We start from the raw sequence: 449,903 nt of genomic DNA on the forward strand, positions 1-449,903 counted from the left end.
TCCGGGTCAGAGGCCGCCACGAGACGGCCCGGGCATAATATCACAACTGATGCCTGTATTTCAGCTGCGACTATAGACGTGAACGTCGCTTTCGGTCTGCCCCCTGGAAAGGCCGATATCCTTCAGTTGCGCGTCGGAGAGCTCCATCAGCGCATTGCAGTTGCGTCGCTCGTTCATCTTGCGCACCAGCCAGCGTGCTGCCGTGATGACGGCAAGAAGCAGGCCGGAATGGATAGGGCGCGAAGAGCGAATTGTCCGGGTCGGGATTGTAGTTTTCGAACTGTACATGGTGTTCCTCCATCCGTGTTTTAGATGGAGGCAGTGAACCATCAGCGGCGGCTTGGCGCTGTCAGATTATTTAGCGATCGAACGAGACCGTTACGCCTTCACCAGCCACTCGTGCTCGGCGGCATTGTGGAATTTCCAGATCCGCTTCGGTCCGGCCATGACGTTGAGGTAATAAAGATCGTAACCATGGCAGGCCGCGCAGGGGTGATAACCCTTCGGGACCAGCGTCACGTCGCCGTCCTCGATCGCCATCGCTTCGTCGAGCGAGCGATCGTCGGTGTAGACGCGCTGGAAACCGAAGCCCTGCGGCGGGTTGAGGCGGTGGTAATAGGTCTCTTCCAGGAAGCTCTCGTTCGGCAGGTCGTCCTGGTCGTGCTTGTGCGGCGGATAGGAGGATGTATGGCCGCCCGGGGTGATCACCTCGACGACGAGCAGTGAATGCGCCGAGCTGTCGTCCTCAGGCATGATATTGTTGACGTAGCGCACATTGGTGCCCTTGCCGCGCGTCAGCTGCGGATGCGTGCCGGGCGGAATCGCCTTCGCCTCATAGGTGCCGCCGCCGGGCGCCGAGCAAACGGCGAGCTCCAGATCGGTCTCCGCCGTCACCGACCAGGTCGAGCTCATCGGGATGTAGAGCGCATGCGGCGCACCGTCGAATGGGGTCATGCGCTCGCCGAGCGTGCCGAAATCCCGGGATCCGGACGATGCCTTGCCCTTGCCAGTCACCCAGACGAGGCAGACTTCCCGGTCGCCGGTCTCTCCCGAAACCGTCTCGCCGGGTTTGACCCTATGCAGATCGAAGCCGACATAGGTCCAGCCGGCATTCTCCGGGGTGACATGCGTCACACGGCCATGCGTGCCGGATGGTTTCACCTTGAGGTTTGGCATTGGTGGTTCTCCTCGTACGTTGAAATTCCCCTCCCCAAACCCCTCCCCACAAGGGGGAGGGGCTTAATCTGCGGCGCTGTCTCACCCATATTGCAGCGTTCCTTTCGCAAGGTGGCGGCTGTCTGGAGCAGGGCGGTGCCTCAAGTTAAGTCCCTCCCCCTTGTGGGGAGGGGTTGGGGAGGGGTTTTCTTTTCCGTTATCCCTTCGGGAAACCTTCGGTCTCGACCGTATAACCCGCGGCCGTCATGACCCGCATCAATTCCGCATGGCCGATCTCGGCCATTTTCTGCGGCGGCGCCTTGCGAGGATCCTGTTCGGCCTCGACGACGAACCAGCCTTCATAGCCGTAATCGGCCAGCCGCTGGACGATAGCGCCGAAATCGAGCGAGCCGTCGCCCGGTACCGTGAAGGCGCCGAGCGCCACCGCGTCGAGGAAGGACTGACGGCTGCGGTCGAGCCCGTCGACCACGGACTTACGGATATCCTTGACGTGGACGTGATTGATGCGGGCGTGGTGGTTCCCGATGGCGCGTAGCACATCGCCGCCGGCAAAGGCGAGATGTCCGGCATCGAGCAGCAGCGGAATGCCTGCACCCGAAGAGCGCATGAAGGCGTCGAGTTCCGGCTCGGTTTCGACCACGGCTGCCATATGGTGGTGGTAGGAGAGCGGCATGCCCTGCTCGGCGCACCATTCGCCGAACTCGGTGACGCGGCGCCCATAGGCCTTCATCTCGTCGTCGGAGAGGCGTGGCTTGGTGGCGAGCGGCTTGGAACGGTCTCCCTGGATGGAGCGGCCGACTTCGCCATAGACGATGCACGGCGCATTGACCGCCTTGAACAGCTCGATCATCGGAGCGATGCGATCCTTGTTGGCCGCAAGCTCCTCATTGACGAGCGTGCCGGAGAACCAGCCACCGCACAGCGTCACGTCGGCGGCGCGCAGGATAGGCAGCATCTCTTCGGGATTGCTGGGGAAACGGCGCCCTTGCTCCATGCCGGTGAAACCGGCGCTGCGCGACTGCCGCAGGCATTCCTCGAGGGACACATCGTCGCTGAGTTCCGGAAGATCGTCGTTCCACCAGGCGATGGGCGACATGCCGAGTTTGGCCTTCATCACATTCTCCTTGAAAATATTGCGGAAGAGCCGGGACGCTCTTCCGAAAAAAATGGCAAAAGATTAGCCGATGCGCTGGGCGGCGCGTGCTTCTAGGTAGCCCTTGCGCGCTGCGTTGACCTCACCGCGCGGGCTGACCTCAGGCACCGCCACATCCCACCAGTGGCCGCCGGCCTCCGTGGTGATGAGCGGATCGGTGTCGATGACGAAGACCGAGGTACGGTCGTTCTTCTTCGAATCAACAATTGCCTGCTCCAGCTCGGCGATCGAGCCGACCTTGACGGCGATCGCACCCATGCTCTCGGCATGCGCACGGAAATCGATTTCCGGCATCACCTCGTGATAGGAGTCCTTGAGCAGATTGTTGAAGTTGGCACCGCCGGTTCCCATCTGCAAGCGGTTGATGCAGCCATAGCCGCGATTGTCGAGCAGGACGATGTTGAGCTTGAGGCCAAGCATGACCGAGGTGGCGATCTCGGAATTCATCATCATGTAGGAACCGTCGCCGACCATGACGACGACATCGCGTTCGGGATGCGCCATCTTGGCACCGAGCCCGCCGGCGATCTCGTAGCCCATGCAGGAAAAGCCGTATTCCATGTGATAGCTGCCGGGCGTCGTTGCCGGCCAGAGCTTGTGCAATTCGCCGGGAAGGCCGCCCGCAGCGCAAAGAACCGTCGTATTGTCGTCGCCGATCGTGCGCGCTACCGCGCCGATCACCTGTGCGTCGGAGGGCAGGGCGGCATTGGTCGCCGCCATCGCCTTGGCGGCGGCCTCCATCCAGATCTTCTTCTCGGCCGCGGCTTTTTCGGCGAGTGCCGCCGGCGCCTTCCAGCCGGAAAGCCCTGCTGAAAGCGCCTTCAGCCCTTCGCGGGCATCGGCAACCACGGGATAGCTGTCGTGCTTGACCGCGTCATAGGCGGCAATATTGAGGCCGACCATCTTCAGGCTGTCGTTCTTGAACAGCGCCCAGGAGCCGGTGGTGAAATCCTGGCAGCGGGTGCCGACGGCGATGACGAGATCCGTCTCTTCGGCGATCGCATTCGCCGCCGACGTGCCGGTGACGCCGACCGAGCCGAGCGCCAGCGGATGAGTCTCGTTAATCGACGACTTGCCGGCCTGGGTGACGACGACCGGGATGGCATGGGCTTCGGCAAAGGCAGCGAGCTCCTTCGTTGCCTGCGAATAAAGGACGCCGCCGCCGGCAACGATCACCGGCTTTTGAGATGCCTTGATCAGTGCGATGGCATTGGCCAGCTCGTCCGCATCCGGCTGCGGCCGGCGGGTCGCCCAGACTTTTTCGTCAAACAGGCTCTCCGGATAATCATAGGCTTCGGCCTGGACGTCCTGGCAGAGCGACAAGGTCACCGGGCCGCAATCCAGCGGATCGGTCAGCACCTGCATGGCGCGCTTCAGCGCCGTGATGATCTGTTCGGGCCGGGTAATGCGGTCGAAATAGCGCGAAACCGAACGGAAGGCGTCATTGGCCGAAACCGTGCCGTCGCCGAAATCCTCGATCTGCTGCAGCACCGGATCCGGCGCGCGGTTGGCGAAGACGTCGCCCGGCAGGAAGAGAACGGGAATGCGGTTGACATGCGCGACACCGGCGGCCGTCACCATGTTCAGCGCGCCGGGGCCGATCGAGGTGGTGCAGGCCATGAAGCGCGTGCGGAAATTCGCCTTGGCATAGGCGATGGCGGCATGCGCCATGCCCTGTTCGTTATGGGCGCGATAGGTCGTCAATTCGCCACGCACCTGATAGAGCGCCTCGCCGATGCCAGCGACGTTGCCGTGACCGAAGATCGCCCAGACGCCGCCGAAGATCGGCACTTTCTTGCCGTCGACAACAGTCATCTGCTTTTTGAGGAAATGCGCGACGGCCTGCGCCATCGTCAACCGTATCGTCTTGCCCATCGGGGCCTCCCGCAATCTTCGCTCTCGTTGGTTTCCCCTCCCCAACCCCTCCCCACAAGGGGGAGGGGCCAACTCGTGGGGCTCGCCGCATTTCACCGCAACCTTGCGTCCGCAAGACAGCTCGTTTGGGGCGTAAAGCGATGCCTCAACTTAAGTCCCTCCCCCTTGTGGGGAGGGGTTGGGGAGGGGTCTAATTTATATCCTACTGAAGTCCACGCGTCTTCAGCCAGGCTTCCGTCAATTGCCGGAAGCGGCCGGCCATGTCGGCGATCGCCTCCTCGTCGTTCATTGTCCCCGAAAGCCAGGCCCGCGCCGGGTCGGCAAAGATCGTCCGGCCGACGGCAAAGCCCTTCACCGAGGGGGCCGCCAGCGTCGCCTCGAAGCAGGAGATCAGCTCGTCGGCGGGTGCCTCGAGGCCGAGCAGCACGATACCGCGGCACCATGGATCATTCTTGGCGATCACTGCATCGATCTTCTTCCAGGCTGCAGTCGATGCCTGCGGCTCGAGCTTCCACCAGTCCGGCTTGATGCCGAGCGCATAGAGCTCTTCCAGCGCCGTCGAAATCGTGTCGTCGGTGAGCGGTCCGTTCTTGCCGGCGATGATCTCCACCAGCAACTCGCGGCCGACCTTGCGGGACGCCTCGAACAGCGTGCGCAGCTTTTCCTGCTGTTCCGTCTTCAATTCGGCGGGGTCGTCGGGATGATAGAAGCACAGGCACTTGATGCAATGGCCGAGTGGCCATTCCACAAGCTGCGAGCCGATATCCTGGCTGAATTCGAAGCGCAGCGGCTTCGAGCCCGGCAGCTCTACCGGCCGGCCGATCCAGGAAAAATTCTTCGTCGCCGCATCGAAGAAGGCGTCGCGGCCGAAACGTTCGTCGATCAGCATGCCGTAGCCGTCGCGGCCGTTCGAAACCCGCGCCGCTGCGGCAACCGCCAGACGTTTGAAAGCGACGATCTTGTCGTGGCCGACGCCGAGTTCATCGGCAACGCTGACGAGCTGCGAGCGGTGGTCGATCGCCAGCGCCATCAGAAGCGGGACTTCGCCGCGACGCGTCGATGCCCAATGGATATGGTTGATCGCCTCGTCTTTGCGCAATGCCCGATGCTTGCTGCCGTTTTTCAGGAAGAAGTCGAGTTCCGCCCAGGTCGGATATTCCGGCGAGCAGAGCAGGCGGGAAACGGCGAAGGCGCCGCAGGCATTGGCCCAGGTGGCGCAGGTCTTCAGCGGCTCGTCGCGCAGAAAGCCGCGCAGGAAGCCGGACATGAAGGCATCGCCGGCGCCGAGCACATTGAAGACTTCGATCGGGAAACCCTGACCGATGATGCCGGCTTCGAGGTCGTCGGCGATCGGGCCGTCATAGACGATGCAGCCCATGGCGCCGCGCTTGAGCACGATCGTCGCCGGCGACAGGCGGCGAATCTCCTTCAGTGCGCCGAGCACGTCGTCGGCGCCTGATGCGATCAGGATTTCCTCTTCGGTGCCGACGATGAGATCGCAATCCGGCAGCGTTTCTTTCATCTTCGAGGAAACCCGGTCGGATTTCACGTAGCGTTCGAAGCCTTCGGCATGGCCGGCAAGGCCCCAGAGGTTCGGCCGGTAGTCGATGTCGAAGATCACCTTGCGGCCGTTTGCCTTGGCGATGCGGATCGCCTTGCGCTGCGCGGCCTCGGTGTTCGGTCGCGAAAAATGCGTGCCGGAAACGAGAACGGCGCGCGATGACTTGATGAAATCTTCGTCGATATCGCCTTCATCGAGCGCCATGTCGGCACAATCCGACCGGTAGAAGATCATCGGCGACACGCCTTCGGCCTCGACCGCCAGCAGCACCAGTGCCGTCAGCCGTTCCTTGTCGGTGACGATGCCTTGCGTCGCCACGCCTTCGCGCGCCGACTGCTCGCGGATGAAGCGTCCCATCTGCTCGTCGCCGACGCGGGTGATGAGACCGGATTTGAGGCCGAGTCGCGCCGTGCCGATGGCGATATTGGCCGGGCAGCCGCCGACGGATTTGGCAAAGGAGCCGATGTCCTCCAGCCGCGAACCGATCTGCTGACCGTAAAGATCGACCGAGGAACGGCCGATGGTGATTACATCAAGCGCCGGCTCCGGCTGTGATCCCGGATTCGATTGTACCATGATGTCCTCCCGCTAGATTTTGCGCGGCTTCCAGTGCCTGCGAATTTTCAATAATGAAACATCGGTTCCGATATTTTGTCAATTCGGAATGTTTATTCCATTTTGGCTTTTCCAGCTTTTGAATGCTGACGCTTTCGGCGCCGTTCGGCGATGGCGACCGGCAGCGCCATGGTCAGCGCCATCGAGGCCGACAGCGAGCGGAAGCCGGCAAAATCGGCCTCGGCCACTTCGAACCAGTGCGTGGCGCAGGCGGCGAGCGGCGAGAAGGCCGAATCGGTGATGGCGATGATGGGGACGCCGCGGTCGGCAAGCTCCTGGCTCTGGCTGAGGCTGTCGGCCGCATAGGGCGAGAAGCTCGCGGCGATCGCCGCATCCCTGGGCGTTGCGAACTGCACCATCTCAGGGTCGACGCCGTTCGGCGAGGCGACGATCTGGTGGCGGATGTTGAGCTTGGAAAAAGCGTACGTCATGTGCGCCGTCAGCGGGTAGGAGCGCCGTTTGGCGATCAGATAGATCGTCTCGGCGCCGGCAAGGATATTCACCGCTTTGGTGAACGTATCGCTCTGCACCGTCGCCGCCAGCCGGTTGACCGACTGGCTGGCCGCGGCAATGAAGCCGGAAAGCAGATTGGCGTCCTCGTCGTCGCCGCTTGCCTGCTCCAGCGTGACGAGCCGTTCTTCATAGCTCAGCGTCCTGTCGCGCAGTCTTTCGCGGAAAATGCTCTGCAGGTCCGAGAAACCTTCGTAACCCAGATGATGTGCCAGGCGCACCAGCGTCGAGGGCTGCACGTCGGAGGCAGCCGCGATGCTTGCCGTCGTGCCGAAGGCGATCTCGTCGGGATTGCCGAGCGCGAAGGCGGCGACCTGGGCCAGCCGCTTCGGCATGTTCGCCTTACGCTCGATGATGGTGCTGCGCAGGCTTTCGAAATCGCGCGGCACACGCACCTGCCTCTGGGGATCATTATCCATGCTTGCGGCTCACGAGATGAAACAAATATTCCATATTGTCGAGCATAGACGATTTTGAACGGTGCGCCTAATTGTTTTTAATTGCCTGTAATTCAAGGCTTTTAAACAATTTTCCGGGAAGAGCGTGAAAATGCCCGTCTAGGGGTCTCTTGTCAAAATGATCCAAATATTCCAAAAATCCGGCCGCAGTTCCAGGAGGAGACGAAAATGAAGCCACTCGGCATCGGTTTGATCGGCACCGGTTATATGGGCAAGTGCCATGCGCTGGCATGGAATGCAGTGAAGACTGTGTTCGGCGATGTCGAGCGTCCGCGTCTCGTCCATCTTGCCGAGGCCAATGCCGCGCTTGCCGAAGCGCGCGCCTCCGAATTCGGCTTCGAGAAGGCAACCGCCGACTGGCGGGCGCTGATCGCCGACTCGGAGGTCGATGTCGTCTCCGTCACCACGCCCAATCAGTTCCACCCCGAAATGGCGATCGCAGCGCTTCAAGCCGGCAAACATGTCTGGTGCGAAAAGCCGATGGCGCCGGCCTATGCCGATGCCGAGCGCATGCTGGAAACGGCGAGGGGTTCCGGCAAGGTGGCCGCTCTCGGTTATAATTACATCCAGAATCCCGTGATGCGGCACATCAAGACGCTTGTTGGCGAGGGCGCCATCGGCACGGTCAATCATATCCGCGTCGAGATGGACGAGGATTTCATGGCCGATCCCGATGTCTTCTTTTACTGGAAGAGCGAGCTTGCCGCCGGTTATGGCGCGCTCGACGATTTCGCCGTGCATCCGCTGTCGCTGCTCTGGTATCTGTTCGGCCACGTCGAGGCTGTCATTACAGACATGGTCAGGCCCTATGCCGACCGCCCGCTCAACGAAGGTGGCCGCCGCGCCGTCGAAAACCACGATGGCGCCAATGTGCTGATGCGGCTTGGCGGCGGCATCTCCGCCGTCTTGATGGCGAATCGCGCCGCCTGGGGCCGCAAAGGCCGCATCGCCCTGCAGATTTACGGTTCGAAGGGCTCGATCGTCTACGACCAGGAGCGGATGAACGAATTCGAACTTTATCAGGCCGAGGGTCGCGGTTCCGAACAGGGCTTCCGCAAGATACTGGCGGCACCCGCCCATCGGCCTTATGATCGCTTCATCCCGGCGCCCGGCCACGGCCTCGGCTTCAACGATCTGAAGATCATCGAATGCCGCGAGCTGATCCGGGCAATATCGGGCGAGCCGTCGTCGATCGTGACATTTAAAGACGGTCTCAGGATAGAGAAGTCGGTGCATGCCATGGCACAGTCCTTCCACGAGCGTCGCTGGATCGAGATCGGCTGAAGGTAAGAAGCTGCTTCCCGTTGACGGCGCATAGGGCAGGGGATAGGCCTTGGCATGAGTGTCGAGCCTCGTTTCAGGAGTGAGATCGTGACGGATAGACTGGTGATCATCGGCGCGGGGCAGGCTGGTTTCGCATTGGCGGCCAAGCTGCGGGCGTTGAAGGATACGCGCCCGATCACTCTTATCGGCGCCGAAGACGTGGCCCCTTATCAGCGCCCGCCGCTTTCGAAGAAATACCTGCTCGGCGAAATGGCCTTCGACCGTTTGCTGTTCCGCGACCAGCACTGGTATGGCGACAATGATGTCGACCTTCGCCTTTCCACATGGGCCGAGCAGATCAAGCCGGACAGCAAGCAGGTTCTGCTGCAGGACGGCTCCGTTCTCGACTATGGTACGCTGGCGCTCGCCACCGGCTCGACGCCGCGCCGGCTGCCGGCCGCAATCGGCGGCGATCTCGACGGCGTTTATGTCGCCCGCGACAAGCGCGATGCCGATCTTCTCGCTGACGAAATGCGCCCCGGTCGCCGCGTCCTCATCATCGGCGGCGGTTATATCGGCCTCGAGGCGGCAGCCGTCGCCCGCTACCGCGGCCTTGAGGTCACCGTCATCGAGATGGCCGACCGCATCCTGCAGCGCGTCGCGGCGAAGGAAACCGCCGACATCATGCGCGGAATCCATGAGTCCCACGACGTGGTGATCCGCGAGAAAACCGGACTCAAGCATCTGGTCGGCAAGGATGGCCGCGTCACCGGCGCCGCACTTTCCGACGGATCGGTCATCGACATCGACTTTGCCGTCGTCGGCATCGGCGTCGTGCCGAATGACCAGCTCGCCAAGGAAGCCGGCCTCGACGTCGCCAACGGCATTGTCGTCGACGAATTCGCCCGCACCTCCGATCCGGCGATCTTTGCCGCCGGCGATTGCGCGGCCCTTCCCTGGCAGGGTGGCCGCATCAGGCTCGAATCGGTGCAGAACGCCGTCGACCAGGCCGAAGCGGCGGCAGCCGTCATCGCCGGCGGCAGCGAGCCCTATGATCCGAAGCCGTGGTTCTGGTCCGATCAGTATGATGTCAAGCTGCAGATCGCCGGCTTCAATCTCGGTTATGACGAAACGCTGCTGCGCCCCGGCGCCCGCGAAGGCGCCCATTCGGTCTGGTATTTCCGGCAAGGCCTGCTGATCGCCGTCGACGCGATCAACGACGCGAAGGCCTATGTGACCGGCAAGAAGCTGCTGGAATCCGGAATCAACCCCGACAGAGCGATTCTCGCCGACCCCTCTGCCGACCTCAAAAGCCTGCTCGGCTGAGTTCAAACCCGGTCCCCGCAGCGCATTGCTGCCGGCGGCAATGCCCCACCGGGCTTGCCGCGCCTGTCAGGCGCCGGGCGGAAAGCCCGGCTTCCTCATCGAAGAGAACGAAGCACGATCAAATTCCCGGATCGTGACAGGAAATGCCCTCGGTTTGCTTGGGCCTGCCGAAATGCCGCCCCGTTGCATTTCTTCTGGTGAAAACTGAAAAAGCCCTTGCATTCACAGACCGGTCACCATAGTTAGGCCGCACCGGAGAGGTGGCCGAGTGGTCGAAGGCGCTCCCCTGCTAAGGGAGTATACGTCAAAAGCGTATCGTGGGTTCGAATCCCATCTTCTCCGCCATCCCGATTTTTCCAACCTGCGCCGCTCTTCGTTGCCGACAGCGAATCGTCTTCGTTGAATGGGCTATGCCGCGCGAGCGCCGTTCGGCTATGCCTCATGGCCGCACGATGAGAAAAATCTCCTCCGCGTCGAATCGAGAGAATCGCCTGCGGGAATCACATCCTGCCGTCGTGCCCCGGCAGCCGGCGAAAGCGGATCGGTGACCGCCCGGTTACGCTTCCGGCAGTGATGATATCCCCCGCAAGAGCCTGACTTGGTCAAAAAAGTGTCTCGAATGTGTTGCGAGACGCCTGTCCAATTCTTTGCTGGCCTCCGCTAAGCGGCGGCAAAATCAGCGTTTTCTTAACAAAGCATAAAGGAAATCGAGGCCGGTTGCCCAACTTGTGTCCTTTCAGCAACAGGATGTCGGGAAGGCTGTCTCAAATCACCCATCCGAGTAAGTTGGTGATTGCGTGACGGCTTCGGTCTTGTATTTTCAGCATCGGAAGCAAGGGCGGCTGATCGTCCACTTCTTGAAACACGGGGATGGGGCAGGGAACGCTGCTCAGCGAAAGATCCCAAACCCGATCGAAACTTTGAATTGGAGGTCATTTATGAACATCAAGAGCCTTCTTCTCGGCTCCGCTGCTGCTCTCGCAGTAGTTTCCGGTGCTCAGGCTGCTGACGCTATCGTTGCTGCCGAGCCGGAACCGGTTGAATATGTTCGCGTCTGCGACGCTTACGGCACCGGCTACTTCTACATCCCGGGCACCGAAACCTGCCTCAAGATCGAAGGCTACATCCGTTTCCAGGTCGACATTGGTGATCAGCCGCTCAACGGCTCGGCCAGCAACGACTCGGATTGGGATGCCAAGACCCGCGGTCAGGTTCAGTTCACGGCCAAGAGCGACACCGAGTATGGTCCGCTGACCGGCGTCATCGTCATGCAGTTCAATGCTGACAACGCTAGTGACCAGAGCGCCGCCCTCGACTCCGCTTACCTCGACATCGCCGGCTTCCGCGCTGGTCTGTTCTACAGCTGGTGGGACGACGGCCTCTCCGGCGAAACCGACGACATCGGCTCGCCGGTCACGCTGCACAACTCGCTGCGTTATCAGTATGAAACCGGCGACTTCTACGCTGGTATCAGCGTCGACGAACTGGAAGACAGCCCGTTCTATGATGGCGAAACCGCCAACAACTGGGGCGTTGCTGTTGGTCTCGGCGGCAAGGCTGGCGCATTCAGCTACCAGATCACTGCCGGTTACGACACCGACAACGAAGAAGGCGCTGTTCGCGCAATGGGTACGGTTGACGTTGGTCCGGGCACGCTCGGCCTCGCCGCTGTCTACTCCACGAACCCGAATGCTTACTACAACGCGGCTGAATGGGCTGTCGCTGCCGAATACGCTATCAAGGCAACCGACAAGCTCAAGATCACCCCTGGTGTTCAGTACTACAGCAACTACGGCGTTAGCGGCAGCGACTTCGCCGATGGCGATGCTTGGAAGGTCGGTCTGACGGTTGATTACCAGATCGTCGACAACTTCTACGCCAAGGCTTCGGTTCAGTACCTCGATCCGGAAGACTCTGACGACTCCACGACGGGCTACTTCCGCCTGCAGCGTTCGTTCTAATCTGATCTGACTTCGGTCAATCAGGAAAGCCCGGCTCTCGAGCCGGGCTTTTTTTGTATTCTCGACGCATGGCGAACGTGCCGCTGGGCTCTTGATGCGACCTGCTTTGGCTTCAATAAGATTATCGGCTAGAGGCGAGAAAGGCTCGAATCGCCGCGGGGATATTGCCGAGATGCAGCAGCGGCGCGTGTCCTTGTCCTTCGGCAGCATGAAGGATTAAGTTCGAATGCCGCCGTGCCATTTCGTTGACGGTTTCCTGAGACAGCAGCGACGTATTTTCACCGCGGATCAGCATCAGCGGCAACTGGCTCAGCTTCTCGAACTGCTCCCAGAGATTGGGCAGCGGCTGGCTGAAATCGATCGATTTCAGCGCTTCGGCGATCGCCGGGTCAAAATCGGCCGCCGGTCTTCCGCCGACATCTCGATAGAGGGCAAGCGCCATCTCGCGCCAGTCTTGCTTCGAAAGCGCGGTAAACGACCCGCCATGATTTTCCTGCAGCATATCGACCGCCTCGCGCCAGTCCGCCGGCCTTCTGCCGCCGTTGAGGTAGTCGCGGATCAGCGCCAGCCCCCTGGCTTCGATCACGGGTCCGATATCATTGAGGATCACGGCTTCGAGAAGATCCGGCCGTGTCGCCGCGATCAGGTGCAGGATCAGCCCGCCCCGGGAGGTGCCGATGAAGACAGCCCGCTCGATGCCGAGCGCCTGGCAGGCGGCAATGACGTCGCCGGCCTCGATGGCGAGATTGTAGTTTGCCTTGTTCTCATCCCATGCCGAGTTTCCCCGCCCGCGCGAATCGAGCGCGATCACCCTGCGCGGTGCTGTTATGTCTTGGGAGAGAAGCAGCGCCAGCGAATGAAAATCCCGCGTATTGCGGGTCAGGCCGGGCAGGCAGACGACCGGCAGCCGTCCTGCAGTTGCCGCCTCACTCGGGCTATAGTCGCAGGCATAAAGCTTCAGTCCATCGGAAGACGTATAAAATCGTTCCTGGAAACCGCTTGCGTAAGTATCCGGCATCACATCCCTCGAGATCTGTTCGACCCCGAAGATGTAGCCTGCTTTTCCGGCCGCGCCAAACGGCTTCAGGACGCGCTGCGTCCACCGATGAGGTCGCGCTCGATGTCGGTCGGCTGGCCGAGGCGAGCCTTGTACACTTCGTAATTCTCCATCACCCGCTGGACGTAATTCCGCGTTTCGGGGAAGGGGATGCGCTCGATCCAGTCGACGATGTCGTCGATCGATCTGCCACGCGGATCGCCGTACCGGCCGATCCATTCCGGTACCCGCTTCGGCCCGGCATTATAGGCGATGAAGGTGAGGATATAGGAGCCGCCGAACGCGTCGATCTGCTCGCCGAGATAATGAGCGCCGAGCGTGGCGTTATAACCGGCGTCGGCCGTCAGCTTGTCTTTCGAGTAGGCGATGTTGTGGCGCTTGGCCACCGCCTGGGCCGTCCCCGGCAGAAGCTGCAGCAATCCCCGCGCATTCGCCGCGGAAACGGCGGCCGGGTTGAAGGCGCTCTCCTGCCGGGCGATGGCATAGGCAAGTGCCTTGCCGGAGCCGGAGATATTGGCATTCGCCGGGATGACGCCGACCGGAAAGGCGAGCGCTGCGACATCGATGCCGCGTCCATAGGCGATCTTTCCGATCTGCAGCGACAGATGATGATCGCCGGATTGCTCGGCCTGTGCCGCAAGCACGGCCAGTTCACCGGGGCTCTGCAGTTGGTCGGCGAGCGCGAGATAGAGAATGTCGGCCCGCCATCCATGGCCGGCCGCCTCCAGCCGGGCGATTGCCTGCACGGCTTCGCGGGCCTGGAAGCGTTGCCGGTCGGCCGTGCTCGGCGCGGGATAGGTAACGTTCAGCGTCTTTCGGCCCAGCCGTTCGGCCGCGAGCTGGCCATAGAAGGTGCCGGGGAAGGTCGCAGCCTTCGCATAGAATTCGCCGGATTCGCCTGGACCTCCGGCTTCTGCCGCTCGTCCCAGCCAATACCAGGCGCGGGAAACCGAGATCGGCCCGTTTGATGTCTGGAGGATCTTGCGGAAGTGTTTTTCCGCGGTTGTCGGATCCTGAAGGCCGCGAAGCGCGTACCATCCGGCATGGAATTCGGCCTCGACGATATCCGTCGGGCTCGTTGCGGCGTAATTGGCGACGATGCGATAGGCAGGCTTGAACTGTCCCTGGTCGACCAGACCACGGCTGACGATACGCTGCTCGTTCCACCACTCGCCGGAGTTGACGAGTTCGCTGCGCTCGGGCGGCATTTGCTCCAAAAGCGCTGCCGCCTCGGCATATTTGTCCTGCTTGCGCAGATATTCGATCCGCGCAAACAGCAATCCGGGATCGCCGCGCCATTTTGCATCGACAGCGTTGAGCAGAGCGCCGGCATTGCCGGCCTTGGCGTCGACGGCGGCCCAGGCCTTGTAGAGCGACTGCGCCTCACCCATGTCGCCGAAGCGCTTGGCCTGCGCCACGCGGCCGCGATACATCAGATAGTCCATCCGCGCCTTGTGATCGGCCGGCGTCAACAGCGCTGAGAATTCGATGAGGATCTTGTCCTCGGTTGCCTTGTCGAGAGCCTCCCCGCGCCAGACCTTGCGAATATATTTTGCCGCCTGCGTTTGCCTGCCTGAGGCAACCAGCGCCCGGCCGAGGATGACGGCGCCCTGCATCGTCTCCGGCGCGGTATCGCCGAAGGCGGCGAGCACGGCTGATGGGGCGGGGTTTTCGTCATAGAGCGCGCGTTCGGAATAGGCGCGCAGCCGCGAAAGGCCCGGCCAGCTCTTGAGCTCCTGCGAAGCACTGGCGATTTCATAGGAGGGAACGCCCTTCAATCCGGAAACTGCGATCGCCCAGGTCAGGATATGGCGGTCGAGCGTGCCGTTGGGCATGCTGTCGCGGATCGACAGCGCCAGTTGCGGGTTCTTGTCGGACAGTGCGTCGAGGCCGGCTTTCAGGTCGCTGTTGACAGGCGCGACGGCCGGATTGCGCGGAATGGCGCCTGTTGTGATCGATTCCGGCATGGCTGTTTCGGGAACGAAGCCGAGCGGCTTGACGCCGGGCACGGGCGTGCTCTCGCCCGGAAGCGGCGACGCTACACTGCCCCACGCGGCGGCAATAAAGCCAAAGGCGGACAGAATCAGGACAGCTTTCTTCATCCGGGATCTCGCAACGAAAACACGCCCTGCCATTTGGCTAGAGGCATCTTAACGAAACCTTACCGTACCAGGTAAAATTCATTCACATCTGCTATCGGAATTTGCCCTAAACCGAACTCTACGCGCTTGTCGCCATGATTTCGGCGCTCTATGGTGCGCAAAATATTCATGGAATGCGGCCGAAGCAAGGATTTGGTCGTGAGGAGCTTCGCATGTTCAATGGGTCCATTCCCGCCCTCGTCACCCCCTTCACGGATAGCGGACTGATCGACGAAGACAGCTTCGCTGCGCATGTCGACTGGCAGATCAAGGAAGGCAGCGGCGGTCTCGTTCCGGTCGGCACCACGGGCGAATCCCCGACGCTGTCGCATGCCGAGCACAAGCGGGTCGTGGAACTGTGCATCGAGGTCGCCGCAAAACGCGTTCCCGTTATGGCCGGCGCCGGCTCGAACAATACAGGTGAGGCGATCGAGCTTGCCCAGCATGCCGAAAAAGTGGGCGCCGACGCCGTTCTGGTCGTCACTCCCTATTACAACAAGCCGACGCAGAAGGGCTTGATCGCGCATTTTTCGGCGATTGCCGAGGCCGTCGATCTGCCGATCTATATCTACAATATCCCCGGCCGCTCGGTGGTCGACATGACCCCGGAAACGATGGGCGCGCTCGCCAGGGCGCATCGGAATATCGTCGGGGTCAAGGATGCCACGGGCAAGATCGAGCGCGTCTCCGAACAGCGCATCACCTGCGGCAAGGATTTCCGGCAATTATCCGGCGAGGACGCGACGGCGCTCGGCTTCAACGCCCATGGCGGCGTCGGCTGTATTTCGGTCACGGCCAATGTCGCCCCGCGCCTTTGCGCCGATTTCCAGGCGGCGACGCTGAAAGGCGACTATGCCAGCGCGCTGGAATATCAGGATCGGCTGATGCCGCTCCACAAGGCGATCTTCCTGGAACCGGGTCTTTGCGGCGCCAAGTACGGCCTCTCCAGGCTTGGCCGCATGAGCCGCAACGTCCGTTCGCCGCTGCTGTCGACGCTGGAGCCGGCAACGGAAGCGGCGATCGACGCCGCCCTGCGCCATGCGGGCCTGCTGAACTGAAAAGACCGGCCGTCTTCACAAGGCCGGGCCGTTCCCTTACATAAGGGCAACGAATGGGGCGCGGCTTGTCGCGCTCTGCGGCACCGTGTGTCTTCGGACGGGCGGGGGATGCCGCAACAGTTTGAGTCTGCGCATCGCGCTTCCCAGGAAACGATCCGATTGGGGAAGGACGGTGCGCTAAAGCAATGGAATGTCGTCATGGCCCCCAAAGGCAGCCAGCGTGTGGTGAACAAGGTCGTGGCCGAAAACCGCAAGGCCCGCTTCAACTACGAGATCATCGATACCTATGAGGCGGGCCTGGTGCTGATGGGCACCGAGGTCAAGTCGTTGCGCGAGGGCAAAGCCAATATCGCCGAATCCTATGCGTCGGATGAGGACGGCGAAATCTGGCTGATCAATTCCTACCTGCCGGAATATCTGCAGGCCAACCGCTTCAATCACGAACCGCGCCGCCGCCGCAAGCTGCTGCTGTCGGGCCGTGAGATCCATCGCTTGCGCTCTGCCGTCAACCGCGAGGGCATGACGCTGATCCCGCTGAAGATCTATTTCAACGACCGCGGCCGGGCGAAGATGGAGCTGGCGCTCGCCAAGGGCAAGAAATTGCACGACAAGCGCGAGTCGGAGAAGGAACGCGATTGGAACCGGCAGAAGAGCCGCCTGCTGAAGGATAATGGCTAACCCACATCGGCTGACTGACGATTGCCGCTTCGCACGGCAATCATGGCGTTGCTGTCGCTCGATTCGAGATAAGCGGAAAGATCAGTCCTCGAAGTCGCTCGCGGGGGCGACTTCGGCCTGGCGTGGGGCGCGCTCTGCGGGATCGCGACCGATTTCAGCCTTCAACGACAAGAGATCGATGAAATGATCGGCCTGGCGGCGCAGGTCGTCGGCGATCATCGGCGGCTGGGTCGCCATGGTCGAGATCACCGAGACCTTGCGGCCCCTGCGCTGCAGCGCCTCGACGAGGTTGGTGAAGTCGCCGTCGCCGGAGAAGATCACGAGATGATCGACCGTTTCCGATTGTTCCATGGCGTCGATCGCAAGCTCGATGTCCATGTTGCCCTTGATCTTTCGGCGGCCCATGGAATCTGTGAATTCCTTGGCGGGCTTGGTGACGACCTTGTAGCCGTTATAGTCGAGCCAATCGATCAAAGGCCGGATTGACGAATATTCCTGATCCTCGATCAGAGCCGTATAATAGTAGGCGCGCAGGAGATAGCCGCGTTTCTGAAATGCTTTCAAGAGCTTGCGGTAATCGATGTCGAAGCCGAGGCTCTTGGATGCAGCGTAGAGGTTGGCGCCGTCAATGAAGAGTGCAATTTTTTCGCGTGGGTCAAACATGGCTTACCAATCCAATGAGAGCAATCGAAATCAGCAGGAGCTAAATTCAATAAAAACAATCACTTGTGTTTCTATTTCGATCTGATCCATACTTTATCAATTATTCATATATGAGAGATTTAGGGCACGATTCGGCATATTCCAAGCAACCATAGGTGGAATTGTGACGTTCTCCATGGAAATTTAGCTCGGCCGCGGATAAAGACGAGGGGAGCCGGAATGAAAAACTTGTATTTGCCCGGTTTTAATTGTATCGGGCGTGCTAATCCCGAAATGACGACCGTAAAGGACAGGCAATGGCCCGTGTCACAGTTGAAGATTGCATCGACAAGGTGGAGAACCGCTTCGAGCTGGTTCTGCTCGCCAGCCACCGCGCCCGGCTGATTTCCCAGGGTGCCTCGATCACCATCGATCGCGACAACGACAAGAACCCGGTCGTGGCGCTGCGCGAAATCGCCGACGAGACGCTTTCGCCCGATGACCTCAAGGAAGATCTGATCCATTCGCTGCAGAAGCATGTCGAAGTCGACGAGCCCGAGCCCGATCCGGCAAGCATGATCGCCGCCGGCGGTGTTGCCGCAGCCGACAGCGAAGAGCAGGACGACCTGCCGGAAACGATCACTTTCGACCAGATGTCGGAAGAAGAGCTGCTTGCCGGCATCGAAGGCCTGGTGCCGCCGGAAAAGAGCGACGACTACTAAGCGCGCAAGGTGATCCCGGGATCGCCTTGATGCGATCCCCCGGTCCGTCAGGGATCGGAAAAAAGTTTCATGCGATGCAAAAGAGCGATGATTACCAATCGTCAATCTTGCGCCTTTATTGCTTAGGCATATTATTGCCCATGTGTGCGCCAATCGTTGATTGGCGCGCTTTTATTTTTATGGAGTGGCTTTGGAATGATGCGGCAGTACGAGCTCGTGGAGCGGGTTCAGCAATACAAGCCCGATGCCAATGAAGCACTGCTGAACAAAGCCTATGTCTACGCCATGCAGAAACATGGCCAGCAGAAGCGCGCGAGCGGCGATCCGTACATTTCCCATCCGCTCGAAGTCGCCGCCATCCTCACCGACATGCATCTCGATGAATCGACGATCGCGGTGGCCCTTCTGCACGACACGATCGAGGATACGACGGCCACGCGCGCCGAGATCGACGAACTCTTCGGCGAGGATATCGGCCGCCTGGTCGAGGGGCTGACGAAGATCAAGAAGCTCGATTTGGTCACCAAGAAGGCCAAGCAGGCGGAGAACCTGCGCAAGCTGCTGCTTGCCATATCGGACGATGTGCGTGTCCTGCTCGTCAAGCTTGCCGATCGCCTGCACAATATGCGCACCCTCGATCACATGTCGGCCGACAAGCGTGCCCGCATTTCCGAAGAGACGATGGAAATCTATGCGCCGCTGGCCGGCCGCATGGGCATGCAGGATATGCGTGAGGAGCTGGAAGAACTCTCCTTCCGCCATATGAACCCGGAAGCCTACGAGACCGTCACCAAGCGTCTGGAAGAGCTTTCCAAGCGCAATGAGGGCATCGTCAAGAAGATCGAGGCAGAACTGCGCGACCTGCTGGTCGCAAGCGGCCTGACGAGCGCCTATGTCAAGGGCCGGCAGAAGAAGCCTTATTCGGTCTTCCGTAAGATGCAGTCGAAGTCGCTGTCCTTCGAGCAGCTTTCCGATGTTTACGGCTTCCGTCTGATCGTCGAGGACATCCCCTCCTGCTATCGGGCGCTCGGCATCGTCCATACCCGCTGGCGCGTCGTGCCCGGCCGTTTCAAGGACTATATTTCGACGCCGAAGCAAAACGACTACCGCTCGCTGCACACCACGATCGTCGGCCCCTCCAGCCAGCGCATCGAGCTGCAGATCCGCACCAAGCGCATGCATGAGATCGCCGAATTCGGCATTGCTGCCCATACGCTCTATAAGGACGGCGCAACCAATGCCGACGGCGATATTCTTTCGCGCGAATCCAATGCCTATTCCTGGCTGCGCCACACGATCGAGGCTCTGGCCGAGGGCGACAGCCCGGAAGAATTCCTCGAGCACACCAAGCTCGAACTCTTCCAGGACCAGGTCTTCTGTTTCACGCCGAAGGGCAAGCTGATTGCCCTGCCGCGCGGCGCCACCCCGATCGATTTCGCCTATGCGGTCCACACCAATATCGGCGACACCACGGTCGGCGCCAAGATCAACGGCCGCATCATGCCGCTGGTGACCCGGCTTGCCAATGGCGACGAGGTGGAGATCATCCGCTCCGGCGTCCAGGTTCCGCCGGCTGCCTGGGAGGAGATCGTCGTCACCGGCAAGGCGCGCGCCGCCATCCGCCGCGCCACCCGCATGGCGATCCGCAAGCAGTATGCCGGCCTCGGCCACCGCATTCTCGAGCGCACCTTCGACAGAGCCGGCAAGATCTTCTCGCGTGAGGCGATGAAGCCGGCGCTGCACCGTCTCGGCCAGAAGGATGTCGAGGATGCGATCGCCGCCGTCGGTCGCGGCGAGATGTCCTCGCTCGATGTGCTGCGCGCCGTCTATCCCGACCATCAGGACGAGCGCGTCACCGTCAAGCCCTCCGGCGACGACGGCTGGTTCAACGTCCGCAGCGCCGCCGGCATGATCTTCAAGATTCCCGGCAAGGCCAAGCCCGGTCTCGACGGGAGCCATCCGGAAGTCGACACCGACGTCGATATCGGGCCGATCCGCGGCCTGTCCGGGAATGTCGACGTCAAGTTCGCGTCGACAGGTGCTGTGCCCGGCGATCGCATCGTCGGCATCATGGATCAGGGCAAGGGCATCACCATCTATCCGATCCAGTCGCCGAGCCTGCAGCGTTTCGACGATCAGCCCGATCGTTGGATCGACGTCCGCTGGGATCTGGATGAGGCCAATAAGTCGCGTTTCATGGCGCGCATCATGGTCAATGGGTTGAATGAACCCGGCACGCTTGCCAAGGTCGCCCAGACGGTTGCAGGCCTCGACGTCAATATCCGCTTGTTGAACACGGTGCGGGTCGCTGCCGATTTCACCGAAATGATGCTCGAGGTCGAGGTCTGGGACCTGCGTCAGCTCAATCAGCTGCTCGCCCAGATGAAGGATCTGGATTGCATCGCCACGGTGCGGCGGCTCTACGAGTAGGCTTTTGTTAAGCCTGTCTCATGCTTGACCGCAAAATTGCACATTTTGTGATCGTTTTGTGGTCATGGCAGCGCATCAGAAAGGCAAGCAATGCGCCCAATGCATGGCTGTCTCCATGTTGCGGCGGTAGTAATTAACCTTTGTCGGGACTATCTTCTGGTCATCGAAACGCAAACAGAAGATGAGACAAGATAATGTTTGATCCTATCAGGAAAATTGCTCGCGCCCTTCGCGCTCCGACTGCCCAGGAACGTGAAATGGCCTATTTGAACGGCTCGTTCGATCGTATCGATCTCGAGTTTCGTCAGCGCCAGGTCGATCGCGGTCTGTTCCGTAATCGCTGATACTGGACTTTTATACTTGAGATGAGTGAGGGACGTTATGCATAGCGGACGCCCCTCGGCGTGAAAAAGCTCCTCGTTGCTGAGGGGGAGCTGAGTTGTTTTTTCGGCGGTAGCATTTTGCCGCTCTTGTCATGGTCATGTGCGCTGCACTAAATACCGGCCATGTTGTTTCGCCGTCGCAAACCCGCCGGATTCAAGGAAAAGATGCGAGAGCTTCTATGGCCTCGCAAAGGTTTCCTTCGCCCGATCCGTTATCTCTCAATGCGCATCCTGCGCCTGAGCGCTTCGCCGCATGCGGTTGCGGCCGGCGTCGCTGCGGGCGTCTTCGTTTCGTGGACGCCTTTCATTGGCGTGCATTTCATCATGGCGTTTGTCATCACCTATTTCCTCTCCGGAAGCATGGTGGCCGCTGCCCTTGGTTGCGCCGCCTTCGGCAATCCGCTGACCTATCCCTTCATCTGGGGCATCACCTGGGAGATCGGTCATCTGCTATTGAGCCGTGAGGATCATCTGGCCGGTCAGACCGTTGATCTGGCAGCCCTCTTTCACAAGCTGAATTTCATGGAGCTATGGAAGCCGGTGCTGGAACCGATGCTGGTCGGCGCCATTCCGCCGGCGATCGTCACCTCCGTTGCGCTCTATGCGCTGACATTCTACACCGTAAAGGGGTTTCAGACGCGCCGCCACACACGGCTGTTGGAGCGGGCGCGTCTGCGTCTGGCAAGCCCTGCCGGCGACATGCCGAGCGTATGAGCCTGATCAAGAATTCTTAAGCGGCGGAAGGTCCCGGCATGATCATCGGCATTGGCAGCGACCTGATCGACATTCGCCGCGTCGAGAAATCCATCGAGCGCTTCGGTGACCGCTTCACCCATCGCTGCTTCACCGAGGTCGAGCGCGCGCGGTCCGACCGCAGGGCAAATCGCGGTGCATCCTACGCCAAGCGTTTCGCCGCCAAGGAGGCGTGTTCCAAGGCGCTCGGCACCGGTATCGCCCAGGGCGTTTTCTGGAAGGACATGGGTGTCGTCAACCTGCCGAGCGGTAAGCCGACCATGGTTTTGTCGGGTGCTGCCGCCCTGATCCTCGAATCGATGTTGCCGGCGGGCCATAGGCCCGCCATTCATTTGACAATAACGGATGATTATCCCTTGGCGCAGGCCTTCGTGATCATCGAGGCGTTGCCCGAGAACCTCTGATCGCGACCTCTCGTCGCTTTTGGCGTTGTCGCCATTGCCGCAACCGGCCGAAGCCGCTAGAGAGGACGACAGAAAAATTGCGCCGTCGCGGCGTCTTGAAGGAATAAGACTGCGTGTCCGAAAAAGTCCAAGCCAAGCCGAATGCCCTCTGGGAAAATATCAAAGTCATCATCCAGGCGCTGATTTTGGCGATGGTGATCCGAACGGTGCTGTTCCAGCCCTTTACGATTCCGTCCGGTTCGATGATGCCGACGTTGCTCGTCGGCGATTACATCTTCGTCAATAAGTTCGCTTACGGCTATTCGAAATATTCGCTGCCCTTCTCGCCCGACATCTTCAGCGGCCGCCTGTTCGGCGCCGACCCGAAGCGTGGCGACATCGTCGTCTTCCGCTTCCCGCCGAACCCCGAGGTCGATTACATCAAGCGCTGCATTGGTCTGCCGGGTGATCATGTCCAGGTGACCGATGGCGTGCTCTACGTCAACGGAAAGCCGGTTCCGAAGGTGGCGGATGGTACGTTTACCTCTGACTACAAGCTCGATCCGGGCGCCGATGTGCCGGTCTTCCGCGAAACGCTCGACAACGGCAAGACCTACGACACACTCGACCAGTCTCCCGTGTCGCGCGGCGATAACACCCGTGAATTCATCGTGCCTGAAGGCCATTATTTCATGATGGGCGACAACCGCGACAACTCGCTCGACAGCCGCTTCGACGTCGGCTTCGTGCCGGCCGAAAATCTTGTCGGCCGCGCCAGCGTCATCTTCTTCTCGCTCGGCAATGACACCTCCTTCCGCGAAATCTGGAAGTGGCCGACGAATATGCGCTGGGACCGCCTCTTCAAGGTCGTTGAATGAGCAAGGCGCAGACGCTTTCTGCGGCCGACCGCGCAAAGCTTGAAGGCCTGATCGGTCATGACTTCGCCGAAAAGGAACGCCTGGATCGGGCGCTGACCCATGCCAGCGCCCGCACCGAGAAGGGTGGCAATTACGAACGGCTGGAATTCCTCGGCGACAGGGTCCTCGGGCTCTGCATCGCCGAGCTTCTGTTCCGCACCTTCGGCACGGCGGGGGAAGGCGAGCTCTCGGTGCGCCTCAACCAGCTCGTCAGCGCTGAAACCTGCGCTGCGGTCGCCGACGAACTCAATCTTCACCTCTATATCCGCACCGGCGCCGATGTGAAGAAATTGACCGGCAAGCGGATGATGAACGTGCGCGCCGACGTCGTCGAAAGCCTGATCGCCGCAATCTACCTCGACGGCGGCCTCGAAGTTGCCCGCCGCTTCATCCTGCGCTACTGGCAGGGCAGGGCGGTCAGGGCCGATGGCGCCAAGCGCGATGCCAAGACCGAGCTGCAGGAATGGTCGCACGCAAAATTCGGCGTCACGCCCAACTACCGGGTTGATGAACGCAGCGGACCGGATCATGATCCGCGCTTCAAGGTGACGGTGGAAGTTGCTGGCATAAAGCCGGAAACAGGCGTAGAGCGGTCGAAGCGTGCCGCCGAACAGGTTGCGGCGACCAAGATGCTCGAACGCGAAGGCATTTGGCAGCAATCGCCTGCCGGAAACTGACGGGACAATGACACAAGAAGAAGATATCGCGGCCGAAGCTGCTCAAGAAACCAATGGTCCGACGCATTCGGGCTTCGTCGCGCTGATCGGGCCGACCAACGCCGGCAAGTCGACGCTGGTCAACCGCCTCGTCGGCGCCAAGGTGTCGATCGTCAGCCATAAGGTACAGACGACGCGCGCCATCGTCCGCGGCATCGCGATCCACGACAACGCCCAGATCGTCTTCATGGATACACCAGGTATCTTCAAGCCGCGCCGCCGGCTCGACCGCGCCATGGTGACCTCGGCCTGGGGTGGCGCCAAGGATGCCGATCTGATCGTGCTCTTGATCGACAGCGAGCGCGGCCTGCGCGGCGATGCCGAAGCCATCCTCGAAGGCCTCAAGGAAGTCCGGCAGCCGAAGATCCTGCTGCTCAACAAGATCGACCGCGTCAATCGCGAGGATCTGCTGGCACTCGCGGCTGCTGCCAACGAGAAGATCGCCTTCGAGCGCACCTTCATGATATCGGCCGAAAACGGCTCCGGCTGCGACGATGTCATGGATTATCTGGCTGCGACGCTGCCGGAGGGGCCGTGGTACTATCCGGAAGACCAGATTTCCGATCTGCCGATGCGCCAGCTCGCCGCCGAAATCACCCGCGAGAAGCTGTTTCTGCGCCTGCATCAGGAGCTTCCCTACGCCTCGCATGTCGAAACGGAGAAGTGGGAAGAGCGCAAGGACGGCTCGGTGCGTATCGAGCAGGTGATCTATCTCGAGCGCGACAGCCAGAAGAAGATCGCGCTCGGTAAGGGTGGTGAAACCATCAAGGCGATCTCGACGGCGTCCCGCAAGGAATTGTCGGAGATCCTCGAGCAGCCGGTCCATCTCTTCCTGTTCGTCAAGGTTCGCGAGAATTGGGGGGATGATCCCGAGCGGTTCCGCGAAATGGGTCTCGATTTCCCGAAATAAAGCATGTCGCGCAAAAGTGTAGAGCGGTTTTGCGGCACCGACATGCGCACAAACAAAGCATGTCGCGCAAAAGTGTGGGGCGGTTTTGCGGCAACGACATGCGCGCAAACAAAGAGCTAAAGCGCGAGAAGCGAATCTGAAAGATCGCGACGCGCTTTAGGCGTGACAAGGATTTCATCGGGTAAGCGCCAGCCCTTTGTTTCCTTGGAAAAAACCAGCTTCGTTGCGGAACGAATCCATGCCTTTGCGCATTTCTTGCTCGACGGTGCGTCGATGAGGGGCGGCCGGTTTGCACGACCGCGAGGGCAGGTATGGCAACGTCGAAACGCATCCACTCTTTCAAGACCCCTTGTGAGCAATGTCCTTTGCGGCCGTTGCCGCATTTCAGGGAGTTCAGCCGCGATGAGCTGGAATTCGTCTCCCATTTCAAGAGGGGTGAACTTGCCGTCGATGCCGGCTCCACCATCCTCGTCGAGGGCGCACATAGCGCTCATCTCTTCACGGTGCTTTCCGGCTGGGGCTTTCGCTACAAGATGCTGGAGGATGGGCGCCGCCAGATCCTGAATTATATCATGCCGGGCGACCTGATCGGCCTCCAGGGAACCATTGCCGGCGAGATGCAGCATTCCGTCGAAGCGCTGTCGCCGGTTTCCCTCTGCGTCTTCGAGCGCGACAGGCTGATGACGCTCTATAACAAGCACCCCTCGCTCGCCTTCGACATCACCTGGATCGCCGCGCGCGAGGAACGCATTCTGGATGAGCATCTCTTGAGCATCGGCCGCCGCACGGCGCTGGAAAGAGCTGCCTACCTGCTGGCTTTTCTCTTCGAGCGCGGCAGGCAGCTTGGTCTCTTCAACGGCCGCAAATTCATCCCGATCACCCAGCAGCACATTGCCGACACGCTCGGCCTTTCCATCGTCCACACCAACAAGACCCTGAAAAAGCTCGGCGAACGTGGATTGATCCGCTGGCAGGAGCGTAGCTGCGAGGTGCTGAACGGCGAGGAATTGCTGGCAATTTCCGGCTGGGAAGGGCTCGGAGAGGGCAAGCGCCCCTTCATCTAGCCTCGCTCTTATGTCTTTTTTAAATGCGCATTAGCGTTTGGGAAAATAAGCTCGGCCGTCATCTTTCCTCCGATTTGATTCTTATCGACCGGGCAGAAAAATGTTTTATTCAAAAATGGTGGCGGAATTCACCGATAGCGTGCCATGCGGGGCACCGGAGGGCAATGATGTTGGCGAAAAAGCCGGGGCGCTGCGACAGGCGCCCGACGGAGGGCATGGATTGATGAGCGCAATCCGTGTTCTGGTTCTGGAAGACAGTCTGATCATCGCGATGGAGGCGGAGGATATGCTGCGCCTTGCCGGCGTCGAAAGCATCGATATCGTCGGCAGCGTGGAACAGGCAAGGGCTGCCATCTCGGCGCAGACATATGATTTCGCCCTTCTCGACGTCAATCTCGGCGAGGGCATGAGCTTTGGATTTGCCCGTCATCTTCTCGATATCGGCATACCCTTCGGCTTCGTCAGCGGCTATTCCGATACGGGCGATTTCCCGCCCGACTTGCAGCACATTCCGCTTTTGGTGAAGCCTTTCGACGAAACGGCGATGCGTGAATTCCTGCTGAGGCTTTTCCCGGCTGTCGCCTGACGTGGTCCATGACTGAAGCGGGGCGATGACAGCGGTCAGGCCTTGGATTAGGATGGATTCGTCAGCGGTGAGGACTTCTTTCGATGCAGTGGCAGGACCATGCGATCATCCTGGGCGTCAAGCGCCACGGTGAGACGAGTGTGATCGCCGAGGTGATGACACGTGATCGCGGCCGCCATCTCGGCCTGGTGCGTTCCGGCCGCTCGCGCGCCATGCAGCCGGTGCTGCAGGCGGGCAATGCCGTGGAGGTTCTCTGGCGCGCCAGATTAGACGAGCATCTCGGTGAATTCCGCGTCGAGCCGGTGACACTGCGCGCCGCCCGCCTGATGGAAACGGCGACCGCTGTTTACGGTGTCCAGGCGATGGGCGCACTGCTGCGGCTGCTGCCGGAGCGTGATCCGCATCCGCACCTCTTCGATGCGCTGGAGGTCATCCTCGATCACCTGCACAACCCGGCCGATGCCGGCGAGCTGTTCGTGCGTTTCGAACTTGCTGTGCTGAACGATCTCGGCTTCGGCCTCGATCTTGCCGAATGCGCCGCGACCGGCGCCCGTTCCGATCTCGCTTATGTCTCGCCGAAATCCGGCCGCGCCATCAGCCGCAGCGCCGGCGCCCCCTGGGCGGACAAGATGCTGCTGCTGCCGCCTTTCCTCAGCATCGAAGGCAATCAAGCGGCCGATTTCGATAGTCTCGCAGCCGCATTCCGTCTGACGGGCTTCTTTCTGCATCGCCATGTCTATGAACCGCGCGGCATCGAAGCCGTGGCAGCCCGTGACGGCTTTGTTCAGGCGGCCCTGAAGGCGCTCAATCCAGCCTTGCGGACGCTTTCCGCTCCGGATGGTGTTTCCGCCTGACCTCCCGTCTCTCCGGCATTTTTTATCGGTGCAAAACATCCTCCGGATTTGGCGGTTTACCCGCATGGCAGCTCTTCCTATGTCTTGGAGACGCCAATCGAGGAGGATCTCATGCTGACCAAAACCGCATCGCCAACGACGATTACGCTGTGGAACGGCCGCGAAATTCCGCGTCTCGGCATGGGATGCTGGGCGATCGGCGGTCCCTTCTTCGCCGGCGATACGCCGCTCGGCTGGGGCGATGTCGACGATAATGAATCGGTGGAAGCGATCAACCGCGCGATCGAACTCGGCATCCGCTTCTTCGATACGGCGTCGAACTATGGCGCCGGCCATTCGGAGGAAGTGCTCGGCCTGGCGGTCGGCAATCGCGACGATGTCGTCGTCGCCACCAAGTTCGGCTTTGCCACCGATCCGGCAACGAAGCAGGCAATCGGCGCCTTCGCCGATGAGGCCTTCATCCGCCGCTCGGTCGAAACGTCGCTTCGTCGTCTGAAGCGCGACCGCCTCGATCTCCTGCAGTTCCACATCAATGACTTTCCGCTGGAACAGTCGGATGCCGTCTTCGACACGCTGGAAGCGTTGCGCACCGAAGGCAAGATCGATGCGTTCGGCTGGAGCACCGATTTTCCCGATCGTGCCGCCCGCCATGCCCGCCGCCAGGGTTATGTCTCCGTGCAGCATACGATGAACGTCTTCGAACCCGTGCCGGAGATGATTGCGGTGATTGACGGGAAAGGACTGATCTCCATCAATCGCGGTCCGCTGGCCATGGGACTTCTGACCGGCAAGTTCACCGCTGACAAGGCGGTGGGCGCCAAGGATGTGCGCGGCGCGGCTCTCGACTGGATGGTCTATTTCAAGGATGGGCGCATGGCCCCGGAATTTGCCGCAAGGCTCGATGCCGTCCGCGATCTCCTGACATCGGGCGGCCGCACGCTGACGCAGGGGGCGCTTGCCTGGCTCTGGGCGAAGTCGCCGCGCACCCTGCCCATTCCGGGTTTCCGCACCGTCGCCCAGGTGGAGGAAAATGCCGGCGCGCTGGAGAAGGGTCCGCTGCCGGCTGATGTCATGGCTGAGATCGACGTGGCGCTCGATCGCGTGTGAGGGGCCGGGCCGGCGCAACCCATGCCACCCTCATTCCTGTGCCCGTCACAGGAATCCAGCCACCGCGCGTCCGCGCGGTGAATGACTCTCATACGCCGAAGCAGAGTCTCCCGCGCCCAAGGACTTGGGCGCACTGGATTCCTGTGACATCCCTCGGGTCAAGGCCCGAGGACAGGAATGAGGGAGAACGTTGCAGCGTGCGTGGAAAAAAAGCGTCGTCCAGCCAACATTGCCCAATTCGACCTAACTCCGCGCGCGAACCTTCAACGCCCAGCCTTCCGGCCGCTCTTCAACGATCTTGACGGTGTCACCGATCGTGATCCTGCCGCTGCCGCGCGGCGTCACATTCCAGCCGAACAGCGGGCCGGGCACGCGGCGGTCGGCCGACATGCGGATGCGGCCCATTGATGGCATCGGATTCGGCCCCTCGCGGGAACCGGTCAGTTGGTCCTGCGTCGTCATGATGCAGCGCGAGCAGGGTTTGACGAGATCGAAGCGGATGCCTGATATCTCGATCGCCGCCCAGCGGTCCTCCGGCCAGGCCTCGTCGATATCGATGACGATATTCGGACGGAAGCGTTCCATGCCGACGCTGCCTTCGCCGTGGGCGGCGAGATCGGCGTTCAGCGCCTTCAGCGAACCGGTCGTCGTCACCAGGATCTGGTAGCCGTCGGTGAAGGTGACCGGCGTGCCTTCGCCAGCCCATTCGGCATTCGCCGTCCGCCGCGCCTGCCCGTCGAAGAAGACCAGCCGCACCTCACGGCCAAGCCATTCGGAAAGCCGGCGATTGCTGTCGGGATCGGCGACGGCGGCGCTGACGGTCGATTTCCACACGGTCACATCCGTGCGGGTTTCAGGCCGAGGCGGCGGCACCGATAGTTCAGGCTTTCCCTCCATCAGCAGCCGAAAGGCGCCGGGTTCCGGCCGCAGCGCGATGCGTGCGAGATCCGGCAATTCGCGCTGGGTGATGAAGTGGCCCTCGGGATCGGTGATCATCGCCCGCCGGTCGCCGGACAGTCCTTGGGCATCGATATCGGCGGCGGGCAGCGCAATGCCGCGGGCACTCTTGAGCGGGTAGATGAAGAGGTCGCTGATATGCATGCCGTTCTCCTGGATCTCGTGCTCTAGAGCGCGTCAAACTTGATTCATGCGACGCACTTTAGCTTCTTGTTTTACGCCTGCCGTTATCGCAAAGCCGCGGCACAGTTTTGCGCGACAGCGCTAGATTTCATTCATGAATGCCGAGAGGAAATCGCGCAGGCTTTTGTCACGCGCGGCCGCCAGCCTGCGGCCGGTCTCGGTCTGGAACCCTTCCGCCAGCTTGAACAGCTTCGTCTGGAAATGATCAATGGCATAACGCTTATCGTCGAGCGGGCGATGCTCCGCCGTCGGGTCGAACGGATCGTATAGTCCTGATCCCAGTCGTCCGGCGATATAGAAACAGCGGGCGGCGCCGACCATGCCGATTGCGTCCAGCCGGTCGGCATCCTGCAGGATCTTTGCCTCCAGCGTCTGCGGCGCCACCCCGGCCGAGAAACTATGCGCGGTAATGGCGTGAGCCGCGGCGTCGATATCCGCCTTGGACCACCCGAGCTCTGCCAGGATCGCCGATGCCTTTTCCGCCGCTAAGGCCGATGCTTTTGCCCGCAGCGGCGAATTCTTCTCGACGGCGACGCAGTCGTGCAGCAGCACGGAAGCGGCGAGAACCCGCCCGTCGCCGCCTTCTCCAGCATGGATGCGCATGGCGTTGCGGAAGACGCGGAAGATATGGGCAAGATCATGCGAGCCATCGTCGCCATCGGCCGCATGCGCAATCAGGGCCGCCGCCAGCGTTTCGTGAGGGGAGAAGGCTTCAGCCTCGAACATCGCGCCACCCTGTCATGAGGAAGATAAAGCATCGGCTGCAAGCCAACGCCGCCAAGCATGCGATAGGAAGGCCGCCGCAATCGCCGCCGATTTTCTAGCGGCTTGCCGTGCGAGTCGCAATCGCGCGGATGTCAGCACCCGGTTTCAGGAAAGACGCATCACGCAGCCGTTCTCGGTGACAGGGAGAGAAGGTGGGGCACGTCGCGCGCCGGTCTCGGTGGACTGATATGGTAGCCCTGGATCTCGTCGCATTCCTCGCATTCGAGCAGCGTCAGCTGCGCGGCCGTCTCGACGCCCTCGACGGTGACGCGCATGCCGAGTGCATCGCCGAGCAGGATGATTGCGTGCATGAGCGCATGCGCTTCCTTGTTGCCGGCGATGTCGCTGACGAAGGACTTGTCGATCTTGATCTTGTCGAAGGGAAAGCTGGAGAGATAGCTCAGCGAGGAATAGCCGGTGCCGAAATCGTCCATCGAAATGCGGATGCCGCGCTCCTTCAGCGCATGCAGGATCGGCAGCACCTCGTCGAGATTCTCCATCAGCACGCTCTCGGTGATTTCGAGTTCGAGCCGCGACGGCGATAACGAGGCGGCGGCAAGCGCTTCGCCGACGTCCTTGGTCAGGTCGCTGCCGCTGAATTGGATTGCAGAAACGTTGACTGCGACCTTGATGTCTTCCGGCCATTGCGCCGCATCGCTGCAGGCTTGGCGTAGAACCCACCGGCCGATATCGACGATGAGGCCGACTTCTTCAGCGAGCGGAATGAAATCCATCGGCGCAACACGGCCGCGGACCGGATGGTTCCAGCGGATGAGAGCCTCGAAGCCGCAGATGCGCCGTTGCGAGAGGTCGTAGAGCGGCTGGTAATGCAGCTCGAATTCGTCGGTCGCAACGGCGGCTCTGAGATCTGCCTCGAGCGCATGGCGCAGTTGCATCTGCGCTTCCATCTCACTGTCGAAGAAACGCTCGCGTTTGCGTCCGTCGGCCTTCGCATGCGACAACGCCACGCCGGCATGTTTCAGCAGGATATCGGTTTCCTCGCCATCACCAGGGGCAATTGCGATCCCCATGGAGACGCTGAGCTCCACTTGTTTCTCGCCGTGGAAAAATGGCTCGGAAAGCTCGTCGCGGATCTGCTCGGCAAGGGCAGTCACGTTCCACGGCTGCTGTCTGGCTGTCTGCAGGATAGCGAATTCATCCGAGCCGAGGCGCGCCAGGACGTTCTTTGAACCGGCCGAGGCTCGGATACGCTCGGCGACCTGCTGCAGGATCTTGTCGCCGACCGACACGCCCATCGTATTGTTGATCGATTTGAACCGGTCGAGATTGAGGTGAACGAGGGCGATCTGTCCGTCCGGCTTGCGCTCGATGAGCGCCGCATCGACCTGCTCGCGGAAATGGATGCGGTTCGGAAGGCCGGTCAACGGGTCGTGGTGGGCGAGATAGGTGATACGCTCGGCCGCCTTTCGATCCTCGGTAATATCGGCATGCATGGCGATGCTGCTGCCGTCAGCAAGGATGGTCACCATGCTCTGGATGGTGCGGCCGTCGTCCATCAGCCACTCGCGTCGACGGATACTGCCGCTTGCTGCGATCGCGGGGGAATGTCGGCCGATCCGCCGGTCGGGCTTGGCGCCGGCGCCCTCCGCACCGCGCATTTTGGCGATGAGATCGGCGATGGTCGCGCCGACGGTGACATCGTCCTGCGTCAGGCCGAAGAGTTGAGCGAAGCGAATGTTGGAAAGCGTCAGCCGCTGGTCGGCATCGAAGACGCTGAGACCGAGCGGTAAATTGTTGAGAATGATTTCGAAGAGTCTCTGTTGTCCGTCGAACGCCTGGCTGAGGGCGGATATATTGCCTCTTAGCGCATGGTTTTCCTGAAGCAGCGTTTCCGCGCTTCTTTCGATTTCGTCATAGTCACTTTCATGGACGCGATAGGTCGCGATCACAAGCTCCATCAGACGCTGCGCATCGACCGATCCATCGGCCGTGACGGCCTGGCTGCACTGCTGCCAGAAGAGCGCTTCAGCTTTCATGGAGATGCTTCTGGCAGGACGGCTGCGACAGCATTGGGGGTCTCTTCTTGATTGACGTACCTCATGGTGTCGCAAAGCCTTTCCAAAATGAACATTGAATTGATTTTTTATAGGCTGAACGCCTGGGTGGTGTCTCGTGACGCTCATTCTGGATGGGTCGGATTAATATTCGGTTGCAGTGCAGCAGCGGCGGCACGTCGTTAGACTTTTGTTTTATATGTGAAAAATCGCTGAAATACCGCGAGACCCCTTCATTCGACCCGGGCGGAAGGCTGGCTTCACCGCATTCGGTTAACTGCTGTCAATCATCGTTAATAAGAAGTTAACAACTTATTGACGCACTGCGCAAATCAGTTTAACCAGCGAGTCAACAGTGATTTTCCACCTTCGTATTGCGTACAAACACCACCGGCAAAAGGCGGTGAATGGAGGTTTGTATGACCAGCACCACATCCGTTTCCGATACTTCATATGCTTATCTGGCGACGCTTTCCCGGCTTGATTCGAATGGCGACGGCGTCCTCAGCCGCGGCGAACGCGCCGCCGATGAGAAGCCCGGCATCATCAAGGAACTCCTGGAAGACGACAGGACCAATGAGACTCAGCCGAGATTTTCCGGCAGCCTGATTGCGCTGATGATGGACACGCGTGACAGCGGCACCGCAAGCAATATCGCCGTTCCCTATCCTTTGCAGCAGACCGCACCGACCTCGGGTGATCAGTCGGACGTTCTCTACCGCAATACCTACGGCCAGTTCGACTTCAACGCCGTCGCCTGATCCACTCCCGAACCGGGCGATCTGCAAGCCGGCCGTTTGGCCGGCTTTTGCTTGTCTGAGGTCCCTCGATCAGGAACACCTTCCGCGCTGACACGTTCAGAAGGACAACCGGACGGAAGGAGATCTCCATGAAAGCCATGTGCACCATCGCCGCCCTGAGCCTGCTTGCCGTTGCATTGCCGGCGGGCGCTCAGGACAAGCAGACGGCGATCGCCAATTTCGTCGGCAAGGACGGCAAGGAAGACGGCCGCGCGCAACTGACGGCTGCCGCCAACGGCGGTGTCCTGATCGAAGTCGAGATATCGGGACTGCCGGCGAACAAATGGGTGGCCTTCCATGTTCATGAGACCGGCCGTTGCGACGCGGCAACCCACCACGAATCGGCCGGCGGCCACTTCAACCCCGGCAAGGCCGAGCACGGCATTCTTGCCGCCAAGGGTCCGCACGCCGGTGATCTGCCCAATCAATATGTCGGACAGGACGGGATGCTCCGGGCGCAGGTCTTCGACAGCATGGTCACGCTCGACGGCAAGACCGACGGCATTCGCGGCCGCGCATTGATGGTGCACGCCAATTCGGATGATTATCGCAGCCAGCCTTCCGGTGATGCCGGGGAAAGGCTGTCTTGCGGCGTCATCCAATAACCGGCTGGCATAGTTCCTCGGGCGGAACCGATTGGGCATAAAATTCTGCATGTCTTATTGCCGCGTCGGCGCCGGCTTTTTGGCCGTCGCCCGGCCGTTGGATGTTTTTGCCGGCGCGGTGTCCGATACATTCGCTACCACAGCCGGTTTGTCGTTTGCCTTCTCGTCGAAGGCGAGTTTTACCCGCTTGACCATGTCACGGCTGACGACCCACCAGTCACCGGTCTTTGCCCAGTAGCGTAGCGTCACGGCGATCGCGTTGTCACCGAGGCTGTCGATGAAGACGCTTGGTGCCGGTGACGTCAGCACCCGCGAATCGGCTTTGGCAAGGCCCATCAATCTTTCCATCGCCTGATCGAGGTCATCCTCATCGGCGACCTTGATCTTCAATTCGTTCTGCCGGGTGGCCTCGCGGCTGAAATTGGTGATCGGCGTATTCCAGAGCGTCGAATTCGGCGCCAGCCGATAAAGCCCGTCGGTGGTCCTGAGTTCGGTTGCAAACAATCCGATTTCACGCACCGTGCCGGCGACGCTGCTGGTCTCGATATATTCGCCGACGCGGAACGGCCTGAGGATCAAGAGCATGATGCCGGCGGCGATATTCTGCAGCGTCCCTTGCAGGGCCAGTCCGATTGCGAGGCCGGCTGCGCCGAGCGCTGCGATGATCGAAGCGGTCTGAACGCCGAATTGGCCGAGCACGGTGATGAACACCAGGATGAGCAGCACGTAGCGCAACACATTGGTGAAGAATCGCGCCAGCGTCTCGTCTATGCCATGGACACGCGACAGGCCTTCATAGGCCCAGCGGCTGGCAAAACCGGCAAGCGTCCAGCCGAGAACGAGCAGGATCACCGCCCCGAGGACGGAGAAGGAATATTGCACCGCCAGCGCGCTCGCCTGGCTGAGCGCCGTTTGCGTGGCGAGAAGGACATCGGCTGCCTGTTGTTCCATGATCTGGCCCTGTCGTTGTGCTTTGTCGGGGCCTAGATGGAGCGGCTGAGGGCAGCGTCAACCGCAGGCGCTGTCGCGGATCGTCAACACGAAGGGCGCGTTGCCGTCGGCATCCGCGCCGCGTCCGATTGCCCGAACCGCCGAAACCAGCCGGCCGCCGCGATTCAGCAGGGTGTCGCCGATCTCGATCAGCCGGGCATTCGGAGTGGCGAAAGGCGAGGCGGTTCGCAGCCGGCGGGCAAGGCCTTCCTCGCTCTGCTCCGGTGCAAGCGAAAGGGCTGCGATCAGGGCTGCCGCCGGCGATCGCGACACCCCCATCCAGCAATGGATGAGCAGCGGCGTCTCCTGCCGCCACGATGCGGCAAAGTCGATAAGCCCGCGGACATGCGTCTCGTCGGGCGCCACGAGACCGCCGGTCCCCTTGAAGGCGATGTCGTTCATCGCAAGTGTCAGATGACGATCGGCCGCGATCACGCCCGGTCGGTGAAAAGCCTGTTCCTTGGCGATCAGGCTGATCATGTCGCGCGCCTTATGGCGCACGGCCATCTCCGCGATGCGCGACAGCGGCGAGACGATGATGAAGCTCACGACACCATCTCCCGCTCGGCTTCGATTGCCGCGAAGCGCTCGCAGAACAGCCGCTGCGCTTCGACCGCCGGCAGCGGTTCCATCATCAGCATTTCCCTGCTGATGCCGCGCGGCTGGCCGAAGAATTTCTGCGCCTCGGCGGGCGTAAAGCCGGCCAGAACCGTCGCCTCGAAATAAGCGGCGATCGTATCGGCCTTCTTGATTCGCTCCTTGAGGTCGCGCGAGGGATGCGGCGGCAGGCCGAAGCGCAGGTGCACGGCGGCCTCCAGCCGCGTTTCCACCGTCTTGTAGCCGCCGCCGACCACCGATTTGAACGGCGAGATCATATCGCCGATCACATATTCGGGGGCATCATGCAGCAGGGCCATCAGACACTCCTGCGGCCGGGCATCGTTGAAGCGGCGGAAAATATCTTCGACGACGAGACTGTGCTGCGCCACCGAAAAAGCATGATCGCCTGACGTCTGGCCGTTCCAGCGGGCGACGCGCGCCAGCCCATGGGCGATGTCGGCGAGTTCGACGTCGAGCGGCGAGGGGTCGAGCAGGTCGAGCCTACGCCCGGACAGCATGCGTTGCCAGGCACGCGGAGCTTTCGCCGCTGTCACGCGCTGGCCTCGTCGGCACTGGCGGGAAAGGCAAGGCCGGACCATTCCGGCAGGACGAGGGAAACGGGTGTTTCGCCGGCGAGCAGCGGCGTGCCTTCCGCCATCGCGGCGCCGGCGCGGTCGATACGCACGATCGCAAGTCCATGGTCGCCTTCGACCGAACCGAGTGTGCCCACAGGCTTTCCGGCGGCGGTAATCTCCGTTCCGGTTGCCGGCAGGGCTGTGATGGCGGAAACGGTCACGACGCGCCGGCGCGCAGTACCGCGGTGCTGCATGCGCGAGACGACCTCCTGACCGACATAGCAGCCTTTCCGGAAGGAGAGGCCGCCGTTGAAATCCATCAGCACGTCATGCGGGAAGGCGTCCTGCAGGGCGAAGTCCGATCCCGAGGTGACGATGCCGAGGCGGATCCGCAGCGCGTCGTAGAGCGCTTGCGCGTCATCACCGTGTTTTCCCGCCCGGCGCGTGAGCATGACGCCAGCCTTGGCGAAACGACTGTCCCGGGCGCCCTGGCTGCCCCGGGCGCCTTGGCTGCCCCAGGCGCCCTGGTCATTCCCGATCTCGTCAGCATCCTCGCCCCAGGAAACGGTGACACCTTGCTCGGCGCGCGGCGCCAGCGTCACGGCGGCGCGCAGCTTGTACATCGTCAGCCGCTTCAGCAGGCCATCGCGCTGGTCGGTGTCCGTTTCGATCGTGTAGCCGTCGCCGTCCTGCCAGATCATGAAATCAAACAGGATCTTGCCCTGTGGCGTCAGCAGCGCCCCAGGGCGGGCTTCGTCGGGCACAAGCGCGGCGATATCGGTGGTGATCAGGTTCTGCAGGAAGGATTGGGCTTCCGCGCCGCTGACAACGAGCAAGGAGCGGTTTTTCAGGAATACGGCTGGCATGGCGGAACCTGTCGCGTTGGTTATCGCTCAGAGGTATGTCTTCGTGAGGTGGATCGCAAGCGCCATGCGAGAAGCCAAGCGCAGACAGAAGCGCGTCAATCGCCGGCGGTGAAGAATTTCCATTTTCCGTCAGGCTTAATGCCGAGGCGGTAGAAATTATATCCGCCGAATTCCTGCATATCGGAAAGATCGCCGGCAGTGACGATGCGCAGCAGCTCGACGCGCTCCGGCGGCGTCAGCGACTTCAGATCCTTCTCGGCAAAATAGGGCCAGACATACATTTCATCGGGCGTGCCCTGGCCGACATGCACGAAGCCGGTCGAGATGATGTCGAGCATGATGGCGAGGATTTCGTCTCCGTCGGGATCGCCGGAAAGATCCTTCAGCGTGCCGATCGGATCGTCGGTCGGCTCGCCCACAGTGACCTGCGTCTGCTCGGTGCCGGTACCCATCAGCGGCCGCAGCCGTTCAAGATCGCCGGAGGCGGCCGCCTCGACGATCTGCTCACGCATCTTGCGAACCGGCTCTGGCACCTTGCTGATGTCGTAGATCACTTCGACGGGCTTGGATGTATCCTGAGCGCTCGGCGTCTTGTCGACACCCTGATTGTTCTGGCTTTTGACCAGCGGATCGGCCATGGGAACGCCGGGAGTGGTTCCGCTCTGCGGCTGGCTCTGTCCCGGAGCGCTTCCCGGCGCGGCCGGGGCGTCATTGGCCGCCTGGCCGGGGATCTTGTGCAGTTCGGAAAGCGCGTAGGCTGCCGGCGCGAGGGAAATATTGCCGGCGGCGAGGCTGAATGCAAGCAGCACCGGCGCGAGCGGAATTCGCGAAACTTTCTCTTTACCGGTGCGCATCAAACTCTCTGATATCGATTATTGCAGGGTGCGGTTGGCGGAAAATTCGCCGGCAAGCATACGCTCACGCAGCGAATCAAGCAGGGCTTCGGCGCTGCTTTCCCCGTGCAATCTGATCGTCTCTCTCAGCGCATGCGCAATAGCGGCATCAGCGATGATCTCAGTCTCGATTCCGTCGGCCATACCGTCGGCCCAAGCCTCGTTCTGGTATTCCAGAGCCGCCTGCATCTTTTCATGGACGATCATATCGTCGATCTCGTTGAGGCTTGCTTCCATTGTCTTTTCCTCAGAACTTCTCATGTCTTACCGCACTGTTAACAACACTAACAGCCTTTTCCCAAAACGACACGTCCGCATGCGAAAACAGGTTAATTAAACGTCAATTTCCAAAACGCGAGGTAATTTCTGTGGCGAGTGTTGCACCTTCGTTACGGTAGCGCTCTTCTGCCACGATGGCAGCCGCGGTGCAATCCGTATAGACGGAGGCAAAGGCGCGGTAGCCTCGGTTGAAGGCCGCCGTAAGCCTTTCCCTGCGCTGCTGCTCGCCCCCGGTCTCCGAATCGAGCAACTGCTGCATGCCGTTTCGCCATTCGTCGCCGCCTGCCGCCTTGCACAGCGTTCTGAGATAATGCACCGAACCCAACACCTCGGCGAGCCGCGCCAGCTTGTCGTCATAGGGCACGATCACGGCCGGCGGCGGTGTAATCTCCTCCTGCGAAGGCGGCGTATTCTTGCCCCCCTGCGCCAAGGCGGGGCCGGCGAGCGCGAGCAGGGCCAGGATAGGCAGGGGCAGGAAAACGCGTCGAACGGGAATCATGCCGACAGTTGATACGCTGAGCATGACGGCAACAAGGCGCGCCCGAAAATTTCCACTTCTATTCGCTGGCCGCCAGAGCGTGATGCCGAACGGTTTTCGAACGACATCACGCTCTCACTCTTTAATCCAGGAAAGGATTTGAGGCCGATCGGGCCGAATCGTCCTGTTCTAACCGCTCTGCGCATTCGAGTACGCTCTGCGGCACGGGCAGAAGCCGGATTTCGTCCACCGTGTACCAGCCCAGCGCCGCCGCATCGTCGGCGGCTTCCGCCACCGCGTCGCTGTCAGCCTCGACCCGAAAGACCGAAAGGAAGAAATGGCTGCTGACGCTGCCATCGGCCGCGTGCGTCTTCAGGTCATAGGTCGAAAACAGCCGCGGATTGCGCGCCGAAATGCCGGTTTCCTCACGGAATTCCCGCAGTGCCGTTTGCTCCGGCGTTTCGCCCGGTTCGCCGCGCCCGCCGGGAAAAGCATACATGTCGGCGGAAGGCGGATTACGCCGTAACACCAGAAGGAAACGTCCATCGCGTTCCAGAATGGCGGAGGAGGCGGCTTTAGCGGTGGAGATCATGAGGGTGCTCTTGCTGTGACGGCCCATCCTATCGGATGAATATCGCTGAAGAAATGCGAAGGGCTCGAAAGGTGCTTCCGTGACCTACATCATCTATGCCTTTGCCGCCGTCTTCGAGATCGCCGGCTGCTTTACCTTCTGGGCATGGCTGAAGCTCGAAAAGCCCCTCTGGTGGCTGGCGCCGGGCATGGTCTCGCTGGCGCTCTTCGCCTGGCTTCTGACGCTGGTGCCGAGCGAAGCCGCCGGCCGCACCTTCGCAGCCTACGGCGGCATCTACATCGCGGCTTCGCTGGCTTGGCTCTGGCTGATCGAAGCCCGTGTGCCCGATCGCTATGATATCGGCGGAGCGCTGATCTGCCTTGCCGGCACGAGCCTCATTCTCTTTGGGCCGAGAGGCTAAGCATATCGCGCAAAGCGGGCAGCAATCGTCGCATCGCTCCTTCCGAAAATCATTCCGCTTTCAGGCCGATAGGCTGGGCGCCTTGACCGGGCACGAGCCGGGTGCAAAGACAGACCGATGTGTGGACGTTTCGCCCTGACAATCTCCAGCGCCGACCTGCGCGATTTCTTCTCCGGTCTTGATCTCGACGATTTTCCGGCGCGCTACAATATCGCGCCGACGCAGCCGATCCTCGTCGTCATGTCGGGCGAGGGCAGGGAGCAGGGCAGCAATTTGCCCGACCGGCGTGCCGTGCTCGTGCGCTGGGGCCTGACGCCCGGCTGGGTCAAAAATCCCCAGGACTTCCCGCTGCTGATCAATGCCCGCTCCGAAACCGCGATCGGCAAGGCCTCCTTCCGCGCGGCCATGCGCCACCGCCGTGTGCTCATTCCAGCCTCCGGCTTCTACGAATGGCATCGCCCGTCCAAGGAAAGCGGCGAGCGGCCGCAGGCCTATTGGATCCGGCCGCGCCGGGGCGGAGTCGTCGCCTTTGCCGGGCTGATGGAGGCATGGTCCTCGGCCGATGGCTCCGAAGTCGATACCGGCGCGATTCTGACGACGTCGGCCAATGCAGGCATATCGGCAATCCACGATCGTATGCCTGTCGTCATCAAGCCTGAGGATTTTTCGCGCTGGCTCGATTGCAAGACGCAGGAGCCGCGCGAGGTGGTCGACCTGATGCGGCCCGTCCAGGACGATTTCTTCGAGGCCATCCCGGTCTCCGACAGGGTCAACAAGGTCGCGAATATGGGGCCGGACTTGCAGGAACCTGTCGTCGTCGAAAAGCCGCTGAAGGCGCCCGAGAAGCAAAGGCCTGACGACGGCCAGCTCAGTTTCTTCTGAAAACGGTATGCGCCATTTTCACTCGGCGCCCTGTCCTTTCCGGTTGGAAGCGCAGCACTTTAGGCGGATTTCTTGACGCTGCCTGGCTTGTTCTTCGCCATCAGCGATGCTGCGACAACGGCCTTGAGGCCGACCGGGCGATAGTTGGCGGCGAGGTCAGGCTTGGCGGTCTGCTGTTCACCGGCACTGCTCTTCTTCGAAGTCACGATACTCTCCTTACCTGGATCTTCCCTGGGTATTTTGTTTTTTGAAGTTTCATCACGAATAGCGACGAAATGGGGACGCGGCTTATCAGGATTTGTGAACGCGCACCATAAATCGCGAGGCTTAACTGAAGCCTACGTTGGTTAATACTTACTGAAGGGAGCGGTTCCAGGAAAAGTGCGAAGGCAGTTTTCTGGGGAAAGCGCGCGAAACAGCTTCCCCGGTCAAGCACAGACTTTCCCGGGGACCCGTCGCGATGAGGGCGAGAAGCATTTCCGTCGTTCGCAAAAAATCGGGAAATGCTCGAAGATCAGATGTGCCGGCCGATGTCGTCGTCGCCGACGCCGGGTTCCTCGATCGTCAGCGTCCCGTATTTGCGCCGCCATCTCCGCGCGCCGAAGGGAAGCGAAACGAGGTAGGCGGCAACGGTGAAAACCATCACCTCCCATGTGTAGCTCATCAGCAGAGCCACATAGAGCACGACGCCGAGCATCATCGGCAGCACGAGATCGCGCCGCAGGCGGTTGCCTTCCGATTTGCCGGACCAGACCGGCAGCCGGCTGATCAGCAGGAAGGCGATGGCGACGGTGTAGATCGACGAGAGGTAGGCAAACGTGCGATCCGTCACCAGCCCGAGGAAGCCGAGATAGACCGGCAGCAGCACCAGCATGGCGCCGGCCGGCGCCGGCACGCCGACGAAATATTCCGATTGCCAGCTCGCCTTGTTGTCGCGTTCGGCCATGACGTTGAAGCGGGCAAGACGAAGCCCGGCGGCGATCGCATAGATCAGGGCGGCGATCCAGCCGAGCGAGCGGGCCTGGTCGAGCGCGAAGACATAGACGACGAGGGCGGGTGCGACGCCGAAATTGACGATGTCGGCAAGCGAATCCATCTGCGCCCCGAACTTCGAGGTCGCCTTCATCAGCCGGGCCACGCGCCCGTCGATGCCGTCGAGGAAGGCGGCGAGCAGCACCATCGAGACGGCGAGTTCGTAACGGTTCTCGAAAGCCAGCCGGATGCCGGTCAGCCCGGCGCAGATCGCCAGAATGGTGATGAGGTTCGGAAAGACGAGACGCAGCGGGATTTCGCGCAGCCTCGGGCCGCGGGCGGAATCATCCGGCCCATTGGGCTCGAAGGGCGGAAAAGGCGTTTCCATATCGCGTTCCAATCTTCCTAGCTGCGGCGGCTGATGACAGGGCCTTTGGCGGAGGCGAATTCGGCGATAACCGTTTCCCCGGCAACCGCCGTCTGGCCGAGCGAGACACGCGGTGCCGCACCGGCCGGCAGGAACACGTCGAGCCGCGAGCCGAAACGGATCAGTCCGAAGCGCTCGCCGGCATCGACCGGCTCGTTGGGGTTTGCCCAGCAGAGGATGCGCCGCGCCACGAGGCCGGCGATCTGCACGACGCCGATCTGGCCGTGGCGGGTTTCGATCACCAGCCCGTTGCGTTCATTGTCCTCGCTCGCCTTGTCGAGCTCGGCATTGACGAAGCTGCCGGAGCGGTAGTTGATGCTGACGACGCGCCCGCGCATCGGCGCCCGGTTCACATGGCAGTTGAAAACATTCATGAAGACCGAGATGCGCAGCATCGGCTCGGAGCCGAGGTTCAGCTCGGCCGGCGGGGTCACCATCTGGATCGCCGAGACCTTGCCGTCGGCGGGAGAGATCACCAGATCGTCGTCCTGCGGGGTTACGCGTTCGGGATCACGGAAGAAATAGGCGCACCACAGCGTGAAAATCATGCCGATCCAGAAGAGTGGCTTGAAGATCCAGCCCAGGACCAGCGACGCGACGAAGAAGGCGGCAACGAAGGGATAACCCTCCTTATGCACGGGGACGATCGTGTTGCGAACCGTGTTGAACAGGCTCATGCTGCCGGTCTCCTTGCGTTGTCGTTTTTTGCTGGTTAGCGAAAAACAGTCTCCGGGGCAATGCTGTGGCCCCGGCACTGGTTCCGACGCCGGGGTTCTGAACAACAAAAGCCTGCCGGCGCCGTTCTCCCGTTCCGCTTTCTCGTGGTTCAACTGGCCGGAGCAAGCCGCGTGATCACGCCGAGATCGTCGCTTTCGCGCACCTGCTTCAGATGTTCCTCCGCCTGTGTCGCCTCGCGCTGGCGGTTCCACATCGAGGCATAGAGGCCGTTCTGTTCGAGCAGGGCGGCATGCGTCCCGCGCTCGGCGATCTCGCCACTTTTCAAGACGATGATCTCGTCGGCGCCGATGACGGTCGACAGCCGGTGGGCAATGACCAGCGTCGTGCGGTTTTTCGACACCATGTCGAGCGCCGTCTGGATTTCCCGTTCCGTCGTCGTGTCGAGCGCCGACGTCGCCTCGTCGAGGATCAGGATCGGCGGCGCCTTCAGGATGGTGCGGGCGATCGCCACCCGCTGCTTCTCGCCGCCCGAAAGCTTCAGCCCGCGTTCGCCGACCTTGGTTTCGAACCCCTCGGGCAGCGCCTCGATGAAATGCGCGATCTGCGCCACCTCGGCCGCTGCAAAGACTTCGCCGTCGCTGGCCGACGTGCGGCCGTAGCGAATGTTGTAGGCGACCGTGTCGTTGAAGAGCACGGTATCCTGCGGCACCATGCCGATATGAGAGCGCAGGCTCTTCTGCGTCACCCTGCGGATATCCTGGCCGTCGACGGTGATCGTGCCGCTCTGGATATCGTAGAAGCGATAGAGCAGGCGCGACAGCGTCGATTTGCCGGCGCCCGACGGGCCGACGACCGCAACCGTCTTGCCGGCCGGCACCTCGAAGGAAATGCCCTTCAGGATCGGACGGGCCGGATCGTAGGCGAACTGCACGTCCTTGAAGGCGATCGCGCCCTGGCCGATCCGAAGCTCGGTCGCGTCAGTCGCGTCCTTCACCTCGGCTTTGACCTCCAGGAGATCGAACATCTGCTCGATGTCGGTCAGGCCCTGGCGGATTTCGCGGTAGACGAAGCCGATGAAGTTGAGCGGCGCGGAAAGCTGCAGCAGCATCGAGTTGACGAAGACGAAATCGCCGACCGTCTGCTCGCCGCGCTGCACGGCCAGCGCCGACAGCACCAGCATGATCGTCGTGCCGATGCCGAAGATGACGCCCTGGCCGAAGTTCAGCCAGCCGAGCGAGGTCCAGACATCGGTCGCCGCCTTCTCGTAGCGCTCCATCGATTTGTCGAAGCGTTTTGCCTCCATCTCTTCGTTGCCGAAATATTTGACGGTCTCGAAATTGAGCAGCGAGTCGATCGCCTTGGTGTTGGCGTCGGTATCGCTGTCGTTCATCGAGCGGCGGATGGCTATGCGCCAGTCGGAGGCGCGGATCGTAAACCAGATATAGGCCCAGACCGTAAAGGCGGTGACGGCGAGATAGGAGAAGCCGTAGCCCCACCAGAAGATCGCCGCCGTCAGCAGGAATTCGATGACGGTTGGCACCGAATTGAGGATCGTGAAGCGCACGATCGTTTCGATGCCCTTGGTGCCGCGCTCGATGATGCGCGAGAGGCCGCCGGTCTTGCGCTCCAGATGGAAACGCAGCGACAGCTCGTGCATGTGTACGAAGGTCCTGTAGGCGAGCTGGCGCACCGCATGCTGTCCGACGCTGGCAAACAGCGCATCGCGCAGCTGGTTTAGACCGAGCTGGATCAGCCGGGTGACGTTATAGGCGATGACAAGCGCGATGGCGCCGGCAAGCAGCGGCGGCACGGTGCCGGCAAGATCCATCCTGCCGTTCAAAGCATCAGTCGACCACTTGAAGAAATAGGGGACGAGCAGCAGCACGAACTTGGAGATCAGCAGGAAGACCGAGGCCCAGACGACGCGCATCTTCAGGTCGGTGCGGCCGGCCGGCCACATATAGGGCCAGAGGTTGAGAAGTGTGCGCAGCAGGTTGGATTCCGAGACTGTCTTGCTGTTTGCCATGCCTGTCTCCAGTCCGGATGGGACTTGCCGCGGTCGCGGCGCTTCGATGCCCGGCAAAGCGCGGGCCGTGGGACGTGCCTGAAAGCGTTTCCCGCGATCCTGAGTCGTCATCGCCAGATAGGGTGCCGGCCGGACGAATACAACAAGTGCGGGGTTCTGGAAAAGCCAAGCCGGGCGGTTATCCCGCCCGGCTTGACCGCCTCGGTTTGATGTTAGAGGTGCTGCTTGGAGAGCCGCTTGCGGTGCAGCTCTTCGGCATTCGGCAACGCATCCTTCGGCAGCCCGAAGATCTGGCCGGGACGGATGCGATCGGGGTCGACGATCTTGTCCTCGTTGGCGATGTAGATCGTCGTGTAACGAACGCCGAGGCCATAGGTGCGGCGCGAGATCTGCCACAGCGTGTCGCCGCGGCGAATGATGACCGCCGCATTGTTTGCCGTCAGCGGCGCCTGCTCGATCGTCTTCGGCTGATTGCTCCCGACCTCGTTGGCAGCGGGTGCAGTCGGCTGGGGTGCCGCAGTGAGCTCGGCGATCAGGCTGCCGAGCTTGTCGAGTGCTGCGCCGACAGACTTCGCATCCCCGGGCAGGCTCTGCAGCAGCTTCAGCGCATTGCCGGCGACCTGCGAGGCGGAGCCGGATGTTTGCTTGAAGGCGTCCGGCGCATCGGCCGCCGGGCGGAAGTCGGCGACGGAGCGCAGCGCGAATTCCGTTGCCGAGCGCGCTGCCGCAAGCTGTTCGGCGCCGGGCAGCTTGCCGTCGGCAAACAGCCCCTTCAGCAGGCCGAAGGCCTTGCCGGCTTCGGCCTTGCGCTTGCCGAGCTCGCCCTCGTCGAGCGGCACCATCGTGGAAGCGCCATCCGCGTCGGCGGGACCGGCTTGCGCGGCGACCCTGACTTGATCGCCGGCCGGGCGATTGAAATTCACCGCTGCGCGCACGATCACCTTGCCGACGGGATCGACGACATCGACGCGGATCTTGTGGTCGCCGACCGAAAGCGCCACCACGCCGTCGATGACGAAATGGCCGTCGGAACCGGCCGTGTCCTGGCCGACGAGGCTGTCGTCGGCATAACCGATGACCTTGGCGTTGGAGCGCGTCGTGCCGGCAATGAAGATCTTGTCGCCTTCGATTTCGACGGCATTGACCATCACATCGGGTGCATTCGTCTTGTCGGGTGCGGCGGTGCCGGGAATGGCCGGTGCCGTCGCAGCATTATCGGAAGGGGCGTTACTGAGGTTCGGCGTCTGCAGCGCCAGCTCGCCGGTTGCGGGCGCAGCCGCGGTCTCACCCGCCGCCGGCTGGTCCGCAGTCGGCGCTATCGGATTGGAGGCATCGGCGACTTCGGTTCCGGCCTTCGGCGCGGTGATGATGCGGCTCGCCGCGCCGGGTTTGGAGACCATGGCGAGCAGATTGGCGCCATTGCCGTCCTTCGGCACGGAAATGGTCGCGACCTCCTCGGAAAGCGTGCTCTTGCCGTCCTTGCCGGTGAACTTGAGCACGAGCTGGTGGTCGCCGGCCGAAAGCGGATCGTCGAGAACGGCAGCGAAATCGCCGCTCGCACCGACATCGGCCGTCGTCACCACCTTCTCGCCGTCAAGCACCTCGAGCTTGCCGTTCGGTTCGGCGGAGCCGGCAATCACCGTCGAGCCGTCGGGCTCGACGCGCAACACGTCGAAGGCCGGAAGCTTCGGGCCGGCAATCGCCGCGGCGTTGTTTGCAGCAGGGGCGGGCTCGGGCGCGCCGGTCAATGCCGCCTCGGCCTTGACGATGGCGACAAGCGCATCGGCAATGTTCTCCGGCAGCGTCTGGACGATGGCGAGCGCCTTCGCGCCGCCTTCCTTAGCCTTGGTCGCAATGGTCTGGGTCGCGGGATCGAGCCCCTCGGGGATTGCGAAATCGGCAAGAGCGGTCAGCGCCTTGACAGCCTTGGTCTTGGCGGCGGTGAAGACATCGTCGGCCGGGCCTTTGCCGTCGGCAAACAGCGCCTTGAGTTCACTGAGCGACAGGCCGGCATCCGCCGACAGGCGCCCCACCTTGTCGGTGACAGCAGCCGCGTCCGCGACGGTCGAGCGCGATGTCTTTGCCGCTTCGTTAACCGTGTTCTTGAGCTCCGTGCTCGCCTGGTTGATGGCGTCGCCGACCTTGGCTGCATCGCCGCCGATGCGCGGCATGACGAAAAACACCATCAGTAGGATTGCGATTACGAGGACTGCAAGGGCCAGCAAGCCGGCACGGTTCTTCATCATTATGTCTCCCCAGGCGGCAATTTGCCGTAGTAACGAAAATTGCTAGCGATTCCCGTTGCTTTTCACAAGCATTCAAAGCAATTAGGCAAGCTAGGCATGCTGCTTTTCAGTCAATTTTCTTGACTGCATTGAAATGGAATAGTTGTTTGCCCCCTATGACCGAGCAATCTGTATCGATTCGATCCATCTGCGTTTACTGCGGCTCCAGGCCGGGACGCGATCCCTCCCACATGGCGGCCGGGCGTGCTCTCGGAAGAGAGATCGCCGAATACGGCCTGCGCCTCGTCTATGGCGGGGGCACCAAAGGCATCATGGGCGCGGTTGCAAGCGGGGTGCTTTCAGGCGGCGGTCAGGTGACAGGTATCATTCCCGAATTCCTGATCGATATGGAAGCGACTCGCCACTCGCTCGGTCAGCTCAACGAACTTATTGTAACCCCTGACATGCATGCGCGCAAACATACGATGTTCGAGCGTTCCGACGCTTTCGTCGCGCTGCCCGGCGGTATTGGCACGCTGGAAGAGATCGTCGAGATCATGACCTGGGCACAGCTCGGTCGTCACGAAAAGCCGATGGTCTTTGCCAACATCAACGGTTTCTGGGATCCGATGATGGAACTGATGCGTCATATGACCGACGAAGGCTTCCTGCACACCGCCCACCGGGTGCAGCCGCTCGTCGTCGACGAGATCTCCGGCATCATTCCGGCAATCATGGCCCAGGCAGCCCAGCTCGCCGCCGATCGTGACGGCGAGGATGAGGTGATTTCGAAGATGTAGGTGGCGTAGCAGCCCCCGGAGCGCCCGCCGTTTCGCGGGCAAATTCAGCTATAGGCCGAAACAAGCTGCGTCACCTGAGATCGCATCCATCGATTGGCGGGATCATTGTCGCCTGCCGCCGACCAGACCATCGATATCGGGCTCACCATTAGATCAAGGGGAACTTCGGCCACCGCCAAGCCGAACAGACCGGCATACCGCTTCACAATTCTGGTCGGCAGAGTTGCAATCAGGGGCGCTTCGACGACGGCGGTCAGCACGGTGAGGAATTCCGGCGCTGCCACAGAGACGTCGAGCCGCACGTTGATCCGCTTCAACGCATCATCAATGCAACCTTCGATGGCGTCCTTCTGGGAAACCAGGGCATGCTTCAGCCCGATATAGACGTCACGGTCCAAAGTTTCGGGAATATCAAGAAGCTTCGGATTGTAGCAACACATCAGCGACTGCTCGAACAGTAGGCTTCGCCGATGTCTGTTGTTGCCGTCATCGTAGCAGCCGACGCCGAGGTCGATGACATTGTCGTCCAGAAGCTTATGGACCAGCTCGGGGTCGACCGCTCGCGCAAGCACTCTGATACCGGGGGCCGTCTCATTCAACATAGCGGCGAGACGCGGCACGAGCAGCACCTCAAGCTCGCTGGAAAAGCCGATGCGGAATATCTGCTCGGCCTCGCCCGGCTCGAAGGTCGCAGGGGTTACGATTGCCAGCTGCGTGCGACTGAGTATCTGCTCCACGGCTTCGGCGAAGCGCAGCGCCCGATGGGTCGGCTGCATAACCTGGCCGACACGCACGAACAGCTCGTCCTGAAGCAGGGTCCGGAGAGTGCCGAGATTGTGGCTCATGGCAGGCTGCTGGATTTTCAGCCGGACAGCCGCCTTCGTCACGCTCCGCTCCTTCATGAGCGCATCGAAGGCGACGAGCAGGTTGAGGTCGAAAGACCACAAATTGAAATGATCGATGGAGACAATTTCATTCATCGATTTGATCGTTGCACGAATTTTCCCTACTGTCCATAGCCATCAGACAGCGCTGTCCCGGTTCCAGTTCAACTTGAAAGGAAGTTCCATGAGCGATCTTGGAAAGGAATATCGTATTGCCGGCGTGACGGTCAGAAAGGTGCAGGAGCAGTATCTGCACAACGTTCCGCCCTCATTTCTCTACCCGACTGCCGGATCCGAGGAGATCAAGGCGATCGAGCCACGTCTTTCCGCCGTCGATATGGAAGAGGGCCGCGATGCCCTTGTGGTGAGCATCCATAGCTGGCTTGTCAGGACGGCCGACCACGTCATCCTCATCGACACGGGCTCGGGTAACGATAAGGAAAGACCGCGCAATCTCGCCTTCCATCAGCAGACCATTCCGTTTCTCGACAGGTTGCGCCAGGCAGGTGTCGAGCCCGAAGACGTCGACTTCGTCATAAATACCCATCTCCACGTCGATCATTCCGGCTGGAATACCGTGCTTGAGGACGGAAGATGGATCCCTACTTTCAAAAACGCACGCTACGTCTTCCCGCGCGCCGAGCAGGAATATTATGCGTCGACTGCAAGCCACAACGACGTCAATATTCCCAGCGCCGGCGTCTATGAGGATAGCGTGCGGCCGGTGATCGAGGCGGGGCTTGCCGATTTCATCGACGGTGCAGCCGATCCTTTCCTGAAACACTTTACCTTCTTGCCGACGCCTGGGCACAGCATCGGCCACATGTCGGTTCTGCTGAAGGCGGACAATCAAGCGGCAATCTTCGCCGGCGATGTCATGCACCATCCGATCCAGGTGGAACGGCCCGACCTCAACACGGTCTTCTGCGAATTCTTGGATCAGGCTGCCCAGTCCAGACGGCGCGTACTCGAACTCGCTGCCGATAATCACGCCATGTACTTCTCCACGCACTTTCCCGGTTCGTCTGCTGGATATGTCACCCGCGACGGCGAAAAATTCAGGTGGTCCTATGTCTGACAACAAGCTCGCATCTTCAGCTTTTGACGCCGGCGAGATCGTCTTCGACGAGCATTATGTTGATAGCGGAACCGACGGCATCAAGCTCTATCTCCGCAATAAGCGAAGGAAGGATCACAAAGTCTTTCTCGCGGCTAAAACGATCGTGATGGTGCACGGGGCGACCTTTTCGTCAGGAAGTCTTTACGACGTTCCGTTCAACGGGATGTCCTTCATCGACTTCCTCGCTCATCGAGGCTTCGATGTCTTTGCGGTTGATGTCCGGGGCTATGGAAAATCGACCCGCCCGCCGGAGATGCAGGCGGCGCCCGATCTCAACCCCCCGCTTGTCGCCACGGACACCGGCGTCGCCGACTTCGCGACGGCTATCGATTTCGTCCTTCGACTTCGCGGCCTGAAGGCTGTCAACGTCTTTGCAATGTCGTGGGGCGGTACCGTGGCCGGTGCATATGCTGCGCGCAACTCCGACAAGCTCGTCAAGCTCGCCTTGCTCGCGCCGCAATGGCTCAGTGACGTTGCCATCCCCATCGATCAGGGCGGCGCCCTCGGCTCCTACAGGCTTGTTCCCGTCCATGCGGCCCTGGCGCGTTGGCTGGGCACCGCACCCGAATATGCGCGTGAACATCTTGTGCCTGAGGGCTGGTTCGACCTCTGGGCCGCACTGACCCTCTCGGAGGAGCCGTCGCAGGCCGACAGAGAGCAAGGCAAACTCCGGGCCACCAACGGGCCGATCCAGGACATCCGCACCTACTGGAGAGCTGGAGCTCCCTATTATCGACCAAGCGAGATTCGCGCGCCGGTGCTGCTGTTGCACGGCGAATGGGACGTCGACGTCCCGCTCGATCTGGCGCGGGCCTATTTCGAGCAACTGACCGGCGCCTCCTATAGGCGATGGGTGGAAATCGGGGAGGCGACGCATCTCGCCCTCATGGAGAGCAACCGCGTGCAGGTCTATTCCGAGGTTGCCCGCTTCTTCGAGGAAGATTTCAAACCGGAATAGAGTCTGAACGGCGTGGCTCCGGATCGAATCCGGAGCCCGCTTCCGCCATCAAGCCGGCCGCGCGTTCACCGTCCATCAAACCAGTCGTTCTCATGACAATTCTGATCACCGCCATCCTGGATGCCGGACGAAGTGCCGTCGACATCGCCATATTCACCTTTCTGCCGCTGATGATCGTGACATTTTCGCTGATGCGCTATCTCGAGGGCATGAGCGCACTGCGATCAATCGCCGGCAAGGCCAACCCGCTCTTTAGACTTTTCGGCCTGGACGGTTTTGGGGCCTTGGCGATCATCCAACTCAGCCTCGTAAGTTCGGCTGCCCCGGTTGCTGCCCTGTCGCTGATGGCGCACAAAAGAACATCGGAGAAATTTATGGCCGCCGCCTTTGCGGCAGTGCTTGCGGCGGCGCCGGCAAATGCCAGTTTCCCGCTCGCAAGTATCGGTATCGATCCGGGCTTGATCATAATAAACGGCGTTTGCGGAGCGCTCGTTGCGTCCACTCTCGCCTGTTGGATCGTTGGGCGCCGTTCCTTGCCCGGAAAGCCCTGTTCCTGCGACAGGGTGGATGACCACGACCTGGCGAGGCGCGATCTGCTGGCGGCAATAAATCGCGGTGGCGCAGATGCCATCGGCGTCGTTTCTGCGATCCTGCCGGTGCTCGTGATCTCAATGGCTCTGGTAAGGCTTACCGAAAGCACAGGCGCACTTTCCGCCTTCACGTGCGCTGCGCAGCCATTGCTTCAGCTGCTCGGCGCCTCGCAGCAGGATGTCCTCTTCCTGCTCACAAAGTGCCTGGCAGGATCGAGCGCAGCGGTCACCCTGTTGCTTAGCGCCCACAAGGAACTGAGCCTTCCACCGGAGAAAATCATTCACGGATCCGCATTTCTGCTAAACCCTCTCGATCTTCCCGGCCTTTCCATTCTTGTCGCTTCGGTGCCGGCGCTCCGCTCGGTGGCGGGGGTTGCCGTCTTGAGCGCATTGACTGGGATTCTCGTCCGCACAGCGCTGCTAGCCTGGCTTTGAGCCAACGCTCCGGCTCGCGATTAGAGAACGGCGCTACATCCTTCCGCGGCTTCCCTTCAGCATCGACCAGCTATAGAGGAACAGCCCCGCCCAGATCAGCGCGAAGGCGATCATGCGCGCCGTGCCGAGCGGCTCTTGGAAGACGAAGACCGCGATCAGGAAGATCATCGTCGGCGCGATATACTGCATGATGCCGATCGTCGAAAGCTTCAGGAGCTTGGCGCCGTTGGCATAGATCATCAGCGGCACGGCGGTGATGACGCCGCAGCCGAGCAGCAGTGATGTGTCTGCAAGGCCGGTGCGATAGAGATGGCCCTGGCCGCTGCCGAATTCGAGATAGAGGATATAAATGAGGGCAGGGCCGCTCAAGATCAGCACTTCGAGGAAGAAGCCCTGGTTCGGCCCGAGCGGCAGCGTCTTGCGGAACAGCGCATAGAAGCCCCAGCTGATCGCCAGCGTCAGCGCCACCCACGGGATGCCGCCGCTATCGAATGCGAGAATGGCGACGGCAAGGGCCGCAAGCGCGATCGCCGCGATCTGCAGCGGCTGCAGCTTCTCCTTCAGCAGCACCGCGCCCAGAAAGATGCTGAACAGCGGATTGATGAAATAGCCGAGGGCGGCATCGAGCGAATGGCCGGCGCCGATCGCCCAGACATAGGTGCCCCAGTTGACGGTGATCAGCGAGGCGGTGAGCGCTGCCATCGCCAGCATGCGCGGCGAGCGCAGCGCTGTCGCTATATCATTGGTGCGCCCGAGCACGATCAGCACAATGCCTGCCAGCGGCAGCGACCAAACGATGCGATGGGCGATCACCTCGGCCGGCGGAATATGCGCCACCGCCTTCATGTAGATCGGCAGGAAGCCCCAGAGCAGATAGGCGGTCAGCGCGAAGGCGAAACCGCGCGGACTGTCTTCGTTCTTGGCCAGCGGAACGGATACATCGGTCGACATCGGGCGTTTCCATCTTTGTTCTTCTTCTGATCCGGCCTAGCTTAAGCGCCGTGAATAGGCCAATTCATTTCGTTGAATAAAGGCTAAGAGGATTTGAAGCGGATGGGGAAGAATGAACGGATGATAGTGGCAAAGGCTGGTATCGGCCTCCAAAAATCCGAAGCCTGTTCCAGATTGGGCGACAGGCGGACCAATCGAGGGAACAAACTCGCAAACCCGCTGGTGAGCTGCGCATTCAGTTGACAGGCCCGGCAGGTTCTTTCATCTGGAACGCCAAGCGCCAGATCAGGAGCCTCTCACATGACCCTTACCGTACGCCCGGCAACGCCTTCAGACGCGGCAACGATCCTGCGATTTGTCCGCGAATTGGCCGATTATGAAAAGGCGATCCACGAGGTCGAGGCGACCGAGGAGAGCACGCGTGCGGCAATCTTCGGCGACGGTTCTGTCACGCATGCGCTGATCTGCGAACGCGAGGGTCAAGCCATCGGCATGGCGGTTTATTTCTTCAGCTATTCGACCTGGCAAGCGAAGAACGGTCTTTATCTGGAGGATCTCTATGTAACACCGGATGCGCGCAGCTCGGGCGCCGGCAAGGCGCTGCTGCGGCGCCTGGCGCAGATCGCGCTGGAGAAGGGGTGCGGCCGCTTCGAATGGAGCGTGCTCGACTGGAACGAACCCTCGATCCGTGTCTACGAGGCGATTGGCGCGGAGCCGCAGAAGGAATGGATCCGCTATCGGATGACGGGCGAGACGCTTGTGGCGTTTGCCCGCGGTTAGCCGAACCGGCGGAACAGATTATTCCGCCGCGATCTTGCCGGCCAGTTGCCGGTTCTTCATCAGCTTGTAAATAACGGAATCCATCAGCGCCTGGAACGAGGCGTCGATGATGTTCTCCGAAACGCCGACCGTCCACCAGCGCACACCGTCGCTGTCGGTGGATTCGATCAGCACGCGGGTGATCGCTTCCGTGCCGCCATTGAGGATACGCACTTTGAAGTCGGCGAGCACCAGATCGTCGATCTCGTGCTGATACTTGCCGAAATCCTTGCGCAGCGCCAGGTCGAGCGCATTGACCGGGCCTTCTGCATCGGCAACCGACATCAGCGTCTGGCCCTCGATGGTGATCTTGACCACCGCCTCCGAGACGATCTTCACGCGGCCAAGACTGTCGAAGCGGCGCTCGATCATCACCCGGAAGCCTTCGATGGTGAAGAATTCCGGGATCGTGCCGAGCGTGCGGCGCGCCAGAAGCTCGAAGCTCGCATCCGCTCCCTCATAGGCATAGCCGATGGATTCGCGTTCCTTGACGATCGAGATCAGCAGGTCGAGCTTCGGATCGTCCTTGGCGACCTCGATACCGCGCCGCTTCAGCGCATTGATGAAGTTCGCCTTGCCGCCCTGGTCGGAGACCATGACCTTGCGGAAGTTGCCGACGCTTTCCGGCGGCACATGTTCATAGGTCTTTGGATCCTTCAGCAGCGCCGATGCGTGGATGCCGGCCTTGGTGGCGAAGGCGGAAGCGCCGACATAGGGCATCTGGTGGTCGGGCGAGCGGTTGAGCAGCTCGTCGAAGGCATGCGAGAGTCGGGTGAGGTTGAGCAGCCGCTCCTCGTCGATCGCCGTTTCGAAACGGGTGTTATAAGCGCTCTTCAGCGCCAAGGTCGGGATCAGCGTCACCAGATTGGCATTGCCGCAGCGTTCGCCGATGCCGTTCAGCGTGCCCTGGATCTGCCGGACGCCGGCTTCGACCGCGGCCAGCGAATTGGCGACCGCCTGGCCGGTATCGTTATGGGCGTGAATGCCAAGACACTGGCCGGGAACGCCGGCGGCGATCACCGCCTCGACGATCGCCCGCACCTCCGGCGGCTGCGTGCCGCCATTGGTGTCGCAGAGCACCACCCAGCGGGCGCCGCTCTCATAGGCGGTTTTCGCGCAGGCGAGCGCGTAGGCCGGATTGGCCTTGAAACCGTCGAAGAAGTGCTCGCAATCGACGATCGCTTCCTTGCCGGCGCCGACGGCGGCCTTGACGCTTTCGGCAATGCTTTCGAGGTTTTCCTCGTTGGTGCAGCCGAGGGCTACCGCGACATGATAATCCCAGCTCTTGGCGACGAAACAGATGGCGTCGCTTTTCGCCTGCAGCAGCCCGGCAATGCCGGGATCGTTGGAGACCGAAACACCCGCCCGCTTGGTCATGCCGAAGGCGACGAAGCTGGCCCGGCCGGTGCGCTTCTCGCTGAAGAAGGCGGTATCGGTCGGATTGGCGCCGGGATAGCCGCCCTCGACATAGTCGAAGCCGAACTCGTCGAGCATCGCGGCGATCGCAATCTTGTCCTCGACCGAGAAATCGATGCCGGGCGTCTGCTGTCCGTCCCGGAGCGTCGTGTCGAAGAGGTAGATCTTTTCCTTGGTCACCGCGATGTCTCCCAGGCATTAGATGCTTTTATCCGGGGCTTACCCCCCTCTGCCCTGCCGGGCATCTCCCCCACAAGGGGGGAGATCGGAAAATCGTTGCTCGCCAGTCCGGTCCATTGAGGTCTGGGCAAGGAGCCCACGCCCAGCCGATCTCCCTCCTTGTGGGGGAGATGCCCGGCAGGGCAGAGGGGGGGTGCCACGGCGTGCCGCATCAATCCAACTTCCCGGCGAACTTGTCCGTCGCCCGGATCAGCCGATCAAGAATGCCGGGCTCGGAGTAAGCATGGCCCGCGCCCTCGATCAGGTGGAATTCCGCCTTCGGCCAGGCCTTGTGCAGCCGCCAGGCATATTTTGCCGGGCAGGGCATGTCATAGCGGCCATGGACGATGACGCCGGGAATATCCTTGAGCCGGCCGGCATCGCGGATCAATTGTCCCTCGTCCATCCAGCCGGCATTGACGAAGAAATGGTTCTCGATGCGGGCAAAGGCGTAGGCGAATTCCGCCTCCTCGAACTTGCCGCTCGTCGAAGGTTCCGGCAGCAAAGTGATCGTTTCGCCTTCCCAGATGCTCCACGCCTGCGCGGCTTGAAGGCGCACATTCCTGTCCTCATGCGTCAGGCGGCGATGATAGGCATGCATCATCTCATGCCGCTCTTCCGGCGGAATGGGGGCGATGAAGCGCTCCCATTTGTCGGGGAACATCTCCGAGACGCCGAACTGATAGTACCAGTCGAGCTCGGCCTTGGTCAGCGTATAGATGCCGCGCAAAATAAGTTCGGAGACCCGCTCCGGATGCGTCTCGGCATAGGCGAGCGCCAGCGTCGACCCCCAGGAGCCGCCGAACACCTGCCACCTTTCGACGCCGGCCATCTCTCGCAGCCGCTCGATATCGGCGACGAGGTGCCAGGTGGTATTGGCGTTGAGATCCGCATGCGGCGTCGACCTGCCGCAGCCGCGCTGGTCGAACAGCATGACGTCGTAGAGATGGGGGCCGAAGAGCCGGCGATGGGCGGGTGAGAAGCCGCCGCCCGGGCCGCCATGCAGGAAGACGGCCGGCTTGGCGCCAGGCGTTCCCGAGCGCTCCCAATAGATCACATGGCCGTCGCCGACATCGAGATGGCCGGAGGCATATGCTTCGATCTCGGGATAGAGCGTGCGCAGTCTCTCGGTCATATTTTCACGCCTTTCGCGGGCCAGACTGAAGTATCGTGGTCGGGATGCTGGAAGGAGATGATTGCCTCCTGCCGCGCGTAGAAATCCTGATCCTTCAGCACCGGCGCCTCGAAGATCTCTTCGACCCAGGGCAGGCGGGCATCGTAATTGACCTGGATCTGCGGCGCGAGATCGCTGCGGTCGTCGAAGGTGCCGATGGCAAGCTCCAGGCCACCCGGATGACGATAGGTCATGGGCGTGCCGCAATTGCTGCAGAAGCCGCGGTCGATATTGACCGACGACTGGAAATAACTCGGCGCGCCGCGCGTCCATTCCATCCCGTCCTCGGGCGCGGTGACCAGCGCGGAGAAGAAGCCGCCGAACTGTTTCTGGCACATGCGGCAATGGCAGATCGAGGGTCGACCGAGCGCGCCTGATATGCGGAAGCGCACGGCGCCGCACTGGCATCCGCCTGTTCTGATTTTATCCGTCATGGGGTTTCTCCGGGTGGCCAGCTTTTCGTATCATGGTCGGGATGCTGATGGTTGCTTGCCGCGATCGTATCTTCGCGCTCGGACGTGTCCGGCTCCGGTTCCAGCGGCAAGCCGTCGATCTCGTGAAACCAGGACATCTTGCGGCCGGTATTCGACTGCATCAACGGCTTGACTGCATCGGGATCATCCAGCGAGCCGAGCGCGATGTTGATGAAGTCCGTTTCCGGAATATCGTAGAACAGCGGCGTGCCGCAATCGCCGCAGAAACCGCGTCGCACGAGATCGGACGAGCGGAACCATTTGGGCTCCGCGCGCGTCAATTCGAAATCCTGACGCTTGGCCGCCGCCAGCGGCAGGAAATAATTGCCGGCCGCCTTCTGGCACATGCGGCAATGGCAGATATGGGGATAGCCGAGTTCGCCGCGCGCGCGATAACGAACCGCGCCACACTGGCAGCCGCCCGTATGCCCTGCCGTTTTCGTCATGCGCGATCCTCCGGCGGCCAGACCGGGGTATCGTGGTCGGGATGCTGATAGGAAACCAGGTCATGCAGGAAGGAACCCGCCGCCAGATCTGCCTCGGTTCGCTCCGCGGGCAGTTCGTGCAGATGGTCGACGAAGCCGAGCTTGCCTTCCACACCCCATTGGATGGTCGGGGGCAGCAACGAGGGGTCGTCGAATGCGCCTGCGGCAATGGCCATTCCATCCGGCGCTTCATAGGTCAGCGGCGTGCCGCAACCGGCGCAAAAGCCGCGCTCGACGAAATTCGAGGAGCGAAAAGTCTTGCGCTGCCCCCTGGTCCATTCGAACTCCATCCCCCGCACAGAAACCAGCGGCGCATAATAGCCGCCGAATGCCTTCTGGCACATGCGGCAATGACAGATCGACGAATCCGGCGGCATCCCTCGCGCCCGAAACCGGATCGCCCCGCATTGGCAGCCGCCGGTGTAGGTGGTCATCGATTTTTCCTCCGCGGGGTTTCAGAGCTAAAAGCCAAGACCCCTCCCAACCCTCCCCACAAGGGGGAGGGCTCTCTCGTGGCGCCGTTTTCGCTTCCGCTTCGAATGTTTGCGGTTGCGGCGAGGTCGTTTCGGAGCCGCGCGGCTCTGTAGCCCCTCCCCCTTGTGGGGAGGGGTTGGGGAGGGGCCTTATCCCCGGACACCGCTCTCACCGCTTGACCTCCCACGTCGTCACCCGCTCGCCGGTCGCCGCATCCTTGCCGTCCTTCAGCTGGATGCCTTTCGCGGTCAGCTCGTCGCGGATCTTGTCGGCCTCGGCAAAATTCTTCGCCTTCAGCATTTCAAGACGCATGGCGACCAGCGCATCGACCGCCGCTGCGACGGCCTCGTCGATTTCGGCTTTCTTCGGCAACAGGCCGAGGAGGGAAGCCGTTGCGGCAAATCGGGCGGCAGCGGCGGGATCGCTATGGGCGGCCTGCGCCAGCGCATGCAAGGCCTGCACCGCCGCCACCGTGTTGAGGTCGTCGGCGAGCGCATTCAGCACGGTCTCGTCAGGTTCGGCATTCCCGGGCTCCGTCGCCGGCCATTTGGCGAGCAGGCGTTCGGCTTCCTCAAGCCGCTTGATCGAAAAATCGATCGGCTCGCGGTAATGCGTCATCAGCATGGCAAGGCGCAGCACTTCGCCCGGCCATTTGCGGCCGCCGAAAACCTCAGTATGCAGCAGGTCGTGGATGGTGACAAAATTGCCTTCGGATTTCGACATCTTGCGGCCTTCGACCTGCACGAAGCCGTTGTGCATCCAGACATTCGCCATCACCTCGGTGCCGTGGGCGCAGCGCGACTGGGCGATCTCGTTTTCATGGTGCGGGAAGATCAGGTCCAGCCCGCCGCCGTGAATGTCGAAGACATCGCCGAGATAACGCCGGCTCATCGCCGAGCATTCGATATGCCAGCCGGGCCGGCCGCGGCCCCAGGGGCTCTCCCAGCCGGGTTCGTTGTGGCTCGACAGTTTCCACAGCACGAAATCGCCGGGATTCTTCTTGTGCGCATCGACGGCGACGCGGGCGCCGGCTTGCTGCTCATCGAGCGGGCGCTTCGAAAGCTGGCCGTAATCCGCCATGGATTTGGTGTCGAACAGCACTTCGCCGGCTGCGACATAGGCATGGCCGTTGCCGATCAGCTTCTCGATGATCTCGGTCATCTCAACGATATTGTCGGTCGCCCGCGGCTCGACGGTCGGCTCCAGGCAGCCGAGCTCGGCGACATCGGCGTGAAACTGCGTCTCGGTCTTTTCGGTGACGGCGCGGATGGCATCGTTCAGCGGCAGGCCCGGATGATCTCTCAACGCCCGCGCATTGATCTTGTCGTCGACGTCGGTGATGTTGCGGGCATAGGTGACGTGATCCTCGCCATAGATATGCCGCAGCAGCCGGAACAGCACGTCGAAGACGATGACCGGGCGGGCATTGCCGATATGGGCGAAATCATAGACGGTCGGACCGCAGACATACATGCGGACATTGTCGGGATCGATCGGCGCAAAGACCGATTTTTCCCGTGTCAGCGTGTTGTACAGCTTCAATTCCGGCATGCCGCCCATTCCACTCTCCCATAAGCACAACTAGAAAAACATCGCGACCGGCGGGCCGGGGCGTTTCGCATCTGACTATTTGGGAGACGAAAACGGCCGGGCCAGCGCGTGCGCTAGCGAATAATCTTCCGGCAGATAATGCAGGTAACCGTTTTCATGGCGCGATTTATGGCGTGGGAATGGCATTTGGTCAAGAGGGGCGCGGAGCGATGCGGCGGCAAGTGAAGCGACTTATCCGGCACCGCGAACGCAAGGACGAACTGCCCGCGAAGACAGAGTACGCGTCCTGAGGCTCGTCCGCCACTTTCACGGCACAAATCGCAAATAGCCAGTTGGCAGGCTGCTGAAAAATAGGGGGAATGAGTGAGAGCCTTGCTCTGGGGAACGATCGGAGCGACATCAATTCTGATGGTCGCATTCGCTGCTTATTTCGCATACGATTTCGGAATGCTTCGTTTCAACAATCCGTCTTTATCAAGCCATCCGATCCAAGGCATCGATGTCAGCCATCACCAGGGCGATATCGATTGGAAGACGGTTGCCGCGCAGCCGAACGTGCGTTTTGCGATAATGAAGGCGACCGAAGGCGGCGACCACAAGGATTCCAGGTTCGCCGAGAACTGGCAGCGCGCCGGAGAGGCCGGCGTGGTCAGAGGCGCTTATCATTTCTTCACTTTCTGCCGCCCGGGCAAGGATCAGGCGCAGAATGTCCTGGCGACCGTGCCCAAGCAGGCGGGAACCCTGCCGATCGCCGTCGACCTTGAGTTTGTCGGCAATTGCAACAAGGTCCCGACGCTCGATGAAATGGCGACCGAGGTGAACGCCTTCTTCACCGAACTCAAAGACACCTTCCCGGAAAAGCCGATTTTCTACGTCACGCAGGAATTCTTCGATCAATATCTGAAGGGCAATGAAGCCCGCTTCCCCGAGCATTACCTCTGGCTGCGAAGCGTCTTCAAGGAACCTGCGCAGGAAGGATGCAGTCGTTGGTCGATCTGGCAGTTTGCCGACAATGGCGCAGTGGACGGTATTCGGGGAGCGGTGGACCTCAATGCGCTGTGCCCGTCGGAAACGGGCTTGGCGCACCTGTTCCCAGCCGTTGCAGCCAAGTGAGACGTCCGGCCTATTCCGGCAGCCGGTAATCGACGAGCTTGTTTTCCCGCACGATGAACAGCTTGCCCGTCTCGGTCACGCCGGGGCCGAGCAGCGGCAGGATCGCCTTGGCGACCTCGGAAGGATGCGGCAGCGTCTGCGGATCTTCACCCGGTACGGCCTGCGCCCGCATCGCGGTGCGGGTCGCGCCGGGATCGACGCTGGTGATACGCAATGGCGTTGACTGGCTCTCGCCGGCCCAGGTGCGAGCCAGCGCCTCGACGGCGGCCTTGGACGCGGAATAGGCGCCCCAGAAGGGACGGCATTTATGGGCGGCCCCGGAGGACAGGATGACGGCGCGGCCGGCATCCGAGCGGGCAAGCAGCGGATCGACCGAGCGGATCAGCCGCCATGTCGCGGTGACGTTGATGGTCATCACCTTTTCGAACACCTTCGCCTCGATATGGCCGATCGGGGAAATGACGCCGAGCACGCCGGCATTGGCAACGAGGATATCGAGCTTGCCCCAGCGCTCGAAGATAGAGCCGCCGAGCGCGTCGATCGCATTCATGTCGGCCAGATCGAAGGGCACCAGCGTCGCCGTGCCGCCGACGGCCTTGATCGCGTCGTCGAGATCCTCAAGACCGCCGACCGTGCGGGCGCAGGCGATGACATGGGCGCCGGCCTTCGCAAGTTCCAGCGCCGTAAAGTAGCCGATACCGCGCGACGCACCGGTGACGAGTGCGATCTTGCCCTCAAGATTGATGTTCATCTGCTCCGGTTCCGGATCTGCTTGCGAAGGAGAGGGGCGCGACAGCCCCTCGGAGGGAAATCAAAGGAGCAAACGGCTCAGCCGTTGCTGGCAAGCATCGAAAGCTTGTTGCCCATCGACTCGCCATTCTTGTCGAGCAGGCGGGTCGGGTAGTCACCGGTGAAGTAGTGGTCGGTGAACTGCGGGCGAGCCGGATTGCGGTCCTCGCCGCCGACGGCGCGGTAAAGCCCGTTGATCGACAGGAAGGCAAGCGAATCCGCGCCGATATATTTGGCCATGGCCTCGACATCGGCATACTGGTTTGCCAGCAGCTTGTCGGCATCGGGCGTGTCGATGCCGTAGAAATCCGGGAAGAAGATCATCGGGCTTGCGACGCGCAGATGAACTTCGCGTGCACCGGCTTCGCGGATCATCTGCACGATCTTCAGCGACGTCGTGCCGCGCACGATGGAGTCATCCACCAGCACGACGCGCTTGCCTTGGATCATCGCGCGGTTGGCGGAATGCTTCAGCTTCACGCCGAAGGCGCGAATCTGCTGGGTTGGCTCGATGAAGGTGCGGCCGACATAATGGTTGCGGATGATGCCGTATTCGAAGGGGATACCGCTTTCCTGCGCATAGCCGAGAGCAGCAGGCGTGCCGCCATCCGGCACCGGCACGACCACGTCGGCCTCGACGGGCGATTCCTTGGCGAGGTTCATGCCCATGTTCTTGCGCGTCGTATAGACGTTGCGGCCGCCGACGACCGAATCCGGCCGGGCGAAATAGACATATTCGAACAGGCAGAGGCGCTCCGGCTGCGGCTTGCTGGGCTTGCGTGCATCGATGCTGATCGAGCCGTCCGGCTGGATTTCGCAGATGACGACTTCGCCGTTCTCGACGTCGCGGATGAACTTGGCGCCGATGATGTCGAGAGCGCAGGTTTCCGAGCAGAAGATCGGCTTGCCGTCGAGCTCGCCCATGACGAGCGGGCGGATACCGGTGGGATCGCGCGCCGCAATCAGCTTGGTGCGCGTCATCGCGAGCATCGAATAGCCGCCTTCCATCTGGCGGATGGCATCGATGAAACGGTCGGAGGTCGAAGCATGGCGGGAGCGGGCGATGAGATGCAGGACCACTTCGGTATCGGAGGTCGACTGACAGATGGCGCCGGTCGCGATGATCTGGCGGCGCAGCGTCAGGCCGTTGGTGAAATTGCCGTTATGGGCAATGGCGATGCCGCCTTCCTCAAGCTCGGCAAACAGCGGCTGCACGTTGCGCATCGCCACTTCGCCTGTCGTGGAGTAGCGCGTATGGCCGATCGACATGCTGCCGGGCAGGCGGGCGAGCGTCATCGGATTGGTGTAGTGATCGCCGACAAGGCCCATATGGCGCTCCTGGTAGAAGCGCTTGCCGTCAAAGGAGACGATACCGGCCGCTTCCTGTCCGCGGTGCTGAAGCGCATGCAGGCCGAGAGCCGTCAGTGTGGCGGCATCGGGATGTCCCAGAATTCCGAAAACGCCGCATTCCTCATGCAGCGTGTCTCCGTCGAGCGGATCGTCGGTCGGGAAGGAATGGGACTGGTTCATTTCTGCGGGCCTTTGCTCTCACAAGAATGGATCGGCATTTTCCAGAAATAACTGAAGCCCGGCGGAGCTGAAATGCCCTGCCGGACCCCACTGCATAATTCCTTAAATCGGAATCGATTTAAGGATAAAATTATGCAGAATTCAAAGTGCTACAGCGTCCTTTGCGCGTCTGAAAGACGCGCGGCGCTGTAGTTTACGTCCCGCTCAAATGGCAACTGCCGGAAGGCGGGTCAAGCACTTGAACACTGTGTCAATTCGCCGGCTGCTGTGCAGGCGCTGTCGGTGCGTCTTCCGCCGGCGCCTGGTCGCCCGTCGGCGGATTGGTGCCTTCAGCGCCGCCCTGTGCCGGCGGCTGAAGCTTATCACGGATGCTCGCCGGTATCATCTGGGCAAATTGCTCCGGCAGAACCGATTTCAGCTTCACGACCATCGAATCCAGGAAGGGCTTCGACTTCGCGTCGTTGACCCAGGCCGGGCGGTGATCGGCATCGACCAGCCAGTTCCAGAAGGCGACGGCGACGACCAGGAGCAACACGCCGCGCGCTGCCCCGAACAGGAAGCCGAGCGTGCGGTCGAGCGCGCCGACGCGGCTGTCGATGATGAAATCGGCGATCTTCATCGTGATGAAGGAGATGACGATCAGCGCGATCAGGAAGACGACCGCTGCCGAGCCGACGATCGCGATGCGGTCGTCATCGGTGTATTTCTTCGCATAGGGCAGCAGGTACGGATAGAGGTAATAGGCCGCCGCCGCCGAACCGCCCCAGCTCGCGATCGACAGAATCTCGCGCGAGAAGCCGCGGACCATCGCCAGCACGGCGGAGAAGAGCACGACGCCGATGACAATACCGTCGAAAATCGTAATGGGCATGTAATTTCAACTCCAGGACTGCCGCTTGGCGGCCGTGTCGTGCCTTATCGTGTGCCTCCTATATCATCACCAATCTTGGCAATGAAAGGATCAAACCTCGTCTTCCACACGCAGCGCCCCCTTCGACCCGGCGATGCGCGCGACCAGATCCGGCAGGCTTTCGACTTCGCTCCAGCGCCCGCCGGAGCCCTTCGGCAACTCGGCGGAGGCGGACGGAAGCAGCGCTGCGGAAAAGCCCAGCTTCTCGGCTTCCTTGAGGCGCTGGGCGGTGTGCGCAACCGGCCGGATGGCGCCCGACAGGCTGACTTCGCCGAAATAGACGCAATCGGCAGGAAGGGCAATACCGGCAAGCGAGGAAACGAGCGCCGAGGCGACGGCGAGATCGGCGGCCGGTTCGGTGATGCGGTAACCGCCGGCGATGTTGAGATAGACATCGTGCTGGCCGAGCCTGACGCCGCAATGGGCTTCCAGCACCGCGAGGATCATCGACAGTCGGGCCGAATCCCAGCCGACCACGGCACGCCTGGGCGTGCCGAGCGAGGTCGGCGCCACCAGCGCCTGGACTTCGACCAGCACCGGCCGCGTGCCCTCCATGCCGGCGAAGACCGCTGCCCCCGGCGATTTCTCGTTGCGCTCGCCGAGGAAGAGTTCGGAGGGGTTGGCGACCTCGCGCAGTCCCCTGTCGGACATTTCGAAGACGCCGATCTCGTCGGTCGGGCCGAAGCGGTTCTTGACCGTGCGCAGGATGCGGTAGTGATGGCCGCGATCGCCCTCGAAATAGAGCACGGCGTCGACCATGTGCTCGACGACGCGCGGGCCGGCGATCTGCCCGTCCTTCGTCACATGCCCGACGAGAACCATGGCGGCCCCGGTCTGCTTGGCGAAACGGATCATCGCCTGCACGCCGGTGCGCACCTGCGTGACCGTTCCCGGCGCGGATTCGGCAAGTTCGCTCCACAGCGTCTGGATGGAATCGATGATGACGAGATCCGGCCGCTTGCCCTCGGCCAGCGTCGCCAGAATATCCTCGACATTGGTCTCGGCCGCCAGCATCACGTCGGTATCGGCCGCCGCAAGGCGCTGCGCCCGCAGCCGGACCTGGGCCACGGCTTCTTCGCCGGAGACATAGATGATCTTGTGGCCGCGCCGCGCAAGGGCGGCGGCCGCCTGCATCAGCAGCGTCGATTTGCCAATACCGGGATCGCCGCCGATCAGCACTGCCGATCCACGCACGAAGCCGCCGCCGAGCGCCCGGTCGAGTTCCGACATGGCGGTATGGACGCGCGGCGCCTCCTCGATCTCGCCCGACAGCGCCGTCAGCGTCACCGGCCTGCCTTTTTTCGGTGTCTTGCCGGGACCGGAGCCGATCCCGCCCATCGGGTCTTCTTCGACGATGGTGTTCCACGCGCCGCAGTTCTCGCATTTGCCGGCCCAGCGGTTATGAACCGTGCCGCAGTTCTGGCAGATGAATTGTGTCCTGGCCTTCGCCATCAATGACTGCTTTCGATAAAATCTTCGGGTGAGGCGTCTTCCCGTCCATGCAGGACGCGCACCACATGAAGCTCGTCGTCTCGGACGACGAAATAGATGCAACGATTCTTGTAAACAATTGCTCTGAGATCAGGGCTCAGCCAACTGCGATTGACGCCTGTAAAACCAGACTGCGCAATCTGCTCGATCTTTTGGCTGATCTGGTCGAGGAGGCGCTTGGCGGCGATGGGATCGTCGCTTGCTATATAGCGGAACATCGATGTCAGATCGTCAATGGCCTTGCGGGAGAAGGTGAGGCGCCGGGGTTTAATTATCGGTCTCCGCAGCTTCTCGCAGAATAAACGCCGTCAGCTCCTCGGCACTGTCGAAAGAGACCACCCGACCCATATCGATATCGTCCTGGCCCTCTTTGATGAGCGCCCGAAGTTTCGCAATCTTCGTTTCGCGTTCGCGCAGAAGCTCAAGACCGGCCTGAACGACGTCATCGGCATTGTCATAATATCCAGCCTTGATCTGTTGTTCGACAAAGGCTTCTTCGGCGGCGTTGAGACGAATTGTCGTCATGGCGGTCTCCTTTGCCGAATATATAACAATCTGCCGAGGACATTCCTACTCCTCGTCGGCGACATAGCGCCGTTCGTGGCGCAGCCCCATGCTGGTCAGGATCTCGTATCCGATCGTGCCCGCCGCCCGCGCCACGTCGTCAAGCGCCACGTTCTTTCCGAACAGCTCGACATAGTCGCCGGCGCGCAGGGCGTTCTCGGGCAGATCGGTGACGTCGAAGATCGTCAGGTCCATGGTGATCCGGCCGGCGACCGGCACCTTGTGTCCGGCGATGAAACCTTCCCCGCCTTGCGGTACCACCTGGCGCAGCGGCACGCCGCCGCTCGACTGGCTGCGCATGTAGCCGTCGGCATAACCGACCGAAACGATCGCCAGCCGGCTGTCGCGGCGAAGCTGCAGCGCCCGTCCATAACTGACGGTCTCGCCGGCCTCGACGTTGCGCACCTGGATGATACGGGCTTGTGCGGTTGCAACCGGCCGCATCGGGTTTGCCATGCCGCAGACCGCTTCGCCGCCATAAAGCGCAATGCCCGGGCGCGTCAGGTCGAAGTGATAGTCCTCTCCGAGGAAGATGCCGGCCGAAGCGGCAAGACTTGAATCGATGCCTTCATAGGCGGCGCTAACCCTGCGGAATGATTCGAGTTGCCGCCTGTTCATCGCATGGCTGGGCTCGTCGCCGCAGGCAAGATGGCTCATGACGAGCACCGGCGCGAAACTCGCCGGCCGCGAGACGTCGTCGGCGAGCGCGATCGCATCGTCCATGTGCAGTCCCAGCCGATTGAAGCCGGTATCGACATGCAGCGCGCAGGGGTAGTCGCCGTAATCGGCAAGCACGGCCATCCAGAAGGCGAGCTGCTCGTCGGAGGAAATCACCGGCACCAGATCATTGTCGAAGAAGCGCCGCTCGGTGCCCGGCCATATGCCTGACAGCACGAAGATGCGGGCGTCCGGCGCATAGAGGCGAAGTGTCACGCCCTCGTCGACGGTCGCAACGAAGAAGTCGCGGGCGCCTGCCATATAGAGCGCTTCGCCGGCATCCTCGATGCCCATGCCATAGGCATCCGCCTTGACGACGGCGGCAGCACGCGCCGCACCGGAGCGGCGCGCCATGTCGCGCCAGTTTTCCGTCAGGGCCGCCAGGTCGACGGTCAGCCGCAGGCCTGCGGATGCAAAAAGATCGTCGTCTTCGAAGGGAATAGGAAAATCTGTCATGAATCGCCGTGAAATAGTGGAAGGAAACCGCTTGGGACCAGTCTAGAGAGCATTGCGGTTAAGGGAAAGCGCAGGCAGCCACATACCACCCTTTGCTTCTTGCACGATCACTTTTGTTCAAGACGCATGCTGGCTTCGGCGTTAATCTTATCGGATGCACAACGTATCGCAGAAAGAGGCGGCAGACGCCATGCCGCTTGCCAACGTGGAAACGGCCCGCTTCTGGCGGGATGGCCGCTTCCGCGATATGGAGTGTCTGAGCGCCACTTTCCTGACGCACGAATACGCGCCGCACGCGCACGATACGTTCAGCATCGGCGCGATCGAAAGCGGCACCCAGATCGCTACTCTCAGCGGCAGGAAAGAGGAAACCGGCCCGGGTGATTTTTATCTCATCGATCCCGGCGTCGTTCATGATGGCACGCCCGGCGGCGAAGGCTATCGCTATCGCATGATCTATCCGGATACGAAGCTGTTCGTCGATATTCTGGAGGATGTCACGGGCAAGGCCTTCCACGCGACGCCGTCTTTCTCCAGTGCGCTGCCGCGCGATCCGCAACTTGCCAATGCGTTTCATGCCGCCCACCGCACGCTCGAAAGGGGAGCAGGCGCGCTGGAGGCCGATGAAAGCATGTTCTCGGTGCTGGCGGCCATCTTTGCGCGCCACGGCAGCACGATCGTCGTGCCTGTCGATACGCAGGAACGAAGCGCGGTCGCCCGCGCCCGCGAATATCTCATCGAGAATTTCGACAGCGATGTCGGCCTCGAGGAACTGGCCGGCGTGGCGGGATTGAGCCGCGCTCACCTCATCCGCGCCTTCCGCAAAGAATATCACATCACCCCGCACGCTTTTCTGACGGATCGGCGCGTGCAGGTGGCCCGCCGCCTGCTGCGGCAGGGGCGCATGCCGGCCGACATCGCGCTTGAATGCGGTTTTGCCGATCAGGCGCATTTCACCCGGCACTTCAAGGCGCGGACGGGCGTAACCCCCGGCCAATTCCGCACCGGCTGATCACTTTCGTTCAATACAGCCATGGCGGGCTGGGCTAACCCTCCGCGATCTTGATCAGGAGGTTGCCATGTTGCAGCACAGCCGGCCATCCGGTGAATTTCTTATCGGCGAATTTCTTGCCGGAATGCGCGTCATCTTTCCGCTTGTCGTCGCTGTCTTGCCGATCGGCCTCGTCTTCGGCGCGGTCGCGGCCACCAAGGGCATTTCGCCGCTGGAAACGACGCTGATGAGCGCACTTGTCTTTGCGGGCGGCTCGCAATTCGTGGCGATGGACATCTGGACGCATCCGGCAAGCTGGATCGGTATTGGCTTCGCCGCCCTGCTGGTCAATATCCGCCACGTGCTGATGAGCGCATCAATCGGTTCGAAAATGCAGTCCTTCCCTGGCATCAAACGCTATATCGCCATGCTCTTCCTCGCCGACGAGCTCTGGGCCATGGCGGAATTCCGCGCCGGGAGCACCCGGCTGACACCCGCCTGGTATGCCGGCATCGTCGCGCCCTTCTACCTCACCTGGGTCGGCGCGTCGCTGACGGGCGCTCTGCTCGGCGCCTTTCTCGGCAATCCTGCCGTCATCGGCCTTGATTTCACCTTTCCGGCGGTTTTCGTCGTGCTCGTCACGGGCTTCTGGAAGGGCCCGGAAACCGGCGCCGTCCTCGCGGCAAGCGGTGCTGCCTCCGTTGCGGTTCATCACTTCGTGCCCGGGGTCTGGTATATAGCCGCCGGTGCGCTGGCTGGGCTGGCAATGGCCCTCTGGCAGGGCAGGGCGCGGGAGCAAGCGGCATGACGCTTGACCTCAACACCCTTATCGCCATCCTCGCGATGGCTGCCGCAACGGTCTTCACCCGCGTTAGCGGCCTCGTGTTGATCCGTTACATAGAGATGGACGAGCGGCGGAGAATGGCGATCGAAGCCATTCCGCCGGCCGTGCTGATGGCCGTCATCGCCCCGACCGCCTTTGCGGTAGGTTGGGCGGAGACGCTGGCCTGCGCGGTAACCGCCATCGCTGCACGCCGTTTGCCGATGCTTGCAAGCGTCGTGGTTGGCGTGACTACGGTCGCTCTGTTGCGGGCCGTTGGGCTCTAAGGGAAATCGACGCGGGAAACCGCGTCAATGTTCCTCGTAATGGGTGAAGGAGGGATCGGCGAGATCGGCGAAGCGGGTGAATTCCGACTGGAAGGCGAGCTTTACCGTGCCTGTCGGCCCATGGCGCTGCTTGGCGATGATGACGTCGGCCGTGCCCTTCACCTTGTCGAACAGCGCTTCCCATTCCGGATATTTCGGATCCTGGATGTCGCGCGGCTCCGAATTTTTGACGTAGTATTCCTCACGGAACACGAAGAGCACGACGTCGGCGTCCTGCTCGATCGAGCCGGATTCGCGGAGGTCGGAAAGCTGCGGCCGCTTGTCGTCGCGGCTTTCGACCTGGCGCGAAAGCTGCGAGAGCGCGATGATCGGAACGTTGAGCTCCTTGCCGAGCGCCTTGAGGCCCGTGGTGATCTGGGTAATTTCCTGCACGCGGTTGTCGCTTGACTTGCCCGAGCCGGTCATCAGCTGGATGTAGTCGACCACAAGCACGTCGAGGCCGCGCTGACGCTTGAGACGGCGTGCGCGCGCCGAAAGCTGAGCGATCGAGATACCGCCGGTCTGGTCGATATAGAGCGGCACCTTCTGCATCATCATCGAGCAGGCGACCAGCTTCTCGAAATCGGCATCGTTGATGTCGCCGCGGCGGATCTTCGAGGAGGAGACTTCCGTCTGCTCGGAGATGATACGCGTGGCGAGCTGTTCCGACGACATTTCGAGCGAATAGAAGCCGACGACGCCGCCGTTTTTGGCTTTCATGCTGCCGTCCGGCTGCACCTCGCCTTCGTAGGCGGCGGCGATATTGTAGGCGATGTTTGTGGCAAGCGAGGTCTTGCCCATGCCGGGGCGTCCGGCCAGCACGATCAAGTCCGAACGCTGCAGGCCGCCCATCTTGGAATCCAGCGAATGGATGCCGGTGGAAATGCCGGAAAGCCCGCCGTCACGCTCCTTGGCGACGGCCGCCATGTCGATCGCCAGCGCCACCGCATCGTTGAAGGCCTGGAAGCCGCCGTCGTAGCGGCCGTTTTCCGCCAGTTCGAAAAGGCGGCGCTCGGTATCCTCGATCTGTGACTGCGGCGGCATGTCGAGCGGCGCATCATAGGCGATGTTGACGACGTCTTCGCCGATGGTGATCAGCGCCCGGCGCAGCGCAAGGTCATAGATCGCCCGGCCGTAATCCTCGGCATTGATGACCGTGACGGCATTGCTGACGAGGCTTGCCAGATATTGCGAAACCGTCATGTCGCCGACCTTCTCGTCGGCCTTCAGGAAGGTCTTGATCGTCACCGGATTGGCGATCTTGCCCATGCGGATGATATCGCCGGCAACCTCGAAAATCTTCCGGTGCAGCGGCTCATAGAGATGGATCGGCTTGAGGAAGTCGGACACACGGTAATAGGCGTCGTTGTTCATCAGGATCGCACCCAGAAGCGCCTGCTCGGCTTCGATATTGTTGGGTGCTTCGCGATAATGCTGCTCCGACGGAGCAACGGCTGCAATCTTTCGAGCGGCGTCGTTCATCATCATCCGTTCTGTCTTTTTCCAGTTCCGGATTTGCAATTCCGGACGCGAAAATCAAGAGGCTGCGAAAGGAGCGGGGGCTCGCTTCGGTTAAATCCTGAACGCTGTGCACGTTGTTCGACTTCTCCACAGTCCTGGGCGACACAGTGGAGAAATACTGGCAGTGTCACCCGCACGACACGGTATGGCGCCGACTCAGCCCATCCCTTTCGGAGAACACTATTTTACCGCGACGCGACAAAGCTCGCAGCAAAAACATCCGGAAAATCCCCAACGAAAAAGCCCGGCACGATGGCCGGGCTTCCCTCACGCGGATCGCTCCGACGAGAATTATGCTTCGTCTTCGTCGATGCCGTCGGCTTCCGGATCGAAGAAATCCTCGGGACGCAGTGCGTCTTCGTCGACACCGTAGATCGCGTCGACCGAGGTCAGCTCTTCGCCCTTTGCCTGGCGCTCTGCCTCTTCGGCGGAGCGGGCAACGTTGAGCTCGACGTGGATTTCGACTTCGGCATGCAGCTGCAGCTCGACCTTGTGCAGGCCGATCGCCTTGATCGGCGTGTTCAGGTGAACCTGGTTACGGCCGATGTTGAAGCCTTCGGCGGCGAGAATCTCGACGACGTCACGGGCGGCGACCGAACCGTAGAGCTGGCCGGTTTCGCCGGCGGAGCGAACGACGATGAAGGACTTGCCGTCGAGAACGTCGGCGACCTTCTGGGCTTCCGACTTGCGCTCGAGGTTGCGGGCTTCGAGCGTTGCGCGCTCGGATTCGAAGCGGGCCTTGTTGGCGGCGTTGGCGCGCAGCGCCTTGCCGAGCGGCAGCAGGTAGTTACGGGCAAAGCCGTCGCGAACCTTTACGGTTTCGCCCATCTGGCCGAGCTTGGAGATGCGTTCGAGAAGAATGACGTCCATTTTCTTTTCCTTTCGTGTGTCTCAGATTTTCGTATCGGATTGTTTGGGGGCATCGGCATCTTTCGTCGGGGTCAGCGCGATCGCTTTGCGCGTATCGCTGAGACCGAGGACGAGGATGAGGAAAGCGGGCAGCAGCATCAGCATCGATGCCAGGTAGCTGAGGATGAGGGCCGGCAAACGCCAGTCCTTGCCGCGCGTGCGGAAGTGCAGCGAGGCGAAGCCGGAGAGCATGAAGCCGGCGCCGAAAGTGCCGACCACGGTCGCGCCGATCAGCGCCGGAACGCCGCCGAAGAAGCAGGCGGCAAGCCCGGCGAGGAAGATGAAGATCGAGTTGCGGTTCATGCGCAGCGACGAGGGAATGTCCTCGCGCGGGCGAAGGCCGAGGCCGGAGGCGGCGACGATGCGCACCGCAAAATAATAGGCGGCAAACAGCATGGAGACCCACATGCCGCCCTGCACGGCCGGCAGCATCAGCACGATCAGCGATTTGGTCTGCGCGGTCGCTGCCGGGTCGGGCATGAAGTCCGGTTGCTGTTCCTTGACCGATGCGATCAGCAGATCGACGATCTGATCGGTGATCGCAGGCCCGTAGCCGATGATCACGCCGATGACGATGACGGCGAACGTCACCAGGCCACAGAGATGCAGCAGGATATCGGACAGCGGGTACCAGGCAAGCAGATGGTCGGGGCCGCCGAGTTCGGAAGCGGGACGCGCGAGATTGGCGAGATGGCTGAGCCAGCCGGCCGGCAGCAGCGTCACCAGCGTCATGATCAGCGCAAAGGACGGCGACATGACGATCGCGCCGAGTGCTGCAGCCATGACGACAGCCGCGATCGCGGCGGCATTGCCCCAGCCGAGCCCGACGATCAGGATCGGCAGTGCCGAGGCCGTATAGAGAAGCGCGCTGAAAAACGACGGCTGCATGCTCGCTCCCAGCATCAGCAGGAAGGCAGTCAAGCCGGCGAGTCCGCCGATCAGCAGCGTTCTAAGGTTCGGTCGTTTCAAGGTCGCTGTCCTGCTTCATCAAGCAGTTAGAGGATGTTGCTGAATCGAATTCAGAAACGTCTCAACATGGGTTTTAAGAGTTCCGATCCGCGCCCATCGCAGAAGGGAGAAGGGAAGGCACGAATGCCTTCCCTCAGAATTGGTCACGTCAGTGGATCAGGCGACGACGTAGGGCAGCAGGCCGAGGAAACGGGCGCGCTTGATCGCCTGGGCGAGTTCGCGCTGCTTCTTCTGGGAAACGGCCGTGATGCGGGACGGAACGATCTTGCCGCGCTCGGAAATGTAGCGCTGCAGCAGGCGTACGTCCTTGTAATCGATCCGCGGCGCGTTGGCGCCGGAGAACGGGCAGGTCTTGCGGCGGCGATGGAACGGGCGGCGGACCGGAGCGGAGGAAGTTTCAGACATATCTCAGATCTCCCTTATGCACGGTCTTCGCGCGGACGGCGCGGACGGTCTTCACGGTCGCCGAAGCCACCTTCACGCGGCGGACGCGGGCCACGGTCACGATCGCCGAAGCCGCCTTCACGCGGGCCACGGCCGCCTTCACGCGGACGGTCGTCGCGGTCGCGCTTCTGCATCATGGCAGACGGACCTTCTTCATGCTTCTCGACGGCGATCGTCATGTAGCGAAGAACGTCTTCGCTGATGCGCATCTGACGTTCCATTTCCTGGACGGCAGCAGCCGGTGCGTCGATATCCATCAGGGCGTAGTGCGCCTTGCGGTTCTTCTTGATGCGGTAGGTGAGGGACTTGAGGCCCCAGTTCTCGATACGCCCGACTTTACCGCCGTTAGCTTCGATCACGCCCTTGTACTGTTCTACGAGGGCATCGACCTGCTGAGCGGAAATATCCTGCCGGGCAAGGAATACATGTTCATAAAGAGCCATGACAGCTTTGCCTTTCTTGCGTTTGGTTCAACCCGATATTCGGCGGCTAAGCCTCAACGACTGCTCCTGATTGGGCGGACCCAGGCAAGAAAGCGTTTTCCGAGACGGTCGAGAGCGGAGACACGGGAGGCTGGAACGCTTCCGTTCCGAACGATTTCCAAGGAAACCGGCCCTCCGTTCAGCCACCAGCCAGAAGACCGGGTTAACGAACAGGGCGGCTTATACGGATTTTTCGGGCAAAGGCAAGCGCAATCGGACGCCGGAAACCGGATGTAAACCGGTGGCCGGCGTCGGGTATGCTCTAAAGGAACGGAATTACAGTGTCAGCGGATACTGCCGGTGCACCTTGGCGATCTCCGCCAGCATCTCGCCCGAAAGCGTCAGGTCGGCCGCGCCGATATCGATTTTCAGCTGCTCCAGCGAGGTGGCGCCGATGATGGCCGAGGCCATGAAGGGCCTGGAGAGGCAGAAGGCGAGCGCCATTGCTGCCGGGTCGAGGCCGTATTTGCGGGCGATCGCCAGATAGGCCTTGGTTGCCGGCTCCTGCAATGGCTGCAGGCGGCCGCCGATATCGTGGTTGATCGAACCGCGCGACCCCTTCGGCCTGCCGCCATCGACATATTTTCCCGTGAGGATACCGCCGGCGAGCGGCGAATAGGCGAGCAGCCCGACATCCTCGTGATGCGAGAGTTCGGCGAGGTCGAGGTCGAAATGGCGGTAAAGCAGATTATATTCGTTCTGGACGCTGGCTACGCGCGGCAGGCCCTTCTGCTCGGCAAGCGTCAGATATTTCTGGATACCCCAGGTGGTTTCGTTGGAAAGGCCGATCGCCCGGACCTTGCCTTCCTTCACCAGCGCGCCGAGGGTCTCCAGGATGTCGAGCATGTTGGCGGCGGCCTTGTCGCGATCCTGATTGAACGGATTGTAGCTCCAGTTCTGGCGGAAATGGAAATGGCCGCGGTTCGGCCAGTGGACCTGGTAGAGATCGATATAATCGGTCTTCAGCCGCGTGAGGCTGGCTTCGAGCGCCAGGCGGATATTCTTTGCGTCGGCGCCTTCGCCGCCGCGTATATAGTCGCGACCGCGGCCGGCGACCTTGGTGGCGAGCACGATATCTCCACGCTTGCCGGATTTGCCGAACCAGCTGCCGATATAGTCTTCGGTCCAGCCCTGCGTTTCGGGCGAAAGCGGGGTGGTCGGGTAGAGTTCGGCGGTATCGAAGAAGTTGACGCCCTTTTCGACGGCGTAATCCATCTGCGCATGCGCGTCGGTTTCGCTGTTCTGCGAGCCCCAGGTCATGGTGCCAAGGCAGATTTCTGAAACGGAAATGTCGGTACGGCCGAGTGAATTGTACTTCATGAGAAAACCTTGGGAGAGAGCTGAAGCCTTGGGAGAGCCTGCGCAAATCTAGGCTCGATTTGGCAGAGCGCAAGAGCAAAAACCTGGCTTTTGCACGCGTGCGAAAGGCTTTGCGGAGAGTCGACCGCCACTTGACTCTGCCGGAAAGAATGTCAATTGGAGGCAAAACAGCCTCAAGGGGCGCAATCAGGGGCAAGAGCCAGGGACATGAGCATGACCATCGCTTTCACTTTTCCCGGTCAGGGCAGTCAGGCCGTCGGCATGGGCAAGGACTTGGCCGAGAATTTCGCCGAGGCCCGTGCCGTTTTCGACGAGGTCGATGAGGCGCTCGGTGAAAAGCTTTCGGACGTCATGTTCAACGGTCCCGAGGATACGTTGACTCTGACGGCGAATGCCCAGCCGGCGCTGATGGCCGTCTCGATCGCCGTCGTCCGTGTTCTCGAAGCCAAGGGCCTGGATCTGAAGTCCAGGGTCGCCTACGTCGCCGGTCACTCGCTCGGCGAATATTCCGCACTATGCGCCGCCGGCACATTTTCGCTCGCCGATACGGCGCGGCTGCTGCGTATTCGCGGCAATGCCATGCAGGCGGCTGTGCCCGTCGGCGTCGGCGCCATGGCCGCGATCATCGGCCTCGAACATGCCGATGTCGTTGCCGTCTGCGCGGAAGCGGCCGCTACCGGCGCCTGCCAGATCGCCAACGACAATGGCGGCGGCCAGATCGTCATCTCGGGCGAGAAGGCAGCCGTCGAAAAGGCCGCCGGTCTTGCGACCGACAAGGGCGCCAAGCGCGCCATCCTGCTGCCGGTCTCTGCTCCCTTCCATTCGAAGCTGATGGCGCCTGCGGCGGAAGCCATGCGCGCGGCGCTGGCAACGGTTGCCAAATCCAATCCCGTCGTGCCCCTGATCGCCAATGTCCGCGCGGCCCCGGTGACTGATGCCGACGAGATCGCCGGCCTCCTGGTCGAGCAGGTGACCGGTCAGGTCCGCTGGCGCGAGACGGTGGAATGGTTCGCCGGCAATGGCGTGACGACGCTTTATGAACTCGGTTCCGGCAAGGTGCTGACCGGCCTTGCCCGGCGCATCGACAAGACGATCAACGGCATCTCCGTCAACGGTCCGGCGGATATCGATGCGACTGTTGCCGCCCTCATGGCCTGATTGCTATCTCCAGATATAAGGAACGCTTCCATGCTCGATCTTTCCGGCCGCAAGGCTCTCGTCACTGGCGCATCGGGCGGTATCGGCGAAGAAATCGCCCGCCTTCTTCATAAACAGGGCGCCATTGTCGGCCTGCACGGCACCCGTGTCGAGAAGCTGGAAGCGCTGGCGGCTGAACTCGGCGAGCGCGTCAAGATTTTCCCGGCAAACCTCTCCGACCGCGATGAGGTCAAGGCGCTCGGCCAGAAGGCCGAAGCCGAACTCGAGGGTGTCGATATCCTCGTCAACAATGCCGGCATCACCCGCGACGGCCTGTTCGTGCGCATGAGCGACGAGGATTGGGACGCGGTTCTCGAAGTGAACCTGACGTCGACCTTCCGCCTGACGCGCGAATTGACGCATCCGATGATGCGCCGCCGCTATGGCCGCATCATCAACATCACCTCCGTCGTCGGCGTCACCGGCAATCCGGGCCAGGCCAATTACTGCGCCTCCAAGGCCGGCATGATCGGCTTCACCAAGTCGCTCGCGCAGGAAATCGCCACCCGCAACGTGACGGTCAACTGCGTGGCGCCCGGCTTCATCGAAAGCGCCATGACCGGCAAGCTGAACGACAAGCAGAAGGAAGCGATCATGGGGGCGATCCCGATGAAGCGCATGGGCACCGGCGGCGAGGTTGCTTCGGCGGTCGCTTATCTCGCATCCTCCGAGGCTGCCTATATGACGGGCCAGACGCTGCACGTAAACGGCGGCATGGCGATGATCTGAAACGACAAACCGCTGGCATGGGGATATTTCCGCCAATAGCATGTTGAGCAATCACGAACCGTTGATTTTCTGGCTTTGCGGCAGGCATAAAGCATGTTAAGCGGGCCAATGACTGTTAGCAGTCGTCCCGAGAAAGCAGACGGACCGGCGGGCTTTTCGCAAGCCTGGGACCCCTCTGAAGCCGGGTAAACGAGTTTGCCGAGGATGTCTGAAAGCATCGCAGGCTGAAACAGGGTAGGGGTGCCGCAACGGCATTCCGATCAGGACATAAGGTCGAGGAAACCGACATGAGCGATATCGCAGAACGCGTAAAGAAAATTGTTATTGATCATCTTGGCGTCGATGCCGACAAGGTTGTCGAGAGCGCCAGCTTTATCGACGATCTGGGCGCTGACTCGCTCGACACGGTCGAACTGGTCATGGCTTTCGAAGAAGAATTCGGCGTTGAAATTCCTGACGACGCTGCCGACTCGATCCTGACGGTCGGCGATGCCGTAAAGTTTATCGAGAAGGCCCAGGCCTGATCCTGTGATTTTGAGAAAGGGCGGGCCAGGAGTCCGCCCTTTTCTTTTCGGCATATTTCTCCATAGAACATAAGAGACGGGGGGAAGCACGCGATGAGACGTGTCGTCATCACAGGTACCGGCATGGTGTCACCCTTGGGATGCGGAACCGAGGTGACGTGGTCCCGGCTGCTTGCCGGCCAGAACGGCGCCCGCCTCGTCACCGAATTCGAGGTCGACGACCTTCCCGCCAAGATCGCCTGCCGTATTCCGATCGGCGACGGCACCGACGGCACCTTCAATGTCGATCAGTGGATGGAGCCGAAAGAGCAGCGCAAGGTCGACCCCTTCATCATCTACGGCATGGCCGCCGCCGACATGGCGCTCGCCGATGCCGGCTGGCATCCCGAGACCGATGAGGACCAGATCGCCACCGGCGTGCTGATCGGCTCCGGTATCGGCGGCATCGAAGGCATCGTCGAGGCGGGCTACACCCTGCGCGACAAGGGCCCGCGCCGCATCTCCCCCTTCTTCATTCCCGGCCGCCTGATCAATCTCGTCTCCGGCCAGGTCTCCATCCGCCACAAGCTGCGCGGACCCAATCATTCGGTCGTCACCGCCTGCTCGACAGGCGCGCATGCGATCGGCGATGCCGCGCGGCTGATCGCGCTGGGTGATGCCGACGTCATGGTCGCCGGCGGCACGGAATCTCCCGTCAGCCGCATTTCGCTGGCAGGTTTTGCCGCCTGCAAGGCACTGTCGACCCAGCACAATGACGACCCGCAGAAGGCTTCGCGCCCCTATGACCGCGACCGCGACGGCTTCGTCATGGGCGAGGGCGCCGGCATCGTCGTGCTCGAGGAACTGGAACACGCCAAGGCCCGCGGCGCCAAGATATATGCGGAAATCGTCGGCTACGGCCTGTCGGGCGACGCCTATCACATCACCGCGCCCTCCGAAGACGGCGAGGGCGCCGGCCGCTGTATGGCGATGGCGCTGAAGCGCGCCGGGCTGACGCCGGCCGATATCGATTACATCAACGCCCACGGTACCTCGACCATGGCCGACACGATCGAACTCGGCGCTGTCGAGCGGCTGGTGGGCAATGCGGCGTCGAAGATCTCCATGTCTTCGACCAAGTCGGCGACCGGACATCTTCTCGGTGCTGCCGGTGCGATCGAGGCGATCTTCACCACGCTCGCCATCCGCGACAATGTCGCGCCGCCGACGCTCAATCTCGACAATCCCGAACGCGAGACGGCGATCGATCTTGTTCCGCACAAGGCGCGTGAGCGAGAAATCAATGTGGCGCTGTCCAACTCGTTCGGGTTCGGCGGCACGAACGCGTCGCTCCTCCTGCGCCGCTACGCGCAATAAAAAGTCCTGCGCGGCGTAACGGGTGTTCCTTACGCCGCAACGGCCGGTTCTCAGTGTTGCGTCGCGTGGGCGTGCGGGAGCATAACGACCGGCGACGGCGCCGTTGAACGGCGGCAGAACCTGCTTTTGCCGCATTGCTTCGCGAAATAGCGAAGTGAGGGTCAAGTTTTAGAGGATTGCCGGTGAGCGATACGACGAACCAGAGCAACGAGACGCAAGGACAGAAGGGACCGATCATCCCGAAGTCGCCGAGCGAAGCCCTGCGTCCGGAGCGCGTTCCGGAACCGCCGAAACGATCCAAGAAAGCCCGCGGCCAGGTCGTTCTTTTCCTGAACTTCATCATGACGATGGCGGTTCTGGTCTGCGTCGTCGCCATTATCGGCTTCTACTATGCCACATCGACCTATCGGAACCCCGGTCCGCTGCAGACCAACACCAATTTCATCATCCGCAATGGCGCTGGTCTGGCCGAAATCGCCTCGAACCTGGAGCGCAACGCGATCATCAGCGATGCCCGCATCTTCCGCTATCTCACGGCAACGCATCTTTCCGCGGGTGAGAGCCTGAAGGCCGGTGAATACGAGATCAAGGCCAGGGCCTCCATGAGCGATATCATGGAGCTTCTGAAATCGGGCAAATCCATTCTCTATTCCGTTTCCTTCCCTGAGGGCCTGACGGTCCGCCAGATGTTCAACCGCATGCTGGAGGATAAGGTGCTGGAAGGCGATCTGCCGGCCGCCCTTCCGGCCGAGGGCAGCCTGCGCCCGGATACCTACAAGTTCTCGCGCGGCACCAAGCGCTCGGAAATCATCCAGCAGATGGCGGCGGCCCAGCAGAAGATCGTCGATCAGATCTGGGACAAGCGCGACTCCTCGCTGCCGCTGCGCTCCAAGGAAGAATTCGTGACGCTCGCCTCGATCGTCGAAAAGGAAACCGGCGTTGCCGACGAACGTGCCCATGTCGCTTCCGTTTTCCTCAACCGGCTCGGCAAAGGCATGCGCCTGCAGTCCGATCCGACCATTATTTACGGTCTCTTCGGCGGCGACGGCAAACCGGCCGATCGGCCGATCTACCAGTCGGACCTGAAGCGGGACACGCCATACAATACCTATGTCATCAAGGGTCTGCCGCCGACGCCGATCGCCAATCCCGGCAAGGATGCGCTCGAAGCCGTCGCCAATCCCTGGAAGACGCAGGACCTTTATTTCGTTGCAGACGGCACCGGCGGCCATGTTTTCGCCGCCACGCTCGAGGAGCACAATGCCAACGTCAAGCGCTGGCGCAAGCTCGAGGCCGACAAGGGCTCCGACCCGAACATCGCAGTCGACGGCCAGCCGGAAGAACAGCCGGCAGATAGCGGCGCGACCGTCGTGCCGCCGAAGAAAAAGAAGATCAACTGATACTTTCTGGAGGCTCGCATGGCTTTGCAGTCCATGACTGGTTTTGCGCGGCGCGAGGGAACGAGCGGCCGCTGGCGCTGGGCATGGGAATTGCGCTCGGTCAACGGCAAGGGCCTCGACCTGCGGCTGCGCCTGCCGCCCGGGCTCGAACGCATGGAGGCAGAGGTGCGCCGCCTGGCCGGCGAAAGTTTCAGCCGCGGCAACCTGCAGGCATCCTTATCCGTCACCGCCGACGAGAACCGCTTCGAGGCCGTGTTGAACAGGCAGGCGCTCGCCGCCGTGCTTGCGATGCGCGAGCAATTGGACGGTATCATCGATCCGTCGCCACTGAAGCTCGATACGCTGCTTTTGGTGCGTGGGATCGTCGAATTCCGCGAAGGGGAGGACGGCGAAGAGGCGCTTGCCGCCCGTGACGCCGATATCGCCGCCGGCCTGCTGGCCGCGCTTTCCGATCTGAGAGCGATGCGGGAACAGGAAGGCTCGGCGCTGACCCGTATTCTGCACGACCATGTCGCGACGATCGAAGGCCTGACACGGGCGATCGAGGCAGATCCTTCACGTTCGCCGCAGGAGATCGCTGCGCGCCTTGCCGCGCAGGTTGCCGCGTTGATGGACGGCATGGCCGCGCTCGACCGCGACAGGCTGCATGCCGAAGCCGCATTGCTGGCGACCAAAGCGGATCTGCGCGAGGAAATCGATCGCCTGAAGGCGCATGTCGCCGCAGCGCGCGATCTCCTGGTGAAAGATGGCCCGGCCGGCCGCCGGCTGGACTTCCTTGCACAGGAATTTAACCGCGAATCGAATACCATTTGCTCGAAGTCGAATGCCTCGGCGGTCACCGCTGCCGGCATCGAGTTGAAAGTCGTCATCGACCAGTTCCGCGAGCAGGTCCAGAATTTGGAGTAAGACATGAAACCGGCGAAATCCTCGCCCGTGCAGATCGCCCGCCGCGGTCTGATGCTCGTCATCTCGTCGCCGTCCGGCGCCGGCAAGTCCACCATCGCGCGCACGCTGCTGGAGAAGGACAGGCAAATCGGCCTCTCCGTCAGCGTCACCACGCGCCAGCGCCGCCCGAGCGAAATCGAGGACGTGCATTACCACTTCAAGAGCGTGCGCGAGTTCGAGCGGATGCGCGATAGCGACGCGCTGCTCGAATGGGCCGAGGTGCATGGCAATTTCTACGGCACGCCGCGCGAACCGGTCGAGCAGGCCATGGCCGAAGGCCGTGACATGCTCTTCGATATCGATTGGCAGGGCGCCCAGCAATTGCAGGAGAAGATGTCGGCCGATGTGGTCTCGATCTTCGTGCTGCCGCCGACCATGACCGAGCTGCAGTCGCGGCTGCATCGCCGAGCCGAGGATTCCGAGGAGGTCATCCAGACGCGCCTCGCCAACAGCCGCGCCGAGATCGCCCATTGGCGCGAGTACGACTACGTCATCGTCAACGACGATCTCAACGCCGCCTTCGACGCCGTCCAGTCGATCGTCAAGGCAGAACGCCTGCGTCGCGACCGCCGCCACGGGATGTTCGACTTCGTCCGCGAATTGCTGGAAGAGACGCCGTCGCTTTAAGGAAATTCCCGAAAAGCGCGAAGCGGTTGTCTACAGGCTGTTTGCCAGCAGGCAGAATTCCTCGACCGACAGGGTCTCCGCCCGCCGCGCCGGATCGATCCCGGCCTTGACGAGCAGGCTCTCGCCGCCGAGCGGTTTCAGGCTCTGGCGCAGCATCTTGCGGCGCTGGCCGAAGGCCGCCTGCGTCACCTTTTCCAGATTGCCGACAGCGCAGGGGATCGGGTTGTCCCGGGGTGTCAGATGCACCACCGTCGACGTCACCTTCGGCGGCGGCGTGAAGGCCTGCGGCGGCACGTCGAAGGCCATCCGCGCCTCCGTCCGCCAACCGCAGAGCACGCCGAGACGGCCATAATGGTCGTCGTCTTCACCGGCGACGATGCGCTCGCCGACTTCCTTCTGGAACATCAGCGTCAGCGACTGCCAGAATGGCGGCCAGGCCTTCGGCAGGAGCCAGTTGACCAAAAGCTGCGTGCCGACATTGTAGGGCAGGTTGGCAATGATCTTGACCGGTCCATCGGGCGCCAGCGCCTCGAAATCCGTCTTCAGCGCATCGCCTTCGATGACTTCCAGCCGGCCGGGATAATGATCGGCGATTTCGGCGAGCGCAGGCAGGCAGCGGGCATCCCGCTCGACGGCGATGACCTTCCGGGCGCCGAGCGCCAGGATTGCCCGCGTCAGCCCGCCGGGGCCGGGGCCGACCTCGAAGATCGTCGCATCTTCGAGCGAGCCGGCCGTACGGGCGATCTTCTGCGTCAGGTTGAGGTCGAGCAGGAAGTTCTGCCCGAGCGCCTTGCGCGCATCGAGGCCGTGACGCTGGATGACGTCGCGAAGCGGCGGCAGGCCATCGAGTGCTGCCATCAGCGACGGCTTTCCTGAAGGCGGCCGAGCTGGGCTGCAAGCTTCAGCGCCGCAACGAGGCTCTGCTCGCGCGCCAGCCCCTTGCCGGCAATGCCGAAAGCGGTGCCGTGATCGGGCGAGGTGCGCACGAAGGGAAGCCCGAGCGTCACATTGACGCTGTCGTCGAAGCCGAGTGCCTTGGCCGGGATCAGCGCCTGGTCGTGATACATGCAGACGGCGACGTCGTATCGCGCCCGCGCCTCGTCATGGAACATGGTGTCGGCGGGCAGGGGGCCGATCGCATCGATGCCCTCGTCGCGCAGGCGCTCGATCGCCGGGCGGATGATATCCTCGTCCTCCTTGCCGATCGTTCCGTCTTCGCCCGCATGCGGGTTGAGGCCGGCGACAGCCAGCCGCGGCGCCGCGATGCCGAAGCGCTGCTGCAGGTCTTCATGGGCGATCCGGCAGGTTTCCATGATCAGTTCGCTGGTCAGCGCCTGCGGTACGTCCCGGATCGGAATGTGGATGGTGACCGGAATGGCCCTGAGCTTCGGTCCCGACAGCATCATCACAGGCGTCACCGGCCGGCCGGTCGCTCTAGTGGCGAGATCGGCGAGAAATTCGGTATGGCCGGGAAATCGGAAACCTGCTTCGTAGAGCACCGACTTGGCGATCGGGTTGGTGACGACCGCCAGCGCCTCGCCGTCGATGACGAGCGACACAGCTTTCTCGATCGCTGCGATCGTGCCTTTCGCCGTTGCTGCATGCGGTTCGCCGGCAACCACTTCGATACCGGCAGGCACTGGCATGACGGGCAGCGCATCGGCAAACATGCCGGCGGCCTCGCTTGCTCTATCCGTCTCGCGGATCGAAACCGCCAGGTTGAGCTGGCGCGCTCTCAACGCCAATACGCCGGGATCGCCGATCAGGAAGAATGGCGGCAGCCCGAGTTCGCGCCGCCGCAGCCAGGCCATCAGCGTAATATCCGGCCCGATGCCGGCGGGGTCGCCCTGGCTCAGCGCAAGCGGTCGCGAAAACGGTATCGTCATCGCAGGTCAACGATAGGCGATCTGCGCCTTCTTGCGCAGTTCATCCAGGTACTTCTTGCTGTTTTCGTTTTCCGGGCTGGCGTCCTTGCTGTCCTTGGACTTGCCGAGGTCTTCCTGGCGGAAGACCATTTCGGCCGCCTGGTCGTCGGAAACCTGGCGCTGGCTGCAGATTGCCAGATATTCGACGCCCTTGTCGGTGACACGGGTCCCCGTCGTATTGCCTTTGGCCTGTTCGACCAGCGGCTTCCAATCCGGCGGGATCTCGGGGGCGAGCATGCGGCCGAGATCGCGCACGGAAACGTCGCGCATCGTCGCGGCAAAGACCTTTGACTGATCGCAGCCCGGAAACTTCGAGCGCGATGCCTCGGCTTCGCCCTTGCGCTTGCCGGTGATGGCGTTGCGCTTGGCTTGCGGAATGACGAAAATGATCTGCTGCAGCATATATTCGGTCGTCACCGGCTTCTGCTTGTTGTTCTGCATCATGCGCGAGACGAGGTCATAATTCGACAGCCGCGAAGTCGAACCGTAGCGGGCGTTGACCACGCGCGGCCAGCTCATCTGCACGGCGATGAAACCTTTGAAATGGTCGACCCCGACGCCGGCACGATCGAGGATCTGCGACATCTGCTCGACGGAAAGCTTATTGCCGGCCGAAAAGCGCGCGAAAGACGCATCGACGTCCTGCTGCGAAACCGACATATGAACGCGGGCGACCTCCTGCCGCTTGAGCGACTCGTCGATCAATTGCTCCTCGGCAGCCTTGGCATCGGCCTTGGTGTGCTGCAGGCGCAGGAAGGCCTGGCGCTTGGCGACGTCGCCGCTGGTGATGGCCGTGCCGTTCACCACGGCCTTGACCTCGCTTGCGGCAAATGCTGGAGCGGCAACACCCGTCAGCAAGGCAAGCGCTGCCCCGGCGAGGAACGTGGTTATGGCTTTTTTCGCGTCAATCATCCGTTGACCTCCCGATAGCGCCGCGAGACGTTGTTCGCGGCGTTTTTTACCACAGTGCGAGACACGCGGCGAAACCGCTATGCCTCAGATATCGACTGGCGGCAATGTCCTGCACAGGCATACGGCGAAAGAATGGCTTCAGGCCATGTTTGCGCCGGCTGCCCGTCACTCAAGGGTGTTTGTGCCGATCTTGATGTCGCCGAGCGTCCGGAAGGTCAGCCGTGCGCCGATCGTCCAGTCACTTGCCGTTTCGTCGTCGGAGTCCCTTGTATCCGTATAGGCGATCGTGAAGATCGTGCATTCGTCTTCGTAGGTGAGACCGAGCGTCCGGCGGCTGAGCACGTCATTGTTCAAATCCCAGGCGATGCCGCCGAAGATCGACCAATAATCCTTGAACTTGATCTTACTGTTGGTCTGGATCTCGTCGTTGTCCTCGGCAAAGCCATATGCCGGCTGGGCGCTGAGATGGGTGTAGGTCACCTGCGTCTGGAAGGTGTCGTTCTGGTAGGCCGTCGTCAGGTCACCGCGGCGGAACTCGAAATCCTTCTCGTCGAGACGATAGGAGGCCGTCACCGAAACGCCGTAGGGCGTCTCGACGCCGCCGAGGCCGACATAATCGGAGCGCGTGGTTTCAAGGCCGGAATCTGCGCCGACATTGACGAGGTCGTCGGTCGCGAACGAGTTCTGGCCGGCAATCTGGTAGGATTGGCCGAAGATGCCGTGCAGCTTGTAGCCGCTGTCGAACGTGCCGGTATACTGGACGCCGACATTGGCGCGGGTGCCGCCTTCGACGCGGTCGTAGCCCGAGAATTTATCGCGGTCGAACAGCGACGTGGCGTCGAAGACGAAGCTCTGCGCATCCTCGTTCGGCAGGCGGCCGGCGAGCTGCTCGTCTGGGCGGGCATAGATCTGCGCGATCGGCTCGAGGATATGGGTGCTGTTCTCCGTCGTCATCAGGATCGGATAACGCATCTCCAGCCCGGCCGTGAACATCGAGCGGGTAGCGGAATTGTCGTCGAGATAATTGCCGGCGTAACCTGTCGGGTCGTTCATGTTAAGCGCGAAAGCATCGCCGCGCGCGGCCAGCAACGGCGTGATCACCAGGCCGGTCGGTGTGACATAGGTGCGCTTCCACTCCAATTCACCGGTCAGGCGCGAGGTCTGGCCCTTCAGGCCGCGAAAGCGGTCGAAGCCGTCGACGGTGTAGAAGTCGTCATGGGTGCGCGAAATATTGGTCAGGTTGACGTCGGCCGAAAGCTCGCCGCCTGCAAGCGGCTGCGGCGCCACATAGTGATAGTCGAGCGACGGATAGACGATCGCCTGCTGCTTTTCGGCCGTGTTCGTCCGGTCGGCATCCTGGACGTCGAAATAGAACGCCCGCATGTCGAAATAATTGCGTTTCCCAAGCCCTGTCAGGTAAATCTGGTTGGTGTGATCCGTGCCGGTCAGGTCCCGCAGCTTGTACGTCTTCGAGAAATTGTTGTCGCTCTGCACCATGACGTCCCAGCCGAACGTCCAGCGCGGATTGATACGGAATTCGGCCTTCGACGCCACCATGCCACGCCGGCTGGCTTCGGCATCGCTGGTGCCCGAGCTGAAATTGTCCGGCTTTGCCTGGTCGATGCCGGCGACGCGCAGGATATGCGTGCCGTTTTCGAAGCGCTGGCGGAACTCGCCTTCGACGAGGAAGCCCTGGGCGGTGTAGCCGGTGGTGGTGACCGTCGCGTCCATGCTCGGCGAGATCACGTAATAATAAGGAATGGAAAGGCCGAATCCGAGGTTCTGCGACAGGCTCATCGTCGGGAAGAGAAAGCCCGACTTGCGCTTCACCGTATTGTCGGGAACCTCGATGAACGGCAGGAAGGCGATCGGATAGCCGAGCAGCTCGAAGCGCGCACTTTCCAGACGGATCGTATGCGTCACGCCGTTCTGGATCACGCGCTTGGCCTTGACCTGCCAGAATGGCGCACGCTTCGGATCTTCGGCGCAAGGAAGACAGGCGGTGTAGACGCCCTTGTTGAGAATCATCTTCGTGCCGCCGACGCGCTCGCCGCTTTCGGCGACGATACGCGTATTGTCGGTGGTTTCGATGCGCAGCGAGTTGAGGAAACCGTCGGAAAAATTGTCGGTCACGTCAAGGTTGTCGGCATAGATGCGGTTGCCGTCCGGGCTGACCATCTCGACATTGCCGAGCGCCATCATCCGGCCGGTCTTCTGATTGTACTCGACCTTCTGCGCGACCATTTTATAGCCGCCATAATTGATCTGCACACCACCGACCGCCGACACCAGGTCGGCGTCACGGTTATAGACGAGTTCATTGGCCGAAAGCAGAAGCTTGGCCTCTTCAGGAATCTTCTTCGCTATATTTTGTTCGGGCGCGCTGGCCTGGCCGTAGGAGGCCGGAGCGCTGCCGAAATAGGAACATGAAGCCGCACTGACAAGCAGGGCAACCAACTGTTTACTAAAATACTTGCGGTCGCCTGCCGCCACTAGCCGTCCTCCTGATGAAGCAGAATAGTCGCACCCAAGGCCAGCGCGACGACCACCGGTATCCACGTCGCCACGAAGGGGGGCACGACTCCGCTGCTTCCGAATGCCTTTACAAGCACGGTGATGACATAAAGCACGAAGCCCGAAAGGATGCCACCCAGAATCACGGAGCGGGATTGGTTGAACCGGCTAAATTTTAGGGACACTGTTGCAGCAATGAAAGTCATCGCCACCAGCAGCAGTGGCTGGGACAACAAGGAGTTGAATTGCGTCTCCAGCGCCTTGGTCGAGATGCCGAAGGATTTGGCCGCGGCAATGCGGTTGGAAAGGTCAAAGAAACCAATTGTTTCCGGCGCCGTCAGCCGCTCCTGGACGAAGTCCTGTTTCAGATTGGTGCGAAGTTGAACCGAAGCTTTACGCACGGGGATTTCGCCAGGCTTGCGCTCGACAACGTTGTTAAGTTGCCAGTAACCATCTTCCAATTTCGCCGTCGCGGCATCCTGTCTCAGAATGACCTGACCGCTTGAATCGAAATGGATCAGCACGGCGTCGATCAGCTTGGTTCCGTTCTCCTGAACCGTGTGGGCGCCGATGATGACGTCGTCCCGGCCGCTGATCTGGCGCAGCCACGGAATCTGCGGCGCCTTGCGCAGAACCGCGTTCTCGCCGCGCCAGTCGGATTCGACGAGCAGCGCCTGGCGCTGTCCCCAGGCGGCAAGCGGGTTGAGCGCCGTCATCGTCAGTATGCCGAGCAGCAGCGAGCCGGCGATGAAGGGGGACATGAACTGCCAGACCGAAATGCCGGCTGCGCGCGTGACGACGAGTTCATATTTGCGGTTGAGCCCGATCAGCACCGTCATGCCGACGAACAGCGCGATGAAGGGGACCGTCTGCTGCAGGATTAGCGGCAGGCGCACGGCGGTCATCAGGATGCCGCCGCCGATCGTATAGCCGGGCAGGCCGGACATGCGGCCCGCCGTCTCGCTGAAATCGAGAAGGAAGGAAATCGCCGAGACGCCGATCAGGAACCAGCCCATCGTCACCAGATAGCGGCGAAAGAAATAACGCGACAATGTCCCGAACATCATTGGGCGGCATCCCTGCCGGTCCTGCCGGTAGCTGCAAGCAGCCTTTCCTGCATCCGTCTCCAGAAAGACGACATCCGGTCGCGAACGAACGAAGGCATGGCCAGTCGTTTGTGCAGGCCGAGGAAGACGATCGAGACGATGCTGCTGACGATCGGTATGGCATAGAGAACGACGATATATTCAGGGTCGGTGTCGATCTGGTTGGCCGCGTAGAAGGCCGCCCATCTGAGCGCGAAGGCATAGGCGAGCGCGCTCACCATCGGATGCAGCCGCGCTTCGCGGTGCGAGCGCGCATCGCCGGCGATCGCCAGCGAAAACAGCGCAAAGACGATAGGCAGGATCCAGTCCGTCAGCCGGCGGTGCAGTTCGGCGCGGTAGCTCTGCGGCCGGATCGTATAGTCCTTGTCGGCCGGATCCGGATTGATCAGGAACCACAGGTCACGGTCGCTGGCGCGCAGCGTCGCCTGGCCGCGATTTTCGGTCATATCGGAGAGGTCGAAGGAGTAGGAATCGAAATTGATCACCGAGACGTTGCCGTCCGGCGTTTTGCGGTGCACTTCGCCCTGATGCATGATCAGCGTCGTGCCCGTATCGTCGACGGCGCCTTCCTTCGCATAATAGATCAGCTCGTAGGCCGGGTCGCGCTCGTCGGCGACGAAAAGGCCCTTCAGCATGCGGCCGGCCATCCGCTTCGAGATCTGCACATAAAGGCCTTCATCAAGCTTGCGGAAGGTCTTTTCTTCGATCACCGAAGACAGCAGGTCGGCATAGGTCTCGGCGATCATCTGGCGCACGACGGTCTTTGCGCGCGGCTCGACGACGTTGTCGACGAAGAAGGAAAACACGCTGACGACGGCGGCAAGCAGCAGGATCGGGCGGATCAGCACGCTGCGCCGCGCCCCGGCCGCGTCGATGACGGTCAGCTCGGAATCGTTGTTCATCGTCGTCAACGTCTGGGTGATCGCGATGACGAGGGCAAAGGGCAGCACGACGGGAATGATCGACGGCAGGATCATCGTCGCGAGCTTGGCGAACGAGCCGATCGACTGGCCGCTGTCGGTGACCAGGTTGATTCGCTGCAGAACCTGAGTCGTCCAGATGATCGCCAGAACGGGCAGGAGCGCCACGAGAAACATCTGGCCGACGCGCCGCAATATGTATGTCTCGAGTAGTTTCATGCCTGCCCTTGAAAGCACCTGCACGCCCAAACGGCTTTGCAGGAGAAACCCTCTACGCTCTTTGTCGCCGTATTGCGACAAGCAGGTGTCAAAAATTCATTCAAATTTCAGAATTTTTTCGATGCTGTTGCGACTCAGTTAATGCCAGCAACGCGGCGAAGACGACAAGCGACGAAAGCCATCCGAGAACGACGTCGGAAAGGTAATGCGCGCCAAAGGATAGCCGCATCGCAGGCGTCAGGATCGAGATCGCTGCCACGGGGGCCGCCACTGCATAGCGCAGGGATTTCGGAACGAACAGCAGAAGGCAGAAGAGCCAGCCGGCGCTCGCTGCCTCGCCCGAGATGAACGAGCAGTTCGAGACGCATTTTCCGGCAAGCGAACCTGCCTCGACGAAATGCAGCGCACCGCCGAAAATATCCGTCTGTATCGGCCGCGGCCGGCCCCAATGTTCCTTCAGGATAACATTGACGAGCAGCACCGGCCCGATCAGCAGCGTTCCGAGCGAGACTTTCAGCTTGTTTGCCCGCTCGGCGTTGAAGGTCGCGCCATGCTGCTGGTAACATTCGATGAGTTTCCACGCCATGACGATCGCCACGACATAGGGCAGCCGGAAGAAGATATTGCGCAGCAGGTCGAAATTTCCGGAATCGCGATAGGGAAAGCCGCCGCAGATGCTTCCGGGGGCCGCCGTCGCGTCGCAATCCGTGGCCAGGAAGAAAAGCTGGGAAAAATAGATGTCTATCGCGGGAAAGGCGCGAAAGACGGCAAGCAGCACCCACCACGTCCAGAACAGCAGCATGAATGCGCCGAAAGTCGTTTTCGGCAGGCGGATTGCCAGGCTCCGCCATGGATTTTTCGGGAAAACTGTCAACGCGAATATCTACGAAACTGACGAAAACATGAGGGCCATCATGGCCGCTGGCGACCATAACAATTGTCGCCAGCCATTGACAGACCCGCCAAACGCGAAATTATCCGCCAGGGACGGATTTCGAGAATCCCAGCGGAGAAGACATGTCAGCAAAGTTCGAAATTTCATTCTCAAAGTCGGCAAAGCTCAGTGGAGGCCTGGCGATCTTGTTGAAGACCGCAGACGCCGACAGTCCTGCGGGCGCCGACACAGTCGATCCGGCCGGCGTGATCGCCAAGGCTGCCAGGATCGCCCGATTCTCCGCGAAATCTATGAGCGTTCTCGATATTGTCGCCCCGGAAGGCGCCTCCGTCGAGCGCATCGTCGTTATCGGGCTTGGCAAGACCGCCGGCCTCACCCCCCATGATTGGCTGAAGGCCGGCGGCGCTGCGGCGGCGAAAATCAAGAATACCGACAAGGCCGCCGTCTTCATCGACGTGCCCGGCCTAGAGACGAGCGCGCGGGCCGCCGCCGATTTCGCCCTCGGCCTGCTGCTGCGCGCCTATAGCTTCGATACCTATAAGACGAAGAAGGGCGACGACGAGGAGAAGCCGGCAAAATCCGTCAAGGTGACGATCGTCACCGCCGATCCCGCCGGCGCCAAGGCGGCGTTTGCCGATTCCGAAGCGATCGCCGGCGGCGTCAATCTTGCCCGCGACCTCGTCAACGAGCCGCCGAACGTGCTCGGGCCTGTCGAGTTCGCCGCCAAGGCGAAAGAGTTGGAAAAACTCGGCGTCGAGGTGGAGATCCTGACCGAGAAGGAGATGCGCCGCCTCGGCATGGGCGCCCTTCTCGGCGTCGCCCAGGGCTCAGTGCGTCCGCCGCGCCTGGCGGTCATGCAGTGGAAGGGCGGCAGGGCCAAGGATCGTCCCATCGCCTTCATCGGCAAGGGCGTCGTTTTCGATACCGGCGGCATTTCGATCAAGCCGGCCGCGGGCATGGAGGACATGAAGGGCGATATGGGTGGTGCGGCAGCCGTCACCGGCCTTATGCATGTGCTCGCCTCCCGCAAGGCCGCCGTCAACGCCGTCGGCATTATCGGCCTGGTCGAGAACATGCCTGACGGCAACGCCCAGCGTCCGGGCGACATCGTCACCTCGATGTCCGGCCAGACGATCGAGGTGATCAATACCGATGCCGAAGGCCGCCTCGTGCTTTGCGATGCCCTTTGGTACTGCAACGATCGTTTCAATCCGCAGTTCATGATCAATCTCGCCACGCTGACCGGCGCAATCGTCGTGGCGCTCGGCAATGTCCATGCCGGCCTGTTCTCCAATGACGATCAGCTTTCCGCCCGGCTGACGGCAGCCGGCCTTTCCACCAACGAGAAGCTCTGGCGCATGCCGCTCGGTAAGGACTACGACAAGCTGATCGACAGCAAGTTCGCCGACATGAAGAACACCGGCGGCCGGCAGGCCGGCTCGATCACCGCGGCGCATTTCCTCAAGCGCTTCGTACAGGATACGCCCTGGGCGCATCTCGATATCGCCGGCACGGCGATGGGCTCGCCGCAGGATGAGATCAACCAGTCCTGGGGTTCCGGTTTCGGCGTGCGCCTGCTCGACGAACTCGTTCGCGCCCATTATGAAGCCTGATGACGGACGTTCTTTTCTATCATCTGACCGAAACCAGGCTGGAAGACGCGCTTCCACCGCTGATCGACAAAAGCGTCGAGCGCGGCTGGCGCGTTGCCGTCCAGACGCGTGAGCCGGCGCGGCGCGATGCTCTCGACGCGCATCTTTGGACTTTCCGCGAGGAGAGCTTCCTGCCGCACGGCATCGACGAGGGCGATTTCGCCGAAAGCCAGCCGGTGCTTTTGACGGTGACGTCAGGCAATGCCAATGCGGCGACCGTGCGTTTCATCATCGACGGCGCCGAGCCACCGCCGGTCGAGGCCTATGAGCGCATCGTCTTCATGTTCGACGGTCACGACCAGGAGCAACTTGAGGCCGCCCGCGCGCAGTGGAAGAAGCTGAAAGGCGAGGGACATAACCTCACCTATTGGCAGCAGACCCCGGAAGGGCGGTGGGAGAAGAAGGCCTGACGTCGCTTCCCACGCCACGCCGATAACTGCATGCATAAAAACGACAAGCCAAAGCGCGTCGCATCGATCAAGTTTCGATGCGACGCGCTTGGCGTTTCAGTAAGGCCGCTCAGTCGTGGAACGCCTCGACGAACTTGCGCTTGCCGAGCATGAAGGCGTCGGCGACGTGCCGCAGCGGCGCGAGATCGACATCCGATTTGCCGGCCTTGATGATTTCGGCGAAGCGACGGTAGAGCGAGGGATATTCCTGTTCCGGCTCGGCGAAGGTCAGCGTGCCGTCCACCGAAAGCTTGGCGCCGCCCTCGGCGAGAACCATCTGGCCGGCCGCCGTTTCCGCAACGATGTCCCAGCTCTGTTTGCCGGTCTGGCGCCAGTCGAATTCGGCATGAACGGGCAGGCCGCCGGCATCCTGGAAGCGAATGTCGGCGGCGATCGGCGCATCGCGGTTTTCAGGGAATTCGAGCACGGCTCCCGTGATGAAGATCTGCCGCGGCAGGATGTGGGTGACGATCGACAGCGCGTTGATGCCGGGATCGAAAACACCGAGACCGCCGGCCTGCCAGATCCAGTCCTGGTTCGGATGCCAATGGCGGACATCCTCCTTCCAGATCACATGCACGCTTTTGATCGTCGTCGCGGCAAGAAACGCCTTGGCGGCTTCGACGGCCGGCGCATAACGCGAATGCCAGCTGGCAAAGAGCGAGGCGCCCTGCTTGCTCGCAAGCGCCTCGAGATCGGCCACTTCGCTCAGCGTTGCGCCGGGCGGTTTTTCCAGGAAGACATGCTTGCCGGCGACGAGCGCCTTATAGGCGGCCTCGTAACGATATTGCGGCGGCATGCAGAGCGAGACGGCATCGATGGAAGGCTCGGCGTCGAGCATCGCTTCGATCGTCGTATAGCTGTTGATGCCTTCGACGGTGCCGTGGCGGCTTGCCGTAGCGACGAGCTTGAAATCCGGGTTCTTGGCGATGGCAGGAAGGTGCTGGTCGCGGACGATCTTGCCGACGCCGACGATGGCGAGGTTGATTGGAGACATGGTTTCGCTCGAGCCTGTGAAAAGTATGATTTATTGCGCTTCTTTTAGCAGAAAGGAGAGCGTCGACAAGCTCTCCCCTTCATTCTCTTCTATCCTACCGCATGATGGCCCATCTACCTCATGATAGTTTGGCGAAGGAAGCTGTAACCCATCGCCGCGCGGGCGGCGCGCTCTTCGGAATTGCCGTCGCCGCCATGCCCGCCGGAGCCGAATTCATGGAAGAGTGGCTGGTGTCCTGCCTCCTCCAGCCGCGCCGCAAAGCGGCGCGCATGCGAGGGATGCACACGGTCGTCATTGGCGGAGCTTTCGATATAGATCGGCGGATAGGCAACCTCCGTTGCCGGCCTGATATTGTGAAGTGGCGAATAACCGAGCATGAAATCCCGGTCTTCCGGTATCTCCGGATTGCCGTATTCGTCCATCCAGGCCTGTCCCGCGCTGAACAGGTGGAAGCGTGTCATGTCGAGCACCGGCACCTGGCACCAGCCGGCGCCGAAATCCGCTGGGTAACGCGTCAGCATCACCCCGGTCAGCAGGCCGCCATTGCTGCCGCCTTGGCAGGCGATCCGCGACGGCACGGTATAGCCGCGGGCAACGAGATCGCGGGCGATGGCGACGAAATCGGCAAACGCCCGGTCTCGCCCCTGCCGCTTGGCGCTGCGATACCAGTCGGGCCCGAATTCGCCGCCGCCGCGGATATAGGCCTGCACATAGGCGCCGCCTTGCTCCAACCAGCGCCCTGTTACGCCGGAATAGGTCGGCGATAGCGAGACATCGAAGCCGCCATAGCCATAAAGCAGCACCGGCAAAGCGCCCTTGGTCCAGTGCTTCGGCAGGACCAGCCGGTAGGGCACTTTTGTTCCGTCTTCCGAGACAGCTTCCAGCAGTTCGGATGACATATCCGTCGCGTCGAAATAACGCGGCGCAGCCGCGACAAAAATCGGTCCGGGCTCTCTGCTGCGATCCGAGAGTTCCAGCCGGTAGCAGGCCGGTGGCTGCAGGAAGCCCTGACCGACGATGTAGAGCGTATCGTCGCCGAGGTGCAGATCCGCGTGCAGCGGCCTGAAATAAGCCGTCTGCATGTCGGTCGGCAGCGCAATCTCGCGCTGTTCGGCATCGGGCTTGGTCAGGTCCAGCACCAGGAGGCGCGGACGCAGCCGGTCGGAGATGATGAAGACGCACCACTGACGCATCAGCATCATCTGCGAGATCGACTGGCCCTCGCCAGGCTGAAACAGGATCCGCTCCGGCCCGAGCACGGCCGTCTCAGAGGTCGGATCGAAGCGCTGCAGCACGAGGCTGCCGGTGGCAACGCGCTCATCGGTCTTTGCCCGCCAAAGGCAATGATCGTGATTGAATTGGAAATCCGCCTCCTCGGGCAGATCGATACGCCGCCGCGCGCCGTCGTTGCCGATCAGGAACGCGCTTGAGACGCCGATCTCATGGGCGGCGACGAAAATGTCGATCAGTCCGGCATTCGCCGAGGCGCCCGACAGGGCAGGGTCGATGATGAGATTGAAACCGTAGACGTCCTCGTCGGCGGCCTCGAACATGATGGCGGCCTCTTCCGGCCGCTGCCCGCGCTTCAATCGCCGCCCGACGCGCGGCCATCCCGAGCGGGTCGCCGAATATCGGTCGATGGAACCGAAATAGCAGATCTCGTCGCGGCTCAGCCAAGTGGCGTGCGAGCGCGCGGCAGGCGTATCGAAACCGCCCTCGACAATCTGTTTCCTCTCGGCGTCGAATTCGAGCAGCCGGAGAAGGTCGGAGCCGCCGTCCGAAAGCGTGAGCAGCACCCGCGTCGGCTCCCACGGGCAGGTGACGGCGCCGCGCCAGTTCCAGCGCTTGCCTTCGCCGACGCAGAAGGCGTCGAGATCGAACACCGGCTCCCAGGCGGCATCGGGCAGGGGAGCCAGGCCCGCCGGCAGACGGAGCCAGACGCCGAGCGGATTGTCCTTGCTCTGGCGGAAATCGAACAGCCACGCGCCGCGGCGCATCGGGACGATCAGCCTGTCCTGCCGCTCGATCAGCGCCTTGATCGCATCACGATCTTCGCCAAATTGCGGTGTTCGCAATGCCGCGTCGGAAAGCGCGTTGTGTTCGTCGATGAATTGGCGGGTGCGCGGATCATCGTCCGTTTCGAGGTGAAGGTTCATATCTGACCTGCCGGCTCCTGTTCAGCGTCTTTTAAGACGCTGTAGCATTTTGAATTATGCAGGAGCCAATATTTCGTTCAGGGCGAAATTGGCGCAGGCCGCGTGAGGCCGAGATGTGCGCGAAGCGTTGAGCCGCCATATTCCCTGCGGAACAGGCCGCGCTCCTGCAGGATCGGCACGACCAGCTGTGTGAAGTCTTCCAGGCCCTCGGGGAAAAAGGGCGGCATGACGTTGAAGCCATCGGCGGCGCGGCTTTCGAACCATTGCTGCATCCTGTCGGCGATTTCGACCGGCGTGCCAAGGACGATATGGTGGCCGCGGCCGGCGGCAACGCGCAGTGCCAGCTGCCGGATGGTCAGATCCTCGCGCCTTGCCAGCGCGGTCAGGAGTTCGGCGCGGCTGCGCAACTGGTCGGAGATCGGAAGATCGGGTAGCGGGCCGTCGAGATCGTATTCGGCAAGGCTGTGGCCGATGCGTTCTTCCAGAAGCGGCATGGCGCTTTTGATATCCGTCCACCTGTCGAGTTCTGCAAGTTTGTCCGCGGCTTCCTTGGTCGTGCGGCCGATCACCGGCAGAAAACCAGGCATGACGGCGATGTCGTCCGGCTGGCGCCCGAAACGAGCGACACGCTCCTTGAGGCTTCTGTAAAAAGCCTGCGCCTCTTCGAGGCTCTGCTGCGCGGTGAACACCACGTCGGCGGTGCGGGCGGCAAGGTCCTGGCCCGGTCCGGACGAGCCGGCCTGGATCAGGATCGGATGGCCCTGCGGTGCACGCGGAATATTCAGCGGTCCCTTGACGGAGAAATACTTGCCCTTGTGATCGAGGACACGGAGCTTGGCGGGGTCGGCGTAGACGCCGCTTTGCTTGTCCTTGACGAAGGCATCGTCGTCCCAACTGTCCCAGAGCCCGCGCACGACGTCGACAAATTCCTCGGCCACGGCGTAACGTTCGTCATGCTCGGGATGGGCCTTGGAGAAATTGTTCGCCGTGCGGGCATAGGAGGTCGTGACGATATTCCAGGCGGCGCGGCCGTGGCTCAGATGGTCGATCGAGGCGAAGGCGCGGGCCGTGTGGTAGGGCTCTCCGTAGGTCGTCGACGCCGTTGCCGCCAGCCCGATCTTGTCGGTCACCATGGCCAGCGCGGACAGCAGCGTCAGCGGTTCGAAACGGGCGATCGTCGAGGGATGCGCATCGACGCCGCTGGTCAATCCGTCGGCCAGGAAGACCATATCGAATTTCGCTGCCTCGGCGATCTCGCATACGCGCTTCAACAAACCGAAATTTTCGCTTCCCGCCTCGGCGTGAGGATGACGCCAGCCGGATACGTGGTGGCCGGCCCCTTGCAGGAACAGGCCCAGGTGGATTTCTCTCTTGCGGGTCATGGCAAAATCTTTCGTCAAACGAGGTTTTGGGCGGCATCGTGATTGAGCAGCGCCAGGAGTTTTCGAAGGTCGGCGGCGCTGTGCATGGTCCGGACGAGTGAGGGAATGTCGGCGAAGGCCGGATGGCGACCGGTCGCGTCAAGAAATTTTTCCGTCGGATCGGCCAGCCCCGGCAGGCCGTCGAAACGGCGCTGTATCGTGCTGCCGTCGGCAAGCGCGATATCGACGATCACGAAGCGGGTCTGCGGATCGCTCGACATGCGCGGCGCGGCCTCGTCATGGCGGCGGCCGGCTCGCTTGGCGAGCGCCATCAGCCGTGGCGCGACCGGCTGCCCATCAAAATGATCGAGCCGCAGGGCGCCGTCGATCAGGGCCGCCGCGAACACGTATTCCGGGCTGAAGCGCGCCTCGATCCCGTTGGTGGGCTCGCTCACCACCAAGGCTGCATCCGCACCGGGCGGATAGGTGAAGGTGATGCGCGCGATTGCTTCTGCGCGCAGGCCTTCTCGGTTGAGATCGATGCCGAGAGAAGCGACCGGATGGCTGGCAGTGCAACAGGGATAGGCCTTCAGCGTCAGCCCGGGCGCGACGATCTGCCAGGGCGAGCCCCAGTTCTCGGTCAAGGCGGACAGGCGTTCCGCGCCGAAGGCAAAGACCGAATGGAAGCCTACCGGATTATCGAGAAAATCGGCCGCACCGCCAAAACCGGCCGCCGCCAAACGCGCCGACAACACACCGGATCGCGCTGCCATGCCGGCATGAAAGGGTTTGGCGTCCTTGCCGAACTGCAGCCGAAGGCCGGACGATTGCGTTGCCGCAAGGCCGAGTGCGACAGCGGTCTCCTCCGCCGAGGCGCGCTTGAGATGGGCGATTGCGGCGGCCGCGCCCATTGTGCCGAGCGTTGCCGTGGCATGGAAACCCTTCTCGTAGTGCTTCGAGCCGAGCGACAATCCCAGCCGCGCCATGGCTTCGAGCCCGACGATATAGGAGGCGACCAGCGCCTCGGCGGAAAACGCGCGCCCGGCGGCCAACGCCAGCAGCGCCGGCATGATCACCGTCGTCGGGTGGCCGCGCACGCTTGCATGCACGTCGTCATAGTCGAGCACATGGCCGGCATAGCCGTTGACGACCGACGCCGCCAGCGGATCGGTTCGGCGCGCGCTGCCAATCAGGATCGCCTCACCCGGCAGATCGGCGCCGACGGCTTCAGCCAGAAGGCCGGTCGTGTTGTCTCGGGCGCCGGCAATCGCGCAGGCGAGAAAATCGATGATCGCCAGGCGGGCCGCGTCCATCGCTGCGGGATCCTTCGACGGGTCCGAGGAGATGATCGCCTGCGCGAATGCCGAGGTTAGAGGTGCGAATGTTCTCGTCATGACAATATCCTAAATGCTTTCGCCGCGCTCCATTCCGCGCGTGCCGGCAAGGCCGCCGACGAACTGGCGGATGCGGGGGTTGTCGAATGTATGGAATATTTCTTCAGGGGAGCCGTGGTCGACGATGCGTCCGTTCTCGGTGAAGACGACGGTGTCGCTGATCTCCTCGGCGAAGCGCATTTCATGGGTCACCAGGATGCTCGTCATGCCGTCGCGGATGAGGTCGCGGATCACCCACAGCACTTCGCCGACCGTCTCAGGGTCGAGCGCCGAGGTGACTTCGTCGAACAACACCAGTTCCGGCTTCATCGCCAGCGCGCGGGCAATAGCCACGCGCTGTTGCTGGCCGCCGGAAAGCTGGCCGGGATAGGCGCCGGCTTTTTCAGACAGCCGCACCTTTTCGAGCAGTTCGCGTGCAAGTCTTTCTGCCTCGCCCTGCGCGACGCCGAGGATGCGGGTCGGAGCCAGCACGATATTGTCCAGCACCGTCAGGTGGGGAAAAAGATTATATTGCTGAAAGACGATGCCGACGCGCTTGCGCAGCGCAATGCGCGCGCTTTCCGTGGTCAACTGGTCGACGCGGGTGCCGCCGACCGTGATGCGGTCGCGCTGCGGCGTCACCAACGCGTTGATGCAGCGCAGGATCGTCGATTTTCCCGAGCCGGATGGGCCGATAATGGAAACCGCATTGCCCCTGTTGACGGTCAAGTCGATGCCCCTCAGCACCTCCGTCTGGCCGAAGGAAAGGTGGACGTCTTCCAGTCGCACGATCGCGTCGTCGCTTTTTGTGTTCATCGTCTCAATTCCTGGAGCCCGCGTTGAAGCGCCGCTCGAGGCGTCGGGTCAGGCGGGAGATCGGGTAGCAAAGCGTGAAAAAGGCGGCCATCACCACGATATAGGCGATGATCGTGAAATCGAGCCGGCGCACGGCCGTGCTGGCATCGGTTGCCGCATGCAGGAGTTCGTGCACGCCGACCAGCGAGGCAAGCGAGGTGCCCATGGTGATGGACGCCAATATGTTCATCCATGGCGGCAGCGAGCGCCGCAGGCATTGCGGCAGAATGATCCAGCGCAGCGCCTGGCTGCGGGAAAACCCCAGTCCCTTTGCCGCTTCCCATTGCGTGGTCGGGATCGAAAGGATGGCGCCACGGGTGATCTCGGCCACATAGGCGCTGGCCGGTATGGCAAGCCCGATCACCGCCTTCAGCCAGTCGGGGAAGGGCAGATAGTTGCCGAACACGACGATCTCGAAGGGAAAGATATAAGTCGTGGCGAAGATCAGCACGAGATGCGGGGCATTGCGGAAGGCCTGAACATAGGCGACCACGGGATAGCGCACCGGCCTGTAGGGCACCAGTTGCAGGATGCCGAATATGGTTCCGACCACCGTTCCCAGTGTCATCGCGCTGAGGCTGATGACGACATTCATCAGGAAGCCGGAGGCGAGATACGGGAGCCACTGCACCAGTTCGCGCCCCAGCGTGAGATCGGCCAGCGACCAGAGGAGAATGACGGCGGGAAGTGCTGCGAAGCCGATATTGCGCAGCAGGCGGCCGCTCTTGCGCGGCTCGGAAAGCGCCACCGTCGTCATAGGCCATATCCCGGAACGGCGAGCTTGCGCTCCACCCACAGGCCGACGCGGGCGACGACGAGATTGATGATGCTGAAGAACAGCAGGATGACGATCATCAACGACACCACATTGTCGCGCTGCGTCCACACCATGATCGAGGCATAGGTGATCTCGCTGACGGCGATTGCGTTGCCAACCGTCGTCAGCTTTACGAGGTTGATGAGGTTGTTGACCATCGCCGGCAGCGATGCCCGGAACGCCAGGGGAATTTCGACGTAACGAAGGATCTGCAGCTTGCTGAAGCCGATGCCGCGCGCCGCCTCCACGGTCGAGGCCGGAACCGCTTCGATGCCGGCGCGGATCGCCTCGGCATGCAAGGCGGCGATGTGCAGCCCGACCACTGCCACCACCCAGAAGAACGGCGTCAGCGGATTGTTCTGCGCGCCGACCAGGTTCGACACGAAGGTATTGAGAACGAGGAAGCTGAACATCAGTTGCACCAGCGTCGGCGTGTTTCGGGTGATTTCCACGAAGGCGCGCACCGGCGCCGATAGCCAGAGCCTGCCCGATGTCAGGCAGGCGGCAAACAGCAATCCGGCGATCAGGCTGACCGGGATCAGCAGGGCGATCAGATAGAGCGTGGTTATGAAACCGTCACGCCATATCTCAGCCTCGTAGCCGGTTGCCAGAAACTCGTAATTCAGGCCGAGCCTGTTCGTCAGGTCGACGAACAGGCTGGTTATGCCGCTATCCCACATGTCGATCTACCAGTGCGATCCGTCTTACTTGCTGGCTGACAGGGTGTTGCGCTCCTGCTCGAGATATTCGGTGTTGCTGAGCCTGTTCGCCTTGGCAAACTCCAGCAGTTTTCCGGAGGTATGAAGCTGCCGGATCGTCTTATCGAGTGTCTCGGCCGTTTCCTTTTCGCCTTTGCGAACCCAGATGACGGAATCGGAAGGGATCAGTTCGGTCGGGAAGAGAATGGCGTAGTCCTTCCAATCCTCAGGGCGATCCTGCAGCAGCAGGCCAAGAGTTGCGCCGACATGCACCGCGACCACGCAATTGCCCCCCTGCAGCGCCAGCAGCGACTCCGGCTGGCTCGGCAGGCCTTTTACCTCGGCGCCGTATTTTTCGATCAGCGGCTGGGTGAAATTCGACCCCTGCGAAACGCAGACCGGCTTCCCTTTAAGATCTGCCCAGTCCTTCAGGCCGCTGTCCTTGCGTCCGACCGCGGCGCCGCCGCTGCGGTCGTATGGCGTCGGCACCCAGTCGAGGACCTTGGCGCGATCTTCGGTGTATTGCATGTTGGCAATCAGAATATCGACCTTGCCCTGCTGGAGAAACTGCACCCGGTTCGGCGGTGTGACGGTGACGGTCTCGAGTTTGACGCCGAGATCGTCGGCCAGCGCTTTGGCGATATCGAGATTGTATCCCTTCTGCGTCTGCGAGGTCGGATCGATATAGCCGAAGGGTGCGCCGGACAGGATGACGCCGACGGTGAGGGCGCCGCGGGCTTTAATGCGATCGAGCGTAGCATCTGCGGATGCCTGCGTTGCCGCCAGCAGCGAAATCGAGAGGGCGAAAAGCGCCTTTGGCAGAACCTTATGTGACATGTTTGAGCTCCATTACGAAACGAAGGAAGGAAAGACAGGGATGGAAAAGAGAAATCCGGATGACATCGAAAAAGCCGGCGATGAGATGGGCGCTTCGGGCATGATCCCGCTCATGCCTCGTCTCTGGGCTCGTTGAAGCCACCGGCCTGAAGAAGAGCCGCGACCGCCTTTCGGGCAATCTCCGCCGGCCTCGCTTCCGGTCGCAGAACCGACGCGGCGAGCGCCCCTTCGTAGACGACGAGCAACTGCTCGCCGAGCTCGTCTCGGGTGGGGCTTGGCGGGACAAGCCGGCCGAAGAGTTCGCGAAGAAAGACCTTATGCGTGCGCGCCACGTCCTGGATCGCTGCCGAGCCGGGGTTTTCGGTCACCGCAATGAGGAAGGCGCAGCCCCGGAAGCTTTCGCTGCGCGTCTTGTCGGCCAGGCTGTCGAAGATCGCAAAAATGGCCGACGCACCGCTTTTGCCTGCAACCAGCTTCTCCAGCTGATCGCTGACCAAGGCATGGCGGTGGCTGAGATAGGTGAGGATGAGACCCTCTTTGCCGTCGAAATGACGGTAGAGAGTGGCGCGGGCAATTTTCAGTTCCCGCACGATTTCGTCGATGCCGACCAGGTAGGTGCCGCGCCGGTAGAAAAGGTCGCTGATCGCATCGATTATTCTTCCGCGGGTCGACAATTGGGCAGTTTTGAAAGGCATCGGGTGACCGGTGAGAGAGAAGGAACGTTCTTTCTCGAAAAGATCACTATCACGATCGTTTTTATAGATTTTATTTTTTTAAATCTGCGCGCGTGTTGAAAAATCCTCCGCGCGAGGCGCAGTCGATCGGCAATCAGATCGTGATGCGCCTACCGGATCGTCACGAAATCGGCAGCGGCGACGACGTTGTTCGGCGTCTGTGCTTTCTTGAACTTCAGCGTCACGACCTTGTAGCCCTCGGCTTCGAGATCCGAAAGCAGCGTCGGCAGCATGGTTGCCGTACGTTTATGGATGTCGTGCATCAGGATGATGCCGCGGCCGCGCTTGTGCAGCAGGTCCATCGTCCGCTGCGTCACGGAGAGCGGCGTTGTGGCGAAATAGTCCTTGCTGTCGATATCGACATCCATGACCACCATATCGCGCATGGCGATGGCAGCACGCAGCCTGTGGCTTTCGGCAAGATAGGGGAAGCGGAAGAAGGAGACGTCGGTTCCCGTCGCCTTGGTCACCGCCAATTCACCCTTGATCACCTCGGCCATCGCCGCGTCGAAATCGAGCGAACTCAGGTTGGCGTGGTCATAGGTGTGACTGCCTATGGCATTGCCGTTCTCGGCGACCTTGCGGGCGAGCGCCGGATGCAGTTCGGCCATTTCGCCGACCATCATGAAGGCGCCCTTGACGCCGAACCGGTCGAGGATCGCCAGCACCTTGTCGGTCCGGCCCGGGATCGGGCCGTCGTCGAAACTCAGGATCACTTCCTTGTCCTGCAGCTTGAGATCGGCGAGCGAGGAAACCTCCAGCGTCCGTCCGGCCAGATGGTGCCAACCGGTCATGCGCGGTGCTTCATCATCCTCGGAGCGCCTGTCGGAAAGCGTCCGTCCCTCCGGCGCAATCACCGAGGCGGTTTTGATCGAGGTGTCGGGGGCCTGTCTGGTGGTGCCGCAGGCGGAGAGAGCAGCCGTGAGGGCGACGCAGGCCAGGACGAAAAAGCGATGCATGGAAAGGGCTCAACAAATCAGTAACGAATGTTGAGACAACCTTTCGAATTATGGTTAACGATCGGTTGAGATCGGCGGGAATTGTGTCGATGCGCGGCACTTCGCCGCGTTTTCGCCAGAGCATGATGCCGAAAAGCATGAGCGGCTTTCAGGCGACATCATGCTCTAACTCTTTAAAGGCCTGTGGCTATCCTGCCATCGCTTCTTCGTATTCGGCCGAAAGCATCAGCCAGTTTTCCTCGGCGGCAGCCAGTTTCGCCGCAGCCTCGCCGCGCTGCTTTGCCTTTTCGGCGGCCTTGGCGGGCGTCTTCTCGTAGAGAACAGGGTCTGCAAGTTCCGCGTCAAGCGCCTGAATCTGTTTCTCCAGCTTCGCCGTCAAGGATTCGATTTCGTTGATCTTTTTCCTGAGCGGCGTGAGCGAGGCACGCTTTTCTGCATTGAGCTTGCGCTGTTCCGCCTTCGATGTCGCGTCTTCAATCAGCTGCGGCTTTTCTTCTTTTTTTTTACCTGAGGTAACGATCAGGTCGCGGTATTCATCCATGTCGCCTTCGAAGGTCGTCACCGTGCCGCCATTGACCAGCCACAGCCGGTCGACCGTCGCCTCGATCAGGTGACGGTCGTGCGAAATCAGGATGACCGCACCTTCGTAGTCGTTCAGCGCCTCGATCAGCGCCCGGCGGCTGTCGATGTCGAGGTGGTTCGTGGGTTCGTCGAGGATCAGCAGGTTGGGTGCATGGAAGGCGGCAAGCCCCATCAGCAGGCGGGCCTTTTCGCCGCCGGAAAGATCCTTGGCGGCCGTTGCCATCTTCTCGGTCGCGAGCCCCATCTGGGCGACGCGGGCACGCACCTTGGCCTCCGGTGCGCCGGGCATCAGGCGGCGTACATGCTCCACCGGCGACTGCTCGGGAATGAGGTCGTCGAGCTGGTGCTGCGCGAAGAAGCCGATCTTCAGGCTCGGCGCCAACTTCACTTCGCCGCTTTCCGGCGCAAGCCGGCCGGAAATGAATTTGGCGAAGGTCGATTTGCCGTTGCCGTTCGAGCCGAGCAGGGCGATGCGGTCGTCATTATCGATGCGCAGGTTGAGGTTCTTCAGGATCGGCTTGCCGGGCTCGTAGCCGACGGCGCCGCTCTGGATGGCGACGATCGGTGAAGCCGGCTGCTTTTCCGGCTCGGGAAAGGTGATCGGCGTGACGTGATCCTCGATCACCGCGGCGACCGTTCCCATGCGCTCGAGCGCCTTGACCCGCGATTGTGCCTGCCGCGCCTTGGAGGCCTTGGCCTTGAAGCGATCGATGAAGCTCTGCAGATGCTTGCGCGCCGCCTCGTTCTTGGCCTTGGCCTTGGTCTGCAGCTCGTCGGCTTCCGCCTTCTGCCGCTCGAACTGGTCGTAGCCGCCGCGATAGAAGCTCAGCTTCTTCTGATCGAGATGGACGATTGCGTTGACCGCGTTGTTGAGGAGGTCGCGATCGTGGCTGATGATGATGACGGTGTGCGGATAGCGGCGGACATAGTCCTCCAGCCACAACGTGCCTTCGAGGTCGAGATAGTTTGTGGGTTCGTCGAGCAGAAGCAGGTCCGGCTCGGCAAACAGCACGGCGGCAAGGGCAACGCGCATGCGCCAGCCGCCGGAGAAGGAAGAGGCGGGGCGGGCTTGCGCCGCCTGGTCGAAGCCGAGGCCGGCGAGAATGCTCGCTGCGCGCGCCTCGGCCGAATGCGCGTCGATATCGACAAGGCGCATCTGGATTTCGGCGATGCGGTGCGGATCGGTCGCCGTTTCCGCCTCGGCAACCAGGGCCGCGCGTTCCTTGTCGGCTGAAAGCACGATCTCGATCAGGGATTGCTCGGTCGCCGGCGCTTCCTGCGCCACCTGGCCAATGCGTGCCGCCTTCGGGATCGACACCGATCCGGTCTCCGAGCCGAGATCGCCGGTGATGACGCGAAACAGCGTGGACTTGCCGGCGCCGTTGCGCCCGACCAGCCCCGCCTTCGTGCCCGAAGGCAGCGAAACGCTGGCATTGTCGAGAAGCAGGCGCCCGGCAATGCGGGCGGAAATATCGGTGAGCGTGATCATGGCCGGCGTTTTGGCCGAAAGTGCCCCTCAAGGCAAGAGCGCATGCTCGTCCGCGGCAAGGCGGCTTGTTCCGCGGCGATCCCCTCGACCGCCTTTAGCGGCCGAAGGCCTGCACCGGCTGGCGCGGGTTCGACTGCGCAGCGAAAAGCGCCACGCGTGCATTGGCCTGAAGTTGTCCTGGAGATGCGGCATCGGCGCTGAGCGCCACGCCGATCGAGATGGTGAGCCCGCCGGGAGCGACTTTGTCGGATGTCGCGAAGACGAGATTGTCTTCGACCGAAGCACGCAGGCGCTCGGCGATCGCCATGGCATCCTGCATGCCGACATTGGAAAACAGGAAGGCGAATTCGTCGGCTTCCGTGCGGGCGACGAAGTCGTTCTTCTTGATCGATTTGCGGAAGAGGGCGGCGAGCTTCTTCAGAAGCTTGTTGCCGGCCTGCGTGCCGTATCTGTCGTTGAGCTCAGCGAAATTGTCGATATCGACCATAACAAGCGCGTTGCCGGCCGCACCTTCTTCGCGCTCGTAAAGCTCTGATATCACGCGGTTGAAGGCGATGCGGTTCGCCAGTCCGGTGATTTTGTCGGCAACAGTGGCCGATTGCATCGCCGAGATCCCGCGTTCCAGCACTTCCAGCGCCTTGATGTCGTCCTGAAGCCTGGCGCTGATGTCCATTTCCGCCGAAAGTACCGCGGCAAGCGAGGCGGAGAGATAGTCGACCTCGCTGATGAAGGCGGCAAGGCTCTGGTCTTCGTGGCTCGAGACCGATTTCAGGATCTGACCGCAGGCGCGCGCAAAGGCGTTCTTGTGTTTGAGACCTTCGGCAAGCCTCTCCGCAACGTCGCGCAGCATCCGGCTCGCCTCGTTCCGCGACGTCTCGCCCGCCAGTCCGCAATGGCCGACGAGCCGGTATTTCAGCCCGAGTTCGTCGAGCATCGCCTGTTGCGGCTGGGAGCCCAACGCGGCGATATCCTGCGCCAGGCCCGGATTGCGCCCGATGATCGCTTCGTGGAAGAGTTCGTAGTTGCGTGGCAATGCGGTAACGTTCAGGCGCGCCATATGCTGGGCGATCCTCTGGATGTCCGTCATCGGCGACGGGCGCACGGCCTCGCGCGGCACCAATGCGTTTGCGCTTGCATTCTGCATGACGATCCCTCGCGGCCCGACTTTCCTTTCATCCGCTATGCCTGCAACGCTTTAAGAGAGGCTGAATCTCTGGGCGGGAACCATTGTATTGGCGGCGAAACCGGTAAAGGCGGTTAATGCTGTCTTGAGGGCTGCCTCACATCCACTCGCGCCCTTCGCCGCGCAGGAAATAGATCAGATCCAGCTGGAGGCTCGGCTTGTCGAGCGCTGTCAGCGTCATGTGGCACTGGCCGCGATGATGGGTCTGGTGGTTGAAGAGATGGGCGAGCGCCGGAGCCAGCGGCTGGGTGATATCGATCGGCTGCGTCACGGGGACATAGGTGAAGTCGGCAGCCAGGGTGGGCTCATCAAGTGTGCCCGTCCAGGCAATGATCCGTTCGTCCTCGGCTTGGCGCGCGGCGGTAAGTGCATCCAGCTTTTCGAAGAGGACAGCATCGAGTGTCGCCGGCGCTTCGCCGGTGCCGGTGAAGCGCTTCATCCAGATCCGGTCGGCGACGAGCAGATGATTGAGCGTGCGATGCAGCGAGCCGAAGAAGGCGCCGCGGTCGCTGCGGAATTCCGCATCGCTGAGTTCGGCCGCATAGACTTGGCGGTTGGCCCAGCGGTTATAGGCGGCGAACATCCTGTAATGTCTGAGCATCTGGTTCCCCTGGTCGTCGCTCCAGTCTAACCCGTTTTCCCGGCAAATCGCGGTGATGCGCCCATGAAATTTCCTGATTTGATCACGGGCATTTTCTGTCGTCGAATGGATGCAGCTTCGATCTCGAAAGGACTGTCATGACCAGAGCCCTCTATTCCCTTTGCGGCGCCGACGAACGGCACTTCTTCTCGCCCCATTGCTGGAAGGCGGTGATGGCGCTGGCGCATAAAGGGCTCGATTTCGAGGAAATTCCGACGACCTATGCCCGCATCCGGGGGATCGGCGGCGGCGTCTCGTCGACGGTGCCCGTTCTTGACGACAATGGCCGATTGATCCCCGACAGTTTCGACATCGCCCTCTATCTGGAGGAAACATACCCGGAGCGGCCGTCGCTGTTTGGCGGCGAGGGCGGCAAGGCGCTGTCGCGCATGGTCGAAGGCTATTCGCAGATGATCATCCATCCGGCGATCACCCGCATCGCCCTTCTCGACATCCATGCGATCCTCGACGAAGGGGACAAGGCCTATTTCCGTCAAAGCCGCGAAGCTCGTCTCGGCAAATCGTTTGACGTCGTTGCAGCCGACAGCGAGGCAGAGAAGGCCGCCTTCGGCGCCAAGCTGGAGCCGCTCCGGCATATGCTGAAGTTTCAACCCTTCATCGGCGGTCAGACGCCGCTCTTCGCCGACTATATCGTCTTCGGCGCGCTGCAATGGCTGCGTGTCTGCGCCGGTCTTGCCATGCTTACCGCCGATGATCCCGTCATCGGCTGGTTCGAACGCTGCCTCGATCTCCATGAAAGCCGCGGCCGGACTGTGACAGCGGCGTGAAATTGCCGCCGACCTCTTGTTTTCGAGCGTTGGGGCGGGTAAAGACCGCCCACTTTTCCCGAGAAAACAGAGGATTTGACTATGGCGATTGAACGCACCTTCTCGATGATCAAGCCTGACGCAACCAAGCGCAACCTGACGGGCGCCATCACCAAGATGCTCGAAGATGCCGGTCTGCGCGTCGTCGCTTCCAAGCGCGTCTGGATGAGCCGCCGCGAAGCCGAAGGCTTTTACGCCGTTCACAAGGACCGTCCCTTCTTCGGCGAACTCGTCGAAGGCATGACCTCCGGCCCGACCGTCGTCCAGGTTCTGGAAGGCGAAGGCGCGATCCTCAAGAACCGCGAAATCATGGGCGCGACCAACCCGGCAAACGCTGACGAAGGCACGATCCGCAAGGTTCACGCTCTGTCGATCGGCGAAAATTCCGTTCACGGCTCGGACGCTCCTGAGACGGCTGCCCAGGAAATCAAGTACTGGTTCTCCGACACCGAAGTCGTCGGCTGAAGCCACGCTTCGGCATTGCCTCGCAGTGCCTTGAATTGACTCTCGAAAGCCGGGGCCTCGCCCCGGCTTTTTCTATGCCCGACATCTATGCCGGGCACTTGTCGGTGTTCGAGAAATCGACGCTGCCGTCAGGCTTGAAGACCTCAGGATTCTTGTCGTAAAGCGCGCCGACGACGAGCGGCTTGCTCGGCAGCACCGTCTGGTCGAGGTCGGAGCGGAACTCGGTCTTCAATTCCTGCAGCACCTTGCCGTCCTTGTCGACCAGCCGGACACTGACGGAATAGGGCCGGTCCTTGCGCACGCAGTGCAGGTTTTCGCTCTGCAGCGCGATCTTGTCGTCGATCGGATAGATCTTCTGGTTCAGCACCAGCGGATCGCCGCCTTGCGGATTTTCGAATTCGGCGATGATCAGAGAGCCGTCGGGGATCGGCCCCGTCTTCTTCAGCGTCAGCAGATAGGTGGCGCTCGCCACCCGATAGTTGAAGACGAAGAGATGGCCGGTCACTTGGACAAGATTTTCGGCCTGGCGCTGGCAGGCGGAGAGCAGAATGCTTGTTGCAACCGCTGTGACGATCAGATGTTTCCTCATGGCGTCTCCTCCTTCTTACGGCGGTAGTGCCGGTTCGCCTTGGCGCGGTTGCCGCAGACCGTCATGTCGCACCAAGTGCGGCTCCTGTTCTTGCTGCGGTCGATGAACAGCCAGCCGCAATTGCCGCAGATCTTCATGCGCTCAGGATCGGGCATGGCGATCAGCCGCAGCACCGAATGGGCGGTGGCCGCGGCCAGGCTGCCGGGGCTTGCGTCGCGCAACGTTCTCGCCGTCGCTTCCAGCAGCGCGGCCAGCAATTGGTCGTCGCCGCCCTTGAGTATACGCTTGCGGAAATAGAGGTCGATTGCCTCCCGTAACGCGATGAAATCCGTCTCGTTTTCCGCCGAGACCGGTGCGATATCGCCGAAGAGGGCGCGTTCGGCGCAGAATTTTGCGGCCGCCTGCGGAAAGCCCCGCATCTGCTCCCCGATCGCGAAGCGGTCGATCCGCCGCGCTGAATCATCGCGCAGAACGACGCTGTTGGCGACATCGAGTGCCAGTGCGCCGCCGGCAAAGCGGTGAGGGGTCCAGGAAAAGCTCATGATGAAATTATAACTGGCGAAATAGGTTTTACCAGTTATAATTTTGGATGACGCGGAGTGTCCGGAATGGCCTATCTTCTGCAGCAGCTGGCGAACGCGGTTCCGCTTGCCGCCCTCTATGCCGCGCTCGCCTTCGGTTATGCCGTCGCCTTCGGCGTGACGAAGCGGGCCGACATCACTTATGGGGCGATCTTCGCTTTCTCCGGCCAGATCCTGCTGCTGTTTACCGAACTTGCCTATGTCAGGTTCTGGCTGCTGTTGCCGGCCGCCCTTGCCGTCGGCGCTTGCGCGGCGATCGTCTATTCGCTGGCCGCGGGCCTATGGATCGGCCGCGCGATCATGCTGCCGCTCGCCAGCAAATCGCCGAATACGGTGATCGTTGCCGCCCTCGGCATCATGATCGTGCTGATGGAGACCGCGAGGCTTGCCGCCGATACAAGGGCGATCTGGCTGCCGCCGTTTCTGAATGGCACGGTGGTCTTCTGGAGCGACGGCCCGTTCAAGGTGACGCTCACCCATATCCAACTGATCGACACGGCGCTGATGGTAGCCATTGTCGCGATCGGGACGCTGATCCTCAGGCGCACGGCTTGGGGCCGCGTCTGGCGCGCCGTCACCGACGATCCGCTGGCCGCCGAGCTCTGCGGCACCAGCGCCAGCCGCGTCTTTCTCGTTGCTTATGCGGCAGCCAGCCTCGTCGCCACGATCTGCGGCATCCTCGCGACCTTCTATTACGGCTCGATGGATTTCGGCGCCGGCCTGATGTTCGGGCTGAAAGTGCTGCTGATTGCGGCGGTGGGCGGCTATTCCGATCCGCTACGCTCGGCGAGTGGTGCCGCCGGCCTCGCCGTCGTCGAAACCCTATGGGGCGCCTACGGCCCCTTCGTCTGGCGCGATCTCGTCATCTTCTCGCTGCTGGTCCTGATCCTGGTCATGAGCCGCAGGGAGCGTGTGGTTCTCTAAGAAATTCCAGCAAAAGTGCGCGGCGGTTTTGCGTCCGGAATTTCGTAAACAAAAAAAGGTAGGGCATCTCCGTGCTTCGAAGAAAACGGAGGTGTCCTACCTTATTTCCACTTGTCGCGCGCGGCATCGTCGGCGTCTTTCGCCGCGACCCAGTCGCCGGCGGCGCCTTCTTTGCCGTGCTCCTTCTTCCAGAAGGGCGCTGCGGTCTTCAGGAAATCCATGACGAAATTGGCGCCGTCGAACGCCGCTTGCCGATGCGGCGCTGCTGCGACGACAAGCACGATGTTCTCGCCCACGGCGATCTTGCCGTAGCGGTGAATGGCGGTGAGGCCGAGCAGCCCGAAACGGGTGATGGCAAGCTCGCCGATACGGTTCATCTCGGCTTCGGCCATGCCGGGATAATGCTCGAGTTCGAGGGCGGCGAGGGTTCCGCCGTCATCGCGGCAGAGGCCAGAGAAGGTAACGACGGCGCCGATGCCGGGGTTGTTTTTGGAGAGGCGGTCGACTTCGGCCTGCAGGTCGAAGTCCTCATGCTGGACGCGGATGGTGGGTGTGACGGTCACAGCGAAATCCTCCGCTGCTTTGATGCGACTGCAAAGAATACGGAAAGGGCGTGCCGCGGAAGCCCCCCTCTGGCCTGCCGGCCATCTCCCCCACAGGTGGGGAGATCACAAGCGGCTTGACCGTCGTGCCAATCTACAGTTTCGCCGGGCTGCGAGGTTGATTGGTTGGGCAGGTTCGTGCTTCCAGCCAATCTCCCTCCTTGTGGGGGAGATGTCCGGCAGGACAGAGGGGGGTAGCGACACGGCACCACCATCACTGTCTCACCCCCCCGTCATCGGCGGAAAAATCCCGATCTCACGGGGAGCGCCGATCGGTTCGTCATGCTCGACATGCTCCATGTCGAGCGCCACGCGGATCACCTCGGGATATTGAAGTGCGGTCTCATATTCTTCGCCCAGCGTCTTCAAATGATTCAGGAGATCGGCGACAGTGACGACGGAAGAGGGGAGGTCGATCTCCTCCTCGCCCTTGCCGATGCGTTCGCGCACCCATGCGAAATAGACAAGCCGCGTCATTCCTCGTCATCCACTATATGTTTCAGCCCGGCACGGAAATAATCATAGCCGGTATAGATGGTCAGTAGCGCGGCGACCCACAGCAGCGCGATGCCGGCCTGGGTCGTATAGGGGAAAATCTCGTCGCCGGCAGGTCCCGCGAGCAGGAAGGCGATGGCGACCAGCTGCAGTGTCGTCTTCCACTTGGCGATCCTCGTCACCGGCACGCTGACCTTCAGCGCCGCCAGATATTCGCGCAGGCCGGACACCAGGATCTCGCGGCAGAGAATGGTGATCGCCGCCCAGATCGACCAGCCGGCGATGGTCTGGTCGGCGGCGACCAGCAGCAGGATCGAGGCAACCAGCAGCTTGTCGGCGATCGGATCGAGCATGCGGCCGATATTCGAGGTCTGGTTCCAGATGCGCGCGAGATAGCCGTCGAGAAAATCGGTGATGGAGGCGATGATGAAGATCCACAGCGCCACCCAGCGCGCCGTGTTGCTGATCGACAGCCTGCCCTCGATGAAGAAGCAGAGAACGATCAGCGGTACGGCGAGGATGCGGCCGTAGGTCAAAAGATTGGGAATGCTGTACGCACGCGATGCCATGATCGTTTCTCTGACTTGATGCGCCGCTACAGCGCCGCGCGTCTTTCAGGACGCTGTAACACTTTGAACCGACGCATCGTGCTTTCCTGATATCGATTCCGATTTTCGGGCCGATGCGGTAGATGACGGCTTTGACCGCGCACCGTCAACATTCTTTCTGTCTTTTCACTGCCTTTGCGTGGAATTTGCGACGGACGCCGGTTATTTCGCGGCGTCGTCGTGGAAATGGTTGTAGACCTGCCTGGCGACGGCTTCCGATATGCCTTCGACCGTCATCAGGTCGGAAAGGGCTGCGCGCGAAACCGCCTTCGCCGTCCCGAAATGCTGAAGCAGTGCCCGTTTGCGGGATGGCCCGATGCCGCCGATTTCGTCGAGCGGGTTCTTGACCATCTCCTTCTTGCGTCGCGCCCGGTGCGAGCCGATCGCGAAACGATGCGCCTCGTCGCGCATGCGCTGGATGAAATAGAGCACCGGATCGCGCGGCGGCAGCGTAAAACTCTCGCGTCCCGGCGGAAAGAAGCGCTCGCGCCCGGCATCGCGATCGACGCCCTTGGCAATGCCGATCGCCGTCACGCTGTCGGTGATACCGAGTTCGGCGAGAATGCCGCGCACCGCCGTCATCTGCCCCTGGCCGCCGTCGATGAGGATCACATCCGGCCAGGCCGGGAAGGGCATGTCGGCGGCGTCGGCGGTGGCTGTCTGCACCGTCCGGTCGGGAATGCCTTCCTCCTTGATCAGCCGCGAGAACCGCCGCGTCATCACCTCTTTCATCATGCCGAAGTCGTCGCCGGGCGTGATGTCGGTCGATTTGATGTTGAACTTGCGGTACTGGTTTTTGACGAAGCCTTCCGGCCCGGCAACCACCATGCCGCCGACGGCATTGGTGCCCATGATATGCGAGTTGTCGTAGATTTCGATGCGCTGCGGCGCATAGGCAAGTCCGAACGTATCCTTGAAGCCTTCGAGCAGCCGCGATTGCGACGCCGTCTCGGCAAGCTTTCGCCCATGCGCCTCGCGCGCATTGCCGACGACGTGATCGACCAGATCGCGCTTCTCGCCGCGCTGCGGCACGAGGATGGAAACCTTATGACCGGCCTTTTCGCTGAGCGCTGCGGCGAGCAGTTCCAATTCCTCGACCGTTTCCGACAGCATGATCTGCTTCGGCACCGGCTTGTCGTCGTAAAACTGTGCGAGGAAGGCGTTCAGCACTTCGGCGCCGGTAAGCTGCGGGTCGGCCTTGGGGAAATAGGCGCGGTTTCCCCAGTTCTGTCCGGTGCGGAAGAAGAATACCTGGATGCAGGAAATGCCGCCCTCGTGATGGATGGCGAAAACGTCGGCCTCCTCGACGCCGGCCGGATTGATGCCCTGGTGGCTCTGCACATGCGAAAGTGCCGCCAGGCGATCACGGTAGATCGCCGCCCGCTCGAAGTCGAGGTCCTCGGCCGCCTGGTTCATCGCCTCGGCCATATGCGACTTCACCTTCTGGCTTTTGCCGGACAGGAAGTCCTTGGCCTCCTGCACCAGCTCGGCGTAGCCCTCGTCGCTGACCTCGTGGGTGCACGGCCCGGAACAGCGCTTGATCTGGTAGAGCAGGCAGGGCCGCGTGCGCGTCTCGAAGACGCTGTCGGTGCAGGTGCGGATCAGGAAGGCGCGCTGCAGCGAATTGATCGTGCGCCCGACGGCGCCGGCCGAAGCGAAGGGGCCGAAATAATCGCCTTTTCGCGCCCGCGCGCCGCGATGCTTGAAAATGGCAGGCGCCCGATGATCGCCGGTGATGAGGATATAGGGAAAGGATTTGTCGTCGCGCAGCAGCACGTTAAAGCGCGGCCGCAAGCGCTTGATCAGATTCGCTTCCAGAAGCAGCGCTTCGGTTTCCGTGCGCGTTGTCACGAATTCCATATTCGCGGTCTGGCGCACCATCTGGGCGATGCGGTTGGAATGGACGCGGCCGACGGCGTAATTGCCGACGCGCTTCTTCAGGCTGCGTGCCTTGCCGACATAGAGCACGTCGCCTTCGGCATTGAACATGCGGTAGACGCCGGGGCTGTTCGGCAGCCGCTTGACGAATTCGCCGATCAGTTCGGCGCCGACGAGCCCGGTCTCGTTGAGGCTGCCGGCGTTCCAGTCGACCGTGGTCGCAAGCGGGGCAGCGGCGGAAACGTCGCCTTCCACCTCGATATCGTCTTCGCTCTCATCCGTATCGTCGTAGAGAACGCCGCCATCCGGCAGCTTTCGTCCGTTCATTCCGTAATCTCCGCCACATCGGGCGTCTGCCAGGCGAGGTGCTGGCCGCCGTCGAGGGCAATCATCTGGCCGGTGATCGAGGGCGTGTCGTAAAGGAAGCGAATCGTTTGTCCGAATTCCTCCAGCGCCGGCCCTCGCTGCAGGATAAGGGCTGAGACCTGCGCTTGGAAGTCCTCCTGCGACTGCCGTTCGCTCGGCATCGCGGGACCGGGGCCGATGGCATTGACGCGGATGCCTGGCGCCAATGCCTGGGCAAGCGTCTGTGTCGCCGTCCACAGCGCCGACTTGGAGAGTGTATAGGAATAGAAGCTGGGTCTGAGCGCCCAGACCCGCTGATCGATGATGTTGACGATCAGCCCCGCGGCCTCGGCGGGCATCTGCTGCGCGAAGGCGGCAGCCAGGATCGAGGGCGCGCGCACATGCAGGTCGAAATGCAGCGCCCATGTGCCGGCGTTGAAACTGCGGACGGAATCATGCTGGAAGACCGACGCATTATTGACCAGCAGATCGAGCGGCCCGAGCGCTTCCGACGCTCTTTTGACCAGCGCGCCTGTTTCGCCGATATCGGTCAGGTCGGCCTGAAGCGCGACCGCCCGATATCCCTTTTGCCGCAATTCCGCCACCAGCTCTTCGGCTTCGCCGATGGAGCCGTTCGCGTGGATCGCGACGGAAAAGCCATTTGCAGCAAGGTCTTCGGCGATTGCCCGGCCTATTCTTTTGGCGGCCCCGGTCACAAGGGCTGAGCGAAGTCTTTTGTGGTTCAAAATCCTGCCTTCTGATCCCGCGAGTCTGTCTGACGACTATATAGGCGCGGGCGAAGATTATATAAATAGGCCGCTGCGGTTGCGTCCGTGGGTGGGATATTCTATGTATTATTTGAGAATGTGATTTCATAAAATAAGTATTTTAAGTTTAACCCTTCAGTAAGGTTAATGAAATGTATGTTGCGTCAAAGCAACATCGAATTTCAGCCATGCGGCTGCCACAATGATATCACAATTTGGCTCTTTCAAATCCGCATTTGAGTTCCAATTTCAGTCTCGATCCGGAAGGGACATCTGGCAATATCCCGCCAATGCTTCACTGATAGACAGATGAAAAGCGCTGCGGGACTGAAAGGAGACTAAGTATGCGTGTACTCATTGCTGGCCTCATGGCCTCCGTTTTTGCAATTGCCGGCATCTCGGCAGCTCAGGCGGCCGATGCCGTCGACCAGATTCCGGAAGCACCGGTCGCTCAGGATGCTCCGGTCAAGCCGGCTGGCAACTGGGAAGGCTTCTACCTCGGCGGCGCCGGCACCTACAACATGGGTAGCTTCGGTTCCGACCGCCACACCTATGGTTTCGGCGGCCAGGTCTTCACCGGCTACAACTGGCAGCAGGGCCAGATCGTTTACGGCGTTGAATCCGATCTCGGCTACAGCGGCGACGACGTTTCGCAGGGCGGCGTCAAGAACAAGTATGGCTGGAACGGCTCCGTCCGTGGCCGCGTCGGCTACGACATGAACCCCTTCCTGCTGTACGGCACGGCTGGTCTGGCCATTGGCGACGTCAAGGTTTCCGACGGCACCTCGGATGAAAGCAAGACCAACTATGGTTATACGGTCGGCGCCGGCGTCGAAGCCTTCGTGACCAACAACATCACGACGCGCCTGGAATATCGCTACACCGACTACCAGAGCAAGGACTACGACCTCGACTCCGGCAGCTTCTCGCGCGGTTACGACGAGAACAGCGTCAAGCTCGGCATCGGCGTCAAGTTCTAATGCATGTCGCCCGGAAGTGTGCAGCGGTTCCGGGATAACGACACGCATAAAAACAAAGAGCTAAAGCGCGTCGCATGAATCAAGTTTAATGCGACGCACTTTAAGCCGGACATCCAAACAGTAAAAAGCCGGGCACATCGCCCGGCTTTTTACTGTCTGCTCGTTGTTTGCAGGCGCTCCGCCCCCAGTTTTCCGATTATGCGCTGGTCTTGAGCTCCGGATAGGCGGGAAATTTCTTTTCGAACTGCGCCAACCAGTCGATCAGCGGCGCATGATCGGCTTCCCACTGGCCCTTGAAGCGCAGGTCGAGATAGCCGAGCGTGGCGGCCAAGGCGAAATGTCCGCCGTTGAGCTTCTTGCCTGCTTTCGGCGGATTGGCGCTGAGATGCGCAAGCCCGCTCGTGACCTTTTTCCATTGCCGGTCGATCCACGGCTGGTGGATCTTCTCCTCATCGCGAAAGCGCCGCTCGTACATGATCGCCAGCAGGCAGTCGCAGATGCCGTCGCAGAGCGCCTCGAGGACTTCCGCATCCGTGCGTTTGCCTTTCTTGGAAGGGTAGAGCTTGCCCTTCGCCAGCCGGTCGAAATAATGCATGATCGCCACGCTGTCGAAGACCGCGGCGCCGTCATCGATCAGAAGCGTCGGGATCTTGCCGAGCGGATTGTTGTCCACCAGGATCGCCGGCCCGGCATTGGTGTCGACACGGACGGCATTCAATTCCAGGCCCAGGAAATGCGCGGCCATCCGCACTTTGCTGGAATAGGGCGAGGGGGACGACCAAAGAAGCTTCATGGGATACCTGACGAGTTTTTAAAACTGCAGCGGACTATTCCCGAAGCCTTTTGCCCGGTCAATCGTCCCCCAGTCGATCATCCTTGACCGCCTTGGTCTCGCCGCGCAGCCAGAAGGCCCGGTGCGAGGCGAAGCGGTCCTGCGCCAGATGGTCTTTCAGCGCCGGCAGCAACTGGTGCAGCTCGTCCTTGAGCGTGAAGGGCGGATTGACAATGACGAGGCCCGAGCCCGTCAGTCCGGTGATGCCGCGGTCGCTGCGCACGGTGAGTTCGGCGCAGAGCATCTTCGGGATGTCGAGCGCCTGCAGCGTTTCGTGGAATTCCTTGATCGGCGCACCCTTCTTCAGCGGATACCACAGGCAATAGGTGCCGCCGGGAAAGCGGCGGTAGGCCTTTTCCAGCCCCTCGGCCAGCCGCTGATATTCGTTCTCTTCCTCGAAGGGCGGATCGACGAGCACGATGCCGCGCTTCTCCTTCGGCGGCAGATGCGCGCCGAGCGCCAGCCAGCCGTCGAGCTCGGTGATGCGGGCGTGGTGATCGCCCTCGAACAGCCGGTGCAGCCTGAGGTAATCCTCGGGATGCAGTTCCATTGCCGACAGGCGGTCCTGCGGCCGGAACAGCAGGCGGGCAAGTTTCGGCGATCCGGGATAGAAGCGGATGCCGCCCTCAGGGTTGAGCTCGCGGATTGCCGAGAGATAAGGCTCAAGCAGCTCGCAAACCTGCGGCCCGAGATCGGCCTCCATCAGCTTGCCGATGCCTTCAAGCCATTCGCCGGTTTTCTGCGCTTCTTCGGAGGAGAGGTCGTAGAGCCCGATGCCGGCATGCGTGTCGAGCACGCGGAAGGCTCCGTCCTTCTTCTGCATGTAGCGGATCAGCCGCGCCAGCACGGCATGTTTCAGCACATCGGCAAAATTGCCCGCATGATAGATGTGGCGGTAGTTCATTTTCGCTGATGCCCGTATGAATTCGCGTTATCGAGAGTTTTTGTGGCTTTTGGCCGCAGAAGCCTTGCAATATACAAAGGCCATGAACATTGCGACCCCCATCCACGCCAAATCCCCGAAGCTGGACAGCAAGGTCGGCCACACGGCCTGTCCGCACGACTGTCCCTCCACCTGCGCGCTGGAGGTCGAGATAGCGGAGGATGGCCGCATCGGCCGCGTGCGTGGTGCAAACGATCATTCCTACACCTCGGGCGTCATCTGCGCCAAGGTCGCCCGTTATGCCGAACGGCTTTATCATCCCGACCGGCTGATGCATCCCTTGCGCCGCACCGGGGCCAAGGGGGCAGGGCAGTGGCAGCAGATTTCCTGGGACGATGCGCTTGACGAGATCGCCGAAGCCTTCGTGAAGGCCGAGGCGAGGGACGGCAGCGAGGCGATCTGGCCCTATTTCTATGCCGGCACCATGGGCTGGGTGCAGCGCGATTCCATCGATCGCCTGCGCCATGCCAAGCGTTATTCCGGTTTCTTCTCGTCGATCTGCACCAACCCCGCCTGGACCGGCTTCACCGTGGCGACCGGCGCGCTGCGCGGTCCCGATCCGCGCGAAATGGGCCGCACCGATTGCGTCGTCATCTGGGGCACCAATGCGGTCTCGACGCAGGTCAACGTGATGACCCATGCCATCAAGTCGCGCAAGGAGCGCGGCGCCAGGATCGTCGTCATCGACATCTACGACAATCCGACGATGAAGCAGGCCGACATGGCGCTGATCGTCAAGCCGGGCACCGATGCAGCACTCGCCTGCGCCGTCATGCACATCGCCTTCCGCGACGGCTATGCCGACCGTGAATACATGGCGAAATACGCCGACGATCCGGAGGGTCTCGAAGCGCATCTGAAGACCAGGACGCCGCAATGGGCGGCTGCGATCACCGGCCTCTCGGTCGACGAGATCGAAGCCTTCGCCCGCCTCGTCGGCACGACGAAGAAGACCTTCTTCCGCCTGGGCTATGGCTTCACCCGCCAGCGCAACGGGGCTGTTGCCATGCATGCGGCCGCCTCGATCGCCACAGTTCTCGGCTCCTGGCAATATGAGGGCGGTGGCGCCTTCCATTCGAACACCGATATATTCCGCATGAACAATGCGGAACTGACCGGCCGGTCGATGAAGGATGCCGATATCCGCATGCTCGACCAGTCGCAGATCGGCCGGGTGCTGACCGGCGATGCGGTGGCGCTGCGCCATCGCGGCCCGGTGACGGCCATGTTGATCCAGAACACCAATCCGGCCAACATCGCCCCCGAGCAGCGCCTCGTCAGGCGCGGCTTTGCCCGCGACGACCTCTTCGTTGCCGTCCACGAGCAGTTCATGACCGAAACGGCCGACATCGCCGATATCGTCCTGCCCGCGACGATGTTCGTCGAGCACGACGATATCTACCGCGCCGGCGGCCAGAACCATATTCTGCTGGGGCCGAAGCTGGTCGAGCCGCCGCCAAGCGTGCGCACCAATCTCTTCGTCATCGAGGAACTGGCCAAACGCCTCGGCGTCGCCGATCGCCCCGGCTTCGGCTTCACCGCCCGCGAGATGGTCGACCGCGTGCTCGAAGCGAGTGGACTGCCGGATTACGAGCATTTCCTCGAGCACAAATGGTTCGACCGCCAGCCGGCTTTCGAGGAGGCGCATTTCCTGAACGGCTTTGCCCATCCCGATGGCAGGTTCCATTTCCGCCCGGACTGGATCAATCAGCCGGCGCCGAACAAGCCGCCGGCGGCCATCGGCGTGCTCGGGCCGCATGCTGCGCTGCCGGCCTTCCCGGATCAGGTCGATGTCATCGAAGTCGCCGATCCCGAGCATCCCTTCCGTCTCGCCACCTCGCCGGCGCGTAACTTCCTGAATTCGAGCTTCTCCGAGACCAAGACCTCCCGCCAGAAGGAGGGCCGCCCCGAGGTGATGATCAATCCGGCCGACGCCGAAGCCGGCGGCATCGCTCATGGCGATCTCGTCCGCATCGGCAACAGCCGCGGCGACCTGCGCATCCACGCCCGCATCACCACCGAAGTGAAATCGGGCGTGCTGATCGCCGAGGGCCTCTGGCCGAACAAGGCGCATGTCGACGGCGAGGGTATCAACGTTTTGACCGGTGCTGACCCGGTCGCGCCCTATGGCGGGGCGGCCGTACACGACAACAAGGTCTGGCTTCGCAAGGACGCAATATGATGCAGCCGAAATCACGGGTGAAAATCGTCAGCGAGGAAACGCTGTCGAATGGCTGGACGCGGTTGAGCAGCTATCTGCTCGACTACATCGACCGCAGGGGCGCGACCCAGAGATTGAAGCGGGAGGTCTATCACCGCACGCAGGCCGCCTGCATCCTGCTTTACGATCCGAAACGCGATCTCGTCGTCCTCGTCCGCCAGTTCCGCCTTCCTGTCCATCTCCATGGCGATCCCGCCTGGATGATCGAGGTGCCGGCCGGCCTTCTCGACGACGATCATCCCGAAGCGGCGATCCGTCGCGAGGCGATGGAGGAGACCGGTTACCACCTGCGCGATGCGCGTTTTCTGTTCAAATGCTACACCTCGCCGGGTGCCATCACCGAAGTGGTCCACTTCTTCGTATCGCTGATCGACAGCGCCGACCGCGTGGCCGAAGGCGGCGGCCTGGACGAGGAGCACGAGGATATCGAGATTCTCGAAGTCCCGCTCGACGAAGCCGCCGCAATGATCGAAACCGGCGAGATCTTCGACGCCAAGACGATCGTGCTGCTGCAATGGGCGCTGTTGAACAGGGGCACACTTCGATAGCGGGTAAGGCGATCGGGACCTGCTTCTTGACGTGGCCGCTGGGGTGGATCGACATGATCCACGAGGGTATTAGTTCTCCCCGCGAACTCGCATCATTTGCCGAAAGGCGCGCCGCTTGACTGCAGGCATCGCGTTGATGATGCGCATCCCGCCGCGCGTGACAGCGAGCTGGAGTCTGCCGACAATCGGCCGATGAGCCAGATCGCTCGCATCCATCTGCTTTTTCGATTCATGAATTGCTTCACGACTATAGCGAAGCATCTCGACTTCGTAAGCGTGTATGGCTTCGATGAGCGGCTTTCGCCCCTGGTTCGCTTCGACCAGCATGCGTCCAAGCAGTGCGGCATCGCGAAGCGCTGTATTGGCGCCTGCGCCTCGCCCGGGTGTCATCGTATGGATAGCGTCACCGAGCAGAGTCACATTTGAACTCGCCCAAGGCGACAGCGGGACCGAGGTCCTGACCTTTATGTCGCGGATCGTCGAGGGGTCTGTCATGCGGATGAGGGTGCGTAAATGCGGATGCCAGTCCCGTGCGAGCTCCAGGCCCAGTTCTCTCAGCTGTTCGCCGCTCAGTCCGGCCGGATCGCGCGGGCAATTCTGCCGAGCGCCCCATATCCCCCAGCCGATGCTGTCCTCGTCGAGCGCTCCGACGAAATCCGGCCAACGGGCAGCGACACCAGGATCATTTCGGCTGTCGCCGAACTCGAGCGAGTGAATGATTGCGCCGAAGCCCATCGGCGCCATAATCACCGACATGCCTTTGAACATTTTGTCCGACAGCAGGGCTTTCGTCTCGACCGTCATAGGAATTTTGCCCCCGATCGATATGATCCCCGTATCTTCCAGACGCGCTTCCGGCAGGCGTTGCCTGCGTACCGCGGAACCCGTGCCGTCGGCGCCTACCAGGACGTCTCCCGTCGCACGGCTCCCATCCTGAAAGCAGGCGGTGACCGACCCGTCGGCGTTGCTTGAGTAGCCTTGAAGCGCTTTCCCGAAGAGGACGTCGTCTTCAAGACCCCTGAGCAGAACCCGCCTCAGCGTCTTTCGAATGACATTCTTTTCACCGTCGAGAGCATTCGGGTCTGTATCATCGATATCGAAGCTCAGCACTTCGCAGAGCTGTTCAGTGAGCATGTTGAAATAACGCGGCGACCTGGCGCAGGTGGCGACGTAGAGATCGTAGAGCTCGCCGGGGATGCAGGCTCGCAGCGCTCGGCTTCCAGCCGGGCTGATGCCGACGCGATGACCCCCGCTGTCGGTATTCGGCTGAAGGTCGCGCTCATATACCGCTATGCAAACCCCAGCCTGCTTAAGCAGCTGAGCGAGTGCCAAACCGCCGGTTCCGGCGCCGATAATCAAAACCTTCATGGTGTTAGCCCTGGTCGAGTTTGGCATCGATGGAGAACTTGGCGGCGATCTGCCTCAGCCATTCTTCCGTCCAGCTGATGCGCTGGGCGCCGAGATCCCCGACAATGCTGTTGACCCAGGATAATTCGGCTGCGTGAAGCGCTCGGAGATATTCCATCTCGAGAAGGAAGAGCCTTGGAACCACCTGCGCTTCCTGCAGGACTTCGTCGATCCGGCGAAGTTCCACCTCGAGGGCTTTTGCTCTGAGCTCGAGCTGCCTCGCCACATCATCAGGCGTAAGCAAAGGAAGAAATGATATGGCTGCGGGGAATTCGGGATATTCCTGCGTTAAGGTCGACAATATCGCCCGCATCCATTCCAGCGCGATCTTGCGGCCCTTCTCGGATATCTCGTACACGGTCCGCTCGGGACGTTTGTCATCCCGGACTGTTTTCTGCGCGGTGATCAAACCCTCGCGTTCGAGCCGCTGGATTGTTTGATAAAGGCTCGCTCTCTGCGTGACATTGATCACCTCGTCCTTGCCGCGCTCCTTGATGAGCCGCTGCATTCGATAGGGATGCAGTGGCTCTTCCATGAGCATTGCAAGGACGGCGAGCGCGATTGGAGAGCGTTTGATCATAATAGTCATAGTATTACTAGTTATTTTATGACTAGTCAATGCGGCCGCCGGGGCCGCTGCCTTCTGGATATATGCTGCCTGAATCAATGGCCGTGAACCGGGGCAAGTCCATCCTGCCATTCCAAAGCTCAGGTTTCCGCTTTAAGAATAGCGCTCGTAATTTCATACGGCTGTCACCAAGCGGTTCTATCCGCTGCGGCAATCATCGGATGCGGTCAGGAGAAAGCCCATGTGGCTCAGCAATTTCACCCTCGTTCTCCCAAACGAGGTGGTGAGTGAAGGTTCCGTGCGTGTTGAAGATGGCGTCATTGCCGAGATCAGAGCAGAGCCGGTTGCCGCTGCCGCCATCGACGGCGGCGGGCGGCTGCTGATGCCGGGATTCGTCGATCTCCACGGCGACATGATCGAGCGCGAGATCGCGCCGCGGCCGAACGCGACGATGCCGATCGATTTCGGCATCCACGAGCTCGACAAGAAACTTGCCGCTGCCGGTGTGACGACGGCCTTTGCCGCCGTCTCCTTCGCCACCGAAAGCGTCTACGGCCACGTCCGCTCGCTGGAGACCACCTCGGCCGTGATCGAGGGCATCAACCGCCTGCGCGACGATCTGCTGATCGACCACCGCGTCCACGCCCGCTACGAAATCACCAATGTCGGCGCCGCTCCCGCACTCGAGCGCCTGCTGAATGCCGGTCAGGTCGACATGGTCTCGCTCACCGACCACACGCCGGGCCAGGGCCAGTACAACAACCTGCAAAGCTACATCCTCAGCATTTCCGAGCGCCGCGCCATCTCCGAGGACATGGCCGCCGAGATCGTCGCCAAGCGCATCGCCATGCGCAGCAATCCCGAGATCGAGGCCAAGCTGAAGGAGATCGTCGCGCTGTCGCTGAAGCATAAGCTGTCGCTTGCCTCGCATGACGACGACAGCGTCGAGAAGGTCGCCGAAATGCACGACCTCGGCGTCACCATCAGCGAGTTTCCGGTGACCGCACTTGCCGCGGAAGAGGCCCGCCGCCGCGGTCTCTGGACGCTGATGGGCGCCCCGAACGCCCTGCGCGGCCAATCGATGTCCGGCAATCTCAGTGCCCTCGATGCCGCCAAGGCCGGACTGCTCAGCGTCATCGCCGCCGATTATCATCCGGCCGCCTTCGTGCCCGGCATCTTCAAGCTCGCCGACATGGTGGAAGGCGGTCTGCCCTCAGCCGTCGCCATGGCAACCGGCAATGCCGCCCGCTCCGCCGGCCTCTCCGACCGCGGCGAAATCGCCCTCGGTCAGCGCGCCGATCTTGTGGCGGTCGAACCCGGCGACATCAACCGCATCCGCGCCACCTTCCGCGCCGGCCGCTTTGTTTACAGCGACGGCACGTTGCATCCACTGCGGGCGCTGGCAGCTTAAGCCCGATCGCCGATCAGCGAAATCAGCTGGACCTTGGGCGCAGCGGCCGAACCCTCAGCACTGACGGCTTTACCGCCTTCCATCGCCACGCGGCCTTCGGCAAAGAGCCGCAGCGCCTGCGGATAGATCTGGTGTTCAACGGTGAGCACCCGCGCGGCCAAGCTTTCGGCCGTATCGCCGGAAAGAACCGGCACGGCAGCCTGGCCGATCGTCGGTCCCTCGTCCATGGCTTCGGTGACGAAATGCACGGTGCAGCCGGCAATGCGCATGCCGGCGTCGATGGCGCGCTGATGTGTATGCAGGCCTGGAAACAGCGGCAGCAGGGAAGGGTGGATGTTGAGCATCCGGCCTTCGTAACGCTGGATGAAGGTCGCCGTCAGCAGCCGCATGTAGCCGGCGAGACAGAGAATATCGGGCGAAAGCGTGTCGAGCGCGGAAAAGATCGCCGCCTCATGCGCATCCTTACTGGCGTAATCCTTGCGCGGGAAAGCGAAGGTGGCGATGCCTTCGGCGGCGGCCTTGGCAAGCCCGCCGGCGTCCGGCTTGTCGGAGATGACGCCGACGATTTCGGCCGGATAGTCGGCGGCCTTCGCCGCTGCGATCAGCGCCATCATGTTGGAGCCGCTGCCTGATATGAAGACGACGACGCGTTTGCGCGGCGTGCTCATAGGGCAAGCGTGCCCTTGTAGACCGTACCGGCAGCACCTTCGTCGCGGGCAATCATCCGGCCGAGCGTGATGACCTTTTCGCCTTCGGCCTCCAGTGCCGAGGAAACTGCCGCGGCATTCTCTTCAGCGACGACGACGATCATGCCGACGCCGCAGTTGAAGGTGCGCAGCATTTCTTTCGCCTCGACGCCGCCGGATTTGGCGAGCCATGAGAAGACCGGCGGCGCCTTGACGGCATCAAGATCGATCTCGGCGGCCAGATGTTTCGGCAGCACGCGCGGAATATTTTCAGGGAAGCCGCCGCCGGTGATATGCGCCAGCGCCTTCAGCGCACCCGTCTCGCGGATCGCCTTGAGGAGCGGTTTCACATAGATGCGGGTCGGGGTGAGCAGCGCTTCGCCGAGCTTCTTGCCTTCGGCGAACGGCGCCGGCGCATCCCAGCCGAGGCCGGAGAGTTCGACGATCTTGCGCACCAGCGAGAAGCCGTTGGAATGGGCGCCGGAGGAGGCGAGGCCGAGGATCACGTCACCCTCGGCGATATCGCCGGACGGCAGCAGCTTGCCGCGCTCGGCAGCACCGACGGCAAAACCGGCGAGATCGTAATCGCCGGAGGAATACATGCCGGGCATTTCGGCGGTTTCGCCGCCGATCAGCGCGCAGCCCGCCTCGCGGCAGCCGGCTGCGATGCCGCCGACGATCGCCGCACCCTGGTCGGGATCGAGTTTGCCGGTCGCGAAATAATCGAGGAAGAACAGCGGCTCGGCGCCCTGCACCACGAGATCGTTGACGCACATGGCGACGAGGTCGATGCCGACGGTGTCGTGATAATCGGCATCGATGGCGATCTTCAGCTTGGTGCCGACGCCGTCATTGGCGGCGACCAGAACCGGATCGGTAAAGCCTGCGGCCTTGAGATCGAAGAGCCCGCCGAAGCCGCCGATCTCGCCGTCGGCGCCGGGACGCCTGGTCGAGCGCACCGCCGGTTTGATCTTCTCGACGAGGAGGTTGCCGGCATCGATGTCGACGCCCGCGTCGCTGTAGGTCAGGCCGTTTTTCCCAGACTGGCTCATGCTGGTCTCCGATGGCTATTTCAGGCGGCAGACGCGCCGCGTCATCTGCCGGTCGCAATTGCATGACAGGGGCGTTTATGCAAGCGCTGCATGGCAAAAGCCTCCAATTTCCCGCGTCTTCTCGCAGGCTTTCCGGGATTTGCCGCGACAGGGTTGACCATCTTTGCGCCTGCATCCTATGTGCTGAATGGCCGCTTCGGTTCGGATGCGGCGTTTGGCGGCGGAAAGCGATCAGCGGAGAAGAGATGCCACAGCAAGTCAGCGGCAACAGTCTCAAGCGTCAGATCTTCTTCTGGCTGGCAGTGCTCGTCTTCTTCATCGCCTTTCTCTACGTCTTCAGCTCGATCCTCTTGCCGTTCATCGCCGGCATGGCGATCGCCTATTTCCTCGATCCCGTGGCCGACCGGCTGGAGCGTCTGGGCCTGAGCCGCATGATGGCGACGGTCGTCATCCTGATCGCCTTCGTGATCACCTTCGCGCTGGCGCTGATGATCCTCATTCCCGTGCTCGTCAGCCAGTTCAACGATTTCGCCGAGCGGCTGCCGGGTTACATCAGCCAGCTGCAGCAGTTCATCGACAGCTCGAAAAACTCGCTGCTGCCGGACTGGGTCAAGAGCCAGGCTGGCACGATCAAGGACAATTTCTCCGGCATCCTCTCCGAAGGCATGGGCTTCTTGACCGGGCTCTTCGCGCAGATCTGGAATTCCGGCAAGGCGATCGTCGACGTCATATCGCTGCTCGTCGTCACCCCCGTCGTCGCCTTCTATATCCTGCTCGATTGGGACCGCATGGTCTCCAAGGTCGATCAGTGGATCCCGCGCGATTATATCAGCGACGTCCGCCAGATCGCCAGCGAGATCGATCAGGCGATCGCCGGTTTCATCCGCGGCCAAGGCTCGCTCTGCCTCATCCTCGGCATTTATTATGCCGCCGGCCTCTCCCTGGTCGGGCTGAACTTCGGCCTGTTGATCGGTCTCTTCGCCGGCATGATCAGTTTCATCCCCTATGTCGGCTCGATGGTCGGCCTGGTTCTCGCCGTCGGCGTGGCGATCGTCCAGTTCTGGCCGGATTATTTCTGGATCGGCCTGGTGCTCGCCGTCTTCTTCAGCGGCCAGTTCCTCGAAGGCAACATCCTGCAGCCCAAACTCGTCGGCTCCAGCGTCGGCCTGCATCCGGTCTGGCTGATGTTTGCGCTTTTTGCCTTTGGCGCGCTCTTCGGTTTCGTCGGGCTTCTGGTCGCGGTGCCGGCGGCGGCGGCCGTCGGTGTGCTTGTTCGTTTCGCGCTTTCGCGTTACCTTCAGAGCGATCTTTATTTTGGCGGGTCATCCAGTGGCCGCGCCCGGAAGACGAAATCAGTTCCCAATGAATGACGTGAAGAACGCTGATCCGAAGCGCAAGGCCGGAGAGCAGCTGCCGCTCGCCTTTTCGCATGATGCCGCCAGCGGGCGTGACGACCTGCTGATCTCGGAGCGTCTCGCTGCTGCCGTTTCGATCGTCGACGCCTGGCCGAACTGGCCGTCGCCAGTCGTTATCCTTGCCGGCCCGGTGGGCTCGGGCAAATCGCATCTGGCCGGCATCTGGAAGGAACACAGCGGGGCGGAGATCATTCATCCCAAGCTCGGCTCCGATGCCGCCGTTGCGGCGGCGAACGGCCCCGTTCTATTTGAGGATGCCGATCGTCTCGGTTTCGACGACAATGCGCTGTTCCACGTTATCAACAGCGTACGCGAAAACGGCACCAGCCTTTTGATCACAAGCCGTCTCTGGCCGATGTCGTGGCCGGTTTTGCTGCCCGATCTGCGCTCGCGCCTGAAGGCTGCGACCGTCGTCGAGATCGGCGAACCCGATGAGGCGCTGTTGTCGCAGGTAATCGTCAAGCTCTTTGCCGACCGGCAGCTTTATATAGATGACAAACTCGTGCTCTATATCGTCAACCGGATGGAGCGGTCGCTGAACGCCGCCCAGACGATCGTCGAAAGGCTTGACCGGCTGGCCCTGTCGCGAGGCACCAAAATCACCCGCACTCTGGCCGCTGAAGTATTGAATGAATTGGGAAATTCGGAGCCGGCCGATTGACTGTCACAGTTCCGTCGTGAAACTGATATAATTGCCGTCGGCGATTGAGAACGGGGTAAGCGGACCATGGATAGCGCAGTCGCAGAACATCAGGAACTCACGCCTGAGATCAACGATAATACCCCCCCGCTGGAAGAGCTGCTCAAGAGCCCCGAGCGCTTCATCAATCGGGAATTCTCCTGGCTGCAATTCAACCGCCGTGTCCTGGAAGAAACCTTGAATACCGAGCATCCGCTGCTCGAGCGCGTCCGCTTTCTGTCGATTTCGGCCGCCAACCTCGATGAATTCTTCATGGTGCGCGTCGCCGGCCTCGAGGGTCAGGTGCGCCAGAACATCGCCATTCGCAGCCCCGACGGCAAGACGCCGGCCGAACAGCTCGATTCGATCCTGCAGGAGATCGACCATCTGCAGATGGAGCAGCAGGCCTCGCTCGCCGTGCTGCAGCAGTATCTCGCCAAGGAAGACATCCTGATCGTGCGCCCCGGCGCCTTGAGCGATGCCGACCGCCAGTGGCTGGCCGCTGAATTCGAACAGGCGATCTTTCCGGTTCTGACGCCGCTGTCGATCGATCCGGCCCATCCGTTCCCCTTCATTCCCAATCTCGGCTTCTCGATCGGCCTGCAGCTCGTCAGCAAGAACGGCCGCGAGCCGATGACGGCGCTGCTGCGCCTGCCGGTGGCGCTCGACCGCTTCGTCCGTCTGCCCGATGATGGAAATACGATCCGCTACATCACGCTGGAAGACGTCGCCAACGTCTTCATCCACAGGCTCTACCCCGGCTACGAAGTGCAGGGCTCCGGTACGTTCCGCGTCATCCGCGACAGCGATATCGAAGTCGAGGAAGAGGCCGAGGATCTCGTCCGCTTCTTCGAAACGGCGCTGAAGCGCCGCCGCCGCGGCAAGGTCATCCGCATCGAGACCGATTCCGAAATGCCGGCCTCGCTGCGCCAGTTCGTCGTCCAGGCGCTCAGCATTCCCGACAACCGCGTCGCCGTTCTGCCGGGCCTGCTGGCGTTGAACACCCTGTCGGAGATTACCAAAGCGCCGCGCGACGATCTCCGGTTCCAGCCCTACAATGCGCGATTTCCCGAGCGCGTCCGCGAACATGCCGGCGACTGCTTCGCCGCCATCCGCGAAAAGGACATGGTCGTCCACCACCCCTACGAATCCTTCGACGTGGTGGTCCAGTTTCTTCTCCAGGCTGCGCGCGATCCTGATGTCCTGGCGATAAAGCAGACGCTCTACCGCACCTCCAACGACAGTCCGATCGTGCGCGCGCTGGTCGACGCCGCCGAAGCCGGCAAGTCGGTGACGGCGCTGGTGGAACTCAAGGCCCGCTTCGACGAAGAGGCGAACATCCGCTGGGCGCGCGATCTCGAGCGTGCCGGCGTGCAGGTCGTCTTCGGCTTCATCGAACTCAAGACCCACGCCAAGATGTCGATGGTCGTCCGCCGCGAAGAAGGCAAGCTGAGGACCTATTGCCATTTGGGAACGGGCAACTACCACCCGATCACGGCGAAGATCTATACCGACCTCTCCTATTTCACCTGCAATCCCGTCATCGCCCACGACATGGCGAATATCTTCAACTTCATCACCGGCTATGGCGAGCCGGAACAGGGCATGCAGCTCGCCATCTCGCCCTATACGATGCGCCCGCGCATCTTGCGCCACATCGAAGAAGAGATTCAGCACGCCAAGAACGGTGCGCCGGCGGCGATCTGGATGAAGATGAATTCGCTTGTCGATCCCGACATCATCGACGCGCTCTATCGCGCCAGCCATGCCGGCGTCGAAATCGATCTCGTCGTGCGCGGCATCTGCTGCCTGCGTCCGCAGGTGCCCGGTCTCTCGGAAAAGATCCGCGTCAAGTCGATCGTCGGCCGCTTCCTCGAACACAGCCGCATTTTCTGCTTCGGCAACGGCCACGGCCTGCCGTCCGATAAGGCGCTGGTTTACATCGGTTCGGCCGACATGATGCCGCGAAATCTCGACCGCCGCGTCGAGACTATGGTTCCGCTGACGAATCCGACCGTTCACGAGCAGGTCTTGTCACAGATTATGCTCGGCAACGTGATTGACAATCAACAAAGCTACGAGATATTGCCCGACGGTACGTCGCGGCGCATGGAGGTGCGCAGGGGCGAAGAACCGTTCAATGCGCAGCAGTATTTCATGACCAATCCGAGCCTGTCAGGCCGTGGTGAAGCTCTGAAATCCAGCGCGCCGAAACTGATCGCCGGCCTGCTCGAAGGCCGCAACAACAAGTAAAACTGGACCATATGGTTGAATCTGAAGCCCAGGGGCGCCTTCCAGGGATCGCCCCGGTCTCCGTCGTCGACATTGGATCGAATTCCATTCGTCTTGTCGTCTACGAAGGCCTGTCCCGTTCGCCTACGATCCTCTTCAACGAAAAGGTCCTCTGCGGCCTCGGCAAAGGCATAGCCGTCACCGGCAAGATGGATGAAGAAAGCGTCATCAGGGCTCTGGCGGCGCTGCACCGTTTCAAGGCCCTGTCCGATCAGGCCCGCGCCGCCACCATGTATGTGCTGGCGACGGCCGCCGCCCGCGAGGCGAGCAACGGTCCCGATTTCATCCATCAGGCCGAAACGATCCTGCAGCGCCACGTCCGGGTGCTCTCCGGCGAGGAGGAGGCTCGTTTCGCCTCACTCGGCATCATCAGCGGCTTCTTCAATCCCGATGGCATTGCCGGCGACCTCGGCGGTGGTTCGCTTGAACTGATCGACATCAAGGGCAAGGAGGTCGGCAAGGGCATCACCCTTCCGCTCGGCGGTCTGCGCCTGTCGGAATATGCCGGCGGTTCGCTTTCCAAGGCCCGGACCTTTGCCCGCAAGCAGGTGAAGACGGCAAAGCTCCTGGCGAAAGGCGAGGGGCGCACCTTCTACGCCGTCGGCGGCACCTGGCGAAATATCGCCAAGCTGCACATGGAGATCACCAATTATCCGCTGCACATGATGCAGGGTTATGAAGTGTCGCTCGAAGCGATGATGCTGTTCCTCGATCAGGTGGCGGCTGCGCGCGATTCCAAGGAGCCGGCGCTGCAGGCCGTTTCCAAGCACCGCCGTTCGTTGCTGCCCTTCGGCGCCATCGCCATGAAGGAAGTCTTGAGCGTCATGAAGCCGTCGGTGATTTCCTTCTCGGCGCAGGGCGTGCGCGAGGGATATCTCTATTCGCTGCTGTCGGAAGCCGAGCGCCGCGCCGATCCGCTGCTGGCCGCTGCCGGCGAACTGGCGATCCTGCGTGCCCGTTCGCCGGAGCACGCCCGCGAACTGGCGGAATGGACCGGCCGCATGATGCCGCTCTTCGGCGTCCAGGAAACCGAAGAGGAAAGCCGCTATCGTCAGGCCGCCTGTCTGCTTGCCGATATCAGCTGGCGCGCTCATCCCGATTATCGCGGCCTGCAGGCGCTGAACGTCATCGCCCACTCCTCCTTCGTCGGCATCAGCCATCCCGGCCGCGCTTTCATCGCGCTCACCAACTACTACCGTTTCGAGGGCCTGCACGACGACGGCGCCACCGGACCGCTGGCGCAGATCGCCACGCCGCAATTCATCGAGCGCGCCAAGCTGCTCGGCGGCATGCTGCGCGTCGTCTACCTCTTCTCGGCCTCGATGCCGGGCATCGTCAAAAGCCTCACCTTCCGCAAATCGGCGAATCCGGATCTCGACCTCGAATTCGTCGTGCCCCCCGAATACCGCGATTTCGCCGGCGAACGCCTGGACGGCCGCCTGCAGCAGCTGTCGCGGCTCACGAACAAGAGGCTGGCGTTTCGGTTCGAGTAGGGTGGTGCAATGGTCGTTGTGCCGTGCCGGCCCCCTCTGGCCTGCCGGCCATCTCCCCCACAGGTGGGGAGATCGGCTAGGCGCACCGGTTTCCCAAAGCAATTGCCGTTGCAGCGCGACGAAACGGTAGAGGGGTGGGAAGGCTAAGCCACTTGTGATCTCCCCACCTGTGGGGAGATACCCGGCAGGGCAGAGGGGGGCTGGCGCGGCACACCATCAGATACATAACTTGCCAAACAAAAGGGCGGCACTTCCGCACCGCTCCCTCCATCTCACATCAAACCCAAATCACTTCGCGTTCAAAAACTCACCGACCTCCAGCAGGCTGAACTCGCTATTGTCGGCCTTGTCGACGGCGCGGCCGGCTGAGAAGGGCAGGTTGTTGTCGTTGCCGATGATGATGTGCGTGGCGTCGACGCGGTCGACGTTTTCGATCGTCACGAAGGGCATGTCGTAGACGCCGTCCTTGGCGCCGGCCTTCTTCTTGTTGTCGGGGTCCTGGATATTCAGAAGGTCGATATAGCCGATCTTGCGGACGGCCTTGCCGGCATTGGCGTCGTTGAACTCGATCTTGTAGACGCGCTTCAGCTCGGCCGGAGCCTCGAAGCAATCCGGCTTCGGCTGCTTCGGGTCGGCGCAGGCCTTGTCCTTGGTGCCGGCGCCGCTGTCGCGCTCGATGACGAGAGCGGTCGTGTCGTCGAGCATGTTGAAGTCGCCGATCGACACACCCTTGTCCTCGAACGGATAGAGCCAGCTGCGGCCGGTCCACTTCTTGGCGGCGACGTCGAATTCGATGATGCGGACGGCGGTGTGGCCATCGGCCGATTCCATCTGGCCGTCATCCCTATAGAGGGCGCCTTCGAGCAGGCCGTAGAGCTTGGCGCCGTCCTTCGACATGGCAAGGCCTTCGAAGCCGCCGGAGCGCTTCAGGTTGAAGACCGGCATCTTCGCGGTCGGGTTGCCGGGAAGCTGGATCAGCGGATTGTCGGGCGAAAGCACCGACTTGCCGTCGAGCGTCGTCGCGATGACGTCGGTCAGACGGCCCGCCGTGTCGACCTTGAGGATGTAGGGGCCGAATTCGTCGCCGAGCCAGAAACCGTCGGCAACGGGCTGGATCGATTCGATGTCGAAGTCGGCGCCGGTGAGGTAACGCGTATCGGTGCCTTCGAGCACGATCGGGAAGGGGGCGATCTTGTTCGGATCGGAGAGGAAGAGGTTCTTGACGACGTCAGCCTTGTTGGCTGCCCAGTCGAACTTCATCTGGTGCAGGAAGAGCATGGCGTCGGAGGAATTGGCCTTCGAGCCGAAGCCGTTATCCGTCAGCGTCCAGAAGGTGCCGTCAGCCATCGTCTTGATGCCGGAGAAACCCTGGATCGCCTGGCCGTCGAAGGGGAGCTTCAGATCGGTGATGCGGGCGCCGTCCTTGCCGGGAACGGTGCCGAGCGCTTCGGTGCGTTTGCGGTCTGCCGTCGTGAACTTGCCGGAGTGCTTGAGGAATTCAGGAGCGTCGGCGGGGGCCGGAACCATCGTGTTGGCAGGCAGGATCGCCTGGCCGGCGAGCTTGGCCGGGAATTGCTGCTGGTCGGCCGAAGCGGAGGCGGCCATCAGGATGAAAAGCGATACGGAAGCAAAAAGGACGTTCTTCATAATATCCCCATGGAACGGATGCGAATGGCTTCCGCTTAGCAGGGCTTCCGTGTCAGCGAATTGACGGTTGGGTGAAGCTTTGGTGACGCGGGCTGAAAGCGTTTTGCTCAGCCGTGCAGGATGACTGCCGGCGTGTTCAGCACTGTCACTGCCCGTGAGGAAAGCGCCATCACACCCAGCGCCTGACCGCGCCCCTTGACGGCATGGGTGCCGAGATCCTCGCAGGCGATATCGTCGGGAAACTCCATGCGCCGGGCAAGCTCGGCGGAGATCAGCACCGGCCGGTTCAGGCTGCGGCAGAGCGCCTCCAGCCGGGCGGTGGTGTTCACGGTGTCGCCGAAATAGCTGATCTTGTGATGGTCGACGCCGATTTCGGCGGTGATGATCTCGCCGCCGTGAAGGGCAGCCCGCAGCTTCGGCACCTGGCCGTAATTTTTCCGCCAGCCGGCGGCATTGGCTTCGATATCGGCGAGGATGTCGAAGATGCAGCGCACGCAGCGCGCATTCTTGACGCCGCGGGCAAGCGGCCAGGTGATGATCGCCGCATCGCCGACATAGTCGTTGATCATGCCCTTGTGGCGCCGGACGGGCTCGGCGAAGGTCGCAAACAGCGAGCTCAGCAGCTGCTGCGCTCTGAGGTCGCCGTGCTTTTCGGCAAAGGCCGTCGAATCGACCAGATCGATGAACAGGAAGACACGCTCTTCCTTGACCGGATTGCGGTAGCGGCTGATGAGCATGCTGAGGAAAACTTCACGGCCGAGCAGTTCCCGCACGCGCAGGATGAAGATCATCGCCGAACAGACGGCAAGCGCATAGAGGAAGACCTTGAACGGCATGACGACGAGATCGAGGAGCGACGTTGGATTCAGCATGCCGAGCGACCACAGCAGCAGGCCGGCGCAGGCAAAGCCGATGCTCATCAGGATCTCGTAGATCACCAGTTCGGTGATAATGAAAACGAAGGTCGGCAGCTTCTGGATGCGCCTATACAGCCCGCGAAACAGCACCTTACGTTCGAAGGCGAGGATCGGCATGCCGATGAAGAGCGCAAAGATCGCCCCGATAACCGGCGTCTGGGTGGAGTAGAACATCAGGTCATAGACGACGCCGCTGGCAGCCAGAACGATCGTGATCAAGATCCAGTTCTGCGTCGGAGATATTTCCCGCATGCGGCCCTTTCGCCCCGATGGTTCTCCCGACCATTGTTTCAGCTGGGAAAAAAGCGTCAAGCGAATTCGATCGCAAGCTCAGAGGCTGACGGTGTCGACTTTCCGGTCGACGAAGCGCAGAGCGATCCGGCCCTGGATCAGCTGCAGCGCCGGCACGCCGAAAAGATCGCGCCGCCAGCCGTTGAGAGCAGCGACATCGGCCTTCTCGCCCTCGGCGGCGATCCTGTCGAGATCCTCACTGTTGGCGATCACCTTCGGCGCCACGCCGTGTTTTTCCGAAACCAGCTTCAGCAGTACCTTCAGGAGTTCGACGGCGGCAGCGGCCCCTTCGGGCGCCTGCGTCTGGCGCGGCACATGTGGCATATCGGCTTTCGGAAGAGCAAGTGCTGCGTTGACGGCCTCGATGACGGATGCGCCTGAGGTCGAGCGCTCCCAGCCTTTCGGAATGGTGCGAAGCCGGCCGAGCGCCTCGGTATCCTTGGGCTGCTGCTGGGCGATTTCGTAGATCGCATCGTCCTTCAGCACCCGCGAACGCGGCACGTTGCGGGCCCGCGCCTCGCGTTCGCGCCAGGCGGCGACATATTTCAGGATCGCCAGCTCCTGCGGCTTGCGCAGCCGCATCTTCAGCCGCTGCCAGGCATCGTCGGGATGCAGGTCGTAGGTTTCGCGCGCCTCGAGAATGTCCATCTCCTCGGAGAGCCAGGAGGTGCGGCCTTCGCGGTCGAGTTCCGCCTTCAGCGACAGGTAGACGTCGCGCAGGTGGGTGACGTCGGCCAGCGCATATTCCAGCTGCTTGTCGGAGAGCGGCCGGCGGCTCCAGTCGGTGAAGCGCGACGACTTGTCGATATGGACGTTCTTGATGCGGCTGACCAGCTGATCATAGGAGACGCTGTCGCCGAAGCCGCAAACCATGGCGGCGACCTGCGTGTCGAATATCGGATGCGGAATGAGATTGCCGCGATTGAAGATGATTTCAATGTCCTGGCGCGCCGCATGAAAGACTTTCAGCACCTTCGGATCGGCCATCAGCTCGAAGAAGGGGGCAAGGTCGATGCCCTTGGCCAGCGGATCGACCAGAACTTCGGTTGTCGGGCTCGCCATCTGGATCAGGCAAAGCTCCGGCCAGAAGGTCGTCTCTCGCAGGAATTCGGTGTCGATGGTGATGAAGTCGGACTTGGCCAGCTCTTTGCAGGCGGCCGCCAAATCGGCGGTGGTTTCGATCATATCATTTCATTCGCAAGGAAAAGGTCGGTTGAACCTTCCTTCTCCTTTCGCTTCGATATGTCAATACAACAGCATACGCTTCGAGCATTGCTGGCTAAGAATTACGTCCAAACTGCGGCAAAGGGGGACGCCTCAACTCACCCTGAGGAAGCTGGTCATCCCGGTCTTCTGGTGCTCGATGATATGGCAATGCAGCAGCCAGTCGCCGGGATTGTCGGCAACGAAGGCGAGCTGCACCTTCTCGTCCGGCTGGATGAGATAGGTGTCCGACACCAGCGGCATTACCTCCCGCGTCGAGGAGGAGATCACCGTGAAGCTCATCCCGTGCAGATGGATCGGATGCGCATGCGGCGTGACATTCTCCAGATTGAAGACGTAGCTCCTGCCGAGCTTCAATTCCGCCAGCGGCGCCGTCGGATCGGGCGTATCGCCCGGCCACGGCACCTTGTTGATGGCCCAGAAACTATAGCCGAGCGTGCCGCAGATGCTTTCGACGGCGGTATTCTCGGCGGTGGCGCTCAACACCAGCGGGATCTGTTCGGCGGCGGAAAGATCGGCCTTCGCCACCGGATTTTCGACAAGCGGCCCGATGTCGCCGATCTCGCGCTTCAGCGACGATCCGACCGCACGCAGGCTGGCGATCGTCTTCGGCGTCGTGCCGCGGATATCTTCGAGCGTCGCGACGGCGCCCTCGCTGTCGGGCATGCGCACGGCAAGATCGAGCCGCTGACCCGGCCCGATCTGCAGGAGGTCGAGGGGAAAGCGCTTCGGCACCGGATTGCCGTCGATCGCAATCACGCTCGCCTCGGCACCTTCCATCTTCAGCGAGAAGATCCGCGTCACGTCGGTGACCGCAATACGCAGCCGAAGCAGCCCGCCGGCCGGCGCGTCATATTGCGGCTCCTGATGCCAGTTGGCGGTGCGCACCGTGCCGTAGGTGCCGGACTTGGCGGCGTCGCGCGGCCGGAAAGGAGCGATGAACTGACCGTCGCCGCCGAGCCGCCAGTCGCGCAGGTTCAGCACCACCTCGGCGTCGAACGCCGGATCGGCCGGATCTTCGACGACGATGACGCCGGTCATGCCGTGCCCCATCTGCGTCAGCGTGTTGCAATGGGGATGATACCAGAAAGTGCCGGCATCGGGCGGCGTGAAGGCATAATCGAAGCTGTCGCCGGTATAGATGTAGGGCTGCGTCATGAACGGCACGCCGTCCATGCGGTTGTCGATGCGAAGTCCATGCCAGTGGATCGTCGTCGGCTCGTCGAGCCCGTTTTTCAGCCGCGCAGCATAAGGGCGTCCCTTCGTCATCCTCAGAACCGGCGGCATGCCGTCAGGGCCCCAGCTCATGATATCCCGGGTCGGCCCCGCCTCGGTCAGCATCGCCTCGGTCTTTACAGCCGTCAGCAGCTGCGGCTCGGGGGCCGCCTCGGCAAGTCCGAATTTACCGGCAACGCCCATGCCGACGCCATAGGCGCCCGCGACGGCGGATGCCTTCAAGAGGTTGCGGCGAGTGAGCAGAGGCATGCGGGCGCTCCATGGGTTGGAATGCCGATCCTTTTAAAGTTGACAGGCATCTTCATCAATATGGCAAACGCGGCCAAACTGCCGCAGCATACGGGGCGCAGCCTCGCCATAAACGCGAGGGCTGCGCGCGCCAAGTCTTGACAAATCGGAGCGTCCATGCGCTTTTCCGCCCGATTTTCTTGTCGGTGCGGGAGAGCCATCAGAGCCCCTTGCTGCCGTCTTCAAGCCAGATACCGGGAATTGAGATGATGCATCGCTATCGCAGCCACACATGTGCAGCCCTCCGCAAGTCGGATGTCGGCGCCAATGTCCGGATTTCCGGCTGGGTCCATCGCGTTCGCGACCATGGCGGCGTTCTCTTCATCGACCTGCGCGACCATTACGGCATCACCCAGGTCGTCGCCGATCCCGACAGCCCCGCCTTCAAGATGGCGGAGACCGTGCGCGGCGAATGGGTCATCCGCATCGACGGCCTCGTCAAGGCCCGCACCGAAGACACCGTCAACAAGACCATGGCAACCGGCGAAATCGAGCTTTACGCCCAGGAGATCGAAGTGCTCTCCGCCGCCAAGGAGTTGCCGCTGCCGGTCTTCGGCGAACCGGACTATCCGGAAGACGTCCGCCTCAAGTACCGCTTCCTCGATCTGCGCCGCGAAACGCTGCACAAGAACATCGTCAAGCGCACCCAGGTCATCTCGGCGATGCGCCGCGAAATGGGCAATGTCGGCTTCACCGAATATACCACGCCGATCCTGACTGCCTCCTCGCCGGAAGGCGCGCGCGACTTCCTTGTGCCCTCGCGCATCCATCCCGGCACCTTCTACGCTCTGCCGCAGGCGCCGCAGCAGTATAAGCAGCTCTTGATGGTCGCCGGCTTCGACCGCTATTTCCAGATCGCACCTTGCTTCCGTGACGAAGACCCGCGCGCCGACCGCCTGCCGGGCGAATTCTACCAGCTCGACCTCGAAATGAGCTTCGTCGAGCAGGAGGACATCTGGGACACGATGGGCCCGATGATGACTTCGATCTTCGAAGAATTCGCCGAAGGCAAGCCGGTGACCAAGGAATGGCCGCGCATCCCTTACGACGAGGCGATCCGCAAGTACGGTTCCGACAAGCCGGATCTGCGCAACCCGATCGTGATGGAAGCGGTGACCGAGCATTTTGCCGGCTCCGGCTTCAAGGTCTTCGCCGGCATGATTGCCTCCAATCCGAAGGTTGAGATCTGGGCGATCCCGGCAAAGACCGGCGGCTCGCGCGCCTTCTGCGACCGTATGAATGCCTGGGCGCAGAGCCAGGGGCAGCCCGGTCTCGGCTACATCTTCTGGAAGGAAGAAGAGGGCAAAATCGCCGGCTCCGGACCGCTTGCCAAAAACATCGGCGAGGAGCGTACCGAGGCGATCCGCACGCAGCTCGGCCTTGAGGCGGGCGACGCCTGCTTCTTCGTCGCCGGCGAGCCGTCCAAGTTCTACAAGTTTGCAGGCGAGGCCCGTAACCGCGCCGCCGACGAACTGAACCTGATCGACCGCGACCGCTTCGAGCTGTGCTGGATCGTCGACTTCCCCTTCTTCGAATACAACGAGGAAGAAAAGAAGATCGACTTCGCCCACAACCCGTTCTCGATGCCGCAGGGCGGCCTCGATGCGCTGCTGAACCAGGATCCGCTTGGCATCAAGGCCTACCAGTACGACGCGGTCTGCAACGGCTTCGAAATCGCCTCGGGCTCGATCCGCAACCAGTCGCCGGAAACCATGGTCGCCGCCTTCGAGAAGGTCGGTCTCAGCCAGCAGGACGTCGAAGACCGCTTCGGCGGCCTCTACCGCGCCTTCCAGTACGGCGCGCCGCCGCATGGCGGTGCGGCCTTCGGCATCGACCGTATCGTCATGCTGCTCGTCGGCGCCAAGAACCTGCGTGAAATCTCGCTGTTCCCGATGAACCAGCAGGCCCAGGATCTGCTGATGGGCGCACCGACCCCGGCAACGCCGACGCAGCTGCGCGAGCTTTCGATCCGGCCGATCCCGCCGGTCAAGAAGGACTGATCGAACAGGCTGCCCGGCAGGCCCGTCAGCCCCGGAATGGGGCTGGAGAGAGCTCAGAAAAATAAAAGGCCCGGCACGCAGTCCGCGTGCCGGGCCTTTTTTCGTGAGATCGAAGCGATCAGTCGTTGGCCGAAACCTTGACGCCGAGTACCTGCGGCAGCGTGTTCGGAGCGCCCATGGCGGCACCGACGATCGTCGGGAACGGCACCGGCTTTTCTGGCGCGGCCTTGACGGTCAGGCTCTTCGGATCGTCGAGGAAGGTGTTGACGGCAGCCGAAACGGCGTTCTGCAGTTCCGGAATATTGAGCTGCGCCAGCATGATCGGCGTCATCGCCTTCAGCGAATCCGCCATCTGCTTGCCGGACATGTTCTGCTGCGAACCGGCATAGTCAAGCGCACGCTTGGTGATCGACGCATCTTCGAAACGCACCTGTGCGGCCTCGAAGGACAGCTGTTGCATCAGGCCGAGCATGGCAAGGCCGAGCGCCTGCTGCGACTGTTCCTTGTTCGGATTGGTTTCGGATTCCTTCATCGCATCCTGCATCGATTTCATGAAGGCCATCGTGTAACCCGAGATCTTGAAGCCAAGATTCAGCTTGCCGATGTTGGTGAAGTCGAAGGCGAATTCCGAAATGTCGATGGTGCCGGGGGCAAGTTCCCAGGCGCCCTTCATGGTAATGTCGCCCTGGACGTGCTGCAGGGCGAGCTTCTCGATCGCGTCCTTGCTCTGCGCGTCTTCGGCCTTGCTGAGATCGGCCTTCATGCTTTTGAAGGCGCCGTCGAAATCGAAGCCGGATTCGTCTTCGCGAAGCGTCAGGTTCATGTCGGTCTGGAGCAGCGAGAACACTTCCGCACCGTCCTTGACCACCTTCAGCGGGCCGGTATGGGCGGTTTCGTAAAGCATCATCGTATCGAGGGAGTCGCCGCCAGCCGTTGCCGGTACGGAGATGCCGCCGAGCGTCAGTTCCTGCGCCGTCACGGTCACGCCGTCTTGGGTCTTGTTGATGTCGGGGAAGGCAGCTTCTTCGATGTAATAGCCGCCGTCCTCGTCTTCTTCGACGCCGGAAAGGGTGATTTCGCCGATGGGCAGGCTTTCACCGCCGGTCGGCTTGAGGGTGACATTCTTCAAGGTCACGGTCGTGCCGTCGATATCGATATTCTCAGCCGCAATCGTTCCGCCCTGGGCGGCGTAGGCGGCATTGATCTTCTTCAACAGATCGGTGCCGTCGAGAGCAAAAGCCGAGCCGGCGAGCGAGAAAAAGGCGGCGCCCGACAGCATCAGCCGCGTTGTCCGGTAAAAATTCATGGGGTGATTCCTCTGGTGGCGTGATGGCGGTTTGGAAATCTGCAGCTACACTACTACGGATTGGGCCCGCTTTATATTTACGGACTTCTAAATTTCCGTTGAAAGGAACGGCAAACGAAGTCCAAATTGCGGCGGAACGTTTGTCTCATCCTTTGATGTCATTCCCAAGACTTCATCCACAGCTGCAATGGCCCGGATTCCTTGCCCGCCAGCCTCTTCTGGGCTAGTCAGAACCTATGGGACAAGAGATTTTGCCGCCTTCGGGCGGAGACGACGACAACATCCAGCCGGTCGACCTCAAGGCAGCGCTCGAGCAGCGCTATCTCGCCTATGCGCTGTCGACCATCATGCACCGCGCTTTGCCCGACGTGCGCGACGGGCTGAAGCCCGTCCATCGCCGCATCGTCTATGCGATGAACGAGATGGGGTTGAGGCCGACTTCGGCCTTCAGGAAATGCGCCAAGATCGTCGGCGAAGTGATGGGTAACTACCATCCGCATGGCGACCAGTCGATCTACGATGCGCTTGCCCGTCTCGCCCAGGATTTCTCGCAGCGCTACACGCTGGTCAACGGCCAGGGCAATTTCGGCAATATCGACGGCGACAGCCCCGCCGCCATGCGTTACACCGAATCGAAGATGACGGCGGTCTCGGAACTGCTGCTCGAAGGCATCGATCAGGATGCCGTCGATTTCCGCGACACCTATGATGAATCGAATTCCGAGCCGGTCGTTCTTCCCGGCGCCTTCCCGAATCTGCTTGCCAACGGCTCCTCCGGCATTGCCGTCGGTATGGCGACCTCGATCCCGTCGCATAATGCCCATGAGCTCTGCGACGCCGCCCTGCATCTGATTAAACATCCGGATGCGACGGTTGAAAAGCTCGTCGAATTCATTCCTGGCCCGGATTTTCCGACAGGCGGCATCATTATCGACAGCCGCGACAGCATCATTGAGAGCTACCGCACCGGCCGCGGCGGTTTTCGCGTGCGGGCGAAGTGGCAGACGGAAGATCTCGGCCGCGGCGGCTACCAGATCGTCATCACCGAAATCCCGTTCCAGGTGCAGAAATCGCGGCTGATCGAGAAGATCGCCGAGCTGCTGATCGCCCGCAAGCTGCCGCTCCTGGAAGACATCCGCGATGAGTCGGCCGAGGACATCCGTGTCGTGCTGGTGCCGAAGACCCGCAGCGTCGACCCGACCATCCTGATGGAATCGATGTTCAAGCTGACGGAGCTGGAAAGCCGCTTCCCGCTCAACATGAACGTCCTGTCCATGGGCCGCATCCCGCGTGTCATGGCGCTGAACGAGGTGCTGAAGGAGTGGCTGGATCACCGCCGCGAGGTCCTGCAGCGCCGCTCGCGCTTCCGCCTGGCGGCGATCGACAGGCGTCTCGAAATCCTCGGCGGTCTGCTGATTGCCTATCTCAATATCGATGAAGTGATCAGGATCATCCGCGAGGAGGATGAGCCGAAGCCGGTCATGGTGGCGCGCTGGGATCTCACCGACAATCAGGTCGAGGCGATCCTCAATATGCGGCTGCGCTCTCTGCGCAAGCTTGAAGAGTTCGAGATCCGCAAGGAATTCGACGAACTCACCAGGGAAAAGGGCGAGATCGAAGCGCTGCTTGGCTCCGACGACAAGCAGTGGCAGACGGTCGCCTGGGAAATCGGCGAAGTGAAGAAGAAGTTCGCCAAGGCGACCGAGGTCGGCCGCCGCCGTACGCAGTTCGCCGACGCACCCGAAGCCGACGAGGAAGCGATCCAGCAGGCGATGATCGAGAAGGAACCGATCACCGTCGTCATTTCCGAAAAGGGCTGGATCCGTGCGCTGAAGGGCCATATCGCCGATACGGCGACGCTGACCTTCAAGGAAGGCGACGGCCTGAAGGTGGCCTTCCCGGCGCAGACGACGGACAAGATCCTGATCGTCACGACAGGCGGCAAGGCCTTCACGCTCGGCGGCGACAAGCTGCCGGGTGGCCGCGGCCACGGCGAGCCGCTGCGCATCATGGTCGACATGGACAACGACCAGGCGGTGCTGACCGCTTTCGTCCACGATCCCTCGCGCAAGCAGCTGATCGTCTCCACAGCCGGCAACGGCTTTGTCGTGGCGGAGGCCGAGCTGGTCGCCAATACCCGCAAGGGCAAGCAGATCATGAACGTCGCGCTGCCCGAGGAAACGCAGCTGCTCGTGCCCGTCGGCGGCGACCATGTCGCCGTCGTCGGCGAAAACCGCAAGCTGCTGGTCTTCCCGCTGGCGCAGGTGCCGGAAATGTCGCGCGGCAAGGGTGTGCGCCTGCAGCGCTACAAGGATGGCGGCATCTCGGACGTCCGCTGCTTCGCGATAGCAGACGGCCTTATCTGGGAAGACAGCGCCGGCCGCACCTTCACGAAGAACAAGGACGAGCTTGCCGAATGGCTGGCCGACCGCGCCACCGCCGGCCGCACCGTGCCGAAAGGTTTCCCGCGCAGCGGCAAATTCGCCGGCTGAGGCTTTGCAGCGTCCTGCGTCTGTGCAGATGCGTAAAGGACGCTGCAACTCTTTGATTTGCCCCGGAAGTAAATTCCGCATTCGGCTCTTGGCGGGCGCGGGAACTCCTCTATCTCATTTTCGTTACCAAAAATATGAGAAGGTCGATTCCGAGGCTGGCGGAATGGCTGAGGCCCGTGCGCTGGGGAAAGCGCGCGTGCCCTTACCGGAGGAAAATCGATGCCCGCCAGCACCATCAAATTGCATGTCAGCCACACCTACAGGGCGCCGCCCGCGGTCGTGTACGACGCCTGGCTCAACCCTGAAATCGCCCGCCGCTTCCTGTTTGCCACCGATGACGGCCATGTTATTCGCGCAGATATCGACCCGCATGTCGGCGGCCGTTTCTTCGTCGTCGATCGCCGTCCGACCGGCGACGCCTTTCACCAGGGCGTTTTCCTGGAGCTGAAGCGCCCGCAACGCATGGTCTTCAGCTTCTCCGTCGAGGAGCACGACCACAATTGCGACCGTGTCCAAATCGACATCGAGCCTCTCGGCGGCGGCAGCCGATTGACGCTGACCCATGAAATGTGCGCCGAATGGGCCGAACACGAGGAAAAGACCCGAAAAGGCTGGGCACATGTGGTCGAAGGGCTCGGCCGCGAGCTGGAACAACAGCAGATGAAGGCTACGGGTTGAGCGGCACGCTGAAATCCCTGAGGAAGCGGGTCGCACCTTCTTCATCGATCTCGCCGGCTGCGACGTCTAATACAAATGCAATGACCTGCGCGTTATCTGCCTCGATGACGTACCGGTTGAGGTAGAGAAACGTAAACGCCGCGAGATAGCCTGTACGCTTGTTTCCATCCACGAATGGGTGGTTTCTAACGATGCCGTAGAGATAGGCTGCGGCGAGTACGAAGATATCGGTTTCGCCATATGCAGCCTTATTGAGTGGACGTGCCAAGCTGGTTTCCAATGCATTGGCATCTCTCAGACCCGACAAACCGCCATGCTCGGCAATCTGCTCACCATGCATGTTTTCGACAGCTTGGCGGCTGAGCCATTTAAGCCGCATCATTTTGCGAGTTCGCGCAACGCCACTCGATATTTTTCCATGCCGATGCGGGCTGCCCGCATTTGTTCGGCGAGGTCTGCTGATTCCGGCACGAGGTGGATGTTACCCTCGATCTCCCGCAGTTCGAGGCTATCGCCGCTGCTGAGACCCAGCCGCTGCAACACCTCCTTAGGAATGATAACCCCTTCGGAATTGCCGATCTTGCGGATCGTGACGTTCATTTGCTTCATCCTCTGATGTGGTAACGCAGTTATAACATGAGGGATGGACAGGCGGCAACGTCTATTCCGCCAATGGCCTTACGCGCCTTCCCCGCACCATCCAGAAGCAATGCCCGGCGATCGCCGCCACCAGAATGCCGCCGCCGAGGAGCGTCATCGTCGCCGGCGTTTCCGCAAAGATCAGCCAGACCCAGATCGGCGCGAGCACGGTTTCGAGCAGGTAGAACATACCGACCTCAGGTGCGGAGAGGTACCGCGGCCCGGTCGCCAGGCACCAGAAGGCGACAGGCATCATGATGGCGCCGTTGAGGAGTATCCAGCCGGGATGGGCGATGGAAAGCCCCGAAGGCAGAGCTTGCGCGAGGCCAAGGGCGGCCGGCAGAATGGCGGCAAGCAGCGGCACGAAGCCCATTTCCCGGCGCGAGGCACGTCCGATCGTGATGGCCGCGGCAAGAATAAACGCGCTGAGTAGCGCCATGGCATCGCCGAAAAAATGGCCGCTGGAAAGCCCTTCGCGCACGATCAGTCCGACGCCGAGAATCATGAACAGCATGGCGATCAGTGTTGCGGCCTGCGGTCTCTCCTTGAGGAAAGCCCAGGAAAGAAGCGCCCCGAACATCGGGTTGAAGGCAACGATGAAGACGACATTGGCTGTGGTCGTATTGAAGACGGCCAGCACGAAAGTGAGGGACGAGAGGCCGTAGAGCAGACCGGCAAGCAGGCCGGCACGCCCCGGAACGAGGACCGGCCATTTGCCAGAGGCAAGGCGCATTGCTGCAAGGATGACGAGCGTGGCGAGAAACGTGGCTGCACTTCGTGTCCCTAGGATCGACCAGATATCGCCGCCGCCAAGGCGGACGAGGGGGATGTCCATGGAAAGCGCCAGCCCGCCGATCGCCGTCAGCAGCAGGCCCTTCCGATGATCGGAAAGAGCGGTGGACATTCAGTCGTGGGGGCTTTCGGGCATGGATGAAGGATCGAAACGTTCCCAGCCGCGCGGGGTCAGATGTTCCTGCGGCTGGAAGCGGGTCTTGTAGTCCATTTTTCGCGACCCTTGAACCCAGTAGCCGAGGTAGACATGCGGCAGGCCCAACGCTTTCGTGCGCCTGACATGGTCGAGAATCATGAAGGTGCCGAGCGACCGCCGCTCGACATCAGGATTGAAATAGGAATAGACCATCGACAGCCCGTCGCTCATCGTGTCGGTCAGCGCGGCGGCAAGCAGCTCGCCCTTCGGCCGCTGCTCCAGTCCGGAGCCTTCCTCGCGCCGGCGATATTCGACGATTCGCGTGTTCACATGCGTGTCTTCCACCATGATCGCATAATCGAGCACCGTCATATCGGACATGCCGCCCTGCTGGTGGCGGAAATCGAGGTAGCGCCGGAAAAGCGAATATTGCTCGCTGGAAGGCTGGGCGGCGAATTCGGTGGCGATGACGTCGGAATTGGCGGCGAGCACCCGCTTCATCGATTTCGTCGGCTCGAATTCCTGGGCGAGAATTCGCACGGAAACGCAGGCGCGGCAGGATTCGCAGGCCGGGCGATAGGCGATATTCTGGGAACGGCGGAAACCGCCCTGGGTCAGGATGTCATTCATCTCGGCGGCGCGCGGGCCGACCAGATGGGTGAACACCTTGCGCTCCATCTCATGCGGCAGATACGGACACGCAGCCGGAGCCGTCAGATAAAACTGCGGGGATGGCGTTGTCTGCGTATTCATCTGTCGCGGAAATTTCCTTGTCGAAACCGTGCCGTTTCTTGACAGCATGACCTAAGAATAGAAAACGTCAACAGCAGGACGGCCTTCGCCTTCATTTCAGTCTTCTAATTTGAAATATGGGGCGCCGGCATGCCCCGGCAAAGAGAAAGCGGAGACTTTATTTCGTCTCCGCTCAAGGATTTGACCATAGCCTCGGTCAGCCGCTCAGGCGGTACGCACCGTCACCGTGCCGACAAGCAGGTCGTGGATGAGACGGCTGCGCTCGGTAAACAGACCGGCAAGCAGGATGAGCGGCGTCAGCACCGAATTGAGGATCCAGAACAGCGCAAGATGTACGATTGCCGTCAGGAAATCCATCGGCCGGCCGTCGACACGGACGATCGCGATCCCCATCGCGCGCATGCCGAGCGAGGCCTGGCTCGACCCGCCCACCGTCAGGCCGAAGTAAATGCCGGCGACGATGACGAAGAGGGCAGGGTAAAGCAGGAAGCCGAGGCCGAGCGTGAGGATCGACAGGAAGAACAGCACGACCGCGGCTGGAATCCAGAGCAGCGCCACGATGACGTAATCGAGGATGAAGGCGAAGACACGGCGGCTCAACACGCCGCTATAGGCGCGCCAGTCCTCCGGTGCGGCATAAAGCGGATTGGGGTTGTAGCTCATCTCAATCTCCTCTCGCAAAAGCGATGCCGCTGATATGGTGTCAGCTTGCAGAAATACAATAATTCTCCCGGAATCACCGCTTGGTGAGGATCTTCGCCACCTCGACCGCGAAATAGGTGAGGATACCGTCGCATCCCGCCCGCTTGAACGACAGCAGCGTTTCGAGCATCGCTCGTTCGCCATCGATCCAGCCGTTCATCGCCGCTGCCTTGATCTGCGAATATTCGCCGGACACCTGGTAGGCGAAGGTCGGCAGGCCGAAGGCCTCCTTCATCCGCCAGCAGATATCGAGATAGGGCAGGCCGGGCTTGACCATCAGCATGTCGGCGCCTTCCTCGACATCTAGGGCCGCATCGCGGATCGCCTCGGTGCCGTTGGCGGGGTCGATATAATAGGTCTTCTTGTCGCCTTTCAGCAGTCCGCCCGTCGAGATCGCCTCGCGATAGGGGCCGTAGAAGGCGGAGGCGAATTTCGTCGCATAGCTCATGATGCCGACGCTCTGGTGGCCGGCCGCATCGAGCGCCATTCGGATCGCGCCGATGCGGCCGTCCATCATTTCCGACGGTGCGATGATATCGGCGCCGGCATCGGCCTGCATCACGGCGGCGCGCGCCACCTGGTCGACGGTCTCGTCATTGACGATCTCGCCGCCTCTCAGGATGCCGTCATGGCCGTGGCTGGTGAAGGGATCGAGCGCGACATCGGTGATGACGCCGATATTGGGCACCGCCTTCTTGATCGCCACTGTTGCCTGATTGATCAGATTGTTGGCTTCGAGGCTGTTGGAACCTGTCTCGTCGCGCAGTTCCATCTCGATATTGGGGAAGGTGGCGATCGCCGGAATGCCGAGGCCGGCGGCTTCCCGTGCCGCCTCGACGGCTTTGTCGATGCTCATGCGGTTGACGCCGGGCATGGCCGGGATCGGATCGATGATGCCGGAACCCGGCACGACGAAGATCGGCCAGATCAGGTCGTCGACGGTCAGCCGGTTCTCCTGCACCAGCCGGCGTGTCCAATCCGCTTTGCGGTTGCGTCGCATGCGGCGATGGCCGGTGATGTCGTCGACGAGATGCGTCCTGTCCTGCATGATATTGATCCCGAGCCCATTCCATTTATCGGAGCGCTCATTATCATGGCGCCTTGAAAATCCAAACCGGACGATTGGCCGCGGCGGAAAAACTGCTTGTAACGATACGATCCCCAACCGATGTTTGCGCCATGGAAACCGATTCCCCGACGATACCGAAACGCACACTGGCCGACATTCTCTTCATTCTCTTCCTGAGGCTGGTGGCCGTATCCTGCTTCTGGTTCGGCCTGCAATATTGGGCGATGCTCGTCGGTTATTCGCTGGTCGGCGCCGGCCGCTTCGATCTTTTGAGCCTGCCGTGGAAGGTGGCGAGCACGAGCCTCGCCGTGCTCTTTCCCGTCGCGTCGCTCGGCCTCTGGCTGACCGTTTCCTGGGGACCGGTCATCTGGGTGCTCGCCGCCGGCGGCCAGATCCTGATGTATGGCCTGCTGCCTGACATTTTCGGCCCCAACAGGCTAATCATCCTGCTGCACGTCATCGTCGCCGTCGTTTACTGGATTTTCCGCCTGCTGCTCTGGCTGGAAAAGCGCCGGCACCGCCGCCAGGTAAGCGTTGATTTACCCTGAGACAACGTGGGGTTTCCAGTAAGGCTCCGTTAAGCCTGCGGTTTAAGTCGAATTTTATATGTATTCGATAGGGTCTCACTCAAGGCGGGAAGAAAACGACACCGCCAATCAAACAGTGAGGCAGTCAATATGAACACGAAAATCAAGCCGCAGGCGGTATCGAACTTCCGTGACCAGCAGGATCAGGGCATCCGTGATCTTTACATGGAATCCCTTCATCTTGTTGAACGTCTGCACCGCCGTCTTCTCGACGTCATCAAGGACGAGTTCGACCGTCAGGGCCGCAGCGACGTCAACGCCATCCAGGCGCTGCTGCTTTTCAACATCGGCAATTCCGAGCTGACCGCCGGCGAGCTGCGCTCGCGTGGTTACTATCTCGGCTCCAACGTTTCCTACAACGTCAAGAAGCTGGTCGACCTCGGCTTCATCAACCACCAGCGCTCGCGCATCGACCGCCGCTCGGTCCGCATCAGCCTGACCGAAACCGGCCAGGACATCGCCGAAACGGTGGCCAAGCTCTACGAACGCCACATCACCTCGATCGACAAGGTCGGCGGCATCGGCACCGACGAGTTCACCCAGATGAACAAGCTGCTCCAGCGCCTCGATCGCTTCTGGAACGACTCGATCATGTATCGCCTTTAAGACCCCTGACCTCCTTCAGGGTTGCAGAAAATCGGACGTGTTCCCTGCACGTCCGATTTGCCGTTTGTGCCCGCGTGGCATCTTTGCAACGCAAGCCAGGCAAGCATTATCGGCTGTATTCAAGCCGTTTTTTAGCCGTTATTAACCGGCACGGTTTACCCCGTCATATGGTTCGTTGTGTCGTGTTCCCGGCAGCCGGCAGTCCTCTACCGCCCCGGCAACACGAATTGGCCATATTGGTGTGGCAGCGAAAGGCTTAACAACCGGCGCTTTCAATGGACCGATCAGGAATGTTCAGGCTTCCGCATCGCAATCTTGTGATGGGGCAAGCGGGATTTTTTGATGTGCCGGGACAAGGAATGGACAGGGATCTGCGTTAAAGCGCAGTGATTTCGCAAAGAGCCGCGGCTTCTCTTTACCGTGGCATTCAGTGGTTGGGACTATGTCGAAGAAAAACGGAAATGAAGCTCTCTCGCGCCGCGCCTTCCTTGCGTCCGCGGCAACGGTTGGCGCCAGTGCGATCGCTGCGCCGGCCTTCGCGCAATCGGCGCTCGATACGCTGATCAACGCGCCGCGCCGCGGCAACTGGGACGACCAGTTCGATGCCAAGGCGGCTTCGCGCACGGCAAGCGCCGTCGTTTCCAATACGCCGATCCTCGGCCCCCAATCGGTCGCCAGCGCCCAGCAGGCGGTCATGCAGTATCAGCAGATCGCGGCCGCCGGCGGCTGGCCGGAGGTCAATCCCGGTGACCAGAAGCTGCAGCTCGGCGTCAGCCATCCCGCAGTCCAGGCGCTGCGCCAGCGCCTGGCGATCACCGGCGACCTGCCGCGCGAGGCCGGCATGTCAAGTGCCTTCGACTCCTATGTCGACGGCGCCGTCAAGCGCTTCCAGGCCCGCCACGGCCTGCCGTCCGATGGTGTGCTCGGCGAATTCACGCTGAAGGCGATGAACATCCCCGCCGATGTCCGCCTGCAGCAGCTGAACACCAACATCATCCGCCTGCAGACGTTCCCCGAGGATCTCGGCCGCCGCCACGTGATGGTCAACATCCCGGCTGCCTATGTCGAGGCTGTCGAGGACGGCACTGTCGCGACGCGCCACACCGCGGTTGTCGGCCGTCTCAGCCGTCCGACACATCTCGTCAATTCGAAGATCTACGAGGTCATCCTCAACCCCTACTGGACCTCGCCGCGCTCGATCGTCGAGAAGGACATCATGCCGCTGATGCGCAAGGATCCGACCTATCTCGAAAAGAACGCCATCCGCTTGATCGACGGCAAGGGCAACGAAGTTGCCCCCGAGACCATCGACTGGAACGGCGAGGCGCCGAACCTGATGTTCCGCCAGGACCCCGGCAAGACCAATGCTATGGCCTCGACGAAGATCAATTTCTACAACAAGAACGGCGAGTACATGCACGACACGCCGCAGCAGGGCCTGTTCAACAAGCTGATGCGCTTCGAATCCTCTGGCTGCGTCCGCGTCCAGAACGTGCGCGACTTGTCGAACTGGCTCTTGCGCGAGACCCCAGGCTGGAACCGCCAGCAGATGGAGCAGGTGATCGCAACCGGCGTCAACACGCCGGTCAAACTCGCCACGGAAGTTCCGGTCTATTTCGTCTACATCTCCGCGTGGGGCATGCCCGACGGCATCGTCCAGTTCCGCGACGACATCTATCAGATGGACGGCAATGCCGAGCTGGCGCTCGATACCACGGCCGGCATGGAACAGCCGGCCCAGTAAGCGGCGACCTATGCATCGTGATTTGAGAGCCGCGCTTTCGGGCGCGGTTTTTTTATGCCCGGGAAGACGCTCCTCGAAGGGGGCGTCCAAGTATCGGCTGCTTGCGGTCGCAAAAGAGCGTGGAGCGCGCGCTTTGCTCAGCAAATGTCGTTCTTCGTATTGCCCTTGCCACAGCGGAAGGATAATACCTCACCGCATTCCAGTTGAGGAGCCCGCCCATGACCAATGCTTCCACCGAATCCTTCTTCAATCGCTCACTTGCGGACGTCGATCCCGAGATTTTCGGCGCGATCGGAAAGGAACTCGGTCGCCAACGGCACGAGATCGAACTGATCGCTTCTGAGAACATCGTCTCCCGCGCCGTGCTGGAAGCCCAGGGCTCCATCATGACCAACAAATATGCCGAGGGTTATCCCGGCAAGCGCTATTACGGCGGCTGCCAGTTCGTCGATATCGCCGAGGAACTGGCGATCGAGCGCGCCAAGAAGCTGTTCGGCGTCAATTTCGCTAACGTCCAGCCGAATTCCGGCTCGCAGATGAACCAGGCCGTGTTCCTGGCGCTGCTGCAGCCCGGCGATACCTTCATGGGTCTCGACCTGAATTCGGGCGGCCACCTCACGCATGGTTCGCCGGTCAACATGTCCGGCAAGTGGTTCAACGTCGTTTCCTACGGCGTGCGTGAAGGCGACAACCTGCTCGATATGGATGAAGTCGCCCGCAAGGCCGAAGAGCACAAGCCGAAGCTGATCATCGCCGGCGGCACCGCCTATTCCCGCATCTGGGATTGGAAGCGCTTCCGCGAAATCGCCGACAGCGTCGGCGCCTATCTGATGGTCGACATGGCCCACATCGCCGGCCTCGTCGCCGGTGGTCAGCACCCGTCGCCGTTCCCGCATTGCCATGTCGCCACGACCACGACCCACAAGTCGCTGCGCGGCCCGCGCGGCGGTGTCATCCTCACCAATGAAGAGGATCTGGCGAAGAAGTTCAATTCGGCAGTTTTCCCCGGCCTGCAGGGTGGCCCGCTGATGCACATCATCGCCGCCAAGGCCGTTGCCTTCGGCGAGGCGCTGCAGCCGGAGTTCAAGGACTACGCCGCCCAGGTCGTCAAGAACGCCCGTGCGCTTGCCGAAACCCTGATCGCAGGTGGCCTCGATGTCGTCTCCGGCGGCACCGACAACCATCTGATGCTGGTCGACCTGCGCAAGAAGAACGCCACCGGCAAGCGCGCCGAGGCAGCCCTCGGCCGCGCCTACGTCACCTGCAACAAGAACGGCATTCCCTTCGATCCGGAAAAGCCCTTCGTCACCTCGGGCGTGCGTCTCGGCGCACCGGCCGGTACGACGCGCGGCTTCAAGGAAGCCGAATTCCGCGAAATCGGCAATCTCATCGTCGAGGTACTCGACGGCCTGAAGGTCGCCAATTCCGATGAGGGCAACGCCGCCGTCGAAGCCGCCGTGCGCGGCAAGGTGGTCAACCTCACCGACCGCTTCCCAATGTATGACTACATGGGATAAGGAGTAGCGATGCGCTGCCCCTATTGCGGTTCGGAAGATACTCAGGTCAAGGATTCGCGACCGGCGGAGGACAATACGTCCATCCGCCGGCGGCGTATCTGTCCGGATTGCGGCGGCCGTTTCACCACCTTCGAGCGTGTGCAGCTGCGCGAACTGATGGTCACCAAGAAGACCGGCCGCAAGGTGCCTTTCGACCGCGACAAGCTGGTGCGCTCCTTCGAAGTGGCGCTGCGCAAACGTCCCGTCGAACGTGACCGCATCGAGCGTGCCGTGTCCGGCATCGTCCGCCGGCTGGAAAGCTCCGGCGAGACGGAAATTTCCTCCGAGCAGATCGGCCTGCAGGTGCTCGAAGCCATGAAGAGCCTCGACGATGTCGGCTTCGTGCGTTATGCCTCCGTCTATCGGGATTTCTCGCTTGCCGAGGATTTCGAGAAGGTCATTTCCGAAATCAACGCCAAGATCGCCCGCGACCCGCTGGACGGATGAACCATGAGCATTACGCCGGATGACGAGCGTTTCATGGCGGCGGCGATCCGCCTGTCGCGCCGGCATCTCGGCCGCACTGCCACCAACCCCTCCGTCGGTTGTCTGATTGTCAAGGACAGCGTCGTCGTCGGCCAGGCGGTCACTGCCGTCGGCGGCCGCCCGCATGCCGAACCGCAGGCGCTCGCGGAAGCCGGGGAGGCTGCCCGCGGGGCCACCGCCTATGTGACGCTCGAACCCTGCTCGCATCACGGCAAGACGCCGCCCTGCGCCGAGGCGCTGATCGCCTATGGCGTCGCCCGGGTCGTCATCAGCGTCACCGATCCCGATCCGCGCGTCTCCGGCCGCGGCATTGCCATGCTGCGCGAGGCCGGCATAGAAGTGGATGCCGGCGTACTGGAGGCGGAGGGCCGGCGTTCGCTGGCCGCCTATCTCACCCGCCAGACGAAGAACCGGCCTTATGTGACTCTCAAACTTGCCGTTTCGGCCGATGGCATGATTGGTCGCGAGGGGGAGGGTCAAGTGGCGATCACCGGCCCGGAGGCCCGCGCCGAGGTTCAGGCGCTACGCGCCGAAACCGACGCGATCCTCGTCGGCATCGGCACGGCGATATCGGATGATCCGCTGCTGACGGTGCGGACACCAGGTCTGGAGGCGCAGTCGCCGATCCGGATTGTGCTCGATCCGTCTTTGGCGTTGCCGCTGACGAGCAGGCTGGTCGCGACGGCGCGCGAAGTGCCGGTGATCTTGGTTGCAAGTGAAGAGATTTCGCCGTTAGGCTCAGAGGAAGGGTCACCCCCCTCTGTCCTGCCGGACATCTCCCCCACAAGGGGGGAGATCGGCAAGAGGCGCGATCCGAATTTTCAAGGCAGCGGGTCGCCGTTCGCAACGGAAGATGTAGGGCAGGGAGCTACCTCCCAGCCAATCTCCCCACCTGTGGGGGAGATGCCCGGCAGGGCAGAGGGGGGCGCCTCGTCCATTGACGCAGCCGACGCAGCCGCTCGCCGCGCCGCCTTCGAAGCCGCGGGTGTCGAGATCGTCTACTGCAATCCCTATCACCCGGAAGTCCTGCTACCGGCCTTGGCAACACGCGGCATTTCCTCGCTTCTGGTCGAAGGCGGCGCCAAGACGGCGCGGCTTTTCCTCGAAGCCGGCCTTGTCGATCGCATCCACCTTTACCAGGCGCCTGTCGTCATCGGCGAAGGCGGTATTGAATCCCCGCTCGATGCAACCGACATACCATCCGGTTTTACCCACATGGGCACGCAGATGTTCGGCGTTGATCGCCTGGACGAATATGAAAGAGAGAATTGATGTTCACCGGAATTGTCACTGATATCGGTACGATCGAAAGTGTTTCGGCGTTGAAGGAAGGCATCAAGCTCCGCGTCGCGACCGCTTATGATCCCTCGACCATCGATATGGGCGCCTCTATCTCTCATTCCGGCATCTGCCTCACCGTCACCGGCCTGCCTGATGAAGGCAGCAACGGCCGGTGGTTCGAGGTCGAGGCCTGGGAGGAGGCGCTGCGGCTGACGACGATCGGCACCTGGCAGCAGGGCAGCCGCATCAATCTCGAACGGTCGCTGAAGATCGGCGACGAGCTCGGCGGCCACATCGTTTCCGGCCATGTCGACGGCAAGGCGGAAATCCTCTCGGTGACATCGGAGGGCGATGCCACGCGTTACCGTTTGCGCGCGCCCGAACATCTGGCGAAATTCGTTGCCCCCAAGGGGTCGATCGCGCTCGACGGCACCTCGCTCACCGTCAACGCGGTCGATGGCACGGATTTCGACGTCCTGCTCATCCGCCACACGCTCGAAGTGACAACCTGGGGCGACCGCAAGGCCGGCGATTTCGTCAATTTCGAAGTCGACACCATGGCACGCTACGCCGCTCGGCTGGCAGAATTCCCGAGCGCCTGAATCGAAAACTTGTAGGGTTTCCTACTGGCGCGTCTGGCCGGCCAGATAGTTCACCAATCCGGGGACAGCTTCGTCAAATACTGGCCATAGGCACTCTTGCCGAGCTTCTCTGCGAGCTTGGCGAGGTCGTCCTGCGAGATGTAACCCATGCGCCAGGCGACCTCTTCCGGGCAGGCGATCTTGAATCCCTGGCGTTTCTCCAGCGTGCTGACGAAACCTGCGGCATCGTGCAGACTATCAGGCGTGCCGGTGTCGAGCCAGGCATAGCCCCGGCCCATCAGCTCCACGAACAGCTGGCCGCGCTCGAGATAGGTGCGATTGACGTCGGTGATTTCCAATTCACCGCGTGGTGACGGCTTCAGGTTGGCGGCGATATCGACCACCTGCTGGTCGTAGAAATAGAGGCCGGTTACTGCCCAGTTCGATTTCGGCTCCTTCGGCTTCTCCTCGATCGACAGCGCATTCATCTTTTCGTCAAAGCCGACAACGCCATAGCGTTCCGGATCGGTGACGTGATAGGCGAACACTGTCGCGCCTTGTTGTCGACTTGTGCCGGATTTCATGATTTCCGGCAGTCCGTGCCCATAGAAGATGTTGTCGCCGAGAACGAGTGCCGAGCTGTCGCCGTGCAGGAAGTCAGCGCCGATGATGAAGGCCTGGGCAAGGCCATCCGGGCTTGGCTGTACGGCATAGGTCAGCGAAATGCCCCATTGCGAACCGTCACCGAGAAGGCGCTTGAAGGCCTCGACGTCATGAGGCGTGGTGATAATCAGCAATTCCCTGATACCGGCGAGCATGAGAGTCGTCAGCGGATAGTAGATCATCGGCTTGTCGTAGACCGGCATCAACTGTTTCGAGACGGCCTGCGTGATCGGATGCAGACGCGTGCCCGTGCCGCCGGCGAGAATAATTCCCTTCATGCCCATCTCCTTAAAGACCTTTATTCAAAAGGTCTTGCATGACAACCGTCATGGATTTCTTCCACTCCGGGAGTCGGATTCCATATGTTCTGGCGAGCTTTTCGCCGTTGAGGCGTGAATTGGCCGGACGCTTCGCCGGTGTCGGATAGTCCGCCGTCGGGATGCGCTCGATGCGGACGCTTCTGCCGCCGGATTTAAGAAGCGCCGCGAATATCTCTTCGGCGAAATCAGCCCAACTGGCTTCGCCGCTGCCGGTCAGGTGAAAGATGCCGCGGAGCGATGGCGCAGGGTCCGCGACGATACGGGTTGCAATCGCAAGAATCGCGTCGGCGATGTCGAGTGCCGACGTCGGGCATCCTGTTTGATCGGCGACGACGCGAAGATGATCGCGCGTCTCGGAAAGCCGCAGCATCGTTTTCAGGAAATTGGCGCCAAAGGGTGAATAGACCCAGGCGGTGCGCAAGATGACGTGGTTCGGGTTCGCCGCCGCGACGGCCTTTTCGCCCGCGAGTTTCGAACGCCCGTAGACGGAGATCGGCGCCGTCGCATCCTCTTCGGAATAAGCGGAGGTCTTGTCGCCGCTGAAGACGTAGTCGGTCGAAATGTGGATGACCGGGACCCCGATCCGCGCGGCAGCCTTGGCAACCGCGCCGGCGCCTGCCGCGTTGACGGAAAAAGCAAGCTCGGCTTCGCTCTCGGCCTTGTCGACCGCCGTATAGGCGGCCGCCGAGACAATCACATCCGGGCGCAGAGCCGAGAAGGCGGCTGCGATGCTTTCGGGATCCGCAAGGTCCATTTCCGGGCGTCCGACGACGCTGACTTCGACGCCCGTTTCGGCGCCGCGTCTGAGCAGCGACTGAACGACCTGGCCCTGTTTGCCGGTGACGGCAATGCGCATCTCTATTGTCCCTTGAAAACGCCGAGGCGTTCGCCAGAGTAGACGTTTTCGCGCAGCGGCCTCCACCACCATTCGTTTTCCAAATACCAGTGCACGGTCTTCTCGATGCCGGTTTCGAAGGTCTCTTGCGCCTTCCAGCCGAGTTCGCTTTCGAGTTTCGAGGCATCGATCGCATAGCGCGCGTCGTGGCCGGGGCGGTCCGTGACGTTGGTGATCAGGTGCGCATGCGGCGCCTTGTCGCTGTAGACGCCGTCGAGAATAGCGCAGATGCGATGAACGACATCGAGGTTCCTGCGCTCATTGCGGCCGCCGACATTGTATTTTTCGCCGGGGCGCCCCTTGGATGCGATCGTGTAGAGCGCGCGGGCGTGGTCTTCGACATAAAGCCAGTCGCGAACATTCGCGCCATTGCCGTAAACCGGAAGAGGCTTGCCCTCCAGTGCGTTCAAGATCATCAGCGGAATGAGCTTTTCCGGGAAATGGAACGGGCCGTAATTGTTGGAGCAATTGGAGACGACGACCGGCAGGCCGTAGGTGCGGTGCCAGGCAATCGCCAGATGGTCGCTCGCGGCCTTGGAGGCGGAGTAGGGCGAGGACGGATCGTAGGGCGTCGTCTCCTCGAAGAGGCCCTGGTCGTCGAGCGAGCCGTAGACCTCGTCCGTCGAGACATGCAGAAAGCGGAAGGCGCTCTTGCTGTGCGCGTCAAGCCCATCCCAATAGTGCCGTGCGGCATCCAGCAGGCTGAATGTGCCGACGATATTGGTCTGAATGAAATCGGCAGCGCCCGAGATCGAGCGGTCGACATGGCTCTCGGCCGCGAGATGCATGACGATATCAGGGCGGAAGGATGCGAATGCTTCCTGCATCCTGGCGCGGTCGCAGATGTCGGCGTGCAGGAATTGATAGTTCGGCGCCGATTCGACGGATTTCAGTGATGCGAGATTACCGGCATAAGTCAGCGCGTCGACATTCAGCACCTCGGCGCCGATCTCGCTGACGAGATGGCGCACCAATGCCGATCCGATGAAGCCCGCTCCGCCCGTAACCAATATGCGCATCGTCGATCAATCCTGGGGTTGCTGTGCTGAATAGGAAAAATGGCTTGGCAGATCGGCGAGCCGCGGCAGCGTCTTGTCCTTGTCGGACGATACCATGTCTTTCTCATCGAAGGGCCAGCGAATGCCGATCGCCGGATCGTTCCACGCGATGCCGCGATCATGCTGCGGGCTGTAGGGTGCGGTTACCTTGTAGCTGATGACGCTGTTCGGCTCGATCGTTACGAATCCGTGTGCGAAACCGGCCGGTATCCAGAGCTGCATGCCGGTTTCCGGCGAGAGCTCCTGAGAGAGCCATTTGCCGAAGCTCGGTGATCCCACGCGGATATCGACGACGACATCCATGATCCGGCCGGCAAGGCAGCGCACCAGTTTGCCCTGCGCGAAAGGCCCTATCTGGAAATGCAGCCCTCGGACGGTGCCGGCCACCGCCGAAAGCGATTCATTGTCCTGGACGAACGTGACGTCGGCCACATTTTCCCGGAACCAGGCATCCTTGAATACTTCGGAGAAGTAGCCGCGGTGATCGCCGAAGCGTGGCGGCGTGATTGCAACGATGCCCTCGATGGCCGCTGTCTCAATACGCATGGCTTACCTTTTCTGCGGCCTTCATCAAGCGCCTGCCTTCATGACGCTCATCAGCATCTCTGCCTGCGAGCGGCTCCGCATGGCCGCAAAGCCTGTCGCGGCAATGGCATCGCGCTCGTCTGCATCTGCGATCAGCTTGTAGCAGCGCTCGATCATGTCGTCATAGGGCTCGATTGCCAAGCCGCCGATGAAGGCCTGGAGGTCCGGATCGCGGATGTCGCCTTCCGTCAGCACGCAAACGCGATTGGCGAGCAGATAGGAAATGCGCACGATCTCGAAGACGCCGCTCGCATAATGATGGATGTTGATGACGATCTTGGCGCGGGCAATCGCAGCATCGCGTTCGGCACCATAGATGTTGAAGAGGTGCGCGACCTTGAGCCCGCTGTCGTTCAACGTCTTCAGGATATGGTGGCGACGTTCGTTCATCGAGCCGTAGAAGAGGACGTCGATATCCTTGACGGGATTGTGCTGAATCTGGCTCAGGCAACCGCTGTAACCGATTTCCAGAACACCGGCGTGATCGATACCCTTGGCGGCAAGATTTTCGCGGTTGCGCGGGCTGTAGTCGAGCACCGGCATCGCCCTCAGGATCGAGGTATAGCGCGAATTGATCCAGTTGCTTTCTTCGGACACCTGCTCGAGGTTGATGATGACGCTGTCTTTCGGCAGATGGCCGACGATCTCAGTGGGGAGAAGATTGCCGCCGTAGATGATCGGCGCACGGCCGGCAAATGCGTTCATATCGCGGACGATCGGTGCCGAGCCGCCGAGTTCTTCGAAGGCACCTTGCAGGCCGAGCGCAACTTCGTCGAAGGCGTGGCTGTGATTGTAATTTTCGGGCGTCACGATCCAGATGCAATGACGGTCCTTGTGTTCCTGCCATCCGCCGGCGAAAGGCTGCAACAGCGGCTGCTCGATTTTCGGCGCGGCCGATATTGCGGGCCTTTCCGTTCGTACCGGCTGCGGGCCTGGAGAGATGCCTGGAGTCTGCTGAGCATAGGCGCGCAGCAATTCGCGGCCGCCGATGAACTGGCCGCGCGGCATCCAGGCGGGCGGATCATCAGCCATCCAGATCAGATGCGGCTGCTTGACGAGCGGCTGGCGGCCTTCCTGCCACGAGGTCAGGAGAGCCTCGTCCCGACTCTTCAGAAAGGCTTCCTTGGCGGCGAAGAGGCCATGCAGCATCCGGCCGAGGCGGGTACCGAACTTCCATTCGAAATCGGCAAGAGCCGGTACGAAGGCGGCGATTTTCAATCCGGAGGCGGCAGCCTGCTGGACATAGAGCCCGAGCAGGCGCTCGATCACGAAGGGGCGCATCTTCGCGTTGGCATCGCGCGAATAGTGAGCCGTCCCGGCATAGGCGGCGCCGGCCGGCGTGCCGGCACGCGCTTGATGTTCCAGCGATTCGAGAATGCGTTCGCAAAAAGCGAAATAGCCGGACCAGAATTTCCGATTGCCGCAGAAATAGTTGCAGAATGCGAAGGCGGTCTTGTCCTGCGGCGGTGCGATCGGATAGCCCAGCTCCTGTATATGCAGAAAGATAGGCTCCATGCCGGGGTGACCGCCAAGCAGCGAATGTTCCCAGACGTTGCTATAGATCGCCGCGTGGCCGATCAGCGGATTGTAGAGATAAGCATCCGCACCTTCCGCCCTGGCCTTTTCCGCTTCCGTAACGAAGGACGGGAAGCTCGTCACCGACTTCATCTCGAATTTGCTCGAAAGCAGCCCCCAGAATACGTCGTCGCCGAGGCCGATTGCCTCGTGATGCTGATGCAGGGTGAGGAAGAGTTCATATTCGCGGGTCGTCGCCTGTGTATTGAACGAGATGTCGAACGGCATGGCCGCCGCATCGAGCTGGCTGCGCTGCAAAGGATCAAGATAGGGCTGATAGATAATGACGGATCCAGTGCTGGCCGCTTTCTCCGTGAGGAGCGCCAAATCGGGAAGACCGGCCGGCAGGGAAGAAATGGGCTGATTGATCGTCAAGGTATTGTCCTTCGCGCTTGGCGCCGTCTTCGTGATTCATGAAACAGCATTCGGCTGGTTCGGGTGCCGACTATTGGGAGTGAAGCTTGCGCCACACTGTTGGCAGGAATTTCGCTGGTCAGCTTGGGAACAGGTTAGGCCGTGATGTTCGTGTCAGGCCAACTGCGTGATAGTGCCTAACTTTGGACGGCGTCATGAAAAACGAAAAGATCTATGTAACGAAGCCCAGCCTGCCGCCGCTCGAAGAATTCATTCCTTCGCTGGAAGCGATCTGGAACAATCGCATCCTGACCAATGGCGGGCCATTCCACGAGCAACTGGAGCAGGAGCTCTGCAGCCATCTCGGCGTGAAGCACATCAGCCTGTTTTCGAACGCTACCGTTGCGCTGCTGACGGCGCTTCAGGCGCTCCGCGTCACGGGCGAAGTCATTACCACGCCCTATTCCTTCGTGGCCACTTCGCATTCACTTCTCTGGAACGGCTTAAAACCCGTCTTCGTCGACATCGACCCGGTGACGCTCAATCTCGATCCAACGAAGATCGGGGCGGCGATCACGCAGCAGACGACGGCGATCATGCCGGTGCATTGCTACGGCCACCCTTGCGACGTCGATTCGATCCAGAAGATCGCCGATCTCTATAATCTCAAGGTCATCTATGACGCCGCCCATGCCTTTGGCGTGGAAGACGAACGAGGAAGCATTCTCAATCACGGTGACCTTTCCATCCTGAGCTTCCACGCGACGAAGGTCTTCAACACATTCGAAGGCGGGGCCATTATCTGCCCTGATGTCAAGACGAAGACCCGAATCGACCAGCTGAAGAACTTCGGTTACGTCGATGAAGTGACCGTGGTGGCGCCAGGCACCAACGGCAAGATGAGCGAATTCAACGCTGCGCTCGGCCTGTTGCAGCTGAAATACATCAAGTTCGCCTTGGAAAGGCGTGAGCTCATCGACCGTGCATACCGTGAGCGGCTTCATGGCGTTGCGGGCATAAAATGTCTGGATCGTTCCGGCGAGATCGTCTCCAACTTCTCTTATTTCCCGATCCTCATACGCCCTGAATATCCCATTTCGCGCGACGGGCTCTACGAGTTGCTGAAGGAAAACAGCATTCATCCGCGCCGTTATTTCTATCCGCTGATTTCAAGCTTCTCGATGTACCGCAGCCTGCCTTCCGCGCAGCCTGCGAATCTGCAGGTCGCAACCGAAGCCGCTCTGCAGGTGCTCTGCCTTCCCATCTATCCTGATATGGAGATGGAGATCGTCGACAAGGTCTGCGCGCTCATCAAGTCGGCCTGACGCACGGTATCCCGTACTGTCATCTCACACCGCAGATCCGAAAGTATCTGCGGTGTGAGATCGTGCCACGAGCGTCGGGCCGGTGCGGTTGGCGCTATGTTGACCGCTTGGCAGAATTCCCTAGAACAGGATGATTTAAGGCCGGGTCGGCCTTAAATCTGAATCCTGTTCTAAATTAAAGAGTTAGAGCATGAGTCGCCCGAAAACCGCTCACACTTTTCGGCATCATGCTCTAGCGCGAAAACTGAATGACTTCCCCATTATAATGCGTGCGCACCGTCTCGCGAAACCCGAGCTTGGCTGCGACCCTGAGCGAAGCCTGGTTCTCCGGGCTTATGATGCAGCTCATCGGCTTTCCCGGAAAATAGCGCTCGGCCCAGCCGATCAGCGCATTCAGCGCCTCGGTGGCATAGCCGCGGCCGTGCGCCGAGGGCATGAGCGCCCAGCCGAGCTCCATCGTTCCCTCGATCGGGGGATCCATCTCCCGGCGGGATTCCATGAAGCCCGCTTCGCCGATGAAGCGGCCGCTCGCTTTCTCGACGATTGCAAGAAAGCCGAAGCCCATATGGTGCCACATGCCGGCCAGGCGCAGCATGCGGCTCCAGCTCTGTTCCCGCGTCGAGGCCACGCCGCTGATGAAGCGCACGACGTCCTCGTCCGCCCAGAGTGCTGCATGCGCCTCGAAATCGTCGAGATGGTGAGGGCGAAGCTTCAGTCGCTCCGTTTCGAGGCTCGGAATATCGGTCATATCGGATCCTTATGGAATCGCGCGCTCAAGCGCCGGGTTCGCCGTCCCAGTAGTCGAGGTCGCCTTGCTGCCGTCCGATATGACGGAAGCGCCCGGCCTTTCGGTTCGTCTTGGCGAGGAACTTTCCGGAATCGGGGTATTCGACAATCTCGGTCTTCGCCATCGTCGAGATGCCGAGATAGACGAGGGTGGCCGTGCCGGTGTTGATGATCTGGTGCGCCGTTTCCGGTCCGCCGGCCGGCGCGCCGAGCACGTCGCCTGCCTTGATCGGATGGCGCTCGTCGCCGAAGCGGTATTCGCCGGCGCCCGCAATCACATAGAAAAGCTCGTCTTCGACATGATGATTATGGAAGGGGCAGCCCGTTTTGCCCGGCGGTACTTCGTTGTAGCTGACGCCGAGGCCGGCCAGGCCGAGAAGCGTGCCGAGCGAGGTGTCGGCGCCTTCATAGAACTCGCCCTGTTTCCAGTGGTCGAGCTTGAGACCGGCGATATTGATCACCGCCTTCGATTCCCTGGTCATGATGTCCTCCTGTTGCCGCAAGAGAAGCCATCATCTGAGGAAAATTCAATGCCCATTTCAGAAATCCCCGGCATGGGCGGAGAGGAGACCGCCGCCCATGCTGTGAGCGCCGCACATCGGAGAGGACGCCACGACGCTCGATTCCGTTCACCCGCATCCCGCAAGATCGGTTTCGATTTTTCGGGATGCGCTGGAGCCGTCAGCGGACATAGAAGGTCAGGCTTCCATCGGCTGCCTGCTCGGCATTGACGATGTTGCGGACGTCGACGCCTTCATTGTTGAGACGGTGGGCAAGCGACCGGTTGGCGTCGATCGAGGCCTGAATGCCGCGTATTGCCTGGCCGGAACGTTCCGGCGCCGAGCGCGGACCGGTGCTTTCGTCGTCGAGGTTGCGCCAGTTGTGGACCTGCTCGACATTGAAATCATTGCCCTGGAAGGTCCGGAGTGTCTGCTCGATGCCCTGGGCCGTGTTCATCCCGAGGCTTTCGGCCCGGCTGACACCGGCAAATGCGAGAGAGGAGAGGGCAGCTGCAATGGTGAGGGTGACAACGCGGTTCATGATGGTATCCTTTCATCTGCTTTGACGGTCGGCTGTCTTTGCAGGGGATCGTCTGCGTCACGATATGGAATTGGCGTTGGCCCTTTCGCGATTCAATGGGTTAAGCCACTGAAAACACATTAAGAATTGTTCATGAAAACGGCCTTCGAATTGCCGTTTTCCAGGCATTCGGAAACGCGGGTTTCAGACGCTTGCCCGGTGACGCAAGCGCGGCGCGGCTATCCCCTTGCGGATATTTCTTCTTTGGCGTTGCGGCATCGGCCGAAAGTGCTTGCCATTCTGATGAAGGCATGTTTTGACCGCGGGCTGCCGAGTGGAAAACGCCCCACAAAACGAAGGTGAACCATGCCGAGAGAGACCGCTCCCCATATTTTGATCGTTGAAGCCCGCTTCTACGACGACATGGCCGATGCCCTGCTCGAAGGCGCGACCTTCGCGTTGCAGGAGGCCGGCGCCACCTTTGAGGTCGTCACAGTTCCCGGCGCACTGGAAATTCCGGCGGCGATTGCCATGTCGCTCGATGGAAACGACAATGGCGGAACGCATTATGACGGCTATGTCGCGCTCGGCATGGTCATTCGCGGCGAGACCTATCACTTCGATATCGTGTCGAACGAATCCTCGCGCGCTTTGATGGATCTTGCGGTCAGTGAGTCCCTTGCTATCGGCAACGGCATCCTGACCGTCGAAAACGACGAACAGGCATGGGCGCGCGCACGCCGCTCGGACAAGGACAAGGGCGGATTTGCCGCTCGCGCAGCTCTGACCATGATCGAGCTGAAGCAGAAACTGGGTGCATAACGAATGAACGACGACAAGACGGAACGGCCGGTCAAGACTGCGAACCAGCGGGGCGCTGCCCGCCTTGCTGCCGTTCAGGCGCTTTATCAGATGGATGTCGGCGGCACCGGCGTTCTGGAGATCGTCGCCGAATACGAGGCGCATCGTCTTGGCCAGGAACTCGACGGCGCGACCTATCTGAAGGCCGATGCCGCCTGGTTCCGTTCCATCGTCTCCGGCGTCGTGCGCGATCAGGTTCGCCTCGATCCGCTGATTGCCGCAGCGCTGCAGGATGATTGGGCCTTGTCGCGCCTCGACAGCACCGTGCGCGCCATCCTGCGCGCCGGCGTTTTCGAGATCACCGACCGCAAGGACGTCCCGGTGGCGGTCATCGTCACCGAATATGTCGAGATCGCCCAGGCCTTTTTCGAGGACGACGAGCCGAAACTCGTCAACGCCGTGCTCGACCGCATCGCCAAGCAGGTCCGCGGCGAGGCGAAGAAGTAAGTCCTTAGCCGCCAAACAATCTCCCTAAGTCTTTCTTGGCACTGCAACGGTTTTCGCCCGTTGCGGTCTTGACGCCACGTGATCGACCACGCAATCTCCGCACCGCTTAGCTGTGGCATTTCTGTGGAGAGGAAGCGAGTCGGCGGCGTATCTGCCGGAGAAGGAGTGAGCTCCGGCCTATGGGAGGAAAGAGCGAAATGACCATTCTTTTATGCGTAATTGCATGCGGTCTGCTCTCGGTGGTCTATGCCGCCTGGGCAACCCGGTCGGTGCTTGCCGCCGATCAGGGCAACAGCCGGATGCAGGAGATCGCGGGTTATATCCGCGAAGGCGCTCAAGCGTATCTGACGCGCCAGTACAGAACCATTGCCCTTGTCGGCGTTGTCGTTTTCATCGCAGCCTGGCTGCTTCTTTCCGCCGAGGCCGCCATCGGCTTCCTGATCGGCGCCATACTATCAGGTGCTGCCGGCTTTATCGGCATGCACGTCTCCGTTCGCGCCAATGTGCGCACCGCCCAGGCGGCTTCCGCCAGCCTCTCCGCCGGCCTCGACATCGCCTTCAAATCAGGTGCGATCACCGGCATGCTGGTGGCCGGCCTCGCACTGCTCGGCGTCTCCATCTACTATACCATTCTGACCGTCGGCCTCGGCCATGAGAGCGGCTCGCGCGAAGTCATCGATGCGCTGGTGGCGCTCGGCTTCGGCGCTTCGCTGATCTCGATCTTTGCCCGTCTCGGCGGCGGCATCTTCACCAAGGGCGCCGATGTCGGCGGCGACCTTGTCGGCAAGGTGGAAGCCGGCATTCCCGAGGACGATCCGCGCAACCCGGCAACGATTGCCGATAACGTCGGCGACAATGTCGGCGACTGCGCCGGCATGGCCGCCGACCTTTTCGAGACCTATGCGGTTTCCGTCGTCGCCACCATGGTCCTTGCCGCGATCTTCTTTGCCGGTGCGCCGATCCTCCAGTCTGCGATGATCTATCCGCTGGCGATCTGCGGCGCCTGCATCATCACCTCGATCATCGGCAGCTTCTTCGTCAAGCTCGGCTCGAACGGCTCGATCATGGGCGCCCTCTACAAGGGCCTCATCGTCACCGGCCTGCTGTCGATCGTCGGTCTTGGCGCCGCTACCTCGCTGACGGTCGGCTGGGGCTCGCTCGGCGCGATCGGAGGCGTCGACATTTCAGGCACGCACCTGTTCTTCTGCGGCGTCGTTGGCCTCCTCGTCACCGCGCTGATCGTGGTGATCACTGAATATTATACCGGCACCGGCAAGCGTCCGGTCGTCTCGATCGCCCAGGCTTCGGTCACCGGTCACGGCACCAATGTCATACAGGGCCTGGCCGTCTCGCTGGAATCGACGGCACTGCCGGCGATCGTCATCGTTGGCGGCATTCTCACCACCTATCAGCTCGGCGGCCTTTTCGGCACTGGTATTGCGGTCACCGCGATGCTGGGCATTGCCGGGATGATCGTCGCGCTCGACGCGTTCGGACCGGTGACGGACAATGCCGGCGGTATCGCCGAAATGTCGCATCTGCCGCCGGAGGTGCGCAAATCCACGGATGCGCTCGATGCTGTCGGTAACACGACCAAAGCCGTCACCAAGGGTTATGCCATTGGTTCGGCCGGTCTCGGCGCATTGGTTCTCTTCGCAGCCTACTCCTACGATCTCAAATATTTTGCGGCGAATGGCGACAAATTCCCTTATTTCGCCGGCATAGGCGATATCTCCTTCGATCTTTCCAACCCCTATGTGGTGGCCGGATTGATCTTCGGCGGTCTCGTTCCCTATCTTTTCGGCGGTATCGCAATGACCGCCGTCGGCCGTGCGGCAGGCGCGATCGTCGAGGAAGTCCGCCGTCAGTTCAAGGAAAAGCCGGGCATCATGCAGGGCACGGAAAAGCCGGATTACGGCAAGGCCGTTGACCTTCTGACCAAGGCGGCGATCCGCGAGATGATCGTGCCGTCGCTCTTGCCGGTGCTGGCGCCCATCGTCGTCTATTTCGGCGTGCTTCTCATCTCCGGCTCCAAGGCCTCGGCCTTTGCTGCGCTCGGCGCATCGCTGCTCGGCGTCATCATCAATGGCCTCTTCGTCGCCATCTCGATGACATCGGGCGGCGGCGCCTGGGACAATGCCAAGAAGAGCTTCGAGGACGGTTTCGTCGACAAGGATGGCATGCGTCACATGAAGGGCTCGGATGCGCACAAGGCCTCCGTCACCGGCGATACCGTCGGCGATCCCTACAAGGATACTGCCGGCCCGGCCGTCAACCCGGCGATCAAGATCACCAACATCGTGGCGTTGCTGCTTCTCGCCGTTCTCGCCGGTTGATGCCGCAATAGCGGCTGGCAGCCCCTCACCCTAACCCTCTCCCCGTAAAAACGGGGAGAGGGGACGTGCCCTGCGAGAGGTAAATGGGAACGGAGAGGTCGAGGTTTGGTCCCTTCGCCCCGTTTACGGGGAGAAGGTGCCGGCAGGCGGATGAGGGGCCGGCATCGGCAATCTCCCGAGCCGCGATGAAGTAAAAAACCCGCCGGAGCGATCCGGCGGGTTTTTCGAACGAGGCGTTGGCTCAGCGCAGGCTGCTCGGGTTCTGCGGCGTGCCGCCGGCGCCGCCGCCGAACAGGCTGCGGGCGGCGCTCGCGGCGCTGCCGCCGGAGAGCATCTGCTGCAGGAAGGTGAGTTCCTTGCCGCCGGTCGGCGTGACGCGTCCGATCGTGTCGAACACCTTGCCGTCCTGCAGGGTGTAATTGGCGCGGCGGCTCACAACGCCGTCCTTGTCGAAATAGATCGCCAGAACGCTCTGGTCGACGACCTTCAGCTTCTGGAAGGCGACGGCACGGGTGCGCCGCTGCGAGATGTAATAGAAGACTTCGCCGTCGAAGGTCGCCGTCGTCGACGGGGTGCCGAGCGAAAGCAGCACTTGCTCGCGGCTCGAGCCTTCCGGAACGAGGTTCAGCGACTGCTGGTCGGCGACATATCCACCATTGAGCACGGTGCTCGTCTGGCAACCGGAAAGGGCTGATGTGGAGGCGATTATCAAGGCAATGGCCGCACTGCTGAAGAATTTCACGTCAGACTTGAAATACCGTTTCTTCAACGACATCTACTCCCTTGAGTATCGATAGCAGCCATTCTGGGCCTTGCACGCTTACCTCCTGCAAAACCATTGTGGCCATTCCGGGTCGAATATCCCGAATTCGCTTCGCCGACGCATCGAAGGCGTCGTCCCGAAACTGGCCACGATCGGCATTGCAATTCGCGCCTGCTTCGGTAAACCAGCTTTCGAAATCATGCAACAAGGCCAGAGGCCAGCCGGCGTGAAGAATGAGGCATTTCCGGAAAAAACAATGATCTTCGGGCTCTTCCGCAAGAAAAACAACAATCAGGCAATCGTCGACCGGCAATATGCGGCGCTCACGGCGGCTGCGCGCATGCCGGAGATCTATGAGCGGCTCAATGTGCCGGATACGGTCATGGGCCGTTTCGAGATGTTGTCGATCGTCATGATTCTGTTTTTTCGCCGCACGCGCAGCTCCGCCACCAGCGGCCAGGAGATCGCCCAGGAGATCGTCGACGCCTTCTTCCAGGATATCGACTATTCGATCCGTGAACTTGGCATCGGCGACAACAGCGTGCCGAAGCGCATGAAGAAGCTTGCCGGCATGTTTTACGGCCGGCTCGAAGCCTATTCGAAGGCGATGGACGTACGCGATGCCGAAGCGCTCGCTCTCGCTCTTCAACGCAATATCTATCCCGAAACCGCTGCACCGGCCGATATGGCCGGCCTCGCCGGATGGATGACGGCGGCGGAATCGCATCTGTCGGCCCTCGCCGAAGAGGTGATCGCCACCGGTACGGCAACGCTGCCGCCGGTTGCTCACCCGCCGGCTGCCTGAAGGAGGAAACGATGAAGAACGATCGGGACGAAGTTCCCTTCTCCTATCACGTCAAGGTCGGCCATATCTCGGCCAACCCCGTCGAGGTCCATGTCGAGGCCGACGCCAGCGAATTGAAGGCGCTCGCCAAAAGCTGGAACGTCGTCTCCGTTGACGATCTGAGCGCCGATCTGCAGATTGCCCGCTGGAAGCGCGACGGCGTGCGCATCAAGGGCCGCGTTCAGGCGAAGATCGTCCAGTCCTGCGTCGTGACGCTGGAACCGGTCGAATCCGCCATCGACGAGAGCTTCGAGCAGATCTTCGTGCCGGAGGACTCCAAACTTGCCCGCCAGCCCGGTAACGACGCTGGCGAGATGTTGCTCGATCCCGACGGCCCCGATCTGCCCGAGACCTTTGTCGGCGATACGATCGATGCAGGCGAGGTGGTTGCCGAATTTGCCGCTCTCGCGATCGATCCCTATCCGCGCAAGGAGGGCATCGAATTCGCAGGCCATATCGAGGACAGCGGCGAGAACGACAAAAAGCCCTCGGCTTTCGCTGCTCTCAAAGATTGGAAAAAGGACTGAAGCGTCTCTGGCATTTGATATAATTCAGTTGTAAGCGACGCCAAAACCGGTATTTTGGCCGAAATTTCGCCCTCGGCGAAAAGAAGGATCAGGGACGCGTGATCAGAATATCTCTCGACCTCATGGGTGGCGACTTTGGTCCCCAGGTTGTCATCCCCGGCGCCGCCAAGGCGCTGGATCGGCATCCGGATATTTCCTTCGTTTTCTATGGTCTCAAGGAACAGTGCGATCCGGTTCTCGCCAGGTTTCCGAAACTCAAGGAAAAATCGCTCTTTCACGACTGCGAGCTCGCCGTCGGCATGGATGAGAAGCCGAGCCAGGCGCTGCGCCGCGGCCGCTATATCTCCACCATGTGGCGTTCGATCGAGGCGGTGAAGACGGGGGAGGCCGATGTTGCGGTCTCGGCCGGTAATACCGGCGCGCTGATGGCGATGGCGAAGTTCTGTCTGCGCACCATGGCCAATATCGAGCGCCCGGCGATCGCCGCGATCTGGCCGACGCTGAAGGGTGAAAGCATCGTGCTCGACGTCGGTGCGACGATCGGTGCCGATGCCCAGCAGCTGATGGATTTTGCCCTGATGGGCGGCGCCATGGCGCGTGCGCTATTCGAGGTCGAACGTCCGACGGTCGGCCTGCTGAATGTCGGCGTCGAGGAGATGAAGGGCCAGGAAGAGGTCAAGGAGGCCGGCCGGCTGTTGCGCGAGGCGAATATCGATTCGCTCGAATATTCCGGCTTTGTCGAGGGCAACGACCTTGGCAAGGGCACGGTCGACGTCGTCGTCACCGAAGGATTTTCCGGCAATATCGCGCTGAAGACCGCCGAAGGCACCGCCAAGCAGATCGGCGAATATCTGCGCGCCGCCATGTCGCGCACGCTGCTCGCCCGCATCGGCTATCTCTTCGCCAAAAGCGCTTTCGATCTGCTTCGCGAGAAGCTCGATCCGAGCAAGGTCAATGGCGGCGTGTTTCTCGGCCTGAACGGCATTGTCATCAAGAGCCATGGTGGAGCGAATGCCGAAGGCATCGCAGCCGCCATCGAAGTCGGCTACGACATGGCCAAGAACGGCCTCAATCAGAAAATAGAAAACGATCTTAAGAAATATCATGCCAAGCGGCTGCCCCCGATGGGCCCGGAAGCTGCATGAGCGATGGGGTTCAATCGAAGATGATCCGTTCAGTGGTTCGCGGGTTCGGAGCCGCACTTCCGAAGCGCGTGATGACCAATGGTGACATGGAGGCGATCGTCGACACATCCGACGAATGGATCGTCCAGCGCACCGGCATCCGCCAGCGTTATCTCGCCGGCGATGACGAGACGACGGCGTCGCTCGGCGAGGCCGCCGCGCGCGCGGCCCTTGCCAATGGCGGCCTGACGCCGGCCGATATCGATCTCATCATCTGTGCCACCTCGACGCCGGATAACACCTTTCCGGCAACCTCGGTCAACATCCAGAACCGTCTCGGCATGAGCCACGGCTTCGCCTTCGACGTCCAGGCCGTCTGCACCGGTTTCGTCTATGCGGTCACGACGGCGGATGCCTATATCCGCGGCGGGCTTGCAAAGCGCGTACTCGTCATCGGCGCCGAAACCTTTTCGCGCATTCTCGACTGGAACGACCGCACCACCTGCGTGCTTTTCGGCGACGGCGCCGGTGCGATCGTGCTCGAAGCGAGCGAAGGCGAGGGCACCGTTGCCGACCGCGGCGTGCTGACGGCGCACCTGCGTTCCGACGGCTCGCACAAGGAAAAGCTCTATGTCGATGGCGGCCCGTCGACGACGGGCACCGTCGGCAAGCTGCGCATGGAAGGCCGCGAGGTCTTCAAATATGCCGTGGGCATGATCACCGATGTCATTCAGGCGGCCTTCGATTCCACCGGCACCACCGCCGAGGACCTCGATTGGCTGGTGCCGCACCAGGCCAATCGACGCATCATCGACGGCTCGGCGAAGAAGCTGAACATCGATGCGGCGAAGGTCGTCGTAACGGTCGATCTGCACGGCAATACCTCGGCGGCCTCGATCCCGCTCGCGCTTGCGACCGCTGCCGGCGACGGCCGCATCAAGAAGGGCGACCTGGTGATGCTCGAAGCGATGGGCGGCGGCTTTACCTGGGGCGCCGTTCTGCTGCGCTGGTAGTGCGTAAATCCTGAAAAACTGGCGGCGAACAAGAGCTTGACCGTGACGCGCAAGACAAATATTCTTTGCGCGATTTCACAAAATATTTGAAATGGGCGGGGAAACCATGACCGGAAAAACAGTGACGCGCGCAGACTTGGCGGAATCCGTTTTCCGAAAGGTCGGGCTTTCCCGGACCGAATCCGCGGAACTGGTGGAAACGGTCATCGACGAAGTTTGCAACGCCATCGTGCGTGGCGAAACCGTCAAGCTTTCCTCCTTCGCCACCTTCCAGGTGCGCGACAAGAACGAGCGGATCGGCCGCAACCCCAAGACTGGCGAGGAGGTTCCGATTTCCCCTCGCCGGGTCATGACCTTCAAGGCGTCGAACGTGCTGAAAACGCGCATCCTCAAGGCGCATGTCTCTCGCAAGGTCAAGCTGAAGCCGCAGAATCCGGCCTCCTGAGCATCGGCCTTCCGTTTCTGAAATGGCGTTTTTTGCTTTTGCACTGTCCATCGTTGTGCGCAACGTCGAGACATGACTTGAATTGTCGACGCCAAACCGTTGAAATATGATGAGTCGCCGTTGGATCGAGCCGCGAGGTCGCGTAGCAGTATGACGTTGGACAAGAGCCCCGATGCCTTTCGCACCATCAGCGAAGTCGCAGACGATCTTGATCTGCCGCAGCATGTGCTGCGCTTCTGGGAGACGCGGTTTCCCCAGATAAAGCCGATGAAGCGCGGCGGCGGCCGCCGTTACTACCGGCCCGAAGATGTGGATCTTCTCAAGGGCATCCGGCATTTGCTCTATGATCACGGCTATACGATCAAGGGCGTGCAGAAACTTCTGAAAACCAACGGCAACAAGTTCGTCATATCGGTCGGCCATGGCGATCTCGCCAGCGTCGAGGCGCTTGCGTCGGGCGTGCAGGAGGCGAGCGCCGGTGAACCGCGTGTCGGCATGTCCGACGAAGACCAGATTGTCGGCCGCGCAAAGCCGCCGATTACCCGCCGCTTCTTCAATTTTGTGGCTGGTGACGACGAGCAGGAAGTCTCGATCGGCAAGTCGAGCGTCGGCAAGGAAGACAGGGCATTGCTGCAGGAAGCGCTCTATGACCTGCTGGAATGCAAGCGTCTGCTCGATCAGGTGCGCTGACCGGGAAGGGCTCCAAGGCCCATCGCGTCAAACGTGATTGAAGCGAGGCGCTTCGCTCCTTGTTTTTAGGCATGTCGTTATCCCGGAACCGCTGCACCTTTCGGGCGGCATCCATCAGGCTTCGGTAAGCCGCTTCATCGCCTGTTCGAGTTCACTGAGCTGGAAGGGTTTTTGCAGCACCGGCAATGTGCTCGGGCTGCTGCCGGCAGGGGCCGCACCGTATCCCGTCGCGTAGATATAGGGTTTTCCGCGTTCGTCGAGCAGTTTTGCGACCGGCAGCGAACTCTGCCCCGCAAGCGACACGTCGAGAATGGCAGCGTCGAAATCCGCGTCCCTGGCGGCGACAAGCGCCCGTTCCAGATCGGGTGCGCTGGCGCAGACGCGGTAGCCGAGATCGGCGAGCATGTCCTCGAGCAGCATGGCAATCAGCGCGTCGTCTTCGACGACGAATATGTCTTTCATGTTCCCGTCCACCCACTTCCCCTTGCCGGGCATGGAGATTTATGTGGAACTGCTTGCGCGGCTCGTCAAGACGTCACGTCCGGCAGTGCGAGAAACAGCATATTGCCGGGTGAAATTCGATGTGTAAAAGCTCTGATGCCGTCTTCGCGGCGGCTCTTGCATAATTCCTTAAATCGGAATCGACTCGGGAATAAAATTATGCAGAACTTCAAAGTGTTACAGTGCCTCTTGCGCGTCCGAAAAGCCCGCTTGGCGCTGTAAGCGAGGGATCTTGAATGGATTTGCTGAGCGCCACGGATTGGCTGCGTCATAGGCCGGGTTATACATATCCGCTGGCCGTTGCCTTCGTTGGCCTGACGTTTCTTCTCAGGCTTGCCGCCAGCGACTATCTCTCGGGCTTTCCTTTCCTGAGCTTTCTTCCGGCGATATTGCTGGCGAGTTTCATCGGCGGCGCCGGGCCGGGCTTTGTCGCGGCGATACTCGCCGCCTTCATTGTCCAGCAGTTTTTCGTCGAGCCGCACGATATCTTCTGGCCGATCAGCGCCGGCCAGTGGGTCGGCCTTTCGACTTACCTCGTCAATGCGGTGATCATCATCGGCCTGATGGAGATGATCATCATCGCGCACGGCCGGCAGAGCCGCCTGCGCGATGAACTCAACAGCTTCAACACGCGCCTCGAACAGACGGTGGTCCAGCGCACCGCCGAGCTCCGGCACGAAATGGAGGAGAATGCCGCCGCTCAGGCGCAGGTGCGCCAGCTGCAGAAGATGGAGACCATCGGTCAGCTCACCGGCGGCGTTGCGCATGACTTCAACAATATGCTGGCGATCATCATCGGCAACCTCGATCTCGCCCAGCGGCGTATGAGCGGAAACGAGGATCCCCGCCTGCCGCACTCGATCCAGAACGCCAAAGACGGCGCCCAGAGGGCCGCGGTCCTGACCGCGCGTCTTCTCGCTTTCTCGCGTCAGCAGCCGCTCGCCCCTGAAGTGATCGATCTCAACAAGCTGGTCGGCGGCATGTCGGAGCTGCTGCGGCGTACGCTCGGCGAGCAGATTCGGATCGAGACCGTGCTGGCCGGCGGCCTTTGGCCAAGCTTTGCCGATCTGAGCCAGCTTGAGAACGCCATCCTCAACCTTGCCGTCAACGCCCGCGACGCCATGCCGGGCGGCGGGCATCTGACGATCGAGACGGCCAATACCGAACTCGACGAGCGGTATTCACGCATGCATTCGGAGGTCGCGGCCGGCCAATATGTGATGATCAGCATGACCGACACCGGCACCGGCATGTCGCCTGAGGTGATCGAGCGCGCCTTCGACCCGTTCTACACCACCAAGGGACCCGGCAAGGGCACCGGTCTCGGTCTCAGCCAAGTCTACGGCTACATCAAGCAGAGCGGCGGCCACATCAAGATCTATTCGGAGATCGACAGGGGCACGACGGTGAAGATCTATCTCCCCCGTCGTGTCGGCGTGACGGATGCCCGGTTGAATGCGGCCGGCGCCCAGCCGATCCCGCAGGGCAGCGTCAACGATACGATCCTGGTGGTGGAGGATGATGAGAACGTCCGCATCATGACCGCCGAAAGCCTGCATGAACTCGGTTACACCGTATTGCAGGCGGCAAGCGGCATGGAAGCGCTTCTCGTTCTCGAGGAAAATCGGGACGTCGACCTGATCTTCACTGATATCGTCATGCCGCAGATGAGCGGACGCCAGCTTGCCGATATCGTCCAGGAAAAATGGCCGTCGATCCGGATACTCTACACGACGGGCTATACCCGCAATGCCATCGTCCACAACGGGGTGCTCGATCATGGCGTCTCTCTGCTCGCCAAGCCCTTCAGCCTGGAGCAACTCGCCCACAAGATCCGCGAACTTCTGAACGTATCGGCGAGAGTGGAAGACGAGAGGACGTGAAGCATCACGACTCCACGCCCACGGCTGGGGATCGCGTTATTCCAGGACCTGGATTACACGGTGCGTCTTCGGCTCGACGATGACACGCCGCTCATTGATGACGGTATAGCCATAGCCGTCAATATTCGGCACGGTATGCACTTCCACGGTATCGGGCAGCGTCGCGCCCACCGTGATATCGCCGTCATAGACGACGGACGGCGTCTGTTGCTCCATCACATAGGTCCGCACCTCGCCAGGAAGCACGACAGAGGCGGTCGGTGCGGGATCGGTGACGATGACGGTGCTCTGCGCGAAGGCGGCGGAACTGATGGTCAGCATGGCGGCCGCAGCCAGCATGATCTTGCGCATGGGATGTTCTCCTTCTTAAACCTGAGACATCAAGGCAACGCCAGCCGTGCGGCATAGTTCCCGCGCAACCTTTCGGCCAATGCAGACGGCAGACGCCATGAGCAACAACGAAGTTGTTGATAAATCAGTTTGTGCACCATACGGTTGAGCTGTTCGAATCACGTTCAGTGCGCGTTCGTTCAATGACGGCAGGGGTGTGTTTTACGCTTCGTTAACCATGTTGGCGATTTATACCCTGTGAACGGCCAGTCGGTCGTTGATTCGAAGGTCCGTCGCGTTTCGGTTTGCGAATGGATATCTGAAAGACGAATGCGGCGGCTCGAGACATGCGTTTGCGGAAGACGATATCGCTGATGGCCGTATTGAGCACGATGGCCGGCTGCACCTCGACAGGCGGTGTGCGCCAGCCTTCCGGGCCCGAAACCGTGGCGCCTGAAAAGGCGCTGGTGCTGCCGCCGCCGGGCGGCCCGTCGATCGTCAGCGTCGTCGAGCGCAAGCGTGGCAACGGCGTCGAGCAGACCGTATCGCTCTTTACCTCATCCTCCGTGCCCGGCCAGAATTTTCTGAAGGTGCAGTTCCTCGGCGCTTCCGGGGCCAATCCCGGGGCGGGCGATGCGGGCTTCAGCATGATCAATGAGAGCGGCATCCGTCGCGAAGTGGCCCGCGCGGCTCCCGGCGTGCCGATGGCGACGTCGGCGACCTTCCTGCAGAACGCTTATGGCCCCTTCGGTTACGCCTCCGGCCGCAGCCCTGCCGGCGACAGCTGCATCTATGCCTGGCAGCAGATCCGCTCGAGCGTCAACGCCATGAGCCAAGCGCGCAATTTCGGCATGATCCAGCTGCGCCTGCGTCTCTGTGATGCTAGGGCGAGCGAGCGCCAGCTGCTGGGCATCGTCTACGGTTATACCGTCACCGGCACCTTCGACGGTGCGACCTGGAACCCCTACGGCAATCCGCCGCCGGCCGATGTCGCGCTCGGACGCACCGGCGCGCCTGTCTATCCCGACGAGGGCGGTTATCGCCCCAGCCCGATGCCGATCGGTTATGAGCCGGCGCCTGCCATCGGCAGCCGGCCGCGGGTCGTTCCCGTGCGCAGCGCTCCGGCGTCGCAGCCGGCGGGGGGCGCGACATCCTTGCCGGCTCCTATCGGTCCGCGCGTGCCGCTGCCGGGCGATGCGCCGCAGGCGAGCGCCAGACCGGCTGTGGTAACCGAGCCGGTCGAACAATCCGCAAGGGCGATCGGCGTCACCGTGCCGTCGCCGGACTGCATAGGCGACGTGGCCATGACGGCCGCCTGCCTGAAATAATGAGCATGCCCGGAACGCCGGATGGTGTCCCGGTTGAGCAATTTCGAAGGAACGTCGATGCGCAAAGCCCGCAGTGTCATCATATGGGCCGTGGTTTCGCTCTGCATGATCGTGCTGATCACGCTGCCGGTTAATTTGCAGACCCAGCTGATCACCAGCATCACTGTCGTGACCGTGATGGCGCTGATCAAGATTTTGAAAGGCGAGGGGACCTGGCGCCTGGTGGCGCTCGCCTTCGGCACGTCGATCGTTCTGCGCTACGTCTACTGGCGCACCACCAATACGCTGCCGCCTTTGAATCAGCCGGGGAATTTCATTCCCGGCCTGCTGCTTTACCTTGCCGAAATGTACAGCGTCGCGATGCTGGCGCTCAGCCTCTTCATCGTCGCCACACCACTGCCGCCGCGCCCTTCCCGTGCCGCCAATCCCGGGCGTCTGCCGCATGTCGATGTCTTCGTGCCGTCCTACAATGAGGACGCCGGGCTTCTCGGCAATACGCTGGCCGCCGCCAAGGCCATGGACTATCCGGCCGACAAGCTGCATGTCTGGCTGCTCGATGACGGCGGCACCCTGCAGAAGCGCAATTCCGGCAAGCTGCTCGAAGCCCAGGCGGCAGCCGCTCGCCATATCGAACTGAAGCAGCTCTGCGAGGATCTCGACGTCAGCTACCTCACGCGTGACCGCAACGAGCATGCCAAGGCCGGCAATCTCAACAACGGCATGAAACACTCGAGCGGTGAACTGATCGCCGTCTTCGATGCCGACCACGCACCGGCCCGCGATTTCCTGCTCGAGACCGTCGGTTATTTCGAAGACGATCCGAAGCTCTTCCTCGTCCAGACGCCGCACTTCTTCATCAATCCCGACCCGCTGGAGCGCAACCTGCGCACCTTCGACAAGATGCCGAGCGAGAACGAGATGTTCTACGGCATCATCCAGCGCGGCCTCGATAAATGGAATGCCGCGTTCTTCTGCGGTTCGGCGGCGGTTTTGAGCCGCAGGGCGCTCGAATCCCAGAATGGTTTTTCCGGCATCAGCATCACCGAGGATTGCGAGACGGCCCTGGCGCTGCACGGCAGCGGCTGGAACAGCATCTATGTCGACAAGCCGTTGATCGCCGGTCTGCAGCCGGCCACCTTCGCCAGCTTCATCGGCCAGCGCAGCCGCTGGGCGCAGGGCATGATGCAGATCCTGCGCTTCCGCTTCCCGCTGCTGAAGCGCGGCCTGTCGATCCCGCAGCGCCTCTGCTACATGTCTTCGACGCTTTTCTGGCTCTTCCCGTTCCCGCGCACCATCTTCCTGTTTGCGCCGCTCTTCTATCTGTTCTTCGACCTGGAAATCTTCACCGCCTCCGGCGGCGAATTCCTGGCCTATACGCTGGCCTATATGCTGGTGAACCTGATGATGCAGAACTACCTCTACGGGTCGTTCCGCTGGCCATGGATTTCCGAGCTTTATGAATATGTCCAGACGGTGCATCTGCTGCCGGCCGTCGTCTCCGTCATGCTCAATCCGCGCAAGCCGACCTTCAAGGTCACCGCCAAGGACGAATCGATCGCCGTCAGCCGCCTGTCGGAGATCAGCCGTCCGTTCTTCGTCATCTTCGCGGTGCAGATCATCGCGCTCGTCATCACTATCTACAGGATCTATGCCGAGCCCTATAAGGCCGACGTCACGCTCGTGGTCGGTGGATGGAACCTCATCAACCTGATCATGGCCGGCTGCGCGCTTGGTGTCGTCTCGGAGCGCGGCGAGCGCGCTTTGTCCCGCCGCGTCCGCGTCAACCGGCGCTGTGAATTCGGTGCCAACGGCAAGTGGTACGCGGCCTCGATCGAGGACGTCTCCGTCCATGGCGCAAGGCTTCACATCTTCAACAAACAGCTCGACGAGATGCTGGTCGGCGCCCTCGGCGAAATCCGCTTCCGGCCCTATAGCGGCGCGGATCTGGAAACCCTGCCGCTGATCGTCCGCAATATCGAGCCATCGGGCGACATCAGCAATGTCGGCTGCCAGTACGTTCCGAAAAGCGCGCTCGATCATCGCCTGATCGCCGACCTGATGTTTGCCAACTCAGGCCAGTGGACGGAGTTCCAGGCCTCGCGCCGCCGCAATCCGGGACTGATCCGCGGCACCATCTGGTTCCTCGGCCTGTCGTTCTACCAGACCAGCCGCGGCCTCGTTTACTTCTTCCGCAGCATGCGGCCGGAGCGGGAAGCCCAGCAGCAGGCGGCAAAGGTCAATGCCGGATGAGAAGGATCGTCGCTGCCTCGCTTCTGCTCCTGAATGCCTCCGCCTTCGCCCAGGCGCAGACGGCACCCTTCGACATGTCCGGCGAGCGGCCGCCCGGTGCCTCCGTGGCCCCGAGATTGACGCCGCCGCCTGCGCCGGCAGCGACGCCGCCGGCAGCAGCTGCGCCGGTTCCCGTCACCCCGCCGGTTTCCGTACTGCCGGCGCCGGCACCCCAGTCGGCTCCTGCTCAGGCACCTGCGCCAGTTCCTCCGCCGATCGTCGTTCAGTCGCCGGCGCTGCAGCCGGCCGCGGCGGCCGATACGGCTCCGGGTCAGCGCCCCGGCAGCGTCCGCCGTTATGTCGTGCCCTTTTCGAAGCTCGGTCTCACCGGTGAATACGACCGGCGGTCATGGTCCGTCTATCTGACGCCGGAACAGGCGGCCGCCAGGGCGAGCTTCACCTTCGCCTACCAGAATTCGATCGTTGTCGCGCCCGAGGCCTCGGCGCTGACCGTCTATCTCAACAACCGCCCGATCGGCCAGCAGCGCGTCGGCTCGCCGGACGGCCCGTCGGCCGTTACCTTCGCGGTTCCGCCAGGTCTGCTGCAGCCGGGCGCCAATGTCGTCAGCTTCGAAGCCGCTCAGCGCCACCGCACCGATTGCAGCATCCAGTCCACCTATGAATTGTGGTCGAATATCGATCCGGCAGGAACCTATCTGAGCTTTGCCGGCAGCGATGCCGCAGAGCCGGCGAGCGCCGATGCGATCCGCGCCATCGGCGTCGACGGCGCCGGCAAGACCGAGTTCGACATCGTCGTCCCGGCGCTGGAGCAGCCGGGAACCACCAAGCCGCTGCTGCGGCTGGCGCAGGGTCTGTCGGTGTTGAGCAGCATGCCGAACCAGATCTTTGCCTTCAGCACCGCTTCCCTTCCGGCCGGCGGTGCCGGCAAGCTCAGCGTGCTCGTCGGCACCGCGGCCGAACTGCGGCCGCTCTTTCCCGGCCTGCCGGCCGGCGCCGAGAGCGCGGCGCTCGCCGCTTTCGTCACCGATCCGCGCAGCGGCTCACCGGTGCTTCTGATCAGCGGCCCCTCGTGGCAGGCGGTCTCCTCGGCGATCGATACCATCGTCTCGCCGACGGACAGGCCCTCGGATGTCCGCCGCGACGTGCTGACCACCGAGCGCTGGAGCGCGCCGAACGCGCCGCTGGTCTTTTCCGATACGAACATCGCTTTGTCGCAGCTCGGTGTGAAGACCACCGAATTTTCCGGCCGGCGGTTGCGGACCAGCTTCAATATCGCCGTGCCGGCTGACTTCTATGCCAATGCCTATGGCGAGGCGAAGGTGCTGCTCGACGCCGCCTATACCGATAACGTGCTGCCCGGCAGCCACATCGATATCTACGTCAACGACAATATCGCCTCTACCGTGCCGATCACCACGACATCGGGCGGCATTCTCCGTCATCTGCCGATCCGCGTGACGATGCGCCACTTCAAGCCCGGTCTGAACACGGTGGCGATCGAGGCGATCCTGATGACCAAGGACGATGCCGTCTGCGCGCCGGGCGCAACCGCCGGCGCAACGCCGCGCTTTGCCCTGTTCGATACCTCCGAACTGCACATTCCGGATTTTGCCCGCGTCGGTCAGCGTCCGAATCTGGCTGCCATGGCCGGCACTGCCTATCCCTATGGCCGGGCCACGGAGCCGACGCCGCTCTTTATCGACCGCATCGACGCCGACACGCTGTCGGCCGCCGCCACCCTGCTTGGCCAGATGGCGATTACCGCCGGCCATCCGATCGCCGTCGAAACCGTCGCCTCGCCGAATACGATCGGCGATCGCGACGCGATCTTCATCGGCTCCATCTCGCAGATGCCGGCAACCGCGCTGTCGCAGGCCAATATCTCCACGGCGAGCCAGGCCTCGTGGCGTCCCGTGACGGATGCGCAGCCGGGCGTCGTCGACACCGGCACGGCCTTCGAGGAGTGGAATTCCAAAGTCAGCGGCGGTGTCTTGCGCAGCCGCGTCACGGCCTTTCGCGAGTGGGTGTCGCGCAATTTCGACATCTCCCGCAGTTCGCTGCAATTCGTGCCCGGCGCCGAGGAGATTTTTACGCCGCCCAACGCCGCCTCGCTGCTGGTTGCCCAGGGCTCCAGCCCCACTGGAGCGGGTTCATGGACGGTGGTAACGGCGCCCTCGGCGAAGGATTTGCGTGAAGGGCTCGAGGTTCTCACGTCGCAGCTGAACTGGCCGCAGATATCAGGCCACATCACCACCTATTCGAGCAGGACGGGCAAGATCGAGGCGCTGCCCGTGACCCGTTTCGATTTCGTGCCGTCCATGCCCTGGTCGATCGCCAACTACCGCCTGATCGCCGCCAACTGGCTATCGACGAACATCCTCTCCTATGCCTCCCTGCTGGTTGTCTTCGTGCTTTTGATCGGGGTCACCACATCGACGATGCTCAAACGGCTGGGACGGTCGAAATGAGGCGGCTGCGCGCGCTCCTGCTGGCGGCCACGGTCGCGCTTGCCTCGCCGGGCGAGCCCGCCGTCGCGCAGCAGGCGATGATCAATGCCGGCGCGTGGTCGGCCTACAAGGCGAAGTTTCTGGATGCGACCGGCCGCATCGTCGATAACGGCAACGGCAATATCAGCCACAGCGAAGGGCAGGGCTATGGCCTGCTGCTTGCCTATCTCGCAGCCAACCCAGCCGATTTCGAGCAGATCTGGTATTTTACCCGCACCGAGCTGCTGCTGCGCGACGATGGCCTGGCCGTTTGGAAATGGGATCCGAACGTCAGGCCGCATGTGGCCGATACCAACAATGCCACCGATGGCGACATGCTGATCGCCTATGCGCTGGCGCTTGCCGGCACGGCGTGGAAGCGCGACGACTATATCCTCGCCGCCTCCCGTATGGCGCAGGCTCTGCTTGCCGAAACCGTCGCTAGGTCTGAGGGCCGCACCTTGCTGTTGCCGGGAACCCAGGGTTTTACCGGCGACGACCGGGACGACGGCCCGGTTGTCAACCCGTCCTACTGGATTTACGAGGCGATCCCGGTGATGTCGGCTCTCGCGCCGTCGGATGCCTGGAAAAAACTGTCGGATGACGGCGTGGAACTGTTGAACACGATGCAGTTCGGCCCGCGCAAGCTTCCCGCCGAATGGGTGAGCCTGCGCGATAAGCCGCGGCCGGCGAAGGGGTTCGACGCCGAGTTCTCATATAACGCCATCCGCATCCCGCTCTATCTCGCGCGCGGCGGCATCACCAACAAGGCGCTGCTCGTGCGCCTGCAAAAGGGGATGTCGCAAGACGGCGTTCCCGCAACCATCGATCTGACCACCGGCCGGCCGAAGACCCTGCTGCCGGACCCCGGTTATCGAATTGTTAACGATGTTGTGGCCTGTGTTGTCGATGGGACCAAGCTGCCGAGCTCGGCCCTGCAATTTGCGCCCGCGCTCTATTATCCATCCACCCTTCAACTGCTGGGGCTGGCTTATATCGGGGAGAAGCATCCGGAGTGTCTGTGAAGTCCTCTCTCGTGGCAGTTTCAGCGGCAGTGGTGGTGGCGACCCTCGTCACCGGGCTGAAGGACCGTGCCGCTCTGCAGGAAAGGTTAGGGCTTGGCGCTGCCGGCAAGCCGGCGCCGGAACTGATGATGATGGGCCGCATCAAGCCGACCGAGGCTGCCGGCAATTCCGAATTCAATGCGCAACTCGTCGCCGACAAGATCGAGGCGATCACCTCCTCGCCGCCGTCGGCATCGGATACTTCAGATCCGAATGCTGTCGCGCAGCAGCCCGCAGCCCCGCCATCCGCCGCACTGCCGTCTGAGCCTCAAACGGCGACCTCACCGGCGCCGGGCACGCCTTCCACCGTTTCCGAGCCGCCGGCGCCGCAGCAGGCCGCCGCCTCGACGCAGCCGGCCGTCGATGAAAGCGCGCTTCGTTATTTCGCCAGCCGCGGCGACAAGGTGCGGCTGCAGGCCGAAATTTCCCGCCTTCAGGCGCTCTACCCGAACTGGGTTCCGCCGGCCGATCCGCTCGCCGTGCCGCAAAACGGCGACAAGCAGCTCGAGGCCATGTGGCAGCTCTATTCGGATGGCCGTTATGCCGAGTTGCGCAAGGCGATCTCCGATCGTCAGGCAGCCGGCGCCGGATGGCAGCCGCCGGCCGACCTGCTCGACCGGCTCGACGTTGCCGAGGCCCGTGCCCGTCTCGTCAACGCTTCGGACCTCAAGCAATATGCGACGGTGGTCGATATCGCGGCCGCCACGCCGAGCCTGCTCACCTGCAGCGAGGTCGACGTTCTCTGGCGTGTTGCCGAAGCCTTCATTCAGACGGAGAGGGAACAGCGCGGCCAGGATGCCTACACCTATATCCTGAAGAATTGCACCAATCCGGCCGAACGACAGGCAACGATCGAAAAGGCCTCCACGCTGCTTTCCTATCAGCCGATGCAGGGGTTGCTCGCGCTGGAGAAGCCTGCCGCCACTGACGGCAGCAGGGAATTCGATGCGATCCGCGACAACCTCGCCCGACGCTTCATGGCAGAAGGCAACGACGATCCGAAGCTCGCCATCGCGCCCGACTATGTCTCCCGCCTCGAAAAGCTCGCAGAAAGCCAGGGCCTGGCCTCCGACGCGCTGCTGCTCGGCTGGTATCAGCTTCGCCGCAACAACGACGCCGATGCCGAAAAATGGTTCCGCGCCGCCCGCGCCAAGCAGGATTCGGCGACTGCTTCGCAAGGGCTGGCGCTGGCGCTGATCGCCCGCAAGGCGCCTCAGGAAGCCGAGGACGTGATGTTCCGCTGGCGCGCCGAGTCCGATGATGCGAGCGCCACCTATCTCGCTGCCACCGCCAACCTGATGGCGCTGCAGCCGCCGGCCGATCTCGCCGAAGACGTGCTGCATCGCATCGCCGCCGAGGTCATTGCCCGCAAATACGTGCCGACGGCGCAGCAGTTCGGCTGGTATGCCCGTTCCCTCAACCAGTTCCAGACTGCCGCACGCTGGTTCGAGACGGCCCTTGCCTGGAAACCCGATGACGAACCCTCCGCCTATGGGCTTGCCGTCACCCGCGAGCAGTTGAACGACCGCAAGGCCGTGCTCGCCATCCAGCACGCCTGGGCCGGCCGGTCGACGCGCATCACCAATCTTGAAGACACGTCTTCGTTGAGCCCCAACGGCGCTCCGCTGCAGCCGGAAAAGAGCCCGATTGCCCCACAGCAGCCGGTGCAGCCGACCCAGCCGCCGCAGCGCCCCGCGGTAACGGCCGAGCCGCTTCCGGCCGAGCGCCCCACCGCACTGCAGCCGGGGCCTGATGCGGCCGTTCGCACGGCAAGGCCGGGGATGCAGACGGTGACCGTCCAGCGCGGTCCGCGCCAGACACGCGGCTGCTCGACGACTGTCGATGCGGCGCAGCTCGGCCCGTCCGACGCGCTGTCGCGCGGCTGGTGCCTGATGGACATCAACCGGCCGATGGAGGCGATCTCCGCCTTCGAGGCGGCCTTGCAGAGCCCGCTCCGCAAGGATCGCGAAGACGCAGCCTACGGCCAGAGTCTTGCCTATCTGCGCGCCGGCCTTTCCAGCAATGCCGCCGTCGCCGCCACCAAGGCGCCGCAGAGCCGCCAGCGCGCCGCCGAGCTCCAGGTGGCGATCCTCGCCGATCGGGCGCTTTCGGCCTTCGACGCCGGGCGCTACCGCGAAACCCTCGTCTATCTCGATCAGCGTGCCCAGCTGCAGCAGGAACGTATCGATCTGATGGTCCTGCGCGGCTACTGTTACTTCAATCTGAAAATGTACGGTGATGCGACCCGTATCTTTGAAGCCGCAGCCGCGACCGGCAACCGCGATGCCACCCGCGGCCTTGCCGACGTTCGCAAGGTCACCCATCCCGACGTCAACGACTAGCGTTGACGTCGACGTCAACGACTAGCGTTGACGCCGCCGTCGCCCTCCGCTACTCGCCTGTGTAGTTCAAAATGTTCCGGCGTCCTTTGCGTGTCCTAAAAGGCGCGCGGCGCTGCAGCGCCCGCAAGGAAACGCCCGTGCCCGCTCTCCATGACATCCTCGACAAGTCCTACGACGCCTTCCTCTTCGACATGGACGGGACGCTGCTGAATTCCATTGCTGTCGTCGAGCGGGTGTGGAGCGGGTGGGCAAGACGCCACGGCTTCGAGCCGGAGGTCTTCCTGAAGACGATCCACGGCATCCGCGCTTCCGACGTGATCCGCGGGCTCGGCCTGCCGGGCGTCGATCCGGCCCATGAGGCGGACCTGCTGCTCGCCGAGGAGATGGAGGATGTCTCCGGCATCGTCGAAATACCCGGCGCCATCCGCTTCCTCTCCGCCATTTCAGACGGCAAATGGGCAATCGTCACCTCGGCGCCGATCGAGCTTGCCGAGCGCCGCATGGCTGCGGCCGGCATCCCGATGCCGAAGGTCATCGTCAGCGGCGGAGAGGTCAAATCGGGCAAGCCCAGCCCCGAAGGTTATCTGCTCGGCGCAAGCCGCCTCGGCGTCGATCCCTCGAAATGCCTGGTCTTCGAAGATGCCGTCGCCGGCATTCTCGCCGGCGAGGCCGCCGGCGCCGACGTCACGGTGATTACGGAAACCCACGCGACGCCCTTCGAAACGCCGCATTTTTCCATCGACAACTACCAGGCATGGCAGCCCCGCCAAACCGCCGAAGGCCGGCTGACGATCGCCGCGATCTGAACATTCCGATAAACGGCCTCTTTTTGTCGGAGGCAAGGTTTTTCCGCTTGCATTGCGCGCGCCGAAAAACTAAACGAAGCAAGCCGTTTCGGCAGGTCGGGGCGTAGCGCAGCCCGGTAGCGCACTTGACTGGGGGTCAAGGGGTCGCTGGTTCGAGTCCAGTCGCCCCGACCATTTATCCCCTTGAAATCCAGTCAGAACATCACGCTTCATGTGGCGGCCACTCTCGCAGTCATTGCGAAGAACGGTGGACCTTCAGTGTGGTTTCTGAGCGATCGCGATCATCGATTTTGCCAGCAGCGGAATTCTCCCGACATATTCGAAGTCGACGTCTTCGAAACCTGTGTCCAGCAGCAGCGTGCTCAACGTTCCGGGAGACCAGAATTTGATGTGGCCATGGTCTTTGAGCGGCATGAAATGGTCGTCCATCTTGCCGCTGACGGCCAAGGCCAGATTTTTCCAGTACCCGTGAAACGGCGTCGACATCACCGCGATGCCGCCGGGCTTCACCAGATCGTACATGGTGGCCGAGAAAGCCTTGGGGTCATAAACGTGCTCCACCACTTCGAGGCTGATCACCGCATCGAAGGTCCCATACCGGCTGGAAAGATCTTCGTAGCCGGAGCCGATTTCCAGCGGCAGATCGGGATGGGCCGTTCTTGCTTTCGCAATACCGTCCGCGGACGGATCGACACCGACGACGTCATAACCTTTTCCGGCAAGCACGGCTGCAGCGCCGCCAGTACCGCAGCCGAGGTCGAAGACCGCCGTTTCGTTTGCCTCCTGAAAACTATTCTCGAGAACATCCACAACGGCCGGCAAAATATAGGAATGGGCGGTCGTCTGCTTGGCATGCACATAGGTCGTCGCGTCTAGTTCGATAGACATTTTGCCTCCTGGAGTAGTGGGCTCGTCAACCCGATGATACGCAGACACAATGGTACGGCGGACTTTGACGGCAGTGTGGTGCCGCTGTGGTATTAAAGTGATTAGCACCTAAGACGCTCGCAGCGGCTGAGGCGCCAGGCCGTCTGGCTGTACCGTTTGCCCGGCATCCTCCAGCCCGTTCATCGCGGACGACTGGCGCTCGAGGATCGCCTTCATGAAAGATCCGAAGCTGATTGACAGGGTGCCGTGAAGGTGCTGAAAACGGGGTCGCAATGTTGCCGTCGTGGCTCAAATAGTTGCTGGGTCGGCGCACGCGCTTTAACTATTTAAGATAAATAACGTTATAAAACACCCTTTGAAAGTGCAGACTGAATAAATCCAATAGTTCTCTTTTGTGCTGTTTCAATCCAGAAAGACGGTATTTGTTGGAATTTGTTAAGACTACATCAAGTTTAGAGTAGATAACCCGTTTTTGAAGTTAAGAAACGTGAAATCTCTTCGCATTCCTGTGAATATGTGTAGATTAACATTATCCTTGGTCACAACAGCCTAGTGCGAACCCATGGCGGATATGAAGCAGAATCTCACTTGCAGACAGGCCCTCTCCAGTGCGTTCCAGGCCCTGTCCGACGAGGCCGTCAAAGCCGGCTGGTCGGAGGGTGATGTTGCCCTCGCGCTCGCCGAACTCGCCGAGGAACGGGTGATCGAGCTTACCGCCAAGGTGATCACCGAAGGCTTTATCCATCCCCAGTTCGCGGCCGGCGGCCGCCGCAGCTAATCCCACAGCAACAATCCCGCCGTCTTTGCCGCGGTGATGAAGAATCCCGCCGCGCGGGCTGCGCAACCGTCAAGCGCATCCAGGCAGCGCCGGCGCGACGATAGGATGCCTTGGCTGCTTCGCCATGGTTTGAAATATTCGACGGCTTCCCAGACGGTGGAAACGATCAAGCTGCTCTCTGGAGAAAAAGACCCGGACGGAGGAGGGAAGGCGTGTTTTACCCAACGTCCGGACCAACTGGTTCCTGCCTCAAAGGCCGCCGCAACGCGCGAGACGAAATTTTGTTCCCTAATCTTGTTTTGGGGGAATTTGCATAGTTGCTAAAGTTCAAGCCCTCGCGCATAATCGTTTTTGCCGGTTGCGGAGGGCGGCCGGCAATGCAAGCGTGGATGCGTTTGCCCTCGGAGGAAATGCGGCGTGATGTTACGATCATCAATCCATCCGCATGATTTACCGCTGTTTTCGGAAGATCTCGATCTGTTGTCTGGTGTGCTCGACAAGGTATGCGACGAGCGCGGCCTCGTCAGGACGACGCCCGAGGCCGAGCGGATCGGTGCGGTCATCATTCAGCTCTACCGGCAGGGCGTGAAGGACAGCGGCAAACTCGCCGATCTTGCAAAGACCTATCTCTGATATTCAGTTCTGCTCGATCGATGGCGGATTGGTTCCGTCAGTCGTCGTTGGCGGCGTTGAGGTTTTCCGGGCGGATGCCGTCGTCGCTGGAGGTGCGCGCGCGCAACCGAATGCCGGGGCCGCCTTCATCCTGATTGCCGCTCGACAGGAAGATGATGCCGTGCGCCTCGAGCGTGCTGCGCACATCGAACAGCGCATGCGGCTCGCCCGTAAACTCGCCTGTCTCGAGCGCCGCTACGGTCTCGACCGGCAGGCCGCTTGCGGCGGCCAACTCTTCGATGCTCATGCCGATCATGGCGCGTGCGCCGCGTATCTGTGTTGCTGTTATCATGACCGAAAATCTAGCGCATTCACCGTACTTCTCAAGTGGTGCAGGCCGATCAGGCCTCCTTCAATTTCACCCCAAACAGATCGTCATGCATACGCTCGACCGCGATCCCCATGCCTCCCATCAGGGCGGCCCGGTTGCCGAAGCGGCTGATCTCGATGCGCGGCGGGTAGGGCGTGCAACGCGGCAGGAAATTCCGGATGGCGTTTACCAGTTCCGGTCTCGCGCCGATGCTGCCGCCGGTGATCACCAGCTCGGGATCGAGAGTTGCGCCGATGGCCGCAATGGCGACCGCCACCAGTCTTGCCGTCTCTTCGATTGCGGCCGCAGCACTTGCCTCTCCGGCATTGAACGCGGCGAAGAGATCGGCCACGGTGGATGCGTTGCGCCCGCCGAAACCGATATAGCGGCGCAACATCGCGACGCTGCCGACCGCGCTCTCAAAGGTCCCAAGCGTAAACCCGCCGGGATCGAAAACATCTCCGCCGATCGGAAGATAGGCGATCTCGCCGGCCGCGCCACGCGCGCCGCGCAACAGGGCACCGTTGGCGATGATGCCCATGCCGACGCCCGTTCCGAGCGCAATGAATGCAAAATTGCCGGTCTCGACACCGTGTCCCCGCCATCTCTCGCCTTGCGCGGCAAGGTTGACATCATTTTCGACGATCACCGGTATGCCCATCTTTTCGCTGAAGACCTGGCGCAGATTGATGGCGTCGATGCCTGGAATGTTCGGCGCCACATTGATATGGCCGGTGGCCGGATCGAGCACGCCGGGGGTGCCCAGAACGGCGAGACGGAGCTTGTCGGCAGTCGTCCCGGCCGCAGAGGCGAGTTCGATGATAATATCGCTGAACTGATTGACGAGATGCATTCCGCCGCGCGGATCGGTGGCCACTTTGGTTTCGGCAACCACATTTCCCAAGAGATCGCAGATAGCCGCAGCAATCTTGGTGCCCCCGAGATCGATGGAAGCGGCCAGTCCCGCCCTGGCATTGATTTCGTAGATGATGGCATTGCGGCCGGGGCGACCGTCGGTCTGCCCGATCGCTTTGAGCCATCCGTCACCCTCAAGATCGCGCACGACATCGGAGATCGTCTGTTTCGATAGGCCGGTGAGCTTGGCGATATCGGCGCGAGAGATCGACCCGCTCGCCAACACGGTGCGGATCACGGCATTGGTTGAAATTTTCCGTGCGATCGGAGTCTGTACGACAGAGGCGGTCATTGTCATCCAGCTAGCTCGGTTCAATTAGTTCGGGACACATACTTAATCAGGGCGATATTGGCTGCCCATTATCGCGGCGCGGCGCATTCTTGGCATTATCTAAGTGTGCGTACCCATTTTCAGTACACCGTGGCCATCGCTTTGTCTATGTCCTTGACAAAAGGAAGGCCGCCTGTAGGCTGGGATCAAACGTGCGGGGATTGCCAATGATAAAGCCCTCGACTGATGGACAGCTTTTCGCCGAAGACGGCGTTTTACTGCCGATAATGGCGCCACGCCTTCAGGCGGATGTTCATCCGGACGGATATGCCGATCTCGCCCTTTGGGGCGCCGGCAGCCTGGGGCGCGTGAGATTTTCTGCAATCGAGGGCCCTTATAGCTTTGCCCCGAACCGTATGGTTTCCAAACATGGCGGCGTCTTCGTTGCGCAGTCGCTGCCGGTGATGTTGATCTGCGGTGTGCGCCTTCAGGGCGTATATCCCGCGCGTCGTTGCGCCTGGTGGCACGAGCCGGAGGGCCTAAGTGCGAGGGCGAAGCTCACTCGGACCCGGCATCGGCGGACTTTCGAAATGGCCTGGGGCGTTCTCATTGTCGACGCTCTCGGTCCGGATCTGCGGATTGCCGTCGGCGCTTCGAGAGACGAAGCCGAAAGCGCTCTCAACCTCACCAGCGAAGCGATCATTGCCGAAGCCGCCGAATATGTGGCGCGGTGCGATCTGACGCCAGAGGCCGACCCGCTGATGCGCAGCATGGTCAGCCAGGGGACCCATGCCGCCCTTTCGAGCATCCGGCGCGACGAAAACGGCGCCTTCGCCGGCCTTGCCGCCGGGCAGGCCTATAGTGCTCCGGCGCGGACCTATTACCGCGATGGCTACTGGACGATGCAGCCGCTCCTGACGCTTGCCCCCGAGGCGGTGCGCGACGAAATCCGGCTGCTGGCCAAGGGGGTGCAGCCGGATGGAGAAGCCCCAAGCGGCGTGATCTTGACAGGGCCTGCGCAATCGGAGGCCTGGCAGCGGTTTGTCGCCGACAGCAAGGCCAATCCCAAAACCCACAAAAGAGCCGTTCCGGAGTACCATAATCGACCGCAGGATTGGTGGAGCGACCACTTCGATAGCCCGCTTTTCTTCGTTCTCTTCCTGAGCGACTATTTCAGCGCAACGAAGGATTTAGCCGAGGTGCAACTGCACTGGCCAACGGTTCGGGCAATAGTTGATCGTTATCTCAGCCTGGCCGGCCCTGACAGCGTTCTGCCGCTGAAGCCGCGCAACGATCGGGACTGGGCCGACAACGTCTATCGTGAAGGCCTGGTCTCATACGATCTGGGCCTTTTCGTCGGCGCCATGGACGCGGTGGCAAGGCTTGGCGAGGATCTTGATCCGAAGCTTGCCGAACGCGCCCGCAGGACAGCAGACCTTGCCCGCCAGGAAATCGAGGCAAAACTCTTCGTCCCGGCGACGGGAGGATATGCCGACTACGGAACGCCTGGCGCTTTTGTCGAGGATCATCTGGCCCTCGACAGCCTGACCTTGTCCCGATTTGCTGCGATTTCGGAGCAGAAGGCCGTCGGATTGCTGAAAGCTTTTGAAAGCAAACTGGAAACGCGCCACAATCAGGAGCAGCCGTATGGCAGTTGGGGGGTGATGTGCGCCTATCCGCCCTTCAAGCGGCAAAGCGATCTGCGATCCAAGACCGCGTTTCCCTACCGCTACCATAATGGCTCGGACTGGCCCTATTGGGATGGCGCCTATGCCGAAGAACGCCTTCGTCACGGACTTGGTGGTGCGCGCTATGCGTTGACGCGCTGGTGGGAAACCTGCCTCGACAACGGCTGGATCGGTGCGGTGGAATATTTCTCGCCGCCTTATGGGCGCGGTTCCCTGCTTCAGGGCTGGAGCACCATGCCGGCGGCAGTTGTTTTGAAATACGGGCTTGACGCCGCAAATTCGGAGCCAATGTCATGAGCATGACGGCACCGTCGGTTCCAGAGCAATTCCAGCAAAACCGTGCCGTGGTTTTGCCGGGAAAGGCGCGAGGCGGTTTGCCCAGGCAAAACGCGAGGCGCTTTTGCCGGAAGTCGCGTGAAAACAGAAGGCTGGAGCGGTTTCGTGATTCAAAGAATGACGGAAAGGCTCTAGCCGGATCCCTCATCGATCCGCATGGCAAAGGCGACGGAGCCATCGCGCTCGAATTCGGAAAAGCCGAGGTGACGGTAAAAACCTCTGGCGCGTTGGTTGTTTGGATCGACACCGAGATGCACCGCTTTGATCCCGTGCTTTCGAAGCGCTTCAAGCTCGGTGCTGATCATCCTGCGCCCCCAGCCGCCTGCCTGAAGTCCGGGAAGAATGTTGATGTGAAGATGCGCCGGGTAATCGTCTTGAAGCCACGTCGTTCCGCTGCGCGGATTTTGAATGCGTTCCACCACGTCGGCATCGCGTGCACGGGTGGGCGTCAGTCCGGCGATCTGCTGGCGCACGAACGGCCACCAGTTTGCTGCCAGGTCTTTGTCGAACCCGCTGGTATCAGGCGCACCCACGACATAACCGACCGGCCGGTCGCCCTCAACGAGAACGAAGGCAAAGTCTCTGGCAAATTTGAGATAGGGTACCGACCAGATGTAACCGGGCAGATGCGGGTCGCTGTAAAGCGCGCTGGCATCCTCGCCGCCATTGGCGGTTTTCAGGCAGATGTCGAAAAGAGCTTCGGTATCGGCTTCAATCGCCGGACGGATGAAGCAGTCGGTGTCCATCGCTTTGCCACCTCCTGCGTGGCGCTTTGTCGTCATAGGTCGCGAGAGAGACTCAATGCGTTGACGATTACCTCAGATTCGCAGGCCCGGCAAAGGCCTGGGCAAGGAAACGTTCGGCCGGTGCCATAGGCAAGGTTCGGACGGGGGAGTGGAGAATAAACCAAATGAGGTGGAGCAGATGAAAAGAACCGTGAAATCGATCAGCATACTGCCGGCATACCGATTGAAAGCCGCTGTCGCGCTTGCTGGCGCGGCGCTTATGAGTTTCGGCCTTTCCGCCGCCCGCGCCGACGATCTGGCGGTGTGGGACGATCAAACCTTCGAAGGCCAGAGCGCCGTCATCGAACAACTGAACAAGGAGTTCGAAGCCGCGCATCCCGGTGTCACGATCAAACGCACCGCCCGCACCTTCGACGACATGAAGCTGACGCTGAAGCTTGCTGTTTCAGCAGGCGATGGCCCTGTCATCACCAAGGTCAACCAGGGCGCCGGCGACATGGGCGCGATGGTCAAGGAAGGATTGCTCCTGCCGGTCGACGAGTACATCAAGAAATATGGCTGGGATAAGCGCCAGTCGGATTCCGTGCTTGCCCGGGATCGCTGGGACGGGCCGAAATTCGGGGTAGGCAAGACTTACGGCATCTCAGGTCTCGGCGAGATCGTCGGTCTCTATTACAACAAGAAGATCCTCGACGACGCCGGCGTGGCGCTGCCGAAGACCTTCGAGGAACTCTTGGCCGATCTCGACAAGCTGAAGGAAAAAGGCGTCGCGCCCTTCATGATGGGCTCGGCAAAGCAGCATCTGGCCCTGCACATGATCGGCGCCATCGACCAGGCACATATCGACGCGGCCAACCGCGCCGAACTTGACGACCTGATCTACGGCAAAGGCGGCTCCTGGAACACCAAGGGCAATATCGAATCGGCCAAACTCGTGCAGAAATGGGCGCAAGGCGGCTATTTCTACCCGGGGTTCGAGGGCATCTCCGGTGACGACGCCGTCCAGCTTTTCATATCAGGGCAGGGCGCTTTCCTGATCTCGGGAACCTGGTACTTCGGTGACATGCAAAATAATCCGCATATCGGCTTCATGGCCATTCCTGCTCCGAAGGGTGTTTCCAAGCCCATGAGTGTCGGTGGCGTCGATCTTGCCTGGGCGATCACGAGCCTGGCCAAAGACAAGGCGAAGCAGGACCTGGCCGGCGAATACATCGACTATATGGTTTCGGAAAAGGCCGCTGAAAGCTGGGCCGCTGCCGGTTATCTTCCTGCAACATCGCTGCCGGCGGATGCAAAGCCCAAGCTCACGCCGCTCCTGACCTCCGGCATCGAGATGTGGAAGACGCTCAACGGCAATGACGCGCTCGGCCATTACCCCGATTGGTCCAGCCCGACGATGCTGAAGACGATAGACGACAACACGCCACTTCTTCTGTCAGGCAAGATCACGCCCGAAGCCTTTGTCGATGCGATGGACAAGGATTATCAGGCCTATCTGAAGGACAAGAAGTAATAGCACGGGCGCAGGTCACGTCCGCCCACCCGGCGGTCGTGGCCTGCGTTTCGTCGATCCTGAAAGAGCGCTGAAAGCTCTGGCTTGCCGCGCGACGACCAGAGCTTTGGCTTCATGGAGTACTGGATGAAACGCTCCGCACTTGATGGCTCGCAGCATACCAATTTTATCTATCTATTGCCCGGATTGCTGCTCTACGCGGCTTTTGTCTTTGGACCGATTATCGCAGCCTTGGGTTTGAGCCTGACCAGTTGGGACGGCTTGACCATGCCCAGATGGGTGGGTCTCGGCAATTACGCCGATCTCTTTTCCGACAGTCGTTTTTACATTGCCTTGCGCAACAATGCCGAGCTGATGATTTTCTATTGCGTCCTGCCGCTGGTGCTTGGCATCACCCTTGCTGCCTGCGTCTGGAATTTGAAGCAACGCGAACAACTCGCCCTGCGGACGTTCCTGTTCCTGCCCTACATCATGCCGACGGCCGTGTTGGGCATCATCTGGGCATGGCTCTACAATCCTGCATTCGGCCCGTTCAACCAGTTTCTGAGAGCCATCGGATTGGGCAGCTTCGCATTACCCTGGCTGGGAGATTTCAATTTCGTGCTTCCCGCGGTCGGGATCGTTGCGACCTGGTATTTCTTCGGTTTTTGCATGGTCATCTTCCTCACCGGAATTCAGCGTATCGACCCATCTCTTTTCGATGCTGCCAAGGTCGACGGCGCTTCGGCGCGAAAGACCTTTTTCTGGATAACGCTGCCGCTTCTCATGCCCGAGATAAGGGTGGTTTTGCTGTTGACGGTTATCGCGTCCATCAAAAGCTTCGACCTGATTTTTACAATGACCCGCGGCGGACCCGCCAATGCGACGCTGGTGCCGAATATCTACATGTATCAGCTCGGCTTCGAACTCAATCGGTTCGGCGCCGCAGCCGCCATCGCCATTGTCGGCGCGTTGCTGACCTTCGGAATCAACTTTGCAATTCACCGGCTGGTGGGCTCAAAAAGTAAAGGATTGGCTTGATGAGCCGTTCGTCCAACATCCCCGCCGCCGCGTTATTCCTTCGCATTGTCCTCTGGCTTCTTGCTTTCGTCACGATCACGCCGTTCCTGCTTCTGCTGCTGACGTCGATAAAGAGCAAGCCTGACGTTCTCAGGGGCGCATTCGCTTTGCCGGCCTATCCGCATTTCGAAAACTACGTCGATGCTTGGAATGCCGGGCATTTCAACATCTACTTCTGGAATTCGATCACCGTTGTCATCCCCGTCGTTGCCGCCAGCGTCTTTCTCGGTCTGCTGACCGGTTTTGCCTTCGCCTACCTGTCGTTTCCGTTCCGGCGCACGCTGTTTGCCATTCTGACGCTCGGCATGATGGTGCCGGCGGAGGCCTTCATCATCCCGCTTTATTATGAAATGCGGTATCTCGGGCTGATCAATACCTATGCGGCTCTCATCGTGCCGCAGATCGCGATGTCGATCCCATTCTCGACGATCTTCCTCGCCAGCGCGATGCAGCAATTGCCGGAGGAAATTCTCGAAGCGGCGGTCCTCGATGGCGCCGGACGCTTCTATATCCTGCGCAAGATCGTGATCCCGCTCATGATACCGGCAATGTCGACGCTGGCGCTCTTCCTGTTCATCTGGACCTGGAACGAGTTTCTCATTCCGTTCATTCTGGTCAATGACGACGCCTACCGGACGCTGCCCCTCGGCATGCTGTTTTTCCAGGGACGCTACACCGTCAACACGCCGGTCCTGACCGCCGGCGCGGTGATCGTGATTTTCCCGCTCATTCTGACCTATCTGGTTTTCCAGCGGCGGTTTATTGCCGGCTTGACGGCAGGAGCGACGAAGTAGACGGCCCATGCGCTCGGCGCTATGGCCGCGCGTGTGGCGCACTTCCAGCGCCGCAGGCGCTATTGCCTCGGGCCGAACTTGTGACGCACTTCCAGCGCCGCAGGCGCTATTGTCTCTGGTTGCGCTTATAACGCACTTCCAGCGCCGCGCAGCCCCAGACCGTGCCGAGCAGCAGATAGACGTGGCGCCAGTGATCGATATCGATGACGTTGCCGATCGTCGCATGGCCGAAGACCGAGATCCAGGCGATCATCAGAAAGGGCTGCCACGGCCGGTTGAGCAGCAGGTATCGGAAGCCGAGCGCGAGCGTCCAGGCGAGCATGCCGACATAGCTGACGAAGCCGAGCCAGCCATAGGTGGTGAGCGATTTCAGCCAGATATTGTGCTCGTCCTCGGGAAACATCGTGCCGAACACCAGCGGGCCGATGCCGAGCGGGCGTTCCATCATCATGGTGAAGCCGATCCGGTGGCGCTCGAAGCGGCCGAGATGTTCGCCGTCATATTGCTGCACCAGCTGGGCGCGTGTCGAAAACAGTTCGGCGACCTTGGGGATCTGCAGCGCCACCAGCAGCGAGACGACCAGCATGATGATCGCCGCCAGCGACAGGACCAGCACCCGCAGGCGAAAGGCGCCGCTGCGCTCCTTCAGCAGCATGATGAAAATCAGCAGCCCCACGCCGAGGGCGAAGAGCCCCCAGGCGGCGCGGGAAAAAGAGAGGAAGATGCCGAGCGCCAGCACCAGCAGAGCGGCAGCCTTCAGCGGCGATTTCCTCAGGTCGCCGACCAGGATGCCATGGACGAGATAGAGCGACGGCGGCACCAGGAAGGGACCAAAGACGTTCGGGTCCTGGAAGGCGCCCTTGGCGCGGTCGTAGAGCGTGAAGATTTCCGCGCCGGGAAAGGCGTGGAAATAACCGAGTATCCCCAGCGCCGACGTGGCGACGGCAGCAAAGGCCCAGGCGTTGAAGATCAGCGGCAGCCGCTTGTGGCTGTCTTCGATGATCGCTGCGTAGAAGACCGCCGTCAGCGCCAGGAAGGTCGAAACCGCAATATACATCGGCCCCGTCGCCAGATCCCTCATCTGCGTCAGCGACAGCATGCCGCCGATATTGAAGGTCAGCAGCAAGGCAAGCAGCGGCGCCACGCCGCGGGAAATTTTGAGGCCGAGGATGAACCAGAGGCCGATCAGCCCCGCCATCCAGAGCTCGTAGGGCGCCGGCTCGTCGATCACGAAACCGGAGAGGAAGACGCCGAAGGCAACGAAGGCCGAGCCTATCAGGCGCAGCGTCATCCGCTGCGGTTGGGCGACACGGGGATATGTCGCCTCGATCGCGCTCAATAGGCGTTTTCCGTGTTGAGCAGCCGGATCGGCGTCAGGAACAGGATTTTCAGATCGAACCAGAGCGACCAGTTCTCGATGTAATAGAGGTCGTAGGCGGTGCGGAACTTGATCTTCTCATCATTGTCCACTTCGCCGCGCCAGCCATTGATCTGCGCCCAGCCGGTGACGCCGGGCTTGACGCGGTGACGGGCGAAATACCCCTCGACGACATCGGAAAAGGCACGATCGCGGGCCTGGGCGAGAACGGCATGCGGGCGCGGGCCGACCAGCGAGAGTTCGCCCCTCAGCACGTTGAAAAGCTGTGGCAATTCGTCGATCGAGCTCTTGCGGATGATACGGCCGACGCGGGTAACGCGCGGATCGGCCTTGGTCACCGCGGCCTTGCCCGTGGGGTCGGCCATGTTGGTGTACATCGAGCGGAACTTGAAGACGTTGATGACTTCGTTGTTGAACCCATGCCGCTTCTGCATGAAGAAGACGGGGCCCTCGGACGTTGCCTTGATGGCGATCGCCGTCGCCACCATCACCGGCCAGAGCAGCGCCAGCGCGACAAGGCTGAAGAAGATATCGAAGCCGCGTTTGGCGACGGAATCCCAGTCGCGGATCGGCTTCTTGAAAATATCGAGCATCGGCACCGAGCCGACATGCGAATAGGCGCGCGGCCGGAAGCGCAGCCGGTTGGCATGCGCGGCAAGGCGGATATCGACCGGCAGAACCCAGAGTTTCTTCAAAAGGTCGTAGATACGCGCCTCGGCCGAAAGCGGCAGTGCGATAATCAGCATGTCGATGCGCGTCAGCCGCACGAATTCGACGAGTTCGGCGACGGTGCCGAGCTTCGGATAACCGGCGACCATGATCGGCGAGCGCTTTTCGCCGCGATCGTCGAAGATGCCGCAGATGCGGATGTCGTTGTCATCCTGCTGTTCGAGGATGCGGATCAGCTCCTTGGCCGGCTCGCCGCCGCCGACGATGACGGCCCGCCGCTCCATGATGCCGTTGCGCGCCCAGTTGCGGATGCCGTAGGCGACGAGGAAGCGTTCGGCCGCAAGGAACAGCGCGCCTGCGACGAACCAGGTGGTATAGGCATCGACCATTGCCCATGTCGTACCGCGGACGAGTGCGAACAGGCCGACGGTCAAAAGAAGGGCGATCGTCCACGACGCCAGAATGCGCGGCATCAGCCGCAGTTTGGCGCGAAGCGCCGGAATGGTGTAGGCATCGGCAAGCTGCAGGCCGATGCCGGTCAAGGCCGCAGCGATCGCCGCCATGCCTGCCCGCATCAGCGAGGAATCGTTGCCGTCGCCGGACCAGAAAAAATGGGTGATCAGGGCAATCGAAAAGAGTGCGATGAATTCCAGCAGTCGCAATTGCCCGATGATGATGACGGGCGAATTGGTCCCATCGCGGAACTGTTCGGCGATCTGCCGGGCAAAGGGATTGATTTCGGTCGGATCGGAAGGTTTTTCCTGACCCGCGTCGCCGCGCGCCTCGATGTCGGAGACCTGCCTGCGCAGGGCTTCCACGTCGAATTGATCGCCTTTTTCCAGCTTGTTCATGGGGGCTTTTCGCTCGTTGTCAGCAAGCGAAGTACCAGAAAGCCCCTAAGAAATATTTACGAGGCGGCGGGCATTGCCCGGCCGGCGTGCGGGATCGACGAGCTCATGGTATAATTTCAAGACATCGCGCGCCATGACGGCGGAGGAAAACACCGCCTTCACCGCCTCCGGCTTCGGCATCGTTCTGGCGTGCCAGTCGGGTGTGCTCAGCGTTTCCGCCATGACGCGGGCGAGATCGTCGGAATTGCCGGCCTCGACCAGTGCCGCGCTGTCTGCGCCGAGCACTTCGGGAATGCCGCCGACACGGCTGGCGATGATCGTCTTGCCGGCGCCGAGCCCCTCGAGCACGATATAGGGCATGGCTTCGGCGCGCGAGGGAACGACGAGGTTCTGCGCCATGGCGAAAGCTTCGTGGACGCGCATCGCCGGCAGCATGCCGATACGCTTGCCGAGGCCGCGTTCGACCATCATTTCGCGGTAGCGGTCGCGATCCGGGCCGTCGCCGATCATCAGCGCCGACAGCGGCCTGCCGAGCAGCCGCTCGGTCTTGGCGAAGGCATCGACAAACAGATCGGGACCCTTGAGGTCCCGGAGCATTCCGACATAGATGAAATGTACGGCATCCGAGCGGGTGGGGATCGGCTCGAAATCGCGCTCGCCGATGCCGTTATAGATCAGTTTGGTCTTCGTCCGCGGTTTGCCCACCTTGCGCGTATAGGTGTCGCGCTCATATTCGCAGATGAAGACCAGCGCATCGGTGAAATATTCCTGCAGGCGCTCCATCCTGAGGACGAACTGTCCACCGAGCGAGGAGCGCGAATAATGCAGGCTTCCGCCATGCGCGGTATAGAGGCGGGCTACGCGATACCTGTTCACCCGCAGGGCTGAGCCGGCAAGTCGCGCGAGCACGCCGCCCTTGGCGCCGTGCCCGTGCAGCACATCCGGCCGCAAACTTTTGATTTTCTTATACGTATCCCACATCGTCGCAATGTCGGACGGGCTGATCGAGCGCCGGATCGGCACGCGTGTCAGGCCGAGCGAGAGATAGGGTCTTATATCGTCGAACAGGCTGTCCTCGTATTCGCCGCCGGTCGAGCTGTCGCAGAGGATGCCGATCTCGTGGCCGGCCTTGCTGTGCTCCTCGACAAGATCGCGGACATGGCGGAAGATCCCGCCGACCGGCGACCTGAAGCAATGGAGGATGCGGAGCGGCTGTTGTTTTGTCATCGCTCAAAAGAGCCGTTCGCGGACGTAGATCGTGTCGCCGGCGATGATCGGCCCCGATATGTTGATGCGGCCGGTCAGCACCTGTCCGTTGATCTTGCGGGTGACGTCGACCATGTTCTGGTTGGCGCGGCTGGTAAAGCCGCCGGCAACTGCGATGGCATTCTGCACCGTCATGCCGGGGACATAGGCATACTGGCCGGGCTGGCCGACTTCACCCATGAGGAAGATCGAACGGTAGCGATCGACATCGATGGTGACGTCGGGATCGCGAAGATAGCCCTGCTGCAGTTTCTGGGCAATCTGCCCCGAGAGTTGCTGCAGGGTCCGGCCGCGGGCAGGGACCTGGCCGATGAGCGGGAAGGCGATATAACCGGCCTGATCCACCGTATAGGTGTTGGTCAGGCTCTGCTGGTCGAAAACGGTCACACGCAACCGATCGCCGCTGTCGAGCGTATAGGGCTGGATGGTCGCCTCGTTAAAGGCCTTCGGCGCCGGCTTATACGTCGTGCAGCCGCCCAATGCCGCCGTCATGGCTGCAAGGCTCAGGGCCAGAAGAATCTTGGGCTGGACGACAGACATCCGTTCGTGCTCACAGAAAATGAACTTGGTAGAGCCGTTATCGATCCGTTAGGGTTAATGCCCGGTAAAGGCCGCTTGCAATTTCCCGCGTTCCTTCACCCGAGTTGCTCATTACTCTGCGAGGTTGCCATTAACCGTTGAGTTACCATGGTCGTTTACGCTTGCGGCACCTTTGTTGTGGAGTAAGAGCATGTCCGGCGTAGTGCGTGATCAGGATGTGGACATCGACCTCGGCCAGTTGGTCCGCGCCGTCTGGGCGCGGCGGCTCAGGATTTTGACGATTACTCTCGTAGGGGCGGGCGTCGCCTTTGCCGGCGCCAAGATCATGTCGCCGCAATATCGCAGCGAAACGCGCGTCCTGATCGAACCCCGCGCGCCGGCCTTTGCCAGCACCCAGCAGGTCAACGACGCCGGCGCCGGTCCGCTGATGGATGAACTGAATATCGCAAGCCAAGTGCAATTGCTGCAATCGGCCGATCTTCTCAAGAAGGTCATCAATGACCTGAAGCTCTACAACCTGCCGGAATTCGACGATGCCGCCAACGGCTCGGCGATGGCCAGCATCCTGGTGAAGCTGCATCTGAAAAAGAACCCGCTGGAAAATCCGCCGGAAGAGCGGGTGATCGACGCCTTCGTCGAACGCCTGCAGGTCTACCAGGTGCCGGGTTCGCGCGTCATCGGCATCAGTTTCACCTCGAAGGACCCGAAGCTCGCCGCCGCCATTCCGAACGCCATGGCGAATGTCTATCTGTCGACGCAGAGCGGCGCCAAGCTCGATTCCAATTCCGAAGCGACGCGTTGGCTGGAGCCGGAGATCGAGGGCCTGCGCCGCAAGGTCAGCGAAGCCGAGCAGAAGGTCGCCGAATACCGAACCTCGCACGGGCTGCTGCAGACGAACGGCACGACCACCTTTCCGGCCCAGCAGCTGAACGATATCTCCGCCGAGCTGACCCGCGTGCGCGGCGACAAGGCCAATGCCGAGGCGAGGGCGCAGGCCGTGCGCAATGCGCTGTCTTCGGGCGAGGCCTCCGATACGCTGCCCGACATCATGTCTTCACAAGCGATCCAGCGGTTGAAGGCGACGGAATCCGGCTTGCAGTCGCAAATATCCGATCTGCAGACCAGCCTTCTCAACAGTCATCCGCGGCTGAAAAGCCTGCGCGCCCAGCTTTCCGACATCCGGGGCCAGATCCGCCAGGAAACGCAGAAGATCCTGGCGAGCATCGAAAACGAGTCCAAGGTCGCGGATCTGCGCGCCAGCGAACTCGAGCGCCAGTCGGCCACAGTGCAGGCCAACAGCGCCCGCGCCGGCGAAGACGAGGTCGGTCTCAATGCGCTGGAACGCGAGGCCACCGCCCAGCGCCAGCTGCTCGAAACCTATCTGGTGCGCTACCGCGAGGCCGCGTCCCGCGCCGACAGCAATTCGAGCCCGGCCGATGCCCGAATCGTTTCCAAGGCGATCGAGCCGGTCGATCCCTATTTCCCGAAGGTGGTGCCGATCGTCGTCGTCGCCGCCGTCGCGACGCTGATCATGAGCGCCATTATCACCATGCTTGCCGAACTTTTCAGCGGCCGGGCGCTCCGCCCCGTCGATGCGTCTCCTGCGGCAGTCGAGGTGGAAGCGGTCGCCGAGGAGAAGGATGTACCGCAGGCCGCGCCGATCGCAGCAGTGGCCAGAAAGCCTGTCCGGCCGAGCATGCTCGCGATGGTCGCTGACGAAGAGGATACGGTCGAGGACGTGCTGGCTGGTGACGAGGCAGTCGAAGACGACAACGAATTCTCCGTCGCCTCGGTTGCTGACTATCTCAGCGACAGCCGCGCGCCGCTGGCCATCGCGATATCTCCGACCGGTGACGACGGCTCGGCGGCGACAGTCTCGCTGACCCGCATGCTCGCCGATGCCGGCCGCCGCGTTATTCTGATCGACATGACCGGTTCCGGCTACCCCACAGAACTGATGGCCGAGGATCAGGCCGCTCTTGGCGTGACCGATCTGCTGTGCGGCGAGGCCGCCTTCGGCGACACCATCCACGGCGACCGCCTTTCCGATGCCCATCTCATCCCGCAGGGCCGAAGCGACGTGCGCCGCGCCATGCGCGGTGTCGATCGGCTGTCGCTGCTGCTCGATGCGCTCGCCGCCGCCTATGACCTCGTGGTGGTCGAATGCGGCTCGGCCGATGTCGCCGGCGTCTCGCGGCTGACGCGCAGCCGGGATGTCGAAATCATCCTCTCGCTGCCTGAGCTCGAGGAGACCGTTTTCGTGGCGCTGATGACGGAATTTCAGGCTGCGGGCTACGAACGCGTCGTGCTGATGTCGGGCGGCGACGGGGCTGAGCAGACGCTCGGCCAGGCGGCCTGAAGCATGTCGTGCAAAAGTGTGCAGCGGTTTTCCCAGGCAAAGCGCGAAGCGCTTTTGCCGCAACGACATGCGTAAGACAAAGACCGCTTAGCCGATCTGCGCCCGGATGCTCTGGGCGAATTTGTAGAGCTTGGGGCGCGCTTTGATATGCGCCTTGCCGCGGGTGACGATCCGGTGCGCCGCACCGGCAGCGACGCCCAACGGCGAGACCGGCAGCACCACGTCGTAATGCGCGGTCTCCACAGGCGCCCAGGAACGCTTGTAGGTCTGGTCGCCGAGGCCGAAATCGAACAGCGCGATACCCTTGTCATGCAGTCCCGAGATACTCTGCCAATAGAGGAATTCGCCGGGGCTCGCGTCCGGCACCAGTTCTTCGTCGATCGCGCCGAACTGGCAGATGATGTGGTCGCCCTTGCGTGAAACCCCTGAAATCGCGGCGACGCGGCCCTGATGTTCGCCCTTGAGCCGCAGCACATGCATCTGCAGCCCAAAATATCGGTTGGCGTCATCCAGCTTGTCGATAAGGCCGTGCAGGAAGGCTTGGGTCTCCTTGTCGGCGAAGACGTCAGGCAGGCCGAGGCTGGCGAAGCGGGCGCTCTTCAGCCGGAAGAACGTATCGAGCAGGCCGTGTTGCTCTTCCGGTGTCTCGGGAACAAGGTATTCGAAGCCGCCGGCCGCCTCGAGACGTTTCGACTGAACACGGAATTTCTTGCGCCGGTTCTTGGCGTTGAGCTGCTTCAGCGTCTCTTCGAAAGTGGAGAGGAACGGCAGCTGGTAGGCGTGATTCTGGTTTTGCACCATCGGCAGCCCCGCAAGCGGGCTCTGCCGCCCGCGCCATTCCAGCGGAATGTTCTGCAAGAGCAGCAGATCGGCGCGGCCCTTCAGCGCCTGCCGGAGCCGGCCGGCGAAGTCGTCGGGATCAATGGTTCCACCGGTTTCGGCGAAGCCTTCCGAGAACAAGCCGGTATTGATGTTGCTGTGATCGGCGGCGATGAATTTTGCGACCGCAAGCCCGCGGGACTTGACGATCTCGACCGGTAGAATGAAAGCGGCCTGGCCGGCATAGGTGCCTTTGAGGATCGTCAGCGGCCGTTGAAAGGCGTTCACCCAGGCGGCGCACCAGTCATAACTCTGATGCAGTGACTGGAGATTGTCGCGCTCCAGCGCCCGCCATTCCTCCTCCAGCGGCTGCATCGCGTCGAAAACACTGATGTCGACTTCGGCCATCGCGAGTTTCATGCTCAGCTGGCGCAGGCGCGAAATGGCCGTCTGGGCCAGCGCCCCGTCTTCCGACGGCTGTTCATGAACATCGAGCTTTTGCGTCTGCACGGGTTTTCTCCGGTCAAGAATGCTGAACGGGAAAGTAGGAATGCAGGACGTATATTTGGTTTACTCGCAGGCGATGGGCGAGGTTTTCCGGCGATCACGGTTATTCGGCCGTTAATGGCCTATTGCTGCCGCGGCCCGGCCATCCATTTGATGATCACCATTGCCGGCAGGACCCAGAGCAGGCCGGTCAGCAGGAAATAGAGCAGGTGCCCCCACCAGGGCGCGTTGCCGAGCGTTGCCACTGCGATCGTATTCGCCACCAGCGCATAGGCGAGCACGAGCACGATGATAAGGATCGTGCCGATGAATTTGCGGAGGCGGACGGGCATCGGTTATCTCTCGGAAGGGGCGGGACGAACCGGCGCGACGGCATGCCGCAAAGGTTCGGGGCTTGTTTTGCATGAGCCGGTGGGGCAAATCAACTGCCGGATAGAAGGAGACATCATGGCCGTCGCAAACTTGACCACGGAACAGGCGATCCTGAGCGAAGTGCGCAAGCAGAACCGCGACCGCCGCGCCTTGCGCTTCTGGCTTGGTTTCGTGCTTTTGGCGCTCTTCTGTCTCGTGCTCGTCGGCGGCGCCACGCGGCTGACCAATTCCGGCCTGTCGATCACCGAATGGAAGCCGATCCACGGCGTCATCCCGCCGCTCTCGGCGGCCGAATGGGAAGAGGAATTCCGCCTCTACCAGCGTATTCCCGAATTTCAGCAATTGAACAGCTCGATGACTGTCGAGGAATTCAAAGGCATCTTCTGGTGGGAATGGGCACACCGGCTGATCGCCCGCGGCATCGGCGTGATCTTTGCGCTGCCGCTCCTCTATTTCTGGCTGACGGGGCGGATCGAAAAGCGCCTGCGCTGGCCGCTCCTGGGCATCCTGGCGCTTGGCGGCCTGCAGGGCTTCATCGGCTGGTGGATGGTATCGTCGGGCCTTTCCGTCCGCACCGATGTCAGCCAGTACCGGCTGGCGACGCATCTCGTCATGGCCTGCCTGATCTTTGCCGGCTGCATGTGGATCATGCGCGGGCTCTCGCCGCATTCGGACGATCCGGCCCCGGCCCGCAGCTCGCGCGGTTTTGCCGCCGCGATCGCCGTTTTCGCGCTGTTCCAGATCTATCTCGGCGCCTTGGTGGCGGGGCTCGACGCCGGCTTTTCCTTCAATACCTGGCCGCTGATGGATGGCGCCGTCATCCCATCGGATCTGCTGATCCAGCAGCCGTTCTGGATCAATGCCTTCGAGAACCCGAAGACGGTGCAGTTCATCCACCGCATCGGTGCCTATACGCTCTTCGCGCTGACCTTGATCAACATGGTGATCGCGCTTCGCGCCGCATCGTGGACCACCCATGCACGCCGCGCCGTGCTGCTCTTCTCTCTGGTGACGCTGCAGGCGGCGATCGGCATTGCCACGCTGCTGATGCAGGTGCCCCTTCACTGGGGTCTGCTGCATCAGGCCGGCGCCCTGGTGGTTTTCGGTTTCGCCGTCGCCAACTGGCGCGGTTTTTACGGCGAATATCCGCACGCGATGGCGATCGCGGAACACGACTGAAGCAGTGGCGTCAGGCGTTTAACGCAGCACCCCATCGAGCAACGGCATGCCGATGATCGCGGCGGCGGCGATCAGGATGTAGCAGGCGATGCGGAAGGTCCGTTCCTCGGCGAGCCCGAACAGTTTCGAGCCGCCGTAGAGCCCGACCGCATAACTCGGCAGGATGACGGCGGTGAGCGCGAAGACGGCAGGTGCGAACAGTCCGCCGACATAATAGCTGATGGCGCTGAAGACGGACGAAATCGAGAAATAGAGAACGACATTCGCCCTGACGCGGGTGAAGTCGCTCTTGCCGCCAAGCCAGTAGGCGACGACAGGCGGTCCGCCAAGCTGTGCCGCGCCGCTGAAAAGGCCGGCGATCAGGCCGACGCCGCTGGTGAGCGGCGGCGACGGGGCGCCGTGATAGCGCCATCCCGAGGCGAGGAGTGCGAGCAGGCTGATCGCAATGACGGTGATGCTCCAGCGCAAGAGCAGCGGGTCGAGCAGCGCCAGCATTGCCGTACCGGCCGGCACGCCAAGCGCTGCACCCGCCGCCATGACGAAGACTTCTCGCCGGTTGGCGCCGCGCCAGGCTGGCGGGATCATTCCGAGTGACGCAATGCCGTCGATGACGAGCAGGATCGGCGAGATCAGTTTTGGACCGACGATCGCGCCGCCGAGCGGAACGAAGATCAATGCGGCGCCGAAGCCCGAAAATCCGCGGGCGAGCCCGGCGATGAACGCAAAGGCCATCAGCGCAGAGATGCTGTGGTCGGGCAGGGCTGCGGTAAACCATGCGTGCACGCCATCGACGAGCGCATCGAGTGTCATGACATCAGGCTCCGTGACTAGAGAAATTCCAGGAAAAGTGTGAAGCGGTTTTCCCAGGCAAAGCGAAATGCTTTTGCCGGGAATTGCGTAAAAACAAAAGGCAGAGCGGTTCTGCGCTTCGATGAAAAGCTGAACCGCGCGATGGCATCGGCGGCGAGGAAGGCCCACTCTCATAGCCCATTCGACACCGATGATCGAGCCGAAAGCGGTATTGCGGCCGAGGCGGCGGCCGCAGGACGTTCATGGGAAGAACTCAAAATAAAGCTCGAGCGGCATCCATGTCGATGCCGCCGCTCGCGCCTTACGAGGCGAGCATCAGATCCATGTTCTGGACGGCTGCGCCCGATGCACCCTTGCCAAGATTGTCGAGCAGGGCCACGAGGTTCACCTGCGCAGCACCCGGCGTGCCGAAGACGAAGAGCTTCATCGTGTCCTTGCCTTCGAGCTCGACGGCGTTGACGCGGGAGAGCGTCTTGCTTTCGGCGAGCGGCACGACGGTGACGATATCCTGGCCGGCATAATGGTCGGCGAGGGCGGCATGGATGCTTTCCATCGTCGTGCCTTCGGAGAGGTCGCCGAGATGCAGCGGCACCTGCACGATCATGCCCTGCGCGAACTTGCCGACCGACGGCGAGAAGATCGGCGCGCGGTCGAGCAACCCGTGCACGGTCATTTCGGGCACGTGTTTATGGGTAAGCGGCAGGCCGTAGAGGAAATGCGGCGCGGTGATCGCATCCGGGTGATCCGGGTTTTCCATCTGCGCGATCATCTGCTTGCCGCCGCCGGTATAGCCGGAGACCGCGTTGACCGTGACCGGATAGCCGTCCGGCAGGATGCCCGCGGCCCGCAATGGCCGGATGAGGCCGATCGCACCTGTCGGATAGCAGCCGGGATTGGCGACGAAACGGGCGGCTTTGATCCTGTCGGCCTGCGCGCCGTCCATTTCGGCAAAGCCGTAGGCCCAGCCGGGATTGACACGGAAGGCGGTGGAGGTGTCGATGACCCGCACATTGTTGTTGGCCGAAACCATCTGAACCGCTTCCTTCGACGCATCGTCGGGCAGGCAGAGAATGGCGATGTCGGCACTGTTCAGCATGTCCTCGCGCATGGCCGCGTTGCGCCGCTCGGCCTCGGGAATGGACAGAAGCTCGACATCGCGGCGGCCGGCCATGCGCGTGCGGATCTGCAGACCCGTCGTGCCGTGCTCGCCGTCGATGAAGATTTTCGGTGCCATGTTAAACCTGCGCTTTCAATGAGTTCTGAAGATTTCCGGATTCAATTTGAACGATGATAAATCAGCCTTGTGACACCGCGATGGCGCGTCGCTCGGCATGAAGGCCAAGCATATACATTGCCACCGTTGCGCCCGCAATGGCGGTGATATCGGCATGGTCGTAGGGCGGTGACACCTCGACCAAGTCGGCGCCGCGGATATCGAGCTGGTGCAGGCGCTGCAGCACCGAGAGGATCTTGGCGCTCGACGGGCCGCCGGCAACCGGCGTGCCGGTGCCCGGCGCAAAGGCCGGATCGAGGCAGTCGATATCGAAGGTCAGATAGGCAGGCGCACCGCGGGTGTGGGAGATGACCGCCGAAGCGATGTCGCCGGCGCTCATCTCCTCGACCTGGTGACCGTAGAGAATATTGACGCCGCAATCCTCCGGAGCATGGGTGCGGATGCCGATCTGGATCGAGCGGTCGGGGTCGATGATGCCCTCGCGGACGGCCCGTGCCACGAAGGAGCCGTGGTCGATGCGCCGGTCTTCGTCGAACCAGGTATCCTGGTGCGCGTCGAACTGGACGAGGGCAAGCGGTCCATGTTTTGCAGCATGCGCTTTCAGCAGCGGCCAGGTGACGTAGTGATCGCCGCCGAGCGTCAGCAGAAAGGCGCCGCTGTCGAGGATGGCATTGGCCTGGCGTTCGATGGCCGCAGGCGTATCCTGGTGATTGCCGTAGTCGAGCAGGCAATCGCCATAGTCGATCACCGCCATCTCGGCGAAGAGATCGCGATTGAACGGATATTGCGGATCATTGTCGAAGATCGCCGAGGCGCGCCGGATCGCCTGCGGTCCGAAGCGCGTGCCCGGCCGGTTCGAGGTTGCGGCATCGAAGGGAATACCCCAGACGGCAACGTCGACGCCGGCAAGCTCCTTGGTGAAGCGGCGGCGCATGAAGGACAGCGCTCCGGCAAAGGTCGGATCGCCGGCGGCGGAGGTGAGGCTGGTCGCCGTGAAGGCGTGGTCAATCGATCTGTTCGCCAAGAGGGGCTCCTTTTTCAGTCGTGAAAGGTCAAGGCGCCGACTACGGGTAGGCGACCGGGCGACGAATTACAAGCGATCGGAAATGGAGCGGCGGCAAAAGCGTGCCGCGGTACGGCGCCTTAGCCATGATGTGGGCGTCGAAAGAGCAGCGAGGCGACCCGTGCAAAAACAAAAAAGGCCGGGTTTCCCCGGCCTTCGTAAATTCCGTCTGTCCGAAGCGATTAACGCTTGGAGAACTGGAAGGAGCGGCGGGCCTTTGCCTTGCCGTACTTCTTGCGTTCGACGACGCGGCTGTCGCGGGTCAGGAAGCCGCCCTTCTTCAGCACCGAGCGCAGGCCCGGTTCGAAGTAGGTCAGCGCCTTGGACAGGCCATGGCGAACCGCACCGGCCTGGCCGGAGAGGCCGCCGCCGGCAACCGTTGCGATGATGTCGAACTGGCCGTCACGGGCAGCCGCAACGATCGGCTGGCGCAGGATCATCTGCAGCACCGGACGAGCGAAATATTCCGCGAATTCCTTGCCGTTGACGATGATCTTGCCGGAGCCCGGCTTGACCCAGACGCGGGCGACGGCGTTCTTGCGCTTGCCGGTCGCGTAGGAACGGCCGAGCGAATCGACCTTGCGGACGTGAGCCGGAGCCGCAGCTTCGGAAACCGTGCCGAGATCCTTCAGGGAGGAGAGGTCAGCCATGATCAGGCGCTCCTTACGTTCTTTTTGTTGAGCGCGGCAACGTCGAGGGCGACCGGCTGCTGGGCTTCATGGGGATGGTTGGAGCCGGCGTAAACGCGCAGGTTCTTCATCTGGCGACGGCCGAGCGGGCCACGCGGAACCATGCGTTCGACGGCCTTTTCGAGGACGCGCTCCGGGAAGCGGCCTTCGATGATCTGGCGCGCGGTGCGTTCCTTGATGCCGCCGGCAAAACCGGTGTGCCAATAGTAGACCTTGTCGGAATACTTCTTGCCGGTGAAAACCACCTTGTCGGCATTGATGACGATGACGTTGTCGCCGTCGTCAACGTGGGGGGTGAAGGTTGCCTTGTGCTTGCCGCGCAGGCGCATAGCGATGATGGAAGCGAGACGGCCAACGACCAGCCCTTCGGCGTCGATGATCACCCACTTCTTCTCCACCTCTGCAGGCTTCTGGGAGAAGGTTGCCATAGTGAATACTCTCTTTTGAGACCCTTGGCCCGAGGGCTTGAAGGGCGTTTCTTGTTGCTTGGATTGGCAGGCTTGCGGCATGCCAAAAAGAAAGCAGCCCGGACAGGCTGCGTTCTCGGCGGTCTATAGAGGGAATGTGACATCAGGTCAACATCGGCGTTCCCGAGGCCTGGAAAAATACGAAAGCAAAAACAATAGGTTAGATATATGGTATTATGTTACCACACATTTATCGGTTAAACGGCTGCGTGCCTGACGCTTTTCGCACCTCTGCCGGGGCTGCAAGGGCATGACGGCCGCTAATCCTTAAAGGTGCGCAGGCACTTCATCATTTCGCGAAGGCCGCGCGTCAGATGTTTGTCCCGGCGCACGACCATGCCGAGGCGGCGCGTCAGTTTCGGCTGCAGCGATGACGTGGTCACCAGGCCGGCGCGCTCGCGCTTCAGCGCCAGCCCCGGCAGGATCGACCAGCCGAGGCCGACGGCCACCAGTTCCTTGATCGCCTCGATGCTGCCGAACTCCATCGCCGGCCGGATCCTGGCGTTCGGCGCGGCTAGCCATGCATCGATTGTCCGCCGCGTATTGCCGCCCTCATAGAGCAGCAGCGTCCTGTCGCGCATGAAGGCGGCGTCCGGTCCGCCATCGGGTATGAGACTGCCCGCCGGAGCGACGGCCAGCAATTCCTCCTCGTAGAACGGTTCGATCTCGAAGTTGCGCCCCGAGGCCGGCAGGGCAACGACGGCGATATCGAGGCTGTTGGCCTCCAGATCACGCAGGACGTCGTCGGCATCGCCGATGCGCACGGTGATTTCGAGGCCTGGCATGGATTTTCTGGCGGCAGCGATGGCGCGCGGCAGCAGGTGGATCGACGCCGTGCCGCCGCTGCCGATGCGCACGCGGCCGCTGGCGCCGTCCCTGTAGGGCATCATCGCTTCTTCCGCGGCGGCTGATTCCTGTAGCAGGCGCCTTGCATGGGCGAGCAGGTCGAGGCCTGCGGCGGTCGGCTGCGCACGCCGCCCGACGCGCTCGATCAGCCGGACGCCGAGCCGCTGTTCGAGCCCCTTGACCTGCAGGCTGACGGCCGGTTGCGTCAGCCCCTCCTTCTCGGCTGCGGCGGTGAAGCTGCCGAGATCGGCGACGTTGACGAAGGTTGCGAGCTGATCGAGGTTCAACGCCATGCCAAAGATTTCCTTATGCAAATGATAATATCCATAAGCTTCCTTCGCAGGGTTTTCCATCCCATCCTTCAGCCGTTCAAAAAAGGTGGAAGAGATGGCCATGGAACTGAGCGAAATCCTTGAGACGCCTCGCGATATCGTTCGATCGAATATGCGCCGGACGGCGCGCTGGGGCCGGCTACTGCTGGCCACCATCGAGCATCGCCTGGAAAAGCGCCGCAGCCGCCGCACGCTTTGCGAGCTCACCGACGACGAGCTTTGCGATGTCGGCCTGACCCGTGCGGAGGCGAAGGCCGAGATATCGAAATCCTGGTTCTGGTCTTGACGCCGCTGCGGAAAGAGCGGATCCCGCTCGAAATTGCCGGCACGTTGTGGCAGAACACCTGTCTGAAAATCGAGCGCAGGGAGCATCATCATGGCCGAAATCGTATCCTTCCGGAAGGACGCAGACAGGTCGGATGGGCTGCTGCTCCGCTCGCTGCACGACGGCGTGCTGCGCCTGGTGCTCAACGATCCGCCGGCCAATGCGCTTTCGATCGCGCTTCTCGAAGCGCTGATGGCAGAGCTCGATAAGGCCGAATCGGATGCGGATATCCGCGTCGTCGTCATCGCCTCGACCGGCAATGTCTTTTCCGCCGGCCATGATCTCAAGGAACTCACCGCCCATCGCGCCGATGAAGATCAGGGCGCCGCTTTCTTCGAGAGGACCTTTCGGCTCTGCGCCGATCTGATGCTGAAGATCGCGCATCTGCCGAAGCCCGTCATCGCCGAGGTCGACGGGCTGGCAACGGCGGCCGGCTGCCAGCTCGTCGCCTCCTGCGATCTGGCGATCTGCACCGACACGTCGACATTCTGCACGCCGGGCGTCAATATCGGCCTGTTCTGTTCGACGCCGATGGTGGCCGTTTCCCGTGCTGCCCATCGCAAGCAGGCGATGGAGATGCTCTTGACCGGCGAGACGATCGACGCCTCGACCGCCAAGGATTTCGGCCTCATCAACCGTATCGTGCCGAAGCAGTATCTGGCGCAGGTGGTTTCCAAATATGCCGGAGTGATTGCCAGCAAATCGCCGCTGACCCTGAAGATCGGCAAGGAAGCCTTCTACCGGCAGCTCGAACTGCCGGTCGAGGCAGCCTATGATTATGCCGCCAAGGTGATGGTCGACAACATGCTGACGCAGGATGCGCAGGAGGGGATCGGCGCCTTCCTCGGCAAGCGCAAGCCGGAATGGAAAGATAAGTGACTACGCCAGTTTCAGAACCAGCCCGCCGATTGCGATGACGACGCCGGCGACGTAGCGCCAGATGCTGGCCTTTTCCTTGAAGACGGTGATCGAGATCACCAGCGCAAACAGGATCGCGGTTTCGCGCAGGGCCGCGACGGTCGCGACCGGGGCCTTTGTCATCGCCCAGAGCGCCAGCCCGTAAGAAGCGATCGAGCCGGCGCCGCCGATGAGGCCGCGCCACCAGTTGCGGCGGACGTGACGCGCCACGGCGAAAGCGCCGCGCTGGGAAGCCGCCCAGGAAAACAGCAGCACCGGCGGCAGCAGCGACATCCATAATGTGTAGGAAACCGCATTGCCGGAAAGACGTGCGCCGATGCCGTCGACATAGGTGTAACTGGCGATGACGCAGGCATTGGCAAGCGACAGTAGCACAGCGCGGCTGCTGCCGCGCCGCGCCTCCAGCGCGAGTGTCAGGACGCCGGCGCAGATGGTCATCGTGCCCGCGAGCGCGCCGGCGGAAAGATTTTCCTTCAGGATGAAGCCGCTTGTCGCGGCAATCAGCAGCGGCGCGCAGCCGCGCATCAGCGGATAGACCAGGCCGATATCACCGGCCCGGTAGGCAGCGGCCACCAGTTGGAAATAAGCGAACTGCAGGATGGCCGAGATGCCGATGAACGGCCAGGCCGCGCTTTGCGGCAACGGCAGAAATGCCAGGAACGGCAGCGCTGAAACCGCGCCGCCGGCCGAGATCAGCGCCGCATCGAGGGACTTATCGCTGCCGGCCTTGACGATAGCGTTCCATGTCGCATGCAGCAGTGCGCCGAATAGAACGAGCAGGATGACGTCGAGAGGCAAGGGGGTAATCCGAAAACAGGTAGGGAAGAGAAAACGCTTCGCCCCGGACGGGGTAAACTCTTGAAAAGACAACTGGCATTTGCACGAAAATGTACGGGAGACAGTCCCGGATACGTTCATGTGTCGAATATCATCCTTTCAATATGCAGACAATGTTGGGTCGCCGTGGCAATTTTTACGTGCGCGCGATATGCGTTCAATCCACGCAACGCTTTCAACTATGAGATGTTTCTAATTTACGTGAGAACGTGGAGGGGGTTTATCGTGAACAAAAGAAGAAATGGCTTGGCAGGAATTCGAAGTGGTTTATTCTATGATGCTGAAATATAGATATTATTCTATAACTTTGATATAGGCGAAAAGCAAAGCTGCTGGTTGTGTTATCTTCAATAAATCGCAGCGCGCGATTGAGTTCGAAACTCCCGCAACCGCCAAAGCGTCGCGGTTCGATATCCCGTGCGATGGTGAAAAATATCAGAGCTGATACTGCGGAACGAACAGCATCCCGTCAAGGTTGTCTATGTTCTGGCAGTTCAGAACGGGGCAGCGGGGGTCATCTTTCGAGGGGATGTGGGTCCACTCGGCATAATCGGTCGCATCGCAATAGTGGCTGTTGCGCACGTAACGATCATAGAGAGGCAGGCCGCGGGGCGACTTGTAACGGAAGATCACGGCGCCCTGATTGTGGATGGCGGCGCGCACGCTGGCGCAGCTCATGGTGAGCGGGTTGTAGCGCGAGATCGCCAGCGCCGGCGAGGCGGCGAGCACGAAGATGAGGGCAAGAGCGATTTTTTTCATCGAATCATCCTCAGAAAGTGTCCAATCATATATACGGAAAAGCCACGCAGCCGGTTTCACGGAAATGCAAAAAAAACTGCGGGCCATGCCGGCGGCTTTCGGGAATGGAGAAGCGACCATGAACCACGACGCCTATACGGATGATTATCTCGCCGGAATCCTGCATTCCGTAAAGACCATCGCGCTGACCGGCGCGTCGCCCAATCCGGCACGGCCGAGCAACGGCGTCATGGGTTATCTGCTGTCGCGCGGCTACGAGGTCATTCCCGTCAATCCGGGGCAGGCGGGCAAGCAGATCCACGGCCGCACCGTTTATGCCCGGCTCGCCGACGTTCCCGTGCCGATCGACATGGTCGACGTGTTTCGCGCCGCCGAATATCTGGATGGGGTGGTCGAGGAGGCCTTAGCGCTGCAACCGCTGCCGCAGATCATCTGGGCCCAGCTTGGCGTCCGGGACGATGCCGCTGCCGCAAAGGCGGAGGCCGCCGGCATCAAGGTGGTGATGAACCGCTGCCCGGCGATCGAGTACCCCCGTCTCATTGCCTGAGTTGCGGTTCGCTGAGACGGATTTTCCACGGAACGCCCATGGGTTGAAACGGATCGCGATTAACTTTCATTCGCGGCACGCTATGATCCTGCCCGTCAGCAACAACTGGAGGACGACATGGCCAAGAATGATCCGGGATTCAACACGTTGGCGATTCATGCCGGCGCCCAGCCCGACCCGGCGACCGGCGCGCGAGTGACGCCGATCTACCAGACGACCGCTTTCGTCTTCGATGATTCCGATCATGCCGCCGCCCTCTTCGGCCTGCAGGCCTTCGGCAACATCTACAGCCGCATCATGAACCCGACGCAGGCCGTGCTCGAGGAGCGCGTCGCAGCGCTCGAAGGCGGCACGGCGGCGCTTGCCGTCGCCTCCGGCCATGCGGCACAGATGATCGTCTTCCACACCATCATGCGCCCCGGCGAGAATTTCATCGCCGCCCGCAGGCTCTATGGCGGCTCGATCAACCAGTTTGGCCATGCCTTCGAGAATTTCGGCTGGCAGGTACGCTGGGCCGATTCCGCCGATCCGGCAAGCTTCGAAAGCCAGATCGACGAGAAGACGCGCGGCATCTTCATCGAGAGCCTCGCCAATCCCGGCGGCACCTTCGTCGATATCGCCGCCATTGCCGAGGTCGCCCATCGCAACGGCCTGCCGCTGATCGTCGACAATACGATGGCGACCCCCTATCTCATCCGCCCGATCGAGCACGGCGCCGATATCGTCGTGCATTCGCTGACGAAGTTTCTCGGCGGCCACGGCAATTCCATGGGCGGCCTCATCGTCGACGGCGGCACCTTCGACTGGTCGAAGTCAGGCAATTATCCGATGCTGTCGAGTCCGCGGCCGGAATATAACGGCATGGTCCTGCACGCGACCTTCGGCAACTTCGCCTTCGCGATCGCCGCCCGCGTGCTCGGCCTGCGCGATCTCGGCCCGGCGATCTCGCCCTTCAACGCCTTTCTGATCCTGACCGGCATCGAGACGCTGCCGCTCAGGATGCAGCGCCACAGCGACAATGCGATCGCCGTCGCAAAATGGCTGAAGGCGCACAGCAAGATCGCCTGGGTGAATTATGCCGGCCTCGAGGACGACCCGAACCACGCGCTGCAGCAGCGCTACTCGCCGAAGGGCGCAGGCTCCGTCTTCACCTTCGGCGTCAAGGGTGGCTATGAGGCCGGCAAGACGCTGGTCGAGGGGCTGGAGCTATTCTCCCATCTCGCCAATATCGGCGACACCCGCTCGCTCGTCATTCACCCGGCTTCGACGACGCACCGGCAGTTGACCGACGAGCAGAGGATCGCGGCTGGCGCCGGTCCCGACGTGGTGCGTCTTTCCGTCGGCATCGAGGACGTCAAGGACATCATCGCCGATCTCGAACAAGCGCTTTCGAAGATTTGACTGTCCTTCGCAGCAAACGTTTGTAATTTCGCAGACTACGTTTGCCTAATGCAATCACAGGATCGGCGTTTGATTCGAGCAGAGTCGGGCGCCGATCTCGTTTTGGAAGGGCAGAAAGAAGGAGCGATTTGCAATCAGCCGCTCCCTTTTCCGTTGTCATCGGTGAACGACAGTCAGCGCAGCGATTCCGGCTTCATCGGCCGCACGCAGGAACGCGTCCCAAAATTGCTCCGGAGCGATCTGACCGCTGATCGCATCGGCGCAAGCCTTCACCGCAGTGACATATTCTTCGCCGTCATCGGAAGGCCAGTCCTTGAGCAGCATATATGCCGCGTCGCCGAGGGTACGGACGATCCTGTGAGCTGGTTGGCCGCGCAGAGCCAGCCCGACGGGCGTGAATGCAGAGGTTGCGTCCCAATCCATTATCGTCGACCTCAGGGCAGGGATCGCAATCCCCGACGGGTAATATACGCGTCTATTCCAAAATCGTAATTGACGATTGGTTACCTGGAGTGACCGGGCGTGAAGGTATGGTGTTGGAAAGGAGTGGGCGCTCTACGATGTCGCACCGGAGCGCCCAAGCTGCATCGGCTATTGTTGCGATGATGGCCGATTGCAGCACGGCCGTCATCAGGGCAAGAGGCCCGAGCCGCCTGGTCTGTAATATCGCCGGGTAAAGCCGTTGACAGGCCTTCGACGATGGGGTCGGACGAACGTACATCATTTGTTACTTCGCATCTGCGGTAATTGTCATACGATTCAAAACGCTAAATAATCACAAAAATCAGTTGCTTGCTTGAAATTTCTCGACTACGTTTTTTACAGAAGAGTTCCGAAATAACCGGCCCTCGCCGGCGATACTCAGCGGTCGGTTGACCTCGCTTGAGGGAGGATGATGACGTTGTTTATCCGACTTCGTTTCTTCGCAATGGTGCAGCGAATGCGTGATCTCGTCTCGATCCGATACCGACCTACGACGGCAATCTGACGCGTCGTAAACCCTTTGTTCCACTTTTCTAAGATGGTGCTCCCGTGTGGCGCGCCCGAGGTTTGTTATGCAAAAGCAAGCTGTCGTATTCAATGGTCAGGAAGTCGGGATCGCGGTCCCTGTCGAAAACCGCCTCAAATTCATCGCTGTCCGCTTCAATGTCATCGACTTGGACAACAGGCTCTTCGACACGGTTACCGAAATCCGGCGCGCCATTACAGAGCATCTCGCGTCCAGCGGTCGTGCGATCACCACTCACTGAGTGGCATAAACTCTGATCACCATCCCGAAGGGGGCTTCGAACGCCTTCAAGTGCGCGCCTTCCCGAACGACAATGGCGGGAGCGATAGCGATGATCAGGCATCCCTCGGAGAAGGGGTTCCGTGTCGACGTCAGGCTGAGATAGCCCGACGATAAATCGCAGGCTCTGTTCTATTGTATCGAATATGGTTGTCGGGGCGGGGATTCGAACCCCGCGTCACAACTCGAAAGCTGGAAGCAACCTCGCATACCCGAGGGATGGGGAGAGCGCCACGCTCCAATTACGCTTACGCCCGACTAAAACATAAACTCCAGGGCCTCGCGATTGTTCCTGGTGGGATATTCTGCTGCGAAGATAGTTGTAAGCCCCTGCAGATCGAATGCGGTCGGTCCCTTCGGCTTGCTGGTCGGTGCGTAGGCAAGGGCTCCGGCGTGGCCGAGCTGCAGCCAGAGCCTGGTGCCGTTGTCGCTGCCGTGCCGCGCAAGCGTCCGAAACAGCTCGAGGTTCGAGGCATCGTTGAGGACCAGGTTGCCGGGGTTCTCGGCGTAACCGGAGCTAAGCTGCACCTCGCCGATGATGGAGATGGCCAGCCCGCCTGCGGCCCAGCGTTGATAAAGCCTCATCTGCGCAGCGGTGGGATGGCCGGTTCCGTCGCCGAGCGAATCCGACATCGCCGATTTTGCAATGCGATTGTTCAGCGTCAACCCGCAAGGCAACTGAAGCGGCTCGAACAGTGGGCCACGCGTTTGCATCAGAGATTTCCACGACAAAATGCTCCGGTATTCATTTATCGGGGAAAATGGGGAGCACCGCAACGCCGGCACGATGATCTATGCGGCGGGATACAGAATCGCTAATGATTCAAACGATCCCGCGCAAGCATTGGCTGCGAGGGATCCTGGCATCAGAGAGGTCCAAGACGACGATGGCAAATTTCATCACCTTCGATATCGATGGCGTCGAAGCCGAGTTCGGCGCGCCGCAGCCCGACCGGATCATCTCAGGCGATCCGCAGTTCCGCAGCTGGAACCTGGAGGAAGCCGAAAGCGGCCTCTATTCCGGCATCTGGGAGGCGACGCCGGGCAAGTGGCGGATCGTTTACGAGGAATGGGAATATTTCAGCCTGCTGTCCGGCCATTCGATCGTGACAGAGGAGGCGGTGTGCCGGTTCATCTGAAGGCGGGCGACCGGATGATCCTGAGACCCGGCTTCAAGGGAACCTGGGAAGTCGTTGAAACGACTCGCAAGGACTATGTGATCAAGGTCTGAGCCGCGGCTGCACCCGGCTCTGACGATGCCGGGTCTGTCCCGGTTTGCGGCGATTATGGTTCTTTTTCCCCAAACGGTCGCGCTTCTTTCCCGGATAGACGGCATTTGATCTTTCCTATTAATGGGACCTACATCGTCAAATGCTAGACCTTATCTGCAGCGCATTGCGGACATGATGTCTCCTGCCGTCACCACAGACATGGCCTCACAATTGATCTTTTCGGGATTGGCATGTCGTCGAATCTTGCGGGTAGGCACGTTCGCACCCAAACGTCTTCCATCATCGCAACAACAGTTTGCTTCCTCGTCGTCGCCCTCGTGCTGACCGGCCTCATGGCCCATGTCGTCGCCACGATGACCCGGTCGGCGAACGAGATCGACGATGCCAGGGCCAGCCGCGCCGCCCATGCGGCGATCGCGGCCTTTGTGGCCCGCCTGGGCTCGACCACGACGGACAATGCAGTGTGGGACGATGCCTATAAGGCGATGTCGTCTCCGACCGCCACCGACTGGGCCTATGAGAATTGGGGAAAGACCAGCGAGGATTACGCGCTCTATGACGGCGCGATCGTCATCGGCCCCGACCAGTCTTCGATTATCTCCGCCTATGCCAAAGGCAAACCTTTCGAGCCGGGCGCGTTTTTCGGCGAAGCCTTTTATCGCCAGATCGGTGCTGCGGCCGATCCGGCGCGGGAGCCGGTGGTCAATTTCATCAAGACCGAAAGCGGTATCGCGCTGCTTGTATCGCAGGCGATCCAGCCTTTCGAGGCCGCCGGCGAGCTTCCGAAGCTCAGCACGCTGAGCTTCTATAAGGAATTTACCCAGGAAGTTCTCGACACGCTCTCGAACGAACATGAGCTCGAGGGCCTGCACCTCGAGGCGGCGCCGAAGCCAGGATTTCTGAGCACGCCGATCACGGACATGAAAGGGGCCGTTGTCGGCTATCTCGTCTGGCCCAGCAAAGCGCCGGGAAGCACGGTGTTTCGTCAGGTCACCCCTTATGTCGCGGCCGCTATCGCCATCCTTGTGCTGTTCCTGGTCGCCGTTCTGCTGGCCGGTGCGTCCGAGGCGCGGCGGCTGCGCCAATTGGCGCAAGCAGCGCTTTTCGAAGCGGGCCACGACAGCCTGAGCGGCCTGTTGAACAGGCATGGGCTTCTCAGCCTGCTGGAGGATCTGCAGAGCTCGGATTCTTCACCACTCCAGCTCTATCTGGTCGATCTTGACGGCTTCAAAGCAGTCAACGATGCCTGGGGGCATGCGGTGGGCGACGATTTGATCCGGATGGTTTCGAGCGCGCTGACGGCCTGCCACCCCGAAGTCGTTGCCGCAGCCCGGCTGGGTGGTGATGAATTTGCGCTGGTGCATGTCGGATCCGCCACGTGCCAGGATATGGAAAGGACCATTCTGGCGCTGTTTGCCGAGCCCTTCAAAATCGACGGACGGACGATCGAGGTCGGAGCAAGCATCGGCGCTGCGGCGCGCGACGGAGACGTCGAGCCGTTGGAGCTTCTGCGCAGAGCGGATATGGCTCTCTATCGTGCCAAGGCCAATGGCAGGGGCCAGGCGATCGAATACGACCCCGAACTCGACCAGGAGCGCCAACGGGTCGCCGAACTGGAAAGCCTGTTGAAGAATGCCATCAGCACCGGCGCCATCGAAGCTGTTTTCCAGCCTCTCGTTTCTGCCTCGACCGGTGCCGTGACCGGCCTTGAAGCGCTTGCGCGCTGGCGAACGGAAACAGGAAATGTCAGCCCGGAGATTTTCATCCCGCTCGCCGAGCGGTGCGGCCTCATCGACGCACTCGGCGTCCATATGCTGAGAACATCGATCGAGCATGCGAAGAACTGGCCCGATCTGGCATTGTCGGTGAACGTTTCGCCGGTCCAGCTCTGCAATCCGGAATTTGCTGCCGAGGTGATCTCGGTGCTGCGGGAGCTCGATTTCGATCCGAACCGCCTGACGCTGGAGATCACCGAAGGCGTTCTTATGACGAACCCGGATCAGGCCCGGCGCTCGATCGATCAGCTCAAGCGCGTCGGCATCAAGTTCGCGCTCGATGACTTCGGCTGCGGCTATGCCAGCATCGGCGCACTGCGGCAGTTCGGCTTCGACCGCATGAAGATCGACCGCTCGCTCGTCTCCGCACTCGACCAAGGCGCAAATGGTGCCGACGTTCTTCGGGCAACCATCTCGCTGGCGAGCGCTCTCCAGATTCCCGTGACTGCCGAAGGCATCGAAAACTCCCATCAGGCTGCGATCCTGCGAGACGCCGGATGCGATCAGCTTCAAGGCTATCTGATCGGAAAGCCCATGTCGGCGCACGATATATCCGGAAAGCTGCGGGAAGACGCGGCCGCGTAATGCCGTTCGGTATCGATGGCGCGCGGCCGCTGTTCCGGCAGAACGGTAACGGGTAAGCGCCAGGCCACGTCATTTTCGAAAGCCTGAAAACGACATTTCCACGCATGGCTGCGGCAATCCACCACAGCCATGCGTCAATCTATCCCGATGTTTTTGCTAAGGCTTTGTTAAATCCCGCATTCGAGCGGAAGGCGCCAGGCGCAGCGTTTGACGCACGGCCGCGCAACGGCCAAAAGCCGTCATCAGACTGTAATAATACGCGCCTAGCCCGCCTGATGTGACGTGAATTTCAGCGCCCCAGACAATGGATACCCCCTCCATGGCGCTGATCTCGTCATCCCGTCAAATCCATTAGGGAAGCGCTTCATATGCTCACCAGGAAACTCCTTTCGGCCTGCCTCGGTGCGGGCCTTGTTGCCGCTCTGGCGGTTTCGGCATCGGCTGCCGATATCACCGGCGCCGGCTCCACCTTCGTCTATCCGGTTCTGTCCAAGTGGTCTGCCGACTATAACAAGCAGACCGGCGACAAGCTGAACTACCAGTCGATCGGTTCGGGCGGCGGTATCGCCCAGATCAAGGCTGCAACGGTTGATTTCGGCGCGTCCGACAAGCCGCTCGAGCCGAAGGAACTCTCCGATGGTGGCTTTGGCCAGTTTCCGCTCGTCGTCGGCGGCATCGTTCCCGTCATCAACGTCAAGGGCATCAAGTCCGGCGAACTGAAACTGACAGGCAAGGTTCTCGCCGATATCTACCTCGGCAACGTCACCAAGTGGAACGACAAGGCCATCGCCGATCTGAACCCGGGCCTGAAGCTGCCCGACAGCCAGATCGCCGTCGTTCACCGTTCGGACGGTTCGGGCACCTCCTTCAACTGGACCAACTATTTCTCCAAGGTCAACGAAGACTGGAAGAGCAAGGTCGGTGAAGGCACCGCGGTCAACTGGCCGGTCGGCATCGGCGGCAAGGGTAACGAAGGCGTTGCCGCTTACGTCACCCGCGTCAAGGATTCGATCGGCTATGTCGAATATGCCTATGCCCTGCAGAACAAGCTGCCCTACGTTCTGATCCAGAACGCTGCCGGCCAGTATCCGAAGCCGAATGCCGAAAGCTTCTCTGCCGCGGCCGCCAGCGCCGAATGGACCAAGGCCCAGGACTTTTACCTGATCATGACCAACGCTCCGGGCGAAAAGGCCTGGCCGGTGACCGCCACGACCTGGGCGATCATGTACAAGGAGCCGAAGGATGCGGCACGCTCCAAGGCTGCCTTCGCCTTCTTCAAGTGGGCGCTCGAAAACGGCCAGAAGGAAGCCTCTTCCCTCGACTACGTTCCGCTTCCCGAAACCCTCGTGAAGCAGATCGAGGACTATTGGACGGCTTCCTTCAAGAGCTGATCCCTGCAGGACGTAAGGTCGGGGCGGAAGGCGAGGCTTTCCGCCCCGAACGCCGTTGATACCCTCAAAGCAGTCGAGCCTATTGATATGAGCGAAGCATTGGCATCGCTGCCCGCTTCCGGAGCGGGCGTGAAGCGTCGCGATGGTGCGACCGGCGATCGTATTTTCCATTGGATAGTTTTGGGCTGCGGCCTGTTCGTTCTCGCGGCATTGCTGGCAGCGGCGATTTCCATGGCCTTGAGCGGGTTTCAGGCGTTCCGGACCTTCGGCCTCGGTTTCCTCACCGGCACCGAATGGGATCCTGTTGCCGGGCAGTTTGCCGGGCTCGTGCCGATCTACGGCACGCTGGTCACCTCGGCGCTCGCCATGCTCATCGGCGTTCCCGTCAGCCTCGGCATCGCGGTGTTCATTACCGAAGTCGCGCCGCGCTCCGTTCGCGGGCCGATCGGCGGCGCCGTCGAGCTTCTCGCCGGCATCCCGTCGATCATTTACGGCATGTGGGGCCTCTTCACCTTCGCCCCCTTCATGTCGGATTACGTCCAGCCGGTGCTGATCGACTGGCTGGGCCCGATCCCGGTAATCGGCGCGCTGTTCTCAGGCGCGCCGCTGGGCATCGGCATGCTGACGTCGGGCATCGTGCTGGCGATCATGATCATCCCCTTCATCTCCTCGGTCATGCGCGACGTCTTCCTGGTCGTCCCCGCGCAGCTGAAGGAATCGGCCTATGCGCTGGGTTCGACCAAGTGGGAGGTGGTGCGCGACATCGTCATCCCGCATACCCGCACCGCCGTCGTCGGCGGCATCTTCCTCGGTCTCGGCCGCGCGCTCGGCGAGACGATGGCGGTGACCTTCGTGCTCGGCAACACCCACAATATCGCCGTGTCGCTGATGGAGCCCGGCACCTCGATCGCCGCCACGCTCGCCAACGAGTTCGCCGAGGCGTCGGACGATCTCTACCGGTCGTCGCTCGCAGCTCTCGGCCTCATCCTCTTTGTCGTCACCTTCATCGTTCTGGCGGCCGCCAAGCTTATGCTGGTGCGCATGGCAAAGCAGAGAGGCGAGTAATATGGCCAGCTATTCCGGTTCCCTTTACCGCCGCCGCCAGATCCGCAGCGCAATTGCGCTGACGTTTTGCGGCTTCGCGACCGTGCTCGGCCTGGTCTTTCTGGTCTGGATCCTCTGGACGACGCTGATACACGGCCTGTCCGCACTCAGCCCCGGTCTCATCACCGAAATGACGCCGCCGCCCGGCGAAGACGGCGGCGGCCTCGCCAACGCCTTCATGGGCAGCCTGCTGATGGTCGCCCTCGCCGTCGTCATCGGCACGCCGATCGGCGTCCTGGCCGGCACCTATCTGTCGGAGTTCAGCCGCGGCAAAAAGCTTGGCGAGGCAATTCGCTTCGTCAACGATATCCTGCTCTCCGCACCGTCGATCATCATCGGCCTGTTCGTCTACGAGCTGGTCGTGCGTCCGACGTCACGCTTCTCCGGCTTTGCCGGCGGCATCGCGCTTGCCTTCATCTTCCTGCCGGTCGTCGTGCGCACGACAGACGAGATGCTGCGTCTGGTTCCCGATGTCATGCGCGAGGCGGCATTGTCGCTCGGCATCCCGCGCTGGAAGGTGACGGTCAACGTGCTTTATCGCGCCGCTTCCACCGGCATTCTGACCGGTATCCTGCTGGCGATCGCCCGCATTTCCGGCGAAACGGCGCCGCTGCTCTTTACGGCTCTGAATAACCAGTATTGGAGCCTCGATATGTCACAGCCGATGGCGAACATTCCCGTCGTCATCTTCCAGTTCGCTATGAGCCCCTATGAGCAATGGCAGAATCTCGCCTGGGCCGGTGCCTTCGTGATGACCGCCGTCGTTTTGATCCTGAGCGTCGTCTCGCGCTCCGTCCTGAACCGAAAAGGTGGGAAATGATGCTTCAGTCCGCAGACACTTTCGATGCCGCCGGCAAGGCGGAAAAACACCTGGCCAAAGACAAGATCGTGCTGGAGAAGGTCAATTTCTATTACGGCGACGCCCATGCGATCAGGGATGTGAGCCTGAACTTCCCCGAGCGTCAGGTCTCGGCCCTGATCGGCCCGTCCGGCTGCGGTAAGTCCACGCTGCTGCGCATCCTCAACCGCATCTACATGCTCTATCCGAAGATGCGTGCCACCGGCTCGATCAAGCTCGACGGCAAGAATATCCTCGACCCTGGCTTTTCGATGAACGAGCTGCGCGCCCGCGTCGGCATGGTGTTCCAGAAGCCGGTGCCGTTCCCGATGTCGATCTACGACAACATCGCCTACGGCATTCGCCATCACGAGCGCCTCGGCAAGGCCGAGATGGACGTCCGCGTCGAGCAGGCGCTGCGTCAGGCCGCCCTCTGGGATGAGGTCAAGGACAAGCTGAAGGGCAGCGGCCTCGGTCTTTCCGGCGGTCAGCAGCAGCGTCTCTGCATCGCCCGCGGCGTGGCGCTGCGCCCGGAGGTCCTGCTTCTCGACGAGCCGACCTCTGCCCTCGATCCGATCTCGACCGCCAAGGTGGAAGAGCTGGTCGCGCAGCTGAAGGCCGAGTTCACGATCGTCATCGTCACCCACAATATGCAGCAGGCAAGCCGCATCTCCGAAAATACCGCCTTCATGTATCTCGGAGAGCTGATCGAATACGGCCCGACCGCACAAATCTTCCAGTCGCCGAAGGTCAAGCGCACGGAAGATTATATCACCGGCCGCTACGGCTGATCTGCGATCCCGGGATCACCACTGCAGATCCAGCCGGTCGAGCCCGTGGAAATGGTAGACATCCTTGACGTCAGGCGTCGTTGCCAGCCTCAGGCCGGCAAGCCTTGCAAACAGGATCGGCAGCACGACATTGAGCTCCAGCCGCGCCAGCGGTGCGCCGATGCAGAAATGGATGCCGGCGCCGAAGGAGAGGTTCGCCGCCTCGTTGCGGTCGGGGCGGAAGGTGAGGGGATCGGTGAATTTCGCCGGGTCGAGATTGGCGGCGGCGAGAATGAGGCTGACCTTGTCGCCGCGCTGGAAGGAGACGCCGTCGATTTCGGCCGGCTCGAGCGCCCAGCGCTGGAAGATGTGGACCGGCGCGCAGATGCGCAAGGTTTCCTCGACAGTGCGCTCCGTCGCTGCTTCGTCGCGGAAGAGTTCCGCCGGATCTGCGCCGCTGTCGAGGATGGTGCGCACCGAATTGCCGATCTGATGCACGGTCGCCTCGTGCCCGGCGTTGAGCAGCACGATCGTCGTCGAGATCAGCTCCTCCTCGCTCAGATACTGGCCCTTATGCTCGGTATGGATCATGTGGGTCAGCAGGTCGTCGCGCGGCTCGGCGCGGCGCTCGGCGATGACAGTCCTGACATAGTCGGAAAATTCCTTCGCCGCCCGTTCGGCCTCGTCCTCCTGTTCGCGCGTGCGGCCGAACATGTACATGCGGACATAGGCGTGCGACCAGGCGAGCAACTGCGGTCCCATCTCCTCGGGAATGCCGATCATCCGGGCGATCATCGTCACCGGGATGATGTCGGCAAAGGCAGAGAGCAGCTCGACCTCGCCCTTCTCCGCAAAGCCGTCGATCAGCCGGTTGGCGAGTTCGGCAAGCTCCGGTTTCATCTTCTCGACATGGCGCGAGACGAAGGCGCGGTTGACGAGCGTGCGCAGCCGCGTGTGCTCCGGCGGTTCGAGTTCGAGCAGGGAATAACGTTCCGAGAGATCGAAACTGGCAAGATGCGGCATCGGCTCGGCAAGGCCGAGCTCCTCGCGGCTGGCGATATGCAGGATCTGCCGGCCGAAGCGGCGGTCGCGCAGCAGTCCGTTCACCTGGTCGTAGCCGGTGAAGAACCATTGTTTCTGCTCGCTCCAGTAGAATGTCGGGCAATGGGCGTGAAGCGCGGCATAGACGGCATTCGGATTGCTGTAGAAATCAGGATTGCGGGCGTCGAGCGAGACGTGGCGGCGGGCAGGGTCGATCGAAAGAAAGGGCGGTATCATCATGCCCCGAGGCTTAGCGGATTTGCCGGACCTCGAAAAGATGTCGGGGCAGGGGCGTTCTCGACCGCGCGTCCAGGGCTCGCGCGGTCGGATGCTCTATCACTTGAGGATTTGCTCACAACCCCGAGAATCGATTCCGGTTTCCGGATCTTGAGTTATCCGGCGCGCGACAGCGTGCCCATGCGCCGCAAAGCCTCGACCTGATCGTCGACCGTCGGCACGAGTTCGCCGGCGGTGCTGCTCGGCGTCGCCGGTGCCGGGGCTGCGGCCTCCGCTTCGCCGAAGGTGACCGTGCAGTTGCGCCCGGCGCCCTTCGCCGCATAGAGCGCCCGGTCGGCAGCCGAGATCAGCTTGTCGATATTGGCGTCGATCGAGGCGGCGAGCGCGATGCCGATGCTGACGGTGGCCGGAACGATCGCCTCGCCGGTGCTGATGGGAAGACGGCAGAATTCGGTGCGGATCGCTTCGGCGATCGCTTCGGCTTCCGTCTGGTCGGCGACGGCGGCGAAGGCTGCGAATTCTTCGCCGCCCATACGGCCGAAGATATTGTTCGGAATATACTGGCGGGCCATCCGCGCGAAGGCGGTCAGCACGGCATCGCCGGACTGGTGGCCGAAACGGTCGTTAACGCGCTTGAAATGGTCGAGATCGAAGAGCATCACCGCGACCTGGCGCTGGTCGTCATGAGCCTTTTCCTGGATGGCGCCGAAATAGCCGAGCAGACCGCGGCGATTGAGGACGCCCGTCAGCGAATCGGTCAGGGTGAGGGCGCGCAGGTGCCGTTCGGAGCGTTCCATGATCAGCCGGCAGGTGAAGGCGAAGGCAATGGTCAGCAGGAAGGCGCTTGCCATGGCTGAGGCGCCGCCGAGGTTGGTTGCCTCGATATCGCTCGGCAGGGTCAGCGCCATCGTCAGCGCCGAGCCGAAGCAAAGGCAGCCCTGGATGACGAAGACGCCCATCAGCTTGACCCGGGTGCGCTCGCGGCGCATGTCGCCCGCGGCAACCGCAAGCGCCAGCGCCGTCGCACCCGTCGCCGAAGCGAGGTTGTAGAGCACCACCCGGTTTGAATAATCGTTGTTGACCCACGGCAGGAAGACCCCGGCCAGCCAGATCGCCGGCGGCAGCAGCGCCCACCATTCGATCCGCTTGCGGTCGAGCGCCAGAAAACCTGCCACCCAGGCGCTCTGGCCGAGCAGCGCAATGGCATTGCCGATCTCGATGGACAGCACGCTCGGCACCTGGCCGCGCAGCGCGATCATCGCAAAGCCGATGCCGGTCAAAAGGAAGCCGAGGCCCCAATAGAGATAGGCCTCGTTCCGGACATTGTGGCGCCAGGCGACGAACAGCACCAAAGCGAGCGTCATGGCCTCCGAACACCAGATGGCGAGACCTGTAGCGATATTGAACACGGCAGCAACCCCTTGCCTGTCGGCCCCTGTTTGTCGGGCCCTTGTCTGTTGGGCCTTTGTCTGTCGGCCCTGATTAGGCCTGTCTGTTGGGTCGCATCCTTGCCGAGGAAGTTCGCCACTTCCTTAATGTTGCCGCACTGCGGCATGGTTTTCGGCGGATATCTGCCGGTAGGCTTTCCGTCGGGTAAACGTGTGTGAGCATCGTCGAATGGAGTAAGGCTTCCTTCATCTTGTCACGGAGAAAAGCCGGGGGAGACGGCGCTGAGGGCTCGCCGTCGACCGGCGTTTGGAGGAAAGAGGCTCGGAACGGCCGCCTTGCCCCGCCTTCTTAACGTTATCCCAATGCGTGTCTTGAAGAGGAGGGCCGGGACACTCTATGTAGGGATAAGACATTTTCTTTGATTCCCGGCGCCGGCCGGCGAGACGTTGACAAAGGACGCACATGAGAAACCCAGTCGATACCGCAATGGCCCTCGTGCCGATGGTCGTGGAACAGACCAACCGCGGTGAACGCTCCTACGACATCTATTCCCGCCTGTTGAAGGAACGCATCATCTTCCTGACGGGTGCCGTCGAAGACCACATGGCGACGCTTGTCTGCGCTCAGCTTCTTTTCCTCGAGGCAGAAAACCCGAAGAAGGAAATCGCCCTCTACATCAATTCGCCGGGCGGCGTCGTCACTGCCGGTATGGCGATCTACGACACGATGCAGTTCATCAAGCCCGCGGTTTCGACGCTCTGCATCGGCCAGGCCGCCTCCATGGGCTCGCTGCTTCTGGCTGCCGGCCACAAGGACATGCGCTTCGCCACCCCGAATTCCCGCATCATGGTGCATCAGCCTTCCGGCGGCTTCCAGGGCCAGGCTTCGGACATCGAGCGCCACGCCCGCGACATCCTCAAGATGAAGCGCCGCCTCAACGAGGTCTACGTCAAGCACACTGGCCGCACCTATGAGGAAGTTGAAAAGACGCTCGATCGTGACCATTTCATGGATGCGGACGAAGCCCAGGGCTGGGGCGTCATCGACAAGGTTCTGACGTCGCGCCTCGAAATGGAAGGCGAGCAGGCCTAGTAATTAATTGGGATGGTGTTTTCCTCGCCACAGTTCTATCTCATTTGTGATCGAACAAGGCTTTCAACTGGCGACGAAGACGCTAATAGTAACTATTAATGCTATGTTGAATTTTTATGACATAGCATTCGGCATTCGAAGGGGAATTCGTTGCCGCCGGAACCCGGACATGGTTGATTGGGAGCCGGTTCGTAGCCCCTGAAGCCCTTCTCGGCAAAGGCTCCGGAAACGGAGTGCCGCCAGGAGCTGATAGAGTGGACCGCGATTTCGCCTTGAAATGCGGCGTGCTGGAAGGAAAGTGATATGAGCAAGGTCAGCGGCAGCAACGGCGGCGACTCCAAGAACACGCTTTATTGTTCGTTCTGCGGTAAGAGCCAGCACGAAGTCCGGAAACTGATTGCCGGACCGACCGTCTTCATCTGCGATGAATGCGTCGAATTGTGCATGGACATCATCCGCGAGGAGAACAAGTCCTCGATGGTCAAGTCCCGCGACGGCGTTCCGACGCCCCAGGACATCATCAAGGTCCTCGACGAATACGTCATCGGCCAGCGGCAGGCGAAGAAAATCCTGTCGGTTGCCGTTCATAATCATTACAAGCGCCTGGCGCATGCCTCCAAGAACGGCGAAGTCGAGCTGGCGAAGTCGAACATCATGCTCGTCGGCCCCACCGGCTGCGGCAAGACCTATCTTGCTCAGACGCTTGCCCGCATCATCGACGTTCCCTTCACCATGGCCGATGCGACGACGCTGACCGAGGCTGGTTACGTCGGTGAAGATGTCGAAAACATCATCCTGAAGCTCCTGCAGGCGGCCGACTACAATGTCGAGCGTGCCCAGCGCGGCATCGTCTACATCGACGAAGTCGACAAGATTTCCCGCAAGTCCGGCAACCCGTCGATCACTCGCGATGTCTCGGGCGAGGGCGTGCAGCAGGCGTTTCTGAAGATCATGGAAGGCACGGTCGCTTCCGTCCCGCCGCAGGGCGGCCGCAAGCACCCGCAGCAGGAATTCCTGCAGGTCGACACGACGAACATCCTGTTCATCTGCGGTGGCGCCTTCGCCGGTCTCGACAAGATCATCTCCGCCCGCGGCGAGAAGACCTCGATCGGCTTCGGCGCGACCGTCAAGGCCCAGGACGACCGCCGCGTCGGCGAAGTCCTGCGCGAACTGGAGCCGGAAGACCTGGTCAAGTTCGGCCTCATCCCCGAATTCATCGGCCGTCTGCCGGTTCTGGCGACGCTTGAGGATCTCGACGAGGACGCGCTGATCCAGATCCTGTCCGAGCCGAAGAATGCGCTGATCAAGCAGTATCAGCGCCTGTTCGAGATGGAAGACGTCGAACTGACCTTCCACGAGGATGCGCTGCGCGAAATCGCCCGCAAGGCGATCGTTCGTAAGACCGGCGCCCGCGGCCTTCGTTCGATCATGGAGAAGATCCTGCTCGACACGATGTTCGAACTGCCGACGCTGGAAGGCGTGCGTGAAGTGGTCATCTCCGAGGAAGTGGTGCGCGGTTCGGCTCGTCCGCTCTACATCTATGCCGATCGTCAGGAAGAAAAGGCCAACGCTTCGGCGTGACCTTGAGACTTTCGCACGATTATTTTGAGGGGCTTGCCATAGGCGAGCCCCTTTCTATTTGAAAAACCATGCAAGGCGCTGTTAGTATTTTGCCGGTGGGGACCGAAATTGACTTTGCCGATGTTTCGCAAGGGCCGATGTTGCGTAAGGTAGAGTGCTTGGCAATGATGCGGTGATTCCGTAAGCCTATTGCTGGTGTTTGTATTTTAGCCGGGTCGGAAGTGGTAAGCGCCGGTCCAGCCACGCACTTCATAGTGTTGGCGTTCCGTTGTAATAAAGCCGTCACATCCGGGGAACGCGGGCGTTAGCGTGGCTTGAAAAGCGTAGTCAGGACCTCCACTTGTAGAGCCAAGTGAGAGTGCCGGCCGGTCCCAAGCGGCCGTGCAGAGAGCCCGGCAACGGGACGATGGAAAGGACTTAAAAATGACGAAGAAAACGTCTGTAGCGAGCAGTACTGCCTACCCTGTTCTGCCCTTGCGCGACATCGTGGTTTTCCCGCATATGATCGTGCCGCTGTTCGTCGGACGGGAAAAGTCGATCCGTGCGCTCGAAGAGGTCATGGGTTCCGACAAGCAGATCATGCTGGTGACGCAGATCAACGCCAGTGACGACGATCCGGATCCTTCCGCGATCCACAGCGTCGGCACCGTGGCGAACGTGTTGCAGCTCCTGAAGCTGCCCGACGGCACCGTCAAGGTTCTGGTCGAAGGCCGCGCCCGCGCCGAGATCGACACCTATACCAGCCGCGAGGATTTCTATGAGGCGCTCGGCCATGTGCTCGAGGAACCGCATGACGATCCGGTGGAACTGGAAGCCTTGTCGCGTTCGGTCGTTTCCGAATTCGAGAGCTATGTGAAGCTCAACAAGAAGATTTCGCCTGAAGTGGTCGGCGCAGCCAGCCAGATCGACGACTATTCCAAGCTCGCCGATACGGTCGCCTCGCATCTGTCGATCAAGATCACCGAGAAGCAGGAGATGCTGGAAACCACCAGCGTCAAGGCTCGCTTGGAAAAGGCCCTCGGCTTCATGGAAGGCGAGATCTCGGTCCTGCAGGTCGAAAAGCGCATCCGCTCGCGCGTCAAGCGCCAGATGGAGAAGACCCAGCGCGAGTACTACCTGAACGAACAGATGAAGGCGATCCAGAAGGAACTCGGCGACGGCGAAGAAGGCCGCGACGAGATGAGCGAACTGGAAGAGCGCATCGCCAAGACCAAGCTGTCCAAGGAAGCCCGTGAGAAGGCCGATGCGGAGCTGAAGAAGCTGCGCCAGATGAGCCCGATGTCGGCGGAAGCCACCGTCGTGCGCAATTATCTGGACTGGCTGCTGGGTATTCCCTGGGGCAAGAAGTCGAAGATCAAGGCCGATCTCAACAATGCCGAGAAGATCCTCGAAGCCGATCACTTCGGTCTCGACAAGGTCAAGGAGCGCATCGTCGAATATCTGGCCGTGCAGGCCCGCGCCACCAAGATCAAGGGCCCGATTCTGTGCCTGGTCGGCCCTCCGGGCGTCGGCAAGACCTCGCTCGCCCAGTCGATCGCCAAGGCGACCGGCCGTGAGTATGTCCGCATGGCGCTTGGCGGCGTTCGCGACGAAGCCGAAATCCGCGGTCACCGCCGCACCTATATCGGCTCGATGCCCGGCAAGGTCATCCAGTCGATGAAGAAGGCGAAGAAGTCCAACCCGCTCTTCCTGCTCGACGAGATCGACAAGCTCGGCCAGGATTATCGCGGCGACCCGTCTTCGGCCCTGCTCGAGGTCCTCGATCCGGCTCAGAATTCGACCTTCATGGACCACTATCTGGAAGTCGAATACGACCTGTCGGACGTGATGTTCATCACGACGGCGAATACGCTGAATATTCCGGCACCCCTGATGGACCGCATGGAAATCATCCGTATCGCCGGCTACACCGAAGACGAAAAGCGCGAGATCGCCAAGCGGCATCTGCTGCCGAAGGCCATCAAGGAACATGCGTTGCAGCCGGAAGAATTCTCGGTCAGTGACGACGCCCTGATGGCGATCAGCCAGCAGTACACTCGTGAGGCTGGTGTGCGCAGCTTCGAACGCGAATTGATGAAGCTCGCTCGCAAGGCGGTCACCGAGATCATCAAGGGCAAGACGAAGTCCGTTCACGTGACGGCCGCCAACATCTCCGACTATCTGGGCGTTCCGCGCTTCCGCCACGGCGAAGCCGAGGGCGAGGATCAGGTCGGCGTTGTCACCGGTCTTGCCTGGACGGAAGTCGGCGGCGAGCTGCTGACCATCGAAGGCGTGATGATGCCGGGCAAGGGCCGCATGACGGTCACCGGCAATCTGAAGGACGTTATGAAGGAATCGATCTCGGCAGCGGCCTCCTATGTCCGCTCGCGCGCTGTCGATTTCGGCATCGAGCCGCCGCGCTTCGATAAGAGCGACATCCACGTGCACGTGCCGGAAGGCGCGACGCCGAAGGATGGCCCCTCGGCCGGCGTCGCCATGGCGACCGCCATCGTCTCGATCATGACCGGCATCCCGGTCAACAGGCATGTGGCCATGACCGGTGAAATCACCCTTCGCGGCCGGGTGCTGCCGATCGGCGGTCTCAAGGAAAAGCTGCTCGCAGCGCTTCGCGGCGGCATCAAGAAGGTGCTGATTCCGGAAGAAAACGCCAAGGACCTGGCGGAGATTCCTGATAACGTGAAGAACAGCATGGAGATCATCCCGGTCTCCCGCATGGGCGAGGTGATCAAGCATGCGCTGATCCGGCGGCCGGAGCCGATCGAATGGGACGGCACGGTGGAAACGCCTGTCATCACTTCGGTCGAAGGCCTTGATGAGACAGGCGCAACCATAGCGCATTGAATGGCCCGGGCCACATTTATGCCCCATTGGAGCAAAACACGAAAAAAGGCTGGCGTTTTCGCCAGCCTTTTTTGTGAAAACGTCATGGAGGCGCTTGCTTTTCCTTGATTTGCAGGGCTTTTGGGTTCCCGGCGGGCCTGATGAAACCTATTCGGCGCCTAGCTTACTATTGAGTCGTTTCATACCATTTAGAAAGGGGTGGAAACATGAACAAGAATGAACTCGTGTCCGCAGTCGCCGAAAAGGCAGGACTGACGAAGTCTGACGCGGCTTCCGCTGTTGACGCGGTTTTTGACGTTGTCCAGGCTGAACTCAAGAACAAGGGCGACATCCGCCTCGCGGGTTTCGGCAGCTTCACCGTTTCTCATCGCGCCGCAACGAAGGGCCGCAACCCGTCGACGGGTGCTGAAGTCGACATTCCGGCTCGCAACGTGCCGAAGTTCACGCCCGGCAAGGGCCTGAAGGACGCCGTCAACGGCTGATTTAAGATTATCCGCCAGCCGTAAACGAGACCGGCTGTGCAGGATTTTTAGAGGGGTTCGGCTTGGCCGGACCCCTTTTTGATTCGGGCTCGCTTTGTTTTGGCAGGTCTTGCCGTCGCGCCGGCTTTGATCTACGAGATTTCTGTTCTCAGGGCGGGGTGAAACTCCCCACCGGCGGTAGAGGGTCTCGGCCCAAGCCCGCGAGCGCCTGCTTCCGCGCCCATGCGGGGGAAGGGTCAGCAGATCCGGTGCGATTCCGGAGCCGACGGTATAGTCCGGATGGAAGAGAATGAGCGTCGGCTGTGCGAAGGGCAGGGGATACCTGTCTCGCCCGTTCGGGGCTCATGCGTCCTGATTTATGTTGGTCCTGTAGTTTGGATGAAAGACATGAATCAGACTTCCCTTGCCGTCGAGCCGTCCCGCGCCCTCGTCGGTGCCTTTTGGATGGTCCTTGCCGGCATCGCCTTTTCGCTTCTCAACGTCGTCATCCAATGGCTGACGATGAAGCTTGGCTTTCCCTCGGCCTCGGCAGCCTTCTGGCAATATGGCTTCGCCTTCGCCTTTTCGTTGCCGTTCCTTCGCAGGCTCGGGCTTGCGGCGATGCGGACGCATTATCCCTGGCGCCACCTCGCGCGCGTCGCCCTTGCCGCACTCGGCGTCGAGGCCTGGGTTGCCGGTCTTGCCGCGGTGCCGATCTGGCAGGCGATCGCACTGGTGATGACCTCGCCTTTCTTCATCATTCTCGGCGCCCGGCTTTTCCTTGGTGAGCGCGTCGGCCCGGCCCGCTGGGCGGCGACCGCAGTCGGTTTCACCGGCGCGATGATCATCCTGCAGCCATGGTCGGACGGCTTTGGCTGGGCCGCACTCCTGCCGGTGCTCTCGGCGCTGCTCTGGGGCGCCTCGTCGCTGATCACCAAGAGCCTGACGGGCATCGAACGGCCGGAAACGATCACCGTCTGGCTGCTCGTTCTGCTGACGCCGATAAACGGCGGTCTGGCGCTTGCGGCAGGCTTTGCCGTGCCGACGGGTGCAACCCTTGCCCTGTTCCTGCTGGCGGGGCTGTTGACCGCCGCAGCGCAGTATTTCCTCACACTTGCCTATGCCGCAGCGGATGCCGCCTACGTCCAGCCTTTCGATGACCTGAAGCTGCCGCTGAATGTGCTGGCCGGCTGGCTGTTCTTCGGTTATGCGCCGGCGGGTTACCTCTGGCTGGGTGCGGCCCTCATCCTTTCCGCCTCACTCTTCATCATGCGAAACGAGATGCGCCGGGAGCGAAAACCCGCCTGAGGTGATCCGCTGCAAAATGTCGCAGCTGTCATGCCTCTGTCACGCCGCTCCCGCAGAAAACTCATGTTTCGAATGTTCGACACATGGGGGATTTCATGACGATTTCATCGCGCAAAGCAGTGCTCGCTGCAGTGCTTCTCGCATCCGTTGCCTTTCCGGCCGCGGCCGAACCGGTCTTCAACCGGATCGCCTCTTTCCCGGTCGCGGAGAACCTGCCTGCGGACAAGGACAAGCTTTCGGCGACGTCGGCCGAAATCATCACCGCGACCGACGACGGCAACACGCTGATCTATAGCGACAGCCCGCTCGGCGCGATCGGCTTCATCGACATTACCGACGCCAAGGCGCCGAAATCAGGCGGCGCGCTGATGATGGACGGCGAACCGACCTCGATCACCTCGAGCGCCGGCAAGGCGCTGGTTGCCGTCAACACCTCCGAAAGCAAGGCGAAGCCCTCGGGCCGCCTTTCGATCGTCGACGTGGCGAAGAAGACGATCGAAAACAGCTGCGATCTCGGCGGCCAGCCGGATTCGATCGCGCTCAACAAGGACAAGACGCTCGGCGCCATTGCGATCGAAAACGAGCGCGACGAAGAGGTCAACGACGGCAAGATCCCGCAGATGCCGGCCGGCGATCTGGTCGTCTTCCAGCTGAAGAACGGCACTGTGGATTGCGGCACCATCAAGCACGTGGCGTTGACCGGTCTCGCCGGCGTCGCCCCTGAGGATCCGGAGCCGGAATTCGTCGCCTTCAACGGCCTGAACGAGATTGCGCTGACGCTGCAGGAAAACAACGAGATCGTCATCATCGACGCCAATACGGCTCAGGTGAAAACACATTTCTCCGCCGGCAGCGTCGATCTCACCGGCATCGACACCAAGCGGGACGGTGCCTTGAAATTCACCGGCGAATTGAAGGGCGTGTCGCGCGAGCCCGACGCCGTGAAATGGCTGGACGACAACCGCCTCGTCGTCGCCAATGAAGGCGACTATCAGGGTGGCTCGCGCGGTTTCACCATCTTCGACAAGACGGGCAAGCTTCTCTACGAATCGGGTGCATCCTTCGAACGCGCGGTCGCCCATATCGGCCACTATCCGGAAAGCCGTTCGGGATCGAAGGGCGTCGAGCCGGAAGGCCTCGAAGCCGCCAGGTTTGGCGACGACCAATATTTCTTTCTGCTCGCCGAGCGTGCCTCGGTCGTCGGCGTCTATAGGGATACCGGCGCCGATCCCGAACTCGTGCAGCTTCTGCCATCGGGGATTTCGCCGGAAGGCGGGATCGCCATTCCTGCACGCAATCTCTTCGCCACAGCCAACGAACTCGACCTCGGCAAGGACGGTGGCGCTCGCTCGCATGTCATGATTTATGAGCGTGGGGAGGGTGAAAAGGCTTATCCGCAGATTGTCTCCGCCGACAAGGACGGCAATCCGATCGGCTTTGCAGCTCTTTCGGGCCTTGCCGCCGTTCCGGGCAAGCCGGGCATGCTCTACGCCGTCAGCGACAGCGTTCTCGGCTCGCAGCCGACGATCTATACGATCGATGCCAGCAAGAAGCCGGCTGTCATCACCGACGCTCTCGTCGTCAAGCGTGACGGCGCCCCGGCCCAGAAGCTCGACATCGAAGGCATCGCTGTTGCCGCCGACGGCTCCTTCTGGCTCGCCTCGGAAGGCTACAGCGAGCGTCTCGTCCCGCACGCTCTCTACAACGTCAACGCCAAGGGCGACATCAAGGCCGAGATCGCCCTGCCGAAAGAGCTTGCCGCCAACGAAATCCGCTTCGGTTTCGAAGGCGTGACCATTATCGGCACCGGCGACGACGCGACACTCTGGATGGCGGTCCAGCGCGAGTGGGCTGATGATGAGAAGGGCTTCGTCAAGCTCGTCTCCTACAATCCGAAGAAGAAGGAATGGGGCGCAGTGCGCTATCCGCTCGACAAGACGGAAAGCGGCTGGGTCGGCCTGTCGGAGATTTCGGCTCATGGCGACAGCGTCTACATCATCGAACGCGACAACCTCGTCGGCGATGCCGCCAAGCTGAAAAAGCTCTATAAGGTGGCGATCTCGGAACTGAAACCCGCCAAGCTCGGCGGTGAACTGCCGGTGGTCAAGAAGACCGAAGCCCACGACTTCCTCGGCGAACTGAAGAGCGTGACGAACGGCTATGTGCTCGACAAGCTCGAAGGCTTTTCCTTCGACGCCTCAGGCAAACCCTACGCCGTCACCGACAACGACGGCGTCAGCGATTCCTCCGGCGAGACTCTGTTCTTCCCGGTTGATCTGACTGCTACGAACTGAGTTGCGATAGAGAGATAAAGGAGGCCGGGCCAAAGCCCGGCCTCGCTTTTTTGAGGCGGAGGATCCGTAGGGCGTCCGCATTCGAAAGCGAAGGGCGAGGGCATCCGACTGAAGAACATTTGCAAGCAGAGTGCTTTGGCATGGATGCTCGGATCAAGTCCGAGCATGACGGAGATTGGGAGGACGCGACTGGCAGGAGGCGTGATGTTTGTACAATTTCAACAGCATGCGGATGCAGTGAGGTCGGAGTTTGGCATAGGCGCCTCCCCACCCTCCGTCATCCTCGGCCTTGAGCCGAGGATCCATGCCGCGGCCTCTCACGCGTGCGGGTGAATGCTGGGCTCAAGGCCGCGGATGGAGGAGGAGAGGGTTGAGACCTTTAACAAGTGCGAGTCATCGACGCTTCCCACAGCCCTCAAAAACAAGCAGCTCCAGCCTTACCAGCGCTGATGCACATGCGGCGCGATCAGCCGCTCGTAGATCTCGCGCGTTGCCGCCATGACATCGGCCGACAGCGGCGCAAGGTCGGCGGCGGCAGCGTTGGTTCTCGCCTGCTCGCCATTGCGGGCGCCGGGGATGACGACGGTTACGGCTTCAGCCATCAGGATCCAGCGCAGTGCAAAGGCCGCCATCGTGGCGCCGGCAGGCACTAGCCTGCGCACCTCTTCCACCGCCTGCAGGCCGACCTCGAAAGGCACGCCGGCAAAGGTCTCGCCGACATCGAAGGCTTCGCCGTGGCGGTTGAAATTCCGGTGGTCGTCGCTGGCGAAGTGGGTATCGCGGGTGATTTTGCCGGAGAGAAGGCCGCTTGCCAGCGGCACGCGGGCGATGATCGCCACGTTCCTGCGGCGTGCTTCGGCGAAGAACAGGTGGTCGGGGCGCTGGCGGAAGATATTATAGATGATCTGGATGCTGACGACGCCGGGATATTCGATCGCCTTCAGCCCATCCTCGACCTTTTCGACGCTGACGCCGTAGCCCTTGATCTTGCCGGCCTGCTGCAGCGCATCGAGAGCCTCGAAGACTTCGGGCTGGTAAAGCACGTCGCGCGGCGGGCAGTGCAGTTGCACGAGGTCGAGGCTGTCGACGGCAAGATTTGTCAGGCTGCGGTCGATGAAGCCTTCGAGATTGGCCTTGCTGTAGCCTTCCGCCACATGCGGATTGAGGCGGCGGCCCGCCTTGGTGGCAACCATCGGGCGGGCCCCGCCACGCGTCTTCAAGACGTCTGCGATGATCTTTTCCGAGCGGCCGTCGCCATAGACGTCAGCGGTATCGATGAAGGTCATGCCGGCATCGAGCGCGGCATTCAGCGCCGCGCGTCCATCCGCCTCGCTGATATCGCCCCAGGAACCGCCGATCTGCCAGGCTCCGAAGCCGACATTGGTGACGGTAAACGGCATGCGGCCGAAAGCATGGTGTTTCATGAAAAAAATCCTTCGTAAGTGATGAAAGATATTGGCCTATCAGCCGGGCGATCATGCGGCAATTGCAGATCCGGTCTTGATTGGTCGCCTCGATGAAATATCGTCGGCTTACAAGGCTTCAACCGCAATGAATGGAAAAGGAAAGATCATGGAGATCAAATCCGCAGGCTCCAGCCCCTCGATGAAGCCACCGGCCGACTATTTCACCGGCGCCGTCCGCCAGGATCCGCTGATGGAGGCGCCCGAGCCGGCCCGGATGAGAGCAACCTCCGTCACCTTCGAGCCCGGCGCCCGCACGGCCTGGCACACACATCCGCTCGGCCAGACGCTGATCGTCACGTCAGGCAGGGGCCTCGCCCAAAGCTGGGGCAGTGAGATCCACGAAATCCGCGCCGGCGACACGGTCTGGTTCGCGCCGGGCGAAAAACATTGGCATGGTGCTGCCCCGGACACGGCCTTGACGCACATCGCCATTCACGAGGCGCTGGACGGCAGGCATGTCGACTGGATGGAGCAGGTCAGCGACGCGCAATATTCCGGGAGGGCCTAAGCATGTCTCGCAAAAGTGTGCAGCGGTTTTTGCGATAAAGATATGCGCAAAAAAACCAAAGCGCGGGCCGAGCGAATCTGAAAGATCGCGCCGCGCTTTAGGCGAATCAAAGCCGCTTCAGGCAATAGGAAAAATGCGCATGTGATTCGACCGTCAGGAATTCGAATTGCCAGCCGTAATCCTTGCAGAATTTGGTGACCGCCTCGACGACGCCATAGACGATCGGCTTGACCGTATTGCCGGTGCAGAAATCATGCCCGGCAATGCGCCCCGTCCGCTTCACCTTCTTTTCGCAGAGCAGCAATTCCTGCCAGGTGAGTTCGAAGGAATGGTCGGTGTCGATATAGGCCCAGTCGAGGAAATCGTCCTCGAATTCGGCGAGCTTCTCCAGCGATGTGCCTTGCATCAGATGCAGCCGGCCCGCTTCGATCTCGGCCGCGAATTTCGTGTGGACCGCGTCAAGCCCGGAGCTGTAGCGATCCATCGACCAGGGATCGATGAGGTAGAGCTGCGCCGGGCGGTTCTTTTCCAGGATCTCCGCCGTATATTCGCCGAAGGCCGCGCCGACCTCGACGCCGATACCGCCGTTCGGGATGCGGTAGAGCAACTCGCCGCGATCCGGCAGCAGGCGGGCGTTTTCCATATGATGGGCGCTGAGCGGGGTGCGCGGCATGCTCGCCCGAAGCGCCCGCCTGTCTTCACGTGTTTTCATCTCTGATCTCGGGATTGCGGGCTGCTGGCGGCCCTGATGCGATATGACGGGAACGTAGGAGCAGTCGCGGCCGATGACAACCACATGACAGGAATTTGCTTCTTTCGAACAAATCGCTAAGTTTCACCTGTGGACTGACGAGAGCCCCGGGAGGAGCGATTTCATGAGACGCATGTGGCCTGAAGAATTCAACGCCATCATCAGCGGAGCCGAGGAGGTGGTGTTGGAAGCGCCCGCCGATGCCGGTGAAGCACCGCTGCACCGCAAGGCGCTGAAGGCGCGCATCAGCATGGACGATTATGAGCGCATCTGGCCGCTCGCCGAGATGCGCTTCCGGCTTGGCGAAAAAGATGGCAAGGCCATCACCCTGATCACCACCAATCCCCATTACCACGCCTGGCACCCGAAGGACGGCGGCAGCGTCGATTCCGTGTCGGACAGCGGCCGCCATTACAAGACGGACTATATCGTCGTGCACTTCCTGCTCGACGACGTGAAGGAAACATCTCCCGCCTGATAGATTTAAGCCCGGATGCCAACGCGCGTCGCGTCGAACTTGTTTCGCGTGACGCGCTTAAGCTCTTGGCTTTTGGCGTATCCCGGAACCGGGTGCGCGGGCGGTACGCACCGGTGTCTTCTAACGCCGAATTGATTCCGCCGCTGATGACAATGGCGGTGATAACGCTAAGTTTGGCGACCATGTTCCCATGAAGTTGGAGGTTCCCGTGACGGGCAATGTGCTGGATATTCCGGTCAAGACTGTGGATGGTCGTGAAACCACGCTCAATGACTACAAGGGCAGGGTGCTGCTGGTCGTCAATGTCGCCTCGAAATGCGGGCTCACGCCGCAATATGAGGGGCTCGAAAAGCTCTATGGCGAAAAGCGCGAGCGCGGCTTCGTCATCGCCGCTTTCCCCGCCAACGATTTCAAGGGCCAGGAGCCCGGCACTGACGCCGAGATCCTCGATTTCTGCACCAGCACCTACGACGTCACCTTCCCGATTTTCTCGAAGATCTCGGTCAAGGGCGATGCCCAGCACCCGCTTTACCGCCAATTGACCAAATCGGGCGTGGCGACCACAGGCGACGGCCCGATGCGCGAACGCCTGAAATCCCACGGCATATCGGGCGGCGACAAGGACGATATCCTCTGGAATTTCGAAAAATTCCTGATCGGCCGCGACGGCAAAGTCGCCGCTCGATTCGCGCCTGACGTGACGGCGGATGATTCGCGGCTGGTTTCGGCGGTGGATAAAGAACTGGCAAAGGGATGAATGGCGGGCGATGCGCGCCCGTCACACACGAGGGGCGCTCCGAATTGCCGCTTCGGAATCCCCAAATTCATCGCTTCGGGAATCCGAAATCCGCGGCGTTTCGCGCGGTGCCGGCAGGAAAAAACATCCAATGATTTCAATCCCGCCACCAGTTTCGGGATTCCGAAGTTCTATATAGAGTCTGGTGGGGAGTTCCCAGCCAAGGCATCTGGCCGCGTCGCAGTCACAGAGCCACGGATGCCATCGGACGACCAAACACGTCCGGGCTGCCATGGTTCGCAAAAGCGGAGCAGGTCTTCAGATCCCAAGCACGGTCACAAGCGGCGGTGTAAAGTCCTTGAAGCCCAGTCTCGGCCAGTCGCACCTGATATCAAACTGCGTCTTCGGCGCGTGGCGCTGGCATTTCGGATTCGTCTTGAAGGCGTATCCGGGCAGGCTGACATAGATGGCACTTGGCGTGCAAAGGGCAATCGCGATGCACAGGGTAAATGCGGAGCTGAGAGCCCTCACGGCACACCTCCAGGCGTCATAAGCCTCCAAACGCGGAGACTTTCCGGGGAGCGATTCTCCCACTTTTGCCGGCCCCCATCCATTCGCCCAATAGGAGGTGGCCCGGCGGCTGGAGTAGTCCGTTTTGGTGGAGCTGACCTTCAGACGGCGCCGTATCGCAACCTGCCTGGCGCTCTGGTGGATCTAATTGGAATGGGAGATACGGTAACGAAGCAGCCGAGGCGTCTGCCTGAGACAGCTGTCATTTGACACTTAAGGAAAAAATGGTGGGCGATGAGAGACTCGAACTCCCGACATCCTCGGTGTAAACGAGGCGCTCTACCAACTGAGCTAATCGCCCATCGCTGGCGAAACCGGATCGGCCTGCCGCGTTGGTGGCCGTGATCTATGCGGATCGCGGCAAAACCGCAAGAGTGTTTGTGAAGATTTTTTGATTTTTTTGGCGGCGGTTGCGCTCCTGCGATCTCGATCGGCCACGGCGGGGCTGTGGATAAAGGGGAGGGGACGGCGGCGGCCATGTCGGCTTCGACTGTGCCGGCGGCTTCGATCGGGCGTCGGTACGGCTGCGGAAACGGAATTGCCGGCTTTTCCCTTGCTCCGTGCGGGCCTTGCCGAAACAATTCAACGACTGTCATGGTTTTGTCTCCAAACCTGCTTGACACTAAAAGGCGAACCCCGTAGTTAGCCGCTCATCGAAACGGGCAGCCGTTTTGGTGAGGGTGCGAAGGCATCCGGACTGCTTGAAATGAATTGCGGGTGTAGCTCAGTCGGTTAGAGTGCCGGCCTGTCACGCCGGAGGTCGCGGGTTCGAGCCCCGTCACTCGCGCCATTTCAAGTCTTGTAGAACGCAAATGCGATTTGTCGTTCGTCCGGTTTTCTTCATCCTCGCGGTCGCAAATGGCCGGTCCTATGCGCGGGTGTAGCTCAGTCGGTTAGAGTGCCGGCCTGTCACGCCGGAGGTCGCGGGTTCGAGCCCCGTCACTCGCGCCATTTTCTTCACAAAGCCATGCAGTTTCCAGTGGTCAGACATGCAGCTTCAGGCGGCTTGGGCGGATTTGTCGCGACATCGTTGCATCTGCTTGATAATGTCCGCGCGCGACGCGTCGAATTGCCTCTGTTAATCTCTTGCGCCGGGGCTTCGGCTGCGCTAACCACGGCTTGTTGCAACGCACGTTCGCTTGCCGGGCATTTGCCCAAATGCGCCGCCTGGCGCCTCCGGCAAGCAGGGATGAACATGATGACTGAACTGCTCAGTTCCTATATTCCGATCGCTATCTTCATTGCTATCGCGCTCGTTATCGGCCTGGCGCTGCTTATCGCGCCGTTCGCCGTCGCCTTCAAAGCGCCCGATTCGGAAAAGCTCTCGGCTTACGAATGCGGCTTCAACGCTTTCGACGACGCCCGCATGAAGTTCGACATCCGTTTCTACCTCGTGTCGATCCTCTTTATCATCTTCGACCTCGAAGTCGCCTTCCTCTTCCCCTGGGCCGTTTCCTTCGGCGCCATCGGCTGGTTCGGCTTCTGGTCCATGATGGTCTTCCTCTTCGTGCTGACCATCGGCTTTATCTATGAATGGAAAAAGGGAGCCCTGGAATGGGAGTAGCCCCTGTGAGCAATCAGCCGCTCGTCGCCCAGCAGCCGAAGGGGATCATCGATCCCTCCACCGGCAAGCCGATCGGCAGCAGCGACGCATTCTTTGGCGAGATCAACAACGAGCTCGCCGACAAGGGTTTCCTCGTCACCTCGACCGACGAGCTGATCAACTGGGCCCGTACCGGCTCGCTGATGTGGATGACCTTCGGTCTTGCCTGCTGCGCCGTCGAAATGATGCAGCTGTCGATGCCGCGTTATGACGTCGAGCGCTTCGGTTTTGCGCCGCGCGCCTCGCCGCGCCAGTCCGACGTCATGATCGTGGCCGGCACGCTGACCAACAAGATGGCGCCGGCGCTGCGCAAGGTCTACGACCAGATGCCCGAGCCGCGCTACGTCATCTCGATGGGCTCCTGCGCCAATGGCGGCGGTTACTATCACTATTCCTATTCGGTGGTGCGCGGTTGCGACCGCATCGTGCCGATCGATATCTATGTGCCGGGCTGTCCCCCCACGGCAGAGGCGCTGCTCTACGGCGTGCTTCTGCTGCAGAAGAAGATCCGGCGCACCGGCACGATCGAACGCTAAGGGTTAAGGACTAGGCATATGAGTGAAGCCCTGACTGAGCTTGCGTCCTACCTTGGCGAAGCGCGCGGCAATCTGATCGCCGCATCGCAGATGAAGTATGGCGAGCTGACGCTGACGGCGACGGGTGAAAACCTGATCGCGCTGCTGACCTTCCTGCGCGACGACGCCAAATGCGGCTTCGTCAACCTGATCGATATTTGCGGCGTCGACTGGCCGCAGCGCGAGCTGCGTTTCGACGTCGTCTATCACCTGTTGTCGCCGAAGCAGAACCTGCGCATCCGCGTCAAGGTCGCAACCGACGAGGATACGCCGGTTCCCTCGGCCTGCGCCGTTCATCCCGGCGCCGACTGGTTCGAGCGCGAAACCTGGGACATGTACGGCGTGCTCTTCACCGGCCATCCGGACCTGCGCCGCATCCTGACCGACTACGGCTTCGAAGGCCACCCGCTGCGTAAGGACTTCCCGACCACGGGTTTCGTCGAAGTCCGTTACGACGACGCGGCAAAACGCGTAGTATATGAGCCGGTTGAGCTCAAACAGGAATTCCGCAATTTCGACTTTATGTCGCCTTGGGAAGGCACGGATTACGTGCTGCCCGGCGACGAAAAAGCGAAGCAATAAATTTAAGGCGGCTGGTGGGTTTGTGTCCGCCATTCACTGGTTATCTGAGAACGCGAGCGCATCGCCATGACCGAACATAACGTCCGCAACTTCAACATCAATTTCGGACCGCAGCATCCGGCGGCGCACGGCGTTCTTCGTCTTGTCCTGGAGCTTGACGGCGAAATTGTGGAGCGGGTTGATCCGCATATCGGCCTGCTGCATCGCGGCACCGAGAAGCTGATCGAGACCAAGACCTATCTGCAGGCCGTGCCCTATTTCGATCGCCTCGACTATGTCGCGCCGATGAACCAGGAGCATGCCTATGCGATGGCGGTGGAAAAGCTGCTCGGCATCGAGATCCCGATCCGCGGCCAGTTGATCCGCGTTCTCTATTCGGAGATCGGCCGCATCCTCTCACATCTCCTGAACGTCACGACGCAGGCTATGGACGTGGGCGCGCTGACGCCGCCGCTCTGGGGCTTCGAAGAGCGTGAAAAGCTGATGGTGTTCTACGAGCGCGCCAGCGGCTCGCGCATGCACGCCGCCTATGTTCGTCCGGGCGGCGTCCATCAGGACCTGCCGGAACAGTTGGTGCAGGATATCGGCGACTGGTGCGATCCTTTCCTGAAGGCGCTCGACGACATCGACAATCTGTTGACCGGCAACCGCATCTTCAAGCAGCGCAACGTCGATATCGGCGTCGTCTCGCTGGAGGATTGCTGGGCCTGGGGCTTCTCCGGTGTCATGGTGCGCGGTTCGGGTGCGGCCTGGGATCTGCGCCGCGCCCAGCCCTACGAATGTTATTCCGATCTCGAATTCGACATTCCGATCGGCAAGAACGGCGACAACTACGACCGTTATCTGATCCGCATGATCGAGATGCGCCAATCGGTGCGCATCATGAAGCAATGCGTCAATCGCCTGCTGTCGGATGCCAAGACCGGTCCCTATTCGTCGATCGACGGCAAGGTCGTACCGCCGAAGCGCGGCGAGATGAAGCGCTCGATGGAAGCGCTGATCCACCACTTCAAGCTCTATACCGAAGGCTACCACGTGCCGGCCGGCGAAGTTTACGCCGCCGTCGAGGCGCCGAAGGGCGAGTTCGGAGTCTATCTCGTCTCCGACGGCACCAACAAGCCCTATCGCTGCAAGATCCGCGCTCCGGGTTACGCCCATCTGCAGGCGATGGACTTCATGTGCCGCGGCCATCAGCTTGCCGACGTCGCAGCCGTTCTCGGCTCGCTCGACATCGTCTTCGGCGAGGTGGACCGCTGATGCAGCGTCTGCCGCTTGCCGTCGCACTCCTTCTTGCGGCATCCGGGGTTTCGGCTCAGGAGGCCGATACCCTCGGTACGCCGCTCGGCCATAAGGAAGTGACGCCGCCGGCGGCGCAAACGTCCATGGGCGATCTTTTGTCCAAGGGCTATCAGATCAAGGCTGCCATTCCGAATGGCAGCAAATTCGTCGTATTTATGCAGAAAGACCAGTCGGCCTATGCCTGCGAAATGCAGTCTTTGACCGCTTCGCGGTGTGGAACCCTAAACTGATAAGGCGTGAGGAAGAATGTCCGTTCGTCGATTAGCCGAAGATCAATTTCAGCCTGCCGCATTCGCTTTCAGCGATGAAAATGCGGTCTGGGCGGACAAGACGATCCAGAAATACCCCGCCGGCCGCCAGCAATCGGCGGTCATCCCGCTGTTGATGCGGGCGCAGGAGCAGGACGGCTGGGTCACGCGCGCGGCGATCGAAAAGATCGCCGACATGCTCGACATGGCCTATATCAGAGTGCTCGAGGTCGCGACCTTCTATACGCAGTTCCAGCTGCATCCCGTCGGCACCCGCGCCCATGTCCAGGTCTGCGGCACCACGCCCTGCATGCTGCGCGGCTCGGAAGCGCTGATGTCGGTCTGCAAGAGCAAGATCCATGCCCATGCCTTCGAGCGCAATGCCGAGGGCACGCTGTCCTGGGAAGAGGTCGAATGTCTTGGCGCCTGCGTCAACGCCCCGATGGTGATGATCGGCAAGGACACCTATGAGGACCTGACCCCCGAGCGCCTCGAAGAGATCATCGATACCTTTGCCGCCGGAAACGGCGCCAGCATCAAGCCGGGCACCCAGATCGATCGCATATTCTCGGCACCCGAAGGCGGCCTGACCTCGCTGACGACGGAAGAGCCGAAGGCAAAGACACGCGCCAAGAAGACCGATGCCGAAACTATTTCTGCCCCGGTCGACGCCGCCCCGGTTCCGCCGTCGGAGGCCGCCCGCCCGAAGAGCACTGATGCCGAGACCAATGCTGCCTTGAAGACGCCGGCAACGGCGCCGAAGGCCGCTGCCAAGAATGCCAAGGCCGCCGAGCAGCAGCCGATATCAGGCACTGCGGCTGCCGAACCGGCGCCCGTCAAGGCCGAAGCCGCCCCGGCGGCAAAGCCTGCGCTGACCGACAAGAACCGTCCGTCCGGCATCGAAAAGCCCGCCGCGCCGGACGATCTTAAGATGATCTCGGGCGTCGGCCCGAAGATCGAGGCGACGCTGAACGAAATCGGCATCTTCACCTTCTCGCAGGTCGCGAGCTGGAAGAAGGCCGAACGCGAATGGGTCGACGGCTACCTGAACTTCCGCGGCCGCATCGAGCGAGACGACTGGGTCAAGCAGGCCAAGGCGCTCGCCAAGGGCGGCGAAGCGGAATATATCAAGGTCTTCGGCAAGAAGCCGCGGTAAGAGGTGAAGCATGTTACAAGATAAAGACCGCATCTTTACCAACATATACGGCCTCAAGGACAAGTCCCTGAAGGGCGCGATGAGCCGCGGCCACTGGGACGGCACCAAGCAGATCCTCGAAAAGGGCCGCGACTGGATCATCAACGAGATGAAGGCATCGGGTCTGCGCGGTCGCGGCGGCGCCGGCTTCCCGACGGGCCTTAAATGGTCCTTCATGCCGAAGGAAAGCGACGGCCGCCCGCATTACCTCGTCGTCAATGCCGACGAATCGGAGCCCGGAACCTGCAAGGACCGCGACATCATGCGCCACGATCCGCATACGCTGATCGAAGGCTGCGTCGTCGCGAGTTTCGCCATGGGCGCGAATGCCGCCTACATCTACGTGCGCGGTGAATATATCCGCGAGCGTGAGGCGCTGCAGGCGGCGATCGACGAGTGCTACGACTACGGCCTGCTCGGCAAGAACAACAAGCTTGGCTGGGACATGGACATTTTCGTCCATCACGGCGCCGGCGCCTATATCTGCGGCGAGGAAACCGCGCTGCTCGAAAGCCTGGAAGGCAAGAAGGGCCAGCCGCGCCTGAAGCCGCCATTCCCGGCCAATATGGGCCTCTACGGCTGCCCGACGACCGTCAACAACGTCGAATCGATTGCCGTTGCCCCAACCATCCTGCGCCGCGGCGCCGGCTGGTTCTCGGCCATCGGCCGTCCGAACAATGTCGGCACCAAGCTCTTCATGCTCTCCGGCCACGTCAACAAGCCATGCACGGTCGAAGAGGAAATGGGCATCACCTTCCGCGAGCTGGTCGACCGCCATGCTGGCGGCATCCGCGGCGGCTGGGACAATCTGCTCGCCGTCATTCCGGGCGGCGCATCCTGCCCGATCGTTCCGGCCAAGGACATTATCGACTGCCCGATGGATTTCGACGGCCTGCGCGGCGTCGGCTCCTCCTTCGGCACGGCCGCCGCGATCGTCATGGACAAGTCCACCGACGTCATCAAGGCGATCGCCCGCATCTCCGCGTTCTTCAAGCATGAGAGCTGCGGCCAGTGCACGCCCTGCCGCGAAGGCACCGGCTGGATGTGGCGCGTGATGGAGCGCATGGCCAAGGGCAATGCCCAGAAGCGCGAAATCGACATGCTGTTCCAGGTGACGAAACAAATCGAAGGCCACACCATCTGCGCGCTCGGCGACGCCGCCGCATGGCCGGTGCAGGGTCTGATCCGTAACTTCCGTCCCGAGATCGAAAAGCGCATCGACCAGTATACGGCAAGCGCCCTCGATCACGGCGCGGTTCTGGAGGCGGCTGAATAATCATGGCGGACAAGGCATCTCAGGCGAGGATTCTCGCCGAAGGCAGGAAGAAGGAAGAGGCAGCCGATTTCGCGGCCGGCTTTGGCCGGCTTGCTGCCGAGATGCTGGAAAATGCGCGGGCAATGCCGGTGCATCCGCTGATGGCGCAACCCGCTGCAGCCTTTGCCGCCGCGACCGCGATCGGCTTCGGTTTGTCGACCCAGATGGCGGGCGCCTTTTTCGGCGCCTTCCAGAGCGCGCTGGAAACGACCGGCAAGCTCGCCGCCGCCCTCGACGATACGCCGCCGGATACGCTGGCGCCCGACGTCGAGATCCGGCCGGAGAATATTCGCCCGCCCGTCAAGGCTGACGCCAGGCCGGCGGCCGAGAAGAGGGCAGGGCCGAGGCTGACAGTCGTCAGGCCGGTCAGCGAGCCGGCGCCGGCAAACCAGCCGCAGCCCGCCGTCAAGGCCAAGCCGGTTGTACGGACCAGAAAGGCCGACGATCTCAAGCTGATCGCCGGCATCGGGCCGAAACTCGAGCAGGTGCTGAACGGCAAGGGCATTCGCAGCTTCGCCGAGATTGCCGCCTGGAGCGACGAGGAAATCGTCAAGCTCGATGCCGAACTCGGTTTCAACGGCCGCATCGGCCGCGACGACTGGACTGGCCAGGCGAAAGTTCTGGCAGGACGGGGCCGTAGAAAGAAATGAACTGTCCGGCCGGATCAATCGGCCGGAAATAAGGGCAGATCGGCGGACGGGCGGGGGCCTCAAGCTGCAGATGCCGGTGCGGGTTCCGGACCTGGAACGCGCGATAGAGAATTTGGGCGACATCCACTGTCGGCAGGACGAAAGATCCGGCTTGGCAATGAGACTGTTGCAAAAATAGGTTTGTTTGCCGTCATCAGGCAAACGGGAAACAGGACTGAGCGACGATGGCAAAACTGAAGATTGACGGCAACGAGATCGAAGTTCCGGATCATTTCACGCTGTTGCAGGCGTGCGAGGATGCCGGCGCCGAGGTTCCGCGCTTCTGCTTCCACGAGCGCCTGTCGGTTGCCGGCAACTGCCGCATGTGCCTTGTCGAAGTGAAGGGCGGCCCGCCGAAGCCGCAGGCTTCCTGCGCCATGAGCGTACGCGACATCCGCGGCGGCCCGAACGGCGAACTGCCCGAGGTCTTCACCAACACCCCGATGGTCAAGAAGGCCCGCGAAGGTGTGATGGAATTCCTGCTGATCAACCATCCGCTCGATTGCCCGATCTGCGACCAGGGCGGCGAATGCGACCTGCAGGACCAGGCGATGGCCTTCGGCATCGACACCTCGCGCTATCAGGAAGACAAGCGCGCCGTCGAAGACAAATATATCGGCCCGCTGGTCAAGACGGTGATGAACCGCTGCATCCACTGCACGCGCTGCGTCCGCTTCACCACCGAAGTCGCCGGCATTTCCGAACTCGGCCTGATCGGCCGCGGCGAGGATGCCGAAATCACCACCTATCTCGAGCAGGCGATGACCTCCGAGCTGCAGGGCAACGTCGTCGACCTTTGCCCGGTCGGCGCGCTCACCTCCAAGCCCTTCGCCTTCACCGCCCGTCCGTGGGAATTGAACAAGACCGAATCGATCGACGTCATGGATGCCGTCGGTTCGGCGATCCGTGTCGACACCCGCGGCCGTGAGGTCATGCGCGTCCTGCCGCGTGTCAACGAGGCGATCAACGAAGAGTGGATTTCCGACAAGAGCCGTTTCATCTGGGACGGCCTGAAGACCCAGCGCCTCGACCGGCCTTATGTCCGCCGCGACGGCCGCCTGCAGCCGGCGACCTGGGCCGAAGCCTTCGGCGCGATCAAGGCCGCCGTCGGCGCCACCTCGGGTGACAAGATCGGTGCGATCGCGGGCGACCTCGCTTCGGTCGAGGAAATGTATGCGCTCTCCGAACTGGTGAAGTCGCTGGGATCGACCAATCTCGACTGTCGCCAGGATGGGACGGCACTCGATCCGTCGCTCGGCCGCGCCAGCTACCTCTTCAACCCGACGATATCAGGCATCGACCAGGCCGACGCGCTGCTGATTATCGGCGCCAATCCGCGCTTCGAGGCGGCGATCCTCAACGCCCGCATCCGCAAGCGCTGGCGCCGCGGCAAGTTCCCGATCGGCGTGATCGGCGAGCCGGGCGAACTGCGTTACAGCTATGATTACCTCGGCAGCGGTCCCGACACGCTGAAGGATCTGGTCGATGGCGGCCACGCCTTCGCCGACGTCTTGAAGAACGCCGCCAAGCCGATGATCATCATCGGCCAGGGCGCGCTGTCGCGCACCGATGGCGCCGGCGTTCTCGCCAGTGCCGCCAAGCTTGCCGGTTCGGTCGGCGCTGTTGCCGAAGGCTGGAACGGCTTTGCCGTCCTTCATACCGCAGCGTCCCGCGTCGGCGGCCTCGACCTCGGCTTCGTGCCGGGTGCTGCGGGCGTCAACGCCGCCGAAATGCTGACGGCAATGGATGTGCTCTTCCTGCTCGGTGCCGACGAACTCGACTTCACCGCCAAGAAGGCCAAGCTCACCGTCTATATCGGTTCGCACGGCGATAACGGCGCGCACCATGCCGACGTCATCCTGCCGGCCGCAGCCTATACCGAAAAGTCCGGCACCTGGGTCAACACCGAAGGCCGCGTCCAGATGGGCAGCCGCGCAGGCTTTGCGCCGGGTGACGCCCGCGAGGACTGGGCAATCATCCGCGCCCTTTCCGACGTGCTCGGCAAGAAGCTTCCCTTCGATTCGCTGAGCGAATTGCGCGTCCGGCTCTATGCCGCTTTCCCGCATTTCGCCGCCATCGACGAGATCGCCGAAACCGATAGCGCCCAAATTGCCGCAGTCGCGAAAAAAGCCGGCAAGATGAACAAGTCAGGGTTTGCGTCGCCGGTGAAAGACTTCTATTTGACGAACCCGATCGCGCGCGCCTCGGCTGTCATGGCCGAGTGCTCGGCATTGGCCCGCAACAACTTCAAAGTCGCGGCAGAGTAAGGGCAGGGGACTATGGATTCTTTCTTTTCGACCTATGTCTGGCCGGCGATCATCATGATCGGTCAGTCGCTGCTGCTTCTCGTTTGCCTGCTCGTCTTCATCGCCTACGTGCTGCTCGCCGACCGCAAAATCTGGGCGGCCGTGCAGTTGCGCCGCGGCCCGAACGTCGTCGGCCCCTTCGGCCTGTTCCAGTCCTTTGCCGACCTTCTGAAGTTCGTCTTCAAGGAGCCTATCATTCCGGCCGGCGCCAACAAGGCGGTGTTCCTGCTGGCCCCGCTGGTAACCGTGCTGCTGGCGCTGTCCACCTGGGCGGTGGTGCCGCTCGCCGACGGATGGGTGATCGCCAACATCAATGTCGGCATCCTCTATATCTTCGCGATCTCCTCGCTTGAGGTCTACGGCATCATCATGGGCGGCTGGGCTTCGAATTCGAAGTATCCGTTCCTCGGTGCGCTGCGCTCGGCGGCGCAGATGGTCTCCTATGAAGTCTCGATCGGCTTCGTCATCGTCACCGTGCTTCTCTGCGTCGGTTCGCTGAACCTGACCGATATCGTCAATGCCCAGCATACCGGCCTCGGCACCATGCTCGGCCTGCCGGCGTCGTTCCTCGACTGGCACTGGCTGTCGCTGTTCCCGATGTTCATCATCTTCTTCATTTCGGCGCTTGCCGAGACGAACCGTCCGCCGTTCGACCTTCCGGAAGCCGAATCGGAACTCGTCGCCGGCTTCATGGTCGAATATGGCTCCTCGCCATACATGATGTTCATGCTCGGCGAATATGCGGCCGTCTGCCTGATGTGCTCGCTGACGACGATCCTGTTCCTCGGCGGCTGGCTGCCTCCGGTCGATATCTGGATCCTCAACTGGGTTCCCGGCATCATCTGGTTCATGCTGAAGGCCTGCTTCGTGTTCTTCATGTTCGCGATGGTCAAGGCTTTCGTCCCGCGCTACCGCTACGACCAGCTCATGCGCCTCGGCTGGAAGGTCTTCCTGCCGCTGTCGCTCGCCATGGTCATCATCGTTGCATTCGTGCTGAAGCTGATGGGTTGGGCATGATGATGCCAGCTCTCGTTTCCGGCAAAATTGGAGGTTGAAGATGGGAAGCTTGTCCAGCTCCATCAGCTCGCTATTCCTCAAGGAATTCTTCGGCGCGTTCTTTCTGTCGATGCGCTATTTCTTCCGCCAGAAGGCGACGATCAACTATCCCTTCGAAAAGGGTCCGGTCTCCCCGCGCTTCCGCGGCGAGCACGCGCTGCGCCGTTATCCGAACGGCGAGGAACGCTGCATCGCCTGCAAGCTCTGCGAGGCGATCTGTCCTGCCCAGGCGATCACCATCGAGGCCGGTCCGCGCCGCAACGACGGCACGCGCCGCACGGTGCGCTACGACATCGACATGGTGAAGTGCATCTATTGCGGCTTCTGCCAGGAAGCCTGCCCGGTCGACGCGATCGTCGAAGGCCCGAATTTCGAATTTGCGACGGAAACCCGCGAAGAGCTCTATTTCGACAAGGCGCGCCTTCTCGATAACGGCGACCGGTGGGAGCGCGAAATCGCCCGCAACATCGCGATCGATTCGCCGTACCGCTGATTGGGTTTTGAGATGCCGCGATGGAGCTCTGCTGCTCCCGTCGCGGTCAATATGCACAGGAGCTTTGCCGGTCAGCCGCGCAAGGCTCTATCGGGCAGAAAAACTCCCGGCTGCCCGGGGGAAGATGAAAAAGGCACCAACATGGGTCTGCAGGCTCTATTTTTCTATCTTTTCGCCTTTGTCGCGATAGCGTCGGCGTTCATGGTCATCTGGGCAAAGAACCCGGTTCACTCGGTTCTGTTCCTGATCCTGGTGTTCTTCAACGCGGCCGGCCTCTTCCTGCTGGCGGGTGCCGAATTCCTGGCAATGATCCTGCTCGTCGTCTATGTCGGCGCCGTTGCCGTTCTCTTCCTCTTCGTGGTGATGATGCTCGACATCGACTTCACCGAATTGCGGGCAGGGGTTCTCGAATATGCGCCGATCGGCGGGCTGATCGGGATCATTCTCGCCGCCGAGCTGATCGTCGTCATCGGCGGTAGCGTCATCTCGCCTGAGATCGCCAAGTCGGTCGCCATGCCGATCCCTGCGCTGACCGAACGCACCAATACCGCCGCCCTCGGCGACGTGCTCTATACCAACTACGTCTATTTCTTCGAGATCGCCGGTCTGGTGCTGCTGGTCGCGATGATCGGCGCGATCGTGCTGACGCTCCGGCACCGCACCAATATCAAGCGGCAGAATATCCCGAGGCAGGTTGCCCGCACGCCCGCCACCGCCGTCGAGGTGGTTTCGGTCAAGCCCGGGCAGGGCGTCTAAGGCAGGTCAAGGAACAAAGAACATGGTCATCGGACTTTCCCACTACCTGACGGTCAGCGCCATCCTCTTCACGCTCGGCGTCTTCGGCATCTTCCTGAACCGGAAGAACGTCATCGTCATCCTGATGTCGGTCGAACTGATTCTGCTTGCCGTCAACATCAACATGGTCGCCTTCTCCCACTTCCTGAACGACATCGTCGGCCAGGTCTTCGCGCTGTTCATTCTGACGGTGGCGGCTGCCGAAGCGGCGATCGGTCTTGCAATTCTCGTTGTCTTCTACCGCAACCGCGGCTCGATCGCGGTCGAAGACGTCAATATGATGAAGGGCTGAGTGGCTCATGTTCCTCTATAAGGCTATCGTCTTTCTTCCCTTGATCGGTGCGATCGTCGCCGGCCTTTTCGGCCGCGCCATCGGCGCCAAGGCTTCGGAATATCTCACCAGCGGCCTGATGATCATCGCCGCCATCCTGTCCTGGATCGTCTTCTTCAACGTCGGCCTGGGCCACGTCGAAGGCGGCCCGATCAAGGTCGAGGTGCTGCGCTGGATCCAGTCCGGCGGCATCGACGTCTCCTGGTCGCTGCGCGTGGATACGCTGACCTCCGTCATGCTGATCGTCGTCAACACGGTCTCGACGCTGGTGCATATCTATTCGATCGGTTACATGCACACCGATCCGCATCGTCCGCGCTTCTTCGCCTATCTCTCCCTCTTCACCTTCGCCATGCTGATGCTGGTGACCGCCGACAACCTCGCCCAGATGTTCTTCGGCTGGGAAGGCGTCGGTCTCGCCTCCTATCTCTTGATCGGCTTCTGGTTCAAGAAGCCGTCGGCAACCGCTGCGGCGATGAAGGCCTTCATCGTCAACCGCGTCGGCGACTTCGGCTTCGTGCTCGGCATTGCCGGCGTCTTCGTGCTGTTCGGCGCGATCAACTTCGACACGATCTTCGCCAATGCCTCGAACTTCGCCCCGCATGAAGGCGGCGGCGAGGCGAGCGAAGTGATTCTCAACCTCTTCGGCATGCAGCTCGACAAGGCGCACGCGCTGACCGGCGTCTGCCTGCTGCTCTTCATGGGCGCGATGGGCAAGTCGGCGCAGTTCCTGCTGCACACCTGGCTGCCGGATGCGATGGAAGGCCCGACCCCGGTCTCGGCCCTCATCCATGCCGCGACCATGGTCACCGCCGGCGTCTTCCTCGTCGCCCGCATGTCGCCGCTGTTCGAACTGTCGCATGATGCGCTTACGGTCGTCACCGTCATCGGCGCGATCACCGCCTTCTTCGCGGCAACCGTCGGCCTCGTGCAGAACGACATCAAGCGCGTCATCGCCTATTCCACCTGCTCGCAGCTCGGCTACATGTTCGTGGCGCTCGGGGTAGGGGCCTATGGCGCGGCGATCTTCCATCTCTTCACGCATGCCTTCTTCAAGGCGCTGCTCTTCCTCTGCGCCGGCTCGGTCATCCACGCCGTCGATGGCGAGCAGGACATGCGCTACATGGGTGGCCTGCGGCCGCACATCAAGGTGACGTTCTGGATGATGATCATCGGCACGCTGGCAATCACCGGCGTCGGCATTCCCTTCACGCCGATCGGCTTTGCCGGCTTCTTCTCCAAGGACGTGATCATCGAGGCGACCTATGCATCGCATTCGCCGGTCTCGGGCTTCGCCTTCTCGCTGCTGGTCATTGCGGCTCTGTTCACCAGCTTCTATTCCTGGCGCCTGATCTTCATGACCTTCTTCGGCAAGCCGCGCGCTTCGCATGAGGTGATGCATCACGTCCATGAATCGCCGCAGGTCATGCTGGTTCCGCTCTACATCCTCGCCATCGGCGCGGTCGTGGCCGGCTTCCTGTTCGAAGGCCGGTTCTACGGCGAGGAATATGCCGAGTTCTGGAAGGGCGCACTGTTTACCGGTGCCGAAAACGAACTGGTCGAACAGTTCCACCACGTGCCGGCGCTCGTGGGCCTGAGCCCCTTCATCGCCATGGTGCTCGGTTTCGTCACCGCATGGTACATGTATATCCGCTCGCCGCAGACGCCGCGCGTCCTCGCCAAGCAGCACCGCGTGCTCTACCACTTCCTGCTCAACAAGTGGTATTTCGACGAACTTTACGACTTCCTCTTCGTCCGCACGGCCAAGGCGCTCGGTCGCTTCCTGTGGAAGAAGGGTGATGTCGGCGTCATCGACACCTACGGCCCGAACGGCGTTGCCGCCCGCGTCGTCTCCGTCACCGACCGCGTCGTCCGCCTGCAGACCGGTTACCTCTATCACTATGCCTTCGCCATGCTGATCGGCATTGCGGCGCTTGTTACCTGGATGATGCTCGGGAGTTCCTTCTGATGACCGATTGGCCTATTCTTTCAACGGTCACCTTCCTGCCGCTCGCCGGCGTGGTGCTCCTGCTCTTGATGAATGGCGACAGCGAAACCGGCCGGAAGAACGTGCTGGGAATCTCGCTGATCACCACCGTCTTCACCTTCATCGTCTCGCTCGTCATCTGGATCGGCTTCGACAATGCCAATCCGGGCTTCCAGATGGTCGAAAAGCATGACTGGCTCGGCACCGGCATCGGTTACCACGTCGGCGTCGACGGCATCTCCATGCTGTTCGTCATCCTGACGACCTTCCTCATGCCCTTCTGCGTGCTGGCCAGCTGGCTCTCGATCGAGAAGCGCCTGAAGGAATACATGGTCGCCTTCCTCATCCTCGAAACGATGATGATCGGCGTCTTCGTCTCGCTCGATATCGTGCTCTTCTACGTCTTCTTCGAGGCGGGCCTCATTCCGATGTTCCTGATCATCGGCGTCTGGGGCGGCAAGGACCGCGTCTATGCGAGCTACAAGTTCTTCCTCTATACGCTGCTCGGCTCGGTGCTGATGCTGCTCGCCATCATGGCGATGTACTGGCAGGCCGGCACGACCGACATCACTGCGCTGCTTGCCTACAAGTTCCCGCCGGCGCTGCAGACCTGGTTATGGCTCGCCTTCTTCGCATCGTTTGCCGTGAAGATGCCGATGTGGCCGGTTCATACCTGGCTTCCGGATGCGCACGTTCAGGCGCCGACGGCAGGCTCGGTGATTCTGGCTGGCGTGCTCCTGAAGCTCGGCGGCTACGGCCTCATCCGCTTCTCGCTCGGCATGTTCCCTGTGGCGTCCGATTATTTCGCGCCGCTCGTCTTCGCCATGTCTGTCATCGCTATCATCTACACCTCGCTGGTGGCGATGATGCAGGACGATATCAAGAAGCTGATCGCCTATTCATCGGTGGCGCACATGGGCTACGTGACCATGGGCATTTTTGCCGCCAACATGCAGGGTGTCCAGGGTTCGATCTTCCAGATGCTGTCGCACGGCATCGTCTCCGGCGCGCTCTTCCTCTGCGTGGGTGTCGTCTACGACCGCACCCACACCCGCGAGATCAACGCCTATGGCGGCCTCGTCAACAACATGCCGAAATATGCCGTCGCGATGATGGTCTTCACCATGGCCAATGTCGGGCTTCCCGGCACGTCGGGCTTCATTGGCGAATTCCTGACGCTGATGGGTGTTTTCCGGGTCAATACCTGGGTCGCGCTCTTTGCCGCCACCGGTGTCATCCTCTCGGCCGCCTACGCACTCTGGCTCTATCGCCGGGTGATCTTCGGCGCGCTGGAGAAGGAAAAGCTGAAGGCGCTGCTCGATCTTTCGCCACGTGAACAGCTGATCCTCTATCCGCTGGTCGCACTGACCATCTTCTTCGGCGTTTACCCGGCTCCGGTCTTCGATGCGACGGCCGCCTCGGTGGATCTGCTGGTCAACAACTACACGGCCGCCGTGCACGCAGCGCAGAATATTGCGCTGTCTATGAATTGATGACGGGACTTATCGGACATGACCGCTGAAACAATTCTCCTCAGTCTGCATCTTTCCGCGCCGGAGCTCATCCTCGCGGTCGGCGCCCTTGTCCTGTTGATGGTCGGCGTCTTCTCAGGCGAGCGGTCGGGCCTTGTCGTCACCGGCCTCACCATCGTCCTACTGCTGGCCTCCGGCCTGTGGCTGCTCTTCGTGCCCGCGGAAGGTCTTGCCTATGGCGGCGTCTATATGGCCGACGGCTTCTCCCGCTTCATGAAGCTGGTGGCGCTCATCGGTTCGCTGGTCGCCCTGTTCATGACGATGGGCCACGCTCGCGAGAACCAGCTCGACAAGTTCGAGTTCCCGGTTCTGCTGGTGCTGGCGACCCTCGGCATCCTGCTGATGATCTCGGCCAACGACCTGATCTCGCTCTATCTCGCGCTGGAACTGCAGTCGCTGGCGCTCTATGTCGTCGCCGCGATCAACCGCGACAGCCTGAAGTCGACCGAAGCCGGCCTGAAATATTTCGTCCTCGGCGCGCTGTCCTCCGGCATGCTGCTCTACGGCATGTCGCTGGTCTACGGCTTCACCGGCCACACCCACTTCTCCGAGATCGCCCAGGCGCTTTCGGTCGAGGGCGCGCGTTCGCTCGGCCTGATCTTCGGCCTGGTCTTCATCCTCGCCGGCATCGCCTTCAAGATCTCCGCCGTTCCCTTCCACATGTGGACGCCTGATGTTTATGAAGGCGCGCCGACGCCCGTCACCGCCTTCCTGGCCGCAGCCCCCAAGGTTGCCGCCATGGCGATGATGACCCGCATCGTCATCACTGCCTTCCAGCCGGTTCTCGCCGACTGGCAGCAGGTCGTGGTCTTCATCTCGATCGCCTCGATGCTGCTCGGCTCGTTCGCCGCAATCGGCCAGAAAAACATCAAGCGACTGATGGCCTATTCGTCGATCGGTCACATGGGCTATGCGCTGGTCGGCCTTGCCGCCGGCAACCAGACCGGTGTTTCCGGCGTCATGCTTTACATGGTCATCTATATGGTCATGACCCTCGGCACCTTCGCGATCATCATGTCGATGCGCCGCAAGGACGGCACCGTCGTCGAAAACGTCGACGATCTCGCCGGCCTCTCCACGACCAGCCCGTTCATGGCCGTGGTGCTGACGGCGCTGATGTTCTCGCTCGCCGGCATCCCGCCGCTGGCAGGCTTCTTTGCCAAGTACTTCGTTTTCGTCGCTGCTATCGAAGCCAAGCTTTATGCGCTCGCCATCATCGGCGTTCTCGCCTCGGTCGTCGGCGCCTACTACTATCTGCGCGTCATCAAGCTGATGTGGTTCGATGAGGCGACCGGCGAATTCGCCCGGGTTTCCGGCGCGCTGCGTCTGGTCTTCGGTCTCTCCGGCCTCTTCGTCACCGCCTATGTCCTTATCGGCGGCCCGATCGGCGGTGCGGCAGAGCTTGCCGCCGCGACGCTGTTTTAATGGCTTCCGACGGACGGCGCCGGATATCGCTCGGCGATTTCAGGCACGATGCTCTGTCGGAAACATCGTCCACCAATAACGAATGCCTTGCCCGGGCCCGGGCAGGCGATGGCGGCAATCTCTGGGTAACCGCCGAACGACAGACCGGCGGCCGCGGCCGCCGCGGCAGGCTTTGGGTTTCCGAACGCGGCAATCTTTACGCCTCTCTTCTGCTGATCGACCCGGCACCGATGGAGCGCCTCAGCTCTCTGCCGCTCGCAATCGCAGTTGCCGTGCACCAAGCGATCCGCCGGGTGCTGCCGCTGGGCGCCGAGCCGCTCGAGGTCAAATGGCCCAACGATATCCTCATCGGCCGAAAGAAGACCTGCGGCATCCTCGTCGAAGGCGAAAGGCTGGCGGACGGCCGCTACGCGCTGATCGTCGGCATCGGCATCAATGTCTCGGTCATGCCGGATAATCCGCTCTACCCTGCCACTTGCCTGCGTCAGCAGGGAAGTACGGCCTCTCCGGAGGAGCTCTTCGCCCATCTCTTCGCGGAGATGGCGGAAGTGCTTGAAATATGGGATCAGGGCCGCGGCATCGGCGAGATCACTGCGCTCTGGCGCGCGATCGCCTGCGGCATCGGCGAAAAGATCACGGTGAATTTGCCGGACCGATCGATTTCCGGCCAATTCGCCGGAATTGATGATAATGGCTTGTTGATGCTCGATACCGGCACTGGCAGGATGATGCCCATTGCTGCCGGTGATGTGTTTTTTGGATAGCGGAAAAAACGAAAATTATGGCGAAACAGGACGAGTTGGTATTCCTGCCTCTGGGCGGCGTTGGCGAGATCGGCATGAATCTCGCTCTTTATGGCTACGGCCCGCCCGAGCATCGCCAATGGATCATGGTCGATTGCGGCGTCACTTTTCCCGGCCCGGACCTGCCGGGCGTCGACCTCGTGCTGCCCGATATCCGCTTCCTCGCCAGCGAGCGCAAGAACCTCAAGGCGATCATCATCACCCATGCGCATGAAGATCATTATGGTGCGCTCGCCGATCTCTGGCCGGGGCTCAACGTACCGGTCTATGCCTCGGGCTTTACCGCTGGTCTGCTCGAAGCCAAGCGTAATTTCGAGAAGGCGACGATCGTCGAAGTGCCGGTAACGCCGTTCAAGGCAGGCGATACGATCAATGCCGGCCCCTTCAGCATCGAGGGTGTCGCCGTCAACCATTCGATCCCCGAGCCGATGTCGCTGATGATCCGCACGCCGGCCGGCAACGTTATCCACACCGGCGACTGGAAGATCGACCACGAGCCCTCGCTCGGGCCGCTGACCGATGAGACGCGGTTCCGCCAGTTGGGCGACGAAGGCGTGCTGGCGCTGATGTGCGATTCCACCAATGCGCTGCGCGACGGTGTTTCGCCCTCCGAGAAGGATGTGTCGGAAAGCCTGCGCAAGATCATCGAGGATGCCGAGGGCCGGGTGGCGATCACCACCTTCTCGTCGAATGTCGGGCGTATCCGCACCATCGCCGAGGCTGCCGAGGCGGCAGGCCGCGAAGTGCTGCTGCTTGGCAGTTCGCTGAAGCGTGTCGTCAACGTCGCTCAGGACATCGGCCTGATGGAAGGCGTGAAGCCTTTCATCGCTGAGGAGGAATACGGCTATATCCCGCGCGACAAGGTCGTCGTCATCCTGACCGGCAGCCAGGGCGAGGCACGCGCAGCCCTTGCCAAGCTCTCCCGCGACGAGATGCGCAATGTGGCATTTGCCGCAGGCGATATCGTCGTCTTTTCCTCGCGCGCCATCCCCGGCAACGAGAAGGCGATCCAGGATATCAAGAACGGCCTCGTCGAGCAGGGCGTGCATATCATCACCGACACCGAAGCCCTGGTCCATGTTTCCGGCCATCCGCGCCGCAACGAGTTGCAGCGGATGTACGAGTGGACGCGGCCGAAGATCGTCGTTCCCGTGCATGGCGAGGCGACGCACCTGACGGCGCACAAGGAGCTTGCCGAGCAATCCGGCATTGCGATCGTGCCGCGTGTGCGCAACGGCGATATCCTGCGGCTGGCGCCCGGTCCCGTCGAGGTGATCGGCGAGGCGCCGCATGGCCGGATCTATAAGGACGGCTCGCTGATCGGCGATTTCGACGAGATGGGCATCGGCGAACGCAAGAAGCTTTCCTATGTCGGCCATGTCGCGGTCAACGTCGTGCTCGACGCCCGTTATGACATCGTCGGTGATCCCGATCTCGTTGCGATCGGCCTGCCTGTTTATGACGACGAGGGCGAGGAGATGGAAGATACGCTCTTCGACGCGGCGATCAGCGCCATCGAAAGCATTCCGCGCGCCCGTCGCAAGGATCTGGACATGCTGCAGGAGGCCGTGCGCCGGGCCATCCGTTCGGCCGCCAACCACGCCTGGGGCAAGAAGCCCGTCGTCACCGCCTTCGTCACCAAGGTCTGACCATGCTCGGCCGGGTCAACCATATCGCCATCGCCGTTCCCGATCTGGCGGTGGCGACGGCCGCCTACCGCGACACGCTGGGGGCTGCCGTATCGCAGCCGCAGCCTCTGCCGGAGCACGGCGTCACGGTCGTCTTCGTCGAATTGGAAAACACCAAGGTCGAATTGCTCGAGCCGCTTGGGCAGGCCTCGCCGATCGCAGCCTTCCTCGAAAAGAACCCGTCCGGCGGCATGCACCACATCTGCTACGAGGTGGACGATATCATTCTCGCCCGTGACCGGCTGGTCGAGGCGGGCGCCAGAGTGCTCGGCGACGGCAAGCCGAAGACCGGTGCGCATGGCAAGCCGGTGCTCTTTCTGCACCCCAAGGATTTCTTCGGCACGCTGATCGAACTCGAACAGGTTTGAGCGGTCTAACTGCGGCAGAGTGACCCGAAGGCGGCGAAATGTTTCGTACGCTTTGAATTGGCCGCCGTTCCGCCGTATAAGGGCGCCCAACTCAAAATGACAGAACGTCTTTCGCGTCCTGTCGGCGCGACACCAACGGGACTCATATGCTCGAAATCTTTCTTCAGGGACTTGCCGTCTACTTCATCATCTGGTGGATGACGCTTTTCGCTGTCCTGCCGATCGGGCTGCGCACCCAGGCGGAAGACAATGATGTCGTGCTCGGCACCATTCCGAGCGCGCCCAGCCGGTTTCGCGCTGCCTTCGTCTTTTCGCTGACGACGGTGATTTCGGCGGTGATCTACGGCCTCTGGTATGTCTGCGACACCTATTTCGGCTGGGGCTTCGATGCCCTTCCACAACTCGGGCCGAGCTTCTATTGAAGGCTGGCTTTTGCTCAAACTTTGGGCAGATGTAAATTCGGCAGGCGGTATACCGTCATACCAATGTCATGCTTTACGGCAAAGAGCTCACGTAACGGAATGGGGCTCATCTCCTAACGGAAGGCGGATGGGTTCTTGAGTGGGTTTAGGGGCCGAAAAATCAAAAAAAAACAAGGCTAAAAGCCTTGTTTTAAGTATCGCGTGATCTGTAACCGTTGCCGGGGCTGCGACGAGCGCGCCTAAGATCTGATCCTCCCAAGACTTGACCGCGAATTCGGCAAGAATTTATCCTTCTTGCCTGTTTTGTGAGCTAAAGCTAGCTCAAACATTGGGCTTTGTCATCAGCTTTTTTTGCATTTTTGCTACACCCTAGCAAATTTTTTCTGTTGACAAGATTTTCGTTCAAGTCCTTATAAACACGCGCTTTTTCATGCCCTGTCATTTTGCGGGTGCGAACATGCGCATGCGGGAGGTTGCCGACACCAGTTGCGGGTTTCCTTCCCGCCGCGAAGCGGCTATGAACGCTCCCGACATTAACCATTGTCTTTCGATTCCGCCTGTTGCGGGATCCAACCGCCTCGGAATCCGCCATGCGTCTGTCCCGCTATTTCATGCCCATCCTCAAGGAAAACCCCAAAGAGGCGGAAATCGTCTCCCACCGGCTGATGCTGCGCGCCGGCATGATCCGCCAGCAGTCGCAGGGCATTTATTCCTGGCTGCCCTTGGGTAAGAAGGTTCTCGACAAGGTCAACAATATTATCCGCGAGGAGCAGAACCGCGCCGGCGCCATCGAGCTTTCGATGCCGACCCTGCAGTCGGCCGAGCTCTGGCAGGAAAGCGGCCGTTACGATGCCTACGGCAAGGAGATGCTGCGCATCAAGGACCGTCAGGATCGGCCGATGCTGTATGGTCCCACCAACGAGGAGATGGTGACGGATATTTTCCGCTCCTCCGTCAAGTCCTATAAGGACCTGCCGCTCAACCTCTATCACATCCAGCTGAAGTTCCGCGACGAGATCCGGCCGCGCTTCGGCACCATGCGCTCGCGCGAATTCATGATGAAGGATGCCTATTCCTTCGATCTGACGCGCGAAGGGGCGGAGCATTCCTATAACAAGATGTTCGCCGCCTACCTCAGAACCTTCGATCGGCTTGGCCTGCGCGCCATTCCGATGCGCGCCGATACCGGCCCGATCGGCGGCAATCTCAGCCATGAATTCATCATCCTCGCCGATACCGGCGAATCCGAAGTCTTCTGCCATAAGGACTTCGTCGGCTTCGATACCCCCGGCGAAAACACCGATTTCGACAGCGTCGAAGGCCTGCAGGCGATCTTCGAAAAGTGGACCTCGCTCTATGCGGCGACGTCGGAAATGCACGACGAGGCAGCTTTCAACGCCGTTCCCGAAGGCGACCGCCTTTCGGCCCGCGGCATCGAGGTCGGCCACATCTTCTATTTCGGCACGAAATATTCCGAGCCGATGGGCGCGAAAGTGCAGGGGCCTGACGGCAAGGAGCACTTCGTCCACATGGGTTCCTACGGTATCGGCCCGACACGCCTTGTTCCCGCCATCATCGAAGCATCGCATGATGAGAACGGAATCATCTGGCCGGCATCGGTCGCGCCCTTTGATGTCGTGGTGATCAACATGAAGGCGGGCGATCAGGCCTGCGACGATACTTGCGAGCTGATCTATGCCGCGCTGAGCAAGGCCGGCAAGGATGTGCTCTATGACGATACCGACGACCGGGCCGGCACGAAATTCGCGACCGCCGACCTGATTGGGGTGCCTTTCCAGATCATCGCCGGCCCGCGCGCGGTCGCCAACGGCGAGGTCGAGGTGAAGGACCGCAAGACCGGCGCGCGCGAAACGATGACCATCGAAGCGGCGATCAACAGGTTCGTGGCTTAAGGAAACGGAGGCGAAATGGCAGAGGCAGCAGTGGACCGGAGTTCAAAATCCGGCTTGGGTCCGGCTGGCAGGCCATTTTCCACCTTCGAACGCCTCGTGGCCTGGCGCTATCTGCGCGCCCGCCGCAAGGAGGCCTTCATCTCTGTCATCGCCGGCTTCTCCTTCGTCGGCATCATGCTCGGCGTGGCGACGCTGATCATCGTCATGGCCGTCATGAACGGCTTCCGCACCGAGCTCGTCTCGCGCATCCTCGGCATCAACGGCCACATGATCGTCCAGCCGTCCGACGGTCCCTTCACCGATTATGCGGATCTCGCCAGCAGGCTGGGTGCCGTACCGGGAGTGAAGATGGCGCTGCCTTTGGTGGAAGGCCAGGTGCTTGCCTCCGCCCAGGCCGGCGGGAGCACCGGCGCGCTGGTGCGCGGCGTCCGCGCCGAGGACCTGACCAAACTCAAAGCGGTCTCCGAGAATATTAAGCCTGGCGACATGGTGGGTTTTGCCTCCGGCCAGGGGGTGTTGATCGGCACCGGCATGGCCACCCAGCTCGGCCTGAGCGTCGGCGACCTGATTACGTTGACGTCACCGGATGGTGACATTACGCCGATGGGCGTCAGCCCGCGCGTCAAGTCCTACAAGATCTCCGGCCTCTTCGAGATCGGCATGTCGGAATATGATTCCTCGATCATCTTCATGCCGCTGGAAGAATCGCAGCTCTTTTTCAATGCCGAGGGACTGGTGCAGTCGATCGAACTCTTCGTCGATCACCCCGATGATATCGACACTCTGAGACCCAAGGTCGTGGAGGCGGCAGGCCGCCAAATCAACCTCACCGACTGGCGCCAGCGCAACCAGACCTTCTTCTCGGCGCTGCAGGTCGAGCGCAACGTCATGTTCATGATCCTGACGCTGATCGTGCTGGTCGCGGCGCTGAACATCATCTCCGGCCTGATCATGCTGGTGAAGGACAAGGGCAGCGATATCGCCATTCTGCGCACCATGGGTGCCAGCGCCGGCGCGATCATGCGCATCTTCTTCATGACCGGGGCGGCGATCGGTATCGTCGGCACCCTTGCCGGCGTCCTGCTCGGCGTGCTCGTCTGCGTCAACATCGAATCCATCCGCCAGTTCTTTTCCTGGATCTCCGGCACCGTGATCTTCAATCCGCAGGTCTATTTCCTCAGCCAGCTGCCGGCCGAGATGGATCTCAGCGAAACGATCTCGATCGTCGTCATGGCGCTGACGCTCTCCTTCATCGCGACCATCTTCCCCGCCTGGCGCGCCTCCAGGCTCGATCCGGTGCAGGCCCTGCGCTACGAATAAGGAATTGCCGTCTCTATGAAACGCAACGTCGTTCTCAAGCTTACCGGCGTCGAACGCCATTACGGGCAGGGCGATACGCTGCTCCCGATCCTGAAGGGCGCGGATTTTTCGCTGTCGAAAGGCGAGATCGTCGCCCTCGTCGCTCCTTCAGGCACCGGCAAGTCGACCCTGCTGCATGTCGCCGGCCTGCTGGAGCATCCGGACGGCGGCGAGGTCAACATCAACGGCCATGCCTGCGACGGCCTTTCAGACGACAAACGCACGGCGATCCGCCGCAGCGAGATCGGCTTCGTCTACCAGTTCCACCATCTCCTGCCGGAGTTTTCGGCGCTTGAAAACATCATGATGCCGCAACTGATCGCCGGGCTGTCCTGGAAGGAAGCCGGCGAGCGGGCCGGTCAGCTTCTCGATTACATGCGCATCGGCCATCGTGGCGCCCATCGCCCCGGCGAACTTTCCGGCGGCGAGCAGCAGCGTGTTGCGATCGCCCGCGCCGTCGCCAATGCGCCGAGCTTGCTTCTGGCCGACGAACCGACCGGCAATCTCGACCCCGAAACGGCAGCTTACGTCTTCGACGCGCTGGCGGCGCTGGTGCGCCAATCCGGCCTCGCCGCCCTCATCGCCACCCACAATCACGACCTTGCCCGTCGCATGGATCGGCGCGTGACGATTTCGGACGGCAAGATCGTCGATTTTTGAGACGATGGTCTGTGGCTGTTTGGTTTGCACCGATGCCGGCAGGCCGATGAGGCGCTGACCTCGCCAACCTCCTGGTCGGACATCAGGGGATGACCAGCCCGCCGCGATAGTCGAGCACGTAAGCCCTCCGGCCCTCGACCATGATGCATTCCTGGCCGCTGAAGCTGTCACAGCCGCCGTCGCTTCTATCGACGTAGCGGCCGGACGGATGGTCGAATTCCATGCCGCCCAGAAACCGCCCCTCGCGATACATCGTCGACAGTGCCGCCTTGATCACCGTTCCGGCCGCTACACCATCGATGAGTTCAGGCGCAATGACACAGCCGAAATAATTCATCGCCCAGACCGGCTCGCCGGCAAACCATACCACCTCCTGTCCGGCGAAATCGGTGCCGCCGAGATAGCTGTCGAGATAGCGCCAGTCGCCGCTCTCATAACCGATATCATGGGAACCCGGCCGGCAGGGGGCATGCGGCACGCCGCCGCCGACATAGGTCGCAGCCTTCGCCTCCACGATGAATTCATCCAGCTTCACAATGTCGAGCATCTCATTCTCCTCTCGGCCGGATGCTGGCAAATATGCTGGGGTATGTAAAGAACATAAAGAGAACATACGCCGGAATTCAGAAGACGATTTGGGCGGTGGCCTATCTGAACGGAATGGCGGATCCGTCGAAGATGGGTGGCTGCTGCCTATCGGATCGAGCGCAGGCCCCATGCGAATCGCCAAGCCCTTCCCGAGATTCTGCGAACACAAGAAAGGAGGAAAAGATTCCTGTTGACAACAGAACATACATCGAACAAATTGAAAACATAACGAGTAAAGGAGAGCCAAATGACTGACATGATCCGTGATATCGCAGCATTCACCTCCATCGCAATGTTCGTTGCCAGCTTCTCGCTGATCGTCATGGCGATCTAAAGTTTTCAGGGGACCGCATGGCTGTCATGCGGTCCGGACGAGGGACTTCTTCTGGACATCATCGCCTTCTATGCCGACAATGCGTCCGATTCATTCGGGTGATTGGGAAGGCATGCCATGGCGGATACGGCAAAGGGTTCTACGGCTGAGGTGACCGGCGGCACGCCGGGCTTCATCCACCTGAGGGTCCATTCCGCCTATTCGCTTCTCGAGGGCGCACTGCCGCTGAAGAAGATCCTCTACAAGGCGACCGGCGACAGCCAGCCGGCCATCGCCATTGCCGACACCAACAACCTGTTCATCGCCCTGGAATTTTCCCAGAAGGCGATGGACGAGGGCCTGCAGCCGATCATCGGCTGCCAGGTCTCGATCGACATGGAAGACGGGTTGGAGACGGAAAAGCGCGGCGGCCAGCAGGCTCTGGTCAAGCTGCCGTCGATCGTTCTTCTAGCTGCCACGGATGGCGGTTACGAACGGCTGGTCGATCTCGTCAGCCGCGCCTATCTCGGCGGTGAAAGCAACCAGGCCATTCATGTCAAAGCTTCCTGGCTGGCCGAGGCCGGCACGGAAGGGTTGATCGCCTTGACCGGCGCTCTGACCGGGCCGGTCGATGCGGCGATCAGGGACGGTCATACCGCCCAGGCGGAGGCCCGGCTGCTGATGTTGAAGCGTCTCTTCGGCGACCGGCTCTATGTCGAACTGCAGCGGCATGGCGCCTATGATAAGCGCCACGAGCAGAAGATCGTCGGGCTCGCCTATACCAATGATCTGCCGCTGGTTGCGACCAATGAGGCCTTCTTCCCGACAAGGGACGATTACGACGCCCATGATGCGCTGATGGCGGTCGCCCACAACGCCATCGTCTCCGACGACAGTCGTTTTCGCCTGACGCCGGACCATTATCTGAAGAGCCGGGCCGAGATGGCCAAGCTCTTCGCCGACCTGCCGGAAGCGCTGGAGAATACGATCGAGATCGCCAGGCGCTGCTCCTTCGTGCTGAAGACGCGCAAGCCGATCCTGCCGCGCTTCACCGGGGCGACCGACGATGCCGAGGAGGCCGAACGCGCCGAGGCGAGCGAATTGCGCCGCCAGGCGGTCGAAGGGCTCGACATGCGGCTTGCAACGCTCGGCATGTCGCCGGGTTACGAGGAAAAGGAATATCGCGAGCGGCTGGATTTCGAGCTCAGCGTCATCGAGCGCATGCGTTTTCCCGGCTACTTTCTGATCGTTGCCGACTTCATCAAATGGGCCAAACAGCATGACATTCCGGTCGGTCCGGGTCGCGGTTCGGGCGCAGGCTCGCTGGTCGCCTACGCCTTGACGATCACCGACGTCGATCCGCTGCGGTTTTCGCTGCTGTTCGAACGCTTCCTCAATCCCGAACGCGTCTCGATGCCGGACTTCGACATCGACTTCTGCCAGGACCGCCGCGAAGAGGTGATCCGCTACGTCCAGGCCAAATATGGTCGCGAGCAGGTGGCGCAGATCATCACCTTCGGTTCGCTGCAGGCGCGCGCAGCCCTTCGCGACGTCGGCCGCGTGCTGGAGATGCCCTACGGTCAGGTCGACAAGATCTGCAAACTCGTGCCGAACAACCCGGCCAATCCGACGCCGCTCTCCAAAGCGATCGAGGAGGAGCCGAAGCTGCAGGAAGAGGCGGCCAAGGAACCGGTCGTTGCGCGCCTGCTCGACATCGCCCAGAAGATCGAGGGGCTTTACCGCCATGCCTCGACGCATGCCGCCGGCATCGTCATCGGCGACCGTCCGCTCTCCAAGCTCGTGCCGATGTATCGCGATCCGCGCTCCGACATGCCGGTCACCCAGTTCAACATGAAATGGGTGGAGCAGGCCGGCCTCGTCAAATTCGACTTCCTCGGCCTGAAGACACTGACGGTGCTGAAGGTCGCGGTCGATTTCGTCGCCAAGCGCGGCATCAATGTCGATCTCGCCGCCATTCCTCTCGACGACAAACCCACCTACGAGATGCTGTCGCGCGGCGAAACGGTCGGCGTGTTCCAGGTGGAAAGCGCCGGCATGCGCAAGGCGCTGATCGGCATGAAGCCGGACTGCATCGAGGACATCATCGCGCTGGTGGCGCTCTATCGCCCAGGCCCGATGGAGAACATCCCGACCTACAATGCCCGCAAGCACGGTGACGAGGAGCTGGAATCGATCCATCCGATGATCGACCATCTGCTCAAGGAAACCCAGGGCGTTATCGTCTATCAGGAACAGGTGATGCAGATCGCCCAGGTCCTGTCCGGCTATTCACTTGGTGAAGCCGACCTTCTGCGCCGCGCCATGGGCAAGAAGATCAAGGCCGAGATGGACCAGCAGCGCGAACGCTTCGTCGTCGGCGCCGTCAAGAACGGCGTCTCGAAGCCGCAGGCCGACAACATCTTCGAACTGCTGGCGAAGTTCGCCAATTACGGCTTCAACAAGTCGCATGCCGCCGCCTACGCCATCGTCTCCTACCAGACGGCCTATATGAAGGCGCATTATCCGGTCGAATTCCTCGCCGCCTCGATGACGCTCGACATGTCCAACACCGAAAAGGTCAATGATTTCCGCCAGGATGCCAAGCGCTTGGGCATCGAGGTGATCGCACCCTCGGTGCAGACCTCCTTCCGCCATTTCCAGACCGGCGACAACCGCATCTACTACGCGCTCGCCGCCCTCAAAGGGGTGGGCGAATCCGCCGTCGACCACATCGTCGAGGTGCGTGGCGACAAGCCGTTTGCCGGCATCGAGGATTTCTGCCTGCGTATCGATCCGCGCCAGGTCAATCGCCGCGTGCTCGAAAGCCTGATCTTTGCCGGCGCCTTCGATTGTTTCGACATGGACCGCGCCCAGCTTGCCGCCGGTCTCGACCGCATTCTCGGTTATGCCCAGCGCGCCCAGGAGAACAAGCTGAGCGGCCAGTCGGACATTTTCGGCAGCACCCTGACGTCGGGGCCCGAAAAAATCTCCCTGCCGCCGTTTTCGCCCTGGCTCCCTTCGGAGCGGCTGCTCAAGGAATTCCAGGTGCTGGGCTTCTATCTCACCGCTCACCCGCTCGATTCCTACAACAACATCCTGCAGAAGATGCGGGTGCAGACATTTGCCGAGTTTTCCCAGGCGATCAAACAGGGTGCGGCCAATGCGCGCCTTGCCGGCACCGTCATCTCCAAGCAGGAGCGCAAGACCCGCACCGGCAACAAGATGGGTATCATCGTCTTTTCGGATTCGTCCGGCCAGTTCGAAGCGGTGCTGTTTTCGGAAATGCTGAACCAGTATCGCGACATTCTGGAGTCGGGAAAATCCTTCGTGCTGACGGCGACCGGGGAGGAGCGGCCGGAAGGCATCGGCCTGCGTATCCAGACGATCCAGTCGCTGGAGGAAAAGTCACTGCAGATGCAGAAGGCGCTACGCGTCTATATCAGAGATTCCGGGCCGCTGAAGATGGTCGCCGGCCATCTGAACGCCAAGGGCGACGGCCTCGTTTCCTTCATCGTCATCAAGGAGGACGGCAAACGCGAGGTGGAAGTGGCGCTGTCGGAGAAATACCGCATCACCCCGGAGATTGCCGCTGCCCTTCGCGCCGCCCCCGGCGTCGTCGACGTCGAGCTTGTCTGATAATTCGGGTTGATCGTGATCAGCCCAGGTGATCGTGATCACCCCCGGGTAATGGTGATGAAATCCGTGCCTTCGCCGGTTTCGCGGCCAAGGCCCGTATCGGAGATCGTCAGCGTCGAGCCGGGCGCGATCAGCGCGTCGATCCTGCGGCGTGTTTCGTCGGGGATGGTGATGCGGCTGAGCGAACGGGCGATCGGCCTGCCCGTGACGATCGAGCTTTCCTGATTGCCGATCCCGAGCCGCTTCATCGTCTCGCGGGAGAGATTGTTCTCGAGCGTGATGCCGAGCCAGTCCGCCGTGCCGGCCTTTTCGTCGACGGCATGCAGCGTGAAGAAATGCGTGCCGAGTGCCAGGCCCGGATCGGCGATCGTTACCGGGGCTTCGAAGATCGGCTTGAAGGCCTGGCGCACCATGATGACGCCGTTCGGCGGCTCCCCCTTGCCGGTTGCGGCATAGACAGCCTTGAGCAGCGCGTCGGAAACCAGGCTCCTGTCGCCGGCAAATTCTGCCGGCCGCAGCGTCTTGAAAGCCTTGATCGCCTGCACGGTCGACGGCCCGAGCAATCCATCCGGATCGCCGGCGGAAAAGCCGAGCTGGTTGAGCAGGGCCTGGATGTCGATCACCGTCTCGCGCAGCGTGCGGCGGGTGATCAGCATGCTGATCGGCTCGGACGGCGGCTCGGCTTCGGGCGCTGCAATCGACGGATTTGCCGGCATCGGCATCGCCGCGGTATCGTTCATCGCCACCTGCACCGGTGTCCCGGCGCTGTCGGGCATCGAGGGCCGCAGCTCGACATCCGAAAGCAGCAGCATGGCTGCCGGCGCCTCGGGATGGAAAAGGGTCGGATGGTCGATCGGCTGCGGCACCACTTCGCCGTCGCTGATGATGACGGGGATGCCGGGCTCGGTCATCCCGTAGAGCATTTTTGCGAATGCGCCCGGCATGCGCACGCAGCCGTGCGAGGCCGGATAACGCGGCACGGAATTGGATTCGTGCAGCGCAATGCCCGACCAGGTCAGCCTCTGCATGAATGGCATCGGGGCGGCCGAATAGAGATTGGATTCGTGGTATTTCTGCTTTTCGAGCACCGAGAAGATGCCGCTCGGCGTCGTGTGCCCGTCCTTGCCGGTCGAGACCTTCGAGGTCGCGACGACCTCGGTGCCGTCATAGACCGCAAGCGACTGCTTGTCCTTCGAGACGATGATCTGCAGCGTGCGTGCATCCGCGGCGAGAGCAGGGTGCACGAGTGCGGTGGCCGACAGCAAGCCGAGGCCGAAGACAAGACGCGAGAACATGATACCCAACCATACGCAATACTGGTCCGGCACATTATGGGACGAAGTTTAAGGAAGATTTTAAAGGCCGGGCGGCAGCTCGGGCTCACGCTTTAGTGATCGCGCTTGCCGCTGCCGAAGGTGTAGCCGGTTTCGACCGTGTTCTTGCCGAACTTGTCGCGCAGCTTGTCCATTGCCGCTTCGGCCGCCGCCCGCCGGCCGGATTGTCGGTCGATGAGATCGGGCGGATCGGCGCGTCCGGCATCGCCGAGATCGGTCACGCCGATGCCGAGCAGGCGGAATTTGGTGCCGTCGGTCTCTTTTTCGAGAAGATCCAGCCCGGTGCGGAAGATCTTGTCGGCAAGCTGGGTCGGGTCTTCGAGCTTGCGGTTGCGCGTGCGCAGCTTGAAGTCGGCGGTTTTCATCTTCAGGACCACGGTGTGGCCGGCGATATCGTTTTTCTTCAGCCGCCAGGAGACCTTTTCGGAGAGGTTCCGCAGGATCGGCACCAGATCATCATACCGCGAGATGTCGTCGAAAAAGGTCGTCTCGGCCGACACGCTCTTGGCCGCATCGTTGAGATGCACTTCACGGTCGTCGATCCCGCGCGACAGCCGGGCGAGCCGCTGGCCGATGCTGCCGTAGCGGCGCATCAGGTCGTTTTCCTCCATCTGCTGCAATTGGCCGATGGTGCGGATGCCGTCCGCCTCGAGCGTCGCCGCGAACGCCTTGCCGACGCCCCAGATCGTGGTGACCGGACGCGGCGCCAGGAACTCCACCGCTTCCTCACGGCCGATGACCGAGAAACCGCGGGGCTTCTGCAGGTCGGAGGCAACCTTGGCGAGGAACTTGCAATAGGAAAGTCCGACCGAGACGCTGATACCGATCTCTTTTTCGATGCGGCGGACGAATTTGGCAAGCGTGCGCGCCGGCGGATCGTGATGCAGCCTCTCGGTGCCGCCGAGTTCCAGGAAGGCTTCGTCGATCGACAGCGGCTGCACCAGCGGCGTCAGTTCCTGCATCAAGGCCCGCACCTGCCGCCCGACCCGGACATATTTCTCCATGTCGGGGCGGATGACGATCGCCTGCGGGCACGCCTCCAGCGCCTTAAACATCGGCATCGCCGAACGCACACCGTGGATGCGGGCGATATAGCAGGCGGTGGAGACGACGCCGCGTTTGCCGCCGCCAATGATCACAGGCTTGTCGGCGAGTTCCGGATTGTCGCGTTTTTCCACAGCCGCGTAAAAGGCGTCGCAATCGATATGCGCAAGCGTCAATGCGTAAAGTTCGCGATGGCGCACAAGGCGGGGGCTGCCGCAGGAAATGCAACGGCGCGCTTCGCCCTTCTGCTCGGCAAGGCAGTCGCGACAGAAGCCGGGTGTCTTGTCGGGCGCGGGTGTCATCATGAGAACAAAGATTGAACGCCGGGACATTACGCCTTAAGCTTGCGAGTCTCAAGAGAGGGCGGGAGCTTTGCCTTGGATAACGATCTTCGTTTCGAGCCGGTGACGGCAGAACGCTGGAGCGACTTCGAAACCCTGTTCGGCCCGCAGGGGGCTTTCTATAATTGCTGGTGTGTGGCCCTGCGCCTGCCGCATGCAATAAGGACCGGGATGGCGGCCGACGAGCGCAAGACGCATATGCGGGATCGGATCAAGGCAGGCCCGCCGCCGGGCATTCTCTGTTATGCCGGCGGCGCGCCGGTCGCCTGGGTGCAAGTCGGGCCGCGCCACGACATACCGCAGTTCAATTCGCCGCGCACCGTCTCGCCGCCGCTGGAGGAGGGCGACGCGCATGATCCCTCCATCTGGGCCGTCAGCTGTTTTTTCCTGCTGCCCGGACTGCGCGGCAAGGGAATGAGCCATCGCCTGCTTTCCCTGGCGATCGACTATGCGCGGCGCCAGGGCGCGCGGCGGCTCGAAGCCTGTCCGATCGATCATGTGAAGCAGTCGAAATCCGTGACGCTCTGCATCGGCTCGACGGCGATATTCGATGCGGCCGGTTTCGAAACGGTGGCGCGGCGCAAGGATGGCCGCCCGCTCATGCGGCTGGAACTGTGCGACTGAACGGGCCGGACAGAAAATGCGCCTGGATGAGTTCTGCCGCATGCGCCCAGTCGGTGGCGCGGGTGATGTCGGCGGCGGCCGCCGGCGCGAAACGATGGACGGGCGAGTTCGGCATCAGGTGAATGAGCAGGCAATCGGCGACGTGATCCCTGACGGAATGCAGATTGCGCGCCATATCGTCGATGAAGACAATGGGAAGGGAGCGGCTGGCATGCAAGGCGTGGACGATCGGCCCCTTGGGTTCTTCGCTGGCAAGCAGTGGAAAGAGCAGGCCCATCCTGTCGAGCAGGCGACGGCGCTGCTCCTGGAACCGCGGCTGCATGGCCGTCAGAAACAGGACATCTGCCTCTTGCGACAGGCGGTCGAGGGTTTCGACGACCTGGTCGAGCGGCGTCTGCCACAACTCCTGCGCCTCGAAGAATTCCTCGATCAGCCGGCTGACCTGCTGGTCGCCGATCTCCGTACCATCCGCCTGCGAGATGATGTTGCCGTGAAGCTTGAACGAGCGCGGCAGAAACGCGTGCCCCTGGCTCTGAAGGAAAAGCTGGAAGGGGCCGATGAACTGCAGCACGACATCGTCGACGTCGCAGACGATCAGCGGCCTTTCGCCGAGATGGATATGGGAGATATCGAATTCCCCGCCGCTCACCGTCAGTATTCCCCGGAATCGAGGCCGGGCGAGGAGAAATGCCGCCAGGCGGCGGTGACCGTCTCCGGGCTTATGCCGCTCGCCGCGCAGAAAGCCATCGCCGTCGGTTCATGGTTCATCAGGAAATCCATCATGCCGGCGAGGAAGCCTGGATCGTTGACGGCGCTGCGCACCTGGCCGGGCGCAACACCGGTGAGCGCAAGGAATCGGCCGAACATGTCGGGATCGTCGGCAAGCCAGCCGAGCACGGCGATCGCGGTTGCGTGCGGGTCGGCGGCCTGTTGTTTCGAAGTCTTGAAGTTGCTTTGCATTTCGAGGGGTAAGTTACCTTTTCTTCAACCAAATACCGCTAGCGTGCGCTATCGGTTTCACGGAGCTATTGTCCGCATGGGCCTTCCTCATGGGACGAACCGCTGCGCGAACGGACGTAGGGACAGCTTGCCATGCCCAAACAGGTGATGATTGTAGAAGATAACGAGCTCAACATGAAGCTCTTTCGCGACCTCATCGAGGCGTCCGGTTATACGACGATCCAGACCAGAAACGGCATGGAGGCGCTCGATCTGGCGCGCAAGTATCGCCCCGACCTCATCCTGATGGATATCCAGCTTCCCGAGGTCTCCGGCCTCGAAGTCACGAAATGGCTGAAGGAGGACGACGAGCTGCACGTGATCCCCGTCATTGCCGTCACGGCTTTCGCGATGAAGGGCGACGAGGAACGGATCCGCCAGGGCGGTTGTGAGGCCTATGTTTCCAAGCCGATCTCGGTTCCAAAATTCATCGAGACGATCAAGACCTATCTGGGCGATGCCTGACGCATCGGAAAGACACCTATGACTGCGCGAATACTGGTGGTTGACGATATTCCGGCCAACGTGAAGCTGCTCGAAGCGCGGCTGCTTGCCGAATATTTCGACGTGATGACCGCGGCCGACGGCTACACGGCGCTGGCGATCTGCGAGCGCAACCAGGTCGATCTCATTCTGCTCGACATCATGATGCCTGGCATAGACGGTTTCGAGGTCTGCGAGCGGCTGAAGGCCAGCCAGAAGACCGCGCATATCCCGGTCGTCATGGTCACCGCGCTCGACCAGCCGGCCGATCGCGTGCGCGGTCTGAAGGCCGGCGCCGACGATTTCCTCACCAAGCCGGTCAACGATCTGCAGCTGATCTCGCGGGTGAAGAGCCTGCTGCGGTTGAAGACGCTGAGCGATGAGCTGCGCATCCGCGCCGACACCGCCCATACGATGGGCATCGACGACCTCGCGCGCTCAGGCGAGGGCCGTGCCGACGAGACCGCTCAGGTGCTGCTCGTCGACGGCCGCGCCAATTCACAGGAGCGTCTCATCAAGGCGCTGAAGCCCGTCGCCGACGTGCTTGCCCTCTCCGATCCGCAGGCCGCTCTGTTCGAGGCGGCCGAAAGCGCGTTCGATCTCGTCATCGTCAACGCCAATTTCGACGATTACGATCCGCTTCGCCTCTGCTCGCAGCTGCGCTCGCTGGAGCGCACGCGCTTTCTGCCGATCCTGATCATCACCGAGCAGGGCGCCGACGAGATGGTCGTGCGCGCGCTCGATCTCGGCGTCAACGATTACATCATCCGCCCGGTCGATCCCAACGAACTGGTTGCCCGCAGCCTGACGCAGATCCGCCGCAAGCGCTACAACGACCGCCTGCGAGCCAGCGTCAAGCAGACGATCGAGCTTGCCGTCACCGATCCGCTGACCGGCCTCTACAACAGGCGCTATCTCGACAATCACCTGAACGTGCTGTTCAACCGTTCGATGGCGCGGGGCCGGCCGCTTTCGGTGCTGATCACCGATATCGACCGCTTCAAGCAGGTGAACGACACCTTTGGCCATGATGGCGGCGACGAAGTGCTGCGGGAATTTGCAAGCCGCGTCCGTTCGACCATTCGTGGCGCCGACCTCGCCTGCCGCTATGGCGGGGAAGAATTCGTGGTCGTGATGCCCGACACCTCGCCGGAGATCGCCGCCACTGTCGCCGAGCGCTTGCGCGCGGCGGTGGAAAGCACGCCCTTCATGCTGAAACGCGCCGGTGAGGCGCTGAACGTTACCGCGTCCTTCGGCATCGCCTCGCGCATCGCAGCGGTGCTGACGCCGGATCAGCTGATGAAGCAGGCGGATCTCGCCCTTTACGAGGCCAAGAACACCGGCCGCAACCGCGTGGTCGCCGCAGCCGCCTGACGAATCATTTGCCGGCATACCCGCCATTTGCAAGTTATCCACCGCGGTAAGTGAAGTGTTACCGATTTTTAATTTCGCCTCTGCGATGCGAGGCGAAAATTTTAGAACTCTATAGCCCAAAAATGGACTTTCGGCTTTGTTGGGGATATGTCGCCGCGCGATAGTGTTGGGGGTGTCGAAGCCTTCGCGCCGGATGAAATGAAGACTATAAAAAATGCCGGCCGCCTGCAGGCTCAAATAGAGTGCGGCGATGTCAACTCACGTAAGGGGAGGGGAGGCGTAAGTTATTAAGTTATATTGTCGATTTTCTTGGCGCGATCCGACATTAGGCTTCAGCTCAAAGCAGAGCCGATAAATCTTTGTATGTCCCAAAATCGGACTTTTAACCATAGAATCAAGCTAAGAAATTTCACCATTAAGAATTTGTTGATTTTCTTTCATTTTTGCGCAAATTATCGGCTCATAAGAGAAGCGCTCCCGATGAGGAGTTGTCGATACCCCATGATGCTCAGGTCCGCCGCATCTCCTGGGTCGTGGGGTCGGTCGGCTGGTACGCAAATTATAGCGGTTCCTCGTGCCGTTTTGCATGCTGGTCGACCCCCTTACACGAAAACGCCGCCACTTCCCGAAGATGGAAGGGCGGCGTTTTTCTGTTTGCGCTATCATCTTCCTGTGATGATCAATTCGGGCAACAAAAAACGCGCAACCCGAAGGCGCGCGCTTTTTAAAAGCCCAGAGATCAAGGGATTACTTGATCTTGGTTTCCTTGAACTCGACATGCTTCTTTGCAATCGGGTCGTACTTCGTCTTCGTCATCTTGTCCGTCATCGTACGGCTGTTCTTCGTCGTGACGTAGAAGAAACCGGTGTCGGCTGTCGACAGCAGCTTGATCTTGATTGTTGTAGCCTTGGCCATAGTCGTCCTGCCTTTAAGAAAATGAAAGCCGTGGAAGCCGGATGGGCTCCACGGCAAATTCTGGCGCGAAACTACGAATCTTGCCCGAAAAGTCAAGTCCGTTTTCGAATGAACATCAGTCTGATGCCGGAAAGTAGGGCGTAAAGGCCGAAGAAGGCGGCAATCGCCCAGGCAAACCCGTTATTTCCAGCGACATCGATCGCCGCGCCGATCGCCTGCGGGCCGGCCACCGTTCCCATTGCATAACAGAAGACGAAGGCGGCATTGGCGGCGGCAAGGTCGGAGCCCGTCAGCCGCGAGCCGAGATGGCTGAGGCCGACCGTGTAGAGGCCGGACACACAGCCGCCCCAGAAGAGCAGCAGCCCGGCCATCAGCAGCCAGTTGTCGAGCAGCAAGGGCAGCATCATCGAGCCGATGAATCCCATCAGCGCCATGCCGGCCAGAAGCGGCCGCTTGTCGGAGATGCGGTCGGAAAGCAGGCCGAGCGGGATCTGGAAGATGACGTTGCCGACGCCCATCATGGTCAGCAGAAGGGCTGCCTGCGATTCGGTGAAATGCGCGCGCACGGCAAAGACCGGGAAAAGCGAAAGGCCGCCCGCTTCGACCGCGCCGAAGATGAAGACCGCCGCCGTTGCCGTCGGCACCAGGAAAACGTAGCGCATGAAATGCAGCTCCGGTTTTTCCTCGAGTATCGGGCTTTCGTCGCGGGCGATGAAGATCGGAATGGCGGCAAGCAGGATGGCGCCGGCGCCGATCAGGAAGGGAAAGATGCCGTCGCTGCCGAGGATCGAAAACAGCAGCGGCCCGGCCGCAAAGCCGAGCGACAGCACGGTCGCATAGATGCCGAGCACGAAGCCGCGTTTGGAAGGCGGCGAAGCGGCGTTGATCCAGAATTCCGAGAGGATGAACAGCGTCGTCGTCGCGCCATGGAAGGCGAAACGCAGCGGAAACCACATCCAGAAATCCTCGGCATAATAAAAACCGAGTGCACTCAGCGCCGAAATCAGCACGGCCCAGAGCATTGTCGGGGCAACGCCGTATTTATGGGCGAGCTTGGTGGTGATCGGGGCGGCAGCCATTGCCGCGACCCCGGCCATCGCCGTGTTGAGCCCGATCAGAGTGGACGAGATGCCGCGTTTTTCGAGGATGATGCTGAGAAGCGGGAGCCCGAGGCCGATTGCAATGCCGACGGCTGAGATCGACGAGATGGCTGCCACCAGAGAAGGCCAATGGATTTCCTCGACATCGCCTGGTGTGCCGTTTCTCGGCTGAGACATTTATCCATCCTTAGAAAAGCTACGCGAACGAATCGGCCGGCCACCTCACACAGAAAGACACAGGCGTGCCAGATCCGGGTGACGGGCGGCGTTTCGCAGTATTTCCGATGTGAGTGACCACCTGCGGAATGTAAAGCCTGTTCAGACAAGAAAAGCTTCATGTCAAGTCGTTGAGCATCGTCGGCTGCCGCGTTCGGGTGGTGATCGGTGGAGCGCTGCCACTACACGTCAAATATGTCTGGAAGGTGAAGGCGCTACTCCGATCGGCCCGGGATGTCGTAATCGTCGGGATCGTCACTTTCTCCACCGAAACCGTGCATGCGCAACGCCCATTGCAGGCCGATGACACCGCCTTTGATCGGCTGGATCGAGGCAAGCGCCGTCACGACGGTGATCGGCGCCCAGATGGCAAGATGCACCCATACCGGCAGTATGAAAGTCATGTCGGTCAGCATATAGCCGCCGACCACGACGTGGCCGAGAACAAGGATGACGATATAGGGCGGCAGGTCGTCGGCGCGTTGGTGATGCATCGCCTCGCCGCATGCCGCGCAATGATCGACCGGCTTCAGGAAGGCGCGGAAGAGCTTGCCGTTGCCGCAGGCCGGGCAGCGGTTCATCAGCCCGCGCATGATGGAGCGCCCGACCGGGCGCTCGACCTCGGGCCCATCCCCGTAGCGGACAGCCGGATCGGTCGGTGTGCTCATCGTATGTTCCTCTTCGGCGCTTCCGTGAAAACCTGATCCGCTTTAATGCATGCCGCCTGGAAATGGCGGCGTTTCCGCGACAACGGCATGCATAAAAATAAGAGCTGAGCCGCGTCGCATGAAGCAAATTTGACGCGACACGCTTCAGCGCCGCCCGCGCGGCGGCCTCGTTCCCGGCTTCTTGCGGACCTGACCCTTGTCGCGGCGGCCGGCTTTGTGGAAGGAGCGCACCGCCGTCGGCATCTGGCGCCCTTCGCTGATCATCTCGAAACGCAGCGCGCCGGCAAGCGGGATTGCCTCGGCGAGCTTCACCGTCACATTGTCGCCAAGGCGATAGCCGAGCCCTGTCCGTTCGCCCGAGAGCGCCTGATGCGCCTCGTCATAGATGAAATAATCGCTGCCAAGCGTTGATATGGGGACGAAACCATCGGCGCCATAGTCCGGCAGGGCGACAAAAAGCCCGGATTTCGTCACACCCGAGACCCGTCCTGCAAATTCTTCGCCGACTCGGCCGGCAAGGTGATGGGCGATCAGCCGGTCGACCGTCTCGCGCTCGGCTGCCATGGCCCGGCGCTCGAAGGTCGAGATTTCGGCGGCGATATCGTCGAGCGTGGCTTCTTCCTCGGAGGTGATGCCGCCTTCGCCGAAGCCGAGCGAGCCGACGAGGGCGCGATGCACGATGAGATCGGCGTAACGGCGGATCGGCGAGGTGAAATGCGCGTATTTCATCAGGTTGAGGCCAAAATGGCCGATATTCTCCGGGCCGTAGATTGCCTGGCTCTGCGAGCGCAACACCATCTCGTTGACCATGGTCTGGTGCGGCGTGCCGTCCGCCTTCGCCAGGATGCCGTTGAAATTGTTGGCGCGCATATTGCCGCCCTTGGCGAGCGGGATGCCGAGCGTTGCCAGGAACTCGCGCAGGATTTCCTGCTTGGCGAGCGTCGGGCCGTCATGGATGCGGTAGATCAGCGGCTGGCGTTTCTTTTCCAGCGTCTCGGCGGCCGAGACGTTCGCCTGGATCATCATCTCTTCGATCAGCTTGTGCGCATCGAGCCGCGGCGGCACGACGACGCGGTCGACCGTGCCGTCGGGTTTCAGCAGGATCTTGCGCTCCGGCATGTCGAGTTCCAGCGGCTGGCGCCGGTCGCGTCCGCGCTTCATCACCTCATAGGCGTGCCAGAGCGGCTTCAGGATCGGCTCGAGCATCGGCCCGGTCCGATCGTCCGGCTGACCGTCGATCGCTGCCTGCGCCTGCTGGTAGGAGAGTTTGGCCGCGCTCTTCATCATGATGCGATGAAACGTGTGGCCGATCTTGCGGCCTTCGCCGGAGAAGCTCATGCGCACGGCAAGCGCCGGGCGGTCGACGCCTTCCTTCAGCGAGCAGAGATCGTTGGAGATGCGCTCCGGCAGCATCGGGACGACGCGATCCGGGAAATAGACGGAGTTGCCGCGTTTCAGCGCCTCGCGGTCGAGCGGCGACTTGGGGCGGACATACCAGGAGACGTCGGCGATCGCCACCGTGACGACGACGCCGCCGGGATTGTCGGGCGAGGGGTCGAGCTCGGCATAGACGGCGTCGTCATGGTCCTTGGCGTCGGCCGGATCGATGGTGATCAGCGGCACGTCGCGCCAATCCTCGCGATGCGACATCGTCGCCGGTTTTGCATCTTCCGCCTCGGCCATGACGGCAGGCGGGAAGACATGCGGGATGCCGTGTGCATGGATGGCGATCATCGAGATCGCCTTTTCCGAGCCGACAGAGCCGACGACGGAGAGCACCTTGGCACGCGGCAGGCCGAAACGGCCGAGGCGGGCGATTTCGACTTCGACCAGATCGCCGTCCGCGGCACCGCCGGTGAAGTCTGGATCGATTACCATCTCCTCGCCGCGCCGCTCGATCGGCAGCAGCCGGCCGCCGCCGCCGGGCGCGGTGCGGAAAACGCCCATCGAGGCGCCGCGGCGCTTGTCGATTACTTTGATGATCCGCGCCGTATAGGCCGGCCCGCCGCGATCGACGGCCGAGAAGATCTTTGCGAGGATCCGGTCGCCGAGGCCGGCGACGGGTGCCTTGCCCTTGCCCTGGCGGCCCGCCGGCGATTGCTGGCGGATGGCGACGGCAGGCGCGACACCCTGGTCCTCAGGCCATTCCGCCGGCCGGCCGATCAGATCGCCGTCCTTGTCGCGCGTAGTGATATCGAGAACGGTGACGGGCGGCAGTGCGCCGGGACGAATGAGCGACTTGCGGCTCTTCTGCAGCATGCCTTCCTGCTCGAGTTCCTGCAGCATATGCTTGAGCTCGACGCGGTTGTCGCCCTTCAGGCCGAAAGCCTTGGCGAGTTCGCGTTTGGAGGCTTTCTGCGGATGATCGGCGATGAAGCGCAGGATCACCTCGCGCGACGGCAGGGCGCCGTGCACGATGTTCAGCGGCTCGACGGCGGGAGCATCCTTGCCGGCGCGGCCGATCTTGCCCGGACGCTTGCCCGCAGGGTTCGTTCTGTCGCGCGGTATTCTGCTCACGTCAGCTCTTTTTCGATTTCGCGGGCGCTTTCGCCTTCGTTGTCTTCGGCTTGGCCGCCGTCTTGGTGGTCTTCGTTTCGGCGGCCGCCGCCTTCGGCTTGGCTTTCGCCTTGGCCGGTTTTCCAGCAGGCGCCTTGCCGGCCTTCTCCGTGATCAGCGCAAGCGCCTCCTCGACGGTGATCGCCTGCGGATCCTTGCCCTTCGGCAGGGTGGCGTTGACCTTGCCCCAGTTGACGTAAGGGCCGTACTTGCCGTCGCGAACGGTGATGGCGCCGCCGTCGGGATGATCGCCGAGCGTCTTCAACGCCGCCGGCGTGCCGCGGGCACCCCGGCCCGGCGCCTTGTTCGCCTTTTCGGCAATGACAGTCACGGCGCGGTTGAGGCCGACCGAGAACACGTCCTCGACGGTTTCCAGATTGGCATAGGAACCGTCATGCAGAAGGAACGGCCCGTAGCGGCCGATGCCTGACGAGATCATCTTGCCGGATTCCGGATGTTTGCCGATATCGCGCGGCAGCGAAATCAAAGCCATCGCCTTTTCATAGTCGATATCCTCGGGCTTCCAGCCCTTCGGCAGCGAAGCGCGCTTGGCCTCCTTGCCATCGCCGCGCTGGATATAGGGGCCGAAGCGGCCGGAACGCAGCGTCAGTTCCTCGCCGGTCGTCGGATCGGTGCCGAGGTTCTTCGGCTCGTTGAGAGCGACACCTTCCGCTTCGCCGCCGTTTTCGGAGGAAAGCTGGCGGGTATAATTGCATTCCGGATAGTTCGAGCAGCCAACGAAGGCGCCGTATTTGCCGAGCTTCAGCGACAGGTTGCCGGTGCCGCAAACCTGACAGATCCGGGGATCGCTGCCGTCCTCCCGCTTCGGGAAGACCAGCGGCGCCAGCGCCTCGTTCAGCGAATCCAGCACATTGGTGACGCGCAGTTCCTTGGTGTCTTCGATCTGGGCGAAGAAATCCTTCCAGAAGTCGCGCAGCACCTGCTTCCAGTTCAGCTCGCCGGCCGAAATCCGGTCGAGCTTTTCCTCCAGAGCGGCGGTGAAGTCGTATTCGACATATTTGGTGAAGAAGCTTTCGAGGAAAGCCGTCACCAGCCGGCCCTTGGCCTGCGGGATCAGCTTGCGCTTGTCGATCGTCACATAGTCGCGGTCGCGCAGTGTGGCCAGCGTCGCGGCATAGGTGGAGGGACGGCCGATGCCGAGCTCTTCCATTTTCTTGATCAGCGAGGCTTCCGAATAGCGCGGCGGCGGTTCGGTGAAATGCTGCGTCGAATTGATCTTCTGCTTGGCGAGCGTCTCGCGCGCGTTGATCTCCGGCAGGCGGCCATCCTCGTCGCCGTCGTCGCTCTGCTCGCCGTCTTCCTTCTGATCGGTATAGGCGGCGATGAAGCCGTCGAAACGGATGACCGAACCGACGGCGCGCAGGCCGGCCTTCTCGCCCTTATTGTCGGCGGTAATTTCAGCCGTGGTGCGCTCGATTTCGGCCGAGGCCATCTGGCTGGCGATGCCGCGCTTCCAGATCAGGTCGTAGAGCCGGATCTGGTCGGCATCGAGGAATTTGCGCACGCGGTCGGGCGAGCGGTAGAAATCGGTCGGACGGATCGCCTCGTGCGCCTCCTGGGCGTTCTTGGCTTTGGTGGAATAGAAGCGTGCCTTCTCAGGCAGATAGCGGTCGCCGAACTGGTCGACGATGGCGCTGCGCGCAGCATCGATCGCCTCCGGCGCCATCTGCACGCCGTCGGTTCGCATATAGGTGATGAGACCGACGGTTTCGCCGCCGATATCGACGCCTTCATAAAGCTTCTGGGCGATCTGCATGGTGCGCGAGGCGGAGAAGCCGAGATTGGAGGAGGCGGCCTGCTGCAGCGTCGAGGTAGTAAAGGGCGGTCCCGGATTGCGCTTGACCGGTTTGGCCTCGACCGTGTCGACGACATAGCTTGCACCGTCGAGCAAAGCCTTCAACCGGCCCGCATCCTCACCGTTGCCGATCGCCCGCGGCTGCAGCCGTTTGCCGTTGGCCGAAACCAGTCGTGCCTCGAACTCGTCGCCACGTGGCGTCTTCAGAAGCGCCGAGATGTTCCAGTATTCTTCCGAAATGAAGCGCTCGATCTCGGACTCACGGTCGCAGACCAGGCGAAGCGCGACCGATTGGACACGGCCGGCCGAACGTGCGCCGGGCAATTTGCGCCAAAGGACCGGAGAAAGATTGAAGCCGACGAGATAGTCGAGGGCGCGGCGCGCCAGATAGGCGTCGACCAGCGGCACGTCGATGTCGCGCGGATCGGCCATGGCGTCGAGCACCGCCTTCTTGGTGATCGCATTGAAGACGACGCGCTTGACCGGCTTGCCGTTCAGCACCCGCTTCTTGTTCAGCATGTCGAGAACGTGCCAGGAAATCGCTTCGCCTTCGCGATCCGGGTCGGTCGCGAGAAACAGGCCGTCGGAGGATTTCACCGCGTCGGCAATGTCCTTCATCCGCTTGGCCGAGGCGCCATCCACCTCCCAAAGCATTTCGAAATCCTGATCGGGGAGGACCGAGCCGTCCTTGGCAGGCAGATCGCGCACATGGCCGAAGGAGGCGAGCACCTTGTATCCCGAACCCAGATACTTGTTGATCGTCTTGGCCTTGGCAGGCGATTCCACCACTACAACATTCATGATGATTCTCTAAAAAGGAAACGACGCCAGCGTTTAAGCCAGCGCAACACACACCGCAACATGGATGCCGGCCCTCCGACATGGACAGGGAAATCGCTGCGGTCAAGGGGTTTGCTACAATTTTACCTCTTGCATCCGCTGCATCCAAAGCAGGAATTCAAGAAAAATACAATTTTAGATGGGTTTCCCATCACTTTCGGCACGGTTCCGCGGTTTTCGACGCCGCGCCCGGATATCGCGTAGAGTTCAATCGGAAAGCGAGACGAGGCCGCCCTGATGCCGATGCAGCCTGCCCGATATATCGAGCTCCAGGAGGATGAGATAGACCGCGGATGCCGACAGGCCGGTATGGCGGATGACGTCGTCGACCTCGACCGGGGTCGGCCCGAGCGCATCGATGATGCGGGCCCGGTCTGAATCGCCCGGCGGCATCGCCATCGCCTTGCGGTCATCTGCCGGTTGCTCCGCCAGCGATGACGGAAAGAGCTCGAATTGCGTCAGCGGCGCCAAAGCCTCGATGACATCGGCGGGTGTGGTGACGATCGAAGCCCCGTCCTTCAGCAGGCCGTTGGTGCCGTGGCAGCGCGGGTCGAGCGGTGAGCCGGGCACGGCAAACACCAGCCGGCCGAACTCGCCGGCAAGCCGCGCGGTGATCAGCGATCCCGAGCGCGTTGCCGCTTCGATGACCACCAGGCCGAGCGCGATGCCGGCGATCAGCCGGTTCCGGCGCGGAAAATCGCGGGCGCGGGGCTCCCAGCCGAAGGGCATTTCACTCACCGCCAGGCCGTTGCCGCCGGTTATTTCCTGGAGCAGGCCGATATTCTCAGGCGGATAGGGCTGGTCGAGGCCGCCGGCGAGTGCTGCGATCGTGCCTGTCTCGAGGCTTGCCCGATGCGCTGAGGTATCGATGCCGCGCGCCAGGCCCGAGACCACGGTATAGCCGGCCCGGCCGCAGTCGCGCGCCACCATCGCCGCGAATTTGGCGCCGGCGACGGAGGCGTTGCGTGAACCGACGATGCCGACGGCCGGTCGTTTGGCGGCGGCAAGCGTGCCCCTGACGGCCAAGAGCGGCGGCGCGCCGTCGATCTGCTTCAGAGCCTGCGGATAGTCCGGCTCGCCGATACCGACGAAGCGGGCGCCGAAGCGATGCGCCGCTTCGAGTTCCCGATGGGCCTCGGCCTCGCTGGCGATGCGGATGGCCCGCGTCGCCCCGCCGCGCGCCGAAAGCTCCGGCAGTGCTGCGAGTGCGGCCTCGGCCGAACCGAAATGATTGATGAGATCGCGAAAGGTCGCTGGGCCGATATTGTCGGAACGGATGAGGCGCAGCCAGGCAATTCTCTGCCGTTCGCTCAGCACCACGCCTTTTGGTCCGGCGCTCAGCGCATCCATTATCCCTTCGCCCCGATCTTGCTTTCCGTCCCGCTCATCAGGCGCGAAATATTCGCCTTGTGTTTCCAGTAGGAAATCAGCGTCATGATCGCCATGACAGCCGCAACCTTTTCATTACCGAGGATCCACAGCGCGACGGGAGTGACGAGCATGGCGACCAGCGCCGACAGCGAGGAATAGCGGGTGGTGAAGGCGACCGCCAGCCAGACGGCGGCAAAGAGCACGACCATGATCGGCGCGACGCCGAGCAGGGTGCCGATATAGGTGGCGACACCCTTGCCGCCCTTGAAGCCGATCCAGACCGGGAAGAGATGGCCGATGAAGGCGAAGAAGCCGGCGATGATCGCCGCTTCCTCACCGAGGAAATAACCGACGACCCAGGCCGCCGCCGATGCCTTCAGCGCATCGAGCAGCAGCGTCGCTGCCGCAAGCTTCCGGTTTCCGGTTCTGAGCACATTGGTGGCGCCGATATTGCCGGAGCCGATGCTGCGCACATCGCCGAGGCCGGCCGCGCGCGTAAGAATGAGGCCGAAAGGAATGGAGCCGAAGAGATAGCCGATGACGGCGGCGGCAAGCGCGATCGGCAGCGTGATCTGCCATGACATGAGATTGGATAACATATGCCCCCTCGGCCCTCCGATGGCCTGTCCTCAGTCCAGCCGGTCCCTAAAGTGCGTGGACAAGCTTTCCCGAGACGTATGTCGCGACCGCCCGCCCGCTGAAGCGCGCATCCTCGAACGGCGTGTTCTTCGAGCGGGAGAGAAGCATGTCTTTGGCGACAAGCCAAGGCTCATCGAGATCGATCAGCGTGATGTCGGCTGGGGCTCCCGGCTTCAGCGTGCCGGCATCCAGGCCGAATATCTCAGCCGGGCGTGTAGACATGGCGTCGATCAGGCGCATCAGGCTGACCTTGCCGCCATGGTGGAGCCTGAGGGCCGCCGCCAGCATAGTTTCAAGGCCGACCGCGCCGTCCGCCGCCTCGCCGAAGGGCAGGCGCTTCGTATCGACGTCCTGCGGGTCATGCGCGGATACAATGATGTCGATGGCGCCGCGCGCAAGCGCGTCGACCATGGCGACCCGGTCGTCCTCCGGGCGCAGCGGCGGATAGAGCTTGAAGAAGGTGCGGTATTCGCCGATGTCGTTCTCGTTGAGCGCCAGATTGTTGATCGAGATGCCCGAGGTCACCTTGGCGCCGCGGCTGCGGGCAAGCTCGATCGCCTCAACCGATTGCGGCACGGAAATCATCGCGGCGTGATAACGTCCCCGCGTCAGCGCTGCGATCCTGAGGTCGCGTTCGAGCGGGATGAGCTCGGCTTCTCTCGGAATGCCGGAGAGCCCGAGCCAGCTGGCGAAAAGCCCCTCATGCATGACGCCATTGGCGCCGAGGTATTTGTCGCGTGTTTCGCAGCTGATGACGGCGCCGAATTCACGTGCATAGGTCATGATCCGGCGCAGCACCTGCGTGTCGTGGACGCTGGAATGGGCATCGGTGAAGGCGACGGCGCCCGCCTGCATCAACAGGCCGATCTCGGTCATCTCCTCGCCGGCAAGACCCTTGGTGATGGCGGCGGCCGGATAGACGTTGACGGAGGCCGTATCGCGGGCCGTCTTCTTGACGAATTCGACGAGCGCGATGTCGTCGATGACGGGGTCGGTGTCCGGCATAACGATGATCGAGGTGACGCCGCCGGCCGCCGCTGCCCGGCTTGCCGAGGCGATCGTCTCGCGGTGTTCGCCGCCGGGTTCGCCGATATGGACGCGCGCGTCGACGAGGCCGGGAGTGGCCACGAGACCGGCGCAATCGCGCACGACGGCGCCGTCCGGCGCGCCCTGGTTCTGCGCTGCGCTGCCGGCGGCAAGAATGACGCCGTTTTCGGCGATGATCGTGCCCACCTCGTCGAGATTGCGCGAGGGATCGACGATGCGGACGTTCTTGAGGACGATCGGGTTGCTCATGCCTTCATTCCGTCGGTTCGGGGACCCTGGTTCTGCGAGACGAGCAGCGTCTCCATGACGGCCATGCGCACCGCGACCCCCATTTCCACCTGTTCGGCAATCACGCTCTGCGGGCCGTCTGCGACCTCGGAGGCGATCTCGACGCCGCGGTTCATCGGGCCGGGATGCATGACCAGCGCATCCTCCTTCGCCGCCTTCAGCGTTTCGGCGTCGAGCCCGTAGAAGTGATAATATTCGCGCACCGACGGCACGAAGGCGCCCGACATGCGCTCGCGCTGCAGCCGCAGCATCATCACCACGTCGGCGTCCTTCAATCCTTCCTTCATCGAATGGAAGACCTCGACGCCCATCTCGGCAATGCCGGAGGGCAGCAGGGTGGCGGGTGCGACGACGCGCACGCGCGCCCCCATCGCATTGAGCAGCAGGATATTGGAGCGCGCCACCCGCGAATGCAGCACGTCGCCGCAGATTGCCACGATGATGCGCGACAGCTTGCCCTTGGCGCGGCGGATCGTCAGCGCGTCGAGCAGCGCCTGGGTCGGATGTTCGTGCTGCCCGTCGCCGGCATTGACGACCGAGCAGGAGACCTTTTGGGCAAGAAGGGCGGCCGCTCCCGCGCTCGAATGGCGGATGACCAGCACGTCCGGGCGCATAGCATTCAGCGTCATCGCCGTATCGATCAGCGTTTCGCCCTTCTTCACCGAGGAGTTGCCGACCGACATGTTCATGACGTCGGCGCCGAGCCGCTTGCCGGCAAGCTCGAAGGAGGCCTGCGTGCGGGTCGATGCCTCGAAGAAGAGATTGATCTGCGTCAGCCCGCGCAGCGTAGACGTTTTCTTCTCTCGCTGGCGGCTGATCTTGACGGCTTCGTCGGCCTTGTCGAGCAGATAGGTGATATCCTGCTCGGTGAGGCCCTTGATGCCGATGAGGTGGCGGTGGGGGAAAAAGACCATGACCCTGCCTCTTGCTGTCTCTGCCGGGTCTATAAAGAGTGCGGCCCGCCGGGGCAAGCATGCGCTGTGGGCAAAGGCTTATGTCCCCATGCATTTTCGCCAGAATTCCGATAGAGCAGAATGAACCGAATCATAACTTCCGGTTTCCCTTTGCCGGGTTCTTACACTAGAAGCGAATTATGACCTCCGCCAACCGGACTGACGACAAACTCGCAGAACTCAACCAGCCGAGCCTGTGGTCCGGCATCAACGCCTATCGATCAGATCCGCTGATCGTCGATCTGACGGCAGCCCTGCCGCGCGGCATCCGCGAGGACCTGGAAAACATGGGCCGCTACGTCACCTCGCCGGAGGCGCAGGAACTGGCGCGCATGGCAAACCAGGGAGCGCCGCAACTGCGCACCCATGGTCCGCGCGGCGAGCGCCTCGATGTCGTCGAATTCCATCCCGCCTGGCATGCGCTGATGCGCCGCTCCATGTCGGTCGGCCTGCATTCTTCCGTCTGGGACCCGCAGGCCGATACGGAAGCCAAGGACGAGGCCCACAAGGTTCGCGCCGCCCGCTTCTATCTGACGTCGCAGCTGGAATCCGGTCATCTCTGCCCGCTGACGATGACCAGCGCTTCCGTTGCCGCGCTTTCGGCGTCGCCGGCGGTACAGAAGGACTGGGCACCGAAGATCCTGTCGCGCAAATATGATTCGTCGAACAAGCCGGCCATGCAGAAATCCGCCGTGACGATTGGCATGGGCATGACGGAAAAGCAGGGCGGAACGGATGTGCGCGCCAACCGCAGCGCGGCCGAAAAGGTCAGCGAAGGCATCTACCGGCTCTCCGGCCACAAATGGTTCATGTCCGCTCCGATGAGCGATGCCTTCATCATGCTGGCGCAGACGAAGGAGGGCATGGGCTGCTTCCTCGTGCCGCGCCTGCTGGAAGATGGCTCCGCCAACGGCCTGCAGTTCCAGCGGCTGAAGGACAAGGTCGGCAATCGCTCCAACGCCTCTGCCGAAGTGGAATTTTCAGACACCTTCGGCTTCTTGCTCGGCGGCTCGGATGCCGGCATCCGCACCATTCTCGACATGGTGACGCTGACGCGGCTCGACTGCGCATTGGCCTCCTCAGGCATGATGCGCGCCTCGCTGGCCGAGGCCGTGCACCACACCCGCGGCCGCAGCGTCTTCGGCAAGATGCTCGTCAACCAGCCGATCATGACGCGCGTACTGGCCGACATGGCGCTCGATGTCGCCGCCGCCACCGCACTGTCCTTCCGTCTGGCCGACGCCTTCGACAAGGCGCGCGGCAATGCCGAGCAGGCGGCCTATGCCCGCGTCATGACGCCGGTCGCCAAATACTGGTGCTGCAAGATCGCGCCGGCGCTGATCTATGAGGCGATGGAATGCATCGGCGGCAACGGCTATATCGAAGAACGCCCGATCGCCCGCCATTACCGCGAAGCGCCCGTCAACGCCATCTGGGAAGGTTCCGGCAACGTCATGGCGCTCGACGTGCTGCGCGTGCTCAACCGTGGCAAGGATCTGTTCGAAACGGTCTTTGCGGGCCTTGCCCGTGATCTCGGCCCGGCCGGCAAGAAGACCATCGACGTGCTGCGCGCCGCAATCGCGCTGTGCGAACAGGATGAGGGCGCCGCGCGCCTGCTCGTCGAGCAGCTGGCGCTCGCCGCAGGTGCTGCCGAACTCTATCGGCTGGGCGCTGGGCGCATCGCCGACGCCTTCATCGAGACGCGCCTTGCCGGCGGCTGGCGCTCCACTTACGGCATGCTCGATTCCCGTTTCGACGCCAGCTACATCGTCGATCTGCTTTATCCGCCGGCGGCCTGACCGCAGGCGGGTTATTGTGCTCGTCGCCTCGTTGATCCAAGCGATAGCGAAGCGCTGCGCAGTGGCTGCCCCTCACCCTAACCCTCATATGCGCTAGGTTTAGCTCTGGACATGATGAATCTGCTTATGATTCAAGCTTGGGATGAAGATTCGTCCTGAGATTTTGGATCATTGGCCGGAAGTGAGCGCGCGGCTTCCGGCTGGTTTTGACTTGGAAGCAACGGCGCGGTTGCGCGGTGCCTTCACGCGGGTGCGGGAAATCAAGAACGCCGAGACGCTGTTGCGGCTGGCGCTTGCCTATGGCGGCCTTGGCATGTCGTTGCGCGAGACCTGTGCATGGGCCGAGGCGAGCGGGATCGCGCGGCTGTCCGACCCGTCGCTGCTTGAGCGGCTGTGCAAAGCAGCCCCTTGGCTTGGCGACATCGTGGCCGCGCTGATTGCCGAACAGACCAAAGTGCCGGCGGGGCGTTGGGCGGGATATCGCTTGCGTGCGCTCGACGGAACGTCGATCTGTCACCCAGGTGCCGACCGCACGTCATGGCGGCTGCATGTCGGCTACGACCTGGCAACGGCTCAGGTCGATCAGCTTGAGTTGACCGACATTCACGGTGCCGAAAACCTCCAGCGCCTGACCTACGCACCCGGTGATATCGTGCTGGCCGATCGCTACTATGCAAGGCCGCGCGACCTGCGGCCCGTGATCGATGCCGGTGCAGACTTCATCGTGCGGACCGGCTGGAACTCGTTGCGGCTGCTGCATACGAACGGCGAGCCCTTTGATCTGTTTGCCGCGCTCGCCGCTCAGCAGGAGCAGGAAAGTGAACTGACGGTCCGTATCCACGAAGGCGTGAGGGTGACGGCGCCACTGCTTCTGCGCCTCGTTGTCCGGCGCAAGGATCCGCAACAGGTGGAAGCCGAGCAGCAGCGCCTGCTCAAGGCCGCCAGCAAGCGCGGCAAACAACCCGATCCGCGCAGTCTGGAGGCGGCGAAATACATTCTGCTGCTGACCTCGCTGCCGATCACCACCTTTCCGCCAGCCGATATTCTCACCCTCTATCGTTTCCGCTGGCAGATCGAGTTGGCGTTCAAACGGTTCAAGAGCTTGGCCGGCCTCGACAATCTGCCGGCCAAGAAACCGGAACTGGCGCGGGCATGGATCTGCGCCAGACTGATCGTTGCCATCATCGCTGAACAGATTGCCGGGCAGGTCCCGGACTCTTCCCCCTCTGGACACGCCAATCCCAAAGGCAAGCCCGTCGCGCTGGCGTCTCATGAAGATGGCCCTGAGTACCGTCTACGACGCCATCCGCGGACCACTGCTGTGGCAGGCTGTCTGTAATGTCTTCACCCGAAGTCGGCGTAACTTTTGTGAGTCGTCACGCCGACGCCGAAAACAATGCGACGATCTAAATGCCCGCCTAACCTAGCGCATATGACCCTAACCCTCTCCCCGTGAAGAACGGGGAGAGGGGACGTGCCCTGCGAGGCGTTAGCGGGGAACGGAGAGGTTGCGGCATATCCCCTTCGCCCCGCAAGCGGGGGTCCGAAGGACGGGTTGATACCCGTGGCTCGACCCCGGTGGTGCCGGCAGGCGGATGAGGGGCGGGCATCGGCGACATCTGACCGCACCTGACCGCACTTATCCCGCGCAGATGCACGGATCCAAATCCGAACTGTGGACGACGATCACCGTCTGTCGGCCGGCTGGTTGCAACGTCTCTCTTCCAGGTCGCCTTCCCAGCCTATCCCCGCGAGATCTGCGATCGCATTTTTCCGGCGGTGCCTCTCGATGAGGATTCGTAAAGCCTGTTCGACGGCGGCCTCTTTTGTCGCCAATCCCGTGACGATCATTGCTGCGTCGAGCAAGCCATCATCGATATCGATCGTCGTCGGCATGTCCACCTCGAGTGTACCACTATCGTGAACGTACACGCCCAGCCCCTAGGGTTCAACTTTGCTAAAGAAGCTCGCCACAAACGAAAATCCGGCCGCGTCGCCGCGGCCGGATTGATCATTTACGTCCAAAAATCAGCGTTCAAAAGAAGCCGCGGCGCTGCCACCAGCCGGCTTTCTTCGGCTTGCCGTCGTCGCTTTCGCCATTTTCGCTGCGGGTGGATTTCACCGTCGGCTCGGAGGAGGTGATGTTGGATTCGCGGTTGGCGCGAACCGGCTTTGCCTCTTCCTGGGCGGGCGTTTCGAGATCGGCGGAGGCCTCGACCAGCTCCGGCTCGGCTTCGGCGACAGGGGCCGCTTCTACCACGGGCTCCTCGACCGGCGCTGCTGCTACTTTGCGGCGGCCGCGGCCACGGGCGGGCTTCACATCCTCGGTGACGACGGCCACAGCCTCGACAGCGGCGGCTGCGGCCTGGCTTTCGCCAGCCTGCTCGGCGACCGCTTCGACAGTTTCGGCTTCCCCGGGAGCGCCTTCGTTCGAAACGTCGCCTTCGCCGTCTTCAGCGCCATTGTCTTCACCGGCTTCGCCGGCCGTCAGTTCGGAACCATCCTCGGCGCGGTTGCGGCGACCGCCGCGCTTGCCGCGACGGCGGCGCTTGCGGCGCTGCGATTCTTCGGTTTCAGCCTGTGTCTCAGGCGTGCCTTCGGCGTTTTCATCGCCTTCGCCGCCCTCGTCGTCACCGTCCTCATCCTCCTCGCCGGCCTCACCAGCAGCCGATACCGGCTGCTCGGCATTGCCGTTGCGGCCGCGGCGGCGCCTGCGGCGCTTGCGCTTGCGGTTGCCGTCACCTTCGCCTTCCGAACGTGCAGCGACGGGTCGCTCGGCAGCGGCAGGCTTTTCCTCGAGTTCCTCGTCTTCGTCCTCATCCGCCTCGATGACGATATCGTCGTCGTCATCCTCGGGAATGGCTGCGAAGTTGAAGAGCGTTTCGATCTTGACGGGGTTTTCGACAGCCTCGCCGCGATCGATCGCGAAATGCTGTGCGCCGACCGAACCGTCCGCATCAATGATGATCGCAACGCCGAAGCGGTTCTCGTAATCGATGATCGTCTGGCGCTTGTGGTTGAGCAGGTAGAGCGCGATGTCAGGCGTCGTGCGCACGGTGATGTTGTGCGTGGTGTTCTTCAGCAGATATTCCTCGATGCCGCGCAGCACATGCAGCGCGACCGAGGACTGCGAACGCACATGGCCGCTGCCGCCGCAATGCGAGCAGACCTGCGTGGTCGATTCGAGAACCGATGCACGGATACGCTGGCGCGACATTTCAAGCAGGCCGAAATGCGAGATCCGGCCGACCTGGATGCGGGCGCGGTCGTTCTTCAGGCACTCCTTCAGCTTCTTCTCGACGGCGCGGTTGTTGCGCTTCTCTTCCATGTCGATGAAGTCGATGACGATCAGGCCGGCAAGGTCGCGCAGGCGAAGCTGGCGGGCGATTTCTTCCGCGGCTTCGAGGTTGGTCTGCAACGCGGTGTCCTCGATCGAGTGCTCGCGCGTCGAGCGGCCGGAGTTGACGTCTATCGAAACCAGCGCTTCCGTCTGGTTCATGATCAGGTAGCCGCCGGAACGCAGGGTCACCTGCGGTTGCAGCATGCGGTCGAGCTGGGCTTCGATGCCCGAGCGCGAGAAGATCGGGTGGATGTCGCGATAGGGCTGAACCACCTTGGCATGGCTCGGCATCAGCATCTTCATGAAGTCTTTCGCTTCACGATAGCCTTCTTCGCCGGCAACGATGATTTCGCCGATATCCTTGTTGTAGAGATCACGGATCGAGCGCTTGATCAGCGAGCCTTCCTCATAGACGAGGCAGGGCGCGGTGGAGGCGAGCGTCAGCGTGCGTACGTTTTCCCACAGGCGCATCAGATATTCGAAGTCGCGCTTGACCTCGACCTTGGTGCGGTTGGCGCCGGCGGTGCGAAGAATGACGCCCATGCCCTGCGGCACTTCGAGCATGCGCGCGATTTCCTTCAGGCGCTTGCGGTCGGCAGGGTTGGTGATCTTGCGGGAAATGCCGCCGCCGCGCGCCGTGTTCGGCATCAGCACGGAATAACGGCCGGCGAGCGAGAGATAGGTGGTAAGGGCTGCACCCTTGTTGCCGCGTTCTTCCTTGGCGACCTGCACGAGCAGAATCTGGCGGCGCTTGATGACTTCCTGGATGCGGTACTGCTTGCGCGGCTTGCGCTGCACGCGGTCCGGCACCTCTTCCATGGCGTCTTCGGCGCCGACCGATTCGATCACTTCCTCTTCGCCGTGGTCGTCATCGTCGTCGTCATCGTCGTGGCGACGCTTGTTGGTGTCGATGTCCTCGGAGATTTCGTCTGTTTCCACCATTGCGGCCATCGTGCCGCCGGTCGAACCGTCATCTTCGTTGTCGACGCTGGAAGCGCCTTCGGCTTCGACATCAGTGGGAACGGCGTCCTCGGTCGCGGTCGTCTCAGGCGCCGGCTCGGCTGCCTTCTTGCGGCTGCGGCGCGGTCTGGCCTTCTTGGCCGGTGCTTCCTCGGCGGCCTCGGGCGATGCGGCTGCCTCTACCGCAGCGGCTGCCGGCTCTTCCGCTACATCTGCCGTTTCCGGCACTTCTGCCGGCACGATACCGACATCCGGCTGATCCTGCTTGGACAGGTCGACCATCGGCGCGGTTTCGACATGCTCGACATCGTCGTCGCGGCGATGCTCCTCGGCTTCGGCCCGAAGCAGCGCCTGACGGTCGGCGAGCGGTATCTGATAATAGTCGGGATGGATTTCGGCGAAGGCCAGGAAGCCGTGCCGGTTGCCGCCGTAATCGACGAAGGCGGCCTGCAGCGAGGGCTCGACCCTCGTTACCTTTGCAAGATAGATGTTGCCGCGGATCTGCTTCTTGTGCTGGGACTCGAAGTCAAATTCTTCTATGCGGTTCCCGCGAACGACAACGACGCGCGTCTCTTCCTCGTGAGACGCATCGATAAGCATTTTGTCTGCCATGTAAGCTGTGCTCCTCGGCGTGGCCGCGAGAGCGCATTTCCGACTGCTGTTGAAACAGAAGGAATGCGGTCCACTGTAGCCGCGCCGGATAATGAAAGTCGCGCCTGATGCGAGGGGGAGGGCAGCAGCCAGACCGCAGCCGGAACCATGTCGGTCCGGGGCCTGTACACTTCAGATAAAACCTGCTGCGAAACCATCAACAACCAAGCGTGATCGACAAATACGAAGACCCGTTCGGGTCCGATGAGTTTGCTCCCTGAGAGCGTGGTGGCTGATCCACCAATGAATTCCGACAATAAGCCGGAAAATCAGGATCCAGTTCTAGGGATGAAGCGCATGAGACGGCGGACGATGACCGGTGTGGCGCCAGGTCCTGATCTGGCTGGCAGCCTTTGCGGCGACTCTATCCCGTCAACACTTTACCCTAAAATTCGTTGTATGTTTTCTGTGTCACAATAGCAAGGGAAAAGCCAAATGTGCCATAATATTGATGGATTTCAGAACGCATAGAAGCTGGGGATAAAGTGATCGCGATTCGGCAGGCCGCAACCGGTGTTTCGTCACGGCGACGTTCGCCGCGGCCGTGTCGGCTCCATCGCAGTACAGATAGGGTGTGGCGGTTTATTGTTTAAGAGGGCTCGGAACACGGCGAAATCCGCGGGTTGGCGATCGACATTCGCAAGGCGGGTTCTGACGGCGCTTCTGGCGATTGTTCTCCTGCCGGCCGTCGCTGCTTCCGTCGAAGCCGGCGATCCGCTGCTTGCTTATGGCGCGCGCATCGTCGGCGACGATGCAAGGACGCGCATCGTCATCGATTTCGATCGCGAGCCGCGCTTCTCCGTCCACTATATCGCCAATCCGGAACGCATCGTCATCGACCTGCCGGCGACTGCCTTCGGTTTTCCGGCCAAGGATCTCGCCGCCCGCGGCCTGTTCAAGGATATCCGTTACGGCAAGATGGACGAGGAAAGCGCCCGCATCGTGCTGACGACGGCAGGCCCGGTGAAGCTGGCGCTCGCCAAGGTGCAGGCCGACGAGGCCGGCAAGGGGCATCGTCTCGTGCTCGATGCCGAGATGATCGACAAGCAGGCCTTTACCGAGCTGGTCAGGACCCAATCCTGGAGCGACCGGACCGAGGCGGCCCAGACGACCAGTGCCATTCCGGCGCCCGAGAAGACTGCTCCCGGCGATTTCGTCATCGCCGTCGACGCCGGCCATGGCGGCATCGATACCGGCGCGATCGGCGTCGACACCAAGACCGAGGAAAAGCAGGTGACGCTCGCCTTCGCCAAGGCCTTGACCGACCGGCTGAACAAGGAGCCGGGCATCAAGGCTTTCCTGACGCGCGAAGATGACGAGTTCCTGTCGCTTTCGCAGCGCGTGCTGATCGCCCGCCAGAACCATGCCGGGCTGTTCATTTCGCTGCATGCCGACACGCTGAAGCAGAAGGATATCCGCGGCGCCACCGTCTATACGATCTCCGACAAGGCATCCGACAAGCTCGCCGCCGACCTTGCTGAACGTGAAAACCTTTCCGACCAGATCGCCGGCAAGGAGACCGTCGCCGAGCCGCCCGAGGTCGCCGATATCCTGCTCGATCTGACGCGGCGCGAGACCCAGGCCTTCTCGATCTCACTGGCCGAGAGCGTGCTGAATTCCTTCAAGGATCAGGTCGGCACCATCAACAATCCGCACCGTCATGCCGGCTTCCGCGTGCTGCAGGCCCCCGACGTGCCGTCGATCCTTCTCGAACTTGGGTTCCTTTCGAATGCCGAGGACGAAAAACTGCTGCTCGACGAGACCTGGCGCGGCAAGACCGTCGGTCTTTTGACCGAGGCGGTGAAGCGATACCGTGCCGCCGTCATGGCGAATGGCGGCTGACGCATTTTGTCCGGAACTCCAGTCGCGGTCGCGGGCGGCGGCATCCATGAAAACAAAGACTTAAAGTGCATCGCATGAATCGAATTCTGAAGCGGACGCTTTAAGATTGGCGGTGCGGACGGGCGTTGCTTGGATGTGACAGTCCCTGGGAAACGCCGAGTTGGCGGTGAATGCGACGGACAGAGCCCTATTTTCCTCACAATCGCGCCGTTACTCCGGCTTATGTTTCCTAAGCCTTGAGCGCGGAATCGGCTTGTGGCGGTAGCGCTCATGGAGTAAGCCGCGCAACGTGCAAATTGCCTTGATCTATGCAATCGTTGCGTCCGCGCCGATTGAAGATCGAAGAGACCGGTAGCTGAAAATATGGTTAGACTTTTTGGATATTTCTTCGGAATGGCCTGCGTCCTGTTTCTGGTCGCGGCGGCGGGTGTTGCCATCTATCTCGCCAACGTCGCGAAGGATCTCCCGGACTATGCCGTTCTGAACAGCTACGCGCCGCCGGTAACCACCCGCGTCCACGCCGGCAACGGCGCTCTGATGGCCGAATATGCCAAGGAAAAGCGTCTCTTCCTGCCGATCCAGGCCATCCCCGACCGCGTGAAGGCCGCTTTCCTTTCGGCTGAAGACAAGAACTTCTACAATCATCCGGGCGTCGATCTTACCGGTCTCGGCCGCGCAATCCTCGTCAACCTGCAGAATTTCGGTTCCGGCCGCCGCCCGGTCGGCGCCTCGACGATCACCCAGCAGGTGGCCAAGAACTTCCTTTTGAGTTCCGACCAGACGATCGACCGCAAGATCAAGGAAGCGATCCTCTCCTTCCGTATCGAGCAGGCCTACAGCAAGGACAAGATCCTCGAGCTCTATCTGAACGAGATCTTCTTCGGCATGAATTCCTACGGCATCGCCGGCGCCGCACTCACCTATTTCAACAAATCCGTGACCGAACTGACCGTCGCCGAGGCCGCCTATCTCGCCTCCTTGCCGAAGGGGCCTGCCAATTACCATCCTTTCCGCCACCCGGAAGCAGCGCTTGAGCGCCGTAACTGGGTGATCGACCGCATGGTCGAGAACGGCTACGTCAGCCAGAGCGACGGCGAGGAAGCCAAGAAGCAGCCGCTCGGCGTCACGGCCCGCTCGACCGGCCCGTCGCTTTTCGCTTCGGATTATTTCGCCGAAGCGGTGCGCCGCCAGCTGATCGACCAATACGGCGAGAAGGTCCTCTATGAGGGCGGCCTTTCGGTGCGCACGTCGCTCGATCCGCAGATGCAGCTGGCTGCCCGCAAGGCGCTGCAGGACGGCCTTGTCACCTATGACGAGCGCCGCGGTTTCCACGGCCCGATCAAGCAGATCGATGCAAGCGGTGACTGGGGCAAGGCGCTTGCCGATATTCCGGCACTTGCCGACGTGCCGGAATGGCAGCTTGCCGTCGTGCTCGCCGTGTCCGACGCCAACGTCGACATCGGCCTGCAGCCGGCCAAGGATGCAAGCGGCAAGGTTTCCGCCGACCGTCAACGCGGCACGATCGAGGCCAAGAACATGCAATGGGCTTTCCGTTCGTCCGACGGCGCCCGCAAGACCACGAAATCGCCGGTCGGCGCCGTCGCCCCGGGTGACGTTGTCTATGTCGCCAAGCTCGGCGGCGACGCCTCGACCTCCTATCGCCTGCAGCAGCCGCCGAAGGTGCAGGGCGGCCTGGTCGCCATGGACCCGAAGACCGGGCGCGTGCTCGCCATGGTCGGCGGCTTCTCCTATTCGCAGTCCGAATTCAACCGCGCCACCCAGGCGATGCGCCAGCCGGGCTCCTCGTTCAAGCCCTTCGTCTACGCTGCGGCGATGGACAATGGCTATACGCCGGCTTCCGTCATCATGGATGCGCCGATCGAGATCGTCTCCGGCGGCCAGGTCTGGAAGCCGGAAAACTACGGCGGCGAAGTCGGCGGCCCGTCGACGCTGCGCTCGGGCATCGAGCATTCGCGCAACCTGATGACGGTGCGCCTTGCAAACGATCTCGGCATGAACATCGTCGCCGAATATGCCGAGCGCTTCGGCATCTACGATCACATGCTGCCGGTTCTCTCCATGTCGCTCGGCGCGGGCGACACGACGGTGCTGCGCATGGTCTCGGCCTATTCGGTCATCGCCAATGGCGGCAAGCAGATCAAGCCGACCTTGATCGACCGCATTCAGGACCGCTACGGCAAGACGATCTTCAAGCATGAGGAGCGTCTCTGCGAGGGCTGCAATGCCGGCGACTGGCAAAACCAGGAAGAGCCCAACGTCGTCGACAACCGCGAAACCGTTCTCGACCCGATGACCGCCTATCAGATCACCTCGATGATGCAGGGCGTCATCCAGCGCGGCACCGCCGCCGGCAAGGTCGATCTCGGCGGCCGCGATGTCGCCGGCAAGACCGGCACCACCAACGACGAGAAGGACGCCTGGTTCGTCGGCTTCACGCCGGATCTGGTCGCCGGCCTCTATATGGGCTTCGATACGCCGGCCCCGCTCGGCCGCGGCGGCACCGGCGGCGGTCTTTCCGCCCCGATCTTCAACGAATTCATGCAGGCTGCCGTCAAGGATACGCCGGAATCAAAATTCGTCATCCCGGCGGGCATGAACCTGATTTCGATCGACCGCAAGACCGGCATGGCCGCCGCCGACGGCGATCCGAACACCATCATCGAGGCCTTCAAGCCCGGCACCGGTCCGGCCGACAGCTTCTCCGTCATCGGCATGGACGGCACCATGGCGCCGGAGGAGATCCTGAAGACCTCGCCGCAGGCCAACCAGGCCGTCCAGACCGGTACGCCCGGCCTGTTCTGACCGCCGAATTTTTGAACGCCCGCTGCGGCCTTTACATCCGCTGCGGGCGTCTTTATTCACCGGAATTCGAAGAAGACCGTTACAGAGAAGCAGGAAAATGCGAGCCGAAATCGAAAATGTGGTCGATGAAACCAAGCAGGCTATCACCCTGCTGAGGAGGCATCTTTGACTGGGACCAGGCGATAAGACGACTGGACTGGTTGAACAACAAGGCAGAGGATCCGAACCTCTGGAACGACGCTTCCGAAGCGCAGAAGCTGATGCGCGAGCGCCAGCAGCTGGATGACGGCATCAACGGCGTCAGGCAGCTCGAACAACAGCTGAACGATAATATCGAGCTGATCGAGCTCGGCGAGGAAGAGGGCGATCAGAGCGTCGTCAAGGAGGCCGAGGACGCGCTGAAGGCCCTGAAGGCCGAGGCCGCTCGCCGCCAGGTGGAGGCGATGCTCTCCGGTGAGGCCGACAGCAACGACACCTATCTCGAAGTTCATTCCGGCGCCGGCGGCACCGAAAGCCAGGACTGGGCGAACATGCTGCTGCGCATGTACACCCGTTGGGCAGAGCGCCAGCGTTTCAAGGTCGAGCTTCTCGAGGTCCACGACGGCGAAGAGGCGGGCATCAAATCCGCAACCCTGCTCGTCAAGGGCCACAATGCCTACGGCTGGCTCAAGACGGAATCGGGCGTGCACCGGCTGGTGCGCATCTCGCCCTACGACAGCAACGCGCGCCGCCACACCTCGTTCTCGTCGATCTGGGTCTATCCCGTCGTCGACGACTCGATCCAGATCGAGATCAACGAAAGCGACTGCCGCATCGATACCTATCGTTCGTCGGGCGCCGGCGGCCAGCACGTCAACACGACGGACTCGGCCGTGCGCATCACTCATATGCCGACCGGTATCGTCGTGCAGTGCCAGCAGGAGCGTTCGCAGCACAAGAACCGCGCCAAGGCCTGGGACATGCTGCGTGCCCGCATGTACGAAGCGGAGCTGAAGAAGCGTGAGGACGCCGCCAACGCCGAAGCCGCCTCCAAGACGGATATCGGCTGGGGCCATCAGATCCGCTCCTACGTGCTGCAGCCCTACCAGCTGGTCAAGGACCTACGCACCGGCGTTGCCAGCACCGCGCCTGATGATGTGCTCGACGGCGATCTGAATGAGTTCATGGAAGCAGCCCTTGCCCACCGCATCAGCGGCGCCGCCGACGCGGTCGTCGAGGATGTCGACTGACGGGTAAAAGCAGGATCGAGACAAAAAGCCCCGGAAACGGGGCTTTTCCTTTATTCAGGCCATTGCGCCGATGTTTTGAAACAGCGCCGCCGACAGATCGGCAATCTCGTCATGAACGGCCGCGCGCTCGATCCCCGGGGGATCGGTGAAGAGTTCTGCGGCGAAGGCAAAGCCCAGCCCCGAGCCCTCCGGCACGAAGACATAATGTCCAAGCCCGCCGCCGAAGATTTTGAGGGCGCTGCGCGAAAGCCGTGCATGCAGCCATGACGAACATTCCTCAGCCGGCGCCGCCCTGTCGGCATCACCGACCAGGATAAGGGCGGGCGCCTCCACGGCCTTCAGGCTTTCCTCGCTGAAAGCGAGAACCGATCGGCCCGGCGCGCAAAGGAGCGCGGCCTTGATTCTCTCATCGCGGTACGGTTTCGACAAACGCGACCATGAATCGCGAAATACGGCGCTGCTGCGAAGCAATGCCGGGATATGATCGGCAAGGTCGGGAAATTCTCTCGGTCCGCGCATGCCGCCCGGCTTCATTCTCGATGGTTCGAACTGTGAAAACTGGGCGACGGCGCCAAGAAGCAGCATCACGCTGTAGGCGCCGGCCGAAAATCCGGCCGCGAAAACACGGAATGTATCGATATGGCTGGAGAGATCGCCTAGCCAGTCGTCACGCCGGTCGAGCATGACGCTCAGATCCGGCGCCCGTTCCCAAAGGCAGGCGAAGCCTTCGGCACGATAGGGCTCGATGCCGGTATTGCCGTGATGGCTGACGCCGAGCGCTGCAAATCCGCGATCGACCAGGCGTCGGGCCAGCCACTCCAGTCCGGCCGCCGATCCGCCGGTGCCATGCGACAACAACACGAGGGGGTAGGGCCGGGCAGCCGGCCGGGCAGGTGCGTTGCGGGCGACCGCCGCCTTCCGGAACCAGCTTCTTTCCGCCGTATCGCTTTCCCGCGCGTCGTCGGCCGCGCGGTACCACAGCGACCAGCGGATAGGCCTGGGGCCGTCTGCGTCCCAGTTCGACCTGTTCTCGTCGTAAAGCACGCCGTCGCGAAAACCGAGTTTCATCGTTTGCATGCCTTTCCGAGCAGATCCCGGCTGTTCAATTCGTCGCCTTCTCCACGGTGATTTCGCCGAATTCGTCGATCAGCACGGTCCAGCTATCCGGCTCGGCGGCGGGGTCGGTCTTCAGATAGATCGTGGCAAACAGCCCCGGCTGCTTGATGATGCCGTTCGAATTCTCGGGGCGTATATCGGTCACGTAAGGCTTCAGGTCGCTGATCTCCTGCAGCTCGACGGTCGAGGCGATCGCCGGGCCGGTCTCGGTCTGGGCAATCTGCTGCAGATAGACCTTCGAGGTTCGGTCGGCCTGGCGGACGGCAAAGAGCTTGTAATAGCCGTGGCGCTGCGCGGCCTTTTCCTCGGGGTTGGCAACGCTCTCGGCGCTCTTGGGCGCCCGCTCGACATCAGGTGCGTTACCGTCATCCTGCCAGTAGCCGGTGCTGGTTGCGAAAATCACCGAGGCCGGCAGGATGGCATCCTGTGCCGGCAAGGCTGCGGCCGACCACCCGATGAGGAAAACGGTGGTCATCAATGTCAGACGCATTGCCATGTCTCAATCCTTGAACTGCTCGGCGAGAATACGGTCGGACCAGGAGCGGTCGGGATCGGAGAGGATGCGGGCGGTCATATGCTCCGATTGGGCAATGCGGACATGCAGCACCGATTTCACCTCGGTATTGTCCGCCACCGCGTTCACCGGCCGCTTGACCGGTTCGAGGACGTCGATATCGACGGTCACCTTGTTGGGAAGCAATGCGCCCCTCCAGCGCCGCGGCCGGAAAGCGCTGACCGGCGTCATGGCAAGCAACGGCGCCTCGAGCGGCAGGATCGGGCCATGGGCGGAAAGATTATAGGCCGTCGATCCGGCAGGGGTCGCTACCATCAGCCCGTCGCAGATCAGTTCCTCCAGGCGCACGCGCCCGTCCACCGTCACCTTCAAATTGGCGGCCTGATAGGACTGGCGGAAAAGATAGACCTCGTTGATGGCGAGCGCCGTCGAATTGGTGCCGTCGGCATTGGCAGTCGTCATCTGCAATGGCCGGAAGACGTTTTCAACGGCGAGGCAGATACGCTCCTGAAGGTGCTCGATGCGATAGTCGTTCATCAGAAAGCCGACCGAACCGCGATTCATGCCGTAAACCAGCTTGCCGGAGTTCATGGTGTGGTGCAGCGTCTGCAGCATGAAACCATCGCCGCCGAGCGCGACGATGACATCGGCATCGTCAGACGGCACGTCGCCATAGATACGAATCAACTCCTCGCGTGCTGCGAGCGCCTCCGTCGTGGGTGAGGCGAGAAAGGAAAGCGTTTGAAATGAACGGCCCATGCAATGCCCTTTGTGAAGCTGCTCTAGCTAAAGGATAAAGGGCGGGGGCGACAAGGACGTTTTCTCCAGCGAAGCGTTTTGAACGGCAGCCACCCCCCAAACAGGCACCGATTTTCCTTTACAGAATCATAGAATCTGCTAGTTGGGCACCTGTTGCCCTTGTAGCTCAGTTGGTAGAGCACCTGATTTGTAATCAGGGGGTCGCGGGTTCGAACCCTGCCGGGGGCACCAGCCTACGCTCTGTGAGCTTCGGCTCGGCTGGCCGCTACATCTCTTTATCAAGCGATATCGCCTGCCCACACCGCCTCGGTTCGATGTCGCTTGTCGATCGCACCAGCGGATTTTTCCGCTTCCCTTGATGAACCTTGTCTGAAGGGCTGCTTCAGCGCCAATTCAGCCGTGCCCTCTTATCTTCGCCTCATCATCAATGAGGAAACTGCCATGAGGCTCGCACATCTCTTTCTCGCCGCAACCCTTTCTGCCGGTGCGGTTTTCGCTTCCATCGCACCTGCGGCCGCCATGCCGGCCGAGCGGCCGGCGGTTTCAGTGCAGGGCGATATCATTCAAGTTCGTGATGGCTGGCGCCGCGATCGCGACCGGGACGAGAGCGACGACCGTGGCTGGCGCGATGACCGTGGCTGGCGCGATGAGCGCGATTGGCGCCGGTCCGACTGGCGCGATGATGACCGTCGCTGGCGGCGGTGGCGCGCCGAACGTTGGCAGGAACGCCACGAGTGGCGTGATCGCGATCGCTATATCCCCTTCTGGCTCTACCGCGGCTGAGACGAGCGTATCGGCAGGCTTAAACTGCGTCTGAAAAGACGGCGCTATTGGCGGCCCGGATCATCCGGGCCGCTTTTTCAATGCGTGAGGGGTTCGTTGACGCTCGCTTCGATCCTGTCGCCATTGCCGGCCTGGCCGGCGCCGGAGGGCGACATCACGGCGATGCTGAGTACGGAGGCAACCATGAAGGCAATGACGGCGATCATTATGCGCATAGCGTTCAATCCTCGTTCAATTGCGGATTAACGCGTGATCGCCGTCGGCGTTCCTGCCGGGACTATTGCACCTGTCCCGGCGTCGCCGCGCCGGGTGCTGTCGGCGACAGGGGATCGGGCTGGTGAACCGGGTGCGATTTGTCCACCCAGATCATGCTGAGGATAATCACGACGAAGACCGAGACAAAGAGGATACCGAAAATCAGCGGTCGAATGGCCATGATGGGGATCGTTCCTTCTTGCTTCCGACCGGTCGCGACAACCGATCATTGCCCGATCATAGTGTTCCGGAAGGTCTTTCCAAGGCAAAAGTGGATTTCTCTGGTATCGGCAGGTGCTGCGCCGCTGTTGCCGCGTCCGTTTTTCCATCTGTCGCATGACTTTGAACCATGCCAGAGATAGCGACGGAGTTGGAGGTGGAACTGTCATGAAGCGGACGATCACGACATCGATTATCCTTGCGGCACTGATTGCCTGCGCCGGCGCGTCCGAAAAAACGGCCCCCTTCGACAGGCCGGTGAAAGTGGATGTCGTCGCGCTGCCGAAAGATGAATTCAATCCCGATGCAAAGCCGAAGATCACCTGCAGCCGCTATCCCGCTTTCATGGTCAAGGAGGTCGATCTCGGCGAGGTCGGCGCCGAAAAGCTGGCGCTGCTTGCCGCCGATGCACCCTGTGAACGCGCCGGCGAGCGCGAGCGTGTGATCGAAGACGATACTGCCGGTTATCTCATGGGCGTCAGCGGCGGCTTCGTGTTTTTCCGCGCGGCGGATGGATGGAACGGCGGGCTGCCCTTCGTCGTCTATGATGCGGCGACGGGCGAGCGGCTGCTCGACGATGCTCTTGAGGGTGGCGATTTTGCTGCGATCGGCAGCCGGAAGGGGGAGCTCACTCTCGATTTCCGCCGCGTCTACACGGCTTCCTGTTCGCTCTATCTCGATGCTGCCTGCGCTAAGACCATTGCCGCCGACACCGGCCTGTCGCCGAAGCAACTGCCGGATTGCGCTGCAGCCTACAAGGCGGAAATGAAGCGCAGCCCCGATCACGCCGGCGAAATCGAGAAATTGCCGAGCGTGATCGTCTACCCTGTCGAACTTGCCTATGCGGCGGGCGATACGACGCGCCGGCCCCTGGATGGGCGAACCAGTTGCGGGACGCCCGACTGACCAGAGAGACTCTGAGATTAGCGGCGCACGAGCGAAAGCGGCTTGCCGCCTTCCTGCTTCGATTTGTCGAAATTGCCGTCGGCGCGCATGTCGAAACCAAGCGACGAACCGTCATGGCCCATCAGCGTCAGCCCGAAACCCTCGATATGCCAGACCGCAAGCTTGAGCTTGGCGACGTTGGCAGGGCAGTCACCGGAGAGTGACAATGGCGCATTGCCGTCCGTCCCGACGCCGCTGTCGAGCACGATGCCGCAGAGCCTTTCGCCATCCGGCCGCTGCATTGTCCATGCCCCGGCAAGGCTCCCGAAGGTCGGCAGGTGATCGACGCCGTCGGGTGCCGTGATCAGCAGCAGCGATCTCTCGTCTTCCGTCTTCATGGGAGAGCCCTCGTTTTCGACGAAACGGGCGAGCACCTTACGCGTCGGATCGATCAGGATGAGGCCGCCATTGCCGTCGAAATTCCACGAAGCGACCTCCGCCAGTGCCGGCAACGGCTTGGCGCAGGCTTCCTGCCCCGAAAGCGAAAAGCCGCCGATCGCCATCTCGGTTTCGAGCGTCATCCGGCATCCCGTGCGCCCGTCTTCCGGCGCGATCAGATAGGTTCCGGCCTGCGCCTTGAGAATATCGGGATCGATCTCCTGCCCGTGGGCCATGCCTGAGAAAAGCAACGCGGCTGCCGGAGCCGCGAACCGAAGGACGAAACGGATCATCACAGTTCCCCTTTTGCCGCGGCCCGTCTGTGGACCGGCCTATGCCTTCAAATGGAGCCGCGCCGCATAAAGCGCGATCGCCGCCGCATTCGATACGTTGAGTGATTTGATCGCGCCCGGCATGTCGAGACGGGCAAGGGCGTTGACGGTTTCCCGCGTCTTCTGCCGCAGGCCCTTGCCCTCGGAACCGAGCACCAATGCCAGTTTCTCGCCCGAAAAGGTGCCTTCGAGCGGCGCCGGCCCTTCCGAATCGAGGCCGATGGTGGAGAAGCCGAGCTTGTGCAATTCACCGAGCGCATCGGCGAGATTGGTAACCTGTATATAAGGGATCAGTTCCAGTGCGCCGGAGGCGGATTTGGCCAGCACGCCGGATTCTGTTGGGCTATGTCTCTGGGTGGTGATAACGGCGCCAGCATTGAAGGCGACGGCCGAGCGCATGATCGCGCCGACATTGTGCGGGTCGGTGACCTGGTCGAGGACGAGCAGGAGAGGGCTGTCCTTCAGCGCTTCGAGCCGGCGCACCGGCAACGGCCGGGTTTCCAGCATGACGCCCTGATGGATCGCCTCGGGGCCGAGCACCTTGTCGATCTCCTGCGGCGAGACGATCTCGAAGGGAATGCCAAGTGTCTCGGCGTCGATTTCGAGCCGCGCCAGCGCGTTCTGCGTTACGAAGAGTTTGATCTTCTTGCGCTCGGGATTGTCGAGCGCTGCGCGCACCGTATGCAGGCCGTAGAGATGCACCTGGTCGGGCGCCAGCGCCGGCGGCTTCCAGTCGTCGCCGCCGCGCCTGCGCTTCTGCGGCGGAGGGGTCGGGATCTCGCCGCGTTCGCGCTTTGCGTCACGGTGGGCGCGCCGTAGCGTGGCGTAATGCGTATCCTTGGCCGATGGGTCTGTCGCGGCCTTGCCGCCGGATTTTTTATCTTTGCTCATGCGGCTTTATAGCCATGGCGCTCGCCGCCGCATAGGCTTTCTTTCATATGCCGGCTTTCGGCGGCGAATGAAATTTTTCGTGTTTTTTCCGTAGTCATCGTGTTGACAGACTGAAATGCTCCGGTCATATACGCGGCGCAGACGACGGGCGGCAACGCTTCGAAGTCTGACAAACTTGGTCTTCTAGATCCGGACGAAAAACTGGAGAGATGCCCGAGTGGTTAAAGGGGACGGACTGTAAATCCGTTGGCTCAGCCTACGTTGGTTCAAATCCAACTCTCTCCACCATTCGTCATCGGATCGGACCACCCCGCGGGTATAGCTCAATGGTAGAGCAGCAGCCTTCCAAGCTGAATACGCGGGTTCGATTCCCGCTACCCGCTCCAGTTCCTCCAAGCCCAATTCATGTGACCGGCACCGCGGCGATCATTCGGCATGCGGATGTTTTCCGAAGACGCTGGCGATAGCGCTCATCGACCGGCAGGCGCGGTAGCTCATCTCCGCCCTCCCACGCGATTTTCTCCAAGGATTTCAGTGATTTTCGAGGGGGCTTCGGCGAATCACCTTGCAGGCGGCGAATTGTCCCCCATAAGCGCTGTCACACCAAGAACGGCGTCTGCAATTAAGTCTTGCGCAATTTCGCCGAAAGCCTTAAACGGCGGCACTAAACCGGTTCGCCGGGGCCCACCATTTCGTTCACAGGAAGCATTCAAATGGCAAAGAGTAAGTTTGAGCGCAACAAGCCGCACGTCAACATCGGCACGATCGGCCACGTTGACCACGGCAAGACGTCTCTGACGGCAGCGATCACGAAGTACTTCGGTGAGTTCAAGGCGTACGACCAGATCGACGCTGCTCCGGAAGAAAAGGCCCGTGGCATCACCATTTCGACGGCGCACGTCGAATATGAGACGCCGGCCCGCCACTATGCGCACGTCGACTGCCCCGGCCACGCCGACTACGTCAAGAACATGATCACCGGTGCTGCGCAGATGGACGGCGCGATCCTGGTGTGCTCGGCTGCTGACGGCCCGATGCCGCAGACGCGCGAACACATCCTGCTGGCCCGCCAGGTCGGCGTTCCGGCGATCGTTGTGTTCCTGAACAAGGTCGACCAGGTTGACGACGCCGAGCTTCTCGAACTTGTCGAGCTCGAAGTTCGCGAACTTCTGTCGTCCTACGACTTCCCGGGCGACGATATCCCGGTCGTCAAGGGTTCGGCGCTTGCCGCTCTCGAAGACAGCGACAAGAAGATCGGCGAAGACGCGATCCGCGAGCTGATGGCAGCGGTTGATTCCTACATCCCGACGCCTGAGCGCCCGATCGACCAGCCGTTCCTGATGCCGATCGAAGACGTGTTCTCGATCTCCGGCCGTGGTACGGTTGTGACCGGCCGCGTCGAGCGTGGCATTGTCAAGGTTGGCGAAGAAGTCGAGATCGTCGGCATCCGCGCGACCTCGAAGACGACGGTGACCGGCGTTGAAATGTTCCGCAAGCTGCTCGATCAGGGCCAGGCCGGCGACAACATCGGCGCTCTGGTTCGCGGTGTGAACCGTGACGGCGTCGAGCGTGGCCAGATCCTGTGCAAGCCTGGCTCTGTCAAGCCGCACAAGAAGTTCATGGCTGAAGCCTACATCCTGACGAAGGAAGAGGGTGGCCGTCATACGCCGTTCTTCACCAACTACCGTCCGCAGTTCTACTTCCGCACGACCGACGTGACGGGCATCGTGACGCTGCCGGAAGGCACCGAGATGGTTATGCCTGGCGACAACGTCACGGTTGCCGTCGAGCTGATCGTTCCGATCGCGATGGAAGAAAAGCTGCGCTTCGCAATCCGCGAAGGCGGCCGCACCGTCGGCGCCGGTATCGTGGCTTCGATCGTCGAGTAATCCTGGATTACCTTCAAATCATGAAAAACCCCGCTGGAAACGGCGGGGTTTTTTAGTTTTGATGCCCGTTGGTTCGATTAACAGGTGTTGTAAAAATATCGTTAAATTTGCCCGTCACAGTATTTTGTTCATCTAGCATTCAGAAACCGGTTGTGATTGCTCCATTTTAGTCCAGAATCCTCCTTGCAAAGAGGAGAGCCGGATGATTCCAAAGGCCACATTCGCTGCGACGATATTCGCAATGTATGTTTTCACGATGTTTTTCATCGCTGCAATTCCGCAAGAGGTTGTTCAGGCAGCCGGAGTGCAGGTCAACGAGATAAGCGTCGTCAAGTGACGGCGTTGGAGGTGAGGGTCGTCACTTGACGATCCTTGCAGAGCATCGCAGGCTTCTGCGGTGATTGGAAATGATCGGCCAGGGTACTCCGGATAGGATGCTCCTGGTGTTGCGGGGATGAACCCTTGCCGGACGCTCGCTTGCTCTTCGCGCCGAAGCGTCTAACTATGCCTCCGATTTCATCACGCGGAGGATATCTTCATGAAGAAGCGAATTCTGTTCACGGGCGGCTCGGGCAAGGCAGGTCGCCATACCGTGCCGTGGCTCGTCGAATCAGGTTACGAGGTGCACAACCTCGATCTTGTGCCGCTGGACAGCCCAGGCGTCACCAATCTTATTGCCGACATCACCGATAGCGGTCAGGTCTTCAACGCGCTCTCTATGCACCGCGATTTTCCCGATCTCGATGCGGGCAGGGGCGTGCAGCCCTTCGATGCCGTCGTGCACTTCGCCGCCATTCCGCGCATCCTGATCAAGCCTGACAACGAAACCTTCCGCATCAACACGATGGGCACCTATAATGTCATCGAGGCGGCGGTGAAGCTCGGCATCAGGAAGATCATCGTCGCATCCAGCGAGACGACCTACGGCGTCTGCTTCGCCGAAGGCCATCGCGATTTCCACCAGTTCCCGCTGGAGGAGGATTATGATGTCAACCCGATGGATTCCTACGGGCTTTCCAAGGTGGTCAACGAAAAGACGGCCCGCGCCTTTGCTGAACGTTCGGGCTTCGACATCTATGCGTTGCGAATCGGCAACGTCATCGAGCCGCACGAATATGAGCGGTTCCCCGCCTATTTTGCCAATCCCGAGATGCGCAAGCGCATCGCCTGGAGCTATATCGACGCCCGCGATCTCGGGCAGATCTGCCATCTCTGCATCGAAAAAGACGGTCTCGGCTATCAGGTCTTCAACGCCGCCAACGACACGGTCTCGGCCAATACGCCGTCGAAGGAGCTTGCGAAGCGATTCTTCCCGAACGTGCCCTTCACCCGCGAGATCGGCGAATATGAAGGCCTGCTCTCCAATCGCAAGATCCGCGAGGTGCTGGGGTTTAAAGAAGAGCATGATTGGCGCAAATATGTGAAGGTCTGAACCGAGCTTGGCGGCACGATGGAAAAGCCGATTGCTGGCATATGCGCAGAATGGTTTTGAAAATCGAAAATCGTGCTTGCCATTCCGCTGCCGTCGTCTTAAAGGGAGCGCCATGCTTTTCAGCAGCGATTTGCGGGCCTTGGCCCGGACGCTGAATGATCGGTGTGAAGGGGTATAGCTCAGTTGGTAGAGCGGCGGTCTCCAAAACCGCAGGTCGTAGGTTCGAGCCCTACTGCCCCTGCCATTTTCCTTGATGCGGGACAGCGCGGACATGCTCGCGGCATTCCGGCCGGGGGATTATTGGTGGTAACTAATTTCGTTAAACTTCGGTTTCCCTCTTGTGTATTCGGAAATCGGTGTTTATTTAGGGTTCAACAGACACGCGGTGCGTGGGGCTGATAGTTTCAGCTTTACGCGCCGTAATTGCGTGGGCAGTCGATGGCATCCAAATCCAATCCGTTTGCGTTTCTGCAGCAGGTTCGCTCCGAGACGTCCAAAGTTACATGGCCGTCGCGCCGCGAGACGATGATCTCGACGGTTATGGTGCTTGTGATGGTGGTTTTCGCTGCGCTGTTTTTCTTTGCCGCTGACCAGCTGATCGGCTGGGTTCTGAGCTTCGTGCTGAATACCGGCAACTGATACGGGTGGAGATGAAAATGGCGGCACGTTGGTACATCGTCCACGCATATTCCAATTTTGAGAAGAAGGTCGCTGAAGACATCGAGAACAAGGCTCGCCAGAAGGGGCTTGAGCACCTGTTCGAGAAGATCCTCGTGCCGACCGAAAAGGTGGTGGAAGTGCGTCGCGGCCGCAAGGTCGACAGCGAGCGCAAATTCTTCCCTGGTTATGTCATGGTGCGCGCCAACCTGACGGATGAAGCCTACCACCTGATCAAGAATACGCCGAAGGTCACAGGTTTCCTCGGCTCCGACAATAAGCCCGTTCCGATTCCGGATTATGAAGCCGAGCGCATTCTCGGCCAGGTCCAGGAAGGTGTCGAGCGGCCGAAGGCCTCCATCACCTTCGAGATCGGCGAGCAGGTTCGCGTTTCCGACGGTCCGTTCGCTTCGTTCAATGGCACGGTTCAGGATGTGGACGAAGAGCGTTCGCGCCTGAAGGTTGAAGTGTCGATCTTTGGTCGCGCAACGCCGGTCGAGTTGGAATACGCTCAGGTCGAGAAGGTCTGATCGCTGGAAATTGGAAGCTGGCCTTGTGGCCTGTTTCCCGCGGACCTGGTCCGCACCCGCGTGGAAGGTGAGGGGTCTTAGCCGGACCCTAATGATCCGCACCACGCAACCGCAGCCGCCGGAGAGATCCGGCATCACGGGCCGGGCGACCGGCCGTTCATGAAAGGCAGAGAGATATGGCTAAGAAAGTTGCAGGCCAGCTCAAGCTTCAGGTCAAGGCAGGATCGGCAAACCCGTCCCCGCCGATTGGTCCGGCGCTTGGTCAGCGTGGCATTAACATCATGGAATTCTGCAAGGCGTTCAATGCCGCCACGCAGGAAATGGAAAAGGGTATGCCGATCCCGGTCGTCATCACCTATTACCAGGACAAGTCCTTCACCTTCGCGATGAAGCAGCCTCCGGTCAGCTACTGGCTGAAGAAGGAAGCGAAGATCACGTCCGGTTCCAAGACGCCCGGCAAGGGCGCCAAGGCCGGCTCCCTCACCAAGGCTCAGATCAAGACGATCGCAGAAGCCAAGATGAAGGATCTGAACGCAGCGGATATCGAAGGTGCAATGGCGATGATCGAGGGCTCTGCCCGCGCCATGGGCCTGGAAGTGGTGGGTTAAGATCATGGCTGGTAAGCGCACGCAGAAGATCAACGAAGGTGTTGATCCCACCAAGCTCTATGCTCTCTCCCTGGCCATCGGCATGGTCAAGGAACGGGCTGTCGCCAAGTTCGACGAAACCATCGAAGTCTCGATGAACCTCGGCGTCGACCCGCGCCATGCGGACCAGATGGTTCGCGGCGTCGTCAATCTGCCGAATGGCACCGGCCGTACGGTTCGTGTCGCCGTCTTCGCTCGCGGCGCCAAGGCTGATGAAGCCAAGGCTGCCGGCGCCGATGTCGTCGGTGCTGAAGACCTCGTCGAAATCGTCCAGGGCGGCAAGATCGAATTCGATCGCTGCATTGCCACCCCCGACATGATGCCGCTCGTCGGTCGTCTCGGTAAGGTTCTCGGCCCTCGCGGCATGATGCCGAACCCGAAGGTCGGCACCGTCACCATGGATGTCGCTGGAGCCGTCAAGGCTTCCAAGGGCGGCGCTGTCGAGTTCCGCGTCGAGAAGGCTGGTATCGTCCACGCCGGCATCGGCAAGGCCTCCTTCGACGCCAAGGCTCTGGAAGAAAACATCCGCGCTTTTGCCGACGCCGTCATCAAGGCGAAGCCGGCTGGCGCCAAGGGCAACTACGTCAAGCGCGTGGCGATTTCTTCGACCATGGGTCCGGGCGTCAAGATCGAAGTCGGCTCGGTCACCGCAGCTCCGACTGCATAAGTTGATTGCCGGACCTCGGTCCGGTCACTGAAATTCCGGCCTCGCGAGGGGCCGGAATATTCCGGAGAAATCCGGAATCCTGTCCGAGATTGCAGGTGGTTTTCCCTTAATCACTTCGCCTGCATGAGACGGGTAAGACCCGAATTGCATGAAGTTCGCTTCTCGTAACTCGGTTCGAGCCTTGGATGCCTTGTGCCTCTTTAGCCTTGATTGGCGCGGGAGCGCGGGGGGACAGGATCCTCAAGCGTCGCTTGGGATCTCGCATGATCCCAGGAGGCAAAAGGCAACCCGGCGGGCCCGTTTTCGGTCCCGTCAACTGGAGATAGGCAGTGGAAAGAGCGGAAAAACGCGAATTCGTCACGGAACTGAACGAAGTCTTCAAGGCTTCGGGCTCAGTCGTCGTGGCCCACTATGCTGGTGCTACAGTCGCGCAGATGAACGATTTTCGTTCGAAGATGCGTGCAGCTGGCGGTACCGTCAAAGTCGCGAAGAACCGCCTGGCCAAAATTGCCCTTCAGGGTACGGAAGCGGAAGGGATCACCAATCTCTTCAAGGGTCAGACGCTGATTGCATACAGCACCGATCCGATCACCGCTCCGAAGGTCGTCATGGATTTCGCCAAGACCAACGACAAGATCGTTGTTCTGGGCGGCGCCATGGGTACAACCACGCTCAACGCCGAAGCAGTCAAGTCGCTTGCGACCCTGCCTTCGCTCGACGAGCTGCGTGCGAAGCTGCTGGGCATGATCCAGACGCCGGCTACCCGCATCGCTGGGGTTGTTGCAGCACCGGCAAGCCAGCTTGCCCGCGTGTTTGCGGCCTACGCCAAGAAGGACGAAGCCGCTTAAGGCGGTTTTTCGCTGTTTATAATCAACCGGTTCGAACCGAACAAAAGGAACTAGTAAAATGGCTGATCTCGCAAAGATCGTTGACGACCTCTCCTCGCTGACCGTTCTGGAAGCTGCAGAACTGTCGAAGCTTCTCGAAGAAAAGTGGGGCGTTTCCGCCGCTGCTCCGGTAGCTGTTGCTGCTGTTGGTGGTGGTGCAGGCGCTGCTGCTCCGGTCGAAGAAGAAAAGACCGAGTTCGACGTCATCCTCGCGGATGCCGGCGCCAACAAGATCAACGTCATCAAGGAAGTCCGCGCCATCACCGGTCTCGGCCTCAAGGAAGCCAAGGACCTCGTCGAGGCCGCTCCGAAGGCTGTCAAGGAAGGCGTTTCCAAGGCTGAAGCCGCCGACATCAAGAAGAAGCTCGAAGACGCCGGCGCCAAGGCCGACGTCAAGTAAGCTTGAACTGCTTTTGGGAGGCGGCAATTGCTGCCTCCCATTTGCCGTTTTTCTGAACGAATTACCCAAAAGCCGCGTCAAACCGGCTTTTGGGTAATGGGTTCTTCAAAAGGATAGTCTCGCGCCGAGGGCAGCACAGCAATCCGAGCTGAGCGTTTTCGGGAGTCGGACGAGATTGAACGACCCATTGATTGACGGGATCGACTGGCCATCGGTTCCCGTCCGTTGCAGGCCCGGGTGCAAGATTTTGAAGGAGCGACGATGGCTCAGACCCTTTCGTTCAACGGTCGCAGGCGCGTACGCAAGTTTTTTGGTAAGATCCCCGAAGTCGCAGAAATGCCGAACCTCATCGAGGTTCAGAAGGCGTCCTACGACCAGTTTTTGATGGTTGAAGAGCCGAAAGGCGGCCGGCCCGACGAGGGCCTTCAGGCCGTTTTCAAGTCGGTTTTCCCGATCACCGATTTCTCCGGCGCTTCCATGCTCGAATTCGTATCCTACGAATTCGAGCCGCCGAAGTTCGACGTTGACGAATGCCGTCAGCGCGACCTGACCTATGCAGCGCCGCTCAAGGTGACGTTGCGCCTCATCGTGTTCGATATCGATGAGGATACCGGCGCCAAGTCGATCAAGGACATCAAGGAACAGTCCGTTTACATGGGCGACATGCCGCTCATGACCAATAACGGCACGTTCATCGTCAACGGCACCGAGCGCGTCATCGTCTCCCAGATGCACCGTTCGCCGGGCGTGTTCTTCGACCACGACAAGGGCAAGAGCCATTCTTCCGGCAAGCTGCTCTTTGCTGCCCGCGTCATCCCGTATCGCGGCTCCTGGCTCGATATCGAATTCGACGCCAAGGATATCGTCTACGCCCGTATCGACCGCCGCCGCAAGATTCCGGTCACGTCGCTGCTGATGGCGCTCGGCATGGACGGCGAGGAAATTCTCGACACCTTCTACACGAAGTCGCTCTACAAGCGCGACGGCGAAGGCTGGCGCATTCCCTTCAAGCCGGAAACGCTGAAGGGCGCCAAGGCGATCACCGAGATGGTCGACGCCGATACCGGCGAAGTCGTCGTGGAAGCCGGCAAGAAGCTGACGCCGCGCCTGCTGCGCCAGCTCTCCGACAAGGGTCTGAAGGCGCTGAAGGCCGGCGACGACGACCTTTACGGCAACTACCTCGCCGAAGACATCGTCAACTACTCGACGGGTGAGATCTACCTCGAGGCCGGCGACGAAATCGACGAGAAGACGCTCGGCATCATCCTGTCGAACGGTTTCGACGAGATCCCGGTTCTCGGCATCGACCACATCAATGTCGGCGCCTACATCCGCAACACGCTGTCGGCCGATAAGAACGAGAACCGTCAGGACGCTCTGTTCGACATCTACCGCGTCATGCGTCCGGGTGAACCGCCGACCATGGAATCGGCCGAAGCCATGTTCAACTCGCTGTTCTTCGATGCGGAGCGTTACGACCTCTCCGCCGTCGGTCGCGTCAAGATGAACATGCGTCTCGACCTGACCGTCGAAGACACCGTCCGCATCCTGCGCAAGGACGACATCCTGGCCGTGGTCAAGATGCTGGTCGAACTGCGCGACGGCAAGGGCGAGATCGACGACATCGACAACCTCGGCAACCGCCGCGTCCGCTCTGTCGGCGAGCTGATGGAAAACCAGTATCGTCTCGGCCTGCTGCGCATGGAGCGCGCGATCAAGGAACGCATGTCCTCGATCGAAATCGACACGGTCATGCCGCAGGATCTGATCAACGCCAAGCCGGCGGCTGCCGCCGTCCGCGAATTCTTCGGTTCCTCGCAGCTCTCGCAGTTCATGGACCAGGTCAACCCGCTCTCGGAAATCACCCACAAGCGCCGTCTTTCGGCTCTTGGCCCGGGCGGTCTGACCCGCGAGCGCGCCGGCTTCGAAGTCCGCGACGTGCATCCGACCCACTACGGCCGTATCTGCCCGATCGAAACGCCTGAGGGCCCGAACATCGGTCTGATCAACTCGCTGGCGACCTTTGCGCGCGTCAACAAGTACGGCTTCATCGAAAGCCCGTACCGCCGCATCGTCGACGGCAAGGTGACGAACGACGTGCTCTACCTCTCCGCCATGGAAGAGGCGAAGTACTACGTTGCCCAGGCCAACGCCGAAATGAATGCCGACGGCTCCTTCGTGGACGAATTCGTCGTCTGCCGTCATGCCGGCGAAGTTATGCTCGCTCCTCGCGACAGCATGAACCTGATGGACGTTTCGCCGAAGCAGGTCGTTTCGGTCGCAGCCGCTCTCATCCCGTTCCTGGAAAACGACGACGCCAACCGCGCGCTCATGGGCTCGAACATGCAGCGTCAGGCCGTGCCGCTGCTGCGTGCCGAAGCTCCGTTCGTCGGCACCGGCATGGAGCCGGTCGTCGCCCGTGACTCGGGCGCTGCGATCGGCGCGCGCCGCGGCGGCGTGGTCGACCAGGTCGACGCGACGCGTATCGTTATCCGCGCCACGGAAGACCTCGAAGCCGGCAAATCCGGCGTCGATATCTACCGCCTGCAGAAGTTCCAGCGTTCGAACCAGAACACCTGCGTCAACCAGCGTCCGCTGGTCACCGTCGGTGACGTCGTCAACCGCGGCGACATTCTCGCCGACGGCCCGTCGACCGATCTCGGCGATCTGGCGCTCGGCCGCAACGCGCTCGTCGCGTTCATGCCCTGGAATGGCTACAACTACGAAGACTCGATCCTGCTCTCCGAGCGTATCGTTGCCGACGACGTGTTCACCTCCATCCACATCGAGGAATTCGAAGTGATGGCGCGCGACACCAAGCTTGGTCCTGAGGAAATCACCCGCGACATTCCAAACGTTTCGGAAGAAGCGCTGAAGAACCTCGACGAAGCCGGCATCGTCTATATCGGCGCCGAAGTTCAGCCGGGCGATATCCTCGTCGGCAAGATCACGCCGAAGGGCGAAAGCCCGATGACGCCGGAAGAAAAGCTTCTGCGCGCCATCTTCGGCGAAAAGGCCTCCGACGTGCGCGATACGTCCATGCGCATGCCGCCCGGCACCTACGGCACGATCGTCGAAGTTCGCGTCTTCAACCGCCATGGCGTCGAGAAGGACGAGCGCGCGATGGCGATCGAGCGCGAAGAGATCGAGCGTCTTGCCAAGGACCGCGACGACGAGCAGGCGATCCTCGACCGTAACGTCTACGGCCGTCTGATCGAAATGTTGCGCGGCCAGGCCTCCATCGCCGGTCCGAAGGGCTTCAAGAAGGGCACCGAGCTTTCGAACGCCGTCGTCTCTGAATATCCCCGCTCGCAGTGGTGGATGTTCGCGGTCGAAGACGAGAAGGTCCAGAGCGAACTCGAAGCGCTCCGCGGTCAGTACGACGAATCCAAGTCGCGCCTTGAACAGCGCTTCATGGATAAGGTCGAGAAGGTCCAGCGCGGCGATGAAATGCCTCCTGGCGTTATGAAGATGGTCAAGGTCTTCGTCGCCGTGAAGCGCAAGATCCAGCCGGGCGACAAGATGGCCGGCCGTCACGGGAACAAGGGCGTCGTCTCGCGCATTGTGCCTGTCGAGGACATGCCGTTCCTCGAAGACGGCACGCATGTCGACGTCGTTCTGAACCCGCTCGGCGTTCCCTCGCGCATGAACGTCGGCCAGATCCTTGAAACCCACCTGGGTTGGGCCTGCGCCGGCATGGGTCGCCAGATCGGCGAACTGATCGAAGCGTATAAGGCCAACGGCAATATCGAGCCGCTGCGCAAGACCATCGGCGATGTTGTCGGTGACGGTCCGAAGGCCGAACAGGTCCACGAGTTCGACGACGACTCCGTTCTGCGTCTCGCCGATCAGTGGAAGCGCGGCGTTTCGATCGCGACGCCTGTCTTCGACGGTGCCAACGAAGGCGACGTCAACGACATGCTGCGTCTGGCAGGTCTCAAGGATACCGGTCAGTCGACGCTCTATGACGGCCGTACCGGCGAGCAGTTCGACCGCCAGGTGACCGTGGGCTACATCTACATGCTGAAGCTCAACCACCTGGTCGACGACAAGATCCATGCCCGTTCGATCGGTCCTTACTCGCTCGTGACCCAGCAGCCGCTGGGTGGCAAGGCGCAGTTCGGCGGCCAGCGCTTCGGCGAAATGGAAGTCTGGGCGCTCGAAGCATACGGCGCGGCCTACACGCTGCAGGAAATGCTGACGGTAAAGTCGGACGACGTCGCCGGCCGCACCAAGGTCTACGAAGCCATCGTCCGCGGAGACGACACGTTCGAAGCCGGTATTCCGGAAAGCTTCAACGTTCTCGTCAAGGAAATGCGCTCTCTGGGTCTCAGCGTCGAGCTCGAAAACACCAAGCTTGACGAGGCGCAGGCAGCTCAGCTGCCCGACGCGGCCGAGTAAGCACTTGATAGGGCGTGCGCTGCCAATGCGGCGCACGCCGGTCCCGCCGGGCGCCGTATCCGTGTCGGCCCGGAAGGGAAGTTTCGCCGCAGCTTGCGGTTATTCTCGTTTAAGCGAGGGAGGCGGCTCCCGGGAAATTGCCGCCGACCATCGCATTTTGAGGGCGCTTTAGCCCATGAAGGAGACAGGCATGAACCAAGAGGTCATGAATCTTTTCAATCCGCAGGTGCCTGCACAGAATTTCGATTCCATTCGGATTTCGATCGCATCTCCGGAGAAGATCCTCTCCTGGTCCTACGGTGAGATCAAGAAGCCGGAAACCATCAACTACCGCACGTTCAAGCCGGAACGCGACGGTCTGTTCTGCGCGCGCATCTTCGGACCGATCAAGGACTACGAATGCCTGTGCGGCAAGTACAAGCGCATGAAGTACAAGGGCATCATCTGCGAAAAGTGCGGCGTCGAAGTCACGCTGTCGCGCGTTCGCCGTGAGCGCATGGGCCATATCGAGCTCGCCGCTCCCGTTGCCCACATCTGGTTCCTGAAGTCGCTGCCGTCGCGCATCTCGACGCTTCTCGACATGACGCTGAAGGATGTCGAGCGCGTCCTCTACTTCGAAAACTACATCGTCACCGAGCCGGGCCTGACCGCTCTGAAGGAGCATCAGCTCCTCTCGGAAGAAGAGTACATGCTTGCCGTCGACGAATACGGCGAAGACCAGTTCACCGCGATGATCGGCGCTGAGGCGATCTACGAGATGCTGGCCTCGATGAATCTCGAAAAGATCGCCGGCGACCTGCGCTCCGAGCTTGCCGACACCACGTCGGATCTCAAGCAGAAGAAGCTGATGAAGCGCCTGAAGATCGTCGAGAACTTCATGGAATCGGGCAACCGTCCGGAATGGATGATCATGAAGGTCGTCCCGGTCATTCCGCCGGACCTGCGTCCGCTGGTTCCGCTCGACGGCGGCCGTTTTGCGACGTCGGATCTGAACGATCTCTACCGCCGCGTCATCAACCGCAACAACCGTCTGAAGCGCCTGATCGAGCTTCGCGCGCCTGGCATCATCATCCGCAACGAAAAGCGCATGCTGCAGGAATCGGTTGACGCGCTGTTCGACAACGGCCGTCGCGGTCGTGTTATCACCGGCGCCAACAAGCGTCCGCTGAAGTCGCTCTCCGACATGCTGAAGGGCAAGCAGGGTCGCTTCCGCCAGAACCTGCTCGGCAAGCGCGTCGACTATTCCGGCCGTTCGGTCATCGTCACCGGTCCGGAACTGAAGCTGCACCAGTGCGGCCTGCCGAAGAAGATGGCGCTTGAGCTCTTCAAGCCGTTCATCTATGCCCGCCTCGACGCCAAGGGTTATTCCTCGACGGTCAAGCAGGCCAAGAAGCTCGTCGAAAAGGAAAAGCCCGAAGTCTGGGATATCCTCGACGAGGTCATCCGCGAGCATCCGGTTCTTTTGAACCGCGCACCGACGCTGCACCGCCTGGGCATCCAGGCCTTCGAACCCACCCTGGTCGAAGGCAAGGCGATCCAGCTGCATCCGCTCGTCTGCACGGCCTTCAACGCCGACTTCGACGGTGACCAGATGGCCGTCCACGTGCCGCTGTCGCTCGAAGCCCAGCTCGAAGCCCGCGTGCTGATGATGTCGACCAACAACATCCTGCACCCGGCCAACGGTGCGCCGATCATTGTTCCCTCGCAGGACATGGTTCTCGGCCTGTACTATCTGTCGATCCTGAACCAGAACGAGCCGGGCGAAGGCATGGCCTTCTCCGATCTCGGCGAACTGCATCACGCTCTTGAAAGCAAGGTCGTGACGCTGCACACCAAGATCCGCGGCCGTTTCAAGTCGATCGACGAGGATGGCAAGCCCTACTCGAAGATCTATGAGACGACACCTGGCCGTCTGCTCATCGGCGAACTGCTGCCGAAGAACGGCAAGGTGCCCTTCGACATCTGCAACCAGGAAATGACCAAGAAGAACATCTCCAAGATGATCGACACGGTCTACCGCCATTGCGGCCAGAAGGACACGGTCATCTTCTGCGACCGCATCATGCAGCTCGGCTTTAGCCATGCCTGCCGCGCCGGCATTTCGTTCGGCAAGGACGACATGGTCATTCCGGAAACCAAGGCAAAGATCGTTGGCGAGACCGAAAACCTGGTCAAGGAATACGAGCAGCAGTATAACGACGGTCTGATCACCCAGGGCGAAAAGTACAACAAGGTCGTTGACGCCTGGGGCAAGGCAACCGAGAAGGTCGCTGAAGACATGATGGCCCGTATTAAGGCTGTCGAGTTCGATCCGAACACTGGCCGCCAGAAGCCGATGAACGCCATCTACATGATGTCGCATTCCGGCGCCCGCGGTTCTCCGAACCAGATGCGCCAGCTGGGCGGCATGCGCGGCCTCATGGCCAAGCCGTCGGGCGAAATCATCGAGACGCCGATCATCTCGAACTTCAAGGAAGGCCTGACCGTCAACGAGTACTTCAACTCGACGCACGGCGCCCGTAAGGGCCTGGCAGACACCGCCTTGAAGACCGCCAACTCCGGTTACCTGACCCGTCGTCTCGTCGACGTCGCGCAGGATTGCATCGTCACGCACGTCGATTGCGGTACCGAAACCGGCCTCACCATGACCGCCATCGTCGATGCCGGTCAGGTGGTTGCCTCGCTCGGCGCCCGTATCCTCGGCCGCACGGCGCTCGACGATATCGATCATCCGGTCACCGGTGAGCGCATCGTCGATGCCGGCAAGATGATCCTCGAGCCCGATGTCATCGAGATCGAAAAGGCCGGTATCCAGTCGATCCGTATCCGTTCGGCGTTGACCTGCGAAATCCAGACGGGCGTCTGCTCGGTCTGCTACGGCCGCGACCTGGCCCGTGGTACGCCTGTCAACATGGGCGAAGCCGTCGGCGTCATCGCCGCTCAGTCGATCGGCGAGCCGGGCACCCAGCTCACCATGCGTACCTTCCACCTTGGCGGTACGGCAACCGTGGTCGACCAGTCGTTCCTGGAAGCCTCGTACGAAGGTACGGTGCAGATCAAGAACCGTAACATCCTGCGCAACTCGGATGGCAACCTCGTTGCCATGGGCCGCAACATGACCGTCCAGATCCTGGACGAGCGTGGCGTCGAGCGTTCGTCGCAGCGTGTGGCCTACGGTTCGAAGCTGCATGTCGACGAAGGCGACAAGGTCAAGCGCGGCCAGCGTCTGGCGGAGTGGGATCCTTACACCCGCCCGATGATGACGGAAGTGGCTGGTACCGTGCAGTTCGAAGACCTGGTCGACGGTCTCTCCGTTCTGGAAGCGACCGACGAGTCGACCGGCATCACCAAGCGTCAGGTCATCGACTGGCGTTCGACCCCGCGCGGTTCGGACCTCAAGCCGGCGATCGTCATCAAGGATGCCAGCGGCAATGTCGCGAAGCTGTCGCGTGGTGGTGACGCCCGCTTCCTGCTCTCGGTCGACGCGATCCTGTCGGTCGAGCCGGGCACCAAGGTCTCCCAGGGTGACGTGCTTGCGCGTTCGCCGCTGGAAAGCGCCAAGACCAAGGACATCACCGGCGGTCTGCCACGTGTTGCCGAGCTCTTCGAAGCCCGCCGTCCGAAGGACCACGCCATCATCGCAGAGATCGATGGTACGATCCGCCTCGGCCGCGACTACAAGAACAAGCGCCGTGTCATCATCGAGCCGGCGGAAGACGGTGTCGAGCCTGTCGAATACCTGATCCCGAAGGGCAAGCCCTTCCACCTTCAGGAAGGCGACTATATCGAAAAGGGTGACTACATCCTCGACGGTAACCCGGCTCCGCACGACATCCTTGCGATCAAGGGCGTGGAGGCTCTGGCATCCTACCTCGTCAACGAGATCCAGGAAGTTTACCGCCTGCAGGGCGTTGTCATCAACGACAAGCACATTGAGGTGATTGTCCGTCAGATGCTGCAGAAGGTGGAGATCACCGATGCAGGCGACTCGACCTATATCGTCGGCGACAATGTCGACCGGATCGAGCTCGAAGACGTCAACGATCACCTGATCGAGCAGGGCAAGAAGCCTGCCTATGGCGATCCGGTTCTGCTCGGCATCACCAAGGCGTCGCTGCAGACCCCGTCCTTCATCTCGGCCGCGTCCTTCCAGGAAACGACCAAGGTGCTGACGGAAGCTGCGATCGCCGGCAAGACCGACGGCCTGCAGGGTCTGAAGGAAAACGTCATCGTCGGCCGCCTCATCCCGGCCGGCACCGGCGGCACCATGACCCAGATCCGCCGTATCGCCACGTCGCGCGACGAGCTGATCCTCGAAGAGCGCCGCAAGGGCACGGGCGCAGCCGTTGCCACGCCGATGCTGCAGGACATGGCCGAAAAGGCTCCGGCCGCGGAATAATCCGCGGCTGATGCCGATGAATTGAAAAACCGCCCGGAGCGATCCGGGCGGTTTTTGTTTTTGGTCTGCTTTGATTGCTGGGGGAGGGAAGGTGTTGCTTGCGCCTATGCTGCTTTAGCGACCGGCAGCGTCAACTCCCTTCAGTTGAAGCGGATGATCGCGACCTCGCCATCGACGGCGCCCTGATAGGCAGAGGCGTGCGGCTCTTCGGCGGGCACCTCGGTCAGCATGCCGATCTGGTCGAGATCGGCCTCGATGAAGCCCTCCTCGGCAAGCGCGTTCAGCGCCTCGCGTACAGCAGTGTCGTCGTCGGGCGCCTTGAGCATGATGTGCAGGTCGATGCCCTCGCTGGCGTCGGACTCGTAGCCCTTGCCGATGATGATGAAGATCATCGGCCCGTCGAAATTATTGTCGTTGTCAGGTGTCGTAATCATCGTCTGTCCTTCGGCTCTTTGACGATTCGGTCGCTCGAATCCTGCTGTGAGGGCCGTACGCCGCAATTGCTGATTCCTTAACTGCTTTTACCGCAATGCCCAAGTTTTTATCTTGGCGCACGGCCGCCATTTCGTCTAGAAGGGTGAAATCAGGGCGTCAGGCCCTGAGATCAAGGCGATACGGCGAGTTTATTTCTTAACCGGCCTTGACGAGACAGGTGGAAACCAGTAGTACCCCGGCCATCAGATCCCATGTGAGGCTTGGCTTTTCGGGGCGACGCGCCCTGAAGTTCACCTCAAACAAGGTTCTAAACGCACGTTGAAGTCATGATGCTGCACGCATGACGCATATTTTATGCGTCCTCTGCTCCTTGTGGTCCATCTGCGGAAGCGGATCGGGCCATATTTTGCGCATTGACGGAAAGCGTGCGTCACTGCCGGAGACGGCGCGAGTTCAAGCCCGCAAGGGTACTGAGATAAACGTAAGGGATGGTTGAATGCCTACCGTAAACCAGCTGATCCGCAAGCCTCGCCAGGCGAACGTAAAGCGTAATAAGGTTCCCGCACTCCAGGAGAACCCGCAGAAGCGCGGCGTTTGCACGCGCGTTTACACGACCACGCCGAAGAAGCCGAACTCGGCTCTGCGTAAGGTCGCAAAGATCCGCCTGACCAACGGCTTCGAAGTCATTGGTTACATCCCCGGCGAAGGTCACAACCTTCAGGAACACTCTGTCGTCATGATCCGTGGCGGCCGCGTCAAGGACCTTCCGGGTGTCCGTTATCACATCATCCGCGGCGTTCTCGATACCCAGGGTGTCAAGAACCGCAAGCAGCGTCGCTCCAAGTATGGCGCGAAGCGTCCGAAGTAATTCGGTTTTGAATAATTCGGCGCTGCGCGAGGTCCTCCGCGTGATGAAGCGCCTTTAACGGTTGAAGAGACGAAAACTATGTCCAGACGTCATAAAGCAGAAAAGCGCGAGATCAATCCGGATCCGAAGTTCGGCGATCTCATCGTCACCAAGTTCATGAATGCCATCATGCTCGACGGCAAGAAGTCCGTTGCTGAAAGCATCGTCTATGGCGCGTTCGACGTCGTCCAGGGCAAGTCCAAGCAGGAGCCGCTGACGGTTTTCCATTCCGCGCTCGACAACATCGCCCCGCACGTTGAAGTTCGCTCGCGCCGCGTCGGTGGTGCGACCTATCAGGTACCGGTCGACGTTCGTCCGGAGCGCCGCCAGGCTCTCGCCATTCGCTGGCTGATTGCTGCCGCCCGCAAGCGCAATGAAACCACCATGATCGATCGCCTGTCCGGTGAACTGCTCGATGCGTCCAACAACCGCGGCTCCGCCGTCAAGAAGCGCGAAGACACGCACAAGATGGCTGATGCCAACCGTGCGTTCTCGCACTATCGCTGGTAATTCCGAACGGTATCGAAAGGCAGTCCACAATGGCTCGCGAATATAAGATCGAAGACTACCGTAATTTCGGTATCATGGCGCACATCGACGCCGGCAAGACCACGACCACCGAGCGTATTCTTTATTACACCGGCAAGTCGCACAAGATCGGCGAAGTCCACGACGGCGCAGCCACCATGGACTGGATGGAGCAGGAGCAGGAGCGTGGCATCACGATCACCTCTGCTGCCACCACGACCTTCTGGAAGGGCCGTGACGGCAAGATGCGCCGCTTCAATATCATCGACACCCCCGGCCACGTCGACTTCACCATCGAAGTCGAGCGTTCGCTGCGCGTTCTCGACGGCGCTATCGCGCTGCTCGACGCCAACGCCGGTGTTGAGCCGCAGACGGAAACCGTCTGGCGCCAGGCCGAGAAGTACAATGTCCCGCGGATGATCTTCTGCAACAAGATGGACAAGACCGGCGCTGACTTCTACCGCTCCGTCGAGATGATCAAGACCCGTCTCGGCGCCACGGCCGTCGTCATGCAGCTGCCGATCGGCGCTGAAAGCGACTTCAAGGGCGTTATCGACCTGATCGAGATGAACGCTCTCATCTGGCGCGACGAATCGCTCGGCGCTCAGTGGGATGTCGTCGAGATCCCCGAGGACATGAAGGCCAAGGCCGAGGAATATCGCGAAAAGCTGATCGAGACGGTCGTCGACATCGACGAAGCCGCGATGGAAGCGTATCTCGAAGGCGTTCTGCCCGACAACGACAAGATCCGCGAACTCGTTCGCCGCGGCACGATTGACGTCAAGTTCCACCCGATGTTCTGCGGCACCGCCTTCAAGAACAAGGGCGTACAGCCGCTGCTCGACGCCGTTGTCGACTACCTGCCGTCTCCGATGGACATCCCGGCGATCAAGGGCATCGACTTCAAGACGGAAGCCGACATCGAGCGTCATGCCGACGACAACGAGCCGCTGTCCATGCTCGCCTTCAAGATCATGAACGACCCCTTCGTCGGTTCGCTGACCTTCGCCCGCATCTACTCCGGCAAGCTCGAGAAGGGCGCGTCGGTCATGAACACGGTCAAGGACAAGCGCGAGCGCGTCGGCCGCATGCTGCAGATGCACTCCAACTCGCGTGAAGACATCGAAGAAGCCTTCGCAGGCGACATCGTCGCTCTTGCCGGCCTCAAGGAAACCACGACGGGCGACACGCTCTGCGATCCGCTGAAGCCGGTTATCCTCGAGCGCATGGAATTCCCCGAGCCGGTCATCCAGATCGCCATCGAGCCGAAGACCAAGGGCGACCAGGAAAAGATGGGCCTCGCGCTCAACCGCCTGGCTGCAGAAGATCCGTCCTTCCGCGTCAAGACCGATCAGGAATCCGGCCAGACCATCATCGCCGGCATGGGCGAACTGCATCTCGATATCATCGTCGACCGCATGCGTCGTGAATTCAAGGTCGAAGCAACCGTCGGCGCGCCGCAGGTTGCCTACCGCGAAACCATTACGCGTCAGCACGAAGAAGACTACACGCACAAGAAGCAGTCCGGTGGTACCGGCCAGTTCGCGCGCGTCAAGATCATCTTCGAACCGAACCCGGATGGCGACGACTTCAAGTTCGAATCCAAGATCGTCGGCGGTGCTGTTCCGAAGGAATACGTCCCCGGCGTCCAGAAGGGCATCGAAAGCGTTCTGTCTTCGGGTCCGCTCGCGGGCTTCCCGATGCTTGGCGTCAAGGCGACGCTCATCGACGGCGCCTTCCACGACGTCGACTCCTCGGTTCTCGCCTTCGAAATCGCCTCGCGTGCCTGCTTCCGTGAAGCAGCCAAGAAGGCCGGCGCTCAGCTGCTGGAGCCGATGATGAAGGTCGAAGTCGTGACCCCGGAAGATTATGTCGGCGACGTCATCGGCGACCTGAACTCCCGTCGCGGTCAGATCCAGGGCCAGGAAAGCCGTGGTATCGCCGTCGTCATCAACGCGAACGTCCCGCTCGCGAACATGTTCAAGTACGTCGACAACCTGCGCTCCATGTCCCAGGGCCGCGCCCAGTACACGATGACCTTCGATCACTATTCGCCGGTCCCGTCGAACGTCGCAACTGAAATCCAGGCAAAGTATTCCGGTCAGAAGTGACCGGAATACCAATTGACCGATAACAAGAATTAGATCCCCTCGGGGACTAGCAAAACGGAGAGCCGAAAATGGCAAAGAGTAAGTTTGAGCGCAACAAGCCGCACGTCAACATCGGCACGATCGGCCACGTTGACCACGGCAAGACGTCTCTGACGGCAGCGATCACGAAGTACTTCGGTGAGTTCAAGGCGTACGACCAGATCGACGCTGCTCCGGAAGAAAAGGCCCGTGGCATCACCATTTCGACGGCGCACGTCGAATATGAGACGCCGGCCCGCCACTATGCGCACGTCGACTGCCCCGGCCACGCCGACTACGTCAAGAACATGATCACCGGTGCTGCGCAGATGGACGGCGCGATCCTGGTGTGCTCGGCTGCTGACGGCCCGATGCCGCAGACGCGCGAACACATCCTGCTGGCCCGCCAGGTCGGCGTTCCGGCGATCGTTGTGTTCCTGAACAAGGTCGACCAGGTTGACGACGCCGAGCTTCTCGAACTTGTCGAGCTCGAAGTTCGCGAACTTCTGTCGTCCTACGACTTCCCGGGCGACGATATCCCGGTCGTCAAGGGTTCGGCGCTTGCCGCTCTCGAAGACAGCGACAAGAAGATCGGCGAAGACGCGATCCGCGAGCTGATGGCAGCGGTTGACGCCTACATCCCGACGCCTGAGCGCCCGATCGACCAGCCGTTCCTGATGCCGATCGAAGACGTGTTCTCGATCTCCGGCCGTGGTACGGTTGTGACCGGCCGCGTTGAGCGTGGCATTGTCAAGGTTGGCGAAGAAGTCGAGATCGTCGGCATCCGCGCGACCTCGAAGACGACGGTGACCGGCGTTGAAATGTTCCGCAAGCTGCTCGATCAGGGCCAGGCCGGCGACAACATCGGCGCACTGGTTCGCGGTGTGAACCGTGACGGCGTCGAGCGTGGCCAGATCCTGTGCAAGCCGGGCTCTGTCAAGCCGCACAAGAAGTTCATGGCTGAAGCCTACATCCTGACGAAGGAAGAGGGTGGCCGTCATACGCCGTTCTTCACCAACTACCGTCCGCAGTTCTACTTCCGCACGACCGACGTGACGGGCATCGTGACGCTGCCGGAAGGCACGGAGATGGTCATGCCTGGCGACAACGTCACGGTTGCCGTCGAGCTGATCGTTCCGATCGCGATGGAAGAAAAGCTGCGCTTCGCAATCCGCGAAGGCGGCCGCACCGTCGGCGCCGGTATCGTGGCTTCGATCGTCGAGTAATTCATTCGGCCGCTCCGGTGGGGCGGCTGATTCGATGACATTATTATGATGCAGGCGGCGCAAGCCGCTTGCTTATTACACAGAAATGTAGCAAATGGCGCGCGAGCGCGATTTGCGCACTGCTTTGGATGACAAAGCGGCGAGTAAACAAGCAATAAGGTGGGCTAGAAGGCCCTGAAGACTGGATAGGGTTCCGCTATCGGCGCCCTCTCGATCTTTGAAACCGGTGGTCCGCCTTAGGAAGAAAGAACAACCCGTGTCTTGTCCAGAGATACGTGGAAAACAAACACAAGGATAACGTCGAATGAACGGCCAAAATATCCGCATTCGCCTGAAGGCGTTCGATCACCGGATTCTCGATGCTTCTACGCGCGAGATCGTGTCGACGGCGAAGCGCACCGGTGCAAGCGTCCGGGGCCCCGTTCCGCTTCCGACCCGCATCGAGAAGTTTACGGTCAACCGGTCCCCGCACATCGACAAGAAGAGCCGCGAACAGTTCGAGATGCGCACGCATAAGCGCCTTCTCGACATCGTAGACCCGACCCCGCAGACGGTGGACGCGCTGATGAAGCTCGATCTCGCCGCCGGTGTCGATGTTGAGATCAAGCTCTGAGCTTGCTCGAGCTGAGTTGGAAGGATTGAACCGATGCGTTCAGGTGTGATTGCACAGAAGGTGGGAATGACCCGCGTCTATAACGACGCCGGCGAGCATGTCCCGGTAACGGTATTGCGCATGGAGGCCGTCCAGGTCGTTGCCACGCGTACTGTCGAAAAGAATGGCTATACCGCAGTTCAGCTCGGTGCCGGCCAGGCGAAGGTGAAGAACACGTCGAAGGCGATGCGCGGCAACTTTGCTGTTGCCAACGTCGAGCCGAAGGCGAAGCTTCAGGAATTCCGTGTCTCGGAAGACAATCTTCTCGAGATCGGCACGGAGCTTAAAGCCGGTCACTTTGCCGCCGGTCAGCTCGTCGACGTGACGGGCACGACGATCGGTAAGGGTTTTGCCGGCGCCATGAAGCGCCACGGTTTCGGCGGTCTCCGCGCCACGCACGGTGTGTCGGTTTCGCACCGCTCGCACGGTTCGACCGGCTCGCGCCAGGATCCGGGCAAGGTTTTCAAGAACAAGAAGATGGCTGGTCACATGGGCCAGACGCGCGTAACGACTCAGAACCTGGAAGTGGTTTCGACCGATGAAGATCGCGGTCTGATCCTGATCAAGGGTGCAGTACCCGGTTCCAAGGGTGCCTGGATCATCGTGCGCGATGCCGTCAAGTCGGCAGCGAAGTAAGGGAGCCGGACCAATGGAATTCAACGTCAAGACCCTCGAGGGAAAAGACGCAGGGAAGGTTTCTCTTTCTGATGCGATTTTCGGCCTCGAGCCCCGCGAAGACATTCTCGCCCGCGTCATCCGCTGGCAGCTTGCCAAGAAGCAGCAGGGCACCCACAAGGCAAAGGGCCGCGCTGAAGTTTCGCGCACCGGCGCCAAGATGTACAAGCAGAAGGGTACGGGCCGCGCCCGCCACCATTCGGCTCGCGCTCCGCAGTTCCGCGGCGGCGGCAAGGCTCACGGCCCGGTCGTTCGCAGCCATGAGCACGACCTTCCGAAGAAGGTTCGCGCACTCGGCCTTCGCCACGCCCTTTCGGCCAAGATCAAGGCCGATGACGTCATCGTCATCGACAACCTGGTTGCTGCTGAAGCCAAGACCAAGGCTCTCGCGTCCGCTTTCGAGACGCTCGGCCTGACCAACGCCCTCTTCATCGGTGGCGCAGAACTTGATGGCAACTTCAAGCTCGCAGCTCAGAACATCCCGAACATCGATGTTCTGCCGATCCAGGGCATCAACGTTTACGACATCGTGCGCCGCGGCAAGCTCGTGCTTTCCAAGGCTGCGGTTGAAGCGCTAGAGGAGCGATTCAAGTGACCGATCTTCGCCACTACGATGTGATCGTCTCTCCGGCGATCACCGAAAAGTCCACGCTGGTCTCCGAAAACAACCAGGTTGTTTTCAATGTCGCCAAGCAGGCGACGAAGCCGGAAATCAAGGCTGCTGTCGAGGCGCTGTTCGGCGTCAAGGTCACGGCTGTCAACACTCTGCTGCGCAAGGGCAAGACCAAGCGGTTCCGCGGTTTCGTCGGCAAGCAGAAGGACGTGAAGAAGGCTGTTGTGACCCTGGCTGAAGGCCAGACGATCGACGTCTCCACCGGTCTCTGAGGTATAAGAAAATGGCATTGAAAACATTCAATCCGATCACCCCGAGCCAGCGCCAGCTGGTCATCGTCGACCGTTCGGCCCTCTACAAGGGCAAGCCGGTCAAGGCGCTGACGGAAGGCCTGACCAAGAGCGGCGGTCGTAACAACCTCGGCCGCATCACCGCCCGCTTCATCGGCGGCGGTCATAAGCGCACCTATCGTCTGATCGACTTCAAGCGCCGCAAGTTCGACGTCGAAGGCACGGTCGAGCGTATCGAATACGACCCGAACCGCACCGCTTTCATCGCGCTGGTGAGCTATGCTGACGGCGAGAAGGCTTACATCCTCGCTCCTCAGCGCCTCGCGGCCGGTGACAAGGTCATCGCTTCCGAGAAGGCTGTCGACGTCAAGCCCGGCAATACCATGCCGCTGCAGTTCATCCCGGTCGGCTCCATCATCCACAATGTGGAAATGAAGCCGGGCAAGGGTGGTCAGATCGCTCGCTCCGCCGGTGGCTACGCACAGCTCGTCGGTCGCGACCAGGGCATGGCGATCCTTCGCCTGAACTCCGGTGAACAGCGTCTCGTGCATGGCTCCTGCCTTGCTTCGATCGGCGCCGTCTCCAACCCTGATCACGCCAACATCAACGACGGCAAGGCCGGTCGTACCGTTTGGCGCGGCAAGCGTCCGCACAACCGCGGTGTCGTCATGAACCCGGTCGACCACCCGCACGGCGGTGGTGAAGGCCGCACCTCCGGTGGTCGCCATCCGGTGACACCGTGGGGCAAGCCGACCAAGGGCAAGCGCACCCGGTCGAACAAGTCGACCGACAAGATGATCATGCGCTCGCGTCATCAGCGTAAGAAGTAAGAGAGGAAGTCTCCAATGGCTCGTTCAGTATGGAAAGGTCCGTTCGTTGACGGCTATCTTCTCAAGAAGGCTGAGAAGGTTCGTGAAGGCGGACGTGCAGAAGTGATCAAGATCTGGAGCCGTCGCTCCACGATCCTGCCGCAGTTCGTCGGTCTTACCTTCGGCGTCTACAACGGCAGCAAGCATATCCCGGTCAGCGTCAATGAAGACATGGTCGGTCACAAATTCGGTGAATTCTCTCCGACCCGCACCTACTACGGTCACGGCGCGGACAAGAAGGCGAAGAGGAAGTAACAATGGGCAAGGCAAAAGCCGAACGCCGGCTGAAGGACAACGAGGCGCAAGCAGTCGCCCGCACGCTCCGCGTCAGCCCCCAGAAGCTCAACCTGGTTGCTGCGGCTATCCGCGGCAAGAAGGTCGAGCGTGCACTCGCTGAGCTGGAGTTCTCCCGCAAGCGTATCGCAGGCGCCGTCAAGAAGACGCTCGAATCTGCGATCGCCAATGCCGAGAACAACCACGATCTCGACGTCGACGCGCTTGTCGTCGCCGAGGCCTATGTCGGCAAGTCGATCGTCATGAAGCGTTTCCACGCTCGTGGCCGCGGTCGCGCGTCGCGCATCGAAAAGCCCTTCGCGCACCTGACGATCGTCGTCCGTGAAGTGCAGGCAGTAGAGGAGGCCGCATAATGGGTCAGAAAATCAATCCAATCGGTTTCCGTCTTGGCATCAACCGTACCTGGGATAGCCGCTGGTTTGCGGACAATGCCGAGTACGGCCAGCTGCTGCACGAAGACCTGAAGATGCGTAAGTTCGTCATGAGCGAACTGAAGCAGGCCGGGATCTCCAAGGTGGTCATCGAGCGTCCGCACAAGAAGTGCCGCGTCACGATCCACTCGGCACGTCCGGGCCTGATCATCGGCCGCAAGGGCGCAGACATCGACAAGCTCCGCAAGAAGCTGTCGGATATGACCAACTCGGAAACGCACCTCAACATCGTCGAAGTGCGCAAGCCCGAAGTCGACGCAACGCTGGTCGCTCAGTCGATCGCCCAGCAGCTCGAGCGCCGCGTGGCTTTCCGCCGCGCCATGAAGCGCGCCGTTCAGTCCGCGATGCGTCTTGGTGCCGAAGGCATCAAGATCACCTGCGCAGGCCGTCTCGGCGGCGCTGAAATCGCCCGTACGGAATGGTACCGCGAAGGTCGTGTGCCGCTGCACACGCTGCGCGCCGACATCGACTACGGCACGGCCGAAGCAGAAACCGCATTCGGTATCTGCGGCATCAAGGTCTGGATCTTCAAGGGCGAAATCCTTGAGCACGATCCGATGGCTTCCGAACGCCGCGCGCTGGAAGGCGACGCACAGGGCCCGGCAAGCCGCGAACGCGACCGTGGCGATCGTCGCCGCGAACGCGACAACGCGTAATTAGCGCTGGCGAAAGATAAGCTCGGAGAAGTAAGAAAATGTTGCAGCCAAAGCGTACTAAGTACCGCAAGCAGTTCAAGGGCCGCATCAAGGGCGTAGCCAAGGGCGGTTCCGACCTTGCCTTCGGCGAATTCGGCCTGAAGGCCCAGGAGCCGAACCGCGTCAACGCACGTGAGATCGAAGCGGCACGCCGCGCGATCACGCGTTACATGAAGCGCGCCGGCCGTGTTTGGATCCGCGTGTTCCCGGACGTTCCGGTAACCGCAAAGCCTACCGAAGTCCGTATGGGTAAGGGTAAGGGTTCCGTGGAATACTGGGCATGCAAGGTCAAGCCCGGTCGTATGATGTTCGAGATCGACGGTGTCTCCGAGGAAATCGCGCGCGAAGCGCTTCGCCTCGGCTCGGCCAAGCTCTCGGTCAAGACGCGCTTTGTACAGCGCATCGCAGAGTAAGGAGAAGGCACGATGAAAGCCGAAGAAGTACGCGGCCTCACGGCCGACCAGCTCAAGGACAAGCTTGCAGACCTGAAGAAGGAGCAGTTCAACCTGCGCTTCCAGAAGGCGACCGGCCAGCTCGAAAAGTCCTCGCGCATCAACGAAGTCCGCAAGGACATCGCCCGCGTGAAAACCATTGCCCGCCAGAAGGCGGCAGAAGTTAAGGCCTAAAGGAAGAAAAATATGCCGAAGCGCATCCTGCAGGGCGTCGTCGTTGGCGACAAGAACGAGAAGACGGTAGTGGTTCGCGTCGAGCGTCGTTTCGCTCACCCGCTGCTCCAGAAGACCGTTCGTCGTTCCAAGAAGTACAAGGCCCACGACGAGAACAACCAGTACAAGATTGGCGATACCGTATCCATCGAGGAATGCGCGCCGATCTCCAAGGACAAGCGCTGGACGGTCATCGCCGCCCAGGGCAAGTAAACAGAATTTTGCGCGAGGCCTTGCGTCTCGCCGAAATATCTGTATGAAGCAGCGTCAGAACGCTCGAATGCCGGGCGTTCTTTTGCTTTGAGCGCACGGAAGGTCCCGTTCGGGAAACCACCCTGGCACGATCGATCCCGCGCTATTCAGCTATTGCCGTGTCTGTGCTGCCGTTACGGCAGCTCGGCCGGCGAAAATTTTCATAAGCCGGAGTAGGGGGCTAGCCCAACCATTCCGGTAAACCAAGAAGGCGACCTGATATGATTCAGATGCAAACAAACCTCGACGTCGCGGATAATTCCGGCGCACGTCGTGTCATGTGCATCAAGGTGCTGGGCGGCTCGAAGCGCAAGTATGCCTCGATCGGCGACGTCATTGTCGTTTCGATCAAGGAAGCGATCCCGCGCGGCCGTGTGAAGAAGGGTGACGTGATGAAGGCGGTTGTCGTTCGCACCGCCAAGGACATCCGTCGTCCGGATGGCTCCGTCATCCGCTTCGACACCAACGCAGCAGTCCTCATCGACAACAAGAAAGAGCCGATCGGCACCCGTATCTTCGGACCGGTTCCGCGCGAACTTCGCGCCAAGAACCACATGAAGATCATCTCGCTGGCTCCCGAAGTACTGTAAGGAGCGAAGCGATGCAGAAGATTCGTAAGGGCGACAAGGTCGTCATGCTCGCCGGCAAGGACAAGGGCCGTACCGGCGAAGTTGTCCAGGTCATGCCGAAGGAAGATCGTGCCGTTGTTCGTGGCGTCAACGTCGTCAAGCGCCATCAGCGCCAGACGCAGACCCAGGAAGCCGGCATCATCAACAAGGAAGCCCCGGTTCACCTGTCCAACGTTGCAATCATCGACAAGGACGGCAAGCCCACCCGCGTCGGTTTCAAGGTTGTTGACGGCAAGAAGGTCCGTGTGGCCAAGCGTTCTGGAGAAGTGATCGATGGCTGAGGCAAAATACGAGCCGCGGCTCAAGAAGGAATATGTCGAGCGCATCCGCAAGGCGATGCAGGAGCAGTTCTCCTACGCCAACGAGATGATGATCCCGAAGCTCGACAAGATCGTGATCAACATGGGTGTGGGCGAAGCCACCGCTGATTCGAAGAAGCCGACGGTTGCTGCCGCCGACCTCGCAGCGATCGCCGGCCAGAAGCCGGTCATCACCCGCGCACGCAACTCCATCGCAGGCTTCAAGGTCCGCGAACAGATGCCGATCGGCGCGAAGGTTACCCTGCGCGGCGCCCGCATGTACGAGTTCCTGGACCGTCTCGTGAACATCGCGCTGCCGCGCGTTCGCGACTTCCGCGGCCTGAACCCGAAGAGCTTTGACGGCCGTGGCAACTTCGCCATGGGCATCAAGGAGCACATTGTGTTCCCTGAGATCAACTACGACAAGGTTGATCAGATGTGGGGCATGGACATCATCGTTTGCACGACGGCGACGACCGACGACGAAGCACGGGCTCTTCTGAAAGAGTTCAGCTTCCCGTTCCGTCAATAACCGTAACGACGAGCGTAGAAAAGGAACCTGACATGGCGAAGACAAGCGCAGTTGAAAAGAACAAGCGCCGCCGTACTACGGTCGCAAACCAGGCCGCGAAGCGGGCTGCGTTGAAGGCGATCATCATGAACCAGGCTCTTCCGATCGAAGAGCGGTTCAAGGCCTCGATCAAGCTGGCATCCCTGCCGCGTGATGGATCGAAGACCCGTATTCGCAACCGTTGCGAAGTTTCGGGGCGTCCGCGCGCATATTACCGCAAACTGCGCATGTCGCGTATTGCGCTGCGTGAACTGGGCAATCTCGGCAAGGTGCCGGGTATCGTCAAGTCGAGCTGGTAAGGAGCAGGTTACATGACAATGACTGATCCGTTGGGCGATATGCTCACCCGTATCCGTAACGGCGCTTCCCGCCGCAAGTCGTCGGTTTCGACGCCTGCGTCCAAGCTCCGTGCACGTGTTCTCGATGTCCTGCAGTCCGAAGGCTACATCCGTGGCTATTCCGTTGTCGATTTCGGCAATGGCAAGTCGGAACTCAGCATCGAGCTGAAATATTATGAAGGCGCATCGGTGATCCGCGAGATCGGCCGTGTGTCCAAGCCGGGCCGCCGGGTTTATGTCTCGGTCAAGTCCATTCCGCAGGTCGCGAACGGCCTCGGCATCACCATCCTTTCGACTCCGAAGGGTGTGATGGCCGATCACCAGGCTCGCGAACAGAACGTTGGTGGCGAGGTTCTTTGCTCGGTCTTCTAAGATCGGGCAAGGATCTCCATAGCGAACAGACAGGATTGAAACATGTCTCGTATCGGTAAAAAGCCCGTTCAGGTGCCTGCTGGGATCACGGCTACGGTCGATGGCCAGAAGGTGACTGCTAAGGGCCCGAAGGGCGAGCTGTTTTTCGTCGCAAACGACGAAATCAGCCTCAAGCTCGAAAACAACGCGGTCGTCGTGACGCCCGTCAACCAGACCAAGGATGCACGTTCGAAGTGGGGCATGTCCCGCACGATGATCGAAGGCATCTTTAAGGGCGTCAAGGACGGCTTTGAGCGCAAGCTCGAAATCAACGGCGTCGGTTACCGCGCCTCGCTGCAGGGCAAGAACCTGCAGTTGGCTCTCGGTTTCAGCCATGACGTGATCTATGAACCGCCGGTCGGCATCACGATCGCCGTTCCGAAGCCGACTGAAATTGTTGTCTCCGGCATCAATAAGCAGCAGGTCGGTCAGGTTGCCGCTGAAATCCGCGAATATCGCGGTCCCGAGCCCTACAAGGGCAAGGGCGTCAAGTACGCTGACGAGCGGATCGTCCGCAAAGAAGGCAAGAAGAAGTAAGGATCACGCGAAATGGCTAGCAGGAAAGAAGCACTTGCACGTCGTGCCAACCGCGTGCGCCGTCATCTCAAGTCGGTGGCCAATGGCCGTCCGCGCCTGTCGGTTCATCGCTCCTCGAAGAACATCTACGCCCAGGTCATCGACGATGTGGCCGGCAAGACGCTCGCGTCTGCCTCCACCCTCGATAAGGATCTGCGCGGTTCTCTGAAGACCGGTGCCGATACCGCCGCCGCCGCCGTTGTCGGCAAGCTCGTTGCCGAGCGCGCCTCCAAGGCCGGTGTTACGGAAGTCGTATTCGACCGTGGCGCCTTCATCTATCACGGCCGCATCAAGGCTCTCGCCGAAGCGGCCCGCGAAGGCGGTCTCACCTTCTGATCAGTTTCCGGCCGGACGCTTTTGGCGCCGGCCGGATTTTCGCCGGACCGCAGGCGCTCTCCGAAAGGGGAGGCTGATGCGGTCCACATTCGTTTGCCGATTGCACCCGGAAAAGAAAAAGGAAGAGGACAATGGCACAGGAAAGAAGGCCGCAGCGGGAAGACCGCCAGGCCCGTGAAGAGCGCGATAGCGAATTCGTCGACAAGCTGGTCGCGATCAACCGCGTCGCCAAGGTCGTCAAGGGCGGCCGTCGTTTTGGTTTCGCGGCACTCGTCGTCGTTGGCGACCAGAAGGGCCGCGTCGGCTTCGGCCACGGCAAGGCACGCGAAGTGCCGGAAGCCATCCGTAAGGCAACCGAAGCCGCCAAGCGCGAACTGATCTTCGTACCGCTGCGTGACGGCCGTACGCTGCATCACGACGTTCATGGCCGCCACGGCGCCGGCAAGGTTCTGCTGCGCTCGGCCAAGGTCGGTACCGGCATCATCGCCGGCGGTCCGATGCGCGCCGTATTCGAAACGCTCGGCATGCATGACGTCGTCGCCAAGTCGACCGGTTCGTCGAACCCCTACAACATGGTTCGCGCCACCTTCGACGCTCTCAAGCACCAGGTTCACCCGAAGGACATCGCAGCTCAGCGCGGCATCAAGTATGCAACGCTGCAGGCTCGTCGTAGCGCCTCCGGCAACGCCTCTGAAGAATAAGAGGAGTTTGACAGATGGCCAAGGCTACCAAGAAGGCTGAAGCGAAGACTGTCACGATCGAACAGATCGGCAGCCCGATTCGCCGTCCGGATGTTCAGCAGCGCACGCTGATCGGTCTCGGACTGAACAAGATGCACCGTCGCCGCACGCTGGAGGATACGCCTTCGGTTCGTGGCATGATCCGTGCTGTCCAGCATCTCGTTCGCGTCGTCGACGAGAAGTGAGACGGAGGAAACGCTCATGAAACTCAATGAAATTAAAGACAACGAAGGCTCGACTCACAGCCGCAAGCGCCTCGGCCGCGGTATCGGCTCGGGCTCGGGCAAGACTGCCGGTCGCGGTGTGAAGGGTCAGAAGTCCCGTTCGGGCGTCGCCATCAACGGCTTCGAAGGCGGCCAGATGCCGATCTATCGTCGCCTGCCGAAGCGCGGCTTCAACAACATTTTCGCTTCCGATTTTGTTGTCGTGTCGCTCGCCCGTATCCAGGCGGCAATCGACGCCGGCAAGCTCGACGCCAAGGCGACCGTTGACGCAGCTGCTCTCAAGGCAGCCGGCGTCATCCGCCGCCCGAAGGACGGCGTTCGCGTTCTTGCCGACGGCGAGCTCAAGGCCAAGATCACCATCGTCGTTGCAGGCGCTTCCAAGCCTGCCGTCGAAAAGATCGAAAAGGCCGGCGGCACCGTGACGCTGCTTTCGGCTCCGGCTGCAGCCGAATAATAATCTGATGATATATCGCCCGGGGTGCTTCACACCGGGCGATTTTGCTCCCATATGTGGGCCTCACAAAAACTTGGCTGGCGCGCCCGCGTCATGCCGGTAAGACTAAACGAGGGTGAGGCATGGGGTTGCACTGCAATCCGTTCTGAACCCGGTTTTGAATAATTTTCATACTGATTCCGGGGCCGGCCTATCCCCAGAGACGCCGGAATTGGTAGCGCGGAGAATCGCATGGCTTCTGCAGCGGAACAATTGGCATCCAACCTCAATTTTTCGACCTTTGCCAAAGCCGAGGATTTGAAGAAGCGCTTGTGGTTCACACTGGCAGCTCTCCTCGTCTACAGGCTCGGCACCCATATTCCGCTTCCGGGCCTCAATCCTGAAGCTTATGCCCAGGCTTTCCGCGGCCAGGCAGGCGGCATTCTCGGCCTCTTCAACATGTTTTCGGGCGGCGCTGTCCAGCGCATGGCGATCTTCGCGCTCGGCATCATGCCCTATATCTCTGCTTCGATCATCGTGCAGCTCATGACCTCGGTCGTGCCGGCGCTCGAAAACCTCAAGAAAGAGGGCGAGCAGGGCCGCAAGATCATCAACCAGTATACCCGCTACGGCACGGTCATTCTCGGTGCGCTCCAGGCCTACGGCATTGCCGCCGGCCTTGAGAGTGGCCAGGGCCTCGTTGTCGAGCCGGGCTTGTTCTTCCGTGTTTCCACCGTTCTGACGCTGCTCGGCGGCACCATGTTCCTGATGTGGCTCGGTGAGCAGATCACCTCGCGCGGCATCGGTAACGGCATCTCGCTGATCATCTTCGCCGGCATCGCCGCCGGTCTTCCGACAGCTCTTGCCGGCACGCTGGAACTCGGCCGCACCGGTGCGCTGTCGACCTTCCTCATCCTGCTTGTCATCATCGTCGCGATCGGCGTCATCGGCGTCATCGTCTTTGTCGAGCGGGCGCAGCGCCGGCTGCTGATCCAGTATCCGAAGCGCCAGGTCGGCAACCGCATGTTCCAGGGCGATACCTCGCACCTGCCGCTGAAGCTCAACACCTCGGGCGTCATCCCGGCGATCTTCGCCTCGTCGCTGCTGCTGCTGCCGGCAACGCTTGCAGGCTTTGCCAGCAGCACGGCAATGCCCGCCTGGGCAACCTCGATCGTCGCGGCGCTGGGCCATGGCCAGCCGCTCTACATGGTGCTCTATGCGGCGCTGATCGCCTTCTTCGCCTTCTTCTACACGGCCATCGTCTTCAATCCGAAGGACACGGCCGACAATCTGAAGAAGCATGGCGGCTTCATTCCCGGCATCCGCCCGGGCGAACGAACCGCCGAATATATCGACTACGTGCTGACCCGAATCACCGTGATCGGCGCGATCTATCTCGTCTTCGTCTGCATCCTTCCGGAGATCTTGGTGTCGCAAACCGGCATTCCATTATCCCTTGGTGGGACTTCGCTTTTGATCGTGGTTAGCGTAACTCTTGATACGGTTGCACAGATCCAGGGTCACCTGATCGCGCAGCAATACGAAGGCCTGATCAAGAAATCGAAGTTGCGTGGAGGAAAGAGGGGGAGATGAGACTTATCCTTTTGGGGCCGCCGGGCGCGGGTAAGGGAACCCAGGCCCAGCGGATCGTGGAAAAGCACGGCATTCCGCAGCTTTCCACCGGCGACATGCTGCGTGCGGCGGTTAACGCCGGCACCGATGTTGGCAAGCGCGCCAAGGCGGTCATGGACGCCGGCAAACTCGTCTCGGACGAGATCGTTATCGCCATCGTCTCGGAGCGAATCGATCAGCCAGATTGCGCCAACGGCTTCATCCTCGACGGTTTCCCCCGGACGCTCGTCCAGGCGGACGCCACCGAAGCGATGCTGAAGGCAAAGGGTCTCGGTCTGTCCGTCGTCATCGAATTCCGCGTCGATGATGAGGAACTGGTCCGTCGTGTTGCCGGTCGCTATTCCTGCGCACAGTGCGGCAGCGTCTATCACGACACCGACAAGGTTCCGGCTGCCGAAGGCGTGTGCGACAAGTGCGGTTCCACGCACTTCAAGCGCCGTCCGGATGACAACCCGGAGACCATGACGGCTCGGCTGCAGGTCTACTACAAGGAAACCTCGCCGCTGATCGGCTATTACCATGCCAAGGGCAAACTCAGGTCCGTGGACGGCATGGCGGAGATCGATCAGGTGACGGCCGAGGTCGAAAGTATTCTTTCCAAGCTTTAAGGCTTTGAAAATAAACTTGGCGGAACGGTTGCTTTTCAGCAGTGATTCCGCTAAACACCGCGCCAACTCGCGACATTCCATGCGATCGGCGCGGATTTCCCAGGGAAGTCCGGGTGCGGTCGTTTTGACATGTTGCGGACGTAAATCTGAACGAGCGGTTCCAAAGACCGCATAACGAAGCCCACTTGCCGGATGGCAACTGGAATGCAAGGAGAACAGGCGTGGCACGTATCGCTGGCGTCAACATCCCGACTGCAAAGCGCGTTGTTATCGCGCTGACCTACATTCACGGGATCGGTCCGAAATTCGCACAGGAAATCGTCGAGAAGGTCGGTATTCCGGCTGAACGTCGTGTGCATCAGCTGACGGACGCCGAAGTCCTTCAGATCCGCGAAGCAATCGACCGCGACTATCAGGTCGAGGGTGATCTTCGTCGCGATACCGCGATGAACATCAAGCGCCTGATGGATCTCGGCTGCTATCGCGGCCTGCGTCATCGTCGCGGCCTTCCGGTCCGTGGCCAGCGTACGCACACCAATGCCCGCACCCGCAAGGGCCCGGCAAAGGCAATCGCTGGTAAGAAGAAGTAATTTCCGGGAAACCGGGGTGGGGAGGCTGGCGGTCTGCGCCGGCCTCTTTTGAGTTTGGAGCGGGACCATACAGGCGCCGTTCCGGTGTAGCCGCTGGCATTACGGCGGTGAAGAGATCAACGAAAGGAATACCATGGCTAAGGAAGCCGTCCGCGTTCGCCGTCGCGAGCGCAAGAATATCTCGTCGGGTGTCGCTCACGTCAACTCGACCTTCAACAACACGATGATCACCATCACCGACGCGCAGGGTAATGCGATCGCCTGGTCGTCGGCTGGCGCCAAGGGCTTCAAGGGCTCGCGCAAGTCGACCCCGTTCGCCGCCCAGATAGCTGCCGAAGACTGCGCCAAGAAGGCCCAGGAGCACGGCATGAAGTCGCTGGAAGTCGAAGTTTGCGGTCCGGGTTCGGGTCGTGAATCGGCTCTGCGCGCGCTCCAGGCTGCAGGTTTCATGATCACGTCCATCCGCGACGTGACCCCGATCCCGCACAATGGCTGCCGTCCGCGCAAGAAGCGCCGCGTCTGATCATCGCTCTCGTCACTGGTGAGCGCGCTCGCGCTCCCGGTGGTTTTCAAGCTCGGTTGCCACGATTGGATGGTGGCAACGAACGGAAGGCAAACTCATGATTCAGAAGAACTGGCAGGAACTGATCAAGCCGAACAAGGTGGAGTTCTCTTCGAGCTCGCGCACCAGGGCGACGCTTGTTGCCGAACCGCTGGAGCGCGGCTTCGGCCTGACCCTCGGCAATGCGCTTCGCCGCGTTCTGCTCTCCTCGCTGCGCGGCGCTGCCGTCACGGCGGTGCAGATCGATGGCGTGCTGCATGAATTCTCCTCGATTCCGGGCGTCCGCGAAGACGTGACGGACATCGTGCTCAACATCAAGGAAATCGCCATCAAGATGGATGGCGACGACGCAAAGCGCATGGTCGTGCGCAAGCAGGGCCCGGGCGTTGTCACGGCTGGCGACATCCAGACGGTCGGCGATATCGAAATCCTCAACCCCGAGCATGTCATCTGCACGCTCGACGAGGGCGCCGAAATCCGCATGGAGTTCACCGTCAACAACGGCAAGGGCTACGTTCCGGCCGAACGCAATCGTGCGGAAGACGCTCCGATCGGTCTCATCCCGGTCGACAGCCTCTATTCGCCGGTCAAGAAGGTGTCCTACAAGGTAGAAAATACCCGCGAAGGACAGGTTCTCGACTACGACAAGCTGAACATGACCATCGAAACCGATGGCTCGATCACCGGCGAAGACGCCGTCGCTTTTGCGGCGCGCATCCTCCAGGATCAGCTTGGCGTCTTCGTCAACTTCGACGAGCCGCAGAAGGAAACCGAAGAGGAAGCAGTTACCGAACTCGCTTTCAACCCGGCTCTCCTCAAGAAGGTGGACGAACTCGAACTGTCGGTCCGTTCGGCAAACTGCCTGAAGAACGACAACATCGTCTACATCGGCGACCTCATTCAGAAGACCGAAGCAGAAATGCTCCGCACGCCGAATTTTGGTCGCAAGTCGCTGAACGAAATCAAGGAAGTTCTCGCTTCCATGGGCCTGCACCTCGGCATGGAAGTGCCGGCATGGCCGCCCGAGAACATCGAAGATCTCGCAAAGCGTTACGAAGACCAGTATTAAAAATCAAAAAGGCAGGCTCTTTACGACTGCCTTTCCCCGTCAAACAGCAGGCCGATCGCCTGCATGTGCCAGGAAACGGCAGGCCCGGTAACGAAGTAAGGGCACTGCATTAAAGGAGAATAGCAATGCGCCACGCAAAGGCCGGCCGCAAGCTCAATAGAACTGCAAGCCACCGCAAGGCGATGTTCGCCAACATGGCGGCTTCGCTCATTACCCACGAACAGATCGTCACGACCCTGCCGAAGGCCAAGGAAATCCGTCCGATCGTCGAGAAGCTCGTTACGCTCGGCAAGCGCGGCGACCTGCATGCTCGCCGTCAGGCGATCTCGCAGATCCGCGATGCCGCTGTCGTTTCGAAGCTGTTCGACACGATCGCAACGCGTTACGCCACCCGCAACGGCGGCTACCTGCGCATCATGAAGGCCGGCTTCCGCCAGGGCGACAATGCCGCTTTGGCCGTGATCGAATTCGTTGATCGCGACACCTTCGCCAAGGGCGCAGCCGACAAGGCCCGCGTCGCTGCCGAAGAGCAGGCTGTCGCCGCTTAAGTCTTCCGCTCCGGCGGATAGAAAACAGCCGGGCTCATAAAGCCCGGCTGTTTTCGTTTGTGCTTCGGCCGCGGCCGAATGTGGCGGCGACGGACGGCGCCTCGCCGGCAGTTCGATATCTCTACCGTTTTACGGGCTGATTGATAGGGGACAGGTCCCATTGCGCGAAATCATGCAAACCCGCTCTCACGTGCAGCTCCTTCGTCTCGCAGCTCTGCTTGTGGTGATCGTGCTTGGGCTGGTGCTCAGACGGTTCGGCTATGCGATCGATCTGCCCTTCGTCGTCGTCAAATATGGCGGATCCGCGCTCTGGGGGACGATGGTCTATCTGCTCGTGGCGCTTATCGCTGCACGGTCCCGGCCGGCCGGCATCGCCATCATCGCCCTGTCCATCGCGATCTTAGTGGAATTGTTCCGGCTGTATCACACGCCCTGGCTCGACGCGTTTCGGCTGACTACGGCAGGCGCGCTGCTGCTTGGCCGGATATTCTCGCTGTGGAATATGCTGGCTTATGCAATCGGCATCGCCGCAGCCTGGGTCGTCGATCCTGCCGGTCGGGCGGTCGTCTCACGAGGCTGACGCTACCGCGCGATTGCGCGTCCGCCCCTGGCTCTGCTTCCGGCTGCGGGCAATCGGTCGCCAGGAGCGGTAGAGGATGAGCGCGATGATCAGCCCGACATAGATATGTTGCTCGAGATCGAGGATCTTGGTCGAGAGCGCGAAGTGCAGCGCTCCGCAGGCGGCGACAATGTAGACGAGACGGTGCAGCCAGATCCAGTTTTTGCCGAGACGGCGGATCGAGACGTTGTTGGATGTCAGAGCCAATGGCGCGAGCATCGCAAGTCCCGCCATGCCGAACATGATGAAGGGCCGCTTCAGCACGTCGTTGATCACCGCATTTATATCCATCGCCTGATCGAGCACCATGTAGACGGTGAAATGCATCAGTGCGTAATAGAAAGTCAGCAGGCCGAGAGCGCGGCGATAGCGTAAATAGTTCCAGCCGAAAAGCTCGCGGGCAGGGGAGACGGTAAGGGTTGCGATCAGGAAGCGGATCGTCCAGATGCCGAGAAACAGTTCGAAGGTCTTGACCGGATCGGCGCCGAGCTGATCGGTCGCACCGAGATAGAATGTCCAGGCCGCAGGCACCAGACCCACGACATAAAGCAGCCAGACGGAAGCGGGCTGCCAGCGCTTGGGGATGGCGAGCGACAGTTGCGCCATCAGAAATTCGCCTTCAGATCCATGCCGGCATAGAGGCTCGCCACCTCATCCGCATAGCCGTTGAAGGGCAGGGTGGGGTGGCGGCTTGCGCCGAAGAAACCGCTTTCGCCGATGCGCCTTTCGCTCGCCTGGCTCCAGCGCGGATGGTCGACCGCGGGGTTGACGTTGGCGTAGAAGCCGTATTCCTGCGGATTGGTCACCTGCCAGGTATTCTTCGGCTGCTGGTCGGTAAGGGTGATCCTGACGATCGACTTGATGCCCTTGAAGCCGTATTTCCACGGCACGACGAGACGGATCGGCGCGCCGTTCTGGTTCGGCAGCGTTTCGCCATAGAGCCCGACGGCAAGCAGCGTCAGCGGATGGCGCGCCTCATCCAGGCGCAGACCCTCGACATAGGGCCAGTCGAGCGACTGGAAGAAGCCTTTCTGCCCCGGCATCTCCTCCGGCCGCACCACGGTTTCGAAGGCGACATATTTGGCGCTGCCGAGTGGCTCAACCTTGTCGAGCAGCGATGCCAGCGGAAAGCCGTCCCAGGGGATGACCATCGACCAGGCCTCGACGCAGCGCATCCGATAGGTGCGCTCCTCGATCGGGAATTCCTTGATCAGCGCCTCGAGGTCGAAGGTGCCTGATTTGTTGACCATGCCGTCGACCTTGATCGTCCAGGGCAGCGGCTTGAAATCGCCGGAATTGGCCGCAGGATCGCCCTTGTCGAGGCCGAACTCATAAAAGTTGTTGTAAGTCGTGACGTCCTTGATCGGCGTCGGCTTCTCGTCGACCTTGTACTTGCTCTCGACGGCGGAAAGGGCGGCGGCACTCGCCTTGCCGGCACTGTAGAGCCCCATGGCGCCGAGCGCTGCCGCGCCTAGGAATTCCCGGCGGCGCAAATAGATCTGACGTGGCGTGATCTCAGATGACGCGATCTTCGATGGGCGATAGCTTGGCATGGCGAAACCTCCTGGGCGGATTTCTCACTATAGTTCTTAAACGCACCGCCCGCATGTACGGACCAGTGTCTAAGCCTTGAATATTGCAGACGGGAAGCCAATTTTTTGTGTTCGGTCGTGATGGAATAGGCTGTAACGAAAACGCGCGCCGAACCGTATATCATCAATTGTCCTGAAGGCGCGTCTTCGGCAGCGTACCGGATTTGACCTTGCCGGTAGTGACAGCCCCCGTCGATTGGATTAGGACAATTCCAAAAGCCAGCGTTTGCCCGGCCGGCAGGCTCCATTGCCGCTCCGCTTCGCCTGATAATTTCCGACACGTCGAGGAAGACACCGATGCCAGCTTACCGTTCCAGAACCACGACCCACGGCCGCAACATGGCAGGCGCGCGCGGCCTTTGGCGCGCCACGGGCATGAAGGATTCGGATTTCGGCAAGCCGATCATCGCGGTGGTGAATTCCTTCACCCAGTTCGTGCCCGGCCACGTCCATCTGAAGGATCTCGGCCAGCTCGTCGCCCGCGAAATCGAGGCGGCCGGCGGTGTTGCGAAGGAATTCAACACCATCGCCGTTGATGACGGCATCGCCATGGGCCATGACGGCATGCTCTATTCGCTGCCCTCGCGTGAGCTCATCGCCGACAGCGTCGAATACATGGTCAATGCCCATTGCGCCGACGCCATGGTCTGCATCTCCAACTGCGACAAGATCACCCCCGGCATGCTGATGGCATCGCTGCGCCTCAACATCCCCACCGTCTTCGTCTCCGGCGGCCCGATGGAAGCGGGCAAGGTCGTGCTGCACGGCAAGACGCATGCGCTCGACCTCGTCGATGCGATGGTCGCCGCGGCCGATGACAAGATCAGCGACGAGGACGTCCAGACCATCGAACGCTCGGCCTGTCCGACCTGCGGTTCGTGCTCCGGCATGTTTACCGCGAACTCCATGAACTGCCTGACCGAAGCGCTCGGCCTGTCGCTGCCCGGCAACGGCTCGACGCTTGCCACCCACGCCGACCGCAAGCGCCTCTTCGTCGAGGCCGGCCATCTGATCGTCGATCTCGCCCGCCGTTATTACGAGCAGGACGACGTCAAGGCGCTGCCGCGCACCATCGCCTCCAAGCAGGCCTTCGAGAATGCCATGGCGCTGGATATCGCCATGGGCGGTTCCACCAATACCGTCCTGCACATCCTTGCCGCCGCCCATGAAGGCGAGGTCGATTTCACCATGACCGATATCGACGCGCTGTCGCGTCGCGTGCCGTGCCTGTCGAAGGTCGCACCCGCCAAGAGCGATGTTCATATGGAAGATGTCCACCGCGCCGGCGGCATCATGTCGATCCTCGGCGAGCTCGACAAGGGCGGTCTCTTGAACCGCGATTGCCCGACCGTGCATGCCGAGACGCTCGGCGACGCGATCGATCGCTGGGACATCACCCGCACCACCAGCGACACTGTCCGCAACTTTTATCGTGCTGCTCCCGGCGGCATCCCGACCCAGGTCGCCTTCAGCCAGGAAGCCCGCTGGGACGAACTCGACACCGACCGCCAGAACGGCGTCATCCGCTCGGTCGAACATCCTTTCTCCAAGGACGGCGGCCTTGCCGTGCTCAAGGGCAACCTCGCGGTCGACGGCTGCATCGTCAAGACGGCCGGCGTCGATGAATCGATCCTGAAATTCTCCGGCCCGGCCCGCGTCTTCGAAAGCCAGGATGCTTCCGTCAAGGCGATCCTCGCCAACGAGGTCAAGGCCGGTGACGTCGTCGTCATCCGCTACGAAGGCCCGAAGGGTGGCCCCGGCATGCAGGAAATGCTCTATCCCACAAGCTATCTGAAGTCGAAGGGCCTGGGCAAAGCCTGTGCGCTGATCACCGACGGCCGCTTCTCCGGCGGCACCTCCGGCCTGTCGATCGGCCACGCCTCGCCGGAAGCGGCAAATGGCGGCACGATCGGCCTGGTGCGCGAAGGCGACATGATCGACATCGACATCCCGAACCGCACGATCAGCCTGCGCGTCAGCGAGACCGAACTTGCCGCCCGCCGCGCCGATCAGGACGCCAAGGGCTGGAAGCCCACGGAAGTGCGCAAGCGCAACGTCACGACCGCGCTGAAGGCCTATGCGGCCTTCGCCACGAGTGCCGATCGCGGCGCCGTGCGGGATCTGAACGCACGTTGAGTGGTTTCGAACCTACGACCCGCTGATTAAGAGTTAGCTGCTCTGCCGACCGGTCGCTTTCAGAGCGGCCGGTTGATGTTTTTATAGGTCTCGCCGAGCTGCTTCAGCCGCTCGTCATAGGCGCCTTGGAGGCAGGCGGCATCCGCCCCGCACGCCTGCCGCTTCTTCAGCCAGGCTGTCTGCTCGTCCTGCAATGTGCCGCGCGAGCCCATGGCCAGCAGGCCGGAGAGCAGCTCGAAGGTGGTGGCCATCTTCACATCGGCATCGTTGAGCGCGCGGTTGTCGCAGATCGTCTTTTCATCCGGCTTCAATTCCTGCCCATCGCAGTCGAAGCTTGCAGACCATGCCGGACCGGATGTGGAAATCAGGATCGCCAAGCCGAGAGCGGCCGACATTCGCCGTATCATCATCTTCTTCCCTCTTTAGCGCCGGTCAAACCAGCTTCCGCAGTGCCAGAGCCAGGAAGATGATGCAGGTGAGCCAGACGGCAAGGATAAAAATCAGTCCGGCCCGGCCGGAAGGACGCTCGATGCGTCTTGCTGCCTCGGCACGAAGCTCGCTCATCACCTCAGCCGGCACAAGCCTTGTTGCCAGCAGGATACCGAGCGGCACGATCAGCAGGTCGTCGAGATAGCCGAGCACGGGAATGAAATCGGGGATGAGATCGACGGGGGACAGCGCATAGGCCGCAACGGCGCCAGCTACCGCTTTCGCATACCAGGGCACGCGGCGGTCTCGGGCTGAAAGCCACAGCGCAACGATGTCACGCTTCAGTGACCTTGCCCAGATTTTGGCTTTTGATATCAGCTGCATGGCCAATCTTTCTGATTCAAATTTACAATGACCTCAAGACTTTTCCCCGCCTTATTCTTCCATGCTTCCGCCCTCTTTCCTTTCTAGCGTCGGGTCACAGAACAGGATGATTTTAGGCCGGTTCGGCCTAAAATCTGAATCCTGTTCGCAATTAAGAGTTGGAGCATGATGTCGTCCGAAAACCGCTCACACTTTTCGGCATCATGCTCTAAAAACGTGCTCAAGAGGATTCAAAAAGGAATACCCATGCAAGGCCTGTTCAAACGCGCCTCCGTCTCGCTACTTGCTCTGACGCTCCTTCTGCCGGCGGCTGCTTACGCGCAGACGGCAAAGACCGTGCCTGAGAGCCAGATGCAGATGCAGCTCTCCTTCGCGCCGCTCGTCAAGCAGACATCAGGCGCGGTCGTCAATGTCTATGCGGAAAAGACCGTCCAGCGGCAGTCACCCTTTGCCGGCGATCCCTTCTTCGAGCAGTTTTTCGGCCAGCAGATGCCGAATCGCTCGGAAAAGCAGTCCTCGCTCGGTTCCGGCGTCATCGTCGAGGCGAACGGCACTGTCGTGACCAACAATCACGTCGTCGAAGGCGCCGACGATATCAAGGTTGCGTTGCCTGATGGACGCGAGTTCCCCTGCAAAGTGGTGCTGCGCGACGACCGTGTCGATCTTGCCGTGTTGAAGATCGACACCAAGGAAAGTTTCCCGACATTGCCGATCGGCAATTCCGATGCCGTTGAGGTCGGCGATCTCGTGCTGGCGATCGGCAACCCCTTCGGCGTCGGCCAGACGGTGACGAGCGGCATCGTCTCGGCTCTTGCCCGCAACCAGGTGGTCAGGAACGAGTTCGGCTTCTTCATCCAGACCGATGCCTCGATCAATCCCGGCAATTCCGGCGGCGCTTTGATGAACATGAAGGGCGAGTTGATCGGCATCAACACGGCGATCTTCTCACGCGGCGGCGGCTCGAACGGCATCGGCTTCGCCATTCCCGCCAATCTGGTCAAGGTCTTCCTTGCCTCGGCCGATGCCGGGGTCAAAACCTTCGAACGGCCCTATGTCGGCGCGAGCTTCGATGCCGTGACCTCGGAAGTCGCCGAAGCGCTTGGGCTCAACAAGGCGCGCGGCGCGCTGGTCGTCAAAGTTTCGGAAGGCGGACCGGCGGCCAAGGCCGGATTGAAGGCCGGCGAAATCGTCACGGCCGTCGACGGCATATCCGTCGAACATCCGGATGCGCTGCTCTACCGCCTGACGACGGCTGGTCTCGGCAAATCGGTCAAACTCACCGTCGTCGAGAACGGCCGCGAGGAGCAACTGCCGCTGACGCTCGATCGCGCCCCGGAAACCTCGCCGCGCGACCAGCGCACGATTGGCGGGCGCACCCCCTTCAGCGGCGCGGTCGTCGAGAACCTGTCGCCGCGGGTCGCCGACGAGCTGCGCATGCCGCCGGAATCGTCAGGCGTCGTCGTATCCGAGGTGAAGGAGGATTCGCCTGCCGCCCGTCTCGGTTTCGAGCCGAAGGATATCATCGTCTCGATCAACGGCACCGATGTGAAGACCACCAGCGAACTCTCCGAAATCGCCGATAGCGACCCCGGCCTCTGGCGGGTAGAGATCGAGCGCGACGGTCAGCGCATCCGGCAGTTCTTCCGATGAGCAACGATCTCTTCGCACCGCGTGTTCCGGAAGAGGTGGCCGCCAGGCGGCCGCTTGCCGACCGGCTGCGGCCGAAGACGCTTGCCGATGTCACCGGTCAGGAACATCTGACCGGTGAAGACGGCGTCTTGAAAAGAATGATCGAGAGCGGCTCGCTCGGCTCGATGATCTTCTGGGGGCCGCCCGGCACCGGCAAGACGACGGTGGCCCGGCTGCTGTCCGGCGAGGCGGGGCTGGCCTTCGAGCAGATATCGGCGATTTTCTCAGGCGTCGCCGATCTGAAGAAGGTATTCGAGACGGCCCGCCTGCGCCGTATGGATGGCCGCCAGACGCTGCTCTTCGTCGATGAGATCCACCGTTTCAATCGCGCCCAGCAGGATAGTTTCCTGCCTGTCATGGAGGACGGCACCGTCATCCTCGTCGGTGCCACCACCGAAAACCCGTCCTTCGAGCTTAACGCCGCCTTGCTGTCGCGCGCCCGCGTGCTGACCTTCAAGTCGCATGACGAGGAGAGCCTGGAGGAGTTGCTGAAGCGCGCCGAGGCGATCGAGCAGAAGCCATTGCCGCTGACCGAAGAGGCGCGCATCAGCCTGATCCGCATGGCCGATGGCGACGGCCGCGCGGTGCTGACACTGGCCGAAGAGGTCTGGCGCGCCGCGCGTCAGGGCGAGAGCTTCAATACCGAGGGCCTGACGCGTATCGTCCAGCGCCGCGCGCCCGTCTACGACAAGGCGCAGGACGGCCATTACAATCTGATCTCGGCGCTGCATAAGTCCGTGCGCGGCTCGGATCCGGATGCGGCGCTCTATTATCTCGCCCGTATGTTCGATGCCGGCGAGGACCCGCTCTATCTCGGCCGGCGCTTGGTGCGCATGGCGGTGGAGGATATCGGTCTTGCCGATCCGCAGGCGCTGGTGATCTGCAATGCCGCCAAGGATGCCTACGAGTATCTCGGCTCGCCGGAAGGCGAACTGGCGCTCGCCCAGGCCTGCGTCTATCTTGCCACCGCGCCGAAATCCAATGCCGTCTACACCGCGTTCAAGGCAGCCACCCAGGCCGCCAAGCAGAACGGCTCGCTGCTGCCGCCGAAGCATATCCTCAATGCACCGACCAAGCTGATGAAGGGCGAGGGGTATGGCGACGGTTATCGCTACGACCATGACGAGCCGGACGCCTTTTCCGGCCAGGATTATTTCCCGGAGAAGATGGGCCGCCAGACCTTCTACGATCCGCCGGAGCGCGGCTTCGAGCGCGATATCCGCAAACGGTTGGAATGGTGGGACAAACTGCGCAAGGAACGCAATCCGCGCTGACGCGCCTGTTCGACTGGTGAACGCGGCTCAGCCGCCAAGCGCGATCGCGATTGCGACCAGAAGCAGTCCGAGACCCGTCATCGTCATCCCGGCATAAAAAGGCCTGCCTCCGGAAAATTTCGCCCACGCATAACCCGTCACAAACAGCAGCATGATGAGAAACAGGTTGCTGGTTCTCAGTGCAAGGTGTGCACTGTCGATGAAAACGAAAGGGATAACGGCCGGAATTGATGTCGCCGAGACCAGAGCGAAGACCGCGATTGCGGCAAACAGATCGCCTTTCGAGAGTGACGCCTTCACAGGATCTGCCCTGCGCGCGAGCGTCAGCAGTGATCGATAGAGCGCGTCCGCATCGCCGGCCTTTGCAGAAAACGGTGCTTCTTCGATCGGAAATTCTTTTGCGAGCATCTTGAGCGCCGCAGTCTCGCTTCCCGCAGCTTTGATTTGCCGAAAGAGGCGCAGCCGCCTGCTCTTGTAAAACGTTGTTCCCAGAATGAACAAGACGGCATCAATGATCCCCCAGGCGACGTTGCATCCGATTGTTGCGGCGATCAATTCCTGGGCATCTAAGCCCTCTTCTTTAACAACAAGCCTCGACCCGACCGTCAACGTCAGTGCCATGATCAATCCGAAAAGAACTTCGCCGAGCGCATCGCCTGGATCGATGATATCGGTGATACGATCGATCGGGTTCGAAGTCATGGACTGCCCCAGGTGATGAAGATCATTGTCTGCTGCTCCTCCCTCCGCCATCAGAGCATGAATGGTAAGCCGACCTGCAGCTGGCGGCGGGGGATAATCCTCACCACCGGAGAATCCTGACCGACGTCGCGGCCTGTTTCATTGATCGTGATCAAGATCAACACGATCGGGCGTCAGATGATCACGGTTTTTCCTCGCCCTTGAGCGTCGGAAAAGTGCTGCAAAGCTCAAGAAGGGCGCGGCGTCTTCTGATTGACAGGCGCGGCGGTCACCTTGACGGCGGATTCCGCCAGCCCGTGATGGCCTTCCATATCGACGACGACATGCCAGTGGCCGCTTTCGGGGACGGCGATCTTGACCGGTGATTTACGCGCCACGCCGCCGATATATTTGAAATCGAGAACCTCGGTGAAGCGCTGGAAATTCGGCGCCGTCATCAGACGAACATTGTTCACCGCATTCAACGACACCTCGACGATCGTTCCGGCGCGCTGTTCCTTGAGATCGTAATGGGTGAAGCGGAAGTTCGGTTTCGGCATCGGTCTCGTGGTGTCTGAAGTCTTTGCGACCAGATTTTACCAGCATGCCGGTTAAGGAAAAGTTGGAGCCCGGTTTTCGGCTCGCCGCTTCACTCTCGCGCCTCAGAGCGCGGCGTAGACGATGTAGACTTCGACGCAGGCGAGCACCACGCCGAAGACGATCAGCGCCAAGGCGGTGCGCTTCTCGCGTACCTGCTGGCTGTTGCGTGTGATCTTATGGGGACGACGGGGCTGGAAGCCGGAGGACATGACATTTCGCATGGCATTTGACCTTTGCAATGACGACAAGAGTCTACTGCCGACCGCGATAGGAAATCCATTCGGGTGAGCGGGCGAAAATATAGGAATGGCATAAAGGCCGACGGGAAATTTCGAAGCGCACTGTCGGGAAGCCATGACCGCCATCATCCTTGAGTATGTCGAAGAACCGGCTGGCGATCCTGCCCGATCTCACCCATTACGAGACCTTCGCCTCGCCGCTGATGGCGAACATGGCGATGACCTTTCTCGACGGCGGCGGCAAGGCGCCGAGCTGGGCCGAGCAGGTCGGAAAATAAGCGAGGGCGGCCGGGGTTTTCCCTGCCGCCTTTTCCACTCATCAACTGCCGCGCCGGTTTTCCCGATCGAGCTGCGTGACCAGAGCCAGGATCGTTTCCGATACAGGGGTTCGGCCCAGGACGAGTGCCGATTTTGCCCTATCGGTATCTTCCCGAAATGGGTTCAGGCATGGCCGCCATCGGCCCGCATGCCGGCGATCGCCTGAAGCGCCGCAAAATAGACCGCCAGGTCGCGGGCAGGATCCGCCGGGAGCGCGGCTGCACGAAACATCCTGCCTCCCGTCGCCTCGATCCCACCGTCGATCATCAGATTGTCGGCCATGCCATGATTTTCGATCGCGATGCCATCCGGTCCGCGAGGGCGCCCGCTCGTCTCGTCGATCTCACGTCCCGCATACCAGATCGAGCGAACGCGCAGCCCATAGTCGTCGGGGTGGTTGGTGTAGGCAAAGACCGCTTTTCCGAGCGCAATCATGAAGCCGACCTCGTAGACGGTGCCCGGATCGGCACTGACGCCGCGAAAGGGAGTGACATTGGCAAGGCAGATCTCGGCTCGACGCATGGCGTCGTCATTGCGGGCGTAGATCTCGGCGGCCGTCCGCTTCACCGGCGTCTGGTTTTCGTCGCTGCCGGGACCGGTCGGCTCGAAGCCGAACTGGCGGGCCAATCGACGTTTTTCGGCCATGATGGACATGGCATCCGGAAGAAAGACTTCCGGGCCGGCAAGGTAAATGGTGGTCATCGACATCCTTCACTCACGCGCGAGACGAAGCGCCGGGGTTGGGGGCAGGCAGGCGCTGAACCCATTTCCGACGGATCCGCCGCAAATGGCAAGCCGCGCCCGGCGGGCATTGTCGATTTTTTTCGAGGAGCAGGCTGATGAAGCCCATGGTGGACGGGCAGCAGCCGGCCTTCATTCCCGCCACAGCAGAGAGAATGAAAAAGCTCGAGTGTCTGGCTTGTCCCTTTTGACTCCGCTGGTCGAACCGGCCAAAGATGCCGCATGACCAGCATCGTCGGGAGAAGTTGATGAGTGGTGGGATTTTGCCGGCCGGTATTCGAAGAACTCCAAAGCGGCTTGCTTGTCTGTGTGCCGTCCTGGCTGCGTCGATGCTCGCGGCATCGGCAGCGGTCGGAAACGACATCGGACCGCAAAGCCAGGTCTCGCGCGAGCAGGTGGAAAAACTCATCGGCCTCTGGAAGGATCATTTTACCGGCGCCGACAGCCTGCAGCAGCAGCGGACGGCCTTTCGGACGCTGATGGAGACGATGCCGGGGCCGACACGCGTCCAGGTCCGGCAAATCGATGCCGACGGCGTCGATGCCGAGCTGATGTGGCCCGCCCGTCTGCATCACCCGATCGGCGAAAGGGTGATCCTCTATATTCATGGCGGCGGCTTTTCCGGCGGCTCCATCCGCACGCACAGCCTGCTTGCCGGCTCGCTCGCCAAGGCCGCATCCAGCGACGTTCTTCTGATCGAGTATCGGCTGACGCCTGAATATACCTATCCCGCGCAGATCAACGACGCGCTGACGGCCTATCGCTGGCTTCTCGACAATGGCTATCGCAGCGATAACGTCGTCGTCGCCGGAGACGGCGCCGGCGGCAATATCGCGATCGAGACGGTGCTGCGTCAGAGGCAAGCGGCAAAGCCGTTGCCGGCGGCCGTGGTGGCGCTCAGTCCCATCACCGATCTTGCCGCAACCGGCGGATCGATGACAGCGAATGCCGATAGCGATCCGTTGCTCGGCAAGGCCTCGATCGAGACCTTGCGCAAGGCCTATCTTGGCAGCCGATCTCCGACCGATCCTCAGGCATCGCCGCTTTATGCCGATATGGCGGGTTTTCCGCCGCTGCTGCTGCAGGTCGGCTCCGGCGAAGCCCTGCTCGACGATACGCTGCGGCTCGCCGATAAGGCGCGCCAGGCGGGTGTGGACGTCACCACTGAGGTCTGGCCGGGCATGCCGCATCAGTGGCAGCTGTTTCCATCGCTGCTCGACGATGCCGATCGTTCGAGTCAGAATATCGCCGAATTTGCGATCCGGCATTTTGCCGACAAACCGGAATAGGGGCGAGGAGGACCAAGGCCACAAAGGCGGCCGTCCGAACGTCCTGCCTTTACCCCATCATCATTGCGATGTGCCGCGCGATGACGAGGGCGCCAGAGGCCGTTCGACTTCCCGGCCGACGCTGAGCGCTTTGCGCACATTCGGCTCCAGCCGCTCGATATAGGCGTGGTCGGGTGCAGCCCCCAGCGCATCCAGCATTTTTGAGAAGAAGCAGCGGGCGGCCGCCGCAGCCGTGACGTCGAAAACCTCGGCATCGCTCAGCCCGTGTTTCTTCAGCCCGTCTATGTCTTGCTGAGTGACCGACGTCGCATCGCGCGCCACCTTGGCGGCAAAGGCCATGATGGCGCGTTCGCCGGCATCGATCGGCGCCTTCTCCGTCTCGTTGACGACAGCCGTCAGCCCGTCGCTGGTAAAACCCTCGCGCAGCAGCACCGAGCCATGCGCCAGCATGCAATAGGAGGATTTCAGCTCCTTGGCGGCCGCCAGCGTCACCAACTCATAGCGCCTGAGGCTCATATGGCCGCGAATGCTGGAAAGCAGCGCTGCCCAGTTCTCCATCACCTCCGGCCGGTGTCCGAAGGCCCGGTACATATTCGGCAGATAACCATAATTCGCTTCCGCCGACGCATACATCGACGTCGTCTTTTCGCTGGCGGATGCATTGGGGGTGTGAATGAAAGCCATGGCATGGTCCTCCTCTATAGCGAGAAGGATAGGGTAGATATGCAGGACAGCAATCCTGAAATATCAGGCAGCGTCACTGTTGTCGGAAGCATTATCGGTTCGCTTGATCGGAAGGGTAACGGTGAAGGTCGATCCGCATCCTCTTGCGCTTCGAACCTCTATGGAACCGTGGTGCAGTTCGACGATCTGCTTCACCAGATTGAGACCGATGCCCGTTCCGGCAATCCCGGTCGACGTGCCGGCACGAAAATAGCGCTGGAACAGCCGGGGTATGTCTTCGGGATCGATCCCCACGCCGTCATCGCTGATCGAGACTTTGACGTTTCCCGTCTCCTCCCATGCCGTGACGCGAATTTCCGAGGTTCCGGGCGCGTATTTGACGGCATTGGACAGCAGGTTGGTAAAGACCTGCGCCAAAGTGCGGGGATCGGCGTCGATGAATTCCGGCAGCCCATCGATATCAAGCACAAAGGCGTGTGTCTTGGCGATCGTCGACTGCCGCTCGCAGCAGCTTCTGATCAGCGATCTCAACGCGCAGGCGTCATAGCTGATATCGATCTTGCCGGCGTCGAGGCGTCCGGCTGACAGGATGCTCTCCATGAGATCGACGATCCGGTTTACCGATGCGCGGATCTGGTCGACCTTGTCGCCGAGAAATTCCGGCTCGACTGCTCCTCTTTTACGCAACAGCCGCTGGGCGGCAGCGTCGATGATGGCGAGCGGGGTTCGGAACTCATGGGATGCCATTGCCACGAACTGCCGCTGCAATTCGTTGATGTTTCGCTCCTGCGCAAGCATTCGCTCGAGTTCCCGCGCCTGCCGCTCGACCTCGGCCGTGCGGCTCTGCACCGTCGTTTCGAGTTGATCGTGATGCCGGCGCAGTTCTTCGGCAAGCCGCACCGTCTTGGTGACGTCTTCGTGGGTGGCCACGTAACCACCGTTTTGCATCGGATTGTGGGTGATTTTGATGACGCGTTCATCGGTGAGCACGATATTCTGGCTGGCCACCGCACCGCGCGCCGTCGCTTCGAATACCACATCGAAATAGGTCGCGGTGTCGGCCGGTCCATTTCCCTCGCGGCTGCGATAGGCCAGGATATCGACCAGTGGCGTCCCTGGTTGCGTCAGCAGATCCGGCAGATTGTACATCCGTGCATAGGATGGGTTGCACAGGATCAGGTTCTTTTTCGAATCGAACATGCACAGCCCATGCGGCATGTTGCTAAGGGCCGCGTCGAACCTGTGATGTTGTTCGGTCAGGCTGTCTTCGACGCGGATGAGGGTAGATATGTCTTCATAGCTCAGGATCCAGCCTCCATCCTTCGATGGGGCGCAGGTCAATGAGACCATCCGTCCGTCGGAAAGCGCAAACTGAGACGTGTGCGGCCTGTCAGTCGTCGACTGCCGGCATGCGGCTGCGCGGCAATCGGCGGTGCCCGGCAATCCGTCGATAGTCATTCCTCTGCCGATGGCTCCATCGGGCAGTCCGAGAATATCCAGCGTGCGGGAGTTGAAAGCCCTCACCCTGTTGGCAGGATCAAGGAGAACGATACCCTGCGGCAGGTTCTCCAGAATGGACTCAAAAGAGTGTGGCATCATCCGGCCCTGCTGCAGATCTGGCACGTTGCACGTATCCGTAGCATTCGTCAGAAACGATAAAGTTTCGCTAATGGCTATCGATTCGACGTCTTCACGTGAAGAGAGGGCAATGTCACATCATTCAAAGCAACCACCGATGGCAGCGACACTCATCCTTTCTCCAGAGGATCCTGATCGCTTTTCTGTCGGTCGAGAATGTCGAGCGATGGCGCGGACACCAGAGGATGGGTGCCCTCAAGCCTATTGGATCCACGACGTCTGCCGCGATTTATCCTCGGAATTGAAAAGCACGATCGCTGCCTTTGCATATATGTTGTCATCTGGGACGAATCCCATATCGAAGCGGCTATCCAGGCTGTTGTCGCGATTGTCGCCCAGCACGAAATAATACCCGTCGGGGACAGTGAATTCCCTGGTGTTGTCGCCACGGGCGTTGTCCACTTGCTCAACGATCATATAGCTGCGGCCAGATGGCAGCGTCTCTTTAAAAACTTGCACCGTCACTGATTGATAGGTCAAATCACCCGCCGGCTCGCGCTCGACTGCGGTGCCGTTCAAGTAGAGAATACCCGATTTCATCTGAATGCGGTCACCCGGCAGGCCGACGACGCGTTTCACGAAATCGACCCCGGGGTTCATCGACCACCGGAACACGACGACGTCTCCTCGCTCCGGTCCATGCCCAAACATACGATGCGCCGGCCCAAACCCGTAGGGGAACGAATAGCGGCTGTACCCGTAGACGTATTTTTGCGCGAACATGTAGTCGCCGCTTCGCAAGTTTGGCAGCATGGAACTCGACGGGATCGTGAATGGCTGGAAGAGGAAGCTGCGAGCCAGCATCGCCAAGGTGAGCGGTACAATCGAAAAGATCAGAGCGAGACTGTACCACCGCGAGTACCAGGGGAGCATGATGTTCGCGGGCATCTTCTTTGCCGTGCGATAACCATGCAGCAGGGCGATCAGACGCCAGGCAAAGATCAGCAAATACCCAAAAACGCCGGTCGACGGAGTATCAAGCAACCAGAGTTGCGCGATAAAGAAGCCGACGCCGCCGATAGAGTAAGCGATGGCATTCCAGCCGCGCCCGAGATAGGCCATAACCAAATCCGGACCGAATAGAAATCCCAACGTGGCTGCGCAAATGGGGCGACGAGCACGAAAAGCTCTGAAAATTTTCATAAAAAAACTCAGTAGGTTTGACAATATACTCAGGTCACGATCGCTCTCTGACCGGCGCTTCATTTCGACTTGTAGTCGATGCAGTGAAAAATACCAGCCTCGGATTGGCCTCGTGCTATCGCAGAAAAAACGCAGCTTTCTCGTGCTCGAGAATGTCGGCGGATGTCTCTTGCGTGCTTCCCACGTTTAGAACGTTCCAATTTTCTGAATGCAGATTGCGATACAGGGAGTCAGGAAATCTGCTTTAAAACGTCGGAATGAAGGCGCCTGCGCAAATTTTTTCTTGACATATTTGGAACGTTCCAAATATTTATCCATCAGTTGACGTCGTGGTCGGGAGGAAGAATGACAAAGGCGCGGGTCACCGTCATTGATATCGCAAAAGCCGCCGGCGTCTCCAAGTCGACGGTGTCGCTGGTGCTGCAGGGCTCCTCCCTGGTCAATGAGGGGACGCGCTCCAAGGTCAATGCGGTGATGCGCGAACTCGGCTACGTCTACAATCGCGGCGCCGCCAATCTTCGCCAGGCCGGCGCCAAGTCGCGGATCGTCGGGGTCGTCGTCAACGATCTGACGAACAGCTTTTTTGCCGAGCTGGCGGTCGGTGTCGATATGGTCGTCCAGTCGGCCGGCTTCGTGCAGTTCCTGTCGAACACCGGCGAGAGCATCGACCGGCAGCGGGAGGTTGTCGCATCGATGCGGGAGCACGGCATTTCCGGCCTCATCGTCTCGCCGGCGCGCGCCACCGATGCCGCCGACTTCAAGCCGCTTGTTGCGGCCGGCATTCCGGTCGTGGTCGTCGTGCGAAACCTGCCCGGCGCCAAGGTCTCGTCGATCGTCTCCGACAACCGGGCCGGCATGATGTCGGCGGTCAGGCATCTCGCCGGGCTCGGCCACAAACGCATCGCTTTCCTCGGCGGCTTTCCCGACACCGCCGTCTTCGACGACAGGCTTGCCGGTTATCGCAGCGGCGTGGAGGCGGCTGGGCTCGATTATCACGAAGAACTCGTCATCGCGTCGGCGCCGTCGCGGGCCGGCGGGGTAGAGGCGATCGGAAAAGCAATTGCGCTCGGCCGGCGGCCGACCGCGGCCGTCTGCTTCAACGATGCCGTGGCCTTCGGCGTTTGCGACGGGTTGCGGGCGCGCCGCCTGGAGCCCGGCGCCGACTTCGCCGTGGTGGGCTTCGACGACGTCATCGAGGCGCAGGCAGCGGTTCCGGCGCTGACGACGGTCTCGGTCGATCCGCAGGGTATCGGGCGCCGCGGCGCACAGATGCTGCTCAAGCAGATCAATGCCGGCAAGGCCGAGGCGGAGACGGTGACGACAGCCGTTCGGCTGGTCGTTCGCGAAAGCTGCGGCGCCGGCAGGACCACGCCGGCAAAGGCCGGCAAGAGCGTAAAATCGAAACAGGACGCCGAGTAATGCCCATGAAGAAGCATCTCACCCCAGCCGAAGCGGCCGCGCTCATCCCGGATGGCGCTGTCGTCACGGTATCGTCTTCGAGCGGTCTCGGTTGCCCGGACCTGATGCTGAAGGCGATCGGCGAGCGTTTCGAGGCGACCGGCCATCCCCGTGATTTGACGACTCTGCACCCGATCGCCGCCGGCGACATGAGCGGCATCAAGGGCGTCGACTACATCGCGAGGAAAGGCCTGCTCAAGTGCATCATCGGCGGCTCCTATCCATCCGGGCCGTCATCGTCCGAGCCGCCGCTGATCTGGCAGATGATCACCAACAACGAGATCCCGGCCTACAATATTCCCTCCGGCATCCTGTTCGACATCCATCGCGAAGCCGCCGCCAAGCGGCCGGGCGTGCTGACCAAGGTCGGCGTCGACACCTTCGTCGACCCCCGGCGGCAGGGCTGCGCGATGAACGAACTGGCTTCGGAACAACAGGTGGTCAAGCGCGTCAGCTTCGAAGGCGACGACTGGCTGTTCTTCCCCTCGATCGTCCCTCAGGTCGCCATTATCCGCGCCACCACTGCCGATGAGCGCGGCAACCTGACATATGAACATGAAGGCGCCTATCTCGGCGGCCTCGATCAGGCGCTTGCCGTGCGCAACAATGGCGGCATCGTCATCGCCCAGGTCAAGCGGATCACCAAGGAAGGCTCGCTGAAGCCGCATGACGTCCGTGTGCCGGGAATGTTGGTCGACTATATCGTCGTCGATCCCGATCAGAAGCAGACGACGCAGACGGCGTACGATCCGGCGATTTCGGGAGAGATCTTCCGCCCGCTCGATAGTTTCCACGTTCCGGAATTCAATGTTCAGAAGGTCATTGCGCGCCGCGTCGCGCAGGAGCTGCAAGCGGGAAGCTGCGTCAATCTCGGCTTCGGCATCTCGGCCAACGTGCCGCGCATCCTGCTGGAGGAGGGGCTCCACGGCGCCGTCACCTGGGTCATCGAGCAAGGCGCGGTCGGTGGGGTGCCGCTGCTCGATTTCGCCTTCGGCTGTGCCTCCAATGCCGACGCCTATATGCCGTCCCCCTATCAGTTCACTTACTTTCAGGGCGCGGGCTTCGATGCCTCGCTGCTCTCCTTCCTCGAAATCGGCAAGGATGGGTCGGTCAACGTCTCCAAACTTTCCTTCCGGCCGCATGTGACGGCCGGCGCCGGCGGCTTCGTCGACATCACCGCGCGGGCAAAGAAGATCGTCTTCTCCGGCATGTTCAACGCCGGCGCGAAGCTTTCGATCGCCGATGGGGCTCTCGCCATCGAGAGGGAAGGCAAGCTGAAGAAGCTCGTCAATGAGGTCGAACACGTCACCTTCAGCGGCAGGCGGGCGATCGAACAGGGGCAGGATATCATCTATGTCACTGAGCGGTGCGTGATGAAGCTGACGCCTGATGGTATCGTCCTCACCGAAATCGCGCCCGGCGTCGATCTTCAGTCCCAGATCCTCGATCAGTCCGGATTTCCGCTGATCGTCGCGCCCGATCTGAAGGTCATGGATGCGGCACTCTTCGGCGAGGCCGGCATCGGCCTGTCGCTTCCAGCCAAAAGCGCAAGGACGCTGGAGGGTACTTTCCATGGCTAGCGGAACAGTCAGGATCGATATCGACGGACATGTTGCGACCTTGACGATTTCTCGTCCGGAGAAGCTGAACGCGCTCGATCTCGATATGCTGAAGGCATTGGCGGACGCCGCCGATGCAGTCGAGGCGAACCCGGATGTGCGCGCTGCGGTTCTGACGGGTGAAGGAAAGGGCTTTTCCGCCGGGGGCGATATCAAGGCCTGGGGCGGAATGCTGCCGCAGGAGTTCGGCCATGCCTGGGTGCGGCACGGCCACCGCATCTTCGAAAGGCTGGCGACGCTGAGGGTGCCACTGGTCGCGGCCCTGAACGGCCACGCTCTCGGAGGCGGGCTCGAGCTGGCGGGTGTTGCCGACATTCGCCTCGCAGAGGAACACATCAAGATTGGCCTGCCGGAGACCGGCCTTGGAATGGTGCCGGGCTGGTCGGGGACCCAGCGTCTCGTGCGCCGCTTCGGCGCACAGGCCGTCCGGCGCATGGCGCTCGGCGGCGAGATTTTTACTGCAGAAGAGGCCCGCCTGCTCGGGATCGTCGACGCGGTGGTTCCAACCGGAAACGCACTCGCCGCCGCCAGGGAATATGCCGAGCGGATTGCCGCGAGAGGTCCGGCCGCAATCGAGATCGTCAAGCTGATGATCGCATCGGCGAACGGCGAAGACAACGGAACGGCGGTCGAAGCCCTGGGCTCGATCCTCGCTGCCAAGACCGGCGATCTGAAGGAGGGCGTCGCATCGTTCAGCGAGAAGCGCCCGGCAACGTTCAAGGGAGAATGGTAATGACGGTTCTCGTCAACCCCACGGCGCTCAGCGACCACAAGGCGCGTGATTTCAAGATGCTGATCGACGGTAAATGGGAGGCCGGCGCCTCCGATCCGATCGAACGTATCGCGCCGAGCCATGGCGTCGTGGTCAGCCGGTTTTCGACCGGCAGCCGGAAGGATGCCGAGCGCGCCATTGCTGCGGCACGCAAGGCCTTCGACCAAGGGCGGTGGCGGCGGATGACCGCATCCGAACGCTCCGCCATCCTGCTCAAGGCTGCCGATCTGATCGCCGCGCGGGCCGAAGAGCTGGCGTTTCTCGATGCCATCGAGGCGGGCAAGCCCATCACCCAGGTGCGGGGAGAAATTGCCGGCTCGGTCGACATCTGGCGTTATGCGGCGGCTCTCGCACGCGACCTCCATGGCGAAAGCTACAACACGCTCGGCGACGGCACGCTCGGCGTCGTCCTGCGCGAGGCGATCGGTGTGGTATCGATCATCACGCCCTGGAATTTTCCGTTCCTGATCGTCGGCCAGAAGCTGCCATTCGCTTTGGCCGCAGGCTGCACGACCGTCGTCAAGCCTTCTGAGCTGACGTCGGGATCGACGCTCGTCTTGGGCGAAATCCTGCAGCAGGCAGGCATTCCGGAGGGCGTCGTCAACATTGTCACCGGCGCGGGACCTGAGGTCGGCGCGGTCATGACGTCTCATCCAGACGTCGACATGGTCTCCTTCACCGGCTCGACCGGTGTCGGAAAACTGACGATGTCGAACGCGGCGCAGACGCTGAAGAAGGTTTCGCTGGAGCTGGGCGGCAAGAACCCGCAGATCGTTTTCCCCGATGCCGACCTCGATGCCTTCATCGATGCCGCCGTCTTCGGCGCCTATTTCAATGCCGGCGAGTGCTGCAACGCCGGCTCGCGGTTGATCCTGCACAAATCGGTCGCTGCCGATGTCGTCAAACGGATTGCCGAATTGTCGAAGGCGGTGAAGGTCGGCGATCCCCTCGATCCCTCGACGCAGGTCGGTGCGATCATCACGCCGCAGCATCTGGAGAAGATCTCGGGCTATGTCGCCGGCGCCAGGAGCAGCGGCGCCCGCGTCGCCCATGGCGGCGAGACGCTCGACCTTGGCATGGGGCAGTTCATGTCGCCAACGATCCTCGAAGCGGTCACCCCTGACATGGCGGTGGCGCGCGAGGAGGTCTTTGGACCGGTCCTGTCGGTCCTGACATTCGAGACGACTGCCGAAGCGGTCAGCATCGCCAATTCCATCGACTACGGCCTGTCGGCCGGTGTCTGGAGCCGCGATTTCGATACCTGCCTGACGATCGGCCGGTCGGTGCGGGCGGGCACGATCTGGATGAACACCTTCATGGACGGCGCCTCCGAGCTGCCCTTCGGCGGCTACAAGCAGAGCGGCCTCGGCCGCGAGCTCGGCCGCCATGCGGTCGAGGACTACACGGAGACCAAAACGCTGAACATGCATATCGGCAAGCGCACCAATTGGTGGATGCCGAGAGCCTAAATCCGGCTTAGCCGGCAATGAAACTACGCCTGAGGAGGGCGGGTGATCGGATGCGGGAATGGTTCCGCATCTTCCAAACGGGAACTGGGAGGTTCTTTGATGCGTAAGTTTCTGACAACGACTGCCGTGATCGCACTGGCTGTAGCTGGCGCTGGCGTGTCCGCTCGCGCAGCCGACGTGAAGGAAGTGCAGATGCTGCACTGGTGGACGTCGGGCGGCGAGGCGGCTGCTTTGAACGTCCTCAAGCAGGATCTGTCGAAGGAAGGTTTTGCCTGGAAGGACGTGCCGGTTGCCGGCGGCGGCGGTGACGCGGCGATGACGGCGCTGAAGGCGATGGTGGCGGCGGGCACCTATCCCACGGCCTCGCAGATGCTGGGTTATACCGTGCTCGATTATGCCCAGGCCGGCGTGATGGGCGATCTGACCGAGACGGCCAAGAAGGAAGGCTGGGACAAGTCGGTGCCGGCGGCCCTGCAGAAGTTCTCCGTCTATGACGGCAAGTGGGTCGCAGCCCCGGTCAACGTGCATTCGGTCAACTGGCTGTGGATCAACAAGGCTGTGATGGACAAGATCGGCGGCACCCAGCCGAAGAGCTTCGACGACCTGATCGCCCTGCTCGACAAGGCGAAAGCTGCAGGTGTCATCCCCTTGGCGCTCGGCGGCCAGAACTGGCAGGAAGCGACGATGTTCGATTCCATCGTGCTGTCGACCGGCGGCCCGGAATTCTACAAGAAGGCCTTCAACGACCTCGACGAGGCGTCGCTGAAGTCGGACACGATGAAGAAGTCCTTCGACAACCTGGCGAAGATCGTCAAATACGTCGATCCGAACTTCTCCGGCCGCGACTGGAACCTGGCGACCGCCATGGTCATCAAGGGTGATGCGCTGGTGCAGGTGATGGGCGACTGGGCCAAGGGCGAATTCGTCGCCGCCAAGAAGACCCCGGACAAGGACTTCCTGTGCTACCGCTTCCCCGGCACCGATGGCAGCGTCATCTATAACTCCGACATGTTCGGCATGTTCAACGTCCCCGACGACCGCAAGGCGGCCCAGGTGGCGCTGGCAACGGCAACGCTGTCGAAGAGCTTCCAGTCGGCCTTCAACGTCGTCAAGGGGTCGGTGCCGGCCCGTACCGACGTTCCCGACACCGACTTCGACGCCTGCGGCAAGAAGGGCATCGCCGACCTGAAGGCGGCCAACGAGGGCGGCACGCTGTTCGGTTCGCTCGCCCAGGGCTACGGCGCGCCTCCGGCGATCGCCAATGCCTATAAGGACGTCGTCTCGAAGTTCGTCCACGGCCAGATCAAGAGCTCCGACGAAGCCGTCAAGCAGCTCGTCCAGGCGATCGACGACGCCCGCTAAGGGTCGTCGATGAATATGCTTCCCCGCGTGACCTCGCGGGGAAGCTCCAGGCTCCGCAGCGATAAATGCCGAGCGATCCTGCGGGAAGGGAGATGATATCCATGAGCACAGTTGCGACCACCGACCCGGTTCTGACACCCGGGCGATCGACGCGGGTCTCGCTGCGGGGCCGGCTGCAGGATGCGCTACCGAAGATCGTGTTGGCGCCGAGCTTCGTCATCACCCTCATCTTCGTCTACGGCTTCATCGTCTGGACGGCCTATCTGTCCTTCACCAATTCCAAGACCTTTCCCTCCTATGCGCTGACCGGCGCGCGCGCCTATCAGCGGCTGTGGCGCTGGACCTTCGAGAGCGATCCGCCGTCCTCCTGGTACACCTCGATCACCAACATGGCGATCTTCGGCTTTCTCTATGTCGGCATCTGTCTGGCGCTCGGCCTTTTCCTCGCCATCCTGCTCGACCAGAAGATCCGCGGCGAGGGGCTGTTGCGCCCGATCTTCCTTTATCCGATGGCGCTCTCCTTCATCGTCACCGGCGTGGCCTGGAAGTGGTTCCTCGATCCCGGCCTCGGGCTGGAACAGACGCTGCACCATTTCGGCTGGACGAGCTTCCACTTCGACTGGATCAAGAACAAGGACTTCGTCATCTACACCGTCGTCATCGCCGGCGTCTGGCAGGCCTCGGGCTTCGTCATGGCGATGTTTCTCGCCGGGCTTCGCGGCATCGACGGCGAGATCATGAAGGCGGCTGAGATCGACGGCGCCTCGCCCTTCCAGCTCTACCGCCGCATCGTCATTCCGCTGCTGCGGCCGATCTTTCTCTCCGCCTTCATCGTGCTCGCCCATATGGCGATCAAGTCCTACGATCTGGTGGTGGCGCTGACCTCGGGCGGGCCGGGCGGCTCGGCCTGGCTGCCGTCCAACTTCATGTATGAATACACCTTCAAGCGCAACGAGATGGCCGTCGGCTCGGCCAGCGCCATCATCATGCTGATGACGATCTCGGCGATCATCGTGCCCTATCTCTATTCCGAACTGAAGGAGAAGGCGCGATGAGCAGCGTGACCTCTTCGATCGGCAGTTCGTCATCGGCATCGGCAGCCGAAGGAGCGGAGCGCGGCAACAGCGCCCGCTTGATCGGCCGCATCGTCATCTACGGCCTGCTGGTCATCTTCGCCATCCTCTACCTGATGCCGCTCTTCGTCATGCTGACGACCTCGTTCAAGACCATGGACGAGATCCAGAACGGCAACATGCTGGCGCTGCCTGAGGCGCCGACCTTCGATCCCTGGATCAAGGCCTGGGGCGAGGCCTGCGTCGGGCTGACCTGCGCCGGCATCAAGGGCTACTTCTGGAACTCGATCAAGATGGTGGTGCCGGCAGTCGCGATCTCCACCATCATGGGGGCGCTGAACGGCTATATCCTGACCAAATGGCGTTTCCCCGGCCATACGCTGGTGTTCGGGCTGATGCTGTTTGCCTGCTTCATCCCGTTCCAGTCGGTGCTGCTGCCGATGGCGACCATCCTCGGCTCGCTCGGCCGCTTCGGGGTGACGCTGCAGAACGCCACGGGCTGGAACTTCGGCTTCGGCAATTCGACCGTCAACCTGGTCTTCGTCCATGTCGTCTATGGCTTGGGCTTCACGACGCTGTTCTTCCGCAATTTCTACGAGGCCTTTCCGACCGAGCTGGTCAGGGCCGCCCAGGTCGACGGCGCCAGCTTCTTCCAGATCTTCCGCCGCATCATGCTGCCGAACTCGCTGCCGATCATCGTCGTCACCGTCATCTACCAGTTCACCAATATCTGGAACGACTTCCTGTTTGCCTCGGCCTATGCCGGCACCGGCGACTCCATGCCGATGACGGTGGCCTTGAACAATGTCGTCAACACCTCGACCGGGGTGGTCGAATACAATGTCAACATGGCGGCGGCGATGATCGCGGCCGTTCCGACGCTCATCGTCTATATCCTCGCCGGCCGCTACTTCGTGCGCGGTCTGATGGCGGGCGCAGTCAAAGGGTAAGTCATGGCCTTCCTGGAAATCTCCGGTCTCAGAAAGCGCTTCGGCGCCGTCGACATCCTCAAGGGGATCGATCTCGAACTCGAAAAGGGCGGCTTTCTCGTGCTGGTCGGCCCCTCCGGCTGCGGCAAGTCGACCCTGCTCAACACCATTGCCGGGCTGGAGACGATCACCTCCGGCGATATCAGGATCGACGGGCGCGACATTAGCGGTCTGCATCCGTCCAAGCGCGACATCGCCATGGTGTTCCAGTCCTATGCGCTCTATCCGAACATGACCGTTGCTGGAAATATCGCCTTCGGCATGGAAATCCGCGGCGTTCCCAAGGAGGAGCGGGCCAAGGCGATCAAACAGGTCTCCGACATGCTGCAGATCGGCCATCTGCTCGACCGCAAGCCGTCGCAATTGTCCGGCGGCCAGCGCCAGCGTGTCGCCATGGGCCGGGCGCTGGTGCGCAATCCGCAGGTCTTCCTGTTCGACGAGCCGCTCTCCAATCTCGACGCCAAGCTGCGTGTCGACATGCGCACCGAGATCAAGCGGCTGCACCAGCGCATGGGCACCACCTTCGTCTATGTCACCCACGACCAGATCGAGGCGATGACGCTGGCGACCAAGATCGCCGTGCTCAAGGACGGGGTGCTGCAGCAGTTCGGCACGCCGGCCGAGATCTATAACAGCCCGGCCAATCTCTTCGTCGCCGACTTCATGGGATCGCCGGCGATGAACCTGCTCAACGCCACCGTCGAGAATGGCGCCTCCGGGCTTGCCGTCGCACTCGAACGGCCGAATGGCGCGCCGCTGAGATTGCCGGTGGTCGCCGGCGCCAACGGGTTGTCGGCCTATGCCGGCAGGCAGGTGATCTTCGGCATCCGCCCGGAAGCCCTGACCGATCCCGACGGCGCCGACCGCAAGGCGCGTTCGCTCACCGAGGACGATTGCCTGATCGAGGTCGTCGAACCCGCCGGCTCCGACACCTTCGCCGTCACCAAGCTCGGCGGAAAATCCGTCGTCGCCCGCCTGCGCGCCGATGCCGGCATCGCCCCAGGCCAGAACACTCGTCTTGCCTTCAATCTCGACAAGGCCGTGTTCTTCGATCCCGAAAGCCAGGTGCGGATCGTGTGACGGCCAGGTGCTGATATGAACAGTTCCCCAGACATCGTCATCATCGGCTCAGGCGTCGGAGGCTCCACTGTCGCCGCCGGCCTGGCCGCGACCGGCGCTGAGATATTGATCCTCGAAGCCGGCGATCATATCGCCGATCTTCCCGTCAATCGTGATCAGCGCGCGATCTTCCAGCGCGGGCATTTTCGGCCGAAGGAAACCTGGTACGAGGCAGACGGCAAGGGTTTCAATCCCGGTAACTATTATAATGTCGGCGGCAATTCGAAATTCTACGGCGCCGTCTTGTCGCGCTACCGCAGGGAGGACTTCGACGTCATCCGGCATCGCGAGGGTGTGTCGCCGGCCTGGCCGTTTCCCTATGAGGAGCTGGAGCCGTGGTACTCGAAGGCGGAGCTGATGTACCAGGTTCGTGGCAGCCTGGGCGACGATCCGACCGAACCGTACCACTCGACTGATTACGCCTACCCGCCGGTGCCCGATGAGGCGCCGATCGCCGATATCAGGGCGCGCCTCAAGCAGAAAGGCCTGCACCCGTCTTCGTTGCCGCTTGGCCTCGACCTCGACGCCTGGCTCGCCAAGGCGCGCACACCCTGGGATGCGCATCCGAACGCACGCGACGGCAAGATGGACGCCGAGACAGCAGCGCTTGCGCTGGCGCTGAAGCATGAAAACGTCAGGCTCGAAACCAATGCGCGCGTGACGAGGCTCGACACGGGGGCGGGGAGCCGGATCGACCGCGTCACCTATGTCAAGAATGGGCAGACGCTGACGGTTTCGCCTGAGATCGTCATCCTTTCGGCAGGCGCCGTCCAGTCGTCGGCGCTTCTGCTGTGCTCGAAGAACGACCGCTTCCCCAGGGGCCTGGCGAATTCCTCCGATCAGGTGGGCCGCAACTTCATGAACCACAATGCCTCCGCCGTCATCGGCGTCTCGCCGCGGTTCCGGAACACCGCCATCTACCAGAAGACGTTTGCCTTCAACGACTTCTATCTCTCCGACGGGGAGGGAGGGCCGCCGCTCGGCAACGTGCAGCTCCTCGGCCGCATCTCAGAAAAAGTCCTCAAGGGTTCTCTGCCGCAGGCGCCGGAATGGCTGTTACGCTTCATCACCAGCCATGCCATCGACTTCTATGCGATGAGCGAGGACGTTCCCAATCCCGAAAGCCGCGTCATGGTCGATGGAGACCGGATCATTCTCCAATGGCAGCGAACCAACTGGGATGCGCATCTGGCGCTGGTCGCCAGGCTGAAGGCGATCCTGAAGTCGATCGGATTTCCGCTCGTGCTGTCGCGGCCCTTCGACAAGCGCACGCCCTCTCATCAATGCGGAACGGTCCGCATCGGAAACGACCCCGCGACGGCGCCGCTCGATCCCTACTGCCGTTCCTATGATCACGAGAACCTCTTCGTCGTCGACGCCGGCTTCCTGCCGACATCGGCCGCGGTCAATCCCGCACTCACCGTCGCCAGCCAGGCGCTGAGGGTCGCGGACCACATCGCATCGAAAGATTTGCAGGCATCAACGGATCCATTGGCGTGCGCCGGACCCAAATAGGACAGTAAGATGGCATTCGACTATATCATCACCGGTGCGGGTCCCGCGGGCTGCGTTTTGGCAAGCCGGCTGAGCGAGGATCCCGATATCAGCGTCCTCCTGCTCGAGGCGGGCGGTGGCGATTGGAATCCTCTTTTTCACATGCCCGCCGGCTTTGCCAAGATGACCAAGGGCGTGGCCAGCTGGGGATGGCAAACCGTTCCCCAGAAACACATGAACGGCCGGGTGCTTCGTTATACCCAAGCGAAGGTCATCGGTGGCGGCTCGTCGATCAACGCTCAGCTCTATACGCGCGGAAATGCGGCCGATTATGACCTCTGGGCCAGGGAAGACGGCTGCGAAGGCTGGGATTATCGCTCGATCCTTCCCTATTTCAAACGCGCCGAGGACAACCAGCGCTTCGCCGACGACTATCACGCCTATGGCGGTCCGCTGGGAGTCTCGATGCCGGCGGCAGCGCTGCCGATCTGCGATGCCTATATCCGCGCAGGGCAGGAGCTCGGCATTCCCTATAATCATGATTTCAACGGTCGCCAGCAGGCGGGCGTCGGATTTTATCAGCTGACCCAGCGCAACCGCCGCCGGTCCTCGGCATCGCTCGCCTATCTCTCGCCGATCAGGGACCGGAAGAACTTGACCGTCCGGACCGGCGCGCGCGTCGCGCGGATCATCGTCGAAGGAGGCCGCGCTGTCGGCGTCGAGATCGCGACCGCTCGCGGCTTGGAAATCGTGCGCGCCGAACGTGAGGTCCTGGTGTCTTCGGGTGCGATCGGATCGCCGAAGCTTCTTCTGCAGTCCGGCATCGGGCCGGCCGATCATCTCAAATCGGTCGGCGTCAAGGTGCTCCACGATCTGCCCGGTGTCGGCGGCAACCTGCAGGATCACCTGGATCTGTTCGTCATCGCCGAGTGCACCGGCGATCACACCTATGATGGCGTCGCCAAGCTGCACCGCACGCTTTGGGCGGGTCTTCAATATGTCCTGTTCCGCACCGGTCCTGTGGCGTCCTCGCTCTTCGAGACCGGTGGCTTCTGGTACGCCGATCCCGAGGCAAGCTCTCCTGATATCCAATTCCATCTCGGCCTGGGATCGGGTATCGAGGCCGGCGTCGAGCGGCTGAAAAATGCGGGCGTGACGCTCAACTCCGCCTATCTGCATCCGCGCTCCCGCGGAACTGTCCGCCTGGGATCGTCAGATCCGGCTGCCGCGCCCTTGATCGATCCCAATTATTGGTCCGATCCGCACGATCGGAGGATGTCCCTGGAGGGGCTCAAGATCGCCCGCGAAATCATGCAGCAGGCGGCGCTGAAGCCCTATGTCATGGCCGAAAGGCTTCCCGGGCCTAAGGTCATGACTGACGAGCAGCTCTTCGACTACGGCTGCGCCAACGCCAAGACCGACCATCATCCTGTGGGCACCTGCAAGATGGGAACGGGGCCGGATGCGGTCGTCGGGCTCGATCTCAAGGTCCATGGCCTTGAAGGTCTCCGCGTCTGCGATTCCTCGGTCATGCCGCGCGTGCCGTCCTGCAATACCAACGCGCCGACGATCATGGTCGGCGAAAAAGGATCGGACCTCATCCGGGGCCTGCCGGCGCTGCCGTCGGCGATCTTTGCCTACGAACGCAACGACACCAGGCCTCGGGCCCGCGCCGAAATCCGCTAAGGAGTAACGACAATGGTCGAAGTGAGAGTTGCAGTGCTTGGCGCCTCGGGCTGGATGGGAAAGATCCACACGATGGCCTATCAGACCTTTGCGCATTTCTTCGGCGTTTCGGACGGAACGGCGCGGATCGTGGCGCTTGTCGATCGCAATCCTGACGCAGCCGAGGATATTGGCAACAGGGCGCCGGGCGCCAGGATCTATCAGGACTGGAAACTGGCGGTCGCCGATCCCGAGGTCGATCTGATCGATATCTGCCTGCCTGACCACCTGCATTATCCTGTGGCCAAGGCGGCCTTGCTGGCCGGCAAGCATGTCTATTGCGAAAAGCCGCTGGCCAATACTGCCGACGAAGCGCGGGAACTGGCAGAGATCGCCAGAGAGAAGGGTGTGATTACCCGTGTCGGACATGCCTTTCCCCGAAACCCCGTCCATGATCTGGCCAAAGACATCATAGAATCCGGCGAAGTCGGCGAGATCAAGCTGTTTCGCGGCTGCCAGCACGTCGACATGTATGGCGATCCCACCGCGCCTTTCATGTGGCGCGCTGACGGCAAGCTGGCGCCGACCGGGATCGTCGGCGATACCGGTTCGCACATCTTCAGCTTCATGGATTTCCTGGTCGGCCGGGTCAGTTCGCTGATCGCCGACAATCTCATCGTCACACCGCGCCGGCCGGTCGTCGAGGGCCTTGCCTATGGCGAAGAGGTGAAACTGACGGGCAACGAATCCTGGGCTGATATCACCAACCCCGACGCCACGAACCTCTTATGCCGGTTCGAGAATGGTGCCGGCGGGATCGTCGATTTCAGCCGTGTCGCGACCGGCCGCAAGTTCATGCAGACCTACGAAGTCTATGGAACCAAAGGCAGCATCGCCTATACCTATGACGAGATAAACCGGCTGCGCTTCTACTCCAACGACGACCGCACGGGGCGGCGCGGCTTCCGGGAGATCGACGTGGGGCCGGAAAATCCCACCTTTCGGGCGTTCCTTCCCCTGCCGAATTTCGGCATAGGCTACAACGAAAGCAAGATCATCGAGGCGGCCGAGGTGATCCGCTCGATCGTTGCAAACAGGCCGATGTGGCCTACATTCTATACGGGCCATCACATCTGCCAGATCGTCGACGCATGCATGGAGTCCTCCCGGCTGAAGCGCTGGGTCGACATCCCGCTGGACTGAACGTCGATGACCACAGCTGTCCCGCAGGAAATTCTTGACGCACTGACCGATGTCGATATGCCCAAGCTTCCGCCCGAAGCTGACCCTTCGGAAGCCGTGCGGCTTGCCGGCGTCGAGGTGCCGGTCTATCGCGCCGGTTGCGTCGTCGTCGGATCTGGTGCCGCGGGTCTGCGTGCGGCGGTGGAAATGAAGCGGCGCGGCGACGACATCGTCGTCATCAGCCAAAGCGCCTGGGGCGGAACCTCGGCCTGCTCGGGATCGGATAAGCAGACCCTGCACACCGCCAACACCGCCGATCAGGGCGACAATTACAAGGCGATGGCCCGCGCCATCCGCAGCGGCGGCGCGATGGATGAGGACACCGCCTATGTCGAAGCGGTCGGCTCGTCCCGGATGATGGCGTCGCTGCAGTTCCTCGGTCTGCCGCTGCCGCAGGATCCGCTCGGCGGAACGCTGAGATATCAGACCGACCATGACGAGGTCGGCCGCGCCACCAGCTGCGGTCCGCGCACCTCACGCCTGATGGTCAAGGTGCTGGCCGAAGAGGCGATCCGGCTCGCCGTGCCGTTCTACAACCAGACGACCGCGGTCAAAATCCTTACCGAAGGCGAGGGGGCAGACCGCCATGTCGTCGGCATTCTCGCCATGCGCCCCGGCGGGCGTACGGATGAGAACCCGCTGGGCATCGCGCTGTACGTGACCGATGTGATGGTGCTCGCGGCCGGCGGGCCGGGCGAGCTTTATCGTGACAGCGTCTATCCCAACGGCTGCTTCGGCTCGCTTGGACTGGCGCTCGAGGCCGGCGTCGAACTGGTGAACCTGACGGAAAGCCAGTTCGGCATTGGAACGCGCAGGGAAGGCTTCCCGTGGAATCTGTCGGGCACTTACGTCCAGGCGATCCCGCATATCTATTCGGTCGATGCCGATGGCGTCGAACACCACTTCCTGGGGCAATATTACCGCAGCACGCAGGAATTGGCCTCGAACGTCTTTCGCAAAGGCTATCAATGGCCGTTTCATGCGACCCGAATGCTGGATTTCGGTTCAAGCCTGGTAGATCTCGCCATATCGAGCGAGACCGCCGCCGGGCGGCGTGTCTTCATGGACTTCAATCGCAATCCGCTGCCGGTGCCGGGCGACCTGCCGTTCAGCCTGGAAAGGCTGGATGAAGACGTCCGCCTCTATCTCGGCAAGGCCGGTGCCGGCCAGGAGATGCCGGTGGACCGGTTGAAGCACATGAACCCGCTCGCGATCGAGCTCTATCGCCGCTACAAGATCGACATTGCCGCCGACCCGCTGGAATTTGCCGTCAACAACCAGCACATGAACGGCGGCATCATGGTCGATACCTGGGGCCGCAGCAATCTTGTGGGCTGCTACGCGGTCGGCGAAGCGGCCGGCACACATGGCGTAACGAGGCCGGGTGGTGCGGCGCTCAATGCCGGGCAGGTGTTCGGAACCCGTGTGGCCGAGCACATCAGCGCAAGTGGCAGGGCGAAGCGGGCCGCCACGGGCGATATGTCAGGCATGGCAGAGGCAGGCATCGCCGCTCTTCTTTCTGCCCTTCGAGCCGAGAGCCCGCTCACCGTCAAAGCAGTTCGCTCGGAAATACAGGCGCGGATGAGCGAGAAGGCCGGTATCATTTGCGACCAGGAGAGTGTCGCCCAGGCTTTGATCGAAGCGCGCAAGCTGAATGCGGATATTCGCGCAGACGGCATCGCCTACGGCCGCGCGGCGGAGGCGGTCCGGGGTGTGCAATGGCGGCACATGGCGCTCGCCTCGGAAGCCGTGCTCAGTGCGCTCGACGTCTTCATTCGTGGCGGCGGCGGCAGCCGCGGGGCACGCGCGATATGCGATGCGGCGGGCGAATCCCTGCCGCTGGCGAGCACAGGTCCGTTGGAGGAATATCGTTTCCGCAGGGAACGCGAAGCCGATCGGGACGAGCAGATCGTCGTTCGGCTCGAGGGCGATGAGATTAGGCTGTCGAGGCGTAAAAATCGCACTTTCGATGAAAGCGCCAGATCCTTCTTCGAGCGTGATTGGCCGGCTTGGCTGACCGGCCGCATCTATGATCTCAATGCTGATGACTGAGGCCGCTACCCGCGGGTAGCAACTCTGCCGATCAATCGGGATTGGCAACCGGCGGCGGAACCCGGATGCGCTCGGTATCGTCGGCGCCTTCGGCGATGGCTTCCTCGCTTTTCCGCACCCGCCTTGGCGGATCCTTTCCTTCGAGAAGCTTCGGCGACAACTGGTCGTCAGCCTGGATTTCGTCGGTGTTCAGGTAGTTCTTGCTCTCGTTCATTGGTCGCTTCCCTTTAACAGTAAACTCCCGGCGATATGGCGAGGTTCCCTCGCGCCTGGTCCCCGGCTCATAGCTCGGTTCCAGCTTCGGAAACGTCGAGTTCGATCATGACGGGCGCATGGTCGCTCGTATGCTCCCAGGTTCGCGGCTTTCTCCTGACGGTTGCCGATCGAAGCCAGGGTTCGACGGCCGGGCTGAGCAGGAAGTGGTCGATCCGCAGCCCCGCGTCACGCTCGAAGCTGTTTCGCCAGTATTTCCAGAAGGTGTAGACGCGTTCTCCCGGATGCAGATGTCTGACGGCGTCGGTCCAGCCCTGGGCGACGAGATCGGCATAGGCCTTGCGGACCTCAGGCCGGAAAAGGGCGTCGTCCAGCCAGCGCTCCGGCTTGTAGACGTCGATTTCCGTCGGCATGACGTTGAAGTCACCGGCCAGGATCGCCGGCACCTCGAGTTCGAGGAGTTCGGCGGCGTAGTCGTGCAGGCGGCGGAACCAGCGGAGCTTGTAGTCGAACTTGGTGCTTGGAAACGGATTGCCGTTCGGGAGATACAGACATCCGATGACGATGCCGTCGATGACGGCTTCGATATACCGGCTATGGGTATCGTCAGGATCGCCGGGAAGACCGCGCCGCGTCAAGATCGGTGTCTTGCCCTTCGCCAGGATGGCAACCCCGTTCCAGGATTTCTGTCCGTGCCAGACGGCGCCGTAGCCGGCCCGCTCGATTTCCTTTAGCGGAAACCCGGCATCGTCGCTCTTCAGTTCCTGGAGGCAGGCCACATCGGGGGCGTCCTCTTTCAGCCAGCGCAACAGGATGGCCAGTCGTCCATTGATCCCGTTGACGTTGTAGGTCGCGATTTTCACGGGGCTGCCGCAAGTCGAGGCTGGCTCCTCAACGCGTCGCACCGAAGACGAAGGCGATGGCGGCGACGATCGCGACTGAGGTCAGCGGCTGCCGGCGTATTCTGTCCTCGATCTCCTGGGCGAAACTGCGCGCTTCCGCCTTTGCCAGGCGGGCTGTTCCGGAGGCCAGCTCCGAAGCCGACTCCGCGATCCGGCCTGCGTCTTTCCGAAGTGCGCGCATGTCCTTGCGATCCCCATCCAATCCTTCTGAGGAGCCGGTGTTTTCGCCGGTCGAGCGCAGGGCCCGATCGGCGAGCGGAAACTCCTCGTCCAGCCTGGTCGGGTCGGGCTCACGCTGCACACGCTCAGCCGCCTCGATGTCGCTGCGGCCGGCAGGAATTGAGGTGTGGGTGGCCGACACCGGGTCGGAGGCCGGAAACGTATCCTCGATTGCTCGAGTGAGATCGCCTCTTCGCCCCCGCTTCCGCTGCTCTGCCTGCTCTTTTCGCAGGGACTGGACGGCGGGGGATTCGTTCGGGTTTGCCATTGCCGTTTCCTCTCGTTGCTCTTGGACAATCAAATCGGCGACAAGGAAAGAAGTTCCAGAAAAATGCGTCATCGCTCCATGCGGCAGCCTGTCGGCGAGGAGAGGCGAACCTTCCGAATGGCGCGCCGCGCTGGCGCCGGCGCCCGGCAATCCGCAGACCGGACCAAAGTCCTGCCTGAGCTAGTACCTAGGTCCCGTTGCATTCTGTCTTCGGAACAGCGAAAATTGTCTGGGGTCTATATTGCAGAGATACGGTGCAGAACAGGTGAACGAGGTTATGGCATGAGTTTCTCGAAACGCGATTTTCTGAGATTGGGCGGCGGCGCAGCCGTTGCTCTCTTTGCTGTCGCATCACCGCTGACCTTGAACCTCGACGGCCCCCTTCCTGTTCTGGCGGCAGGATGCGCGCAGGCAAAAGACGGCAATAACGGCAATGGAAATGGTGGCGGTAACGGCAATGGGGGAGGGAACGGTAACGGCGGCGGGAGCGGAAACGGTGGCGGGAACGGTAATGGCGGCGGCAACGGTGGCGGCAATGGCAACGGTGGCGGCAACGGCAGTAGCAGTTCGGGAAATGGGAATTCCAGCAACGGATCTTCCTCCTCTTCCAGGGAGTCGTCAGAAGGATCGGTGGCAAGCGCGACCGAAGCTTCCGACGGCTCGATCGACGTCCGGCACACGAACGGCATTACCGAAACCCTGCGGAGTGGCCGCTACGTCATGAAGGACGGGAAGGGCCGGACGATCATCAGCAGGCAAGCGACGGCAAACGATGTCCGCCGCCTTAGCCGCTACCTCCGCTGAAACATCAGCCATACAGCCGACGATATCCTATTCCAAATGCCTGTCGCCGGGACATGTGAGCGGTTTTAGCGCCGTTCGCGCCATTGGAGAGCCGCTTCCGTCCTGTTCGAGACGCCGAGCTTGCTCAGAATCTGAGTCATATGGTGCTTCACGGTTTTTTCCTGCAGGTTGAGACGCAAGCCGATATGCTTGTTCGACAGACCTTGCGAGACGAGATCCATCACCTCGCGTTCCCGCGGCGTCAGACTGTTTTTGTCGGGCGCGCCGCCATTCAGCGAACTCTCCATGACCTTCGTCGACATCGTCGGCGAGATATAGCGTGATCCGCTCAGTACCGTCTGAATGGCTTCGGCGAGGCCGCGCGAGCCGACACCTTTGAGAACATAGCCCATCGCGCCCCGCTGCAGAGCCCCAAGCAGCGTGTCCACTTCCTCGGATACCGTCAACATGAGCACCTTTGTCGTCGGGCTGCGCGTCAGCACTTCGCCGATCGCCGACAGTCCGCCGCCGGGCATCGAGACATCGAGCAGCATGATGTCGGGGCGGCTGGTCGCAGCGATCATCGCCGCATCATCGCTGCTGGCGCCTTCGCCGACGACGGAAAAGCCAGTGATTTCCGACAGGCTGCGCGTTACGCCTTCGCGAAAAAGCGGGTGGTCGTCAATGACCCCGATGGTGATGGATGTCATCTCTAGTCTCCCACGTCCATAGGCTCGAATGTCATGGTCACGGTCGTCCCTCCTTCGCCTGTCTTGACGTCGAACGAGCCTCCCAGGCTATCGACGCGTTCGCGAAGCCCCACCAGGCCGAGGCTCGTCGGCCTCACCTCGCTCGGATCGAAGCCATCGCCGCGGTCGCTGACCTCGACATGAACGTGACCATTGTGCGACACGGCTCTGACGGCCTGCTGAATGCCGCCGCCGTGACGATAGGCGTTGTTCAAGGCTTCCTGAACGAAGCGGTAAATACAGATCTTTACGGCAGGAGCGAGCTCCGGTCCATCATCGTCGATGAGCGTTTCGACACGGGTTTCGGTCTTGTGCTGATGCGCTTCGACCACCCGCATGACGATCTCGGTGATCGAGGACTTCTCGATCTGCGGGAGTACCAGCCCGCTGCAGATATTGCGGATCTCGGTCATCGCCTCGGCAAGGCTCGAGCGTATCCAGGCGAGCTCCTTTTCGCGCGCCTCGGGATGGGTCGAAGCATTGATCAACATATCACTGTCCAGCCGCAATGAGGCATAGGCAATGTGCTGGGCCGGACCATCGTGCAGATCGGCGCCGATGCTGCGCAGATATGTTTCGTTCAGCGCCGCTGCTCGCTGGGAGGCACGCTGCAACCGCCGCTGCAGCCCGCGGTTTTCAGCCAGCAGCGCAGACAGATCGTCGACCCGTTCTTTGAGATCCCTGCGTTGTGCTTCTATCGTGCGGCTAACCCGGAACACCAGGACGGAGAGAACGAGGAAAAAGATTGCCGTCAGAGCGGCGACGGCGGCCCAGCTGCGGAGTCTGGCATGGGCCAGACTGTCGCTCAGTCCTTCCGCCGTCTCGTAGAATTCGATCACGGCGACCGCCTGTCCGGACCATGGCTGGAGCACCGGATTGTAGATTTCCATCAGCGGCTTGCCGAGCGCCCGCTCCTTGTCGCTTTCCGGATCGCTGGCGATCTCATAGCGGGCGACGAGGGACCCTGCGAAGGCTTTCTGGAGCTTGTCGTTGACCGGAAACGTCCTGCCCATCAGCTCCTTCTCGTTCGAATAGAGGATGGTGCCGTCGCTTCGCCACAGCTTGAACGAAACAAGGCGCCTGCCGAGCGCCCCTTGACCCAGCGTCTCGTCCAGAGCCTGAGCGCTGCCTTCGTCCAGCAATGACGCCTTTTGCATGTCGGGAAGTAGCGGCGCTACGACGCTGTCCACATAGAGCGCCGTCGCAGCGCCGGAATTGTGGATCACCGCCTCCTCTATCAGGTGGGTTACGAGAATGCCCACCAGGAACATGGCGGCGATCGATATGAGCCCGCCCGCGATGAAGAATTGGGAGGCGAGCGAGCGGGCATTCCAGCGGCGAAGCCAATTCATTTTGATACCGGTAAGAGTCTTGCCGAGTAACCTATCGCTTCCTCGAAATTTTTCCAGACAGCATCAGGGCAGATCCCTGGTATCGAAGATTTCAGAGCCTCTTATGCTTTTGGTCAACTGCAGCGTGTCGCCCGACATGGCTGCGCCGAAGACGTAGAGAAGGGCGGCAAGCACGGCGACAAGGGCGATGACGCACACGTTGCAGGCGTCATTCACTCGGGATCTGTTGCTCTGGGTCATGTCAGGATCTCCTTCACCCCTTGAAACGGCACGCTCCGGTGCGCGTTCCACCCTCGGGACTTCGGTCCGATGCCTCTCGGACCTAGGTCCGACCCCGTAGACGTCGGCGGTCGCAGCCGCCTTTTGCCGGGGTACGCTGCTCCGGGGAGAAATTGAATAGCGGGCGCCGGAGCGCATGTCCGAGATCGTCGAGGCGGTGGCCGAGCGCGTCGAAGCGCGCCACGGAGCTTGTCCCAGCGGCAGCATGAGCGCGCTGGTGGTTGCCGGTCGTGCTACATAATCGCCTTCGGCGAAAGCCGATGCGCCAATCGCGCAATTCCTACAATCATCATACTATTTTATAATCATTCTTAAGGTGAATGTGCTTCACTCGCACCAAGGCCGAGGGAATAGCATTCATGTCGACAATATTTCGAATTCTGATCGCAGCACTGATCCTGCTGCCGACAGCCGCCTATGCGACTGCCGACGACTGGCGGGTCGTCAAGGCGACGGATCAAGTCAAGTATACCGTCGACAGGACGAACTGGGTGGACCTGCGCGCCGGCGAGGTGGTTCCCAACCGGGCATGGGTCTCGACTGGCCCGCGCGGGCGAGTTCAGCTTGCCAGAGGGGTGGAGAGCATCACCTTCCAGCCAAATACGCTTGCCGCCATCGCCACCAACGAAGCCGCGGCCATGAAGACGCAGATCTACCAGCAGGTCGGCTCGCTGGACCTTGAAATCGAGAAGCGAAGCCAGCCTCATACGGCTGTACAGACGCCCTATCTCGCGGCCGTCGTCAAAGGAACGATCTTTCACGTCACGGTCGGCAGGGCGAAAGCGTCCGTCTCAGTGGATCGCGGCCTGGTCGAGGTCACCTCCTTCGCCAGCGGCCAGCGATCGAACGTGGCGCCGGGGCAGAGCGCTGCTGTCGACAAGAAGGCCGGCATGACGGTGGCGGGCCGGCTGTCCAAGCCGGAGATCACTTCCGTTGCACCGTCGGTCGCCCAGATCCCGGCCGTCGGCACCACGACACTCGCCGGCGCCACCGAAGCGGCCGAGACCAAGAACACCTCTTCGGCGACAAGCAAGAGCACCAGTTCCAGCGCGAGCAGCGATGATGATGACAGCGCAAACACCAGGAGCAACGGCAATTCCGGAAACGGCAATAACGGCAATGGCAACGGCAATTCCGGTGGCAACAGCGGCGGAAACGGCAATTCCGGTGGAAACGGCAACGGCAACAGCGGCGGAAACGGCAATGGCAACGGTCATTCCGATGACAGCGGTAACAACGGGAACGGCCACGGTCATTCCAATGACAGCGGTAACAACGGAAATGGCAACGGCGGCGGCAATGGAAACGGAAACAGCGGCAAGGGCGATAACAACGGCGGTGGCAACGGTCACGGCAATTCCGGCGATCACGGCAAGGGCAAGGATAAGTGAGAGATAGCAAGGCGGCTGGAGATTATCTCTCCAACGGCATCAGCACGATCACGGTTCGGCTTTTGCTGATCGCCGTGATGCTGGCGCTGCCGATATTCGGCTCCAGCCTCGGCCTCCTGCAGGCGATCGACAACAGCCTTTTCGCCAAGCGTTTCCAATGGGCGCCTCGCACCGCCACCGGCAATATTGTCTTCGTTGCGATCGACAAACATTCCCTGGACGCCGTTGGAACCTGGCCCTGGCCACGGAGCATCTACGCGACACTGCTCGACAAGCTGGTCGTCTCCGGCGTCAAGGACGTCTTTCTCGACGTCGATTTCAGCGCGTTCTCCAGCACTGAGGAGGACGAGCGTCTTGCCGCGGCGCTTGCGAGATCCGGGGGAGGAGTTCTTTTGCCGGTGTTCCGGCAGCAGGAGAAGGCGTCATCGTCCGAGACGGCGGTGACGAGGCCGATCCCGCAACTCCTTCAGAATGCCTGGCCCGCATTCGCCAATGTCGCGATGGATGCGGACGGGATCGTCCGCCGCTTCGATCTGGGAAGCCAACTCGACGGGAGCCCCACCCAGTCCGCCGCCTCGGCCCTTGGCGGGATCGGCAGCAGTTCCGGAGCCTTGCCGATCGATTTCTCGATAAGGCCCGACACCGTCCCGACATTCTCGTTGTCCGACGTGCTGAACGGGGCCGTGCCGGCCGAGGCGATCAGAGACCGCTCGGTCGTGGTCGGAGCATCGGCGGCGGAGCTCAAGGATATTTTCGCCGTTCCCGTCTACGGCGCTATTTCAGGCCCGCTCATTCACGTGCTTGCGGCAGAGACGCTGCTCCAGAACCGCTTCCTCAGGACGGTCGATCAGGCTCCGCTGGAACTCGTGTTTGCGATCTTGCTGATCATCGGCGTGATCCGCAGCCGTTCGGCCGGCATGATCACGATCATGGCAGTCGGACTGCTCATCGTTGTCATCGGCGAGATAGGCGCATTTCTGCTGCAGTCGCGGAACGGGATCCTTGCCGGAACGGCCGGGCCGTGGTTGACGCTGCTCTTCGCATGGATGCTCGCGTTCAACGAACGCGTCGACCTCGGCCGAATGCTTGTCGCCATCGCCAATACCGAGGCCCGAAACACCCGGCGCCTGATGAGACGGATCATCGCCGACAGTTCGGACGGTGTCGTTGCATTCGATAGCAATCTGAGGATCGTCGAGGCGAGCGAATCCGCAAAGACCGTATTGCGAGCCGGGGTCGGCGCCTCGCTTCTCGGCGCCGCCGATACCGCCATCATCGACATCGTGCGCAGACTGGTTTCTGAGCACGATGCCGAGCCGGGCAAGGTGCACACAGCCCTCGTCGATTTCGCCGGCACCGGAGCTTCGAAGGCCACCCATTACGAAGCGTCCGTCACGATTTCGCCGATCGAACAGCCGGATGCGCGCCCGGCCGTGGCGCGGTCGCGGTTTGCGGGTTGCCTGATCATACGAGACATCACCGCACGTTATGACTACGAAGAGCGGCTCAAGAAGCTGTCCGAACTGGACGAACTCACCGGGCTGCTCAATCGCCGGGAATTCGCGTCTCGGCTGGCAGCCCTCCAGGGCGGGGCCTTCGTCTCGGTGCTGGATATCGAGCGTTTCTCATCGCTTTGCGCCACGCTGGGACGCGACGTCGGCGACGAACTCCTGCAAGCCGTGGCGGCGAGGCTCGGGCATGCATTCGCCGGTGATCTGCTGGCAAAACTGGACGGTGACCATTTTGGCATCGCCATTGCCGCGACGGATGCAACGCCGATCGAAGATTTCGCCGATGGTCTTCTGGCGCTGTTCGAAGAGCCTGTACACCTCGGCGGTGCCGCCGTGCCGATCTCGGTCCACCTCGGAATAGCCCGCTCAAGTGATGCCGCCTCCGGTGCGATCCTGAATGCCGCTGAATCGGCGCTCGATGCTGCGAAGGCCGGGCAAGGCCGGCGATGGTGCTCCTTCGATCCGTCTACCGCCGTTCGCCAGGCGCGGTCGCGCCGGCTGGAGCGGGACATGCGCGACGCTCTTCAAAACCGGCAGTTCTTCCTGCTGTTCCAGCCGCAGATCGATTTTGCCAGCGGGCGCCTTGTCGGCGCGGAAGCCTTGATCCGATGGAGCCATCCCGAATTCGGTCTGATATCTCCGGCCGAGTTCATCCCGATTGCCGAATCCTCTGGTTTGATCTGTGATATCGGCCGCTGGACGCTGTTTGAGGCTTGCACCGAGGCCGCCGCCTGGCCTGGTGAATTCGGCGTCGCCGTCAACGTCTCGGCACTCCAGTTCGAGCAGTCCGACATCGAGGCCGATGTGAGGGAGGCTTTGTCCAGCAGCGGGCTTCCTTCCTCCAGGCTGTGCCTCGAGTTGACGGAATCCGCCTTCCTCGACCAGGGCGGTGCCGTGATCGCAAAGATGCGCGCGCTTCGCCAAACGGGAATCGTCATTGCCTTGGACGACTTCGGCACCGGCTACTCGTCGATGAGCTATCTTGCCGATCTTCCTCTCGACAAGCTCAAGATCGACCAGTCCTTCGTCCGGCGAATGTACGGAAATCCGGCGGTATTGGAAATCGTGCGGGCGATCATTTCACTTGCGCACGGCTTGAACCTGCAGGTGGTCGCCGAAGGTGTCGAGACCGAGCTGGAAGCCGAAGCGCTGCATCGGCTCGGATGCGAGACGGGGCAAGGCTATCTCTTCGGGAGGCCGCAAGAGGCTCCTCGCATGCTTTCCAGATGGAATGTCGAAAAACGTCTATCCGCTGAGGTCTGACGGCTTGCCGGATTTGCGCTGATGCGGCGCAGCTCCGATCGAAAGTTCGCGCATCGCACGGATGACGTGCTGCTCTATTTCGCAACAGGTCTCATCATATTCCCGCACCATGTACGAATTGGGCCGCCGCCTTCGAAGAGCGTCGCGCGCTTCGACTGCCATCTGGTAGGCCTCGAAGAGTTCGAGCTGCCACGGGTCGCGCGCTTCCATGATCAGCGTCCGCATCAGCGGCAGACGCATCGCCAGGCGCCTGCGTCCAGCTTCCCGGCGGTTGGATCGTGCCATCCATTCAGTCTCCTGCCTGCGCCTGCTTATGCAGCGTCCTTCGATGCTGAAATAGCGCCGGCAACGGTGATTGAAATGCGTTTAGGACCAAAGGCCGGGGTCCGTCGGACTGAGGTCTGGGGCGTGGAACGACCTTGCCTGTAGCCAGTTGGTTTGACAGCGGTCACCAAGGCCGCGCCTCAAACACAAGGAGGAGAAAATGCTCTCTAGGCTTATCGTAAGCGCGGCAGCCGTGACGCTGATATCAGGCGTCGCGTTCGCCCAGTCCTCGACCGTCAATGGTGCGGCGGGTGGAGCGGTCACCGGGGCGATCGTCGGCGGGCCTGTTGGCGCTGCTGTCGGCGGCGTAGCCGGCGCAGTCGTCGGCACGGCAATCGATCCGCCGCCGCAAAAGGTCGTCACCTATGTCCGCGAGGCTCGGGCGCCGTCCGCCCGCGTGGTCGTGAAGGAAAAGATCGTTGTCGGCCAACCGCTGCCGGAAACGGTTGTCGTAACGCCTATTCCGGATGATCCGACCTATGCCTATGCAGTGGTCAACGATCAACGCGTCATCGTCGAACCGTCGTCACGCAAGGTGATCCAGGTCATCAAGTGACCTGATTCTCCACGCGGCCCCTGCCGCGTTTTCCTTCCTGAGATCATCGCTCAGAGTTTGATACCAGCCGCACGGCGGCCGGCAACGTCGCCGTGCGGCTTAAGCAGAGATGATCATGAAAACCAGGACAAGCGCCGAGGAGAGGAACATGATCTATTCCGAAGAGAAATCCGGTGGACTGGCCGTGCCGGTGATCGCCATCCTGCTGGCCATCGCCGGCATTCTCGCCGCGCTCGTCGCCACCGCCGGCCAGCATGGCAGTGCCGGTCGCGTCTGGCTTCCCCCGGCTCGACAACAGGGGGCGGGAAAATGAACGCGCTCGTATCCGCAGCCTTCGGCATCGTCAGTTCGGTCGGGGCCTGCATCGCCGCCGCCTCCGTTGCCTCCCACGTCGTGGCGGATTCCGAGCCTCATGGCCTCCGGGACCTTGCCGGCCCCGATCTCTGGACGACGGAGCCGGTGAAAGTCGATCCGCGGCAGCAGGATTATGAACGGATTGCGCCTCTCTATTCCAGCTATGTCACCGAGGCGCCGGCCATGGTGACGGCAAAGACGAAGCCGGAGCCCGCCGGCATATCGACCGCACTTCAGACACCACAGCCGAAATTTTCGGCCGAACACCTTGCCTGGTGCACGCAGCACTATCGCTCCTTCGATCCCTCGACCAACAGCTATCGATCCTATAGCGGCGAAATCCGCGCCTGCTCTTCGCCATACGAGTCGGATCTCGCCGAGTTCGAAGGGGAGGCCGGCACGAAAGTGAATGCTCAGGCGGCAGCCTGGTGCGCCGCTCGCTACAGGTCGTATCGACCGGCAGACAACACTTATCAACCATGGGACGGGCCGCGGCGCAGCTGCGAAACACCGCTCGTCATCGCTGGGAATAATTGACTTAGCCGATGTCTGATATCGCGCTGAGTTGCAGTCAGACCAAAGTCCGTATTACAAACGCTGCGGTTGTGATATTCGGTTGCATTGGGTCGGAGAGCAGGGGATGGCGACGGCGCTGATAACCGAAATTCAACGGGCGCAGACAAGGCTGCGGTTCTTGAGCAGGACCGAGCGGGGAGTGCTGATCATTCGCATCCTCCGCGAGTTGAAGACGCATCGGCAGGAGGTTCTCGGCAACGTGCCGGCCGACCGCTGTGTCTGGATCGACAGGCTCATCGCATCCGTTTCCTCGACGATATCGGAAATCGCCAATATGCAGGACGTCGAGTTCAATCGTGTCCTGAGCGAATTCGAAAAGCTTATGGCGACGCTCCAGAACATCTCGCATCCGGAGAAGTCGACGAGAACCATTCACTGAGAAGCGTTTGCCCTGCGATCTTGTCGCGGCTGTGGCCTCCGCGATCGCATCGACTGCCGCAGTGGAAACCGTTTCCGTTGCGAGAGCGTTCTCCTTCGATGATCGAAACGAAATCCCCGGCTGATCACGACGAGGCGTCGCCCGGCGAGGACGACGCAAAGCCCGGCGCCGACATTGCCTTCCCTTACGACAGGATGACTGTCGAACAGTTCCGAAGGCGATTTCCCCGAGCCCGCTGGAACGACGACCGCAAGGCTTGGTTCGTTCCCGGCCGGACGGCGTCCCGCCGCATCGGACGATGGCTTGCCGAGCTGGAAGCCGAGGCCGATGCCCATGCGGATGCGAAGGGACGCGACGCCTTCGCCTTCGATCCGATCGACAGTCCCTATCTTCAACTCGGCAAGGCAGGCTTTCGAATCCGAACGCCCTATTCGAAGACGGTCGTCGACGAATTGCGCGAGGTGCCATTCTCCCGCTGGGACGGCGATCTCAGGATATGGCACGTTCCCTTCCGATCCTATGAGGATCTGAGACGCCGCTGGCCCGATATCGAAGCGGCCGCCCGCAGAAACGAGCCGGAGGAGAGACGGCGGCGGGCCAAGGAGCGTAAGGGGAGCGAAGAGGACATTCGCAGCAGGCTCCGCTCCGCGGAACGAAAGCGCCGCCGTTACCCGCTTCTCGGCCACGATCTGCCGCCGATCGGGCGGCCGGTCGCCATTACCCATGGGATCGTCGTCTTCACCGAGATAACAGGCGAACTGGTCGCCCCGGACGTCGTTGCCGACGTCTATCCTGATTTGACCGAGGATCACGTCTGGGGATATTGGCGGCTGCCGACGCACGAAGAACTGGTCCGCACCTGGCCTGCGAAGATGTCTCCAGGTGGGGACGCGGCGTGGTGGCTGCCGACGATCGAGGAACTGAGGCCCGCTCGCCGAATGGCACGATCGCGTGAAGCCAGGAGGCGTGCAAAGACGCCGTGACCGGGCACTCTTGCCCAGTGGAACAAGTTGCGTCGCCAGCCATTTGTCGTCCATGAAAAAAGTCCTGCCGATGTCGCTGCTCGCTTTCACCATTTCCGTTGGCGGTGCTGCCGCGCGGGAACTTCAACCGGATATCATCAACGCAGCTTCGATTGCCTCTATCGGGACAGAAAAGTCTGCGCCCGCAGATCCGGATCCGGCGGTCGTCCGCCTTCAGGTCCTGCTCGATCGTGCCGGCGCATCTCCGGGCGTGATCGATGGCCTCTCCGGCGACAACGTCAATAAGGCGGTGGCCGGTTTCGAGGCGATGAACAAGCTTCCCGTCGATGGCAGGGTGGATCCGGACGTTGCCTCCCGCCTGGAAGATAATGCCCCGATCGTCGAGAGCTACGTCGTCTCGGCAGAGGATGCCAAGGGTCTCGTCGACAGGATCCCCGAAGACTATGGCGACAAGGCAAAGATGCAGAGTCTCGGCTATACCAGCGTTGCCGAGAAGCTGTCCGAGCGCTTCCACATGGGTATCGATCTCGTCAATGCGCTCAACCCGGCTTCGCAGTTTTCTCCCGGCGATACGGTATGGGTGGTGAACCCCGGTGTTGCGAGGCAAGGAAAGGTCAAGAGGATCGAGGCTGACCGAAAGGCGGGGCAGGTGCTGGCCTATGCCGGGGACGGAGCGCTGCTTGCCGTCTATCCCGCGACGATCGGAAGCCAGGACAATCCGGCGCCGTCGGGAAAACACAAGGTCAAGGGCGTCGCGAAAATGCCGGTCTACCGATATGACCCGAAGCTGAACTTCAAGCAGGGAAAGAACGATCGCGTCCTGACCATTCCGAAAGGACCGAACGGCCCGGTCGGCACCGTCTGGATCGACCTGACCGAGCCGACCTACGGAATCCACGGGACACCCGAGCCGAAGCTCATCGACAAGGTTGGCTCGCATGGTTGCGTGCGGCTGACCAACTGGGACGCCGAAGAGCTGGCCGGCATGGTCAAGCCGGGTGTGCTGGTGGATTTCGTCAATCGAAGTGCCGCCGCCCCGAAATAAGGGTTGCGGCTGGCGTTGCCTTCTCGTCAGCGGATCACGACGCTTTGGCTTCGAAAGCAGGGGCGAAATCGCCGAGCGATTTCGCTTTGAGGATAGTGCCCTCGATATCCGTCTCCACGATCGCTTCCAGATCGGCGAAGCTGTCGATGACATAATAGATCGGCTGGAGGATATCGATCCGGTAAGGGGTTCTGAGCACGCTCAGCAGATCGAACGGGCGAAATTCGCAGGCAGTGCCCTCCATGGCCGCCTTGGCTTCGCTGGGCGAGGAGACGATGCCGGCGCCGAAGCAGCGGCGGCCGTCAGGCGTGTTGATCAGCCCGAATTCGACGGTGAACCAGAAGATCCGGAACAGGTGCCAGGAATAGCCCTTGCCGAGCCGAACGGCGGTTTCGCCGAAATGGCGGACGAAATTGGCATAGCTCTGGTTGGTCAACAGCGGGCAGTGGCCGAAGACCTCGTGGAACAGGTCCGGTTCCTCGATATAGTCGATATGCTCGCGGCGGCGCAGGAAGGTGGCGAGCGGGAATTTGCCTTGCGACAGAAGTTCATAAAAGCGTGAGGGCGGAATGAGCGCCGGCACGCCTTCGACGCCGAAGCCGGTGGTCTCGTTCAGGCGCCTGTTCACATCGAGAAGCTGAGGCACCTTGTCCGGCCTGAGGCCCAGCAGTTTGACGCCGTCGAGATATTCGCGGCAGGCCGCATCGGCCAGGATCTTCATCTGCCGCCGATAGAGTTCGCCCCAAATCGCATCTTCATCAGGGCTATAATCATAGAGGCCGTCCGGGCCGGGCAGTTTGGCGGTGTAGCTGCTTTCCTTGACCATCTGCTGATCCTCCCAGTCATGGCTCTGTTTCTCCGATTATCCGCCATTTCAGGAGGATTTTCTTTTCTTTCGTGCCGGCTATTGCCATAGTGATGGCAAATATTCCCGAATGTGATGTCCAAAATGAAAGAATCTGGGAATTTCCAGCGCACCCTTCTGAAGCTCGTCCAGGCCGATGGCAGTCTGTCGCTGGCAGACCTGGCGGAAAAAGCGGGCATGTCGCAGAGTTCTGCCTGGCGGAAGATCCAGGAACTGGAAGCCGACGGCGTCATCCGCAAGCGGGTGACGCTGCTCGATCCCGGCAAACTCGATCTCAAACTCTGCGTGATCGCCCATGTGACGCTCGAGGATCACCACGAGGAGGCGGTCGCCTCTTTCGCTTCCGTTGTGCTGGCCCAGCCGGAGATCATGGAGTGCTACGCCTTGTCAGGCGCCTTCGATTATATGCTGAAGATCCGGGCGAGGGACGTGGAAAGCTACGAAGCCTTCATGACCCGCTACCTCATGCGCAACCCGCATGTGCGCACGGTCGTCTCGAGCTTCGTGCTGCGCGAGCTGAAATTCTCGACCGAACTGCCGCTCTAAAGCAATTCCAGGAAAAGTGCTAAGCGGTTTTCCGTCCGGAATGCGTAAAAACAAAAAGTTAGAGCGGTTCGGCGCTTCCGTGAAAATCTGAACCGCTCCAATCCAGATGCCCGGCGATGCCGCCGGAATCATCGTGTGTCGCCATGCCCGTGACCCGGCATGAGTACCGGAAAGCCTTCGAATGTCTTCAGCGTGTCGAGTACGATCGACGTTTTCACGTGCTGCACCGACTCGTGCGGCAACAACACGTCGTTGACGAACTTTGAAAGGTCGGCGAGCCCGCGGGTCGCGACCGTCAGGTGATAGTCCATTTCGCCGGTGAGAGCATAGGCCTCTAGAACTTCGGGCAGCCCATTGATCAATTGCGAAAATCGGCGGGCATTGTCTCTGTTGTGGGTGGCAAGCGTCACGGAAATGACCACCAGCATATCAAGCCCGAGTTTTTCCCGATCGAGGTGAGCGCGGTAGCTGCGGATATAGCCCTCGGTCTCCAGTCTCGTCCGCCGGCGCGAGCATTGCGACGGCGAAAGCGCGATCCGCTCGCCCAATTCGTTGTTCGTCAGCCGGCCGTCCTTCTGAAGTTCCTGGAGCAGACGCAAATCCAATTTATCAAGCGGTTCATCCATTGCGCAAAATCTCCAAAACACTCACGGATCGTGCGTAATCTCTTCCCTGGACATGAAGAATGCAAGAACTTTGCATGCGTTTTGGGCCATAGTTTGCATAGAAAATGCAATCTCCTCTGGAGGAAGGAAAATGGGCCCGTTTCCGCATGATGCGCCGCCGTCGGAAATCACCGCCGACAATCCGGCTGGCACCGATGGCTTCGAATTCGTCGAATTCGCTCATCCCGAACCCGAGAAACTCGGCGAACTTTTCACACGCATGGGCTACCTCGCCGTCGCCAGGCACAAGACGAAGGACATCACCGTCTGGCGCCAGGGCGATATCAACTATGTCGTCAACGCCGAACCGGGCAGTCACGCCGCCCGCTTCGTCGAAAAGCACGGTCCCTGCGCTGCTTCGATGGCCTGGCGCGTCGTCGACGCCAAACACGCTTTCGACCACGCGGTGTCGAAAGGCGCTGTTCCCTATGAAGGCGACGACAAGATGCTCGATGCTCCGGCGATCGTCGGCATCGGCGGCTCGCTGCTTTATTTCGTCGAGACCTATGGCGCCAAGGGATCGGCCTACGATGCCGAGTTCGATTGGCTGGGCGAGCGCAACCCGCGTCCCCAAGGGATCGGCTTTTATTACCTCGACCATCTCACCCACAATGTCTTCCGCGGCAACATGGACAAGTGGTGGGATTTCTACCGCAACCTGTTCAATTTCAAGCAGATCCACTTCTTCGATATTGACGGGCGCATCACCGGTCTGGTGAGCCGCGCCATCACCTCGCCCTGCGGCAAGATCCGCATTCCGCTGAATGAATCGAAGGACGACACCAGCCAGATCGAGGAATATCTGAAGAAGTACCGGGGCGAGGGCATCCAGCACATCGCCGTCGGAACGGAAGAGATCTACGAAGCGACCGACAGGCTTGCCGACAACGGCTTGCGCTTCATGCCGGGGCCTCCCGCGACCTATTACGACATGTCCTATGAACGCGTGAACGGCCATAGCGAACCGGTCGAGCGCATGAAGAAGCACGGTATCCTCATCGACGGCGAAGGCGTGGTGAATGGCGGCATGACGAAAATCCTGCTGCAGATCTTCTCCAAGACCGTGATCGGCCCGATCTTCTTCGAATTCATCCAGCGCAAGGGCGACGAGGGCTTCGGCGAGGGCAATTTCCGGGCTCTGTTCGAGTCGATCGAGGCCGATCAGATCAAGCGTGGTGTCATCGGCACGGCAGCGGAGTAAACTCTGCGCGTTGCAGAGTTCTGGGAGGAGTGACATGGACCAGACATCGATCCAGGCTGCCGACGCGGAAGCGGCGACGGCAGGCAGACTGAAATATATGCCGGGCTTCGGCAACGACTTCGAGACGGAGTCGCTGCCCGGCGCTTTGCCGCAGGGCCAGAACAGCCCGCAGAAATGCAATTACGGTCTTTATGCCGAGCAGCTTTCCGGCTCGCCCTTCACCGCGCCGCGCGGGACGAATGAACGGTCCTGGCTGTATCGCATTCGCCCGAGCGTGCGTCACACGCGCCGCTTCTCGAACGCATCCTATCCGCTCTGGAAAACCGCGCCTTGCCTGGACGAGCATTCGCTGCCGCTCGGCCAGCTCCGCTGGGATCCGCTGCCTGCTCCCACCGAGAAGCTGAATTTTCTGCAAGGGGTGCGGACGATCACCACGGCAGGCGATGCCGCAACCCAGGTCGGCATGTCGGCGCATGCCTATGTCTTCAATGAGGACATGGTCGACGACTATTTCTTCAATGCCGACGGCGAACTGCTGATCGTGCCGCAGCTCGGCGCCATCAGAGTGTTCACCGAAATGGGCATCATGGATGTCGAGCCGCTGGAAATCTGCCTCATCCCCCGCGGCATGATGTTCAAGATTCTCAAGAGCGGCGAGCAGGCGGTCTGGCGTGGTTATATCTGTGAGAATTATGGCGCCAAATTCACCCTGCCGGATCGCGGACCGATCGGCGCCAACTGCCTGGCAAATCCACGTGACTTCAAGACGCCTGTCGCCGCTTTCGAGGACAAGGAAGAGCCCTGCCGCGTGCATGTGAAATGGTGCGGAAAATTCTATGTCACCGAAATCGGCCATTCGCCGCTGGATGTGGTTGCCTGGCACGGCAACTATGCGCCCTACAAATATGATTTGCGGACGTTTTCGCCGGTCGGCGCCATCAGCTTCGATCATCCCGATCCGTCGATCTTCTCGGTGCTGACGGCGCCGACCGAAGATGCCGGCACGGCGAATGTCGATTTCGTGATCTTTCCGCCGCGCTGGCTGGTCGCCGACCACACGTTCCGTCCGCCCTGGTATCACCGCAATATCATGAGCGAGTTCATGGGCCTGATCCATGGCCAGTACGACGCCAAGGAGGAGGGCTTCGTTCCGGGCGGCATGAGCCTGCACAACATGATGCTGCCCCACGGGCCGGATGCGCTCGCCTTCGAAAAGGCATCCAATGCCGAGCTCAAGCCGGTGAAGCTTGATCATACCATGGCCTTCATGTTCGAGACCCGCTACCCGCAGCAACTGACGAAATATGCAGCCGAGCTCGAAACGCTGCAGGAGGATTACCTCGAATGCTGGGACGGCCTGGAGCGCAAATTCGACGGCACCCCCGGCATCAAATGAAGATCGGCCCAGAATTCTCTGATAGACCACCCTCTGATACGGCACCCTCCGGCACGGGAGTTCGGACATGAAACTTGCGACCTTGAAGGACTCCACCCGGGACGGCCGGCTCGTCGTCGTTTCCCGCGATCTGACCCGCTGTTCGGAGGTCGGCCACATCGCCCGCACCCTGCAGGCCGCGCTCGATGACTGGGAGCATGTGGCGCCGAGACTGGCATTGATTGCCGAAGGCATCGAGACCGGCGCGCAGCCGACGATCCGCTTTCACGAACATGACGCCGCATCGCCTTTGCCGCGAGCCTACCAATGGGCGGACGGTTCTGCCTACGTCAACCATGTCGAACTGGTGCGCAGGGCGCGCGGCGCCGAGATGCCGGCAAGCTTCTGGACCGATCCGCTGATGTATCAAGGCGGCTCGGACGGTTTCCTTGCGCCGCGAGAGCCGATCGTCGTGGCGGATGAGGCCTATGGGATCGACATGGAGGGCGAGGTCGCCGTCATCACCGGCGACGTCGCCATGGGGGCGAACCCCGAAGCCGCCCGCGGCGCCATCCGCCTGGTGATGCTCGTCAACGACGTGTCGCTGCGCGGCCTGATCCCGGACGAACTGGCGAAAGGCTTTGGTTTCTTCCAGTCCAAGCCGGCCTCGGCATTCTCGCCGGTCGCGGTGACGCCGGACGAACTCGAAGACGCCTGGGATGGCGGCAAGCTGCATCTGCCGCTGCTGGTGAGCTTGAACGGCAGACCGTTCGGCAAGCCGAATGCCGGCATCGACATGACATTCGATTTCGGCCAGCTGATCGCCCATGCCGCCAAAACCCGCCATCTCCTGGCCGGGACGATCGTCGGCTCCGGCACGGTTTCCAACAAGCTGGACGATGGTCCCGGCAAGCCGGTGGGAGAGGGGGGAGACGGCTATTCCTGCATTGCCGAACTGAGGATGATCGAGGCGATCGAGAGCGGATCGCCGAAGACGCCCTTCATGAGGTTCGGCGACCAGGTCCGCATCGAGATGAAGGATCAGGCCGGCCATTCGATCTTCGGGGCGATCGAGCAGACGGTCGGAAAATACGAGGGAGCCGAGCCGCGATGAACGAGGTGGTTCTCTACGATTATTGGCGATCATCGGCGAGCTACCGCGTCCGCATCGCGCTCAATCTCTTGGGCGTCGACCATCGGACCGTGCCGATCAACCTGTTGGACGCTGCGCACAGAATGCCGGACTATCTCGCGCTCAACCCGCAAGGGCTCGTGCCGACATTGGTGATCGATGGGCAAACACTGACGCAGTCGCTTGCCATCATCGAATATCTGGCCGAGCTTCGCCCGGAATGCGGATTGCTGCCATTGGGTAGCGCCGATCGCCAGAAAGTCCGCGCCCTGGCCTATGCGGTCGCCATGGACATCCATCCGATCTGCAACCTGCATGTCGTCTCGCATCTCATGACGCTGACGGAAAAGGCCGATGCCCGCGAGGGATGGATGAAGCATTTCATCGGCGACGGGCTTCGCAAACTGGACGTCATGATCGGCGAAACCGGCGGGAAATTCAGCTTTGGCGACAAGCCGACGATGGCGGATCTCTGCCTCGTTCCCCAGCTCTACAATGCCCGCCGCTGGGGAGTGGATATGACCGCTTTCAGCCGCATCACCGACATCGACGCCAGATGCGCCGAACTCCCTGCCTTTCAGGCGGCGCACCCCGACCGCGTGAAGCCGTAGAAACTACGCGTCCCGCCATGAAGAGAATATCGCAGCCTGGCCCAGCCGCTTGCCCGCTTCATCGATGAGCTGCCAGACGGTGAAGTTGTCGACCCAGAAACGGCGCCCCGATTTCGCGACCCTGAGGCCGCGTCCGTTGTCGACGAAACCATCGCGTGTGACCGCATCGAGCAGCCGCTGGCGCTCGGCGCGATCGGGCTGTTCGGCCGAAAGCCGCGACGGCAGCGTGATGAATTCATACCAGCTGTATTCGAAGCAGGTCTGCGCCGTGCAGTTGGCGTAGATGAAGCGCGGGTCGGGCAGGGTATTGTGGGCAAGGACCACGAAAGGCGCATCATTGTAAAGCCAGTCCGGCCCTTGCCCGTCCTGGACAAGACGGCGGCCGGTGATGCGCAGGTAGCTTTCGGTGAGGAGGGCGAAGAAACCAGGATCGTTTCTCAAGTCGAGGACGTGGGTGTCATAGGTGGAAGTCACGAACGGCCTCGCTGGTCAAATGTATCGGTGCAGGCGACATAGCCGATATCAATTGCACGCGTCTATGATTCCTCCAGAACTGTGAAGGGGCAGCATTTACCTTGTCTTATCACTTCTGATTGTGACGCTTGCCAGACGATCGCCCTTGTGCATTGATCTTAAGCTGCTGGGGCGCTGTCAACATTCTCTGCGAAGCTGTTGTTCTTCGGACCGTAATCGGCGTCGGCCGGTCGCGGTGAGACCGGGTTCGCGGAGCAGGTGACTTCATCATCCGGCTATACAGACCTGCGCAAGCTATGCTGCGAATGACGACAGGAGAAGTAAGGGTGCTCGAGGGCTGGGGAAGAATGCGGAAATTCGTCTCGTTGATATCGATGTCGTTGGCGTTCATCGCCCTGGCCGGAGAGGCGCATGCGGCCATTTCCTACCAGCGCCTGGATGGCGCGCCGGGAGAGCGTGGTCTGGTGATAAAGGGCGTGTTTGAATTCTCCGACGATCCGGCGCAGCTTGTCGACGAATACAAGCAGTCCCAAGCGGACTACATCAGCTTTGACTCGCCCGGTGGAAACGTGGTCAGCGCGATCAGCTTCGGCCGCGCCATCCGCGCGCTGAATGCAAAAACACTCCAGATCAGAGCCATGGAATGTGCATCGGCCTGCGCCTTCGCCTTCGTCGGTGGCGTTGAAAGGTTTGCCGAGCCGGGTTCCATCGGCGTGCATCGGATTTCCCTATCCGACGATGTCCCCATGGACAACAAACTGGCAGTCTCGACCGTTCAATTGATGACCGGCGAGATCATCGGCTATCTCACCGACATGGGGGTAAGCCCCAATCTGCTCCAGCTCAGCCTGTCGATCGACAGCTCCGACATCAGGTATCTCACCGCTGCGGAAATGCGGGACTGGAACATCAACACGCCCGAGGATATGGCCTCGGCACAGGAAAGCGCGCCGCCACCGTCTGACGCCGCGCCGCAGGTGAGCGCAGCACCTGACGACATGCCGTCAGACTCCGGCGATTCCGAGGAGGCCGGTGCATCCGAACCCGGCGACCTGACCACGGAGGCGGTTGATTTCGTCAACCGATACAATGACGAATGGTCGAAAGACAGCGCTTCGGCGTTGGCCTTCATGAAGGGCGTGTATGCCGACGAGGTCTCCTTCTTCGGAAACCCGGTCGACAAAGACGTCGTGCTAAAGGACAAGGCGACCTTCGCCCAACGCTGGCCGCAGCGCATCTACAGTGTCAAGCCAGGCTCCGTCACTGCCAGCTGTGCCGGAAAATGCGAGATGTCGGGAGTTGTCGAGTGGTTTGCCGGAAACAGGGACACGGGTAAGACGTCCTCCGGCATGGCGGAATTCTCCTTCGTGTGGAACACGGCCTCTCTGCAGATCGAGTCCGAGACCGGAAAGGTACTCACCACGGACAAGGGGGCCAAGGCGCCGGACCGGTTGATCCATCAGTGGACAGGACTGGACGACATCTGCCGCACGAGTGTCGATCGGGAGGGTGCCGAGACGCTACGGGCATGCAAGCGGCGCGACGAACTCGGTCCGCTGCTCAACCGCGTCGACTGGTGCTACGGCCATGAAGGCGAAGCCGAAATAAACTGGGAGTGGCAAAAATGCGATGCCAATTCCCGCCGATATACGAGCAGGTAGCACACAGGACCAAAGACGAGCGACCGGCAGTTGGCCGGAGGAAGAATGTTGGGAAACTCACATTCCTGAGTGAGGCCGAGCATGTCAGACGACGAGCATCCCGAGGAAAACAGCGTCTTATCTGGATCCGACGAACCCGAGAAGCCGGCCGGGCGCTACCAGCTCGGCCTATGCCTTTCGGGCGGCGGCTATCGGGCGATGCTTTTCCACGCCGGATCGCTGGCGAGGCTGAACGAGGCCGGTCTTTTGGCGAAGCTCGATATGATCTCCTCGGTCTCAGGCGGATCGATCGCCTCCGGCCTGCTCGCCTATGTGTGGCCGCGGCTGGTCTTTGAGAACGATGTCGCCGTCAACTTCAAGACGGAATATCTGGATCGCATTCTGGCCTTCAGCCAGGTCTTTGCGGATGGGCCAAGTTTCCTGAAGGGCGTGTTCAATCCCCTCTCGAGCGCGGCGGAGGAAGCCGCCAAACTCTACGAACGACATCTCTTCGATGGAAAATCACCAAGCCTGGAAGACCTGCCTGAAACGCCCTGGTTCGTCTTCTGCTCCAGCAATCTCAGCACGGGTTCGCTCTTTCGGATGTCCAACCGCTACATCGCGGATTACCGGATCGGCGTGTCGTTTCATCCGGCATTGTCGCTCGCGACCGCGGTCGCCGCCTCGGCTGCATTCCCGCCGGTGCTGTCACCGCTGCGATTGGACCTGTCGCAGTTTTCCTGGGAGAGGGAAAAACTCGATGACACCGTTGGCGAACCCGTTGCTCCCGGCCGGGCAATCCTGAGCGATGGCGGCGTTTACGACAATCACGGCATCGAGCCGGCGCTGAAACGCTGCGACTGCCTGCTCGTCAGCGACGCCGGCGCCCCTTGGCGCTCTTCCACCCGCGGATACTGGAACTATCTGAGCCAGCTCAAACGCGTGCTCGATACCACCGACAATCAGGTGAGGGCGCTGAGGCGGCGAGACCTGATCGGCGGCTTCAAGGCGGCAAAACAGGCTGATCTGCTCGGCCTCGACGCTCCCTCGAAATCGGCTCTGCGCGCAAGAACGCACGGCGTCTATTGGTCGATCGACAGCAGGGACGCCGAACTCACACCCTATGCTTCCTACACGCTGTCGCCATCTTCGGTCGTTCCCTCCGACGTCGGCACCTATCTTCATTTCCTCGGCGCCAGGGAAACGGAGTATCTGACGAATTGGGGACATTACGTTTGTGACGCGATGCTCAATCGCTTCTATCAATCGCCGCTGGCGCCGTCCGCCGGCCCGCCCTTGGCGGCCGGGACGGTGAAGCCCTCCTGGGCGGCGAGCGCAAGCAAGCGCCTCTTCGGTTTCCTGCCCTTTTGAACCGCCGGCTGCGCTGCAGACCTAAGCATTGACCGCATCGACGACGTAGCTCGCCATCATCAGATCGAGATGCGCGCCGCCGCCATTCTTGAAGACGGTGATCTGGTCGTCGGACTGGCGGCTTGTCGTGCCCGCTGCCACGAGATCGTAGAGATCTCCCCTGATATGAGAGCGTTCGATGGCGCCGGAGGCGATCGGCTGCATGATCTCCCCGATCCGGTCCATCACCGTCTCGACGAAATCCACATAGACGAGCCCGGCGGCGATCAGCGTGTCATCCGCCTCGCGCATGTCGGGCGTGAAGGCGCCGATCAGATCGACATGCGTGCCGGGGCGGACCCATTCGCCCCGAAGGATCGGCGAGCGGGCCATGGTTGCAGCCGAAACGATATCGGCGGCCCGAACTGCTTCTGCCACATCGGCAACGGCCATGACCTCGGCGCGCAGATCGCCGAGCGTGGCGGCAAGCGCCTTGGCCTGTTCCGGACGGCGCGACCAGATCGAGATGCGCTCGATATCGGGAAAGGCGGCGTCATAGGCCCGCGCCAGAGTGCCGGCGACGGCGCCGGCCCCCAGGATCACCAGGTGGTGACTATCCGCGCGCGCCAGGCATTGCGCGCCGAGAAGGGAATCTGCCGCCGTCTTGTAATGCGTGACCAGCCGGCTATCGATGACGGCCCGGACTGCCCCGCAATCGCCATCGAACAGCAGAACCGCCCCCTGAACCGAGGGCAGTCCTTTTTGCGCATTGCCGGGAAAGACGCTGTCTGCCTTCACCGCAAAGCCGAGACCTTCGATCCGGGCGGCGCGGTTCAACAGCCGTGCATCGTCCGAGCCGAGCAGCAGGTCTCCCTGCTGAGGCCGGGGCAGCTGATGACCGCGGCGCAAGGCATCGACTGCAGCGGGCCAGCTCAGCCTGGAGACGCTTGTTTCATAGGTCAGGAGAGCAGGGAGCATGGGCGCGGTCTCCCTCAGGAAAAGCTGGCCACGGGCGCGTCGAGCAGCGAGCGGTCGACCGTGATGCCAAGACCGGGGCCGGTCGGGGCCGCACCCCGGCCATTGCGGCTGCGCGGCTGATAGCCGGCCACATGCTCGTTCGTCCAATCGTTGAAGAACGAGGTGTGCATCAGATTTTCCGGGAAGGCGCTGGCCGCCACATGTGACACCGCCGCCGCCGTCACATCGCCGCCCCAGACGTCCTCGATGCAGAAATGCATGCCGAGATCCTGCGCCGCGTTGCGCATGGCAACCGCCGGCGTGATGCCGCCGAGACGGCCCAGCTTGATGTTGACCGCCGCCGCGCTCACCTCGTATTTGGCGCGATAGAGATCGGCATGGGTGAGGACCGCTTCATCCAGCACGATCGGCAGCCCGCTAACCTTGCGCAGCATGGCGCAATCGGCGATGTCCCGGCAGGGCTGCTCGACATAGAGGTTCGTGTCCTCAAGCGCGCGCATGGCGATCTGGGCTTCGAGCAGCGTATATCCGGCATTCGCATCGACGAAGAAGAAGATGTCGGGGAAGGCTTTGACGATGGCGCGGGCGCGCGCGGCGTCCTTCACCGGATCGTCGCCGATCTTGATCTGGTAGCGCATGATGCCCTCAGCGCTGCGCTTGCCGATATAGTCGAGGCTTTCCTCGGTCGAGGACAGCGGAACGGCCTCGAAGATCGGCAGCTCGGTGCTGAGCACGCCGCCGATCAGCGCCGAGATCGGCAATTCGACGGATTTGCCGAAAATATCCCAGCAGGCCACATCGAAGGCGTTCTTGGCATTGGCTTGCCCCATCAGGAGGCTGGACATCAGCCGCTGCAGATGCGTACTTCCACGCGGATCCTGCCCGATCAAAAGCGGCGCGAGCTCGCGCAGCGCCGCGCGCGTGCTGCCGGCAAAGACCGGCAGATAATTGCCGGAAAGCGTCGCGGCCTCGCCCCAGCCTTCGATGCCGCTGTCGGTGATGACCCGCACGAGATTGGACGGCTGCTGTTTCGCCGAGCGGCCCTTGGACATCACATAGGTCCCATGGGAGTAAGTCAGGTCGTATTCGTAAAGCTCGATGGCCGAAATCTTCATGGCTGTCATCATCCCTGCTGAACGTCGCTCCCTGCTTGAAGCAGCGCGACTTGGTTGCTGCATGAGCCACGATTTCATGAGCGTGGACTTGCGACAAACCAGTTTTCGGCGATAGAAGGGTCAGAAAATCTAGGCCTCAACCCCATGTCCATCTCGCCGCCGTTCGACAGATTGCCCTCGCTGAATGCGCTGCGCGCCTTTGAGGCCGCCGCCCGGCTCGGCAGTTTTCGCCGTGCTGCCGATGAGCTGATGGTCACGCCGGGGGCCGTGGCCGCGCAGATCAAGGCGCTGGAGGCCGAATTCGGCGCCGAGCTGTTTCACCGTCAGGCGAGGGGCGTCACTCTGACCGCCCTAGGACAGCGCGTCGCTCCCCGCTTCAGCGCCGCCTTCGATGCGCTTGGCGGGGCGGTGCGCGAATTACGGCGTCATGCGGCCCCGCGTAAAGTCCATATCGTCACTTCGCCGGCGCTTGCCCAGCTGTGGCTGGCGCCGCGCCTGCTGCATCTGCGCGCCGCGTTGCGCGACGTGGATATTTCGGTGACCGCTCTCGAAGAGCCGCCGGACCTCAAGCGCACGCCTTTCGATCTGTGTCTGTTCTATGCCGAGCCCGGCCCCGACAAGATCACCTTGTGGGATGAACAGCTGCTGCCGGTCTGCATCCCTGGATTGGCCGAAGCGCTTGCCGATCCCGCCGACCTTGCGACGGTCAACTGCATCTCCGATGTGGTCTGGCAGGACTGGCGGATCTGGGCCGCTTCCGCCATGCCCGACAGCCCGGTGATCCCGACCGGCCCCGGCTTCTCGCTCTATGCGGTTGCCGTCCAGGAAGCTTTATCCGGCGCCGGCGTTCTGATGGGGCGGCAATCGCTGATCCAGCCTCACCTGAACAGCGGCGCCCTCATCGCGCCTTTCGACCGCCCCGTGCCGCTCGGCCTTTCGATCACGGCCTGGATGCTGCCGGAAGGCCGCAATGACAGGGCCGTCATCGCCGTCGCCAACGGACTGCGCCAGATCGCCGGCGGCATGGGGTGACCGTCGCGGAACGCGTCCCGTCACTGTATCGATCACCGGGACTTTAGCAGGCTGCCGAAAAATACTTCCGGTCCCTAGACACTAGCTGCGATCGCGTGGACTCAAGTCTTCTTCGGGTCCCGGCAAGCTATTCTAGGCGCAATGTCGGCTTCAACGCGATTTTTGTGCGTTTCCCTTAGAATATGCTTGAAATACCCTCGAAAGTGGTAATTCTCTGGCTGTGAAGGGTGAGGGATTACATCATGCTGGATATTGTTGAAGCCAATGTGGCGATTGTCGCTGATATTGCGCCAAGTTTCACATACGCATCATTTCAGAATGCTATTCCCGTGCTAAGGTCAGCTAAAGTCGCGAACCCGACAAACGAAAACCTTGAGGAATGCCAGCTTCGTCTCTTAGCCAATCCCCCATTCGTGCGCGCCAAGACGTGGACGATCGATCGGATCCTTGCAGGAGACGAAATCTCTCTAACCGACCGAAAGGTAGATCTCGATTCGTCGTACCTCGACGGATTGAATGAGGCCGAACGTGGTGAGATCACCCTTACGCTGACATCGCGTGGATCTCTGCTTTCCGAGATCCACGTTCCGGTGCGCCTCCTCGCGCGTGGCGAGTGGGGCGGTGTCAGTGACATGGCCCAGCTCCTGCCAGCCTTCGTTATGCCGAACGATCCTGCCGTGGCCAGAATTCTGAGGTCTGCCGCAGACCAGCTCGCAGCACATGGACATTCTTCAGGCTTGGACGGTTACCAGAGCGGCGACCCGAAGAGAACATTCATGCTCGCTGCCTCTGTGTACTCTGCAATTTCCGCACTCGGGCTGCACTATGCCGAAGCTCCGGCCAGCTTTGAGCAGAGGGGGCAGAAGATTCGGCGGCCGACAGACATTCTTGAACAGCGGCTTGCGAACTGCTTGGATCTCACGCTCCTGCTCGCATCGGCGCTGGAGGCATCGGGTCTGCACGCCGTCATCCTCACGTTCAACGGCCACGCCGCTGTCGGCGTATGGTTGACCCAGAGGACGCTGGCGAATGCAATTGAGACGGATCTCATGGAGGTTCGTAAGGCGCTCGCGGTGCGCGAGCTGGTAGTGTTCGAAACCACGGGGCTCACCCATCGCCCCGCCATGATCCTAGACCATGCCCGACGACTGGCCGAGGCTCGTCTCGACGAGAGCCAGCGCCATTCTTTCGTGGCGGCGATCGATGTTCGACGCGCCCGGAGCGGCGGTATAACGCCTCTTGCATCGCATCAACCGCTTCAGCGTTCGGCGGACGCTCCAGACGATGACCATCCGAGCGCGTTGCCGCTCCCTGCGATGCCGACATTCGAGGCCCTCCCGATGGACGTCGTCGAAGAGAAGCCCACGACTGCGGCAGGCCGCATAGATCGCTGGCAGAAGAAGCTGCTCGACCTGACTTTGCGCAATCGCCTCCTAAACTTTCCGGACAGTCAGAAGACAATTCCATTTCTATGCACCGATGTCTCCTTTCTGGAGGATCGCCTGGCTTCCGGATCTTCGATCCGGCTCATTTCCCTACCGGATCAGAATCCTGTCGGTGAACGTGATGAAGCGCTCTTCCGAGAGACCCGCGGTGAAGATCTGCAGCGCCAATTCGCGACCGAGGCCCTTCAGCGCGACGAACTGCCATCGAAGCTCCATGTAAAGGAGCTGGAAAAGCGGCTGATAGAGCTCCATCGTCAGGTCAAGAACGACTTCGCCGAGGGTGGAGCAAATACTCTCTTCCTCGCAGTAGGCTTCCTGCGTTGGAAAAAGAAACCCGAGGACGAACGGAGCTACCGTGCCCCTTTGCTTCTGGTTCCCGTCAAACTGGAGAGGAAGAGCGCCTCCTCCCGATTTAGCCTGCGCTTCCATGAGGACGAGCCCCGGTTCAACGCCACCCTTCTGCAGTTCCTTGAACGGGACTTCGACTTGTGCCTGCCGCAGTTCGCTGTAGCTTTACCACTGGATGAGAACGGCGTTGATGTTCCACGACTCTTGGCAACCATGCGCCAAGCCGTCAGAGATGTGCCAGGAATGGAGGTGGTGGACGAAGTTGCCCTGTCGACGTTCTCGTTCGCAAAGTTCCTGATGTGGAAGGATCTTGTCGAGCGTACGGACGCCCTTCGCCACAACAGGGTCGTAAAGCACCTTATCGACACGCCCGACCAGGTGTTCACATCGGACGACACTTTCGCCGACGAGCGCGAGATCGACCGCCGCTTCCAGCCCAAATACATCATATGCCTCCTTCCGGCCGATTCCTCGCAGATCGCCGCTAGCATCGCCGCCGCCGAGGGGAAGGATTTCGTGGTCGTCGGCCCACCCGGCACAGGGAAGAGCCAAACGATCGCAAACATGATCGCGAACTGCCTCGCGATCGGCAAGACCGTGCTTTTCGTCGCAGAAAAAACCGCCGCGCTCGATGTCGTGTATCGCCGTCTCCGTGAACACGGGCTCGGCGACCACTGTCTTGAACTGCATTCGAACAAGGCGGACAGGAGGAATTTTGTTTCGCAGTTGAAACAGTCCTGGGAGGCGTCCGTTCGTTCCGATGGACAGGAATGGGTCAATGTGAACGAAAAGCTTCGGTTCCGCCGCGACCAACTCAACGCCTACGTGGAAGGCCTCCATCATCGCCACAACAACGGGCTGAGTGTCTACAAGACGATTGGGGTGGCCTCCAAAGGGGCAGACGCCCACGCGCCGACCCTCTCTTTCGACGCCCTCGATGCTCATGATGAAGCCTCTTACCGGAACCTGAGTGCCCTCGCCGCCGATCTGGGTCGGGTGTTTGGTGCCGTTGGTCGGCAACCGTCCCTGGAACTCGTTGACAGGCCGGAATGGTCATCAAGCTGGCAGGAGCAGTTGCTATCCTCCGCATCTGCGCTGAAAGAGAAGATCATCCGATTGCAAGATGCCCATCAGGCCTTCGTGCGCGAGCTCGGACTGTCTGCCGAGACCGACGCTCCGATCGACGGTCTGCAAAGGCTCGCGGGCTTGGCGGATACATTGTGCTCGACGGCAGGGACGGATGTCAGCATCGCATTCGACCGAGAGTTCGTCCAGCTTCAGGGTGCTCTTGCAGAGCTCAGCGGAGCGATCCAGGCGTACCGCGCCGCGGAAGGGAACTTGGCGGCACCCTTCGCACACGACGCACTCGCCTCTATCCCGCTCGAGCAGTTGGAAAACGAGTGGCGCGAAGCATCCGCATCCATATGGCCAAAAAGCTGGCTCGGAAAGCGGCGCGTGAGGAAGCTGCTGAAGTCCTATTCGGACGGCGGCACACCCGACCCGGAGAAGGACTTCACGCACCTTAAGCGAATGAGGCAACAATCTGCCGCGATTCACGCAAACGTCCTTTCCGGCAAGCGATCGGGTTTCGCAGGGCTGCAAACGGACGTCGACCAAGTTGAGCGTAGGCTGTCTGGAGCGCAGCGCGTGCGTGATAGTCTTACACGGCTCGGTAGGGCTGCCGAGGAGGTGAGGGGGATTGCCCAGACAATCGCGCCCGTCCTGGCCTCCGCATCCCCTGATGCATCGGTTCGCCTGACTGCCAGAGCCTTCCTGGCGGCTTTTTCCAACTTCCTTGAGGCAGAGAAGGAGTTCGCTTCGGTGTCGGGCAAGGATATCACGTCGTTGTATCCCGACGAGGTATTCACCTCGTTGCCGCGCCGGCTGAACGATCTTGCCGCTGCCCGTCAGATGCTTCGCGACTGGGTGGCTTGGTGCAGGGTTCGCCAGGAGGCGGGAGCGAAGGGGCTCTTCGCGCTGATCAAGAGCATTGAAAATGGTGCAGTCCCTTCTTCGGAAACGGAGGCTGCTTTTCATCTCGGGTACGCCCGATGGTGGCTCCCTCTCGCGATCGATGCCAATCCGGTTCTTCGGGAGTTCCGCCGCTTCGAGCACGAGCATGCGGTGGCCGACTTCCGGGATATCGACGACATCGTAAGGAAGGCTGCTGCAGGGCGCGTCGCTTCTTCTCTGGCGCATGGGCTTCCCCCTGTGCAGGGCGTTCCCAGACAGTCTGAACTCGGTCTGCTCCGGCATCAGATGGAGCTTCAACGTCCGAGCCGTTCTATCCGGGAAATTATCGGCGGGATGCCCAACAGCTTCTCAAAGCTCGCGCCATGCATGTTGATGTCGCCGCTGTCGATCGCGCAGTATCTCCCTCCAGACCAGGCACTCTTCGATGTCGTGATCTTCGACGAGGCATCGCAGATCACCACCTGGGATGCGGTAGGCGCGATCGCCCGCGGTCGCCAGACGATCATCGTAGGGGACCCCAAACAACTGCCGCCCACCAACTTCTTTGGACGCAACGAAGAGGAGGAAGATGTCAGAGAACACGAACGGGATCTCGAGAGCATCCTCGACGAGGCTAAGACAGCGGGGATCCCCGTTCGCGACCTGAGATGGCACTATCGCAGCCGCAATGAGTCGCTCATCGCCTTCTCGAACCATCACTACTACCAAAACCGCCTCATCACATTCCCTTCGCCGACGGTGGAGGACAAGGCGGTTAGTCTCAGGCCTGTACCGAACGGCATCTACGATCGCGGCAAGACCCGCACGAACAAGGTCGAAGCACGCGCCGTTGCAGACGAGGCGGTGCGGCGGATGCTTTCGTGGCTGAAGCTCTCAGAGGGCGAGAGGCTGACACTCGGGATAATTACATTCAACGCACAGCAGCAGTCCCTCATCCAGGATTTCCTCGACGAGGCCCGCCGTGCAAGCCCGGAGCTTGAGTGGTTCTTCTCCGAAGACAGGATTGAACCGACCATCGTGAAGAACCTTGAGAACGTGCAGGGGGACGAGCGTGATACGATCCTCTTCTCAATCACCTTCACTGAAGACGCGGCCGGGAAAAGGAGCATGGATTTCGGCGCCCTGAACCGAGACGGCGGCGAGCGACGACTGAACGTCGCGGTGACCCGTGCGCGGCAGGAACTGTTAGTCTTTTCGGGCTTCCGGGCAGATCAGATCGACATTGCGCGGACCAAGGCCGTAGGTGTCCATCATCTGAAGACGTTCCTCGATTTTGCGGACCGTGGCGCTATCGCTCTGCCCGCACAAGATCACGGATCGGTCGGCGGCTTGGAGTCGCCGTTCGAGGAGGCTGTCGCCGAAGAGCTTTCAAAACGTGGTTGGCATCTCGTGCCGCAGGTCGGCATATCCGGCTTCCGCATCGATATCGGCGTGAAGCACCCCGACAAGGCGGGAGCCTACCTTGCCGGGGTAGAGTGCGATGGCGCAACATATCACAGCTCAGCGACGGCTCGGGACCGCGACAAGGTCCGCGAGCAAGTACTGCGGGGGCTCGGGTGGAATATCGTCCGGGTCTGGTCAACCGATTGGTGGTTCGACCGACTGGGCGCTGCTGATCGTCTGCATCACGCACTGAATGAGTTGCTGGATCAAAGCAGGCAGGCGCCCGAGCCGATTGAAACGGGGTCAACCGAGCTACTCGATAAGGTTTCGGGTGGCGAACCCCTTGCGCTCTATGGTGTCGGTTCGGCTGCCATCGAATCTGCGGCCGATCCTGATTATGAAATCGTTGCTCAAGATCTATTCGCTGCCGCGCCAGAGGAGGTTGGCGCTGGCGGGCATTTGGAAGTTCCCATAGCCACGCACTCAAATGGCTCAACGTATCGCATCGCAGACCTGACGGCGTTCAAGTCGCGTCCGAACGACTTCTTCGAGTTTTCCTACCGCGCCACACTTCAAGCCATGGTCGATGCTGTCATCGAAGCCGAAGCGCCGATGAGGGAAGATGTTCTTGCTCAGAGGATCGCGCGTGCACACGGCTGGCTCCGGACTGGAGCACGGATCCGCGAGCGGATCGCCCTTCATCTGAAGCACTTCGACAGGACCTCTGAGTCCAGCGGTGACTTCGTTTGGAAGAGGGGTACGGTCACAGAGGTGTTGCCGTACCGTGTAGGTGCCGGTGAGGGCCGCCGGTCGGTGGCGGACATACCGTTGGCCGAGCTTGCAGCGCTGGTCACGTCTAATCCTGGACTATTCGATGAAGCCGACCCCGCTCTCTCGCTTGCGAGGTTGATGGGAGTCGAGCGCCTTGCAGGCACGTCTCGCGGGCGGCTGGAGGAGGCCATTGCCAAGGGGCGCGCGCTCCATTTCAGTTGACGTGCCGAGCCCAGAAGTTGCGGGTGATCGCCGGGCGGAGCATCGAATTCAAGCCCGGATCCGCGATGGTGCCCGATCCTGATTGCCTGGTTTTGAGCATTGGCATCGACTAGTGACGCTCCCGTCAGAGGTCGCCGGATCCGAAGCAAGTCCAGGGTATGACTAGATGACCCCAGAAGATGCCTACTTCGGAGGCTGCCGATCTCGCCCGAACATTGTGGGTTGTCCCTGAAATGCCCATCGAATGCGCAGTCAACGAGCCGATCGGCCGTGCGCTGCTTGAGGTAGGTACTGGCCGGACGAAAGCCGCGCGTTCGGAACCGGCGCGGACAGAATCAGGACCGTGCACCATGTTCGCCAAATTCAAACCGGAAAGTGGCCTTATTATCCCAAGGATCGCGGGGTTACGAACCGCTCGAGATAACCGGTGCCCGCCGCAATCTCGTCCCATGTGTCGAGATCGAGGTCGATGACGGCGAGTCCCGCTGTCGGGAACTTCTCCCGCATGCGTCCCACGGCATTGGCATCGCCGTCCGCCACGATAAGCGAGGCGGCATTCTCCATGCCGGGATTGTGGCCGACGACGAGCAGCGTGCGGATGCCAGGTTCGACGGCCCGGATCACATCGAGGATGCGCTCGGCCGACACCTCGTAGATATCCGTCGCCTCGACTTCCGAGACCTTTTTCGAAAGAGCCCTGCGGACGAGCTCCCAGGTTTCCTGCGCCCGGCGGGCCGGCGAGACGATGGCGAGATCGGGGATCAGCTTTTCGCGCACCATATAGGTGCCGATGACAGGTGCTACCTTGCGCCCGCGATCCGCCAATGGCCGTTCACGGTCGGCCACACCGTCGGGCCAGGCGGATTTGGCGTGGCGCAGAAGGATGAGGCGGTGTTTCGGCAGCATGGGTTCAGCGTCCGAGGCTCCACAAATCAAGCAATGGCTGTCTATGACCAAACTCGAGGGCCTTCCGAACCCCCGCGGCTGTTATGCGAAAAGTCGCTGCTTCGGAGCGATTTGTAGGTGATGAACAAATTATAGTCTTTGGAATTTCAATCCAGGCGGAGGGCTTGCGCCCTCCGCCTTCGATTACGACTAACTTATGGTTTTCCACAGGTCGCCGCATTGCGATTGTCCCCTATCAAGAGCACCCGCTCGTCGCCCCACATGTATCGCACTTCTCGCAAGTGCCGTTCCGCACCATCGTGAAATTCTGGCACTCCGAGCACATGTTGCCGGTATAGCCCTGCATGATCGAGCGCTGGCGGCGTTCGGCTTCCACCTTCTTGGCTTCGGTCTTCGCCGTTGCCGCGTCCGCTGCCGCCTTGTCGGAGAAGAGGGCGGTGGCGTCGCTGGTGATTTCTTCCATTACCTCTTCGGCGATCTCCTCGGCCAATTCCTTGGCGCGCTCCTCGTAATCGCGCTTGAAGGCGACGATTTCGGAGGTGGAGATGGCGACTGTCGGCTCCAGCTTGCGGGCCGCACTGCCGGCAAAGGCGGTGACCGTGCCGGTGGAGGCGGCGCGGGCAGGGGCTGCGGTGGCCGCCCCCTTGGGTTCGCCCGCCTGGCGTTCGCCGCCGGTGCCGGAAACCAGCGTCGGCTTGTAGCCGCGGGTCCAGCCGGTCGACAGCAGGTTGGTCTTGCCTTCCTGGATGCCCTTGCCGAGCGCGGTGTTGGAGAAATCCGACGTATCGACATGGGCGAGGTCATGACGGCCGAGATAGGAGACGGCAAGCTCGCGGAAGACGTAGTCGAGGATCGAGGTGGCGTTCTTGATCGCATCGTTGCCGATGACCATGCCGGCCGGCTCGAACTTGGTGAAGGTGAAGGCCTCGACATATTCCTCGAGCGGCACGCCATATTGCAGGCCGAGCGAGATGGCGATGGCGAAATTGTTCATCATTGCACGGAAGGCGGCACCTTCCTTGTGCATGTCGATGAAGATCTCGCCGAGGCGGCCGTCGCCGAATTCACCGGTGCGCAGATAGACCTTATGTCCGCCGACGGCGGCCTTCTGGGTATAGCCCTGGCGGCGGTTCGGCAGCTTCTCGCGTTCGCGCGAAACGCGTTCGATCACCCGCTCGATGATCTTCTCGGTGATGGTGACGGCCTGGGCGGCGACCGGCGCCTGCAGCAGTTCTTCCAGCGCTTCCTCGTCGTTCTCATCCTCGATCAGCGAGGCGTTGAGCGGCTGCGACAGCTTGGAGCCGTCGCGATAGAGCGCGTTGGCCTTGAGGCCAAGCTTCCAGGAGAGCAGGTAGGCGTTCTTGCAATCCTCGACGGTCGCCTCGTTCGGCATGTTGATCGTCTTGGAAATCGCGCCGGAGATGAAGGGCTGGGCAGCCGCCATCATGCGGATATGGCTTTCCACCGAGAGGTAGCGCTTGCCGATCTTGCCGCAGGGATTGGCGCAATCGAAGACCGGCAGATGCTCGGCCTTCAGGAAGGGCGCGCCTTCCAGCGTCATCGCGCCGCAGACATGGATGTTGGCGGCTTCGATGTCCTTCTTCGAGAAGCCCATATGGTCGAGCAGGCTGAAGCTCATGTCGGCGAGCTGTTCGTCGGAAACCTTCAGCGTCTCCTTCAGGAAGTCGGCGCCGAGCGTCCACTGGTTGAAGACGAACTTGATGTCGAAGGCGCTCTTCAGCGCGGCGTTGACGGCTTCCACCTTCTCGTCGGTCAGGCCCTTGGCCTTCAGCGTCGACGGGTTGATCGCCGGCGCCTGGTTCAGGTTGCCATGGCCGACGGCATAGGCCTCGATCTCGGCAATCTGGCTTTCCGAATAGCCGAGCGTGCGCAGCGCGTCCGGCACGGCACGGTTGATGATCTTGAAGTAGCCGCCGCCGGCGAGCTTCTTGAACTTGACGAGCGCGAAGTCGGGCTCGATGCCGGTCGTGTCGCAATCCATGACGAGACCGATCGTGCCTGTGGGCGCGATGACCGAGACCTGGGCATTGCGGTAGCCATGCTGTTCGCCAAGCGCGAGCGCCTTGTCCCAGGCCGATTTGGCGTGGGCGACGAGATCCTGGTCCGGGTTTTCCGAATGGATCAGCGCGACCGGATCGATCGACAGGGCCTCATAGCCGGAGGTTTCGCCGTGAGCGGCGCGGCGATGGTTGCGAATGACCCTGAGCATGCTGTCGCGGTTCGGCGCGAAGTTCGGGAAGGGGCCGAGCTCGGCAGCCATTTCGGCCGAGGTCGCATAGCAGATACCGGTCATGATCGCGGTCAGCGAACCGGCAATGGCGCGGGCTTCGGCCGAGTCGTAGGGAATACCCGACGACATCAGCAGGCCGCCGATATTGGCGTAGCCGAGGCCGAGCGTGCGGTATTCGTAGGAGAGTTCGGCAATGCGCTTCGACGGGAACTGCGCCATCATGACCGAGACTTCGAGCACGACGGTCCACAGGCGAACGGCATGTTCGTAGTCGGCGATATTGATGCGCTTGGTGGCCTTGTCCTTGAACTGCAGCAGGTTCAGCGAGGCAAGGTTGCAGGCGGTGTCGTCGAGGAACATATATTCCGAGCACGGGTTCGAGCCGCGGATCGGGCCGCCGGCCGGCGACGTGTGCCAGTCGTTCATCGTCGTGTTGAAGTGGATGCCCGGATCGGCCGAAGCCCAGGCGGCGTAGGAAATCGTTTCCCACAGATCGCGCGCCTTCAGCGTCTTCATCACCCGGCCGTCCTTGCGGGCGGTCAGCTTCCATTCGCCGTCATTTTCGACGGCGCGCAGGAAGTCGTCCTTGATCGAGACGGAGTTGTTGGAGTTCTGGCCCGATACAGTGAGGTAGGCTTCCGAATCCCAATCCGTGTCGTAGGTCTTGAATTCGAGATCCTTATAGCCCTGGCGGGCGAACTGGATGACGCGCTGGACGTAATTCTCCGGAACCTGGTCCTTCTTGGCGGCGCGGATTTCGCGCTTCAGGGCAGGGTTCTTGGCCGGGTCGAAGCAATCGCCGTTGTCGCCGCCTTCGCAATTGAAGCAGGCTTTCATGATCGTCTTCAGGTGCCGGGCGACGATCTTCGAGCCGGTGACGAGGGCCGCAACCTTCTGCTCTTCCTTGACCTTCCAGTTGATGTATTCCTCGATATCGGGATGGTCGATATCGACGACCACCATCTTGGCGGCGCGGCGCGTCGTGCCGCCGGATTTGATGGCGCCGGCGGCACGGTCGCCGATCTTCAGGAAGCTCATCAGGCCGGAGGAGCGGCCGCCGCCGGAAAGCTTTTCGCCTTCGCCGCGCAGCATCGAGAAGTTGGAGCCGGTGCCGGAGCCGTATTTGAACAGGCGCGCTTCACGCACCCAGAGATCCATGATGCCGCCTTCGTTGACGAGGTCGTCCTCGACAGACTGGATGAAGCAGGCATGCGGCTGCGGATGTTCGTAGGCAGACTTGGACTTGGTCAGCTTGCCGGTGAAGGGGTCGACGTAGAAATGGCCCTGGCCGGGGCCGTCGATGCCGTAGGCCCAGTGCAGGCCGGTGTTGAACCATTGCGGCGAGTTCGGCGCGACGCGCTGGGTGGCGAGCATATAGGCAAGCTCGTCCTTGAAGGCGGCAGCATCTTCTTCCGAAGAGAAATAGCCGCCCTTCCAGCCCCAATAGGTCCAGGTGCCGGCGAGGCGGTCGAAGACCTGGCGCGCATCGATTTCGGAGCCGGTCTGCTCATCCTTCGGCAGGGCCTTCAGCGCCGCATCGTCGGGAACGGAGCGCCACAGGAAGGAAGGAACGTCGTTTTCCTCGACCTTCTTCAGCCGGGTGGGGACGCCGGCCTTGCGGAAATACTTCTGCGCCAGAACGTCGGTCGCGACCTGGGAAAACTGCGCGGGAACATCGATATTCTCGAGGCGGAACACGATCGAACCGTCGGGGTTCTTGATCTCGCTGGTCGCCTTGCGGAATTCGATGTCCGCATAGGCGCCTTGGCCGGCCTTCGTGAAACGACGTTCGATGCGCATGGTCTTGACCTCGTGTTGGCGCCCAGTCCCCACGACCGGGGCGCAAAATTCCTATCCGGCGGCACATTGTCGTCGTGCAGCCAGTCTCGTTTCCGTATTGTCACAGGGGTGTCATCCGGAGATGTCTTTCCTGTATCTTGTGGTGATGGTGGCTGCAAACGCTAAATATAGTATTAACAGCTTATTATCGCCAGTCCCGACGTCACTTTTTTGGAGGCTGAAAATCGCGCAGAGATCCTGTCAGGTCTGATACCGTTTCCGGCCCATCACCCTGATTCTGCGTCCAATTTTTCAAAAGGAAACCGGGCTCGTTACCTCCGGTCCTGCCGCCGCCGCAACATCAGTAACAATAAAGTTTGAAACAGGTGATTCCGTCAAGGGCTGGATCTTAATTGATTGCTAACCACAACATCTTGTGGATGCGCCTGTGGAGATTGGGGAAAGCCGGGGAGCCCTGAAATTACAATGGCTTGCGGGCATTGCCGGCTAAGGAAAGTGCTGGAACGGCAAAAAAGCGCCCTGCGGCAAATCTTGTGATGGCATTTCGGCCGTAAATGCGCATGGCGATTCGTCCGCATGTAAGCGGCCGTCAGAGCGCATCGATGGCGATGGTGACGGTGGCGACGCCGATCGGCTTCTCCTCTTCGTCGAGGACGACGAAGCTCGCCTGCGTTTCGAGCATCTGGGTGGTTTCGTTGCGTTCGGCCCGGTCGATGAAGATCTCGCGGGAGCCGTTCGCGAAGGTTTTGAGGTATTTCTCCTCGTCGCCTTGCCAGTAGTCGGTGGTGATGGTGCTTTGCCCGACGTTCAGCCCGTGACTGTCGGTCACGAAAAATTCGACGATCGCGCCCTGTGAGGCGTCCTGCCTGGTTTTCAGATAGTGCGACACCGATTTGTCGAGCAGCAGCTTGACCATGTACAGATGGTGGCGATCGATCTCCGACCGGTAGGTCTCGTCGAGCACCCGCATATCCATCTCGCTGACATTATCGAATTCTATGTTCTGCTCGGCAATGGCTTTCAGCACCAGCGGCGTCTCCACCATCGGCCGCACCTGCCGCTCGACATAATCGCGCACCAGAGGGATATAGGCGGGCTCGGCAAAACCGGGTGTGAGGGGAAACAGAAACGCCGCCAGTCCGATGGTCGCAGTCGTTCCTCTATGCCCCCACCGCGCCATCTTGTTTTCCTTTTACCGCATCGCTTCGCTGCACGCTTTGAGCGCAGCTTGGCACGATTCGCACGCTGCTTGAGTCTATAAGCAAAAGGTAAAATAGATGTGCGAATCCCGATAGCGGATTCGGGAATCCCCGCCGACAAAATCTGGAACAATTTCAAGTGGTAAATATGAAGATCACGCGCTTTGATCGATGGCGATCAGCCAGCGCTCTTGGCGATCGGCTCCTGATAGGTAAAGCCCATGTCCCAAGGGAAGTAGATCCAGGTATCCTGGCTCACCTCGGTGACGAAGGTATCGACGGTCGGCACGCCTTTCGGCTTGGCATAGACGCAGGCGAAATGCGCCCGGGGCAGCATGGTGCGCACCTGGACCGCTGTCTTGCCGGTGTCGGTCAGGTCATCGACGACGAGCACGCCTTCGCCGCCATTTTCCTGAAGTTCCGGCGCTATTCCCTTGAGCAGCATCATGTCGCCCTGGTTCACATAGTCATGATAGGAGGCGACGCAGACGGTCTCGATCAGCCGGATGTTCAGTTCGCGTGAGATGATCGCGGCCGGGACGAGGCCGCCGCGCGTGATGCAGACGATCGCCTTGAAGGTCTGGCCGAGGCCGGCAAGCCGCCAGGCAAGGGCGCGCGCATCGCGGTGGAACTGATCCCAGGAAACGGGAAAGGCTTTATCGGGAAGGGACATCGGGCTGCTCCGAGGCATGAAAAAACAACACGCCGTTTGCCGGCGACCGGACGCGCTTAAGGCGGCGATTGGCAAAACGCAAATCTCGCGAGCTGTGCCGAGGCTCGAAGCTGTCATCGGTCGCCGCAATTAACGGAATTTGCCGGCAAAAGGCAAGCGCCGATGATGACGGCAAGACGCTCAACCCGACAGCAGCGTCAGCGCCGTCATCGATTGCAGCAAGCTCTTGGTCGTGCCGCCGAAAATCATCTGCCAGAGCCAGGAATGCGGATGGGCGCCCATGACGAGAAGATCGATGCTGCTGTCGGAAAGCCGGTTCTCGATCACATGCGAGGCGTTCTTGTCCACGCTTCTGGCCGTCGCAAGCGTCGTCTTCACGCCATGGCGGGCCAGTGTGGCGGCGATCTCGGCGCCCGATGTCAGCGGCGATTGCAGCGCCGTGTCGGCCGGATCGACGGAAAAGATTTCCACTTCCTCGGCCGCCTTCAGGATCGGTAGCGCGTCGAAGGTGGCGCGCGCCGCCTCTTTCGATCCGTTCCAGGCAATCAGCACGCGCCTGATCGGCTTCGGCTGCCGGAGGATATAGGGGATGACCAGCACCGGCCGGCCGGTTTCGAAGAGGAAGCTTTCGACGTCGACATGGCTGTCGGAAGGCCTGGCCGGGTCGGCCTGCGAAGCGATCAACAGATCGGCGCTGCGCGCGCTGTCGATCAGCGGTGCGGCGCCGTAGCCGATGGATGTTGCAAAGCTGCGCCATTCGCAGGAGGCGCCCGCTGCATCCGCTTTGGCGCGAAAGATCCTCTCCACCGCGATCGTTTCGCCATGCGCCATGTCCTGCAGCGCCTGCACGGCGACCGGATCGGGAATTTCCATCGGCGCCACCAGCGGCACGGCGGAGATGGTTTCGGCATGCAGGCCGATCACATGCGCACCGCTTTCGGCGGCCATGGCAAAGGCGAAATCGGCGACAGCGCCGCTATTGTCCGTTGTATCGAGGATGGCGAGAATGGTTTTGTAAGACATATCAATTCTCCTTGCGCTGAAATGGCTGGCGCGAGGGACGGAATGCGCCGGAGCGTTCTCCTGTTCCTTGACCGACATCAAGGATGGCCGCCAGCTCCGGCATTGTCCTCAAGCCTCGGCGGAATGGTTTTCGGCGATGTCTTTCCTTTGCCGGATGGCCTCGATCATTGCATGCACCTCGGCGCCGGCCGCATCGATTGCCGCCTGCGAGCGGCCGCGCACGACGATCTCGGTCGAGAATTTCTGGCCGATATAGCGGGGGTAGGAGCCGATACTGGTGTCCGGATGGGCTTTCTGAATTGTGGTCAGGGGCGTGCCGATCTCGCCTTCACCGTAGGGGCAGGCGATGGCGAGCGAGAGCACCGGCGTGCCGGTGCGAAGCGTCGGCAGCACATTGTCGACCATCGCCTGGAAAACCTGCGGCACGCCGGCCATGACATGGACGTTGCCGATGATGAAGCCAGGCGCGGTCGAGACCGGATTGGCGATATGGGCGGCACCGCGCGGCATGCGCGCCATGCGTTGGCGCGCCTCGGTGAATTCCATCTCGCGGCGCTTGTACATATCGGCAAGCAGCACCATCGCCGCTTCGTCATATTCGCAGGGCACGCCGAACGCCTTGGAAATGGCATCGGCGGTGATGTCGTCATGCGTCGGTCCGATGCCGCCCGAGGTGAAGACGTAATCATATTTGCTGCGAAGCGCGTTCAGCGCCTCGACGATCGCCTCCTCGTCGTCGGCGACGATGCGCACCTCCTTGAGGTCGATGCCGGAAAGGGTGAGCAGATCGGCGAGGTGGCCGATATTCTTATCCTTGGTGCGGCCGGAAAGAAGTTCGTCGCCGATGGCGAGCATGGCGGCGGTGACGACGATGGCATGGCTCATGGGATGTTCCGTGATGTGAGGCTGGTGAATAGGTAGCGCCCTTCGGCGGCTTTGCAAACAGCCGGCCGATGTCGCTGCCGCTGAAATGAAAGACGCAAGTGAATTTTCGTCTATGGGCGTTGAACACTGAGTTCCCGGGGGCAGGGCTTTGTTCGACCCTGGGCGCTGATACAACTTCGTCCCGGTCACGAAATTCAACCAGTGCACTCAGGAGACAAGAAGATGGCGAAGGTTCTCGTCCTTTATTATTCGGCTTATGGCCATATCGAAACCATGGCCTATGCTGTCGCCGAAGGCGCGAAGTCGGCCGGCGCCGAGGTTACCGTCAAGCGCGTGCCGGAACTGGTGCCGGAAGACGTTGCCAAGGCTTCCTACTACAAGATCGACCAGGCGGCTGCGATCGCCACCGTCGACGAATTGGCCGATTATGACGCCATCATCGTCGGCGCCGGCACCCGCTTCGGCACGGTTGCTTCGCAGATGCGCAATTTCTGGGATCAGACGGGCGGCCTCTGGTTCGCCGGCAAGCTCGTCGGCAAGATCGGTTCGGTGTTCACCTCTTCGGCGACCCAGCACGGCGGCCAGGAATCGACCATCCTCGGCTTCATCCCCACCTTCCTGCACCAGGGCATGGTCGTTGCAGGCCTTCCCTATGCCTTCCAGGGCCAGATGGGCAACGAAGAAGTCAAGGGCGGCTCGCCCTACGGCGCTTCCACCATCACCAACGGCGACGGCTCGCGCCAGCCCTCCGAGATCGAACTGGAAGGCGCGAAATACCAGGGCGCCCATGTCGCCAGGCTCGCTGCCAAGCTCGCCTGATCGTTGATTTTGAGATCATCAAGGTTGCGGCGGGCATGAGGCCTGCCGCGCCTTTCGTTTGCCGCGCCGATTCGCTTGGCTGCTCTCTTCGGCTCGCCGAGCCGAAGCTCACAGAGCGTAGGCTGGTGCGGACGGCGGGGGTCGAACCCGCAAAGCCGAGGCCGAGGGATTTTCTTACCAGCTACGGCTTTCGCCGCCGCCTTCCGGCGTTTGTGGTCTGGACTATACCTTCACCTTAGCGTTGCCTTAGGTGCTGCCCGTCTAGTCTCTACACCTTCCCTTTGCAGGGCTTGGCTCGGGATTGCCATCTGACAGGTTTCCCCGACTTTGAGCAGTTCTACATCCGGCGTTTCCGCCGGCGCACTCAATTTGCTTTAAGTCCCTTGTGTCTACCGATTCCACCACGTCCGCGTGGTTCTTCCTGCTAACAAACAGAGACGGTATTCTCAACCGATATTCAGGAGTTGTGATGCGATTCCGCTTCAAAGTTTGGAAGGTCCCATCGTGCCTGGCCACGGTTTCGAAAAGCGAATGCGCATCACGTAGTTGCAAATTGACATTGTTGCCACGCAAGGTCAGGATAGTTTGATTGCGAAAAATATTTCATGCAAGTTGGTGTGGCAATCCTAGCAAACTCCTGGGTGGCACAAGCTTGCTGGATTTGGGGGAGCGTTAGGGAAAGTGCCGGAAGGCGTAGTGTTTACGATTTCTACTATTACAATACGTGCACTTCACTTCTCATGAAAACGCCGGGACGTATGGTGGCTTAAAGGGCAAATGGTTTTTGTTCTGAAGACCTTCGGTAGATTGCAGCTCGTCGACGAGGACGGGGGCGTTGTAGCGTTTCCCGAGAAAGGCCTCTTGCTGCTTGCCTATTTGTTCACAACCGATCAGGGATCGGCGGATCGAACGACGCTGGCTCGCTTTCTATGGGGCGAAGCCGACAGGGACGTTGCACTGTCGACTTTGCGCAAGGTCATTTCCAGAATTAAGGCCCGTCAAATCGATCTCGGGATCGACATCCTCTCATCGCAGGGCAACATGCTCACTCTTGAGCGGGGTTCTCTGTCTTCCGACATTCTGCTGCCCGACGAAGAGGAAGGGGTCGAGCCGTTCTCCCGGCTGAAACAGTTGGTGAAGCTGATGAACCAGCCCTTTCTGGGAGCGGTTCAAAGCCATAGCCGACAGTTTCATCGCTGGCTCGCCGAGCGCGAAAATTACCATGTCGAGCTTCTGGCAAATACTTTGAGAACAGCGGCGCGATTGGCCCAGTCGCAAAAGGAGTCCGACCTTCTGAGGAAGGCTGCGGTCATCCTGTTTCGGACCGAGCCGAAGGATCCGGAAACGCTGCAATTGCTAATCGGGATATTCAAGGCGGAAGACGAAGTCGAATCCGTTCGGACCTATTTTGAACAGCGGCGCAATTCGAGTTTGAGAGGCGTCACCGCGCGCGCCGACTCCGATGCCGGTGAAGCAAAATCCCTCCGTCTGGCCTCCGTGTCTTCAAAGCCGAAACGCGACGCGGCTCTTCCCCTTGAGCCCGAAGATATCCCGATTGCCATTCCCCGCCTGGTGCTGCTTCCGCCGAAAAATCAATCCGTTCGGCCCCAAGCCGGTTTTCTCGCCGCATCCTTGGTGGAGGATATCACGATCGGATTTTGCGTCTTCAACAGCCTGGAGGTCATAGCCCCGTATTCGGCGGTTCAAATCGGTCACCACGTGGAGACGCAGAAGGCCTTCTTCGAACGGCATCGCGTCAACTATATCCTCGACACCCGGATCAGCAATTCGGGCGATGAAGTGACCCTGTTCGCCCAGCTGATCTTTTTCGATCAGAATCAAATTGTCTGGGCCGAAAGGTTCAGCCTCGATCGTATGGATCTCGCCAGAGACAGAAGAGTGGTTGCCCGGCAGATCGCTCTCTCCGTCTCCGGCGAAATCGAGCGCCATGAGGCGTTGCGCGAAGATCTGAACCCGGCCGCTTATCACCGATATCTCGTCGGCCGGCGGCACCTGGCGCGCCTCACACTTCCGAACCTGCGGCGCGCCCGCAAGGAAATGAAAGCCGCGCTCGGAGAAAGCCCCGATTTCGCACCGGCGCTGAGTTCGATGGCGCGGACCTACTCCAAGGAATGGTTGTTGACGGCCCGGGGCGATATCGATCTTTTGCAAGTGGCGGAGACTTTCGCCAAGCAGGCCACCGACATGCGCTCGGACTTCGCCGACGGCTATCGCGAGCGCGGTGTCGCCAAGCTGTTGCAGGGCGCGTTCGACGAAAGCGCCGAAGCGATGGAAGTGGCCGAAAGCCTTGCGCCCCACTATGCCGACGTGATCGCCGACTATGCCGACACCTTGGTTCATTGTTCGCTCCCCGCCATGGCCTTGCGAAAGATCGAGCGGGCAATTGAACTGAACCCGCTCGGTCCCGACACTTATTTCTGGACCGCTGCGGGAGCAAACTATGCCCTCGGCGAATTCGAAGCGTCGCTGGACTATATCGGGCAGATGGCCGATCCCAATTTGGCCGACAGACTGTCTGCTGCAAATTGGGCCATGTTAGGCCATCCGGACAAGGCGCGGATCTTCGTGAGAAGGTTTCGTGAAGGCAATCCGGACTTCGATGTGGACAAGTGGTTGTCCGCAGTTCCAAGTAAAGAGCAGTGGCATAAAGATCTTTATCGTGAAGGCCTGAAGAAAGCTGGATTTTAAACATCAATCGTTAGAGAGGGAAAAACATGGCTACAGTTGTTGTTATTAGTGTTGAAGGTCAGGACGGGCTCTGGGTCGCTGATCTGGACGCCGGCACCGTATTGCCGCTGCCGGCCCCCAAGGCGGGCGCCCTGAAAGCGGTGACCGATCTTCGCGCCACCGGCGCGACGGTGACAAAGGGTGTGAATGTTGCTGTCACCGTTCAGTCGGCCGAGGCGGCATTCTCGGGTCATTATGACGGCTGATCGTGGATGATTGCGGTGTTATAGCGAGATGACGGCGAGCGGGGGAAGCGACCTGCTCGCCGTTGCGCATCAAGCGGGCGCTGCATTGATATGATCACAGTCATTCTCGGTGCCGATCAAATCTACTCGGTTCTCGGCGGCAATCTATCGGCGTGGTGACGCGGGGTTCGATACCGCTCGCCCGCACCACCTTCATATTCCGGTTTGAATATGCTGTATATTGTGTGTAAAAGCGCGTTATTGATTGACAATGACATTTTTGGTGCAAGGATTGCGCCGCGGCGATTGAGTAAGTGTTGTCTTGTGGGAGTAAGACGATGGTTTACGATTGGAGTGGGGCAAAGGTTCGGCGCATCCGGATCTTCAAGACCAGTGTCGCGCTTGTTCTTGGAACAGCGCTGGCCGCGATACCTCTGTTCTTCTGGGCCGTGCAGTTGCGTGGTTTCTGACCTGAAGGAATAATCAGCGTTCTGCGAAAGGAACGGTGCTTGGCGCCTTGCTCTCGCGCCACCTGTTGATCACCCAGCCGGCCAGCAGCCCGAGGGCGGCGCCTACGGCCTTGACGCCGGCATCATGCAGGCGCGGATGGCGTGTCGGCGCAAAATACTGCAAATATTCGATGGCGACCGAGCCGGCGATCAGCAGCACGGCCACCAGTTTCCACTGTTTCGGATAGGCAAGCGCAAAGGCGAGGCCAAGAATAACATAGGCGCCCGCGCGGTCGGTATCGACCGTCGTGACCGTTTCCGGCCTCAGCCCGATCGGCGAAACCGTGACGAAGAGGATGAAGGCGAGCAGCAGCCAGGCGAGCGGTCTTGCGTATTTGATGATCATCATGGCTTCATATAGTGGCCGGCCTTTTCATTGACAGTTAAAATCAGTTCATGTGCCGCCAATTTTGCGGTTGGCTTAAGAAAGCCTTTCGTAAACAAGGCCGGCGGCGAACTGGAAATGGCCGAAGCGGGCTTTCTTTTGCCGGCCGGCCTGTGCCATAGCGGCGCTGTAATCATGAGAATGGATCACGCCCGTGACGAGACTTGATGTCGAAAGCGCCGAAGAGGCAATGCGCAGCCTTTTTCCGGCAACGCCGCTGCAACTCAATGATCATCTCTCGGCGCGTTACGGGGCCGATATCTGGCTGAAGCGCGAGGATCTTTCGCCGGTGCGCTCCTATAAGATCCGCGGCGCCTTCAACTTCTTCCGCAAGGCGATCGGGCAGGGTGCTGCCGGCAAGACCTTCGTCTGCGCCTCAGCCGGCAATCACGCCCAGGGCTTTGCCTTCGTCTGCCGCCATTTCGGCGTGCCGGGCGTCGTCTTCATGCCGGTGACGACACCGCAGCAGAAGATCGACAAGACCCGCATGTTCGGCGCCGAATTCATCACCATCCGGCTGATCGGCGACTTCTTCGACCAGTGCTACCAGGCCGCACGCGATCATGTCGAGGCAATCGGCGGCGTCATGGTGCCGCCCTTCGATCACGCCGACATCATCGAGGGGCAGGCGACCGTCGCTGCCGAAATCATGCAGCAACTGCCTGATGGAACGGTGCCTGATATAGTCGTCCTGCCGGTCGGCGGCGGCGGGCTTGCCGCCGGCATTACCGGTTATCTCGACGGCACCGTGCCGAAATCGGCCTTCGTCTTCACCGAGCCGGCCGGCGCGCCGAGTCTCAGGCGCAGTATCGAGGCGGGCAGGGTGACGACGCTTGCCAAGGTCGACAATTTCGTCGACGGTGCGGCCGTCGCCCGCATCGGCGACCTGAATTTTGCTGCTCTTTGCGATTTTCCGGCCGAACAGGTGCAACTGATGCCGGAGAACGCCATCTGCGTCACCATCCAGGAGATGCTGAACGTCGAAGGTGTCGTGCTCGAGCCGGCCGGCGCCCTGTCGCTGACGGCGATCGCCGCGATGGACCGCCAAGCGATCCGCGGCAAGACCATCGTCGCAGTCGTCTCCGGCGGCAATTTCGATTTCGAGCGGCTGCCTGACGTAAAGGAAAGAGCCATGCGTTACGCAGGGCTGAAGAAATACTTCATCCTGCGGCTTGCCCAGCGCCCCGGGGCGCTCCGGGATTTCCTCAATCTGCTCGGACCCGACGACGATATCGCCCGCTTCGAATATCTGAAAAAATCGGCGCGCAATTTCGGCTCGATCCTGATCGGTATCGAAACCAAGGCGCCGGAGAATTTCGCCCGGTTGATCGGAAATTTCGAAGCTGCCGGCATGGGTTACGAGGATATCACCGAAAACGAGATCCTCGCCAACCTGATCATTTGACTTGGCGATAACAGCACCATCGTGCTAAAGGCGGAACATGGCTTCGTTCATCTCAAATCTCTTTTCGATGTTCTCCGGCGGCAGCAAACCCGCCGCGGAAGCGGCAGGTCCCTCCGGCGAGCCGCAGCTTTACGGCGATTGCACGATCTATGCGGAGCCTCGCAAGGAAGGCGGCCAGTATCGCCTTGCCGGCCGCATCGAAAAGAAGATCGGCGACGAGGTTCTGGTGCGCAATTTCATTCGCGCCGATCTGTTTTCCTCGTCCGACGATGCGCTCGAATGCACGGTGCGCAAGGCGCAGCAGATCATTGATCAGCATGGTCCATCACTCTTCGGTGACGGCGAGAAGCTTCGTCAGGTCTGAAATCGGGATCCGCCGGGTCAGCACTTGATGCCGGCCACGATTATTCTTGTTTTTCAATCCTGTGACCCGGGTGCACCGAGTGACCGGGACTTCGCTCACGCAATCTTAAAGGATTGGGGTGAAAGGTATCGCCTGCAGGATTTGCGGGACACTCTCGTGTTTGACTTTTTCGAACGATCGACCAAAGGCATAGCCGCGCCGGCAGAATACCGGGGGCGGACATCCCTCGCTGAGCTGCCGTGATGGAGACGCTCAACCTCGTTCTCTTTGCCGTCGAAGCCGTCGCCTATTTCGCGCTGATGGTGACGCTTCTGCATTTCCGTCATCGGCTCGGCCTCGGGGTTTTCCTGACCGCGCTCGGCGTCATGCATTTCATGGAAACCTATCTGGCGGCGGTCTTCTATGTCTCGCTGCCGTTCGGGGATGTATCCCCGGGCTCATCCGTCTTCTTCTCCGGCAAGCTGATGATGATCCTGATGCTTTACCTGCAGGAGGATGCCGCAACGGTGCGCCAGCCGATCTATGGCCTGTTCCTCGGCAACCTGCTCACGGTCGGCATCGCCTGGGTGCTGCAGCTGCACCTTCCGCTGCAGATGTCGGCCGACCACACGCCAGACGTCGATTTTCTCAAGGAGATGGGCTGGCTGATGGTCTGGGGCACGGCGCTGCTCTATGTCGATTCGCTCGGCATCATCCTGCTTTACGAAAAGCTCGGCGATTTCTTCCGCCGGCGCGTCGTCCTGCGTTTCCTGATTTCGGGATTCGTGCTGCTGACGTTCGACCAGATCGGCTTCTTCGCCGCGCTGCATTATTTCCTGGATGTGCCGGTTGCGGCATTCTGGGCCGGATGGAAGGCGAAAATGCTTGCTGTCTGTCTCTATGCCGTGATGTTCGCGATCTATGAATATCGTATCCGCCGGACCGGGGCGCCCATATCTGCACGCTCGATCAGCGACGTGTTCGGCGACCTGACATTCCGTGAGCGCTACAACGATCTTCTGGAGCGCACCGGCCGCGATATGCTGACCGGTGTCTACGATCGTACGCGCATGGAGCTGGAAGCGCCGCTGATGCTGAGTGAAGCGCTGAGGCAGGGACTGTTCACCACCATCCTCATTCTCGACGCCGATCACTTCAAGGATGTCAATGACGGCTACGGTCATCTTCAGGGCGACGAGGTGCTGAAGGCGATCGCCGCGCGTTTGGGCACGACATTGCGGTCGAGCGACCGCGTCTTCCGCTTCGGCGGCGAGGAATTCGTTGCCGTCTGTCCGGGCACCGACCACGAAGAGGGTCTGCTGCTTGCCGAGCGCTTGCGCTGGACAATCGAGACCAGCGTCAGGACGCCGGATAACAGGCCGGTCACGGTCAGTATCGGCGTCGCCACCGCCGACGAGGACGGCGCCGATTTCACCGCCGTGTTGACGGCTGCCGACGGCAGGCTCTATGCGGCGAAGAAGAGCGGCCGCAACTGCGTCGTCGGCCGTTCCGGTGTGGCGAAACTTAGCTGAAGCATGTCGCGAAAAATGTGCAGCGGTTTTGTGGCAATGACATGCTTAAACAAAGAGCTGAAGCGAGAAGAGCGAATCTGAAAGATCGCGACGCGCTTTAGAGCGGCTTAATAATCGTCTTCGTCGTCGCGGCGGCGGGTTTGAGCGGTCGGCGTCCTGAGCATGAAACCCTCCGGCCGCTTGTCATTCCTGTGATCGCTGACGCGTATTTGGACGATCATGCCAAGGGCGGCTATGACGGTAAGGACACCGGTAACGAGGGTTTGGTGCTCTAGCACAAGGGCTTCCCAGTCAATTCGTCCCAGAAGCGGGATTGCGACGCAAGCAGCGGCGAAGGCTCCCAATTTCCAGACCCAGGGTACACTCACCAACTTTTTGTCCACCCGATATCCGATCCAACTCGGCAATATTCATCCACAGATTGCATAAACCAAAGCGAGATACAAGTCGTCAGGCGAGGGCGGACGGATTCTTCACAGGATGTTCCACATCCGATGCCAAGCTTCGACACGTTGCCGCCCCCGGAGACCAGGGGTTGGCGGCCATCGGCCTGACACGAAGCCTCTCTTGCCGGGCGGCCTAATTTTTTCCCTCTTTGCGCGTGTCGTTGGACCCAGAATTCCGTGGTCGACGATGGTTCGCCAGGTCGCGCGCCTTGCGGACGTGACGGAGCGGGCTTGCAGGACCATTGGTCGGGGCAGAGCGAGGCAGGCGTTGAGGATGTTGTATAAACAATAACATATCTCTACGGATATTTGTCTTTTCAATGGTTTACGGAAATCATAAAAACGGCTTGTTCGGCAAATGCAAACGTGATCTCCATTGCCTCGACGAATGAGTTTTCTGCGAGGGGCGTGGAGACATGAGTGATACGGCTATGCGAACGAAGGTCGGTGGCGGCGAATTTGCCGTTTTGTGCATCGGAGCATTTCTTCTTTCGATCGCCTATGGCGTGACCTTTCTGATCCCGGTGCTGGTCGGGCAACGGGGCGGCAACGAGGCGCTCGCCGGCCTGATCATCTCGGCGGCGACGGTCAGCACCGTCATTCTCGTCATCCTGTCCGGCCACATCGCCGATGCCATCGGCTCGGCGCGGGCGGTGGCGGTTTCCGGGCTGTTTCTGGCGGCATCTGGGCTGGGATTCGCCATGGTCCCCGCAGCCGGGCTGAGCCTGATGACTGTCGGTTTCGTCCTTGGCATCGGCTGGGGCACCTTTTATGCGCTTGGGCCTATCCTGGTCGCGGCGATCACCGAACCCGAGCATCGGATCCGGTTCTTTGCCCTGCTATCGGGATCGATGATGTCGGGCATCGGCGCCGGACCGATCATTGGCCGCATTGCCACCGGCTGGTCCATGCCGATCGAGACGGCCTTCGCCTTTGCATTCTTGTCCAGTCTCGTCGGCGGTGCACTTTACTTTTATCTACATCTGCGGCTGACCAATGCCGGCAAGATTTTGCCGCATGTCAACAAGATCTCCTTTGCCGCAGCCCGTCAGGTGATTGCGTCGCCGGCGATCTATTCCATCGCCATGGTCGGAATCGGCGGCGCGATTTTCGGCGGGCTTTCCAGCTTTCAGACAAGCTACGCCAAGGCACACGGCTTCGATTATTCGCTGTTCTTTATCGGTTTCATGTCGGCCGCCATCCTGAGCCGGTTGTTCGTGGCGGGATATGTGGTCAAGAAGGACCCATTCTATTCGCTTCTGGTGCTGACGAGCCTGACGCTGGCATCCATCCTGCTGTTCCTGGTGGTGACATCAAATCAGCTCGCCTATCTCGCCGCTGCGGCGGTGCTCGGCCTCGGCTATGGGCTGACCTATTCCGTCATCAATGGGCTGGCCGCAAATGAGGCGCCCAAGGGGCTTATGCCGCAATCGCTTCTCTTGTTCTCGCTGTCCTATTTCATCGGCGTCTTCGGCTTCCCGCTGATCGCCGGCAATCTGATCGTTTCCTCCGGCATTCAGGCGATGCTCTATGTCTTGCTCCTGCTTGCCGGCCTGAATTCAGCAATCGTCCTGTTTCGTATTGCCCACCGCGCGACAATCGGCAAAACGTCCTTCGCGGAGAAATAGGAAGCCTTCGGCGACGGACCGAAGTCGGGAGCAAGATGGGGACCCGGGCAAGTTTGGCGTTGCCCGGGTCCGATTTGCTCAGGCGGCGCGGAAGATCTTGGCGCCGGACGGCGCACTTGTCATGCCGCCGTCGACGGTGATCTCGATGCCGGTGACATTGGCGGAATCGTCCGACGCCAGATAGAGCGCCGCCTTGGCGATTTCGTCGGCTTCGCTCATGCGGCCGAGCGGGCTCAGACCGCCCATGCGAGCCTCGAGCGCCGACATCGCATCTTCTGTGGGTGCCATCGGCGACCAGATCGGTGTCTTCGTGCCGCCGGGAGTCACCTGGTTGACGCGGATGCCGCGCGGTGCGAGTTCCGACGCCATATTGCGCGTCATCGCGCGCACCGCAGCCTTTGTGGCCGCATAGGCCGACCAGCCGGGAGCGCCGAGCACGGCATGCACCGAGCCGTTGAGGATCACCGAGCCGCTGTCGTTGAGATGCGGCAGGGCCGATTGCACGGTGAAGAACACTGCCGTCAGATTGGTGCTGATGATCCGATCGAACTGCTCCGGCGACGTGTCGCCGAGCGGTGTCGCGCCGCCGATGCCGGCATTGGCGAAGACGATGTCGAACTTGCCGACTTTTGCGGCAGCTTCCGCAAAAGCCTTCTCGGTGGCGGCGGCATCGGTGACGTCGACCTTCAGCGCCAGCACGCCGGCCCCAAGCGCCTTTTCGGCGGCGGCAAGCGTTTCCGGGTTGCGGCCGGTGATCACCACCTTGGCACCCTCATCGATGAACACCTTGGCGGTTGCAAGACCGATACCGCTGTTGCCGCCGGTGATCAGGGCGACCTTGTTTCTTAGACGCATGATGCATGCTCCTCTTGGAAATGACAACGATCTGGATTATGATCGTTATCTATGAGGATTATGATTGTAATCCATGTAAGTCAAGAGGCAATGCAGGGAGAATCCGATGGGGCGTTCGCAACTGGAAAAGCAGAAGACGCACGAGAAGATCGTCGAGACCGCATCGAGGCGGCTGCGCGAGGAGGGGCTTGACGGTATCGGCGTCGCCGACCTGATGAAGGAGGCCGGGCTGACTGTCGGCGGCTTCTACAAGCACTTCGCCTCCCGCGACGATCTCGTCGCCGAGGCAGTCCAGTTCGCCTTCGATTCATGGGGACGCGGGCTTGAGGCCGAAGGACTGAACCCGGCGGAGATGACCGCGGCCGATATTGCCGATCGCTATGTCAGCGCCTATCATCGCGACAATCCCGGTGAAGGTTGTCCTTTTGCTGCGCTGACCTCCGATCTATCCCGCAGCGGCGAGAAGGCGAGGGCGATCGCGACGGCCGGGCTCAGGCGTAATTTCGAAGCTTTGGCAAGCAAGGCTGCGGGAGCGGACGAAGGCGAAAGGCGACGTAAGGCGATCATGGCCTTCGCGATGATGGCGGGCGGCGTCGGCCTTGCCAGGATTTCTGCCGATGAGGATCTCTCGGCCGAAATTCTCGCGACGATCCGGGATTTTGTCGCCGACATCGACAAATGACAAACGGCCGGCGAAAGCCGGCCGCTGCACGACAGTAGGCGATGAGAGCCGATCAGGCAGCCAGCGCGATTTCCTGAACGCGCGACTTGGCGGCGTCGATGGCCTTTTCGGCAGCTTCCGGGCCGAAGGCGAGGCCTTCGACATAGATGGTTTCAACATCGGTGATGCCGAGGAAGCCGAAAACCGACTTCAGGTACGGCACGGCATGGTTCAACGGAGCTGCCGGTCCCTGCGAGTAGACGCCGCCGGAGGTGAGCACGACATAAACCTTTTTGCCGGTCACCAGGCCGACCGGGCCGGTTTCCGTGTACTTGAAGGTCAGGCCGGCGCGGGCGACGTTGTCGATCCAGGTCTTCAGCGAGGAATAGATGTTGAAGTTGATCAGGCCGGTGCTGATGACGATCGTGTCGGCGGCCAGCAGTTCGTTGACGAGTTCGTCGGACGTCTTGATGGCTGCGATTTCTTCGGCGGTGCGGGCTTCCGCCGGCTTGCGGATCGCGCCGGTGAACAGGTCATCGATATGCGGCAGCGGATTGGCGGCGAGGTCGCGGCGGACGACGACGCTGCCCGGCTTCTGGTTCTTCAGCTTTTCGGCGAGATCGACGGCGATCGGCGTCGAGAGCGATTCGGCACGCGGGCTGGACGTCAGAAGAAGGATGGACGACATGGTGCATTTCCTTTCGAATTGGATTTGACGGCCCGTTGCTGGGAGATGAGCCGCGGTGTCGAGAGGCAAAATAGGTCTGGCCTGCTATCGAAAAAACGGTGATAATGTCGATCGAAACTATCGATGGAATGGATGGAAGATGCTTCCGAACCCGACTCTGGATCAATTGCAGGTATTTCTGACCGTTGCCGAGACCGGCAGCTTTTCGGCCGCGTCACGGGCGCTGAACCGCGCCCAGTCGGTCGTCAGCTATACGATCGCCAATCTGGAGGCCCAGCTTGAAATGCCGCTTTTCGAGCGCTCCGGCGCTCGCCAGCCGAAGCTGACGGATGCGGGCAAGGCGATGCTGGAGGATGCGCGGCGAATCCTTGGTGACCTGCAGGTCATGCGGGCGCGCGTCAAGAGCCTGAGGGAGGGCCTCGAAGCCGAGGTTTCCGTCGCCATCAGCGTCATGGTGCCATCGCGGGCCGTCGTGGACGTGCTGCACGAATTCCGCGAAAGATTTCCATCCGTTGCGTTGAACCTCAATGTTGGCGAGCTCGGCGTGGTGATGGACCTCGTCCTCAGCGGCAAGGTGACGATCGGGATTGGCGGCGCAGTCCTCAGGCAGGACGATTCCGTCGTCACCGAGCGGATCGGCCATTCCTTCATGTTGCCCGTTGCCGCGCCCAACCATCCGCTTGCCCAAATAGACCGGCCGCTAACGCTTGGCGACGTGCGCGAAGAAGTGCAGCTCGTTGTCACCGACGCGTCGGGCCGGACGAAGGGGCGGGATTTCAATGTTCTGTCCTACAAGACGTGGCGCGTCAGCGATATTGCGATGAAGCACCAGCTTATTAAAGCCGGCCTTGGCTGGGGCGGCCTTCCTGCATCCATCATCCATGACGATCTGCGCAGCGGCGCGCTCATCCATCTCGATCTGGATGCCTATGAACAGGGCGAGTATGCCATCTATTCGATGCGACAGCTCGCCAACCCGCCCGGACCGGCCGCCAGCTGGATGATCGACGCCTTCCGCACACGGCTTTCCCATTGCCCGAACCAGGCCGATTTCCATGCCGAGATGGCGGAACTGCGTGACACCGCACCGCCGCTCGCGGCCGAATGAGGAAGGCGCGGGGGCGCCTTCCTCGAAATTTTCTTCCGGTTAGAGAACCAGCCTGAACTTCGAGAAGCCGTCGGCGCCGTCGCCGGCATCCTCGATCTTGACGCTCTTGACTGCCGAGAGGAACTGCTTTGCCTTCGGGCCGCTTTCGAAGGTCGCCGTCGTGCCCGGCAGCGGCTTGAAGGTCCAGTTCGCATCGGCCGACGGATTGATCGTGCCCTGGTCGTGGACATAGCGGACGATGACGTCACGGTTGGTATCTGGCGCCTGGAAGATCACCTTGTCGGCGGCGATCTCCGGGAAACTGCCGCCGCCGCCGGCGCGGTAATTGTTGGTGACGACGACGAATTTCTGGGCCGGATCGATCGGCTTGCCGTCGAAGGCGAGGTTCTGGATGCGGTTGGCATCCGGATTGATCGCCTTGCCTGAGGAATCATATTTCGGCGGCTGCGACAGGTCGATCTGGTAGGTCACGCCGTCGATGACGTCGAAATTGTAGGATGGGAAGTCGCTGTTGAGCAGCGGCGCATCCTTCGAGCCGGCCTCGATGTGATTGAACATGCCGGCCGACATTTCCAGCCAGTTCTTCACCTGTGCACCGGTGATCGCAACAGCTTGCACCGTGTTCGGATAGAGATAGAGGTCGGCGACGTTCTTGATGGCGATGTCACCGGCCGGAACGTCGGTATAGTAGTCGGCGCCGCCGCGGCCGCCGGCCTTGAAGGGTGCCGCCGCCGACAGCACCGGCAGATCCTTGAACGCGGTATCGGCGAGCATCTGCTTGATGTACCAGGTCTGGGCCTGGCTGACGACCTGCACGGAGGGATCGTCGGCGACGAGCGCGAAGTAGGAATAGAGCGGTGCTGAGGTCTTGCCGACGGGCGTGCGGACATAGGTGAGTGTCGCCTCGTGTTCGGCCTTTGCCGCCTCGACCACTTCCTTCTTGTCGGCGTAGTCGGCAACCACCTTCTTCTTGTCGTCACGATGGTAGATCGGCCGTGCTTCCGAGGTGAAATCGACGATCTTCCAGCTGTTGCCGTCCTTTTCGAGCAGCAGGTCGATGAGGCCAAGATGCGAACCCCAGAAGCCGGCCATGACGGCGGGTTTGCCATGCAGCGTGCCCTTGACGGGATCGGCATTGGCGATGCCGTCCCAGCTCTTCGGGCCGGGGAAGACGAGATGCTGATGGCCGGTGAAGATCGCATCGATCCCTTCGACGGCGGCGAGATGCAGCGAGGCGTTTTCCATCTTTTCGGACGGCGCAGCTCCGTCGATGCCGGAATGGGAGAGCGCGATGACGATATCGGCGCCGGCTTCCTTCATCGCCGGAACCCAGGCCTTGGCAGCCTCGACGATGTCGCGCGTCTGCGCCTTGCCTTCGAGGTTCTTGATATCCCAGAGCATGATCTGCGGCGGCACGAAACCAATGAAGCCGATCTTGACTGGGCTCTCATTGCCGGCGCCGTCCTTGATCTGCTTTTCCACGATGACGTAGGGCTTGAAGAAGAGCTCGTCCTGCTTCGGGTTCGAAGCAAGCTGGCCTTTGGTCAGGTTGGCGCAGACGAAGGGGAAGTTCGCGCCGGACAGGACCTTGAACATGAAGTCGAGGCCGTAGTTGAATTCGTGATTCCCGAGCGTTCCCACCGTATAGCCGAGCGTGTTCATCGCCTTGATCACGGGATGGACGTCGCCGTCCTTCATGCCGTGCTGATAGGCCATGTAGTCGCCCATCGGATTGCCCTGCAGCACGTCGCCGTTGTCGATCAGCAGCGAATTGACGGCCTCGGCGCGGATATTGTCGATGATCGTCCCGGTGCGGGAAAGACCCATCGTGTCGTTCGGCTTGTCGGCATAATAGTCATAGGGAAAGACGTTGACGTGAATATCCGTCGTTTCCATCAGCCGGAGATGCGCCTGGTTGGCGCTGGCGCGCGCGCTGAAAGGGTGCAGCAGCACCAGGGCGGAAGTGGCGGCAAGCCCGCCGAGCAGAGAACGGCGGCTCATGACGCCAACGTCGAAAATGGAAGACATGTGAACTCTCCTTCAAAAAACATCGTCCGGCCCGTCAGAATTAGGACGATTTGGCGAGGAGTACACTGCGAAAATGACAGGACGGCAAACAATCAGCGGCAACGGCGCAATGGTTTTAATTGCAATCTATGGTGGAGTCTTCCGGTTGCCCCTCGCGGAGGGGCGGGCAAAGTCGTCATTGCCAACGATTAAAGATTTCAGGCGCATCGCGTCCAGGCTGGTCGACAAGACGCAGGCGCTTTACGGCAATGTGGAGAAGCCGCTGGCGACGACGAAAAGTCTTCAGGCTCCATCGCCTGCGGGCGGCACCCCACGCCAACCGCAGTTCCTGGACGATTTCAGCCGCTCCTCGGCGCAGAAGCGGTACGGCCTTACGATTTCAGCGTCGGCGTTGCCGAATGGGGTGGGCGGTCGCCGCTGGTCGCGGCTCTCAGCTGGCGCACAGCCAGCACCGGCCGTATTTCCTTATGGAAAAAGCGGAAATAGGAGGAGACCTGTGCCCGGGCATTCGAATTCACATCGAACTGCACGCCGATACGGCCATTGTGCTTCCAGCGGATGATGCCTTCGAGCAGTCCGATATTTTCGGCTTCGATGCGCACCTTGCTGCCGGAGGCGGCGTGGAGCGGCGTCTTCGTCTCCAGAGCGGCGCCGGTCACCGACAGGTTGAGAATGCGGACATCTATTTCGCTGTTCAGATATTTGACGCTGCCGAAGACACGGCAGTTCTGCCGATCGGCCTTCCGCGCCGTGATTTTCAAGTTGCGGGTCATACTGTCTCCCTTGGATACAGGAGGGGAACATAGCGTCCGAAAATTGAAATGGTTTTAGTGGCTTGGCTAAAATTGCACTGAAACGATCATATGAGCGATTCAGCATTTTCTAGATCTGTTTCACGCGCCGGCGTGATAAGCAAACCGTTGCACTCGCCATCCCACATTCATTCAGGGCAGGCTCAGCTTCGCCATGCGCCCGCCATCGATGGTCCAGACTTGGCCGGTGACAAAGCCGGCTTCCGGTGAGGCAAGCCAGGCGACCAGCGCCGCCACTTCTTCCGGCCTTCCTGTCCGTCCGATCGGATGGATGCGGCCGATCTCTCGGCGGAAGGCCTGCGGATCCGGCATGCTCTCGATGAAATCCACGTTGAGGTCGGTATCGATCCAGCCTGGGGCAACCGCATTGCAGCGGATGCCCTCGGCTCCGTGATCGATCGCGATTGCCCGCGTCAGGCCGTGAAGACCGGCCTTGGACGCACAATAGGCCGCATGTTTCGGGTTCGATCCCAGACCCTCGATCGAGCCGATATTGACGATGGTGCCCGTCGACGCTCTGAGATGCGGCAGGGCGGCCTTGATCAGCATGAAGGGCGTGGTGAGATTGACGGCGATGTTCCGCTCCCAATCCACCAGCGTCATGTCCTCGGTGAGCGCTTCCTGCATCATGCCCGCATTGTTGACGAGCACATCGAGCCGCCCGGCATCTGTGACCACCCGTTCAACCGCCCGGCCCGCCGAGGCGGGATCGGCGAAATCGACCGGAAAACTCGCAAATTCCTGGTCTTCGCCACGCTGGGCGGTAAAGACCTGCGCACCCTCATTTCGCAATCTCCGGGCAATCGCCTGACCGATGCCGGAACGGCCACCGGTGACCAGCGCAACCTTTCCTTCGAAACGCATCAGCCCACCGCCTTTCCGCCGTTCACCTCGACCAGCGTGCCGCACAGGTAGCGGGCAGCGTCCGACGCGAGGAAGAGCACGACATCGGCAATATCCTCCGGCTCGGCGATGCGGCCAAGCGGTACGGTCTTGCCAAGTTCGGCAACCGCCGTATCCGGATCGAAGCCGCGCTTGATGAAGCCTGTGCGCAGCATCGGCGTGTTGACTTCATTCGGGCAGACCGCATTGATGCGGATGTTCTGGTGGGCATGGTCCATGCCCATGCATTGTGTCAGCGAGGCAATGGCCGCCTTGGTCATGCAGTAGACGGCATGGTTGGGACCGGGGCGCAGGCCCCAGCAGGACGCCGTGTTGACGATCGCGCCACCGCCTCCGGCCGCCAGAAGCGGGATCGCCGCACGGCTGATCCGAAACGGCGCCAGCATGTTGACCCCCACGGAGAGGTCCCAATCGGCGTCCGTGGTTTCGGTCACCTTTCCACGGGTGATGACGCCGGCATTGTTGACGACGACGTCGAGACCACCGAGCGCCTCGAAGGCGGCCTGTGGCAACCCGTCGGCATAGGCCGCCGCGAGAAGGTCGCCGGGCAGACGAGCTTCGGCCTCGATACCTGAAACATCGCGGTCGGCCACCGCCACGCGCGCTCCCTCGGCGCGAAGCTGGCGCACGATGGCCGCACCGATACCGCCGGCAGCACCTGTTACAAGGACTTTCTTTTCGGAAAATCTCATTTCGATCACCTCAGGATTGGAAGCTGATAATAGGTTCACCGAAGAGGTCTGCATCGGGGACGATACCTTCCGCCGCCAACGCCGCTTTCGCCGCGCGAAGTGCCGCCTCAGTCGCCCGATCTCGTCCCTGCAGGCGCGCAGTCTGCGTCATGCCTTCGTGCAGGAGGAAAAGCGTTTCGGCGAGCCGCTCTATGTCTTTGTCAGGGGCAATGGTCTGAAGACGGATGCGAAATTCATCTGCGAGCCGTGCCTTATGGTCCAGGACGGTCTCGCGAATAGCGGCGCTGTCCGGATGTTCCGCCAACGCATTGAGAAAGAGACAGCCGGTGTTCGCCACTTCGCGCAACCAGTCACCGAGTCGAACGATTGGATGGAGAACATGGCCGATCCCGCCCTCCGGCCCGCCTGCGAGCCAGTCGAAATACGCTTTGTCGCGGTGCTCCAGCGCTCCGACCACCATCGCTTCGCGGCTCGGAAAATACTTATAAAGCGTCCGCAAAGACACGTCGGCTCCCGCTCGCAATGCCTCGACGCCCTGTTCGGCGAAACCCATCTCCGCAAACTGGCGGTCGAGATCACCGGCGATTTTCTCTTTTCTCGTTGTCATGAGAAAAAAGTAGAGTGATCGCTCTACTCATGTGCATTGAAATGCGACGATGAACCGGACGATAAGCGACACCGACAAAACGAAGATATCCTGCGTCGAACGTTTTTCGGGGCCTATTCTACGCGCAGCGCTCCAGCGGCGGCCGTCCTGCGCCCCACCACATGTTCACGCCAGACGGTGAAGATGCCGGCTCCAACCACGATGACCGAGCCGACGATCATGTTGAAGCTCAACGTTTCTCCGTAGATCGTCACGCCGATGATCGAGGCGTAGACAAGCGACAGATAGGTCAGCGGCTGGACGGCGGCGGCATCGAGAATATCGTAGGCACGGATCAGGAAATAATGGCTGGAAATGCTGGTCATGCAGACGAGCGCCATCCAGCCCCAGTCGCCCGGCGACATCCAGCTCCAGTAGAACGGCCCGATCAGCGTCATCGTCACGCCCCCGACGACGCCGGTATAGAAAAAGCTCGTCATCGACGAATCGTCGCGGCTGACGAGACGGGTGGCGATGACGTAGAAGGCGAAGTTGAAGCAGGAAGCGACAGCGATAAGCAGTTTCACATCGAAAAATTCACCTTCCGGCTTCAGGATCAGCAGCACCCCGAAAAGTCCGGCGCCGATCGCCGCCCACCGCCGCCACCCGACCCGTTCACCGAGGATCGGCATCGCCAGCAGCGCGATCAGGATCGGCGTCGCAGAAAAGATCGCCTGTGAACGGGCAAGGCCGATCACGGCAAAACAGGTGATGGCCAGAACCACCTGGACCGCAAGCAGTACGCCGCGCGTCACCTGCAGGAAGGGGCGCTTGGTGCGGGCCGTCGCTTTGAGGCCGCCGCGCATCTTCGAGGCGAGGACGATGGTGAAAAGCGCGAAAGCCCAGTAGCGGATCATCGTCACGAAGATCGGCGGATAGGCGGATGCCAGGTGTTTGGAGATGGCGTCCTGCAGCGAAAAGATGGTGAGCGCCAGCAGGGCGAAAATATAGCCGTGGGTCTTCGATGTCATGATTTGCCAATGAGCGGGAAACGCCCGCGCGCATGAAAAGTCTGGGCAGGCTTTCGGCAAATATGCAAGGCCTCAAAGCCCGACATTCGGCTTGTCGATGATTTCTCTGAGCGCGAAACTCGAATTGATTTTGACGACATGGGGCAGGGCCGAAAGCCAGTCGCGGTGGATCCGCTCGTAATCTTCGAGATCCCGGGCGGCGACCCTGAGAATATAGTCATATTCGCCCGACATCAGATAACAGACGAGCACGTTGGGGCAGAGCTTCACCGCCGCCTCGAATTCCGCCAGCGTCTTGGCGAACTGGCCCGAGAGCGAGATATGCACGATGGCGATCATCTTGTAGTCGAGCGCCTTGTGCGAAAGCCGCGCATGGTAGCCGTCGATGACGCCGCTTCTTTCCAGGATGTCGAGCCGGCGCGAACAGGCCGAAGGCGACAGTCCGATCTTCTCGGCAAGCTCGGCATTGGTGATCCGGGCATTGGCCTGCAGCGCCTTGAGAATCGCAAGATCGATGGTATCGAGATCAGCCATTCGAAGAACCTTCGAAGAAAAGGAGGAAGAACACAATAATCGCCGAAAAAACGCCTCTCTGCAAATCGTCTTTGCAAGGACATTTCGCGGCCTTGGTGGTTGGATTCATCGTCTGAGGAGATCCGCGATTGCGGAGATGACAGGAGAGGAACGCCAATGCGTGTCGGTTGCCCGAAGGAAATCAAGAATCATGAATATCGCGTCGGCCTGACGCCGGCTTCGGTGCGCGAATACGTCGCCCATGGCCATGAAGTCTGGGTGGAGACGAAGGCGGGCGCCGGCATCGGCGCCGATGACGCCGCTTATGCCGCGGCGGGCGCGAAGATTGCCGCCTCCGCGAGGGATATTTTCGAAAAGTGCGACATGATCGTCAAAGTGAAGGAGCCGCAGCCCTCCGAATGGGCGCAGCTTCGCGACGGTCAGCTACTCTACACCTATCTGCATCTTGCACCCGATCCCGAACAGACCAAGGGACTGATCGCCTCCGGCGTCACCGCGATCGCCTATGAAACGGTGACCGACGAGCGCGGCGGCCTGCCGCTGCTGGCGCCGATGTCCGAGGTCGCCGGCCGCCTGTCGATCCAGGCGGGAGCAACCGCCCTGCAGAAGGCCAATGGCGGCCTTGGTGTCCTGCTCGGCGGCGTGCCCGGTGTGCTCCCGGCCAAGGTCACGGTGATCGGCGGCGGTGTCGTCGGCCTGCACGCGGCCCGGATGGCCGCCGGCCTTGGCGCCGATGTCAGCATCCTCGACAGGTCGCTGCCGCGCCTGCGCCAGCTCGACGATATTTTCTCCGGCCGCATCCACACCCGCTATTCCAGCATCCAGGCGCTGGAGGAGGAGGTCTTCTCGGCCGATCTGATTATCGGCGCCGTGCTGATCCCCGGTGCCGCAGCGCCGAAGCTCGTCACCCGCGAGATGCTATCCGGCATGAAGAAGGGCGCCGTCATCGTCGACGTCGCCATCGACCAGGGCGGCTGCTTCGAGACCTCGCATGCGACGACCCATTCCGACCCGACCTACGAGGTCGACGGCGTGGTGCATTATTGCGTCGCCAACATGCCGGGCGCAGTCCCCGTCACCTCGGCGCATGCGCTGAACAATGCGACGCTCGTCCATGGCCTGGCGCTTGCCGACCGCGGCCTGCGCGCCATCGCCGAAGACAAGCATCTGAGGAACGGCCTCAACGTTCACAAGGGCCGCATCACCAACAAGCCGGTCGCCGAGGCGCTCGGCTACGAGGCCTTCGCGCCGGAGAGTGTGCTTAACGTTGCGTAAGCTGCCTGACTCAAGGTCAAGTTAAGGCGCCGGTCTCTGCAAAGGCCGGCGCTTTTACCTTGTCGATCCGGCATTGGAAGCAGTTGTTGCGCGCCGAGCGCACATGCACGTAAGCGATACTAGGTCGCGCCAGCAATGTCTCGGCATAGGCCGGAATATCGGCGATCTCGGTCACCGCCCCGGTGCCGTAGACGATACGGTCGTTCTCGCCATAGCCGCGGACGATGAAGTCGGGGCTGGTCGTGAGCACCGGCGGCAGTATCTCTTCGGCGGCGTAGCGCTTGCAAGGGTTCTTGTGCAGGAAAATCGGCCCGGTCTCGGCATAGGGCTGCAGCTCCGGGAAGGGCCTGTAGGCGAAAACCAGAAACTCGTCGCCCTCTCCGATATTCTGCAGGCAATGGCGGCAAGGGTTGCCGTCACCGTCTGATGTCATTGTCTCGGGCAGATTATCATAGGCGTCGCGGCCGCCGTTCCAGAGGGCTCTGGCATCGGCAGTCGGCATGGCGGCAAAACGAATGGCGGTCATGGCAGATCTCCTTGTGATCGCCATGAATTTGCATCTGGGCGGCTGCTCAAGCCACCCGTTTCTTGCGCGTCCGCAGGGTGGTGGACGATCGCATGGAACACTGCTTGGAGACGTCGAATTGTCGAAAAAACGTGGAGTTTGTGATCCAATTGATTTTTGAACCATGACGTCCGTCTCATAAGATGGGCGTAAGCATACGATGCGTCAGGATTAGCTTTTGAAAAGGTGGGTGGTTTGCTGTGAAAGACGAACAAAAGAAAGACCGGACGGATCTCGATCAATTCGTAAGAGAGAGACGCGGCGTCGGGACGATCGTGTTGTTGGGAGATTTATGGAAGGCGCTTCGTTCCGCTTGGCCTGACAAGGGCAAGTCGTCGGTATCTCCCCTTGAAAAAGACGAATCGTAAGCCACTTCGGCGGGGTCGGAAAATCCGCCCTCAGCCTTTCCGGGCCATCTCCAGCAACTCCTTGTCGCTGAGCGGCCGGACAATGCCTGTACCGGTCGAAACCGGCGAGAAGCCGTACATCTGATAGAGCTGCAGCGCGCGCGGGTGATCGAGATTGTTTGTCGTGGTGGTGACCCGCTTCGGATTGAGCGACCAGATGGCGTAGAGCGCCTGCAGCAGAAACCATTTGCCGATGCCGAGGCCGAGCGCATGTTCGATCAGGCCGAAATGGCTGAGCTCGATCGTATCCTCGTCCTCGCAGAAATATTCATAGAAGCCGGCGGGTGCGCCGTTCACATAGAGAACGCTGATATTGTTGCGCTTGTCGTTCAGCGTCTGGGCAAGTTGCTCGTCGCTCATGCGCAGCCGGTCCACCCATTGCCAGCGCGCGCCGACCTGCCGGTAGAGGTAGCGATAGAACGGCAGCGGGATCGCAGGCGCGCGCATGATCGCCGTCTGAATATTGACGGGCACGGGCATGCTCGCCTTCGGCGGCGCCGTCATTTCCAGCCGGGTGATGTGGGCTTTGAGCGAAGCGGGCGTCTTTCCCATGGCGATCAGGCTTTATCAGGCGTCGGCGGGCCGGTGACGATAGGCGTATCCTCACGGCTGCCCCATTCGCTCCATGAGCCGTCATAGAGCTTGTTGTCGTGATGGCCGAGCGATTCCAGCGCCAGCGTGATGATCGCAGCTGTTATGCCCGAGCCGCAGGAGGTGACGACGGGCTTCGAAAGATCGATGCCGGCATCCTCGATCGTCCGGCGGAGTTCGGGCAGCGATTTGAACCGGCCCTGATTGGCGAAAACGCCGGAAGGCAGGCTGCGGGCGCCGGGCATATGGCCGGAGCGCATGCCGGCACGCGGCTCGGGCTCGGCGGCGGCGAAACGGCCGGCGCTGCGGGCATCGGCAATCTGCATCGCGCCGCTTGCGACGATGTCGCGCATCGTATCGAGCGTCACCACGCGGCTCGCGTCGAAATCGGGCGTGAAGACCGCCGCCGCAGGGCTGGGCACGGCGGTTTCGAGCGCACGACCCTCGGCCTTCCAGCCGTCGAGGCCACCGTCGAGCACGAAGACATTTTTTGCCCCCATCACCCGGAACAGCCACCAGACGCGCGGCGAGGCGAACAGGCCGATACCGTCATAGACGACGATGCGGTCGTTCTCGCTGATGCCGAGCTTGCCGACCTCAGCGGCGAAATAATCGGGCGAGGGGATCGTGTGGGGCAGCGAGGTCGAATGGTCGGCGATCTTGTCCTGGTCGAAACGGATGGCGCCGGGAATATGGCCGGCGGCATATTCGGCGTCGGCATCGCGCTTCTGCGCCGGCAGATAGAAGGAGGCATCCAGCACGCGCAGATCCGGTTTCCCGAGTTCGGCCTGCAGCCAATCGGCCGAGACGACGAAACGGCTCTTGGTCTCACTCATTATGCTCTCCCTTGATGGTCAGGCTTCATCGCCGGGCGTGCCGAATCGGATGCGGAAGCGCCGATTTTCTTTGCCCTTCTTCTCGATCTTGGCGATATGGATCTGGCCCACTTCCTGTGTTTCCGAGACATGTGTGCCGCCGCAGGGCTGGCTGTCAATCGAGGAGTTCTCGCCGATGCAGACGAGGCTGACGCGCCCGAGCCCGATCGGTGGGCGCACGTTCTTCGATTTGACGATATCGGGGTTGGCCGCAAGTTCCTCGTCGGTAATCCATTGCAGATAGACCGGATGATTCTCGGCGACCAGTTCCATCAGCCTGGCCGTTACCGCGTCCTTGTCGATCGTCTCGGTCATATCGAAATCGACGCGGCTTTCCTCTTCGCCGACGGCAGCCCCGGTGATCGGATAGGAGCAGACGACGGACAGCAGGTGGCAGGCCGTGTGCATGCGCATCAGCTTGTAGCGGCGCTGCCAGTCGACATGCAGCACCAGCTTTTCGCCGACATCAGGCAGCGGCTCGTTTTCGAGCGGCACATGGATGACGATATCCTTGCTCGGGCCGTGCTTCGTCTGGCCGAGTGCGATCTTGGAGCCGTCGGCGCGTTCAAGCGCTCCGGTATCGCCTGGCTGGCCGCCTGATGTCGCATAGAAACAGGTCTGGTCCAGTTCGATGCCCCCGTCTTCGTGAACGGCGGTGACGATCGCCTCGCATGTCGAGAGATAGAAGTCGTCACGATAGAGGGCATTGACGGGCATGGGGTCTCACGCGGGTTCGTAGGGAACGTCTATCTCGGACGATTTGGCGATCCAGCCCGGAACGGGCAGTCCCTTCGAGGTCAGGAAATCCGGATTGAAGAGCTTCGACTGATAGCGGTTGCCGTAGTCGCAGAGGATCGTCACCACTGTGTGACCGGGGCCGAGATCTCCAGCGAGTTTGACGGCACCGGCAATGTTGATCGCCGTCGAGCCGCCGAGGCACAGGCCTTCGTTTTCGACGAGGTCGAAAAGATAGGGAAGCGCTTCGGCATCGGAGACCCGATAAGAGAAATCAGGCGTGAAACCTTCGAGATTGGCGGTGATGCGGCCCTGGCCGATGCCCTCGGTGATCGAGGATCCCTCGGATTTTAGCGTGCCGTTCTGATAGAATTCATAAAGAGCGGCGCCGTCGGGATCGGCGATGCCGATCTTGACGTTCGCATTGAAAGCCTTCAGGCCGGCGGCGACACCGGCCAGCGTACCGCCGGAGCCGACGGAGCAGATGAAGCCGTCGACCTTGCCGTCGGTATCCCTCCAGATTTCCCGAGCGGTCGTTTCAATATGCGCCTGGCGGTTGGCGACGTTGTCGAACTGATTTGCCCAGATCGCCCCGTTCGGCTCGGTCTTCGCCAACTGCTCGGCGAGCCGCCCGGAGACCTTCACGTAATTGTTCGGGTTCTTGTAGGGAACGGCGGGCACTTCGACGAGTTCGGCGCCGAGCAGCTTCAGCGCGTCCTTCTTTTCCTGGCTCTGCGTTTCCGGGATGACGATGACGGTGCGGTAGCCGAGTGCTTTGGCGACCAGCGTCAGCCCGATGCCGGTATTGCCGGCCGTGCCTTCGACGATGACGCCGCCGGGCCGAAGCAGACCTTTCCGCTCCGCGTCGCGGATGATGTAGAGCGCCGCGCGATCCTTCACCGACTGGCCGGGGTTCAGGAACTCCGCCTTGCCGAGAATGGTGCAGCCGGTCGCAGCCGAAGCGCCCTTGAGCTTGATCAGGGGGGTGTTGCCGATGGCTTCGAGGACGGAAGGGTGGAAGGTCATGGAATCTGCCTCTATTCGAACTCTTACTTTAGGAACGGTCTTTTCCCTTCACAAGGCTGAGTTGGCAAGAAATGCTATTCCACGCCTCTGTCGGGCACGATAAAATTTGGCCTTCCTCCCCCGAAATGACGAATGGCCGGCAATCCCGCCGCGAGCGGGTGATCCGAAGATTGACTTTCTCCGTACGGATGACGACAAAGCGAAAACGGAGCGCGGCAACGGGGCGTGACCGAAATCGACATGGTTCACGAGCAGATCGACACGATCGATGCATTGATGGCGCATTACGTCGCCGGCTCCTTGCCCGAGCCGGCGCGTGTGCTGGTGCGGTCCCATCTCGAAATGAAACCGGACAATCGAAGCCTGGTGAACAGCCTCGAATTGCTCGCCGGAGAGGCGATCGAAAGCGCGCCCGCAGCCGCCATTGCCGACCGCGACCGGCGGCTTGCGGCAATCTTCTCCTCCGCCGCTCCGGTCGCAGCGCCGGTGCCCAGGCGGCGGGAAAACGCGCTGTTTCCCCAGGCGTTGCGCGATCTTGTCGGCTTCGAAGCCGAGGATGTGCCCTGGCGCACGCGGTTGCCGGGCTTCAAGGAATATTGCCTCGACATGGACGGCTGCGAGGTCAACCTGATGTGGATCCGCCCGGGCCGCGCCTTGCCGGCGCATACCCACAAGGGCATGGAACTGATCCTCATCCTCGACGGCGCCTTCAACGATGAACGCGGCCGTTTCGGCCCCGGCGACATCTCCATCGCCGACGAGACGATCGACCACCGGCCGGTCGCCGAAAAGGACAGGCCTTGCATCGCCTTTGCCGTTTCGGACGGGCCGGTCAGGCTGACAGGATCCTTTCGTCAGATGATCGGCGATCTGATCGGCTGAAAGCAGCCACAATGGTGTGATAGAACCATAAAACCGGGAGAAGCAGAGAAACTTCCGGACCTGTTTTCGTGTTGGCAAGGCAGAGCAGGAGGAACATGTCATGCATGATTTCATCGCCCGTCCCGAACATGGAGTTGTCTGGATCACCGGGGCAAGCTCGGGCATCGGCCGGGCGCTTGCGCTGAAGCTCGCGGCCGAAGGATACAAGGTCGCGGTCACCGCCAGAAGTCACGAAAAGCTGGTCGAACTGCAGGCCGAGGCCCGTGGCCTTTCCGGCAGCATCGTCGTTCTCGACGGCGACGTCACCGATGCCGAGGACATGGAACATGTCATGGCCTCCATCGAATACGAACACGGCACGCTCGCCATGGCGATCCTCAATGCCGGCGTCTATCTGCCTGTTCACGCCGAAGACCTGAACCGGGCCGATTTCGACAAAAGCTTTGCCGTCAATCTTTCCGGCGTCGTCAACTGCCTGCTGCCGGCAATCGGCCATATGAAGGCGAAAGGGCAGGGGCAGATCGCCATCGTCTCCTGCATCACCGGCTATGGCGGCCTGCCGACGGGTGCAGCCTATGGCGCCACCAAGGCGGCGCTGATCAATATGACCGAAAGCCTGAAGTTCGATCTCGACAAGATCGGCATCCGCATCCAGCTCGTCAGCCCGGGTTTCGTCGATACGCCGGCGGCTGGGAAGAACGCCTTTCCGATGACATCCGTGGTATCGGTCGAGGAGGCAGCCCGGCAGATTGCCGCCGGGCTGAAATCGCAGGCCTTCGAGATCAGCTTCCCCCGGCGCTTCACTACCATGCTGAAACTCGCGCGCCTGCTTCCCTATGGCGCGTATTTCCCGCTGATGAGCCGCGTCACCGGTTGGCGCGAGCGGTCGCCATCGGTTGGTCACCATCCGGCGACACCGCATCCGGCGGAATGATCAGCTGCGTGAGAACACGACCTGGCGCACATCGATATTGCGGGCGCGGAAGCCGGCTTCGCAATAGAACAGATAGAATTCCCAGAGCCGTTTGAAACGCTCGTCGAAGCCCATCGGGCGGATGCGTTCCCAGACCGACCAGAAGCGCTCGCGCCATTCGGCGAGCGTCCGGGCATAGTCGAGCCCAAAGCTGAAGTCTCTGACCAGTGACAGATCGACCTTGCCGGCGAGTTCGGCCAGATGATTGCGCGTCGGCAGCATGCCGCCGGGAAAGACATATTTCTGGATGAAGTCAGGATTGCTGCGATACTGGTCGAAGGACTCGGGTTTGATCGTGATGATCTGCAGGCCGGCCTTGCCGCCGGGTTTCAGACATTGCCGGAGCTTGGAGAAATAGGACGGCCAGTATTTCTCGCCGACCGCTTCGAACATTTCGATCGAGACGATCCGGTCGTAGAGCCCGGTCTCGTCACGGTAATCCTGGAAACGGAATTCGACGCGATCGTCGAGACCGGCCTTGTGGATGCGCTCTTGCGCAAAGGCGAGCTGTTCGCGGCTGATTGTCAGGCCCGTGACCTTGCAGTTCAATTCGCCGGCGGCGAATTCGGCAAAACCGCCCCAGCCGCAGCCGATTTCCAGCACGTGATCCCCGGGCCCGATGCCGGTCGCTTCGGCGAGCGCGCGATATTTGGCGTTCTGGGCCGATTGCAGGTCGTTGGCCCCTGTGGAGTAGAGGGCTGAGGAATAGGTCATGCTCGGATCGAGCCATTGCCTGTAGAAATCATTACCGAGGTCGTAATGGGCGGAAATATTGCGCTTCGAGCCCGTCCTGGTATTGGTGTTCATCCAATGGCGCACGCGCTCGACGAGGCGGCCAATGCCGCCCTTGCCATTGGAATAGCTGTAGACGGCCTCGCCGTTGACGAGGAAGAGTTCGAGGAAGGCGGTGGTGTCGGGACTGTCCCAGTCGCCGTCCATATAGGTCTCGGCGACCCCGATCGTGCCGCTCGTCAGCGCCCGATAGGCGAGGTTCCAGTTGTGGAGGCTGAGCGCCGCTTTTGGCCCGGCCTTCTGGCCCTCGACCAACAGCCTACGGCCGTCCGGGAGAGTAACGGCGAGCGAACCGTGCTGCATGTGCAGAAGCCCGCGCAGCGCCAGCTTTGCCTTGAAGGGCAGGCCCTTCACCATGCGGGACATGTTTTCGGCCGTCAGCGTCACCGCATCGCGAGCCAGCAGATTCCAGTCCTGCGCCTTGCTCATCTCTCCTCCTCCAACATTCTTGCCGGTTTAGGGACGACGAAGCACCCGATAATACACACGGCCCCCCAGCCATGACATCGAAGGCTACTGCATAATTGCTCAAATCGGAACCGATTTAAGATAAGACTATGAAGCAGTTCTATGTGTTTCGGCGTCTTTACGCGCCTGAAAAGACCGGACCGCCGGAGCCGATAAGGGGGCTTCAGCCGGCGCGATGAGGGCCGAATTGCATTCATACGCTATCCCTCATTGCCTTGTAGGCGGAGAGCGCCCGGTTGCGCGCGTTCGCATGGTTGACGATCGGTTTCGGATAGGTTTGGCCAAGCGTGATGCCGGCCTCGTCGAGCATGTTCTTCGGCGCCTCGAACGGCCGGTGGATGTATTTTGCCCCGAGCCGTTGCAGCTCCGGCACATGAGTTCTGACATAGTCGCCGTCGGGATCGAAAGTCTCGCCCTGCAGCATCGGATTGAAGATGCGGAAGAAGGGTGACGCGTCGGCTCCCGAGCCCGCCACCCATTGCCAGCTTGCCGCATTGTTGGCGGGATCGGCATCGACCAGCGTGTCGCGGAACCAGGCCTCGCCGCGGCGCCAGTCGATCATCAGATCCTTGATGAGGAAGGAGGCGACGATCATGCGCACCCGATTGTGCATCCAGCCGTGGCGCCAGAGCTGGCGCATGCCGGCATCGACGATCGGGTAGCCGGTCATGCCGCACCGCCACGCGTCGAAATCCCCGTCGTCGTTGCGCCATTTAAAGCCGTCGAAACGATCGTTCCAGTTCTCCGAGGCAAGACGCGGAAAATGGAAAAGCAGGTGGTAGGAGAATTCGCGCCAGGCGATCTCCTTGCGGAAATGCAGGACGTCGGCCGCCGGCACCCGGTTCGACAGTCCGCGCGTCGCATCCCAGATGCGGGCAGGGGAGATCTCGCCAAGCGCCAGATGCGGCGACAGCATCGAGGTCGCCAGTTTCGCCGGATAGTCGCGGTTTTCCTTGTAGCCCTTGAGTTCGTCCTCGACGAAGACGCTGAGCCTCTCTCTTGCGCCTTGCTCGCCCGGCGTCCAGAGATCGGCAAAGCCCTTCGCCCAGTCCGGCTTCGTCGGCAGCAATTTCCAGCTCTTCAACGGTTCCGATACCGGAAGCTGCGCTGCCAGCCGGAGCTTCGCCGGCGCATCCAGCGGCGGCTCGGCTTCGCCCGCACCCTCCAGCGCGCGCCAGAACGGCGTATAGACCCGATAGGGCGTGCCACTGCCGGTCATCAGCCTGGACGGTTCGTGCAGCAGCTGGCCGCCAAAGCTTCTCGCCTCGATCGCCTGTTTTTCCAATTCCTGCTTGATGTGGGTGTCGACCGAGATGCTCGACGGGTCGTAGCGCCGGTTCCAGAAAACGGCTTCAGCCCCGCTCTTTTTGATGACGGCGCCGAGCACCTCGAGCGCATCGCCGCTGGCAAGCACCAGCCGGCCCTGCCGCTCGTGCAATGATCTATCAAGCGCTTCCAGCGAATGATGCAGCCACCAGGCCTGCGCAGCGCCGAGCGGACCCGTGCCGGCTGCCGCCGGTTCGTTGATATAAACGGGGATGATCGGTCGCCCGGAGAGATGGGCGGCATTGAGGGCGTGATTGTCGTCAAGGCGCAAATCCTTGCGAAACCATAAAATGATAGGTTTTACCGCGTCTTGTACCAATGAAACCGTTCCCTGCTCCTGTTCTTTTCAACCTGCTACGGATGTACGGAACGCCCGGATCAAAAGTTTCATCCGGAGGGAAAGCTTTTATCGTGGTGGCGACGACATGAAAAAGGCCGGCGTGAACCGGCTTTTCCAAGCGTGGCGCACTTTGCGCGACATGCTTTGAAGCGAAGGTGCCTGTCAGTTGTCGTATTCGCGGCAGGCTTCGCTGATCGAGGCGCCGCTTTCGCCGCCGCGTGTGTCGACGCCCGATCTCTGCTGCGGCATGCCAGGGCATTCCATCGTTTGCGGCTGACCGATGCTCTGGGTCGTCATCGGATCGACCGGAGCGACGCGCACCGGATACATGCCATTGTCGCTGTTGGTGTAATCGGATGAATAGTTACCCGAACTCGGATCGGTCGAGCCGCCGTTGGTCGGCCCGATCGGATCGGGGTTCGACTGGGCAAAGGCCGACGATGCCATGCCGATCGCCAGCAGCGAAGCGGCGATAAGGGATTTGGTCATGAGGATATCCTCCTTTGATTTTCACCTTGGATGACCCTGGTGTAACCGCCTGCAAGAATCATTGTTCCGAGAGTTGTAGAAAAACTGCCGGTACGCTGCGGCGTTGTCGCCATGGTTACGCATAAACCTTAACCGCCGAAGCCGCTGGATCACGACTGCCGCCTGCCTTAGTGGCGTGGTGAAACGCTAAAAATCAGCAGCATGAGGCCGCTATGTTCGTTTCCCCGCGCGAGGCTGCAGATCTCGTTCTCCAGATTGCTCTTGCACTCGCCCTGACGGCCGGCGGCATGGCAATCGCGTCCTCTGCCATGGGCGGCGAGAAGGCCGGCATATCAGGGATCGACGTCAGCCGCCCCTCGTTGTGGACTGCGGTTCCGACGCGTATCGATCCGACGACACAGCCCTATCTGCGCGCCGACGCGCCCGCCGGGCTGAAAATCGCCGCCAGCGACGAAAAATCCTGCCATGACCCGATCGGTTTGCGCCTCTCCTGCGATTTGATCGCCACCAGCAGCACAGCCTTTTAGACGGCGATCTCTGCGCTTCAGCGCGAACGGCTGGCACTCGACAACTGCACGGGCAGGATCGTCGATGCCTTGATGCCGGGCTGGCGACGGATCAGCCAAGGCTTGCCGTTGCGCATAGCGGGCCTGTCCCTGCGAAAGCTTGCAAAGGGCGCTGATTTGCCGTTTCATCGGGCGATACGACAACCATCCGATGCTCTTCCTTAAAAGGATCCGCCTTTGTCCCTGCCGATGCCCCGCGGCTTCGAGAAGCCTTATGCCGCCTTCCTGTTCGATATGGACGGCACCATCCTCAATTCGATCCGTGCCGCCGAGCGTGTCTGGGGCGACTGGGCAAAGCGTCAGGGGCTCGATGTCGCCGCCTTTTTGCCGAAGATGCATGGATCGCGCGGTGTCGACACGATCGCCCGCCTGAATCTGCCCGGCGTCGATCCCGAACATGAGGCCAGGCTGGTGACCGAGGCCGAAATCGCCGACGTCGGCGATGTCGTAGCCATTCCGGGTGCCGCGGCGTTCCTGAGTACGCTGCCGCCGGATCGCTGGGCGATCGTCACCTCTTCGCCGCTGCGTCTTGCCCATCGGCGGCTGGAGGCGGCAGGCCTGCCGCTGCCGAAATTCATAGTGACGGCGGAGGATGTGAAGGTCGGAAAACCCGATCCGCAATGTTATATTCTGGGCGCCGAACGTCTCGGCGTCAGCACGCGGGATTGCCTGGTGTTCGAGGATGTCGCCGCCGGAATTACCGCCGGCGAGGCGGCCGGCGCCGATGTCATGGTCGTCACGGCAACCCATCACCAGAAGATGGAAACCTCGCATCCGACCCTCTCATCCTATGATGAGATTTCGGTCCGCATCTCTGCCGACCGCAGAATGCTGATCGTCCCCGCCGCGGCCTGACATCGGCCGTCGGCGGTTGCTTGCTTTGCGAATTCACTCGGCGGCGGCTGCCAGGCAGCGATCGATGATCCTGCCGATTTCGCTGCGGCAGGAGCCGCAATTGGTTCCGGCACTCGTTTCCTTGCCGACTGCTTCGACGCTGTGGCATCCGCCGCGCACGGCGGCAGCGATCTGATTGACTCCGACACTGAAGCAGGAGCAGACGGTGGCGCCCGGATCCGGCCTGCCGGCGCCGGGACGGCCGGCAACGAGCGCAAAGCGTTTCCTGAGGTCGCCGTGCGAGGTGGTAAGCTGCGAGATGGCCCAGTTGCGCGCGACGGCAACCGGTTCGCGGGCGAGGAACAGTGCGGCCAGCAGGGTCTCGCCGTCGAAGAAGGCGAGCCTCAGGTCGCCGGATTGCCGGTCGGCATAACCCAGCGGCTCGACTTCGTCCGGAATGGCGAAAACCGCACGGCACCAAGCCGTCCAGTCTTCGACGGCCTCAGCGAAGGCAAGCTCCAGCCGCCAGCCGCCATCGGCCTTCGCCAGCGCCCAATAGCCGGCGTCGGGCGTAGCAGGTTTTGCGGCCGAGACGGCGAAGCCGTAATGCGTGGCGCGGAAGGGGCGAATGGCGATGGCGACGTTCTTCGAGGCGGGCTGACCGGAAAAGGGGTCGGTTATCGGCGCGACCACCGCATCGATCCGCGCTTTTGCCGCGAACTGGTCGTTCCAGTGCATTGGCGCGAAGATGCCGCCGCGCGCCTGGCGATCGGTCACCAGCGCCCGGACGATCGCCTTGCCGTAGGGACTGTCGATCTCGACGAGACCCGCGCTCGATATGCCGGTTTCGATCGCGTCGCGCGGATGGATCTCCGCAAAGGGTTCGGCGATATGGGCGGAAAGCCGCGCGCTCTTTCCGGTTCGCGTCATTGTGTGCCACTGGTCGCGGATGCGCCCGGTATTCAGCGTGAAGGGGAAATCGGCATTGGTGCGGCTCGTTTCGGGCGGTTCCACCGCGACGAAGCGCGCCTTGCCATCGGCATGGTAGAAACCGCCATCGGCGAAGAAACGGGTGACGCCGGGTTCGGTCCCTGCCGCCTGCGGCCACTGAAAGGGCGAGAGCACGTCATAGGCGTCACCTGAGATACCGGCGCGGGCGCCGATGTCGAAATCGCGGCTGCCGTCATTTTCGAAGGCGGAGAGGGCGGCGTGTTCGGCGAAGATTTCCGCCGGCGTGTCGAAATCAAAAGCGGCGGCAAAGCCCATCCGTCGTCCCACCTCCGCAAGCTGCCACCAGTCGGCCCTTGCGTCGCCCGGGAGCCCGAGAAACGGCCGCTGTCTGGAAATCCGCCGTTCGGAATTGGTGACGGTGCCGTCCTTTTCGCCCCAGCCGAGCGAGGGCAGAAGCACCTTGGCGTGCCGGGCCGTATCCGTCTCTCTGAGGATGTCGGAGACGACGACGAAAGGACAGGCGGCGATCGCGCTTTCGACGCTGTCTGCATCCGGCATCGAAACGACGGGATTGGTGGCCATGATCCAGAGCGCCTTGATGCGGCCGTCGGCCACGGCGCGGAACATGTCGACCGCCTTCAGGCCGGGTTTTGCGGCGATGACGGGCGATTCCCAGAAGCGCTGCACGCGATCCCGGTCTTGCGGGTTCTCGATCGCCATATGGGCGGCAAGCATGTTGGCGAGACCGCCGACCTCGCGCCCGCCCATGGCGTTCGGCTGGCCCGTCAGCGAGAACGGTCCCATGCCCGGGCGGCCGATGCGGCCGGTCGCCAGATGACAGTTGAGGATGGCATTGACCTTGTCGGTGCCGGAGGAGGACTGGTTGACGCCCTGGCTGTAGCAGGTCACGACTTTCTCAGTCGTCTCGAACAGCCGGAAGAATTCCCGGACCTGCATGGCCGGCAGGCCGGTCCGCTCCAGGAGATCGTTGATAT

At 61.3% G+C, this 449,903-nt stretch carries 433 protein-coding genes, 9 tRNA genes, 5 pseudogenes and 1 riboswitch (1 of these 448 cut by a window edge); of the genes and pseudogenes, 244 read left to right on the forward strand and 203 right to left on the reverse strand.

Going from position 1 to position 449,903, the window contains the following annotated elements; translation table 11 throughout:
• Positions 1–60: 60 nt before the first annotated feature.
• From RHEC894_RS06725 to RHEC894_RS06750, 6 genes are all read right to left on the reverse strand, one after another.
• Positions 61–288: a DUF1127 domain-containing protein gene (locus RHEC894_RS06725; RefSeq protein WP_085736710.1), complete on the reverse strand. Its 228-nt coding sequence runs from the start codon at positions 286–288 to the stop codon at positions 61–63.
• Between the two features lie 90 nt (positions 289–378).
• Complete coding sequence (gene iolB / locus RHEC894_RS06730; RefSeq protein WP_085736711.1) at positions 379–1,176, reverse strand: 5-deoxy-glucuronate isomerase; 798 nt, start codon at positions 1,174–1,176, stop codon at positions 379–381.
• A 196-nt stretch (positions 1,177–1,372) separates the two neighbouring features.
• Entirely contained in the window at positions 1,373–2,290 is a 918-nt protein-coding gene (iolE, locus tag RHEC894_RS06735; protein ID WP_085736712.1) for a myo-inosose-2 dehydratase, read from the reverse strand.
• A 63-nt stretch (positions 2,291–2,353) separates the two neighbouring features.
• Positions 2,354–4,204 carry a 3D-(3,5/4)-trihydroxycyclohexane-1,2-dione acylhydrolase (decyclizing) gene (gene iolD, locus RHEC894_RS06740; protein WP_085736713.1) on the reverse strand — a complete coding sequence of 617 codons (1,851 nt, stop codon included), beginning with the start codon at positions 4,202–4,204 and terminating at the stop codon, positions 2,354–2,356.
• Between the two features lie 202 nt (positions 4,205–4,406).
• Entirely contained in the window at positions 4,407–6,341 is a 1,935-nt protein-coding gene (iolC, locus tag RHEC894_RS06745; RefSeq protein WP_085736714.1) for a 5-dehydro-2-deoxygluconokinase, read from the reverse strand.
• Between the two features lie 92 nt (positions 6,342–6,433).
• On the reverse strand, positions 6,434–7,309 hold the full coding sequence (locus RHEC894_RS06750; RefSeq protein WP_049733856.1) for a MurR/RpiR family transcriptional regulator: 876 nt from the start codon (positions 7,307–7,309) through the stop codon (positions 6,434–6,436).
• Between the two features lie 207 nt (positions 7,310–7,516).
• On the opposite strand from RHEC894_RS06750, the gene RHEC894_RS06755 reads away from it, so the two are divergent.
• The 4 genes from RHEC894_RS06755 (at position 7,517) to RHEC894_RS06770 (ending at position 11,898) form a co-directional block, all read left to right on the forward strand.
• Positions 7,517–8,632 (forward strand): Gfo/Idh/MocA family oxidoreductase, encoded by a 1,116-nt coding sequence (locus RHEC894_RS06755; RefSeq protein WP_085736715.1) that lies wholly within the window; start codon positions 7,517–7,519, stop codon positions 8,630–8,632.
• Between the two features lie 87 nt (positions 8,633–8,719).
• Positions 8,720–9,937, forward strand: a complete 1,218-nt coding sequence (locus RHEC894_RS06760; RefSeq protein ID WP_085738884.1) for an FAD-dependent oxidoreductase — start codon at positions 8,720–8,722, stop codon at positions 9,935–9,937.
• Positions 9,938–10,191: 254 nt separating this feature from the next.
• A tRNA-Ser gene (locus RHEC894_RS06765) sits at positions 10,192–10,282 on the forward strand.
• A 593-nt stretch (positions 10,283–10,875) separates the two neighbouring features.
• A complete protein-coding gene (locus tag RHEC894_RS06770; RefSeq protein WP_085736716.1) occupies positions 10,876–11,898 on the forward strand; it encodes a porin in 1,023 nt (340 codons plus the stop codon).
• Positions 11,899–12,019: 121 nt separating this feature from the next.
• On the opposite strand, the gene RHEC894_RS06775 is transcribed toward RHEC894_RS06770, so the two are convergent.
• Together RHEC894_RS06775 and RHEC894_RS06780 are read right to left on the reverse strand one after the other, a co-directional pair.
• A complete protein-coding gene (locus RHEC894_RS06775; RefSeq protein ID WP_085736717.1) occupies positions 12,020–12,916 on the reverse strand; it encodes an alpha/beta hydrolase in 897 nt (298 codons plus the stop codon).
• 65 nt (positions 12,917–12,981) lie between these two features.
• Positions 12,982–15,057, reverse strand: a complete 2,076-nt coding sequence (locus tag RHEC894_RS06780; RefSeq protein ID WP_085736718.1) for a lytic transglycosylase domain-containing protein — start codon at positions 15,055–15,057, stop codon at positions 12,982–12,984.
• 212 nt (positions 15,058–15,269) lie between these two features.
• Between RHEC894_RS06780 and dapA the strand changes: the two genes are divergently transcribed.
• Positions 15,270–16,154: a 4-hydroxy-tetrahydrodipicolinate synthase gene (gene dapA / locus RHEC894_RS06785; RefSeq protein ID WP_085738885.1), complete on the forward strand. Its 885-nt coding sequence runs from the start codon at positions 15,270–15,272 to the stop codon at positions 16,152–16,154.
• A gap of 198 nt (positions 16,155–16,352) precedes the next feature.
• Positions 16,353–16,832, forward strand: a complete 480-nt coding sequence (smpB, locus tag RHEC894_RS06790; RefSeq protein ID WP_085736719.1) for an SsrA-binding protein SmpB — start codon at positions 16,353–16,355, stop codon at positions 16,830–16,832.
• 81 nt (positions 16,833–16,913) lie between these two features.
• Here the strand turns inward: smpB and RHEC894_RS06795 are convergent, their stop codons facing one another.
• Entirely contained in the window at positions 16,914–17,495 is a 582-nt protein-coding gene (locus RHEC894_RS06795) for an NYN domain-containing protein (RefSeq protein WP_010065637.1), read from the reverse strand.
• A gap of 296 nt (positions 17,496–17,791) precedes the next feature.
• Between RHEC894_RS06795 and rpoZ the strand changes: the two genes are divergently transcribed.
• The 12 genes from rpoZ (at position 17,792) to RHEC894_RS06855 (ending at position 28,299) form a co-directional block, all read left to right on the forward strand.
• A complete protein-coding gene (rpoZ, locus tag RHEC894_RS06800) occupies positions 17,792–18,196 on the forward strand; it encodes a DNA-directed RNA polymerase subunit omega (protein ID WP_003574261.1) in 405 nt (134 codons plus the stop codon).
• Positions 18,197–18,391: 195 nt separating this feature from the next.
• Complete coding sequence (locus tag RHEC894_RS06805) at positions 18,392–20,626, forward strand: bifunctional (p)ppGpp synthetase/guanosine-3',5'-bis(diphosphate) 3'-pyrophosphohydrolase (protein WP_085736720.1); 2,235 nt, start codon at positions 18,392–18,394, stop codon at positions 20,624–20,626.
• 194 nt (positions 20,627–20,820) lie between these two features.
• The gene (locus RHEC894_RS06810; RefSeq protein WP_003578264.1) at positions 20,821–20,970 is read left to right on the forward strand and encodes a DUF3563 family protein; all 150 of its coding nucleotides are present in this window, start codon (positions 20,821–20,823) and stop codon (positions 20,968–20,970) included.
• 162 nt (positions 20,971–21,132) lie between these two features.
• On the forward strand, positions 21,133–21,723 hold the full coding sequence (locus tag RHEC894_RS06815) for a DUF2062 domain-containing protein (RefSeq protein WP_085736721.1): 591 nt from the start codon (positions 21,133–21,135) through the stop codon (positions 21,721–21,723).
• A gap of 38 nt (positions 21,724–21,761) precedes the next feature.
• Complete coding sequence (acpS, locus tag RHEC894_RS06820) at positions 21,762–22,166, forward strand: holo-ACP synthase (protein WP_003574253.1); 405 nt, start codon at positions 21,762–21,764, stop codon at positions 22,164–22,166.
• 113 nt (positions 22,167–22,279) lie between these two features.
• Complete coding sequence (lepB, locus tag RHEC894_RS06825) at positions 22,280–23,023, forward strand: signal peptidase I (protein WP_085736722.1); 744 nt, start codon at positions 22,280–22,282, stop codon at positions 23,021–23,023.
• Positions 23,020–23,739 (forward strand): ribonuclease III, encoded by a 720-nt coding sequence (rnc, locus tag RHEC894_RS06830; protein WP_003578269.1) that lies wholly within the window; start codon positions 23,020–23,022, stop codon positions 23,737–23,739. The genes lepB (RHEC894_RS06825) and rnc overlap by 4 nt, the downstream gene beginning before the upstream one ends.
• Before the next feature lie 7 nt (positions 23,740–23,746).
• Positions 23,747–24,688, forward strand: a complete 942-nt coding sequence (era, locus tag RHEC894_RS06835) for a GTPase Era (protein WP_085736723.1) — start codon at positions 23,747–23,749, stop codon at positions 24,686–24,688.
• A gap of 311 nt (positions 24,689–24,999) precedes the next feature.
• On the forward strand, positions 25,000–25,752 hold the full coding sequence (locus RHEC894_RS06840; RefSeq protein WP_085736724.1) for a Crp/Fnr family transcriptional regulator: 753 nt from the start codon (positions 25,000–25,002) through the stop codon (positions 25,750–25,752).
• 100 nt (positions 25,753–25,852) lie between these two features.
• Positions 25,853–26,338 carry a response regulator gene (locus RHEC894_RS06845; RefSeq protein WP_010068264.1) on the forward strand — a complete coding sequence of 162 codons (486 nt, stop codon included), beginning with the start codon at positions 25,853–25,855 and terminating at the stop codon, positions 26,336–26,338.
• Between the two features lie 83 nt (positions 26,339–26,421).
• Positions 26,422–27,192, forward strand: a complete 771-nt coding sequence (gene recO / locus RHEC894_RS06850; RefSeq protein ID WP_085736725.1) for a DNA repair protein RecO — start codon at positions 26,422–26,424, stop codon at positions 27,190–27,192.
• A gap of 111 nt (positions 27,193–27,303) precedes the next feature.
• On the forward strand, positions 27,304–28,299 hold the full coding sequence (locus RHEC894_RS06855) for an aldo/keto reductase (protein ID WP_085736726.1): 996 nt from the start codon (positions 27,304–27,306) through the stop codon (positions 28,297–28,299).
• A 243-nt stretch (positions 28,300–28,542) separates the two neighbouring features.
• Here the strand turns inward: RHEC894_RS06855 and RHEC894_RS06860 are convergent, their stop codons facing one another.
• The 3 genes from RHEC894_RS06860 to RHEC894_RS06870 form a co-directional block, all read right to left on the reverse strand.
• Complete coding sequence (locus RHEC894_RS06860; protein ID WP_010069412.1) at positions 28,543–29,400, reverse strand: MOSC domain-containing protein; 858 nt, start codon at positions 29,398–29,400, stop codon at positions 28,543–28,545.
• Positions 29,401–29,520: 120 nt separating this feature from the next.
• Entirely contained in the window at positions 29,521–30,165 is a 645-nt protein-coding gene (locus RHEC894_RS06865) for an HD domain-containing protein (RefSeq protein WP_010069413.1), read from the reverse strand.
• A 158-nt stretch (positions 30,166–30,323) separates the two neighbouring features.
• Positions 30,324–32,201: an EAL domain-containing protein gene (locus tag RHEC894_RS06870; RefSeq protein ID WP_085736727.1), complete on the reverse strand. Its 1,878-nt coding sequence runs from the start codon at positions 32,199–32,201 to the stop codon at positions 30,324–30,326.
• 437 nt (positions 32,202–32,638) lie between these two features.
• Here RHEC894_RS06870 and RHEC894_RS06875 point away from each other — a divergent pair, with 437 nt between their 5' ends.
• The gene (locus tag RHEC894_RS06875) at positions 32,639–32,980 is read left to right on the forward strand and encodes a hypothetical protein (protein WP_010068549.1); all 342 of its coding nucleotides are present in this window, start codon (positions 32,639–32,641) and stop codon (positions 32,978–32,980) included.
• 128 nt (positions 32,981–33,108) lie between these two features.
• Complete coding sequence (locus tag RHEC894_RS06880; protein WP_085736728.1) at positions 33,109–33,624, forward strand: superoxide dismutase family protein; 516 nt, start codon at positions 33,109–33,111, stop codon at positions 33,622–33,624.
• 54 nt (positions 33,625–33,678) lie between these two features.
• On the opposite strand, the gene RHEC894_RS06885 is transcribed toward RHEC894_RS06880, so the two are convergent.
• From RHEC894_RS06885 to RHEC894_RS06920, 8 genes are all read right to left on the reverse strand, one after another.
• A complete protein-coding gene (locus RHEC894_RS06885; RefSeq protein ID WP_010067866.1) occupies positions 33,679–34,575 on the reverse strand; it encodes a mechanosensitive ion channel domain-containing protein in 897 nt (298 codons plus the stop codon).
• Positions 34,576–34,632: 57 nt separating this feature from the next.
• A complete protein-coding gene (locus RHEC894_RS06890; protein ID WP_085736729.1) occupies positions 34,633–35,163 on the reverse strand; it encodes a tyrosine phosphatase family protein in 531 nt (176 codons plus the stop codon).
• Positions 35,160–35,768 carry an HD family hydrolase gene (locus RHEC894_RS06895; RefSeq protein ID WP_010066153.1) on the reverse strand — a complete coding sequence of 203 codons (609 nt, stop codon included), beginning with the start codon at positions 35,766–35,768 and terminating at the stop codon, positions 35,160–35,162. Before RHEC894_RS06895 ends, RHEC894_RS06890 begins: the two co-directional genes overlap by 4 nt.
• Positions 35,765–36,655 carry a folate-binding protein YgfZ gene (locus RHEC894_RS06900; RefSeq protein WP_085736730.1) on the reverse strand — a complete coding sequence of 297 codons (891 nt, stop codon included), beginning with the start codon at positions 36,653–36,655 and terminating at the stop codon, positions 35,765–35,767. Before RHEC894_RS06900 ends, RHEC894_RS06895 begins: the two co-directional genes overlap by 4 nt.
• A 95-nt stretch (positions 36,656–36,750) precedes the next feature.
• Positions 36,751–37,509, reverse strand: coding sequence for a hypothetical protein (locus tag RHEC894_RS06905; protein ID WP_010067109.1), 759 nt, complete (start codon positions 37,507–37,509; stop codon positions 36,751–36,753).
• A gap of 18 nt (positions 37,510–37,527) precedes the next feature.
• Positions 37,528–37,785 (reverse strand): hypothetical protein, encoded by a 258-nt coding sequence (locus RHEC894_RS06910; protein WP_003574226.1) that lies wholly within the window; start codon positions 37,783–37,785, stop codon positions 37,528–37,530.
• 103 nt (positions 37,786–37,888) lie between these two features.
• Positions 37,889–38,350, reverse strand: a complete 462-nt coding sequence (locus tag RHEC894_RS06915) for a TIGR02301 family protein (protein ID WP_085736731.1) — start codon at positions 38,348–38,350, stop codon at positions 37,889–37,891.
• Between the two features lie 97 nt (positions 38,351–38,447).
• Positions 38,448–38,897 (reverse strand): NUDIX domain-containing protein, encoded by a 450-nt coding sequence (locus tag RHEC894_RS06920; RefSeq protein ID WP_085738886.1) that lies wholly within the window; start codon positions 38,895–38,897, stop codon positions 38,448–38,450.
• A gap of 79 nt (positions 38,898–38,976) precedes the next feature.
• Here RHEC894_RS06920 and RHEC894_RS06925 point away from each other — a divergent pair, with 79 nt between their 5' ends.
• Positions 38,977–39,297, forward strand: coding sequence for a YnfA family protein (locus tag RHEC894_RS06925; RefSeq protein ID WP_085736732.1), 321 nt, complete (start codon positions 38,977–38,979; stop codon positions 39,295–39,297).
• Positions 39,298–39,414: 117 nt separating this feature from the next.
• A complete protein-coding gene (locus RHEC894_RS06930) occupies positions 39,415–40,179 on the forward strand; it encodes an SOS response-associated peptidase (protein ID WP_085736733.1) in 765 nt (254 codons plus the stop codon).
• A 59-nt stretch (positions 40,180–40,238) separates the two neighbouring features.
• Here RHEC894_RS06930 and RHEC894_RS32890 read toward each other — a convergent pair whose 3' ends face one another.
• The 5 genes from RHEC894_RS32890 to RHEC894_RS06950 form a co-directional block, all read right to left on the reverse strand.
• Positions 40,239–40,385, reverse strand: coding sequence for a hypothetical protein (locus RHEC894_RS32890; RefSeq protein ID WP_164517671.1), 147 nt, complete (start codon positions 40,383–40,385; stop codon positions 40,239–40,241).
• Positions 40,386–40,693: 308 nt separating this feature from the next.
• Positions 40,694–41,539 carry a CDP-diacylglycerol--serine O-phosphatidyltransferase gene (gene pssA / locus RHEC894_RS06935; protein WP_085736734.1) on the reverse strand — a complete coding sequence of 282 codons (846 nt, stop codon included), beginning with the start codon at positions 41,537–41,539 and terminating at the stop codon, positions 40,694–40,696.
• Positions 41,540–41,556: 17 nt separating this feature from the next.
• On the reverse strand, positions 41,557–42,507 hold the full coding sequence (locus RHEC894_RS06940) for a phosphatidylserine decarboxylase (protein ID WP_348630127.1): 951 nt from the start codon (positions 42,505–42,507) through the stop codon (positions 41,557–41,559).
• Entirely contained in the window at positions 42,405–44,282 is a 1,878-nt protein-coding gene (locus RHEC894_RS06945) for an ABC transporter ATP-binding protein/permease (RefSeq protein WP_085736736.1), read from the reverse strand. Before RHEC894_RS06945 ends, RHEC894_RS06940 begins: the two co-directional genes overlap by 103 nt.
• 212 nt (positions 44,283–44,494) lie before the next feature.
• Positions 44,495–46,528: a LysM peptidoglycan-binding domain-containing protein gene (locus RHEC894_RS06950; RefSeq protein WP_085736737.1), complete on the reverse strand. Its 2,034-nt coding sequence runs from the start codon at positions 46,526–46,528 to the stop codon at positions 44,495–44,497.
• 155 nt (positions 46,529–46,683) lie between these two features.
• Here RHEC894_RS06950 and RHEC894_RS06955 point away from each other — a divergent pair, with 155 nt between their 5' ends.
• Positions 46,684–47,307 (forward strand): TIGR00730 family Rossman fold protein, encoded by a 624-nt coding sequence (locus tag RHEC894_RS06955; RefSeq protein ID WP_085736738.1) that lies wholly within the window; start codon positions 46,684–46,686, stop codon positions 47,305–47,307.
• Positions 47,308–47,351: 44 nt separating this feature from the next.
• Here RHEC894_RS06955 and RHEC894_RS06960 read toward each other — a convergent pair whose 3' ends face one another.
• Positions 47,352–48,287, reverse strand: a complete 936-nt coding sequence (locus tag RHEC894_RS06960; RefSeq protein WP_010068653.1) for a LysR family transcriptional regulator — start codon at positions 48,285–48,287, stop codon at positions 47,352–47,354.
• 88 nt (positions 48,288–48,375) lie between these two features.
• Here RHEC894_RS06960 and RHEC894_RS06965 point away from each other — a divergent pair, with 88 nt between their 5' ends.
• The 3 genes from RHEC894_RS06965 (at position 48,376) to RHEC894_RS06975 (ending at position 51,294) form a co-directional block, all read left to right on the forward strand.
• Complete coding sequence (locus RHEC894_RS06965; RefSeq protein WP_085736739.1) at positions 48,376–49,269, forward strand: MBL fold metallo-hydrolase; 894 nt, start codon at positions 48,376–48,378, stop codon at positions 49,267–49,269.
• Positions 49,226–50,269, forward strand: a complete 1,044-nt coding sequence (locus RHEC894_RS06970; protein ID WP_348630128.1) for an alpha/beta fold hydrolase — start codon at positions 49,226–49,228, stop codon at positions 50,267–50,269. Before RHEC894_RS06965 ends, RHEC894_RS06970 begins: the two co-directional genes overlap by 44 nt.
• Before the next feature lie 92 nt (positions 50,270–50,361).
• Positions 50,362–51,294, forward strand: a complete 933-nt coding sequence (locus RHEC894_RS06975) for a hypothetical protein (protein ID WP_085736741.1) — start codon at positions 50,362–50,364, stop codon at positions 51,292–51,294.
• A 33-nt stretch (positions 51,295–51,327) separates the two neighbouring features.
• Here the strand turns inward: RHEC894_RS06975 and rarD are convergent, their stop codons facing one another.
• Positions 51,328–52,245, reverse strand: coding sequence for an EamA family transporter RarD (gene rarD / locus RHEC894_RS06980; protein WP_010069117.1), 918 nt, complete (start codon positions 52,243–52,245; stop codon positions 51,328–51,330).
• Positions 52,246–52,545: 300 nt separating this feature from the next.
• On the opposite strand from rarD, the gene RHEC894_RS06985 reads away from it, so the two are divergent.
• Entirely contained in the window at positions 52,546–53,025 is a 480-nt protein-coding gene (locus tag RHEC894_RS06985) for a GNAT family N-acetyltransferase (protein ID WP_010069118.1), read from the forward strand.
• 18 nt (positions 53,026–53,043) lie between these two features.
• On the opposite strand, the gene cimA is transcribed toward RHEC894_RS06985, so the two are convergent.
• The 6 genes from cimA to cysS form a co-directional block, all read right to left on the reverse strand.
• Positions 53,044–54,660, reverse strand: coding sequence for a citramalate synthase (cimA, locus tag RHEC894_RS06990; RefSeq protein WP_085736742.1), 1,617 nt, complete (start codon positions 54,658–54,660; stop codon positions 53,044–53,046).
• Between the two features lie 211 nt (positions 54,661–54,871).
• A complete protein-coding gene (gene pip, locus RHEC894_RS07000) occupies positions 54,872–55,834 on the reverse strand; it encodes a prolyl aminopeptidase (RefSeq protein ID WP_085736744.1) in 963 nt (320 codons plus the stop codon).
• Positions 55,831–56,307: a GFA family protein gene (locus RHEC894_RS07005; RefSeq protein WP_085736745.1), complete on the reverse strand. Its 477-nt coding sequence runs from the start codon at positions 56,305–56,307 to the stop codon at positions 55,831–55,833. Before RHEC894_RS07005 ends, pip begins: the two co-directional genes overlap by 4 nt.
• Positions 56,304–56,792 (reverse strand): GFA family protein, encoded by a 489-nt coding sequence (locus RHEC894_RS07010; RefSeq protein WP_085736746.1) that lies wholly within the window; start codon positions 56,790–56,792, stop codon positions 56,304–56,306. Before RHEC894_RS07010 ends, RHEC894_RS07005 begins: the two co-directional genes overlap by 4 nt.
• The gene (locus RHEC894_RS07015; protein ID WP_085736747.1) at positions 56,789–57,265 is read right to left on the reverse strand and encodes a GFA family protein; all 477 of its coding nucleotides are present in this window, start codon (positions 57,263–57,265) and stop codon (positions 56,789–56,791) included. Before RHEC894_RS07015 ends, RHEC894_RS07010 begins: the two co-directional genes overlap by 4 nt.
• 208 nt (positions 57,266–57,473) lie before the next feature.
• Positions 57,474–58,865: a cysteine--tRNA ligase gene (gene cysS, locus RHEC894_RS07025; RefSeq protein WP_085736749.1), complete on the reverse strand. Its 1,392-nt coding sequence runs from the start codon at positions 58,863–58,865 to the stop codon at positions 57,474–57,476.
• A gap of 399 nt (positions 58,866–59,264) precedes the next feature.
• Between cysS and RHEC894_RS07030 the strand changes: the two genes are divergently transcribed.
• A complete protein-coding gene (locus RHEC894_RS07030) occupies positions 59,265–59,969 on the forward strand; it encodes a GH25 family lysozyme (RefSeq protein WP_089152727.1) in 705 nt (234 codons plus the stop codon).
• 10 nt (positions 59,970–59,979) lie between these two features.
• Here the strand turns inward: RHEC894_RS07030 and RHEC894_RS07035 are convergent, their stop codons facing one another.
• The 7 genes from RHEC894_RS07035 to alr form a co-directional block, all read right to left on the reverse strand.
• On the reverse strand, positions 59,980–60,720 hold the full coding sequence (locus tag RHEC894_RS07035; RefSeq protein ID WP_003578324.1) for an SDR family NAD(P)-dependent oxidoreductase: 741 nt from the start codon (positions 60,718–60,720) through the stop codon (positions 59,980–59,982).
• Positions 60,721–60,797: 77 nt separating this feature from the next.
• Entirely contained in the window at positions 60,798–62,288 is a 1,491-nt protein-coding gene (gene purF, locus RHEC894_RS07040; protein ID WP_085736751.1) for an amidophosphoribosyltransferase, read from the reverse strand.
• Between the two features lie 250 nt (positions 62,289–62,538).
• The gene (locus RHEC894_RS07045) at positions 62,539–63,159 is read right to left on the reverse strand and encodes a CvpA family protein (RefSeq protein ID WP_010065216.1); all 621 of its coding nucleotides are present in this window, start codon (positions 63,157–63,159) and stop codon (positions 62,539–62,541) included.
• A 90-nt stretch (positions 63,160–63,249) separates the two neighbouring features.
• Positions 63,250–64,650 carry a DNA repair protein RadA gene (gene radA / locus RHEC894_RS07050; RefSeq protein WP_085736752.1) on the reverse strand — a complete coding sequence of 467 codons (1,401 nt, stop codon included), beginning with the start codon at positions 64,648–64,650 and terminating at the stop codon, positions 63,250–63,252.
• Positions 64,650–64,976 carry a type II toxin-antitoxin system RelE/ParE family toxin gene (locus tag RHEC894_RS07055; RefSeq protein WP_348630140.1) on the reverse strand — a complete coding sequence of 109 codons (327 nt, stop codon included), beginning with the start codon at positions 64,974–64,976 and terminating at the stop codon, positions 64,650–64,652. Before RHEC894_RS07055 ends, radA begins: the two co-directional genes overlap by 1 nt.
• On the reverse strand, positions 64,957–65,214 hold the full coding sequence (locus RHEC894_RS07060; RefSeq protein ID WP_085736754.1) for a type II toxin-antitoxin system ParD family antitoxin: 258 nt from the start codon (positions 65,212–65,214) through the stop codon (positions 64,957–64,959). The genes RHEC894_RS07055 and RHEC894_RS07060 overlap by 20 nt, the downstream gene beginning before the upstream one ends.
• Before the next feature lie 45 nt (positions 65,215–65,259).
• Positions 65,260–66,426, reverse strand: a complete 1,167-nt coding sequence (gene alr, locus RHEC894_RS07065) for an alanine racemase (RefSeq protein WP_085736755.1) — start codon at positions 66,424–66,426, stop codon at positions 65,260–65,262.
• A 190-nt stretch (positions 66,427–66,616) separates the two neighbouring features.
• On the opposite strand from alr, the gene RHEC894_RS07070 reads away from it, so the two are divergent.
• The 3 genes from RHEC894_RS07070 (at position 66,617) to RHEC894_RS07080 (ending at position 68,524) form a co-directional block, all read left to right on the forward strand.
• Positions 66,617–67,438: an AraC family transcriptional regulator gene (locus tag RHEC894_RS07070; RefSeq protein WP_085736756.1), complete on the forward strand. Its 822-nt coding sequence runs from the start codon at positions 66,617–66,619 to the stop codon at positions 67,436–67,438.
• Positions 67,439–67,505: 67 nt separating this feature from the next.
• Positions 67,506–68,225 carry an AzlC family ABC transporter permease gene (locus tag RHEC894_RS07075; RefSeq protein ID WP_085736757.1) on the forward strand — a complete coding sequence of 240 codons (720 nt, stop codon included), beginning with the start codon at positions 67,506–67,508 and terminating at the stop codon, positions 68,223–68,225.
• A complete protein-coding gene (locus tag RHEC894_RS07080) occupies positions 68,222–68,524 on the forward strand; it encodes an AzlD domain-containing protein (protein WP_085736758.1) in 303 nt (100 codons plus the stop codon). Before RHEC894_RS07075 ends, RHEC894_RS07080 begins: the two co-directional genes overlap by 4 nt.
• Before the next feature lie 24 nt (positions 68,525–68,548).
• Here the strand turns inward: RHEC894_RS07080 and RHEC894_RS07085 are convergent, their stop codons facing one another.
• The 6 genes from RHEC894_RS07085 to RHEC894_RS07110 all read right to left on the reverse strand — a co-directional run bounded on the left by RHEC894_RS07085 (position 68,549) and on the right by RHEC894_RS07110 (position 74,208).
• Positions 68,549–70,045, reverse strand: a complete 1,497-nt coding sequence (locus RHEC894_RS07085; protein ID WP_085738887.1) for a replicative DNA helicase — start codon at positions 70,043–70,045, stop codon at positions 68,549–68,551.
• A gap of 330 nt (positions 70,046–70,375) precedes the next feature.
• Positions 70,376–70,954: a 50S ribosomal protein L9 gene (gene rplI, locus RHEC894_RS07090; protein WP_085736759.1), complete on the reverse strand. Its 579-nt coding sequence runs from the start codon at positions 70,952–70,954 to the stop codon at positions 70,376–70,378.
• Positions 70,955–70,975: 21 nt separating this feature from the next.
• On the reverse strand, positions 70,976–71,962 hold the full coding sequence (locus tag RHEC894_RS07095; protein ID WP_085736760.1) for a DUF2232 domain-containing protein: 987 nt from the start codon (positions 71,960–71,962) through the stop codon (positions 70,976–70,978).
• A gap of 156 nt (positions 71,963–72,118) precedes the next feature.
• Positions 72,119–72,367 carry a 30S ribosomal protein S18 gene (gene rpsR / locus RHEC894_RS07100; RefSeq protein WP_003547038.1) on the reverse strand — a complete coding sequence of 83 codons (249 nt, stop codon included), beginning with the start codon at positions 72,365–72,367 and terminating at the stop codon, positions 72,119–72,121.
• A gap of 14 nt (positions 72,368–72,381) precedes the next feature.
• Positions 72,382–72,849: a 30S ribosomal protein S6 gene (gene rpsF, locus RHEC894_RS07105; RefSeq protein ID WP_085736761.1), complete on the reverse strand. Its 468-nt coding sequence runs from the start codon at positions 72,847–72,849 to the stop codon at positions 72,382–72,384.
• A gap of 315 nt (positions 72,850–73,164) precedes the next feature.
• On the reverse strand, positions 73,165–74,208 hold the full coding sequence (locus RHEC894_RS07110) for an aldo/keto reductase (RefSeq protein ID WP_085736762.1): 1,044 nt from the start codon (positions 74,206–74,208) through the stop codon (positions 73,165–73,167).
• Positions 74,209–74,421: 213 nt separating this feature from the next.
• Between RHEC894_RS07110 and fabD the strand changes: the two genes are divergently transcribed.
• The 7 genes from fabD to gmk all read left to right on the forward strand — a co-directional run bounded on the left by fabD (position 74,422) and on the right by gmk (position 80,986).
• The gene (gene fabD / locus RHEC894_RS07120) at positions 74,422–75,366 is read left to right on the forward strand and encodes an ACP S-malonyltransferase (protein WP_085738888.1); all 945 of its coding nucleotides are present in this window, start codon (positions 74,422–74,424) and stop codon (positions 75,364–75,366) included.
• 30 nt (positions 75,367–75,396) lie between these two features.
• Complete coding sequence (fabG, locus tag RHEC894_RS07125) at positions 75,397–76,134, forward strand: 3-oxoacyl-[acyl-carrier-protein] reductase (RefSeq protein ID WP_039618906.1); 738 nt, start codon at positions 75,397–75,399, stop codon at positions 76,132–76,134.
• Between the two features lie 287 nt (positions 76,135–76,421).
• The gene (locus RHEC894_RS07130; RefSeq protein WP_003547058.1) at positions 76,422–76,658 is read left to right on the forward strand and encodes an acyl carrier protein; all 237 of its coding nucleotides are present in this window, start codon (positions 76,422–76,424) and stop codon (positions 76,656–76,658) included.
• 93 nt (positions 76,659–76,751) lie between these two features.
• Positions 76,752–78,014: a beta-ketoacyl-ACP synthase II gene (gene fabF / locus RHEC894_RS07135; protein ID WP_085736763.1), complete on the forward strand. Its 1,263-nt coding sequence runs from the start codon at positions 76,752–76,754 to the stop codon at positions 78,012–78,014.
• A 182-nt stretch (positions 78,015–78,196) separates the two neighbouring features.
• Positions 78,197–79,414 (forward strand): endolytic transglycosylase MltG, encoded by a 1,218-nt coding sequence (gene mltG, locus RHEC894_RS07140; protein WP_085738889.1) that lies wholly within the window; start codon positions 78,197–78,199, stop codon positions 79,412–79,414.
• Between the two features lie 18 nt (positions 79,415–79,432).
• The gene (locus RHEC894_RS07145) at positions 79,433–80,320 is read left to right on the forward strand and encodes a YicC/YloC family endoribonuclease (RefSeq protein ID WP_085736764.1); all 888 of its coding nucleotides are present in this window, start codon (positions 79,433–79,435) and stop codon (positions 80,318–80,320) included.
• 3 nt (positions 80,321–80,323) lie between these two features.
• The gene (gmk, locus tag RHEC894_RS07150) at positions 80,324–80,986 is read left to right on the forward strand and encodes a guanylate kinase (RefSeq protein ID WP_085736765.1); all 663 of its coding nucleotides are present in this window, start codon (positions 80,324–80,326) and stop codon (positions 80,984–80,986) included.
• Between the two features lie 30 nt (positions 80,987–81,016).
• On the opposite strand, the gene rsmA is transcribed toward gmk, so the two are convergent.
• From rsmA to RHEC894_RS07185, 7 genes are all read right to left on the reverse strand, one after another.
• Positions 81,017–81,844: a 16S rRNA (adenine(1518)-N(6)/adenine(1519)-N(6))-dimethyltransferase RsmA gene (gene rsmA / locus RHEC894_RS07155; protein ID WP_085736766.1), complete on the reverse strand. Its 828-nt coding sequence runs from the start codon at positions 81,842–81,844 to the stop codon at positions 81,017–81,019.
• Complete coding sequence (gene pdxA / locus RHEC894_RS07160; RefSeq protein WP_085736767.1) at positions 81,844–82,872, reverse strand: 4-hydroxythreonine-4-phosphate dehydrogenase PdxA; 1,029 nt, start codon at positions 82,870–82,872, stop codon at positions 81,844–81,846. Before pdxA ends, rsmA begins: the two co-directional genes overlap by 1 nt.
• A 6-nt stretch (positions 82,873–82,878) precedes the next feature.
• A complete protein-coding gene (locus RHEC894_RS07165) occupies positions 82,879–83,823 on the reverse strand; it encodes a peptidylprolyl isomerase (RefSeq protein ID WP_085736768.1) in 945 nt (314 codons plus the stop codon).
• A 165-nt stretch (positions 83,824–83,988) separates the two neighbouring features.
• Complete coding sequence (locus RHEC894_RS07170; protein ID WP_085736769.1) at positions 83,989–86,316, reverse strand: LPS-assembly protein LptD; 2,328 nt, start codon at positions 86,314–86,316, stop codon at positions 83,989–83,991.
• A complete protein-coding gene (gene lptG, locus RHEC894_RS07175) occupies positions 86,316–87,404 on the reverse strand; it encodes an LPS export ABC transporter permease LptG (protein ID WP_071090205.1) in 1,089 nt (362 codons plus the stop codon). Before lptG ends, RHEC894_RS07170 begins: the two co-directional genes overlap by 1 nt.
• A complete protein-coding gene (gene lptF / locus RHEC894_RS07180) occupies positions 87,401–88,582 on the reverse strand; it encodes an LPS export ABC transporter permease LptF (protein WP_085738890.1) in 1,182 nt (393 codons plus the stop codon). Before lptF ends, lptG begins: the two co-directional genes overlap by 4 nt.
• Before the next feature lie 100 nt (positions 88,583–88,682).
• A complete protein-coding gene (locus RHEC894_RS07185; RefSeq protein WP_085736770.1) occupies positions 88,683–89,456 on the reverse strand; it encodes a phosphatase PAP2 family protein in 774 nt (257 codons plus the stop codon).
• Between the two features lie 143 nt (positions 89,457–89,599).
• On the opposite strand from RHEC894_RS07185, the gene RHEC894_RS07190 reads away from it, so the two are divergent.
• Together RHEC894_RS07190 and RHEC894_RS07195 are read left to right on the forward strand one after the other, a co-directional pair.
• Positions 89,600–91,090, forward strand: coding sequence for a leucyl aminopeptidase (locus RHEC894_RS07190; protein ID WP_085736771.1), 1,491 nt, complete (start codon positions 89,600–89,602; stop codon positions 91,088–91,090).
• A complete protein-coding gene (locus RHEC894_RS07195) occupies positions 91,090–91,539 on the forward strand; it encodes a DNA polymerase III subunit chi (protein ID WP_085736772.1) in 450 nt (149 codons plus the stop codon). The genes RHEC894_RS07190 and RHEC894_RS07195 overlap by 1 nt, the downstream gene beginning before the upstream one ends.
• Before the next feature lie 109 nt (positions 91,540–91,648).
• On the opposite strand, the gene RHEC894_RS07200 is transcribed toward RHEC894_RS07195, so the two are convergent.
• The 13 genes from RHEC894_RS07200 to RHEC894_RS07260 form a co-directional block, all read right to left on the reverse strand.
• Positions 91,649–92,575 (reverse strand): Gfo/Idh/MocA family oxidoreductase, encoded by a 927-nt coding sequence (locus tag RHEC894_RS07200; protein WP_010068822.1) that lies wholly within the window; start codon positions 92,573–92,575, stop codon positions 91,649–91,651.
• A 113-nt stretch (positions 92,576–92,688) separates the two neighbouring features.
• Positions 92,689–94,731, reverse strand: a complete 2,043-nt coding sequence (locus tag RHEC894_RS07205; RefSeq protein ID WP_085736773.1) for a prolyl oligopeptidase family serine peptidase — start codon at positions 94,729–94,731, stop codon at positions 92,689–92,691.
• A 77-nt stretch (positions 94,732–94,808) separates the two neighbouring features.
• Entirely contained in the window at positions 94,809–96,113 is a 1,305-nt protein-coding gene (locus RHEC894_RS07210; protein WP_085738891.1) for an LLM class flavin-dependent oxidoreductase, read from the reverse strand.
• 14 nt (positions 96,114–96,127) lie between these two features.
• Entirely contained in the window at positions 96,128–97,486 is a 1,359-nt protein-coding gene (locus RHEC894_RS07215; protein ID WP_085736774.1) for an MmgE/PrpD family protein, read from the reverse strand.
• A gap of 9 nt (positions 97,487–97,495) precedes the next feature.
• Positions 97,496–98,281, reverse strand: coding sequence for an amino acid ABC transporter ATP-binding protein (locus RHEC894_RS07220; RefSeq protein WP_085736775.1), 786 nt, complete (start codon positions 98,279–98,281; stop codon positions 97,496–97,498).
• 4 nt (positions 98,282–98,285) lie between these two features.
• Positions 98,286–99,077, reverse strand: a complete 792-nt coding sequence (locus RHEC894_RS07225; protein ID WP_085736776.1) for an amino acid ABC transporter permease — start codon at positions 99,075–99,077, stop codon at positions 98,286–98,288.
• Positions 99,074–99,817: an amino acid ABC transporter permease gene (locus tag RHEC894_RS07230; RefSeq protein ID WP_085736777.1), complete on the reverse strand. Its 744-nt coding sequence runs from the start codon at positions 99,815–99,817 to the stop codon at positions 99,074–99,076. The genes RHEC894_RS07225 and RHEC894_RS07230 overlap by 4 nt, the downstream gene beginning before the upstream one ends.
• A 24-nt stretch (positions 99,818–99,841) precedes the next feature.
• Positions 99,842–100,672: a transporter substrate-binding domain-containing protein gene (locus tag RHEC894_RS07235; RefSeq protein WP_085736778.1), complete on the reverse strand. Its 831-nt coding sequence runs from the start codon at positions 100,670–100,672 to the stop codon at positions 99,842–99,844.
• 110 nt (positions 100,673–100,782) lie between these two features.
• Positions 100,783–101,367 (reverse strand): TetR/AcrR family transcriptional regulator, encoded by a 585-nt coding sequence (locus RHEC894_RS07240; RefSeq protein ID WP_085736779.1) that lies wholly within the window; start codon positions 101,365–101,367, stop codon positions 100,783–100,785.
• Between the two features lie 149 nt (positions 101,368–101,516).
• Positions 101,517–102,365 (reverse strand): polysaccharide deacetylase family protein, encoded by an 849-nt coding sequence (locus RHEC894_RS07245; protein ID WP_085736780.1) that lies wholly within the window; start codon positions 102,363–102,365, stop codon positions 101,517–101,519.
• A gap of 187 nt (positions 102,366–102,552) precedes the next feature.
• On the reverse strand, positions 102,553–104,436 hold the full coding sequence (locus tag RHEC894_RS07250; protein WP_085736781.1) for an ABC-F family ATP-binding cassette domain-containing protein: 1,884 nt from the start codon (positions 104,434–104,436) through the stop codon (positions 102,553–102,555).
• Between the two features lie 94 nt (positions 104,437–104,530).
• Complete coding sequence (locus RHEC894_RS07255; RefSeq protein WP_085736782.1) at positions 104,531–105,580, reverse strand: GGDEF domain-containing protein; 1,050 nt, start codon at positions 105,578–105,580, stop codon at positions 104,531–104,533.
• A gap of 136 nt (positions 105,581–105,716) precedes the next feature.
• Complete coding sequence (locus RHEC894_RS07260; protein ID WP_085736783.1) at positions 105,717–106,220, reverse strand: DinB family protein; 504 nt, start codon at positions 106,218–106,220, stop codon at positions 105,717–105,719.
• A gap of 137 nt (positions 106,221–106,357) precedes the next feature.
• Between RHEC894_RS07260 and RHEC894_RS07265 the strand changes: the two genes are divergently transcribed.
• A complete protein-coding gene (locus tag RHEC894_RS07265; protein ID WP_085736784.1) occupies positions 106,358–107,047 on the forward strand; it encodes a glutathione S-transferase family protein in 690 nt (229 codons plus the stop codon).
• Between the two features lie 81 nt (positions 107,048–107,128).
• A complete protein-coding gene (ndk, locus tag RHEC894_RS07270; protein WP_003574140.1) occupies positions 107,129–107,551 on the forward strand; it encodes a nucleoside-diphosphate kinase in 423 nt (140 codons plus the stop codon).
• 85 nt (positions 107,552–107,636) lie between these two features.
• On the opposite strand, the gene RHEC894_RS07275 is transcribed toward ndk, so the two are convergent.
• Together RHEC894_RS07275 and RHEC894_RS07280 are read right to left on the reverse strand one after the other, a co-directional pair.
• The gene (locus RHEC894_RS07275; RefSeq protein WP_085736785.1) at positions 107,637–108,140 is read right to left on the reverse strand and encodes a hypothetical protein; all 504 of its coding nucleotides are present in this window, start codon (positions 108,138–108,140) and stop codon (positions 107,637–107,639) included.
• Entirely contained in the window at positions 108,137–108,682 is a 546-nt protein-coding gene (locus tag RHEC894_RS07280) for a CGNR zinc finger domain-containing protein (RefSeq protein WP_085736786.1), read from the reverse strand. The genes RHEC894_RS07275 and RHEC894_RS07280 overlap by 4 nt, the downstream gene beginning before the upstream one ends.
• 66 nt (positions 108,683–108,748) lie before the next feature.
• On the opposite strand from RHEC894_RS07280, the gene RHEC894_RS07285 reads away from it, so the two are divergent.
• The gene (locus tag RHEC894_RS07285) at positions 108,749–109,645 is read left to right on the forward strand and encodes a branched-chain amino acid ABC transporter permease (RefSeq protein WP_010068233.1); all 897 of its coding nucleotides are present in this window, start codon (positions 108,749–108,751) and stop codon (positions 109,643–109,645) included.
• A 101-nt stretch (positions 109,646–109,746) separates the two neighbouring features.
• Here the strand turns inward: RHEC894_RS07285 and RHEC894_RS07290 are convergent, their stop codons facing one another.
• The 5 genes from RHEC894_RS07290 to RHEC894_RS07315 form a co-directional block, all read right to left on the reverse strand.
• Entirely contained in the window at positions 109,747–110,208 is a 462-nt protein-coding gene (locus RHEC894_RS07290; RefSeq protein WP_010068232.1) for a molybdenum cofactor biosynthesis protein MoaE, read from the reverse strand.
• Between the two features lie 261 nt (positions 110,209–110,469).
• Entirely contained in the window at positions 110,470–110,724 is a 255-nt protein-coding gene (gene moaD, locus RHEC894_RS07300; protein WP_085736787.1) for a molybdopterin converting factor subunit 1, read from the reverse strand.
• Positions 110,721–111,311, reverse strand: a complete 591-nt coding sequence (gene pgsA / locus RHEC894_RS07305; RefSeq protein ID WP_085736788.1) for a CDP-diacylglycerol--glycerol-3-phosphate 3-phosphatidyltransferase — start codon at positions 111,309–111,311, stop codon at positions 110,721–110,723. The genes moaD and pgsA overlap by 4 nt, the downstream gene beginning before the upstream one ends.
• 201 nt (positions 111,312–111,512) lie before the next feature.
• On the reverse strand, positions 111,513–113,555 hold the full coding sequence (gene uvrC, locus RHEC894_RS07310; RefSeq protein WP_085736789.1) for an excinuclease ABC subunit UvrC: 2,043 nt from the start codon (positions 113,553–113,555) through the stop codon (positions 111,513–111,515).
• Positions 113,552–114,319: an SDR family oxidoreductase gene (locus RHEC894_RS07315; protein WP_085736790.1), complete on the reverse strand. Its 768-nt coding sequence runs from the start codon at positions 114,317–114,319 to the stop codon at positions 113,552–113,554. The genes uvrC and RHEC894_RS07315 overlap by 4 nt, the downstream gene beginning before the upstream one ends.
• Before the next feature lie 365 nt (positions 114,320–114,684).
• Between RHEC894_RS07315 and RHEC894_RS07320 the strand changes: the two genes are divergently transcribed.
• On the forward strand, positions 114,685–115,320 hold the full coding sequence (locus tag RHEC894_RS07320) for an outer membrane protein (RefSeq protein ID WP_085736791.1): 636 nt from the start codon (positions 114,685–114,687) through the stop codon (positions 115,318–115,320).
• A 196-nt stretch (positions 115,321–115,516) separates the two neighbouring features.
• Here the strand turns inward: RHEC894_RS07320 and RHEC894_RS07325 are convergent, their stop codons facing one another.
• Together RHEC894_RS07325 and RHEC894_RS07330 are read right to left on the reverse strand one after the other, a co-directional pair.
• Positions 115,517–116,113 carry a glutathione S-transferase family protein gene (locus RHEC894_RS07325; protein WP_085736792.1) on the reverse strand — a complete coding sequence of 199 codons (597 nt, stop codon included), beginning with the start codon at positions 116,111–116,113 and terminating at the stop codon, positions 115,517–115,519.
• 58 nt (positions 116,114–116,171) lie between these two features.
• Positions 116,172–117,056 carry a 23S rRNA (adenine(2030)-N(6))-methyltransferase RlmJ gene (locus RHEC894_RS07330; RefSeq protein ID WP_085736793.1) on the reverse strand — a complete coding sequence of 295 codons (885 nt, stop codon included), beginning with the start codon at positions 117,054–117,056 and terminating at the stop codon, positions 116,172–116,174.
• A 16-nt stretch (positions 117,057–117,072) separates the two neighbouring features.
• On the opposite strand from RHEC894_RS07330, the gene RHEC894_RS07335 reads away from it, so the two are divergent.
• The gene (locus tag RHEC894_RS07335; RefSeq protein ID WP_085736794.1) at positions 117,073–119,277 is read left to right on the forward strand and encodes a molybdopterin oxidoreductase family protein; all 2,205 of its coding nucleotides are present in this window, start codon (positions 117,073–117,075) and stop codon (positions 119,275–119,277) included.
• A complete protein-coding gene (locus RHEC894_RS07340) occupies positions 119,274–119,864 on the forward strand; it encodes an NUDIX domain-containing protein (RefSeq protein WP_085736795.1) in 591 nt (196 codons plus the stop codon). The genes RHEC894_RS07335 and RHEC894_RS07340 overlap by 4 nt, the downstream gene beginning before the upstream one ends.
• A gap of 69 nt (positions 119,865–119,933) precedes the next feature.
• Here RHEC894_RS07340 and RHEC894_RS07345 read toward each other — a convergent pair whose 3' ends face one another.
• Both RHEC894_RS07345 and RHEC894_RS07350 read right to left on the reverse strand, forming a co-directional pair.
• A complete protein-coding gene (locus RHEC894_RS07345; RefSeq protein ID WP_010069078.1) occupies positions 119,934–121,232 on the reverse strand; it encodes an NAD(P)/FAD-dependent oxidoreductase in 1,299 nt (432 codons plus the stop codon).
• Between the two features lie 4 nt (positions 121,233–121,236).
• Positions 121,237–121,860, reverse strand: a complete 624-nt coding sequence (locus tag RHEC894_RS07350) for a PadR family transcriptional regulator (RefSeq protein ID WP_281069156.1) — start codon at positions 121,858–121,860, stop codon at positions 121,237–121,239.
• A gap of 220 nt (positions 121,861–122,080) precedes the next feature.
• Between RHEC894_RS07350 and RHEC894_RS07355 the strand changes: the two genes are divergently transcribed.
• Positions 122,081–123,250, forward strand: a complete 1,170-nt coding sequence (locus RHEC894_RS07355; RefSeq protein ID WP_085736796.1) for an alpha-D-ribose 1-methylphosphonate 5-triphosphate diphosphatase — start codon at positions 122,081–122,083, stop codon at positions 123,248–123,250.
• Here RHEC894_RS07355 and purN read toward each other — a convergent pair.
• Together purN and purM are read right to left on the reverse strand one after the other, a co-directional pair.
• A complete protein-coding gene (purN, locus tag RHEC894_RS07360) occupies positions 123,247–123,918 on the reverse strand; it encodes a phosphoribosylglycinamide formyltransferase (protein ID WP_010068408.1) in 672 nt (223 codons plus the stop codon). The two genes, RHEC894_RS07355 and purN, sit on opposite strands and share 4 nt — an antisense overlap.
• Complete coding sequence (gene purM, locus RHEC894_RS07365) at positions 123,915–124,988, reverse strand: phosphoribosylformylglycinamidine cyclo-ligase (RefSeq protein WP_085736797.1); 1,074 nt, start codon at positions 124,986–124,988, stop codon at positions 123,915–123,917. Before purM ends, purN begins: the two co-directional genes overlap by 4 nt.
• A 245-nt stretch (positions 124,989–125,233) precedes the next feature.
• Between purM and RHEC894_RS07370 the strand changes: the two genes are divergently transcribed.
• The 4 genes from RHEC894_RS07370 (at position 125,234) to ppx (ending at position 130,867) form a co-directional block, all read left to right on the forward strand.
• Positions 125,234–126,358 (forward strand): AI-2E family transporter, encoded by a 1,125-nt coding sequence (locus RHEC894_RS07370; protein WP_085736798.1) that lies wholly within the window; start codon positions 125,234–125,236, stop codon positions 126,356–126,358.
• Positions 126,351–127,064 (forward strand): DnaA regulatory inactivator HdaA, encoded by a 714-nt coding sequence (hdaA, locus tag RHEC894_RS07375; RefSeq protein WP_085736799.1) that lies wholly within the window; start codon positions 126,351–126,353, stop codon positions 127,062–127,064. The genes RHEC894_RS07370 and hdaA overlap by 8 nt, the downstream gene beginning before the upstream one ends.
• A gap of 66 nt (positions 127,065–127,130) precedes the next feature.
• Complete coding sequence (locus tag RHEC894_RS07380; protein WP_085736800.1) at positions 127,131–129,335, forward strand: RNA degradosome polyphosphate kinase; 2,205 nt, start codon at positions 127,131–127,133, stop codon at positions 129,333–129,335.
• An 11-nt stretch (positions 129,336–129,346) separates the two neighbouring features.
• On the forward strand, positions 129,347–130,867 hold the full coding sequence (gene ppx, locus RHEC894_RS07385; protein WP_085736801.1) for an exopolyphosphatase: 1,521 nt from the start codon (positions 129,347–129,349) through the stop codon (positions 130,865–130,867).
• Positions 130,868–131,155: 288 nt separating this feature from the next.
• Here the strand turns inward: ppx and RHEC894_RS07390 are convergent, their stop codons facing one another.
• The 4 genes from RHEC894_RS07390 to RHEC894_RS07405 form a co-directional block, all read right to left on the reverse strand.
• A complete protein-coding gene (locus RHEC894_RS07390) occupies positions 131,156–132,514 on the reverse strand; it encodes an esterase-like activity of phytase family protein (protein ID WP_085736802.1) in 1,359 nt (452 codons plus the stop codon).
• A gap of 107 nt (positions 132,515–132,621) precedes the next feature.
• Positions 132,622–133,683 (reverse strand): adenylate/guanylate cyclase domain-containing protein, encoded by a 1,062-nt coding sequence (locus RHEC894_RS07395; protein WP_085736803.1) that lies wholly within the window; start codon positions 133,681–133,683, stop codon positions 132,622–132,624.
• A 78-nt stretch (positions 133,684–133,761) separates the two neighbouring features.
• On the reverse strand, positions 133,762–134,907 hold the full coding sequence (gene rnd / locus RHEC894_RS07400) for a ribonuclease D (RefSeq protein WP_085736804.1): 1,146 nt from the start codon (positions 134,905–134,907) through the stop codon (positions 133,762–133,764).
• A gap of 132 nt (positions 134,908–135,039) precedes the next feature.
• The gene (locus RHEC894_RS07405; protein ID WP_085736805.1) at positions 135,040–136,431 is read right to left on the reverse strand and encodes a multicopper oxidase family protein; all 1,392 of its coding nucleotides are present in this window, start codon (positions 136,429–136,431) and stop codon (positions 135,040–135,042) included.
• Positions 136,432–136,679: 248 nt separating this feature from the next.
• Here RHEC894_RS07405 and aspS point away from each other — a divergent pair, with 248 nt between their 5' ends.
• Entirely contained in the window at positions 136,680–138,470 is a 1,791-nt protein-coding gene (aspS, locus tag RHEC894_RS07415) for an aspartate--tRNA ligase (protein WP_085738893.1), read from the forward strand.
• 118 nt (positions 138,471–138,588) lie between these two features.
• On the opposite strand, the gene RHEC894_RS07420 is transcribed toward aspS, so the two are convergent.
• A complete protein-coding gene (locus tag RHEC894_RS07420; protein WP_085736806.1) occupies positions 138,589–139,776 on the reverse strand; it encodes a hypothetical protein in 1,188 nt (395 codons plus the stop codon).
• Positions 139,777–140,012: 236 nt separating this feature from the next.
• Between RHEC894_RS07420 and parC the strand changes: the two genes are divergently transcribed.
• Positions 140,013–142,268, forward strand: a complete 2,256-nt coding sequence (parC, locus tag RHEC894_RS07425; RefSeq protein WP_085736807.1) for a DNA topoisomerase IV subunit A — start codon at positions 140,013–140,015, stop codon at positions 142,266–142,268.
• 219 nt (positions 142,269–142,487) lie between these two features.
• Positions 142,488–142,946: an SRPBCC domain-containing protein gene (locus tag RHEC894_RS07430; protein WP_010064792.1), complete on the forward strand. Its 459-nt coding sequence runs from the start codon at positions 142,488–142,490 to the stop codon at positions 142,944–142,946.
• On the opposite strand, the gene RHEC894_RS07435 is transcribed toward RHEC894_RS07430, so the two are convergent.
• The 6 genes from RHEC894_RS07435 to hemB all read right to left on the reverse strand — a co-directional run bounded on the left by RHEC894_RS07435 (position 142,936) and on the right by hemB (position 147,016).
• Positions 142,936–143,328, reverse strand: a complete 393-nt coding sequence (locus RHEC894_RS07435) for a type II toxin-antitoxin system death-on-curing family toxin (RefSeq protein ID WP_085736808.1) — start codon at positions 143,326–143,328, stop codon at positions 142,936–142,938. The two genes, RHEC894_RS07430 and RHEC894_RS07435, sit on opposite strands and share 11 nt — an antisense overlap.
• Positions 143,325–143,546 (reverse strand): AbrB/MazE/SpoVT family DNA-binding domain-containing protein, encoded by a 222-nt coding sequence (locus RHEC894_RS07440; RefSeq protein ID WP_004673828.1) that lies wholly within the window; start codon positions 143,544–143,546, stop codon positions 143,325–143,327. Before RHEC894_RS07440 ends, RHEC894_RS07435 begins: the two co-directional genes overlap by 4 nt.
• 61 nt (positions 143,547–143,607) lie before the next feature.
• Complete coding sequence (locus RHEC894_RS07445; RefSeq protein WP_085736809.1) at positions 143,608–144,489, reverse strand: DMT family transporter; 882 nt, start codon at positions 144,487–144,489, stop codon at positions 143,608–143,610.
• Positions 144,490–145,266 (reverse strand): arginyltransferase, encoded by a 777-nt coding sequence (locus tag RHEC894_RS07450; protein WP_085736810.1) that lies wholly within the window; start codon positions 145,264–145,266, stop codon positions 144,490–144,492.
• 204 nt (positions 145,267–145,470) lie between these two features.
• Positions 145,471–145,929: an RDD family protein gene (locus tag RHEC894_RS07455; protein ID WP_010066975.1), complete on the reverse strand. Its 459-nt coding sequence runs from the start codon at positions 145,927–145,929 to the stop codon at positions 145,471–145,473.
• 73 nt (positions 145,930–146,002) lie between these two features.
• Complete coding sequence (gene hemB / locus RHEC894_RS07460; RefSeq protein ID WP_085736811.1) at positions 146,003–147,016, reverse strand: porphobilinogen synthase; 1,014 nt, start codon at positions 147,014–147,016, stop codon at positions 146,003–146,005.
• A 131-nt stretch (positions 147,017–147,147) separates the two neighbouring features.
• On the opposite strand from hemB, the gene RHEC894_RS07465 reads away from it, so the two are divergent.
• From RHEC894_RS07465 to RHEC894_RS07495, 7 genes are all read left to right on the forward strand, one after another.
• Positions 147,148–147,585 (forward strand): DUF6163 family protein, encoded by a 438-nt coding sequence (locus tag RHEC894_RS07465; RefSeq protein ID WP_085736812.1) that lies wholly within the window; start codon positions 147,148–147,150, stop codon positions 147,583–147,585.
• 129 nt (positions 147,586–147,714) lie between these two features.
• A complete protein-coding gene (locus RHEC894_RS07470) occupies positions 147,715–148,230 on the forward strand; it encodes a MarR family winged helix-turn-helix transcriptional regulator (protein ID WP_003574072.1) in 516 nt (171 codons plus the stop codon).
• Positions 148,231–148,672: 442 nt separating this feature from the next.
• On the forward strand, positions 148,673–149,974 hold the full coding sequence (locus RHEC894_RS07475) for a L,D-transpeptidase family protein (RefSeq protein WP_085736813.1): 1,302 nt from the start codon (positions 148,673–148,675) through the stop codon (positions 149,972–149,974).
• A gap of 218 nt (positions 149,975–150,192) precedes the next feature.
• Positions 150,193–151,491, forward strand: coding sequence for a serine hydroxymethyltransferase (gene glyA, locus RHEC894_RS07480; protein WP_085736814.1), 1,299 nt, complete (start codon positions 150,193–150,195; stop codon positions 151,489–151,491).
• A gap of 9 nt (positions 151,492–151,500) precedes the next feature.
• Positions 151,501–151,977 (forward strand): transcriptional regulator NrdR, encoded by a 477-nt coding sequence (gene nrdR, locus RHEC894_RS07485; protein WP_085736815.1) that lies wholly within the window; start codon positions 151,501–151,503, stop codon positions 151,975–151,977.
• 3 nt (positions 151,978–151,980) lie between these two features.
• Positions 151,981–153,288: a bifunctional diaminohydroxyphosphoribosylaminopyrimidine deaminase/5-amino-6-(5-phosphoribosylamino)uracil reductase RibD gene (gene ribD, locus RHEC894_RS07490; protein WP_085736816.1), complete on the forward strand. Its 1,308-nt coding sequence runs from the start codon at positions 151,981–151,983 to the stop codon at positions 153,286–153,288.
• Positions 153,288–153,899 (forward strand): riboflavin synthase, encoded by a 612-nt coding sequence (locus tag RHEC894_RS07495; RefSeq protein ID WP_085736817.1) that lies wholly within the window; start codon positions 153,288–153,290, stop codon positions 153,897–153,899. The genes ribD and RHEC894_RS07495 overlap by 1 nt, the downstream gene beginning before the upstream one ends.
• A gap of 50 nt (positions 153,900–153,949) precedes the next feature.
• On the opposite strand, the gene rfbA is transcribed toward RHEC894_RS07495, so the two are convergent.
• The 5 genes and pseudogenes from rfbA to RHEC894_RS07520 form a co-directional block, all read right to left on the reverse strand.
• The gene (gene rfbA, locus RHEC894_RS07500; protein ID WP_085736818.1) at positions 153,950–154,819 is read right to left on the reverse strand and encodes a glucose-1-phosphate thymidylyltransferase RfbA; all 870 of its coding nucleotides are present in this window, start codon (positions 154,817–154,819) and stop codon (positions 153,950–153,952) included.
• 10 nt (positions 154,820–154,829) lie between these two features.
• Positions 154,830–155,717, reverse strand: coding sequence for a dTDP-4-dehydrorhamnose reductase (rfbD, locus tag RHEC894_RS07505; protein WP_085736819.1), 888 nt, complete (start codon positions 155,715–155,717; stop codon positions 154,830–154,832).
• A 2-nt stretch (positions 155,718–155,719) separates the two neighbouring features.
• Complete coding sequence (rfbB, locus tag RHEC894_RS07510; protein WP_085736820.1) at positions 155,720–156,775, reverse strand: dTDP-glucose 4,6-dehydratase; 1,056 nt, start codon at positions 156,773–156,775, stop codon at positions 155,720–155,722.
• A gap of 6 nt (positions 156,776–156,781) precedes the next feature.
• A complete protein-coding gene (gene rfbC / locus RHEC894_RS07515) occupies positions 156,782–157,360 on the reverse strand; it encodes a dTDP-4-dehydrorhamnose 3,5-epimerase (protein WP_010068585.1) in 579 nt (192 codons plus the stop codon).
• Positions 157,350–159,349, reverse strand: a pseudogene (locus tag RHEC894_RS07520) (glycosyltransferase family 1 protein). The gene rfbC and the pseudogene RHEC894_RS07520 overlap by 11 nt, the downstream one beginning before the upstream one ends.
• A 194-nt stretch (positions 159,350–159,543) precedes the next feature.
• Between RHEC894_RS07520 and RHEC894_RS07525 the strand changes: the two are divergent.
• Positions 159,544–160,653, forward strand: a complete 1,110-nt coding sequence (locus RHEC894_RS07525; RefSeq protein WP_085738894.1) for a DegT/DnrJ/EryC1/StrS family aminotransferase — start codon at positions 159,544–159,546, stop codon at positions 160,651–160,653.
• Between the two features lie 232 nt (positions 160,654–160,885).
• Here RHEC894_RS07525 and RHEC894_RS07530 read toward each other — a convergent pair whose 3' ends face one another.
• From RHEC894_RS07530 to RHEC894_RS07540, 3 genes are all read right to left on the reverse strand, one after another.
• Positions 160,886–161,401, reverse strand: coding sequence for a GNAT family N-acetyltransferase (locus RHEC894_RS07530; RefSeq protein ID WP_085736822.1), 516 nt, complete (start codon positions 161,399–161,401; stop codon positions 160,886–160,888).
• A gap of 25 nt (positions 161,402–161,426) precedes the next feature.
• Positions 161,427–161,921, reverse strand: a complete 495-nt coding sequence (locus RHEC894_RS07535) for a cupin domain-containing protein (protein ID WP_085736823.1) — start codon at positions 161,919–161,921, stop codon at positions 161,427–161,429.
• A 199-nt stretch (positions 161,922–162,120) separates the two neighbouring features.
• A complete protein-coding gene (locus tag RHEC894_RS07540) occupies positions 162,121–162,480 on the reverse strand; it encodes a hypothetical protein (RefSeq protein WP_010068699.1) in 360 nt (119 codons plus the stop codon).
• A gap of 132 nt (positions 162,481–162,612) precedes the next feature.
• Here RHEC894_RS07540 and RHEC894_RS32320 point away from each other — a divergent pair, with 132 nt between their 5' ends.
• The 4 genes from RHEC894_RS32320 (at position 162,613) to RHEC894_RS07555 (ending at position 166,103) form a co-directional block, all read left to right on the forward strand.
• Positions 162,613–162,822: a hypothetical protein gene (locus RHEC894_RS32320; protein ID WP_125460950.1), complete on the forward strand. Its 210-nt coding sequence runs from the start codon at positions 162,613–162,615 to the stop codon at positions 162,820–162,822.
• Positions 162,823–162,825: 3 nt separating this feature from the next.
• Positions 162,826–163,281: a 6,7-dimethyl-8-ribityllumazine synthase gene (ribH, locus tag RHEC894_RS07545; RefSeq protein ID WP_010068698.1), complete on the forward strand. Its 456-nt coding sequence runs from the start codon at positions 162,826–162,828 to the stop codon at positions 163,279–163,281.
• A 3-nt stretch (positions 163,282–163,284) separates the two neighbouring features.
• Complete coding sequence (gene nusB, locus RHEC894_RS07550; protein WP_010068697.1) at positions 163,285–163,767, forward strand: transcription antitermination factor NusB; 483 nt, start codon at positions 163,285–163,287, stop codon at positions 163,765–163,767.
• Positions 163,768–163,964: 197 nt separating this feature from the next.
• On the forward strand, positions 163,965–166,103 hold the full coding sequence (locus tag RHEC894_RS07555; protein WP_085736824.1) for a sodium-translocating pyrophosphatase: 2,139 nt from the start codon (positions 163,965–163,967) through the stop codon (positions 166,101–166,103).
• A 241-nt stretch (positions 166,104–166,344) separates the two neighbouring features.
• Here RHEC894_RS07555 and RHEC894_RS07560 read toward each other — a convergent pair whose 3' ends face one another.
• On the reverse strand, positions 166,345–166,878 hold the full coding sequence (locus tag RHEC894_RS07560; RefSeq protein WP_085736825.1) for an outer membrane protein assembly factor BamE: 534 nt from the start codon (positions 166,876–166,878) through the stop codon (positions 166,345–166,347).
• A 187-nt stretch (positions 166,879–167,065) separates the two neighbouring features.
• Here RHEC894_RS07560 and RHEC894_RS07565 point away from each other — a divergent pair, with 187 nt between their 5' ends.
• The 6 genes from RHEC894_RS07565 (at position 167,066) to RHEC894_RS07590 (ending at position 171,509) form a co-directional block, all read left to right on the forward strand.
• Positions 167,066–167,671 (forward strand): ubiquinol-cytochrome C chaperone family protein, encoded by a 606-nt coding sequence (locus RHEC894_RS07565; RefSeq protein ID WP_085738895.1) that lies wholly within the window; start codon positions 167,066–167,068, stop codon positions 167,669–167,671.
• Between the two features lie 11 nt (positions 167,672–167,682).
• Positions 167,683–168,237 (forward strand): DUF177 domain-containing protein, encoded by a 555-nt coding sequence (locus tag RHEC894_RS07570; RefSeq protein ID WP_010068747.1) that lies wholly within the window; start codon positions 167,683–167,685, stop codon positions 168,235–168,237.
• 98 nt (positions 168,238–168,335) lie between these two features.
• On the forward strand, positions 168,336–169,382 hold the full coding sequence (gene plsX / locus RHEC894_RS07575; protein ID WP_085736826.1) for a phosphate acyltransferase PlsX: 1,047 nt from the start codon (positions 168,336–168,338) through the stop codon (positions 169,380–169,382).
• A gap of 20 nt (positions 169,383–169,402) precedes the next feature.
• A complete protein-coding gene (locus tag RHEC894_RS07580) occupies positions 169,403–170,374 on the forward strand; it encodes a beta-ketoacyl-ACP synthase III (protein ID WP_085738896.1) in 972 nt (323 codons plus the stop codon).
• 106 nt (positions 170,375–170,480) lie between these two features.
• The gene (locus tag RHEC894_RS07585; RefSeq protein WP_003574027.1) at positions 170,481–170,819 is read left to right on the forward strand and encodes an integration host factor subunit alpha; all 339 of its coding nucleotides are present in this window, start codon (positions 170,481–170,483) and stop codon (positions 170,817–170,819) included.
• A gap of 150 nt (positions 170,820–170,969) precedes the next feature.
• A complete protein-coding gene (locus RHEC894_RS07590; protein WP_010068984.1) occupies positions 170,970–171,509 on the forward strand; it encodes a MerR family transcriptional regulator in 540 nt (179 codons plus the stop codon).
• Between the two features lie 114 nt (positions 171,510–171,623).
• Here RHEC894_RS07590 and RHEC894_RS07595 read toward each other — a convergent pair whose 3' ends face one another.
• Positions 171,624–171,971, reverse strand: a complete 348-nt coding sequence (locus tag RHEC894_RS07595; RefSeq protein ID WP_085736827.1) for a response regulator — start codon at positions 171,969–171,971, stop codon at positions 171,624–171,626.
• A 275-nt stretch (positions 171,972–172,246) separates the two neighbouring features.
• On the opposite strand from RHEC894_RS07595, the gene RHEC894_RS07600 reads away from it, so the two are divergent.
• On the forward strand, positions 172,247–173,893 hold the full coding sequence (locus tag RHEC894_RS07600; RefSeq protein ID WP_085736828.1) for an ATP-binding protein: 1,647 nt from the start codon (positions 172,247–172,249) through the stop codon (positions 173,891–173,893).
• A gap of 36 nt (positions 173,894–173,929) precedes the next feature.
• Here the strand turns inward: RHEC894_RS07600 and RHEC894_RS07605 are convergent, their stop codons facing one another.
• The gene (locus tag RHEC894_RS07605) at positions 173,930–174,244 is read right to left on the reverse strand and encodes a DUF1236 domain-containing protein (RefSeq protein WP_085736829.1); all 315 of its coding nucleotides are present in this window, start codon (positions 174,242–174,244) and stop codon (positions 173,930–173,932) included.
• Between the two features lie 326 nt (positions 174,245–174,570).
• On the opposite strand from RHEC894_RS07605, the gene bcsN reads away from it, so the two are divergent.
• The 7 genes from bcsN (at position 174,571) to RHEC894_RS07640 (ending at position 184,673) form a co-directional block, all read left to right on the forward strand.
• Positions 174,571–175,551 (forward strand): cellulose biosynthesis protein BcsN, encoded by a 981-nt coding sequence (bcsN, locus tag RHEC894_RS07610; protein ID WP_085736830.1) that lies wholly within the window; start codon positions 174,571–174,573, stop codon positions 175,549–175,551.
• A gap of 57 nt (positions 175,552–175,608) precedes the next feature.
• On the forward strand, positions 175,609–177,801 hold the full coding sequence (bcsA, locus tag RHEC894_RS07615) for a UDP-forming cellulose synthase catalytic subunit (RefSeq protein ID WP_085738897.1): 2,193 nt from the start codon (positions 175,609–175,611) through the stop codon (positions 177,799–177,801).
• Positions 177,798–180,269: a cellulose biosynthesis cyclic di-GMP-binding regulatory protein BcsB gene (locus RHEC894_RS07620; RefSeq protein ID WP_085736831.1), complete on the forward strand. Its 2,472-nt coding sequence runs from the start codon at positions 177,798–177,800 to the stop codon at positions 180,267–180,269. The genes bcsA and RHEC894_RS07620 overlap by 4 nt, the downstream gene beginning before the upstream one ends.
• A complete protein-coding gene (locus RHEC894_RS07625; RefSeq protein WP_085736832.1) occupies positions 180,266–181,312 on the forward strand; it encodes a glycosyl hydrolase family 8 in 1,047 nt (348 codons plus the stop codon). Before RHEC894_RS07620 ends, RHEC894_RS07625 begins: the two co-directional genes overlap by 4 nt.
• Positions 181,309–183,693 (forward strand): cellulose synthase, encoded by a 2,385-nt coding sequence (locus RHEC894_RS07630; protein WP_085736833.1) that lies wholly within the window; start codon positions 181,309–181,311, stop codon positions 183,691–183,693. The genes RHEC894_RS07625 and RHEC894_RS07630 overlap by 4 nt, the downstream gene beginning before the upstream one ends.
• Positions 183,694–183,830: 137 nt before the next feature.
• Positions 183,831–184,499 carry an HAD family hydrolase gene (locus tag RHEC894_RS07635; protein WP_085736834.1) on the forward strand — a complete coding sequence of 223 codons (669 nt, stop codon included), beginning with the start codon at positions 183,831–183,833 and terminating at the stop codon, positions 184,497–184,499.
• A 97-nt stretch (positions 184,500–184,596) separates the two neighbouring features.
• Positions 184,597–184,673: transfer RNA gene (locus RHEC894_RS07640), tRNA-Pro, on the forward strand.
• A gap of 81 nt (positions 184,674–184,754) precedes the next feature.
• Here the strand turns inward: RHEC894_RS07640 and RHEC894_RS07645 are convergent.
• Positions 184,755–185,387 (reverse strand): class I SAM-dependent methyltransferase, encoded by a 633-nt coding sequence (locus tag RHEC894_RS07645; RefSeq protein WP_010069103.1) that lies wholly within the window; start codon positions 185,385–185,387, stop codon positions 184,755–184,757.
• Between the two features lie 562 nt (positions 185,388–185,949).
• Between RHEC894_RS07645 and RHEC894_RS07650 the strand changes: the two genes are divergently transcribed.
• Positions 185,950–186,165 (forward strand): hypothetical protein, encoded by a 216-nt coding sequence (locus tag RHEC894_RS07650; RefSeq protein WP_010069104.1) that lies wholly within the window; start codon positions 185,950–185,952, stop codon positions 186,163–186,165.
• Here RHEC894_RS07650 and RHEC894_RS32325 read toward each other — a convergent pair.
• Entirely contained in the window at positions 186,162–186,335 is a 174-nt protein-coding gene (locus RHEC894_RS32325) for a DUF982 domain-containing protein (RefSeq protein WP_010069105.1), read from the reverse strand. The genes RHEC894_RS07650 and RHEC894_RS32325 overlap by 4 nt on opposite strands.
• Positions 186,336–186,585: 250 nt before the next feature.
• Between RHEC894_RS32325 and RHEC894_RS07655 the strand changes: the two genes are divergently transcribed.
• Positions 186,586–186,798, forward strand: a complete 213-nt coding sequence (locus RHEC894_RS07655) for a hypothetical protein (RefSeq protein WP_085736835.1) — start codon at positions 186,586–186,588, stop codon at positions 186,796–186,798.
• Between the two features lie 37 nt (positions 186,799–186,835).
• Here RHEC894_RS07655 and RHEC894_RS07660 read toward each other — a convergent pair whose 3' ends face one another.
• Complete coding sequence (locus RHEC894_RS07660) at positions 186,836–187,129, reverse strand: helix-turn-helix domain-containing protein (protein ID WP_085736836.1); 294 nt, start codon at positions 187,127–187,129, stop codon at positions 186,836–186,838.
• 49 nt (positions 187,130–187,178) lie between these two features.
• Positions 187,179–188,360 carry an ROK family transcriptional regulator gene (locus RHEC894_RS07665; RefSeq protein ID WP_085736837.1) on the reverse strand — a complete coding sequence of 394 codons (1,182 nt, stop codon included), beginning with the start codon at positions 188,358–188,360 and terminating at the stop codon, positions 187,179–187,181.
• A 200-nt stretch (positions 188,361–188,560) separates the two neighbouring features.
• Here RHEC894_RS07665 and RHEC894_RS07670 point away from each other — a divergent pair, with 200 nt between their 5' ends.
• Positions 188,561–190,318 (forward strand): glycogen debranching protein, encoded by a 1,758-nt coding sequence (locus tag RHEC894_RS07670; RefSeq protein ID WP_085736838.1) that lies wholly within the window; start codon positions 188,561–188,563, stop codon positions 190,316–190,318.
• 170 nt (positions 190,319–190,488) lie between these two features.
• Here RHEC894_RS07670 and RHEC894_RS07675 read toward each other — a convergent pair whose 3' ends face one another.
• Entirely contained in the window at positions 190,489–191,103 is a 615-nt protein-coding gene (locus RHEC894_RS07675) for a GNAT family N-acetyltransferase (RefSeq protein WP_085736839.1), read from the reverse strand.
• 178 nt (positions 191,104–191,281) lie between these two features.
• Between RHEC894_RS07675 and RHEC894_RS07680 the strand changes: the two genes are divergently transcribed.
• The 3 genes from RHEC894_RS07680 (at position 191,282) to RHEC894_RS07690 (ending at position 194,469) form a co-directional block, all read left to right on the forward strand.
• Positions 191,282–192,616 (forward strand): extracellular solute-binding protein, encoded by a 1,335-nt coding sequence (locus tag RHEC894_RS07680; RefSeq protein ID WP_085736840.1) that lies wholly within the window; start codon positions 191,282–191,284, stop codon positions 192,614–192,616.
• Positions 192,617–192,742: 126 nt separating this feature from the next.
• Positions 192,743–193,636, forward strand: coding sequence for a sugar ABC transporter permease (locus tag RHEC894_RS07685; RefSeq protein ID WP_085738898.1), 894 nt, complete (start codon positions 192,743–192,745; stop codon positions 193,634–193,636).
• Positions 193,636–194,469, forward strand: a complete 834-nt coding sequence (locus RHEC894_RS07690; protein WP_085736841.1) for a carbohydrate ABC transporter permease — start codon at positions 193,636–193,638, stop codon at positions 194,467–194,469. The genes RHEC894_RS07685 and RHEC894_RS07690 overlap by 1 nt, the downstream gene beginning before the upstream one ends.
• 106 nt (positions 194,470–194,575) lie before the next feature.
• On the opposite strand, the gene RHEC894_RS07695 is transcribed toward RHEC894_RS07690, so the two are convergent.
• The 4 genes and pseudogenes from RHEC894_RS07695 to RHEC894_RS07710 all read right to left on the reverse strand — a co-directional run bounded on the left by RHEC894_RS07695 (position 194,576) and on the right by RHEC894_RS07710 (position 199,173).
• Positions 194,576–195,808 carry an O-antigen ligase family protein gene (locus tag RHEC894_RS07695; RefSeq protein ID WP_085736842.1) on the reverse strand — a complete coding sequence of 411 codons (1,233 nt, stop codon included), beginning with the start codon at positions 195,806–195,808 and terminating at the stop codon, positions 194,576–194,578.
• Positions 195,805–197,367, reverse strand: a complete 1,563-nt coding sequence (locus RHEC894_RS07700) for an undecaprenyl-phosphate glucose phosphotransferase (protein ID WP_085736843.1) — start codon at positions 197,365–197,367, stop codon at positions 195,805–195,807. The genes RHEC894_RS07695 and RHEC894_RS07700 overlap by 4 nt, the downstream gene beginning before the upstream one ends.
• Before the next feature lie 56 nt (positions 197,368–197,423).
• A pseudogene (locus RHEC894_RS07705) lies at positions 197,424–198,594 on the reverse strand (glycosyltransferase).
• A 3-nt stretch (positions 198,595–198,597) separates the two neighbouring features.
• On the reverse strand, positions 198,598–199,173 hold the full coding sequence (locus RHEC894_RS07710; protein ID WP_010066330.1) for a polysaccharide biosynthesis/export family protein: 576 nt from the start codon (positions 199,171–199,173) through the stop codon (positions 198,598–198,600).
• A gap of 190 nt (positions 199,174–199,363) precedes the next feature.
• Here RHEC894_RS07710 and RHEC894_RS07715 point away from each other — a divergent pair, with 190 nt between their 5' ends.
• Positions 199,364–201,532, forward strand: a complete 2,169-nt coding sequence (locus RHEC894_RS07715; protein ID WP_085736844.1) for a Wzz/FepE/Etk N-terminal domain-containing protein — start codon at positions 199,364–199,366, stop codon at positions 201,530–201,532.
• 87 nt (positions 201,533–201,619) lie between these two features.
• Here RHEC894_RS07715 and RHEC894_RS07720 read toward each other — a convergent pair whose 3' ends face one another.
• Positions 201,620–202,861, reverse strand: coding sequence for a GNAT family N-acetyltransferase (locus RHEC894_RS07720; RefSeq protein ID WP_085736845.1), 1,242 nt, complete (start codon positions 202,859–202,861; stop codon positions 201,620–201,622).
• Between the two features lie 119 nt (positions 202,862–202,980).
• A complete protein-coding gene (locus RHEC894_RS07725) occupies positions 202,981–203,190 on the reverse strand; it encodes a DUF2842 domain-containing protein (protein WP_010068457.1) in 210 nt (69 codons plus the stop codon).
• 115 nt (positions 203,191–203,305) lie between these two features.
• On the opposite strand from RHEC894_RS07725, the gene RHEC894_RS07730 reads away from it, so the two are divergent.
• A complete protein-coding gene (locus RHEC894_RS07730) occupies positions 203,306–204,409 on the forward strand; it encodes a COX15/CtaA family protein (protein WP_085736846.1) in 1,104 nt (367 codons plus the stop codon).
• 18 nt (positions 204,410–204,427) lie between these two features.
• Here RHEC894_RS07730 and RHEC894_RS07735 read toward each other — a convergent pair whose 3' ends face one another.
• From RHEC894_RS07735 to RHEC894_RS07760, 6 genes are all read right to left on the reverse strand, one after another.
• Entirely contained in the window at positions 204,428–205,219 is a 792-nt protein-coding gene (locus RHEC894_RS07735; RefSeq protein WP_085736847.1) for a sulfite exporter TauE/SafE family protein, read from the reverse strand.
• A 301-nt stretch (positions 205,220–205,520) separates the two neighbouring features.
• Entirely contained in the window at positions 205,521–206,453 is a 933-nt protein-coding gene (gene argC / locus RHEC894_RS07740) for an N-acetyl-gamma-glutamyl-phosphate reductase (RefSeq protein ID WP_085736848.1), read from the reverse strand.
• 61 nt (positions 206,454–206,514) lie between these two features.
• Positions 206,515–207,477 (reverse strand): agmatinase, encoded by a 963-nt coding sequence (gene speB, locus RHEC894_RS07745; protein WP_010069369.1) that lies wholly within the window; start codon positions 207,475–207,477, stop codon positions 206,515–206,517.
• A gap of 221 nt (positions 207,478–207,698) precedes the next feature.
• Positions 207,699–208,166, reverse strand: a complete 468-nt coding sequence (rpsI, locus tag RHEC894_RS07750; RefSeq protein WP_003573972.1) for a 30S ribosomal protein S9 — start codon at positions 208,164–208,166, stop codon at positions 207,699–207,701.
• 2 nt (positions 208,167–208,168) lie between these two features.
• Complete coding sequence (gene rplM / locus RHEC894_RS07755) at positions 208,169–208,633, reverse strand: 50S ribosomal protein L13 (protein ID WP_010069368.1); 465 nt, start codon at positions 208,631–208,633, stop codon at positions 208,169–208,171.
• A 299-nt stretch (positions 208,634–208,932) separates the two neighbouring features.
• On the reverse strand, positions 208,933–209,811 hold the full coding sequence (locus RHEC894_RS07760; protein ID WP_085738899.1) for a LysR family transcriptional regulator: 879 nt from the start codon (positions 209,809–209,811) through the stop codon (positions 208,933–208,935).
• A gap of 94 nt (positions 209,812–209,905) precedes the next feature.
• Between RHEC894_RS07760 and RHEC894_RS07765 the strand changes: the two genes are divergently transcribed.
• Entirely contained in the window at positions 209,906–210,136 is a 231-nt protein-coding gene (locus tag RHEC894_RS07765) for a DUF1127 domain-containing protein (protein ID WP_085736849.1), read from the forward strand.
• A 90-nt stretch (positions 210,137–210,226) separates the two neighbouring features.
• Positions 210,227–211,054: an enoyl-CoA hydratase gene (locus RHEC894_RS07770; RefSeq protein WP_085736850.1), complete on the forward strand. Its 828-nt coding sequence runs from the start codon at positions 210,227–210,229 to the stop codon at positions 211,052–211,054.
• On the opposite strand, the gene RHEC894_RS07775 is transcribed toward RHEC894_RS07770, so the two are convergent.
• Both RHEC894_RS07775 and RHEC894_RS07780 read right to left on the reverse strand, forming a co-directional pair.
• Positions 211,055–211,891: an EamA family transporter gene (locus RHEC894_RS07775; protein ID WP_085736851.1), complete on the reverse strand. Its 837-nt coding sequence runs from the start codon at positions 211,889–211,891 to the stop codon at positions 211,055–211,057.
• A 474-nt stretch (positions 211,892–212,365) separates the two neighbouring features.
• Positions 212,366–212,689 (reverse strand): hypothetical protein, encoded by a 324-nt coding sequence (locus tag RHEC894_RS07780; protein ID WP_085736852.1) that lies wholly within the window; start codon positions 212,687–212,689, stop codon positions 212,366–212,368.
• A 118-nt stretch (positions 212,690–212,807) separates the two neighbouring features.
• Between RHEC894_RS07780 and RHEC894_RS07785 the strand changes: the two genes are divergently transcribed.
• Both RHEC894_RS07785 and RHEC894_RS07790 read left to right on the forward strand, forming a co-directional pair.
• Positions 212,808–213,236 carry a CoA-binding protein gene (locus tag RHEC894_RS07785; RefSeq protein ID WP_010069268.1) on the forward strand — a complete coding sequence of 143 codons (429 nt, stop codon included), beginning with the start codon at positions 212,808–212,810 and terminating at the stop codon, positions 213,234–213,236.
• Between the two features lie 117 nt (positions 213,237–213,353).
• Positions 213,354–214,637, forward strand: coding sequence for an O-acetylhomoserine aminocarboxypropyltransferase (locus RHEC894_RS07790; RefSeq protein ID WP_085736853.1), 1,284 nt, complete (start codon positions 213,354–213,356; stop codon positions 214,635–214,637).
• A gap of 156 nt (positions 214,638–214,793) precedes the next feature.
• On the opposite strand, the gene RHEC894_RS07795 is transcribed toward RHEC894_RS07790, so the two are convergent.
• Positions 214,794–215,060 carry a DUF982 domain-containing protein gene (locus RHEC894_RS07795; RefSeq protein WP_085736854.1) on the reverse strand — a complete coding sequence of 89 codons (267 nt, stop codon included), beginning with the start codon at positions 215,058–215,060 and terminating at the stop codon, positions 214,794–214,796.
• A gap of 632 nt (positions 215,061–215,692) precedes the next feature.
• Here RHEC894_RS07795 and RHEC894_RS07800 point away from each other — a divergent pair.
• A complete protein-coding gene (locus tag RHEC894_RS07800) occupies positions 215,693–215,887 on the forward strand; it encodes a hypothetical protein (protein WP_010068134.1) in 195 nt (64 codons plus the stop codon).
• 296 nt (positions 215,888–216,183) lie between these two features.
• Here the strand turns inward: RHEC894_RS07800 and RHEC894_RS07805 are convergent, their stop codons facing one another.
• Positions 216,184–216,639 carry a hypothetical protein gene (locus tag RHEC894_RS07805; protein WP_245339504.1) on the reverse strand — a complete coding sequence of 152 codons (456 nt, stop codon included), beginning with the start codon at positions 216,637–216,639 and terminating at the stop codon, positions 216,184–216,186.
• Positions 216,640–216,812: 173 nt separating this feature from the next.
• Between RHEC894_RS07805 and RHEC894_RS07810 the strand changes: the two are divergent.
• The 6 genes and pseudogenes from RHEC894_RS07810 to pstB all read left to right on the forward strand — a co-directional run bounded on the left by RHEC894_RS07810 (position 216,813) and on the right by pstB (position 223,641).
• Positions 216,813–217,156 (forward strand): annotated as a pseudogene (locus RHEC894_RS07810) (cupin domain-containing protein).
• A 231-nt stretch (positions 217,157–217,387) separates the two neighbouring features.
• Positions 217,388–219,517, forward strand: a complete 2,130-nt coding sequence (locus RHEC894_RS07815; protein WP_085736856.1) for a bifunctional diguanylate cyclase/phosphodiesterase — start codon at positions 217,388–217,390, stop codon at positions 219,515–219,517.
• Between the two features lie 368 nt (positions 219,518–219,885).
• Entirely contained in the window at positions 219,886–220,908 is a 1,023-nt protein-coding gene (gene pstS, locus RHEC894_RS07820; protein ID WP_085736857.1) for a phosphate ABC transporter substrate-binding protein PstS, read from the forward strand.
• 87 nt (positions 220,909–220,995) lie between these two features.
• Entirely contained in the window at positions 220,996–221,973 is a 978-nt protein-coding gene (pstC, locus tag RHEC894_RS07825) for a phosphate ABC transporter permease subunit PstC (protein ID WP_085736858.1), read from the forward strand.
• A 1-nt stretch (position 221,974) separates the two neighbouring features.
• Positions 221,975–222,832, forward strand: a complete 858-nt coding sequence (pstA, locus tag RHEC894_RS07830) for a phosphate ABC transporter permease PstA (RefSeq protein WP_085736859.1) — start codon at positions 221,975–221,977, stop codon at positions 222,830–222,832.
• Positions 222,829–223,641: a phosphate ABC transporter ATP-binding protein PstB gene (gene pstB / locus RHEC894_RS07835; RefSeq protein WP_206427901.1), complete on the forward strand. Its 813-nt coding sequence runs from the start codon at positions 222,829–222,831 to the stop codon at positions 223,639–223,641. Before pstA ends, pstB begins: the two co-directional genes overlap by 4 nt.
• A gap of 15 nt (positions 223,642–223,656) precedes the next feature.
• Here pstB and RHEC894_RS07840 read toward each other — a convergent pair whose 3' ends face one another.
• Together RHEC894_RS07840 and RHEC894_RS07845 are read right to left on the reverse strand one after the other, a co-directional pair.
• A complete protein-coding gene (locus tag RHEC894_RS07840) occupies positions 223,657–224,901 on the reverse strand; it encodes a cytochrome P450 (protein WP_085736860.1) in 1,245 nt (414 codons plus the stop codon).
• Positions 224,902–225,053: 152 nt separating this feature from the next.
• Positions 225,054–226,307 (reverse strand): GGDEF domain-containing protein, encoded by a 1,254-nt coding sequence (locus RHEC894_RS07845; protein ID WP_085736861.1) that lies wholly within the window; start codon positions 226,305–226,307, stop codon positions 225,054–225,056.
• Between the two features lie 442 nt (positions 226,308–226,749).
• Between RHEC894_RS07845 and clpP the strand changes: the two genes are divergently transcribed.
• From clpP to RHEC894_RS07875, 6 genes are all read left to right on the forward strand, one after another.
• Positions 226,750–227,379, forward strand: a complete 630-nt coding sequence (gene clpP, locus RHEC894_RS07850) for an ATP-dependent Clp endopeptidase proteolytic subunit ClpP (RefSeq protein WP_003573944.1) — start codon at positions 226,750–226,752, stop codon at positions 227,377–227,379.
• A 303-nt stretch (positions 227,380–227,682) separates the two neighbouring features.
• Positions 227,683–228,960, forward strand: a complete 1,278-nt coding sequence (gene clpX / locus RHEC894_RS07855; RefSeq protein WP_085736862.1) for an ATP-dependent Clp protease ATP-binding subunit ClpX — start codon at positions 227,683–227,685, stop codon at positions 228,958–228,960.
• 423 nt (positions 228,961–229,383) lie between these two features.
• Positions 229,384–231,801: an endopeptidase La gene (gene lon / locus RHEC894_RS07860; RefSeq protein ID WP_085736863.1), complete on the forward strand. Its 2,418-nt coding sequence runs from the start codon at positions 229,384–229,386 to the stop codon at positions 231,799–231,801.
• Between the two features lie 206 nt (positions 231,802–232,007).
• Positions 232,008–232,283 carry a DNA-binding protein HupB gene (gene hupB / locus RHEC894_RS07865; RefSeq protein ID WP_003558438.1) on the forward strand — a complete coding sequence of 92 codons (276 nt, stop codon included), beginning with the start codon at positions 232,008–232,010 and terminating at the stop codon, positions 232,281–232,283.
• Between the two features lie 140 nt (positions 232,284–232,423).
• Positions 232,424–232,578: riboswitch (FMN riboswitch) on the forward strand.
• A gap of 92 nt (positions 232,579–232,670) precedes the next feature.
• Entirely contained in the window at positions 232,671–233,570 is a 900-nt protein-coding gene (locus RHEC894_RS07870) for a DMT family transporter (protein WP_085736864.1), read from the forward strand.
• Positions 233,571–233,665: 95 nt separating this feature from the next.
• Positions 233,666–235,864: an esterase-like activity of phytase family protein gene (locus RHEC894_RS07875; protein WP_085738901.1), complete on the forward strand. Its 2,199-nt coding sequence runs from the start codon at positions 233,666–233,668 to the stop codon at positions 235,862–235,864.
• Between the two features lie 437 nt (positions 235,865–236,301).
• On the opposite strand, the gene RHEC894_RS07880 is transcribed toward RHEC894_RS07875, so the two are convergent.
• Complete coding sequence (locus RHEC894_RS07880; protein WP_085736865.1) at positions 236,302–237,288, reverse strand: aldo/keto reductase; 987 nt, start codon at positions 237,286–237,288, stop codon at positions 236,302–236,304.
• A gap of 127 nt (positions 237,289–237,415) precedes the next feature.
• Between RHEC894_RS07880 and RHEC894_RS07885 the strand changes: the two genes are divergently transcribed.
• On the forward strand, positions 237,416–237,838 hold the full coding sequence (locus RHEC894_RS07885; RefSeq protein WP_085738902.1) for a cupin domain-containing protein: 423 nt from the start codon (positions 237,416–237,418) through the stop codon (positions 237,836–237,838).
• Between the two features lie 106 nt (positions 237,839–237,944).
• On the opposite strand, the gene RHEC894_RS07890 is transcribed toward RHEC894_RS07885, so the two are convergent.
• Complete coding sequence (locus tag RHEC894_RS07890) at positions 237,945–238,550, reverse strand: class I SAM-dependent methyltransferase (RefSeq protein WP_085736866.1); 606 nt, start codon at positions 238,548–238,550, stop codon at positions 237,945–237,947.
• 163 nt (positions 238,551–238,713) lie between these two features.
• Here RHEC894_RS07890 and RHEC894_RS07895 point away from each other — a divergent pair, with 163 nt between their 5' ends.
• Positions 238,714–239,067 (forward strand): hypothetical protein, encoded by a 354-nt coding sequence (locus RHEC894_RS07895; RefSeq protein WP_085736867.1) that lies wholly within the window; start codon positions 238,714–238,716, stop codon positions 239,065–239,067.
• 208 nt (positions 239,068–239,275) lie between these two features.
• The gene (locus tag RHEC894_RS07900) at positions 239,276–239,824 is read left to right on the forward strand and encodes a glutathione peroxidase (RefSeq protein ID WP_085738903.1); all 549 of its coding nucleotides are present in this window, start codon (positions 239,276–239,278) and stop codon (positions 239,822–239,824) included.
• A gap of 297 nt (positions 239,825–240,121) precedes the next feature.
• Here RHEC894_RS07900 and RHEC894_RS33890 read toward each other — a convergent pair whose 3' ends face one another.
• Both RHEC894_RS33890 and RHEC894_RS07910 read right to left on the reverse strand, forming a co-directional pair.
• The gene (locus tag RHEC894_RS33890) at positions 240,122–240,334 is read right to left on the reverse strand and encodes a hypothetical protein (protein WP_010067918.1); all 213 of its coding nucleotides are present in this window, start codon (positions 240,332–240,334) and stop codon (positions 240,122–240,124) included.
• Positions 240,335–240,598: 264 nt separating this feature from the next.
• Positions 240,599–240,674 (reverse strand) — tRNA-Val (locus RHEC894_RS07910).
• Between the two features lie 412 nt (positions 240,675–241,086).
• Between RHEC894_RS07910 and RHEC894_RS07915 the strand changes: the two genes are divergently transcribed.
• The 22 genes from RHEC894_RS07915 (at position 241,087) to RHEC894_RS08020 (ending at position 261,085) form a co-directional block, all read left to right on the forward strand.
• Positions 241,087–241,163 (forward strand) — tRNA-Asp (locus RHEC894_RS07915).
• A gap of 84 nt (positions 241,164–241,247) precedes the next feature.
• Positions 241,248–241,324, forward strand: a tRNA-Asp gene (locus RHEC894_RS07920).
• Positions 241,325–241,562: 238 nt separating this feature from the next.
• Positions 241,563–241,937: an NADH-quinone oxidoreductase subunit A gene (locus tag RHEC894_RS32895; protein WP_164517672.1), complete on the forward strand. Its 375-nt coding sequence runs from the start codon at positions 241,563–241,565 to the stop codon at positions 241,935–241,937.
• Complete coding sequence (locus tag RHEC894_RS07930) at positions 241,928–242,512, forward strand: NADH-quinone oxidoreductase subunit B (protein ID WP_085736869.1); 585 nt, start codon at positions 241,928–241,930, stop codon at positions 242,510–242,512. Before RHEC894_RS32895 ends, RHEC894_RS07930 begins: the two co-directional genes overlap by 10 nt.
• Positions 242,513–242,530: 18 nt before the next feature.
• Positions 242,531–243,133, forward strand: coding sequence for an NADH-quinone oxidoreductase subunit C (locus tag RHEC894_RS07935; protein ID WP_085736870.1), 603 nt, complete (start codon positions 242,531–242,533; stop codon positions 243,131–243,133).
• A 66-nt stretch (positions 243,134–243,199) separates the two neighbouring features.
• Positions 243,200–244,390 (forward strand): NADH-quinone oxidoreductase subunit D, encoded by a 1,191-nt coding sequence (locus RHEC894_RS07940; RefSeq protein ID WP_085736871.1) that lies wholly within the window; start codon positions 243,200–243,202, stop codon positions 244,388–244,390.
• Complete coding sequence (locus RHEC894_RS07945; RefSeq protein WP_010068055.1) at positions 244,390–244,662, forward strand: hypothetical protein; 273 nt, start codon at positions 244,390–244,392, stop codon at positions 244,660–244,662. The genes RHEC894_RS07940 and RHEC894_RS07945 overlap by 1 nt, the downstream gene beginning before the upstream one ends.
• A 16-nt stretch (positions 244,663–244,678) precedes the next feature.
• The gene (locus RHEC894_RS07950) at positions 244,679–245,836 is read left to right on the forward strand and encodes an NADH-quinone oxidoreductase subunit E (protein ID WP_085736872.1); all 1,158 of its coding nucleotides are present in this window, start codon (positions 244,679–244,681) and stop codon (positions 245,834–245,836) included.
• A 10-nt stretch (positions 245,837–245,846) separates the two neighbouring features.
• A complete protein-coding gene (gene nuoF / locus RHEC894_RS07955; protein ID WP_003558451.1) occupies positions 245,847–247,151 on the forward strand; it encodes an NADH-quinone oxidoreductase subunit NuoF in 1,305 nt (434 codons plus the stop codon).
• A gap of 2 nt (positions 247,152–247,153) precedes the next feature.
• Positions 247,154–247,840 carry a 5' DNA nuclease gene (locus tag RHEC894_RS07960; protein WP_085736873.1) on the forward strand — a complete coding sequence of 229 codons (687 nt, stop codon included), beginning with the start codon at positions 247,154–247,156 and terminating at the stop codon, positions 247,838–247,840.
• A 224-nt stretch (positions 247,841–248,064) separates the two neighbouring features.
• Entirely contained in the window at positions 248,065–250,146 is a 2,082-nt protein-coding gene (nuoG, locus tag RHEC894_RS07965; RefSeq protein ID WP_085736874.1) for an NADH-quinone oxidoreductase subunit NuoG, read from the forward strand.
• A gap of 12 nt (positions 250,147–250,158) precedes the next feature.
• A complete protein-coding gene (nuoH, locus tag RHEC894_RS07970) occupies positions 250,159–251,202 on the forward strand; it encodes an NADH-quinone oxidoreductase subunit NuoH (RefSeq protein WP_085736875.1) in 1,044 nt (347 codons plus the stop codon).
• Positions 251,203–251,242: 40 nt separating this feature from the next.
• Positions 251,243–251,734: an NADH-quinone oxidoreductase subunit NuoI gene (gene nuoI, locus RHEC894_RS07975; protein ID WP_003587270.1), complete on the forward strand. Its 492-nt coding sequence runs from the start codon at positions 251,243–251,245 to the stop codon at positions 251,732–251,734.
• A 141-nt stretch (positions 251,735–251,875) separates the two neighbouring features.
• On the forward strand, positions 251,876–252,490 hold the full coding sequence (locus RHEC894_RS07980) for an NADH-quinone oxidoreductase subunit J (RefSeq protein ID WP_085736876.1): 615 nt from the start codon (positions 251,876–251,878) through the stop codon (positions 252,488–252,490).
• A 22-nt stretch (positions 252,491–252,512) separates the two neighbouring features.
• Positions 252,513–252,821: an NADH-quinone oxidoreductase subunit NuoK gene (gene nuoK / locus RHEC894_RS07985; RefSeq protein WP_010066755.1), complete on the forward strand. Its 309-nt coding sequence runs from the start codon at positions 252,513–252,515 to the stop codon at positions 252,819–252,821.
• A 7-nt stretch (positions 252,822–252,828) separates the two neighbouring features.
• Positions 252,829–254,829, forward strand: coding sequence for an NADH-quinone oxidoreductase subunit L (gene nuoL / locus RHEC894_RS07990; protein ID WP_085736877.1), 2,001 nt, complete (start codon positions 252,829–252,831; stop codon positions 254,827–254,829).
• On the forward strand, positions 254,829–256,340 hold the full coding sequence (locus tag RHEC894_RS07995) for an NADH-quinone oxidoreductase subunit M (protein ID WP_085736878.1): 1,512 nt from the start codon (positions 254,829–254,831) through the stop codon (positions 256,338–256,340). Before nuoL ends, RHEC894_RS07995 begins: the two co-directional genes overlap by 1 nt.
• Positions 256,341–256,358: 18 nt before the next feature.
• Entirely contained in the window at positions 256,359–257,804 is a 1,446-nt protein-coding gene (gene nuoN, locus RHEC894_RS08000) for an NADH-quinone oxidoreductase subunit NuoN (RefSeq protein WP_085736879.1), read from the forward strand.
• Positions 257,804–258,568 carry a biotin--[acetyl-CoA-carboxylase] ligase gene (locus RHEC894_RS08005; protein ID WP_085736880.1) on the forward strand — a complete coding sequence of 255 codons (765 nt, stop codon included), beginning with the start codon at positions 257,804–257,806 and terminating at the stop codon, positions 258,566–258,568. Before nuoN ends, RHEC894_RS08005 begins: the two co-directional genes overlap by 1 nt.
• A 17-nt stretch (positions 258,569–258,585) precedes the next feature.
• Complete coding sequence (locus RHEC894_RS08010; RefSeq protein WP_085736881.1) at positions 258,586–260,256, forward strand: ribonuclease J; 1,671 nt, start codon at positions 258,586–258,588, stop codon at positions 260,254–260,256.
• 2 nt (positions 260,257–260,258) lie between these two features.
• Positions 260,259–260,663: a methylmalonyl-CoA epimerase gene (gene mce / locus RHEC894_RS08015; protein WP_010069320.1), complete on the forward strand. Its 405-nt coding sequence runs from the start codon at positions 260,259–260,261 to the stop codon at positions 260,661–260,663.
• Positions 260,664–260,809: 146 nt separating this feature from the next.
• Positions 260,810–261,085 carry a DUF1467 family protein gene (locus RHEC894_RS08020; protein WP_010069321.1) on the forward strand — a complete coding sequence of 92 codons (276 nt, stop codon included), beginning with the start codon at positions 260,810–260,812 and terminating at the stop codon, positions 261,083–261,085.
• Positions 261,086–261,401: 316 nt separating this feature from the next.
• Here the strand turns inward: RHEC894_RS08020 and RHEC894_RS32900 are convergent, their stop codons facing one another.
• Positions 261,402–261,677 (reverse strand): hypothetical protein, encoded by a 276-nt coding sequence (locus RHEC894_RS32900; RefSeq protein ID WP_164517654.1) that lies wholly within the window; start codon positions 261,675–261,677, stop codon positions 261,402–261,404.
• Here RHEC894_RS32900 and proS point away from each other — a divergent pair.
• Genes proS through RHEC894_RS08035 form a run of 3 tightly spaced genes read left to right on the forward strand, consistent with a single transcriptional unit; the run spans position 261,676 to position 265,017 of the window.
• A complete protein-coding gene (gene proS / locus RHEC894_RS08025; protein ID WP_085736882.1) occupies positions 261,676–262,998 on the forward strand; it encodes a proline--tRNA ligase in 1,323 nt (440 codons plus the stop codon). The genes RHEC894_RS32900 and proS overlap by 2 nt on opposite strands.
• A 15-nt stretch (positions 262,999–263,013) precedes the next feature.
• On the forward strand, positions 263,014–264,318 hold the full coding sequence (locus tag RHEC894_RS08030; protein WP_085736883.1) for a lipoprotein-releasing ABC transporter permease subunit: 1,305 nt from the start codon (positions 263,014–263,016) through the stop codon (positions 264,316–264,318).
• A gap of 15 nt (positions 264,319–264,333) precedes the next feature.
• A complete protein-coding gene (locus RHEC894_RS08035; RefSeq protein WP_085736884.1) occupies positions 264,334–265,017 on the forward strand; it encodes an ABC transporter ATP-binding protein in 684 nt (227 codons plus the stop codon).
• Between the two features lie 82 nt (positions 265,018–265,099).
• On the opposite strand, the gene RHEC894_RS08040 is transcribed toward RHEC894_RS08035, so the two are convergent.
• Positions 265,100–265,564, reverse strand: coding sequence for a DUF5680 domain-containing protein (locus tag RHEC894_RS08040; protein ID WP_085736885.1), 465 nt, complete (start codon positions 265,562–265,564; stop codon positions 265,100–265,102).
• A 492-nt stretch (positions 265,565–266,056) separates the two neighbouring features.
• Here RHEC894_RS08040 and dnaE point away from each other — a divergent pair, with 492 nt between their 5' ends.
• Positions 266,057–269,554, forward strand: coding sequence for a DNA polymerase III subunit alpha (dnaE, locus tag RHEC894_RS08045; protein ID WP_085736886.1), 3,498 nt, complete (start codon positions 266,057–266,059; stop codon positions 269,552–269,554).
• Positions 269,555–269,592: 38 nt separating this feature from the next.
• Here dnaE and RHEC894_RS08050 read toward each other — a convergent pair whose 3' ends face one another.
• On the reverse strand, positions 269,593–270,849 hold the full coding sequence (locus RHEC894_RS08050; RefSeq protein WP_085736887.1) for a L,D-transpeptidase family protein: 1,257 nt from the start codon (positions 270,847–270,849) through the stop codon (positions 269,593–269,595).
• A gap of 92 nt (positions 270,850–270,941) precedes the next feature.
• A complete protein-coding gene (locus RHEC894_RS08055; RefSeq protein ID WP_085738904.1) occupies positions 270,942–272,234 on the reverse strand; it encodes a DNA polymerase IV in 1,293 nt (430 codons plus the stop codon).
• Positions 272,235–272,309: 75 nt separating this feature from the next.
• Here RHEC894_RS08055 and RHEC894_RS08060 point away from each other — a divergent pair, with 75 nt between their 5' ends.
• Positions 272,310–272,897, forward strand: a complete 588-nt coding sequence (locus RHEC894_RS08060) for a GNAT family N-acetyltransferase (protein ID WP_010068485.1) — start codon at positions 272,310–272,312, stop codon at positions 272,895–272,897.
• Here the strand turns inward: RHEC894_RS08060 and RHEC894_RS08065 are convergent.
• Positions 272,872–273,546 (reverse strand): hypothetical protein, encoded by a 675-nt coding sequence (locus RHEC894_RS08065; RefSeq protein WP_085736888.1) that lies wholly within the window; start codon positions 273,544–273,546, stop codon positions 272,872–272,874. The genes RHEC894_RS08060 and RHEC894_RS08065 overlap by 26 nt on opposite strands.
• A gap of 2 nt (positions 273,547–273,548) precedes the next feature.
• Entirely contained in the window at positions 273,549–273,857 is a 309-nt protein-coding gene (locus RHEC894_RS08070; protein ID WP_085736889.1) for a DUF3572 domain-containing protein, read from the reverse strand.
• Positions 273,858–273,989: 132 nt separating this feature from the next.
• Between RHEC894_RS08070 and RHEC894_RS08075 the strand changes: the two genes are divergently transcribed.
• Positions 273,990–274,361 carry a response regulator gene (locus tag RHEC894_RS08075; protein WP_010065708.1) on the forward strand — a complete coding sequence of 124 codons (372 nt, stop codon included), beginning with the start codon at positions 273,990–273,992 and terminating at the stop codon, positions 274,359–274,361.
• Between the two features lie 18 nt (positions 274,362–274,379).
• Positions 274,380–275,753, forward strand: a complete 1,374-nt coding sequence (locus RHEC894_RS08080) for a PleD family two-component system response regulator (protein ID WP_085736890.1) — start codon at positions 274,380–274,382, stop codon at positions 275,751–275,753.
• A gap of 747 nt (positions 275,754–276,500) precedes the next feature.
• Here RHEC894_RS08080 and rpmG read toward each other — a convergent pair.
• The 9 genes from rpmG to RHEC894_RS08125 all read right to left on the reverse strand — a co-directional run bounded on the left by rpmG (position 276,501) and on the right by RHEC894_RS08125 (position 288,123).
• Complete coding sequence (gene rpmG / locus RHEC894_RS08085; protein WP_003587245.1) at positions 276,501–276,668, reverse strand: 50S ribosomal protein L33; 168 nt, start codon at positions 276,666–276,668, stop codon at positions 276,501–276,503.
• Between the two features lie 92 nt (positions 276,669–276,760).
• Positions 276,761–277,945: an MFS transporter gene (locus tag RHEC894_RS08090; RefSeq protein WP_085736891.1), complete on the reverse strand. Its 1,185-nt coding sequence runs from the start codon at positions 277,943–277,945 to the stop codon at positions 276,761–276,763.
• 254 nt (positions 277,946–278,199) lie between these two features.
• Positions 278,200–278,652, reverse strand: coding sequence for a DUF983 domain-containing protein (locus RHEC894_RS08095; protein WP_010068074.1), 453 nt, complete (start codon positions 278,650–278,652; stop codon positions 278,200–278,202).
• 144 nt (positions 278,653–278,796) lie between these two features.
• A complete protein-coding gene (gene rnr, locus RHEC894_RS08100) occupies positions 278,797–281,169 on the reverse strand; it encodes a ribonuclease R (protein WP_085736892.1) in 2,373 nt (790 codons plus the stop codon).
• A 1-nt stretch (position 281,170) separates the two neighbouring features.
• On the reverse strand, positions 281,171–283,825 hold the full coding sequence (topA, locus tag RHEC894_RS08105) for a type I DNA topoisomerase (protein WP_085736893.1): 2,655 nt from the start codon (positions 283,823–283,825) through the stop codon (positions 281,171–281,173).
• 246 nt (positions 283,826–284,071) lie between these two features.
• Positions 284,072–285,214 carry a DNA-processing protein DprA gene (gene dprA / locus RHEC894_RS08110; protein ID WP_085736894.1) on the reverse strand — a complete coding sequence of 381 codons (1,143 nt, stop codon included), beginning with the start codon at positions 285,212–285,214 and terminating at the stop codon, positions 284,072–284,074.
• Positions 285,214–285,834 carry a glycerol-3-phosphate 1-O-acyltransferase PlsY gene (plsY, locus tag RHEC894_RS08115; protein WP_085736895.1) on the reverse strand — a complete coding sequence of 207 codons (621 nt, stop codon included), beginning with the start codon at positions 285,832–285,834 and terminating at the stop codon, positions 285,214–285,216. Before plsY ends, dprA begins: the two co-directional genes overlap by 1 nt.
• Positions 285,835–285,880: 46 nt before the next feature.
• Entirely contained in the window at positions 285,881–287,170 is a 1,290-nt protein-coding gene (locus tag RHEC894_RS08120) for a dihydroorotase (protein WP_085736896.1), read from the reverse strand.
• Positions 287,167–288,123, reverse strand: coding sequence for an aspartate carbamoyltransferase catalytic subunit (locus RHEC894_RS08125; RefSeq protein WP_004676639.1), 957 nt, complete (start codon positions 288,121–288,123; stop codon positions 287,167–287,169). The genes RHEC894_RS08120 and RHEC894_RS08125 overlap by 4 nt, the downstream gene beginning before the upstream one ends.
• A gap of 179 nt (positions 288,124–288,302) precedes the next feature.
• On the opposite strand from RHEC894_RS08125, the gene RHEC894_RS08130 reads away from it, so the two are divergent.
• Positions 288,303–289,961, forward strand: a complete 1,659-nt coding sequence (locus RHEC894_RS08130) for an acyl-CoA dehydrogenase family protein (protein WP_085736897.1) — start codon at positions 288,303–288,305, stop codon at positions 289,959–289,961.
• Positions 289,962–290,103: 142 nt separating this feature from the next.
• Complete coding sequence (locus RHEC894_RS08135; protein ID WP_085736616.1) at positions 290,104–291,300, forward strand: IS4 family transposase; 1,197 nt, start codon at positions 290,104–290,106, stop codon at positions 291,298–291,300.
• 347 nt (positions 291,301–291,647) lie between these two features.
• Here RHEC894_RS08135 and RHEC894_RS08140 read toward each other — a convergent pair whose 3' ends face one another.
• Positions 291,648–291,857 carry a type II toxin-antitoxin system VapB family antitoxin gene (locus RHEC894_RS08140; RefSeq protein WP_085736898.1) on the reverse strand — a complete coding sequence of 70 codons (210 nt, stop codon included), beginning with the start codon at positions 291,855–291,857 and terminating at the stop codon, positions 291,648–291,650.
• A 139-nt stretch (positions 291,858–291,996) separates the two neighbouring features.
• The gene (locus RHEC894_RS08145; protein ID WP_085736899.1) at positions 291,997–294,873 is read right to left on the reverse strand and encodes a ribonuclease E/G; all 2,877 of its coding nucleotides are present in this window, start codon (positions 294,871–294,873) and stop codon (positions 291,997–291,999) included.
• A 624-nt stretch (positions 294,874–295,497) separates the two neighbouring features.
• On the opposite strand from RHEC894_RS08145, the gene RHEC894_RS08150 reads away from it, so the two are divergent.
• From RHEC894_RS08150 to prfB, 3 genes are all read left to right on the forward strand, one after another.
• Complete coding sequence (locus tag RHEC894_RS08150; RefSeq protein ID WP_085736900.1) at positions 295,498–296,754, forward strand: N-acetylmuramoyl-L-alanine amidase; 1,257 nt, start codon at positions 295,498–295,500, stop codon at positions 296,752–296,754.
• Between the two features lie 363 nt (positions 296,755–297,117).
• Complete coding sequence (locus RHEC894_RS08155) at positions 297,118–299,577, forward strand: penicillin-binding protein 1A (RefSeq protein ID WP_085736901.1); 2,460 nt, start codon at positions 297,118–297,120, stop codon at positions 299,575–299,577.
• Positions 299,578–299,674: 97 nt separating this feature from the next.
• Positions 299,675–300,806, forward strand: a protein-coding gene (gene prfB / locus RHEC894_RS08165) for a peptide chain release factor 2 (RefSeq protein WP_164517673.1) whose coding sequence is annotated in 2 segments (ribosomal slippage) — positions 299,675–299,743 and positions 299,745–300,806 — 1,131 coding nt in all. Because the reading frame shifts where the segments join, the coding sequence is not laid out codon by codon here.
• Between the two features lie 54 nt (positions 300,807–300,860).
• Here prfB and RHEC894_RS08170 read toward each other — a convergent pair.
• Genes RHEC894_RS08170 through RHEC894_RS08180 form a run of 3 tightly spaced genes read right to left on the reverse strand, consistent with a single transcriptional unit; the run spans position 300,861 to position 303,195 of the window.
• Entirely contained in the window at positions 300,861–301,874 is a 1,014-nt protein-coding gene (locus RHEC894_RS08170) for a dienelactone hydrolase (protein WP_085738906.1), read from the reverse strand.
• A gap of 34 nt (positions 301,875–301,908) precedes the next feature.
• Positions 301,909–302,418, reverse strand: a complete 510-nt coding sequence (locus RHEC894_RS08175) for a hypothetical protein (protein WP_010069533.1) — start codon at positions 302,416–302,418, stop codon at positions 301,909–301,911.
• A gap of 3 nt (positions 302,419–302,421) precedes the next feature.
• Positions 302,422–303,195 (reverse strand): NAD kinase, encoded by a 774-nt coding sequence (locus RHEC894_RS08180; protein WP_085736903.1) that lies wholly within the window; start codon positions 303,193–303,195, stop codon positions 302,422–302,424.
• A 155-nt stretch (positions 303,196–303,350) separates the two neighbouring features.
• On the opposite strand from RHEC894_RS08180, the gene RHEC894_RS08185 reads away from it, so the two are divergent.
• A tRNA-Thr gene (locus RHEC894_RS08185) sits at positions 303,351–303,426 on the forward strand.
• A gap of 138 nt (positions 303,427–303,564) precedes the next feature.
• On the forward strand, positions 303,565–303,978 hold the full coding sequence (locus RHEC894_RS08190; protein WP_206427915.1) for a hypothetical protein: 414 nt from the start codon (positions 303,565–303,567) through the stop codon (positions 303,976–303,978).
• A 77-nt stretch (positions 303,979–304,055) separates the two neighbouring features.
• Here the strand turns inward: RHEC894_RS08190 and RHEC894_RS32905 are convergent, their stop codons facing one another.
• Complete coding sequence (locus tag RHEC894_RS32905; RefSeq protein ID WP_010069535.1) at positions 304,056–304,193, reverse strand: hypothetical protein; 138 nt, start codon at positions 304,191–304,193, stop codon at positions 304,056–304,058.
• Between the two features lie 62 nt (positions 304,194–304,255).
• The gene (locus RHEC894_RS32910; protein ID WP_010069536.1) at positions 304,256–304,414 is read right to left on the reverse strand and encodes a hypothetical protein; all 159 of its coding nucleotides are present in this window, start codon (positions 304,412–304,414) and stop codon (positions 304,256–304,258) included.
• A 206-nt stretch (positions 304,415–304,620) separates the two neighbouring features.
• On the opposite strand from RHEC894_RS32910, the gene RHEC894_RS08195 reads away from it, so the two are divergent.
• On the forward strand, positions 304,621–305,358 hold the full coding sequence (locus tag RHEC894_RS08195; RefSeq protein ID WP_085736905.1) for a hypothetical protein: 738 nt from the start codon (positions 304,621–304,623) through the stop codon (positions 305,356–305,358).
• A 17-nt stretch (positions 305,359–305,375) separates the two neighbouring features.
• Here the strand turns inward: RHEC894_RS08195 and RHEC894_RS08200 are convergent, their stop codons facing one another.
• The 3 genes from RHEC894_RS08200 to RHEC894_RS32915 are packed head-to-tail and all read right to left on the reverse strand — an operon-like array spanning position 305,376 to position 307,171.
• Entirely contained in the window at positions 305,376–306,068 is a 693-nt protein-coding gene (locus tag RHEC894_RS08200; protein WP_085736906.1) for an AprI/Inh family metalloprotease inhibitor, read from the reverse strand.
• A gap of 39 nt (positions 306,069–306,107) precedes the next feature.
• A complete protein-coding gene (rlmB, locus tag RHEC894_RS08205; protein ID WP_010069470.1) occupies positions 306,108–306,998 on the reverse strand; it encodes a 23S rRNA (guanosine(2251)-2'-O)-methyltransferase RlmB in 891 nt (296 codons plus the stop codon).
• On the reverse strand, positions 306,995–307,171 hold the full coding sequence (locus RHEC894_RS32915; RefSeq protein ID WP_010069471.1) for a hypothetical protein: 177 nt from the start codon (positions 307,169–307,171) through the stop codon (positions 306,995–306,997). The genes rlmB and RHEC894_RS32915 overlap by 4 nt, the downstream gene beginning before the upstream one ends.
• Before the next feature lie 30 nt (positions 307,172–307,201).
• Here RHEC894_RS32915 and RHEC894_RS08210 point away from each other — a divergent pair.
• The 14 genes from RHEC894_RS08210 (at position 307,202) to rpoC (ending at position 322,907) form a co-directional block, all read left to right on the forward strand.
• Positions 307,202–307,286, forward strand: a tRNA-Tyr gene (locus tag RHEC894_RS08210).
• Positions 307,287–307,310: 24 nt separating this feature from the next.
• Positions 307,311–307,384 (forward strand) — tRNA-Gly (locus tag RHEC894_RS08215).
• Positions 307,385–307,711: 327 nt separating this feature from the next.
• Positions 307,712–308,887: an elongation factor Tu gene (gene tuf / locus RHEC894_RS08220; protein WP_010069472.1), complete on the forward strand. Its 1,176-nt coding sequence runs from the start codon at positions 307,712–307,714 to the stop codon at positions 308,885–308,887.
• A 202-nt stretch (positions 308,888–309,089) separates the two neighbouring features.
• The gene (locus tag RHEC894_RS33755; protein ID WP_010069473.1) at positions 309,090–309,224 is read left to right on the forward strand and encodes a hypothetical protein; all 135 of its coding nucleotides are present in this window, start codon (positions 309,090–309,092) and stop codon (positions 309,222–309,224) included.
• 201 nt (positions 309,225–309,425) lie between these two features.
• Positions 309,426–310,319, forward strand: a complete 894-nt coding sequence (locus RHEC894_RS08225) for an NAD(P)-dependent oxidoreductase (protein ID WP_010069474.1) — start codon at positions 309,426–309,428, stop codon at positions 310,317–310,319.
• A gap of 168 nt (positions 310,320–310,487) precedes the next feature.
• A tRNA-Trp gene (locus tag RHEC894_RS08230) sits at positions 310,488–310,563 on the forward strand.
• Between the two features lie 194 nt (positions 310,564–310,757).
• A complete protein-coding gene (gene secE, locus RHEC894_RS08235; protein WP_003573826.1) occupies positions 310,758–310,958 on the forward strand; it encodes a preprotein translocase subunit SecE in 201 nt (66 codons plus the stop codon).
• Positions 310,959–310,975: 17 nt separating this feature from the next.
• The gene (nusG, locus tag RHEC894_RS08240; RefSeq protein ID WP_003547516.1) at positions 310,976–311,506 is read left to right on the forward strand and encodes a transcription termination/antitermination protein NusG; all 531 of its coding nucleotides are present in this window, start codon (positions 310,976–310,978) and stop codon (positions 311,504–311,506) included.
• Between the two features lie 176 nt (positions 311,507–311,682).
• Positions 311,683–312,114 (forward strand): 50S ribosomal protein L11, encoded by a 432-nt coding sequence (rplK, locus tag RHEC894_RS08245; protein ID WP_047620024.1) that lies wholly within the window; start codon positions 311,683–311,685, stop codon positions 312,112–312,114.
• Positions 312,115–312,118: 4 nt separating this feature from the next.
• Positions 312,119–312,820 (forward strand): 50S ribosomal protein L1, encoded by a 702-nt coding sequence (rplA, locus tag RHEC894_RS08250; RefSeq protein ID WP_085736907.1) that lies wholly within the window; start codon positions 312,119–312,121, stop codon positions 312,818–312,820.
• 329 nt (positions 312,821–313,149) lie between these two features.
• A complete protein-coding gene (rplJ, locus tag RHEC894_RS08255) occupies positions 313,150–313,668 on the forward strand; it encodes a 50S ribosomal protein L10 (protein WP_085736908.1) in 519 nt (172 codons plus the stop codon).
• Positions 313,669–313,726: 58 nt separating this feature from the next.
• Positions 313,727–314,107 carry a 50S ribosomal protein L7/L12 gene (rplL, locus tag RHEC894_RS08260; protein WP_085736909.1) on the forward strand — a complete coding sequence of 127 codons (381 nt, stop codon included), beginning with the start codon at positions 313,727–313,729 and terminating at the stop codon, positions 314,105–314,107.
• Positions 314,108–314,368: 261 nt separating this feature from the next.
• Positions 314,369–318,508, forward strand: a complete 4,140-nt coding sequence (gene rpoB / locus RHEC894_RS08265) for a DNA-directed RNA polymerase subunit beta (protein ID WP_085736910.1) — start codon at positions 314,369–314,371, stop codon at positions 318,506–318,508.
• Positions 318,509–318,698: 190 nt separating this feature from the next.
• A complete protein-coding gene (gene rpoC, locus RHEC894_RS08270) occupies positions 318,699–322,907 on the forward strand; it encodes a DNA-directed RNA polymerase subunit beta' (RefSeq protein WP_085736911.1) in 4,209 nt (1,402 codons plus the stop codon).
• A gap of 140 nt (positions 322,908–323,047) precedes the next feature.
• Here rpoC and RHEC894_RS08275 read toward each other — a convergent pair whose 3' ends face one another.
• Positions 323,048–323,341, reverse strand: coding sequence for a hypothetical protein (locus tag RHEC894_RS08275; RefSeq protein ID WP_028757598.1), 294 nt, complete (start codon positions 323,339–323,341; stop codon positions 323,048–323,050).
• Positions 323,342–323,838: 497 nt separating this feature from the next.
• Between RHEC894_RS08275 and rpsL the strand changes: the two genes are divergently transcribed.
• The 32 genes from rpsL to RHEC894_RS08435 all read left to right on the forward strand — a co-directional run bounded on the left by rpsL (position 323,839) and on the right by RHEC894_RS08435 (position 343,714).
• Positions 323,839–324,210 (forward strand): 30S ribosomal protein S12, encoded by a 372-nt coding sequence (gene rpsL, locus RHEC894_RS08280; protein ID WP_003547537.1) that lies wholly within the window; start codon positions 323,839–323,841, stop codon positions 324,208–324,210.
• Positions 324,211–324,288: 78 nt separating this feature from the next.
• The gene (gene rpsG / locus RHEC894_RS08285; protein ID WP_085736912.1) at positions 324,289–324,759 is read left to right on the forward strand and encodes a 30S ribosomal protein S7; all 471 of its coding nucleotides are present in this window, start codon (positions 324,289–324,291) and stop codon (positions 324,757–324,759) included.
• A gap of 29 nt (positions 324,760–324,788) precedes the next feature.
• On the forward strand, positions 324,789–326,888 hold the full coding sequence (gene fusA / locus RHEC894_RS08290) for an elongation factor G (protein ID WP_085736913.1): 2,100 nt from the start codon (positions 324,789–324,791) through the stop codon (positions 326,886–326,888).
• Positions 326,889–326,956: 68 nt separating this feature from the next.
• Positions 326,957–328,132 carry an elongation factor Tu gene (gene tuf, locus RHEC894_RS08295; RefSeq protein WP_003573803.1) on the forward strand — a complete coding sequence of 392 codons (1,176 nt, stop codon included), beginning with the start codon at positions 326,957–326,959 and terminating at the stop codon, positions 328,130–328,132.
• 304 nt (positions 328,133–328,436) lie between these two features.
• Complete coding sequence (gene rpsJ, locus RHEC894_RS08300; protein WP_003547547.1) at positions 328,437–328,745, forward strand: 30S ribosomal protein S10; 309 nt, start codon at positions 328,437–328,439, stop codon at positions 328,743–328,745.
• A 33-nt stretch (positions 328,746–328,778) separates the two neighbouring features.
• Complete coding sequence (gene rplC / locus RHEC894_RS08305; protein WP_003573801.1) at positions 328,779–329,420, forward strand: 50S ribosomal protein L3; 642 nt, start codon at positions 328,779–328,781, stop codon at positions 329,418–329,420.
• A gap of 13 nt (positions 329,421–329,433) precedes the next feature.
• Positions 329,434–330,054 (forward strand): 50S ribosomal protein L4, encoded by a 621-nt coding sequence (gene rplD, locus RHEC894_RS08310; protein ID WP_085736914.1) that lies wholly within the window; start codon positions 329,434–329,436, stop codon positions 330,052–330,054.
• The gene (locus RHEC894_RS08315) at positions 330,051–330,344 is read left to right on the forward strand and encodes a 50S ribosomal protein L23 (RefSeq protein WP_003547550.1); all 294 of its coding nucleotides are present in this window, start codon (positions 330,051–330,053) and stop codon (positions 330,342–330,344) included. Before rplD ends, RHEC894_RS08315 begins: the two co-directional genes overlap by 4 nt.
• 11 nt (positions 330,345–330,355) lie before the next feature.
• On the forward strand, positions 330,356–331,192 hold the full coding sequence (gene rplB, locus RHEC894_RS08320) for a 50S ribosomal protein L2 (protein WP_010067087.1): 837 nt from the start codon (positions 330,356–330,358) through the stop codon (positions 331,190–331,192).
• Positions 331,193–331,207: 15 nt separating this feature from the next.
• Positions 331,208–331,486, forward strand: coding sequence for a 30S ribosomal protein S19 (gene rpsS, locus RHEC894_RS08325; RefSeq protein WP_003573797.1), 279 nt, complete (start codon positions 331,208–331,210; stop codon positions 331,484–331,486).
• Between the two features lie 2 nt (positions 331,487–331,488).
• Complete coding sequence (rplV, locus tag RHEC894_RS08330; protein ID WP_003573794.1) at positions 331,489–331,878, forward strand: 50S ribosomal protein L22; 390 nt, start codon at positions 331,489–331,491, stop codon at positions 331,876–331,878.
• A complete protein-coding gene (gene rpsC / locus RHEC894_RS08335) occupies positions 331,878–332,612 on the forward strand; it encodes a 30S ribosomal protein S3 (protein ID WP_003573793.1) in 735 nt (244 codons plus the stop codon). The genes rplV and rpsC overlap by 1 nt, the downstream gene beginning before the upstream one ends.
• Positions 332,613–332,650: 38 nt before the next feature.
• Complete coding sequence (rplP, locus tag RHEC894_RS08340) at positions 332,651–333,064, forward strand: 50S ribosomal protein L16 (protein ID WP_003573792.1); 414 nt, start codon at positions 332,651–332,653, stop codon at positions 333,062–333,064.
• 12 nt (positions 333,065–333,076) lie between these two features.
• Positions 333,077–333,277: a 50S ribosomal protein L29 gene (gene rpmC, locus RHEC894_RS08345; protein ID WP_085736915.1), complete on the forward strand. Its 201-nt coding sequence runs from the start codon at positions 333,077–333,079 to the stop codon at positions 333,275–333,277.
• 12 nt (positions 333,278–333,289) lie between these two features.
• Positions 333,290–333,529 carry a 30S ribosomal protein S17 gene (gene rpsQ, locus RHEC894_RS08350; protein ID WP_004674926.1) on the forward strand — a complete coding sequence of 80 codons (240 nt, stop codon included), beginning with the start codon at positions 333,290–333,292 and terminating at the stop codon, positions 333,527–333,529.
• A 260-nt stretch (positions 333,530–333,789) separates the two neighbouring features.
• Complete coding sequence (gene rplN / locus RHEC894_RS08355) at positions 333,790–334,158, forward strand: 50S ribosomal protein L14 (protein WP_003573790.1); 369 nt, start codon at positions 333,790–333,792, stop codon at positions 334,156–334,158.
• Positions 334,159–334,169: 11 nt separating this feature from the next.
• Complete coding sequence (gene rplX / locus RHEC894_RS08360) at positions 334,170–334,478, forward strand: 50S ribosomal protein L24 (RefSeq protein ID WP_003547559.1); 309 nt, start codon at positions 334,170–334,172, stop codon at positions 334,476–334,478.
• Complete coding sequence (rplE, locus tag RHEC894_RS08365; RefSeq protein WP_003573788.1) at positions 334,471–335,028, forward strand: 50S ribosomal protein L5; 558 nt, start codon at positions 334,471–334,473, stop codon at positions 335,026–335,028. Before rplX ends, rplE begins: the two co-directional genes overlap by 8 nt.
• 32 nt (positions 335,029–335,060) lie before the next feature.
• On the forward strand, positions 335,061–335,366 hold the full coding sequence (gene rpsN, locus RHEC894_RS08370; protein ID WP_003573787.1) for a 30S ribosomal protein S14: 306 nt from the start codon (positions 335,061–335,063) through the stop codon (positions 335,364–335,366).
• Between the two features lie 12 nt (positions 335,367–335,378).
• Positions 335,379–335,777, forward strand: a complete 399-nt coding sequence (gene rpsH, locus RHEC894_RS08375; protein WP_003547562.1) for a 30S ribosomal protein S8 — start codon at positions 335,379–335,381, stop codon at positions 335,775–335,777.
• Between the two features lie 42 nt (positions 335,778–335,819).
• Entirely contained in the window at positions 335,820–336,353 is a 534-nt protein-coding gene (gene rplF, locus RHEC894_RS08380; RefSeq protein ID WP_003578670.1) for a 50S ribosomal protein L6, read from the forward strand.
• A gap of 12 nt (positions 336,354–336,365) precedes the next feature.
• Positions 336,366–336,728 (forward strand): 50S ribosomal protein L18, encoded by a 363-nt coding sequence (gene rplR, locus RHEC894_RS08385; RefSeq protein ID WP_085736916.1) that lies wholly within the window; start codon positions 336,366–336,368, stop codon positions 336,726–336,728.
• Between the two features lie 131 nt (positions 336,729–336,859).
• Complete coding sequence (gene rpsE / locus RHEC894_RS08390; protein ID WP_085736917.1) at positions 336,860–337,429, forward strand: 30S ribosomal protein S5; 570 nt, start codon at positions 336,860–336,862, stop codon at positions 337,427–337,429.
• A gap of 14 nt (positions 337,430–337,443) precedes the next feature.
• Complete coding sequence (gene rpmD / locus RHEC894_RS08395; RefSeq protein WP_003547566.1) at positions 337,444–337,653, forward strand: 50S ribosomal protein L30; 210 nt, start codon at positions 337,444–337,446, stop codon at positions 337,651–337,653.
• A 16-nt stretch (positions 337,654–337,669) separates the two neighbouring features.
• On the forward strand, positions 337,670–338,146 hold the full coding sequence (rplO, locus tag RHEC894_RS08400) for a 50S ribosomal protein L15 (RefSeq protein WP_085736918.1): 477 nt from the start codon (positions 337,670–337,672) through the stop codon (positions 338,144–338,146).
• A 231-nt stretch (positions 338,147–338,377) separates the two neighbouring features.
• Entirely contained in the window at positions 338,378–339,718 is a 1,341-nt protein-coding gene (secY, locus tag RHEC894_RS08405; RefSeq protein WP_085736919.1) for a preprotein translocase subunit SecY, read from the forward strand.
• Complete coding sequence (locus RHEC894_RS08410) at positions 339,715–340,365, forward strand: adenylate kinase (protein WP_085736920.1); 651 nt, start codon at positions 339,715–339,717, stop codon at positions 340,363–340,365. Before secY ends, RHEC894_RS08410 begins: the two co-directional genes overlap by 4 nt.
• A 221-nt stretch (positions 340,366–340,586) precedes the next feature.
• Complete coding sequence (gene rpsM, locus RHEC894_RS08415; protein ID WP_003573772.1) at positions 340,587–340,955, forward strand: 30S ribosomal protein S13; 369 nt, start codon at positions 340,587–340,589, stop codon at positions 340,953–340,955.
• Positions 340,956–341,088: 133 nt separating this feature from the next.
• Positions 341,089–341,478 (forward strand): 30S ribosomal protein S11, encoded by a 390-nt coding sequence (rpsK, locus tag RHEC894_RS08420; protein WP_003547577.1) that lies wholly within the window; start codon positions 341,089–341,091, stop codon positions 341,476–341,478.
• Positions 341,479–341,575: 97 nt separating this feature from the next.
• Positions 341,576–342,586 (forward strand): DNA-directed RNA polymerase subunit alpha, encoded by a 1,011-nt coding sequence (locus tag RHEC894_RS08425; protein ID WP_003547579.1) that lies wholly within the window; start codon positions 341,576–341,578, stop codon positions 342,584–342,586.
• 125 nt (positions 342,587–342,711) lie between these two features.
• Positions 342,712–343,134, forward strand: a complete 423-nt coding sequence (gene rplQ / locus RHEC894_RS08430; RefSeq protein WP_085736921.1) for a 50S ribosomal protein L17 — start codon at positions 342,712–342,714, stop codon at positions 343,132–343,134.
• Between the two features lie 160 nt (positions 343,135–343,294).
• Positions 343,295–343,714: a DUF2809 domain-containing protein gene (locus RHEC894_RS08435; protein ID WP_085736922.1), complete on the forward strand. Its 420-nt coding sequence runs from the start codon at positions 343,295–343,297 to the stop codon at positions 343,712–343,714.
• On the opposite strand, the gene msrQ is transcribed toward RHEC894_RS08435, so the two are convergent.
• Both msrQ and msrP read right to left on the reverse strand, forming a co-directional pair.
• Positions 343,703–344,359, reverse strand: a complete 657-nt coding sequence (msrQ, locus tag RHEC894_RS08440) for a protein-methionine-sulfoxide reductase heme-binding subunit MsrQ (RefSeq protein ID WP_085736923.1) — start codon at positions 344,357–344,359, stop codon at positions 343,703–343,705. The genes RHEC894_RS08435 and msrQ overlap by 12 nt on opposite strands.
• Entirely contained in the window at positions 344,359–345,306 is a 948-nt protein-coding gene (gene msrP / locus RHEC894_RS08445; protein ID WP_085736924.1) for a protein-methionine-sulfoxide reductase catalytic subunit MsrP, read from the reverse strand. The genes msrQ and msrP overlap by 1 nt, the downstream gene beginning before the upstream one ends.
• Before the next feature lie 336 nt (positions 345,307–345,642).
• On the opposite strand from msrP, the gene ilvD reads away from it, so the two are divergent.
• Positions 345,643–347,481, forward strand: coding sequence for a dihydroxy-acid dehydratase (gene ilvD, locus RHEC894_RS08450; RefSeq protein ID WP_085736925.1), 1,839 nt, complete (start codon positions 345,643–345,645; stop codon positions 347,479–347,481).
• Positions 347,482–347,540: 59 nt separating this feature from the next.
• Here the strand turns inward: ilvD and RHEC894_RS08455 are convergent, their stop codons facing one another.
• Together RHEC894_RS08455 and RHEC894_RS08460 are read right to left on the reverse strand one after the other, a co-directional pair.
• Entirely contained in the window at positions 347,541–347,876 is a 336-nt protein-coding gene (locus tag RHEC894_RS08455) for a lysozyme inhibitor LprI family protein (protein WP_010067037.1), read from the reverse strand.
• Positions 347,877–347,913: 37 nt separating this feature from the next.
• Complete coding sequence (locus RHEC894_RS08460; protein ID WP_010067036.1) at positions 347,914–348,294, reverse strand: DUF1232 domain-containing protein; 381 nt, start codon at positions 348,292–348,294, stop codon at positions 347,914–347,916.
• 246 nt (positions 348,295–348,540) lie between these two features.
• Here RHEC894_RS08460 and RHEC894_RS08465 point away from each other — a divergent pair, with 246 nt between their 5' ends.
• Together RHEC894_RS08465 and RHEC894_RS08470 are read left to right on the forward strand one after the other, a co-directional pair.
• On the forward strand, positions 348,541–349,944 hold the full coding sequence (locus tag RHEC894_RS08465) for a DegQ family serine endoprotease (RefSeq protein ID WP_085736927.1): 1,404 nt from the start codon (positions 348,541–348,543) through the stop codon (positions 349,942–349,944).
• Positions 349,941–351,257, forward strand: a complete 1,317-nt coding sequence (locus RHEC894_RS08470; protein ID WP_085736928.1) for a replication-associated recombination protein A — start codon at positions 349,941–349,943, stop codon at positions 351,255–351,257. The genes RHEC894_RS08465 and RHEC894_RS08470 overlap by 4 nt, the downstream gene beginning before the upstream one ends.
• 27 nt (positions 351,258–351,284) lie before the next feature.
• On the opposite strand, the gene RHEC894_RS08475 is transcribed toward RHEC894_RS08470, so the two are convergent.
• The 3 genes from RHEC894_RS08475 to RHEC894_RS32920 all read right to left on the reverse strand — a co-directional run bounded on the left by RHEC894_RS08475 (position 351,285) and on the right by RHEC894_RS32920 (position 352,759).
• Positions 351,285–351,959, reverse strand: a complete 675-nt coding sequence (locus RHEC894_RS08475; RefSeq protein WP_085736929.1) for a VIT1/CCC1 transporter family protein — start codon at positions 351,957–351,959, stop codon at positions 351,285–351,287.
• A gap of 227 nt (positions 351,960–352,186) precedes the next feature.
• Positions 352,187–352,498, reverse strand: a complete 312-nt coding sequence (locus RHEC894_RS08480; RefSeq protein WP_085736930.1) for a DUF1883 domain-containing protein — start codon at positions 352,496–352,498, stop codon at positions 352,187–352,189.
• Positions 352,499–352,600: 102 nt separating this feature from the next.
• Positions 352,601–352,759, reverse strand: a complete 159-nt coding sequence (locus RHEC894_RS32920) for a hypothetical protein (RefSeq protein WP_164517655.1) — start codon at positions 352,757–352,759, stop codon at positions 352,601–352,603.
• A 152-nt stretch (positions 352,760–352,911) separates the two neighbouring features.
• Here RHEC894_RS32920 and RHEC894_RS32335 point away from each other — a divergent pair.
• Positions 352,912–353,055 (forward strand): annotated as a pseudogene (locus tag RHEC894_RS32335) (alpha/beta hydrolase); the annotation flags it as partial.
• Positions 353,056–353,218: 163 nt separating this feature from the next.
• Here RHEC894_RS32335 and RHEC894_RS08485 read toward each other — a convergent pair.
• Positions 353,219–353,797: a nucleoside 2-deoxyribosyltransferase gene (locus tag RHEC894_RS08485; protein ID WP_010068427.1), complete on the reverse strand. Its 579-nt coding sequence runs from the start codon at positions 353,795–353,797 to the stop codon at positions 353,219–353,221.
• On the opposite strand from RHEC894_RS08485, the gene RHEC894_RS32340 reads away from it, so the two are divergent.
• Together RHEC894_RS32340 and RHEC894_RS08490 are read left to right on the forward strand one after the other, a co-directional pair.
• Complete coding sequence (locus RHEC894_RS32340) at positions 353,787–354,062, forward strand: hypothetical protein (RefSeq protein WP_125460953.1); 276 nt, start codon at positions 353,787–353,789, stop codon at positions 354,060–354,062. The two genes, RHEC894_RS08485 and RHEC894_RS32340, sit on opposite strands and share 11 nt — an antisense overlap.
• Positions 354,063–354,153: 91 nt before the next feature.
• Positions 354,154–355,125 carry an alpha/beta hydrolase gene (locus RHEC894_RS08490; RefSeq protein ID WP_206427916.1) on the forward strand — a complete coding sequence of 324 codons (972 nt, stop codon included), beginning with the start codon at positions 354,154–354,156 and terminating at the stop codon, positions 355,123–355,125.
• A 60-nt stretch (positions 355,126–355,185) separates the two neighbouring features.
• Here the strand turns inward: RHEC894_RS08490 and RHEC894_RS08495 are convergent, their stop codons facing one another.
• From RHEC894_RS08495 to lepB (RHEC894_RS08505), 3 genes are all read right to left on the reverse strand, one after another.
• Entirely contained in the window at positions 355,186–355,809 is a 624-nt protein-coding gene (locus RHEC894_RS08495) for a carboxymuconolactone decarboxylase family protein (protein WP_010063646.1), read from the reverse strand.
• A 63-nt stretch (positions 355,810–355,872) separates the two neighbouring features.
• The gene (locus RHEC894_RS08500; protein WP_085736932.1) at positions 355,873–357,408 is read right to left on the reverse strand and encodes a PAS-domain containing protein; all 1,536 of its coding nucleotides are present in this window, start codon (positions 357,406–357,408) and stop codon (positions 355,873–355,875) included.
• A gap of 240 nt (positions 357,409–357,648) precedes the next feature.
• The gene (lepB, locus tag RHEC894_RS08505; protein WP_085736933.1) at positions 357,649–358,509 is read right to left on the reverse strand and encodes a signal peptidase I; all 861 of its coding nucleotides are present in this window, start codon (positions 358,507–358,509) and stop codon (positions 357,649–357,651) included.
• Positions 358,510–358,935: 426 nt separating this feature from the next.
• Between lepB (RHEC894_RS08505) and RHEC894_RS08510 the strand changes: the two genes are divergently transcribed.
• The 12 genes from RHEC894_RS08510 (at position 358,936) to RHEC894_RS08565 (ending at position 374,904) form a co-directional block, all read left to right on the forward strand.
• Positions 358,936–360,009, forward strand: a complete 1,074-nt coding sequence (locus RHEC894_RS08510; protein ID WP_085736934.1) for a LacI family DNA-binding transcriptional regulator — start codon at positions 358,936–358,938, stop codon at positions 360,007–360,009.
• A gap of 5 nt (positions 360,010–360,014) precedes the next feature.
• Positions 360,015–361,628 carry an acyl CoA:acetate/3-ketoacid CoA transferase gene (locus RHEC894_RS08515; protein WP_206427917.1) on the forward strand — a complete coding sequence of 538 codons (1,614 nt, stop codon included), beginning with the start codon at positions 360,015–360,017 and terminating at the stop codon, positions 361,626–361,628.
• A complete protein-coding gene (locus tag RHEC894_RS08520) occupies positions 361,621–362,400 on the forward strand; it encodes an enoyl-CoA hydratase/isomerase family protein (protein ID WP_085736936.1) in 780 nt (259 codons plus the stop codon). Before RHEC894_RS08515 ends, RHEC894_RS08520 begins: the two co-directional genes overlap by 8 nt.
• On the forward strand, positions 362,400–363,908 hold the full coding sequence (locus RHEC894_RS08525; protein ID WP_085736937.1) for an aldehyde dehydrogenase family protein: 1,509 nt from the start codon (positions 362,400–362,402) through the stop codon (positions 363,906–363,908). Before RHEC894_RS08520 ends, RHEC894_RS08525 begins: the two co-directional genes overlap by 1 nt.
• A 99-nt stretch (positions 363,909–364,007) precedes the next feature.
• Positions 364,008–365,270 (forward strand): ABC transporter substrate-binding protein, encoded by a 1,263-nt coding sequence (locus tag RHEC894_RS08530; protein WP_085736938.1) that lies wholly within the window; start codon positions 364,008–364,010, stop codon positions 365,268–365,270.
• A gap of 101 nt (positions 365,271–365,371) precedes the next feature.
• Entirely contained in the window at positions 365,372–366,325 is a 954-nt protein-coding gene (locus RHEC894_RS08535; protein WP_085736939.1) for a sugar ABC transporter permease, read from the forward strand.
• Positions 366,322–367,293: a carbohydrate ABC transporter permease gene (locus tag RHEC894_RS08540; RefSeq protein WP_085736940.1), complete on the forward strand. Its 972-nt coding sequence runs from the start codon at positions 366,322–366,324 to the stop codon at positions 367,291–367,293. Before RHEC894_RS08535 ends, RHEC894_RS08540 begins: the two co-directional genes overlap by 4 nt.
• 3 nt (positions 367,294–367,296) lie before the next feature.
• Positions 367,297–368,412 carry an ABC transporter ATP-binding protein gene (locus RHEC894_RS08545; RefSeq protein WP_085736941.1) on the forward strand — a complete coding sequence of 372 codons (1,116 nt, stop codon included), beginning with the start codon at positions 367,297–367,299 and terminating at the stop codon, positions 368,410–368,412.
• 15 nt (positions 368,413–368,427) lie between these two features.
• Complete coding sequence (locus RHEC894_RS08550; RefSeq protein WP_085736942.1) at positions 368,428–369,966, forward strand: GMC family oxidoreductase; 1,539 nt, start codon at positions 368,428–368,430, stop codon at positions 369,964–369,966.
• A 9-nt stretch (positions 369,967–369,975) separates the two neighbouring features.
• Positions 369,976–371,631: a GMC family oxidoreductase N-terminal domain-containing protein gene (locus RHEC894_RS08555; RefSeq protein WP_085736943.1), complete on the forward strand. Its 1,656-nt coding sequence runs from the start codon at positions 369,976–369,978 to the stop codon at positions 371,629–371,631.
• A gap of 12 nt (positions 371,632–371,643) precedes the next feature.
• Positions 371,644–372,813, forward strand: a complete 1,170-nt coding sequence (locus RHEC894_RS08560; RefSeq protein ID WP_010066894.1) for a Gfo/Idh/MocA family oxidoreductase — start codon at positions 371,644–371,646, stop codon at positions 372,811–372,813.
• A 6-nt stretch (positions 372,814–372,819) separates the two neighbouring features.
• Positions 372,820–374,904 (forward strand): FAD-binding protein, encoded by a 2,085-nt coding sequence (locus RHEC894_RS08565; protein ID WP_085736944.1) that lies wholly within the window; start codon positions 372,820–372,822, stop codon positions 374,902–374,904.
• A gap of 31 nt (positions 374,905–374,935) precedes the next feature.
• On the opposite strand, the gene RHEC894_RS08570 is transcribed toward RHEC894_RS08565, so the two are convergent.
• From RHEC894_RS08570 to RHEC894_RS08580, 3 genes are all read right to left on the reverse strand, one after another.
• Positions 374,936–375,118, reverse strand: coding sequence for a hypothetical protein (locus RHEC894_RS08570; protein WP_085736945.1), 183 nt, complete (start codon positions 375,116–375,118; stop codon positions 374,936–374,938).
• Between the two features lie 67 nt (positions 375,119–375,185).
• Positions 375,186–375,980: an exodeoxyribonuclease III gene (xth, locus tag RHEC894_RS08575; RefSeq protein ID WP_085736946.1), complete on the reverse strand. Its 795-nt coding sequence runs from the start codon at positions 375,978–375,980 to the stop codon at positions 375,186–375,188.
• A gap of 28 nt (positions 375,981–376,008) precedes the next feature.
• Positions 376,009–376,506 (reverse strand): hypothetical protein, encoded by a 498-nt coding sequence (locus tag RHEC894_RS08580; protein ID WP_085736947.1) that lies wholly within the window; start codon positions 376,504–376,506, stop codon positions 376,009–376,011.
• 282 nt (positions 376,507–376,788) lie between these two features.
• On the opposite strand from RHEC894_RS08580, the gene RHEC894_RS08585 reads away from it, so the two are divergent.
• Complete coding sequence (locus tag RHEC894_RS08585) at positions 376,789–377,310, forward strand: hypothetical protein (RefSeq protein ID WP_085736948.1); 522 nt, start codon at positions 376,789–376,791, stop codon at positions 377,308–377,310.
• A gap of 65 nt (positions 377,311–377,375) precedes the next feature.
• On the opposite strand, the gene RHEC894_RS08590 is transcribed toward RHEC894_RS08585, so the two are convergent.
• The 3 genes from RHEC894_RS08590 to RHEC894_RS32925 all read right to left on the reverse strand — a co-directional run bounded on the left by RHEC894_RS08590 (position 377,376) and on the right by RHEC894_RS32925 (position 379,630).
• On the reverse strand, positions 377,376–377,999 hold the full coding sequence (locus tag RHEC894_RS08590; RefSeq protein ID WP_085736949.1) for a response regulator transcription factor: 624 nt from the start codon (positions 377,997–377,999) through the stop codon (positions 377,376–377,378).
• Positions 378,000–378,001: 2 nt separating this feature from the next.
• Complete coding sequence (locus RHEC894_RS08595) at positions 378,002–379,390, reverse strand: sensor histidine kinase (protein WP_085736950.1); 1,389 nt, start codon at positions 379,388–379,390, stop codon at positions 378,002–378,004.
• Positions 379,391–379,453: 63 nt separating this feature from the next.
• Entirely contained in the window at positions 379,454–379,630 is a 177-nt protein-coding gene (locus RHEC894_RS32925) for a hypothetical protein (RefSeq protein WP_010065091.1), read from the reverse strand.
• Positions 379,631–379,739: 109 nt separating this feature from the next.
• On the opposite strand from RHEC894_RS32925, the pseudogene RHEC894_RS33330 reads away from it, so the two are divergent.
• The 3 genes and pseudogenes from RHEC894_RS33330 to RHEC894_RS08610 form a co-directional block, all read left to right on the forward strand.
• Positions 379,740–379,910, forward strand: a pseudogene (locus RHEC894_RS33330) (ubiquinone biosynthesis methyltransferase UbiE); the annotation flags it as partial.
• Between the two features lie 118 nt (positions 379,911–380,028).
• Entirely contained in the window at positions 380,029–381,060 is a 1,032-nt protein-coding gene (locus RHEC894_RS08605; protein ID WP_085736951.1) for a FecR domain-containing protein, read from the forward strand.
• A complete protein-coding gene (locus tag RHEC894_RS08610) occupies positions 381,057–383,834 on the forward strand; it encodes an EAL domain-containing protein (RefSeq protein WP_085736952.1) in 2,778 nt (925 codons plus the stop codon). Before RHEC894_RS08605 ends, RHEC894_RS08610 begins: the two co-directional genes overlap by 4 nt.
• Here RHEC894_RS08610 and RHEC894_RS08615 read toward each other — a convergent pair.
• Positions 383,817–384,119 carry a hypothetical protein gene (locus RHEC894_RS08615; RefSeq protein WP_085736953.1) on the reverse strand — a complete coding sequence of 101 codons (303 nt, stop codon included), beginning with the start codon at positions 384,117–384,119 and terminating at the stop codon, positions 383,817–383,819. The genes RHEC894_RS08610 and RHEC894_RS08615 overlap by 18 nt on opposite strands.
• A 199-nt stretch (positions 384,120–384,318) precedes the next feature.
• Here RHEC894_RS08615 and RHEC894_RS08620 point away from each other — a divergent pair, with 199 nt between their 5' ends.
• The 6 genes from RHEC894_RS08620 (at position 384,319) to RHEC894_RS08640 (ending at position 388,051) form a co-directional block, all read left to right on the forward strand.
• A complete protein-coding gene (locus RHEC894_RS08620) occupies positions 384,319–384,714 on the forward strand; it encodes a DUF1236 domain-containing protein (protein WP_085736954.1) in 396 nt (131 codons plus the stop codon).
• Positions 384,715–384,829: 115 nt separating this feature from the next.
• The gene (locus RHEC894_RS32345) at positions 384,830–385,027 is read left to right on the forward strand and encodes a hypothetical protein (protein ID WP_010067937.1); all 198 of its coding nucleotides are present in this window, start codon (positions 384,830–384,832) and stop codon (positions 385,025–385,027) included.
• Positions 385,024–385,605 carry a BA14K family protein gene (locus tag RHEC894_RS08625; RefSeq protein ID WP_010067938.1) on the forward strand — a complete coding sequence of 194 codons (582 nt, stop codon included), beginning with the start codon at positions 385,024–385,026 and terminating at the stop codon, positions 385,603–385,605. The genes RHEC894_RS32345 and RHEC894_RS08625 overlap by 4 nt, the downstream gene beginning before the upstream one ends.
• A 103-nt stretch (positions 385,606–385,708) precedes the next feature.
• Positions 385,709–386,023, forward strand: coding sequence for a hypothetical protein (locus tag RHEC894_RS08630; RefSeq protein ID WP_085736955.1), 315 nt, complete (start codon positions 385,709–385,711; stop codon positions 386,021–386,023).
• A gap of 98 nt (positions 386,024–386,121) precedes the next feature.
• Positions 386,122–387,006 carry a hypothetical protein gene (locus RHEC894_RS08635; RefSeq protein ID WP_085736956.1) on the forward strand — a complete coding sequence of 295 codons (885 nt, stop codon included), beginning with the start codon at positions 386,122–386,124 and terminating at the stop codon, positions 387,004–387,006.
• Between the two features lie 43 nt (positions 387,007–387,049).
• Positions 387,050–388,051 (forward strand): L,D-transpeptidase, encoded by a 1,002-nt coding sequence (locus tag RHEC894_RS08640; protein ID WP_085736957.1) that lies wholly within the window; start codon positions 387,050–387,052, stop codon positions 388,049–388,051.
• 34 nt (positions 388,052–388,085) lie between these two features.
• Here the strand turns inward: RHEC894_RS08640 and RHEC894_RS08645 are convergent, their stop codons facing one another.
• Positions 388,086–388,877 (reverse strand): phenylalanine 4-monooxygenase, encoded by a 792-nt coding sequence (locus RHEC894_RS08645; protein WP_085736958.1) that lies wholly within the window; start codon positions 388,875–388,877, stop codon positions 388,086–388,088.
• A 123-nt stretch (positions 388,878–389,000) separates the two neighbouring features.
• Here RHEC894_RS08645 and RHEC894_RS08650 point away from each other — a divergent pair, with 123 nt between their 5' ends.
• Entirely contained in the window at positions 389,001–389,462 is a 462-nt protein-coding gene (locus tag RHEC894_RS08650; protein WP_085738907.1) for an Lrp/AsnC family transcriptional regulator, read from the forward strand.
• Between the two features lie 128 nt (positions 389,463–389,590).
• Here RHEC894_RS08650 and RHEC894_RS08655 read toward each other — a convergent pair whose 3' ends face one another.
• Positions 389,591–390,088, reverse strand: a complete 498-nt coding sequence (locus RHEC894_RS08655; protein WP_085736959.1) for an Lrp/AsnC family transcriptional regulator — start codon at positions 390,086–390,088, stop codon at positions 389,591–389,593.
• A 130-nt stretch (positions 390,089–390,218) separates the two neighbouring features.
• Here RHEC894_RS08655 and hppD point away from each other — a divergent pair, with 130 nt between their 5' ends.
• From hppD to maiA, 4 genes are all read left to right on the forward strand, one after another.
• Positions 390,219–391,328 carry a 4-hydroxyphenylpyruvate dioxygenase gene (hppD, locus tag RHEC894_RS08660; protein ID WP_010068304.1) on the forward strand — a complete coding sequence of 370 codons (1,110 nt, stop codon included), beginning with the start codon at positions 390,219–390,221 and terminating at the stop codon, positions 391,326–391,328.
• Between the two features lie 34 nt (positions 391,329–391,362).
• Positions 391,363–392,724, forward strand: coding sequence for a homogentisate 1,2-dioxygenase (gene hmgA, locus RHEC894_RS08665; protein ID WP_085736960.1), 1,362 nt, complete (start codon positions 391,363–391,365; stop codon positions 392,722–392,724).
• A 67-nt stretch (positions 392,725–392,791) separates the two neighbouring features.
• Positions 392,792–393,817 carry a fumarylacetoacetate hydrolase family protein gene (locus tag RHEC894_RS08670; protein ID WP_085736961.1) on the forward strand — a complete coding sequence of 342 codons (1,026 nt, stop codon included), beginning with the start codon at positions 392,792–392,794 and terminating at the stop codon, positions 393,815–393,817.
• On the forward strand, positions 393,814–394,446 hold the full coding sequence (gene maiA, locus RHEC894_RS08675) for a maleylacetoacetate isomerase (protein ID WP_085736962.1): 633 nt from the start codon (positions 393,814–393,816) through the stop codon (positions 394,444–394,446). Before RHEC894_RS08670 ends, maiA begins: the two co-directional genes overlap by 4 nt.
• Positions 394,447–394,449: 3 nt before the next feature.
• Here the strand turns inward: maiA and RHEC894_RS08680 are convergent, their stop codons facing one another.
• Positions 394,450–394,920 carry an MEKHLA domain-containing protein gene (locus RHEC894_RS08680; RefSeq protein ID WP_010066660.1) on the reverse strand — a complete coding sequence of 157 codons (471 nt, stop codon included), beginning with the start codon at positions 394,918–394,920 and terminating at the stop codon, positions 394,450–394,452.
• A 326-nt stretch (positions 394,921–395,246) separates the two neighbouring features.
• Between RHEC894_RS08680 and RHEC894_RS08685 the strand changes: the two genes are divergently transcribed.
• On the forward strand, positions 395,247–396,581 hold the full coding sequence (locus RHEC894_RS08685) for a hypothetical protein (protein WP_085736963.1): 1,335 nt from the start codon (positions 395,247–395,249) through the stop codon (positions 396,579–396,581).
• Between the two features lie 81 nt (positions 396,582–396,662).
• Positions 396,663–397,931, forward strand: coding sequence for a patatin-like phospholipase family protein (locus RHEC894_RS08690; RefSeq protein ID WP_085736964.1), 1,269 nt, complete (start codon positions 396,663–396,665; stop codon positions 397,929–397,931).
• A gap of 21 nt (positions 397,932–397,952) precedes the next feature.
• Here the strand turns inward: RHEC894_RS08690 and RHEC894_RS08695 are convergent, their stop codons facing one another.
• Both RHEC894_RS08695 and RHEC894_RS08700 read right to left on the reverse strand, forming a co-directional pair.
• Positions 397,953–398,888, reverse strand: a complete 936-nt coding sequence (locus RHEC894_RS08695) for an NAD(P)-binding domain-containing protein (RefSeq protein WP_085736965.1) — start codon at positions 398,886–398,888, stop codon at positions 397,953–397,955.
• Between the two features lie 14 nt (positions 398,889–398,902).
• Complete coding sequence (locus RHEC894_RS08700; RefSeq protein WP_164517674.1) at positions 398,903–400,003, reverse strand: mandelate racemase/muconate lactonizing enzyme family protein; 1,101 nt, start codon at positions 400,001–400,003, stop codon at positions 398,903–398,905.
• A gap of 144 nt (positions 400,004–400,147) precedes the next feature.
• Here RHEC894_RS08700 and RHEC894_RS08705 point away from each other — a divergent pair, with 144 nt between their 5' ends.
• Together RHEC894_RS08705 and RHEC894_RS08710 are read left to right on the forward strand one after the other, a co-directional pair.
• Positions 400,148–401,035, forward strand: a complete 888-nt coding sequence (locus RHEC894_RS08705; RefSeq protein WP_010069022.1) for a LysR family transcriptional regulator — start codon at positions 400,148–400,150, stop codon at positions 401,033–401,035.
• A gap of 242 nt (positions 401,036–401,277) precedes the next feature.
• Positions 401,278–407,178 carry a DUF3320 domain-containing protein gene (locus RHEC894_RS08710; protein WP_085736966.1) on the forward strand — a complete coding sequence of 1,967 codons (5,901 nt, stop codon included), beginning with the start codon at positions 401,278–401,280 and terminating at the stop codon, positions 407,176–407,178.
• Positions 407,179–407,562: 384 nt separating this feature from the next.
• On the opposite strand, the gene RHEC894_RS08715 is transcribed toward RHEC894_RS08710, so the two are convergent.
• The 6 genes from RHEC894_RS08715 to RHEC894_RS08740 all read right to left on the reverse strand — a co-directional run bounded on the left by RHEC894_RS08715 (position 407,563) and on the right by RHEC894_RS08740 (position 415,915).
• Positions 407,563–408,084 carry a histidine phosphatase family protein gene (locus RHEC894_RS08715; protein ID WP_010069344.1) on the reverse strand — a complete coding sequence of 174 codons (522 nt, stop codon included), beginning with the start codon at positions 408,082–408,084 and terminating at the stop codon, positions 407,563–407,565.
• A gap of 235 nt (positions 408,085–408,319) precedes the next feature.
• The gene (locus tag RHEC894_RS08720; protein WP_085736967.1) at positions 408,320–412,135 is read right to left on the reverse strand and encodes a vitamin B12-dependent ribonucleotide reductase; all 3,816 of its coding nucleotides are present in this window, start codon (positions 412,133–412,135) and stop codon (positions 408,320–408,322) included.
• Between the two features lie 589 nt (positions 412,136–412,724).
• Positions 412,725–413,315 (reverse strand): hypothetical protein, encoded by a 591-nt coding sequence (locus tag RHEC894_RS08725; protein WP_085736968.1) that lies wholly within the window; start codon positions 413,313–413,315, stop codon positions 412,725–412,727.
• A gap of 197 nt (positions 413,316–413,512) precedes the next feature.
• Positions 413,513–414,007 carry a xanthine phosphoribosyltransferase gene (gene gpt, locus RHEC894_RS08730; RefSeq protein WP_010067842.1) on the reverse strand — a complete coding sequence of 165 codons (495 nt, stop codon included), beginning with the start codon at positions 414,005–414,007 and terminating at the stop codon, positions 413,513–413,515.
• A gap of 180 nt (positions 414,008–414,187) precedes the next feature.
• Positions 414,188–415,030 carry a universal stress protein gene (locus RHEC894_RS08735; RefSeq protein WP_085736969.1) on the reverse strand — a complete coding sequence of 281 codons (843 nt, stop codon included), beginning with the start codon at positions 415,028–415,030 and terminating at the stop codon, positions 414,188–414,190.
• A 108-nt stretch (positions 415,031–415,138) separates the two neighbouring features.
• Positions 415,139–415,915 carry a competence/damage-inducible protein A gene (locus RHEC894_RS08740; RefSeq protein WP_085736970.1) on the reverse strand — a complete coding sequence of 259 codons (777 nt, stop codon included), beginning with the start codon at positions 415,913–415,915 and terminating at the stop codon, positions 415,139–415,141.
• 222 nt (positions 415,916–416,137) lie between these two features.
• On the opposite strand from RHEC894_RS08740, the gene wrbA reads away from it, so the two are divergent.
• From wrbA to RHEC894_RS33760, 4 genes are all read left to right on the forward strand, one after another.
• Positions 416,138–416,734, forward strand: coding sequence for an NAD(P)H:quinone oxidoreductase type IV (gene wrbA / locus RHEC894_RS08745; RefSeq protein ID WP_085736971.1), 597 nt, complete (start codon positions 416,138–416,140; stop codon positions 416,732–416,734).
• Between the two features lie 777 nt (positions 416,735–417,511).
• Complete coding sequence (locus RHEC894_RS08750) at positions 417,512–419,443, forward strand: hypothetical protein (RefSeq protein WP_085736972.1); 1,932 nt, start codon at positions 417,512–417,514, stop codon at positions 419,441–419,443.
• A 26-nt stretch (positions 419,444–419,469) separates the two neighbouring features.
• Positions 419,470–419,688: a hypothetical protein gene (locus RHEC894_RS08755; protein WP_085736973.1), complete on the forward strand. Its 219-nt coding sequence runs from the start codon at positions 419,470–419,472 to the stop codon at positions 419,686–419,688.
• Positions 419,689–420,005: 317 nt separating this feature from the next.
• A complete protein-coding gene (locus RHEC894_RS33760) occupies positions 420,006–420,137 on the forward strand; it encodes a hypothetical protein (protein ID WP_010067628.1) in 132 nt (43 codons plus the stop codon).
• A gap of 13 nt (positions 420,138–420,150) precedes the next feature.
• Here the strand turns inward: RHEC894_RS33760 and RHEC894_RS08760 are convergent, their stop codons facing one another.
• Entirely contained in the window at positions 420,151–420,525 is a 375-nt protein-coding gene (locus RHEC894_RS08760; RefSeq protein ID WP_010067627.1) for a VanZ family protein, read from the reverse strand.
• A gap of 190 nt (positions 420,526–420,715) precedes the next feature.
• Between RHEC894_RS08760 and ilvA the strand changes: the two genes are divergently transcribed.
• The 3 genes from ilvA to RHEC894_RS08780 all read left to right on the forward strand — a co-directional run bounded on the left by ilvA (position 420,716) and on the right by RHEC894_RS08780 (position 423,841).
• Positions 420,716–421,966: a threonine ammonia-lyase gene (gene ilvA, locus RHEC894_RS08765; RefSeq protein WP_085736974.1), complete on the forward strand. Its 1,251-nt coding sequence runs from the start codon at positions 420,716–420,718 to the stop codon at positions 421,964–421,966.
• Between the two features lie 37 nt (positions 421,967–422,003).
• Positions 422,004–422,330, forward strand: a complete 327-nt coding sequence (locus tag RHEC894_RS08770; RefSeq protein WP_010068221.1) for an HlyU family transcriptional regulator — start codon at positions 422,004–422,006, stop codon at positions 422,328–422,330.
• Between the two features lie 239 nt (positions 422,331–422,569).
• Complete coding sequence (locus RHEC894_RS08780) at positions 422,570–423,841, forward strand: GGDEF domain-containing protein (protein WP_085736976.1); 1,272 nt, start codon at positions 422,570–422,572, stop codon at positions 423,839–423,841.
• A gap of 107 nt (positions 423,842–423,948) precedes the next feature.
• Here the strand turns inward: RHEC894_RS08780 and RHEC894_RS32930 are convergent, their stop codons facing one another.
• Entirely contained in the window at positions 423,949–424,119 is a 171-nt protein-coding gene (locus tag RHEC894_RS32930) for a hypothetical protein (protein ID WP_164517675.1), read from the reverse strand.
• Between the two features lie 584 nt (positions 424,120–424,703).
• On the opposite strand from RHEC894_RS32930, the gene RHEC894_RS08790 reads away from it, so the two are divergent.
• The gene (locus RHEC894_RS08790; RefSeq protein ID WP_085736977.1) at positions 424,704–425,915 is read left to right on the forward strand and encodes an MFS transporter; all 1,212 of its coding nucleotides are present in this window, start codon (positions 424,704–424,706) and stop codon (positions 425,913–425,915) included.
• Between the two features lie 78 nt (positions 425,916–425,993).
• Here RHEC894_RS08790 and RHEC894_RS08795 read toward each other — a convergent pair whose 3' ends face one another.
• The gene (locus tag RHEC894_RS08795; RefSeq protein WP_010068846.1) at positions 425,994–426,770 is read right to left on the reverse strand and encodes a glucose 1-dehydrogenase; all 777 of its coding nucleotides are present in this window, start codon (positions 426,768–426,770) and stop codon (positions 425,994–425,996) included.
• Positions 426,771–426,876: 106 nt separating this feature from the next.
• On the opposite strand from RHEC894_RS08795, the gene RHEC894_RS08800 reads away from it, so the two are divergent.
• Complete coding sequence (locus RHEC894_RS08800) at positions 426,877–427,452, forward strand: TetR/AcrR family transcriptional regulator (RefSeq protein ID WP_010068845.1); 576 nt, start codon at positions 426,877–426,879, stop codon at positions 427,450–427,452.
• Between the two features lie 52 nt (positions 427,453–427,504).
• Here RHEC894_RS08800 and RHEC894_RS08805 read toward each other — a convergent pair whose 3' ends face one another.
• Complete coding sequence (locus RHEC894_RS08805) at positions 427,505–428,119, reverse strand: FMN-dependent NADH-azoreductase (protein WP_085736978.1); 615 nt, start codon at positions 428,117–428,119, stop codon at positions 427,505–427,507.
• 139 nt (positions 428,120–428,258) lie between these two features.
• Between RHEC894_RS08805 and RHEC894_RS08810 the strand changes: the two genes are divergently transcribed.
• On the forward strand, positions 428,259–429,227 hold the full coding sequence (locus tag RHEC894_RS08810) for a LysR family transcriptional regulator (protein ID WP_010067349.1): 969 nt from the start codon (positions 428,259–428,261) through the stop codon (positions 429,225–429,227).
• Between the two features lie 39 nt (positions 429,228–429,266).
• Here the strand turns inward: RHEC894_RS08810 and RHEC894_RS08815 are convergent, their stop codons facing one another.
• The 7 genes from RHEC894_RS08815 to RHEC894_RS08845 form a co-directional block, all read right to left on the reverse strand.
• Positions 429,267–431,255, reverse strand: a complete 1,989-nt coding sequence (locus RHEC894_RS08815; RefSeq protein WP_085736979.1) for a bifunctional 2',3'-cyclic-nucleotide 2'-phosphodiesterase/3'-nucleotidase — start codon at positions 431,253–431,255, stop codon at positions 429,267–429,269.
• A gap of 371 nt (positions 431,256–431,626) precedes the next feature.
• Positions 431,627–432,028: a PilZ domain-containing protein gene (locus RHEC894_RS08820; RefSeq protein WP_010065169.1), complete on the reverse strand. Its 402-nt coding sequence runs from the start codon at positions 432,026–432,028 to the stop codon at positions 431,627–431,629.
• 171 nt (positions 432,029–432,199) lie between these two features.
• Positions 432,200–432,934 (reverse strand): SDR family oxidoreductase, encoded by a 735-nt coding sequence (locus RHEC894_RS08825; RefSeq protein ID WP_085738909.1) that lies wholly within the window; start codon positions 432,932–432,934, stop codon positions 432,200–432,202.
• Complete coding sequence (locus RHEC894_RS08830; RefSeq protein ID WP_085736980.1) at positions 432,931–433,662, reverse strand: SDR family oxidoreductase; 732 nt, start codon at positions 433,660–433,662, stop codon at positions 432,931–432,933. The genes RHEC894_RS08825 and RHEC894_RS08830 overlap by 4 nt, the downstream gene beginning before the upstream one ends.
• Before the next feature lie 10 nt (positions 433,663–433,672).
• Positions 433,673–434,269 carry a TetR/AcrR family transcriptional regulator gene (locus RHEC894_RS08835; protein ID WP_085736981.1) on the reverse strand — a complete coding sequence of 199 codons (597 nt, stop codon included), beginning with the start codon at positions 434,267–434,269 and terminating at the stop codon, positions 433,673–433,675.
• A 113-nt stretch (positions 434,270–434,382) separates the two neighbouring features.
• Positions 434,383–435,279, reverse strand: coding sequence for a DMT family transporter (locus RHEC894_RS08840; RefSeq protein ID WP_010068909.1), 897 nt, complete (start codon positions 435,277–435,279; stop codon positions 434,383–434,385).
• Between the two features lie 72 nt (positions 435,280–435,351).
• Positions 435,352–435,813 carry an Lrp/AsnC family transcriptional regulator gene (locus RHEC894_RS08845; protein WP_003578798.1) on the reverse strand — a complete coding sequence of 154 codons (462 nt, stop codon included), beginning with the start codon at positions 435,811–435,813 and terminating at the stop codon, positions 435,352–435,354.
• Positions 435,814–435,969: 156 nt separating this feature from the next.
• On the opposite strand from RHEC894_RS08845, the gene ald reads away from it, so the two are divergent.
• Complete coding sequence (gene ald / locus RHEC894_RS08850; RefSeq protein WP_085736982.1) at positions 435,970–437,088, forward strand: alanine dehydrogenase; 1,119 nt, start codon at positions 435,970–435,972, stop codon at positions 437,086–437,088.
• Between the two features lie 16 nt (positions 437,089–437,104).
• Here ald and RHEC894_RS08855 read toward each other — a convergent pair whose 3' ends face one another.
• Positions 437,105–437,614: a DUF1203 domain-containing protein gene (locus RHEC894_RS08855; protein ID WP_085736983.1), complete on the reverse strand. Its 510-nt coding sequence runs from the start codon at positions 437,612–437,614 to the stop codon at positions 437,105–437,107.
• On the opposite strand from RHEC894_RS08855, the gene RHEC894_RS32935 reads away from it, so the two are divergent.
• Positions 437,613–437,774 carry a hypothetical protein gene (locus RHEC894_RS32935; RefSeq protein ID WP_164517677.1) on the forward strand — a complete coding sequence of 54 codons (162 nt, stop codon included), beginning with the start codon at positions 437,613–437,615 and terminating at the stop codon, positions 437,772–437,774. The genes RHEC894_RS08855 and RHEC894_RS32935 overlap by 2 nt on opposite strands.
• Before the next feature lie 277 nt (positions 437,775–438,051).
• Here RHEC894_RS32935 and RHEC894_RS08860 read toward each other — a convergent pair whose 3' ends face one another.
• From RHEC894_RS08860 to RHEC894_RS08875, 4 genes are read right to left on the reverse strand one after another with little or no spacing between them, the layout of a single operon-like run.
• A complete protein-coding gene (locus RHEC894_RS08860) occupies positions 438,052–438,612 on the reverse strand; it encodes a GNAT family N-acetyltransferase (protein ID WP_010069290.1) in 561 nt (186 codons plus the stop codon).
• Positions 438,613–438,617: 5 nt separating this feature from the next.
• Positions 438,618–439,487, reverse strand: a complete 870-nt coding sequence (gene sseA, locus RHEC894_RS08865; RefSeq protein ID WP_010069291.1) for a 3-mercaptopyruvate sulfurtransferase — start codon at positions 439,485–439,487, stop codon at positions 438,618–438,620.
• Positions 439,488–439,505: 18 nt separating this feature from the next.
• The gene (locus RHEC894_RS08870) at positions 439,506–440,243 is read right to left on the reverse strand and encodes an alanyl-tRNA editing protein (RefSeq protein WP_085736984.1); all 738 of its coding nucleotides are present in this window, start codon (positions 440,241–440,243) and stop codon (positions 439,506–439,508) included.
• A gap of 6 nt (positions 440,244–440,249) precedes the next feature.
• Positions 440,250–441,287, reverse strand: a complete 1,038-nt coding sequence (locus RHEC894_RS08875) for a cysteine synthase A (protein ID WP_085736985.1) — start codon at positions 441,285–441,287, stop codon at positions 440,250–440,252.
• Between the two features lie 225 nt (positions 441,288–441,512).
• On the opposite strand from RHEC894_RS08875, the gene RHEC894_RS08880 reads away from it, so the two are divergent.
• Both RHEC894_RS08880 and RHEC894_RS08885 read left to right on the forward strand, forming a co-directional pair.
• Complete coding sequence (locus RHEC894_RS08880) at positions 441,513–442,169, forward strand: ChrR family anti-sigma-E factor (protein WP_206427904.1); 657 nt, start codon at positions 441,513–441,515, stop codon at positions 442,167–442,169.
• Positions 442,170–442,269: 100 nt separating this feature from the next.
• On the forward strand, positions 442,270–443,103 hold the full coding sequence (locus tag RHEC894_RS08885) for an SDR family NAD(P)-dependent oxidoreductase (RefSeq protein WP_085736986.1): 834 nt from the start codon (positions 442,270–442,272) through the stop codon (positions 443,101–443,103).
• Here the strand turns inward: RHEC894_RS08885 and RHEC894_RS08890 are convergent, their stop codons facing one another.
• The 3 genes from RHEC894_RS08890 to RHEC894_RS08900 all read right to left on the reverse strand — a co-directional run bounded on the left by RHEC894_RS08890 (position 443,104) and on the right by RHEC894_RS08900 (position 446,557).
• The gene (locus tag RHEC894_RS08890; protein ID WP_085736987.1) at positions 443,104–444,363 is read right to left on the reverse strand and encodes a cyclopropane-fatty-acyl-phospholipid synthase family protein; all 1,260 of its coding nucleotides are present in this window, start codon (positions 444,361–444,363) and stop codon (positions 443,104–443,106) included.
• A gap of 232 nt (positions 444,364–444,595) precedes the next feature.
• On the reverse strand, positions 444,596–446,047 hold the full coding sequence (locus RHEC894_RS08895; RefSeq protein ID WP_085736988.1) for a deoxyribodipyrimidine photo-lyase: 1,452 nt from the start codon (positions 446,045–446,047) through the stop codon (positions 444,596–444,598).
• A 183-nt stretch (positions 446,048–446,230) separates the two neighbouring features.
• Positions 446,231–446,557: a hypothetical protein gene (locus RHEC894_RS08900; protein WP_085736989.1), complete on the reverse strand. Its 327-nt coding sequence runs from the start codon at positions 446,555–446,557 to the stop codon at positions 446,231–446,233.
• 212 nt (positions 446,558–446,769) lie between these two features.
• Here RHEC894_RS08900 and RHEC894_RS08905 point away from each other — a divergent pair, with 212 nt between their 5' ends.
• Both RHEC894_RS08905 and RHEC894_RS08910 read left to right on the forward strand, forming a co-directional pair.
• A complete protein-coding gene (locus RHEC894_RS08905) occupies positions 446,770–447,084 on the forward strand; it encodes a hypothetical protein (RefSeq protein WP_085736990.1) in 315 nt (104 codons plus the stop codon).
• A 216-nt stretch (positions 447,085–447,300) separates the two neighbouring features.
• Positions 447,301–447,978 (forward strand): HAD family hydrolase, encoded by a 678-nt coding sequence (locus RHEC894_RS08910; protein ID WP_010068681.1) that lies wholly within the window; start codon positions 447,301–447,303, stop codon positions 447,976–447,978.
• A 33-nt stretch (positions 447,979–448,011) separates the two neighbouring features.
• Here RHEC894_RS08910 and RHEC894_RS08915 read toward each other — a convergent pair whose 3' ends face one another.
• Positions 448,012–449,903 carry the 3' portion of a nitrate reductase gene (locus RHEC894_RS08915; protein ID WP_085736991.1) on the reverse strand. Its footprint extends 766 nt past the window's final position, so 1,892 of the gene's 2,658 nt are visible here — the last part of the coding sequence; its start codon lies beyond the right edge, outside the window; the stop codon is at positions 448,012–448,014.

Origin of the sequence: Rhizobium sp. CIAT894 (assembly GCF_000172795.2) — a bacterium.
In the GTDB taxonomy this organism is placed as follows: Bacteria; Pseudomonadota; Alphaproteobacteria; order Rhizobiales; family Rhizobiaceae; genus Rhizobium.

Excerpts from the sequence above, each read along its gene's own strand:
- RHEC894_RS08555 (WP_085736943.1), top strand. The coding sequence starts at position 369,976 with ATGGCATTCGACTATATCATCACCGGTGCGGGTCCCGCGGGCTGCGTT.
- RHEC894_RS07070 (WP_085736756.1), top strand. The coding sequence starts at position 66,617 with ATGCCGCTTGCCAACGTGGAAACGGCCCGCTTCTGGCGGGATGGCCGC.
- iolB (WP_085736711.1), bottom strand. The coding sequence starts at position 1,176 with ATGCCAAACCTCAAGGTGAAACCATCCGGCACGCATGGCCGTGTGACG.
- RHEC894_RS07815 (WP_085736856.1), top strand. The coding sequence starts at position 217,388 with ATGTCGTCGAATCTTGCGGGTAGGCACGTTCGCACCCAAACGTCTTCC.
- RHEC894_RS07240 (WP_085736779.1), bottom strand. The coding sequence starts at position 101,367 with ATGCCTTTCAAAACTGCCCAATTGTCGACCCGCGGAAGAATAATCGAT.
- RHEC894_RS07840 (WP_085736860.1), bottom strand. The coding sequence starts at position 224,901 with ATGATGATACCGCCCTTTCTTTCGATCGACCCTGCCCGCCGCCACGTC.
- RHEC894_RS07580 (WP_085738896.1), top strand. The coding sequence starts at position 169,403 with ATGATCCGTTCAGTGGTTCGCGGGTTCGGAGCCGCACTTCCGAAGCGC.
- rpoB (WP_085736910.1), top strand. The coding sequence starts at position 314,369 with ATGGCTCAGACCCTTTCGTTCAACGGTCGCAGGCGCGTACGCAAGTTT.
- RHEC894_RS08790 (WP_085736977.1), top strand. The coding sequence starts at position 424,704 with ATGAGTGATACGGCTATGCGAACGAAGGTCGGTGGCGGCGAATTTGCC.
- rplN (WP_003573790.1), top strand. The coding sequence starts at position 333,790 with ATGATTCAGATGCAAACAAACCTCGACGTCGCGGATAATTCCGGCGCA.
- argC (WP_085736848.1), bottom strand. The coding sequence starts at position 206,453 with ATGGCACCGAAAATCTTCATCGACGGCGAGCACGGCACGACGGGTCTG.
- RHEC894_RS07320 (WP_085736791.1), top strand. The coding sequence starts at position 114,685 with ATGCGTGTACTCATTGCTGGCCTCATGGCCTCCGTTTTTGCAATTGCC.
- hupB (WP_003558438.1), top strand. The coding sequence starts at position 232,008 with ATGAACAAGAATGAACTCGTGTCCGCAGTCGCCGAAAAGGCAGGACTG.
- RHEC894_RS08570 (WP_085736945.1), bottom strand. The coding sequence starts at position 375,118 with ATGAACGAGAGCAAGAACTACCTGAACACCGACGAAATCCAGGCTGAC.
- RHEC894_RS32340 (WP_125460953.1), top strand. The coding sequence starts at position 353,787 with ATGGTGGTCATCGACATCCTTCACTCACGCGCGAGACGAAGCGCCGGG.
- aspS (WP_085738893.1), top strand. The coding sequence starts at position 136,680 with ATGCATCGCTATCGCAGCCACACATGTGCAGCCCTCCGCAAGTCGGAT.
- radA (WP_085736752.1), bottom strand. The coding sequence starts at position 64,650 with ATGGCGAAGGCCAGGACACAATTCATCTGCCAGAACTGCGGCACGGTT.
- wrbA (WP_085736971.1), top strand. The coding sequence starts at position 416,138 with ATGGCGAAGGTTCTCGTCCTTTATTATTCGGCTTATGGCCATATCGAA.
- RHEC894_RS08875 (WP_085736985.1), bottom strand. The coding sequence starts at position 441,287 with ATGACCTTCCACCCTTCCGTCCTCGAAGCCATCGGCAACACCCCCCTG.
- RHEC894_RS06750 (WP_049733856.1), bottom strand. The coding sequence starts at position 7,309 with ATGGATAATGATCCCCAGAGGCAGGTGCGTGTGCCGCGCGATTTCGAA.
- RHEC894_RS07620 (WP_085736831.1), top strand. The coding sequence starts at position 177,798 with ATGAGAAGGATCGTCGCTGCCTCGCTTCTGCTCCTGAATGCCTCCGCC.
- nusB (WP_010068697.1), top strand. The coding sequence starts at position 163,285 with ATGAACGACGACAAGACGGAACGGCCGGTCAAGACTGCGAACCAGCGG.
- rplQ (WP_085736921.1), top strand. The coding sequence starts at position 342,712 with ATGCGCCACGCAAAGGCCGGCCGCAAGCTCAATAGAACTGCAAGCCAC.
- ribH (WP_010068698.1), top strand. The coding sequence starts at position 162,826 with ATGCCGAGAGAGACCGCTCCCCATATTTTGATCGTTGAAGCCCGCTTC.
- RHEC894_RS06955 (WP_085736738.1), top strand. The coding sequence starts at position 46,684 with ATGACCGAGCAATCTGTATCGATTCGATCCATCTGCGTTTACTGCGGC.
- RHEC894_RS08585 (WP_085736948.1), top strand. The coding sequence starts at position 376,789 with ATGAGTTTCTCGAAACGCGATTTTCTGAGATTGGGCGGCGGCGCAGCC.
- RHEC894_RS07690 (WP_085736841.1), top strand. The coding sequence starts at position 193,636 with ATGAGCCGTTCGTCCAACATCCCCGCCGCCGCGTTATTCCTTCGCATT.
- RHEC894_RS08485 (WP_010068427.1), bottom strand. The coding sequence starts at position 353,797 with ATGACCACCATTTACCTTGCCGGCCCGGAAGTCTTTCTTCCGGATGCC.
- RHEC894_RS06845 (WP_010068264.1), top strand. The coding sequence starts at position 25,853 with ATGTTTTATTCAAAAATGGTGGCGGAATTCACCGATAGCGTGCCATGC.
- RHEC894_RS07730 (WP_085736846.1), top strand. The coding sequence starts at position 203,306 with ATGGCCGTCGCAAACTTGACCACGGAACAGGCGATCCTGAGCGAAGTG.
- sseA (WP_010069291.1), bottom strand. The coding sequence starts at position 439,487 with ATGAGTGAGACCAAGAGCCGTTTCGTCGTCTCGGCCGATTGGCTGCAG.
- RHEC894_RS07260 (WP_085736783.1), bottom strand. The coding sequence starts at position 106,220 with ATGCTCAGACATTACAGGATGTTCGCCGCCTATAACCGCTGGGCCAAC.
- RHEC894_RS08620 (WP_085736954.1), top strand. The coding sequence starts at position 384,319 with ATGCTCTCTAGGCTTATCGTAAGCGCGGCAGCCGTGACGCTGATATCA.
- glyA (WP_085736814.1), top strand. The coding sequence starts at position 150,193 with ATGACCAATGCTTCCACCGAATCCTTCTTCAATCGCTCACTTGCGGAC.
- RHEC894_RS07045 (WP_010065216.1), bottom strand. The coding sequence starts at position 63,159 with ATGCCCATTACGATTTTCGACGGTATTGTCATCGGCGTCGTGCTCTTC.
- rnc (WP_003578269.1), top strand. The coding sequence starts at position 23,020 with ATGAGCAAGGCGCAGACGCTTTCTGCGGCCGACCGCGCAAAGCTTGAA.
- RHEC894_RS08540 (WP_085736940.1), top strand. The coding sequence starts at position 366,322 with ATGAGCAGCGTGACCTCTTCGATCGGCAGTTCGTCATCGGCATCGGCA.
- RHEC894_RS07725 (WP_010068457.1), bottom strand. The coding sequence starts at position 203,190 with ATGCCCGTCCGCCTCCGCAAATTCATCGGCACGATCCTTATCATCGTG.
- hmgA (WP_085736960.1), top strand. The coding sequence starts at position 391,363 with ATGGACCAGACATCGATCCAGGCTGCCGACGCGGAAGCGGCGACGGCA.
- RHEC894_RS32895 (WP_164517672.1), top strand. The coding sequence starts at position 241,563 with ATGAACATGATGACTGAACTGCTCAGTTCCTATATTCCGATCGCTATC.
- rfbB (WP_085736820.1), bottom strand. The coding sequence starts at position 156,775 with ATGCGCATATTGGTTACGGGCGGAGCGGGCTTCATCGGATCGGCATTG.
- RHEC894_RS07930 (WP_085736869.1), top strand. The coding sequence starts at position 241,928 with ATGGGAGTAGCCCCTGTGAGCAATCAGCCGCTCGTCGCCCAGCAGCCG.
- RHEC894_RS07800 (WP_010068134.1), top strand. The coding sequence starts at position 215,693 with ATGCAAAAGCAAGCTGTCGTATTCAATGGTCAGGAAGTCGGGATCGCG.
- msrP (WP_085736924.1), bottom strand. The coding sequence starts at position 345,306 with ATGCCAAGCTATCGCCCATCGAAGATCGCGTCATCTGAGATCACGCCA.
- RHEC894_RS07735 (WP_085736847.1), bottom strand. The coding sequence starts at position 205,219 with ATGACACTCGATGCGCTCGTCGATGGCGTGCACGCATGGTTTACCGCA.
- rpsF (WP_085736761.1), bottom strand. The coding sequence starts at position 72,849 with ATGGCTCTTTATGAACATGTATTCCTTGCCCGGCAGGATATTTCCGCT.
- nuoL (WP_085736877.1), top strand. The coding sequence starts at position 252,829 with ATGTTCCTCTATAAGGCTATCGTCTTTCTTCCCTTGATCGGTGCGATC.
- pip (WP_085736744.1), bottom strand. The coding sequence starts at position 55,834 with ATGACCGAGAGACTGCGCACGCTCTATCCCGAGATCGAAGCATATGCC.
- rplV (WP_003573794.1), top strand. The coding sequence starts at position 331,489 with ATGGGCAAGGCAAAAGCCGAACGCCGGCTGAAGGACAACGAGGCGCAA.
- RHEC894_RS06805 (WP_085736720.1), top strand. The coding sequence starts at position 18,392 with ATGATGCGGCAGTACGAGCTCGTGGAGCGGGTTCAGCAATACAAGCCC.
- RHEC894_RS07450 (WP_085736810.1), bottom strand. The coding sequence starts at position 145,266 with ATGAATACGCAGACAACGCCATCCCCGCAGTTTTATCTGACGGCTCCG.
- RHEC894_RS08135 (WP_085736616.1), top strand. The coding sequence starts at position 290,104 with ATGAAGATTCGTCCTGAGATTTTGGATCATTGGCCGGAAGTGAGCGCG.
- rpsK (WP_003547577.1), top strand. The coding sequence starts at position 341,089 with ATGGCTAAGGAAGCCGTCCGCGTTCGCCGTCGCGAGCGCAAGAATATC.
- RHEC894_RS07215 (WP_085736774.1), bottom strand. The coding sequence starts at position 97,486 with ATGACGAGAACATTCGCACCTCTAACCTCGGCATTCGCGCAGGCGATC.
- RHEC894_RS08465 (WP_085736927.1), top strand. The coding sequence starts at position 348,541 with ATGCAAGGCCTGTTCAAACGCGCCTCCGTCTCGCTACTTGCTCTGACG.
- RHEC894_RS08535 (WP_085736939.1), top strand. The coding sequence starts at position 365,372 with ATGAGCACAGTTGCGACCACCGACCCGGTTCTGACACCCGGGCGATCG.
- rplL (WP_085736909.1), top strand. The coding sequence starts at position 313,727 with ATGGCTGATCTCGCAAAGATCGTTGACGACCTCTCCTCGCTGACCGTT.
- msrQ (WP_085736923.1), bottom strand. The coding sequence starts at position 344,359 with ATGGCGCAACTGTCGCTCGCCATCCCCAAGCGCTGGCAGCCCGCTTCC.
- lepB (WP_085736933.1), bottom strand. The coding sequence starts at position 358,509 with ATGGCCTATCTCGGGCGCGGCTGGAATGCCATCGCTTACTCTATCGGC.
- RHEC894_RS08725 (WP_085736968.1), bottom strand. The coding sequence starts at position 413,315 with ATGGCGCGGTGGGGGCATAGAGGAACGACTGCGACCATCGGACTGGCG.
- RHEC894_RS08580 (WP_085736947.1), bottom strand. The coding sequence starts at position 376,506 with ATGGCAAACCCGAACGAATCCCCCGCCGTCCAGTCCCTGCGAAAAGAG.
- RHEC894_RS07200 (WP_010068822.1), bottom strand. The coding sequence starts at position 92,575 with ATGTCTCCAATCAACCTCGCCATCGTCGGCGTCGGCAAGATCGTCCGC.
- nuoI (WP_003587270.1), top strand. The coding sequence starts at position 251,243 with ATGGGAAGCTTGTCCAGCTCCATCAGCTCGCTATTCCTCAAGGAATTC.
- RHEC894_RS08515 (WP_206427917.1), top strand. The coding sequence starts at position 360,015 with ATGAAGAAGCATCTCACCCCAGCCGAAGCGGCCGCGCTCATCCCGGAT.
- lon (WP_085736863.1), top strand. The coding sequence starts at position 229,384 with ATGACGAAGAAAACGTCTGTAGCGAGCAGTACTGCCTACCCTGTTCTG.
- rnd (WP_085736804.1), bottom strand. The coding sequence starts at position 134,907 with ATGATCGAAACCACCGCCGATTTGGCGGCCGCCTGCAAAGAGCTGGCC.
- rfbC (WP_010068585.1), bottom strand. The coding sequence starts at position 157,360 with ATGCGTATTGAGACAGCGGCCATCGAGGGCATCGTTGCAATCACGCCG.
- rplK (WP_047620024.1), top strand. The coding sequence starts at position 311,683 with ATGGCTAAGAAAGTTGCAGGCCAGCTCAAGCTTCAGGTCAAGGCAGGA.
- fabG (WP_039618906.1), top strand. The coding sequence starts at position 75,397 with ATGCTCGATCTTTCCGGCCGCAAGGCTCTCGTCACTGGCGCATCGGGC.
- RHEC894_RS08590 (WP_085736949.1), bottom strand. The coding sequence starts at position 377,999 with ATGACATCCATCACCATCGGGGTCATTGACGACCACCCGCTTTTTCGC.
- nuoG (WP_085736874.1), top strand. The coding sequence starts at position 248,065 with ATGGCAAAACTGAAGATTGACGGCAACGAGATCGAAGTTCCGGATCAT.
- RHEC894_RS07600 (WP_085736828.1), top strand. The coding sequence starts at position 172,247 with ATGGATTTGCTGAGCGCCACGGATTGGCTGCGTCATAGGCCGGGTTAT.
- rplM (WP_010069368.1), bottom strand. The coding sequence starts at position 208,633 with ATGGCAACCTTCTCCCAGAAGCCTGCAGAGGTGGAGAAGAAGTGGGTG.
- uvrC (WP_085736789.1), bottom strand. The coding sequence starts at position 113,555 with ATGAACGGACGAAAGCTGCCGGATGGCGGCGTTCTCTACGACGATACG.
- iolC (WP_085736714.1), bottom strand. The coding sequence starts at position 6,341 with ATGGTACAATCGAATCCGGGATCACAGCCGGAGCCGGCGCTTGATGTA.
- rplB (WP_010067087.1), top strand. The coding sequence starts at position 330,356 with ATGGCATTGAAAACATTCAATCCGATCACCCCGAGCCAGCGCCAGCTG.
- RHEC894_RS07035 (WP_003578324.1), bottom strand. The coding sequence starts at position 60,720 with ATGAACATCAATCTTGAGGGCAAGATCGCACTCGTCACCGGTGCGTCG.
- RHEC894_RS08040 (WP_085736885.1), bottom strand. The coding sequence starts at position 265,564 with ATGCTCGACATTGTGAAGCTGGATGAATTCATCGTGGAGGCGAAGGCT.
- RHEC894_RS08755 (WP_085736973.1), top strand. The coding sequence starts at position 419,470 with ATGGCTACAGTTGTTGTTATTAGTGTTGAAGGTCAGGACGGGCTCTGG.
- RHEC894_RS32920 (WP_164517655.1), bottom strand. The coding sequence starts at position 352,759 with ATGCGAAATGTCATGTCCTCCGGCTTCCAGCCCCGTCGTCCCCATAAG.
- RHEC894_RS07570 (WP_010068747.1), top strand. The coding sequence starts at position 167,683 with ATGAAGAACGATCGGGACGAAGTTCCCTTCTCCTATCACGTCAAGGTC.
- RHEC894_RS07465 (WP_085736812.1), top strand. The coding sequence starts at position 147,148 with ATGGAAACCGATTCCCCGACGATACCGAAACGCACACTGGCCGACATT.
- RHEC894_RS08870 (WP_085736984.1), bottom strand. The coding sequence starts at position 440,243 with ATGCCCGTCAATGCCCTCTATCGTGACGACTTCTATCTCTCGACATGC.
- RHEC894_RS07235 (WP_085736778.1), bottom strand. The coding sequence starts at position 100,672 with ATGTCACATAAGGTTCTGCCAAAGGCGCTTTTCGCCCTCTCGATTTCG.
- RHEC894_RS08500 (WP_085736932.1), bottom strand. The coding sequence starts at position 357,408 with ATGATGCCACACTCTTTTGAGTCCATTCTGGAGAACCTGCCGCAGGGT.
- plsY (WP_085736895.1), bottom strand. The coding sequence starts at position 285,834 with ATGTTATCCAATCTCATGTCATGGCAGATCACGCTGCCGATCGCGCTT.
- RHEC894_RS08480 (WP_085736930.1), bottom strand. The coding sequence starts at position 352,498 with ATGCCGAAACCGAACTTCCGCTTCACCCATTACGATCTCAAGGAACAG.
- rfbA (WP_085736818.1), bottom strand. The coding sequence starts at position 154,819 with ATGAAGGGAATTATTCTCGCCGGCGGCACGGGCACGCGTCTGCATCCG.
- RHEC894_RS07130 (WP_003547058.1), top strand. The coding sequence starts at position 76,422 with ATGAGCGATATCGCAGAACGCGTAAAGAAAATTGTTATTGATCATCTT.
- RHEC894_RS07980 (WP_085736876.1), top strand. The coding sequence starts at position 251,876 with ATGGGTCTGCAGGCTCTATTTTTCTATCTTTTCGCCTTTGTCGCGATA.
- RHEC894_RS08195 (WP_085736905.1), top strand. The coding sequence starts at position 304,621 with ATGAAGCGGACGATCACGACATCGATTATCCTTGCGGCACTGATTGCC.
- RHEC894_RS08145 (WP_085736899.1), bottom strand. The coding sequence starts at position 294,873 with ATGGCAGACAAAATGCTTATCGATGCGTCTCACGAGGAAGAGACGCGC.
- RHEC894_RS06880 (WP_085736728.1), top strand. The coding sequence starts at position 33,109 with ATGAAAGCCATGTGCACCATCGCCGCCCTGAGCCTGCTTGCCGTTGCA.
- RHEC894_RS07475 (WP_085736813.1), top strand. The coding sequence starts at position 148,673 with ATGTCGAAGAAAAACGGAAATGAAGCTCTCTCGCGCCGCGCCTTCCTT.
- RHEC894_RS07715 (WP_085736844.1), top strand. The coding sequence starts at position 199,364 with ATGTCCGGCGTAGTGCGTGATCAGGATGTGGACATCGACCTCGGCCAG.
- RHEC894_RS07665 (WP_085736837.1), bottom strand. The coding sequence starts at position 188,360 with ATGACAATGACCGCCTCTGTCGTACAGACTCCGATCGCACGGAAAATT.
- rpsR (WP_003547038.1), bottom strand. The coding sequence starts at position 72,367 with ATGTCTGAAACTTCCTCCGCTCCGGTCCGCCGCCCGTTCCATCGCCGC.
- rplI (WP_085736759.1), bottom strand. The coding sequence starts at position 70,954 with ATGGACGTCATTCTTCTCGAACGCATCTCCAAGCTCGGCCAGATGGGC.
- RHEC894_RS08545 (WP_085736941.1), top strand. The coding sequence starts at position 367,297 with ATGGCCTTCCTGGAAATCTCCGGTCTCAGAAAGCGCTTCGGCGCCGTC.
- RHEC894_RS08795 (WP_010068846.1), bottom strand. The coding sequence starts at position 426,770 with ATGCGTCTAAGAAACAAGGTCGCCCTGATCACCGGCGGCAACAGCGGT.
- era (WP_085736723.1), top strand. The coding sequence starts at position 23,747 with ATGACACAAGAAGAAGATATCGCGGCCGAAGCTGCTCAAGAAACCAAT.
- RHEC894_RS06905 (WP_010067109.1), bottom strand. The coding sequence starts at position 37,509 with ATGCGCACCGGTAAAGAGAAAGTTTCGCGAATTCCGCTCGCGCCGGTG.
- RHEC894_RS07190 (WP_085736771.1), top strand. The coding sequence starts at position 89,600 with ATGTCAGCAAAGTTCGAAATTTCATTCTCAAAGTCGGCAAAGCTCAGT.
- proS (WP_085736882.1), top strand. The coding sequence starts at position 261,676 with ATGCGTCTGTCCCGCTATTTCATGCCCATCCTCAAGGAAAACCCCAAA.
- RHEC894_RS08845 (WP_003578798.1), bottom strand. The coding sequence starts at position 435,813 with ATGGCTGATCTCGATACCATCGATCTTGCGATTCTCAAGGCGCTGCAG.
- RHEC894_RS07010 (WP_085736746.1), bottom strand. The coding sequence starts at position 56,792 with ATGACGAAAACGGCAGGGCATACGGGCGGCTGCCAGTGTGGCGCGGTT.
- RHEC894_RS08720 (WP_085736967.1), bottom strand. The coding sequence starts at position 412,135 with ATGCGCATCGAACGTCGTTTCACGAAGGCCGGCCAAGGCGCCTATGCG.
- RHEC894_RS08455 (WP_010067037.1), bottom strand. The coding sequence starts at position 347,876 with ATGTCGGCCGCTCTCGGCTTGGCGATCCTGATTTCCACATCCGGTCCG.
- lptF (WP_085738890.1), bottom strand. The coding sequence starts at position 88,582 with ATGAAACTACTCGAGACATACATATTGCGGCGCGTCGGCCAGATGTTT.
- RHEC894_RS08130 (WP_085736897.1), top strand. The coding sequence starts at position 288,303 with ATGACCTCCGCCAACCGGACTGACGACAAACTCGCAGAACTCAACCAG.
- RHEC894_RS08645 (WP_085736958.1), bottom strand. The coding sequence starts at position 388,877 with ATGGTCAAGGAAAGCAGCTACACCGCCAAACTGCCCGGCCCGGACGGC.
- RHEC894_RS07875 (WP_085738901.1), top strand. The coding sequence starts at position 233,666 with ATGACGATTTCATCGCGCAAAGCAGTGCTCGCTGCAGTGCTTCTCGCA.
- RHEC894_RS08905 (WP_085736990.1), top strand. The coding sequence starts at position 446,770 with ATGTTCGTTTCCCCGCGCGAGGCTGCAGATCTCGTTCTCCAGATTGCT.
- RHEC894_RS07430 (WP_010064792.1), top strand. The coding sequence starts at position 142,488 with ATGCCCGCCAGCACCATCAAATTGCATGTCAGCCACACCTACAGGGCG.
- RHEC894_RS07085 (WP_085738887.1), bottom strand. The coding sequence starts at position 70,045 with ATGAACGACGCCGCTCGAAAGATTGCAGCCGTTGCTCCGTCGGAGCAG.
- RHEC894_RS08010 (WP_085736881.1), top strand. The coding sequence starts at position 258,586 with ATGGCGAAACAGGACGAGTTGGTATTCCTGCCTCTGGGCGGCGTTGGC.
- rpmC (WP_085736915.1), top strand. The coding sequence starts at position 333,077 with ATGAAAGCCGAAGAAGTACGCGGCCTCACGGCCGACCAGCTCAAGGAC.
- RHEC894_RS08805 (WP_085736978.1), bottom strand. The coding sequence starts at position 428,119 with ATGTCGTCCATCCTTCTTCTGACGTCCAGCCCGCGTGCCGAATCGCTC.
- pssA (WP_085736734.1), bottom strand. The coding sequence starts at position 41,539 with ATGGAAACGCCTTTTCCGCCCTTCGAGCCCAATGGGCCGGATGATTCC.
- RHEC894_RS07560 (WP_085736825.1), bottom strand. The coding sequence starts at position 166,878 with ATGTCGTTGAAGAAACGGTATTTCAAGTCTGACGTGAAATTCTTCAGC.
- rfbD (WP_085736819.1), bottom strand. The coding sequence starts at position 155,717 with ATGCGCATTGCCGTCACCGGCAAACAGGGCCAGGTCGTTCAGTCGCTG.
- RHEC894_RS07080 (WP_085736758.1), top strand. The coding sequence starts at position 68,222 with ATGACGCTTGACCTCAACACCCTTATCGCCATCCTCGCGATGGCTGCC.
- RHEC894_RS06920 (WP_085738886.1), bottom strand. The coding sequence starts at position 38,897 with ATGATCTCCACCGCTAAAGCCGCCTCCTCCGCCATTCTGGAACGCGAT.
- ilvD (WP_085736925.1), top strand. The coding sequence starts at position 345,643 with ATGCCAGCTTACCGTTCCAGAACCACGACCCACGGCCGCAACATGGCA.
- secY (WP_085736919.1), top strand. The coding sequence starts at position 338,378 with ATGGCTTCTGCAGCGGAACAATTGGCATCCAACCTCAATTTTTCGACC.
- rplR (WP_085736916.1), top strand. The coding sequence starts at position 336,366 with ATGGCTAGCAGGAAAGAAGCACTTGCACGTCGTGCCAACCGCGTGCGC.
- RHEC894_RS07710 (WP_010066330.1), bottom strand. The coding sequence starts at position 199,173 with ATGTCTGTCGTCCAGCCCAAGATTCTTCTGGCCCTGAGCCTTGCAGCC.
- rpsH (WP_003547562.1), top strand. The coding sequence starts at position 335,379 with ATGACAATGACTGATCCGTTGGGCGATATGCTCACCCGTATCCGTAAC.
- hdaA (WP_085736799.1), top strand. The coding sequence starts at position 126,351 with ATGAATGACGTGAAGAACGCTGATCCGAAGCGCAAGGCCGGAGAGCAG.
- pgsA (WP_085736788.1), bottom strand. The coding sequence starts at position 111,311 with ATGGCATCGCGTGCGTACAGCATTCCCAATCTTTTGACCTACGGCCGC.
- RHEC894_RS07030 (WP_089152727.1), top strand. The coding sequence starts at position 59,265 with ATGGTCGCATTCGCTGCTTATTTCGCATACGATTTCGGAATGCTTCGT.
- RHEC894_RS08900 (WP_085736989.1), bottom strand. The coding sequence starts at position 446,557 with ATGACCAAATCCCTTATCGCCGCTTCGCTGCTGGCGATCGGCATGGCA.
- RHEC894_RS07440 (WP_004673828.1), bottom strand. The coding sequence starts at position 143,546 with ATGAACGTCACGATCCGCAAGATCGGCAATTCCGAAGGGGTTATCATT.
- nuoN (WP_085736879.1), top strand. The coding sequence starts at position 256,359 with ATGACCGCTGAAACAATTCTCCTCAGTCTGCATCTTTCCGCGCCGGAG.
- RHEC894_RS08520 (WP_085736936.1), top strand. The coding sequence starts at position 361,621 with ATGGCTAGCGGAACAGTCAGGATCGATATCGACGGACATGTTGCGACC.
- RHEC894_RS07340 (WP_085736795.1), top strand. The coding sequence starts at position 119,274 with ATGATGCAGCCGAAATCACGGGTGAAAATCGTCAGCGAGGAAACGCTG.
- tuf (WP_003573803.1), top strand. The coding sequence starts at position 326,957 with ATGGCAAAGAGTAAGTTTGAGCGCAACAAGCCGCACGTCAACATCGGC.
- RHEC894_RS08200 (WP_085736906.1), bottom strand. The coding sequence starts at position 306,068 with ATGATCCGTTTCGTCCTTCGGTTCGCGGCTCCGGCAGCCGCGTTGCTT.
- RHEC894_RS06945 (WP_085736736.1), bottom strand. The coding sequence starts at position 44,282 with ATGGCAAACAGCAAGACAGTCTCGGAATCCAACCTGCTGCGCACACTT.
- RHEC894_RS08700 (WP_164517674.1), bottom strand. The coding sequence starts at position 400,003 with ATGAAGATTTCGGCCATCGAGCTTTACGAATACGACCTGACTTACTCC.
- RHEC894_RS08565 (WP_085736944.1), top strand. The coding sequence starts at position 372,820 with ATGACCACAGCTGTCCCGCAGGAAATTCTTGACGCACTGACCGATGTC.
- RHEC894_RS07230 (WP_085736777.1), bottom strand. The coding sequence starts at position 99,817 with ATGTGGGATAGCGGCATAACCAGCCTGTTCGTCGACCTGACGAACAGG.
- RHEC894_RS07470 (WP_003574072.1), top strand. The coding sequence starts at position 147,715 with ATGAACACGAAAATCAAGCCGCAGGCGGTATCGAACTTCCGTGACCAG.
- nuoK (WP_010066755.1), top strand. The coding sequence starts at position 252,513 with ATGGTCATCGGACTTTCCCACTACCTGACGGTCAGCGCCATCCTCTTC.
- RHEC894_RS06780 (WP_085736718.1), bottom strand. The coding sequence starts at position 15,057 with ATGAAGAAAGCTGTCCTGATTCTGTCCGCCTTTGGCTTTATTGCCGCC.
- RHEC894_RS08715 (WP_010069344.1), bottom strand. The coding sequence starts at position 408,084 with ATGCTGCCGAAACACCGCCTCATCCTTCTGCGCCACGCCAAATCCGCC.
- RHEC894_RS07590 (WP_010068984.1), top strand. The coding sequence starts at position 170,970 with ATGACGTTGGACAAGAGCCCCGATGCCTTTCGCACCATCAGCGAAGTC.
- RHEC894_RS08810 (WP_010067349.1), top strand. The coding sequence starts at position 428,259 with ATGCTTCCGAACCCGACTCTGGATCAATTGCAGGTATTTCTGACCGTT.
- RHEC894_RS07555 (WP_085736824.1), top strand. The coding sequence starts at position 163,965 with ATGACCATTCTTTTATGCGTAATTGCATGCGGTCTGCTCTCGGTGGTC.
- RHEC894_RS06855 (WP_085736726.1), top strand. The coding sequence starts at position 27,304 with ATGCTGACCAAAACCGCATCGCCAACGACGATTACGCTGTGGAACGGC.
- RHEC894_RS06810 (WP_003578264.1), top strand. The coding sequence starts at position 20,821 with ATGTTTGATCCTATCAGGAAAATTGCTCGCGCCCTTCGCGCTCCGACT.
- RHEC894_RS32320 (WP_125460950.1), top strand. The coding sequence starts at position 162,613 with ATGAAAACGGCCTTCGAATTGCCGTTTTCCAGGCATTCGGAAACGCGG.
- purM (WP_085736797.1), bottom strand. The coding sequence starts at position 124,988 with ATGAGCCAGTCTGGGAAAAACGGCCTGACCTACAGCGACGCGGGCGTC.
- tuf (WP_010069472.1), top strand. The coding sequence starts at position 307,712 with ATGGCAAAGAGTAAGTTTGAGCGCAACAAGCCGCACGTCAACATCGGC.
- RHEC894_RS07350 (WP_281069156.1), bottom strand. The coding sequence starts at position 121,860 with ATGACTATTATGATCAAACGCTCTCCAATCGCGCTCGCCGTCCTTGCA.
- RHEC894_RS08095 (WP_010068074.1), bottom strand. The coding sequence starts at position 278,652 with ATGAGCACACCGACCGATCCGGCTGTCCGCTACGGGGATGGGCCCGAG.
- rpsQ (WP_004674926.1), top strand. The coding sequence starts at position 333,290 with ATGCCGAAGCGCATCCTGCAGGGCGTCGTCGTTGGCGACAAGAACGAG.
- RHEC894_RS07645 (WP_010069103.1), bottom strand. The coding sequence starts at position 185,387 with ATGTCTATCGAACTAGACGCGACGACCTATGTGCATGCCAAGCAGACG.
- recO (WP_085736725.1), top strand. The coding sequence starts at position 26,422 with ATGCAGTGGCAGGACCATGCGATCATCCTGGGCGTCAAGCGCCACGGT.
- RHEC894_RS06815 (WP_085736721.1), top strand. The coding sequence starts at position 21,133 with ATGTTGTTTCGCCGTCGCAAACCCGCCGGATTCAAGGAAAAGATGCGA.
- RHEC894_RS07805 (WP_245339504.1), bottom strand. The coding sequence starts at position 216,639 with ATGCAAACGCGTGGCCCACTGTTCGAGCCGCTTCAGTTGCCTTGCGGG.
- RHEC894_RS06965 (WP_085736739.1), top strand. The coding sequence starts at position 48,376 with ATGAGCGATCTTGGAAAGGAATATCGTATTGCCGGCGTGACGGTCAGA.
- rpoC (WP_085736911.1), top strand. The coding sequence starts at position 318,699 with ATGAACCAAGAGGTCATGAATCTTTTCAATCCGCAGGTGCCTGCACAG.
- RHEC894_RS08020 (WP_010069321.1), top strand. The coding sequence starts at position 260,810 with ATGCTCGAAATCTTTCTTCAGGGACTTGCCGTCTACTTCATCATCTGG.
- RHEC894_RS07370 (WP_085736798.1), top strand. The coding sequence starts at position 125,234 with ATGCCACAGCAAGTCAGCGGCAACAGTCTCAAGCGTCAGATCTTCTTC.
- iolD (WP_085736713.1), bottom strand. The coding sequence starts at position 4,204 with ATGGGCAAGACGATACGGTTGACGATGGCGCAGGCCGTCGCGCATTTC.
- RHEC894_RS08030 (WP_085736883.1), top strand. The coding sequence starts at position 263,014 with ATGGCAGAGGCAGCAGTGGACCGGAGTTCAAAATCCGGCTTGGGTCCG.
- RHEC894_RS08750 (WP_085736972.1), top strand. The coding sequence starts at position 417,512 with ATGGTTTTTGTTCTGAAGACCTTCGGTAGATTGCAGCTCGTCGACGAG.
- RHEC894_RS07655 (WP_085736835.1), top strand. The coding sequence starts at position 186,586 with ATGTTACGATCATCAATCCATCCGCATGATTTACCGCTGTTTTCGGAA.
- RHEC894_RS07330 (WP_085736793.1), bottom strand. The coding sequence starts at position 117,056 with ATGAACTACCGCCACATCTATCATGCGGGCAATTTTGCCGATGTGCTG.
- RHEC894_RS06755 (WP_085736715.1), top strand. The coding sequence starts at position 7,517 with ATGAAGCCACTCGGCATCGGTTTGATCGGCACCGGTTATATGGGCAAG.
- RHEC894_RS08830 (WP_085736980.1), bottom strand. The coding sequence starts at position 433,662 with ATGAGATTTTCCGAAAAGAAAGTCCTTGTAACAGGTGCTGCCGGCGGT.
- RHEC894_RS07395 (WP_085736803.1), bottom strand. The coding sequence starts at position 133,683 with ATGCGGGAAATATCTCCGACGCAGAACTGGATCTTGATCACGATCGTT.
- smpB (WP_085736719.1), top strand. The coding sequence starts at position 16,353 with ATGGCCCCCAAAGGCAGCCAGCGTGTGGTGAACAAGGTCGTGGCCGAA.
- RHEC894_RS07660 (WP_085736836.1), bottom strand. The coding sequence starts at position 187,129 with ATGATAACAGCAACACAGATACGCGGCGCACGCGCCATGATCGGCATG.
- RHEC894_RS33760 (WP_010067628.1), top strand. The coding sequence starts at position 420,006 with ATGGTTTACGATTGGAGTGGGGCAAAGGTTCGGCGCATCCGGATCTTC.
- RHEC894_RS08740 (WP_085736970.1), bottom strand. The coding sequence starts at position 415,915 with ATGAGCCATGCCATCGTCGTCACCGCCGCCATGCTCGCCATCGGCGAC.
- RHEC894_RS32935 (WP_164517677.1), top strand. The coding sequence starts at position 437,613 with ATGGCAGATCTCCTTGTGATCGCCATGAATTTGCATCTGGGCGGCTGC.
- RHEC894_RS08080 (WP_085736890.1), top strand. The coding sequence starts at position 274,380 with ATGACTGCGCGAATACTGGTGGTTGACGATATTCCGGCCAACGTGAAG.
- RHEC894_RS08595 (WP_085736950.1), bottom strand. The coding sequence starts at position 379,390 with ATGAATTGGCTTCGCCGCTGGAATGCCCGCTCGCTCGCCTCCCAATTC.
- rplD (WP_085736914.1), top strand. The coding sequence starts at position 329,434 with ATGGAATTCAACGTCAAGACCCTCGAGGGAAAAGACGCAGGGAAGGTT.
- RHEC894_RS08155 (WP_085736901.1), top strand. The coding sequence starts at position 297,118 with ATGGTTAGACTTTTTGGATATTTCTTCGGAATGGCCTGCGTCCTGTTT.
- RHEC894_RS08770 (WP_010068221.1), top strand. The coding sequence starts at position 422,004 with ATGGCTTCGTTCATCTCAAATCTCTTTTCGATGTTCTCCGGCGGCAGC.
- hemB (WP_085736811.1), bottom strand. The coding sequence starts at position 147,016 with ATGCAGGACAGGACGCATCTCGTCGACGACATCACCGGCCATCGCCGC.
- fabD (WP_085738888.1), top strand. The coding sequence starts at position 74,422 with ATGACCATCGCTTTCACTTTTCCCGGTCAGGGCAGTCAGGCCGTCGGC.
- RHEC894_RS06875 (WP_010068549.1), top strand. The coding sequence starts at position 32,639 with ATGACCAGCACCACATCCGTTTCCGATACTTCATATGCTTATCTGGCG.
- RHEC894_RS07280 (WP_085736786.1), bottom strand. The coding sequence starts at position 108,682 with ATGAGCTTTTCCTGGACCCCTCACCGCTTTGCCGGCGGCGCACTGGCA.
- RHEC894_RS32900 (WP_164517654.1), bottom strand. The coding sequence starts at position 261,677 with ATGGCGGATTCCGAGGCGGTTGGATCCCGCAACAGGCGGAATCGAAAG.
- RHEC894_RS07110 (WP_085736762.1), bottom strand. The coding sequence starts at position 74,208 with ATGAAGTACAATTCACTCGGCCGTACCGACATTTCCGTTTCAGAAATC.
- RHEC894_RS08495 (WP_010063646.1), bottom strand. The coding sequence starts at position 355,809 with ATGGCTTTCATTCACACCCCCAATGCATCCGCCAGCGAAAAGACGACG.
- RHEC894_RS07525 (WP_085738894.1), top strand. The coding sequence starts at position 159,544 with ATGAAAAACGAAAAGATCTATGTAACGAAGCCCAGCCTGCCGCCGCTC.
- RHEC894_RS07950 (WP_085736872.1), top strand. The coding sequence starts at position 244,679 with ATGTCCGTTCGTCGATTAGCCGAAGATCAATTTCAGCCTGCCGCATTC.
- RHEC894_RS07355 (WP_085736796.1), top strand. The coding sequence starts at position 122,081 with ATGTGGCTCAGCAATTTCACCCTCGTTCTCCCAAACGAGGTGGTGAGT.
- RHEC894_RS07895 (WP_085736867.1), top strand. The coding sequence starts at position 238,714 with ATGAGACGCATGTGGCCTGAAGAATTCAACGCCATCATCAGCGGAGCC.
- RHEC894_RS06960 (WP_010068653.1), bottom strand. The coding sequence starts at position 48,287 with ATGAATGAAATTGTCTCCATCGATCATTTCAATTTGTGGTCTTTCGAC.
- RHEC894_RS08140 (WP_085736898.1), bottom strand. The coding sequence starts at position 291,857 with ATGCCGACGACGATCGATATCGATGATGGCTTGCTCGACGCAGCAATG.
- rpsE (WP_085736917.1), top strand. The coding sequence starts at position 336,860 with ATGGCACAGGAAAGAAGGCCGCAGCGGGAAGACCGCCAGGCCCGTGAA.
- RHEC894_RS08050 (WP_085736887.1), bottom strand. The coding sequence starts at position 270,849 with ATGTTCTCGCGTCTTGTCTTCGGCCTCGGCTTGCTGTCGGCCACCGCA.
- RHEC894_RS06775 (WP_085736717.1), bottom strand. The coding sequence starts at position 12,916 with ATGCCGGATACTTACGCAAGCGGTTTCCAGGAACGATTTTATACGTCT.
- dapA (WP_085738885.1), top strand. The coding sequence starts at position 15,270 with ATGTTCAATGGGTCCATTCCCGCCCTCGTCACCCCCTTCACGGATAGC.
- rsmA (WP_085736766.1), bottom strand. The coding sequence starts at position 81,844 with ATGGCAGCACTCGATGGCCTGCCGCCGCTTCGCGACGTCATCCAGCGT.
- mce (WP_010069320.1), top strand. The coding sequence starts at position 260,259 with ATGCTCGGCCGGGTCAACCATATCGCCATCGCCGTTCCCGATCTGGCG.
- purN (WP_010068408.1), bottom strand. The coding sequence starts at position 123,918 with ATGAGCACGCCGCGCAAACGCGTCGTCGTCTTCATATCAGGCAGCGGC.
- pstS (WP_085736857.1), top strand. The coding sequence starts at position 219,886 with ATGCTCACCAGGAAACTCCTTTCGGCCTGCCTCGGTGCGGGCCTTGTT.
- RHEC894_RS08460 (WP_010067036.1), bottom strand. The coding sequence starts at position 348,294 with ATGCAGCTGATATCAAAAGCCAAAATCTGGGCAAGGTCACTGAAGCGT.
- iolE (WP_085736712.1), bottom strand. The coding sequence starts at position 2,290 with ATGAAGGCCAAACTCGGCATGTCGCCCATCGCCTGGTGGAACGACGAT.
- RHEC894_RS07210 (WP_085738891.1), bottom strand. The coding sequence starts at position 96,113 with ATGACCCGCAAGAGAGAAATCCACCTGGGCCTGTTCCTGCAAGGGGCC.
- RHEC894_RS08180 (WP_085736903.1), bottom strand. The coding sequence starts at position 303,195 with ATGGGCCGTTCATTTCAAACGCTTTCCTTTCTCGCCTCACCCACGACG.
- RHEC894_RS07390 (WP_085736802.1), bottom strand. The coding sequence starts at position 132,514 with ATGAAGAACGTCCTTTTTGCTTCCGTATCGCTTTTCATCCTGATGGCC.
- RHEC894_RS07380 (WP_085736800.1), top strand. The coding sequence starts at position 127,131 with ATGGATAGCGCAGTCGCAGAACATCAGGAACTCACGCCTGAGATCAAC.
- RHEC894_RS08560 (WP_010066894.1), top strand. The coding sequence starts at position 371,644 with ATGGTCGAAGTGAGAGTTGCAGTGCTTGGCGCCTCGGGCTGGATGGGA.
- RHEC894_RS07675 (WP_085736839.1), bottom strand. The coding sequence starts at position 191,103 with ATGGACACCGACTGCTTCATCCGTCCGGCGATTGAAGCCGATACCGAA.
- clpX (WP_085736862.1), top strand. The coding sequence starts at position 227,683 with ATGAGCAAGGTCAGCGGCAGCAACGGCGGCGACTCCAAGAACACGCTT.
- maiA (WP_085736962.1), top strand. The coding sequence starts at position 393,814 with ATGAACGAGGTGGTTCTCTACGATTATTGGCGATCATCGGCGAGCTAC.
- RHEC894_RS07625 (WP_085736832.1), top strand. The coding sequence starts at position 180,266 with ATGAGGCGGCTGCGCGCGCTCCTGCTGGCGGCCACGGTCGCGCTTGCC.
- RHEC894_RS07565 (WP_085738895.1), top strand. The coding sequence starts at position 167,066 with ATGCAACAAGGCCAGAGGCCAGCCGGCGTGAAGAATGAGGCATTTCCG.
- RHEC894_RS08650 (WP_085738907.1), top strand. The coding sequence starts at position 389,001 with ATGAAAGAATCTGGGAATTTCCAGCGCACCCTTCTGAAGCTCGTCCAG.
- RHEC894_RS06975 (WP_085736741.1), top strand. The coding sequence starts at position 50,362 with ATGACAATTCTGATCACCGCCATCCTGGATGCCGGACGAAGTGCCGTC.
- RHEC894_RS32345 (WP_010067937.1), top strand. The coding sequence starts at position 384,830 with ATGAAAACCAGGACAAGCGCCGAGGAGAGGAACATGATCTATTCCGAA.
- lptG (WP_071090205.1), bottom strand. The coding sequence starts at position 87,404 with ATGATGTTCGGGACATTGTCGCGTTATTTCTTTCGCCGCTATCTGGTG.
- RHEC894_RS08090 (WP_085736891.1), bottom strand. The coding sequence starts at position 277,945 with ATGTCTCAGCCGAGAAACGGCACACCAGGCGATGTCGAGGAAATCCAT.
- RHEC894_RS06795 (WP_010065637.1), bottom strand. The coding sequence starts at position 17,495 with ATGTTTGACCCACGCGAAAAAATTGCACTCTTCATTGACGGCGCCAAC.
- RHEC894_RS08125 (WP_004676639.1), bottom strand. The coding sequence starts at position 288,123 with ATGGTCTTTTTCCCCCACCGCCACCTCATCGGCATCAAGGGCCTCACC.
- RHEC894_RS07680 (WP_085736840.1), top strand. The coding sequence starts at position 191,282 with ATGAAAAGAACCGTGAAATCGATCAGCATACTGCCGGCATACCGATTG.
- RHEC894_RS08835 (WP_085736981.1), bottom strand. The coding sequence starts at position 434,269 with ATGACAACGAGAAAAGAGAAAATCGCCGGTGATCTCGACCGCCAGTTT.
- RHEC894_RS08710 (WP_085736966.1), top strand. The coding sequence starts at position 401,278 with ATGCTGGATATTGTTGAAGCCAATGTGGCGATTGTCGCTGATATTGCG.
- RHEC894_RS06970 (WP_348630128.1), top strand. The coding sequence starts at position 49,226 with ATGTCACCCGCGACGGCGAAAAATTCAGGTGGTCCTATGTCTGACAAC.
- RHEC894_RS08035 (WP_085736884.1), top strand. The coding sequence starts at position 264,334 with ATGAAACGCAACGTCGTTCTCAAGCTTACCGGCGTCGAACGCCATTAC.
- rlmB (WP_010069470.1), bottom strand. The coding sequence starts at position 306,998 with ATGAGCAAAGATAAAAAATCCGGCGGCAAGGCCGCGACAGACCCATCG.
- RHEC894_RS07530 (WP_085736822.1), bottom strand. The coding sequence starts at position 161,401 with ATGACCGATATTCCGAGCCTCGAAACGGAGCGACTGAAGCTTCGCCCT.
- RHEC894_RS08425 (WP_003547579.1), top strand. The coding sequence starts at position 341,576 with ATGATTCAGAAGAACTGGCAGGAACTGATCAAGCCGAACAAGGTGGAG.
- pstA (WP_085736859.1), top strand. The coding sequence starts at position 221,975 with ATGGCCAGCTATTCCGGTTCCCTTTACCGCCGCCGCCAGATCCGCAGC.
- rpsL (WP_003547537.1), top strand. The coding sequence starts at position 323,839 with ATGCCTACCGTAAACCAGCTGATCCGCAAGCCTCGCCAGGCGAACGTA.
- RHEC894_RS08690 (WP_085736964.1), top strand. The coding sequence starts at position 396,663 with ATGTCAGACGACGAGCATCCCGAGGAAAACAGCGTCTTATCTGGATCC.
- RHEC894_RS06915 (WP_085736731.1), bottom strand. The coding sequence starts at position 38,350 with ATGCTCAGCGTATCAACTGTCGGCATGATTCCCGTTCGACGCGTTTTC.
- RHEC894_RS07870 (WP_085736864.1), top strand. The coding sequence starts at position 232,671 with ATGAATCAGACTTCCCTTGCCGTCGAGCCGTCCCGCGCCCTCGTCGGT.
- RHEC894_RS08735 (WP_085736969.1), bottom strand. The coding sequence starts at position 415,030 with ATGTCTTACAAAACCATTCTCGCCATCCTCGATACAACGGACAATAGC.
- pdxA (WP_085736767.1), bottom strand. The coding sequence starts at position 82,872 with ATGACGATACCGTTTTCGCGACCGCTTGCGCTGAGCCAGGGCGACCCC.
- rpoZ (WP_003574261.1), top strand. The coding sequence starts at position 17,792 with ATGGCCCGTGTCACAGTTGAAGATTGCATCGACAAGGTGGAGAACCGC.
- ald (WP_085736982.1), top strand. The coding sequence starts at position 435,970 with ATGCGTGTCGGTTGCCCGAAGGAAATCAAGAATCATGAATATCGCGTC.
- nrdR (WP_085736815.1), top strand. The coding sequence starts at position 151,501 with ATGCGCTGCCCCTATTGCGGTTCGGAAGATACTCAGGTCAAGGATTCG.
- RHEC894_RS07890 (WP_085736866.1), bottom strand. The coding sequence starts at position 238,550 with ATGAAAACACGTGAAGACAGGCGGGCGCTTCGGGCGAGCATGCCGCGC.
- RHEC894_RS08705 (WP_010069022.1), top strand. The coding sequence starts at position 400,148 with ATGTCCATCTCGCCGCCGTTCGACAGATTGCCCTCGCTGAATGCGCTG.
- RHEC894_RS08120 (WP_085736896.1), bottom strand. The coding sequence starts at position 287,170 with ATGAGCAACCCGATCGTCCTCAAGAACGTCCGCATCGTCGATCCCTCG.
- rpsG (WP_085736912.1), top strand. The coding sequence starts at position 324,289 with ATGTCCAGACGTCATAAAGCAGAAAAGCGCGAGATCAATCCGGATCCG.
- rplF (WP_003578670.1), top strand. The coding sequence starts at position 335,820 with ATGTCTCGTATCGGTAAAAAGCCCGTTCAGGTGCCTGCTGGGATCACG.
- clpP (WP_003573944.1), top strand. The coding sequence starts at position 226,750 with ATGAGAAACCCAGTCGATACCGCAATGGCCCTCGTGCCGATGGTCGTG.
- moaD (WP_085736787.1), bottom strand. The coding sequence starts at position 110,724 with ATGACGCGGCTTGTCTATTTCGCATGGGTGCGCGAACGCATCGGCAAG.
- RHEC894_RS08695 (WP_085736965.1), bottom strand. The coding sequence starts at position 398,888 with ATGCTCCCTGCTCTCCTGACCTATGAAACAAGCGTCTCCAGGCTGAGC.
- fabF (WP_085736763.1), top strand. The coding sequence starts at position 76,752 with ATGAGACGTGTCGTCATCACAGGTACCGGCATGGTGTCACCCTTGGGA.
- RHEC894_RS08670 (WP_085736961.1), top strand. The coding sequence starts at position 392,792 with ATGAAACTTGCGACCTTGAAGGACTCCACCCGGGACGGCCGGCTCGTC.
- RHEC894_RS07015 (WP_085736747.1), bottom strand. The coding sequence starts at position 57,265 with ATGACCACCTACACCGGCGGCTGCCAATGCGGGGCGATCCGGTTTCGG.
- rplA (WP_085736907.1), top strand. The coding sequence starts at position 312,119 with ATGGCTGGTAAGCGCACGCAGAAGATCAACGAAGGTGTTGATCCCACC.
- nuoF (WP_003558451.1), top strand. The coding sequence starts at position 245,847 with ATGTTACAAGATAAAGACCGCATCTTTACCAACATATACGGCCTCAAG.
- rplO (WP_085736918.1), top strand. The coding sequence starts at position 337,670 with ATGAAACTCAATGAAATTAAAGACAACGAAGGCTCGACTCACAGCCGC.
- rplE (WP_003573788.1), top strand. The coding sequence starts at position 334,471 with ATGGCTGAGGCAAAATACGAGCCGCGGCTCAAGAAGGAATATGTCGAG.
- bcsA (WP_085738897.1), top strand. The coding sequence starts at position 175,609 with ATGCGCAAAGCCCGCAGTGTCATCATATGGGCCGTGGTTTCGCTCTGC.
- RHEC894_RS07275 (WP_085736785.1), bottom strand. The coding sequence starts at position 108,140 with ATGAGGAAACATCTGATCGTCACAGCGGTTGCAACAAGCATTCTGCTC.
- RHEC894_RS07075 (WP_085736757.1), top strand. The coding sequence starts at position 67,506 with ATGTTGCAGCACAGCCGGCCATCCGGTGAATTTCTTATCGGCGAATTT.
- RHEC894_RS07960 (WP_085736873.1), top strand. The coding sequence starts at position 247,154 with ATGGCGGACAAGGCATCTCAGGCGAGGATTCTCGCCGAAGGCAGGAAG.
- RHEC894_RS07995 (WP_085736878.1), top strand. The coding sequence starts at position 254,829 with ATGACCGATTGGCCTATTCTTTCAACGGTCACCTTCCTGCCGCTCGCC.
- topA (WP_085736893.1), bottom strand. The coding sequence starts at position 283,825 with ATGAATGTTGTAGTGGTGGAATCGCCTGCCAAGGCCAAGACGATCAAC.
- RHEC894_RS07585 (WP_003574027.1), top strand. The coding sequence starts at position 170,481 with ATGACCGGAAAAACAGTGACGCGCGCAGACTTGGCGGAATCCGTTTTC.
- rplX (WP_003547559.1), top strand. The coding sequence starts at position 334,170 with ATGCAGAAGATTCGTAAGGGCGACAAGGTCGTCATGCTCGCCGGCAAG.
- RHEC894_RS07335 (WP_085736794.1), top strand. The coding sequence starts at position 117,073 with ATGAATTCGCGTTATCGAGAGTTTTTGTGGCTTTTGGCCGCAGAAGCC.
- RHEC894_RS08815 (WP_085736979.1), bottom strand. The coding sequence starts at position 431,255 with ATGTCTTCCATTTTCGACGTTGGCGTCATGAGCCGCCGTTCTCTGCTC.
- RHEC894_RS08055 (WP_085738904.1), bottom strand. The coding sequence starts at position 272,234 with ATGACACCCGCGCCCGACAAGACACCCGGCTTCTGTCGCGACTGCCTT.
- bcsN (WP_085736830.1), top strand. The coding sequence starts at position 174,571 with ATGCGTTTGCGGAAGACGATATCGCTGATGGCCGTATTGAGCACGATG.
- RHEC894_RS07265 (WP_085736784.1), top strand. The coding sequence starts at position 106,358 with ATGACCAGAGCCCTCTATTCCCTTTGCGGCGCCGACGAACGGCACTTC.
- RHEC894_RS07785 (WP_010069268.1), top strand. The coding sequence starts at position 212,808 with ATGAACCACGACGCCTATACGGATGATTATCTCGCCGGAATCCTGCAT.
- RHEC894_RS07700 (WP_085736843.1), bottom strand. The coding sequence starts at position 197,367 with ATGAACAAGCTGGAAAAAGGCGATCAATTCGACGTGGAAGCCCTGCGC.
- RHEC894_RS06770 (WP_085736716.1), top strand. The coding sequence starts at position 10,876 with ATGAACATCAAGAGCCTTCTTCTCGGCTCCGCTGCTGCTCTCGCAGTA.
- RHEC894_RS08655 (WP_085736959.1), bottom strand. The coding sequence starts at position 390,088 with ATGGATGAACCGCTTGATAAATTGGATTTGCGTCTGCTCCAGGAACTT.
- rpsN (WP_003573787.1), top strand. The coding sequence starts at position 335,061 with ATGGCGAAGACAAGCGCAGTTGAAAAGAACAAGCGCCGCCGTACTACG.
- RHEC894_RS08070 (WP_085736889.1), bottom strand. The coding sequence starts at position 273,857 with ATGCAAAGCAACTTCAAGACTTCGAAACAACAGGCCGCCGACCCGCAC.
- rpsS (WP_003573797.1), top strand. The coding sequence starts at position 331,208 with ATGGCTCGTTCAGTATGGAAAGGTCCGTTCGTTGACGGCTATCTTCTC.
- RHEC894_RS07685 (WP_085738898.1), top strand. The coding sequence starts at position 192,743 with ATGAAACGCTCCGCACTTGATGGCTCGCAGCATACCAATTTTATCTAT.
- RHEC894_RS32910 (WP_010069536.1), bottom strand. The coding sequence starts at position 304,414 with ATGGCCATTCGACCGCTGATTTTCGGTATCCTCTTTGTCTCGGTCTTC.
- dnaE (WP_085736886.1), top strand. The coding sequence starts at position 266,057 with ATGGCGGATACGGCAAAGGGTTCTACGGCTGAGGTGACCGGCGGCACG.
- RHEC894_RS07250 (WP_085736781.1), bottom strand. The coding sequence starts at position 104,436 with ATGATCACGCTCACCGATATTTCCGCCCGCATTGCCGGGCGCCTGCTT.
- RHEC894_RS06725 (WP_085736710.1), bottom strand. The coding sequence starts at position 288 with ATGTACAGTTCGAAAACTACAATCCCGACCCGGACAATTCGCTCTTCG.
- RHEC894_RS07345 (WP_010069078.1), bottom strand. The coding sequence starts at position 121,232 with ATGAAGGTTTTGATTATCGGCGCCGGAACCGGCGGTTTGGCACTCGCT.
- RHEC894_RS08860 (WP_010069290.1), bottom strand. The coding sequence starts at position 438,612 with ATGGGAAAGACGCCCGCTTCGCTCAAAGCCCACATCACCCGGCTGGAA.
- RHEC894_RS08510 (WP_085736934.1), top strand. The coding sequence starts at position 358,936 with ATGACAAAGGCGCGGGTCACCGTCATTGATATCGCAAAAGCCGCCGGC.
- RHEC894_RS07060 (WP_085736754.1), bottom strand. The coding sequence starts at position 65,214 with ATGACGACAATTCGTCTCAACGCCGCCGAAGAAGCCTTTGTCGAACAA.
- ribD (WP_085736816.1), top strand. The coding sequence starts at position 151,981 with ATGAGCATTACGCCGGATGACGAGCGTTTCATGGCGGCGGCGATCCGC.
- RHEC894_RS08840 (WP_010068909.1), bottom strand. The coding sequence starts at position 435,279 with ATGACATCGAAGACCCACGGCTATATTTTCGCCCTGCTGGCGCTCACC.
- RHEC894_RS08170 (WP_085738906.1), bottom strand. The coding sequence starts at position 301,874 with ATGAAACTCGGTTTTCGCGACGGCGTGCTTTACGACGAGAACAGGTCG.
- RHEC894_RS07885 (WP_085738902.1), top strand. The coding sequence starts at position 237,416 with ATGAATGGAAAAGGAAAGATCATGGAGATCAAATCCGCAGGCTCCAGC.
- RHEC894_RS07765 (WP_085736849.1), top strand. The coding sequence starts at position 209,906 with ATGGCCATGGAACTGAGCGAAATCCTTGAGACGCCTCGCGATATCGTT.
- RHEC894_RS07945 (WP_010068055.1), top strand. The coding sequence starts at position 244,390 with ATGCAGCGTCTGCCGCTTGCCGTCGCACTCCTTCTTGCGGCATCCGGG.
- RHEC894_RS07205 (WP_085736773.1), bottom strand. The coding sequence starts at position 94,731 with ATGAACCTTCACCTCGAAACGGACGATGATCCGCGCACCCGCCAATTC.
- RHEC894_RS07790 (WP_085736853.1), top strand. The coding sequence starts at position 213,354 with ATGGCCAAGAATGATCCGGGATTCAACACGTTGGCGATTCATGCCGGC.
- RHEC894_RS07540 (WP_010068699.1), bottom strand. The coding sequence starts at position 162,480 with ATGAACCGCGTTGTCACCCTCACCATTGCAGCTGCCCTCTCCTCTCTC.
- RHEC894_RS33755 (WP_010069473.1), top strand. The coding sequence starts at position 309,090 with ATGATTCCAAAGGCCACATTCGCTGCGACGATATTCGCAATGTATGTT.
- RHEC894_RS07165 (WP_085736768.1), bottom strand. The coding sequence starts at position 83,823 with ATGATTGACGCGAAAAAAGCCATAACCACGTTCCTCGCCGGGGCAGCG.
- RHEC894_RS07435 (WP_085736808.1), bottom strand. The coding sequence starts at position 143,328 with ATGATGCGGCTTAAATGGCTCAGCCGCCAAGCTGTCGAAAACATGCAT.
- RHEC894_RS07760 (WP_085738899.1), bottom strand. The coding sequence starts at position 209,811 with ATGGCGTTGAACCTCGATCAGCTCGCAACCTTCGTCAACGTCGCCGAT.
- RHEC894_RS07220 (WP_085736775.1), bottom strand. The coding sequence starts at position 98,281 with ATGAACACAAAAAGCGACGACGCGATCGTGCGACTGGAAGACGTCCAC.
- rarD (WP_010069117.1), bottom strand. The coding sequence starts at position 52,245 with ATGTCGACCGATGTATCCGTTCCGCTGGCCAAGAACGAAGACAGTCCG.
- RHEC894_RS08175 (WP_010069533.1), bottom strand. The coding sequence starts at position 302,418 with ATGGCAATGCGTCTGACATTGATGACCACCGTTTTCCTCATCGGGTGG.
- RHEC894_RS07225 (WP_085736776.1), bottom strand. The coding sequence starts at position 99,077 with ATGACGACGGTGGCGCTTTCCGAGCCGCGCAAGAGCGGCCGCCTGCTG.
- pstC (WP_085736858.1), top strand. The coding sequence starts at position 220,996 with ATGAGCGAAGCATTGGCATCGCTGCCCGCTTCCGGAGCGGGCGTGAAG.
- rpsC (WP_003573793.1), top strand. The coding sequence starts at position 331,878 with ATGGGTCAGAAAATCAATCCAATCGGTTTCCGTCTTGGCATCAACCGT.
- acpS (WP_003574253.1), top strand. The coding sequence starts at position 21,762 with ATGATCATCGGCATTGGCAGCGACCTGATCGACATTCGCCGCGTCGAG.
- RHEC894_RS07445 (WP_085736809.1), bottom strand. The coding sequence starts at position 144,489 with ATGTCCACCGCTCTTTCCGATCATCGGAAGGGCCTGCTGCTGACGGCG.
- RHEC894_RS07535 (WP_085736823.1), bottom strand. The coding sequence starts at position 161,921 with ATGACCAGGGAATCGAAGGCGGTGATCAATATCGCCGGTCTCAAGCTC.
- rpmD (WP_003547566.1), top strand. The coding sequence starts at position 337,444 with ATGGCCAAGGCTACCAAGAAGGCTGAAGCGAAGACTGTCACGATCGAA.
- RHEC894_RS07405 (WP_085736805.1), bottom strand. The coding sequence starts at position 136,431 with ATGCCTCTGCTCACTCGCCGCAACCTCTTGAAGGCATCCGCCGTCGCG.
- RHEC894_RS06985 (WP_010069118.1), top strand. The coding sequence starts at position 52,546 with ATGACCCTTACCGTACGCCCGGCAACGCCTTCAGACGCGGCAACGATC.
- RHEC894_RS08550 (WP_085736942.1), top strand. The coding sequence starts at position 368,428 with ATGAACAGTTCCCCAGACATCGTCATCATCGGCTCAGGCGTCGGAGGC.
- RHEC894_RS07195 (WP_085736772.1), top strand. The coding sequence starts at position 91,090 with ATGACGGACGTTCTTTTCTATCATCTGACCGAAACCAGGCTGGAAGAC.
- secE (WP_003573826.1), top strand. The coding sequence starts at position 310,758 with ATGGCATCCAAATCCAATCCGTTTGCGTTTCTGCAGCAGGTTCGCTCC.
- hppD (WP_010068304.1), top strand. The coding sequence starts at position 390,219 with ATGGGCCCGTTTCCGCATGATGCGCCGCCGTCGGAAATCACCGCCGAC.
- RHEC894_RS08820 (WP_010065169.1), bottom strand. The coding sequence starts at position 432,028 with ATGACCCGCAACTTGAAAATCACGGCGCGGAAGGCCGATCGGCAGAAC.
- RHEC894_RS07795 (WP_085736854.1), bottom strand. The coding sequence starts at position 215,060 with ATGGATTGGGACGCAACCTCTGCATTCACGCCCGTCGGGCTGGCTCTG.
- RHEC894_RS07770 (WP_085736850.1), top strand. The coding sequence starts at position 210,227 with ATGGCCGAAATCGTATCCTTCCGGAAGGACGCAGACAGGTCGGATGGG.
- RHEC894_RS08630 (WP_085736955.1), top strand. The coding sequence starts at position 385,709 with ATGGCGACGGCGCTGATAACCGAAATTCAACGGGCGCAGACAAGGCTG.
- cysS (WP_085736749.1), bottom strand. The coding sequence starts at position 58,865 with ATGGGCGGCATGCCGGAATTGAAGCTGTACAACACGCTGACACGGGAA.
- RHEC894_RS07940 (WP_085736871.1), top strand. The coding sequence starts at position 243,200 with ATGACCGAACATAACGTCCGCAACTTCAACATCAATTTCGGACCGCAG.
- gpt (WP_010067842.1), bottom strand. The coding sequence starts at position 414,007 with ATGTCCCTTCCCGATAAAGCCTTTCCCGTTTCCTGGGATCAGTTCCAC.
- parC (WP_085736807.1), top strand. The coding sequence starts at position 140,013 with ATGGGACAAGAGATTTTGCCGCCTTCGGGCGGAGACGACGACAACATC.
- RHEC894_RS08470 (WP_085736928.1), top strand. The coding sequence starts at position 349,941 with ATGAGCAACGATCTCTTCGCACCGCGTGTTCCGGAAGAGGTGGCCGCC.
- RHEC894_RS06950 (WP_085736737.1), bottom strand. The coding sequence starts at position 46,528 with ATGATGAAGAACCGTGCCGGCTTGCTGGCCCTTGCAGTCCTCGTAATC.
- ppx (WP_085736801.1), top strand. The coding sequence starts at position 129,347 with ATGGTTGAATCTGAAGCCCAGGGGCGCCTTCCAGGGATCGCCCCGGTC.
- purF (WP_085736751.1), bottom strand. The coding sequence starts at position 62,288 with ATGAACCAGTCCCATTCCTTCCCGACCGACGATCCGCTCGACGGAGAC.
- RHEC894_RS06910 (WP_003574226.1), bottom strand. The coding sequence starts at position 37,785 with ATGGAAGCAAGCCTCAACGAGATCGACGATATGATCGTCCATGAAAAG.
- RHEC894_RS08075 (WP_010065708.1), top strand. The coding sequence starts at position 273,990 with ATGCCCAAACAGGTGATGATTGTAGAAGATAACGAGCTCAACATGAAG.
- RHEC894_RS07325 (WP_085736792.1), bottom strand. The coding sequence starts at position 116,113 with ATGAAGCTTCTTTGGTCGTCCCCCTCGCCCTATTCCAGCAAAGTGCGG.
- RHEC894_RS08605 (WP_085736951.1), top strand. The coding sequence starts at position 380,029 with ATGTCGACAATATTTCGAATTCTGATCGCAGCACTGATCCTGCTGCCG.
- nuoH (WP_085736875.1), top strand. The coding sequence starts at position 250,159 with ATGGATTCTTTCTTTTCGACCTATGTCTGGCCGGCGATCATCATGATC.
- RHEC894_RS08625 (WP_010067938.1), top strand. The coding sequence starts at position 385,024 with ATGAACGCGCTCGTATCCGCAGCCTTCGGCATCGTCAGTTCGGTCGGG.
- RHEC894_RS08410 (WP_085736920.1), top strand. The coding sequence starts at position 339,715 with ATGAGACTTATCCTTTTGGGGCCGCCGGGCGCGGGTAAGGGAACCCAG.
- RHEC894_RS07670 (WP_085736838.1), top strand. The coding sequence starts at position 188,561 with ATGATAAAGCCCTCGACTGATGGACAGCTTTTCGCCGAAGACGGCGTT.
- RHEC894_RS08800 (WP_010068845.1), top strand. The coding sequence starts at position 426,877 with ATGGGGCGTTCGCAACTGGAAAAGCAGAAGACGCACGAGAAGATCGTC.
- RHEC894_RS07145 (WP_085736764.1), top strand. The coding sequence starts at position 79,433 with ATGGCTTTGCAGTCCATGACTGGTTTTGCGCGGCGCGAGGGAACGAGC.
- gmk (WP_085736765.1), top strand. The coding sequence starts at position 80,324 with ATGAAACCGGCGAAATCCTCGCCCGTGCAGATCGCCCGCCGCGGTCTG.
- fusA (WP_085736913.1), top strand. The coding sequence starts at position 324,789 with ATGGCTCGCGAATATAAGATCGAAGACTACCGTAATTTCGGTATCATG.
- RHEC894_RS07650 (WP_010069104.1), top strand. The coding sequence starts at position 185,950 with ATGGCGGATATGAAGCAGAATCTCACTTGCAGACAGGCCCTCTCCAGT.
- RHEC894_RS07880 (WP_085736865.1), bottom strand. The coding sequence starts at position 237,288 with ATGAAACACCATGCTTTCGGCCGCATGCCGTTTACCGTCACCAATGTC.
- dprA (WP_085736894.1), bottom strand. The coding sequence starts at position 285,214 with ATGGATGCGCTGAGCGCCGGACCAAAAGGCGTGGTGCTGAGCGAACGG.
- RHEC894_RS08275 (WP_028757598.1), bottom strand. The coding sequence starts at position 323,341 with ATGATTACGACACCTGACAACGACAATAATTTCGACGGGCCGATGATC.
- rplC (WP_003573801.1), top strand. The coding sequence starts at position 328,779 with ATGCGTTCAGGTGTGATTGCACAGAAGGTGGGAATGACCCGCGTCTAT.
- RHEC894_RS08225 (WP_010069474.1), top strand. The coding sequence starts at position 309,426 with ATGAAGAAGCGAATTCTGTTCACGGGCGGCTCGGGCAAGGCAGGTCGC.
- RHEC894_RS08855 (WP_085736983.1), bottom strand. The coding sequence starts at position 437,614 with ATGACCGCCATTCGTTTTGCCGCCATGCCGACTGCCGATGCCAGAGCC.
- RHEC894_RS08635 (WP_085736956.1), top strand. The coding sequence starts at position 386,122 with ATGATCGAAACGAAATCCCCGGCTGATCACGACGAGGCGTCGCCCGGC.
- RHEC894_RS08890 (WP_085736987.1), bottom strand. The coding sequence starts at position 444,363 with ATGAGCAAGGCGCAGGACTGGAATCTGCTGGCTCGCGATGCGGTGACG.
- RHEC894_RS07595 (WP_085736827.1), bottom strand. The coding sequence starts at position 171,971 with ATGAAAGACATATTCGTCGTCGAAGACGACGCGCTGATTGCCATGCTG.
- RHEC894_RS07255 (WP_085736782.1), bottom strand. The coding sequence starts at position 105,580 with ATGCAGAATGCAAGCGCAAACGCATTGGTGCCGCGCGAGGCCGTGCGC.
- RHEC894_RS08530 (WP_085736938.1), top strand. The coding sequence starts at position 364,008 with ATGCGTAAGTTTCTGACAACGACTGCCGTGATCGCACTGGCTGTAGCT.
- RHEC894_RS07245 (WP_085736780.1), bottom strand. The coding sequence starts at position 102,365 with ATGCATCGCTTTTTCGTCCTGGCCTGCGTCGCCCTCACGGCTGCTCTC.
- rpsJ (WP_003547547.1), top strand. The coding sequence starts at position 328,437 with ATGAACGGCCAAAATATCCGCATTCGCCTGAAGGCGTTCGATCACCGG.
- RHEC894_RS06900 (WP_085736730.1), bottom strand. The coding sequence starts at position 36,655 with ATGCCAGCCGTATTCCTGAAAAACCGCTCCTTGCTCGTTGTCAGCGGC.
- RHEC894_RS08615 (WP_085736953.1), bottom strand. The coding sequence starts at position 384,119 with ATGGCACGATCCAACCGCCGGGAAGCTGGACGCAGGCGCCTGGCGATG.
- RHEC894_RS06860 (WP_010069412.1), bottom strand. The coding sequence starts at position 29,400 with ATGCATATCAGCGACCTCTTCATCTACCCGCTCAAGAGTGCCCGCGGC.
- RHEC894_RS08760 (WP_010067627.1), bottom strand. The coding sequence starts at position 420,525 with ATGATGATCATCAAATACGCAAGACCGCTCGCCTGGCTGCTGCTCGCC.
- ndk (WP_003574140.1), top strand. The coding sequence starts at position 107,129 with ATGGCGATTGAACGCACCTTCTCGATGATCAAGCCTGACGCAACCAAG.
- RHEC894_RS07935 (WP_085736870.1), top strand. The coding sequence starts at position 242,531 with ATGAGTGAAGCCCTGACTGAGCTTGCGTCCTACCTTGGCGAAGCGCGC.
- RHEC894_RS07285 (WP_010068233.1), top strand. The coding sequence starts at position 108,749 with ATGGCCTATCTTCTGCAGCAGCTGGCGAACGCGGTTCCGCTTGCCGCC.
- RHEC894_RS08005 (WP_085736880.1), top strand. The coding sequence starts at position 257,804 with ATGGCTTCCGACGGACGGCGCCGGATATCGCTCGGCGATTTCAGGCAC.
- pstB (WP_206427901.1), top strand. The coding sequence starts at position 222,829 with ATGATGCTTCAGTCCGCAGACACTTTCGATGCCGCCGGCAAGGCGGAA.
- rpsI (WP_003573972.1), bottom strand. The coding sequence starts at position 208,166 with ATGGCTGACCTCTCCTCCCTGAAGGATCTCGGCACGGTTTCCGAAGCT.
- RHEC894_RS07780 (WP_085736852.1), bottom strand. The coding sequence starts at position 212,689 with ATGAAAAAAATCGCTCTTGCCCTCATCTTCGTGCTCGCCGCCTCGCCG.
- RHEC894_RS08525 (WP_085736937.1), top strand. The coding sequence starts at position 362,400 with ATGACGGTTCTCGTCAACCCCACGGCGCTCAGCGACCACAAGGCGCGT.
- RHEC894_RS08885 (WP_085736986.1), top strand. The coding sequence starts at position 442,270 with ATGCATGATTTCATCGCCCGTCCCGAACATGGAGTTGTCTGGATCACC.
- RHEC894_RS07495 (WP_085736817.1), top strand. The coding sequence starts at position 153,288 with ATGTTCACCGGAATTGTCACTGATATCGGTACGATCGAAAGTGTTTCG.
- RHEC894_RS07455 (WP_010066975.1), bottom strand. The coding sequence starts at position 145,929 with ATGAGCTACAACCCCAATCCGCTTTATGCCGCACCGGAGGACTGGCGC.
- RHEC894_RS32905 (WP_010069535.1), bottom strand. The coding sequence starts at position 304,193 with ATGCGCATAATGATCGCCGTCATTGCCTTCATGGTTGCCTCCGTACTC.
- RHEC894_RS07605 (WP_085736829.1), bottom strand. The coding sequence starts at position 174,244 with ATGCGCAAGATCATGCTGGCTGCGGCCGCCATGCTGACCATCAGTTCC.
- RHEC894_RS06865 (WP_010069413.1), bottom strand. The coding sequence starts at position 30,165 with ATGTTCGAGGCTGAAGCCTTCTCCCCTCACGAAACGCTGGCGGCGGCC.
- RHEC894_RS07420 (WP_085736806.1), bottom strand. The coding sequence starts at position 139,776 with ATGAATTTTTACCGGACAACGCGGCTGATGCTGTCGGGCGCCGCCTTT.
- RHEC894_RS06840 (WP_085736724.1), top strand. The coding sequence starts at position 25,000 with ATGGCAACGTCGAAACGCATCCACTCTTTCAAGACCCCTTGTGAGCAA.
- RHEC894_RS06870 (WP_085736727.1), bottom strand. The coding sequence starts at position 32,201 with ATGAAAGCTGAAGCGCTCTTCTGGCAGCAGTGCAGCCAGGCCGTCACG.
- RHEC894_RS32925 (WP_010065091.1), bottom strand. The coding sequence starts at position 379,630 with ATGACCCAGAGCAACAGATCCCGAGTGAATGACGCCTGCAACGTGTGC.
- alr (WP_085736755.1), bottom strand. The coding sequence starts at position 66,426 with ATGACAGATTTTCCTATTCCCTTCGAAGACGACGATCTTTTTGCATCC.
- rpmG (WP_003587245.1), bottom strand. The coding sequence starts at position 276,668 with ATGGCCAAGGCTACAACAATCAAGATCAAGCTGCTGTCGACAGCCGAC.
- nusG (WP_003547516.1), top strand. The coding sequence starts at position 310,976 with ATGGCGGCACGTTGGTACATCGTCCACGCATATTCCAATTTTGAGAAG.
- rplP (WP_003573792.1), top strand. The coding sequence starts at position 332,651 with ATGTTGCAGCCAAAGCGTACTAAGTACCGCAAGCAGTTCAAGGGCCGC.
- RHEC894_RS07005 (WP_085736745.1), bottom strand. The coding sequence starts at position 56,307 with ATGACGGATAAAATCAGAACAGGCGGATGCCAGTGCGGCGCCGTGCGC.
- RHEC894_RS06885 (WP_010067866.1), bottom strand. The coding sequence starts at position 34,575 with ATGGAACAACAGGCAGCCGATGTCCTTCTCGCCACGCAAACGGCGCTC.
- RHEC894_RS06930 (WP_085736733.1), top strand. The coding sequence starts at position 39,415 with ATGTGTGGACGTTTCGCCCTGACAATCTCCAGCGCCGACCTGCGCGAT.
- RHEC894_RS08475 (WP_085736929.1), bottom strand. The coding sequence starts at position 351,959 with ATGACTTCGAACCCGATCGATCGTATCACCGATATCATCGATCCAGGC.